At 45.3% G+C, this 461373-nt stretch carries 394 protein-coding genes, 4 pseudogenes, 1 riboswitch and 1 other annotated feature; of the genes and pseudogenes, 77 read left to right on the forward strand and 321 right to left on the reverse strand.

Annotated elements, in window-relative coordinates; all coding sequences use genetic code 11:
* On the forward strand, positions 1 to 183 hold a 183-nt coding region (locus tag BLW49_RS29015), incomplete at its 5' end, for a hypothetical protein (protein WP_218145875.1).
* On the opposite strand, the gene BLW49_RS00005 is transcribed toward BLW49_RS29015, so the two are convergent.
* Positions 146 to 1558 carry a family 4 glycosyl hydrolase gene (locus tag BLW49_RS00005; protein ID WP_090722476.1) on the reverse strand — a complete coding sequence of 471 codons (1413 nt, stop codon included), beginning with the start codon at positions 1556 to 1558 and terminating at the stop codon, positions 146 to 148. The genes BLW49_RS29015 and BLW49_RS00005 overlap by 38 nt on opposite strands.
* A 148-nt stretch (positions 1559 to 1706) precedes the next feature.
* On the opposite strand from BLW49_RS00005, the gene BLW49_RS00010 reads away from it, so the two are divergent.
* Positions 1707 to 2540, forward strand: a complete 834-nt coding sequence (locus BLW49_RS00010; protein ID WP_256209513.1) for an AraC family transcriptional regulator — start codon at positions 1707 to 1709, stop codon at positions 2538 to 2540.
* Between the two features lie 51 nt (positions 2541 to 2591).
* On the opposite strand, the gene BLW49_RS00015 is transcribed toward BLW49_RS00010, so the two are convergent.
* From BLW49_RS00015 to BLW49_RS00115, 21 genes are all read right to left on the reverse strand, one after another.
* The gene (locus BLW49_RS00015) at positions 2592 to 3224 is read right to left on the reverse strand and encodes a spore coat protein (protein ID WP_090722480.1); all 633 of its coding nucleotides are present in this window, start codon (positions 3222 to 3224) and stop codon (positions 2592 to 2594) included.
* A gap of 418 nt (positions 3225 to 3642) precedes the next feature.
* Positions 3643 to 4152 (reverse strand): hypothetical protein, encoded by a 510-nt coding sequence (locus BLW49_RS00020; protein WP_090722482.1) that lies wholly within the window; start codon positions 4150 to 4152, stop codon positions 3643 to 3645.
* 50 nt (positions 4153 to 4202) lie between these two features.
* Positions 4203 to 4706 carry a DNA topology modulation protein gene (locus tag BLW49_RS00025; protein WP_090722484.1) on the reverse strand — a complete coding sequence of 168 codons (504 nt, stop codon included), beginning with the start codon at positions 4704 to 4706 and terminating at the stop codon, positions 4203 to 4205.
* Positions 4707 to 4782: 76 nt separating this feature from the next.
* Positions 4783 to 5262: a GNAT family N-acetyltransferase gene (locus BLW49_RS00030; RefSeq protein ID WP_090722486.1), complete on the reverse strand. Its 480-nt coding sequence runs from the start codon at positions 5260 to 5262 to the stop codon at positions 4783 to 4785.
* Between the two features lie 229 nt (positions 5263 to 5491).
* Positions 5492 to 6682: a staphylopine family metallophore export MFS transporter CntE gene (locus tag BLW49_RS00035; RefSeq protein WP_090722488.1), complete on the reverse strand. Its 1191-nt coding sequence runs from the start codon at positions 6680 to 6682 to the stop codon at positions 5492 to 5494.
* 49 nt (positions 6683 to 6731) lie between these two features.
* Positions 6732 to 7472: an ABC transporter ATP-binding protein gene (locus BLW49_RS00040; protein WP_076310782.1), complete on the reverse strand. Its 741-nt coding sequence runs from the start codon at positions 7470 to 7472 to the stop codon at positions 6732 to 6734.
* On the reverse strand, positions 7450 to 8283 hold the full coding sequence (locus tag BLW49_RS00045) for a staphylopine uptake ABC transporter ATP-binding protein CntF (protein ID WP_090722489.1): 834 nt from the start codon (positions 8281 to 8283) through the stop codon (positions 7450 to 7452). Before BLW49_RS00045 ends, BLW49_RS00040 begins: the two co-directional genes overlap by 23 nt.
* Positions 8284 to 9180: a staphylopine uptake ABC transporter permease subunit CntC gene (gene opp1C / locus BLW49_RS00050; RefSeq protein ID WP_090722491.1), complete on the reverse strand. Its 897-nt coding sequence runs from the start codon at positions 9178 to 9180 to the stop codon at positions 8284 to 8286. It lies immediately after the preceding gene.
* Entirely contained in the window at positions 9181 to 10113 is a 933-nt protein-coding gene (gene opp1B, locus BLW49_RS00055; RefSeq protein WP_076310784.1) for a nickel/cobalt ABC transporter permease, read from the reverse strand.
* 15 nt (positions 10114 to 10128) lie between these two features.
* Complete coding sequence (gene nikA, locus BLW49_RS00060; protein ID WP_076312469.1) at positions 10129 to 11724, reverse strand: staphylopine-dependent metal ABC transporter substrate-binding lipoprotein; 1596 nt, start codon at positions 11722 to 11724, stop codon at positions 10129 to 10131.
* Positions 11725 to 11980: 256 nt separating this feature from the next.
* On the reverse strand, positions 11981 to 13288 hold the full coding sequence (locus tag BLW49_RS00065) for an opine metallophore biosynthesis dehydrogenase (protein ID WP_076310785.1): 1308 nt from the start codon (positions 13286 to 13288) through the stop codon (positions 11981 to 11983).
* A gap of 16 nt (positions 13289 to 13304) precedes the next feature.
* Entirely contained in the window at positions 13305 to 14114 is an 810-nt protein-coding gene (locus tag BLW49_RS00070; RefSeq protein ID WP_076310786.1) for a class I SAM-dependent methyltransferase, read from the reverse strand.
* Positions 14107 to 14913, reverse strand: a complete 807-nt coding sequence (locus BLW49_RS00075) for a histidine racemase CntK family protein (RefSeq protein WP_305954021.1) — start codon at positions 14911 to 14913, stop codon at positions 14107 to 14109. Before BLW49_RS00075 ends, BLW49_RS00070 begins: the two co-directional genes overlap by 8 nt.
* A 232-nt stretch (positions 14914 to 15145) precedes the next feature.
* The gene (locus BLW49_RS00080) at positions 15146 to 16033 is read right to left on the reverse strand and encodes a YwqG family protein (protein ID WP_076310788.1); all 888 of its coding nucleotides are present in this window, start codon (positions 16031 to 16033) and stop codon (positions 15146 to 15148) included.
* Between the two features lie 63 nt (positions 16034 to 16096).
* Positions 16097 to 17281 (reverse strand): alanyl-tRNA editing protein, encoded by a 1185-nt coding sequence (locus BLW49_RS00085; protein ID WP_076310789.1) that lies wholly within the window; start codon positions 17279 to 17281, stop codon positions 16097 to 16099.
* A 233-nt stretch (positions 17282 to 17514) separates the two neighbouring features.
* Entirely contained in the window at positions 17515 to 18243 is a 729-nt protein-coding gene (locus tag BLW49_RS00090) for an amino acid ABC transporter ATP-binding protein (RefSeq protein WP_076310790.1), read from the reverse strand.
* Positions 18236 to 19687 (reverse strand): amino acid ABC transporter substrate-binding protein/permease, encoded by a 1452-nt coding sequence (locus BLW49_RS00095; RefSeq protein ID WP_076310791.1) that lies wholly within the window; start codon positions 19685 to 19687, stop codon positions 18236 to 18238. The genes BLW49_RS00090 and BLW49_RS00095 overlap by 8 nt, the downstream gene beginning before the upstream one ends.
* Positions 19688 to 20006: 319 nt before the next feature.
* Complete coding sequence (locus BLW49_RS00100; RefSeq protein WP_256209514.1) at positions 20007 to 21020, reverse strand: NADP-dependent oxidoreductase; 1014 nt, start codon at positions 21018 to 21020, stop codon at positions 20007 to 20009.
* Positions 21021 to 21102: 82 nt separating this feature from the next.
* On the reverse strand, positions 21103 to 21396 hold the full coding sequence (locus tag BLW49_RS00105; protein WP_090722493.1) for an ArsR/SmtB family transcription factor: 294 nt from the start codon (positions 21394 to 21396) through the stop codon (positions 21103 to 21105).
* Positions 21397 to 21454: 58 nt separating this feature from the next.
* Positions 21455 to 24259: a glycoside hydrolase family 2 TIM barrel-domain containing protein gene (locus BLW49_RS00110; protein WP_090722494.1), complete on the reverse strand. Its 2805-nt coding sequence runs from the start codon at positions 24257 to 24259 to the stop codon at positions 21455 to 21457.
* A 108-nt stretch (positions 24260 to 24367) separates the two neighbouring features.
* Entirely contained in the window at positions 24368 to 25060 is a 693-nt protein-coding gene (locus BLW49_RS00115) for a CPBP family intramembrane glutamic endopeptidase (protein WP_256209515.1), read from the reverse strand.
* A 91-nt stretch (positions 25061 to 25151) separates the two neighbouring features.
* On the opposite strand from BLW49_RS00115, the gene BLW49_RS00120 reads away from it, so the two are divergent.
* From BLW49_RS00120 to BLW49_RS00130, 3 genes are all read left to right on the forward strand, one after another.
* Positions 25152 to 25934: a MerR family transcriptional regulator gene (locus tag BLW49_RS00120; RefSeq protein ID WP_076310795.1), complete on the forward strand. Its 783-nt coding sequence runs from the start codon at positions 25152 to 25154 to the stop codon at positions 25932 to 25934.
* Between the two features lie 222 nt (positions 25935 to 26156).
* Positions 26157 to 27056 (forward strand): 3-hydroxyacyl-CoA dehydrogenase, encoded by a 900-nt coding sequence (locus BLW49_RS00125; protein WP_076310796.1) that lies wholly within the window; start codon positions 26157 to 26159, stop codon positions 27054 to 27056.
* Positions 27057 to 27072: 16 nt separating this feature from the next.
* Positions 27073 to 27678, forward strand: a complete 606-nt coding sequence (locus BLW49_RS00130; RefSeq protein ID WP_090722496.1) for a TetR/AcrR family transcriptional regulator — start codon at positions 27073 to 27075, stop codon at positions 27676 to 27678.
* A 59-nt stretch (positions 27679 to 27737) separates the two neighbouring features.
* Here the strand turns inward: BLW49_RS00130 and BLW49_RS00135 are convergent, their stop codons facing one another.
* Complete coding sequence (locus BLW49_RS00135) at positions 27738 to 28259, reverse strand: PadR family transcriptional regulator (protein ID WP_090722498.1); 522 nt, start codon at positions 28257 to 28259, stop codon at positions 27738 to 27740.
* 206 nt (positions 28260 to 28465) lie between these two features.
* Between BLW49_RS00135 and BLW49_RS00140 the strand changes: the two genes are divergently transcribed.
* Complete coding sequence (locus tag BLW49_RS00140) at positions 28466 to 29698, forward strand: cytochrome P450 (protein ID WP_090722500.1); 1233 nt, start codon at positions 28466 to 28468, stop codon at positions 29696 to 29698.
* 126 nt (positions 29699 to 29824) lie between these two features.
* Here BLW49_RS00140 and BLW49_RS00145 read toward each other — a convergent pair.
* Positions 29825 to 30519, reverse strand: a pseudogene (locus BLW49_RS00145) (substrate-binding domain-containing protein).
* A gap of 33 nt (positions 30520 to 30552) precedes the next feature.
* On the reverse strand, positions 30553 to 30741 hold the full coding sequence (locus tag BLW49_RS29430) for a LysR family transcriptional regulator (protein ID WP_371264497.1): 189 nt from the start codon (positions 30739 to 30741) through the stop codon (positions 30553 to 30555).
* Positions 30742 to 30888: 147 nt separating this feature from the next.
* On the opposite strand from BLW49_RS29430, the gene BLW49_RS00150 reads away from it, so the two are divergent.
* Positions 30889 to 31926, forward strand: coding sequence for an alpha/beta fold hydrolase (locus BLW49_RS00150; RefSeq protein WP_090722502.1), 1038 nt, complete (start codon positions 30889 to 30891; stop codon positions 31924 to 31926).
* An 80-nt stretch (positions 31927 to 32006) separates the two neighbouring features.
* Here the strand turns inward: BLW49_RS00150 and BLW49_RS00155 are convergent, their stop codons facing one another.
* The 5 genes from BLW49_RS00155 to BLW49_RS00175 form a co-directional block, all read right to left on the reverse strand.
* Positions 32007 to 33128: an NAD(P)/FAD-dependent oxidoreductase gene (locus BLW49_RS00155; RefSeq protein ID WP_090722503.1), complete on the reverse strand. Its 1122-nt coding sequence runs from the start codon at positions 33126 to 33128 to the stop codon at positions 32007 to 32009.
* A 162-nt stretch (positions 33129 to 33290) separates the two neighbouring features.
* On the reverse strand, positions 33291 to 34130 hold the full coding sequence (locus tag BLW49_RS00160) for a formylglycine-generating enzyme family protein (protein WP_076310803.1): 840 nt from the start codon (positions 34128 to 34130) through the stop codon (positions 33291 to 33293).
* A gap of 104 nt (positions 34131 to 34234) precedes the next feature.
* Positions 34235 to 34870 carry a glycoside hydrolase family 11 protein gene (locus BLW49_RS00165; protein ID WP_047913822.1) on the reverse strand — a complete coding sequence of 212 codons (636 nt, stop codon included), beginning with the start codon at positions 34868 to 34870 and terminating at the stop codon, positions 34235 to 34237.
* Positions 34871 to 34942: 72 nt separating this feature from the next.
* Positions 34943 to 35713: an alpha/beta hydrolase gene (locus BLW49_RS00170; RefSeq protein ID WP_090723753.1), complete on the reverse strand. Its 771-nt coding sequence runs from the start codon at positions 35711 to 35713 to the stop codon at positions 34943 to 34945.
* Between the two features lie 55 nt (positions 35714 to 35768).
* Positions 35769 to 37052: an SGNH/GDSL hydrolase family protein gene (locus BLW49_RS00175; RefSeq protein WP_090722505.1), complete on the reverse strand. Its 1284-nt coding sequence runs from the start codon at positions 37050 to 37052 to the stop codon at positions 35769 to 35771.
* Positions 37053 to 37340: 288 nt separating this feature from the next.
* On the opposite strand from BLW49_RS00175, the gene BLW49_RS00180 reads away from it, so the two are divergent.
* Positions 37341 to 38483 carry a family 8 glycosyl hydrolase gene (locus tag BLW49_RS00180; protein WP_076310805.1) on the forward strand — a complete coding sequence of 381 codons (1143 nt, stop codon included), beginning with the start codon at positions 37341 to 37343 and terminating at the stop codon, positions 38481 to 38483.
* 277 nt (positions 38484 to 38760) lie between these two features.
* Here the strand turns inward: BLW49_RS00180 and BLW49_RS00185 are convergent, their stop codons facing one another.
* The 15 genes from BLW49_RS00185 to BLW49_RS00255 all read right to left on the reverse strand — a co-directional run bounded on the left by BLW49_RS00185 (position 38761) and on the right by BLW49_RS00255 (position 57639).
* Entirely contained in the window at positions 38761 to 39990 is a 1230-nt protein-coding gene (locus BLW49_RS00185; RefSeq protein ID WP_218145878.1) for a serine hydrolase domain-containing protein, read from the reverse strand.
* Positions 39991 to 40139: 149 nt separating this feature from the next.
* Positions 40140 to 40526: a DUF1048 domain-containing protein gene (locus tag BLW49_RS00190; RefSeq protein WP_076310806.1), complete on the reverse strand. Its 387-nt coding sequence runs from the start codon at positions 40524 to 40526 to the stop codon at positions 40140 to 40142.
* Between the two features lie 9 nt (positions 40527 to 40535).
* Positions 40536 to 40883 (reverse strand): DUF1048 domain-containing protein, encoded by a 348-nt coding sequence (locus tag BLW49_RS00195; RefSeq protein ID WP_076310807.1) that lies wholly within the window; start codon positions 40881 to 40883, stop codon positions 40536 to 40538.
* Positions 40880 to 41209 (reverse strand): PadR family transcriptional regulator, encoded by a 330-nt coding sequence (locus BLW49_RS00200; protein WP_076310808.1) that lies wholly within the window; start codon positions 41207 to 41209, stop codon positions 40880 to 40882. The genes BLW49_RS00195 and BLW49_RS00200 overlap by 4 nt, the downstream gene beginning before the upstream one ends.
* Before the next feature lie 747 nt (positions 41210 to 41956).
* The gene (locus tag BLW49_RS00205; protein WP_076310809.1) at positions 41957 to 42715 is read right to left on the reverse strand and encodes a nucleotidyltransferase domain-containing protein; all 759 of its coding nucleotides are present in this window, start codon (positions 42713 to 42715) and stop codon (positions 41957 to 41959) included.
* A 461-nt stretch (positions 42716 to 43176) separates the two neighbouring features.
* Positions 43177 to 44874 carry an RICIN domain-containing protein gene (locus tag BLW49_RS00210; RefSeq protein ID WP_256209606.1) on the reverse strand — a complete coding sequence of 566 codons (1698 nt, stop codon included), beginning with the start codon at positions 44872 to 44874 and terminating at the stop codon, positions 43177 to 43179.
* Between the two features lie 57 nt (positions 44875 to 44931).
* On the reverse strand, positions 44932 to 45876 hold the full coding sequence (locus BLW49_RS00215; RefSeq protein WP_090722510.1) for a carbohydrate ABC transporter permease: 945 nt from the start codon (positions 45874 to 45876) through the stop codon (positions 44932 to 44934).
* Between the two features lie 17 nt (positions 45877 to 45893).
* The gene (locus BLW49_RS00220; RefSeq protein WP_090722512.1) at positions 45894 to 46796 is read right to left on the reverse strand and encodes a carbohydrate ABC transporter permease; all 903 of its coding nucleotides are present in this window, start codon (positions 46794 to 46796) and stop codon (positions 45894 to 45896) included.
* On the reverse strand, positions 46793 to 49363 hold the full coding sequence (locus tag BLW49_RS00225; RefSeq protein WP_090722514.1) for a DUF5696 domain-containing protein: 2571 nt from the start codon (positions 49361 to 49363) through the stop codon (positions 46793 to 46795). Before BLW49_RS00225 ends, BLW49_RS00220 begins: the two co-directional genes overlap by 4 nt.
* Before the next feature lie 18 nt (positions 49364 to 49381).
* A complete protein-coding gene (locus tag BLW49_RS00230; RefSeq protein WP_076310814.1) occupies positions 49382 to 50017 on the reverse strand; it encodes a YIP1 family protein in 636 nt (211 codons plus the stop codon).
* Positions 50001 to 51464 carry an NHL repeat-containing protein gene (locus BLW49_RS00235; protein ID WP_076310815.1) on the reverse strand — a complete coding sequence of 488 codons (1464 nt, stop codon included), beginning with the start codon at positions 51462 to 51464 and terminating at the stop codon, positions 50001 to 50003. The genes BLW49_RS00230 and BLW49_RS00235 overlap by 17 nt, the downstream gene beginning before the upstream one ends.
* Before the next feature lie 15 nt (positions 51465 to 51479).
* The gene (locus BLW49_RS00240; protein ID WP_047913812.1) at positions 51480 to 52355 is read right to left on the reverse strand and encodes a carbohydrate ABC transporter permease; all 876 of its coding nucleotides are present in this window, start codon (positions 52353 to 52355) and stop codon (positions 51480 to 51482) included.
* Between the two features lie 2 nt (positions 52356 to 52357).
* Complete coding sequence (locus tag BLW49_RS00245) at positions 52358 to 53275, reverse strand: carbohydrate ABC transporter permease (protein ID WP_256209607.1); 918 nt, start codon at positions 53273 to 53275, stop codon at positions 52358 to 52360.
* 58 nt (positions 53276 to 53333) lie between these two features.
* Positions 53334 to 56231, reverse strand: coding sequence for an extracellular solute-binding protein (locus tag BLW49_RS00250; RefSeq protein ID WP_076310817.1), 2898 nt, complete (start codon positions 56229 to 56231; stop codon positions 53334 to 53336).
* 31 nt (positions 56232 to 56262) lie between these two features.
* Positions 56263 to 57639, reverse strand: coding sequence for an extracellular solute-binding protein (locus BLW49_RS00255; RefSeq protein ID WP_076310818.1), 1377 nt, complete (start codon positions 57637 to 57639; stop codon positions 56263 to 56265).
* A gap of 272 nt (positions 57640 to 57911) precedes the next feature.
* Here BLW49_RS00255 and BLW49_RS00260 point away from each other — a divergent pair, with 272 nt between their 5' ends.
* Positions 57912 to 58676 carry a helix-turn-helix transcriptional regulator gene (locus BLW49_RS00260; RefSeq protein WP_143042050.1) on the forward strand — a complete coding sequence of 255 codons (765 nt, stop codon included), beginning with the start codon at positions 57912 to 57914 and terminating at the stop codon, positions 58674 to 58676.
* Positions 58677 to 58789: 113 nt separating this feature from the next.
* Here the strand turns inward: BLW49_RS00260 and BLW49_RS00265 are convergent, their stop codons facing one another.
* The 17 genes from BLW49_RS00265 to BLW49_RS00345 form a co-directional block, all read right to left on the reverse strand.
* On the reverse strand, positions 58790 to 60415 hold the full coding sequence (locus tag BLW49_RS00265) for a response regulator (RefSeq protein ID WP_090722518.1): 1626 nt from the start codon (positions 60413 to 60415) through the stop codon (positions 58790 to 58792).
* Positions 60400 to 62166, reverse strand: a complete 1767-nt coding sequence (locus BLW49_RS00270) for a sensor histidine kinase (protein ID WP_090723756.1) — start codon at positions 62164 to 62166, stop codon at positions 60400 to 60402. Before BLW49_RS00270 ends, BLW49_RS00265 begins: the two co-directional genes overlap by 16 nt.
* A gap of 55 nt (positions 62167 to 62221) precedes the next feature.
* Positions 62222 to 63901 (reverse strand): extracellular solute-binding protein, encoded by a 1680-nt coding sequence (locus BLW49_RS00275; RefSeq protein WP_371264498.1) that lies wholly within the window; start codon positions 63899 to 63901, stop codon positions 62222 to 62224.
* Positions 63902 to 64032: 131 nt separating this feature from the next.
* Positions 64033 to 65571: a glycoside hydrolase family 43 protein gene (locus tag BLW49_RS00280; protein WP_090722520.1), complete on the reverse strand. Its 1539-nt coding sequence runs from the start codon at positions 65569 to 65571 to the stop codon at positions 64033 to 64035.
* 169 nt (positions 65572 to 65740) lie between these two features.
* The gene (locus tag BLW49_RS00285; protein ID WP_177178606.1) at positions 65741 to 66766 is read right to left on the reverse strand and encodes an endo-1,4-beta-xylanase; all 1026 of its coding nucleotides are present in this window, start codon (positions 66764 to 66766) and stop codon (positions 65741 to 65743) included.
* Between the two features lie 65 nt (positions 66767 to 66831).
* Entirely contained in the window at positions 66832 to 68391 is a 1560-nt protein-coding gene (locus BLW49_RS00290) for a glycoside hydrolase family 43 protein (RefSeq protein ID WP_090722521.1), read from the reverse strand.
* Entirely contained in the window at positions 68392 to 69231 is an 840-nt protein-coding gene (locus BLW49_RS00295; RefSeq protein WP_371264526.1) for a carbohydrate ABC transporter permease, read from the reverse strand.
* A gap of 113 nt (positions 69232 to 69344) precedes the next feature.
* Complete coding sequence (locus tag BLW49_RS00300) at positions 69345 to 70310, reverse strand: ABC transporter permease (protein ID WP_076310824.1); 966 nt, start codon at positions 70308 to 70310, stop codon at positions 69345 to 69347.
* Between the two features lie 143 nt (positions 70311 to 70453).
* Positions 70454 to 72124: an ABC transporter substrate-binding protein gene (locus BLW49_RS00305; RefSeq protein WP_076310825.1), complete on the reverse strand. Its 1671-nt coding sequence runs from the start codon at positions 72122 to 72124 to the stop codon at positions 70454 to 70456.
* Positions 72125 to 72263: 139 nt separating this feature from the next.
* Entirely contained in the window at positions 72264 to 73823 is a 1560-nt protein-coding gene (locus tag BLW49_RS00310) for a response regulator transcription factor (RefSeq protein ID WP_090722523.1), read from the reverse strand.
* Positions 73813 to 75636 (reverse strand): sensor histidine kinase, encoded by a 1824-nt coding sequence (locus BLW49_RS00315; protein ID WP_090722525.1) that lies wholly within the window; start codon positions 75634 to 75636, stop codon positions 73813 to 73815. The genes BLW49_RS00310 and BLW49_RS00315 overlap by 11 nt, the downstream gene beginning before the upstream one ends.
* Positions 75637 to 75682: 46 nt before the next feature.
* Positions 75683 to 77209, reverse strand: coding sequence for a response regulator transcription factor (locus BLW49_RS00320; protein WP_090722527.1), 1527 nt, complete (start codon positions 77207 to 77209; stop codon positions 75683 to 75685).
* Between the two features lie 266 nt (positions 77210 to 77475).
* Positions 77476 to 77676 (reverse strand): DUF6440 family protein, encoded by a 201-nt coding sequence (locus BLW49_RS00325; protein ID WP_076310829.1) that lies wholly within the window; start codon positions 77674 to 77676, stop codon positions 77476 to 77478.
* A gap of 55 nt (positions 77677 to 77731) precedes the next feature.
* Complete coding sequence (locus BLW49_RS00330; RefSeq protein WP_076310830.1) at positions 77732 to 78478, reverse strand: ABC transporter permease subunit; 747 nt, start codon at positions 78476 to 78478, stop codon at positions 77732 to 77734.
* Entirely contained in the window at positions 78475 to 79329 is an 855-nt protein-coding gene (locus BLW49_RS00335) for an ABC transporter ATP-binding protein (RefSeq protein WP_090722529.1), read from the reverse strand. Before BLW49_RS00335 ends, BLW49_RS00330 begins: the two co-directional genes overlap by 4 nt.
* A gap of 169 nt (positions 79330 to 79498) precedes the next feature.
* Positions 79499 to 80470, reverse strand: a complete 972-nt coding sequence (locus BLW49_RS00340; RefSeq protein WP_256209517.1) for a LytTR family transcriptional regulator DNA-binding domain-containing protein — start codon at positions 80468 to 80470, stop codon at positions 79499 to 79501.
* Positions 80471 to 80551: 81 nt separating this feature from the next.
* A complete protein-coding gene (locus BLW49_RS00345) occupies positions 80552 to 81154 on the reverse strand; it encodes a DJ-1/PfpI family protein (protein WP_090722531.1) in 603 nt (200 codons plus the stop codon).
* A gap of 190 nt (positions 81155 to 81344) precedes the next feature.
* On the opposite strand from BLW49_RS00345, the gene BLW49_RS00350 reads away from it, so the two are divergent.
* Positions 81345 to 82139 (forward strand): helix-turn-helix transcriptional regulator, encoded by a 795-nt coding sequence (locus BLW49_RS00350; RefSeq protein ID WP_090722533.1) that lies wholly within the window; start codon positions 81345 to 81347, stop codon positions 82137 to 82139.
* Positions 82140 to 82212: 73 nt separating this feature from the next.
* Here the strand turns inward: BLW49_RS00350 and BLW49_RS00355 are convergent, their stop codons facing one another.
* From BLW49_RS00355 to BLW49_RS00390, 8 genes are all read right to left on the reverse strand, one after another.
* The gene (locus BLW49_RS00355) at positions 82213 to 87894 is read right to left on the reverse strand and encodes a pectinesterase family protein (protein ID WP_090722535.1); all 5682 of its coding nucleotides are present in this window, start codon (positions 87892 to 87894) and stop codon (positions 82213 to 82215) included.
* A 205-nt stretch (positions 87895 to 88099) separates the two neighbouring features.
* Positions 88100 to 89605 (reverse strand): extracellular solute-binding protein, encoded by a 1506-nt coding sequence (locus BLW49_RS00360; protein ID WP_090722537.1) that lies wholly within the window; start codon positions 89603 to 89605, stop codon positions 88100 to 88102.
* A gap of 212 nt (positions 89606 to 89817) precedes the next feature.
* A complete protein-coding gene (locus BLW49_RS00365) occupies positions 89818 to 90285 on the reverse strand; it encodes a heme-degrading domain-containing protein (RefSeq protein ID WP_076310836.1) in 468 nt (155 codons plus the stop codon).
* 315 nt (positions 90286 to 90600) lie between these two features.
* On the reverse strand, positions 90601 to 92805 hold the full coding sequence (locus tag BLW49_RS00370; protein WP_371264500.1) for a DEAD/DEAH box helicase: 2205 nt from the start codon (positions 92803 to 92805) through the stop codon (positions 90601 to 90603).
* Positions 92802 to 94163 carry an ATP-binding protein gene (locus BLW49_RS00375; RefSeq protein WP_076310837.1) on the reverse strand — a complete coding sequence of 454 codons (1362 nt, stop codon included), beginning with the start codon at positions 94161 to 94163 and terminating at the stop codon, positions 92802 to 92804. The genes BLW49_RS00370 and BLW49_RS00375 overlap by 4 nt, the downstream gene beginning before the upstream one ends.
* An 18-nt stretch (positions 94164 to 94181) precedes the next feature.
* Positions 94182 to 96074, reverse strand: a complete 1893-nt coding sequence (locus BLW49_RS00380) for a TerB N-terminal domain-containing protein (RefSeq protein ID WP_090722539.1) — start codon at positions 96072 to 96074, stop codon at positions 94182 to 94184.
* A gap of 118 nt (positions 96075 to 96192) precedes the next feature.
* Positions 96193 to 96459 carry a DUF2798 domain-containing protein gene (locus BLW49_RS00385; protein ID WP_076310840.1) on the reverse strand — a complete coding sequence of 89 codons (267 nt, stop codon included), beginning with the start codon at positions 96457 to 96459 and terminating at the stop codon, positions 96193 to 96195.
* Between the two features lie 107 nt (positions 96460 to 96566).
* Positions 96567 to 96845 carry a hypothetical protein gene (locus BLW49_RS00390; protein WP_076310841.1) on the reverse strand — a complete coding sequence of 93 codons (279 nt, stop codon included), beginning with the start codon at positions 96843 to 96845 and terminating at the stop codon, positions 96567 to 96569.
* A 136-nt stretch (positions 96846 to 96981) separates the two neighbouring features.
* Here BLW49_RS00390 and BLW49_RS00395 point away from each other — a divergent pair, with 136 nt between their 5' ends.
* A complete protein-coding gene (locus tag BLW49_RS00395; protein WP_256209518.1) occupies positions 96982 to 97836 on the forward strand; it encodes an SDR family oxidoreductase in 855 nt (284 codons plus the stop codon).
* Positions 97837 to 97896: 60 nt separating this feature from the next.
* Here BLW49_RS00395 and BLW49_RS00400 read toward each other — a convergent pair whose 3' ends face one another.
* Positions 97897 to 99168 (reverse strand): FG-GAP-like repeat-containing protein, encoded by a 1272-nt coding sequence (locus BLW49_RS00400; protein ID WP_076310843.1) that lies wholly within the window; start codon positions 99166 to 99168, stop codon positions 97897 to 97899.
* 192 nt (positions 99169 to 99360) lie between these two features.
* On the opposite strand from BLW49_RS00400, the gene BLW49_RS00405 reads away from it, so the two are divergent.
* Entirely contained in the window at positions 99361 to 101010 is a 1650-nt protein-coding gene (locus tag BLW49_RS00405) for a sensor domain-containing diguanylate cyclase (protein WP_090722540.1), read from the forward strand.
* A 91-nt stretch (positions 101011 to 101101) separates the two neighbouring features.
* Here the strand turns inward: BLW49_RS00405 and BLW49_RS00410 are convergent, their stop codons facing one another.
* From BLW49_RS00410 to BLW49_RS00420, 3 genes are all read right to left on the reverse strand, one after another.
* Positions 101102 to 101770 (reverse strand): PilZ domain-containing protein, encoded by a 669-nt coding sequence (locus BLW49_RS00410; RefSeq protein ID WP_090722542.1) that lies wholly within the window; start codon positions 101768 to 101770, stop codon positions 101102 to 101104.
* 325 nt (positions 101771 to 102095) lie between these two features.
* Entirely contained in the window at positions 102096 to 105053 is a 2958-nt protein-coding gene (locus tag BLW49_RS00415; protein WP_090722544.1) for a beta strand repeat-containing protein, read from the reverse strand.
* Positions 105054 to 105106: 53 nt separating this feature from the next.
* Positions 105107 to 105442, reverse strand: a complete 336-nt coding sequence (locus BLW49_RS00420) for a hypothetical protein (protein ID WP_090722546.1) — start codon at positions 105440 to 105442, stop codon at positions 105107 to 105109.
* A 363-nt stretch (positions 105443 to 105805) separates the two neighbouring features.
* Between BLW49_RS00420 and BLW49_RS00425 the strand changes: the two genes are divergently transcribed.
* Positions 105806 to 106594 carry a glucose 1-dehydrogenase gene (locus BLW49_RS00425; RefSeq protein ID WP_090722548.1) on the forward strand — a complete coding sequence of 263 codons (789 nt, stop codon included), beginning with the start codon at positions 105806 to 105808 and terminating at the stop codon, positions 106592 to 106594.
* A 156-nt stretch (positions 106595 to 106750) separates the two neighbouring features.
* Here the strand turns inward: BLW49_RS00425 and BLW49_RS00430 are convergent, their stop codons facing one another.
* From BLW49_RS00430 to BLW49_RS00460, 7 genes are all read right to left on the reverse strand, one after another.
* Positions 106751 to 108736 (reverse strand): FUSC family protein, encoded by a 1986-nt coding sequence (locus BLW49_RS00430; protein ID WP_090722550.1) that lies wholly within the window; start codon positions 108734 to 108736, stop codon positions 106751 to 106753.
* A 21-nt stretch (positions 108737 to 108757) separates the two neighbouring features.
* Positions 108758 to 109204, reverse strand: coding sequence for a MarR family winged helix-turn-helix transcriptional regulator (locus BLW49_RS00435; RefSeq protein ID WP_090722552.1), 447 nt, complete (start codon positions 109202 to 109204; stop codon positions 108758 to 108760).
* A 201-nt stretch (positions 109205 to 109405) separates the two neighbouring features.
* On the reverse strand, positions 109406 to 110275 hold the full coding sequence (locus tag BLW49_RS00440; RefSeq protein ID WP_076310850.1) for a CheR family methyltransferase: 870 nt from the start codon (positions 110273 to 110275) through the stop codon (positions 109406 to 109408).
* A 12-nt stretch (positions 110276 to 110287) separates the two neighbouring features.
* Complete coding sequence (locus BLW49_RS00445) at positions 110288 to 113932, reverse strand: response regulator (RefSeq protein ID WP_090722556.1); 3645 nt, start codon at positions 113930 to 113932, stop codon at positions 110288 to 110290.
* 362 nt (positions 113933 to 114294) lie between these two features.
* Positions 114295 to 114693, reverse strand: coding sequence for an NUDIX hydrolase (locus BLW49_RS00450; protein ID WP_090722557.1), 399 nt, complete (start codon positions 114691 to 114693; stop codon positions 114295 to 114297).
* Complete coding sequence (locus tag BLW49_RS00455; RefSeq protein WP_090722559.1) at positions 114694 to 115515, reverse strand: sugar phosphate isomerase/epimerase family protein; 822 nt, start codon at positions 115513 to 115515, stop codon at positions 114694 to 114696.
* A 78-nt stretch (positions 115516 to 115593) separates the two neighbouring features.
* Positions 115594 to 116037 carry a CBS domain-containing protein gene (locus tag BLW49_RS00460; RefSeq protein WP_076310853.1) on the reverse strand — a complete coding sequence of 148 codons (444 nt, stop codon included), beginning with the start codon at positions 116035 to 116037 and terminating at the stop codon, positions 115594 to 115596.
* A gap of 442 nt (positions 116038 to 116479) precedes the next feature.
* Between BLW49_RS00460 and BLW49_RS00465 the strand changes: the two genes are divergently transcribed.
* Positions 116480 to 116932, forward strand: a complete 453-nt coding sequence (locus BLW49_RS00465; protein WP_090723765.1) for a DUF2243 domain-containing protein — start codon at positions 116480 to 116482, stop codon at positions 116930 to 116932.
* Complete coding sequence (locus BLW49_RS00470) at positions 116919 to 117725, forward strand: cytochrome c oxidase assembly protein (protein WP_090722560.1); 807 nt, start codon at positions 116919 to 116921, stop codon at positions 117723 to 117725. Before BLW49_RS00465 ends, BLW49_RS00470 begins: the two co-directional genes overlap by 14 nt.
* A 38-nt stretch (positions 117726 to 117763) precedes the next feature.
* Here the strand turns inward: BLW49_RS00470 and BLW49_RS00475 are convergent, their stop codons facing one another.
* Both BLW49_RS00475 and BLW49_RS00480 read right to left on the reverse strand, forming a co-directional pair.
* Positions 117764 to 118858: a threonine aldolase family protein gene (locus tag BLW49_RS00475; RefSeq protein WP_090722562.1), complete on the reverse strand. Its 1095-nt coding sequence runs from the start codon at positions 118856 to 118858 to the stop codon at positions 117764 to 117766.
* A 371-nt stretch (positions 118859 to 119229) separates the two neighbouring features.
* Positions 119230 to 119739 (reverse strand): GNAT family N-acetyltransferase, encoded by a 510-nt coding sequence (locus BLW49_RS00480; protein WP_090722564.1) that lies wholly within the window; start codon positions 119737 to 119739, stop codon positions 119230 to 119232.
* A gap of 120 nt (positions 119740 to 119859) precedes the next feature.
* Here BLW49_RS00480 and BLW49_RS00485 point away from each other — a divergent pair, with 120 nt between their 5' ends.
* On the forward strand, positions 119860 to 120714 hold the full coding sequence (locus tag BLW49_RS00485; protein WP_090722565.1) for a LysR family transcriptional regulator: 855 nt from the start codon (positions 119860 to 119862) through the stop codon (positions 120712 to 120714).
* 61 nt (positions 120715 to 120775) lie between these two features.
* On the opposite strand, the gene BLW49_RS00490 is transcribed toward BLW49_RS00485, so the two are convergent.
* Entirely contained in the window at positions 120776 to 122986 is a 2211-nt protein-coding gene (locus tag BLW49_RS00490; RefSeq protein ID WP_090722567.1) for a stalk domain-containing protein, read from the reverse strand.
* Positions 122987 to 123226: 240 nt separating this feature from the next.
* Here BLW49_RS00490 and BLW49_RS00495 point away from each other — a divergent pair, with 240 nt between their 5' ends.
* On the forward strand, positions 123227 to 124417 hold the full coding sequence (locus BLW49_RS00495) for an FtsW/RodA/SpoVE family cell cycle protein (RefSeq protein WP_090722569.1): 1191 nt from the start codon (positions 123227 to 123229) through the stop codon (positions 124415 to 124417).
* Between the two features lie 63 nt (positions 124418 to 124480).
* On the opposite strand, the gene BLW49_RS00500 is transcribed toward BLW49_RS00495, so the two are convergent.
* The 3 genes from BLW49_RS00500 to BLW49_RS00510 all read right to left on the reverse strand — a co-directional run bounded on the left by BLW49_RS00500 (position 124481) and on the right by BLW49_RS00510 (position 127987).
* Positions 124481 to 124672: a hypothetical protein gene (locus BLW49_RS00500; protein ID WP_076310860.1), complete on the reverse strand. Its 192-nt coding sequence runs from the start codon at positions 124670 to 124672 to the stop codon at positions 124481 to 124483.
* A gap of 124 nt (positions 124673 to 124796) precedes the next feature.
* Positions 124797 to 126275 carry an alanine/glycine:cation symporter family protein gene (locus BLW49_RS00505; RefSeq protein ID WP_090722571.1) on the reverse strand — a complete coding sequence of 493 codons (1479 nt, stop codon included), beginning with the start codon at positions 126273 to 126275 and terminating at the stop codon, positions 124797 to 124799.
* 332 nt (positions 126276 to 126607) lie between these two features.
* Positions 126608 to 127987 (reverse strand): MATE family efflux transporter, encoded by a 1380-nt coding sequence (locus BLW49_RS00510; RefSeq protein ID WP_371264502.1) that lies wholly within the window; start codon positions 127985 to 127987, stop codon positions 126608 to 126610.
* Between the two features lie 161 nt (positions 127988 to 128148).
* On the opposite strand from BLW49_RS00510, the gene BLW49_RS00515 reads away from it, so the two are divergent.
* The gene (locus BLW49_RS00515; protein WP_090722573.1) at positions 128149 to 129027 is read left to right on the forward strand and encodes an AraC family transcriptional regulator; all 879 of its coding nucleotides are present in this window, start codon (positions 128149 to 128151) and stop codon (positions 129025 to 129027) included.
* A gap of 62 nt (positions 129028 to 129089) precedes the next feature.
* Here the strand turns inward: BLW49_RS00515 and BLW49_RS00520 are convergent, their stop codons facing one another.
* The 8 genes from BLW49_RS00520 to speB (BLW49_RS00555) all read right to left on the reverse strand — a co-directional run bounded on the left by BLW49_RS00520 (position 129090) and on the right by speB (BLW49_RS00555) (position 138139).
* Positions 129090 to 129965: a hypothetical protein gene (locus tag BLW49_RS00520; RefSeq protein ID WP_076310863.1), complete on the reverse strand. Its 876-nt coding sequence runs from the start codon at positions 129963 to 129965 to the stop codon at positions 129090 to 129092.
* 258 nt (positions 129966 to 130223) lie between these two features.
* Positions 130224 to 131567: an MFS transporter gene (locus BLW49_RS00525; RefSeq protein WP_256209613.1), complete on the reverse strand. Its 1344-nt coding sequence runs from the start codon at positions 131565 to 131567 to the stop codon at positions 130224 to 130226.
* Positions 131536 to 132408, reverse strand: coding sequence for an oligopeptide ABC transporter permease (gene opp4C / locus BLW49_RS00530; RefSeq protein WP_090723769.1), 873 nt, complete (start codon positions 132406 to 132408; stop codon positions 131536 to 131538). Before opp4C ends, BLW49_RS00525 begins: the two co-directional genes overlap by 32 nt.
* Positions 132409 to 132483: 75 nt before the next feature.
* Complete coding sequence (locus BLW49_RS00535) at positions 132484 to 133434, reverse strand: ABC transporter permease (RefSeq protein WP_076310866.1); 951 nt, start codon at positions 133432 to 133434, stop codon at positions 132484 to 132486.
* The gene (locus tag BLW49_RS00540) at positions 133427 to 134491 is read right to left on the reverse strand and encodes an ABC transporter ATP-binding protein (RefSeq protein ID WP_256209519.1); all 1065 of its coding nucleotides are present in this window, start codon (positions 134489 to 134491) and stop codon (positions 133427 to 133429) included. The genes BLW49_RS00535 and BLW49_RS00540 overlap by 8 nt, the downstream gene beginning before the upstream one ends.
* Positions 134492 to 134495: 4 nt before the next feature.
* Positions 134496 to 135485 carry an ABC transporter ATP-binding protein gene (locus tag BLW49_RS00545; RefSeq protein WP_076310867.1) on the reverse strand — a complete coding sequence of 330 codons (990 nt, stop codon included), beginning with the start codon at positions 135483 to 135485 and terminating at the stop codon, positions 134496 to 134498.
* Positions 135486 to 135513: 28 nt separating this feature from the next.
* Entirely contained in the window at positions 135514 to 137154 is a 1641-nt protein-coding gene (locus BLW49_RS00550; protein WP_076310868.1) for an ABC transporter substrate-binding protein, read from the reverse strand.
* Positions 137138 to 138139 carry an agmatinase gene (speB, locus tag BLW49_RS00555; RefSeq protein ID WP_090722576.1) on the reverse strand — a complete coding sequence of 334 codons (1002 nt, stop codon included), beginning with the start codon at positions 138137 to 138139 and terminating at the stop codon, positions 137138 to 137140. The genes BLW49_RS00550 and speB (BLW49_RS00555) overlap by 17 nt, the downstream gene beginning before the upstream one ends.
* 346 nt (positions 138140 to 138485) lie before the next feature.
* Between speB (BLW49_RS00555) and BLW49_RS00560 the strand changes: the two genes are divergently transcribed.
* Complete coding sequence (locus BLW49_RS00560) at positions 138486 to 139034, forward strand: ANTAR domain-containing response regulator (RefSeq protein ID WP_076310870.1); 549 nt, start codon at positions 138486 to 138488, stop codon at positions 139032 to 139034.
* Positions 139035 to 139119: 85 nt separating this feature from the next.
* On the opposite strand, the gene speB (BLW49_RS00565) is transcribed toward BLW49_RS00560, so the two are convergent.
* From speB (BLW49_RS00565) to BLW49_RS00590, 6 genes and pseudogenes are all read right to left on the reverse strand, one after another.
* Entirely contained in the window at positions 139120 to 140091 is a 972-nt protein-coding gene (gene speB / locus BLW49_RS00565; protein WP_090722578.1) for an agmatinase, read from the reverse strand.
* A 459-nt stretch (positions 140092 to 140550) separates the two neighbouring features.
* On the reverse strand, positions 140551 to 142164 hold the full coding sequence (locus BLW49_RS00570) for a catalase (RefSeq protein ID WP_090722579.1): 1614 nt from the start codon (positions 142162 to 142164) through the stop codon (positions 140551 to 140553).
* Between the two features lie 213 nt (positions 142165 to 142377).
* Positions 142378 to 143133 (reverse strand): annotated as a pseudogene (locus BLW49_RS00575) (SDR family NAD(P)-dependent oxidoreductase).
* A 104-nt stretch (positions 143134 to 143237) separates the two neighbouring features.
* Positions 143238 to 144323 (reverse strand): Gfo/Idh/MocA family protein, encoded by a 1086-nt coding sequence (locus BLW49_RS00580; RefSeq protein ID WP_090722581.1) that lies wholly within the window; start codon positions 144321 to 144323, stop codon positions 143238 to 143240.
* A gap of 135 nt (positions 144324 to 144458) precedes the next feature.
* Positions 144459 to 146411: an amidase family protein gene (locus BLW49_RS00585; RefSeq protein WP_256209520.1), complete on the reverse strand. Its 1953-nt coding sequence runs from the start codon at positions 146409 to 146411 to the stop codon at positions 144459 to 144461.
* A 166-nt stretch (positions 146412 to 146577) separates the two neighbouring features.
* On the reverse strand, positions 146578 to 147435 hold the full coding sequence (locus tag BLW49_RS00590; protein WP_076310876.1) for an aldo/keto reductase: 858 nt from the start codon (positions 147433 to 147435) through the stop codon (positions 146578 to 146580).
* A 202-nt stretch (positions 147436 to 147637) separates the two neighbouring features.
* Between BLW49_RS00590 and BLW49_RS00595 the strand changes: the two genes are divergently transcribed.
* Positions 147638 to 148465 (forward strand): SPL family radical SAM protein, encoded by an 828-nt coding sequence (locus BLW49_RS00595; RefSeq protein ID WP_076310877.1) that lies wholly within the window; start codon positions 147638 to 147640, stop codon positions 148463 to 148465.
* Positions 148466 to 148562: 97 nt separating this feature from the next.
* Here BLW49_RS00595 and BLW49_RS29435 read toward each other — a convergent pair whose 3' ends face one another.
* Complete coding sequence (locus BLW49_RS29435; RefSeq protein WP_076312482.1) at positions 148563 to 148631, reverse strand: universal stress protein; 69 nt, start codon at positions 148629 to 148631, stop codon at positions 148563 to 148565.
* Positions 148632 to 148644: 13 nt separating this feature from the next.
* Positions 148645 to 150111: a SulP family inorganic anion transporter gene (locus BLW49_RS00605; RefSeq protein ID WP_076310878.1), complete on the reverse strand. Its 1467-nt coding sequence runs from the start codon at positions 150109 to 150111 to the stop codon at positions 148645 to 148647.
* Positions 150112 to 150276: 165 nt separating this feature from the next.
* On the opposite strand from BLW49_RS00605, the gene BLW49_RS00610 reads away from it, so the two are divergent.
* Both BLW49_RS00610 and csaA read left to right on the forward strand, forming a co-directional pair.
* On the forward strand, positions 150277 to 150825 hold the full coding sequence (locus tag BLW49_RS00610; protein WP_076310879.1) for a recombinase family protein: 549 nt from the start codon (positions 150277 to 150279) through the stop codon (positions 150823 to 150825).
* A 16-nt stretch (positions 150826 to 150841) separates the two neighbouring features.
* Entirely contained in the window at positions 150842 to 151171 is a 330-nt protein-coding gene (gene csaA, locus BLW49_RS00615; protein WP_090722583.1) for a chaperone CsaA, read from the forward strand.
* Positions 151172 to 151308: 137 nt separating this feature from the next.
* Here the strand turns inward: csaA and BLW49_RS00620 are convergent, their stop codons facing one another.
* From BLW49_RS00620 to BLW49_RS00640, 5 genes are all read right to left on the reverse strand, one after another.
* A complete protein-coding gene (locus BLW49_RS00620) occupies positions 151309 to 152457 on the reverse strand; it encodes a beta propeller repeat protein (protein ID WP_090722584.1) in 1149 nt (382 codons plus the stop codon).
* A 15-nt stretch (positions 152458 to 152472) separates the two neighbouring features.
* Positions 152473 to 154155: a glycoside hydrolase family 13 protein gene (locus BLW49_RS00625; RefSeq protein WP_090722586.1), complete on the reverse strand. Its 1683-nt coding sequence runs from the start codon at positions 154153 to 154155 to the stop codon at positions 152473 to 152475.
* A gap of 205 nt (positions 154156 to 154360) precedes the next feature.
* On the reverse strand, positions 154361 to 155428 hold the full coding sequence (locus BLW49_RS00630; protein WP_090722588.1) for a glycosyltransferase family 4 protein: 1068 nt from the start codon (positions 155426 to 155428) through the stop codon (positions 154361 to 154363).
* Positions 155429 to 155434: 6 nt separating this feature from the next.
* Entirely contained in the window at positions 155435 to 156652 is a 1218-nt protein-coding gene (locus BLW49_RS00635) for a glycosyltransferase family 2 protein (RefSeq protein ID WP_090722589.1), read from the reverse strand.
* 160 nt (positions 156653 to 156812) lie between these two features.
* Positions 156813 to 157184, reverse strand: coding sequence for a hypothetical protein (locus BLW49_RS00640; RefSeq protein WP_047914261.1), 372 nt, complete (start codon positions 157182 to 157184; stop codon positions 156813 to 156815).
* A gap of 176 nt (positions 157185 to 157360) precedes the next feature.
* Here BLW49_RS00640 and BLW49_RS00645 point away from each other — a divergent pair, with 176 nt between their 5' ends.
* Positions 157361 to 158605, forward strand: coding sequence for a sialidase family protein (locus tag BLW49_RS00645; RefSeq protein ID WP_256209521.1), 1245 nt, complete (start codon positions 157361 to 157363; stop codon positions 158603 to 158605).
* Between the two features lie 90 nt (positions 158606 to 158695).
* Here BLW49_RS00645 and BLW49_RS00650 read toward each other — a convergent pair whose 3' ends face one another.
* From BLW49_RS00650 to BLW49_RS00675, 6 genes are all read right to left on the reverse strand, one after another.
* Complete coding sequence (locus BLW49_RS00650; RefSeq protein ID WP_256209522.1) at positions 158696 to 159142, reverse strand: PaaI family thioesterase; 447 nt, start codon at positions 159140 to 159142, stop codon at positions 158696 to 158698.
* Between the two features lie 62 nt (positions 159143 to 159204).
* Positions 159205 to 160881: a long-chain-fatty-acid--CoA ligase gene (locus BLW49_RS00655; protein WP_177178607.1), complete on the reverse strand. Its 1677-nt coding sequence runs from the start codon at positions 160879 to 160881 to the stop codon at positions 159205 to 159207.
* Positions 160882 to 160965: 84 nt separating this feature from the next.
* The gene (locus tag BLW49_RS00660) at positions 160966 to 162756 is read right to left on the reverse strand and encodes an acyl-CoA dehydrogenase family protein (protein WP_090722594.1); all 1791 of its coding nucleotides are present in this window, start codon (positions 162754 to 162756) and stop codon (positions 160966 to 160968) included.
* 1277 nt (positions 162757 to 164033) lie between these two features.
* On the reverse strand, positions 164034 to 165233 hold the full coding sequence (locus BLW49_RS00665; protein WP_090722596.1) for an acetyl-CoA C-acyltransferase: 1200 nt from the start codon (positions 165231 to 165233) through the stop codon (positions 164034 to 164036).
* 135 nt (positions 165234 to 165368) lie between these two features.
* Positions 165369 to 167795, reverse strand: a complete 2427-nt coding sequence (locus tag BLW49_RS00670; RefSeq protein ID WP_090723775.1) for a 3-hydroxyacyl-CoA dehydrogenase/enoyl-CoA hydratase family protein — start codon at positions 167793 to 167795, stop codon at positions 165369 to 165371.
* A 5-nt stretch (positions 167796 to 167800) separates the two neighbouring features.
* Positions 167801 to 169981: a (Fe-S)-binding protein gene (locus BLW49_RS00675; protein ID WP_090722597.1), complete on the reverse strand. Its 2181-nt coding sequence runs from the start codon at positions 169979 to 169981 to the stop codon at positions 167801 to 167803.
* A 409-nt stretch (positions 169982 to 170390) separates the two neighbouring features.
* On the opposite strand from BLW49_RS00675, the gene BLW49_RS00680 reads away from it, so the two are divergent.
* The 4 genes from BLW49_RS00680 to BLW49_RS00695 all read left to right on the forward strand — a co-directional run bounded on the left by BLW49_RS00680 (position 170391) and on the right by BLW49_RS00695 (position 173459).
* Positions 170391 to 170975, forward strand: coding sequence for a TetR/AcrR family transcriptional regulator (locus BLW49_RS00680; RefSeq protein ID WP_047913975.1), 585 nt, complete (start codon positions 170391 to 170393; stop codon positions 170973 to 170975).
* A gap of 40 nt (positions 170976 to 171015) precedes the next feature.
* A complete protein-coding gene (locus tag BLW49_RS00685) occupies positions 171016 to 171783 on the forward strand; it encodes an electron transfer flavoprotein subunit beta/FixA family protein (protein WP_090722599.1) in 768 nt (255 codons plus the stop codon).
* Positions 171784 to 171993: 210 nt separating this feature from the next.
* Positions 171994 to 172968, forward strand: coding sequence for an electron transfer flavoprotein subunit alpha/FixB family protein (locus BLW49_RS00690; protein ID WP_090722601.1), 975 nt, complete (start codon positions 171994 to 171996; stop codon positions 172966 to 172968).
* A 29-nt stretch (positions 172969 to 172997) separates the two neighbouring features.
* On the forward strand, positions 172998 to 173459 hold the full coding sequence (locus tag BLW49_RS00695; RefSeq protein WP_143042052.1) for a hypothetical protein: 462 nt from the start codon (positions 172998 to 173000) through the stop codon (positions 173457 to 173459).
* Positions 173460 to 173853: 394 nt separating this feature from the next.
* On the opposite strand, the gene BLW49_RS00705 is transcribed toward BLW49_RS00695, so the two are convergent.
* From BLW49_RS00705 to BLW49_RS00725, 6 genes and pseudogenes are all read right to left on the reverse strand, one after another.
* The gene (locus BLW49_RS00705; RefSeq protein WP_143042053.1) at positions 173854 to 174444 is read right to left on the reverse strand and encodes a hypothetical protein; all 591 of its coding nucleotides are present in this window, start codon (positions 174442 to 174444) and stop codon (positions 173854 to 173856) included.
* Positions 174445 to 174898: 454 nt separating this feature from the next.
* Complete coding sequence (locus BLW49_RS00710; protein ID WP_090722607.1) at positions 174899 to 175273, reverse strand: DUF2750 domain-containing protein; 375 nt, start codon at positions 175271 to 175273, stop codon at positions 174899 to 174901.
* 274 nt (positions 175274 to 175547) lie between these two features.
* On the reverse strand, positions 175548 to 175934 hold the full coding sequence (locus BLW49_RS00715; RefSeq protein ID WP_090722609.1) for a tautomerase family protein: 387 nt from the start codon (positions 175932 to 175934) through the stop codon (positions 175548 to 175550).
* Between the two features lie 219 nt (positions 175935 to 176153).
* Positions 176154 to 176661: pseudogene (locus BLW49_RS00720) on the reverse strand (HIT family protein).
* A gap of 415 nt (positions 176662 to 177076) precedes the next feature.
* A complete protein-coding gene (locus BLW49_RS29065) occupies positions 177077 to 177172 on the reverse strand; it encodes a competence inhibitor ComI (RefSeq protein WP_019419116.1) in 96 nt (31 codons plus the stop codon).
* A gap of 401 nt (positions 177173 to 177573) precedes the next feature.
* Positions 177574 to 178200: an SGNH/GDSL hydrolase family protein gene (locus tag BLW49_RS00725; RefSeq protein ID WP_090722611.1), complete on the reverse strand. Its 627-nt coding sequence runs from the start codon at positions 178198 to 178200 to the stop codon at positions 177574 to 177576.
* Positions 178201 to 178383: 183 nt separating this feature from the next.
* Between BLW49_RS00725 and BLW49_RS00730 the strand changes: the two genes are divergently transcribed.
* Positions 178384 to 178926, forward strand: a complete 543-nt coding sequence (locus BLW49_RS00730) for an isochorismatase family protein (protein ID WP_047913981.1) — start codon at positions 178384 to 178386, stop codon at positions 178924 to 178926.
* Positions 178927 to 179080: 154 nt separating this feature from the next.
* Here the strand turns inward: BLW49_RS00730 and BLW49_RS00735 are convergent, their stop codons facing one another.
* The 6 genes from BLW49_RS00735 to BLW49_RS00760 form a co-directional block, all read right to left on the reverse strand.
* On the reverse strand, positions 179081 to 179860 hold the full coding sequence (locus BLW49_RS00735; protein WP_090722613.1) for an exodeoxyribonuclease III: 780 nt from the start codon (positions 179858 to 179860) through the stop codon (positions 179081 to 179083).
* 241 nt (positions 179861 to 180101) lie between these two features.
* Positions 180102 to 180821, reverse strand: a complete 720-nt coding sequence (locus BLW49_RS00740; protein WP_090722615.1) for a YebC/PmpR family DNA-binding transcriptional regulator — start codon at positions 180819 to 180821, stop codon at positions 180102 to 180104.
* 175 nt (positions 180822 to 180996) lie between these two features.
* Positions 180997 to 182370 (reverse strand): DUF4179 domain-containing protein, encoded by a 1374-nt coding sequence (locus BLW49_RS00745; RefSeq protein ID WP_090722617.1) that lies wholly within the window; start codon positions 182368 to 182370, stop codon positions 180997 to 180999.
* The gene (locus BLW49_RS00750; RefSeq protein ID WP_090722619.1) at positions 182324 to 182899 is read right to left on the reverse strand and encodes a sigma-70 family RNA polymerase sigma factor; all 576 of its coding nucleotides are present in this window, start codon (positions 182897 to 182899) and stop codon (positions 182324 to 182326) included. Before BLW49_RS00750 ends, BLW49_RS00745 begins: the two co-directional genes overlap by 47 nt.
* A 188-nt stretch (positions 182900 to 183087) precedes the next feature.
* The gene (locus tag BLW49_RS00755; protein ID WP_090722620.1) at positions 183088 to 184392 is read right to left on the reverse strand and encodes a DUF4179 domain-containing protein; all 1305 of its coding nucleotides are present in this window, start codon (positions 184390 to 184392) and stop codon (positions 183088 to 183090) included.
* A 99-nt stretch (positions 184393 to 184491) separates the two neighbouring features.
* Positions 184492 to 185097 (reverse strand): GNAT family N-acetyltransferase, encoded by a 606-nt coding sequence (locus BLW49_RS00760; protein WP_090722622.1) that lies wholly within the window; start codon positions 185095 to 185097, stop codon positions 184492 to 184494.
* A 118-nt stretch (positions 185098 to 185215) separates the two neighbouring features.
* Here BLW49_RS00760 and BLW49_RS00765 point away from each other — a divergent pair, with 118 nt between their 5' ends.
* Entirely contained in the window at positions 185216 to 185968 is a 753-nt protein-coding gene (locus tag BLW49_RS00765) for a DUF4184 family protein (RefSeq protein WP_090722623.1), read from the forward strand.
* A gap of 26 nt (positions 185969 to 185994) precedes the next feature.
* Here the strand turns inward: BLW49_RS00765 and BLW49_RS00770 are convergent, their stop codons facing one another.
* From BLW49_RS00770 to BLW49_RS00790, 5 genes are read right to left on the reverse strand one after another with little or no spacing between them, the layout of a single operon-like run.
* Positions 185995 to 186969, reverse strand: coding sequence for a Gfo/Idh/MocA family protein (locus BLW49_RS00770; RefSeq protein WP_090722624.1), 975 nt, complete (start codon positions 186967 to 186969; stop codon positions 185995 to 185997).
* A complete protein-coding gene (locus tag BLW49_RS00775) occupies positions 186962 to 187978 on the reverse strand; it encodes a Gfo/Idh/MocA family protein (protein ID WP_177178608.1) in 1017 nt (338 codons plus the stop codon). The genes BLW49_RS00770 and BLW49_RS00775 overlap by 8 nt, the downstream gene beginning before the upstream one ends.
* Complete coding sequence (locus BLW49_RS00780) at positions 187968 to 189590, reverse strand: extracellular solute-binding protein (RefSeq protein WP_090722626.1); 1623 nt, start codon at positions 189588 to 189590, stop codon at positions 187968 to 187970. Before BLW49_RS00780 ends, BLW49_RS00775 begins: the two co-directional genes overlap by 11 nt.
* Before the next feature lie 52 nt (positions 189591 to 189642).
* Entirely contained in the window at positions 189643 to 190524 is an 882-nt protein-coding gene (locus BLW49_RS00785) for a carbohydrate ABC transporter permease (RefSeq protein WP_047913991.1), read from the reverse strand.
* A 17-nt stretch (positions 190525 to 190541) separates the two neighbouring features.
* Positions 190542 to 191477 carry an ABC transporter permease gene (locus BLW49_RS00790; RefSeq protein WP_256209523.1) on the reverse strand — a complete coding sequence of 312 codons (936 nt, stop codon included), beginning with the start codon at positions 191475 to 191477 and terminating at the stop codon, positions 190542 to 190544.
* A 336-nt stretch (positions 191478 to 191813) separates the two neighbouring features.
* Between BLW49_RS00790 and BLW49_RS00795 the strand changes: the two genes are divergently transcribed.
* Positions 191814 to 194120 carry a helix-turn-helix domain-containing protein gene (locus BLW49_RS00795; RefSeq protein WP_090722628.1) on the forward strand — a complete coding sequence of 769 codons (2307 nt, stop codon included), beginning with the start codon at positions 191814 to 191816 and terminating at the stop codon, positions 194118 to 194120.
* Positions 194121 to 194220: 100 nt separating this feature from the next.
* Here the strand turns inward: BLW49_RS00795 and BLW49_RS00800 are convergent, their stop codons facing one another.
* The 12 genes from BLW49_RS00800 to BLW49_RS00855 all read right to left on the reverse strand — a co-directional run bounded on the left by BLW49_RS00800 (position 194221) and on the right by BLW49_RS00855 (position 203827).
* A complete protein-coding gene (locus BLW49_RS00800) occupies positions 194221 to 195186 on the reverse strand; it encodes a hydroxyacid dehydrogenase (RefSeq protein ID WP_090722629.1) in 966 nt (321 codons plus the stop codon).
* Positions 195187 to 195203: 17 nt separating this feature from the next.
* Positions 195204 to 196241 carry a tripartite tricarboxylate transporter substrate binding protein gene (locus BLW49_RS00805; RefSeq protein ID WP_052512280.1) on the reverse strand — a complete coding sequence of 346 codons (1038 nt, stop codon included), beginning with the start codon at positions 196239 to 196241 and terminating at the stop codon, positions 195204 to 195206.
* A 37-nt stretch (positions 196242 to 196278) separates the two neighbouring features.
* Entirely contained in the window at positions 196279 to 197748 is a 1470-nt protein-coding gene (locus BLW49_RS00810; protein ID WP_256209614.1) for a tripartite tricarboxylate transporter permease, read from the reverse strand.
* Between the two features lie 68 nt (positions 197749 to 197816).
* Positions 197817 to 198275 (reverse strand): tripartite tricarboxylate transporter TctB family protein, encoded by a 459-nt coding sequence (locus BLW49_RS00815; RefSeq protein ID WP_090722630.1) that lies wholly within the window; start codon positions 198273 to 198275, stop codon positions 197817 to 197819.
* A 199-nt stretch (positions 198276 to 198474) separates the two neighbouring features.
* A complete protein-coding gene (locus tag BLW49_RS00820) occupies positions 198475 to 199713 on the reverse strand; it encodes an aminotransferase class I/II-fold pyridoxal phosphate-dependent enzyme (RefSeq protein WP_177178609.1) in 1239 nt (412 codons plus the stop codon).
* 131 nt (positions 199714 to 199844) lie between these two features.
* Positions 199845 to 200273: a hypothetical protein gene (locus BLW49_RS00825; RefSeq protein ID WP_090722632.1), complete on the reverse strand. Its 429-nt coding sequence runs from the start codon at positions 200271 to 200273 to the stop codon at positions 199845 to 199847.
* 103 nt (positions 200274 to 200376) lie between these two features.
* Positions 200377 to 200877, reverse strand: a complete 501-nt coding sequence (locus BLW49_RS00830; protein ID WP_047913998.1) for a DinB family protein — start codon at positions 200875 to 200877, stop codon at positions 200377 to 200379.
* Positions 200878 to 201065: 188 nt separating this feature from the next.
* Positions 201066 to 201506: a hypothetical protein gene (locus BLW49_RS28450; RefSeq protein WP_052512281.1), complete on the reverse strand. Its 441-nt coding sequence runs from the start codon at positions 201504 to 201506 to the stop codon at positions 201066 to 201068.
* Positions 201507 to 201583: 77 nt separating this feature from the next.
* Positions 201584 to 202060, reverse strand: a complete 477-nt coding sequence (locus BLW49_RS00840) for a hypothetical protein (protein WP_090722633.1) — start codon at positions 202058 to 202060, stop codon at positions 201584 to 201586.
* Positions 202061 to 202070: 10 nt separating this feature from the next.
* On the reverse strand, positions 202071 to 202610 hold the full coding sequence (locus BLW49_RS00845) for a TlpA family protein disulfide reductase (protein WP_047913999.1): 540 nt from the start codon (positions 202608 to 202610) through the stop codon (positions 202071 to 202073).
* Positions 202607 to 203149 carry a MauE/DoxX family redox-associated membrane protein gene (locus tag BLW49_RS00850; RefSeq protein ID WP_090722634.1) on the reverse strand — a complete coding sequence of 181 codons (543 nt, stop codon included), beginning with the start codon at positions 203147 to 203149 and terminating at the stop codon, positions 202607 to 202609. Before BLW49_RS00850 ends, BLW49_RS00845 begins: the two co-directional genes overlap by 4 nt.
* Positions 203150 to 203185: 36 nt before the next feature.
* Positions 203186 to 203827 carry a hypothetical protein gene (locus tag BLW49_RS00855; protein ID WP_256209524.1) on the reverse strand — a complete coding sequence of 214 codons (642 nt, stop codon included), beginning with the start codon at positions 203825 to 203827 and terminating at the stop codon, positions 203186 to 203188.
* 203 nt (positions 203828 to 204030) lie between these two features.
* Here BLW49_RS00855 and BLW49_RS00860 point away from each other — a divergent pair, with 203 nt between their 5' ends.
* On the forward strand, positions 204031 to 204219 hold the full coding sequence (locus BLW49_RS00860; RefSeq protein ID WP_090722636.1) for a hypothetical protein: 189 nt from the start codon (positions 204031 to 204033) through the stop codon (positions 204217 to 204219).
* Between the two features lie 87 nt (positions 204220 to 204306).
* Here the strand turns inward: BLW49_RS00860 and BLW49_RS00865 are convergent, their stop codons facing one another.
* The 3 genes from BLW49_RS00865 to BLW49_RS00875 all read right to left on the reverse strand — a co-directional run bounded on the left by BLW49_RS00865 (position 204307) and on the right by BLW49_RS00875 (position 207680).
* A complete protein-coding gene (locus BLW49_RS00865; RefSeq protein ID WP_143042054.1) occupies positions 204307 to 206127 on the reverse strand; it encodes an ABC transporter substrate-binding protein in 1821 nt (606 codons plus the stop codon).
* 170 nt (positions 206128 to 206297) lie between these two features.
* Positions 206298 to 207014 carry a 3-ketoacyl-ACP reductase gene (locus BLW49_RS00870; protein ID WP_047914004.1) on the reverse strand — a complete coding sequence of 239 codons (717 nt, stop codon included), beginning with the start codon at positions 207012 to 207014 and terminating at the stop codon, positions 206298 to 206300.
* A gap of 75 nt (positions 207015 to 207089) precedes the next feature.
* Positions 207090 to 207680, reverse strand: coding sequence for an MSMEG_1061 family FMN-dependent PPOX-type flavoprotein (locus tag BLW49_RS00875; protein ID WP_047914005.1), 591 nt, complete (start codon positions 207678 to 207680; stop codon positions 207090 to 207092).
* A gap of 191 nt (positions 207681 to 207871) precedes the next feature.
* On the opposite strand from BLW49_RS00875, the gene BLW49_RS00880 reads away from it, so the two are divergent.
* The 4 genes from BLW49_RS00880 to BLW49_RS00895 all read left to right on the forward strand — a co-directional run bounded on the left by BLW49_RS00880 (position 207872) and on the right by BLW49_RS00895 (position 210255).
* Positions 207872 to 208708, forward strand: coding sequence for a TrmB family transcriptional regulator (locus BLW49_RS00880; RefSeq protein WP_047914006.1), 837 nt, complete (start codon positions 207872 to 207874; stop codon positions 208706 to 208708).
* A complete protein-coding gene (locus BLW49_RS00885) occupies positions 208705 to 209433 on the forward strand; it encodes an AzlC family ABC transporter permease (protein WP_090722638.1) in 729 nt (242 codons plus the stop codon). The genes BLW49_RS00880 and BLW49_RS00885 overlap by 4 nt, the downstream gene beginning before the upstream one ends.
* The gene (locus tag BLW49_RS00890) at positions 209430 to 209753 is read left to right on the forward strand and encodes an AzlD domain-containing protein (RefSeq protein WP_090722640.1); all 324 of its coding nucleotides are present in this window, start codon (positions 209430 to 209432) and stop codon (positions 209751 to 209753) included. The genes BLW49_RS00885 and BLW49_RS00890 overlap by 4 nt, the downstream gene beginning before the upstream one ends.
* A gap of 100 nt (positions 209754 to 209853) precedes the next feature.
* Positions 209854 to 210255 (forward strand): secondary thiamine-phosphate synthase enzyme YjbQ, encoded by a 402-nt coding sequence (locus tag BLW49_RS00895; RefSeq protein ID WP_076310924.1) that lies wholly within the window; start codon positions 209854 to 209856, stop codon positions 210253 to 210255.
* 144 nt (positions 210256 to 210399) lie between these two features.
* Here BLW49_RS00895 and BLW49_RS00900 read toward each other — a convergent pair whose 3' ends face one another.
* The 7 genes from BLW49_RS00900 to BLW49_RS00930 form a co-directional block, all read right to left on the reverse strand.
* The gene (locus BLW49_RS00900; protein WP_090722641.1) at positions 210400 to 210822 is read right to left on the reverse strand and encodes a hypothetical protein; all 423 of its coding nucleotides are present in this window, start codon (positions 210820 to 210822) and stop codon (positions 210400 to 210402) included.
* A gap of 110 nt (positions 210823 to 210932) precedes the next feature.
* Positions 210933 to 211487 carry a hypothetical protein gene (locus tag BLW49_RS00905; protein WP_090722643.1) on the reverse strand — a complete coding sequence of 185 codons (555 nt, stop codon included), beginning with the start codon at positions 211485 to 211487 and terminating at the stop codon, positions 210933 to 210935.
* Positions 211488 to 211619: 132 nt separating this feature from the next.
* A complete protein-coding gene (locus BLW49_RS00910; RefSeq protein WP_076310927.1) occupies positions 211620 to 212060 on the reverse strand; it encodes a MarR family winged helix-turn-helix transcriptional regulator in 441 nt (146 codons plus the stop codon).
* Positions 212061 to 212180: 120 nt separating this feature from the next.
* The gene (locus tag BLW49_RS00915; RefSeq protein ID WP_090722644.1) at positions 212181 to 213212 is read right to left on the reverse strand and encodes an NADH:flavin oxidoreductase/NADH oxidase; all 1032 of its coding nucleotides are present in this window, start codon (positions 213210 to 213212) and stop codon (positions 212181 to 212183) included.
* A 232-nt stretch (positions 213213 to 213444) separates the two neighbouring features.
* Entirely contained in the window at positions 213445 to 215127 is a 1683-nt protein-coding gene (locus tag BLW49_RS00920) for a glutamine--tRNA ligase/YqeY domain fusion protein (RefSeq protein WP_090722645.1), read from the reverse strand.
* Between the two features lie 88 nt (positions 215128 to 215215).
* Positions 215216 to 215486, reverse strand: a binding site (T-box leader).
* 53 nt (positions 215487 to 215539) lie between these two features.
* A complete protein-coding gene (locus BLW49_RS00925; protein ID WP_256209525.1) occupies positions 215540 to 216352 on the reverse strand; it encodes a class I SAM-dependent methyltransferase in 813 nt (270 codons plus the stop codon).
* Between the two features lie 107 nt (positions 216353 to 216459).
* Positions 216460 to 217236, reverse strand: coding sequence for a hypothetical protein (locus BLW49_RS00930; protein WP_090722647.1), 777 nt, complete (start codon positions 217234 to 217236; stop codon positions 216460 to 216462).
* A gap of 362 nt (positions 217237 to 217598) precedes the next feature.
* Here BLW49_RS00930 and BLW49_RS00935 point away from each other — a divergent pair, with 362 nt between their 5' ends.
* On the forward strand, positions 217599 to 218354 hold the full coding sequence (locus BLW49_RS00935; RefSeq protein WP_076310931.1) for a DeoR/GlpR family DNA-binding transcription regulator: 756 nt from the start codon (positions 217599 to 217601) through the stop codon (positions 218352 to 218354).
* Positions 218355 to 218412: 58 nt separating this feature from the next.
* On the opposite strand, the gene BLW49_RS00940 is transcribed toward BLW49_RS00935, so the two are convergent.
* From BLW49_RS00940 to BLW49_RS00955, 4 genes are all read right to left on the reverse strand, one after another.
* Positions 218413 to 219981: a YcdB/YcdC domain-containing protein gene (locus BLW49_RS00940; RefSeq protein ID WP_090722648.1), complete on the reverse strand. Its 1569-nt coding sequence runs from the start codon at positions 219979 to 219981 to the stop codon at positions 218413 to 218415.
* A gap of 130 nt (positions 219982 to 220111) precedes the next feature.
* On the reverse strand, positions 220112 to 221302 hold the full coding sequence (locus tag BLW49_RS00945; protein WP_090722654.1) for an MFS transporter: 1191 nt from the start codon (positions 221300 to 221302) through the stop codon (positions 220112 to 220114).
* Positions 221303 to 221338: 36 nt separating this feature from the next.
* Positions 221339 to 221785 carry a MarR family winged helix-turn-helix transcriptional regulator gene (locus BLW49_RS00950; RefSeq protein WP_076310934.1) on the reverse strand — a complete coding sequence of 149 codons (447 nt, stop codon included), beginning with the start codon at positions 221783 to 221785 and terminating at the stop codon, positions 221339 to 221341.
* A gap of 201 nt (positions 221786 to 221986) precedes the next feature.
* On the reverse strand, positions 221987 to 223744 hold the full coding sequence (locus BLW49_RS00955) for a glycoside hydrolase family 2 protein (protein WP_256209526.1): 1758 nt from the start codon (positions 223742 to 223744) through the stop codon (positions 221987 to 221989).
* A 174-nt stretch (positions 223745 to 223918) separates the two neighbouring features.
* Between BLW49_RS00955 and BLW49_RS00960 the strand changes: the two genes are divergently transcribed.
* The gene (locus BLW49_RS00960; RefSeq protein ID WP_090722660.1) at positions 223919 to 224821 is read left to right on the forward strand and encodes an ArsR/SmtB family transcription factor; all 903 of its coding nucleotides are present in this window, start codon (positions 223919 to 223921) and stop codon (positions 224819 to 224821) included.
* A 228-nt stretch (positions 224822 to 225049) separates the two neighbouring features.
* Here the strand turns inward: BLW49_RS00960 and BLW49_RS00965 are convergent, their stop codons facing one another.
* From BLW49_RS00965 to BLW49_RS00990, 6 genes are all read right to left on the reverse strand, one after another.
* Positions 225050 to 225244: an MbtH family protein gene (locus tag BLW49_RS00965; RefSeq protein ID WP_076310937.1), complete on the reverse strand. Its 195-nt coding sequence runs from the start codon at positions 225242 to 225244 to the stop codon at positions 225050 to 225052.
* Between the two features lie 16 nt (positions 225245 to 225260).
* On the reverse strand, positions 225261 to 232427 hold the full coding sequence (locus BLW49_RS00970; RefSeq protein ID WP_143042073.1) for an amino acid adenylation domain-containing protein: 7167 nt from the start codon (positions 232425 to 232427) through the stop codon (positions 225261 to 225263).
* Positions 232428 to 232475: 48 nt separating this feature from the next.
* Complete coding sequence (locus BLW49_RS00975) at positions 232476 to 233429, reverse strand: isochorismatase family protein (protein ID WP_090722662.1); 954 nt, start codon at positions 233427 to 233429, stop codon at positions 232476 to 232478.
* A 66-nt stretch (positions 233430 to 233495) separates the two neighbouring features.
* Entirely contained in the window at positions 233496 to 235112 is a 1617-nt protein-coding gene (locus BLW49_RS00980) for a (2,3-dihydroxybenzoyl)adenylate synthase (RefSeq protein ID WP_090722663.1), read from the reverse strand.
* Positions 235112 to 236374, reverse strand: a complete 1263-nt coding sequence (gene dhbC, locus BLW49_RS00985; RefSeq protein WP_090722664.1) for an isochorismate synthase DhbC — start codon at positions 236372 to 236374, stop codon at positions 235112 to 235114. The genes BLW49_RS00980 and dhbC overlap by 1 nt, the downstream gene beginning before the upstream one ends.
* A 35-nt stretch (positions 236375 to 236409) precedes the next feature.
* The gene (locus tag BLW49_RS00990) at positions 236410 to 237195 is read right to left on the reverse strand and encodes a 2,3-dihydro-2,3-dihydroxybenzoate dehydrogenase (protein ID WP_090722667.1); all 786 of its coding nucleotides are present in this window, start codon (positions 237193 to 237195) and stop codon (positions 236410 to 236412) included.
* Positions 237196 to 237744: 549 nt separating this feature from the next.
* Here BLW49_RS00990 and BLW49_RS00995 point away from each other — a divergent pair.
* Positions 237745 to 238761, forward strand: coding sequence for an iron-hydroxamate ABC transporter substrate-binding protein (locus BLW49_RS00995; RefSeq protein WP_090722669.1), 1017 nt, complete (start codon positions 237745 to 237747; stop codon positions 238759 to 238761).
* An 84-nt stretch (positions 238762 to 238845) separates the two neighbouring features.
* Here BLW49_RS00995 and BLW49_RS01000 read toward each other — a convergent pair whose 3' ends face one another.
* The 3 genes from BLW49_RS01000 to BLW49_RS01010 all read right to left on the reverse strand — a co-directional run bounded on the left by BLW49_RS01000 (position 238846) and on the right by BLW49_RS01010 (position 244695).
* A complete protein-coding gene (locus BLW49_RS01000; RefSeq protein ID WP_090722671.1) occupies positions 238846 to 239775 on the reverse strand; it encodes an EamA family transporter in 930 nt (309 codons plus the stop codon).
* 132 nt (positions 239776 to 239907) lie between these two features.
* Entirely contained in the window at positions 239908 to 242721 is a 2814-nt protein-coding gene (locus BLW49_RS01005) for a DUF5689 domain-containing protein (RefSeq protein WP_090722682.1), read from the reverse strand.
* Positions 242722 to 242958: 237 nt separating this feature from the next.
* Positions 242959 to 244695, reverse strand: a complete 1737-nt coding sequence (locus BLW49_RS01010; RefSeq protein WP_090722685.1) for an ABC transporter ATP-binding protein — start codon at positions 244693 to 244695, stop codon at positions 242959 to 242961.
* A 189-nt stretch (positions 244696 to 244884) separates the two neighbouring features.
* On the opposite strand from BLW49_RS01010, the gene BLW49_RS01015 reads away from it, so the two are divergent.
* The 6 genes from BLW49_RS01015 (at position 244885) to BLW49_RS01040 (ending at position 252670) form a co-directional block, all read left to right on the forward strand.
* The gene (locus BLW49_RS01015; RefSeq protein ID WP_083655675.1) at positions 244885 to 246345 is read left to right on the forward strand and encodes an ABC transporter permease; all 1461 of its coding nucleotides are present in this window, start codon (positions 244885 to 244887) and stop codon (positions 246343 to 246345) included.
* Positions 246346 to 246365: 20 nt separating this feature from the next.
* The gene (locus BLW49_RS01020) at positions 246366 to 247865 is read left to right on the forward strand and encodes an ABC transporter permease (RefSeq protein ID WP_076312491.1); all 1500 of its coding nucleotides are present in this window, start codon (positions 246366 to 246368) and stop codon (positions 247863 to 247865) included.
* A gap of 42 nt (positions 247866 to 247907) precedes the next feature.
* Positions 247908 to 249731: an ABC transporter substrate-binding protein gene (locus BLW49_RS01025; protein ID WP_090722687.1), complete on the forward strand. Its 1824-nt coding sequence runs from the start codon at positions 247908 to 247910 to the stop codon at positions 249729 to 249731.
* Positions 249732 to 250112: 381 nt separating this feature from the next.
* Complete coding sequence (locus tag BLW49_RS01030; protein ID WP_090722699.1) at positions 250113 to 250694, forward strand: hypothetical protein; 582 nt, start codon at positions 250113 to 250115, stop codon at positions 250692 to 250694.
* Positions 250695 to 250746: 52 nt separating this feature from the next.
* The gene (locus BLW49_RS01035; RefSeq protein WP_090722701.1) at positions 250747 to 251376 is read left to right on the forward strand and encodes a DedA family protein; all 630 of its coding nucleotides are present in this window, start codon (positions 250747 to 250749) and stop codon (positions 251374 to 251376) included.
* A gap of 49 nt (positions 251377 to 251425) precedes the next feature.
* Positions 251426 to 252670, forward strand: coding sequence for a cytochrome P450 (locus tag BLW49_RS01040; RefSeq protein WP_177178610.1), 1245 nt, complete (start codon positions 251426 to 251428; stop codon positions 252668 to 252670).
* Between the two features lie 133 nt (positions 252671 to 252803).
* On the opposite strand, the gene BLW49_RS01045 is transcribed toward BLW49_RS01040, so the two are convergent.
* The 3 genes from BLW49_RS01045 to BLW49_RS01055 form a co-directional block, all read right to left on the reverse strand.
* Positions 252804 to 253436, reverse strand: a complete 633-nt coding sequence (locus tag BLW49_RS01045; protein ID WP_090722705.1) for a hypothetical protein — start codon at positions 253434 to 253436, stop codon at positions 252804 to 252806.
* A 29-nt stretch (positions 253437 to 253465) separates the two neighbouring features.
* A complete protein-coding gene (locus BLW49_RS01050; RefSeq protein ID WP_090722707.1) occupies positions 253466 to 253930 on the reverse strand; it encodes a hypothetical protein in 465 nt (154 codons plus the stop codon).
* 122 nt (positions 253931 to 254052) lie between these two features.
* On the reverse strand, positions 254053 to 255246 hold the full coding sequence (locus BLW49_RS01055; protein WP_256209527.1) for a GTP-binding protein: 1194 nt from the start codon (positions 255244 to 255246) through the stop codon (positions 254053 to 254055).
* 158 nt (positions 255247 to 255404) lie between these two features.
* Between BLW49_RS01055 and BLW49_RS01060 the strand changes: the two genes are divergently transcribed.
* The 7 genes from BLW49_RS01060 (at position 255405) to BLW49_RS01090 (ending at position 262594) form a co-directional block, all read left to right on the forward strand.
* Positions 255405 to 256112 carry a response regulator transcription factor gene (locus BLW49_RS01060; RefSeq protein ID WP_076310953.1) on the forward strand — a complete coding sequence of 236 codons (708 nt, stop codon included), beginning with the start codon at positions 255405 to 255407 and terminating at the stop codon, positions 256110 to 256112.
* Positions 256109 to 257092: a sensor histidine kinase gene (locus tag BLW49_RS01065; protein WP_090722709.1), complete on the forward strand. Its 984-nt coding sequence runs from the start codon at positions 256109 to 256111 to the stop codon at positions 257090 to 257092. Before BLW49_RS01060 ends, BLW49_RS01065 begins: the two co-directional genes overlap by 4 nt.
* Positions 257093 to 257224: 132 nt before the next feature.
* On the forward strand, positions 257225 to 257974 hold the full coding sequence (locus BLW49_RS28455; protein WP_143042056.1) for an ABC transporter ATP-binding protein: 750 nt from the start codon (positions 257225 to 257227) through the stop codon (positions 257972 to 257974).
* Positions 257971 to 259914 carry an ABC transporter permease gene (locus tag BLW49_RS01075; protein WP_076310956.1) on the forward strand — a complete coding sequence of 648 codons (1944 nt, stop codon included), beginning with the start codon at positions 257971 to 257973 and terminating at the stop codon, positions 259912 to 259914. Before BLW49_RS28455 ends, BLW49_RS01075 begins: the two co-directional genes overlap by 4 nt.
* A 50-nt stretch (positions 259915 to 259964) precedes the next feature.
* Positions 259965 to 260579, forward strand: coding sequence for a DedA family protein (locus tag BLW49_RS01080; RefSeq protein WP_076310957.1), 615 nt, complete (start codon positions 259965 to 259967; stop codon positions 260577 to 260579).
* Between the two features lie 44 nt (positions 260580 to 260623).
* Positions 260624 to 261481 carry an undecaprenyl-diphosphate phosphatase gene (locus tag BLW49_RS01085; RefSeq protein ID WP_090722710.1) on the forward strand — a complete coding sequence of 286 codons (858 nt, stop codon included), beginning with the start codon at positions 260624 to 260626 and terminating at the stop codon, positions 261479 to 261481.
* Between the two features lie 396 nt (positions 261482 to 261877).
* Positions 261878 to 262594, forward strand: a complete 717-nt coding sequence (locus tag BLW49_RS01090) for an EGFR-like transmembrane domain-containing protein (RefSeq protein WP_090722712.1) — start codon at positions 261878 to 261880, stop codon at positions 262592 to 262594.
* 254 nt (positions 262595 to 262848) lie between these two features.
* Here BLW49_RS01090 and BLW49_RS01095 read toward each other — a convergent pair whose 3' ends face one another.
* Positions 262849 to 263619: a GTP pyrophosphokinase gene (locus tag BLW49_RS01095; RefSeq protein WP_090722714.1), complete on the reverse strand. Its 771-nt coding sequence runs from the start codon at positions 263617 to 263619 to the stop codon at positions 262849 to 262851.
* 237 nt (positions 263620 to 263856) lie between these two features.
* Here BLW49_RS01095 and BLW49_RS01100 point away from each other — a divergent pair, with 237 nt between their 5' ends.
* From BLW49_RS01100 to BLW49_RS01110, 3 genes are all read left to right on the forward strand, one after another.
* Entirely contained in the window at positions 263857 to 270567 is a 6711-nt protein-coding gene (locus tag BLW49_RS01100; RefSeq protein ID WP_090722720.1) for a beta strand repeat-containing protein, read from the forward strand.
* Entirely contained in the window at positions 270564 to 272258 is a 1695-nt protein-coding gene (locus tag BLW49_RS01105) for a DUF11 domain-containing protein (RefSeq protein WP_090722723.1), read from the forward strand. The genes BLW49_RS01100 and BLW49_RS01105 overlap by 4 nt, the downstream gene beginning before the upstream one ends.
* Positions 272259 to 272598: 340 nt before the next feature.
* Positions 272599 to 272736, forward strand: a riboswitch (cyclic di-AMP (ydaO/yuaA leader).
* A gap of 6 nt (positions 272737 to 272742) precedes the next feature.
* The gene (locus tag BLW49_RS01110) at positions 272743 to 273204 is read left to right on the forward strand and encodes a C40 family peptidase (protein ID WP_076310963.1); all 462 of its coding nucleotides are present in this window, start codon (positions 272743 to 272745) and stop codon (positions 273202 to 273204) included.
* A gap of 125 nt (positions 273205 to 273329) precedes the next feature.
* Here the strand turns inward: BLW49_RS01110 and glgD are convergent, their stop codons facing one another.
* Positions 273330 to 274430, reverse strand: a complete 1101-nt coding sequence (gene glgD, locus BLW49_RS01115; protein ID WP_090722728.1) for a glucose-1-phosphate adenylyltransferase subunit GlgD — start codon at positions 274428 to 274430, stop codon at positions 273330 to 273332.
* A gap of 25 nt (positions 274431 to 274455) precedes the next feature.
* Positions 274456 to 275604, reverse strand: coding sequence for a glucose-1-phosphate adenylyltransferase (locus tag BLW49_RS01120; RefSeq protein WP_076310965.1), 1149 nt, complete (start codon positions 275602 to 275604; stop codon positions 274456 to 274458).
* A 471-nt stretch (positions 275605 to 276075) separates the two neighbouring features.
* Between BLW49_RS01120 and BLW49_RS01125 the strand changes: the two genes are divergently transcribed.
* Positions 276076 to 276294 (forward strand): cation:proton antiporter regulatory subunit, encoded by a 219-nt coding sequence (locus tag BLW49_RS01125; protein ID WP_076310966.1) that lies wholly within the window; start codon positions 276076 to 276078, stop codon positions 276292 to 276294.
* Between the two features lie 109 nt (positions 276295 to 276403).
* Here BLW49_RS01125 and BLW49_RS01130 read toward each other — a convergent pair whose 3' ends face one another.
* Positions 276404 to 277138, reverse strand: a complete 735-nt coding sequence (locus tag BLW49_RS01130; protein ID WP_090722729.1) for a DUF1836 domain-containing protein — start codon at positions 277136 to 277138, stop codon at positions 276404 to 276406.
* Between the two features lie 250 nt (positions 277139 to 277388).
* On the opposite strand from BLW49_RS01130, the gene BLW49_RS01135 reads away from it, so the two are divergent.
* A complete protein-coding gene (locus tag BLW49_RS01135) occupies positions 277389 to 278717 on the forward strand; it encodes a hemolysin family protein (protein ID WP_177178611.1) in 1329 nt (442 codons plus the stop codon).
* Between the two features lie 65 nt (positions 278718 to 278782).
* Here BLW49_RS01135 and BLW49_RS01140 read toward each other — a convergent pair whose 3' ends face one another.
* Positions 278783 to 279748, reverse strand: a complete 966-nt coding sequence (locus BLW49_RS01140) for a formylglycine-generating enzyme family protein (RefSeq protein ID WP_076310969.1) — start codon at positions 279746 to 279748, stop codon at positions 278783 to 278785.
* 324 nt (positions 279749 to 280072) lie between these two features.
* Here BLW49_RS01140 and BLW49_RS01145 point away from each other — a divergent pair, with 324 nt between their 5' ends.
* Complete coding sequence (locus BLW49_RS01145) at positions 280073 to 281272, forward strand: ROK family transcriptional regulator (protein ID WP_076310970.1); 1200 nt, start codon at positions 280073 to 280075, stop codon at positions 281270 to 281272.
* Between the two features lie 90 nt (positions 281273 to 281362).
* Here the strand turns inward: BLW49_RS01145 and BLW49_RS01150 are convergent, their stop codons facing one another.
* From BLW49_RS01150 to BLW49_RS01235, 18 genes are all read right to left on the reverse strand, one after another.
* Complete coding sequence (locus BLW49_RS01150; protein WP_076310971.1) at positions 281363 to 282289, reverse strand: manganese-dependent inorganic pyrophosphatase; 927 nt, start codon at positions 282287 to 282289, stop codon at positions 281363 to 281365.
* A gap of 132 nt (positions 282290 to 282421) precedes the next feature.
* Positions 282422 to 282892 (reverse strand): translation initiation factor IF-3, encoded by a 471-nt coding sequence (infC, locus tag BLW49_RS01155; RefSeq protein ID WP_076310972.1) that lies wholly within the window; start codon positions 282890 to 282892, stop codon positions 282422 to 282424.
* Between the two features lies 1 nt (position 282893).
* Positions 282894 to 283904 carry an LLM class flavin-dependent oxidoreductase gene (locus BLW49_RS01160; RefSeq protein WP_090722730.1) on the reverse strand — a complete coding sequence of 337 codons (1011 nt, stop codon included), beginning with the start codon at positions 283902 to 283904 and terminating at the stop codon, positions 282894 to 282896.
* Positions 283905 to 283995: 91 nt separating this feature from the next.
* A complete protein-coding gene (locus BLW49_RS01165; protein ID WP_371264504.1) occupies positions 283996 to 285885 on the reverse strand; it encodes an LTA synthase family protein in 1890 nt (629 codons plus the stop codon).
* Between the two features lie 210 nt (positions 285886 to 286095).
* A complete protein-coding gene (locus BLW49_RS01170) occupies positions 286096 to 286860 on the reverse strand; it encodes a DUF3891 family protein (protein WP_090722739.1) in 765 nt (254 codons plus the stop codon).
* 143 nt (positions 286861 to 287003) lie between these two features.
* Entirely contained in the window at positions 287004 to 287792 is a 789-nt protein-coding gene (locus BLW49_RS01175) for a pyruvate, water dikinase regulatory protein (RefSeq protein ID WP_076310976.1), read from the reverse strand.
* Positions 287793 to 287822: 30 nt separating this feature from the next.
* Positions 287823 to 288458, reverse strand: a complete 636-nt coding sequence (locus BLW49_RS01180; protein ID WP_090722740.1) for a helix-turn-helix transcriptional regulator — start codon at positions 288456 to 288458, stop codon at positions 287823 to 287825.
* Between the two features lie 70 nt (positions 288459 to 288528).
* Positions 288529 to 291222 carry a pyruvate, phosphate dikinase gene (gene ppdK / locus BLW49_RS01185; RefSeq protein ID WP_076310978.1) on the reverse strand — a complete coding sequence of 898 codons (2694 nt, stop codon included), beginning with the start codon at positions 291220 to 291222 and terminating at the stop codon, positions 288529 to 288531.
* 229 nt (positions 291223 to 291451) lie between these two features.
* The gene (locus BLW49_RS01190; protein WP_076310979.1) at positions 291452 to 291901 is read right to left on the reverse strand and encodes a hypothetical protein; all 450 of its coding nucleotides are present in this window, start codon (positions 291899 to 291901) and stop codon (positions 291452 to 291454) included.
* Positions 291902 to 291981: 80 nt separating this feature from the next.
* Positions 291982 to 292959, reverse strand: a complete 978-nt coding sequence (locus BLW49_RS01195) for an aldo/keto reductase (RefSeq protein ID WP_076310980.1) — start codon at positions 292957 to 292959, stop codon at positions 291982 to 291984.
* A gap of 143 nt (positions 292960 to 293102) precedes the next feature.
* Positions 293103 to 296279, reverse strand: coding sequence for a bifunctional cytochrome P450/NADPH--P450 reductase (locus BLW49_RS01200; RefSeq protein ID WP_090722741.1), 3177 nt, complete (start codon positions 296277 to 296279; stop codon positions 293103 to 293105).
* Between the two features lie 378 nt (positions 296280 to 296657).
* A complete protein-coding gene (locus BLW49_RS01205) occupies positions 296658 to 297383 on the reverse strand; it encodes a LutC/YkgG family protein (protein ID WP_076310982.1) in 726 nt (241 codons plus the stop codon).
* Positions 297380 to 298897 carry a LutB/LldF family L-lactate oxidation iron-sulfur protein gene (locus tag BLW49_RS01210; protein ID WP_076310983.1) on the reverse strand — a complete coding sequence of 506 codons (1518 nt, stop codon included), beginning with the start codon at positions 298895 to 298897 and terminating at the stop codon, positions 297380 to 297382. Before BLW49_RS01210 ends, BLW49_RS01205 begins: the two co-directional genes overlap by 4 nt.
* On the reverse strand, positions 298894 to 299622 hold the full coding sequence (locus BLW49_RS01215; protein WP_090722747.1) for a (Fe-S)-binding protein: 729 nt from the start codon (positions 299620 to 299622) through the stop codon (positions 298894 to 298896). The genes BLW49_RS01210 and BLW49_RS01215 overlap by 4 nt, the downstream gene beginning before the upstream one ends.
* A gap of 27 nt (positions 299623 to 299649) precedes the next feature.
* Positions 299650 to 300414 (reverse strand): DeoR/GlpR family DNA-binding transcription regulator, encoded by a 765-nt coding sequence (locus BLW49_RS01220; protein WP_090722749.1) that lies wholly within the window; start codon positions 300412 to 300414, stop codon positions 299650 to 299652.
* A gap of 15 nt (positions 300415 to 300429) precedes the next feature.
* Positions 300430 to 301908 carry a rhamnulokinase gene (locus tag BLW49_RS01225; protein ID WP_076310986.1) on the reverse strand — a complete coding sequence of 493 codons (1479 nt, stop codon included), beginning with the start codon at positions 301906 to 301908 and terminating at the stop codon, positions 300430 to 300432.
* Positions 301905 to 303125 carry an L-rhamnose isomerase gene (rhaI, locus tag BLW49_RS01230; protein ID WP_076310987.1) on the reverse strand — a complete coding sequence of 407 codons (1221 nt, stop codon included), beginning with the start codon at positions 303123 to 303125 and terminating at the stop codon, positions 301905 to 301907. The genes BLW49_RS01225 and rhaI overlap by 4 nt, the downstream gene beginning before the upstream one ends.
* Positions 303126 to 303256: 131 nt before the next feature.
* Positions 303257 to 305326, reverse strand: coding sequence for a bifunctional aldolase/short-chain dehydrogenase (locus tag BLW49_RS01235; protein ID WP_076310988.1), 2070 nt, complete (start codon positions 305324 to 305326; stop codon positions 303257 to 303259).
* 340 nt (positions 305327 to 305666) lie between these two features.
* On the opposite strand from BLW49_RS01235, the gene BLW49_RS01240 reads away from it, so the two are divergent.
* Positions 305667 to 306491 carry an alpha/beta fold hydrolase gene (locus BLW49_RS01240; RefSeq protein WP_090722770.1) on the forward strand — a complete coding sequence of 275 codons (825 nt, stop codon included), beginning with the start codon at positions 305667 to 305669 and terminating at the stop codon, positions 306489 to 306491.
* Positions 306492 to 306580: 89 nt separating this feature from the next.
* On the forward strand, positions 306581 to 307441 hold the full coding sequence (locus tag BLW49_RS01245; protein WP_090722771.1) for an alpha/beta hydrolase family protein: 861 nt from the start codon (positions 306581 to 306583) through the stop codon (positions 307439 to 307441).
* 104 nt (positions 307442 to 307545) lie between these two features.
* Here BLW49_RS01245 and BLW49_RS01250 read toward each other — a convergent pair whose 3' ends face one another.
* The 5 genes from BLW49_RS01250 to hxlA form a co-directional block, all read right to left on the reverse strand.
* Positions 307546 to 307974, reverse strand: a complete 429-nt coding sequence (locus tag BLW49_RS01250) for a DUF2500 domain-containing protein (protein WP_256209530.1) — start codon at positions 307972 to 307974, stop codon at positions 307546 to 307548.
* A gap of 66 nt (positions 307975 to 308040) precedes the next feature.
* Positions 308041 to 309840, reverse strand: coding sequence for an oligoendopeptidase F (gene pepF, locus BLW49_RS01255; protein ID WP_090722772.1), 1800 nt, complete (start codon positions 309838 to 309840; stop codon positions 308041 to 308043).
* A 218-nt stretch (positions 309841 to 310058) separates the two neighbouring features.
* A complete protein-coding gene (locus BLW49_RS01260) occupies positions 310059 to 310430 on the reverse strand; it encodes a winged helix-turn-helix transcriptional regulator (RefSeq protein ID WP_076310992.1) in 372 nt (123 codons plus the stop codon).
* Positions 310431 to 310498: 68 nt separating this feature from the next.
* A complete protein-coding gene (gene hxlB, locus BLW49_RS01265; protein WP_090722773.1) occupies positions 310499 to 311059 on the reverse strand; it encodes a 6-phospho-3-hexuloisomerase in 561 nt (186 codons plus the stop codon).
* 6 nt (positions 311060 to 311065) lie between these two features.
* Positions 311066 to 311698 carry a 3-hexulose-6-phosphate synthase gene (gene hxlA, locus BLW49_RS01270; RefSeq protein ID WP_047909555.1) on the reverse strand — a complete coding sequence of 211 codons (633 nt, stop codon included), beginning with the start codon at positions 311696 to 311698 and terminating at the stop codon, positions 311066 to 311068.
* A 438-nt stretch (positions 311699 to 312136) separates the two neighbouring features.
* On the opposite strand from hxlA, the gene BLW49_RS01275 reads away from it, so the two are divergent.
* Entirely contained in the window at positions 312137 to 313936 is a 1800-nt protein-coding gene (locus BLW49_RS01275; RefSeq protein WP_256209619.1) for an LTA synthase family protein, read from the forward strand.
* Between the two features lie 107 nt (positions 313937 to 314043).
* On the opposite strand, the gene BLW49_RS01280 is transcribed toward BLW49_RS01275, so the two are convergent.
* From BLW49_RS01280 to BLW49_RS01295, 4 genes are all read right to left on the reverse strand, one after another.
* Positions 314044 to 315123, reverse strand: a complete 1080-nt coding sequence (locus BLW49_RS01280; protein WP_090722774.1) for a lactonase family protein — start codon at positions 315121 to 315123, stop codon at positions 314044 to 314046.
* A 15-nt stretch (positions 315124 to 315138) separates the two neighbouring features.
* Complete coding sequence (locus tag BLW49_RS01285) at positions 315139 to 315588, reverse strand: OsmC family protein (protein WP_090722775.1); 450 nt, start codon at positions 315586 to 315588, stop codon at positions 315139 to 315141.
* A gap of 149 nt (positions 315589 to 315737) precedes the next feature.
* Complete coding sequence (locus BLW49_RS01290) at positions 315738 to 316865, reverse strand: NADH-dependent flavin oxidoreductase (RefSeq protein ID WP_090722776.1); 1128 nt, start codon at positions 316863 to 316865, stop codon at positions 315738 to 315740.
* Between the two features lie 298 nt (positions 316866 to 317163).
* Positions 317164 to 317838 carry an SOS response-associated peptidase gene (locus tag BLW49_RS01295; RefSeq protein WP_076310997.1) on the reverse strand — a complete coding sequence of 225 codons (675 nt, stop codon included), beginning with the start codon at positions 317836 to 317838 and terminating at the stop codon, positions 317164 to 317166.
* Between the two features lie 212 nt (positions 317839 to 318050).
* Between BLW49_RS01295 and BLW49_RS01300 the strand changes: the two genes are divergently transcribed.
* Entirely contained in the window at positions 318051 to 318716 is a 666-nt protein-coding gene (locus tag BLW49_RS01300; RefSeq protein WP_090722778.1) for a hypothetical protein, read from the forward strand.
* Between the two features lie 125 nt (positions 318717 to 318841).
* Here BLW49_RS01300 and BLW49_RS01305 read toward each other — a convergent pair whose 3' ends face one another.
* The 7 genes from BLW49_RS01305 to BLW49_RS01335 form a co-directional block, all read right to left on the reverse strand.
* The gene (locus BLW49_RS01305; RefSeq protein ID WP_090722779.1) at positions 318842 to 319306 is read right to left on the reverse strand and encodes a hypothetical protein; all 465 of its coding nucleotides are present in this window, start codon (positions 319304 to 319306) and stop codon (positions 318842 to 318844) included.
* A gap of 99 nt (positions 319307 to 319405) precedes the next feature.
* Complete coding sequence (locus BLW49_RS01310; protein WP_090722780.1) at positions 319406 to 319876, reverse strand: hypothetical protein; 471 nt, start codon at positions 319874 to 319876, stop codon at positions 319406 to 319408.
* A 166-nt stretch (positions 319877 to 320042) separates the two neighbouring features.
* Complete coding sequence (locus BLW49_RS01315; protein WP_090722781.1) at positions 320043 to 320480, reverse strand: GNAT family N-acetyltransferase; 438 nt, start codon at positions 320478 to 320480, stop codon at positions 320043 to 320045.
* Between the two features lie 30 nt (positions 320481 to 320510).
* On the reverse strand, positions 320511 to 320954 hold the full coding sequence (locus tag BLW49_RS01320; RefSeq protein WP_256209531.1) for a GNAT family N-acetyltransferase: 444 nt from the start codon (positions 320952 to 320954) through the stop codon (positions 320511 to 320513).
* 174 nt (positions 320955 to 321128) lie between these two features.
* Entirely contained in the window at positions 321129 to 321707 is a 579-nt protein-coding gene (locus tag BLW49_RS01325) for a GNAT family N-acetyltransferase (protein WP_090722782.1), read from the reverse strand.
* 163 nt (positions 321708 to 321870) lie between these two features.
* Complete coding sequence (gene pruA / locus BLW49_RS01330; protein WP_090722783.1) at positions 321871 to 323439, reverse strand: L-glutamate gamma-semialdehyde dehydrogenase; 1569 nt, start codon at positions 323437 to 323439, stop codon at positions 321871 to 321873.
* A 148-nt stretch (positions 323440 to 323587) separates the two neighbouring features.
* Positions 323588 to 324865, reverse strand: coding sequence for an MFS transporter (locus BLW49_RS01335; RefSeq protein ID WP_256209620.1), 1278 nt, complete (start codon positions 324863 to 324865; stop codon positions 323588 to 323590).
* A gap of 195 nt (positions 324866 to 325060) precedes the next feature.
* Between BLW49_RS01335 and BLW49_RS01340 the strand changes: the two genes are divergently transcribed.
* Complete coding sequence (locus BLW49_RS01340; RefSeq protein WP_090722787.1) at positions 325061 to 326800, forward strand: sigma-54 interaction domain-containing protein; 1740 nt, start codon at positions 325061 to 325063, stop codon at positions 326798 to 326800.
* Between the two features lie 136 nt (positions 326801 to 326936).
* On the opposite strand, the gene BLW49_RS01345 is transcribed toward BLW49_RS01340, so the two are convergent.
* From BLW49_RS01345 to BLW49_RS01400, 13 genes are all read right to left on the reverse strand, one after another.
* A complete protein-coding gene (locus BLW49_RS01345) occupies positions 326937 to 327851 on the reverse strand; it encodes a proline dehydrogenase family protein (RefSeq protein WP_090722790.1) in 915 nt (304 codons plus the stop codon).
* A 214-nt stretch (positions 327852 to 328065) separates the two neighbouring features.
* Complete coding sequence (locus BLW49_RS01350; protein WP_090722793.1) at positions 328066 to 329991, reverse strand: PTS fructose transporter subunit IIABC; 1926 nt, start codon at positions 329989 to 329991, stop codon at positions 328066 to 328068.
* A gap of 64 nt (positions 329992 to 330055) precedes the next feature.
* Entirely contained in the window at positions 330056 to 330967 is a 912-nt protein-coding gene (gene pfkB / locus BLW49_RS01355) for a 1-phosphofructokinase (protein ID WP_090722801.1), read from the reverse strand.
* Positions 330964 to 331716: a DeoR/GlpR family DNA-binding transcription regulator gene (locus tag BLW49_RS01360; RefSeq protein WP_090722804.1), complete on the reverse strand. Its 753-nt coding sequence runs from the start codon at positions 331714 to 331716 to the stop codon at positions 330964 to 330966. The genes pfkB and BLW49_RS01360 overlap by 4 nt, the downstream gene beginning before the upstream one ends.
* A gap of 180 nt (positions 331717 to 331896) precedes the next feature.
* Positions 331897 to 332262 carry an MmcQ/YjbR family DNA-binding protein gene (locus BLW49_RS01365; RefSeq protein ID WP_090722806.1) on the reverse strand — a complete coding sequence of 122 codons (366 nt, stop codon included), beginning with the start codon at positions 332260 to 332262 and terminating at the stop codon, positions 331897 to 331899.
* A 97-nt stretch (positions 332263 to 332359) separates the two neighbouring features.
* Entirely contained in the window at positions 332360 to 332950 is a 591-nt protein-coding gene (locus BLW49_RS01370) for a histidine phosphatase family protein (RefSeq protein WP_256209532.1), read from the reverse strand.
* Positions 332951 to 332996: 46 nt separating this feature from the next.
* Positions 332997 to 333152: a hypothetical protein gene (locus tag BLW49_RS28650; RefSeq protein WP_177178613.1), complete on the reverse strand. Its 156-nt coding sequence runs from the start codon at positions 333150 to 333152 to the stop codon at positions 332997 to 332999.
* A gap of 41 nt (positions 333153 to 333193) precedes the next feature.
* Positions 333194 to 333733 (reverse strand): GNAT family N-acetyltransferase, encoded by a 540-nt coding sequence (locus BLW49_RS01375; RefSeq protein ID WP_090722809.1) that lies wholly within the window; start codon positions 333731 to 333733, stop codon positions 333194 to 333196.
* Positions 333734 to 333747: 14 nt separating this feature from the next.
* A complete protein-coding gene (locus BLW49_RS01380) occupies positions 333748 to 334503 on the reverse strand; it encodes a class I SAM-dependent methyltransferase (protein WP_090722810.1) in 756 nt (251 codons plus the stop codon).
* 109 nt (positions 334504 to 334612) lie between these two features.
* Positions 334613 to 335122, reverse strand: a complete 510-nt coding sequence (locus BLW49_RS01385; RefSeq protein WP_090722813.1) for a GNAT family N-acetyltransferase — start codon at positions 335120 to 335122, stop codon at positions 334613 to 334615.
* A gap of 14 nt (positions 335123 to 335136) precedes the next feature.
* A complete protein-coding gene (locus tag BLW49_RS01390) occupies positions 335137 to 335853 on the reverse strand; it encodes an AAA family ATPase (protein ID WP_090722815.1) in 717 nt (238 codons plus the stop codon).
* Between the two features lie 128 nt (positions 335854 to 335981).
* The gene (locus tag BLW49_RS01395; RefSeq protein WP_090722818.1) at positions 335982 to 336512 is read right to left on the reverse strand and encodes a GNAT family N-acetyltransferase; all 531 of its coding nucleotides are present in this window, start codon (positions 336510 to 336512) and stop codon (positions 335982 to 335984) included.
* Positions 336513 to 336662: 150 nt separating this feature from the next.
* Positions 336663 to 337184: a DEAD/DEAH box helicase family protein gene (locus BLW49_RS01400; RefSeq protein ID WP_090722820.1), complete on the reverse strand. Its 522-nt coding sequence runs from the start codon at positions 337182 to 337184 to the stop codon at positions 336663 to 336665.
* Positions 337185 to 337693: 509 nt separating this feature from the next.
* On the opposite strand from BLW49_RS01400, the gene istA reads away from it, so the two are divergent.
* From istA to BLW49_RS01430, 6 genes and pseudogenes are all read left to right on the forward strand, one after another.
* On the forward strand, positions 337694 to 339289 hold the full coding sequence (istA, locus tag BLW49_RS01405) for an IS21 family transposase (RefSeq protein ID WP_036174221.1): 1596 nt from the start codon (positions 337694 to 337696) through the stop codon (positions 339287 to 339289).
* A complete protein-coding gene (gene istB / locus BLW49_RS01410) occupies positions 339274 to 340029 on the forward strand; it encodes an IS21-like element helper ATPase IstB (protein ID WP_036174224.1) in 756 nt (251 codons plus the stop codon). The genes istA and istB overlap by 16 nt, the downstream gene beginning before the upstream one ends.
* 448 nt (positions 340030 to 340477) lie before the next feature.
* Positions 340478 to 341341 carry an SDR family oxidoreductase gene (locus tag BLW49_RS01415; protein WP_090722827.1) on the forward strand — a complete coding sequence of 288 codons (864 nt, stop codon included), beginning with the start codon at positions 340478 to 340480 and terminating at the stop codon, positions 341339 to 341341.
* Between the two features lie 239 nt (positions 341342 to 341580).
* Positions 341581 to 342090: a hypothetical protein gene (locus BLW49_RS01420; protein ID WP_003725286.1), complete on the forward strand. Its 510-nt coding sequence runs from the start codon at positions 341581 to 341583 to the stop codon at positions 342088 to 342090.
* A gap of 70 nt (positions 342091 to 342160) precedes the next feature.
* On the forward strand, positions 342161 to 342349 hold the full coding sequence (locus BLW49_RS01425) for a hypothetical protein (protein WP_003750115.1): 189 nt from the start codon (positions 342161 to 342163) through the stop codon (positions 342347 to 342349).
* Positions 342350 to 343189 (forward strand): annotated as a pseudogene (locus BLW49_RS01430) (AAA family ATPase); the annotation flags it as partial.
* 29 nt (positions 343190 to 343218) lie between these two features.
* Here the strand turns inward: BLW49_RS01430 and BLW49_RS01435 are convergent.
* The 22 genes from BLW49_RS01435 to BLW49_RS01540 all read right to left on the reverse strand — a co-directional run bounded on the left by BLW49_RS01435 (position 343219) and on the right by BLW49_RS01540 (position 372657).
* Positions 343219 to 344298: an ISL3 family transposase gene (locus BLW49_RS01435; RefSeq protein WP_256209533.1), complete on the reverse strand. Its 1080-nt coding sequence runs from the start codon at positions 344296 to 344298 to the stop codon at positions 343219 to 343221.
* An 89-nt stretch (positions 344299 to 344387) separates the two neighbouring features.
* A complete protein-coding gene (locus tag BLW49_RS01440; protein ID WP_090722832.1) occupies positions 344388 to 345848 on the reverse strand; it encodes a glycosyl hydrolase in 1461 nt (486 codons plus the stop codon).
* Between the two features lie 150 nt (positions 345849 to 345998).
* Complete coding sequence (locus BLW49_RS01445) at positions 345999 to 346454, reverse strand: hypothetical protein (RefSeq protein ID WP_076311012.1); 456 nt, start codon at positions 346452 to 346454, stop codon at positions 345999 to 346001.
* A gap of 86 nt (positions 346455 to 346540) precedes the next feature.
* On the reverse strand, positions 346541 to 348166 hold the full coding sequence (locus BLW49_RS01450; protein ID WP_090722834.1) for a glycoside hydrolase family 9 protein: 1626 nt from the start codon (positions 348164 to 348166) through the stop codon (positions 346541 to 346543).
* A gap of 121 nt (positions 348167 to 348287) precedes the next feature.
* Entirely contained in the window at positions 348288 to 350855 is a 2568-nt protein-coding gene (locus tag BLW49_RS01455) for a beta-mannosidase (RefSeq protein WP_090722838.1), read from the reverse strand.
* 255 nt (positions 350856 to 351110) lie between these two features.
* Positions 351111 to 352112, reverse strand: a complete 1002-nt coding sequence (locus BLW49_RS01460; protein ID WP_076311015.1) for a carbohydrate ABC transporter permease — start codon at positions 352110 to 352112, stop codon at positions 351111 to 351113.
* A 28-nt stretch (positions 352113 to 352140) separates the two neighbouring features.
* Positions 352141 to 353040, reverse strand: coding sequence for a carbohydrate ABC transporter permease (locus tag BLW49_RS01465; RefSeq protein WP_090722841.1), 900 nt, complete (start codon positions 353038 to 353040; stop codon positions 352141 to 352143).
* Positions 353037 to 355610 carry a DUF5696 domain-containing protein gene (locus BLW49_RS01470; RefSeq protein ID WP_090722843.1) on the reverse strand — a complete coding sequence of 858 codons (2574 nt, stop codon included), beginning with the start codon at positions 355608 to 355610 and terminating at the stop codon, positions 353037 to 353039. The genes BLW49_RS01465 and BLW49_RS01470 overlap by 4 nt, the downstream gene beginning before the upstream one ends.
* 15 nt (positions 355611 to 355625) lie before the next feature.
* Entirely contained in the window at positions 355626 to 356246 is a 621-nt protein-coding gene (locus BLW49_RS01475; RefSeq protein WP_076311018.1) for a Yip1 family protein, read from the reverse strand.
* Positions 356227 to 357708, reverse strand: coding sequence for an NHL repeat-containing protein (locus BLW49_RS01480; RefSeq protein WP_090722845.1), 1482 nt, complete (start codon positions 357706 to 357708; stop codon positions 356227 to 356229). The genes BLW49_RS01475 and BLW49_RS01480 overlap by 20 nt, the downstream gene beginning before the upstream one ends.
* A gap of 13 nt (positions 357709 to 357721) precedes the next feature.
* The gene (locus BLW49_RS01485) at positions 357722 to 358600 is read right to left on the reverse strand and encodes a carbohydrate ABC transporter permease (RefSeq protein WP_076312497.1); all 879 of its coding nucleotides are present in this window, start codon (positions 358598 to 358600) and stop codon (positions 357722 to 357724) included.
* A 5-nt stretch (positions 358601 to 358605) separates the two neighbouring features.
* Positions 358606 to 359574 carry a carbohydrate ABC transporter permease gene (locus BLW49_RS01490; RefSeq protein WP_090722847.1) on the reverse strand — a complete coding sequence of 323 codons (969 nt, stop codon included), beginning with the start codon at positions 359572 to 359574 and terminating at the stop codon, positions 358606 to 358608.
* A 17-nt stretch (positions 359575 to 359591) separates the two neighbouring features.
* Positions 359592 to 362537, reverse strand: a complete 2946-nt coding sequence (locus BLW49_RS01495) for an extracellular solute-binding protein (protein WP_256209535.1) — start codon at positions 362535 to 362537, stop codon at positions 359592 to 359594.
* Between the two features lie 128 nt (positions 362538 to 362665).
* A complete protein-coding gene (locus BLW49_RS01500; protein ID WP_090722850.1) occupies positions 362666 to 364093 on the reverse strand; it encodes an ABC transporter substrate-binding protein in 1428 nt (475 codons plus the stop codon).
* Positions 364094 to 364465: 372 nt separating this feature from the next.
* The gene (locus tag BLW49_RS01505; protein WP_090722852.1) at positions 364466 to 365536 is read right to left on the reverse strand and encodes a LacI family DNA-binding transcriptional regulator; all 1071 of its coding nucleotides are present in this window, start codon (positions 365534 to 365536) and stop codon (positions 364466 to 364468) included.
* A 196-nt stretch (positions 365537 to 365732) separates the two neighbouring features.
* Entirely contained in the window at positions 365733 to 366773 is a 1041-nt protein-coding gene (locus BLW49_RS01510) for a LacI family DNA-binding transcriptional regulator (RefSeq protein WP_090722854.1), read from the reverse strand.
* Between the two features lie 67 nt (positions 366774 to 366840).
* Positions 366841 to 367566 carry a GntR family transcriptional regulator gene (locus BLW49_RS01515; protein WP_371264506.1) on the reverse strand — a complete coding sequence of 242 codons (726 nt, stop codon included), beginning with the start codon at positions 367564 to 367566 and terminating at the stop codon, positions 366841 to 366843.
* Positions 367566 to 368588, reverse strand: coding sequence for a sugar kinase (locus BLW49_RS01520; RefSeq protein ID WP_371264507.1), 1023 nt, complete (start codon positions 368586 to 368588; stop codon positions 367566 to 367568). Before BLW49_RS01520 ends, BLW49_RS01515 begins: the two co-directional genes overlap by 1 nt.
* Positions 368575 to 369336, reverse strand: a complete 762-nt coding sequence (locus BLW49_RS01525; protein ID WP_090722860.1) for a 2-dehydro-3-deoxy-phosphogluconate aldolase — start codon at positions 369334 to 369336, stop codon at positions 368575 to 368577. Before BLW49_RS01525 ends, BLW49_RS01520 begins: the two co-directional genes overlap by 14 nt.
* Positions 369337 to 369342: 6 nt before the next feature.
* Positions 369343 to 370386, reverse strand: a complete 1044-nt coding sequence (locus tag BLW49_RS01530) for a DgaE family pyridoxal phosphate-dependent ammonia lyase (RefSeq protein ID WP_256209621.1) — start codon at positions 370384 to 370386, stop codon at positions 369343 to 369345.
* Positions 370387 to 370423: 37 nt separating this feature from the next.
* Positions 370424 to 371527 carry an amidohydrolase/deacetylase family metallohydrolase gene (locus BLW49_RS01535; RefSeq protein WP_090722865.1) on the reverse strand — a complete coding sequence of 368 codons (1104 nt, stop codon included), beginning with the start codon at positions 371525 to 371527 and terminating at the stop codon, positions 370424 to 370426.
* Between the two features lie 230 nt (positions 371528 to 371757).
* Entirely contained in the window at positions 371758 to 372657 is a 900-nt protein-coding gene (locus BLW49_RS01540) for a DMT family transporter (RefSeq protein ID WP_256209536.1), read from the reverse strand.
* Positions 372658 to 372809: 152 nt separating this feature from the next.
* On the opposite strand from BLW49_RS01540, the gene BLW49_RS01545 reads away from it, so the two are divergent.
* Positions 372810 to 373721, forward strand: a complete 912-nt coding sequence (locus tag BLW49_RS01545; RefSeq protein ID WP_090722868.1) for a LysR family transcriptional regulator — start codon at positions 372810 to 372812, stop codon at positions 373719 to 373721.
* A 275-nt stretch (positions 373722 to 373996) separates the two neighbouring features.
* On the opposite strand, the gene BLW49_RS01550 is transcribed toward BLW49_RS01545, so the two are convergent.
* The 15 genes from BLW49_RS01550 to BLW49_RS01620 form a co-directional block, all read right to left on the reverse strand.
* Entirely contained in the window at positions 373997 to 374893 is an 897-nt protein-coding gene (locus BLW49_RS01550; RefSeq protein WP_090722871.1) for an NAD(P)/FAD-dependent oxidoreductase, read from the reverse strand.
* A gap of 104 nt (positions 374894 to 374997) precedes the next feature.
* The gene (locus BLW49_RS01555) at positions 374998 to 375540 is read right to left on the reverse strand and encodes a hypothetical protein (RefSeq protein WP_090722872.1); all 543 of its coding nucleotides are present in this window, start codon (positions 375538 to 375540) and stop codon (positions 374998 to 375000) included.
* Between the two features lie 199 nt (positions 375541 to 375739).
* Positions 375740 to 376078, reverse strand: a complete 339-nt coding sequence (locus BLW49_RS01560) for a DUF3243 domain-containing protein (protein WP_090722874.1) — start codon at positions 376076 to 376078, stop codon at positions 375740 to 375742.
* A gap of 107 nt (positions 376079 to 376185) precedes the next feature.
* On the reverse strand, positions 376186 to 377097 hold the full coding sequence (locus BLW49_RS01565; RefSeq protein WP_076311032.1) for an NAD(P)/FAD-dependent oxidoreductase: 912 nt from the start codon (positions 377095 to 377097) through the stop codon (positions 376186 to 376188).
* 119 nt (positions 377098 to 377216) lie between these two features.
* The gene (locus tag BLW49_RS01570) at positions 377217 to 378857 is read right to left on the reverse strand and encodes an S-layer homology domain-containing protein (protein WP_143042057.1); all 1641 of its coding nucleotides are present in this window, start codon (positions 378855 to 378857) and stop codon (positions 377217 to 377219) included.
* A gap of 177 nt (positions 378858 to 379034) precedes the next feature.
* Positions 379035 to 379637 carry a nitroreductase family protein gene (locus BLW49_RS01575; protein ID WP_076311034.1) on the reverse strand — a complete coding sequence of 201 codons (603 nt, stop codon included), beginning with the start codon at positions 379635 to 379637 and terminating at the stop codon, positions 379035 to 379037.
* A gap of 175 nt (positions 379638 to 379812) precedes the next feature.
* The gene (locus BLW49_RS01580; protein WP_090722876.1) at positions 379813 to 380049 is read right to left on the reverse strand and encodes a hypothetical protein; all 237 of its coding nucleotides are present in this window, start codon (positions 380047 to 380049) and stop codon (positions 379813 to 379815) included.
* 156 nt (positions 380050 to 380205) lie between these two features.
* Complete coding sequence (locus BLW49_RS01585) at positions 380206 to 380955, reverse strand: acyl-[acyl-carrier-protein] thioesterase (protein WP_177178614.1); 750 nt, start codon at positions 380953 to 380955, stop codon at positions 380206 to 380208.
* Between the two features lie 94 nt (positions 380956 to 381049).
* Positions 381050 to 381520: a DUF6376 family protein gene (locus BLW49_RS01590; RefSeq protein WP_076311036.1), complete on the reverse strand. Its 471-nt coding sequence runs from the start codon at positions 381518 to 381520 to the stop codon at positions 381050 to 381052.
* A 74-nt stretch (positions 381521 to 381594) separates the two neighbouring features.
* Entirely contained in the window at positions 381595 to 382494 is a 900-nt protein-coding gene (locus BLW49_RS01595; protein ID WP_256209537.1) for an AraC family transcriptional regulator, read from the reverse strand.
* Positions 382495 to 382553: 59 nt separating this feature from the next.
* Positions 382554 to 383645 carry a Gfo/Idh/MocA family protein gene (locus BLW49_RS01600; RefSeq protein WP_090722881.1) on the reverse strand — a complete coding sequence of 364 codons (1092 nt, stop codon included), beginning with the start codon at positions 383643 to 383645 and terminating at the stop codon, positions 382554 to 382556.
* Between the two features lie 41 nt (positions 383646 to 383686).
* Positions 383687 to 384859, reverse strand: coding sequence for a Gfo/Idh/MocA family protein (locus BLW49_RS01605; RefSeq protein WP_090722884.1), 1173 nt, complete (start codon positions 384857 to 384859; stop codon positions 383687 to 383689).
* Entirely contained in the window at positions 384856 to 385737 is an 882-nt protein-coding gene (locus tag BLW49_RS01610) for a sugar phosphate isomerase/epimerase family protein (protein WP_090722887.1), read from the reverse strand. The genes BLW49_RS01605 and BLW49_RS01610 overlap by 4 nt, the downstream gene beginning before the upstream one ends.
* A gap of 263 nt (positions 385738 to 386000) precedes the next feature.
* Positions 386001 to 386495 (reverse strand): metallophosphoesterase family protein, encoded by a 495-nt coding sequence (locus tag BLW49_RS01615; protein ID WP_090723796.1) that lies wholly within the window; start codon positions 386493 to 386495, stop codon positions 386001 to 386003.
* Between the two features lie 35 nt (positions 386496 to 386530).
* Positions 386531 to 386908 (reverse strand): DivIVA domain-containing protein, encoded by a 378-nt coding sequence (locus BLW49_RS01620; RefSeq protein ID WP_076311040.1) that lies wholly within the window; start codon positions 386906 to 386908, stop codon positions 386531 to 386533.
* Positions 386909 to 387134: 226 nt separating this feature from the next.
* On the opposite strand from BLW49_RS01620, the gene BLW49_RS01625 reads away from it, so the two are divergent.
* The gene (locus BLW49_RS01625) at positions 387135 to 387716 is read left to right on the forward strand and encodes a TraR/DksA C4-type zinc finger protein (protein ID WP_090722889.1); all 582 of its coding nucleotides are present in this window, start codon (positions 387135 to 387137) and stop codon (positions 387714 to 387716) included.
* A gap of 57 nt (positions 387717 to 387773) precedes the next feature.
* Here the strand turns inward: BLW49_RS01625 and BLW49_RS01630 are convergent, their stop codons facing one another.
* The 15 genes from BLW49_RS01630 to BLW49_RS01700 all read right to left on the reverse strand — a co-directional run bounded on the left by BLW49_RS01630 (position 387774) and on the right by BLW49_RS01700 (position 405242).
* Positions 387774 to 388340: a winged helix-turn-helix domain-containing protein gene (locus BLW49_RS01630; protein WP_090722892.1), complete on the reverse strand. Its 567-nt coding sequence runs from the start codon at positions 388338 to 388340 to the stop codon at positions 387774 to 387776.
* Between the two features lie 166 nt (positions 388341 to 388506).
* Positions 388507 to 389511, reverse strand: a complete 1005-nt coding sequence (locus BLW49_RS01635; RefSeq protein ID WP_090722894.1) for a Gfo/Idh/MocA family protein — start codon at positions 389509 to 389511, stop codon at positions 388507 to 388509.
* Between the two features lie 49 nt (positions 389512 to 389560).
* Positions 389561 to 389920, reverse strand: a complete 360-nt coding sequence (locus BLW49_RS01640; RefSeq protein WP_076311044.1) for a replication termination protein — start codon at positions 389918 to 389920, stop codon at positions 389561 to 389563.
* A 471-nt stretch (positions 389921 to 390391) separates the two neighbouring features.
* Entirely contained in the window at positions 390392 to 390997 is a 606-nt protein-coding gene (locus BLW49_RS01645) for a general stress protein (protein WP_083655680.1), read from the reverse strand.
* Between the two features lie 150 nt (positions 390998 to 391147).
* Positions 391148 to 393658: an ATP-dependent helicase HrpB gene (hrpB, locus tag BLW49_RS01650; protein WP_090722896.1), complete on the reverse strand. Its 2511-nt coding sequence runs from the start codon at positions 393656 to 393658 to the stop codon at positions 391148 to 391150.
* Positions 393659 to 393709: 51 nt separating this feature from the next.
* On the reverse strand, positions 393710 to 394087 hold the full coding sequence (locus tag BLW49_RS01655) for a DnaJ family domain-containing protein (RefSeq protein ID WP_076312502.1): 378 nt from the start codon (positions 394085 to 394087) through the stop codon (positions 393710 to 393712).
* Positions 394088 to 394246: 159 nt separating this feature from the next.
* Positions 394247 to 395050: an SDR family oxidoreductase gene (locus tag BLW49_RS01660; protein WP_090722897.1), complete on the reverse strand. Its 804-nt coding sequence runs from the start codon at positions 395048 to 395050 to the stop codon at positions 394247 to 394249.
* A gap of 164 nt (positions 395051 to 395214) precedes the next feature.
* Complete coding sequence (locus tag BLW49_RS01665; protein WP_083655681.1) at positions 395215 to 396054, reverse strand: hypothetical protein; 840 nt, start codon at positions 396052 to 396054, stop codon at positions 395215 to 395217.
* A 14-nt stretch (positions 396055 to 396068) separates the two neighbouring features.
* Complete coding sequence (locus BLW49_RS01670; protein ID WP_076311047.1) at positions 396069 to 396821, reverse strand: vWA domain-containing protein; 753 nt, start codon at positions 396819 to 396821, stop codon at positions 396069 to 396071.
* A 21-nt stretch (positions 396822 to 396842) separates the two neighbouring features.
* On the reverse strand, positions 396843 to 398966 hold the full coding sequence (locus tag BLW49_RS01675; RefSeq protein ID WP_090722900.1) for a protein kinase family protein: 2124 nt from the start codon (positions 398964 to 398966) through the stop codon (positions 396843 to 396845).
* A gap of 95 nt (positions 398967 to 399061) precedes the next feature.
* The gene (locus BLW49_RS01680) at positions 399062 to 399337 is read right to left on the reverse strand and encodes a WXG100 family type VII secretion target (RefSeq protein WP_047909612.1); all 276 of its coding nucleotides are present in this window, start codon (positions 399335 to 399337) and stop codon (positions 399062 to 399064) included.
* Between the two features lie 158 nt (positions 399338 to 399495).
* Complete coding sequence (locus BLW49_RS01685) at positions 399496 to 400014, reverse strand: WXG100 family type VII secretion target (RefSeq protein ID WP_076312504.1); 519 nt, start codon at positions 400012 to 400014, stop codon at positions 399496 to 399498.
* Between the two features lie 5 nt (positions 400015 to 400019).
* Positions 400020 to 400853 (reverse strand): hypothetical protein, encoded by an 834-nt coding sequence (locus BLW49_RS01690; protein ID WP_076311049.1) that lies wholly within the window; start codon positions 400851 to 400853, stop codon positions 400020 to 400022.
* A 16-nt stretch (positions 400854 to 400869) separates the two neighbouring features.
* Positions 400870 to 404865: a type VII secretion protein EssC gene (gene essC / locus BLW49_RS01695; RefSeq protein ID WP_090722903.1), complete on the reverse strand. Its 3996-nt coding sequence runs from the start codon at positions 404863 to 404865 to the stop codon at positions 400870 to 400872.
* Positions 404866 to 404921: 56 nt separating this feature from the next.
* A complete protein-coding gene (locus BLW49_RS01700) occupies positions 404922 to 405242 on the reverse strand; it encodes a hypothetical protein (RefSeq protein WP_076311051.1) in 321 nt (106 codons plus the stop codon).
* Between the two features lie 443 nt (positions 405243 to 405685).
* On the opposite strand from BLW49_RS01700, the gene BLW49_RS01705 reads away from it, so the two are divergent.
* Complete coding sequence (locus BLW49_RS01705) at positions 405686 to 405925, forward strand: hypothetical protein (RefSeq protein WP_076311052.1); 240 nt, start codon at positions 405686 to 405688, stop codon at positions 405923 to 405925.
* Positions 405926 to 406033: 108 nt separating this feature from the next.
* Here the strand turns inward: BLW49_RS01705 and BLW49_RS01710 are convergent, their stop codons facing one another.
* The 10 genes from BLW49_RS01710 to BLW49_RS01750 form a co-directional block, all read right to left on the reverse strand.
* Positions 406034 to 407680: an extracellular solute-binding protein gene (locus BLW49_RS01710; protein ID WP_090722904.1), complete on the reverse strand. Its 1647-nt coding sequence runs from the start codon at positions 407678 to 407680 to the stop codon at positions 406034 to 406036.
* Positions 407681 to 407798: 118 nt separating this feature from the next.
* The gene (locus BLW49_RS01715; RefSeq protein ID WP_256209538.1) at positions 407799 to 409454 is read right to left on the reverse strand and encodes a response regulator transcription factor; all 1656 of its coding nucleotides are present in this window, start codon (positions 409452 to 409454) and stop codon (positions 407799 to 407801) included.
* Positions 409451 to 411187, reverse strand: coding sequence for a sensor histidine kinase (locus tag BLW49_RS01720; RefSeq protein ID WP_090722909.1), 1737 nt, complete (start codon positions 411185 to 411187; stop codon positions 409451 to 409453). The genes BLW49_RS01715 and BLW49_RS01720 overlap by 4 nt, the downstream gene beginning before the upstream one ends.
* Before the next feature lie 100 nt (positions 411188 to 411287).
* A complete protein-coding gene (locus BLW49_RS01725; protein WP_090722912.1) occupies positions 411288 to 412178 on the reverse strand; it encodes a carbohydrate ABC transporter permease in 891 nt (296 codons plus the stop codon).
* A 19-nt stretch (positions 412179 to 412197) separates the two neighbouring features.
* Positions 412198 to 413103: an ABC transporter permease gene (locus BLW49_RS01730; protein WP_090722913.1), complete on the reverse strand. Its 906-nt coding sequence runs from the start codon at positions 413101 to 413103 to the stop codon at positions 412198 to 412200.
* Positions 413104 to 413290: 187 nt separating this feature from the next.
* On the reverse strand, positions 413291 to 413449 hold the full coding sequence (locus BLW49_RS28655) for a hypothetical protein (protein ID WP_177178615.1): 159 nt from the start codon (positions 413447 to 413449) through the stop codon (positions 413291 to 413293).
* A 190-nt stretch (positions 413450 to 413639) separates the two neighbouring features.
* Positions 413640 to 414167 carry a GNAT family N-acetyltransferase gene (locus BLW49_RS01735; RefSeq protein WP_177178616.1) on the reverse strand — a complete coding sequence of 176 codons (528 nt, stop codon included), beginning with the start codon at positions 414165 to 414167 and terminating at the stop codon, positions 413640 to 413642.
* A gap of 71 nt (positions 414168 to 414238) precedes the next feature.
* On the reverse strand, positions 414239 to 414577 hold the full coding sequence (locus BLW49_RS01740) for a L,D-transpeptidase (RefSeq protein WP_076311059.1): 339 nt from the start codon (positions 414575 to 414577) through the stop codon (positions 414239 to 414241).
* Between the two features lie 51 nt (positions 414578 to 414628).
* Positions 414629 to 415663, reverse strand: coding sequence for a ribosome small subunit-dependent GTPase A (gene rsgA, locus BLW49_RS01745; protein ID WP_371264527.1), 1035 nt, complete (start codon positions 415661 to 415663; stop codon positions 414629 to 414631).
* A gap of 451 nt (positions 415664 to 416114) precedes the next feature.
* Positions 416115 to 416708, reverse strand: a complete 594-nt coding sequence (locus BLW49_RS01750) for a DUF2087 domain-containing protein (protein WP_076311060.1) — start codon at positions 416706 to 416708, stop codon at positions 416115 to 416117.
* A 222-nt stretch (positions 416709 to 416930) separates the two neighbouring features.
* On the opposite strand from BLW49_RS01750, the gene BLW49_RS01755 reads away from it, so the two are divergent.
* The 3 genes from BLW49_RS01755 to BLW49_RS01765 all read left to right on the forward strand — a co-directional run bounded on the left by BLW49_RS01755 (position 416931) and on the right by BLW49_RS01765 (position 419051).
* Positions 416931 to 417914 (forward strand): YpdA family putative bacillithiol disulfide reductase, encoded by a 984-nt coding sequence (locus BLW49_RS01755; protein ID WP_090723798.1) that lies wholly within the window; start codon positions 416931 to 416933, stop codon positions 417912 to 417914.
* A gap of 21 nt (positions 417915 to 417935) precedes the next feature.
* The gene (locus BLW49_RS01760; protein ID WP_090722920.1) at positions 417936 to 418379 is read left to right on the forward strand and encodes a DUF441 domain-containing protein; all 444 of its coding nucleotides are present in this window, start codon (positions 417936 to 417938) and stop codon (positions 418377 to 418379) included.
* Between the two features lie 153 nt (positions 418380 to 418532).
* Positions 418533 to 419051, forward strand: a complete 519-nt coding sequence (locus tag BLW49_RS01765; RefSeq protein WP_076311062.1) for an ADP-heptose synthase — start codon at positions 418533 to 418535, stop codon at positions 419049 to 419051.
* A 112-nt stretch (positions 419052 to 419163) separates the two neighbouring features.
* On the opposite strand, the gene BLW49_RS01770 is transcribed toward BLW49_RS01765, so the two are convergent.
* Positions 419164 to 419676 (reverse strand): NUDIX domain-containing protein, encoded by a 513-nt coding sequence (locus BLW49_RS01770; protein WP_083655684.1) that lies wholly within the window; start codon positions 419674 to 419676, stop codon positions 419164 to 419166.
* 3 nt (positions 419677 to 419679) lie between these two features.
* The gene (locus BLW49_RS01775) at positions 419680 to 419973 is read right to left on the reverse strand and encodes a HesB/YadR/YfhF family protein (RefSeq protein WP_047909628.1); all 294 of its coding nucleotides are present in this window, start codon (positions 419971 to 419973) and stop codon (positions 419680 to 419682) included.
* A 495-nt stretch (positions 419974 to 420468) separates the two neighbouring features.
* Between BLW49_RS01775 and BLW49_RS01780 the strand changes: the two genes are divergently transcribed.
* Together BLW49_RS01780 and BLW49_RS01785 are read left to right on the forward strand one after the other, a co-directional pair.
* A complete protein-coding gene (locus BLW49_RS01780) occupies positions 420469 to 422214 on the forward strand; it encodes an ABC transporter ATP-binding protein (RefSeq protein ID WP_090722922.1) in 1746 nt (581 codons plus the stop codon).
* A 17-nt stretch (positions 422215 to 422231) separates the two neighbouring features.
* A complete protein-coding gene (locus tag BLW49_RS01785) occupies positions 422232 to 424298 on the forward strand; it encodes an ABC transporter ATP-binding protein (protein WP_090722924.1) in 2067 nt (688 codons plus the stop codon).
* A gap of 77 nt (positions 424299 to 424375) precedes the next feature.
* Here BLW49_RS01785 and BLW49_RS01790 read toward each other — a convergent pair whose 3' ends face one another.
* The 13 genes from BLW49_RS01790 to BLW49_RS01855 all read right to left on the reverse strand — a co-directional run bounded on the left by BLW49_RS01790 (position 424376) and on the right by BLW49_RS01855 (position 437628).
* Positions 424376 to 424900 carry a YdcF family protein gene (locus BLW49_RS01790; protein ID WP_177178617.1) on the reverse strand — a complete coding sequence of 175 codons (525 nt, stop codon included), beginning with the start codon at positions 424898 to 424900 and terminating at the stop codon, positions 424376 to 424378.
* A 70-nt stretch (positions 424901 to 424970) separates the two neighbouring features.
* A complete protein-coding gene (locus BLW49_RS01795) occupies positions 424971 to 425471 on the reverse strand; it encodes a hypothetical protein (protein WP_090722927.1) in 501 nt (166 codons plus the stop codon).
* A gap of 82 nt (positions 425472 to 425553) precedes the next feature.
* A complete protein-coding gene (locus BLW49_RS01800; RefSeq protein ID WP_090722929.1) occupies positions 425554 to 427311 on the reverse strand; it encodes a cache domain-containing sensor histidine kinase in 1758 nt (585 codons plus the stop codon).
* 22 nt (positions 427312 to 427333) lie between these two features.
* Complete coding sequence (locus tag BLW49_RS29070) at positions 427334 to 428497, reverse strand: response regulator transcription factor (RefSeq protein WP_256209540.1); 1164 nt, start codon at positions 428495 to 428497, stop codon at positions 427334 to 427336.
* 119 nt (positions 428498 to 428616) lie between these two features.
* A complete protein-coding gene (locus BLW49_RS01815) occupies positions 428617 to 430290 on the reverse strand; it encodes an extracellular solute-binding protein (protein ID WP_090722931.1) in 1674 nt (557 codons plus the stop codon).
* A 68-nt stretch (positions 430291 to 430358) separates the two neighbouring features.
* Positions 430359 to 431255: a carbohydrate ABC transporter permease gene (locus tag BLW49_RS01820; RefSeq protein WP_047909634.1), complete on the reverse strand. Its 897-nt coding sequence runs from the start codon at positions 431253 to 431255 to the stop codon at positions 430359 to 430361.
* Positions 431256 to 431292: 37 nt separating this feature from the next.
* Complete coding sequence (locus tag BLW49_RS01825) at positions 431293 to 432156, reverse strand: ABC transporter permease (protein ID WP_371264528.1); 864 nt, start codon at positions 432154 to 432156, stop codon at positions 431293 to 431295.
* Positions 432157 to 432438: 282 nt separating this feature from the next.
* A complete protein-coding gene (locus BLW49_RS01830; RefSeq protein ID WP_090722934.1) occupies positions 432439 to 433146 on the reverse strand; it encodes a hypothetical protein in 708 nt (235 codons plus the stop codon).
* A gap of 1 nt (position 433147) precedes the next feature.
* A complete protein-coding gene (locus BLW49_RS01835; RefSeq protein ID WP_090722937.1) occupies positions 433148 to 434038 on the reverse strand; it encodes an ATP-binding cassette domain-containing protein in 891 nt (296 codons plus the stop codon).
* Positions 434039 to 434086: 48 nt separating this feature from the next.
* Complete coding sequence (argS, locus tag BLW49_RS01840; RefSeq protein WP_090722938.1) at positions 434087 to 435799, reverse strand: arginine--tRNA ligase; 1713 nt, start codon at positions 435797 to 435799, stop codon at positions 434087 to 434089.
* Between the two features lie 97 nt (positions 435800 to 435896).
* On the reverse strand, positions 435897 to 436097 hold the full coding sequence (locus BLW49_RS01845) for a hypothetical protein (protein WP_090722940.1): 201 nt from the start codon (positions 436095 to 436097) through the stop codon (positions 435897 to 435899).
* A gap of 91 nt (positions 436098 to 436188) precedes the next feature.
* Positions 436189 to 436536, reverse strand: a complete 348-nt coding sequence (locus BLW49_RS01850) for a four-helix bundle copper-binding protein (protein ID WP_371264508.1) — start codon at positions 436534 to 436536, stop codon at positions 436189 to 436191.
* A 96-nt stretch (positions 436537 to 436632) separates the two neighbouring features.
* Positions 436633 to 437628, reverse strand: coding sequence for a CobW family GTP-binding protein (locus BLW49_RS01855; protein WP_090722942.1), 996 nt, complete (start codon positions 437626 to 437628; stop codon positions 436633 to 436635).
* A 107-nt stretch (positions 437629 to 437735) separates the two neighbouring features.
* Between BLW49_RS01855 and BLW49_RS01860 the strand changes: the two genes are divergently transcribed.
* A complete protein-coding gene (locus BLW49_RS01860) occupies positions 437736 to 438251 on the forward strand; it encodes a MogA/MoaB family molybdenum cofactor biosynthesis protein (RefSeq protein ID WP_076311074.1) in 516 nt (171 codons plus the stop codon).
* A gap of 137 nt (positions 438252 to 438388) precedes the next feature.
* On the opposite strand, the gene BLW49_RS01865 is transcribed toward BLW49_RS01860, so the two are convergent.
* The 23 genes from BLW49_RS01865 to yfmF all read right to left on the reverse strand — a co-directional run bounded on the left by BLW49_RS01865 (position 438389) and on the right by yfmF (position 461327).
* Positions 438389 to 439411 carry an acrylyl-CoA reductase family protein gene (locus BLW49_RS01865; RefSeq protein WP_090722943.1) on the reverse strand — a complete coding sequence of 341 codons (1023 nt, stop codon included), beginning with the start codon at positions 439409 to 439411 and terminating at the stop codon, positions 438389 to 438391.
* A 145-nt stretch (positions 439412 to 439556) separates the two neighbouring features.
* Positions 439557 to 441002 (reverse strand): nicotinate phosphoribosyltransferase, encoded by a 1446-nt coding sequence (locus BLW49_RS01870; protein ID WP_090722945.1) that lies wholly within the window; start codon positions 441000 to 441002, stop codon positions 439557 to 439559.
* A gap of 51 nt (positions 441003 to 441053) precedes the next feature.
* A complete protein-coding gene (locus BLW49_RS01875; RefSeq protein WP_090722947.1) occupies positions 441054 to 441617 on the reverse strand; it encodes a cysteine hydrolase family protein in 564 nt (187 codons plus the stop codon).
* Between the two features lie 20 nt (positions 441618 to 441637).
* The gene (locus BLW49_RS01880; protein WP_076311078.1) at positions 441638 to 442438 is read right to left on the reverse strand and encodes an NUDIX hydrolase; all 801 of its coding nucleotides are present in this window, start codon (positions 442436 to 442438) and stop codon (positions 441638 to 441640) included.
* 109 nt (positions 442439 to 442547) lie between these two features.
* The gene (locus BLW49_RS01885) at positions 442548 to 442952 is read right to left on the reverse strand and encodes a PaaI family thioesterase (protein ID WP_076311079.1); all 405 of its coding nucleotides are present in this window, start codon (positions 442950 to 442952) and stop codon (positions 442548 to 442550) included.
* 170 nt (positions 442953 to 443122) lie between these two features.
* Positions 443123 to 443572 (reverse strand): YlbF/YmcA family competence regulator, encoded by a 450-nt coding sequence (locus tag BLW49_RS01890; protein ID WP_076311080.1) that lies wholly within the window; start codon positions 443570 to 443572, stop codon positions 443123 to 443125.
* A 67-nt stretch (positions 443573 to 443639) separates the two neighbouring features.
* Positions 443640 to 445193 carry a tRNA (N6-isopentenyl adenosine(37)-C2)-methylthiotransferase MiaB gene (miaB, locus tag BLW49_RS01895; RefSeq protein WP_076311081.1) on the reverse strand — a complete coding sequence of 518 codons (1554 nt, stop codon included), beginning with the start codon at positions 445191 to 445193 and terminating at the stop codon, positions 443640 to 443642.
* A gap of 244 nt (positions 445194 to 445437) precedes the next feature.
* Complete coding sequence (gene pduL, locus BLW49_RS01900; RefSeq protein ID WP_076311082.1) at positions 445438 to 446010, reverse strand: phosphate propanoyltransferase; 573 nt, start codon at positions 446008 to 446010, stop codon at positions 445438 to 445440.
* Positions 446011 to 446119: 109 nt separating this feature from the next.
* The gene (locus BLW49_RS01905; protein WP_076311083.1) at positions 446120 to 447076 is read right to left on the reverse strand and encodes a dipeptidase; all 957 of its coding nucleotides are present in this window, start codon (positions 447074 to 447076) and stop codon (positions 446120 to 446122) included.
* Between the two features lie 170 nt (positions 447077 to 447246).
* Complete coding sequence (locus BLW49_RS01910; protein WP_019005392.1) at positions 447247 to 447507, reverse strand: stage V sporulation protein S; 261 nt, start codon at positions 447505 to 447507, stop codon at positions 447247 to 447249.
* 271 nt (positions 447508 to 447778) lie between these two features.
* The gene (locus tag BLW49_RS01915) at positions 447779 to 448576 is read right to left on the reverse strand and encodes a TIGR00282 family metallophosphoesterase (RefSeq protein ID WP_076311084.1); all 798 of its coding nucleotides are present in this window, start codon (positions 448574 to 448576) and stop codon (positions 447779 to 447781) included.
* Positions 448577 to 448694: 118 nt separating this feature from the next.
* Positions 448695 to 450242, reverse strand: a complete 1548-nt coding sequence (rny, locus tag BLW49_RS01920) for a ribonuclease Y (protein WP_076311085.1) — start codon at positions 450240 to 450242, stop codon at positions 448695 to 448697.
* A gap of 317 nt (positions 450243 to 450559) precedes the next feature.
* A complete protein-coding gene (locus BLW49_RS01925; protein WP_076311086.1) occupies positions 450560 to 451297 on the reverse strand; it encodes a regulatory protein RecX in 738 nt (245 codons plus the stop codon).
* A 110-nt stretch (positions 451298 to 451407) separates the two neighbouring features.
* Entirely contained in the window at positions 451408 to 452469 is a 1062-nt protein-coding gene (recA, locus tag BLW49_RS01930) for a recombinase RecA (protein ID WP_047909651.1), read from the reverse strand.
* 259 nt (positions 452470 to 452728) lie between these two features.
* On the reverse strand, positions 452729 to 453994 hold the full coding sequence (locus BLW49_RS01935; RefSeq protein WP_076311087.1) for a competence/damage-inducible protein A: 1266 nt from the start codon (positions 453992 to 453994) through the stop codon (positions 452729 to 452731).
* A gap of 137 nt (positions 453995 to 454131) precedes the next feature.
* On the reverse strand, positions 454132 to 454719 hold the full coding sequence (gene pgsA / locus BLW49_RS01940; protein WP_076311088.1) for a CDP-diacylglycerol--glycerol-3-phosphate 3-phosphatidyltransferase: 588 nt from the start codon (positions 454717 to 454719) through the stop codon (positions 454132 to 454134).
* A 231-nt stretch (positions 454720 to 454950) separates the two neighbouring features.
* Complete coding sequence (locus tag BLW49_RS01945; protein WP_047909654.1) at positions 454951 to 455442, reverse strand: YajQ family cyclic di-GMP-binding protein; 492 nt, start codon at positions 455440 to 455442, stop codon at positions 454951 to 454953.
* A 157-nt stretch (positions 455443 to 455599) separates the two neighbouring features.
* Positions 455600 to 456595, reverse strand: a complete 996-nt coding sequence (locus BLW49_RS01950; protein ID WP_090722949.1) for a helix-turn-helix domain-containing protein — start codon at positions 456593 to 456595, stop codon at positions 455600 to 455602.
* Between the two features lie 78 nt (positions 456596 to 456673).
* Positions 456674 to 457441: a DUF3388 domain-containing protein gene (locus BLW49_RS01955; protein ID WP_076311090.1), complete on the reverse strand. Its 768-nt coding sequence runs from the start codon at positions 457439 to 457441 to the stop codon at positions 456674 to 456676.
* 187 nt (positions 457442 to 457628) lie between these two features.
* Positions 457629 to 457883 (reverse strand): DUF3243 domain-containing protein, encoded by a 255-nt coding sequence (locus tag BLW49_RS01960; protein WP_047909657.1) that lies wholly within the window; start codon positions 457881 to 457883, stop codon positions 457629 to 457631.
* A gap of 109 nt (positions 457884 to 457992) precedes the next feature.
* Entirely contained in the window at positions 457993 to 458763 is a 771-nt protein-coding gene (gene ymfI, locus BLW49_RS01965) for an elongation factor P 5-aminopentanone reductase (RefSeq protein WP_076311091.1), read from the reverse strand.
* Positions 458763 to 460043 (reverse strand): EF-P 5-aminopentanol modification-associated protein YfmH, encoded by a 1281-nt coding sequence (gene yfmH / locus BLW49_RS01970; protein ID WP_090722950.1) that lies wholly within the window; start codon positions 460041 to 460043, stop codon positions 458763 to 458765. Before yfmH ends, ymfI begins: the two co-directional genes overlap by 1 nt.
* A 3-nt stretch (positions 460044 to 460046) precedes the next feature.
* Complete coding sequence (yfmF, locus tag BLW49_RS01975) at positions 460047 to 461327, reverse strand: EF-P 5-aminopentanol modification-associated protein YfmF (RefSeq protein ID WP_076311093.1); 1281 nt, start codon at positions 461325 to 461327, stop codon at positions 460047 to 460049.
* Positions 461328 to 461373 lie beyond the last annotated feature (46 nt).

Consider the following 461373-nt stretch of genomic DNA (forward strand, 5'->3'; position numbering starts at 1 on the left):
CGCGGCGGACACCCTTGCCTTTGGCTAACAGTTCCTACTGCCAAGCCTGTAGCGGACTTTCACCGCCGAGCTATCGCCCATGCCGGGCGCACTAAAAAAAGCCGCTGTGTGCAGCGGCTGATTATCATTATATTCAAGAACGAGATTAGACATAACTCTTTGTATACCAATGCTCGGGAATAATATCTTTTTCAAGCTCAAGCAGCTCTTCAATGATACAGTCAGCGTCTGCAATCGAATGCACCAGAGGATCTGTCAGCATCGCTCTTCTAAGCTTCTCCCGGCTGCCTTCAATGACCGCTTCGGCAGTTAGTTCATGAGTGTCCAGGACAAGCTCTTGCATTCCTCGGATTCCTCTCGGCATCTCACCTATAGGCAGCGGCTTGACCCCATTCATGTCAACTTCACATAGCAGCTCCAGAAAAGCATCATCGTTCATATTAGTCACTGCACCCTGGTTGAGAGTATTTATGTAGAACGGCTTGCCTAATCCCCCAACCATATTTTCTATAATGTCAGTTGCATGGTCGGGACCAAATGAAATCATATATTGTTCTATCGGTATTTGTCCGCTAATAAATTGGTCTACCTGCTCCCACATTTCCTCGTGGCGCTTGTAGCGGTCTTCTGTCTCCCAAATGGATAGCGGCGGTATCGCATCCTTCGTTTTACCAAGTCCCTGGTAGTAAGAAACGTATTCCTTTGTATGCGCAGTACAAGTTGGAACATATCCAAAAATATCGTACAATTCGTAGCTTATTGCGTCATTAAACAGTGCCTTAGCACCGGTATCTCCACCCACGGTTTCTGTCTCAGCCGAACGCTTCAGTGATTCAGCAATATCAGGGAGTACATTGCGTCCTTCATACTCTGCCTTAAGCAGCCAAGTGAAGTGATTTACACCTGCGATCTGCAGATCGAACTTGCTGTCGATTTCTGCTGTATACTCGGTTTTGTTGTTAATAATCCCTGCTCTCTCCGCATATATGATCTTCTTGTGAGGCATATGATGGGAATCACATAGAGCAAAGCTCTTGAGGTTTGGCGCATACCTTTTTAACGCGATCCCGTGTACGGTAGAAGGATTAATATAATTGATCACCCATGCATCTGGACACAGCTCTTCAATGTCCTTAGCACATTCCATGATGACAGGAAGCTCACGCATCGCCCGGAATATACCGCCGGGTCCAATGGTATCTCCTGAGCACATTCGAATTCCATATTTCTCGGAGATGGCGCAATCGATTCCCCGATACTTTACGGTATCCTCTGCGAAGCTGAGTACGACAAAGTCTGCATCCTTCAGCACGTGCCTCCGGTCTGTGGAGCCCTCAATCTTCAGATCTACCTTATTCGCTTCTACAACCATCTTGGCGAGCTGTACCAGCTTGTTCAAGCGCTCTTCATTCGTATCCACTAGGGCAAGCGTCCCTGTGTTCAGATGCTCGGAATGCACCATTTGCCAGATGGACTGTCGTCCAAAAAACAAGCTTCCTGCGCCGAGCACAACGACTTTCGGTTTTTGAATACTCATGATATCATCTCCTCCATTCATTAATTACATTTTAGAAATTAGTATGAGATATCTGAATGCCTCAGAGTATGCTAATCATGTCATTTAGTACGATAATGAAACACGACTAGGTTCATATGGTATATTGAATAGACGAAGGATATGTCGAATGGTATGGGAGAATATACACATGAATAGCTTTAGTATCTTCAGAGATTTATCAGAGCATATCGTGCTGCGAATTAATTCATGCAGAGAAGTTCATCATTTGAGTGGTTGGATCGAGACCAAGCAGCATCATGATTACGACTTATGGTACGTCCAAGAAGGGCAGATTGAGATTCGAACAAACGATTCCGTTCATTTGGCCTCAGCCGGAGATTTAGTTCTCTTTAATCCAAAGGTTGCTTACACCGCTTCGAATCTTGGCGACGATTGCAGGTTCATCTATACCCATTTTGACTTTGGATTAGGGGATCAGCTTCGGATCTTGGATCAGTTTCAGCTGGCAGGTGTCATAGCAAGCACTCTTGTTCCAGAGGAAATCAGCTTGTTCTTGAAAGCCTATAAGGAACATCAGCTTGGCTCCTCCATGTCAGGAATTCATTTAAAAGGCTGCCTTACGATCTTAGTCGCTAAGATTCTGGAATGTTATGAGCGAGGAGAATATGTAGGCCAATTCGCAAACCCTGCTCCCGAACGCAAAAGAATCACGAGTCTGCAATCCCTTCAGCCTGTGCTGGATCATATTCAAGAACAATTACATATGCCGCTCCGTGCGCGGGAACTTGCTGTAATGGCAGGTATGTCGGAGAAATATTTCATTTCCTACTTCAAACAAGCTTTGGGGATTACTCCGGGGCTATATATCTATCAGCTAAAAATGAATCGTGCCCGCGAGCTGCTGTACAGCAAGCAGTATACGATCCAGCAAATTGCTGGCATGCTTGGATATCCAGATCCATACAGCTTCTCTAAGGCATTTAAGAAATATTACAACGTTCCGCCTTCCAAGTTTGATTGAGGCATACATAGCAAAAAGCACCGATTCAGCTAAGAATCGATGCTTCCCTTTTTAATGGAATGAAGTTGTTCCGCCCATGGGTGGTTGGATTTGCGATGGAGCGTATCCATTTTGCATTTGTGTCATATCCTGCTGTGTAAGCTGTGGTACTTGGTAGTAGCCATGCTTATTTTGATACAGCGAAATTTCATATGCCATCTCGATACAGTTCGGAACCGAGTCTGCCAGCACACGGCGCACTACCGGATTGGTTGATTCTAGTGCAGCCATCGTTTTTGCTGTTGCACCAGATTTAACCGAATGCAGCATGCTGCAGGAAATGACCTCATCATTAATCTCAGCTGCAGATTGAATCGGCTTGTTCGGTTGAGTGGGCTGAAATCCGTAAGTAAAATCATTTCCTTGATGCATTTTGTAGCTCTGGGTCGGTATCGATGGATCTTGTCCTGTTTTAAAGCACTCTAACGTCGTGTTGTACTCATCCGTCATAAATTGTTTCTGACGCTGTATGATATCTTTCAGCTCTGGATCCTGAACATGCTGGCTCATAATGGTGTACGTGTTCAGGGTAGTTACAGCCCCTGCCAGTACCTCATGTACATCAAACATTTCATGTCCACCATGGTTCATTTGCGGTGATACTGCACCAGTTTGCATATTTTGGTGGTTCGGTTGGAATTGCATTTACGTAATCCTCCTCATATTGGCCGAGTATATCTCGTGATTTTTCGGATCGAAGCATTGTTCAAACCAAGGATATTATGAAGTCGTTTGGTCCAAAATATTCAGGAGATAGAAAACATCTTATTTGGAGGAATACATGGTGGGATACATATTCGGGATCTTGTACTTTCTTTTTTGGTTTTTTGTTTTTACATTGAAAGGGATCTGGCTTTAATTTTTAGTTGTAGTGATAAAAATCCTACAGTTATATGTAAAAAAGTCGATTTCGAATGTCACTTCATTTAAATTATTTCCCCGACAATCCTCACGCCTCTCTCTGTTTAAGCATATACAGAACCATCATCCAAGTTTGATTTCTTCAAAAAGAAATTTAAAAAAGAGAAAGAATGAATGTCGGATAAAATGACCTTTCTTCATTTTATTTTTTTCCTATAACAGCCGCCTCAGCTAGACACACCCATTGATTGATTTCATCGTACCCACTCACCCTTGCCACAACACGGTTCCCCGTATACATCCACTCCACTGGAGTAAGAGACTCTAGCAGAGCCGTATCTACTAAGCCCACCGCATTCTGCGTTAATAAGTTAATCAAAGTGCCTTGAGGAAAGAAAGCTTCAATATACCCTTTAACACTTGCTCCAACAGGAAATTTGCTTTTGGTCTGATTCCATTGCTCAGCTGAAGAAACAAGCTTCTGGTTCCACAGCCTATTAAACTCGTCTTGATTGATTTCTTCGTAGTAAGGCTCCTTCGGATCAAGCGGATGCTCTGCTAACATAAAATGATGTTGTTCATGCTTACGATTCGATGTGATTATACTGCCATCGTCATGGATTACAATCTGTCTATAAGCTATTCCTTGCTCATTTATTTCGAAATACCAAGTCCCCATACCCGGTTCTTGAACGTCTTGTAAATATCTCAACTCACATCACTCCTTAACTGCCTATAAGCTGCCATAATAACTGTAAGATGCTATATGCTCTCTAAAAATAGCTCTACTTCTATGGTGGATTTGAGGATAATCACTCGCTTAGCTTGAGATAGCTCTTCGAGTTTTTTTAGAATGTCAGGTCTTTTCGTTCGGGGATAATTCCATATCCATTTAAAAAAGTCTAGATCAAATTTTTCCTGACAGCCTTCTCCCATATCGGGTCTGGTATGGTTCCGGTATTGAATGATTCGCTTGAATGCACGATATACACAAATGAATCTATGAATATCCAAGAAAATGATGGTATCTGCAGCATGAAGTCTGATATCCATTGTGCCACTGTAGTTTCCATCGATAATCCACTCTTCTTTTTCCACTAGATCAAGCTGAACGTCTTTTTGTTCATCCTTAGAAGCGGGAACCCAGTTGGGTTTCCAAAAAAGAGCATCCAGATGATATACGGTTATCCCTAACCTTTCACCTAATTGCCTCGCCAGCGTGGATTTACCTGACCCACCTGAACCGATAAGCACCACCTTTCTCATAAATCTCACCTCCCACCGGTAATAAAGATAAATTTGAAAATTTAACCTCTAATTGAACACAGGCCTGAACATGATCTTACCTCAACCGTTTAATCATCTTATAATTTGTTAATTGCACTCCCCTAATCTCAACCGTTTGTTCTTTCACAACTATATAGCCTTGACGTTCGAAAAATGGCTTGGCTGTAATGCTTGCTTCTGTATCTATTTCCGGAAGGTTGAACTTCATCGCCTCTTCTTCCAATCTACTAACTAACGACCCTGCGACCCCCATGCCCTGATAGTCTTTGTGGACAAACAGTCGATCCAAGTACCCATCATGCCTCAAATCTGAAAATCCAACGATTTTATCTCCGATATTGGCAACAAAGGTTGTATTTCGGCTCAGCGATTCTTTCCAAGCCCCCATTTTGGAATCCTTCTCATCTCTGGGCGCCCAAGCATTTACCTGCTCCTCAGTGTAATCTTTCGAATTCACCGCATGAACGGTTTCATAAAATAAATTAACGATTTCCTCCAAGTCCGTTTCCTTAAATCTCAAGATCTCAAACTTCATTTGCAGCCCCTCCTTCTATATAAAGTATTCTGTCACTCCAAGCCCATTGTACGTTTTCACTTTATAGTTTCCTACTGCCGATGCAATAAGTATCCATGCCTAATGCAGCCCAACTTTTAGGATAAGATTTTATCAGTAAAGCCTGCATAAAGACAAGTGGGAATCAGCTAGCTTGCACATTCATTTCTATATAAAAAAAGCCGCCGTATGGCGACTTCTTCATCTCTAGCTATGCAGTTCGCAACCTTTTTATCGATGCAAATACAATCAATGCGGCTCCCAAACCAGCACAAATCATATACATGAGTGAATAAGAGGACACATCGGCTACGGGTCCCATCACCACTCCGCCAAGCGAAACGCCGAGATCGGCAGTGGCAATAAACAGTCCGACCAGCATGTTCCGATGCGCTTCAGGCAAGACAAAGGTCAGATAGGTCGTAAGCGTTGGATATAGAATGGCCTGGGCAATTCCGATGAATAACGCACTGATATAGAACAATACTGCACCTATGGTTACCGACAGACTCACGAACAATGCGGCGAACGTCAGCAGCAAGAGGGTACCGGTAACAAACATCGGATGCCACTTCCCGTCGGACGGAATCTTCTTTCTCAGTACTAGACGGGAGACGACCACCGTAGCCGCTTGGATCATGAGAAATACAGCAGCATTGCCATATGTAATTTGATCTGAATAGAGCGGAATGAATGTGGCAAAGGAGCCGAATACAACGGAAGCGACCAGCATCAGGACACTACATTTAAATAAATGCGGATTAGTAAATAAATGATGAAAAGAACCAAGCATCCGTGTCCCTGGCTCCCTTACCTGATCCTTTACTTGCGGCTTCACCGAAGTGGTATCCTTCGTCATTCGTGCCGTATACCCGACAATTCCCGTAAGCAAGGCAATCGATATCATCACCGCTCCAAAGTAACGGTCATCGCCTGTCTCCCACAGCATGAGTGCAAACAGGGGTCCTACGATCCCGGGTATATAAGAGAACAAGGAGTATAGTGAGATCCCTTGGGAACGTTCCTTTTCCGGGAGTGCGTCGATAATACCAATCTGCAGTGCCATGGAGAAAAAGGCCGTCGATACGCCCTGCAGGATGCGAGCAATGACATATGCATTAAAATCAGTCACGGCATACAGGATCAGCGCGATCCCATTCGTAACCAATATCACTCGAAGAATCCGGATGGGACCATACTTCGCAATCATCGAGCCGGCCCATGGACGGAAAAACATCGTCGTAAACAAGTACGCCCCCATAACCAGCCCAATCGTCGTGTTACTGGCGCCACGCTCGTCCCCCTGCAGCGGTATAATAACATTAAGTATGGCATTGGCACTGAAGTATAGAAGTACCAGAATATATAGTCGAAGAAAAGGCCAAGACAGTGCACCCTTCATGTTCTGATTGTTCCTCCTTGCTTATAAACTGCAGCATCTATGGAATGATCTATAGGGTAATCATTGATCTTAATAACGTTCTGGCGTACGGAGTCTCTACTTCCTTCAATTGATCCACCGTTACCATTTCCTCAACCTGCCCATCCTTGAAGATGATCACTCGGTCGCATAGGTAGGCTGCTGCTTGGATGTCATGGGTGATGAATACATAGCTCATATCATAGATGGACTTTAGCTGCTTCAGAAGCTCCAGGATCTGAACCTGAATCGATACATCCAATGAGCTGATGGCTTCATCCAATACGATGCATTTGGGAAATGTAGATAACGCTCTTGCAATACATACCCTCTGAGCCTGTCCGCCTGACAGCTCATGGGGATACATTTTTCGATAGGAAGCATTTAGCCCGACTTGTGTTAGCAACAGATCAATGAGTACATTCTCATCCTGAATATCCGTACCTCTTAATGGTTCTCTAATGGCCTCTTCCACTGTGAAAAAAGGGTTGATCGATGAAGTGTAATCCTGAAATACCGCACTTATACTGCCGGCTCTTACTCTCCTGTCCAGCACATTTTGACCATTCCATGTCACAGTTCCGTTATCAGGCTTCTCGATTCCTAAGATTAACCGTCCCAATGTGGACTTCCCGCTTCCACTCTCACCAATAATTCCAAGACATTCTCCATCCACACAGTCGAAGCTTACCTTCTTTATGATCTGCTGCTTTTTCCCGGAGAATAATCCGCCTTTTTTGTATGATTTCTCAACTCGATCCACCTTCAGCAATGGTGTTCGCCCCCATCAATCTTTTAAAATGATTGCTAAGTGTCATTCTGCTGGACACCAAGTATTTCGTATAATCATGCTCAGGTCCATAGAAGATCTTCTGAACAGAACCTCGCTCTACCACCCTGCCATCCTTCATGACCATAACCTCGTCGGCCAGCTTCTTCACGGCAGCCAGATCATGTGAGATAAACAGCATAGAACAGCCGAGCTGTGCTCTTAGTCTCGCAAATTGCTCCAGAACTTCATATTGCGCTATGCTGTCAAGCGCGGTCGTAGGTTCGTCCGCAATAATCAGATCCGGCTCAAGGACCAGGGCGAGCGCAATCATCACACGCTGCAGCATACCACCTGACAGCTGATGCGGATACTTGTTCATCACGTCAATTGGATTTTTGAGCATCACTTGCTCCATCGCTGCGGACATGCGACTGACGATTTCTTTTTTGTTCCAGCCGTAATGCTCTGACAGCGTCTCTTGCAGATGAACCCTAATCACACTCGAAGGATCAAATGCGCTCATTCCATTTTGCAGAATCATGCACAGCTCTTTCCCTCTTTTTTTTCTCATTGCCTTCTCTTCTAATTTATTCAGATGTTCGCCTTTGAACTTAATTGTCCCTTCTTGCCCGAGCCAGCCCTTATTCAGCCGCATGATCGATCTGCAGGTGAGCGTCTTACCGCTGCCGCTCTCGCCTACGATCGCAAGACAGCTGCCGTTTCTCAGTTGAAAGGAAACATCGTGTACAATTTTTTGTCCAGTTTGGGTGTTCCAAATATTCAATCCTTCCACTTCAAGAACATTTGCCATCTATCTCACCGCCTCTTCACCTTTATATTTCATGAAGATATTTCTGCGAGCTCTTCTCTCTTTGAATTTCATTCCTGCGAGCTTGGGATCCATTGCTTTCTGAAGCGCATCCGACAAGAAATTGAAGCTCGTGACGACTAGGATGATGGCAATACCCGGGGCGAGCATCAGCTCGGGTCTCGTAAACATCACTTCTCTTGCTTCGTTCAGCATCATACCCCATTCCGGACTCGGAGCTTGAATACCGAGACCCAAGAAGGAGAAGCCGGAAATTTGCAGAATCATCGAGCCTAGTGAGCTGCTCGCAAGCACGGCAATATCCGATAGAGTCAGAGGCAGCAGGTGCTTAAATATGATACGAGTACTGCTCGTTCCAGCGGCTTTGGAGAACCGGATATAATTCGACTCCGTATATTGCATAACAGCCGTTCGGATCATTCTGGCAAACCATGCCCACTTCATCACGATAAACGCAATGAGGATGTTCGTAAGCCCCACGCCGAATACCCCAATAATCGCAAGGGTCATTACATATCCGGGGAATGAGAGCACGATATCACATAACCTCATGATAAGAGCGTCTACTTTTCCTCTAAAATAACCGGCCAGGAAGCCCATCGCACCACCAAAGATCAAAGATACAGCGAGTGCGGCGATCACCCATAGCACGCTCGGACGAATTCCATATATTAAGCGGGACAGAATACATCTTCCGAGATGATCATTTCCTAAGAGGTATTCCCATGATGGTGTATTGTAACGCAGCGCCATATTTACCTTGAGCGGATCATGTGGAGCAAACCACGGGGCGAAAATGCCGAGCACGATCGTTGAAACCAAAATAATAAGGCTTGTGACAGCGAGCTTGTCTCTTCTCAAATTTCTCCAGACTCTCATTTATAGATCATTCCTTAGCTTTGGATTGAGCATGGCATTGACAATGTCAGCGATCGTATTGAACAGGACAAAGGATACTGCCAGTATAAGCACAAAGGCTTGAATAACTGGAAAATCCCGGCTGAGAATCGACTTCACGCTGAGTGAGCCGAGTCCTGGCCATGCGAATACATTCTCTATAACGACGGTACTGCCGAGAATGACAGGGACTGCCAGACAAAATATGGATACAGCGACCTGGAGTGAATTTCTCAGCAAATGCATAATCACCTTTCGCTCCTTGATGCCGCTGGCACGCGCATACAGTACATAATCCTCGTGAAGATTGTTCAGCATGGAGCTGCGGACATTTCGGAAATAGATGCCGGCATAGCTTACCGAGATCACAAGCACAGGCAGAATATAATGCTGATAGCTGCCCATCCCGCTGGTAGGCAAGAGATCCAGTTTAACCGAGAAGTAAAATATGAGAAGCGCGGCCAGCCAGTAAGGCGGCAGCGAAGTCAGAATGAATGAGAATCCTCTAATGGATTGGTCGAGCAGCTTCCCTTCATGAAGTGCACATATGATACCAAGCACAATCGACAGGATGATGATGGCCACAGAAGAGACAAGTGTAAGCTTCAGTGTATTCATAAAGGCAGGGCCTATTAAGGTGCTCACAGGTTCTCCATCCACAAAAGAGTGTCCAAAATCCAGCTGGATCACGTTCGTTAACCAATGGAAGAATTGAATGAACAGCGGCTGATCCATACCTAGCTCTTGTTCGGTCTGACGGATCAGCTCTTCTGTAATGACGGGTACGCCTTGTGCCTGCAGGACGGCCTCAGCCGGTCCTACAGGGGACAAGTTAACGAATATAAATGTGACAAAAGAAATGATGAGCAGAAGCGGTACAGATATTAGCAACCGTTTAACAACATAGCTTCCCACTTGCGTTCTCCTTCCTCACTCGAAATGCATCTGATCGAAAGGCAGCTCAAACTGCGATTGTTTAAAGGAAATTCCGGTTAAATCGGACGGAGCGACGACGGTCACACTGCCATTAGAAATCGGTATGAATACCGCTTCATCATGGACGACGGTCAGGATATCCGCGTACAATGATTTGCGTGCTTCCTCGTCGGTTGTAATCATGACTTCGTTGATTTTTGAATAGAGCTCATCGGCTTGTGCAATGCCCTGTGTTGTATATAAGTAGGATGCATCCGAAGTAAAGGCTGAAACGGTGCTCTGCGGGTCATATGCGAGTCCCCAGGTTTGATTAAATAACAGCTCATAATCACCCGATGCTCTTCGGCTCGCAACGGAAGTCGATTCTTCACCTATAATCTCCAGCTGAATACCGATCTCCGCCAGCGTGCTCTGTATGAATTCAGCCTGCATTTTCTGTGTGGAAGAATTCACATCATAATGCAGACTTATGGACAGCGGTTTTCCGTTCTTCGTTCTCACTCCGCTGTCATCCAGCTTCCAGCCTTCGCCGTCCAAAATTTCATTAGCCTTGGCCAGATCATAGCCGCGTTCCTTCAGCCCCACGTCCGCATATTCCACATTGGAGGAGAACAAGGTGCTGGCAGGTGACTCAGTCCCATTGAAAATATCTCTGGCAATGGTCTCCCGATCAATGGCGTACCAGATTGCTTCCCGCACAGCCGTTTCGCTTGCCGGACTTTCTTTTTTGCTGCTGTTAGCTACGATCATCTTCGTATTAACCGGTTCACTGCGTACCAGCTGATAGTCACCGGTATCCACTAATTGATTCATCGCTTCAACATCCATGCTGTCAGCTCCCCGGTCATCCGTGAAGGCGAAGTTGACTTCTCCCTTAAGCATGGCAAGGTAAGTCGTCTCTCCTGCCGGCAGCACTTTCGAGGTAATTTTCTTAACCTGAGGCACCTCTCCCCAGTACTCTTCATTGGCTGTGAATACGGCATACTCTTCCTTCTTGTGCTCACTTAGAGCATAGGGACCTGTGCCATGATAGCCGGATACCCCTTCCTTGGTCTCTCCATTGATAAAATCCTTCGGGGAAATGAAGACAAAAGGTCTGGTCATGGATAATTCGATCAGAGCCGGATAATACGGCTCACTAAGCACAAATTCAACCGTAAATTCATCAATTACATTGCAGCTAACGAGCTGTGTGGACAGCTTGATCCAGGAATGCTTCTCCGCATTTCTCTGAACAGCTTCTATGTTAAGCTTGACTGCCTCTGCATTAAATGGCTCCCCGTCATGAAACGTAACGTCTTCCCTTAGATGAAAAGTATACGTTTTGCCATCTTCGGAAATATCCCATGATTCAGCAAGCAGTGGCTTAATGCCGTCCTTTGTGTTCTCAACGAGTGATTCATATACCATTCCCTGTGCAGGCATGGAACCCGTGTACAGATGAGGATTCATATCGCCGATGTCCTTGGCTGAAGCGTATATGAGCTCCTGAGCAGGAGTATTGCCGCTGACGGTCTCTGAATTCGTGTCCCCGCCCGATGAGGATTGTGACGAACATCCGGATAGGACGATCACCGCTAATAAAAACATGCATATGGATTTGAAAGGTTTGCTGAACAAGCTTGATCTCTCCCTTTTTCTCTTTTTATATTGATCATCTCTATGAAATATGCGTAAATTTTACGATTAAACAAGAACAGAAAATGGCCATAAAACCACCAGTATACATCGAATTTAGAATCGAATCCTTCCGTGCTATTCAAGTGAAATTGTTCAGTACACGAAGCATGCTTAAGGACGATACTACAGCGGTTATTGAGTTACAACCATACTGCCTATTTCAATCCTATGAACTTAGGCTTACTGCACTTAAAGAGCTGCAAATTTGCTTCAGATCCTCTGAGAAGGTTTGTACTTCAAAAGCATTGGACAATATTCTTTCCGGGTGCTGTAGGGCAATCTCTTGAATCATGTTCTCATACCTCTCAACAAACCTGTCAATGGTGGGAGAAGCGTTGTTTGTATGTCTGGCAATTCCCTGAATGATTTTGAGGCGATAGTAGTCCTCCTTCGGCATTCTCGGAATATCCCATTCCCCCTGTTTATTGATGAATGTCTTTCTGATGGGAACAGCGGAGAAATCGAAGTATTTGCCATCCTTATCCGGCTTGGAGAAGGGATCAATGAGCAGACAAGTGTACCTGATATACAGCAAATATTGCTGATGGATGTCATCCAGCTCAAGAAAATGCTCAATATCCTCGCGGGCCAGACTCTCTGATCTAATCGGGTAATTGTCATCAATCATAAACTTAAGCAGATTAAGCGGTTCCACCTGGAGAGAGGACAATATATTCATGATCTCTTTCCATTGGGACAGCATCTCTTGAATCAAAGTGGATGTAATAGGCCCTTCAGGAAACAGCTTATATACGTAAGCCGGTATATCCGATTCCCCAAAGATTCGATGTAATGAAAAATCATTCATGAATAATGGAGGGTGTACATACAAGGATATGTTTCTGCTCTCCGCGGCGATTGGCGATTCCATTCGCTTAAGCTGGACGCCAGACCTCGTAAAATGCTCGCATAAACTGCTCACACGATCAGAAGCAGGAATCGTAGATCCGACATACAGCTTCTTCTTCACTGCCGTTGTCAGTACTTGATTGGACGGAGTTGAATCTGCCCATCGTGTGTCCCCCAGATAGGTCGAGAAGCTGATCATCTCAGCTGCTGGATTCATGGCTGCCATATAACTCTGAACCAGGCTGCCTGACCCCAGTGTCGGTGACATGAGCAGGATGCAGCTTACATGTCGAAGGAGCTCCGCGTCCAGCCTCTGAAGCACTTGTCCATAAGCATCGGCCGTCACGGTTAGTACAATCGTATCCCACATACCGGTTACTGCTTCATAGCTCTGGAACAACTCATCAACCTTATTCTCGCCTTCCATCACTTGATGCAGTTCATTTTGAACATCGGCCCGAACGAATTGATGATTACTGCTTAAGGCATTATAAAAATGCTCTGATCGCGCAGAGATCCTGCCTGCAATTCCGATGCGGCTGTTCCACTGCTTCTTCATAAATACGGCCATTTGAATCGATACCGGACCTGTACCGCAGATTAGAACTCGATTAAAATCGCTCATACAACCTCCCTAACTCCTAAGAGTTGTTCTTCTTATACAGAGCAATATCAAATACCTGATCGTGGCGCAGTACGTGCTCCTCAAGTCTCCACTTTAACGTGTCCACTTCCTGGAGAGGGAAGTTAAACAAGGACTTCAGTCCATTGCCATACCTCATCGCCACCACCACTTGATCACTCGTCAGTGCATGCAATCGATCCATGATATTGAATTTGTCTTCTACCGTAGAACTGAAGATGATATGGGTAAATTCGTTTATCCCTTCAAGCTTCTCTGGCGGTGTCTGTGTAAGACAGATATCATACTCCGGACCAAGAACGTTGAGGACAGAACGACCTAAATGAATCGCTTCAGCATCAATATCTACGCCTACCACCCGCGCACCTGTTCTCTTGGCAATGAGCAGAGGCGTCATCGGGAACGAACCGGAACCAACTAATAACACCTTGGAATCGGATGACACTTGAAAACTTCCAAATTCCTGCTCGATGCAGGATTCAATATTTTTGAAATAATCAGATTGATCCGAAGAGCCGCTAAGCAGCTTCAGTGCCCGGTATTTCTCCATGATTGCGACACAAAAGGCCGATTCTCTTCTAAGGCTCCATACCAGCTCAGCCCCCAATTCTTCGGACGCCAGCTCATCCCATAAATTTCGGTTTGCCTGGTTTGTAATGAATGCCGCATATTCATCGGTCAATAACTCCAGGTCATGTGAATGGTGAGTCGTCGAATTATATTGGTGAGACATTGCTTCAAACCGTTTCAGGAATGCTTCCAAGCTGTGGGTAAAATCGTGTGAATCGATTGTAATCGTCCTAGCCATCGATATAAGCTCTCCCTTCAGCCACGATTTCGACATTGCCCTTAATAGCAACGCTCGTCAATCCATTGTTATATGTAGCGTGAACCTTTATAAGTCCGCCGGGCTGAATGACTTCTATATCGACATTTGTATTGTTTCTCCATGCCAGATAAGCTCCTATGGATGCTGTACCCGAGCCACAGCCTCTTTCCCATATCATGCTGCCAAGCTTGGGAACATGAATGAGCGGTGTCATCCTATAATTTTCTGGTTCATACAACAGAATGCCTATAAGCTTATGATGACCAGCCAGTCCCATGAGTTGTGCTGTCATTTGAGCCGAATTTCGAATACTTTCGGAGATCTCGTCTATTTCCATAATGAGATGGATCGAATCGCCGTAGCGTACTAAGAAGCATGCATAATCCTGTCCTCCGATATGTATCGTCTTTGGTTCAATATGATGAGGGATTGGCATATTCAATTCACAGGTATACAGATCTCCGTTTCTCATAACCAAGCAATCTATTAATTGTTCAGTTCCGGAGGACTCCAGGATGATCCTTCCTTCCTCACTGAATCCGATACCCTTCTTGGATACGATATAGGCGGCCAGAGACATGCATGCATTTCCGCAAAATTCACCTCCAGCCATATGTAAATATGCCGCAGCACTGCCTGTCGGCTGTTCAATGAATCCTACCTGCTCTGCGTGAATGCTATCATAGGACATAATCTGAGTAGCAATGGTCTCATAGTTCCGATCCCCATGATCCGTTTGAACAAGTACGGTCATATTCTGTGTCGGATTACATTTCACAAATTCGATCTCCTGCCGCATCCGCACTTCCCTCTCTTTAATTGTAAAAATTACGATTAATTCCGGGCTGAGTTGATTATATGATTAACACTAAATACTGTCAATTCTTTTTTGTCCAAGTCAACCTTGTTCAGGAATTAGAAAACAAAAAGAGCCGCTCCATCACGGCCCTTTCCATTCATATCATTTTCTTACCTATACAAATTCCCTCGTCCAGCAATCTCCGATTGCTTCAGCTGGAATATAGAGAACAATACGTTCGATCAAACCGGCCAGCGAGTAAATCTTCCTTACGAATAAAGAATTGTAATACTCCTGCATCCCACCATAAAAATCCGATATCATCATCAGAATCGATCTCAAGCAGCATAAGCGTATCCTGAATTTCTTGCATAGCTGCCGTCTCCCCGCCTGCAAGCTTCTCAGAGATCCTCTTGAGCGCTTCTTCGGTACTGTATTTGTACTGCTCACCGGTCAACAGCATTAAGGCTGCTTCATATTCTGCATCATCATGCTGTCCCTCTGGATAACCAAATATTTGAACAACATCTTCACGAAGTCTGTCTCTAATCGCGAAACTCAGGTCCTCATACTCTTCATAATCATGTTCCTCGTCCTCTATCACATCATAATCCACGTATGCATAATTTGGAGGCTCTAGTGAAGATCTGGCTTCCAGCTGATAGCCAGTAAACTTGCCTTCCAAAGTGGTTATATTGGGAGATTTACGTCTTGCCGCCCCATCTAGTTCATCCCTCTGCACAAATAATACTTGGTGTTCAATGTTGAAGGCAGGCTCATCAATACCTACAAAAAAATAGAGCATGCCACTAGATGGCAGCAAGGATGATTCATCATACTTATGTATCTCATCCAAATTCAGCTGGGCAAGAAATGTCATAGGCGTACCACTGCTTGCCTGAGGCCAGACAATAGATGACGGCAGATCAGGATCTCCGCCAACTCTTGACACACAAGGATGAGTATAATCCTCTTTCTTCGACTTCTTCAACCTTACCCCTTGCCGTGTATGTTCAATTACATATTCAGCCGCATGAGTGAAATCATACTCTTTGATCAAATGTTCCAGCTTTTGTCGAGCACCTTGTTGAAGACTCATATTTCCTCCTCCTTAGTACATTCTTGTTAACTTAATATATGGGAAGTAGAATGTGGTACAGCCTCAGAGCTCTTTCTGATCTATTAGATATTGAGATGTAAATTCAAAAAATGCAGCAGCATCTTCCCAGCTATCAAAGCCCGCCTGAGCCATTACATCGCTGCCTCCGCCTTTCCCCTTAAAGTCAGCCAAATGCTCCTTAAAAAACTTCCCGCAAGACGGAGCAGCTTCTTTACTCTGAGAGAGGATCACTTTATTCTCGGCAGCTGTGGCAAGCAGTACCGGTTTGTTCGTAATTGAGGTTAATTTATTTGCTAACCATTGCAGATCCTTAAGTGTCTTGTCCTTGAAGGTATGACCGATCAAAATCTCAGTGGCATCGCTAATCATTTGATGCGCAAGATACTCATCATTTTGAGCTTTAAGTTTAGCTATCTCCGTTTGCAGCTGTTTATGTTCTTTCTCCCAATTCATTAGCCGCTCGATAAGCTCTTCCTTACCCGCTTTGAATCGGTAGGATAACGTGCTGATGATCTGCCCATACAAGTTGAATTCCTTCAGAGCTCGATAGCCGGCTGTAAAATAAATTCGTGTATTCCCTTTCTGCTTCTCTGTCTTGAGCAGCTTGATTATTCCGATCTCACCGGTCGAGGATACATGGGTGCCTCCGCAGGCATTGTATTCTACATCCTTCATCTCCACGATGCGGATGTTTTCCTTTACTGTAGGCTGCTTGACCAGTTTGATTCCAGAAGCTTCTTCTTCGGTCACCCAATAGCTAAGAATTGGATGATTCAAATAGATATGGCGGTTCGCTTCCTGCTCAATTGTATTTATTTGGTCTCTGCCCAGCTCAGCTGTTTCTACATCAATTGTGCAATAATCGGCTCCCAGATGGAAGCTGAGTGTCGGATATTTATAGAGCTCAAGGCATATAGCGGACAGCAAATGCTGTGCGCTGTGCTGCTGCATATGATCGAACCGGACGTCCCAATCAATCCTGCAGCTAACCTCACTCGATTCAGGCAAGGATTCAACCTTATGTACAATCTGATCTCCATCGGCAGTAACATCCAGTACCGGAATCCCCTGAATCGTCCCGATGTCACAAGGCTGGCCTCCCCCATGAGGATAAAAAGCCGTTTCTTCGAGCTGAACGTAACAGCTGTCATCTTGCTGCCATGTATCTATAATCCGGGTCTCCCATTGAGTCGTATAAGCAGAGTCGTAGTAAAGCTTCTTTGTCATGATGGATTGTCCTTTCTGCGGTAGGTGGTAAGTTGGTAAGTTACTCAGAAGTGTTACACTTTCTCAGCCGTAAACGGTTTACACCATCCCAGCATGCTTGTTTTATTATACACGGCTTCCTCTTATTAAGGTATTCGTGATCCAGGTTATACGCTGACAATATAAAAAAACCTCCGAGTTCCTGCGGCATTGCCGTCAAGCCTCGAAGGTTCTTATTATTATTTAATGATGAATTAGAGCACTTTCTGCAGGAAGCTGATCGTACGCTCATGCTTCGGTTTACCGAATACTTCCTCTGGTGTACCCTCTTCAACAATATAACCGCCATCCATGAAGATGACCCGGTCCGCAACCTCACGTGCGAATCCCATCTCATGCGTCACGATCATCATCGTCATGCCTTCACGCGCAAGGTCCTTCATAACGCCAAGTACTTCACCCACCATCTCAGGGTCAAGCGCCGAAGTCGGTTCATCAAACAGCATGACATCCGGGTTCATCGCGAGTGCACGGGCAATCGCTACCCGCTGCTTCTGACCACCCGATAGTTCGGATGGATAAGCACCCGCTTTATCGGATAGACCGACACGCTGCAGTAAGCGCGTAGCCGTCTCACGTGCTTGCTGCTCATTCATTTTACCGAGCTCCATCGGAGCAAACATGATGTTCTTCAATACATTAAAATGCGGAAACAGATTAAAGTGCTGGAACACCATCCCAATGTTTTCTCGAGCTTTGTTTATGTCTGTTTTGGGATCACTAAGATCCTGATCATCCACAATAACATGTCCAGCCGTAATTTCTTCGAGCTTGTTGATGCAGCGTAAGAGCGTACTCTTTCCTGATCCGGAAGGACCAATGACGCACACCACTTCACCTTCGTTGACAGACATATCAATGTTCTTAAGTACTTCATTTGAGCCATAACTTTTCTTCAAGCCTTCAACACGAACTTTACCCACGACTACGTTTCACCTCCAGCGAGCTAGCAATTTTAGTTAGAATTGTGATGACAATCAGATACATGATGGCAACCATCAGCCAGATATCAAAGGATGCGAACGTTCTCGCGATAATAATCTTACCGGATTGAGTCAGCTCGACCAGTCCGATCGCGGATAGGATCGACGTATCCTTGAGTGTAATAACCAGCTGGTTAATAAATGAAGGAATCATCACACGGATCGCCTGTGGAATGACAATTTTCATCATCGATGTGCGATAAGGCAGTCCAAGCGAACGTGCCGCTTCCATCTGACCTTGATCAATAGATTGAATCCCGCCGCGAATAATTTCTGTTACATAAGCACCTGCATTCAAGCTGAGTGTCAGAATGGCAGCCAGGTAGAGCGGCATCGTAAAGCCAAATGCTTGTGGAATACCAAAGTAAATAAAGAATGCGAGTACGATAAGCGGTATACCACGGAATAAATCAACGAACACAGTTGCGATGAAGCGCAGGACCTTGTTTTGTCCAACCTTCATAAGTCCGAAGATCAAACCAAGAATAAAGGCAAAGAACAAGGATACAATTGTATAAATCAGTGTTTGTCCAAGACCCTTCAATAGCGGTGGAATCGACTGTAACATCAGTTCGCCGCGACTTAAGGTTGGAGCAGGTCCCCCTTCGCCTTCACCTAAATACTTCTCTAGAATCTGATCATACTCTCCGCTCGCTTTAAGGTTTGTGAGTCCAGCGTTAAACTTTTGCAGCAGCTCTTGATTTTGTCCTTTACTAACTGCAAACCCGTAGGAACCGCCTTCTTCCTTCTCAGTTACAATCTTCAGTCCGTTGTTTTGAGTTACCCCGTAAGCCAAAACCGGATAGTCTTCAAAAGTAGCAACTGAATTGCCCGTCTTCACATCATCATACATTTGTGAGGAATCATCAAATGGTACAATGGTGAATCCGTACTGTTCCGAAATAGACTCAGCGAAGCTGTATCCTTCAGTACCCGTCTTGACGGCTACTTTATGGCCTTTCAGGTCTTCGTAGCTCTGAATGGTATCGTTATTAGCACCGACACCCATAACAACCCCGGATTCAAAATAAGGCTCTGAAAAATCAAATTTCTGTTTTCTTTCGTCTGTAATACTCATACCGGCAATAACGCCGTCGACTTGATTCGACTCCAGCGCTTGTACTGCCGCATTAAATCCTAGCGGTTTAATTTCGTACTGAAAATTCTGATCCTTCGCAATTGCATCTAACAGATCTATGTCGATACCGACAAAATCACCGTTGATATCTTGAAATTCAAACGGTGCGAATGTAATGTCTGTTCCAATTACATAGGTTTTTCCAGAATTCGACTGTGCTGAAGCACCTCCCGCCCATCCGGACAAGCCGGTTACTAGAAGCAGTACCAGCGACAGAATAAAAAATGAGACCTTTGTTGTTTTCATATGTCCTCCTCTTACGGTCTTCTTTTTCATAGTTACACCTGATTTACGGAAGGAGCTCGTACTCCTTTTAACAGACGTATCGATTATTATACATTTTTATTTGCCGCATGAAAATAATCATTCGATGATTTTTTGTACAGTTATTATTCGTCTCTCTTGTGTTTTCGATACAATTCGACATAACGACGAATTCATTTTCCAGTCAACATTTCTGCTAACAACGTATAATATTTCCGCTTAAGTAGATCAAACAGCACAAAAATAGCCATCTCCACAGATTTATTACCATCGTGAAGATGACTAGAATTTTTCGATCTTATTATTCCGTTGGTACTACTTTAACCAGCATTTTACCGATGTTTGTACCTTGGAACAGCTGGAGGAATGCTTCGGGAACACGATCAAAGCCTTCAAGAATCGTTTCTTCATATCGAAGCTTGCCTTCCGCTAACCATTGTCCCAGCATCTTCGCGCCTTCCGGTAAGCGGTCTGCGTAATCGCCAAGCACAAAGCCTTTAATCATAGACCGTGTCTTAATCAATTTCGTCAGAATCCGAGGACCGACATCACTGCCCTCTTCTTGATTATAGGATGAGATCGCGCCGCACAGCGGGATACGGGCATAATCGTTTAATTGGGTCATAACCGCATCGGAGATGTCTCCTCCCACATTGTCGAAATAAATATCAACACCGTTAGGGCAGGCTTTTTCTAGCGCTTCCTTCATATTAGGAGTCGTCTTGTAGTTGATAGCTTCGTCGAATCCAAGCTCCTTGGTAAGCCAATCTGTCTTCTCTTCAGTCCCTGCAATACCTACCACATGCGCGCCCTGGATTTTGGCGATTTGTCCGACAATGGAGCCGACCGCGCCGGCCGCACCAGAGACGACAACCGTCTCCCCTGCCTTGGGACGGCCGATGTCCATAAGTCCAAAATAAGCAGTTAGTCCGGTCATACCGATTACACTTAGGTATGCGGATAATGGCGCGATGTTCTCGTCAACCTGCTGCAGCTTGTCCGCATCCGCTACGTTATACAGCTGCCATCCAAGCATACCTAATACTTTGTCACCTTTACTGAATTGATCAGATCGAGATTCGATTACCTCTCCAACTACGCCACCGGTAATTACTTCACCAAGCGGATAAGGAGGTACATAGGATTTAGAATCGTTCATCCGTCCGCGCATGTAAGGGTCTACGGATAAGTAAATCGATTTAACCAACACTTGACCTTCCCCTGGTTCTTGGATCGGTGCTTCTTCAAATTTGAAAGTATCTTCGGTTGGCAAGCCTTGAGGTCTTGAATGGAGTAAGATCTTTCGGTTCATCATAATGATATCACTCATTTCTTAAGTATTGTAAAGTTCTAAAACTTTCAAACTATAAATCCAAAATAAAGGTTTCTCTTCTGCCTTATAGGCTATCCAAGAAACCGGGTACTGCTGTATTGAACATATCCTTTACTAAATGAATCTTCTTATTCTGTCCTTCTCTCACGACATGAATCAGCTCAGCATCATTCATAATTTTTAGATGATAAGTGACATTGGACTTGTCCATACCCAGCGTTCTTCCAATCTCTCCGCAGCTATTGAGTTGTGGGCTTTGCAGCAGGTAACGGACAATCTCGATGCGCTTCTTCTCAGATAAAGCCTTGAAGATTCGCGCTCTCTTCTCATCATCTATCGTTAATAGTTTGATAGTCATACAACTATCTTACTCATTAAACGATATTTTTGTCAACGAAACCGACCATTCGAAATATTTACAGCAGTTTAGCTAGCTCATTCCATTCAAGCTGAACCGTTGGCTCAAATGCATCACTGTGCACGTATCTAAGAATGCTATGGATGAACTGCCTGCCTTCCGGTGTATGTGCGATCTTCTTATCATCAAAGGTACCCACTAACACTCGGCCTTTGGATACACGAGCCTCAAATAATAAGCCCAGCTTATGATTACGCTCGAAATTGTCAATGGTTTGAACGATGGGCTGAAGCTTAGAATCAGTCTCATCTAATATGATGGAGCGGGAATTCATAACGATATTCCACCATGGATAGGTAGAATAAGTCTCGCTTAGGAAATGTTCGACCACCGGATGCTTGTTATCGATATATAGTCCCATCGTTCCAACAGGCGTCGGCTTATTCATGCTTTCTGATATGGATCGAAACATCGGATAACACCAGAAGTCCGTGCTGTAGGTACCTTCAATGGAATGAGTCAATGACGCCGGGTCTGGAAGCAGCAATATATCTTCTCCGTGCTCCAGCAGCTCTTTTGCCTGATCATTAAGCTCCCGGAACAAATGAATCCCTGTCCAGTCGAGTTCAGTGTGCTCGGGGTAAATCCAAAGATCATAATTCTTATAAATATCAGTTCCCTCGATCGTCAGCTTCAGCTCGACCTGTGTCATCACTTCAACCTCTGGCAATTGGATCTGAATCGTACCTATCTGTATATGATTAGAATCCGGACCCTCAGGGATCATTAATTCGCCTTCCGCTAAAGACGTTCCCTTGCTTAGCATTTCCCACTTCAGCACTTTACTATCAATGGATTCCGTCCGATAATAACTTAGCTCGATAGTGGCTTCGAAAGACTCTCCGGCTTCATAATTGTATCGTTCAAATCGAGCCAGCAGGACGGCATCCGAACAGAATGTTCTCCACTCTTCTGGTGTAATCAGTCCTTTGGAATCCATGAATGCATCCAGCATTCCAACTAGCGCGGTTCCTTGCCCGCTGAAATCCTGCAGGTCGAGCAGCTGGAAACCAGCAAGCCGTCTTGTCCGAAATGCAGCTTCCAGCTCTTCCTTATAACATGCTGCAGCTAATTTTCCAGAGTTCTCGAAGTATGCCTCGGCGAGATGTCCTAATCCCTTCGCTTCAAGTCGATCACGGAACACTTCGAAATTTCTCGCTTTTAGTGACCCTGTATATTTCTCAATTTCCTTAAAATTCGGGTACGTCGCATATTGCCCAATCTCATGAGAGATAACAGGAATATGAGGAATTAACTGCTCCTCCGCTGTTTCTGCCTGCACAGTACGCATCTCAGTTCCATATTGAATCTGGATGGATTGCGTATCGGCTGAAAGCTCTTCGATTTCTGTCTTAGCAGAAGGGACAATCTGCTCATCATAATCCTTCATCGTGCCGGGTAGATCGGTCTGCACATGTCCAAGTGGTGCATCACACATCGCATAGGAGCCTCGGAACAGACGATCCTTCGAGAAGCGAACTCCACAGTAGAAGTCGTCTTCCTCCAGAATGACAGGTACAAATTGAAAATTATTCGACCCTTCTGTATACAAATGCCGCGAATCGAAGTCTTTATACTGCTTCAAAAATTCATTTAATCTCTCCTTGCTCCCCCATAGCTCATTTCCGAGCGACATCATCACAAATGAGGGATGATTACCATACGCTCGAAGCATCGCGTAGCCTTCACTTATTAGATAATCCTGCTCTGCCTGATTATGCTGTTCATACGTCTCATCGGTTATGGTTCCCCAGAACGGAAGCTCCGGCTCCATATAGATCCCTAACATATCTGCTGCAATAAATGCAGCTTCCGGCGGGCAGCAGGTATGAAAGCGATAATGATTAATACCATAAGATTTTGAAATCTTCATGATTCTGAGCCATTCTTCCACATCGGTTGGAGCGTATCCAGTAAGTGGAAAAATTAAACCGTCATGTTTGCCGCGTAAAAATGTGTTCTTCCCGTTGATCGCAAACTTATCTCCAGCTGCTGTGAATTCACGAAGTCCAACGAAGACATGATGAGAATCCAGCACTTCACCGCTAACCGCTTTCAATTCAATCTTCAGCTCATACAAATTAGGCTCGAGATCACTCCACAGCAGAGCATCATTACCCATTTCATAAGTAACCGATATGTTATTCGAGCTTAATTGAAACGTTTGCTCTCTGACCGTATGCCTAACATCTGTATTGGAACTGCTTGCCGAGATATGGAGCTTAGCTGTATCCCAGCTGCCTATAAGACGGGCTGTCAGCGTAACCGTCTTATTCACCGGATCGGTATAAGCTTGGATGTTCTCAATATAATGATGACTGTAGAACTGCAGCTCTACTCGACCCGTAATTCCGTTCCAATTGGTCTGTGTATCCTCGGAAGTCATATGCCCTCCCTTGGTCGGATAATTCGTATTATCTACACGAATCGTAATGGTATGCTTCCCTTCGCCTAGGGTTCCCGTAAGATCATGCACATGTGGAGTGTTTAGGCTGTTCAGTGTCCCAATCTCGTGTCCATCTACCCATACTGTAGTGACACGTGTACGCTCCAAATACAGGAAGCAAGGCTTGTCCTGAAGATTCTCCGGAATTTCCACTTCTTTAGCAAACCAAGCATGGCCTTCAAAAGCATATTCATCGGTTAACGCACCGACTTTGACCTCTGTATTCTTCTTCCCCTTCTTTGCATGGGATGTCGTATTCGGTAGTGTGATGCTATCTACAAATGGCAGCTGTAGACCCTGCTTCTGCTCATCCAGCTGCAGACGCCAGGCCCCTTCTAGATTCATTCTGTGCAGCATTTTATTCTATTCCCCTCTCCAACACTTCAGCTTCTATGTAATACATGCCATTCTATCATGATAACGCTTCATTTTAATACCTTAAATATTCTTGAATTACAATTCAAGTCAGAGCGCTGTTAGAATGACAGCCAGTCCATTAAACCCTCCATACACAATCATCCCTGGTACGATCGATCCTGTCTTCTCATAGCACCATGCACATATCACTCCCGATACAAAATTGACGGGCAAGGTGTTGTAAGTTGGTATATGGACAATCGTAAAGATAAAGGAACTTAAAAATATTCCTGCGCCAACCCCCCATTGAACCCGGAACCACTTATATAGAAATCCGCGATAAAAAATCTCTTCATACACAGGTGATATAATCGCCGCAGAGACAAATCCGATCAGTATTGTGAGCAGGCTTATATTTTGCTGAAGACTAACTGTTTTGCTATTCTCTGTACCTATTCCCCATAGTTCCATCAGGATCAATATGAGAATACTGAATGCAATTAATGCGATGAACCAGATTACGATAAATCCCCAATATGATTTAGAAAAAGCATGTAAACCAATGTCTGCCCACCTTAACCCATGAGGCTTAAGCGCAATAAAATACACGCCTGCTATAAAAATGATGGCCATGATCAGGCCGGTTAAGGTACCTGAATATAAGCTGTTTTGAAGCCATTCATGCAGAAAATCTTGAAGTAAAGACTCAATAGTGGCTGGAACAATAACCAGGACAAGCAGCAATAATAATCCGAGCTCCTTATATGACCACTCCATAGATGCAAAGATTTGTTTCTTCAAATTCGTCCCCCCTAGAACTCAATATGTGATAAATTCAGGTTAAATGGTGACGTTACGTAACCTGCAAGCTTTTTTTAGGAGGAGTTACATAATGGATTTTCTAACTACGGGCATGGTATCTAAAAAGCTGAATGTTTCGCTAAGAACCCTTCGTTATTACGATCAGATCGAGCTGGTGCAGCCTTCATTCAAAGACGCAAACGGCAGGCGACATTATACGCCAGATAACATACTGCTGCTTGAGAAAATATTACTGCTTAAGTCTGCCTCTATGTCACTCGAAGATATCAAAAAATTAATGAATCAGCTGTCTATCGAAAAAACGCTGCGTGTTCACAAGAACCACCTTGAATATGAATTAACTCGGCTAGAGCACTCACTTCTTCACACAAATACGCTGATTAACATGACGAAGCTCCAGACTGAAATAAAATGGGATCTGCTGCTGCCTCTGCTGTCAAATGATAACGAAGCTGAAGAACGAAAAGAAAGAAAGAAAAAGGTCATGGAAGAGTGGTTCACAGAGGATGAGCAAACCTTGCTTACTAATCAATTACCAAAAATGGAGAACGATCCTGTTCAATTAACGAAATGGATTAATTTGATTAAACGAATTGAAATTTGTCTGGAGGAAAATAAGTCCCCAAGTTCACGGGACGCCCAAATCATCGCTGAGGATACACTTCTTCTATCGAATGAAATGTTCCAGGGGAATAAAGAGCTTGCGGATAAGTTCTGGGAGGCAAGACGATCTGAGGCAGCTTCATGGGATCTTAATCTGTACCCGATCAAAGAGGAAATCGTTATTTTCATGGAACAGGCCATTATTTATTATGAAACAAACCATAATCTGGAATCTTACGTTCATACATAAGAGCTGCCATACTATAATTGCGAAGTCCGGGGTAAATTATATTTACCTTTGGACTTTTTTTTGTATTTGTTTTTCCAGTAAGATACATCACAATAATGCGCTGAAAATGTTGACAAAAGGTGAACCGAGGAGTAGTTTAAGGGTATATCATCATTTGAACACTTGTTCAAAACATACGTTCAAATTATTTGTTTTTAACTCAACTTAGAGGGAGAGATTCAGATGAACTACACAAATATTACAGTAGCAGGCAGCGGTGTCTTGGGAAGTCAAATCGCTTACCAGACCGCATTCTATGGATTTCAAGTAACCGTTTATGATATCAATGATGAAGCGTTGGATAAAGCGAAGGATCGGATCTCGAAGCTTAAAGCGCGGTATCAGGAGGATATGGGTGCAACTCAGCAGGAGGTAGATGCTGCTTACGAGCGCATGTCCTTCAACTCTGACCTCCGTGCAGCCGTTTCAAGCGCGGATCTGGTTATTGAAGCCATTCCAGAGATTGTGCCGATTAAGACGGATTTCTACAAGAAGCTCGGAGAAGTCGCACCCGCACATACCATTTTTGCATCCAATTCTTCTACTCTGCTGCCAAGTCAGTTTGCAGAAGCTACGGGGCGTCCAGCTCAATTTCTTGCCCTCCACTTCGCTAATGAGATCTGGAAGAACAACACAGCGGAGATAATGAAGCATCCAGGTACCGATGAGAAGGTGTTCGAGGACGTAATTGCGTTTGCTCGCGCCATTGGTATGGTGGCCCTTCCACTGCACAAGGAGCAGCCTGGCTATATTCTCAACTCCCTGCTTGTTCCATTGTTAGATGCAGCTGAGCTTCTTTTGGTTAAAGAGATTGCCGATCCGGAAACGATTGACAAAACCTGGATGGTCGGTACAGGCGCACCGAAGGGACCTTTTGCGATTCTTGACGTGGTTGGTCTAACTACAGCCTATAACATCGTTCTTGCGAAAGCGAAGGCTACAGGGAATCCGAATTTGGAGAAAGTTGCAGAGCTGCTAAAGACCGATTATATTGATAAGGGCAAGCTTGGCGTTGCAACGGGAGAAGGCTTCTACAAGTATCCTAATCCCAGCTATGAGCATCCTGATTTCCTTAACAGCTAAAGGAGTATATTGACCTATGAGCCCTGCGAAGGACGACCAGGAAAAAAACAAACATGTAAAAGATCAAATACTGAAAGCAGCCAAGAAGCTGTTCTCATCACAAGGATATGAAGCGACAACGGTCAGGCAAATCTGTGAAGAAGCAAGGGTTTCGCTGGCCCTTGTGTCTTATCATTTTGGCGGTAAGGAGAAGGTGTTCTTCGCCTTATTTGATCCCATTAGGGAGACGACTCAGAATCATCAGTACGACTTATCGAAGCCGTTAGCTGCTCTGATTGATTTTTGCAGATCCTTTGTCTTATTCAGGTACGATGAGCACGAGCTGATCACCATTCTTCAGCAGGAGCTCTTCCTCAAGAGTCCGAGACTGGATCTGATGACGGATGTATTCCTCCCCTCCTGGGACGAGCTTCGAGCGATTCTTACGGCTGGCAAGGAGCGAGGGGTAATTGAATACGAGTCACTAGAGATGACCATCAATTTTGTCATGGGAACTTTAATCTTCTCGTTAAGCAATCCGTTCCTTAATCCAATAGAGAAGAATTACTCCCCAGAGGAAGCAGCAGAACAAGCCATTGGTTATATTCTCAATGGTATTCGAAATAATAAAGGCACGCAGTAACTGCGTGCCTTTTGCTGATATTCCAGATTCATTTGCCACAGATGATATGAAGGTTTACACTACTCTGCTTCTCTAACCACTTTCTCCATTAATTTATGGATCCAGTCCTGCTCAGCCTTTAGCTTAAATATAGATAGACGAAGCACTTCTTCGCGGTAACAATCAATATTATGCGGCTCCAGTCTTTCCTCCAAATCAGATAAGAGCTGTTCAAGATCCTTCATCCGCATAGTTAAAATACGCAGCCGGTTATCTGGTGAAATATATCGAAATAGAGACACTCGGATCAAGAATTCCGAATGATGCTTCGCATCTCTCTCTGTAAATACATTGACCAGCTCCGTTATTCGTCTCCTCCCATTCTCCGTAATTTCGTATATATACTGAGTTGGCCCCCCGCTATGCTCATTCATTCTCTTCGTGACCAAGCCTTCCTCCGTAAACTTTCTCAAAGCAGGATACAGCATGTTGTTGTTCACATCCGTCAAATATCCTAGATCCTTCTGGATTTCCTTCTTAATTTCGTAACCATGTTTAGGAGATTCTTCGATCTGGATGAGTATAAGCAGCTCAATGTACATAATGTAAACCCCTTATATGGTGTAGTATCTTAGTTCACTAAGGTATTGTAAGCTTACCAAATTCCTTACTTCATCTTCAATCTATATTCGACAAAAAAACGTTCATCGGGCTGATGGTCATGGGTCCTTCGAATGTGTCTGCGCATTTTTATATATGTTAAACTAACATAGTTATATGTTATTCAAACAGAGTGGAGGGATTCATCGTGAACAATGAAATTATATCCTTGGAGGAAATCACCGAATTCAAGTCGTCGTCAGAGGAATTCAGCCCATATGCCTGGTATAAGGATAAGCTGCAGAACGATCCTGTCAGCTATAACGAGGCAACCAACACGTGGAATGTATTCCGATATAACGATGTTAAACGTGTACTGAGCGATTATGAGCATTTCTCTAACGTCAGAATGCGTACGACCATCAGTGTCGGCGCCGATGTCGATGAAGGTAAGCACGCCGGAAAATTCAACCTGATGACAGACCCTCCCGAACACCGAAAGAGCCGCTCCCTCCTGGCTGCTGCCTTTACCCCTCGCAGCTTGAAGCTATGGGAGCCTCGAATCCAGGAAATCGTAAGCGAGCTGATTGACTCCATGGAGGACAAGCCCGTCATTGACATTGTCGACGACTTTGCCAGTGCCCTGCCTACCATTGTTATTGCTGATCTGTTAGGCGTCCCTACCAAAGACCGAATGTTATTTCAGCAATGGGTATATGACTTGTTCCTTCCTATGCCCAAGGAGAACCAAGAAACGGTAAATGAGCGTAAACGCAAAGCCGCTGTTGAATACTATTCCTATCTCTACCCTTATATTGTCCAAAAAAGATCCAATCTGTCGGATGATATCATATCGGATTTGATCCGGGCAGAAGTGGACGGAGACCAGTTATCCGATGATGATATTGTCAGAACGACGATGTTTATTCTTGGTGCAGGCATAGAAACAACTAGCCATTTGCTGGCCAATACGTTCTATTCCTTCTTATATGACAATAATGAAATCTATGCAGAAGTCCGGGATCAGCGGGAACTGCTTCCAAATACGGTGGAGGAAATGCTGCGGTACCGATTCAACATTGCGAAGATGGACCGCACGGTCAAAGCCGATAATAATCTTCTTGGTGTTGACCTGAAGAAAGGAGACGTCGTGGTTGCCTGGATGAGTGCAGCGAATATGGATGGCGAAGTATTCGAAGATCCGTTTACTTTAAATATTCATAGACCGAATAACAAGCAGCACTTAACCTTCGGCAACGGACCTCACTTCTGTCTTGGAGCACCGCTCGCTAGACTGGAGGCCATTACAGGAATCAGCATGTTTATGGATAAGTTCGCCCGAATCGAGCCGGTCCCTGGCTTTAACCTGGAAGAGAACCTGACGCCATCGGCCGCAGGTAAAATGCTCTCCTCACTGCCGGTACGTGTATACAGAAAATAACCGTTTTCGTGTCTGTTTATATTAAACAGGAGAACTGCCTAATTTGCAGTTCTCCTGTTTTTAAGTTGGTGTCATAAACCATAGCCGGATTCCCTGTTCCCACTCCACGCTGTACAATTGGTGAATTTACGAGGTAATCGCTGAATTCCCCTCTTCAACAGCTATCACTTCCCTCGCTGTTTCTATAAAAGATAATATGACGGGGGACATCCACTTGTCTTTATGCCATACCATATGCGTATATACGTGCAAGTCAGGGATTTGCCATGGAAGTGCAATGAGCTCACCTCGTTCTACCTCGGCTCCCACTGTTATTTCGGGAAGAAAGGCGATGCCGATCCGAGCCATTGCACATTGTTTAATCGCTTCCGCATTTTGAAACTCCAAATAGGTAATATCATCAATTCCCTTTTTCTCAAACGAGCATCAAACATAGTACGATAGGTACAACCTTTTTCATTGACCAGGAACACTTCTCCGTGAAAATCTTCTAGCTGTAGTACATTTCGTTCTGCCAGTGGATGGTCTGGAGCAACGAAAAAGCGAAACGTCTCTTCTAACAGCGGTTCCACTGTAAGCCCCGTCGATAGAATGCCTTCATCCAGCATAAAAACGACATCCGCAGTTCCCTCAAAGAGCGTTTGCTTAAGTTCCTGATTAGGCACAGAGCGGAAAATAAGCCGAACTCCCGGATACCGCGAACGAAATTGCTGAAATACAGTGGGAAGACGATAGGCACACAGAACCTCGTTGGCACTGATCGTCAGGGTCCCGCTTATTAAATGATCGTTTTCATGAACGGCACTCCGAGCTTCATCCAATTGATCTAAAATACTTTGAACATGAGTTAGGAATCACTTACCCGCTGAAGTGAGCACGAGTTGTTTGCCCAATCGGTCAAATAGACGGACGCCAAGCTCCTCCTCCAATGCTTTGATCTGCATCGTAACGTTGGAAGGGACATAATTCAGAGCCTCTGCAGCTCGACTGAAATTCAAAGTTGAAGCAACCGTGCGAAACGTATTCAATTGACGCAATTCCATCCTGCAGCCTCCATTTTAACTTTCAATATTATTGAACATTGCTGTGAATTCTGTTCACTTTTATTGAGAGTAGCATAGCTCTATACTAACAACAACAAATGCATTTGTAATTTATATAGGGTTCAAGTTGAAGGGAGCAGTAAAACAATGGATTACGAGGTTTTTGATCTCGGTGACGTTACTTTGCAATCAGGAGTGACATTACCGAACGCATTTCTTGCTTATAAGACGTATGGAGTATTGAACGATAAGAAGGATAATGTGATCGTCTATCCAACAGCGTTTGGCGACCAGCATGTTCAGAATGAATGGTTAATTGGAAACGGCATGGCACTGGATCCACAGAAATATTTTATTATTATTCCAAATCTGCTTGGAAACGGACTGTCTTCGTCTCCGAGCAACACAGCTCCGCCTTTCGACCGGGGACATTTTCCACAAGTTACGCTCTATGACAACGTGAATTTCCAACATCGGCTGGTCACTGAAAAATTCGGCATTGAAAAGATAGCACTCGTGGTTGGATGGTCGATGGGCGGTATCCAATCATTTCAATGGGCGGCAAGTTACCCCGACATGGTGGAACGAATTGCACCTTTCTGTGGAGCTGCAAAGACTTGGCCGCAAGCGTATGTGGTCCTTGACGGGATGAAGGCTGCACTTATGGCTGCTATTGACTTCGATTCAAGTAAAGTAAACCTATTGACCTCTGCACATATGCGCAGCGTTGGCCGAGTTTATGCGGGATGGGGGCTATCCCAAACCTATTACAGAGAAGGACTTTATCGTGATATGGGATTTGACGCACTAGAGGATTTTGTGGCTGGCGTTTGGGATGACAGCTTTATGAAGATGGATCCGCACAATGTCCTTGCCATGCTATGGACAGGCCAAAATGCAGATATAAGTGCTAATCCGGTCTATAAAGGAGATTTTGATAAGGCATTACAGAACATAAAAGCACAAGCCTGCATTATGCCAGGGAGTACGGATCTATTTTGTACTTCAGACGAAAATGAATACGAGGCTAAGCTTATACCAAATGCTGTGCTTCATCCAATTGAATCGATCTGGGGCCACTTTGCCGGTCGCGGAATCAACAGTGTCGATAGCAAATTTATTGATGACAATCTAAGACACTTGTTGTCGCTTCATCCGAACAGATCAATAACTGAAAGAAATTAAAGTGAAGTAAAGTAAAGTAAAGAAAAGCCTGCTTCCCCTCCCTATAGTTTGGAGAAATGTAGGCTTCTCTTCGTCTAGTTCTATTCCATCGCTTTACGAACATCATAATCCTCTAGGTCGATGTCCAGCTCCATTCCAAGTGCCAGCTTGGCGAGCTGATTCCCGATATAGGGTCCCATCGTAAGTCCAGAGGCACCAAGACCGTTTGCCGTGATAAGACCATGCCAGCCAGGAACAGTTCCGATTACAGGGAGAAATCCAGGCGTAAATGGACGAAATCCTACTCTAACCTCCTGAAAAGTACTGTTCTCCAAGCCGGGAGCGAGCTCCAGCCCTTTGTCCAGAATTTCCTGCATCCCTCCAGCTGTCACCCTGATATCATAGCCTTCGATATCGTTCTCATGTGTCGCACCGATGACTATTTTTTGCTCATCAAAAGACAGCAGATATTGATCCGTTGGCGGCATAACGACAGGCCAATTGCCCGTGTCTTGATATTCAGGAACCTGTAGGTGCATAATCTGTGCTTTCTGGTAGGTCACTTTAAAATGAATGCCCAAGGGTGCAAACAAGGCGTTGGCCCATGCTCCAGCACACACGATGACTTCATCCGCAGAGTAACGTTCTTGACCCACTGATACTCCCGTCACCCGGTTTGATTCATACTTCATAGCGGCATCTCCATTAATAAGCTTGGCCCCGTTACGCTCCGCCGACCGAAGAAGCGCATCACGCAGTGCCCGTCCATCTACTCTTGCTCCTCCGCTAACATACACAGCGTGGTACCCTTCTGCTAGCAGTGGGAAGAGCCGATGGGTCTCATCCGTACTTTTCTGCATAATTTCACCGATCTCAGGTGCGTCCAGCTTCCGCTTCTGTGCCCGCTCCTCCATTTTACCAATCTTGTCCGGATCGTGATGAATACTAAGGGCACCGACTCCGGCATAACCTGTTTCTGTCTCGCCCTCTTTCTCCAAGCTGTTGATTAAATCAGGGTAATAACGCGCTCCGCCCTTTGCGAGCTGGTACCAGGCCCGATTACGCCTCTGTGATAACCAAGGGCATATAATTCCTGCTGCAGCATCGGTGGCCTGACCTTCATCCTTACGATCTATAACCAAGACCTCTGCACCAAGCTTCGCTAGATGGTAAGCGGTTGATGCACCCAGTATTCCTGCTCCTATGACGATGACTTTCTTCATACTTACATTCCTTTCTTATACCAATAACTCCATTATAACGAATACTGCACAATACTATAAACACAAAAAGAAGCAGTTCATCATCGACTGCTTCTTCGTGAATACTAGTTACCTCCATTACTGATATTGTCTACACGTATCCTTCGGTTGTGAAGGAGCCGATCACTTTCCTCGAACCACTCGGAAGCCCTGATCCGGACCAAAACCATTCGCATCAAATTTTCCGGGAAAGGAGATCTCATTATTGTTAACGCCGCCGATCCAACCGCCGCCCTTTACCACACGCCAAGTATTCTCCGGGCTTTCGGGGTGACTGTACCAGTCCCAGCACCATTCTCGCACATTACCGGACATATCATAAATCCCTAACTCATTGGCTTTCAGGGATCCAGCTTTCTTCGTTTGATTTCGATTGTTCTCGATGGCCGGCCAGCTCCAATCACCGGTTAATATGTTATCCCCTGCATTTATCCAGTACCATGCCACTTCATCTGGGTTATTGCTTCCACTATAGGCATAATTCTGACTTTTCTGGCCTCCACTTGCAGCGTATTCCCACTCAGCCTCAGTCGGCAGGCGATAACCATTAGCATCTTCGTTTATGGTAATCGTCCATTTCAAATGATCGTTCTCATTCTTATTCTTCGTATCAATAGTACTCTTATCGATGTTATAGTAAGGTTTCAAATTCTCCTTAAGACTTCGCTGATTGCAGTATTCCACGGCATCGTACCAGCTTACCGTTTCAACCGGCAGATCATCTCCTTTGAAGCCGGACGGATTCTCTCCCATAATCTCCATCCATTCCTTCTGAGTTACTTCATATTTTCCAATATAAAAATCGGAAATCGTTATGTCTGAATCACTAAAAGTAGACTTGCTGCTCTTAAACGTTCCACCTTCTACGTATACTAAATCATCGCTTACATCAGATTCATTCGTTGAACAAGCGCTCAAGCCAGCGGCTGCCATAATACATAAGCACAGGATCAGCTTTCTCATTCCATAATCTCCTTTAAGCCCTACGTTGAGAGCAAGACAGGTCCAGGGACCTGTCTTGCTCTATGAATATCAATATTACAAGTGCTTCACTTCATTTGATCTCGTTACCAGACTGTCACGTTAGAGCTACCGCTGCTCTGATATCCCTCAGTAGCCATAACCTGATAGGACCAGCTATTGCCTAAGTGCATACCTTTGCTCGCCCATGCATTAACATGATTACTGAATGTGATCGTGGAATTTACACCAATAGGCCGCTTGGTTTGTCTTACGCTCCAGTACTGAGGGAAGGTTTGAGTACCGTCAATAGAAGGTGCATTGTATCTCATAGTTGTATAGATGTCATACGTGCCGCCATCACTGTTCACTGTGCCTTTGTATGTTCCAGTAGGACGGTAGGTTCCCCAGTTGTCTACTACGTAGTACTCGATTAGTGAATTTCTGGTCCAACCATAAAAGGTCAAATATCCGTTACCGGAAGGAGCAAATACGCCGGCATTGTAGTTAACTACCCGATTAGGCGTACCGTATGTCCAGCCTTTACCCACAACGAAATTGCCGGTATTCTGCCAGTTTACACTGTAGTTTCCACCAGAGCCATTCACGGCATTAACGGTTCCTCCACCATCTGTCCAATTCTGCCAGTAATCCGTCGCAGCACTTGAAGTTGCGGCAAATACTCCAAAACTCATAGAAGCGGCAAGAACAACCGTCAACAATTTTTTACTGAATTTGAACATGGTAAACTACCTCCTGATATTTTAATAGATTGGTTTGTAGCCCAGTAATACCGTGATCTTCCTACTGTCTGGTTATTTGAACAAGTGTTGTGAGAATAGATACAAATCGTTCTTCCACACGGGCCAGTCATGGCCTCCGCTCTCTTCATACCAAATGTGTGTCACACCTTGCTGCTCCAAGTATTGATGTAAGTCAATACTAATCTGTATAAGATTGTCTTGATATCCGCAAGACAACCATAGCAAGTTTAGCAGCGATGATGCTTCCGCTGGATTAGGTACGAGAAGACTCGGCGTCTTGGTGTTCGGAGCTGGGGAAAAGGCACCTACCCAAGCGAAAAGGTCCAGGTGGCTGAGTCCAATATTCAGAGACTGACCTCCGCCCATAGACAATCCGGCAATCGCCCGGTTATTCCTATCTGTGCTTGTGGAATAGTTCGACTCAATGTAGGGTATAAGGTCATCAATAAGGTCAAGCTCAAATCGTTCAAACGCGCTTATCTTCTCAGGTTCAAATAGATCCCCTTCGGCAAGGTCATTAGGCATAGCACGGCCGTTCGGAAGGACAACAATCATGGGTGCAAGAAGATTGTCATTGTATAGATTATCTAAAATAATCTGCGGAGCTCCATGGTTGTACCACTCCCCTTCATCTCCGCCAATTCCGTGCAACAGGTATAGGACAGGGTATGTGAGATCCGTGGTATAGCCTGGTGGTGTATACACCATCGCTTTACGTACATTGCCGACCGTTGTGGAGTTATACTGGGCTGTCTCGATCACTCCGCGTGGTATATTATCGCGGTATTGGTCAAAACCCGCCGGTGCTGATGAAGTTAACATGTACAATAAACTCCCTTCACGCCTTTCATGATCCCATTGGCTGAATGCATGTCCCTTAATCGACATATCCAAAACCGAGTATAGTGAACAGTCTATCCTCATGCCCCTCCATCATTTCAATTTCAATCGTATGCTCTTTCGCCTGATTCTCATCGAACAGGAGCATGGCATGGCAATGTGTCCAGTTCACTTGGTGTGGATCCGCTTTTTTGACGTATTTGCCATCCACCTTGATATTAGCAGTTCCGAATTGCTCGCTGCCGGAGTCTTTGAAGATCAGAATAAGTCGTTTGCATCGCAGACACAGCTTAAAGCAGCTTTGGCTCATTGTCTTGTCGGGAACGTGCATCCAGTTATTCGGGAAAAGTGGCGTTCTGTATTCATGATCATCCATCTCGCTCATCTGCAGATCCGTATCGATGTGCCGAAACCTGCCTGTGTCGATTCGGGCGAGTTGATTCCCGTTCTTTCGATCTAACAGTTTTACATTGACATAATCGTTCCCGATAAGTGGTGTCTTTCTGAGGTCCGGCTCTTCTTGATCCGGTTCGGATAGATCCGTCACTTGGAACAGATAAGCCAGTGCATCGGCCATGATCCGATGTCCCGCATTGGTAGGATGGTAGATATCATGAAAATATTGCTGTTTAGATATGATGTTGCCCTCCGTCTTTGTCTTTCCGAATTGCTCTACAAGAGCATCTTTCATGCTCACCATAGGCAGATTATAATACCAGCCTATCGGAGCAAGTCGGTCCTGAAGGTTCCAATCATTCTGAAAAACACTGAACATCAGAATTACCGCAGGGTGATGACCATTAGCAAGCGCTTTCAAAATCAAGCTTTCGTAACAGTTACCCCGAGTCTCATCGTCCGCATCGTTTACGGCAAATTCAATGATCACGATATCCGGCTGAATCGTACCATCTCGGAGCACATCCCGCTCATAACGTACGACACCAAGTTCTGAAGGCGTTCCACCAACACCCGCTTTAACTAGCTGAATTGAATTTCCATCTGAAGGAGCGAACATCAGCTTAAATCGTTCATAAGAGCGATAGGCATAACTTTGGAGATGAATGGGTGAAGCACCAGCTCCTTGAGTAATGGATCCACCGATGTAAGCAATAACGACAGGAACGCCTTGTCTGGCCTTTTCGATGGCTCGTTTTAATCTGACATTGTTACCCTTGTTCAGCAGAGATCGGGCAATCAGTTCCAGATATGCCGGAGAATCGTAATCAATGTCCGTCTTGAAAGAGGATTCATCCACTCCCACAGGATCGCGCGGTGCAGTTAACTCTAGGTTTTCATCTACATCTCCTGTATTGCCAAGCATGTTACATCACCACCATCCTTTCAGCTAGAGTTTACACTCCAAGTACAACACATCGAAGGAAAACCTGTACTTAACGGCAGTCTTATGGCTCCTTCTCTCCGAGTGTATCGCCTACATCCTTTATCAACAACCTGACAGAATATAGGACTTGTTCAAATTTATCATCTCAATTCAAATAAGAAAATATTGGAAATAAAACATCTGTGATTTTTTATGTAAACGCTTTAATTTATACACTTTAAGCATGATATAATTTCATAAACAATCTTTACAAAAAGGAGATCAACAATGAATACGTTAAGTCAGGGCGCTTACAATACAGGTGCATACACCAACTTATTTCAAAAACTAGGTTATGACGAACATGAGATTATCGCTAAACTGGAGAAGACATGGAACGATTTGTTCTATGGAGATGAGAACACAAGAATCTATTATCCGATGGATGAGGACAAGGGTTACATGCTTGACACTGGCAATCATGATGTTCGTTCTGAGGGAATGTCCTATGGTATGATGATGGCTGTACAGATGGACAAGAAAGAAGAATTCGATCGACTCTGGAATTATTCCCACACGTTTATGCAGCATACTGAGGGTCGCTACAAGGATTATTTTGCGTGGCATTGCAAGCCTGACGGAACCCGTCTGTCACAAGGTCCTGCACCTGACGGTGAGGAGTTTTTTGCTATGGCCCTGATATTTGCCTCGAACCGCTGGGGTGATGGCGCCGCACCGTATGATTACAAGGTACAAGCCCGAAAAATCCTTAAAGCATGCGTACATCAAGGTGAAGATGGCGAAGGCGATCCAATGTGGGATCCTCATAACCGGCTGATCAAGTTTGTACCGGAATCGTCATTCTCTGATCCCTCCTATCATCTTCCTCACTTTTATGAACTGTTTGCTATTTATGCGAATGAAGGAGATCGAGCCTTCTGGAAAGAAGCAGCAGCGGCAAGCCGAGCTTACCTGCATACAGCCTGTCATCCGGTAACTGGACTTTCTCCTGAATATGCGAACTATGACGGTTCTCCGGCTCCGATTCAACCACACGGTGATTTTAGACATTTCTATAGTGATGCATATCGGGTTGCAGCGAATATTGCTTTGGACTGGGAATGGTTTCGCAAGGATCCCTGGCAGATTGAACAATCCAATCGGATTCAGTCCTTCTTCAGTGACATTGATGTTTCTGATTACCGTAGATACACGATTGAGGGTGAGCCCTTCGACGAACCATCCTTGCATCCAATAGGTCTGCTTGCTACCAATGCCATGGCATCACTGGCTGCGGACGGCCCCCATGCTGACCAGTTTGTCCGCCAATTTTGGAACACGCCTCTCCGTCAAGGCGAGCGTCGCTATTATGACAATTGTCTATATTTCTTTAGTCTGCTGGCATTAAGCGGCAGATATCGTATCTACTAATAACCAGCTTAACGTTCTACTCCTACTCAAGCGAAAGAGGACTTCACTGAACGTCGATTCAGAGAAGTCCTTTTATGCGTCAAACGGGAACAAACTGTCCGATTAAAATAAAGTATTAGACTGGACCTAAGAAGATGCAACAGCGACAGCCAAGGATGAAAAAATAAGTCCTAGATTGTTGTTGTTTCTTTAAAACTAACGTTTCGGTTCATGCTTCGCCAAGGGGCTGTCGTTTGGTGTGGGTTGATGGCGAGCGAACCCGCGCGCGGGCTCGGCGTCAGTCTTCGATTGCCTGGTAGACCGTTGTCCAGAAGTCGTGCATAACCCGTGACGAATCCCCAGTGGACATCCCAACCTGGGTAAGCAGAATTCCGATAAGCTGTTTGTCCGGGTCAGCGTAGGTGGAGGTGCCGGCTCCGCCGTCCCAGCCGAACTGGCCGATAGATGCGTAGTCACCACGATAAGTACGCACCGCCATCCCGAAGCCCCAACCGCCGTGCTGCCCGGTGCCGTACGCCAAATGGACGATATTACGGGCCCAAGCTTCTCGGGCGGCTAGTTGCTCGGAAGTTAGGCGATTGGTGGTCATCAGTTCGACGGCGGACCGGGACAGGATCCGCTCAGTCCCGTGCATTCCGTGATTCAGCAGCATCCGGAAGTAGGCGTGATAGTCGTCGACGGTTGAGTCCAGTCCGCCACCGCCTGACTGAAATGCTGGAGGTTGGTTGTGCCGTCCGCTAACGGCCTCATCCCACACGTGTAATTCCCCGGTCTGTGGGTCGGGGGCGTAGAGAGGCGGCAGCCGATCGATCTTGTCGGCGGGCACGTGGAAACCAGTGTCCTTCATTCCCAGCGGTTCAAAGATGCGTTCTCGCAGGAACGCCTCGAACGACTTGCCACTGACCCTGGAGACGAGCACACCAAGCACGTCGTCGCTGATGTTGTATAACCACCGCTCTCCGGGCTGGTACATCAGCGGGAGAGTGCCTAGGCGGCGCATCCACTCATCCGGATTTGGTGCCGCCAGTTCTGCCTGAGCGTAGAGCCCTTGCTCAAAAATCTTTTGCATCATCGGTGAGCCCGGCGCTGTCGTGTCCAGTCCGAGCCCGAACGTAGAGGTCAACAGGTCCCGCACGGTAATCGGCCGCCTCGCCGGCACGGTATCGTCCAGCGGGCCGTCTGCCTGTCTCAGTACCTGCCTGTCAGCGAGTTCGGGCAGCCACTCCTGTACCGGGTCATCCAGCCGGAGCCTGCACTCATCCAGCAGGACCATCGCCGCTGAGACCGCGACCGGCTTGGATGTCGAGGCCATCCGAAAGATCGTGTCCCGGCGCATCGGGGCGCCACCGTCATGGCGCATCGTTCCGAGTGTTTCGACGTGCGTCTCACCGTACCGGCTGACCAGGGCGACGAGCCCAGGAATCTTCCCGGAATCGACATGCCGTGCCAGGACGTCGCGCACTCTGCGCAGCCCTGTATCGGAGAAGCCTCTGTTGCTTTGACCCATCATCTTTTGCATTAGTTTCCCTCTCTTTACTTTTTATTTTTTGTAACACTATGAATTTTCTTTTATTATTCAAGCTTTGAATTGATAGATTCTTCCTCGTTTTGCATAGGCCATTGGTGCCAAGCAGGGCAAAAATATCACCTCCCTTTTTACTTTTTATTATCCGTAGCCTTTTTCATGGTCTTGCTACCTTCTTGGTGGTCTAACAGTTCTTGAAAGATGTCATCGTAAGTTTTTGAATCTTTGATTAGATCGTCGCAGAAAGCCGCTACGTCACTGCCCGTCACTTCGAGCACGCCTTTCCCCAAGGCCGCGCCATCTTCAAAAAGATCGACAATCCCCGAGAGCAAACCCGTCCCGTCGGTTAGCTCAACAGGGCCGACCTTAAAGAAATATTTTTGAATCTCTTTATAAACAATCTGATAATCTTGTGGGAGCGCTTTAACACGCGCCACGTGTTCTCTCCACTCTTTTTTGCCTTCGATCACGTGCGCTCGCCACTCTTTTTTGCCTTCAATGATATCTCGTATTCTCATTTTATCCTCCTATTTACCTAATTTTTTGGCGATATTATTGTTGAGTTGCTCGCGCCACTTGTCCCGAAAGGACTTTGCCCCTTCTTCGCCGGCCAGCGCTGAACAGAAGCCTTTGATATCGTCACCCAAAACCTCTTGGACACTCTGACCGTCCGCCGCCGTTTCTTCGAACAGGCCAAGCACACCGTCGAGTATTGGCATGAGGTTACGACCAGTGAAATCTGAGTGCGACCAAAGATTGGCATCAATTTCTTCCCATGCCGCTTGATAATCAGCCGGCAGCTTTTTGGCTCGCGATTCGAAAGCTTTCATTTCTTTCGTCATATCGCTGCCGGTGATTTTTTCCCAAAAATTCATTGTATTTTCTCCTTTAACTCGTTTATTTTTGATGATACGAACTCCCATTTTTCCCAGAACCTCTGCAGCTCCTCACGCCCCGCGTCGTTGAGCGCGAAAAACTTTCGCGGCGGCCCCATGTCAGAGGGCTTTTTGGTTACTTCTACCAAATTGTTTTTTTCAAGCCGGATCAGGATGGTGTATACCGTTCCCTCCACAACATCCGTGAAGCCGAGGGCATTCAACTGCCGCGTGATTTCGTAACCGTAGGTTTCGTTGTGGCTAATAATTTCAAGGACGCAGCCCTCAAGCACGCCTTTAAGCATTTCCGTTAAGTTTTCCAGCATAATCGCCCCTTACTATTCTGTGTCACTAGTATGCAGTATTACTTACTACAGCTATAAAGTAACACGTAGTAGTTGGTTTGTCAATATCGTTTGCTCTGACGCGGATTATATAATTTCAACCTAAGTTCCCTGGGCTTATCCTGAAGATATTTAGTTAGTTGTTTATCCAATTCTCGAAGCTTGTTGCGTTAATCTGTCCGTTCAGCTAGATGTGGAATGTTCAATGCCATTGTGTTGGGTAACAGCTCTGCCAAGGTCGTAGAGGCTTCGCAGCAGTAGTTTTTGCACCAATAGTTATTAGAGTTTGCCTAAGTTCATCCTGAGTTACCTTGCAGAAATGCTCATATTCGTAAGCATAAAATTATCCAGCTTATGATCACCTATTCGAATCATATGCACCAGATTAACCAAGTCTTCTTAAGAGCTCCGCAATGGGCCCAATGTAGCATGTCAGGTTTTGATTCGGTGCTGTACCCATAATAAACTGAGAGTTCGAGAATCCGCCTTAATAACTTTAAAAGGCTTCTGTTAAGTTCTTTCGACATGGAAATAAATCCCTCCTTCCTGCTAAGTTCTTTGTTTATCTACGCAAAAAAACCTGTCATTTCGACAGGTTGAATAATCTTCTAAATACCGTACCAGTTACCACAAAATATAGAAGTCTTTTTAAGCTCCACATTAGACTAAGAGGTTAAAAATGCAGTGATGTCCCGACGGGCTTAGGGGGCTGGATGTGTCTCTCGCTTCTCAGAGTGACCCGGCAGCCATTGCATTTAAGGAGTTCTCAAAATAGCAATATACTTCATCTGCAATTCCCAGAAACTTTTCAACAAGTACATCACTATCCAAGTAACAAGCATACAGATACTCAACTAAAGCGGAGTCAATCTCGCAATAGTTTATTATGGCATTCTTCATCTTCATAATGTCATCTTGCCATACACCTGTATCTACTAAAACCAAAGAGTATAATGCACGAATTAATCTCTTCGAATACCCTTTAATATATCTAGTTTTCATCGTGTGATCACTAGCAGTAGAAAGTGAACGACGTACACGATCTACTTCTTCCTTGGTCTCTGTATTTAAGTCTAAAATGAACTCTGGAGAAATAATGATCGGTGGTACTTTTTCACCAACGTCATGACCATATAGGCAAACACAAATAATCTTAACCCAAAAACCCCACTCATTTGGTTTACTTAATACATCGTCAATTGAGCAAATGATCGTATCAATCTTAGTTACTACTGGATATTCTTCCAAAAGCCTGTCTTTAATATTTGACAATCTTTCGTAATCAATATCTGTGGGATTTACACATACAATAGTAAAGTCTGCATCTGACTTAAAAGGTTTAGCAGTTCCTTTTGGAATCGAGCCACACATATAAATGCTATGAATCTTACCTTTAAATTCGGTAAGTATATGATCTATATACTTATCAACAAAATCCTTATATTCACTTTGTATTACAATTCTATTTATAACTTTTTCTAATATCATATAGACTCCTCCCAAAATAAAAAACGCCCCAAAGCAAAATGCTCTGGGACGATATTAATCGCGGTACCACCCAGGTTGCTGTATTTTCACACAGCCACCTTAATTGACTATAACGGGTCAAACCGATGGGTATTAGCCATACTCTGGAACTGGCATTTTCAATCAGTACTCTAAGGTTTTCTCAGTCATGAAACCCTTTCCTGTGAAGAGTTTAATGATTTACTTTTGTTCCATCTTTGATTTACCGATATTGGTTAAATATTACTCTTTCCCGTCACCTTAGTCAACAACTTGCTCAAGAAAACTGCCAGTTAGTTCAATAAAAAGGACGCTCCCGCGACTTCGCTTGGGCTACGCCCTTTCCATTTCCAATTATTTATTAAAGAATGTACAAGGGTAGCATGTAGTGCTTAAACAGGGGACTTATTTTAGCCTAAGCACTAAGAAAATGCTTTATTTTTTCAGTCTAAAACTATATTCTCACTTAACACAAACTTCCATTGTTGATTCAGTGCCCCCGTATAATCGTTTTGCTGCAGCTTAGCACCGTCGGCAGTAGAAGAGTTCATCACCTCAACTGCCTTGTTGCTGTTTACGTTGATAATGCTCCAGTATCCATTCCCTAAATCATTGATTTTGAAATGCTGGGCGGTCGTGTTCAAATTGCTCATCAGCTGTACAGCTTCGCCGTTCGTTAGTGTCCCGTTGCGAATGTCGATGACCTTATCCGGTGAGTTTACACTAGTCAGCATATAATTCCCCCCAGAAATTGAGTTCAGCACCCACTTCTGAGGATTGCCACCCAGATCGCTCCATTGCTGCAGCTGAAGATTGTTCACATTCTGCCCACCTGGAACATCAATGACTTTGCCAGAATGTCTTGCCACAATTTTGTAGGTCATACCTGCTATCAGGCCAGTTGTCGGTCCACTGCCCGGATAGGTTTGAGCGCGTTCATGGTACCAATTGAACAGGAAACGCCCCATTGCACTTCGAGAAGCATCTCCATCCCATTTTAGTCCTGCCGTAGGATCGGCAAAGGAGCTTCGTTGTCCCGGCTCCAGAATGAACCCATTCATATGAGCAACATTGCTCACGTTGCCCGCTGCATTAAAGATTGTTTTGGTATTTGTTCCAAAACCTTCATTGCTGCCATTAAACAAGTTCCAGTAAGCCGAATCTCCAGGCTTGTTCTTGAACCAGGTCACTTCAGTTACGTTAATTGGATAGTTGTCTGCGGCTGCTTTTACATTGGTGTTCCACTGATCTTGTAAGATTGAGAAATTGTCATAAGCTCCGTAACCTGGATACCAGTGAACCGCATACCCATAATTGTTCAGCGGATCCGTCAAAGGATGACTTGCAGTTAGACTATAAAATTGGTTATAACCCAGTCCTGCTGCCCAGATTACATTGTCCGCACCCTGGCTGCGAATCGTGGAGATGATCGAATTCTGGAAATTGCGTAAATCGTTCCAATGGTCAACAAAATCATTCTCCCCATTGTATCCACCCCAATGACCGTTGGCATACGACTTCACGGGTTCATTGATCAGCTCAAAATGAACATTATCTGCACTTTTTATTTCCGGACGGGAGGCGAGATAACCCCATATTTGATTGAATTTTTGTAGATTTGAAGCCGTCGTTGCTTGCTCGTCCTTCAATGTAAAATCGAGTCCCAAAACGACATATACCCCTTTTGTCTTCGCATACTGAATGTACGGAATGATAACGTTTTGTGTGACCGTCTGCACTCCGGCAAAATTATATGTCCCAGCGGCCACGTCCCCCATGTCTTGGCGGTCGATGAATAATCTCACTTGATTCATATTCCATCCATGATTGCTTCCGTATTTCGGACTTGTATCTGTAAACGTATCGGTAATATCTTTTAGATAAGCAAGCGTGGCCTTATGCCGATCATTACCGTGGAGATTGAGATAATAATTACTGTCCTGGTATGTCCAGTATGCACCAGATGGCTGGTGCCAACCATTTAGAAGTACCGGCTGATTGTTGCTGTTGACCAGATGTTTACCGCTTACATGAAGCTTCCCCATTGGCATACCCACCCAAGCCTCGGCGCGGCCGCCTCCCCATGGAGCAATGGTAATCAGCAAAGCTAGAATAAGCAGAAGCTTACAAGATGTCATCATCTTCTTCACTTGAATCCCTCCTAATCTATCAGATGGTTTGCGATATAATGTTTGGTTCTAACCGACGATTCCCGAACGTTCCACACTCTCCACGAAATAGCGCTGTACGAATAGATAAATTACAATCAAAGGCAGGATAGCGAGTAGAATCCCTGTATCCTGAATCATGCTTAGGTAAAAAGGATCTGCCTTGGAGGCACCATCCCCGACCTGCTGAGCAAGGTTGTATGGAAGAGACGACAATTGCGTCGACATGACCTTGCTGGAGGTCAGATACGTGGTTGTATAGAAACTGTCATTCCACTGCCACACGAAGGAAAACAGCATTGCGGTCACCATGGATGGAATGGCATTAGGCAGCATGATTCTAAAAAAGGTTCGACCAATACCTGCTCCGTCTACGTAAGCGGCCTCTTCCACTTCCTTAGGGATCCCTCTAAAGAACTGACGGAAGATAAAAATATACAAGCCTGCCTTAAGCGAATTGGCTGTCACTGCCGTAAGTATGAATGGCCAATACGTGTTGAGCAAATTTACGGGTTTGCCAGTCATAATGGTCATCAGACCCAACAGGTCAAAACTTTTCAAATTAAGGTATACCGGAATAAGAATGGTCGTAGGCGGGACCAGTATCGTCAGGATTACTCCTGCGAACAGCCAGCCGCTGCCCTTGAATTTCAAACGTGCAAATCCGTATCCTGCAAGTGCGCAGGATGCCGTCGTTAACAATGTCGTTGTGGCAGAGAGTGTAAAAGTGTTGAACAGCGTTTCCCAGTAGTCCATGACTTGAATCGCCTGTTTAAAATTCTCAATGGAGAAGTTCTGAGGAATCCACACAACTACCGCAGAATAAAGATCAACCTTATCCTTAATGGAAGTCGAAATTTTCTGGAATATCGGGAAGAGGATAACAAAGGAAAGTCCGGTAATTAGAACAAAGCGGATCATGACCCACAGCCAGCCCTTCCAGTGCTCCAGCGATAATAATCGTGATGTCTTCACGCGGGACATCCTCCTTTTTAATCTTGATAGAACACACGTTTCGAAAAAATAACCGTTACGATTATTAAAATGATAGCGATAGCCAGGAAGTAGACCCATGCCATGGCAGAGCTTAAGCCAAAGTCGAACTTAACGAAGCCGGTCTCCCGAATCAGTTCCGTCATGGCATTATTGGCAAATGAATCGATAATGGTATAGATTGCATTGACGAAGATCAACGGGCTGACCATTGGAAAAGTAATTTTCCAAAACGCTTCGTAGCCGGTTGCGCCTTCGATCTTCGATGCCTCATACAATTGAGGCGAGATGGTTTGAATGCCTGCCAGAAAGATCAGAATCTGTACGCCGGATTGACTGACAATCTGATAGATTCTATCTACCGCGCTGCTTAAGTACGTGACGATCCATTCACTTACACCTGCATCAAGCATCAATTTCTCCAGTTCCAACGTGCCGAGCGAGCTTCCGCCCGTGCTGTTCTGATTAACTGCTTCAATTAAACTGGTGCTCTCCAGTGACATAATAACGCCTGATGCCAGAATAACCGGCAGGAAAAAGATAGATCGTGCCAAGGCCCTGCCCCTGAATTTCTGATTCAGGATGACGGCAAGGAACAGGCTGAATATGATGATAAGAGGCACGTTGACAAGTACGTCTGTTACCGACTCAATCAATGCACGGTTGAAGCTGGTATTAACGGTGAGCGCTTGAATATAATTGACGACACCGGTGAATTGAATCGCTATGCCTTCCGCATTAGCCTGAATCGTACTCATGCTGTAACGCAACGAAGCCATTAGAGGAATGAAGAAGAACAATACAAATCCAATAAACCAAGGCAGTACGTAGATTACGCCCCACAGGGCTTTCTGCTGAGCATACGTGCGATTTCCCCATTTCCATTTCAGAAGTGTCTTCAGAGCTGCTCACCACCAGTCACGTAACTAAGAGCTTTTACGGTATAGTTCTCCACATCCACGGGGAAGTCATTGTAATTGACGATAGCAAACCCTCCGCCTTCATACGTTGTCCGAAATACGCCTTCCGCGAGGGATTCATGTGACTTCATTGAACGCCCGGCAAACGGAAGGTTCGCCTGATTGACCTCGTTGTAAATTTGGGCAGCTAGGTCGATCCACTGCTCATAATTTGACGCATAGAGGTGATCGTAATCGGTCTCTTTCACAACATGATTCGGGGCGTTGAACCAGGCAAAGTAAGGACTCGCTCCATATTCAATCAGCTTCAGGACATATTGTCTTGCGTTCGTATAGGTGGAGAGATTGTATGGAGTGCCGGTATAGCTGATGCTCCCATGCAGAACGAGCTGATAGAACGGAATCTCTTCATCTTCCAGCTTAAAGCGGCTGCTTGTCATAGGAGCATCTGTCAGGTCTGTTACATAAGGCAGCGCGTAGCCGTTTCCGCCATCCGCAACAACGGAGCCCGCCTGCTGTTTAATCTGTTCGAGTGCCTTGGTTACGACACTAAGCGATTGCGTTCGATCGAGCAGCTTCTTCGGATTCATGTCACTGTTCAACTGTTCTGCCAGATCCCTAAGAGAAAGTCCATCCATCGGAAGAGGAGCTGTATCCTTCAGCATCTCTTCCGTCAATTCGTCTAGTAAATTGGGAGAAAGCACATAGGATGGAGATCGATCCAAGTTACGCCGCTGTCTTGCCGGGTCCATAGGGTAGATGACCGCTGGTTCCTGTGTTAACGTTCGTGAAGCTTCTTTAGATGGTCTAAAACCTTTTTTGGATTGTACACTCAACATAGCAACATCCGGGTAAAAGCCGATCCCCGACTCTCGTGTAAAGGAGCTGAATTCGCGCATTCCCTTTTTCCCGCCAATAGCACGATCCACGTTAATGGAGTCCGGCATCCGATGATAAAGACCGTCATTAAACCAACCGGCATAGCGAACTTGAATGTTGGACACCTTCTTTTCTTTCAGCGCGGAGAGTATATTTTGAGCTTCGTCAAAAGTAGTTAATGCCTCCGTAGAATCATAAGGAATGCCTAATATATGTTGGCGAGTGGACATGCCGCCAAGCAGTTTAAGATAAAACGGAAGGCTGTTCTGCTCTCTACTGGTCTTGGACTCGGGCAGACCGCCCGTTTGCAGCAGATAATCTCGATAGAGAGAGGCCAAGCCCGAGTAAGATGCCTTCTCTGCGCCGACAAAAGCATACCGAACGACGAAGTCGGATGCGGTCGGTTTGGCCTGGAATTTCGGAAGCGTTCGTACCATGTCACTTGCCTGAAGCGTTACATCGCTCTTGTTCACCACATAGAAGCTCGGATATACATTGTTGTAGCTGTTTAGCTTGCCGCTAATATCAGCATTGACAACCGCAACAGCATCTCCTTCCTCAATAATCCCCAGAAAAGCTCCTTCTTCCCGAATCAGTCCAAAGACGGGCAATCTGGCTTTAGCTTCATTTGAGCTGACTTCGCGAACCTTCATTGTCATATCCGGGCCGTAAATATCTTGCTGATACGCAGGATACTGGACTTTGCCATTATTAAAATGAATCAATGCCCCAGAACCATCTGGTACAAATATGGAGCCTTCTTCATTTGAACCACCGGCTCCGAAATAATCCAGAACAGAGATCGTGTTAATCGGATATTCTTCTGGAAAATGAATTCCGGAGGAGGGTATACGTACAAGCAGATCCTCACCGTCCAGTTCATATTCCATGGTGAGCATGAACAGTCGCGGCCCGCTCTGCTCAAGCTCAATCCCATGCTCGGTATGGTCCTGTTCCAGATCTTCTTCCGTATAGCCGGCTGTCTCAAAGGCTTTTAAAGCTCTGGAAAGCTGAAGTCCTTGCAGCGCCTTATCATTTCGAGTGTAGATTCCTTCTTCCTTGTCTTCTGTATAACCGATTTTTAATGTACGCTGCCCAGCGCTGTCGAGCTGGGAGAGCAGCTTCTGCTCAAATCGTTCTTTGCTGATCTTCACTGGCAAATCTTCAATGGAGCGTTCAGTGCTTCCGAATTGATAATGAACCTGAACTCCGTTATCAATCGCTTCATAACTTACCTGCTTGTGTCCAACACTATCCGTGTAAGAGTTTACGGAACTGCTCTGACCCAGACTGTTAAAGAAGCTGAGTCTTGTTTGCGATGAGAGAAGATCTTTGTTAATCCCGGTTGCGATTCCGTCCTTGTCACGATCAGCTGGGTTGCTTCGCCATATTTGACCGCTCTGTTTGTGAAGAACTGCAATCTCAGCAGTCTCTTCGTGAATGAACAGCTGAAGCGAATTATTCTGGGCGATTCCAAGCATGCCTGAAAGACGAGCATCGCTGAAAGACGATATCAGTTTTTCTCCGGGAGGCAGGGAGGGAACCTCAGCTTGGTCAACAGTAGTCGCAGTCTCACGGACCTGCGAAGCTGGCGAGATTTGACAACCACTGAGAAGCAGACTGCCAATGAGCAGCATTCCGCTGATTCTTTTGGCTACGGCATATTTCATTGTATATCTCCTCCTTCCTTAGCCCCGAAGCACTAATTCCTGATAAATAGTTACAACAAAGGAAACGATCTGCTGTACAAGGCTAAAGAACAATAGGCACAGAAATGCCATAAAGGCCATAGCAACTAGGGTGAGCAGCATCGTCAGCACCGTTTTGGCCGGCGTATACTGGTGGACTGTCATATTTCCCACGAATAACAGATATAACGTCCAGCCGACTGCAAGTGCGTTAGAGAAGTAATAAAATGCAGTTTCCTGTGCGGAAATGACGAGACTCAGCCAAATCCATGGAAAATGAATGAGAAACAGCGGGACCAGTGCAAAACACGTAGACATAAAAATTTCAGAAAATTTACCTTCCCCGTCCATAAGCGTGGTTAAAGACCAATTGGCAATACACCAGAACAGCACCGGAATAATGACATATACCATTTCAAGCAGGCTGTTCAGATACTTCGGATTGTTGAAGTTAATGAGGAAACCGCTGTACTGGGCATGCAAAATTTTGGTGATAACCAAAAGTACTAGAATTAGGTATGCAATCAGCAGTGTTGTTTTCTGATTCCGTTCGTATTTCAGTTCCCAGTATCCATTGAATGGATGAAATATCAGATGCATGGGGTACTGATATAATTGCTTACTTGACGTCTGCATTCGCTGTCCTCCTTTTTTGTCTGCGAACAATGATGACGGTGACAAACGCAGCTGCAGCCAGGAATAAGCCAGACATCATCCATGAGAAATGCTCACGCATCAATTCTTTGCGAAACAAAAGAAAAGCTTTGGAATAGCCTTGGCGCTCCATACTCCGCTTAAAGTATTGCGCAGAATCCTCATACTCCTTCTGGCGAAGCAGCGCTTTGCCGATTCCCGCATAGGCATACTCCAGATTGGCATTCATCTCTGCAGCTTTGGCAAACATGACCGAGGACTGATCTTCGTCGCCGTTATAATAACTGCGTACCGCTTCATGCAGCGTGCGCCCGTACTCCGTTGTTTGAAAGACCGTAATCTCGCCGAGCGACTTATCGAGAACGAGCATGCGATCGCCTGAACGTTCTAGAGCCACAGGTGTATTGAACTGACCCCGTCGGTTGCCAATACCGCCAAATATATGGAGCAGATAACCGTCGCCATTGTAGGTGAAAATTCTTCCCATGTTGGAATCCAGCACGGAATACATGTCACTATCACCAACATCAATATCAATCAAGCGTGATGATCCGGCTTCGTTGGTGTACACTAGATCGCCCTGAGGCGGCTGATAGCCCTCTCTGCGCAGAATGTCTGTTCCCTGGGCATTCAGCTTCTTGATAGAATCTTTACCGCGATCGCCGCTAGTGGCATAAATGAAGCCTTCCTCATCCATATCTAGATTGGTAAATTCCGTCGGGGTAAACATGACCATCTGACTGCGCTGCTCACGGGTTGCGAATCGTTTCCACAAATACTCCACCGGATCAACCTGAACCCTGTTTGCTCCGATAAAGGAAGAGAAGGTGCCATCGGCGCTGAACTCCATAAATCCATCAAAAACGCCTTCGGCCATGACGTAGATGCGTTCCCCCTTGTCCATGACGATCCGTAACGGTTTAAATATAAAATCCGTCTTTAACAGATCCGATTTCGGTTCAGCCACAATCTTAACCAGTTGCCCTTCCTCATCTAGATGCACAACCCGGTGATTATCTGAATCGGCGATAAGCAGGTGACCTTTATTCGTAACGTACAGCCCCTGAGGATTATTAAAATATTCTTCCTTGCCCTCCCGTTCAAATGAGTCAATTGTTCTCACCAGCTTGAAAGTGTGGTCCATTTCAATAACCCGGCCATTGCCTGAATCCAGTATAAAGACGTGTTGATTCTCTGTTACATGCATATCGCTCGGTTCTTTGAAAGGGACCGTGTTCAGCTTCTTGCCTGTGATGATTGCGGTTGCCTCATATGCCGCTGGAGCTGGAACGGTATCGCCCCAGTAGGAATAATGGTAAGCATCTGAATTGGTGTCTGCACTTACGTAGGATGCTTCTTGACTGAATAACAGGAGGCAGACTATGCCCAAGATGATCACTTTATGTTTTTTCCATATGCTTTTCTGCACGTCGCTGCCTCCTTTCTACTCCTTCATGCCCGAAGTGGCCATGGTCTGCATGACGCTGCTCTGGGAAATGACGAATAAGGTGATGGGTACAATCATGAGCAGTAAGGCAACAGCAGCCCCAACTCCCGCTCTTGCTATCCCTCCCTGAACAATCTGACTCAGTGCATAATGCAGCGTTTTGAGATTTTCACTGTAAATGAAGCTCCCGCCATCCGTGCCCCAGAGCGCAGGGAACTGCAGAATCATGAGCGTAAGCCAGGCCGGCTTCACATTGGGCATCACAATGCTCCAAAAAATTCGATATTCACTCGCTCCATCGATCTTGGCTGCCTCCAGCAATGCATTAGGAATTTGCTCCATAAACTGCTTCATTAAGAAGAGTCCTAACGAGAAAGCGAGCGAAGGCACGATAATGGATGTATGCGTGTTAATCCAGCCAAGCCAGGACATGACCATGTAGTTCGGAATCGACGTTACGTGAGGAGAGAACATCAATGATAGAATGACAATCGTAAACAGCACTTTCGACCCGGGAAAACGATATTTGGCCAGCGGATAAGCTGCTGCAGAAGCAAGGAGAATATGTCCTGCTGTTCCCACTAGCGTTATAAGCAGCGTATTCGCGATATACCTTGATAAGGGAACCCAGGAGTTGCCCATCAGATTAATCAAGTCTGCAAAATTCTCCGTCGTCGGATTATTCACCCAGAAGCGCGGCGGAAATATAAACAGCTCATCGAGTGGCTTAAAGGCATTGTTTACAGCATAGATTAGCGGGAGTATCATGAATGCTCCAAACAGAGCCAGCAGTGCAAATAACATCAAGCTAACGGTAAATGACCGGTTAAGTCTCTTCGGCATACCAAAGACGCCACGTACTTTGCTAGTCATTGTCATTCACCTATCTTTCTCAGCATTTTTTGCGTCATCACATTCGTTCCCAGCATAAGTACAAAAAGAACCGTAGCAATGGCTGAAGCGTATCCCATCTCGAAGCGAATCGTACCAAAATCCATCAAATGAGTGACGACCGTATGCGCCGCATAGTTTACACTTGGGAACCCTGCCAGCGCGATCGAAATTTCTGCCACAGCGAAGGATGCCGTAATCTGCATCACCGCACCAAACATCAGCTGCGGTCGCATCGAAGGCAGTGTAATGTACCATAGCTCCTGCCATCGGTTTTTGATCCCATCCACGGTGCCGGCCTCCACAAGCGAACGATCAATATTTTGAAGGCCTGCAATAAAGGCCAGGAAGCTGGTCCCTAGACTGAGCCATAGCTGTACAATAATGACTATGGTCAGCACGTACCTTTCGTCTGCGAGCCATTGAATGGGTTCCAGAATAACGCCAAGGCGCATCAGGAAACCATTCATGTATCCATAGCTGTCACCAGAGAAAATAATAAGCCAGATGAAGAAGACGTTTCCCGATATGGATGGAGCATAGAAGACCAGCGTCATGACCGCCCGAATCTTGGGGGAAAGTTCATTGATAATCCAAGCAAACAAGAAGCAGGCGATATAACTGACAGGGCCCGTAATTACGGCAAAAAGCAATGTGTTCTTCAGTGCAATCAGAAATACGTCATCGTTCAGGAATAGCCGCGAATAGTTCTGCCATCCGATAAAACGCGGCATTTCCAGCATATTGAAGTGAAAGAAACTCAAGGCAAGCGAAATGCCCACCGGTATGACAGTAAACATGAAAAAGATGATCATGAACGGTGCCATCAATACGTAATAGTGTCTGCTGAGGTATAGATCCCGTTTCAAAAGGGACCACCAGCCCACCTGACGCGCATGAATGGCAGGAGCGGCTGCCGTCTTGGTTGTTTTGGCTTGCAACCGTTACCCTCCCTTCCTTCTATTTCAGATTAAATTCCTTGCGTTTAAGCTCAATCTCTTCATCGATATACAGTACATAGTCCGACAAAGCCTCACGTGGATTTTCACTGGCGTTGACGACCTTGCGGAAGGCATTGTCAAGATGCCGGCCTGTAAAATAACCTCCAGGAAGCTGTGGGATACCCTTCACCCATTCCCACTGCTTTTCCAGGTTTTGATAATCTTTCACTGGCCAAGGCAATTGCTCCAAGGCTTTAATGTTAGCCGTTGGATAACGGGCAGCAGCCCCCATAAGGCCTTCCATTTCTCTTCCGTATTCGATCTGCGTCTCTTCATCGGTCCACCACTTCATAAATTTCCACGCAGCCTCCTTGTTGGCGGCATTTTCAAGCATCATCACTGCACTGGTACTACTCGCTACCTCATGTCTGATCGAACCATCCGGGAGTTGTGTACCCGGAACAATCGTAAAGTCCCAAAGGTTACGTATTTCCGGAGCCATGACGGTAAGCATGTTATATGTGGTGTAATCAGCAATTCCTATCGGCATCTCCCCGGTACGAAAACGGTTGGGGAAATCAGCCTTTAGCGGAAACTTATAATTGGTATAGAACTGTGTCCAGCGTTTAAAAGCATCCATCGAGATTTCCGAATCCAGCGCACTTTTTTTCTCGTCTTCGGTATAAAAGGTTCCGTCATTTTGGTATAAGAGCATGGCGAAGGTTGCATTCGGTACCAAATTGGCATTGTTCAGGGTATCATCAATGGGCAGATAGAACTCCATGTTATGCTTTTGCAGTACTGAGATGGTGTTGTATACCTCCTCCCACGTCTGCGGCGGTTCCAGGCCAAGCTCGTTTAGAATATCTTTGCGGTAGAAGAGCATAGGAAATTGCTGCTGCTCCGGGAGTGCATACACTCCTTCGTTGTAGCGGTAAGGTGTTAAGCCGCTTTCGCGAAATCTGCCCGAAATCTCTTCGAAATCCGGAAACCTACTTAGATCAGCTGCTGCATTTCTCATTGCATAATTTACCGGGATGTCTTCCCCCATTTGCATGGCTACGTCCGGTCCCTCCCCGGCGAGTGTTGCAGGCAGTAAAATGTTAGGCGGAACCAGACGCAATTGCACTGAAATATCGGTATCCGGGGTAAAGGAATCGTCGATCATTCCTTTCAGCACTTGTGCTTGATCTCGTCCGGTCGTAATCCACACGGTGATGGAATCTTTCTTACGCTCCACATTGCCAATGCTGTCGTAATCTTCGGTATATGAAGCGATATATGCACCCAGCTCGTGCTTGACCTGTTGAATGGCGGTTGCTTCCGCCTCCGGTAATTCCTCATCAGGCGGTGATACGACAAGGTAATCGATTGCAATCGGTTGTTCACGGACCATCAAAATCCAGGTGCCGAGACCACCTACATTGATTTTGAACGTATCCAGCCTTTTAGGTACCGTCTCTGGTCTAGCTGCCATATCCTCAAGCTGGACCACCATGGCATTTAGTACTGCGACCTTATCACTCTGCTCTCCTGTACTCTGTTCCAAATAGTCTGCAACCGAGCGAAGGGTATCTGCCTGCCGCTCAAAGACCTCGGTCATCTCTGGAATTCGCTGCTCCAACTGATAATCCCGAAGTGGATCCGGCTGATTAGAGGTGATCATCAATATTTTGCGATACATCTCGTTCAGTTCCAGCACACTGGATTCCACGGTTCGAAGCAGCGGAGCAATGTCCCCTAGCGTGACCGTTAACCGTATTCGATGTTTGCCCTTTTCAAGATGGAACTGATAAGGCTCATCCTCTTCGATACCCAGCGCGTGAGTTTGCCAAGTTGGGCTATAGTTAAACCTGATGCGCTTCATTTCCTTAAAGGGAACTTTGCCGTTAATTGTTAGACTGCGGGTGGCGTAGATCCCTCGTAATTGATCCTGCTTCACTTTGAACGCCATTTGATACAACCCGTCTTCAGGCACATCAATTTCCCACTCGATCCATTCACCAGGCAGCTTCCAGTTCATACCACCAATAGCGTTCATACGAATTTTAGATACGTGGTATGGCTCAAGCGAAGGACTAGATCGATCCGAGATGGGCGCAAGCGTCGGCGACGACTTACTTACCGCATCTTCCCCTTGTACCTTCAGAAGGGAGGGGCTCGATTTTTTTAGGCCGAGCGAATCATAGGTCTTCTTCAGCTCTTCATAGGACGGGACATCCCCTTCCTGGTACAATTCAATATAATCAATGGCCATGTTTTCTCTTAACGAAGTAAGTGATAACTGCTGGCTGCCCTTCTCAAAATAAAATTGATATGGCTCCTCGAAGTAGCCTGCACTATCCTTGAAGGAAGCAAGCTGCCATTCAGGCTGTTCCACTTGTCTCGGTTTGAGATCGTTTCCGCGATCATCCTGGCGTATGTTTTCTTCCCGATTTCCCCATACTCTGTCAAACAGGAGAGCGTCAGCTCCCCTGAAAGGAATTTCTCCGTTTATCTCAAGCCTGCGTTCGATCCCCGAGCTCTTACCTTCAACAGGATAATAATGAATGCGGATGTGATACAGACCACTTACCTGAACTGGAACATCCCAGCGAAGGGTTCCTCTTTCTGGCGTAATTACGGCGCTGCCCTCCAAGCCGGCATAACCTTGTACGACCTCGAACTCCCCGCCATCACTCTGAGCATACGATTCGCCTTCAATGCGAACCATTTCATCAGGTCGGGCCGTGTTGGCATGGGTAGTCAGATAATGCTCATAGCTGTGTTCATCCTCGCTGCCCGATACCGCTTCAAAATCCTCAAGCGCATGTAGCGTTCCCGGCCTGCGATCCTGCGATGGATATAGGGTCCATATGGAGAGCGCCAGGGCCAGGACAAGCACCACGATGAGTCCCTTATTCTTACGTGACCGCATGTTCCAATGTATCCCCTTTCCTTACTGCGTGTTATTTGTATACCTCATCAATTGCGGCCTGGAAAGGTGCCTTGTATTTCTCAATCAGGGTTGATACAGATACACCTTCTTTGAGCTCTGCATCAAAATCCCAATATGGTAAGGATGGGAAGGTGTTGTGGTCAAGAACCAACATGCCCTCTGCCACCATTCTCGCATTATTGATATCGGCTTCATCGATCAGATAGGTCTCCAGTGTGGATTGTTCAGGGTATTCATAAATGGAATCAATTTCATTAATTTTCTCCCAGATGTACATCAACTGTTCCGGATTCTCCACAGATTTCGGAATGGTCAGAGCTTGATAACGTGATTCACCTGAATGATAGGCCGAAGCGCTAGGTCCTTTTGGAAACGGCAGAAAGCCGATGTCATAATCTTGCATATCTGTCATAATACCTTCAACCTCATACATGGCACCTGCATACATGAGCGTATTACCTTGGCGGAAGAATGTGGCGGGCTCTGTCCAGTCACCGCCTTCAGAAGCTCTGCCGACCTTCTCTGTTGCCAATTTGGAGAGGAAATTCAATGCCTCTTTTGTCTTAGGATCTTCCAGGTTCTGTTTATCCTCTTTTGTCAGAGAAGCTTCATTAGAATACAGGATCGGTTCGAGCAGGCCCGTTTGTGCCAATCCCCAGGTATCGAGCTTGCCATCGTTATTTCGATCTTGATTTGCTTGCTTGGCTACGTCGATAAACGTATCCCAGTTCCATTCATCTGTATCCACATATTCTTGCAAAGGCTTTAAGCCAAGCTCCTGCATTAATGTACGGTTATAGAATATCCCATTGATGAAGGAGGACTTATCCTCGGTAAATCCATACCCCTTGCCTTCATATTGCATGTACTCCTTAGTGGTTTTCTGATTAAATACCTTGTCATTTTTGATATACTCATCCACCGGCCACAGCAGATCCTGCTTGGTCAAAGCCGGTATAGCGTAGTCTTTGCCCAGTCTTACAATATCGCCGAGCGGTTCCCCTGCCATCAGTGAAGCGACCACTTTCTCTTGATACTCTCCGAAATCAATCGAAATATATTCAATTTCGAAGTTATGCTTCTTCTTTAATGCTTCCAAATTCTCAATCCGTTGAATGTTATCTGGGTTGTTATCTGGGATTTGCATATCCCACCAGGCAACGACTTTAATTGTCCTTCCCCCCAAGTCAAAATCCATCTCTGGTGTCGACGTTTCGTTCTTTGATTCCTCTTCGGTAGGTGTTTGTTCTGCAGGTGGAGATTGTTCTTCTTGAGTCGTCTTCGTCTCCGGTTCTGGCTGCGCGCTGGGAGCAGGGCTGCATGCTGTAATCAGCAGCATAACCGCAAATACCAAAATCATTAACTTAAGCAAGTTTTTTCTTCTCATCGTCTTCCCCCTGTTATCATTTGCTCTCAAGTTTATCTCTTAAATGAAAGCGCAAACAACCTGACGAAATACAGATGTTTATCCTGGCAGATTATAGATAGGTGTCCTAAACCCGGAACAGCGGGAGGAATGAATTTCCAATTGGTAAAGAAATGCTTATTCAACAAAAATATGCATATTGTATGCGCTTTCTTTAATTAACATAATAGTTTTAAGCTATATTTCAGTTGATCCATGGATACCTAATTCAAGAGAAAGTGAGGTATTGCTTCGTGCATCAAATTCTACTTGTGGATTACAGCAGTTATTTGTACAAAGAGCTGGAACAAATTCTACATCACAGCCAATTCCACTATACAATCAGAGATTGTGTATTCTCCTCTTCTGCTGCCTTGGACGCATTAACGAAGAATGATTATTCTATCATCGTCGTGCATACAGAGCGTTGTGACACCGCTGGTTTATGGTTATGCCATAACATACGCAAGATCAGTCAAATTCCGATCCTCCTGATCGGTGGAAGGGATCACTTTAGACTTGTACGTAAAGCATTAACTTACCAGGTGAATGATTATCTCCCTTTTCCCGTCAGTCTCACTTCTCTGCTTCACAGTTTGTATGGGCTTAAAACCAAGCTGGATACAGAGTATGCAATAAATACATCACCTCTTCTTCACCCTATGGATATGAGAGGCAAGCGAATGGATTCTTGTCATGTGATACATGTCGTCAAGAGCTATGTGAGGGAACATTTATGTGATGACATCACGTTGAAGAAAATCTCCGACATGCTGCATTTCAACTGTGCATACCTTGGACAAAAGTTCAAGCTGGAGGAAAAGATGTCTTTCAATGATTACATGCTGCAGCAGCGAATGGAGAAGGCAAAGCTCCTCTTGTCATCTACCCGTCTGCGAAATTATGAAATTGCCTTAGAGGTAGGTTACAAAGATCTCGATTGGTTTTATAAAAAGTTTAAAGAATATACCGGATCAAGTCCCAATGCCTATAGAAGACAAACGATCCACACCGCCTAGAATCAATTCTTCTTTCCTATAGGACTCCTGCGTCATCAAAAAAAAACCACAGGGTCTGCCCCCGTGGTTTTATTAATTAATGTATGCTGCTCTCGGTATTCAACTAATCTTATTTAGCGTATTAACAGTGATTCACGATACTCCTGAGGGGTCATGCCCGTTAGTTTCTTGAAGAGCCGGGTAAAAGAATGAGCTGCCTCATAACCCACCCTGATCGCAATTTCACGTATCATAAGATCCGTATTCTGAAGCAGTTCCTTCGCTCTTCTAATTCGACAGTCGTCAATAAACTCAGACAAGTTTGTCCCCTTCTCTTGCTTAAACAATCGTGACAAGTAGGAGGGGTTAAAATGATGAAGCTCAGCCAGTCTCACAAGTGAGAGGTCTTTTTCAAGATTCTCCTCAATGTAACTGCACAAGGAACGGATCGCAACATTTGCACCTTCCTGTTCATTCGATCTCTTGAAATGAACCAATTCTTCAGCTGCATGATACAAGTACTGCACTGCATCTTTCCTACTGGCAAACTCTCCTAAATGAAGTAAGCTTCGTTGATCTTCAATATTCTGTTGAATTCCCCATCGATGGATCGTCGAGTGTACTAGCAGCGCTAGATTATAGTAAGTCTCCATCGCTCGCTCCATCGTAATATCCTGCTGCAGCAATTCTCCTGCAAGCTCCTCAAACATGTCATAGAATGGCTGGATACGTCCCGTTTCCAAATATCCTGACATAAGCTCAATCTTGCTCGATATCCGCAGAGGTTCTTTTGTGAATCCAGTTGAAGGCACTGTGTGATTGTCTGTTAGCACCATGGATATGCCATCGCCTGTATTCATCCATTGAAGCAATCTTAAGCGTTCATACTGTCTAGTGATCTCAGAAAAACGGCAGCTTCGCCCGCTTAATGTAAATGCGATGGATACGCCAAGTGAAGCCATGCATGCATTTTGCACCAGCTCGAGTGTACCCTCAAGGAATTTTACTAAGGCATTGTCCGCCGTCCCGTCTTCACGTTTCGTCTGAAGCAGCCAGATCATATCACCATAATGGTCTGTAACACTAGCATACAAAGCATGCTCTTGCATGAACGAGGATCCAATGATGCGCACTGATTCTTGAACTCGTTCCAGATCAGAAATCGGTTCAAGCGGGGCGTTTAATCGACCCAAGACCATATATATTGGACTGGCAGCCTGCAGATCAAGGTTCCGCTTATTCAATTCATCTTGCAAATCGTTTGAAGTACCTGAAACAGCGGTGCTATCCTGAAGAAGCCTGCGCAGAAATTCCTCCTGCCGGATCACTGCAAGTTGAGAGGTAACTTCACGTGTTTGTTTAACCAAGTCTAGCATGCTGTAACTTCGACGAATCTCTTCCAACACTTCTTCAACAACAGACATCACCTTGTTATATCCTTCCGTTTTGAGCAAGTATCGTACATTGGGTAGCTGAAGGGCTCGATAGGCATAATCAAAATCACTATGTCCTGTCAGAAAAATGACCCGGCATGTCGGCCAATAGTTCTGAATTTGTTCTGTAAGCTCAAGACCACTCATACCCGGCATTCGGATGTCCGTCAAAATGATATCGATTCGAGTGCGCTGCATCCAATTCAAAGCCTCCACTGCAGAATACGCCTTGCATACATCAAGCTGATCTGGCATAAGCCTGGCGAAGGTTTCATAAAGACTATCGGTGATAATTTCCTCATCATCCACAATTAAAAGTCGATACATCCGTTAACCCCTTCCTTCGCTCGGATTCGAATTGTGACTTTCAACCCCTGCTGCTCACCTTTTGCTAGGAATAGGCCGCATCCTTTTCCATATGTGAGTACTAATCGTCTATGGATATTCATTAATCCGGTCATTTCCTCTGAGCCATCGTCTTGTTCTAATCGCTCTTGGAGACTATGAATATGGTCATCATCCATTTCACTCCCGTTGTCTTCCACCGTAATCTCGGCATATTCATCTTTGAGGTGAAAGTGAACGATAAGAAGACCCATGGTCGTTTTCTTTTCAAGGCTGTGCTCATAGGCGTTTTCAATAATGGGCTGTATGATAAGCCTCGGCACCAGAATATGTTCCATCTCAAGCGGTAAGGGTCCAAAATCAACCTTAATCCGCCTGGAAAACCTCAACTGCTGGATTTCGGTATATATTCTTGAATGCTCTACTTCTTCTTTCAACCTAACATGGTCTGTCCCGTTCCGGGTAATGAATCTGAAATATTCCCCAAGCATGTTAGTAAACTCTTCAATACGCTCTGTTTCCCCTGTTCTTGCGAGCGAATTAAGGATAAAGAAGCTATTGTATAGAAAATGAGGATTGATTTGCGATTGAAGCTGTTTTAACTCCGCACGCTGCATCATCATTGTTTTTTTAAAATCCCGGTCAATTAACAATTGGAGATTTTCTATCATCTGATTGAATCGGGAGTAGAGGAAGCCAAACTCGTCTTTACGATGGTGTACGATGGGAATATCAAGCACACCTGTCTCCATTTTTTTAAATCTTTTGACCAAAAGAAGCAAAGGGATGTGTATTAGCTTGTAGCTTGAATAGAGAAAAGCTGTGATCGCAACAATTGACGTTATTGCAAACAACCAGGCCCAATGATAGAACTTGCTTAGGGGTCTGGTTACAATCTCTTCCGGTAAATACGAAGCCACGGACAGGCCGAGAGACTCCAGATGGAACTGAGTAACTTTATACCTTTTCCCATCCACTTTCATCCAATCATCGTCAGCTGAGGCCTTGGCACGATGCTCTCGGTAATTTGAAAGAATCACATCGCTGTTTGGCTGCTTATCTGTAATGGCATGTCCCGTTTTGTCCTCAACCAGAAATGTAACGCTCTCAGGGTACAAATTAAGCCTAGATAGTTCGTTCTGGAACTGCTCTGTATCCAGCTCCACTTGTATCACAAACAACGCTGGTTCACTTTTCATACCTGATAACCGAACGGCACTTAAATTCATCGTGTCATCTTTTATGGTGAATCGTGTACCTTTTCCCTGCTTGCCTGAACTGAAGTATTTATACGAACTCTCATTGAATTCATCGACTCCCATAGTGGATGAGATGCTCTTACCGACTGCAGGGATATGAATATTAACATTTTTGATGTAAGCACTGCTGTTCTTAAAAGCCGCCAGTCGTTCCGTTAAGTAATTCAACGTGTCACGTCGTTCCACCTGATCCATTATATCCCATAGAATCGCGAGCGTATTAAGTTTACGATCTTCAGCAATATTAAATTGCTGGAGCTCGATCCATTCCATTTCCCTCTTCAACTCGACGACATACTGGTTTAATCCTCTTTCTGCGGATAAGGATATTTCCTGGCTAGCATTATCATAGCTCCAGTTATACAGGTACACGCCTAGAAGAATAAGTGGGAGTACGAAAGCCAGGTAAGTGATGACTAATCGTGTGAATATACTGCTAAACCTTGATTCAGCAGGTATTTTCAATGCATTCACATCCAATGCAAAATTGTAGGAATATTTCTTCGTATGAATATGATATCAAATGTGCTTAAGGCTCCTGAGTCACATGGGTTCCGAACCATGAGTTAACTTCCGCCGTGATCTGATCTCCCCCCAATTGGAGCCAGTTCTCTACAAACCGATCAAACTCTTCTATGGGCCTTCCGAGAATAATGTTCATATAGGCCTCAAGCTGAAGGTCACGGAGTATAATCTGCCGATCAATCATCGTATCTGTCACTCCCCCTGTGAACTGATCATACAGTAGTTGATCGTTCTTCTCGTACGAATCTGCTATGCTAAAAGCACCGGAAGGCCCGTAAGTTTGTTTCCATCCCCAGCCGCTATCTACACCCTTCGAATCGTAGGCAGCAATTCGCTTGTGGATTACAAGAGCTTCATCCTTTAGGCCTGTGAAATCTCCTGTAATTCTGGCATCACGAATTTGCTTATATGCATCGATATTTTTGTTTCCAGGGAATGGAGTTACCGGAGATAACTTCCATACCGCTCGGGAATCATCGTTGTAGTAGGTCTCATACTCTGCATGTTCGCCCCAATTCGTGTCGAGATGAAGATTCATCATCTTCACCACCGCTTCTGGATTAGAGAATCCTTTTCTTACGGCAAAGTATTGCCCTGTATTAGATCGAAGCGGAACGAAGAGACTTCTTCCGGATTCCGCGACTATGGGATAAGCCTGCCATTCAGCACTTGTATCTGTACTCCGGCTGCTCTGAAGCATAAAAGAAGTCCATTGTTCCCCATAGAGCATGCCGATTTTGCCATCCTCAATCAGACGCAGCTCCTTGCTTCCATTTTTGTATCCGAAATCCGGATCCAGTTGACCTTCAAGATACATAGTCTGCAATGCTAATAGAGCTTCGCGAACTTCCGGTTGTATCCCGCCATAAACAAGATTGCCTTGTGAATCTTTAATCCATATATTTGGATAAGCCCCGTATCCGGCTATGAAGCCCTCAGCCCCCATGACGGGATCCCATAAATGATTCGTCAGCGCCAATCCATACGTATCCTGCTCTCCATTTTCGTCAGGATCAAGTTCTGTAAACGCTTTCGATATTAGGAGTACGTCTTCCATGGTTTCAGGTGGCTGCAAGCCTAAACGATTTAGCCAGTCCGTTCTAATCCACAAGTATTGCGCAGTTTCAATGGATGAAGATGATTCTGGAATCGCCATAAGTTTACCGTCAATGGTGGCAGCGTTTAAGGCTCCACTTCCCTCGGCTTCCAATATATCTTTCGTAAGCGGAGAAGCATACCTCTGATACACTTCAGTCAAGTCTTCTATCAAACCGGCGTTGCTTAATTGCCTTAGCTGATAAGGATTGACTTTGACCACGTCCGGGAAACGCCCAGAGGCGAGGGAGACTCCAAGCTTCTGATTGTATACATCTCCGCTTGCAATCCAGTCATAGCGAATCCGAATCCCTAATTCTTCCTCGTACAAACGAGTCCAGCGATTATCCAGCAATGTCTCACCAGGCAGCTCACTAATCATTTGTTGAAGTTCATCTTCCATTTCTCTGACAAATGAAACCTCGATGGGAGGAGCGTACTTTTCTAATCCATCAGATTCTAGAATTTCCGGTACATCTGACTGTGAACTGTGTTGTTCTATACTCCTCCCGTTGTGATTTGCTGGAATGCACAGAACCAGAAAGAGAATAAAGATTCTTCCAGCTATATCCTTCCATCTCCTATTCAAGACGACATTCCCCCCAAATTCTGTCGGAATGACCATTTCACTATGCTGCATCATCTACATTGTACAACAACTTACACCTATTGAGTACGTCCCAAAATCATCATTCGGGATAGAATCCTGCGCTCATGAACTTATGGCATGATTACGCTGTATTCAAAATTTGAAAAGTCTGCTCTGCCCCCAATTACCTCTGTTGAATAGATAAACAAACCAATCCGGCAGCCCATAAAATGATCCAGCTTGTAAATCATTTTGTGGGTAATGCCTAAGGGTCTCCACTCCGTCCCATCCAAGTAGGCAAAAGAGCATTCGTCTTGATTATCTACAAAATGACCGTAGGCTTTTAATGTAACCACTGGATCAGCTATTGGAATACGTGCATACTCGGTGGCAGGATTCTGATCAATCAAATTGCCGAATATACTTGAGTCCTCACTGCTTCTAGCATGCATGACCAAGTAAAATTGGTCTTCCTTCTTCGTAAGGGCGATCATACCGTATGTACCGATCAGGAAGCATATCCCAGCGTAATCCCCGTTATTCAGACCGCTCCCATCAAGTGTGACGGCTGCTTCACAAGCAGGCCCCATTGAACGCTGAGTCAGTGTATTTACGGCAAACGTCAGATTCGGACTGATCTGGCCAGTCCAGACCCGATAAACTCCCGGTGAATCCGTTACAGACCAGAGGTTCTCATTCGGCGTATGATTCCATTGCCAATAATCACGAAGTCGTATTCTCCCATCCTCACCAGTAACATAATGAAATGAATCGCTTCCTATCAAAGGCTTGTAACAATGCTCTGGTCTGGTGCTCTGGATATCTACTAGCTTCGGAGCTTCGCTTGCAAACTCTGGAACACCGTTATTAAAACGAAGTGGCACCAATACAGGGATACGGCCAACAGCTCCATGATCCTGAAACAGCATTGAATACCAGTCACCATCTGGTGTATCTACGATCCCTCCTTGTGCTATACCGGAATTGAAGTACCCCATATCATCATTGAATACGTCTCCACCAGAAAAGCTCCCTTCCAGAGAGTCTGCCATATAATAGGCCTGTGTCCTCCGTCCCGTCGCCTTCGTTATGTGAATTAAAAACACGTAATATTTCCCATTGATCTTATAAAAATGAGCCCCTTCATAACCGAGGTGATAAGGCTGCTTTTCTTTTACGATGAGGCGCTGTATCCCGTCTGGCTTAGGTCCACTCAGATCAGCATTTAATTCGGTCAGATAGATCTCGGCATTGCCGTGCACAAGATAAATCCGGTCATCTTCGTCAAAAAACAAGGAGCAGTCATGATAAAAACCATCCACATATTGTTTCTTCCAAGGGCCAGATATGGATGTAGAGGTGTACAAATATGTCTTTCGAGTATCATTAGCGACAAAGATGACGTAGAACTTTCCTTGATGATACCTGAGGGATGCGGCCCACATGCCTTTGCCATAAATATGTTGACCGTTCTGGAGCCGCTGTGCGGGAGTGCTGTCCAGTTCGTCGTATACATGCGTTGCTACCTCCCAATGGATCAGGTCATACGATCGAAGGATAACGCAGCCTGGCATCATATGCATGGTTGTACTCACCATGTAATACGTATCTTCTACGCGAATTACGTCAGGATCAGGGTAGTCAGCCCATATAATTGGATTCGAATACATACTTTCATAACACCTCATTTTATTCTAAATATTGAAATCTACTTGACGTTGGCCAAAAACAAGTGCTCCAATAAACAATAACCTTCTCTGCTCGTATCGCCATGGCAGAGAAGGTTATATTTTTCTATGATGCGTAACTCAATGCTTGTTTAGGTTACATATTTCTTGATCAGTTCATGGGCGCAGCTATTCCCGCAACACGCTGATAGGCTTCTTTGGGACGCTGCTTCTCATCGAACAAGAACGGCCAGTTTTTCCGTCCCTGGACAGGGAAATCATCCAGCCAGGTATAATTATCAGCTGCCCCCCAAAATGTCACGGCACTGATGTGTTCGCGATATTCATGAAGCAGACGGAAAATGGATTCGTATCTCTCTGCCTGCAGCTCTAACATGTCCTTCGTTGGATGAACCAGATCCGTACGTCTGTCTTCGAAGCGAAATACAGACACATCGAGTTCAGTAAGCTGCAGCTGCAGCCCGAGCTGTGCATACCGTTCAATTGCGGAACGAATATCGTCCAGAGACGGGGCGTACAAATTCCAATGTGCCTGCAAACCGATCCCATGAATCGGCACGCCTTGATCCAGCAGCGAACGAACGAGTCGATAGATGCGTTCCCGCTTATGCGGATTGGACTCGTTATAGTCGTTGTAGAATAACAGGGCTTTTGGATCTGCTTCATGAGCGAATTCGAACGCTTTTGCAATGAAGCTCTCTCCAGCGATATCGAGCCATCTGGAAGACCGTAGATATGCGCTCTCATCCTTCTCATCATCAGATATCACTTCATTAACGACATCCCAACAATAAATGACGTCCTTATACCTGCCAACTACAGTCTGAATGTGAGAGCGAAGTCTTTCCATCAACACATCACTCTCTACCAGACCACCTGATTCGTTCTCGAACAGCCAATCTGGCGTCTGGTTATGCCAGACTAACGTATGGCCGCGAAGCGCCATGCCCTGTTCTCTCGCGAATGCCGCTATGATGTCTGCATTCTCGAACGTGTACAGATCCTCCTGTGGATGCACACTAGAGAATTTCATTTCATTCTCTGCTGTTAAGCTGTTAAAGTGGTATTTCAGTAATGAACGCTGGCTCTCGATTGTTCTCGGATTCACTGCAGCTCCAATGTGGAAAGCATCCTTGTACAGTGTCTTTAATGGTACCTCTTCTCGATAAGTGTCCATGATTCCCCTCCGTATATTGCTGAATGAATTCACCATCCCAGCTTCCCTGCACTAACGCCTAAGTGCTAGATTATCCCATACTCGAACCAGTCAAAATATGCAGGGGTGCGGCTTACCTGACCATTACCAGTGGCATATAGCCCGACTACTGCGCCAGTGAAGCACATCTTATGCACAAAGTCCTCCGGAGATATTGCACGAGCAGAGCCAGCACCCAAGTCCATCCAGTTCATTCCGTCTGCCGAGCAAGATAGCTGGTATCCATTTTCTGTTGACTTGATTTGGAGTACTAGCTCCTCCATTTCAGTCTCGCTCTCATGCACGCATTGTGACTCTCCACGTACCGTCAGTCGGGCAAAAATCATTCTTCGACCTTCGGACTGTCTAATGCCAAGCTCATAATGCGCATCCTCATCCCGACGAATACACAGACCTGCCTCTTCACCATCGGCAGCCGGACTGAACGACATCGAAGCTTTAAATGTGGCCTGAAGATGCTGCTGTCTTCGTCCGACAAAAGTAATTTGTCCAACATCACTGAGACTTGCCTCTTGGCCATAGAGAGTAAGAAAACCTGGCTTTTCCGAAAGAGAACAGGTTCCTTCTGACGGGTTACGCACGGACATCCAATGTGGCCCTAGCTCTTCATCAAAGTCGTCCCGGCCCTGCGTGATCGCTGATTGGATCTCCGGTTTCGAAGGCTCAGTCATCGGCAAGCGCTGAACGACCATGTCCAGACTTACCGTTCCTTCATTGTTATCAATGTGCGGCCAGCCATCATTCCAAATGACCGGTGCAAGAAACGTTTCCCGCCCGAGCACACTGTATCCGTCTTCGGTCAATCGAACGCCAAGGAATACCGCCCACCAGTCGCCATGATGATCCTCCACTAGGTCGGCATGTCCTAGATACTGGATGGGATGATCCAGATTGCGGTGGGTTAGAATTGGCTCAGGATAGCGTTCGAACGGACCATAAGGATGATCGCTTCTCCCGATGATTTCGCGGTGCTCCTTAGCCGTTCCACCGGATGCAGACATCATATAATACTTTCCGTTAATTTTGTACAGATGCGGCCCTTCAGTCCATGGTCCACCATCCCCATGCCAAACAACTTGAGGTGAGGAAAGTGCTTCTCCCGTCTCAATATTGATCTCGTACTGAATGGCGTGGGAATCGTAATCCGCTCCTTGCTGGGCTGTTACATATACTTTGCCATCATCATCAAAAAACAAGGATGGATCAATACCGCCATAAGGGATACGGATTGGATCAGACCACGGTCCGGCTGGGTTCTTAGCTGTAACGTAGAAATTACCGATACCTCTTACATCTGTCGTAATCATATAAAATGTGCCTTTGTTGTAACGAATTGCAGGGGCATAGATTCCGTCCGAGCTCTTTTGATCGGTCAAATCAAGCTGGCTGACTCGATCAAGAACGTTACCGATTTGTTCCCAATGGATCAGATCCCGGCTTCGAAAAATCGGCACTCCGGGGAAATACTCGAACGAACTACACACAAGATAAAAATAATCTTCCGCCTTCACGATACTTGGATCCGGATAAAAACCGGGAAGGATCGGATTGGCGTAGCGGATTGTTTGTGATTGAAGTTGTGGCATTTATTCTTTCACGCTCCCGACATTTAGTCCAACAACAAAGTGTTTTTGCATGAACGGATATACGAACAAGATCGGCACCGAAGCAACAATCGTAATTGCAGCGCGAATCGAAATCGGCGTTACCTGGGTTGCATGCTCCATCCCTATACCATTCGCTACTGAAGGATTACTGTTAGCATTCATACTTGAGGATAACAGCTTCATTAACTCATATTGGAGTGTGCTCAGCTCTTGAACGGAAGAAGTATAGAGAAAAGCATCAAACCAGGAGTTCCAAGCACCAACTGCGACGAAGAGTGCAATGGTTGCGAGAACCGGTTTACACAATGGGAATATAATTCTCCAGAAAATCTTAAAGTCTCCCGCACCATCTATTTTTGCTGATTCAATCAAACTTTCAGGGATGGTGTATATATAAGTACGGATAACGATCAAGTTGAACGCACTGACCATTGAAGGCAAGACATACACCCAGAAAGAATTAATCAAATTCAGGTCCTTAATCAGGAAGTATCCTGGGATGAGCCCTGCATTGAAGTACATGGTCAGAACAAAAATGGTCGTAATTGGTTTACGGAAAACATACTCACGGCGACTCAGCGTGTAAGCCAGCATAGAGGTCAAGAAAATATTAAGCACAGTTGAAAGAACCGTACGAGCAACTGAAATAAGAAAAGCATTGTAGATTGTACCTGATGCAAACACAGCTTTGTAGTTCTGCAGCGTGAATTCACGAGGCCATAAATATAGACCACCGCGAATTGTGTCGTTCCCTGCATTAAATGAAACGACAACCGTGTTCAGGAATGGGTACAATGTAACCATAACCAGCATAATCATAAAGATAGTATTGAAAGTATTGAACAAAAGCGGTTCGATTCCCCTGCTGCCCGGACGACGGACAGAAAGAGGTATCGTATTTCCTGAACCAGACAATGGTGTTTTTTTCATGATTATAACAGCCTCTCTTCCCCAAGCCGCTTGGCGGTCCAATTCGCTAAGAGCAGGATTGTAATGCTGACTACGGTCTTGAATATTCCTCCAGCAGTCGCTAATGAGTAGTTGCCTTGTGCAATGCCGTATTTAAGTACAAAGATGTCGATCGTTTCAGACCAGTCTACAACCAATCCATTACCTAACAGGTATTGAACCTCAAATCCTGCTTCAAGAATATGACCCGTTTGCATAATTAACAGAATGACGATCGTAGGCTTAATACCCGGCAAAGTGATATTCCACATTTTTTGGTAGCGATTTGCTCCATCAATATCGGATGCTTCATATAACGCTGGATCAATGGATGCGATAGCTGCCAAATAGATAATTGTGTTCCAACCGACTTCTTTCCAAATATGTGAACCCGCAACAACACCCCAGAAATACTTTCCTTCCGTCAGCCATAGTATGGGCTCATTTATTAAGTTCAGCTTCATTAATATATCGTTGACAATGCCATCAGAAGCGAGTGATGTTGCCACAATGCCCGTAACAATGATCCATGATAGGAAATGGGGCAAATAAGAAATTGTCTGTACTGTACGCTTCCACATGACCTTTTTGATCTCATTAAGAAGAAGTGCCAGAATAATCGCAGTAACAAAGCCTAAAATTAAGTTGATAATACTCATGGCTAGCGTATTTCGAAGCACACGCAAGAAATTATCATCTGTAAACAAAAACTCAAAGTGCTTAAACCCTACCCAGGTTTGCTGTGAAAAGCTTCTAGCAGGCTTATAATCCTGAAAAGCCATCGTCCAGCCCCAAATCGGCACATAAGCAAAGGTGATAATGTAAGCAAGCAGAGGAACAGACATCCATATTAGCTGTCTCTGTGCTTTAATGTTCTGCCAGGTCATTTTCCTAATCTTCCGTTTTTTCTTCGGGTTGTGCGGATCGGTTCCCACTACAATTTCCTCCATAATATCAAGCTCCCTACCCATCTTTATAATTGATCGAAGAATGAAAGGACAATTTATCTACTATGATGTCAACAACGGCTTATAACCGTATTTCCTAACAAAATCAGGAAGGAAGAATAACTTCCTTCCTGACGATATTTCGTTTACTTCACTGACCAGTTCTCAATTCTCCATTTCAACACTTCATTGATGCGGTCTTCATATGTCTTGATATCGAGCTTCTGTATCTCGGAAACGTATTCATTCCAAACATTATCAAATTCTGATGTATTGGCCAAAATCGCTCTTGGCAAATATTTGGTAGACAATTCATTCAGCTTTGTGTTCGCAATCTTAGCTGGAGAACCTTCAACAAGGTCAACAGACCATGCCGGGTAATAGATTGGATTCTCTGGCGGATCACTGAAGAAATCCACATAGCTGTTGAATCCGTAAGCATCTAAAACTTCCTTGTCAAACGGTCTCAGACTGGCTTGATATTCTTCTGGCTGATTACTTGCCGAGGTTGCATTACCATCGCTGAAGTATCCTTCCAGCTTCGGTGCAGTAGCATAGAATGCGTCTGCTTTATTGGCCAGTTTCCATGTAGCATCAGCTGCGTTGTCACGCTGTTCCTGCGTCTTCATGAAGCGTCCATCATCATTGACGTAATAGTCCTCGCCTTCGATACCCCATGTCAGTGTTTTTTGCCATTCTTCTTCCATAAGCTTATCGAGCACTTTGATAATTTTGACAGGGTCTTTGGCACTCACTGTAATACCAAAACCATTATTCAGGTTTAGAGCTGCGCGGTCACGATAATAGTCTTTTATACTGCTATCATAAACCAGCGGGAAGCCCACATAAGTACGCTCAATTTTGCCTTGCGTGATAAGTGAATCTTCTGCGCTGCCAAAGTTCCAGTGTTGATCAAACATACCAAGCACAGCTCCGCTGGACAGTTTGGCCATATACTGATCATAGTTCTGCGCAAACGCTTCCTTATCAAGCAAGCCTTGTGCATTGATTTCATTTAGCTTCTGATAGTAGTCTTTGGCATAATCCTTGTCAGCAAAAATTTCTGCTTTACCGTCTTTTACTACCACACCGCCATCATTCGGATGACCGATTAGATGCTGCGGCGGATTCAGCAAGCCCCAGTTCTTCCAATCATAGTTGAGAACCTCAAAACCGATTGTCGGCTGGCCATCAATGGTCGGATATTTCTCTTTGTATTTTGCGATCAAATCAAAATATTCGTCCAGCGTTTTCGGAGTAGGATAACCAAATTCCTTCAGAACCGCTTTTTGAATCCAAAAGGCTGGTCCGCTGTAGTAGGTGTCCGCCACTTCACCGTTGTATGCACCGTAGTTAGGCAGGTAATAGATATGTCCGTCATTTGGATCCTTCATTTGATTCCAGTACTTTTCGTAATGCTTTTTCAAATTAGGTGCGTGTTCCTCAATCAGATCTTCAAGCGGAATGACAGAACCTGCTGCTGTAAGCTTGGTATCCGCAGAGATCAGATCTGGATAATCTCCACCGGCAATCATAACGCCAAGCTTTTGGTTCTTATCACCAGCCAAAAATTCAAATTTGAATGATACGCCCAGCTCTTCCTTCATTTTCTTATAGATCTTGTTATCAGCGGTTGGCTGCTGCCCTGCCTCGTTTAGAAATACCGAGATTTCTATCGGATTGTCGGGCCCCACCTCACTGCCTTCCCCTCCGCTCTCTGATTCGTTTGCACCGCCAGAACATCCGGCCAGCACAACGCTCAATGACAGCAACAATGTTGCTCCTGCGCGGAAAAATCTCTTTTTACTGTCCCCCATAAAGCACCTCCAAAGTTTGATCCTGCTTTAATGTAAGCCCTTTCAATTGAACAATTTCATTATAAAATTATCGCTATTAAGAAACTATATTCGAATTAAAGCTATTTCCGAGAAAAGCTCAGGTCTTCTGGTGTAAGTTTCAATGAAGCTCATTGGAGATGTTTTTCTTATATTCATTAGGCGACGTACCCAGTCGTTTCTCGAAATGCTTTAGAAAATGATGATAGCTGGAGTAACCAACCTTTTCCGAGACCTCGCTATTTTTATACTGATTCGTCTGTAGCAGCCGGCAGGCTTCCTTAATTCGCAGATTATGAAGCAGTTCATTAAAGCCGATTCCATTTTTACGTATCAGTAATTGGCCTAAATAGGCAGGGTGCATAAAGAAATGTTCCGCCAGCTTCTTAATCGTTAATCCCTCTCGGTAATGCGCATGTATATAATCATTAATATCTTGTACGATTCCTTGTGCTTCGTACGCGTTCTCCTTAAGTAAAAGCTCGAAGCAGACTCTTCCGCACGATTGAAGCATTACAATCAAATCGTTGAAGGTCAGCAGAACTTCATCTAGATTTGGAATGTCGAACAGAAGGCTGGAAGGTGATCCTGCATCCTCTCCTAGTTGAACCCCCATGTATGCTCGAATTTCATGAAGCACGTATATTACAAATTTACGGGCCTCGTCCGGGTGAACCCGCAGCTTGCGAAAGGATTGTTCAATAAGCACCACAACGGACTGGTAAGCGGAATGATCAATAAGCTGAAACGCTCGAAGTATTTTTTCCAGTAGCTGCACCTGATCGTAATGCCATTGAAATGCAACATCCTTGAGCTCGTTATAATCCATAATTAAGGTCTTATCCGCTTCATAAAAAGCATGCAGAAGTGCTTTCTCTGCTGCAGCTCGGGAATGGCTGATACGAGTGAGAGAGGATTCGGCTTCTCCCATCGCCATAAATACACGAAAGCCCGCCAGACGGCGAGCCAGTTCCTCCAATCGCTTTTGAACAGTGTCTCCTGTAACCAGGACTTTAAGGTCAACATCCTCATATACGATGGAAACCAGATTATACTGCAAGCGAATCATATACATGGCTTTAGATCCGTTCAAGCACTCCTCAGCAATATTGCTCCACCGCGCATAATCTTCCCAAGACCCTTGAATCAGGCATACGTTCCATAGATCTGATGACTGTGATAGAGACTCAAGCAAAGAAGTTTCCTCTGAAGATAACTCTTCACCGATCAGCGCTTTCTTCAGCATCAAATGTTCCTGCTCTCTCCGAGCGACCTGGCCAATATAGTGCTGTTTCTGCTCCTTCATCAGTTCCTGTCCCATTTGACGGATCTCCTGCTCCGCCTGTTCCTCATCAAGCGGTTTTAGCAAATAACGGGAAACTCTGTATTTTAGCGCCTTTCGAGCATAATGAAAATCGCTGTATCCTGTAAGAATGATGAATTTGGTTGACTGATGACCTCTGCGTCTCCATTCCTCAATCATCTCCAGGCCATCCATAACGGGCATGTGTATATCGACCATCACAAGATCTGGCCTCAGCTCCTCCAATTGTTTCAAACCTTCGGCTCCATTTGTGCAGACCCCACACACCTCGAAGCCAAGATTTTCCCATGGAATTAATAACTGCAGGCCTTCAAGAGCCAAAGGCTCATCGTCAATTAACAGCACTTTAAATTCCATCGTCAAAGCCTCCTTTTTCTAACCGACGTTCCAGCAGCTGCAATGGAATTTCAAAGGACACCTCGGTCCCTTCCCCGATCCTGCTTACCAGATTAAATTTCACTTTATCGTCATAGTACAATTCGAGGCGACGATATACATTACGCAGCCCAATATTGTAGCCTCCGCTCTCTTCCTCACTCCGCATATGATATAGAACTTCTTGCAGCCGCTCTTTGTCCATACCCCTGCCATTGTCGAATACAACGACACGAAGATGGTCACTTACGATATCCGCTCGGATCTTCACACAGCCAAGTCCTTCTATCGCTTGTATACCGTGTTTACAAGCGTTCTCTGCCAGTTGTTGTATACTCATTTTCGGTATTTTATAAAGTTTTGCCTCATCGCTGATATCAATGTAGTATTCAAATTTATCCCGGAAACGAAATTTCTCAATCCCCAAGTACATGATTGTAAAGCTCATTTCCTCCTCCAGCGTGACCACATCGTCCTTCCAATTCAGTAGACGACGAAGCAGCTTGGACAGATCCTTAATAATATCCTTGACCTCCACATAATTATTTTTGGTACTAACCACAAGGAGTGCATTCAACGTATTGAATAAAAAATGAGGGTTCATCTGACTTTGCAGCAAATTAAGTTCAGCCCGGATGCGCTCAGTCTCTTGGCTTCGTTGCTGAATTTCAAGCTTATATACATCGTTGATTAATGACTTAATTTGAGCAGTCATCATATTGAAATTGCGAATCAAATGACCAATCTCGTCTTGCCCGCCGTCTATATTAATCAGCTCAAATTTCTCATTCCCCACTTTTCGCATGTGCCTTGATAGTCGCTTCACCCGATAATTATAGGAACGGAGCATAATATAAATGAAAATAGAAGTCACAAGGGTAATAATTCCCGCTAGCATTCCAAAATAGAGCTGCATAGATAACATAGCTTGTTTAACACGCGTTTCCTGAGGCACACCAATTAACTTCCAGCCTTTTACATAGCTGGCTTTGCCTATCGGAACAATATGTATGTCTTTTTCTTCCAGATTACTTATATCAAACAACGCATAGTCGTTATCCACCTCGCCATGATATTTGTCATCTGCAGACACAATGATTTGATTCAAGTCATTAACTAGATACAGTTCCAGTGAACTTTTTTCTCTTGCAAGCACGTCATAGAAACGACTAAGGTAGAAATCAATGCGTACCAGCTTCTTGTAAGAATTGTGCGCGTAATAATAGTCCATTTTTTCAATGATGCTTAAATACGAAGCGGTAGCAGCACGGTTATTGGCTGCCTGATCGCGATATGCGAGTACTTTTAGAGATTTATCCGCTGCTTCCCACTGCTTATACCAAGTACTTGAGCGCATTGTACCATCCAGAACATAATAGTCACCGCCTGGTACAATAGTTGGATTATCCGTGTAGATGCCAATGCGCTGAATTTGATTATTGGTCGGAATATAGGAGGTCACCCGGTGGCGAAGCAGATCATCAAATGTGCTGTAGAAATCTAGCTGCCCATCGTAGACCCGATCCATGGATTCCGACAGCAGCTTGTCCGTAATTAAGGCATGACTGACAGCAATACCGCCGTCAATCATCGTATGAATGTCCTTCCTTGCCCTCTCCAATGATATCTGCAAATTATGCTCCTCCCGTTCCTTAATCAGCTCTGACATACGATCCATGAACAAGTAATAGCTGGCAAGAATGGGAAGTAAAATTCCGATGACATAAATCAGCATAAATTTGTAATTTAAAGGAATATCATTCACAAAGCTGCGGAACCTGAATTTTCTGAACATGTTTATATCGCCGTCCTTCAGTCATGCTTCATAACCTTCTAATATCCTATTGTAGTTTTCTATATTGCGATGGTGCCATTCCAGTCATTCGCTTGAACTGACTTATAAAATAATCAGTACTCAGATAACCCGAATGCACAGCAACGTCAGCAATGGTCATACAGCTTTGACGCAGCAAACGTTTTGCCTCATCAATTCGCTTATCATTTAAATACTCCCGAAAACTCTTGCCCGTCTGCTGTCTAAATGCTTGCCCTAAATAGTTGGCGTTCATATGAAATTTCTGTGCTAGCTCCTGGAGCCGCAAATTCTCTCGAAATTCCTGATTGACATACTGCTCTACTTGAAAAATGGTGCTGAATTCCTTTCGTTTCCGTTGTTCCTGAATCTCCTTCACAGCCGTGCGGCTTAACATTAGACCGTACTCCAGAAACCTAGGAAATGAGTTAATCCCCGTGATGTCACCTGCCTCATTCTGAACATGCTGTATAAAGGCGTCTACATTCCCCTCCAGTTCCTTCAACTGCCTGAGAACGCCCATTTCAAGAGCAATCAATTGAACCCGAACGTATTCAATATTTGACACAGTCAGCTCAGATTGGGGATTCGCTAGCAGCGCTTGCACCTTCAATTCCACCTTGTCCGTCTCGCCTGCCAAAATGGCTTCCATAAGGTCTGCGAGTGCTTGTTGATTTACTTTAGCCAGGCTATCGTTCGGTGGCAAGTCTTGATCGCGAACAAAACCGGTTTTATATTGATAGCGCTTCCATTTGAGCGCAAATAAGGCTTTTTCATATGCTGAACGCATGGCGCCTGCTCCACCTAATTGATATCCAAAAGCCACGATAATTGCGCCAGAGTTAGAATATGTCTCAAACAGATTTCTGCCGAGCTCCTCAAGCCGCTTCAAGGAATTATTAATGTCGACAGCAAACAAACCTATATTTCCTTCGGAATCCGTAAAAGGTATGGAGCATCGTGTTCCTGCAAAACTTTGTAAGTGCTGCTTAACATCTCCCATACAGTTATCCGTTGAAATCAGAAGACAAGCCATGTTCTCATGACCTTCCATTTGTAGTGTTCGATTCACTTCGTCTTGCAGTTCACTGCTGTCATCCCCTTGAAGCAGGCGATTGAACAAACAATTTACATATAACGCATGCTCACGATGATGAGCTTCTGCTGAAGCGTGCTCCTCCACAATTTTACGTCCGATTATATCCAATACGCCTTCAATCTCCACTTCATCAATCGGCTTGAGCAAATATTCCTCTACACGCTGATTCAGCGCTACTTTAGCATACTCAAAGCTGTCATATCCGCTTAAAATAACAAATTTGGGCGGTCTGTCCATTGTTTTTTTGGAACGTTCTATTAATTCAAGGCCACTTACAGAAGGCATGTGAATATCCGTGATTACAAGATCCGGTTGAAGATTCTCAATCTTGGCCCAAGCATCATTCCCGTTCTCGGCCTCCCCGCAGATTTGAAAACCATATTTGTCCCAATTGACCATGGTTCGCAAACCTTCGAGTACCCAAGGCTCATCATCTACCAACAATACATCCATCATTCATGATCTCCCCCTACCATTGAATGAATATTACATCCCAATCTCCATTTAAGCTAGTAGTATCTTATAATTATCTAGGAGCTTTTAACCAAATTACAACAAACAATACTTTATATAACGTCCAAATCTTTACCAATTATAACGAATAAGGTTATCTTCGGAAAGCACCTGCCTAATCATATAAAAAGATCAGCCATTATTACTGGCTGACCTTATCTTTTAACACGGTTTAATTCTACGCTGAACGTTTCTTCCCGTAGAGCTCCCTATTGATCCGTTCCTTCGACTGGATCGACAACAACTTTTCCATCCGCATCCAATAAAGGGGTAAGTCCGCTGCCTTGTGGATTCCATACATGAAGATAATTCACACCGGTTTGACGATCCACCAAAATATAGAGCAAGCCATGCTGATAATTTTGTAACAGCTTTTCATCAAAACGTTTGTCCCCTTTTTTACTAAACATCAACTACCACTCCCTAACCAGATTATATATTACTAACGTTCAGAAATTCGGATGGTTAACGATCCAGTCCGTTCTTCTTATATGCATACACAAATACGACAATTGAAATGATGAGCCAGCCGGTAAGAACACTAATATCTCTCAGATTCCAATGGTAACCACCATCAGCAAATATACTGTTGGTAAAGTTCGTCAAGACACCTGTGTAAGTATAGTTCAATATGGCCGACAAATCTTCATGGAACAGCTTGACTGCAGGGACAGAAGTCAATATTACCGTAATTGGCATCGTCACTAGCGCCGTCTGTGCCTGGTTATTTGCAAATATGCCAACTATATATCCAATAATCAGGCTTATAAAGCTGGCAGCTGTTGTCATCAACAAGAAGCTTCCAAACTGCACCTCCGCGAATGAGGTTCCACTCACCGGAATCATCAGAATGTTAACGATAATGAGAATAAATAAGGGCGGCAGCAAAGTCCCGATGAGATACTCTACGCCGTTTACCGAGGATGTCATGAGTACTCTTAACGTATTTTTTTCTTTTTCTTCTGCGAGTGGACTGCTGCTCATGGAGATGCCAGCAATCGCGATATTAAATACAATCCCAAAGCTTAGCACAAATGCATTCGTTGAGAACGTAATCCCTTCACTGCTTACGTCTAAATCAGGTAATAAACTTCGGGTTGCAAACACAAAGCACAGGGCAAGAATAGGTGCTAATATAACACCTGTATTATTGATAATAGTCTGAAATTTCATTCCTGTAATGGCTCTTATTTTTCTTAATGAAATGCTCAATGTAGTTCCCTCCCTGTCAATTCCAAGAAGACTTTTTCAAGTGTCGGTTCGTTAGAATGTATCGTAACAAGCTGATCATCAGCCATCCATTGATTTATTTTTCGGCCAGTTTCTTCGGAATGCGGTAGTGTCAGCTCCCTCTCATCCTTTAACAAAATGTGATAACTCTTATTCTGATTGTACTTGAGACATAGTGCTTTCGGTGTTCCATACTCTACAATCAGCCCCTCATTTAACAGTGCAACATGATCACACAACGTTGATGCTTCCTCCATGTTATGGGTCGTTAGAAAAATAGCGGTACCATTCTCTTTTAACTCGATTAGTAATTCATGCACAGAAATGGCTGTACTCGGATCTAACCCGCTTGTAGGTTCATCCAGAAAGAGCACCTTCGGCTGATGCAGAATCGCTCGTGCCAGAACTAAGCGCTGAGTCATGCCCTTCGATAATTTGCCGGCGAGTTTACGCTTGTGCTCAAATAAACCAACTCTCTGTAGAAGTGAATCTACACGTTCTTTCTTAACCCCCAATATATTGGCGAACAAATTCAAGTTGCTGTACACCGTCATTTTTTCATAAATGCCACTATGATCTGTAACCATACCCATCTGTTCATAAATACGTTCGTTCATTTGTTCAACTGGCTTACCTAACACGATAGCTCTTCCTGAAGTTTGTGCTAATTGTCCTGTCAATATTTTGATTGTTGTTGTTTTCCCTGAACCAGAAGGTCCAAGAAAGCCAAAAATTTCTCCCGACTGAACTGAAAAATCGAGCCCTTTCAGCGCAGACTCGTCTTTGAATTTTTTGGATAATTGTTCAGCATAAATCACAGTGTTTCTGTCCATTCGCTCTTCTCTCCTTCGCAAATATTGAAAGATAATGATGTTGTCCTTCTGTACTCTAATTTATCGAATGGCAGCAGAAAAGTCGTAAAATAACGCCGAACGGTAATGCAAACAGCTCAAATATAACAAAAAGAGGCCGAAATGTACTCATTCCAGCCTCAAATGTACTCTAAATTTCAATTAATTGTTTCATTTCCTCCAGCCGGCTGCGGGAGAGGGGAAGCTTCACATTCGAATTCCCCTTCAAGATTAAGGTATAACTATTTTTAGAATAACTGATCAATTCAGACACGCGCTGCAAATTCACTAAATAAGATCGGTGACATCGGAAGAAGCCAAATTTAATTAACTTCTCTTCCAGTTCGTTCATCGTTAAATCCGTCGGGAAGTAATCATCATCGATGCGAATATTACTTACACTGTTGATGCTCTCGATATAATCAATTTCGTCTGGACTAAAAAAGATCGTCTTATCTGCCAGCTTACAGCTGACCTTGAATACATTGTTTGGTGTAAGCTTAATGCTCTCATTCAATTCAGATGTAACAGGGGTCGGTTCATTGACAAGGTCCGTTTTCTCAAGTCCCATTAATCTGTTATATCGATATATATCACGGCTTAATAGCAATAACTCTTCTATAGAGTTGGATGTAATTAAGGTGGCCGTATGATTTGAACGAAGATACTCCAGTGCCGTTAAATACAGCTCAATTCCTTCAGCCGTTAGATTATGGAGTGGATTCTGGACTAATATTAAATCCGCACGGAATAGAAACATGCGGAATAAACTGACTCTTTTCTTCTGGTCTTCTGTCAATTTGTTAATCTTTGTCCGCCAAACATCGGATAGAGAAAAAGCGGCAATATACTCTTCTAATGGATGAGGGAATTCGGCAATTTGTTTAAAAAACGTTAAGTAGCTATAGACAGTCAGTGTATCATATAAGCCATCATCCTGAATGGATGATAGAATTGAGCTCGTTTCTCTTCGAATCGAGCCACTCGTTGGCTGAAGGTTCCCTGAGATCAGGTCAAACAGCGCTGAACTTTCTTCATTCGACATTTTAATGCCGATATGTGAATCGCTCTCGATAACGAGTTCTATATTTTTTAACACCGTTCGATTTTCTACTTGTTTCATTACTTTTTCTAACGAGATCAAGGTCATTCAATACACACTTTCTTTTTCGTATTTTAGGAATTATCTTAGTCCTAAGAAAATCTAAGCCTCCCTCACTTTATACACATCACTCATTTTACCAGCCTGATAGTAAGGATATTCAAGCTTCTGTTGTACAAGATGTGCGGTTTCCTTATTTGTAAGCCACTCGATGAGATATAAACCCAAATCGATTGAGGCCGTCACCCCGCCTCCGGTAATTACCCCATCATCCCTAACGACACGTGCTTCAATAACTTCCTCGCAGTACGGAGCCAATAAATCGTATGCCGAAGAGTTCGTGGTAGCTCTTTTTCCCTTAAGAAAACCTGCCGCTCCTAGTAATAATGCGCCTGTGCAAACAGATACCTTATACGGAACATTCTCGGCAGTCCGGATCCAATCGATAAAAGCCTTATCATTCCGGAGTTCTCTCGTCACCATTCCTCCAGGGACAAAGACCAGGTCAAACTTCCCTAGATTCGGACTTACTTCATTCACCCTCATCGTGAGTCCCCGATCATCTGTGACTTCTTCCCTGTCCGCACAAAAGGTCCAGGATACGTTCTCTTTCGCCTTTAATATGCCTAACCAGGTGATAGCCTCGTAAAATCCAGTGAAGTCCATGCTTGTCATGCCGTTGAACAGTACAAATGCGATTTTCATTTGTTCACCAATCCTTTTCTCATTTGTTTAACAAAAAAAGCATTTGATGTAAAATCAAATACTGTAGTAGACAGACGCATATCCGATATGATGATTATATCAATGCTTGAATTAAACTCAAACACATGATATGAAAATAGACATACACCAATCCCCAGCAGTCTAATACTGCGCCAACGGAGGTCATGTCATGATACCTTTTTATGAGATTCGTGCTGGTGATTTGATTATTAAACATAATGCGAGACAGCTCACGTTTCCTGCTCATCTGCATGGACATATCGAGATACTTTATGTTTTTAACGGTATACAGCGTATACAAATAAATGAAAGCGCATACGAAGTGCATGAAGGCGAGGCAGCGTTAATATTGCCGGACATTGTACACAGGTACTATAGAGTTGGACAGGATCCCGCAGACGCCATGCTGATTATATTTAATCCTCGTATACTTGGAGGTCTTTTTCCTGATCTGATTCAATTTCAACCGGCTACACCTTTAATATCGAGAGCCAATATTCATCAAGATGTAGTCTATGCTCTTAATCAAATTAATAACAGCGAGGATTTTGCCACAAAATTGGGGTTTACTTATATCATCATGTCACATCTTCTTCGCCAAATCGAACTCACTGAGAGGCCGCGAATACCTGTCCAGGACATGTCTAAAAAAATCATGGAATACTTAGCTAATCACTTTACCGAACCGATTACACTAGATTCCCTTGCTTCTGAATTCTCTGTCAGCAAATACTATATCTCTCGCATCTTTTCGGAAAGGATAAAAATGAACTTCCGAAATTATCTTGCCCTTCTCCGTGTCGAATACGCTTCAAAGTTGATTCGTACCACAGACGCATCCTTTACGACCATTAGCAGCAATGCTGGATTTGATAGTCAACGAACCTTTAATCGAGTATTTCAGAGCATATACGGCATGACGCCGAGAGAGTTTAGAAATAACGTTACAAAATACCTGAAATGAATCAGCATGAATAAATCAAAGGAGTGCCTATTAAGTTAGGCACTCCGGCACTCCCTTACTTCGATTAATGTAATCAGTGTTCAACAGTCACGGTTACAGTCGCAGTGGTTCGATTCCCGGCATAATCAGCAGCCTCATAGGTTATTGTATACACACGTCCTGAACCAGCGCCTGAACGCTCTGCCCTTAATTCAAATTCATAATCTGATGTACCATATTCTGCTCCTTGAATATCATCATTCGTGTTCCCGTCGCCTTTTCCGTTGTCAGGTTCATTACTGGTAATAGATACGAGAGTGATGGAGGCTATACCAGATTCCTCATCGGCTGCGTTAGCAGTCACTCGAATATTCTCCATTCGATGCCCTCTTGCCTTGAGGACAGGCTTATCTACTTCAAGCTGCAGAACAGGAGGCACTTCATCCTCGCCGATGACAAATTCGATCTCATAGATTTTGACGCCTCCGTCCTGAGAAGTTACATGGATAACCGCACTTCCAGGAACGTTCTCCGCTTGCTCGATCGAAATGACAGACTTCTCTGATTGAGCTGTAGCAGTAACGATTGGGATCTCGCTTTGGGCTTCCAGCTCAACTTGGTAAGCAGTCACCTGAGGATCAAAATCAGGTATAGCCACACCATCCACATTCAATGCTTCCAGCTCCCGATTACTATTAGCCAAGTCAATTGAATCAACCGGGTTCCAGCCATCACTTCCACTCAAAATGTTAGCCGGCGTATACCATGCTGCCTCTTCAAGTGTTAGCTGCTTAGTCCAGCGATATCTGCTCTTCGGATTGGCTCCAGGTCCATAACTCGCATACTCGCCATAACGTGCAGTGGTTTCATTATTCACATTGCCCCAGTTATTCCAGCCTTCTGGAGAAATATGCTCACCAAGGTAGCTGTTCACGTAAATAACATTGGCATCAGCACGCCAAGGTCTTCCCAGTGTTACTCCTGTTATGCCTGGATCTGCTGTAATCCGGCTATTAATGAATACATATCCTGGCTTTCCTGCACCTGTAGAGGCAGCCGTGACATAACCATTGCGGAGACTATGGATGTCACTATTTTCAAATACGGCAGAAGCATTTCCAAAGATAAAATCTACAGTTCCTTCAATATAACTGTCCTTATAATAATGGCGTCCATTATTGGCATATAACGTATCCTGATGTCCTCGCAAGCTGACATCCCGGAATGTAAGCCGATCTGCATTGGCATATAACGCGACTGCCTGGCCCGCATCAATGCCTGCATCGTTTTGTATAGTTAGCCGCTCCGCAGTGAAATCATTTGCCAATACCCTGAAGCTATAGCTGTTGGAAGTCCCCAGCGGGTTTCCATTCCCATCTAAGGTGCTGGCAGAGTCTCCATAGATCAGTATCGTGCCTTCTCTGCTTTCTCCAATGAAACGTAAATTGATTTTATCGGAAGGTACACTGATTTTCTCACGATAAATACCGTCTTTAATTTTAATAACCGTCTGAGTTGGACTGTTACTTGGGACCGCATTAATGGCATCTTGCACATTAGAATATTGTCCGGTGCCATCTTTAGCCACTACAATCACCTGTGCAGGTACCTCCTTTAAGGTAACAGAGGAAGCTCCCTCCCCCACAGCGTTCGTAGCCGTAATAATATAGTAGTAAGGGACCCCATTCGTAAGTCCACTGTCCGTATAGCTTGTCTCGGTTAGATCACTTACAACCAGCTCATAAGGACCATTCTCTGAACTACTGCGTTTGATAGAATAGTATGTTGCCTCTGACACGGAATTCCAATTCAGTATCACACTCTCGGCTGCCGGTTCTGTTGTGAATCCAGAAGGTGCTGCAGGTGTGCCGTCATTAGCAGATGGACGTATGCCTACGGCTGCTGATTCGAGACTACGTGTTTGATCGTTCACTGCAGTGACTCTGTAATAATACGGTACTCCATTCATGAGCCCGGAATCGAGATACGTGGATTCGGATACGGTTCCGATCAAATTATAAGCCCCTTCTGCAGTATCGGAACGACGCACTTCATAAGAGGATGCGCCATCTAAGCTCTCCCAATGGAGCTCTGCTCCATTAGGCAGTGGCGCTGCTGTAACCGTTGGTGTCGATAGTTGAGCTGTGGGTATTACCGTTACCGCTTCAGAATTCTCGCCTTCCCCTCCAATACTTACAGCAGAAATGACGTAATAATATGTGGTTCCATTATCCAATCCGCCGTCTCTATAAGAGGTCGAAGACACCTTCGATGCAACCGTCTCAAAAGGGCCTTCCGGATCCGTGCTTCGTTTAATCGTATAGCTAATGGCATGATCAACACCCTGCCAATTTAAATCAGCTTGCGTGCTTCGAGCCGAGATCGTAATTCCCGCGGGTGCATCGGGTCTGATGGCTGCCGAGGAAGGAGTTACCATAACTTCATTCGAAGGACCGCTCTCTCCCGTTGATCCCACTGCTGTCACGACGTAATAATAAGTTGTATTATTCACCAAGTCCTCATCAATATAGGAGACATCAGTAATTCCACTCGTAACGGTTTCATACGGGCCACCTTCTGTCATGCTCCTCTTGATACTATAAGTAGAAGCGCCTTCAGCAGCTGTCCATTGGAGCTGGGCTTTTTCGTTGCCGGGTACTGCAGTGAGACCCTTCGGACTCTCCACCGGCTCTACATATACTTTAAGGTTGTCATAGTAGATCGTTCCTTTACCCGTTCCCGGCGTTTTGGTGGAAATCCGGCCTATTCCCGAAGCTGTCAGATCTGCTTCAAGTGGCGCATCATCCGCCACTAGCTGATTATCGAGGTAAATATCTGCTGTCTTCGCTGCTACGTTCGTCACTAATCTCAGGTTGTACCATTGATTATTAACTAAAGGATCGGTGAGTTTATAATCTGCTCCATTCCTTTTGTAAACCAGTGTGTAATCCGGCTCCGCAACAGGTGCTGTTGGTTTGCGTAATTGAATGGATAATGCCGTCTTGCTGCCTGTTTCGTCTTGAAGATTGAGAACGGTAGAGGTACCTGGCCATCCTGGAGAGGTCATATCCACTTCAAGAATAAACTTACCCTTCTGCGGGGCGAATTTGCGAAAAAATTCGGTACTACCAACCGCATTATCGTACAGTAATAGAGCTCTGTCTGATGCATTTCCAGTCGTATCGGAAGGAATATCCTTCACCACAACTTTATGATCCGTGTCCTGCGGATTTGGCATAAAGGTATATTCAGCTGGAGTTGTATCGATCGCTGTATCCTCGAAATTCTCATTAATATAATAGACCGTTCCCTGTTCTCCCTCTGGTATAGCGCTCGCTTCCTTAGAATTAAAGCTTGTGCCGCTGCTATTCTCTGCCGTAACGATGTAATAGTAGATCAATCCTGGTGTTAGGTCCGCATCGTTATAAGCATTATCGACAATTCCCGTAGCGACCTCTGAATAGGGGCCTCCTGGAATCTCGCTTCGGTACACTGTATATCCTTGTGCCGTTGTAACTTCGTCCCAGTTAAGTTCAATTGATGTCAGCCCAGCGGTCGCCGTAAGTCCTGTAGGAGCTGTTGGGAAATCCGCGGCCACTGGGTTTACCGATGCATTGGAGAATACCGACGTATTATACTTGCTGTTGTCGTCATCCGCCTTGGAGGCGTCAACCGCCAGGCCAAAATAAACGGTCTCCCCCATAGAAATGGTAGCAGAATCAACGACCTTCCAATCCGTACCATTCTCTGAGATGAGTGATGTGATTTGGTCCCCAAGCCGAACGATTTTAACCCAATATGGAGTATTAATAAAATGCTCCGGCTCTTCTCTTGTCAATGGTTCACCCTCCGTGTTACGGGTCATGATGATGCTCTTCTTACCATATTTGACATAAGAGACGAGCAGTGCAGCCATTTTAGCATTGGATTCCAGATTTTCGCGGATCATAACTCCCGCTTCTGCCCCATCATCGGTACCTGTAATGCTCTCAACTCGAGCCACAATTTCCCCATTGCCAGTCAATTCCTGATAAGCAAAATGAAAATGGTCCTCTTCCCCGTCAATATCTCCTGCAGACTTCAAGGTTACATCTGTATCTGCTTGTCCGAGCTGAGTATGGCCGGCAATTTCAGGTGCACCTATGTCTTCAGATTGCCATGGACTTATATCTCCCGGCTTATTCACATGAACCGCTGCATTACTTGATTGTGTGGAAGTCCCGGAATCATCAATCGCTCGTACCGTTAGAAAATAGGTTCCATCCTGGACATTCTCCCAGTTTAATGAATAAGGTGCAGTGAGGTCCTCTCCAAGCTTGATATCATCTTGATAAAATTCCACCTTAGAAACAGTACCATCCGAATCAGAAGCGTCAGCCTGAATCTCCACCGTCGCTCCTTCCTCCACAATCGTGTTGTCTGCAGGATAGTTGATCGAGACAGCTGGATTTATAGATCCATTGCCAACGATCCCGTTTAAGTACATCTCAAGATTCGTATACCCTGATGAATGGATACCATTACGGTCCTCTGCATTAGACGGATTGAGTCCGTGTGCTAACTCCCACTCGTTTGGCATGCCGTCATGATCATCATCTGCGAGTGTAGATACAGCTTCTTCAAACTCAAGGTATCCACCAACTTCTTTTGGAGAATTGATATGCTTCCCTGACCGGTTCTTCACATCGTGGACGACACGAGCGTCAATAGCATCCCTTCGTGGCAGAACGGCTCCTGCCTCTTGGAGCACTCGTTCATAAGCGGTCTCAGCAGTGTCTAGATTAATCGGATTCGGCATGGATACCGCCGTATTCAGCTTCGAATCCGGATTAGCGAGTTCCCCTACTCCGAGCCAGTTATTTGCAGTTACCTCAGGTGATCCGTCCATGATGTTACCGTCTACATATAGGCGAGTGTTCGCACTGACATCAAGGAAGATTTGATCTCTTACGGACCGATAAGTATTGGGACCATATTTATAGTAGTTATTTCTTAGATTATAATTGCCTTCCTCGCCGCCATAAGCGGAGAAGAAGCCCCAATTATAAATGATGTTATTAGAAGAGTCTGTGGGGAAATCCGGCGATCCGGCAAATCTCGGATTACGGCTTACATTATGGGCGATCAGATTATGATGAAATGTTGCATTGTTGCCGCCCCAAATACCTGCATAACCGTGCCTGCCTTTTTGATGGGAGGTCATTAGCATACTCTCTGATATGATGGACCACTGTACTGTCGTGTTCTCATTGACATACATACTGAGCACTTCATCTACCGACCAGCTGAATGAGCTATGATCGATAATGATATCCTTGTGATATCGGCTGCCAAAAGCATCATCCTCGCTGGGATATCGATCTCCAAGCCTAAATCTCATATATCGAACAATAACATTATCTGCCTCAATCGTTGTTGCATAGTCAGACACGGTCACACCTTCACCTGGTGCGGTCTGACCTGCAATTGTTAGATTTGAGCCTGTAATTTTAAGCGGTGTTTCAAGATGAATCGTTCCACCAACCTTGAACACAACCGTCGTATTATCTCTGCTGACTGCTTCCCTAAGTGAACCCGGTCCGGAATCTGCAAGCGTAGTGACTTCGTAAACTTCGCCTCCTCTGCCACCGGAAGTATACATTCCTCCACCTTCCGCTCCCGGAAATGCCGGCAGTCGTTCATCTTGCACAGCCGGTGCTGTTTCTGCAGATGTAATGCCCGTCAATGAAGTCACGAGCATAGATGCGGCCAGTATACCTGACACTATTTTTTTCATAAGCTTCCTCCTTTAAGTTGCAGCTTCATCATCTGCCTGGTTCATTTCTTTACTTGTTCAATATAATCACCCCTTTCAAGGGCTATCTGATCCAATTATGAATGATGAATGCGCTATTAAATCATGAGATTAGAATGATGCCCGAACCGTTAAGAGAATGTCACACTTTTCGGGCATCATTGATTGCACATGCTATTCTCTTTTCTTAATTGTTTACCGCTTTATAAGCAGCTTCGTATTCTGAGATGATCTGATCTCCTCCGCTCTTTCTCCATCTTTGAACCTGCTGCTTAAATTCATCCACATTGATATCTCCCAGAATATATTTATAGGTCGCATCTGTAATGATTTTTTGAAGCTCAGACCCTTGTGAGGAATAGGTATCAGACTCTAGCGAGTATAAAGGGTTGAGTACAGCAAAGGTGGCGTTTTCTTGAATGAGCCTTCCAGCCTCTGTTTTCAGCGGATCATTATCGTGAACTTCATAGCCGGGCTCCTTCGGTCTGGAGGACGCAAACGGCTGTACCTCCTGTTCCCACAATTTTTGATTAATAATGGTTACCGATTTATCTTCATTCATTGAATAATGCATACCTTCAATACCATAAGTCATTAGCGTGTACACTTCTTCAGACATTACATCGTTCACAAATTGAAGAATTCGCTTCAGCTCCTGTTCGTCCTTTACTTCCGATTTAGGAAAAGCTAGGAGTCCTCCTACCCCATTACTCGTTGACCAGATGGCACGATCACTTTCGTTTCCTGTAGATGTGATATCGTTTACCATGACAAGCTCCATGTTGTCCTGAACCCCTTTGGCAGAATTAAGCAGGTTTTTAGAGTCAAAAAGAGCCCCAACATAAATGCCTGCTTTCCCTTGAGAGAAGCCCTGCTGTTGATCTGATTTGGCTGTCACTGCAAAGCTTTGATTAATGTAACCGCCTTCATAAAGTTGTTTCATAAAATCCATCGTTTTCAAATAACCTTCTGTTTCGAACTCGGGAGTGACCTTGCCATCATCGCTGACAGCCCAGCTGCTAGGTGTTCCAAAATAAGATCCGAGCGTCTTAAATGCTCCAAAGACGAGATCACTTCGATCGATAAAACCGGTCGTATCCTTCACACCATTGCCATCCGGATCTTGCTCTGTAAATGCTTTTGCCACTTCCATTAGTTCATCTGTCGTCTGTGGTACAGACATCCCTAACGTATCGAGCCAATCCTTACGTAAGATCACACCGTTTCTGGCCACATCCTTTTGCATCGGAATACCGTATAGCTTTCCTTCAATAGACGCTGAATTTCTCATATCCTGTGAGATAGCTCCCAAATTCGGGAATTCATCCAAGTAGGGACTAACTTCCCAAAAAACCCCCGCTTTTAAAGCATTACGAACCGATGAATTCTCCAGCATCGTGAGTGATACAATCTCGGCTAAAGAGTCAGAGGCAAGCGAGGTATTGATTCGCTCTTCTTTTGAGGAATCGGGTACCCAAGCAAAATCAATGTTTGCCTGTGTTACTTCTTCGATTTTGCTCAGCACAGTATCCGTTGGAGGCGATGGTGCATGCAAGATATTCATCCAGCTGATATTTACCATACCGTCTTCATTACTCGATGACTCTTGAGCGGAATTTGTTTCACCGCAAGCGGTTAACAACAGCGAGCCGCATAAGACCAATGCCGCACACTTCATCAACTTCGTATTCATTCGAACTCCCCTTTTCTTAATGGATAATTAATTGGATTTTATCATACGAGGAGCCGAGAAATTGGACATAGAACATTCAAAATTGGCCAAAAATTGCGCTGTAACGAATCCAGTAACTTGACATCATTGTTCTCTTCATACCTATAACAACAAAAAAAAGTGAAAGTTCGAAAGAGTTTAATCTTTCCGAAGCTTTCACTTTTCAGGTACGACTATGCTAAGAATCTTCTAAGCGCACCAATCAGCAAATCATGATCCTCTTGATCAGGCAAGCCCGATACCGTAATGGTACCAACTTGTCCTATTTCGTTAATGGTGAGGGGAAAACCACCGCCTGCAGCAACATAATCAGCAAATGGAAGTCCATAGTCATCTTCAAGATTCTTTCCTTCTTCACGCAATTGCAGTGCCACGTGCCAGGAGCTCATACCAAAATGCTGGACGACATTATTTTTCCGACGAATCCATTGCTCGTTATCGGCCGATGTACCCTCCATCGCATGACTGAACAGCCTCTGTCCGGAACGATATATTTCCACCGTGATGCTCTTATTCACTCTCTTGGCTTCTTCAATAATGGTCAAACCCAATTTCAATGCGGTTTCGTTCGTAAAAGAAGGAAACCGCAGCTCCTCTTCCTCGAGCTCCATCTGTTTAATTCGTTCACTGATCTCCAGCATGCTCATCACTCCTCATGAATTGTTAAATATGTATTTGGGTATGGAATGTACTATCTAAGAAAATCGTATCACGAAGAGCTGCATTTGTCCCAGAGAAAATTTTTATTACAGGATCATACTATTAAAATGAAATTTCTATCATCATTTATAAGACAGATTAGTTTACATAATATCTATTACGAAAATAATGGTTGTTCCTTATTAGTTAAGTAGTTAAATGTTCAACGTAAAACAGTGTGACCTTTTATAAGATCACACTGTCCAAAAAATACATATCACATTTTTAAATATCTTCCTGCTATTTAGAATAATCCTCTATTTATTGTTTATGCCCAACGTCTGTGCTAGACCCGCAACATCAAGCCCATCCACACTAAAGGCACTTCGCACAAGCTGAGGAAATACGAATTCATCATATTTTCCTAAATATGGGGCTTCCTCCGGCTTCAGTAACAGGCTGGGGTCCTCAAGATTTAACAGCTCTTCGCTAATCGCATGATGCATGGTTATCGGATCTGTTTTGCCTGAAACGACCATATAGTAAGGCTCCATAGGGACGATAGATCGTAAATTCAATCGCTGGGATAAATTATGCTTAAGCAGCCGCTCCAAGGTACGAAACTGCTTGCTCCCCGCCCATGGCAGAATGAAGAGAGAATCTCCTCCCGCAGGTATAATCATGCTGTTTAGTAGTCCACTTTCCCGAGCCAGTCTTCGAGCTCGCTCAAGCCGATTAACTGCGCCTGCAGCCAGATAAGGGTATATGGTGCTGCCTGCCAAGACCTCTCGCATCTTCTGCATGACTTTGGTGTGGATATCTCCTCCTGCACCGAGCCATAGTGTATCGACCTTGCCCTTAGCTGATTTGACATACAGTGCTTTGTGCTTCACATCAACCTCTTCGACCTTCCAGAGCTTACCTGCTAGAGAGAAACAATAGCCAGGAGGCGGTACTGTTGTAATTGAGCCGATTTCTTCCGATCCATTATATACAACATGTTCCTCATCATCCTTGAAGACTGCGTAGAACCGGTAATTGTTCACAATCTTCTCGCCGCCCAGTCCGATGATCAGGCTTCCCTCCTCTGTACGCTGAATATGATCCGTCTGCAATAGATACGTCAGGAATTGCTTATACTCATGCGTAGTAAATTCTCTAAAGGAAGGCAGTGTAAGCACATGTCTCGCAAGCTCTGCCGGGGTCGCTTCTCCCATACTTTTTAGCGTACTCATCGTCTGATGATACAATACACCGACGGGCTTCTTCCGAACGTCCACAGGTTCTACCCACTTGTCCCGTAGATACAATTCGATCACAGCTATAGCACGCAGCAGTGTCCACGGCATCCGAGCAGGAAGCTGTGCTTCTTCATCTTCTTCCTCAGGAATGAGAAACATCATCTCAGACGCCTGATCCTCTCTACGGCCAGAGCGTCCAAGACGCTGAACGAAGCTGGAACTGCTGTACGGCGCTCCGAGCTGAATGACCCGCTCTAGTTCACCAAGATCAATGCCAAGCTCCAATGTAACCGTCGCAGCAGCCACGGCAGGTCCCTCTCCTGTCTTCAGTGCAGCTTCGGTTTCTTCTCGCAGCATGGCGGAAATACTGCCATGATGGACGTGGAAAACATCGCGCTGCTCCCGTTTAGCAGCGATCCGTCTTAGCTCAAGCGTAGTTAGTTCTGCATCTGATCTGCTGTTGGTAAACACGAGTGCTTTCTTCAGATGAGTTACATCATATATGAATTGATGATAGGCCTGCTTGGCCAGCTCTAACTGCTCTGCCTGCTTCTCATCCCGGGCATCCGGCAGGGAGAAATGCTCAACAGACAGCCTCAGCTTTCTTCCTCCTTGTGGAGAAACCACTTCAGTGGATATTGCTGTTCCTGCACCAAGCCATCCTGCAGCCGATTCATAATCGCTTAAGGTGGCCGACAAGCCGATCCGACGTGGTGAACAGGAAGCCATCCGCTCTATCCTTGTCATCTGACTCAGAACCTGTATACCTCGATCGGCTCCCATAAAGGCATGAACCTCATCGATAATAATGTATCTTAAATCATGAAACAGGGCTGGAATCGCATTGGGCCGATTCATAAGCAATCCTTCTAATGATTCCGGCGTAATCTGCAAGACACCCGAAGGCTTCTGCATCAGCTTGGTCTTCTCTGCTTGCGAAACATCCCCATGCCAATGCCATACTGGTACATTACCTTCCTTCAGGAGATCGCTTACGCGCTCGAACTGGTCGTTAATCAGCGCCTTTAACGGTCCGATGTAGAGTATCCCTACGGATTCTGGAGGATGATTATACAACTCTGTTAGTGCGGGAAAAAAAGCGGCTTCAGTCTTCCCCGAAGCGGTACCCGAAGCAATCAGCAAATGATTCGGTGTGTCAAAGATAACACGGCATGCTTCTACTTGTGCTTCACGGAGGGTTTCCCACCGCTTCTTGTATATAAATTCTTGAATGAACGGAGCCAGACGGGTAAAAGGATTGGGTGTCCGGTTCATGCTCATAGGTCAAACTCCGCGAGAAAGTCATCCAGGTCATCCGAAGGGCGTTCTTCCTTAGAAGAGACAGATACGGACCTAGACCCGGCACGATTTTCACTCTCCTGTTCACGGTCAGACAGCAGCTCTTCAAAGGCCGTTTCTGGATGCTGATGCAGTGTATGAAGCAGGTCCATGAAATCACGAATCACTTCTCGTGTCGTCAGAAGCTGTTCTGCTCCCAGTCTGCCAACTGCAGCCTGCATGAAGGTTATCAGCTGCTCATTGGACAGCTGAGCTTCATATTGGAAATGCATCGCGTGAATCTCACGCAATTTTTGCAGCAGGATGAGTATCTCCTCATTCGACAGCATTTCAAGCTTAAGAATGGGAGAAGTGTATGTCTTTAGCAAGCCTCCGCCATAACGACCGTCGATTAGACGAGATCGCAGTGCTTCATAGCTGAACAGCCCTCTTCGTTCATCCTCAACAAACTGTGGCGTGCCTCCCATGTATATGCCTAAATGCTCTGCTTTGCCCTGCATCGTATCGTTAAACATCGTCAGCAGCTTCTCGTAGTTACTGTGCCGGGATATACTGTTCGTAATCTTGTACAGGTTTACACCTTCATCTATAAATAACAGCAGTCCCTTGTAACCAATCTTGGCTATAAACTCGCTCCACAGCTTCATATAATCATACCAATTGTCATCATCTATAATGACAGATACGCCGAGCTCCTTGCGGGCTTCCGTCTTGGTCGTATATTCACCGCGCAGCCAGCGAAGTGAAGCACCCTTGAGATCATCATCCGTCAGCTTGTAACCGTTCCAATAAGCAGCGAGCACCTTGGCAAAATCAAATCCATGTACCAGGTTCTGCATTTCATTGGCAACAGCATAGATCTGGACCTCAACCTTCTGGGTGATCGCGGGATCATCCGGCTTAAGTCCGAACTCTAGCATCAGATCCTGCTGAATCGCAGCGATCCATTTCTGCAGTATAGCCTCCAGTGCGCCGCCATCTGGACGGGTCTTGGTGGATAAATGTGTCATTAGTTCCCGGTAAGTGGCCAGTCCCTGCCCTTTAGTACCGACCAGACGACGCTCCGGGGACAGATCCGCGTCAGCAACGACAAAATCTCGGTCCATCGCATAGTTGCGGATCATTTGGAGCAAGAAGCTCTTGCCGCTTCCGTATCTTCCCGTAATCAAACGGAAGGCTGCGCCGCCTTCGGCAATATTGTCCATATCTCTCAAGATCGATTCGACCTCAGGTTTGCGCCCAACAGCAATATGTTCAAGTCCGACTCTGGGGACTACGCCTGCAGTTAATGAGTTTACAAGCGCCGTCGTCAGACGTTTTGGAATTTTCAATGATTTCATATTTGTTATTACCCCGTTTCATTCTCCGGAACATAGCTTGTCCAGCATACTCATATAATCTTCGACAATCATGTCCTCATCAATGATCAAGTCGCCGATATGCTCCATTGCGGCTTCATTAATCTCCTCAATCAGCACAGCGGGCATGGAGCCTGCTCTGCTGGCAGCAGCCTGCAGCGCTTGTTCACCATGGATGTTCTTAAGTGCGAACAAAATTTCGAGATGTGTATGCTGTAAGCTAGCGGCAAAATCTCTCCATTCCTCATCAAGCTCTTCCACGTTCCATACCACAGCAGGCTGCTCTTCCACTTGATTCTCCGCAACAACAGCTGATACGGGATTCACTTCTTCAATTTCGTCTACAGATAGAGGAGCAGGTGCATCAAAGTCCATTACGGCCTGAATAATCTGCTGTCCTTCTGACTCGCGCTTTAAGGAAGCTGCTTGGGAGCCGCTATGTTCCAATAATCTGTTATGTCCGCTATGTTCAATCCGTGCCTTACTGGAAATATTCACTTCCTGTTCTTCATCATCTACGCCAAGCATCAGCATATTTCTTACCTCATCAGATTCACGTGCTAAGCGCTCAAGCTTTCGCTGATTGATGTGGATCTGCGGCTTAACCGCGCGGGCTGTTTCAGCTTTGAGGGCGTTCATCTCTTTTATCAAGTAGCGTGAGATAAGCTCCTCCACCTCTTGTTCAAGTTCAATCCCTCTTAGTCGGCCCTTGAACCCTTTCAATTCGCGCAGCTTATTCTCAGTGAATCGCACTAGCTGAGTGATATAAGCTCTTAATGGCTTATACTCGCTGATCGGCGCATACTCGACGGTTATCGTTCGTCCGTAGATGTCACTATCATATAGTGCACTCTTGAACAGCGTCCGTTTCACACGCCGGGAGTGAGGTTCAAAGCGCTGGATCAGCCTGGCTCCATGGGATCTGTATAAATATTGATCAACAAGGGCAATGACCTTCGGAGTAAACCTCGTCATCTCATATCGACCGCTCTCGATATAAAACCGGCTTCGCTCAGGATCAAAATCCAGCATGAAAAAGAGGTTGTCCCAAGACAGCTCTACCGGTTCAGCGGTAAATCGCCGTTTCCATTCCAGCTCCTTCAATTCATTCGACATGCTGCGAGGCAGCTTCTTATTCATAGGAGGCGGAACATAACCCAGCTGATGCAGGGCTGCAAAATCATAGAGCCATTCTCTCATGTAGTTGTCCATCTTCGGATGATGTTTACGGTAAGCCTGCCACACTTTATTTAGCTGGTCCCAGCCATCAGACGGGTCAACCCAGCCAATTCCGTTAATAAGCTCGTATATATATACAAATAAATAGGACAAATCCGTCACTGGATAACGGCAGGCCCGCACTTCTGATCTCCAGTAAAAATACCACTGATATTGCTCAGTTCTCATCTGATCATAAGTGGGCCAGTAGCTGTGAAATGGAACAAAAGGAACCTGCTCAGCACAATACTCAGCCAGTTCTTTGGCTGTATGTACAAACTGCTGCTCCCGTGATATATAACGAAAATCCTGCTCCCAGTTCACTTGCGGTACGGTGTTCTTAGGGGCATAGATCTGACGAACTGATTCACTATGGGGAACTTCCTGCACAGCCAGGTTATTGTACCGATTAAGTCCATCATCCTGCACTTTACTGAGCTCTGTATAACTGCTCTTAGATGGTTTCTCAGTCGCTGCTTCCTCCCAGATCAGAACATCTGGAATGTCCAGGTCATCGATATGAGAATCCAGGGATCGTTTATATTTAGCATCACTAGTACCTGCGTTGTTGTCCTTAATATCTGTAGAAATTGCTTCACTTGGAGCAATTGGAACATCCCTTTCATTTCCTGACAGATCAAATTCGGCAAACCGGATCTGATCGTTGTTACTCATAGGACATACCTCCCTCCATCACAATTTAGATTATAACACTTGAAGGAATTGAGCATCTATCCCTGCACAAAAAAGAGAAGGATTCTTGAGTTCGAATCCTCCTCCTAGCGTGAGAGTATTATTTCAGTTCTGTACTCTGCTGTGTCTCTCTTGTATATTCCACAAACTGAATTCTTTTCATCACTTTGCGGATTCCTTTCGGAAGAAAATAGGCGACAGGAAATGCCAGCAAGAAAGCAATACTCCAAGAACGCATCCATATCATTAAGAAGGAATCATGGAAGCCGTAATTAATTGACATCATGACAAATGACATCAGACATGACATTCCAAACGCCATAAAAAATGTGAAAATAATCGTTTCGTACTTTTTATTAATCTTCATTATGTTTCTCTCCGTTGTTCTATAATCATATTGCTCAGGACACTGCGTTACCGCATAACGATGTATTTTATCAGTAAGAATGCAGTTCGTCAATCGTTAGGTGTTGCTCATATTCTTTCTTTGACCGCTTGAATGAACGCTGCCGGATTCTCTTTAACAGTATAAGGATAAACGCCTTGCTGTGTATGCAGATATAGCAGTCCATCCTTCTCGCCCACCTTTTTGTAGGATAGATCAAATACTTTATCCAGTGGAAACTCCCGATATTTTGTAACAATCTTATCCGAATAAAGAATCAATTCACGCTCATCTGCAATGGTCTCCATACGGATACCTTCAATTTTACGTAACATTTTATAATAGGCCTGTGTGGCAAGCCTCTCCATATTATTCACTCCTTGCTTTGAATGATAATGCAGCTTGAATTACCCGATCTTCGTGAGTCTTTTTACGATGACTTCGATTACTATTCATGATAATCTGTTATCACAGTGAAGTAAAATCCTCATAAGGAGTGATCATGTGAATCCCTTCTCACCCGACATGTTAAGAGACAAAGTCATTATCGTTACGGGAGGTGCTACCGGCCTCGGCCAAGCCATGAGTGAGCAATTCGCAGAGCTTGGTGCCAAGCTCGCCATATGCGGAAGAAGACAGGCGGCGCTGGATCAAGCGGCTGAAGTATTTCACTCAAAAGGTCAAGATATCTATGTACAATCCTGCGATGTAAGAGATCCTGTTCAAGTGAGTGAATTTGTGAAAGCGGTTTATTCTCATTATGGTAAAGTTGATATTCTCGTCAACAACGCTGCAGGCAACTTCATAAGTCCAACCGAGCGATTGTCTCATCGGGCAGTAGATTCAGTTCTTGGCATCGTTCTGCATGGTACCTTCTATATGACCCTTGAAGTCGGCAAAAAATGGATTGAGCTTGGCCATCCTGGAACGATGCTGAACATTGTAACGACTTATGCTTCAACGGGATCAGGCTACGTAACCCCTTCTGCTGCAGCTAAGGCAGGGGTGCTTGCCCTTACTCGTTCACTTGCGGTAGAATGGGCACCTTATGGAATTCGTCAAGTTGCCATTGCACCGGGAGCTTTTCCAATCGATGGTGCAGACTCAAGACTCTCTCCCACACCGGAGCTCCAGCAGCAATTGATTGACCGTATCCCTATCAAACGCGCTGGCAGTAAGGAGGAGCTTACTCATCTGGCAGCCTTTCTTGTATCAGACTATGCAGGCTTTATTAACGGTGAAGTCATAACGATTGATGGCGGCGAATGGCTGCAGGGAGCAGGACAGTTCAACGGGTTAACAGAAGTATCGCATGAACAGTGGGATGAGCTTGCCAGAATGACACGTAAAGGCAAATAGAATAAGGACACCTATTTTGCTGATGATCATCAACAATAGTAGGTGTCCGTTTATATTAATTTATGATTTGATAACTTCTCCGCCCATATAAATGGTAGAGCTGTATAGTCGCTTCGTTTGAACTAAAGGCTTCGCTCCCGGCATAACAGCAATAGAATCTGCATGCGATGAATAGATGCGAATCGTATCACCATCGTAAATTGCAATTTGCTCCCGGCCGTTACCTAGAAAATCGGCATGCCCTACATAACCATCTACCGGAAAGGCTGTAACCACATTCATATCACCGTCATAGAGCGTAGGAAATATACCCCCTCCACGTCTATAAGCTAGTATGTAATCCATCCCGCTCTCATCCCAGCCGCTGATAGTATCAATAATGGTGAGCCAGCCGTCTGTTTGACGATGCTCCTTCCATATTTCTTGACCGTTTGCATCCAGCATGAACATTCCATCCTTGCCTTTAAGGCCTGATTTGCCATCTCCGCGAATGATCCGGTCCAGCCCAGCAATCTGAAGCCCCGGCAGATCCTCTCGGAATCGTCCAAGTGCAATATGCTGGGATTCAATAGAGTCCTCATATCTCCATACTTCTGTTCCATGCTTATCCATCATCACCGTTACGCTGCCGCCAATGACAATCTCCATCTCTCCATCCCCGTTTACGTCCCCTACCCATATACAATCTGCATGATCAGACAAGTCCTGACAGCTCCATAGTACGTTTCCGGCTGAATCCAGCAGATCATACCCTGCCATGACTTCGTCTTTACCATCACCATTGATATCGTAAACCCACGGGAAGTGACCGGGATTCCCTTGATACGTCCACAGCAGTTCAAAATCGGAATTTAGCGCCCATATTTGATGATAACGATCTTTGAGCAATAGATCCGTTGGACGATCATTTCCAGACAAATTTGCGATAATAATACAGTCGTGCGCTTCCGGAGAGGGAAGATCATAGACCTGTCTGCTCTCTCCAGTCGTCCCGTCAATAATATGAAACTGATCATTCATCACACACAGGACTTCCAGCTGTCCATCACCGTCCAGATCATACACTTGTGCAGGATAATCCGATCCTTGTGTGCCTGCATCCATATCCGGAGTTCCTCTTTGCCAGAGCATCCGTCCCTCCAGATCAAATACCGTGATACACTGCACCTGATGAGGAATATACCTTACATCCTTGCGGTTATCCGGCTGAATCATAACCAGTTCCAATCTTCCATCGTTATTGAGATCCCCGAATAACATTTTACAGTTAGGACCAGCTGCACTCGCATCAACTGTTGCAAGGCAAACCGGCTCTGATTGCTGAAGTATCATGAGTGGTCCTCCATATCAATGAATGTAGTGTAGATAAGCGTTTACATTGTACAGCATAAGGGATCACGATCTTTCCATCAATTGGACTTTTTTGTATAAGTGCTTTTGGGTATGGAATATATATCCTGTTCATGTTATATTCACTCTGTTCGTCAAATTTCGAGTATTTTTGTCATATCCTTAGGAGGCCTCATGTTTAAACTTCGTACCGTTCTTGTCTTTGCATTCACTGTAATCGTCATTATGCTTACTTTCATTCTGGGATCAATACTTAGCCATCGTGCCGAGAGCAGCCTCCAGAAGGAGATAGGTCAATCACTTGCGAACATTGCCTATCAGATGTCGGACAAGCTGGACAATTTTATGTGGTCAAGGCAGGGTGAAGTCGAAATGCTGGCCGCTACATATACACTGGCTCAGAATAACGAGATTTCCGCAATCCAAAATTTAATGGGACAGCTTCAAACAAGCTTCCCTTCTTTCTCATGGGTAGGTTATATGAATGTGAAGGGAGATGTGTTGGCAGCGACAGATGGAATTCTGGTGGGCGCAAATATATCTGAACGTCCTGTCTTCAAAGAAGGAATCAAGGGCAAATTTATTGGAGATGTACACGATGCTGTACTGCTGGCTAAGCTTCTTCCCAATCCTACCGGAGAGCCGCTGCAATTTGTGGATATTAGTATGCCGGTAATGGACCGTGACGGTCAGGTTAAGGGAGTGCTCGCTGCTCACCTTAGCTGGGAATGGTCTAGAGAGGTGGAGCGGACGATATTGGAGCCTCAGCAGCAGCATACGCAGGATATGGAGCTGTTCATTGTAAGTAAGAACGATAACACGATTCTGTTAGGGCCCGATGATATGGTGGGTCAACAACTAGACATTCAATCCATTCAAAATGTGCAAAACGGTCAAAATTCATGGGAAATTGAAGAATGGCCCGATGGACAAACATATCTAACCGGCTATGCATATGGAGATGGATATTTGAATTATGAGGGTCTCGGATGGTCCGTACTGGTCAGACAGCCTGAAGCCACAGCCTTTATTGGTCTTAACGAGCTGACAAGACAGTTTATTATGGTAGGGGCAGCCGCCGCCCTCATCTTTGCTGCGATTGGCTGGTTATTGTCAGAGCGAATTACAAAGCCGATCCGGGGAATTACCAATGCGGCAAATCAGCTGAGACAAGGTAAAGATGTGAAAATCCCGGTATATAAAAGTTTCTCAGATATGCAGATTCTCTCCCTGTCTCTTCGCAGTCTGGTCGATACACTGGTTCGGACAGAAACAGCGCTGGGTGATATGAAAAATCAGGCTCATCGGGATCAGCTTACAGGCTTACCTAATCGGGCAGCCCTGGAGATTTATTTGGAGAATACCATTATGGATCTGGATCCGGAGCATGAGGCGTTATCTTTTATGTATTTGGATTTGGACGGCTTTAAGCGTGTTAACGATACTTTGGGACATCAGACAGGTGATATTTTATTACAAAAAGTAGCAAGCCGCTTAAGAGAAGCCATCCCAGCGCGTGATATCGTTGTCCGCTTAGGCGGAGATGAATTTTTGATTATTCTGCGTTCGGGGAAGGATGAAGCGATGGACGCGGCGGGCATGATCTCTCATCGGATCATTGAATCGATCAACAGCCCTTTTATTATTGATCTCAATCATGTAACGATCGGCTGCAGTATGGGTGTATCCTTCTACCCGATCCATGACAGGGATGTGGGAAGTATAATTCGGCTTGCAGACGAAAGCCTGTATCAATCCAAGCAATCCGGAAAAAACCGGGTCACCTTCTATCAGGATGAAGATATCCGATCATCGGATGAATAGCTATGCAAAGAACCCGGCAGATGCCGGGTTCTTTGACACATCCAATACATTCGATCGTACCAACTCTATTCTCGCTTAACCATTTCCTTCTTCAATCGTTTAAATAGTGCGCTATTCCAATCTGCATTGGGCGATGTGTAGCTTGTTGATTAATAATTAGGGATTTGAGCGTATGCTTATCTTCCTTCGACATTTCCACAAATTCTGCACCGTATCTATACTCTGTATCCAGATTCTGATGATGTCTGATTATCGCATTAAGCCTGAATTTTCCGTCAAGATTCACACGGACGATATCCTTCTCCTGAATCGGAATCGGACTTTCGATGGAGAATAGCAAGCCTCCCAAGCTAATATTTTTAATATCACATTGCAGCCCTGGCTCAAATACAATCGGACTGGAGGATGCTTGCGGTAACAAAGACTCTAGACAAGAGTTCAAGTGCCTCACCGGTATGCGGACATCCTTCCGTCTATTCAGCATCTTTTTCTGTAAATTTGGTGGCAATATGCATAGAATCCGCTGCAGGTAGCTTGCAATGGGATAGGTATCAAACACAATTAATCCTTCATCAGAGTAGATCGTGATGCCCACCGAATTACCTAATGGAAACGGGATATTCTCCTCCACCTCAAACATCACTTCAAATACATCGCCTTCTATATAAGAGACACGCCCTCCAACCGAGCGGAGCTTACTCCGTACAACGACGACACAATCTATTAATGAGGCTTCGTTAATTTTATCTATGCTCATCATGTATTCCTCCTGAAATAGTTAAAAAGCTGCATTGAAAATACATCGTTGTGTGTTTTTGGAAAAATGATGATCAGAATTATTATATAAGAATATCAGAGATTTGAAATGTAGTTTTTTATATGAGCGAGCAAACCGAATCCGTTTCATCATCTCTATAGTAGCTTCAAGTTCAGCCCTGTATACCAATTTATCGGTTAATGCGTCTTGTTCCGAAATACTTGCTGTTATTCCATTGGAAGACTTCAATGAAAATAAAAAGAAACAGGGCTCTTATTAAAGCCCTGCATGTGAATTGGAATTTAATCTACTTGGGATATCGGTACAATTATGTTGGGAAAGAAATTGCGTTGAAGTTGGTATTATTTGCTGATACTGAGGTCACGTTTGTACTTGTCGTCAGAAATCCTCGTACAGTATACGTGCTTGTCGCCGTTGCAGGAGCTGTATCTACATAAGTATTCGCAATAATAAACCGCTGAATTCCTGCGGTACTACCGCTCCTAATAACGACCTGTGTATTGATCAAGGTTGCATCCCTGTATAATCTAAATTCCACCTGAACCGACCAATCCGCCGTTGTATCGACTTCTGCAGAGAGGGTGTAATCTATCTTAAGTGTTAGGCCTGCTGTAGTATCCTGGGTTACCGTTGCAAGCGTAATCTCTGTCGCTTCGGGCATTTCAATGGCTCCGGGAACATTTGCAAAAGCCAGCACAGGTGATTCGGCAGTTGCACCCGTCGAGCCTGTAGCTCCCGTCGCACCTGTCGCTCCTATTGCTCCCGCTTCTCCGGTTGCTCCAGTTGAGCCGGTTGCACCGACTGCTCCGGTTTCACCTGTTGCTCCCGTTGAGCCGGTTGCACCTACTGCTCCGGTTTCACCTGTTGCCCCTGTTGGGCCGGTTGCACCTACTTCCCCTGCTTCTCCGGTTGCTCCTGCCGGACCCGTTGCACCGATTGCTCCGGCGTCACCGGTTGCTCCCGTTGGACCCGTTGCCCCTACTGCTCCTGCGTCACCGGTTGCTCCAGTTGAGCCGGTTGCACCTACTGCCCCCGCATCACCCGTGGCTCCTGTCGGACCCGTTGCACCTACCGCTCCTGCTTCACCCGTCGCACCCGTCGGACCTGTTGCACCGACTGCCCCCGCATCACCAGTTGCTCCCGTTGGACCGGTTGCACCTACTGCTCCTGCTTCTCCGGTTGCTCCTGTAGGACCTGTTGCACCGACTGCCCCCGCAACACCGGTTGCTCCAGTTGAGCCGGTTGCACCGACTGCTCCTGCGTCACCTGTTGCCCCCGTTGGACCGGTTGTACCGACTGCGCCTGCTTCGCCCGTTGCTCCTGTCGGACCGGTTGCACCGACTGCCCCCGCATCACCCGTGGCTCCTGTCGGACCGGTTGCACCGACTGCCCCCGCATCACCCGTGGCTCCTGTCGGACCCGTTGCACCGACTGCTCCGGCTTCACCAGTAGCTCCTGTCGGGCCCGTTGCACCTACCGCTCCTGCTTCACCAGTAGCTCCTGTCGGGCCCGTTGCACCTACCGCTCCTGCTTCACCCGTCGGACCGGTTGCACCTACTTCCCCTGCTTCTCCGGTTGCTCCCGTTGGACCCGTTGCCCCGACTGCTCCTGCGTCACCGGTTGCTCCCGTCGGACCTGTCTCCCCTGCATCACCCGTGGCTCCCGTCGGGCCTGTCGCGCCTACCGCCCCTGCTTCGCCCGTTGCTCCTGCCGGTCCCGTCGCACCTACCGCCCCTGCTTCGCCCGTCGCACCTGTTGGGCCGGTTGCACCGACTGCGCCTGCTTCGCCCGTTGCTCCTGTCGGACCTGTTGCACCGACTGCCCCCGCATCTCCGGTTGCTCCCGTTGGACCCGTCGCACCTGTCGGGCCGGTGGCTCCTACTGCTCCTGCGTCACCCGTGGCTCCTGTCGGACCTGTTGCACCGACTGCCCCCGCATCACCCGTGGCTCCTGTCGGACCCGTTGCACCTACTGCTCCGGCTTCACCTGTTGCCCCTGTTGGGCCGGTTGCACCGACTGCGCCTGCTTCGCCCGTTGCTCCTGTCGGACCTGTTGCACCGACTGCCCCCGCATCTCCGGTTGCTCCCGTTGGACCCGTCGCACCTGTCGGACCTGTTGCACCGACTGCCCCCGCATCACCCGTGGCTCCTGTCGGACCCGTTGCACCTACCGCTCCTGCTTCACCCGTCGCACCCGTCGGGCCTGTCGCCCCGACTGTCCCCGCATCTCCGGTTGCTCCCGTTGGACCGGTTGCACCTACTTCCCCTGCTTCTCCGGTTGCTCCAGTCGGGCCTGTCGCGCCTACCGCCCCTGCTTCTCCGGTTGCTCCCGTTGGACCCGTTGCCCCTACTGCTCCTGCGTCACCGGTTGCTCCCGTTGGACCGGTTGCACCTACTGCGCCTGCTTCGCCCGTTGCTCCTGTCGGCCCAGTCGCACCTACTGCTCCGGCTTCACCAGTAGCTCCTGTCGAGCCCGTTGCACCTACCGCTCCTGCTTCTCCGGTTGCACCCGTCGGTCCTGTCGCCCCCGCATCCCCGGTTGCTCCTGTTGGACCCGTTGCACCTATTGCCCCTGCTTCGCCGGTAGCTCCTGTCGGGCCGGTTGCACCGACTGCCCCGGCTTCACCGGTTGCTCCCGTTGGACCCGTTGCCCCTACTGCTCCTGCGTCACCGGTTGCTCCCGTTGGACCGGTTGCACCGACTGCCCCGGCTTCACCTGTTGCTCCTGTCGGACCCGTTGCACCTATTGCTCCCGCTTCTCCGGTTGCTCCCGTTGGACCCGTTGCACCAGTTGAACCACCCGGCGGCCCTTCTGGCCCTGTAAATCCTGTTGCTCCTGTCGCCCCTGTCGCCCCTGCTTCACCGGTTGCCCCTGTTGCCCCTGTTGCCCCTGTAGCTCCGATCCCTCCAGAGTTTGCTCCAAGGAGCTCAGATGAGACAATTCGATGGGCTGCTGCCAAATTTCCAGCGGCGTCTTTGCCCCATACAGATAACTCAATTAAATCCTCTGCAAGACCGCTTGTAAGAAATTCGAATTCAAATCCATCCAGGTTAGCGAAATAGGTTCTGTTAATCACACCATTAGGTCCAATACTTAATGAATCGAGTACATATAATGTTCGAGCACCGTCTAACACATATCCCTGAACCGTTACAGTTCCGCTATTGATGGTATCTCGGTTTTCAATGGATATCGTTACCTGCTGTGTCAGTCTGACTCCATTTACCGCATTATTCTCAATAGGTCCCGTTGAGTAATTAGCCATATTACCAATCTCCCTCAATTATGAAGTGCTTTGTTAGTTACAACACTCACTTCTTACAATTCTGAAGATACTAATCGATGCGCGCTTACAATATGACCTGCTCCATCTTTTCCCCACACGGATACTTCAATCGCATCATGATCTTCAACCGACACTTTAAACTCATAACCGTCGACATTGGCTATATAATCGTTTGTAAATACTGCATTTGGATTGAGATTGAAGAGCTGTTCCACGTAAATTGTTCTTACTTGATCCAGTACATATCCTTGTATTAAGATCGAAGCATTTTGTGTCAGTGATCTATTTATCATTTTAACTGTAACCATTTGGACCGGCCGAAGGCCATTTACCGCACTATTCAAAATAGGGCCAGTCGTGACAACCAATTATTGTTCCCTCCTTCATAACTGACCAATCCCAATAGATTAGGAACCATCATTCTCAACATATGATGTCGGAGCTCAATGAATGTCATAAAACTTGTCGAGTTAACCATTAATTTGGATCTTATTCGAACATTTCATCTACATATGTTTAAGTTTTGTCTCCTGGGTGAACATAATAGAGTGTGCTGTTGTTTAGAGGACATTGAATAGAGCTTTGTTTATTGTCAAGTGAATTATTTGTGATATATGATTATTAATGAATTTCGCTTGCAAACGCTATTATCATCTACATGAATCAATTCAACTTACTGATTTACATAGATGAGCATTCCGTATAATTAACTTAACAAAGGAGAATGGAGCATGAATAAACGTTTTGATTCAAAAGTTGTATTGATTACTGGAGCAGGCTCCGGATTAGGACAAGCCGCAGCGCTTCAGATCGCTAAGGAAGGAGCCAAGCTGTCACTGGTTGACCTCAATCAAACCGCACTTGAAGAAACCAAGAAATTGATTCTTGAAGCCGCACCCGAAACAGAGATCCTTCTTCTTACTGCCGATGTATCCGATGAGCAAGCGGTACAGAAATATGTAGATGATACAGTACAAAAATTTGGCCGCATTGACGGTTTCTATAACAATGCTGGGATCGAAGGTACTCAGGCTCCTACGGCAGAATACAACAGCAAAGTGTTTGACAAAGTCATCGACATCAACCTTAAAGGTGTCTTCTATGGTATGAAATATGTACTTCCTGTAATGAAAGAGCAGCAGTCCGGCGCCATCGTGAACGTAGCATCAGTCGGCGGGATTCGCGGAGTTCTGAATCAAGCAGCTTATGTTGCAAGTAAACATGCCGTGTCCGGTATGACAAAAAATGCAGCAATCGAGTACGGTCAGTACAACTTGAGCATCAATGCCATCGCTCCAGGTGCCATCATGACTGCAATGGTCGTGGGTTCCTTGAAGCAGATTGGCGGGGAAGAAGGTTGGGAAGAAGCAGGCAAGGAATTTGTCAGCGTCAATCCGAAAAGACGTTTCGGTAAACCAGAAGAAGTAGGCCGTCTCGTTGCCTTCCTTCTGTCCGGAGAATCCGAATTTATTAATGGTGCCGTTATTCCTATTGACGGTGGACAGTCGAACCAATACTAATCCATCTTCAAAACGACACTTGGACCCCAGCCTGGGGTCCGTTTCTATTCGTTGAGTTCAATCTGATCCCTCCATCTCCACGCAAACAACACAAAGAGGCGGATCCCTATATCAAGGGATTCGCCTCTTTATCTGTGCTTCTATTTATAATTCGACCTAACTTGTCGCCTTCTCCCCTATACGCAGGGAATGCTGGAGCTGTACTAGATCCTCATATATCGCTGGGAACTTGGAGAGCCAGGGGATATTTATTTCTACTGGATCTTTCTTATCCTTAATGGATTGAGTGAGCATTTCAAAATAACGCCGAAACTCTAGCCTATCCTCATCAGATATCGCTTCGGTTTCATTTTTGTTTGCTGCTGCCAGCAGAACATATCCCAGATGCAGACAGTCTGCAACAGCCGGCCACAGCACGGCGATCCGGCCGCTTTTTTTAATAGACTCCGCAAAAGCATCATCGTAGACCATTCTTAATTGAATCAATGCATTACGCAGATCATGCTCTAGTTTCTGCTTATCATGAACTGGATCTTCATTTAGTATTGCAAGCAGTAAGTCTCCTTCTTTTTGAACTGCATGGGACATCGTCTCTGGCAGTTTCCTGGAGGCCCTTGTTCTCCAGAGCAGCAATGAACCCACAATAGCGATAATACTTCCGATGATAATATCTACAATACGGGCCGATATAAAGTATCCTGCGGTCAAAGCAGGCTGAATGGTTGTGCCGATCAGCAGCGTGCTTGGTGTCAGGAATAATACAGCCAGTGCATAGTTTCTTCCGTAGATAAGCTCAACAACGAATTGAAAGATCATTAGAGTTAGTGGTATGACTATACCAAGCGGTTCATACCACAGCACAGCAGCTCCAACTAATATTCCGATGATTGTCCCAGCCGAACGCTGAAGACCTCGATATACTGTGCCGATATAGGTGCCTCCTGCCATAACAGCTGCACTAGACAAGGGAACCCAATAAGAGCGATCGAAATGAAAACCATAGGCGATGGCCGCTGCAACGAGCAGCACCAGTCCATATCGAAGTGAAGTGTACAGAATCGTTGAATCTGGTCTGAATGCGTTACGCAGCAAATCAAGAATCGAAGGCTTCGAATTAACCACTGTAACAGCATCTCCAGCCGGTGTATCAACTTCTCTCGTTAACATAGCATACGCCGCTTCAATTTGAAGATGCAGATTTCGTAACGAACCCTCAAATTCATCTTTCAGAGAATAGTTCGTACGAACACTAGCATCTCTTGTATGGATGGCATGGCTTAGCCTTTGCAACGCTTGCGCCAGCTCGTCCTCAGCTGCATTTTTGCTCTCCAAGGAGACATCAATGATCGATATAAATATTTCGCTCGCTTGCAGATTTAATCTCTTTAATTTTTCTAAATACTGATGATTTCGCGAGCCAATCACTTTACCATTCGTTAAGGTGCGTTCCGCCTGCTTCATAAGTGAGGCACTCTGATGCTGAAGATCCGTGAATCGCTCTGTCCCGATAGCGGATAGCAGCTTGGATAAGCTCTGATATACAGCAGAGACTGATTTATTCTCAGGACCATAAGGGACGATCAAATAACCGAACATCCCCACAATCCAAGCAAACAGCCCGCCTAGCAGTACACACATTATATTTAGCGGCAATGCACCTGGATCATGTGGCATGGACGTTCCGACAGAATAAGCAAGGACAAAAAACATCCCCCCTGGACCCGTTATTTGAAAAAGATTGAATATAAAGACAGATAGCGCGCCAACAACTCCAAACATGAAGACCATTAATGGCACATGGTAGGAGCTTAAGGCGCCTAGCGTTAGAGCAGCGGTCAAGCCAAGTGCAACCCAAAACAAACGGACCGCACGCTGAGCATAGGTTTCATTCGACACATACAAAAAAGTAAAGCCGCCGATGGATGCCAATATTCCAAGACTCGGATTACCACTCAGAAACCCTAATATGGAAGGTATACCTACACTTATAGCGGATCCAATTCCTCGAAACCAATTTAAAGGAATGGGCTTGATTGCAAAAGCTTCTCTATACTTCCTTTCCGCCGGAATGCTGTGTTGTACACGGCGTCTGTCGGTGGATTTTATATATTTGCTATTTTTATGATTTTTGTAATTATCCATACTTGTTACCTCGATTTCCAACTAAAAATGTATTGCATGAGTGGCTGCATTATCTTCTATCCTGCACAACACTTTGTTGAATACAGCTAGCTCATCTTGGGGTATTCCTTCAAGAACCTTGTTGAATACCTGTTCCAGATGTTCATATACCTCATTTCTTAATTTCACGCCTTGCTTAGTAATGTAAATGAGATAGGAGCGCCGATCCTCCTCGTTTGTCTTGCGAACAATCAGTCCTTCCCTTTCCAGTATGTCCAAAACTTTAGCGAGCGTTGCCGGATCTTTATCTGATATGGCGGCTAACTCTTTTTGCGTAATACCCTCATGCTCGAACACTCTCTTAACTACAGTCCATTGCTCAGGAGTTATCGAATAGCTTCTTAAATATCCAGTTAGAAACCGCAGCACCGCTCGGCTAGTTCTTGTTATCGCATATCCATACTTCTCTTCATTTCCTAATGCTCTCATCCATCTGCCTCCATAGTTGTTATACAAATTATATGTATACGAATCAATTTTATCTCTCTGGTTGTACTTTTTCAAGTTTTTTCTGAAAATTACTTGTTGAACGAATCAATTTCATCATACCCAGGAGTCCTGAAATTGATGTCTCCACACAAAAAAAGAACCCGCAATTTCAGCAGGTTCTTCAGTAATATAGTTTCCTGTTCATTGGATCTTTCGAAACAGCTTCTCACGCTTGTCAATCGTTTCATACTTGCGGCTATGACTGTTAAACAGCATCGATTCCTTATCTCCCAGTACAAGAAATCCAAGCATAGCTAGACTATCATGCAGGAGATGATGTACCCGATTCTGCAGCTCCCGATTGAAATAAATCAGTACGTTCCGGCAGAATACCACATTAAATTCATTGAACGATTGGTCCGTGACCAAATTATGCCTAGCAAATACAATGTTCTTCAGCAGAGATGAATTAAAAATAACAGAGTCCTTGCGTGCCATGTAATAATCTGAGAAATCTCTTGTACCGCCTGAACGAATATAATTATAGGTGTTCACTTTCATATTTCTCAAGGGATATATGCCCATCTGTGCCTTTTCAAGTGCATCTTCATCAATATCGGTTGCATAAATTCTGGCTCTGTCGTATAAGCCTTCTTCCTGAAGCAGGATCGCCATCGACAATACCTCTTCGCCGGTTGAGCAGCCTGCATGCCAGATTCGAATATGGGGATATGTCCGTAAATACGGGATAACATTCTTACGAAAAGAATAAAACATATCCGGGTCACGGAACATCTCCGTCACGCCAACGACAAAATAACGAAGCAGCTTCTGCATCCGATCAGGGTAATGGAGTACTTGAGGGATTAGAGCCGAGATCGACTCTTCACCTATGGACTGCATTCCGTGCCTGATTCTCCTATATATCGAATCATAAGCATAGTTGCGAAAATCATAGCCATACATTCGATAAACCGCCTGGAGAAGCAGCTCTACTTCTATTTTCTCAAGCTCCTTATCTTGACCTGACAGAGGAGCAAGCTGCGTATATTCTCCATGATCAGAAATGATCCTCCGCCTCCTTTACGTATAAAGCCACACCTTCAATAAAGAAAGCAATTTCTCAACATCAATCGGCTTACTAATATAGTCAGATGCACCCGCTTCAATACATAGCTGCCGGTCCTCTTTCATCGCTTTTGCTGTCAAGGCAATAATTGGAGTTTTTTCAAAGCGACTGTTACCACGTATTGCTCTCATCGTCTGGTAGCCGTCCATTTCCGGCATCATAATATCCATCAGAATCAGATCAAATTCAGGATCCTCGGCAAGAACATCCATCGCCTCTCGCCCATTTTCTGCAAAGATCACATTCAATCCATACGATTCCAATATACTTACAAGTGAAAAAATGTTGCGTATGTCGTCTTCAACGAGAAGAATTCGTTTCCCATCAAAATCGGTCTGATTGCTGTACAGCTTCTTCAGTATATTGCGGCGATCTTCCGGCAGATTTGCTTCGACACGATGCAGAAACAATGCTGTTTCATCGAATAGTCTTTCCTGAGATTTAACGTTCTTAATTATAATGCTCTCCGCATACTTTTTGAGCTCAATTTCTTCCTTCATGGTCAGTTCTTTTCCCGTATAAATAATGATGGGCAGCTGCTTCAAATGATCGTTCTGCCGTATACGGTCAAGCAGTTCAAATCCGGATATGCCGGCTAACCCTAGATCCATGACCATACAGTCAAACCGTTCTTTTTCAAGTTCCCGTAGAGCTTCTTCACCCGTAGATACATCGGTGATCAGCACATCGTCATGACCAATCAGCTCTACCATACTATTTCTTAGAACAACATCATCTTCAACAATAAGCAGTCGTTTCAGGTCACGATTAATGAAGGATTCAATATTTAACAGGGCATTTTCAATCTGAACCTTGTTAGCTGGCTTCTTCAGATATGCGATGGCTCCCATCGTTAGTCCCATCTGTTGTTCGTTCGCTGCAGAGACCACGTGCACTGGAATATGGCGCAATTCCGGATGCTGCTTCAGCCGCTCAAGAACAGTCCATCCATCAATGATAGGAAGCTGAATATCCAATATAATGGCATCTGGTTTATAAGCATGTGCAAGTGCAAGACCATGATCTCCCTGCAGAGCGACGATTCCTTTAAACCTCCGCGATCGAGCCATGTCCAGTATGATTCCAGCAAAATTCACGTCATCTTCTATGATGAGCAGAACGCGATCCCCGGCCCCTATGCCTAATCGATCATCCAATAGGTCCATTTCGGGAGAGATGGCCGAATTCGGTGAATCTGGGTGCGTGATAACGGCAGTAGAATCGTTCAGCAGCTCCACAGCGGGTGGAGGTTCCTCGCCTGCGACAGCAGCCTCATTTATCATCTCGATATCTGAATCATGCTTGTATTCTGGTATGAATAGTGTAAAGGTGCTGCCTACGCCTTCCTCACTGTCAAACTCAATACGTCCGCCAATTAATCCTGCAAGCTCGCGGCTGATCGTCAGCCCAAGTCCAGTTCCACCATATTTTCGGCTCGTTGTTCCATCGGCCTGCTGGAATGCATCGAATATGATCTCTTTTTTGTCGAGCGGGATGCCAATCCCGCTGTCAGCAACGGTGAAGGCAATCCAATGCTCCACTTCGCCTTCATTGAAAGGACATCTTCGTTCTTCTTTATGGACGCTAAGTGTGACTTGACCCTCACTTGTAAATTTAAAGGCGTTGGACAAGAGATTCTTCAAAATTTGCTGTAATCGATGAACATCCGTATAAATGTATTCAGGCAGAGGTGCATCTGAAACAATATTAAACTCAATTCCTTTGTTTAAAGCGATAGGGTGAAAGCTTCCCCGAAGACTGTCCGTAATATCCACAAGCAGCACATCATCCATCTCGACTTTCATTTGCCCTGCTTCTACCTTGGATAGATCCAGGATGTCATCTATCAGCCGAAGGAGATCATTACCCGAGGAATGAATCGTCTCGGCAAATTCAACTTGCTTCGCATTTAGATTCCCGTCTTTGTTATCCATCAGAATCTGAGAGAGAATTAATAAGCTGTTAAGCGGTGTTCTCAGTTCATGGGACATATTCGCCAGGAATTCCGATTTATATTTGGATGCAATTAACAGATCAGATGCCTGCTTCTCCAATACATAATTTTGTTTCTCGATCTGCTCGTTAATTTCTTCAATCTTGCGCAAATGACTTTCCACTTGCTCTGTTCTCACAGACAGATCCAAATTGATCTGCTCAAGGTCTTGCTGCTGGCGCTGCAAACGTTCCTCCGATTGACGAAGCGCTTGATTGGATGCCTTCATCTCGTCCTGCTGGGCGATAAGCTCTTCAGATTGTGTTTTTAATTCTTCGGTTTGAGACTGGAGCTCTTCAGACATCGCCTGAGATTCCGCCAGCAATCGCTGGACCTCCATTTGCGCCAGGACATTATTGATTGCGATCCCGATCATGCTTCGTGTCTGCTCCACTAATTGAATATGCTCAAGCGTAAATTTCTTCAACGAAGCAAGCTCAATTACACCCTCGACTTCATTTTCAAATTCAACCGAGAAGATCATAATATGACGAGGAGAAGATTCGCCGAGACCTGTCGAAATTTTCACATGCCCTTCGGGGACAGAGTCAAGAAGAATCATCTGCTGCTGTAGTGCTGCTTGACCCACGAGCCCTTCACCTATGCGAAAATATTCGGTTCCCACACCATTTCCAGAAGAAGCAAATGAAGCCGTCTTAACCAATTGATCTTGCTTACGTATATAAAACACCGCATAGGAGGCATCTAACAAGGAGGCAAGTTTCATTGTGAATGCTTCTGTAAGCTTGGATACTTCAACTACGCCTTGATACGATACGGCAACCTCATTGATGCTGGTCTGAAGCCAGTCATTCTTCTCATACGTTTCAATAAGTCTGTTGGTGACTTCACCTAGTTCCCTGATTTCATCATGCGTGCGAACGGTAATACGTCTTGTCCGCTGCTTGCCTTCATCAGATGCCATGTCTGATATGGCAGAACTGACCTGCTTGATGGTTCCCACTATATTTCTTGAAATGATATAAGCAACGATAATAGACAGGAGGATAACAAGGATAATAACGGTATACATCACATTTCTGAAATCCGCATTTTGCTGATCAAGTAACTCGACTCGTTCATCCGTTAATGCTTTTTCTGTCGCTCTAAAGTCGTTGAACTGGGCTCTCATCCGATCCATCAGCTGTTTGCCAATATCCTTTGTGAAATAGACTGCTATTTCTTGATCACTATTCTCCCGCTTCAGACCAATAACATACTCACCAGCATTCTCAATCCATTGTTCAATATTGACCTTAATCTCATCAAGACGCTGGGTCTGGATTGAATTGTTGGATACCAGATCATACAAGAGATTGTAATCGGCTTCCCAATTCGATTTGGCTTCATTATAAGGTACCAGGTAACGATCATCACCAGCGATAACAAACCCTCTCTGACCGGTTTCCATATCGAGCATATGCTTCTCGATCTGGTTCGTCAGATTATGTACCTCAATTTCATGATTCGCAATAAAATCGAGCTCCTGCTCCATGGACGTGATCCGGCTGCCAAGGATAAATATCGCTGCTCCCAGGCAGACGATAATGATGAAATATCCGATGATGATCTTGGTACGAATCGTAAGCCTCATTTTTTCAAACATTGATCTCTCCTCCTGAACATTTTTCCTTATAGGCGAGGCTGTTGATTCATGATTATCGGTACAAATAAAAGCTTCGAGCTGCCGTCTCTCATTAAAAAAAGAATCCTCAGGTACGGCTCGGATTCTTCATCGAAAGCGTTCTCTTCATGCTAAAATATAGAACCATATCATTTAACACGAGAATCCAATGAATTCCAGTTTGAATGGCGTCTATTGCTTAGTTTACGTGAAGTGAAAACACTTGTCTATACGGATTATTCAAGTAAAAAAACACAGCGAAGCTCTATAGCTTCACTGTGTTTTGATATAAATCAAAGCATTCTTTTTAATTGCAAGTCATCTAACCTATACGAGAATAAAGTCTACTTCAACAAATTCTCGCTATGAAGCTGGTCAAAAATAAGCTGTGTTACTGCTGACACTTGTTCTCGATCAGCATAATTCAACCATTTCAGCTCCTCGATCTCGGATTCAGGGCTTAGGACTCCTTCGTAATCAGCCATGTAGCAGGTCATCATCACTTGAATCCCTTCCGATTTGCCATGCGCCGGGGCCTCGAACGTACCGTATAATTGAATCCGCTCCTTAAGAATATCGACAGATAATTCTTCTTGGATCTCGCGAATCAATGTTTCTTCGTCTGACTCGCCAGGTTCTCTTTTGCCGCCCGGCAAATAATACGTATCCTTGCCTTTACTGCGAGCACCTAGAATTTGTCCGTTAAGCAAGTGAATCCATGCGATCTTATCTATTGTTGTCATTTACTTGAACACCTTTCCAAATCCGCTGCGGGAGCGGGCTAATAAGTCATCCCAAGTTCCTTCCGGCTGTTTCGGAGACAAAATCTCTTGGGATACAACACCATGATATCCGATTTGGGCCAACCTGCTCAAGTAGCCGGAGAGATCGATGACACCTTCTCCAGGATAAGCCCGGTCATTATCAAGCAGCTGTTCTATCGGGAGGTCATAGGCATCATTTATGTGCACATGAACGATTTGGTTCTCTTTGAGACGAAGCAGATCATTCGGAGTTAAGCCTGTTGTATGGCAATGATAAAAATCAACCAGCAATCCCACATTAGACAGGCCAATTGCGTCGATCATCTCCAGCGTCTCATCTGCGGTCCAAATAAAAGGATGCTTCCATGCGGTTCTTAGGTGATGCGGCCCCACAAATTCTAGACCGAGACGTATGCCATAGACACCTAGTACTTCAGCACAGGATCTTAACCGTGTAATGCTTCTGGCCATAAATGAAGCCGCTTTCTCATCGGTGGATGGTAATATATATGTAGTACAAGCCTTACAGCCAAGCTGTTCTGCACGAGCTGCGGATAGGGCAAGACCCTCTAATCCCTGCTTAAACTGTTCATCCGTCCCTCGCCATTCTACGTCCAGTCCGATAGATCCAATAATCATGCCCTGTTCCTTGAGAAGCTGCTGTGCACTTTCCAGTCCTATTGTATCGACGAGCTGCTTGGCATCCAGATCAACGGCTTCAAAACCATATTCTGCCGCTTTTTGTATGAACAAGACGTCATCAATTGCACCAATACCTGCTTTTGTCAGTCCTTTTTTCACGTTCACTTCACCCTTTCTGGCTTGGATATGAAGAAGATAAAGAGATTTCTTATTTCTATCCTACATCATATTCCATAACTACAAAAGAGATTGAAAGGAATGGCGAATGACATCGCCTCTGCTGATAATACCTGCAAGAACGCCATTGCGGTGTACTGGGAGCTTTTTAATCTGTTTTTTTCCGAGAATCGAGGCAATGATCTCAATATCCTCATTCCAGGATACGGTTATCACTTTCTTCTTACATATCGACATCACATTCAGTTTCATAATTTGTTTGACTCGATCTTCATATTCCTCATAATTCAAATTAACAGCGTATGTATATATAAACATATCATCCTTCTTCCCTATATAACGCATAATGTCTCCGTCACTGATGTAGCCGACAATTTCATTGCGTTCATTAACTACCGGAAGACCACTAATCCGATGATCGATAAATCTCTGAATAACCTGTTCCACATTGTCACTTTCTTTCACTTTATAGACGGGACTAATCATAATTTCATGCGCCTTCATCCTCCGACCTCCTAATTAAGCATCATGTTCATATCCTAATCATCTGAAACGTTATTATTCTTATTCTTTATTTTATACTCTTGTTACAAAAAATGCGTAATAGTTTACACTTGAATTATTGAATACGATAAATTTATTTTAACACTTCATTTTTTCTTATATCAATCGGATGTTAGTAAAGTAATCGTATTTCATTTTATGTAAAGTATCTAAGTATACTAAATGTATTCTTATTATGAATTTTTCATATGTTGAAATTATAATAATAGATAGATCGCATCGTTCTTATCGATTGCTTTGAATGGAGTAAGTTTGCATATGATTTTTTCTGGTAAAACTTAATACATATCTGTTTCTCAAGGAGGTACTGCTCGTGCACAATCAAAGCCGGCCGGAATCGAAGACAAAACGTAACCCTGGCTCAGTCGGAGCGCAGGGTCGTCTGCCATCATTAAACCTATGGTCTGGTATTTTATTTGGTCTAGGACTTGTTAGCTTCATTGATGAAACTGTTTTTCATCAGCTGCTTCATTGGCATCATTTCTATGATAAATCAACGACCTCCATTGGACTTATATCCGACGGTATATTTCACGCCTTCAGCTGGTTTGCTACGATCGGAGGTTTATTTATGCTTGCTCATCTGCTGAGAACGGACGCTTTGCATAAGAAACGCTGGTGGGGCGGTGTTCTATTGGGCGGTGGTCTGTTTCAATTATATGATGGTACGATCCAGCATAAGATCATGCTGCTTCATCAGATCAGGTATGTTGAGAATGTACTCGTCTACGACATCATCTGGAACCTGTTTGCCATAGTGCTAGTCATTGTTGGAGTAATGCTGATTATTCAAACTAAACATACAGAAGCAGCTTCAGCCTATGCCGATTCATAATCACATTTCTTCAGCCCAGTCTTCTCTTCCTCTATATTTGTTTGCTCTGCCTCTCATCACAGTGATGATTATATATATGATTGCGGCTATTGTGTCCAGCCAAAAGCTGCGAACATGGAAGATACACCGGACTCTCTTCTGGCTGCTAGGTATTGCATGTGCACTCGCCGCAGTCTTCGGACCTCTAGCTAATGCGGCTCATCACGATTTTCGATATCACATGCTCAGTCACTTGCTGATTGGAATGCTCGCTCCCGTCCTGCTTGTATTTGCAGCTCCGATGACCCTTATCCTGCGTACAATTCCTGTTCGACTGGGCCGGAGATTCATTTCCTTTCTCAACCGCCCTGTGATCCGAATCATCAGTCATCCTATTTCAGCGTCACTCATTAACCTCGGAAGTATGTGGCTTCTGTATACGACCAGCATCTATTCACTAATGCATGTTCACTTCTGGCTGCACTGGTTCGTCCATGTTCATATGCTTCTAGCGGGATTCCTGTATACATGCTCAATAATCTATGTGGATCCTGTTCCACATCGAGTCAGCTTCAGACTAAGAGCTTGTATCTTGCTGCTCTCATCGGCAGGGCATAATATCCTGTCCAAGTATATTTATGCCCACCCCCCTACGGGTGTAGATATCTTACAGGCAGAAGCCGGAGCTGTGCTTATGTATTATGGAGGAGACATTGTTGATGTCATCCTCATCACGATACTTTGTTCTCAATGGTATAAATCCGTTAGCTCGAGGTCCTTCCTATCTAGGAAGAAGAGCACGCACTTGTCATAGAATGAAAATGTCATGCATGGAGCTCGTAATCTATCGCATTACTTTAACATGTGCTCCTGAAGTAATTGAATCGCCTGATATAGTCGATCCTGCGGTACTTCGCCGTAACGATCTCCTAAACTAATCTCTGTCTTGCATTCCTGGTCGTGAACTTCTCGCAGAAACGAGATTAAGCCGACTCCTGTTTGTGTATATACATCAATCAGTATGGGCGCAAGGTCACTAGCAGACATATGAAAATGAAGATGAAACATATTTGTCACGGGGACCTGTGGAACAGTTCTAACTCCAGAGCACTGATTGAACAAGCTGGCGAGCTCCTTTGCCCGGTTATAATATTCTGCCATTCGGTCAATCCGTTTATTGAAATAATAATCACTGCTCAGAATGTAAGGATATAAGCCGATCAAATCTCCGCCATGTCGTCTCTTCCATACCTTGGATACTGTAGTGAATTTTTCAGGTCCTGCTAATATCGCACCAGCAATACCGCCAATTCCTTTATAAAAAGAGACGTAAACACTGTCAAACAGCGCACATATCTCGGCTGCAGACTTTCCATAGTAAGGTGTTGTTTCGAATAGTCTTGCACCGTCCAGGTGCAGCCGAATCCCCTGTTCTCTGCAATAGGCAGAAATTTCAACAAGCTCCTCAAACTCCGTCAGCTGACCTCCAATCTCACGCTGCGGCAATTCTAGCAGCAAACATGCCACATCTCCTCCTAACTGCTTCACGTCTTGCAGTCGAATCAGACGGTGTGCTTCTCCGACAAGGACAGGCTCCAAGTGATGCAGCTCCTTGAGACCGTCTTCTTCATGTATTTCCAGATGACTAAGTGGATGATATGCGACGATCTTGCTGTCTTTCTCATCTGACCATATTCGCATCGCAATCTGCTGCGCCATCGTACCACTCGGAAAAAATACTGCCGATTCTTTGCCTAACATATCAGCCATTTTACGCTCAAAATCTTCAATCACTTTGCCTGTTCCATAGCGGTCTCCTGCCATTGTCCCGTCTACATGCTCTAATGCCTCCTTCAGCATCTGAACATTCCACTTACCATTCCCTAGAATAGGGTACTCACTCTTGTTGTATGCTTCTGCTAATGTGATTTTGTTTTTTTGTTCCATGTGTCTCCTCCTGTGGTAGAAATTCCTAATTCATAGATTATTATTTCTCTAAACATATCATAAAGCAGCTAAAGATATTATGAATTTGGTTTCAACTCTATAAAAATAGTTACTAGCGTAATCCAAATCATAAGGGAGTGCATAAAATGCTATTAAATCCGGTATAGGAGGTGTGGTTAAATGAGCTACGAAGATGGACACGATAACTTCAAAATCGGAGGAATTCTTGTATTGTTCATTTTGTTGGTGATTATCGCAAAATCTTTTAAATGGTACTAATCTAGAGCTTTCAATGGCAAAGAGTCTTAGCTAGAAGGGTGTTCTAGCTGAGACTCTTTTTTACAATCTGCTTGAGCTAGCTGGCAGTCTGGTTATTTTAAGATTTTATAATAGTAATTCGTGGGATCGAGCTCTCCCGTTTCGCTTCTAGCATAGAGCGGGATTTGACCAGCGTATATATAACCATGGGATTGATACAGGAGATTGGAGGGATCTCCATCTCTCGTATCCAGAACGATTAACGTCCTCTTATCCTCCCTAGCGCTCGTTTCAGCGGCGTCTAATAACCTTCTTCCGTATCCCTGCCGTCTGGCAGAAGGATGAATCATAAGCTTAGCAATCTCAGCTCTATGAAGTCCGTTCTTCTTCATACATAACTGAAGCTGTACGGATCCTACGACTTTACCATTCTCTATTAATACAAAACAACGCACATCCTCCTGTATGACGTCGTCCCAATAGACTCTAGACTCAGCCTTCGTCAAGGGTGGCAGAAATCCGATCGAAGCCCCGTCATTAACTACATCTACCAATAAGTCTGCTAACTCTTCAATATGATCTTCTACTATAGACAATTGCTTAATCCTTACTTGTTCTTGCATTGATCTTCCCTCCCATTTCATGTTTACAAAATCATAACGCGTCCTTATCCATTTGTATAACGAATAATATGTATTATAATAATTAATATTTCGAATAATTGGAGAGCAGGTCATATTCATATGGATATCACACAGATTGAAGCTTTACTGGCTGTTTGTAAGATTCGCAATTTTACGAAAGCGGCGGAATTTCTACATATTTCACAATCTGCGGTTACGGCCAGAATCAAAGCGCTCGAAGCCACATTAGGAAAAACACTGCTCGACCGGGATAAACGAAATGTCCGTCTTACTCAAGCAGGCATCGCCTTTTTACCTTATGCAGAGAGAATGCTGCGAATTTACGAGGAGAGTAAGGTGACACTCCAAGAGGAAGTGGATCATCACCTTATTGTTAGCGGACCTGGGTCCGTATGGCACTACACTTATTTGCAGAACATGCTTGATTTCAGAGAAAAGCACCCAAGTATTGCTGTCAAATTTCTAAGCTATATTGACTCCAGCTATATGATTCGTGACCTGTTACTCGATGGAATCGTACAGCTCGCCCTTCGTTACGATCCGCCAGTACATCCGAAATTTACGAAGAAGTTCTTGTTTGAGGAGGAAATTATACTCGTTTCATCCAAACCGAGAGAGAACTTCATCACAAGGACTGATTTCTATGATCAGAATTATTATCATATTGAATGGGGCCGTCCCTTTCCAGAATGGTTCAGGGGTATCGTGGGTGATGCCTATATTCCTCCGCTTCAGACCGATCATTCGGCAATTATGCTGACCATGCTTCTGCAGGGAGGTGGATTTGGTTATCTACCTCGCGCAATAGCGGACCCCTATATTCAGACAGGACAGCTGTACGAGCTGCCCACTGAATTTACTGTTCCACCCTCCAAAGTGTACGCCGTATATCTGACCGACAATCAGGATGATCCCAGGATTGAGCTGGGACTCGAGATGCTCGGTATCGAATAACGTCAAACAGCCATCTATCCCAGGTGCTTCAGGATACATGGCTGTTTGTTAATTAGGATAACTATTCTTTTTTCTCTGGCAGTGGTGTAAAGAGCAGATTGACAGGCAAATTACTTCCTGGGGCTGCAGTCATCAGGATTTCTACTTTTTGACTATAGTTTCCTGTACGGTATAATATTGCCTGCTCATTAGGTGCACTGACCTGTCCGGCAGAATAGATCGCCGTAATGTTACCGTTGACCATGGCATAACCAGAATACTTACCTCCACGTGGATTGAAGGAGATCAGTGTATTAGCCGCTACGTTATCAAATGTAATTTTGTACAGTACGCCGAAGTTACCTGTGTTGGAGGCTTCAACACCAAGCATAGGGTCCATACCCGCCAGATTCGGATCGTCCTGATTATCACCTAGAGCTAAACGCTGTGCGGAATCCCCAACATACTCAGAATAACGAATGACTCGAGTCGAATTCGGGTACGTTCCTCGGTTGTGTACGCCATCACGATCGAGAACAGGCAGCTCACCAAGCACGGTAAGCGGATCAAGCTTCTCATCAATCATCACGACATTGTACTCAATCGGATAGTCGCTGTGCATATCAGAGAATAACGAGATAACATCTCCTTGCTTCATTCTCGTCTTACTCAGCTCTGTCATCACCAGCTTGCTCTCTCCCGGTTCGAGTGTCAGCATCGATCGTTTGGAGCCGTTCTGCATGGATTCAAAATAATTGTACACGGATTTCTTACCCGCTGCGGTTGCAATACCTGTCGGACCGGCAAATCCAAGATTCTCTGTCGTTATAGTTGCCTTCGTGGCGTTCTTGTTCGTCGCGACTACATACATCTTCACGTTCTTGCCGACATTGTTCACATGGTGAATCATAAAGCGGGTGTTACCCACAGAGGTTTCCTTATATACAATACCTTCACTGTTAACGGTTTCCGGACTGTTACTGCGAATGAGTGTGCTGGGCTCATCATAATATGAATAGTTGATTTTTGGAAGAGCAGGCACATTAGACCCGTCAAACGAGAACTTCTCCCCTGGAGGCAGCAGCAGCTTATTAAAGTCATCTGCAGAATACAGCGTTTCCCCAGTAACAATAATCGTCTTCTCATAAGTAGCTGTTAACCCTTTATTGTCGGTTACCGTAAGGCTGATCGTTTTGGGTCCTGGCGTGAAATGTGCATACGCTTTATTGCTCCAATCATGCTTCACAATTTGACCATCGTCGGTACTTTGATCCGTAATGGTAATGAATTCGCCCATTCGATATTCATCCTTATCCGTCGTGAACATGGCAACTGGCGGCAGATTAGGCTGGAGTACGGTTATCTTCTGGCTGTATGGATCACTCCAGGTTCCGTTCTCGTCTTGTACCGTGTATGTAATGGTGTACTCGCCTGCTTGAGCATAAATGTCCTGTCTGCCTTCCCAGCGTTCGTTAACAATCTCAAGTCCTGAAGGTGAAGTCGCTTCCGTTACATACGTAAGTGTTGTTTGGCCAGCAAAAATCTCCTTCTCCTGGATTGTGAACTTGGCAACAGGCTTAACCGACACATCCATAATGATTCGCTTGCCGACATTGTCTACCTTATAAGATATATTAAGTGCTTGAGTAATCGCAGTCAGCGGGACCATGAAGGTATTCTTCGTTTGGAAGGAGGTACCTTTCATCGACTTTGAAACTCCATTAACCGTATACTTGCTGCTATCCGTTTTGAAGCGCAGCTCGTTGGTTCCGCTCGTAATAATGGTTTCCTTGGTTTTCTTGTCATAAGTCACCTTATAGCCTACACGGTCCACAAGGGCACGGATCGGAACATACGATACCCCTTTCTTAACTTGCATTGGCTGAGGTGCATTATATACTTGGCCGCCTTGCTCCATCTTCGTGCTGTTAAAGTGCAGTATCAGCTCATTAGCGGAAGCCGCAGGTATAGGGTCCGTCGTATCCGTATTGTCAATAACTTCTGCAGGCGGTTCAGCCACCTCACCCGTTTCCGTTTCAGTAGGTGCGTTTGGCAATGGCGCTGGCTCGTTTGTAACAGAACTGTTATTTTCAAGTTCTCCTTGAGAGCCTTGCTGATCAGAGACAGAAGCTTCGTTTCCAGTCTCTTGAGATGTCAGGCTCTGCTCGAGAACTTTGCTCACGTCCGATTCTTGTGGAGCATTGGTTACGGTAGATTGTGCACTAACCGGGATAGCTGAAGCGATCTGTGACAAGGCCAGGACGGTTAGCATGGATAGTTTCTTCAGTTTCATTCTTTAACTCCTTCTGTTCTATTTTTCTATTCTCCTCTAAAAATCATAGTATTAGACGCTCTGTATCGGAAAAAGTTTCTAATTTTATTCTATATAATTCTAATTTTCGCCATAATATCCTAACCCATCTAATTCACAGTGGTAAGTAAAGCTGTTAAGCTTGCACACAGGTAATTGGTAAAGATTTGATGACTGAACTATAATTTAATAGAAGAGACAACAAATAGAGAGGAGTTAATCATGCTATCCCATCTCAAGAAAATAGACTGGACGATCGTTATCATTCTATGCTTTTTTATGGTTGCGAGCATTCTTCTCATTCACAGCGGCATTCAGTCTGATCCGATCATGGCCGGCTCTGACAAGACGATGCTGCTCTATTATATGCTTGGATTTGTCGTACTCTTTGGGACGGCATTTATTAATTACAAGCTGTTCATTAAATATCATTGGATTCTGTTTGCGGCTGGTCTATTGCTGCTTCTCTATGTTGCCTTCTTCGGAGATGTCATTAATGGTGCCAAAGGCTGGATCAGCTTAGGACCTGTCAATGTACAGCCAGCAGAAGTGTTTAAATTCATATTGATTTTGAGTCTTGCCGCTATTGTAGCAGCCAAGCAGCGGGAGCTCTTCTTCTGGAAAGACGTTGTGCCCATTTCTCTCCTCACCTTTGTTCCCTTCGCGTTCGTTATGGTGCAGAATGATATGGGAAACGCACTCTGCTATGTCGTCATTCTGCTGGGTATTCTATGGATTGGTAATATGAAAAACATGCATACCCTGCTGATTATGTTACTTATCGCTGTGCTCGTGTATGGAGGAATCAAATCGTATATCGGTTTTCATGATGAGATTACCAGCTTCTTGACGGATATAGACAAAGAACACTGGCTGGATCGGTTTGACGCTTGGCTACTTCCCGATGAAGCGAGCAAGGATGCCACCTACCATACCAACAATGCCAAGCTGGCTATTGCTTCGGGCGGATTATTTGGCAAGGGCTTTCTCAGCGGTGCTTACGTTCAGTCGGGCTTTGTCCCATACACCTATTCTGATTCGATTATCGTTGTAGCCGCAGAGGAGTTTGGATTTCTTGGTGTATCTGTCATTTTATTTCTGTATTTCATTATTGTTCACAGACTCATTACCATCGCGCTGGAGTGCAAGAGCAGCGAAGGTCCTGTTATCATTGTCGGAATCGTGTCCATGCTGCTCTATCAAATATTTGAGAATATCGGGATGTTTATCGGTTTAATGCCGCTGACAGGAATTACGCTGCCTTTTCTCAGCTTCGGTGGATCTTCACTGCTCATTAACATGGCTTGCATGGGAGTAGTGCTTAGCATCCGGCTATATGATGAAGAACCAGAGGAACTATTTATGAATACTCACCCTACTTATCTCATGGAGCAGAAGGAACGCTCACTATAAGCAACAAAAAAAGGGACTCTGCCTGACGTTTCTCAGGAAGAGTCCCTTGCACTGTCCGTACTTCTACTCATCATGGTTATTCATCGTTTTCCGCACTTCTTTAAACGTCCTGGCCGCATAGATTCCTACAAACACAAGACCGATCAGCATAGGGATGAATCCGATGAATTGATCTCTCCCTGTTAATGTCATGACGAGCAGGCCCACCAGTATCAAGCCGATACCTGCATATTTGTTCCATTTATTATTGCGCATTCTGTCAGCTCCACAGTTAATGTAGTACATTCACTGTAATCATACCATATCTTCACGTGGATGCTCTATTCGTTACACTGTAATATGCGGGCTTTGGCTGATGGTCGTCATCGAACAGGTATGATTAAAAATTGAATGTGTTGTTACTCTTCTTGTCTGAAGGTACTTCTGGAATGTACTCCTTCTCCCAGAACTCAGCATTCTTGATGCCCAGCTTAACCGGATCGAATACGGGGTCTTTGCCTTCTTTTTTCTGTGCTTCATAATCTCTAAGCACCTTGAGAGCAGGTTTGGTAAGAAGAAGAATTGCAATAATATTGAGCCACGCCATACTGCCAACGCCAATATCCCCGAGTCCCCATGCAAGACTCGCTGTTTTCACACTGCCGTAAAACGTTGCGAACAGGATGACCAATTTGAGTGCGAACTCAGCCCATATCCGGCGTGTCTTCTGATTAATATAAGCAAGATTAGTCTCGGCCATATAATAGTAGCCCATGATGGTCGTGAAGGCAAAGAATAACAGTGCAATCGCAATGAACGGAGCACCAAAGCCTGGAAGGAAGGTCTCTACTGCCCTGATCGTGAAATCAGGACCTGGACTAACATCACCCAAGTTATTAACAATCGGAGCTGCACCTTCTGGAATTACATTGTACATTCCCGTGATCAGAATCATGAATGCCGTAGCAGAGCATACAAACAATGTATCAATATAGATTGAGAATGCCTGAACCAAGCCCTGCTTCGCAGGATGGGATACTTCAGCAGCAGCAGCCGCATGCGGCGCCGTTCCCTGTCCTGCTTCATTGGAATAAATTCCGCGCTTCACACCCCAGCTGATTGCTGCTCCAATAATTCCACCAAAGGCAGCATGGGCACCAAATGCACTCGAAAAAATCATGCTGAATACTGCTGGAATTTCAGAGAAATTCGCGATTACAATAAGGACTGCCATAATGATATAGCCTCCAGCCATGAAAGGAACCACGATCTGGGCAACATTAGCAATCCGCTTTACCCCTCCAAAGATAATAACAGCCAGAAGAACCACAAGAACGATGCCAGTAATGACAGGATCAATATTAAAGGCCGTTGTCATTCCTGAGGCAATACTATTCGCTTGAACACCAGGAAGAAGCACACCGGTAGCCAGTACGGTCACGATCGCAAAAAGGACCGCATACCATTTCATGTTCAGACCTTTCTCTATGTAATAAGCGGGGCCACCACGAAACTGCCCATCCTGCTTCGTCTTGTACACTTGACCCAATGCTGCTTCAACAAAAGCAGAGCCTGCACCCAGGAAGGCAATCAGCCACATCCAGAATACTGCACCCGGTCCGCCGAAAGCGATGGCGGTGGCTACACCTGCGATATTACCTGTTCCAACTCTTCCCGCCAAAGCCATGGACAAGGCTTGGAAGGAGGAGACCCCCGCATCAGAGCTCTTCCCTTTAAACATCAATTGAATCATTTCCTTAACCATTCTTACCTGCATAAACCTCGTTGCAAAAGTATAAAAGAGTCCTGTCGCTAAACATAGATAAATTAATGCGTCACTCCATATAATTCCGTTTAACCAATTAACAAATGACTCCATTTGCAAACCTCCTGAGAATTATACTTTTACATTCATCGCGTCATGTAACTTAACTTATCCCTCCCAACATTTTATAAATATCCAAGATTTGAATATTTTATATAACTAACTTGAGTTATTATAGTCTGATTCAACCATGTGATGTCAATATATATTTCATATAAGTATCAATCAAAATCAGGTTTCTGGCATTAGAGAAGAGAAATGAGAGAAGCTGTAGGTATTTTGTAATTTATACAGCAGCAAGCCACAGGTTATGTCAATAATAGGTGAAACAAATAAAGAGCCCTGTCTATGATAAGAAGGACTCTTCATTAAATGATGATTTCAATTTATATTGCAGGTATCGTTTCAACAGACGGAGGAGTTACAGCTTCGTTGCTGCTCACTTCTGCCTTCTTCAAATATTTCTTTCCTCTCCATCTGTAATAAGACAGGATTCCTCTTAAATATTCATCAGCGATCATGCAGGAATAAATTCCGACCAGCCCCCATCCCATGTGAACTCCCAGTACGTAAGAGAGCCCGGTAGCTACAATCCACATCGATCCTAGTGAGATATACATTGTAAACCTCGTATCACCAATCGCATTGAGCGAGCTGCCGAGTGCCATATTGAGCATTTTTCCCGGCTGCAGGATCAGATTCATCCCGAGCAAGGAGGCCCCAATCGCAATGATCGTCTGATCATCGGTGAACAAACCTAATATATGTCTTCCGAATACAAAGAGTATAAATGCATTGACGACAACATATATTGCCCCGATACCCAGGGCCCTGTAAGCACTGCGGTATGCTTCCTTTATTTTGCCTGCACCAAACAAATGCGCAATTTGAATTTGAGCTGCCATCGCAATTGAGGATCCAAGCAGGAAACAGAACGATTCCAGAGTGTTCATATAAGTTCTCGCTGCCAGTTCTGCCGATCCCAGCGTCGCGATAAAAGAGTAAAGGATAAGCTGTGTAAAGACCCAGCAGGAGGAATTGACCCCAAGCGGCCAGCCGATCTTCATAATCTCGCCGAACAAAGGCTTGTTAAATATCCGGAATTCCTTCCACTGTATCTTATAGTCAAATGAACGAAGGAACATGTAGAACAGCAGTAATACAGCCAAAAGCCGGCTTACGACCGTTGAGATCGCTACTCCAGTAAGTCCCCACTGCGGGAAACCGAAGGCCCCGAATATGAATCCATAGTTAAAGAAGACGTGGATAATATTCATCCCGATGGCAACATACATAGGCCCCTTCGTATTTCCTGTATTCCGAATCACCGTGCTCATCGTCGCCATCATTGCCACGAGCACCATACCCCCGCCTACAATCGAAATATAAGTCCCTGCGAGCGGAAGCAATCCAGCTGGGAGCTGCAGCAGTGTAGAAATTTGTTCTGGAAACACATACAGAACGACGCTGCACAGTATGCCGATCAGCGTTGTCACGCTAAAGGCCATTATACCGATAATGCGCGCATCCTGCTTCTTGCTTGAGCCCAGCTTCTGAGCAATCAGAATCCCCGCCCCGCTGGCAATCGTTGTAAACAAGACCGTCATTGCCTGGAACAGCTGATTAGAGAATCCAACAACAGCGACAGCATCGTCGGAGATCCGGCTTACCATTAATGTATCGACTGCTCCGAGCAGAAACTGCAGAAACAGCTCAATAAATATGGGCCATGCCAGCACCCACAACGTAAACTTTTTACTATCCATATCTAATATTCCAACCTCCACAACAAAATAAGCGTTTATTACAAAAAGCATTCTGAACGCCTCAACATTTTCAAATTATAGATGGTATACTAAATGGATAATATCATTTTATGAACTCAAACTTATAATATTCAAACCTAAGGAAATGAAAGGGCTTTATTATGACGATTCTTCATTTCTCCGTCCCTCCGCTGCCGGAGTATATCATGAGCGGGATTTGTAATGGACCTATGGCAGGTAAGCATCCAAACCGCAGGAATATCGGCATATTTGATCTGCTGGTTGTGCTCTCTGGTGAGCTTGATGTCACAGAGAACGGAACTGCCTATCAGATCAGCGCAGGGAAATATTTAATACTACGGCCGGATGCGCATCATTACGGGACGAAAGATTGCTCGGAGGATACAACCTATTACTGGCTGCATTTTCAATCTTCCAGCTCATGGAGTACGGATTCTTCATCTCTGAAGCTTCCGAGCCATGATTCTTCCGAGCTGCAGTTAATGGTCCCGAATTACTTCACGTTACAGATCCCCCAGTTCGGCACGCTGCCAAGCATAGACAGAACAGAGGAATTGCTTCGAACATTAACCGGGCTTGTACAGCATGGTCATCATACTCCATCCTTATGGAAACAGCAGCTTGTCTTTCAAGAGCTGATGGAGCATTTGGCAGGAGCACTTGAGCCTCCGACTTCCTCGCCTTCCTCTACGTGCGCCAGTAAAGCTGCTGCGTATATACGCAAGTATTATCGGGAGGAATTCAAAGCTCAGACCATGGGAGAGCATATCAATTTTCACCCTGTCTATATCGCACGGTGCATGCAGAAGGAATTCAATTGTTCTCCAGTCGAGTATTTGCTGCAATACCGAATCGAGCAGGCAAAGCTGCTGCTATTACAAACAGATCTATCCATCAGCCGGGTTGCTGAAGAAGTAGGCTTTAATCAGGCTGCGTACTTCACATCCTGCTTCACCAAACAGGAAGGCATATCACCACGAAATTTTCGGAAGCGATTATTCATGAGTGATAACTCCTAGATAATGAAAAAAGGTCCGAACCCTTAAGCGGTATCGGACCTATTATCCACGTATGAGAGCCTCTATTGATCAAGCTCAATTGTATTTAGAGAAGCATAGGCGTGAGGCTTAAACCCTTCCGTCGGTTCTCCTTGCGGGATGGATACCTCATAAATGAACCAGGTGCCATCTATATCCTTGATGATATATTCATAGGAATCACCTGTCGTTTCTTCCCGTACTTTTAGATACAGGCTTGCATCGTCTATGCTGCCACTTTCCTGTTCTTCTACCGTGCCATACTTAGAGAGTCTGGTTATCCCCTCTTCTCTTAACTGTACAAGCTCCGTATCACCGCTCTCTTGACCAATCTTCACCTCATAGTCCGGATCCACATCCATAGACAACACACCGGTCTCAGGATTAAAGGTGAATATATCAAACACATATAGAGAATATCCATCTGCTGCTTTTACCAGCTCTGCTTCTTTTTGCTCCGTCGTACCTTCAAGCTGCAATTCGATCTCTGTTACGGCAGGTCTTCCGTCTCCCGGTGATTCAGAATCAATGCCTTTAGGACCCTCACTTCCTTGTGCAGAGCTTATAATCTCAATGAGAACCAACTGCTGAAGGGAGTCCTGGCCTTCAATCGGTCGCTCTTCATATTTAAACTCAAGCACGCTGTTCTCTTCTACCTCTGCAATCGCATCCTGCATTCCCTCGCCTAACTGAAAGGCTGTCGGCTTGCCATCGATTACAATCTCAACCGTGTGCGGATCGGCAAGACCTGTAAGCGTTCCTCTCGCTTCCTTGATTACTGCCTCGGGCTCATTCGGCTCCACAACGCCTTGGTCAACTCCTGGATCAGGGACAGGCCCCCCTTCCGTACTCTGACCACACCCTGCAATCGTAAATACAAATAGTAATAACCATATCATTTGAGTTCGGATTTTCATCATTCAGCACCTCCTCTATATAGGACGCGACCTTATACTTTAAAGTTGCTTGTAAATACAGAATTGGGCTCTGAACTTTTTGTATTGGTGTATTCATTTGCGTGGATTGCCGTCCTTCAAGGAATGTTGTACGCTGGGGCGGAGGATTTGTAGAATTTATCATCATACTCCTTCTCTAATTAGCTAAACAAGCCGTCACTTGTGCTTAACAAATGACGGCTAATTTGTTAGTCTCCTTTCTTAACCTTTGAGCTTATTTGCTTATTTCCCCAGGGTCTCTGGTCTCAACGATATGGTGTGCACAGGCTCTTCTTTTTTGTTTAAGTTGGAATGAATATAGAACATCGCAAGTGCAGCAAATGAAGACATCGTGCCTAGAAAAATAACCGGAACAATCCCCCAAAGATCATATACATTACCGAACATTAACGGACCAATCATTCTTCCCACATTGGCAAATCCTCCGGACAACCCCATATAGAAAGGTGCATAAGGGCCTGTTCGTTCAGAGAAAAAAGTAGGAATTGTCGGCAGCAGCATCATCTCACCGATTGTCGCCAGGATCATGCCGAGAACGAGGTAAATGTACTGATCATGGAAGAACAGGATGAAAGTAAACGCAATAGCTGAGAATATTGCACTTACAAACATTTGCCGAACGATTGTTTGTGCAAAACGGCTTTTCATCCAGGCAGTAAAAGGTTGTCCGAACAAGATTACAAAACCATTGATTGTCCACAGCAGACTGTAGAACTTAAGATCCATCCCCTTCTCGTCTATGTAAGGAGCAATTCCCGTTGACCAGAGAGAGAAGGAAATCCAGAAGAACATGGCACCAAGTGAAATAAATAAATATATGCTCATGTTTTTCAATAAGCTTTTTCGATCCAAATGTGCCTCTTCCATTATTAGCGGGTTACTTTCTTCTATTATATTGGGATTCTTATCTGTATTCGGAATAGAGTGAGGATGTGAAGAGGTGCCTGCACGTACACGCATAAAAAATAGCAAAAATATGGCAAATAAGAGTGTTGTTGTTCCTGTGAACGTATAGGTTAAAGTAAAGGAAATAGAAGCAATTAGACCACCCACCATCGCTCCAATGGACAAACCGAAATTGTTGCATACATACATCAGGTTATACAGTGTTCTTCGATGCTCTTTCCAACGAAACCCAACATAGGCGTTCAAGGATGGAAGTGCAATTCCGTTAACGAAGCCAAGCAAGCACACGCATAAAATATACGCCGGCCAGCTGTCAGTGAAGGCTATACCATACAGCGCGGCAGCAGACAGAATAAAGGAGCCGGTAATCAGGAGCTTCGGGCCAAGCCGGTAATACAAATTCCCCCCTACTATTTCACCGATTACACTGCACAGCGCTTGATATAACACAATGAGTCCGGCCTCACCATAGGATTTCCCCATTATATTGTGAACATATAGTGTAGTTAGTGGCCACATGATCGCTTTGCCTGTGGAATTGACAAAGCTGGCGGCAATAAACAGCAGCGCATCTCTTGGATATTTTTTCAGCAAATCGAGCTTGGTATTCTTCATATGCCCTCTACTTTCATACACCCGTCCTGCGTGAGTCCATCGCATCACGGATACCATCACCTATAAAATTAATGGACAGTACGGACAGTATAATAACGAGCCCCGGCGGAATCCATAACCACGGCTGAGTGGTCAGTGCAGTAATGGACTGTGCTGCATTCAGCATATTCCCCCAGCTTGCAGCCGGCGGCTGAACGCCCATTCCCAAAAAGCTAAGAGAGGATTCAGATAGAATCGCGGCAGCTGCTCCAAAAGTCGCATTGACGAGAATAGGTCCCATCGCATTCGGTAAGATATGTCCGAAGATGAGGCGAGGTGAACTGAAACCAAGCGCGATCCCGGCTCTTACAAATTCAGTTTGCCGAAGTGAGAGCACACTGCCTCTCACCAGTCTTGCAACTGCTGGCCATCCAAGCAGAGCAAGCACGATAATAATATTTGAGAGTCCTGTACCAAGTACGGTTACCAGTACAAGAATGACCATCATGCTGGGAAATGACATAAACACATCAATAATTCGATTGATCAGCATGTCAACCCATCCTCCGACATAACCTGCAATGGCGCCAACTACTGTACCTATTAGTACATACAGGATTACGGTGATAACACCTACCGCAAGCGATACCCGAGTAGCATATATCAACCTGCTGAGCACATCTCTTCCTACCTGATCCGTTCCAAGCCAGTGAGCCCCAGAAGGGGGTGCGGAGAACGCACCTATAATTGCATTCGGATCGTATGGCGCGATTAATGGCGCAAATATACCAATGAGAATTAATAATCCCATGATTATAAGGCCTGCTACAGCAAGCTTGTGCTGCATAAATCGCTGTCTAATCATTCTCCAGTAGCTATCCACTTCATAGGAAGGCACTTGAGCCATGGCTGCTGATGTCCTATCTTCTGAAGCTGCAATAGGCTGCACATTCAGTGAAGGCATACTTTCTCACTCCTTTCATTAACTGTATTTGATACGTGGATCAACGACCGCATACATCACATCAGACCATAGGTTTGCGGCTAACACAGACAAGGCGGCCAGCATATTCACGCCCATAAGCAGTGGAAAATCTCTTGAGAATATGGCTTGAATGGTGAGCTGCCCCATTCCGTTCCACTGAAAGATCGTTTCCGTAATCACTGCCCCGCCGATGAGTATGGGAATATCAAGACCCGCAATCGTGATAAGAGGGATTAGCGCATTTTTTAGCGCATGTTTATTAATAACGATAAATTCCTTCATTCCCTTTGCCCTGGCCGTCCTGAGATATTCCTGCCCGAGCACTTCAATGACACTTGAACGCACATAACGGATCATGCCCCCGGATATGGAGGTCCCTAGCGTAATTGTAGGCAGGATAAGGTGAGTCAGTGTATCCCAGAACCCTCCGCTTCCTCCCATCGAGTTCATACCACCGGTAGGAAGTATACCTAGCAGAACACCGAAGATATAAATAAGACCTAGTCCAAGAAAAAAATTGGGAATGGATACACCAAGAAGAGAGCCCGTTGACATCAAGTAATCAAATTTGGAGCCAGATTTGACAGCACAATATATCCCAATCGGTATAGCAATTAAATAACCAAACAAAATAGAAGCTCCGACTAACAGCAAGGTCGGACCAATGCGTTCAGCAATCATGGCCGTAACAGGCTGGAATGAGCTGAAGGAATGCCCAAGATCACCCTGTAATAAGTTTGCAAGCCATTTAAAATAACGGATCATAAATGGATCATTGAGCCCTAGAGCCTCTCTCCGGATCTGCTTGTCCTCCTCCGTTACATCCGGATTCACATACATATCCACCGGGTCACCAGGGGCTAGGTTAATCAGCACAAAATTTAGAAAGGTAACACCAAGAAGCACCGGAAGGGCGATAAGTAATCTACGGATAATGTAATTAAACATAGAGTGCCCCCTCTTCTCGAGTCCTCACTATTGGGTTACTTATGAGCGGATAATGACAGGCATAATGATGGTTCTGTTCAGATCCATTATTGGTCAGCACAGGTTCTTCTTCCTTACATTTATGATTTGCCAGTGGGCAGCGGGTATGAAAACGACAGCCTGTCGGTGGTGCTGCCGGACTCGGAACATCCCCTTGCAGGAGGATCCGCTCTTTATTTCGAAGATGTGGATTCGGGACAGGATAAGCATCCAATAATGCTTTGGTATAAGGATGCTTCGGATGCTGAAACAAAGCTTTGGCAGAAGCAAACTCAACGATTTTCCCTAAATACATGACTGCAATTCGGTCGCTCATATATTTAACTGAGCCTAGTCCATGTCCAATGAACAGGTATGTCAGATTAAACTCTTGTTGTAAATCCTTCAGCAAGTTCAAAATTTGGGCTTGAATCGACACATCCAGTGCCGAGACTGGCTCATCACATACGATGAGTTTAGGCTTCAGGGCCACAGCGCGAGCAATGCCTATTCTCTGTCGCTGGCCTCCCGAGAATTCGTGTGGATATTTACCAAGACTTGAGAGAGGGAGCCCAACAATCTCCATAAGCCAAGAAGCCTGCTGCAGAGCCTCTCCATCCGTCATCCCCCGTAGTACTTTGAGCGGCTCTGTCATTAAGTCCACGACCCGCTTTCTCGGATTCAAGGATGAATACGGATCTTGAAAGATCATTTGCAAGTCGCGCCTGATTCCTCGCATTTGTCCAAGAGGCAGCGGAGCAAGATCCTTTCCCTCAAATAAAACCTTACCTGTGCTGACCTCCTCCAGCTTAACAATGCTTCTCCCAAGCGTTGATTTTCCACAACCCGACTCTCCTACAAGTCCGACTGTTTCTCCAGGAAACACCGTTAAATCCACCCCATCCACCGCTTTGATATGACCGATGGTTTTCGAGAATAGTCCTTTCTTGATCGAGTAATATTTATGAACAGATTCTAGTTGAAGCAGCGGTGTTGCAGCTGTAATGATTTCTTTTTTATTCATCTGTAGTGTGGACATCGATTCACCCCTCGATCTTGGACAAATTGTCCGGCATGATTGGATACCAGCATCTTACTTTGTGACCTGCTTTAATCTCTGTAAGCGGAGGCAGCGAATGACATCGTTCCCCAGCTCTTGTGCATCGCTTCATAAATCTGCAGCCTGAAGGCATCTCCTGCAGGGAAGGAACCGAACCTTGAATAGAGCGAAGCTTCACGTCATCCATTTCTATATGAGGGATGGATTCCATCAAGCCATTGGTGTAGGGATGTGCAGGATGGTCAAACAGCTCGAACACTTCCCCTTCCTCCACCACCTGACCGGCATACATCACGATAATTCGATCCGCCATCTCTGCAACAACACCCAGGTCATGCGTAATCAGCATGATTGAAGTGCCATATTCAGAACGAATATCCTTAATCAGCTGGAGAATTTGAGCTTGAATCGTCACATCCAGAGCTGTCGTAGGTTCATCCGCAATCAGGAGCTTGGGCTTGCAGGCAAGAGCCATGGCAATCATAACCCGCTGTTTCATTCCACCTGATAAGGTATGGGGATATTGACCAAGAATCTGCTCTGCTCTTGAAAAACCGACTTGCTTAAGCAAGGTTATTGCGTGCTCTTTGGCTTGTTTAGCGTTTAAATCTAGATGCATCCGAATAACCTCGATCAATTGATTTCCGATGGTGAATACCGGATTAAGAGAGGACATCGGGTCCTGAAAGATCATGGCGATATCTTTGCCTCGAAGTTTAATCAGTTCATGTTCGGGGAGCTCAGCCAGCTCTTTATCCTGAAACCGAATGGATCCGTGAGATATATAACCACTTCGTCCAAGTAAGCGCAGAATCGATAGAGATGTCACGCTCTTCCCGCAGCCAGATTCGCCGACGATACATAAGGTCTCGCCTTCTTGAAGAGAGAAGCTGACGTCATCAACGGACGTCACTTCTCCTGTTTCTGTACGAAAATTGGTTTTCAGCTCTCGAACCGTCAGCAAATCGTTCATGCTGTACCTCCTTCGTCATTCTTGATCCTTATCTGCGTTCCCATGTGTTAACGTCATAGTGCATACCATCGACGACACCACCCTTACCGTTAATGTCCTCTCCTATTGCCATAAGGTTAAACTCGGAATATACCGTGATGAGTGGAACATCCTCCTGAATAATATTTTGAAGCTTGTCATAGATTTCACCTCGTTTCACAGGATCCGTCTCTGCCATACCCGCATCAAAGAGCGCATCTACTTCTGGATTGTTATATCGCATATCGTTCAGTGCTGCAGTCGATCGGTAGACCGTCGCTGGCCCGTCAGGATCGATAATGCTTCCGAAGCTGCTGAGCGCAAGATCGAAATCTCCTGATACCAGCTTAGAGACCGTCGTTGGAAAATCAAAATTGACCTGATTCACCTTCAGACCTATTGCCTGAAAATTTTGTTGAATTATATTCCCTGCCATTTCACGTGTTCTATCTCCAGTCGGAACAATAAGCTCAATGGGAGCATTCATATCGAAACCTGCTTCAGCTAACATTTGTTTGGCTAGTTCTGGATCATAGGAATATTTAAGGATATTCTCGTCGTGGTAAGGATGGCTGTTTGAATAAGGCCCATCCTGCAATTCGCCTGTCCCAGGCATCAGCTGATCTACAATCATTTGACGATCGATTGCGTAGGCAAGAGCTTGACGTACTTTTTTATCAGGAAACCGTTCGGTATTAATTTCAATGGAATTATATCTTCGGGTCTGTTCTTCAAGGGTCTTTAGACTTTCGATTGACTTGACTGTGCTCCACTCCGTTGCTGGAATATTCCCAACACCTTGCGCAGCATTCATGTCGAGCTCACCAGACTCTAATTGCGCAACCATATTGGCAGCGGGCATGATTTTAATAAACACTTTCTCTATCTTCGGTGCTCCCCGGTAATAATCCGGGTTGGCAGCCAGCTCAACATAAGATTTGTTCTCATACTTAACAAAAGTATAAGGTCCGGAGGTTACATTGGGACTACGCCAGAACGGATTTTGGTTCAGTTCCGCGGGATTCACTTCAGACAATATGTGTTTAGGTACAATGAGCACATCTGAGAAACGTTCATATACGAGATTGGGGTCAACCGGGGTTTTGGTGCGCAGCTCCAGATGCTTGTCATCAATGACTTTAATGGACTCCAGCTTGTCCTTTCCTTCCGGCAGCATTCCTTTCTCATTTAAACCGTCCAATGAAAAAATAGCACTGCGCTGAGTTGTAATGGTCTTCGGATTGGCGATTAAATTAATCGTAAATTCAACATCCTCCGCCGTAATTGGTGTACCATCCGTCCAGTTTGCATCTGGATGGAGGGCAATTTTGAATGTTTGATTGTCCTCTGTTTCAAATGACTCTGCCAGCTGAAGCTCAAATTGAAGTGGTCCTGTCGTCTTGATCAAGCTGTCAAAGAAATAACGATACGTAAACACAGCGCCGCTCGAACCACTTCCGTCAGAATCAATCGGATTAAACATAAGCGGAGGATTGGTGATTCCGATCGTCAACTGGTTTGCTTGAGAAGCATTACCACCAGACGCCGCTCCTACTGCGGTTCCCGCGCCTTCCCCCTGTGAGCCGCAGCCTGTTATAAGCAGCATGCCAATCAGAGGGAATAAAGCCATTTTTTTAAACCATTTTCTCATATGACATGTCCCCTTCCGCCCGTGTCACGCGTTCTGACTTCTCTCTACGCTTTACTGCAAGCAAGCTGATAAACTCAAACACAATATTAGCTGCATTCAGTGCCGTCACCTGACTTGAATCACGGTCAGGCAGTACTTCTACCAGGTCAAAACCAATAAAATCAAGGCCCGCCAAGCCTCTCAGCATCTTTTGTGCTTCGTAGGTCGTGAAACCGCCGACCTCTGGCGTTCCCGTTCCAGGCGCATAGACCGGATCCAGAAAATCAATATCAAAGGTAAGGAACACCGGGCGATCTCCGACACAGCCTTTTACCTTGCGACAAAGTTCAGGAATGGTTAAATCCCTGACATCATCTGTCGTCAACACTTCAAAACCCATCGCTCTAGCTTCCTCCAGACCATCTGCACGGTATGTTGTTCCTCTCATTCCCATCTGGATGGAATGATTAGGATCGATCAGACCTTCATCTACTGCATAACTGAAAACAGCACCATGCGACCACATTCTTTCCGGATGCTTGGATCGGCCAGTGTCAGAATGGGAATCAAAATGCACCAGACATACAGGACCATGCTTCTTGACTGCTGCTCTTAAGTGAGGCAGTGATATAGAATGATCTCCTCCCAGCAATATCGGCACCACGCCTGCTTCAAATACTGGCGTCAGCTGTTCTTCAATTGCCTGATAGGATTGTTCGATATAACCTGGGTGAACGATGAGATCCCCATAATCCACCCCTGATAAATATTCAGAAATATCAATCTGATGTACGGGAGAGATCGGCCTGATCCGCTGCGACATGCTTCGAATTGCTGACGGTCCGAACCTAGCTCCAATTCCATAACTAACACCTGTGTCAAACGGAACACCGATTACGGCAAAATCCACGTCATCATCCAGGTTTTGTTCGTAAGGCAAATGCATAAACGTATGGATTCCTGAATACAACGGTTTCCCCATTTCAATCTGTGGACGATATTTCATCTTCAGCTCACTCCATTCTATTTTCTTAGAAAAAAGCAAAAAGAGGCTGCTTAGAATTAAGCGGCCTCTTTGCCATAGACAAGCATCCCATACTAGAGGATGCATGCTTGTATGCAGTTGTGTAATGCAATTATAGAAACAGGAGTTACTTATGTCAATATGTTTAACATATTATCTTGAAATTTATTATTTTTTGTACTTTTGTGTCAGATTACTTCACTTAATCAGTTGACTTTTAAATAGATGTATTATATAAATTATCATTAATCAGGAACATTCTCCTTTGTACATACACAAAACACGAAAGCTGTTGTCTCAATTCCTACTTCGAGGTGATGGGTAAATTATGAAACCAAGATTATTGCATGTTCATGATATCCCGACGACCAAATGTCAAGTTGATGTCAAGTTCAAAGAACTAGGTTATCGTGTTGAGTCTGTTGAAGCTGAATGTATGAGTAAGCTTACAGAGAGCAGGTTTGAAATGATCATTCTCGATTTGCCTGCTTGCCGACTGAAGAAATGGCTTCATTCGGCAAACTCCTTATTCTCTTTTCCTATTCTGTGGTGGTGCGATGAACGAAAACCTGCTACTGCCGCTCCCCACGAGAAGCTCGACGGTGTACTCTGCTCAGGCATGAATGATAATGAGCTTCAATGGTCATTGCTCATAGGAGTAAAGAACTATCAGATGAGGGTCCATTTGGAACGTGAGTATCGTTTCTTATCCAGCAAGCTTGATGAGATTAAGCGTGTTGAAAGCGCCAAGCTGTCACTTAGTAAACAGAAAAATATAAGTGAGAACAAAGCGTATGAACTCATGCGTACACAGGCAATGAATGAACGCAGAAAAATCATCGAGGTCGCTGATTCCGTGTTAAAACAGACTATATGATCTGCCTCCTGGCATGCCAGGCGCACACGTTAAAACATCCGCTGAGCAATTAGCTTCAGCGGATGTTTTTTTATATAACGTGAAGTCAGACAGTCACAGATTCTGCAGCCATTAGCTTTTGACTCCGGCGATGTATTGCCAGAAGTGTAATAAACTCCGATACAATGGCGGCCGCATTCAGAGCCGTTACCCTTGTTGGATCACGGTCAGGCAGCACCTCTACAAGATCACATCCAATGATATTTATTCCAGCAAGTCCTCTCAGCATCTGAATCGCTTCATATGTCGTAAATCCCCCGACTTCAGGCGTTCCCGTTCCTGGTGCAAACACAGGATCCAGAAAATCGATGTCAAAGGTCAGGAAGACCGGTGTGTCTTTTACTCTGTCCTTGACTCTTTGACATAGCTGCTCCGTCCCCATTCTCTTCACATCATCGGTAGTAAGCAGATCAAAACCAAGGGCACGAGTTTCTTCATAGTGCGTTAAGCTCGAATGTCCCCGCATTCCCATTTGAATGGATGTCTGAGTATTGATCCAGCCTTCTTTGGCTCCATGATAAAACATATTACCATGAGAAAACCTGCGTATTTCATCCATAGGCTCCCAAGCATCCGAATGAGAATCAAAATGAACGAGGCTGATCGGACCATATTGGGCTGCAGCAGCCTTCACATGAGGATAGGATATGGAGTGGTCACCCCCTAAAATAATAGGAACAATGCCTTTATCATAAATTGGAGCAAGCTGCTCTTGAACGGTTTCATACGTCTGTTCAATATAACCAGGATAGATGGAAAGGTCACCATAATCGATTCCTGACAAATACTCACTGCTATCAATTCCTTGGGCCGGATTCGTTGTCCGGATTCGCTGTGACATTTCCCGTATTGCTGACGGACCAAATCTTGTGCCTACTGCATAACCGGCTCCCGTATCAAATGGATTTCCGATAATAGCATAATCGACATGATCCAGTGTCTTGATATGCGGAAGATGCATAAAGGTACGAATTCCTCCAAAAGCAGGTTTGCCTTTCTCTGTTAAAGGTCGATACATGTACAACACTCCTTAGAATGATTTAAAAATGCATAAAGTAAACAGAAAGAGCCGCTCCCTTATCTTCTTAGATAAGCAAGCGGCTCTATTGCCGATCAAGTAGTCACCCGTCTTGGAAAGACTACCTGAGATATGCATTTGTTGTGTATGTAATATAGCAAACAATGGAAAAATGGTCAAGCTGCCAACTAAATTATGCATCTAAAGAACCAACCCGTCTATAAGCCTTCACACAGTTGATAAATCTCTTCCTTATTGCACAAATCTCGTCCCCATCTTATCATATTGTATAAAAAAATCCCTCAACAGCATGGAATATCGTTCATGATCAACAGGATCAGTCCGACTCATGTTAACTATCGAGGGATATTTTATCAGACATAAGAATACTTGGGCCTATGTACTTTATCCGCCGAAATAGAAGATCTTCTCAGCAGACTAGCTCACCGCAAGCCATTCTTAATAAGGATCCTGCTCGTGTCCTTTTTGAATCGCTTCATCCACTGCCCCAGGTGCATCATCGGCTCCAAGCGGATGTGTTTGTGCAACACTGTTATTGTCACCCATCATTTTGCTCTTCTCTGCAATGCCTTCTCTCAAGCGGCGTCCATAGTCATCATCGGCCTGCTCTGCAAGAGCAATCATTTTATCTTGAATGTCCTTCGGGCAGATGGCAAGATCGTTCACCATGTTGTTGATCAGCTCATCCTTTTCCCATTGTTCAAAATCACGGTAGGTTTGACCTGCCTGCTTCGTATTGTCATTGCGGTCTATGGACTGTCGGACAAGATTGCCTTCGACATACGGGGTGTACTCTTTCCCTGTCTGCTCTGCTTCTGTAAGTCCGCCCATACTGGAAGGCTCGTAGTTCACATGCAGGTTCTGCCTTGGTGCCTTATCGTTATAATAACGAAGCTGACCGCCCTCCTGGTTGGTTGCAACACGCTTCTTCGCGGCATTGATCGGCAGCTGCAAATAGTTCGCACCTACACGATAGCGCTGTGTATCCGAATAGGAGAAGGTGCGACCCTGCAGCATTTTGTCATCCGAGAAATCAAGTCCATCGACCAGTACTCCTGTACCAAAAGCAGACTGCTCTACTTCATTGAAATAGTTCTCAGGAGACTTGTTCAGCACCATGCGTCCAACCTTCTTCCATGGGAACTGATCATTTGGCCACAGCTTTGTGTCATCCAGCGGATCAAAATCGAGCTCTTCATTCGGACCATCCTCCATGATCTGCACGAACAACTCCCATTCCGGGTAGTCACCACTCTCGATAGCCTCATACAAGTCCTGCGTCGCATGGTTGAAGTTCTTCCCTTGAATCTCTTCTGCTTCCTTTACAGTGAGGTTCTTAATGCCTTGCTTGGGTTCCCAATGATATTTGACAAGCACTGCTTTTCCTTCTTGATTGACCCATTTGTATGTGTTTACTCCCGAGCCCTGCATCATTCGGTAGTTCGCTGGAATGCCCCATGGAGAATAGACAAATGTAACCATATGAAAGGATTCCGGCGAATTGGCACAGAAATCGAAGAACCGTCTCGCGTCCTGAATATTGGTCACTGGATCTGGACGGAACGCATGAATCATATCAGGGAACTTCATTGCATCCCGGATAAAGAAAATTTTGAGATTGTTGCCAACGAGATCCCAGTTGCCGTCTTCTGTATAAAATTTAACTGCAAATCCGCGCGGGTCACGCACCGTTTCCGGAGAGTGCAGGCCGTGTACAACGGTAGAGAAACGCACGAAGACGGGTGTTTGCTTGCCTTTTTCCTGGAACAGCTTGGCACGAGTGTACTTGGATATCGGCTCATCCCCGCATGTTCCATAGGCTTCAAAGTAACCATGAGCTCCTGCTCCTCTGGCATGTACAATGCGTTCGGGCACCTTTTCCCGGTCAAAATGGCTTATTTTTTCGATAAAATCGTAGTTTTCCAGAGTTGCAGGCCCCCGATTGCTGACCGTTCTAATATTCTGATTGTTTGTAATCGGATGACCTTGTCGATTCGTTAAAGTTTGGTCGTCTTCTATGTTCGTTTTCGGATCAGTATTATGCGTATCCAATGCATGTACCTACTTTCCTATAATATGGGTGAGGTCAAGCCTACCCCTTGTATATTTTCCACAACTGGAATTTTTATTCTTATATTTGTGAGCATAAAATGATTGCAAAGTGTAGACTCATGAAAATTTACAACCAAAAAACCCCTTCCCGGCTGTATCGCCAAAAAGGGGCTTAGATCTAAATCCTTATATATTTTAATAAAGGCTGACCGGTTACATCGCACCCATACCGCCGTCAACGCGATACTGCACACCTGTAATAAATGAGCTCTCATCAGAAGCGAGAAATAGTACGAGATTGGCGATATCACTGGATTCAGCATAAAGTCCCAGCGGGATGGCCTTGGCCAATGTCTCCTGATCCGTCTGCATTCCCGTTTCGAGGGAGCGCATCATACGTGTATTGACTGGTGAAGGGTGAATGGAGTTTACACGAACATTTTTGCTGGCTACCTCAAGTGCGGCTGCTTTGGTCAGTCCCACAACCGCATGCTTCGAGGTAATATAAGGTGTTACTCCAATGCTTCCGCTTAATCCGGCGACGGATGAAGTGTTGATAACACTTCCTTAGCCTTGATTTACAAGCACTTTAAGCACATGCTTCAATCCGAGGAACACACCCCTGACATTCACAGCAATAACCTTATCGAAATCCTGAACCTCTTGTTCCATGATCGGCGCAACCTTACCTTCGATCCCGGCATTATTAAAGAATATATCAATTTTACCAAATTGATCCACGGTCGCTTTTACATACTTCTCCACATCTGCTTCATTCGATACATCTGCTTGGATAGCAACGATTTCACCGTGTGATGACAATTCCGACTTCACCGTATCGAGGGCATCCTGCACGAGGTCTACAATAACCACCTTCGCGCCTTCCTTCAGAAACCGCTCTGCAGTCACTTTACCGATTCCGCCGGCTCCTCCTGTAATGATCGCAACTTTGTCTGTTAGTGTAGCCATTTCGCATGTCTCCTGTCATTTATATTCTGGGTTATAACTCGACCTAAGTAATTTACCCAATTGACAGAAAAATACGAGGTTCTAGAGAATTAATGGACGATTACCTATCTGCTTGACCACGGCATAATTTCAGTGATGACCTCTTGACCTTCCTTGATTGATCTCTTCATCATCATGGATAAATAATGATCCTGCGCTGCCTTTGCAAAATTATAGAATGAAGGTCCTAAATCTAATGCATACAGGCCCATCTTATACATGCTTGTCGCAACAGCAATCTCCTCGTCCGACAGCCTTCCGCTTTCGAATCGATTCTCATAGATCATCTCCGATTCAAATTGGATTCCCCGGTGCGCGTATCCTTCCAGATTTCCTCCGTGTCCTGTATCTATTCTTCTTAAGCGGGATGTGACGGGCGTTCTGAAATCCTTCAGATAAGAAACCTCGTCATTGACAATTTCTCCACGCTCCCCGCGAACCAAGATCCGATTCCCCCGAATCCAAGAGAAGTACTGAACATTGGAAAAATCAAACACCGCGGTCTTCTCTCCAAATTGAAATACTGCCAATTCCTGAATGGACTGAACGATCTCTTCGTTTTCAGGCAAGCCCTGTCTGCCCGGTCCTTTCACAATGGGACTTGTAAATTGATGTCCTGTAATACTCGCCTTCTCATACCCGGCCCCCAGCAATTCTCTGATCAGGCTTATTCCATGATATCCATGTGCAGCTGATACTTGAACATGAGAGATCTCACCAAGAATACCGGACCGGGCAAGACGAATTCTGGCCGCATGCATCGGCTGATACAAGTACTGCTCTGCGACTTCCACCTTAGCATTTGCGGGCAGCTCCTGATGCAGCTTCAATAGTCCGTCCATATCTGGAGCTGGAGGCGTCTCGGCGAGTACAGGTATTCCCTGCTTGCTCAGCTCAGCTATGTAATTCGGATTGGCATCCCATGGTACAGAAATAATCGCATACGAATAGTCCCGGTTCTCCAGGAATTGATCCAATGTTGTTACGGTCTTTATTCCCCATTTCTTCTGAAACAGGTCAGCCTTAGCCCCATTTCGAACCAACACTCTGCTTACTTCAAATAGATCCGGCAGCATTGCGGCCACACGCATAAAAAATTCAGCTCTCCAGCCAGCCCCAATTACTGAGAATACGATTTTATTTTTATCCATCTCTCATCCTCAACCTTCCATTTCATATCATCCTATTTATAACACATCGCCCTAGGGGCTGACTCAATTTCTGGATTGGACACGCAAAAAAACAGCGGACTAATACATCCGCCGTTCGATAATGTTAACCGATCTTTATGGAGTTAAGACAGGAGCCGTACGATGCTGGGTGTTCTGTTCGTAGGAGTAGGCAAGCTTGATCAATGTCGGTTCACTGAAAGGTCTTCCGATGAAATCCAACCCAACCGGCATGTTGTCAGAGGCTCTGAAGCCAGCCGGAACCGTTATTGTCGGGTAACCTGTAAAGGAGCTGAGCTTAAAGCCATCGCCGATGGTTTGCTCATCCCCGATCTTTGAAATCGGGTTTGCGGAAGTAGGAAAAATAAGAGCATCCAGATCATAATCCGCCATCATCTTAAGTACGGCATCCTGTGCTAATTGGGTACGATGAAGAACAATATCTTTGTATGACTCATCCTCAAGGGATTCCCGATTGTTGCGCTCAATAAGCTGTGTCTTTACCGATTCATCGTATAAGCCGGATTCGATGATCGCTGCAAGATCCTCATATGCCCGTTCTTCTCCCAGCGATTCGAGATAATCATTAAACTGAAATTTGAATTCCCAGCCGCTAAGACTGGCATAACTGTTGATCTGTTTAAAGTTAGGGATCTCAACATGATCAATGAGTACAGCACCTTGGTCTTTCATGTCCTGAATTGCCTCATCCATCACATCATTGATATCTGGATCCGAGCCAAACATTTCACGGACAATACCAATTCTGGCCCCGTTTAATCCTGCTGGGTCCAAATAATGCAGATATGACTCCGGAATGCGGTCCACACTTGCTGCTGTAGTCACATCATCAGGGTCATAGCCTACTGTTGCGTCAAGAATTGCAGCTGCGTCAGCAACGGTTCTAGCAATCGGCCCTCCAGTATCCTGTGTCAATGCTAATGGCATGATTCCGTCTCTACTCGACAAACCAATGGTGGGACGAATTCCGACCAGATTGTTAAATGAAGACGGCACTCGAATAGAACCGCCGGTATCACTGCCCATTCCTGCGGCGGCAAAGCTCGCCGCAATCGATGCCCCCGTCCCGCCACTTGAGCCTCCAGGCACTTTGGATACATTATACGGATTTAGCGTCTGACCAGACACCGAGCTTACTGTTGTATATCCAAATGCAAATTCGTGCAAATTGGACTTCGCTAGTATGATTGCCCCGGCTTCTTTCAGCTTCTCTACTTGATATGCATCATCCAATGGAACACTTTCTTTTAATGCTAATGAACCTCCCGTAGTTGGCATGTCCGCTGTATCGAAATTATCTTTTAAAATGACAGGTATTCCATGAAGGGCACCTCTTGATCCACTCTTCCCACGCTCGGCATCCAGCTCCTTAGCCAGCTCGTCCGCCTGCTCATTAAGGGAAATAATTGAGTTAAGCTTCGGGCCCTGTACATCGTATTTCTCGATACGTTCCAGATACATATCCACCAGCTCTGCGGAGGTAACTCTTCCCGAAGTCATTGCTTTCTGCAAATCCGAGATGGATGCCTCTACGACACTCACCGGCTGTAAATATTGATAGACCCTGAGAGCAACAACTGCTGCATCCCCTTTGGTAAGGGGTTTACCATAACCATATGTATGTTCCGCAATCCCCTTCATCACGCCGGCCGTCGTGATTACACCAATTGAGCTTGCATAAGGACTATTGATCGGAATGTCCTGATACAGCATTTCTTCAACATAAGGCACATCAATTATTTCATCCAGCAAGAGAGCTGCCACTTCTCTCTTGATCTGATCCGAATGCGTAATTTCCGTAATAAGACGCTCAGCGCCGGCTTCCTTGGCCGCCAGATTAATGAGCTCCGCAAACTGTTCGGTACTGATGGACTTGTGTCGTTCAGTTTCCACAGTCCATTCACTCGGAGCCCAATTCAGTTCCATAAATTCAGACCATTCCGTGCTGACAGGTGCTGCAACCGCTCTCTCGCCAGAAAAACCGGCTACTGGAAGCAGCAGCCCTCCAGCCAAGAGCACACTCATAATTTGCATTTTGCTATTTCTCATACTCCATTCCCTCGCCCTCATTCTATTAATGTTATCTAAACTAACATATAATAGAATAAGAGACTTGTAAATAAGGGAATTGGAACATTATTTTAGCTATTCGTACGTAAATCGGATTAAAAAATACAAAAATCGCACTTTCACACGTAAGGTTTAATCACATTATTTAAATCATTTCCAGAGGCACTTTATGATCGGGCTTCGGAAATGCTATATCCAGCTCGTTGAGATCTTCCTCCGTTAGCTCCACCTCATAAACAGCAGCATTTTGTTTTACATGCTCCTCCTTAGAGGATTTAGGGATAGCGAGCACTTGACCGTTCCGAATACTCCAAGCAAGCATTAACTGCAGCGGAGTTATATTATGTTTCTCAGCAACTGACATTACAGTCTCATTGCCAATAATTTCACGACGCAGTGTACCTCCCTGTGCAAGCGGAGAATAGGCCATAATTGGGATCTGATGCTCCGCCTGCCATGGCATGAGATCAACCTCAATCCCTCTCGAGCCAAGGTGATACAGTACCTGATTAACCGCACAATTACTGCCTTTAGATACAGATACCAGCTCTTCCATATCTTCTGTATCCAGATTGGAAACGCCCCAACGCGCGATTTTGCCGTCCTGAACAAGCTTCTCCATACCTTCTACTGTTTCGGCCAGCGGTACGTCTCCTCTCCAGTGAAGCAAATACAAATCCAAATGGTCTGTCTTCAGTCTGCGCAGGCTCTGCTCACAGCGGGTAATGATCCGGTTTCGTCCTGCATTATGAGGATATACTTTAGAGACAAGGAATACTTCTTCCCTAATACCATGGATCGCTTCTCCCACAAGTGATTCGGACAAGCCCTCGCCATACATTTCTGCGGTATCAATAACATGCATGCCCAGCTCAACACCAAGGCGAAGTGCAGCAATCTCTTCATTTCGTACGGAAGGATCATCTCCCATGCGCCAGGTTCCTTGTCCAATTGCGGGAAGCACGGTGCCATCTGCCAGCTTAATTGTATTTCTCTTGATCATGATTACATCTCCTTTTTATGCTGTAATATTACATTTAATGAATTAGGTAATTGCTGGATTATCCGGCTACGAATGTTATACCCGAATCTGATATCTCATAATCGAACGATGTTACATTCAGGCGACCAATAAGAATATATGTTCCCATATAGCCTTTCATGTATTATAATAGAATCTGTTCTATCAGAATAGAGGTGTATCTATGTCCAAAAGAGATATTCAGTATTTATATAAAAATCCAAAGTCACTGATGAATAAAGGAACTGGATTCCTGTCTGGCTACACCCATACGTTGAATCCATATACCGGGTGTTCGTTTGGATGCTCGTATTGCTACGTCCGCCGGATGCCTGTCTCTCTATTTCGCGGGTCGGAATGGGGAACTTGGGTAGATGTGAAGCAGGAAGCGTCAACCGTATTCCTTAAGGAATTAAAGCGTGCCACAGCTAAGGGGCCGGTTACGATCTTTATGTCTTCCAGTACAGATCCTTATCAGCCCATCGAATATAAAGAGCAGATTACTCGTTCCCTGCTGGAAGCAATGTGCGAATCTCCTCCGGATTTTATACTGGTACAAACCAGAAGCCCTCTCGTCACTAGGGATATCGATTTATTCACAGCACTGGGTGACAGGGTGCGTGTCAGTATTACGATCGAAACCGATCTGGATGAGGTCAGAAAACATTTTTCTCCCTCTGCTCCTCCTATTGCTGCCCGTATAAAGGCACTGCAGAAATTAACAGAGGCAGGCATTCCGACTCAAGCAGCGATCGCTCCGATTCTGCCAAGCAGTGAGGCTTTTGCCTCCAAGCTTAGTCATGCCACCAACCGCGTTACCATTGATGATTATTTCATGGGAGATGGCAGCGGCGGTAAAAGAACAAGGCAGCTGGGGATGGATGCTTTATATGATGAGATAGACTCATCAGCATGGTATGACTCCGCTGCATATCAAATCGTCCTTTCTCGGATGCGAAGCGTTTTTCCGGAAGATCGGGTATATATTAGTCAAGAGGGCTTTGAGCCTTAAGATATATGCAAGAAGGTCCTGCACTACTGAATATTCAGCAGAGCAGGACCTTCTTATTATTCATCAAGCAAAATATTGTTCGCCCTGTTACCTCACATTACTTCACAACAAGGACAGGACAATGCACATTCTTCACTACTTTATGACTTACACTTCCAAGCACCATAAGAATATCTGTTTTAATGTGTACTCAATTTACCCTTGCTGTCTGTAAATACCGCCAGCTTATCGATCATGCGCTGACTCGCTTCATTTAGTCCGGTCAGTCTGACTTCATTGTTATTCTCTCTGTATTTCAAGATGATTTTATCAATCGCGCCTACAGCAGAATCATCCCAAACATGAGAATTGGAGAAGTCAATGACGATGTCGCGATCTTGTACAGACAGATCAAAGGATTGTTCAAATGTCGTGGTAGAGGCGAAGAATAATTGTCCCTTCACCTTGAACACCTGTTTCTTGACATCCTCCGCTGGCTTGGTCACTTCCAGTTTCGATATCTTCGCCACGAAGAACACCGCGCTTAAGATGACACCAGCAATAACTCCTTTGGAGAGGTCATGGGTGGCAACAACAATAATTACGGTAACCACCATAACGATGGCGTCCGGACGGGGCGCTTTTTTCAAATATTGGAATGAAGACCAATCAAACGTCCCGATACAGACCATGACCATGATTCCAGCAAGAACGGGCATCGGCATTAGGACTACCAGATCACCAAGTACAAGAATCAGAAACATAAGAAACAGCCCTGCCACGAGCGTAGACAAACGGCTGCGTCCGCCTGATTTTACATTAATCATGGACTGACCGATCATGGCGCATCCCGCCATACCGCCGAAGAACGCTGTGACGAAGTTTGCAATCCCTTGCCCCCTAGCTTCACGATTCTTGTCACTCTCTGTATCTGTCATATCATCGACAATGGATGAAGTAAGCAGTGATTCAAGCAACCCGACAATTGCGAGTGCGAAAGAATATGGTAATATAATCTGTAGTGTTTCGATAGAGAACGGCACATCAGGCATCAAAAATGACGGTAAGGTCTGGGTAATGTTCCCCATATCCCCTACGGTCTGAAGATTAAATCCTGTAAATACGGATACAACAGTTAATACGACGATGGCAATCAATGGTGCAGGAATGGCCTTGAAGAATCGAGGCACGACGTATACGATAAGCAGTGTGATACCTAGGAACACATAGGTTGCTCCATTGATGCCCCAGAAATAAGGGACCTGCGCCATAAAGATCAGAATGGCCAGTGAATTGACGAAGCCAATCATGACGGCACGTGGAATAAACTTCATCAGTGTAGCTACTTTGAACACACCTAGCAGGAATTGAATAATACCTGTTAATATGGTAGCTGCAAGCATGTACTCAATCCCGTGCTCCCTCACCAGGGGAGCAAGAACCAAGGCCATGGCCCCTGTCGCTGCTGAGATCATCGCTGGTCTGCCGCCAGCAAAAGCAATGATTACAGCAATACAGAAGGAAGCATACAAACCGACCATAGGGTCCACACCCGCAATCAGTGAGAAGGCAATGGCTTCCGGGATGAGCGCAAGAGCTACAACAATGCCGGACAAAATATCAGCTCTTACATTAAAAAACCATGTTCTCTTGAGATTTTCTAACACTTTCTCTCCACACCTCTTTATCTATTTTTGAGAACCTGACTTTTAAGTCTCATAAAAGTCAAGGCATCATATACATCCAAGTTATCAATACCTTCGTTAGTTTATCATGGATCGTTCCAAAATGGAACCTTTTTGAGACTAGTGAATGTCCAAGGAGTTTAATACATGCTAATCGGATATGTAAGACCTTATCAGGACGATTTACAATGTAACCACCAGCAAGCCGTATTGGCCCAATATGCCTGCGAGCATATCATTGCCGAGGAGCATGGCTCTGCTAAGAAACGAACTGCGTTGTACGGTCTATTAGACAAGCTAGTGCCCGGTGATCATATCGTTGTTGCTAAATTATTTGCACTCGCTGATTCAACGAGGCACCTGGCCGAACTGCTCGATGGGCTGCGCAATAGAGGCTGCTATCTTATTTCCGCAAAAGAAGGGATCAATACAAGTGCTTCTACCGGCTTGGCCTTTCATGAGATGGTGCACCAACTGCTCGATTTTCAAAGTGATGTAATTAGTGAGAAGACTAAAAAAGGATTATATGAAGCAAAGCAGAAGGGGATTAGACCCGGACGCCCCAAAAAACCGGACGAAAACGTCAAAAAAGCGATTGTTATGTATCAAAGCAATCAATATAGTCTGGCACAGATAAAAGACGAAACTGGAATCAGCAAATCTACACTGTATCGATATCTCGATTCCGAAAATTAAACTTGGAGGAAATGGCATGGCCACGATAGATGATTTTGTAAAGCTGGATATTCGTATCGGGACCATTATTAAGGCAGCGGCTTTTCCGGAAGCAAGAAAGCCCGCAATCAAGCTGGAGATCGATTTTGGAGAACTAGGGATCAAGCAGTCTTCTGCACAAATCACGAAACGATATATACCCGATGAATTAATCGGAAGGCAGATTGCAGCAGTAGTAAACTTCCCTCCGCGCCGAATTGCCGGCTATGTATCCGAGGTTCTCGTACTCGGCGGCGTTCCAGAAGAAGGCGATGTCATCTTGCTGAGACCCGATGAAGAAGTGCCTAATGGAACACCGATCGCTTAAAAATTGCAATCTCGAACCGCACAAAGGAGCAGACCTTTGATTTTCAATTAATCAAAAGGTCTGCTCCTCCGTTCATTTTACAAATCGGATCGGCCATGAACACTCATCTGCTCCATTCATTAGCCGAGTATAACGAATCACTCGTTAGGCTGCTCCAGAACCAAGACCTCAGTCCAAGAATGACCTCCGTCTCCCGTTCGATAAATTGCAGGATGCATGAGGCTTGTATCTGCCATCCAGCCTTTATTACGTTCCGTGAAGGAAATGTCACTTTCGTATCCTTGAATAGACGGCAGGTTCGTCCACGTCTTCCCGCCATCGGAAGAGCTTCCCACGCCGATCTTCTCCCCTGCCGGTGAGAACCCAGCGAGATAGGCCGCCCCAGTTACAAGCGATAAATTTCCTGGATGCCCGGCAGGTGCTGCAGGACCGGCATCTGTATACCCTGGTTCGTCGCCAGGCCCGGGTCCGGCTCCTGCTGTATCTTGACCGATCACTTTGACAAAGCTCTGACCGGCATTGCTCGAAGCGTATACGGCGTAGGATTGCTGGGACATACCAGCCCCGCCGTTCAGCCTCACCCATACCTCCTGGCCGTTCACGGCGATTTCACCGCCACTAACTGTCTCCGAGGATACGGAGAGACGTACCTTCCAGTCTGTGCCGCCATTTGTCGTTTGATGCAGCTTATATCCGTATCCCGGATGAACTGTCAGTGCATAACCTTTCTTCGCATCTGTGAATACCGCATATCTTGTATTCGTCGGTGTGGCTATCTTGCTCCAGCTGCTGCCTCCATCGTAGGTATGGTAAGTGTAAGCCTGGGAGTAGCCAAATCCCTCATCCTCCTTAGTGAAATCGATACGCTGCAGATACATGTCCCCCGTTTTTATCTTCGTTAATGACTTACCACCATCATCCGTATGCAGTAGCGCATTCGGTCCGTCACTTGAGGATTTCGCCAGCGCATAACCTACTTTATTATTGATAAAATCAAGCTGAGTGAACTGCCAAGTTCCTGTATAGATGTTCTGCCAGTGATCACCGGCATCGGATGTGCCAATCATATATCCATTACCTGCTGCACGTCCCGTCGTTCCGTTTAAGAACTGAATGTCACTAATATAGAAGGTCTCTCCTCCTGCAGGCTTATTCCCTGTGAGCTCACTCGTATCCTGAGCTGAGACCGAACCCATTGCAGTCATAGATCCTGTCAGCGCTAAAGTTAAAGTTAATTTCGTTAATCTAGCGAATGGAGCTAGTCTTCCGGTTGTTCTGCTTCCCATGATTCATTCTCCCCTTTATGTCAACAGCTTGTATACTCTTGCTTCAAATGGCTTTAATGTGAATTGCTTAGAGATGCCCTTATCCTGAATTTCATAGTTATGAATCAGCAGCTGTGAATCGGAGTACTTAATATTTTCATTAAGCATGAATTCCGCTTCCTGTTCTGAGAAATTTAGCACAACGATGAGCATCTCTTGTTCTAGTGATCTTGTATAGGCATAGATCTGTTCGTCCTCCTCATGTAGCAGCTCATAATCACCATACACAATAACAGGATGTTCTTTTCTAAGCTGAATCAGCTTCTGATAATAGTAAAACACCGAATTCGGATCTGACAGTGCCTCTTCAACATTGATTGCTGTATAGTTCGGATTCAGCTGAATCCAGGGTGTACCTGTCGTAAATCCAGCATGTTCACGTTGATTCCAGTGCATCGGTGTTCTTGCATTGTCTCTGCTTCGCTCATAGATTGACTGCATTAACAGATCATGCTGATGCCCGGACTGAGTATACTCGTGGAACATATTTAAGGTTTCAATATCCCTATAATCATCTATCGAAGCAAAATTCACATTCGTCATTCCGATTTCTTCCCCTTGATATATATAAGGTGTCCCTTTCAGCGTATGCAGCAGAGTGCCCAGCAATTTGGCCGATTCTATTCTATAACGATCATCATTTCCGAAACGTGAGACCATTCTCGGCTGATCATGATTGTTCAAATACAGGCTGTTCCAGCCTCGATCCTTCAGCGTTTGCTGCCATTTGTGCATTACCCGCTTAAAATCACTCAGTTTCCATGGAATGATATCCCATTTGCCAAGCGGTCCGTTGCCTACATTCATCAGCTCGAAATGAAATACCATGTTCAATTCGTTGCGATCTTCCGCTACGTAATTAACGGCCTCTTCAGGTGATACATCTAAACATTCACCTACCGTCATAATGTCGTACTTCGAGAGAACTTCCCAATTCATCTCCTGCAAATATTCGTGCACTCTCGGTCCGTTCACAAAATATTCCCCTCCCCAATGATAGGAGGAATCTCCTGTTTCCTCGGCGTCTGGAAACCGCTGATCCTTTGATATCAAATTAATAACATCCATGCGAAATCCATCAATACCTTTGTCCAGCCACCAGGTCATCATCTGGTACACTTCCTTGCGTACCTGCTCGTTCTCCCAATTTAAATCCGGCTGCTTCTTGGAGAATAGATGCAGATAGTACTCATTCGTTTCGGGCTGATGCTGCCAGGCAGAACCGCGAAAATAAGACATCCAATTGCTCGGTTCCTCTCCATTCTTGCCTGGCCGCCATATATAGTAATCTCGATACACATTATCCTTGGACTTCTGTGCTTCTACGAACCAAGCATGCTCATCTGAAGTATGATTGACGACTAGATCCATGATCAGTTTCATTCCACGTTCATGCAGACCCTCGAGCAGCTCCTCCCAATCCTCTAATGTCCCGAACTCATCCATAATCTGCTGATAATGCCTTATATCGTAGCCGTTATCATCATTCGGAGAGTCATAGACAGGGCACAGCCATACGACATCTGCGCCAAGTTTTTTTAAGTAATCCAGCTTCGAGATGATTCCTTGAAGATCACCGATACCGTCTCCGTTGCTATCCATGAAGCTGCGTGGGTAAATTTGGTATACGACACTTTCTTTCCACCATTGCTTTTTCATAACTGTTGATGCGCACTTCCCTTCTCTGCTGACTTTAACTAGCTTTAAATATTAATTACTTTCTTATATAGTTATTTAACCAATATACTTCATTACTTATTTCCATTTTTCTAGCTTGTCCAATCTAGATCTTGAACATTAGGAAGTAAAGACAAAAAAAGAAGGGAGCAGTCTCCCATCTCTACTCATGATTTAGTTCGAAAAATTATCTTGTGATCCTAGATAACATGGACTCAAATTGATCGCAGTATATAGAAGTGGAAAATTCGCTCTTAATATGCTGCTCAGCAGCCGAAATAATCTGATTCCTTAAGCCTCGGTTTCGCATTAAGGTGAGAGATTCACCTACCGCATGCTTGATATCTCCGAGGTTATAATATTTGCCGGTTACATTATGCTTAATAAACCGCTTTACTCCATCCGAGTCGGTAGATAGTACCGGGCATCTGCATAGCATTGCTTCTGCTACAGCGTAGCCAAAGCCCTCTTTAATCGAGGTCGAGCACAAGAATCCTCCTGAATCTCCAATGATTGATAAATAGTCCGCCATTAGCTCATGAGGAATATTCGAGTATCGAATCAATCGCTCAGACAAATTTAGTGTACGTACACTAAATTCGAAATAATCTTTCTGCGAGGGATCGGATAGTGTATCATCATCGAACATCCATAAATACAGATCGGGAATCTGCTTACGCAGCTCAAAACCGATTCTTAAGTATTCGCTCCAATTCTTGTTCTGTTCGATACGGCCGATCCAGCCTATAATCGGATAGGGTTTAGGGGGATAGGACACATATCCAAAGTGCTCCGTATCCAGTGGATCATCAAAACAGAACTGCGGGATGGCAGGGAAGATTTGCTCAAACCACTGCTTTAAATGTGAAGTTCGGGGATATAACAATGCGTCTGCATATTCTCGAATTCCTGAATCGAACACCTTCAGCAGCTCAAGGGCAGTGTCTGTCGTACCCAGTCCTTGAATCTCAAAGACCGCTTTGCCACGAAAGCCCATTTCCTTTACCTTTTGAAGCAGATGAATGTCTGTACAAACGACGATGATGTCATAATCCTCTGATTCAATGATACGCTTGATTTCCTCGTTATCATTAGTTACGAACGTTTTAATCCCTTTTATATTTTTACGTCCTTCACCATCAACCGCATATAATAGATGACATTCATACCCGCGAGCCATAAGTGCCTTGCTTCTTATCCGATTTAGCGTCTCCATACCACCGCTCGGATTAAAAAAAGTAAATAGTATTTTCATCCTCCACTACCACGCATTCATATATTTAAATTTTATGGCCTGAACAAGCTGCTCAGTTTTAAACAATTCGTTATAATAATCAAGCTTCTGCGGCAAATAGGGTGCGAACCGATAACCGATCTGTGAATGATCTGGTGTGTAATAATTAGACATTGCGCTTGGCTCGGCCTTCGATAATTCGATTAGCAAGGTTTCCATTTCCACCACGTCTGTTGTACATACATTGTTTAGAATCATCGTGTAAGGGGTTTGAATCATCTGAACCGCAATGAGACTGGCTACAAGTTCATTTACTGTGGGATACCACTTGAAATCCGTTATGGGATGGGGGACTTTGGACAACAGTGCTTGAGCACTCTGATCTGTGGTCAGATCCAGCACATAGCAATAGTAATTACTAAAGCTTTGCTCATATAGATTCTCCAATCTCATAAGAGCTGCTTCATCTGCGATACTTATGGGGAACAACACCGTGACTTGAGGCTTCATTTTTCTTCTTGATCGAGCCAGATGACGTGCCAAATGATACGTATATCTCCATCTTCGATGCTGCTCACTTGATTTGAGTGTCGCCGACACGCTATAGGTCGAATTCACTCTGTAATCCATCAGCTCGACCGGGATATATCGAATCTCGCAATTCTCCGTCAAACGGAGCCAATAATCATAATCCTCTACAGGTACAAGATGATAACCATCAATCATTTTGGCATACTTGGACTTATACATAAACGAAACACCGATAATCGATGAATCCAGCAGCCTCTCCTTGGGTCTGCTCTGGTATTTGCGTAGTGCAGCCAGCTGATGCTCATTATGAAGACGGCTTCCGTTATTATCAATAGACTGAAAGGAGCTGTATACCAAACCTAACTCATCAGATCCCTTCTTCAGCTCTCTGCGCAGCATCTCCAGATAATAGGGATAATACACGTTGTCACTTGATACCCACGTCAAATATTCGATATGTTCATCCAAGAACAAATGCTGGAATCCGGTATTCAGTGCATGCGCAACACCTTGATTATTAGGATAAGCTACGATTTTAACTCGCTGATCTCCATTCACTATGCTCTTGACCAGCGGTTCCATCTCAGGAGCACCATCAATTACAATCACCATCTTGAATTTGCTAAAAGATTGGTTTAACACGGACTCCAGTGCTGCTTGGAGAAATTCGGGCTTCTGTACATATACAGGCATGACCACACCTAAATCAATCAAACCCAATCACCTCTTCCGCACATTTGGTATAGTGTATGAATCGTTGGACAAATGGATTGTGCGGATACCCTCATTCCCACAACTCGATCAAACCCGAAGAACCCATTGTTATAAAACAATGGGCAGATAAAATGTTCTATAAAATGAAACTTTGGCTGTATTAAATGGACAATGCAGAAATAGGAGTCAGTTCGGATTGAAGCACACCTTGCTCTGTAACAAGATTACCAAATTCATCTAAACCAAAAGTAGATATTGCCGCTTCTGTAAGGGTCGTGTCAATATTGTACTGCACTTCATAAGCCACATTTCCTGCAATATTAAATGAGCGAATGTCTGCGTTATCTGGAGCGATCGAATAACTGGAGACATATAACGGAGTAAGTGTCAAAGTGGTTATTGGAACGACGTAGACCACTACGATGATACTGGCAACAGAGTTCCCCACATTTCGAACACTAACTACCGCATTCGTAGCAGCTGTACCAAAAGCTCTTGTGTTTGTAATAAGTCCAGTAGTATACACGGGCATACCTTTCTCCTCCTTTCATCTTACACTATCATTTATATTCAGCAGATTCAGAGAGTTATAGACTAACACCTTTACATGTGCGGATTTATGACAAAAACGGGTGTTGTCCCAATCAGAACCGATGCTGTGTATATAGAATAAGAATAGATAAGACGAATGAAAGGGGGAGATTGCCGTTGACCAATTTTAATTTTCAAGTGACTCCAGTTGGTAATCCCAAGTTCGAACCTAGTGTCGCCGTGAATTATCTAATCCCCGGCATCATGGTCGCTACCGCAGTGGATACAACAACAGGAGTCCCGATCATTGGGGTATACCGATCCTTGAACGGTGGATTTTCTTGGTCCAACGCCCTCTTACCCCTTCCTCCAGGGTTCACAGGAGCAGAGGCTTCTGCGGTTGCTTATGCCTTTCCAAATATTTTTGTCATTACTGCCCATGCTTTTCCTGGCGCGTCTGACGGGACAGCGATCATTTATATATCTACCGACAATGGGGCAACATTCAGCGCACCGAGAATAGTAAATCAGGGATATGGTACTTATATAAATAATGATGAGACGAATGTCATATGCGATACGGCTCAGTCCAGTCCTTATTTAGGAAATATCTATGTGACCTACAATCACCAGTTTAATGTAGCGAATGCAGGGAACTCCACAGCCTTCTTCAGCAGATCAACCGATGGTGGTATTACGTGGCAGACACCTGTACTTCTATCTAGTGAAGCGGATCAAGTCGAACGTCCGGAGGTAGCTGTAGGTCTAACCGGAACCGTGTACGGAGCCTGGATCACGACTGATCCGACAGGACGTTTTGTTGTTCGCCGTTCCTTTGATGGGGGAGTTACCTTTGAGCCTCCAGTTCTCGTCTCCACCGTTTCCCTCGTTCCCACCGTACTTCCCGTTACCGGATACGGCTTCCGTGTTCTTACCTTTGCCAGCATTTCCACTGATCGCTCTATAGGTCCGAATACAGAGGCCGTTTATGCCGTATGGCAGGATTTTCGACTAGGCTACTCGGATATATTTATGTCCAAATCTACAGACCTCGGAGGAACCTGGTCTGCCCCTGTAAGTATTACTGGCGCACCGGCTGGTTCACAGAACTTCTTCCCTTCCGTTGATGTCGATCCACTTACCGGAGTCGTTAACATCATTTATTATAGCAATCAGATCAATGGGTTTAATCTTGATGTATACGTTGCCCGCTCCATCAATGGAGGTCAGACCTTTACTAACACACGGATCACCAATGTCTCATTTAATCCGAACGGTTCAAGTCCTACCCCAGTTCCGCTGATTGGAGATTATATTGATATTATCAGTGTTCCTCCAGGGGGTTACATTGGTGTCTGGACAGATACTAGTACCGGAGCTCAAACTATCTTTGCAGGATATTCGGATATTGTCATTACTTGAATCCATATACACCTGGTTTATTCGAACAAAAATAGATCATTCGTCAATAAACGAATGATCTATTTTAACGCCTACATGCCTCTAACGCTGCTATTTGAGTCTAAAGGATGCCGTACTGAGTGCAATCAGCTCTCCATGAGGATTCGTAATTCTCGATTCCGCCGTAATGGATCGGCCCGTTTCATGAACAATTTTACCGGTAACCTTAAGATACTCCTGCTTCGCAGGCCTCACAAAATGTACATTCAGATTGCTGGTAACACTGGAACGATGAGGATACTTCAGCATTACGGCAACACCCATCGTATTGTCCAATAACGAAGATAGAACACCGCCATGGACGATTCCAATGAGGTTCAAATGATGTGGAAGCGGATCAAGCGACACGATGACTTCATCATTTCCCGCCTGCTCCAATTTACACCCTAAATAACCCCAAAACGTAGATTCAGCTGCTTTTGTAATCGCCTCAAGGTACTCTCGTTGTTCGTTTGTCTGGCTGTGAGCATCTTCTTGCCCACGATCGATCCTGACCACTGCGCTCCCTCCCTTCTGTATTAGCATATCTATACTGGGCTGAAGGGACGTACGACATTAAATTACGCTGTCGGCTGCTCCTCATCCTCCTCCAGCAATTTCCGCCTTAGTACTTTACCGACCATGGTTTTGGGCAAGGACTCCCTAAATACATATTGTCTGGGCACTTTGTACGCTGCCAATTGACTGCGGCAGAACTGCTCGAGTGAAGCTGGATCCGGCTCTGCTCCATCCTTAAGCACAATATAAGCCTTTACTGATTCTCCACGATAGCTGTCCTTCATCCCAACAACGACGGCTTCCTTCACAGATGGGTGCTCATATAGCACCTCTTCAATCTCTCTAGGATAAATGTTGAATCCGCTTGCAATAATCATATCCTTTTTACGGTCAATGATCGTAAAGTATCCCTCTTCATCCATCGTAGCCATATCCCCTGTGAAGAGCCATCCATTACGGATCGTTTCAAATGTTTCTTCCGGTCTTCCCCAGTATCCCTTCATCACTTGAGGACCTTTGACAATCAGCTCACCGGGCTCTCCGACAGGCATCTCCTCTCCTGTTTCAGGATGAATCACTCTTGCGTCTGTGTCCGGAAAAGGAATGCCGATAGTGCCGATCTTGCGTCTGCCCCATATTGGATTAGCATGTGTTACGGGTGAAGCCTCCGTGAGTCCATATCCTTCGATAAGCCGTCCTTTCGTCATTTCCTCGAATGTATCCTGAACCTCTACAGGAAGCGCGGCCGATCCGCTGATACAAGCATTAATTGATGATAGATCATATTCCTTGATTCTGGGATGATTGATCAGTGCAATATACATCGTTGGAGCTCCCGGGAATAGTGTCGGCTTCTTCTTGCGAATCAGGTTCAAGATCATATTCACTTCAAATTTAGGCACTAAGATCATCAGCCCGGCTCTGTATATGGCCTGATTTAATACACATGTCAGCCCAAAGACATGAAAACAGGGCAGTGCTGCCAAATATCGCTCTTTACCATCCTCCACCTGGTGGCACCAGTTTCCCGACTGGATTGTATTTGCGATTAGGTTCATATGTGTGAGCATTACACCCTTCGGTACGCCGGTTGTACCTCCCGTATATTGAAGCTGTGCCAATTCTTCTTTGGCATCGACGGACTCCAATATGGGATCGGCAGCGGCGATGTTGATCAGTTTCGTGAAGGAATGAACTTGGTTATTGTAAGGAACTACAGGTAAGGGTCCCTCTTTTTTTGCCTTGATCGGATAGAGCCACTTCTTAATTAGAGGAAGATAGTCTTTAACACCTGTAACGATGGTGTGCTTAATCTCCGTCTCCTGCACAATGTTCTCAACCCGGGAATAGAAGGTATCCAGTGTAATGATGATTTTCGCTCCGGAGTCCTTCATCTGATGGGCCAGCTCGCGTTCCATGTACAAAGGATTGGTCATCACCGCTACGCCGCCGATCAGCAGCGTGCCATAATACGCGATGACCACCTGGGGACAATTGGGCAGCATAATCGCTACCCGGTCCCCTTTCTTCACACCTAAGCCGCGCAGTACATTGGCCATTTGGTATGACAGCATCAGCAGCCTCTTGTAGCTAATCGATTTGCCCATAAAATACATCGCAGGCCGATGGGGAAACTTCTGTGCTGATGTGACTAGAAACGCAGCCAAGTTCTGATTCGGATACTCACACGTCGGGGCCACTTCGGCCTCATAAAACGGCAGCCAGGGCTTATCGTTCATGATAATCATCCCTTTCATTCTCTTTTATCGAGAATGCTTCCTCGCTGACCTACTCCTCATCCAATACCATCTGATCTCTTCAGATTAAACCGTATAACGCTCATTATGGATAACGCGGGCAGCGATGCTGCGTTTGTACTGATTCGTGTTAACCGGATTGCTTCTCGTCAGCTTTTTGAGCACGGATAATTGCATACGCAGCATGTCGCCAGACTCCACCGTGGTCAGCAGTTCTTTTGCCACAGATTCTACTCTGAGGAATGCCTCATAAGCAAACACTTTTGTCATTTCAATCATATTTAGCGCTTTGTCCTCGGAGGTTCTGGCTGCTTGTTTGTTCGCACGGGCTAGCACACTCTCGAGTGCAAAAATATCAATCATCATATCGGCAAGACCTGCGAGCACTTCCTGCTCCTTCTCAAGCTTCGTTCCGTATTTTTGTACGGCTAGACCGCCAACCAGCAGGAAAATCTTCTTACTCATCTCCAGGAAATGCCCTTCCTGCTCTAAAACACCATCAAACGTTTGATTCGGCAAAATCTGCAGGATTTCGTTTTGAAGGGCCTGTGCTTTTTGGAGGAGTGCTAATTCCCCCTTCAGCGCCTTCTTCACCAGTGTGCCTGGGATCAAAAGTCGATTGATCTCATTCGTCCCTTCAAAAATCCGGTTAATCCGCGAATCGCGGTACAGCCGCTCAATTTTATATTCTTGGATATAGCCGTAACCGCCGTGAATTTGTACACCTTCATCCGCAATGACGTCCAGATTCTCGGAAGAAAACACCTTATTGATCGAGCATTCAATGGCATAATCGGAGATTGCCGCGGCAGCCAGTGTTCCTGCATCATCTGCTGTATAGTCAATATCCTGCATTGCCTCATCCAGCAGGCCAGCCGTGCGATATACCATACTTTCTACTGCAAATGTTCGGATATTCATCTCTGCCAGCTTCTTGCGGATCAGCGGGAAATTTGAAATCGGCGTCTCAAACTGTTTACGTGTGTTGGCATATTTGGTGCTGAGCTCAACCGCTTCCTTGGCTGCTCCTACGGAGCCTGCCGCCAGTTTGTATCTGCCAATGTTCAGAATGTTAAATGCAATTCGGTGACCTTTGCCAATCTCACCTAGCAGATTCTCCTTCGGTACCTTAACATCCTCAAAGTATAGCGGGCGTGTAGATGATCCTTTGATTCCCATCTTCTTCTCTTCCGGTCCAAGCGTAAAGCCTTCCATTTCTTTCTCGACAATAAACGCAGTAAAGTGCTCCCCATCGATCTTGGCATACACAATAAAAATATCTGCAAATCCCGCGTTTGTAATGTAGAGCTTAGATCCATTCAGAATATAGTGATCACCGTCGTCCGATAACACGGCGGTCGTCTTTGCGCTCATCGCATCCGAGCCTGAGGTCGGTTCCGTTAAACAATAGGCGGCAATTTTTGCGCCTGAGGCAAGATCGGGCAAGTACTTTTCCTTCTGTTCCCGTGTACCGAAGAATACGATCGGCAGTGTTCCAATCCCAACGTGAGCACCGAAGGACAAGGCAAAGGAGGAGCCCTTCGCCAGCGATTCACTGATAATCGTCGAGCTCACTTTATCCAGTCCAATTCCGCCAAATTCTTCCGGCACATCTGCTCCAAGCAGTCCAAGATCACCCGCCTTTTGAAGCAGCTCTACGGTGAGATCATAGTTCAGCTTCTCGATCTCCTCATCTCTTGTCACCACTTCACCGTCAATAAAATCTCGAACGGTCTCTGCAATCATTCGATGCTCCTCGGTAAAATCCTCAGGCGTCAGGATACGGTCAAGATCAGCCTTTTCAATGACAAAGCTTCCACCTTTGATCTTCGGTTCTTTGGTTTGGTTGTCGCTCATGAGTTTGGGCTCCTTTCGGGAATGGGGATGGTTGATTGATGAAGAATGTTCATGAATGTGAGTGGCTCGATGATGTTGCTGTGTGTGCGGCTGTGGGTGATTTGATGATGGCTGTGTGTACGGCTGTTGGCGCTTCAATGATGCTGTGAGTGCAGCTGTGGGCGCTTCGATGGCGAATCGGGTTCCGAGCCTTCTTGCCCTTGGATTCTTCTGATTCCACCTTAATGGTGAGAATCCAAGGGCAAATACGCACGCTTCGCTTCTTCACTCCGATTTCGCCCTCTCCGCTTGTTGCTGCACTCCTTGCATGAAAAGCAATTCTTCCTCTCTCAACCTGTGGGGTGAGAGGGGGGACGGGCTTCCATTCTTCTTCTTATGGAAGTCGTCTGATTTTCTTATGTGAGTGATTCAATGATGAAATGAATCTGCTGGGCGCTTCGATGATGCTGTGAGTGCAGCTGTGGGCGCTTCGATGGCGAATCGGGTTCCGAGCCTTCTTGCCCTTGGATTCTTCTGATTCCACCTTAATGGTGAGAATCCAAGGGCAAATACGCACGCTTCGCTTCTTCACTCCGATTTCGCCCTCTCCGCTTGTTGCTGCACTCCTTGCGTGAAAAGCAATTCTTCCTCTCTCAACCTTGGGGGTGAGAGGGGGAGACGAGCTTCCATTCTTCGTCTAATGAAAGTCGTCTGATATTCATATGTGAGTGATTCAATGATGAAGTGAGTGTGCTAGGTGATTCGATGATGCTGTGAGTGCAGCTGTGGGCGCTTCAATGGCGAATCGGGTTCCGAGCCTTCTTGCCCTTGGATTCTTCTGATTCCACCTTAATGGTGAGAATCCAAGGGCAAATACGCACGCTTCGCTTCTTCACTCCGATTTCGCCCTCTCCGCTTGTTGCTGCACTCCTTGCGTGAAAAGCAATTCTTCCTCTCTCAACCTGTGGGGTGAGAGGGGGAGACTGACTTCCATTTCTTCGTCTTATGGAAGTCGTCTGTTATTTATGTGAGTGATTCGTTGATGCTGTGAGTGCTGCTGTGAGCGCTTCGATGGCGAATCGAGGTCCGAGCCTTCTTGTCCTTGGATTCTTCTAATTCACCTTAATGGTGAGAATCCAAGGACAAATACGCACGCTTCGCTTCTTCACTCCGATTTCGCCCTCTCCGCTTGTGGCTGCACTCCTTGATTGAAGGGCAATTCCTCCTCTCTCAACCTTGTGGGGTGAGAGGGGGAGACGGGCTTCCATTCTTCGTCTTATGGAAGCGCCGAGTACAAGCTAGGCTGTTCCAGCGCTTTGTGCGTGCACCTCGAACACCCCCGCTGCACCCATCCCTCCGCCAATGCACATGCTCACCACCCCATATCCTCCACCACGGCGCGCTAGTTCGGATACCAGGCTCACGGTAAGCTTCGCGCCCGTACAGCCGAGCGGATGACCAAGTGCAATAGCACCACCGTTCACGTTAACCTTCTCTTCGTCAAGGTTAAGAGCACGGATGATGTGCAGGCACTGGGAAGCGAATGCTTCGTTAATTTCAAACAGCGCCACTTGTTCCAGCTCAATCCCCGCCATTCTCAGCGCTTTCGGTATCGCTTCGACAGGTCCTACCCCCATGATTTCCGGCTCCACACCTGCCAAGGCAAACGAGCGGAAGGTAGCCAGGGGCTTAAGCCCAAGCTCCTCTGCTTTTTCCCTGCTCATTACAGCGACTGCTGCTGCGCCATCGCTGGTTTGAGATGCATTGCCTGCCGTAACGGTGCCTTTAACCGAAAATGCAGGTCTCAAACGGGCTAACCCCTCTGCTGAGGTATCTGCACGCACCCCTTCATCGGTATCAAAAGTGAATTGACGGTTCCTGATCCGCCCGTTGTCATCAATGGTCGTATGGGTAACCTCGACAGGCACAATTTCAGCCTTGAATCGGCCGGCAGCGATTGCCGCATGGGCTTTACGGTGACTGTTCACGGCATAGGCATCCTGTGACTCTCGGTTCACCCCGAACCTGCGGGCAACCTCCTCAGCGGTGTGTCCCATTCCCATATATACTTCCGGCATCTCCTCCACAATTCGGTAATGTGGAGCAGGCTTGAAGCCGGTCATGGGAACATGGCTCATGCTCTCCACGCCGCCCGCAACAATGACTTCAGCAGAACCGAGCATTATTCGTTCCGCCGCAAATGCAATCGCTTGCAGTCCGGAGGAGCAGAACCGATTGATCGTCAGTGCGGGAACGGTAACAGGAAAGCCGGAATACAAGGAAATGATGCGTGCAACATTCAACCCCTGCTCTCCTTCCGGCATTGCACAGCCGAGGATAATATCCTCGACATCTTCCTTTTTCAGCCCTGGCGCGCGTGCAATAACAGCTTCAAGCACAGCTTTGCCCAAATCCTCTACTCGTGTATCCGCCAGGCTTCCTTTCTTGGCCTTGCCTACAGCGGTTCGGGCAAGTGACACAATGACTGCTTCTCTCAAACTAATCACCTCAACCTTTAATTGATATAAGTGAATCCGTTTCATAAGACTGCTGAAATGGATCCGGATAATGATGATTTTAAGGGATGGATTTAGAAAGCTCTGCCGTCTAATGCAAGTGATGTAATGTGACCGCTAATTGCGAAGAGGCTTACCCTTGGCAAGCATGTGCTGCATGCGCTGCTGGGTTTTCACTTCACCTAGCAGGCTCAAGAAGGCCTCCCGTTCAAGGTCCAATAAATACTGTTCTGAGACAAGGGTACCTGCCGGGACATCTCCCCCTGCCAGAATATGAGCAAGCTTCTTCGCAATGAGGTAATCATGCTCGCTAATATATCCGCTCTGCTTCATACCCAGCGCCCCCAGCTGAAGCACCGCACGTCCGTCACGCCCTGCAACTCTTGCTTTACCGGCAGGAGCTGGTGTATATCCTTCACGATCCAATTCAAGCACGGCCTGCTTGGCTTCATAGATGCGATAATCCTGATTCATCACGACTCGATCCTGGGAGCGGCCATATCCCATATGCAGTGCTTCATGCCCACTGGATGAGGTTTTGGCAAGTGCAATCATTTCAAAGATTCGGTTAAGCTCTGGCTGAAGGTCGGCCTGCTGATCCGGAAAGCGATCGCTCGTCATCCGCACCAACTCTTTGCAGCCTCCCCCGGCTGGAATCAAGCCTACTCCGGTTTCGACCAAGCCAAAATAGGTTTCTGCCGAGAAGATAATTCGATCTGCGGGTAGACAGGCTTCAACGCCTCCTCCAAGCGTCATCCGATGTGGGGCAGCTGCAACCGGTTTAGCTAATTGCTTGAGCTTCATCATACTGCCTTGGAACAATCGGATAATGTCATCCACCTCATCCCAATCTCCGCTTTGGGCTTCCATAAGCATCAGCATGAGATTCGCACCCACACAGAAGTTTCTGCCTTCATTGGCAAGAACGAGACCTCTATAGTTAGCTTCGACTTCTTCGGCTGCCTGCTGAATCATGACCAGGATGTCGGCGCCAATGGCATTGTTTGGAGAGGTGAATTCCAGAAGCGCAACATCATCTCCAATATCCATCAGATTTGCGCCTGTATTTGAACGAATGATTTTGTTCTGGGCCTTAAGCGCTGCTAAAGATATAATCTCAGGTCGTTTCTCTACCGCTCTGTACTCCCCTTTGAGATATTGGAATACATATCCGTCCTTCTGCTGATAGAAGGAGTTATTCCCTGCAGCGATCCAGTTTTTCACCCATGCAGGCACGATCAGACCTTCTGCTTCCATGCGATCAACCGATGCAGGCAGACCGATCAGATCCCAAGTCTCAAACGGGCCCAGCTCCCAGTTGAATCCCCATTTCATCGCATGATCGATATCTTGAATGGAATCCGCAATTTCCCCCAGCTTCTCTGCGGAGTAGATCAGCACTTGCTTAAGCACATTCCATGCGAGCTCTGAATATCGGTCCTTCGTGTTCAAAAAAGCCTTGATCTTCTTCCTTGCTCCTTTGACTGTCTTCGCAGCTTCAATCGACGCTGAGCTGATCTTGGCGCTTGGACTGTACTCCATGTTAGCTAGACTCAGCGATAGAATCTGACTGCCGTGATCTCCTTTTACTTTTTTGTAGAACCCCTGACCACTCTTCTCACCAATCCAGCCTCTTGTTAACAATTCCTGCAGCGCGGCAGGCACTTTAAATACATCCCTCTCCGCTCCGTCCGGCACGGAATCATACACGTTCTGGGCCACATGAATAAAAGTATCGATCCCTACCAAATCGAGCGTACGGAACGTTGCACTCTTGGGCCTGCCGAGCGCTGGTCCTGTTGCGGCATCCACTTCCTCTACCGAGTATCCGTTTTCCGCCATTTCCCTCAATGTGACGAGCAGTCCATAAGTGCCAATACGGTTTGAGATAAAATTCGGAGTATCCTTGGCAATGACAACGCCCTTGCCCAGCCTTTTCTCACAGAATTCTTTCATGAAGGATGTGATCTCAGGATCGGTGTCGAACCCTGGGATAATCTCCAGCAGCTTCATATGCCGTGGTGGATTAAAAAAGTGTGTTCCTAGAAAATGACGCCGAAACTCCTCACTGCAATCCTCCACCATCGCATTGACCGATATGCCGGACGTGTTCGTGCTGACAATGGTTCCTTTTGCACGGACCGCTTCAATCTGCTTCATGATAGACCTCTTAATTTCCAGCTTTTCGGTAACAACTTCAATAATCCAGTCAACTTGTTTCAATAGATGCAAGTGATCCTCTATGTTGCCCGGTGTAATTCGTTCTGCAAAATGAGAAGCATAAAGTGGAGCCGTGCTTGACTTGGGAAGCGCAGCAATGGCACGATTGGCAAGCCGGTTGCGTACCGCAGGATGCTCCAGTGATAGCCCTGCCTGTTCTTCTTCTGGTGTTAATTGAGCCGGTACAATATCCAGCAGCAGACAAGACAGTCCCGCATTAGCCAGATGTGCAGCAATTCCTGCACCCATGACCCCGGAGCCGATTACGGCAGCTTTGGATAAGGTCCTCTTCGTAATTGCAGATGGATGAGTAGGGGTTAACATTTGGTTCACTTCGCAACGACCTCCTGTTCATTCATTTCAGAAATACCGAAGACGGAAGCTTCGAGTATTTCTGCAATATCCTTCGTTTGCACTTTGTCTTCTATTTCTATAAGCTTCGTTCCATCCTCCAGCATCGTCAGGCAGTAAGGACAAGCAGAGCTGATCATCGTCGGTGATACAGATAATGCTTGCTCTGTCCGAGCGAGATTTACACGCTTGCCGGTATCCTCCTCCATCCACATCTGTCCGCCGCCGGCACCGCAGCACATCCCGTTCTCTCGACTGCGTTCCATTTCCACGAGCTCGACGCCTGGAATTGCGCGCAGCACATCCCGCGGTTGATCGTACACATCGTTATATCTTCCGAGATAGCAGGAATCGTGATAGGTGATTTTCTCCGATAACGTGTGCTGGGGAATCAGCTTGCCGGTCTTGACCAGCTCATCCAAGAGCTCGGTATGATGAAGCACTTCGGCTGTAAGGCCAAAATCGGGATATTCATTCTTGAACACGTTAAATGTATGGGGACAGGCTGTAACGATTTTTTGAACATCATATTTATTAAAAATTTCGATGTTCTCCACACACAGCTGCTGGAACAAAAATTCATTCCCCATTCGTCTCGGTGTATCACCCGAATTCTTCTCTTCATTGCCCAATATCGCAAAGTTGACACCTGCCTCATTCAGCAAATGAACGAGCGAACGTGTAACCTTTCGGCTCCGGTTATCATAGGACCCCATCGAGCCTACAAACAGCAGAATGTCAAAGTCCGGGTTCTCCTTCACCGTCGGAATGCTCAAATTCAAGGTGCCGTCCGGGTCAATTTCCTTCACCCACTTGCTGCGTTCTGCCCGGCTGATCCCCCATGGATTACCTTGACGCTCAATATTCTGCATTGCTCGTTGTCCCTCATGAGGTACGCTTCCCTCCATCAGCACGAGATGACGTCTGAGATCTACAATTTTGTCCACATGCTCATTTGCAACAGGGCACTGATCCTCACAGTTACGGCACGTAGTACAAGCCCATATTTCTTCTTCTGTCATGACTCCACCGATGAGCTGCACATCCTTGGCGGTAACACCTTCAACTTGATGCCAGGCTCTTTTTTGCACACTCATGGTTGGACGAATGTCAGTTACTCCTTCCCCCGTCCATTCGCTAAGTGATAGATCGGCAGTTCTCATTTCGTGGACTCCAGCGTAACCAAACACACTGGCAGGCATCCAGGCCGACTTCGACGTCAACGCCTCGCCCTTCTCGGTTAAGTGGTCTCTTAACTTGATAATCATGTGCATGGGGGACAAGAGCTTGCCGGTATTGGTCGCCGGGCATACATTCGTACATCGTCCACACTCTACGCAGGCATAGAAATCGAGCATTTGCTTCTGGGTAAAATCTTCGATATGACCGACCCCATAGGACTCTGCCTCTTCATCTTCTAAATCGAGCTTACTTAGCTTGCCAGGTGGATCTGTTCGTCGCAGCAGGATGTTAATGGGTGCAGTAATGAGATGAAAGTGCTTGGATTGGGGTACGTATAGTAGAAAGGAGAGCAGGATCAGCAGATGAATCCACCAGAAAAAGAAATACACTGCGGACACCGCTACATCAGGCATCCAGGTAAATAACGATGCAATTCCAGATGAGATGGGTGCATAGGCTGAAGATGGCAAATCCTCTCTGAGACGTTCAAATGCCATTGTGAAGAGAACGGATATCATTAGAGATGTGATATAAAAGACAACAAGGCTTGGTTTCCAGCCTCTTTTTAACCGATGCAGCTTCTCCCCATATCTTCGATAGGCAGCATATGAGATGGCGAGGAGAATAAGCACGACCGTAATCTCCTGGGTCAATATAAATCCTTCGTAACCCGGTATAGGCAGACTGTGCCCTGTGAGCCCCTTCCAGATAATGTCCAGTGCACCAAACTGCAGAATAATAAATCCGTAAAAAACGGTAAAATGCATGATTCCGCTTCTCGGATCCTTGAACAGCTTGCTCTGACCGAAGACCTGCACCATAAATGCTGCAATCCTGTCTTGAATGTCCTTGCGAAGATCCGCAGGTCTGCCTAATTTGATATATAAGTAACGGTGGTATACAACTCTGGCGAATAGATAAACCGCCCAGCCGGTAATGAGGGTAAAGAGCAGTGCATTCATCATTTGTAGAATCATCCTCATCAAGCCCCTTGTATTGATAAAATTTAATTTCAGCTTGCATGGCGGATAGCTGTTAGTTTGAGCTTTAGTAACTTACTATCTTTTGATGTGCAGCTTCACTCCTTTCGGGCACAACCCCCCTAGCCATTGACAATGGTAAGTACGATTCATTTATTAAGCGCTTACATTGTGTCTGCAAAAACAGACCTCCACATCGTTTGTACTCTTTGACAATATCATTGTCATACTCGCTGCAAACTTCGATATGAACGCCTAATGAACCATCTCAACCTTGTAGAACGATTTTCCAATGAGACAGGGATTGAATCGTTGACAATGACTGGAACGTATTTTATAGTGGATACAAGAAATGAATGAGTATTCATTCAGAAATTTAACTGTATTCTAACACCGGGGTGAACATATGACAAGTAAAAAAACAGAAAAATATCAACTCATACTTCAAGGCGCCCTCAAAGTGTTTGCCGAGAATGGCTACCATCGGTCCCAGGTTTCCAAGATTGCCAAAGCTGCCGGCGTAGCCGATGGGACGATCTACCTCTACTTTAAGAGAAAGGAGGACATCCTGATTCATCTGTTCCAAGAGAAGCTGGGTGAGCTGGTGCAGAAATTCCATGACAGTGTCGCTGGCAGCTCTGATCCAGTTCAGGCCCTCCGCACGGTCTGCCGCATTCATTTTACAGAGCTTGAGAATAATCCTGAGCTTGCGTACGTCACGCAGATCGAGCTAAGACAAAGTGATATTGAGCTTCGCAAGGAGATTGGCAAATCACTCAAGCCATATATTGAGCTGATTGAGAATATTCTAGAGCAGGGCATTGAACTGGGACATTTTAGAGAAGACCTGAATCTCAAACTGGTTCGAAACCTCATCTTTGGCTCCATGGATGAAGCAGTTACCTCCTGGCTGATCTCAGGGCAGAAATATTCGCTTCAAGAACAGGTTGACGACACCCTTAGCTTCTTTCTTCACGGTGTTTCCAAATAATTAAATTCATAACTCATGTTTTGAAGGGAGACGATCGAATATGAAGATAGTTGTATTGTTAAAGCAAACTTTTGATACAGAGGAGAAGATCACTCTGCAGAATGGAGTCGTGTCTGAGGATGGTGTGAAATTTGTCATTAATCCATACGACGAATATGCGGTAGAAGAAGCTGTCAAGCTTCGAGATGAACACGGCGGCAGTGTAACTCTTCTCTCCGTCGGTCCAGACCGTGCTGCAGAAGCCCTGCGTACAGCGCTCGCGATGGGTGCAGATGAAGCGGTTCTGATCTCGGATGAGCGAATTCCTGACGACGAATATGTGATCTCCAAAGTGCTCTATTCCTACTTAAACCAAGAGAATCCGGATCTCATTCTTGGCGGTAACTTCTCCGTCGATCGTGGATCAGGTCAGGTCGCCATTCGTCTGGCTGAGCTCCTTGGCATTCCTCACACCTCATCCATTACCAAGCTTACGATTCAAGGTACAACAGCCGAAGTCCATCGGGATGCTGAAGGTGATCTTGAAGTGCTTAGTGTCACGCTGCCTGCGCTGTTTACTGCTCAGCAAGGTCTGAACGAACCGAGGTACCCTTCTCTTCCTGGTATCATGAAAGCAAAAAAGAAGCCGTTCAAGACGCTGCTGCTTGAGGATCTAGATCTCATCGAAACCGATGTTCAGCCTGCTACGAAGCAGGTCGAGCTGACGCTTCCACCTGAACGCGGTGCAGGTAAGATCCTTAAGGGCGATGCCGAGAACGTTGCCCGCGAGCTTGTCGGCCTTCTGCGTACCGAATCCAAAGTCATTTGAACGATACATTGCGTGCTGAATCATACTGATTCGTTAATTTGTTTGTGCAACAGTGGACTTTGCCATGCCAAATCCATCATTTTGTATGCGGTTTCAATTATGTGCATCTCATCTACCCCAAGTGTATGGCAAACAGAATGTCCGACATGCGTTATTTTTCCATTGGCTGTTCATGCATTCAAATTCAAATGACCCGAGGAGGTTCTTGTGATGAGTAAAACATTGCTTGTATATGCCGAGAATCGAGATGGAAGGCTTCGTCAGGTAGCACTCGAAACGTTAGGTGCTGCACAGCAAATCGCAGGTGCTCAGGATCGGATCCAGGCTGTAGTGGCAGGTTCAGATATAACGTCCGCCGTAAGTGAACTCGTTCCCTATGGCGTCGATTTGATATATACCATCGAGCATTCAGCGCTTGAACACTATAATCCTGAAGCTTATTTAGCTGCATTAAAATCCGTCTTACAGAAGGCAGCACCAGACCTTGTCCTCTTCGGACATACCGCTCTGGGTAAAGATCTGGCTCCATTAGTTGCAGCTCATCTTCAGGCAGGGCAGATCTCGGACATTACTTCTATTGATCTAGAAGGAGGTCATCCCGTATTTACCAGACCTCTGTATGCAGGCAAAGCCTTTGAAAAACGTGTATTTGAGGCTGGACCCGCGGTCATTACCATTCGGCCGAACAATATTGCTGCAGCGTCTGCTGCTGAGAGCAGTACTTCTCCCATTGAAGATGTTGCTTACCCCTCTCCATCACTGCGTACGATCGTTAAGGAGGTCGTTCAGAAGACGACAGGCAAGATTGATCTCAGCGAAGCCAAGATCGTCATCTCTGGTGGCCGGGGCGTCAAGAGTGCAGACGGCTTCAAGCCTCTTGAAGAGCTCGCTGATCTGCTTGGCGGAGCTGTGGGTGCTTCACGCGGTGCGTGTGATGCAGGCTATTGTGATTATTCGCTGCAGATTGGTCAAACAGGGAAAGTAGTTACACCCGAAATTTATATTGCTTGCGGCATCAGCGGTGCCATTCAGCATTTGGCGGGAATGAGCCAATCACGTGTCATTATTGCGATCAATAAGGATCCTGAAGCACCTATCTTTAAGGTTGCAGATTACGGCATCGTCGGCGATCTGTTCGACGTTGTGCCTCTCCTCACGGCCGAGTTCCGGAAGGTACTGGTATAGGCGTTCCATTATTGGACGCCGCTCTCCGGTTGCTAACGCAAAAGTCGTTCGTTATTCAAAAAATTTCACTTTGTAGCTGGGGAGGAATTCTTGGGGGTGGGGCTGGCGTTACATTTTTTGGCTCCCTCTCTCCGGTTGCTTCGCAAAAGTCGTTCGAGATCCAAAAAATTTCACTTGTAGCTGAGGGAAGAATTCTTGAGGTGGAGCTGGCGTTGCAATTTTTTGAGCCCCTCCCTTCAGTTGCTCGCAAAAGTCGATGGGCTCTCATAATTTCACTTTGTAGCTGGGGAGGAATTCTTGGGGGTGGGGCTGGCGTTACATTTTTTGGCTCCCTCTCTCCGGTTGCTTCGCAAAAGTCGTTCGAGATCCAAAAAATTTCACTTGTAGCTGAAAGGAAGAATTCTTGGGATGGGGCTGGCGTTGCAATCTTTTTAGCCCCTTCCTTCGGTTGCTCGCAAAAGTCGATGGGCTCTCATAATTCCACTTTGTAGTTGTGGGAGAAGAATTCTTAGGGGTGGGGCCGACGTTACATTTTTTGGCTCCCTCTCTCCGGTTGCTTCGCAAAAGTCGTTCGGGCTCCAAAAAATTTCACTTGTAGCTGAGGGAAGAATTCTTGAGGTGGAGCTGGCGTTGCAATTTTTTGAGCCCCTCCCTTCGGTTGCTCGCAACTGTTGCTGCTTCTCTAAATAACGTACTTGCTTTCATGAATCACAGGTGTTAGGGGCATACCATTTCTAGATGATCGGTTAACTGCAGGATCGGATAGCCATTCATATCGCCGTTCCCAATCTTCTTCAATAACAGGCCTTAATGTTACTCGTTGTTCGCGTAGCATATTTCCTTTCTTGTATACACTCGCCTTCATGAGCTATTCAATTAACGCTCTTATCTTCCTAATATTAATATCTCTCCCTTATCATTTAATCCTCTAAATATAAATCCACGAGCATCTTTTGTATTTAGTTCATTGTATGATGCTGCAAAACCATCTTCTAAATTTAATTCGATAAATACAGTTGAGTTCTCTTTTATTTCATCAATATCATACGAAATTACGTTATCAATACTATCATTACTTATTATTACTCTTATTATTTCAGGATTAACTGATTCCACTCCGAAAATAGTATCGTACATATTTCTTGAGTTTAGTCTCGACGACCATGTCCGATTCAGGTCCCCTTCTGTTCCTATCAATGGATCCATGGACTGTAACATAGCTACATTTGATACTTGATATAAGAATCCCCATTTAGTATCAACTTGCTTCAAATAATTGAAATTCTCAGTTTCCCATATAACTACTTTATTATTATCAAAATCTTTGTTATATACTACCTCACCGTCTATGAAAGGATAAGATATTCTTAAAGCTTGATTCTCGTTTAGTGAATAGCCATACCTATAAAGAATGAAAATTACAATCACTACGATTACAACAAAGAAAATTGATCTTCTCTTTATTTTCTTGTTCATAGAGTCTCCATTCATCCTAAAACAAATATTGTTGGCATTGATTTCCGCAATATCCAAAAGTCCAAGGTCATTCATTTCAATTTTGTCTGTATAACAACTTAATTCGTACATATAAAGTTCAAGCAGATTTCTTAATACTTCTTTCTCATCAATTGTTGGAGATCTCAGTTACAAACATTCACCTAATTTTCCCACCCTGAATTCCAATCAAGTTATTCCGAAGATTTGATTGGTACAAATGGTTTGCGCTAATTTCCTATAACGTTCAGGCATTCTCGAACCCTCACCGGCTTAAGAGCGTAGCGCGGATCGTCAGACTTAGCCCTGCAGGGTTGTCCGCTGAAACAACTTCTCTGAAAATACTTCATGCGGACCGAGGCGTCAGCCCCGATGCGTGAATGTGATATTATGCGATGTCCCTAACTTCCTCGAAATACTACATCATTACTGGTCTCTAATAGTTCTCTAATTCTCTTTCCAAATCATATTTTAGCACTTCCACTTCTAATACTGCCGAATCATCATTATTAAAAAATATAGAGGGTTTAATTCCATCTTCTACCATTCCTAACAAAAACAACTCAACAAATTCCTGAAGATTGATGGCTTCTGCCTTATAATTACTCCAATCACCAATTGCACAGTATTCGGCAAACTCTTTCCGAGGCCAAAAAGGAAATAAGTAATTCCCCTCATCGTCAGCGCTTGCTGCCCAACCATCATTATATAATCCCCAAATCTCTTCTCGGTCTACGACTTGCTTAATGAAATACTCATATCGGATATTGGCTGGCTGCTTAATGAGCGATTCAAACTCTTTATTGTTCATTGTCTCTACACCTTTTGTTTTCATTTTTCAATCCAGGGGTTTCGGATAACGTTCTTTTATTCACGACGTCGATCCCCCTTAGATAGCTCCAATCTTAGGGGGATCGATGAGTCCGGCTGAAGTTACTTCCTGCCACTGAAAATGCCTTCCCGAACCAACATCTAACTTCTACCGGACCGAGGGCCGAATGGCCCGATACGTGAATATGGTGTTATAAGAGGTGCCCGACTTCCCGAATTACTTTCATGAGAATTCCCATTATCTCATTTATTCTTTAAACATTGACCTTATAATTTAGAGTTAATTCATCAGCAGGCAAACCCCTAATTCCCCAATTACTCTTCGGCGTTTCAAATATTGTTATTTCAATATCATTGACATCAAAACCAATATCTTTGATTCTCTCAAAAATCAATCTAATCAATTTCTTTTTAGCTTCGTCCGATCTACCTTCGAAAATGCTTATTTCAATTATTGTGTACTTTTCTGATCGATTGTTTGGATATATAAAATCCTCTTTATCTAATAAAATATACCGATGAAACCTCTTATCTTCAGGCAATTTCAGAGAATCTATAAAACATGAATGTAAGATATCTGAGAATTGTTTTTGAATTGGTTTTAAGATTTCGAATATACCATAAATCTTTACCTGTGCCATTGAAGTTCTCCTTCCACGACTATCATTAAGATTTTTATCGTTTTTCGGCCATTTCTTATAACGTTTTGTGTTCACGAACCCGAGAAGCTTAAGGGACCAACGGGAGCCGGGTCAAAGACTTAGCCTCGCAGGAATTGTCTGGCTGAATCCACTTCCCCGAAATCCCTCGGTCCAGACCAAGGACGAATGCCCGCAGCGTGAATACTTTGTTAGATGAGGTTACCTTGAGCTACTCACAAAATCCCTCATGCCCTCTCGTAACATGCTAACCCCTTCTTTTACACTCTTCATATTCTCATCGTCATTCATATTATTCCTTGCATGTAATAATGCCGGTCTTAATGATTCTACTGAATTTCCAAATTGGTACATCCATTCACATCTAGGAACCATCCATAAATGAAAGTGATGTGTTGTATCTTCATTATAAAAATAATAGACCTTTTCAATTCCCAATCGTTTTCTTTGTTCTCTTCTGAGCTTATGAATTAGCAAAAATAAATTCTAATCGCTCTTTATCTGTTAATTCATCCATGCAATAAAAATGCCTCTTTGAAGCCAATATAACTAACCCTTTAATTGGGTAAGCAATATCCTGATGGACATGAAAGTTGCTTGATTCAAAAATTACTCCACCTGTTGAAGAAATCAAACCACTTGTCAATGCGCAGCTTACACATTCAACTTCTACTGTTCTTCCATCACCCAATGTAATCTGTCTTGGCATTATACACCTCATTGTTTTTGATAAGAACTTGCATCGTAATTTCATCTAACGTTCCTGTATTCACGAAACGCCCCAGCCTTAGATAGCTCTTATCTTGGGCTGGGGCGTTTGTTGTCTGAACTTCTTCCACGATTATACATCTAAACAACCGAGGGGCGATAGCCCCGATGCGTGAATACTATGTTATATGATGGGGATGCCATCTTCGTTTTACCGTTCAACTTATCTCTTTTTTCTTATTATCACTTTCAATATTATTTCACGCTTTGATACATTTTTTCTTTGTGATATTATATATGTAATAAAGACCAAGTGCAGCGAACACTTGGTCAGTACAATTGGCTTGGATGGTCTATTCCCTTCTAAGTCGTAAAGGAACAAAACCCACCTCTGGCCTCAACCTTTGGGTGGGTTTTTACTTTTTCTTGTTGTTATTATTGATGTATGTTAAAAGAGCAAGAATGAACGTCCCAAAGAGGAACATAATCGTTAATGCATCTTTCACTTCCATGGCTTCACCTCCTTTCGAAGGGAAACCATGCCCACCCAAGATTCAATTGTAGTTATATTTTACCTTTATTTATAACTGCGTACAAGTGTTCTTGATTTGTTTTACAATCTCTATCTTGCATCCCTTTCATATAACTCTTTTATCTCTGAACTTCGCGAATAACTTCTTCACTTAAATATTCGCGCAATTGTTGAACTGTCCTGCTCTTTCATAATAGCGTTCATTCTTAAGAAATTAAAATCCTGCCTGTACTTATGTATTCATAACTTCGTTTTACGCAAGAAGCAACGAAAAAAGCTGGCTTATAAAGACCAGCTTAAACAGTTCATCTATTAATTCGCAGTAATATCACTCCTGTGGCTTTCTAAACCTTGTCCGGTTACCCACTCGTTCGACGAAATTTATACTTTTACTGCATCGAGCCAGGCTCTAGCAATTAGAGCATGTCCTGCATCAGTCGGGTGCACACCGTCTCCTGCCCAGTAGGCTGGCTCCGCCTTGGTACTCGCTTGAGCAAACAGGCCATCCAGTGGAACATAGTATGTTCCGAATTCACGAGCCAGCTCTCGAATGGCATGAATTTTTGGATCAAGATCTACTCTCCATCCCTTGCGATCTTCCGGAACAGGCAGTACGAACGGTTCTATTAACACGATATTCGCATTCGTATGTTCCTTGGTCCGCACAAGCAGCTCACGATATGTACGATAAAATTCATCTGCAGAAGTCTCTGCCTTGGAATCGTACCAGCGCCACGTATCATTGATTCCGATATATATGGACACCCAGGTTGGGTTATGCGCCAGGCAATCCTGCTCCCACCTTTGTTCAAGATCTGTAACCCGGTTTCCATTGATACCGCGATTCATAAACTGAATTTGCTTCTCAGGATAACGGAGATTAAGTTCAGCCGCAACCATCATGGCATAACCTCTGCCAAGGTCACCCACATTATCATAATTTCTGCCACAATCCGTAATACTGTCTCCGATAAATAGCACTCTAGCTTGATCTTCAATCCGTGTCATATGTATATTGGCTCCTTTAGAAATGATATAAAGCTCTGAACTAATGATAGCGCTAACAGAATGGTCTTGCAACGCCAGATATGACGAATATGTCAGAGTATTTTCATAGTTTCCCTTCATAAAAGGATTTCTAACATACCTATCGAATTACCAATTGGTATAAAATTCCAGGAGGTGATTCTGATGAAAGCACTGTTAGTCATTGATGTACAGAACGCCATTGTCGAGCTAAAAGATTTCACAAAAGAACTCACATTAATAGAGCAAGTGATTCAAGATTTTAGAAGAGATGGACATCCGGTCATTTTTATTAGACATATTGATGATCAGGCAGAAAGTCCATTGTACCGAGATTCAGAGGGCTCACATATACATGATTCAATTCTTAAATATGCTGAAACTGTAGTTGAGAAACAGACACCGAGTGCATTTTATAAGACGAAGCTTGCAGAGACACTGGAGCAGTTAGGCGTTAATCATCTCTTCATCGTCGGCTTTGAGACGGAGTTCTGCTGTATGTTCACGGCCATATCAGCCTATGACCGCGGGTACAAAGTGACCTTAATTAAGGATGCAACAGGTACGGGTAACACACCGGATACGTATGAGATGAAGGATCTGGACATCCAAGGTTTTGTCGGAAAAGTGCTCGATTGGTCAGGGGCAATTGAGGTGCTCGATCACGACAGCTATGTTCAGAATTATGTCGTACACAATACCATCTAAGTCTACAAATCTAAAATCTATTAATATACAAATCTATTTCAATATAAAAGGATGAGCGAAAGCAACCAGAGTGGATAGGCCGCAATTAATTTAACCTATGACTCTATGTAAATTGCCTTGCTCATCCCTAGTAATTATTAATAACCGTTAGCAGTTAAGCATTTTGAAGAGATTCGTCAAGCTCCATCTCCAAGAATACAGGGCAATGATCACTTCCCATGATATGACAGTCTGCTCCTGAATCCTTCAAGTATGGTGCAAGCCGGGTCGAAGCAAGGAAGTAATCAATTCGCCAGCCGATATTCCGCTCTCTGACCTTCGCCATATATGACCACCAGGTGTACACATCTGTCCGATCGGGATAAAAATAGCGGAACGAATCCACAAAGCCCGAATCCAGCAGCATGCTCATTTTCTCCCGTTCCTCCAATGTAAAGCCAGAATTACCACGGTTAGATTTTGCATTTTTGAGGTCTATTTCAGCGTGCGCCACATTCATGTCCCCACAAATGACCACGGGCTTATGCTGGTCCAGCTCATTAAGATAGGCTCGAAAACGTTCCTCCCATTCCAGACGAAGAGGTAAACGCGATAAATCCCTTCTCGCATTAGGTGTGTATACATTAACTAGATAAAATTGTTCAAATTCGAGCGTGATCATTCGCCCCTCTGGATCAGGATCTTCCTCACTCATGCCATATTGAACCGAAATCGGCTTGATTCTCGTAAACACCGCGGTTCCCGAATAACCTTTTTTCTCTGCATAATTCCAGTAATCCTCGTAGGAGTCGCCTAACTCCATTTGAATTTGTCCTTCTTGCAGCTTGGTCTCCTGCAGGCAAAAAATGTCCGCATCCATCTGCTTAAAATAATCCATAAACCCTTTATTTACACAGGCTCTCAGCCCGTTTACATTCCAAGATACCAGTTTCACTGTAGATGAGCACTCCCCTTTTCGTAGTTATCAAACCTCTTACGAAAATTAAAATAGACAACCCTTTAATTATAACATAGAAGATTCCTTACTCTCTTGCTGCTGTTCAGGTTTCAGCACAGCTTCACGCAATGTACATTTTTACAGATATTCTGTTCATCAAAAAAACCTCCCATTTATCCCGAGATAAATGAGAGGCTGACGGTTTAAACTTCAACTTTCATCAGAAAGTTGTAAGTTCCTATTCTTCAAACTCCACGTTATGGTACACCTGCTGCACGTCCTCAAGATCCTCAAGTACATCAATCAGTTTCTCGAATTGTGTAAGTGCATCGCCTTCCAAGGTTACAAAGGTTTGTGGCAGCATCGTAAGCTCAGCTACAGTAAACTCCGTTACTCCTGCATTTTTAAATGCATCTTGTACGGCATGGAATTGATCCGGCTCCGCATACACGATAACCGCCTCATCTTCTTCCACAATATCCCGAACATCCAGATCAGCTTCCATTAATAGCTCCAGTACTTCATCCGCAGATTTGCCTTCAACCCCGATAACCGCCGTAGAGTCGAACATGTAGCTTACCGATCCGCTGACTCCCAAATTGCCGCCATTCTTCGTAAAGGTTGAACGTACTTCAGATGCTGTACGGTTTACGTTGTTCGTAAGTGCATCCACAATAACCATCGATCCATTCGGACCGAAGCCTTCGTAACGAAGCTCGTCAAAGTTCTCTTCCGAACCGCCTTTTGCTTTTTCCAGTGCGCGGTCAATGATGGCTTTGGGTACGTTGTATGTCTTAGCACGCTCTAGTACGACCTTCAGAGCGCGGTTCGATTCCGGATCAGGCTCCCCTTGACGGGCTACTACATAAATCTCACGTCCGAACTTCGCATATACGCGGCTAGTGCTTGCGTCTTTGGACGCTTTCTTTTCTTTAATATTATTCCACTTACGACCCATATCAATATTCGCTCGCTTTCAAATAGAATCTAAACAATCCTTTATATTATAGCTTTTATGGGCCAGCTTGAAAAGTTATCATCCAATTGTACAACACTATTCATTAAATTTAACTGACTACGAAAGAAACAACCGTCCAAGGTGTTACGCTATGGGGAGAAGATGAATTAGTCCGTTATTTGATCGGAATCGTGATCTTCTCTTCAACTGAACCTGGATATCTATGCATTTCAAGCCGTAGTGGCTGCTTGTAATCTCCTGCAGGCAGGAGGTATTTGTACCGCCAGGTCTGAGTAACATGTTCAGATACTAACTCTGTTCGAGAAAGCTCCAATGGATATGAGTCTCCAACAGCGTCAGTAACATGATCACTTATTTGGAGCATTGGATAGGAGCTCATATCTTTACTTTTTGACATTTCCTTCATTAGAATCGAGATTCTCATACCCTCATCTGTCGTCTCTACTTGTTCAAGAATAATCCGGGGATCTGGAGTACTTATCGTTTCTATTGTCTTCGTATTAAATTGAAAGATTTCGTTTTTATTGTTCAGATATACACCTTTGGCTTCCAAGTTTATTTTACTAGGCTGGTCAAAATAGAGACTTTCAAAAAAGTAGGTTCTGCCTCCTTCCTCGTTCATATCTCCATAGGAACTATTCGTTATTAATCTGTTTCCTGTGTTATCTGTCAGTGTGAGCTTCATAAAATCATTGATTTGTTTCGTATTATTAGGATCTGCGATTACTTTCAATTTGGACTGGAGTGGTGTAATCACAAGCTCTTCGATTCTTATACGTTGTCCGTGGACCTTGATTGTTTGATGAATGGGGACAATCTCTTTCATTTGCGCGAACCGGCTCTGATCAATTTCCACCGGAATTTCAATAACTTGTTCTTCCTTATCCTTATAATAACTTGCTTCTAACAGAACAGATTTGGGCATGCTCTGACCTTCATGGAGAATAAAATCAGCTCTGGAATAGAGTTCACCTTGTTCATCATCTCTTATACTGGAGCCTGAATAATTATCTATTCCACCGATGATTCTTCCTTTGGAATCCAAAAGTTGAAACCACAAGAACTTACGGCTGTGCATCTTCTCAGCGTCAGCACCTTCGAAAGAATACAGTACCGTCAATCTGTCCTCATCGGCCAAGATCCCGCCAATCGTTAACGTTGTGTCTCCAACTTGCATTGTAATGTCCATCTCCTGATATAGATTACTCTCGATCGCCTCTGAATAGACACTGTTATACCGCACAACCTCAACGAATTTATTCATTAACGGGAGCTCACTGACAACCGCAGCAAAGACAGGTGAGATGCGAATGCTCGCCGTGAACAGTATAAGCAAGGAGGCCGCTGCCGCTGTACAAATAATGCCTATGCGTTTTTTATGCTGGCGCCTTATTCTGTGCTTACCACTTACCATGCCGAGATTGATACTCTCATCCATAGCTGACAATGGCAGATCCTTTAAATATGAATCTACCTTCGCTTTATCCTTTAATACGGCTTGTTCCCACTCTTCTGTTATGAAGTGCATGATCGATCTCCTCCTTATCCTGCGTTTCGACCCGCATCATTTTGAGTGCTTTGTTGAGCCAGGTTCGTATGGTGCCATCCGGGCGGTCCAGCAGCTCTGCAATCTCCGTAATCGTCAGATCTCGGTAATATTTCAACACAATAACCATCCGATATTTCGGCGGAAGTGCAGTGACTAAATTCTCCATATCTATTTTTTGTGCCGGATCACCGGCGACAGCAACTTTAGTACTGATATCCATCTCCTCAGTTCCCGAAGGCAGCTCACGCTTTCTTTTCTTCCGTTTATTCATACAAACCCGAATCAGAATACGAATGACCCAGGTTGTAAAATATTCAGGCTGTCTTAACGTCTTCCGTTTCGCCCATACTCTACTCACCGTTTCCTGCACAGCATCCAGCGCGTCCGCTTCATTCCGCATATATGAGTATGCAATACTGTACATCCGATGCTTGTCCACATGAAGCCGTTCTATAAATGCTTCTTCATCGCCGTCTCTTGATTTGGCGGCAAGCTCATGTAAGTCCATGCTGTTCCTCCTGTCCGATATTGCAGCTGCTTGTTAATTAGACGTCCTGGTTATTCATTCGGTTTTATGTATGTTTCTTAAAAAAGCATAAAAAATCCGCAGCATCAGCGCACGGTTACACGTATCTTATGCTGCGGAACAATTCAATTTTTTCGTCTAAAGAACCTTAATCTGATGGGTTGACGCTGTTAGAACACAGGAATGTCGATCTTCTGATTTATTTTTTTCGGATATTCGTTAATCTCGAACGTTAAGGGTTGCTTGTAATCTTCATTAGGAATGGTAACCGTATATAACAGCGTAGTCCTCTCATCTCCAATTCTAAATCCGGATTGAGGTGAACCTGTTATCTTATACTTTATGCCTGAAGCGTCAGCAAATTGGTTATGATCATTGAATAACCTAAATACTCGATAAGGTGGTTTATTAAAAGATTCTTCTAGATCTGTGAATTCAAGCTGAAGGTATACATAACCTTGTTCTTGGTCTATTTCTACTATATCCAGCCGCTGATCAGGAGCCTCTACCATTTCTGAAGTAGCGGTATTAATTACAAACTCTTGATCTTTGTCAGATATAAAAGCGCCATCAACGATTATGGATAGACTATCTGGCTTATTGAAGTAGATGCTGTCCATATATGCAATGTAAGTCCCTGAGCTTATTTCCCCAGAACCATTCGTTCCATTAGAAATTTCTCCCCAACTGTTCCCTTGATCATCGGCTAACCTCAACCCACTAAAACCGTTCATATTCTTTGTGTTCTCCGTATTCGTTTCCATTCTAATCATCGTTTGCAGTGGTGTAAAGGTGATATCGTGAATTCGAACGGTTTGGTTATCTATAACAATAGACTTATTCATATCAATATGTTCTCGCATACCTGCAAACCGAGAGTGATCTATTGGGAATGTAACCTCTAAAGATTCCTCGTTTATATTCATCGCCAGCTTTAGCTCTTTGGGTAATTCTTCACCATATTCCATATTTAGCTGAATACTTTGATAGGTAATCGTCTCGTTTTTGTTCGGAGAATTGTGTCCATAACCAATCGAATGAGGTTTATCTTCCTCGATTATTAACTCAATAGCATCCGTGCTATCTTGATGTTCTTTAAGATCAGGTCCACTCACCGAATACAGGATCACGGCTTTTTCCTCATCTGCAATAACTCCCCCCACAGCCAGTTCATAAGCTCCGCTTGTATCCGATACATGCAGTTCCTGCAACAGGTTATTTTGTGCAGCAAGTATGAAGTTCTGGTCATACTCAACAGCCTCTATATATTTCTGTATCTTCGGCGAATAAAGCTTCTCCATCGGGCCGGGTAATATATACCCCATTATCAAGTATCCTGCTAAGAGCACTGCAGCAGCGGAACCTAAGAAGACATAAGTACGCTTCCTTCGATTGCGATGTCTCGGTTGTTTGACTACTTCATTTAATTGCTTGTCATGTCCAGATATTTCCTTATTCCCGTGATCTGAATTCATTGCCTTCCTCCCGCTCAATTACGATTCAATGTCCTGTTCATTAAACGTAATGGTTGAACGTTTGGTTCGTATTCATTTATAAAATTTAATGACTATAGGCTATATTGTTGGCTCATCCACAGTCCTTACCATATAGAGCTTCTCATTGAAGCCAAGTCTATTGCGAAACCATCTTTGCTTTACGGCCTTATAGATGTGAAAACCGTGCTTCTCATAAATGGAACGTGCCGCATGATTCGTATCAACGACTTCCAGCTTAAAGACCCGATACGGCAGATAATGCGTCAGATGGAGCAGCATGGATGTCGCGATCCCTCTTCCCCGATACATAGGGTCTGTGGCAACCGCTTCTAGAAAGCACTCATCTCTATCAATTGGGGCGGGTATGTGAAATTGTTTTGCCAGAAAATAATGTACAACGCTCCCCTGAACATTACCTAGAATGCTTTTTAAGTACTCTTTATCAAAATATTGAGAGCGAGTAATGCTTGTGGAATATGCCATAATGCCTACGACTTGGCCTTCAATAATCGCAGCATAGAATTGATCTACAACAAAAGACTCTTTAATTACTCTTTTTAACATCATTTTATCTTTCGACATGGAGGTTAATTCGTTATAATAACTATTCACGTAGACGTCTGCCGCCTGCTGCAGCTGCTGCTCCCTAAGCTCTGTCATCCTGACAATATCTAATAATTCCATTGTTTTCCCCCTCCGATGGATAGCCCGCGGTTTATACTTAATCTACCGTAACCTGTCTAGACAATACATACATCTGGAGACCGATTCTGATTCATTTATAAAGGAGATTCTACATACGATGCCATTTACTTTTGCCCATCCTGCTGCCGTTCTGCCGTTTTCACGCAAGAGCAAGTATCTTCATTTTACCGCGCTCGTACTGGGCAGCATGGCCCCTGATTTTGAATATTTGCTAAGGGGACAACCTGCCGGCATGACCGGACATACTTTTGCAGGGTTCTTCTATTTTAATTTGCCGCTGGTCGCGTTGGTCTACCTGATCTACCATTTTTTCATCCACCATACTCTATTTGATCATTTGCCTGTGTTTATGCAGGATCGTTATCAGCGTACGTCTAATTTAGGATTACCAGCCCAGATCATTATTTTCTGCTATTCTGCCTTACTCGGCATGTTAACGCACGTCGTGTGGGATGCTTTTACACACCAGCATGGATTTGTAGTCGATCGGATCCCGCTGCTCAGCGTTGACCTCCATGTACTCGGTTACGAAATTCCCATCTACAAAATACTGCAGCATGGCGGAACCCTGACCGGACTTTCGTTAATTCTGATTTACATCCTCTATCGAGCCAAAAAATACAACAATCTAGCTAATCGCACTACACCGTCTGCACAAAAATGGCTGTATTGGCTATGTATTGCCCTATTGTCTATTGTATTCTTCATTATCTGGTTTATCGCTGATCCGGTGGCTATTCATCGCATTGGTGTTCATGTGGTTAGAGTCATCGATTCCGGTTTGCTTAGTCTGCTCTTCGTTTCCATCTTCTTTAAATTCAAAAAGAACAAGGTGCGCCTCCAGCGTTGAGGCGCACCTTGTTTCATTTTATAAGATTACGTTCGTCTCTTCAGGTAATCATAGGCTGACAATGCCACCTCGGCTGCGGCATACCCGTCCTCTCCCGTAATCGCTACAGGCCTTCCATCAAGAATACGATTCACAAAGTCCTGAAGCATATAATAATCCATCTTGTCTCCAAAGTAGCTGTACCGTGCTCTGCCTTGCTCTATGCTGAACACTTCATTGACTTGAGCAAAAGCATCCATTCTTATTATGCCCTCGGTCCCGATGATATCCAGCTTCACATCTCCCCAGTAAGGAAACACTGGATTACGAGACCAGCTTGTATCGATGACCCCAATCACGCCATTATCATACTCCAGATGGACAATACCAGAATCCTCGACAGTAATATCATGAAACAGTGTCCCTTTCTCAGCATGAACAACACGAGGCTGTACTCCCAGCATCCAATTCAGCAAATCGGCAACATGAACCGTATGATCGAGCAGTGCACCGCCGCCAGATTGTGCCGGATCAACAAACCAGCCGCCGGGCATGCCGCCTCGGTTATACCCTTTAACGGCCATGACTTCACCAATCTCACCTTGGGCTACGGCTTCCTTAACCCGAATGACCGACGGAAGGTAACGGCAAGGAAAGGCCGTCATGAGCTGCACCTGCAGTTCATGACAAATATCAATCATTTGCCGCATTTCAACGCGTCCTGTCCCAAGCGGCTTCTCGCACAATATATGCTTGCCTGCCTTCGCACTGTCCGTGACTAGGGCGGCATGATGCCTATTTTCCGAACAAATAATGACCGCATCTATATCCGGCAGCTCGAGCAGCTCCAGATGATCTTGATAGAATTGAACATGGTCACGTTCAACTATCGCCTTGACCCGATCGTAATGTAGATCTGCAATTGCAGTTACCTCCGCATTCTCAATCAGCTGCAACTGCCTGTAATAGCTGAAGGCATGGGAATGGGCGAAGCTGATCATACCGATACGAAGCTTACGCATCCCGCCACCACCCATCGGTTAAACGAAATGACCTCATGGTCACGGCCTGCCCGTTACTTGCTGAATAAGCTGCCGCCTGGATGACAACCGCCGTCTTCCATGACGCCTCCAGCGATATTATAGGTTCCGTCTTATAAGTTGCAATATTCAGCACGGATCGTATATATCCATCGATCGCATCCTCAAATGCAGGGCTGACTAGCCTGAATTCGGAACCCCCTCTTCTGATCTCCACCGAAGCGCTCATCTTCGGACTGGAGCGAACAATCCCTTGATTTCCTGCCATCTCGAATTCAGATGTTGCCGGACTCGGATAACCTAATATACCTTCCATATTCACAATAGTGCCGCATTCATATTTCAGTGTGAGCAGCGCATACTCAGTCCGTTCTTTGCGAATATGCTGTGCGAATACACTCTCCACTTCACCGAGAAGATAACTCATAAATTCAATTTCTTCGATAAACAGCGTCATAATGGGTTCAATACGATGAGCAGAGGAGGAAGGCAAACGGCTGCCGTAAGCTTCCTCTCCAGTCATCATACGCCGAACATGAACTACGCCTGGACTGCCGATCACACCTGCTCTCACTTGCCTTGCCAGATCCGAATATTCCGGTCTGAACAAGGCCTCGTGAGAAGGAATAATCTGTACGCTGTGCTGTCTGCATATGGCAGCCAGCTGTTTCAGATCCGTAGCTGACAAGCCCATAGGCTTCTCACACATCATATGAACACCCGCTTCTGCAGCAATATACAGATCAGGCAGATGCTCCATAACCGGAAGTGCAAGATGAAGGATATCGGGCTTCTGCTCTGCCAGCAGCTTGGGCAGGTTATGGAATACGGTTGCTTGAACGTGCTCTGACCACTCTTCCGCCTCATCATCGCGGAGATCACATATACCTGCCAGCTGAATCGTAGGATGTTCTGCATAGTACTTGGCATATTTTACAGAACCCGCATTGTATCCCATAACGGCTATTTTCACTTGTTGCTTAGCTTGCATTATAACGCTCATAAGCAGCCTGGTAGATCTTCATATACTCATCGAGTCCCATTTTATTAATGGTCTCCACATACCTATCCCACTCATCAAAAGAGGCACTGCCATTGACGAACTTCGCTTCCATTTCACCGATATAATCATGGATGTCTTTACCGACAGAGGACATAAAATCTGTCTCTTCATTCGTAAAGTTGAAATTGTACCAAATATCTTCCACGGCGTCCGGCTCAGCCTTCTCTGCGGCTTCCATCGAATTTGGCAACGTTTCGGATCCTTTAAAATATTCGCCTTTCACATAACCAGGGTAGCTTCCGCCCGTCCAGGTAAAATATTGAGTAAGCGCCTGGTCCATCGTAAGCCCATTCGGATTATTTGTAATATCTTCAATGTATTCAAGCTCGCCGTCAGCATTTTTGTTATACGTGGTACCCTCTTCCCCCATGAAGAAGAACGTTGCACCTTCCTGCCCGAAGAAGTGATCCATCCAGCGGATCGTTGCCTCCGGATGCTCATTCTTATCTGTAATCGCAAAGGCTCCTACGTGCACCATCGGAACCTTAACATGGGAGTAGAGCTTGTCGCCATGCGGTCCTTCCAATGCAGCCAGACCAATATAATTGTCCTTGCCCATTACGGTATCCGGATTCGGTACAATGGTCGATCCCAGCAGATCGGCCTGCCCCTTAGCGTTTAGAGCACTGCTCTCAATGGTGAATATTTCTTTGTCAATTAATCCTTCTGAGTACAGCTTGTTCATAAACTGCAGCATTTCCTTGTACTCTGGCAGTGTCTTTGTAAAACGAAGCTCATTCGTGTCTGCATCCACATCGACGAACTTATGACCCAGACCCTTCGTGCCTAGACCCCATGCCCCTTTGACCTGATCAATAATAGGAGTAATTCCGGTTCCTCCAAATGGAATCTCATCATTTTTGCCGTTTCCATTCAGATCGGTCTCCTTAACTGCCTTCAGATAATTGTAAAATTCATCAATGGTATCCGGCTCATCCATACCCAGCTGCTTAAGCCAGTCTTCATTAATCCATAGAGGCGTTCCGATCAGCATGGATAAGAAGTTGGGGTCGTAGAAGGAAGGCAGTGAGTAAATATTCCCGTCCGGCATCGTCAGTCCTTTACGAATACCTGGATTCTCGTCCATCAGCTTCTTGAAGTTAGGAGCGTACTGATCAATCAGATCATTCAGCGGGATAAACACCCCTTGCGGACCATAGCGGGTCAATTCAGCAGAGCTGACTCTTGCGGAGTAGAAGACATCGGGATAATCTCCGCCGGCAAGCGCCAGATTACGTTTCTCTGTCAATGTCTCAAAAGGAACCAGATTGAAGTTCACATCGATATTGGACATTTCCTGATACTTATCCCACACGAGCACTTCATCATAATTGCTGCTGTTTCCGGCCCACTTCCCGGTGAAAAAATCAAGCGTAATCTGCTCGTTGACGATTGGCATCCCCGTCTCATTAAGATTAGATGTCGCTTCGGGTGCCTGTTCTCCTTCTGCTTCTCCGCTGCCTTCACTTGAGCCGCAGCCCGCCATTAAGCTTGCCGCAATAACTAGTGATAATGAAAGACTCCCCCATTTTTTCCACATACGCTACTTCACTCCTCGATTTTAGTATAGAACCTCAATTTTAGAACCTCAGTTAACCTTTAATAGCGCCGATCATGACACCTTTAATGAAATATTTTTGCAGAAACGGATACAGGATCAGCATCGGCAGATTTGTCACCATGACGGCTGCGTATTTGATGGCTTCAACCTCCATCAGGCTTTTGGAATATGTATCACTGCCTAAGTCCACCATATTTTGCATTTGATCCTGAATTAGAATTTCTCTTAAGAACAGCTGCAGTGGATACTTGTCCCTGTCGGATAGATAGATAAGTGCGTTAAAGTAGCTGTTCCAATGACCCACGGCATAAAATAATACCATAACTGCCAGCACCGGACCTGATAGCGGAAGGATGATTCGGACGAGCAGCTTCAGATTGGAGCATCCATCCAGAAATGCGGCCTCCTGCAGCTCTTTTGGAATAGAGCTTTGAAAGAAGGTTCTCATTATGAGAATGTTCCACACGGATACCGCTGTGGGCAGAATCATCACCCAGAACGAATCGAGCAGTCCGAGATCCTTAATCAACAGGTAAGTCGGGATCATGCCTCCACTGAAGAACATCGTAAATACGATCAGTACCGTAAATGCATTTCTCCCCTTAAAGTCTTGACGAGACAGCGGATATGCTGCAGCAATCGTCATGACAACGTTCAGAGCGGTGCCGATGACCGTATACACAATCGTGTTGAAGTAACCCTTCATCAATTCGTTATTCTCGAATATCCGTTCATAACCAACTAGTGACAAATTCTTCGGCCACAGCCATACCTTGCCTAGCATAACCTCCTCCGGACTGCTAAAAGAGGCAATGAGTACAAAATATATCGGATATAAGACGATGAGAGAGACAAGTCCGAGCAGAATGTATATTGCAGTCATGACGTAACGATCTCCCCGGCTTTCTGCCATACTTACAGGCCTCCTTTCTACCATAGACTGCTTGAGCTGACTTTACGCGCAATCCGGTTAACGGTGAGCAGCATAATGAAATTGACGACAGAATTGAATAGTCCGACGGCAGCTGAGAAGCTGTACTGTGCACCGAGTATGCCGCTGCGATAAACATTCGTAGAGATTACATCAGAGCTCTCCATATTCAAGTCATTTTGCATTAGGAATACTTTCTCGAATCCCACTCCAAGAATAGAACCCATGTTCAGGATGAGCAGTACGATAATCGTGGGTGCGATCCCCGGTAAATTAATGTGCCATATTCGGCGGAGCCTGGATGCTCCATCCACTCTGGCTGCTTCATGAAGCTGTGGATCAATGCCGGCCAGAGCTGCAATATAGATAATAGAGCTCCAGCCCATCGTCTGCCATACACCTGACCATACATAGATGCTCTTGAACCAGCCCGGTTCGGTCATGAAGCTGATCGGCTCCCCGCCAAATAAAGTGATAACTACATTAATGAGTCCAGAAGCCGGAGATAAGAACATCATGATCATGCCCACCATAACAATCGTAGATAAAAAGTGCGGCATGTACGTAACGGTCTGCACGAATTTTCGAAACTTGCCTGTTCTCAGCTCATGAATCATGAGCGCTAAGATAATCGGAATAGGAAACCCGACAACCAGTTCATATATACCGATACCCAGCGTGTTCTTAATAATTCTCCAGAAATAGAAGCTGTCAAAGAATCTCTCGAAATGCTCGAATCCGACCCAAGGACTGCCCATGATGCCTTTGTTCGCGATGAAATCCTTGAAGGCGATTTGCACTCCATACATCGGAATATAGTGAAAGATAATAAAATAAGCGAGCACGGGCAGAAACAATAAGTAGAGCTCCCAATTTCTAGTCCATGATCGCAGACTGCTTCTCTGCTTCCATTTCTTTCTCTCTGACGCCTGCACCTCTGATACTATCTCCTTCCCAATACTTACACCCCCTTTTGACGGTTACGAATGCAAGCACAGTGATTCACTTGCAAGTCACATGATACAAGAGCTATGGCGAGAAAGGTATTTACCGTTCTTTGGATTGTAGACATCTATTCAGAACTTTACGAAACCTAACATCTTTTCGTAAAAACACAATACAATCTTAAAAAATACACAGCTGGATTTTACATCGGATTTACAATGGTGTCCCTGCGAGTTAATACTGTCTTGCTACAATAAGCCGATTAAGAAGGATTCGGCCAAGCCTTAGCAGCACAGAAAAGATTAACGTTAGGAGATGATCGTACGATGAGGTGGATCTGGGCACGCAAGCGTTCTTTATACTTCAAAATATTTGTGAGCTTTCTCACCCTCATTCTGTTGTTTGGGTGCTTCTATGTACTTATTTATAAAATGTTCCGCAATGGTCTTGAACAGGAAATTATGCGCAGCAGTCAGACGCAGACCGAGAATACGGCAGAGAGATTTGCCCAGCATTTTGAGAGAATACAGATTCTGCTCTTTGATCTGTATCACAATCCGGATCTGATCAGCTTTAATAGTGAACTGAACAGGTATGGTATAGACGGAGCGAACTTCTTGAAGGCTAAGGAGGTCATCGAGGAGATTCGAAGAGAGGCATACAATCCGTTATTTATGGTTCAGGATGTCATTGTCCATCTGGATCAGGCGGAGCTTGCGTTTGGCAAGAGCGGCAGCAGCAGCAATGAATATATGTTTGAACGTTTTTATCACAATGTGAATTACACCTTATCCGATTGGCAAGCAGAGCTGAATCAGGAAAATTCATTTCAAATGCTGCCTGCGTCTACCTTCGAGCTTGCGGCTAAGAATATCGAAGCTAAGAAGCTGCTGCCTTATGTGTTCCATTATCCGGACACGTCTTATCAGCTTATTGCGATGATTGATATTGAACAAGCTGCAGATGCATTTTATGGGACCGCAGCAGAACAAGGAAATTTGATGCTGATGGACGAAGCCGGACATATCCTGTACAGCAGGAATGAAAGCGCTCAAGCTGAACAGATTCCGCCATTCGCTGAAGGCGAAAGCATGGTCAAGCATAATGGAGTATATTATTTTAAGACTACGGGCAGTGACGGACTAACCTATATTACATCGACTCCAGACACACAAATCACTGTACAGCTGCAGCACTTGTCCAAGTATTTACTGCTAGTATTTGTCACTTCACTCGCTGTTGCGGTTATCGCTGCCATCGTGCTTAGCCGAAAGCTTCATTCCCCTGTGAAGCAAATGCTCTCAAGTTTGTTAGACCGAACTTCGGGCGGTGCTGCTGCAAGTGAGCATGAAATAAGGAATAACTCCAATTCTGCGGGCCAGATATGGGAATATGACCTAATCCATAGCCGGATTCAGCAGCTTCAGAAAGAAAAAGAGAGCATTATTCACCGGATGAAGGAGCAAAAAGCAGCACTCCAAAGCTACACCTATATGAATCAGCTCAAAAACATCAACACCGACATTAATGAGTGGTCAGATTTCCTAAACAGCTCAGGCCGTTTTCATATTGTTTATTATGATATCCGTTTTCGCCAAGCCGGAATTAAGGCTCGGGAAGAGATGGGCCGGGTTATCCGCCATTTGCTGGAGCATATCCATCTGATCTCTTCCGAATGTGTACAAGATACACATACATTCCAGCTGGAGAGCGATGAAATTGTTTCCGTATTAAAAGGAGCCTCTTCACAAGATTTGGGCTTGCTGCTGGAACGAATCAAGCAAACATTTGATGCAGATCATGAGCATTATATCGTCACCGTTGGCGTCAGTCCGCTGGTTGCGGATGCATCGGGTTTCAACGATGCGTATCAACGATTGCGAAATCTCTCTTCACAAGCCTATATAGCAGAAGAAACTCAAATTATATTCGAGGAAAGAGAGCTTCCCGAGCTTCCTCCCCTGTCTTCGATCATGCAAAAAAATCTACATCAGGCTCTTCAATCCGGGGATGAGGAACGCGCGATGGAGCTGATTCAGGAACTGCTGGTACCCTTTTATGAGCAAGGAGCTGGAGTACAGCAGTTTCAGGAATATGCTCATCTCATTGCTGTAAAACTGATGGAGAGTACCAAGGAGCTTCTTCCAGGTGAAGATTCCTTCCCTGCACTCAAGCTGTGGATGGAAGGGATCAAGCACTGCCATACCCTGTCTGATTATCATCAAAGCTTCCTGTCATTTGTCCATGCTGCATGCGCACTTACCCGGAAGCGCCAGGACCTGTCATCTGAGCCTCTTGTCGTTATGTTCTACGAAATCATTCAGCACAAGTATATGGAGGACATCTCGCTGGATTACTTGTCCGATAAGCTTAATTTGTCCAGTGCTTATCTCTCAGCTTATATTAAAGAGAAGACGGGGATGAATTTCAGCGAGCATTTGCAGGGAGTTCGGATGTCCAAGGCTTGTGAACTGCTCGTGACAACGGATCTGAACGTGAACGAGATCAGCCAGCTCGTCGGATATCATAACATCACCTCCTTCAACCGATCATTCAAAAAGCTGACGAACATGACGCCTGGCGCTTACCGGAAGCAGCATGTCCTCCAGGAGCACAAACGAAGTATTGGGTAAATGTAGCTACTGGCCGCAATTTAGTAACTTTACAAAAAAACACCTTCAATTGAAATGCCTGCATCTAGGCAGGTAATTCATTGAAGGTGTTTATTATTTTTTATTTCGAACCTGCAACTTTCGCGACTCTAAACTCTGAAGCTTCTCCTTCGAGCTCCTTTATCACCTCTGCAGCCACCATTAGAGAGGTTCGATTCAGTGCTTCCTCTGTTGCACCGGCAACATGAGGAGTCAGGATGCAGTTTGATACACTGAATAACGGATGATCTGACGGAGGAGGCTCTTGCTCCAATACATCCAGCACTGCTCCTGCGATTTCACCTGCTTCGAGTGCTTCAACCAAATCCAGTTCATGAACGACTCCGCCACGCGCTGTGTTAATGACATACGCAGTAGACTTCATTCGCTGCAGTGCTGTACGGTCAATAAGGTGACGAGTCTCTGGCAATAAAGGAACATGAAGACTAACATAGTCGGATTCTGCCAGCACCTCCTCCAACGTTTTCAGTGCGATCGCATTCTCTGTCGTTGTACCAGGCTCATACATCGGGTCATATCCGATGACATGGAGTCCAAGGGCCTGTGCTTTGCTGCCTGTCAAGCGTCCGACCTGTCCGACACCGATAAGACCTAAAGTGGTGCCTTGAATTTCTCTGCCGCCGAATTTTTTTCGATCCCAACCGCCCGAAATGACATCTCTTGTAGCTGCAATAAGTGGACGGTTCACGGTCAGAATTGAAGCCATTACATATTCAGCAACCGATGCTGCATTCGCGTTCTTTGCACTTACAATAGGTATACCCTTAGACGAAGCAGCCTCGACATCAATGTTATCCAAACCTACGCCAAGCCGACCAATGACCTTAACACGAGGAAGTTCATCCAGGAGCTCACGTGTAAGTTGTGTTTGATTACGGACAATAAGGACTTCAGCATGCTCAGACGCTTCGATCAGACGACGATGATCTGACCATAAAGTCGGATCATATTTGACCGAATATTCACTCTTCTGGAGCAGCTCTAAACCGGCCTCACCCATCGCTTCAACTATGACAATCTTCGTCATCTATACACGGCTCCTCTCTATTTTTTCAGTCCAAATTTATCAGCGAGCTCGCCATAATATTCGGTTTCCTGAGTAATGAACTCATTAAATTCATCCTTGCTCAAATAAGAGGACGACATCTTCATTGCAGCCAATTTCTCTTGGAATTCGGGATCTGCCGCTAATTCTTCCAGTGTGTCATTCCATTTCTGTACAATGTCCGCAGGTGTACCCTTAGGCATGCTTAGTCCAGTCCACCAAGTCGCAGACAGGTTCGTAAAGCCCTCTTCTGTTGTAGTTGGTACATCAGGGAAGTGTGGGCTTCTTTCCGCGCTTTGAATGGCCAGGATTTTTAAGTTACCCGAATTCACCATTGTCGCGACTTCACTTACAGGATGGACGGCTAGGACAGCATTCCCCCCTGCAATCATGGGGAGTGATTCCGCTGTACCTTTGGTTACAATCATACGGGTCTGGGAGATGTCCACTCCAAGCTCGTTCAGCCATTCAGCTACAACATAGGTCGCATATCCTGTGACACCTGAGGTTGTCCAGCTGAGCTGCTCGGGATTTTGCTTGACCCATTCGGAGAACTCGTTAAGGTTCTCCCATTCTGCATCTGATTTCACCGTGAAGGTTGGAGCATCTTCTACAATACGTGCAACGAGCTCCTGATCTTCAAGCTTAATTGCTGGTGAGGCATAGCTCGCTTCCATCATCGAAGTATTAGATACCACATTCGCCAGTACCGTATAACCATCCGGATTTGTTCCAAGTGCATATTGTGCTCCCGTTGTTCCACCTCCACCTGCTTTATTAACTACAGAGACGGGCTGGCCCCATTTCTCGCTGACTGCATCTGCTACAACACGAGCAACGAGATCCACGCCACCTCCTGCGGCATATGGAACAACATATTCTATGGGCTTACTAGGATAATTATCAGCAGAAGAGCCATTTGTTGCTGCATCCTCGTTAGCAGTCCCGCCCCCGCAAGCGGCCAGAACAAACATACTGGATAATACAGCCAGAGTGGTAAGACGCTTTCCTGCTTTTGCGATATATGAACGATTCATTTTACATCTCTCCCAAGATCGTATTTTTATTAACCAATTAAGATATCGAATTTAGATCAGAAGCTCCTGCTTCCACCAGCCTTCTCTTCGTGCGACGAATAAGCAGATTCGAAACAATAATCATGACTAGAGATAAGATTAAGAATATTAGAGCTATTGGACGCGTCAGGAATATCGTAAAATCTCCGGCAGACATGGCCATCGTCTGTGTGAAGGACTGCTCCAACAGAGGACCAAGGATAAAGCATAGGACTAGCGGCATCACCGGCCAGTTATATTTATGCAAAAAGTACCCGATAAAGCCGAATAGCACAGCAATCACAACATCAAACAAGCTGTTCCGTACCGAATAGGCACCAATAACACATAGTACCAGGATGATCGGGCCCATAATACCAAAAGGAACTCTAGTCAGCTTAGCCCATACACCCACGAGCGGAAGATTGAGCAGCAGCAGAACTAGATTACCAACGACCATGCTCGCAATAACCGTCCATATAAAGCCGCCTTGCTGTTCAAACAGCATCGGACCTGGCGTTACACCATAAATCATCAGACCAGCAAGTAGTACGGCAAGCGGTGGTGAAGCAGGAATCCCTAGTGAAAATAGAGGAATGAAGCCAGCCGTGCTTGTTGCATTGTTCGCTGCCTCAGGTGCAGCTACACCTTCTATGGCTCCTTTTCCAAACAGCCGTTTACGCTTGGAAAATTTCTTCACAATATCATAGGATAAGAATGAAGTCACTGCGGTTGAAACACCTGGCAGAAGCCCCATTACAAACCCAATTGCACTCCCTGTCAGGGCAGCTCCAGAACTCTGCTTCATATCCTTAACAGAGGGATATACACTGCCTATTTGATCAGAGGAAATGGCTACTTTCTTCTCACCAAAGGTCTTGAATACTTCTGTTATCGCAAACAGCCCAATGATGATGCTGATCATTTCAAACCCGCCAGACAAGGACTCCAAGCCAAATTGATATCTAAACATTCCTGTGGAAGTACCAAGTCCGACTAATGACAGCATGAATCCAAACAATCCCATGATAGCCGCTTTGACCATAGATCCTCCGGCGAGACCTGAGGTTACTGTCAACGCAAGAATCATGACCGCAAACAGTTCAGGCGGGCCAAATTTAATAGCTTGTTCCGCGAGAAATGGTGCAAAGAATACAAGTCCGACAAGACCAAGCATTCCGGCAAAGAATGAAGAAATGGCAGCAATACCTAACGCAGGTCCCCCTCTTCCCTGCTGTGCCAAAGGATACCCATCCAAGCATGTAGGCACAGATGAGGCCTCACCGGGGATGTTTAAAAGAATGGCAGTTGTTGAGCCTCCATACATCGATCCGTAGTATATGCCTGCCAGCATAATGATAGCTTGGGATGGTTCTAGAACTGCTGTAAGAGGCAGCAGGATCGCAATTGCAGAAGTTGGGCCCAATCCTGGAAGAACGCCAACAAATGTGCCAATCAATGCCCCGAGTGCAGCCATTAACAAATTCATCGGTGTAATAGCACTCGCGAAGCCGCTGCCTAAGGAAATCAATGAATCTAACACATGAGCACCTCCTGCTACAACCAACTGCCGCTAGGCAGAGGTGTGTTCAGCCACTCTACAAATAAGAAGTAAAGAGCCGCTGTTAAGATTAGAGATCCGCCGATAGACCAATACCAGCGAAATTTTCCGATAAGATGGAACAAAATAATGGAAGCGATAAAGGTTGCGATTAGATAACCTGACCAATTGATAAGTGCTACATATAGGAGCAGGACGACAGGAATGACATATATAAGGTGAGATACTTTAACTTCAGATCTGTCATTCGTGGTACCCTGGGATATCCGATCCCCTCTAATGCTCAGCATCATTCCGAATAACACCAATCCAAGTCCAACGATAAACGGAAATACATGATCTCCATTAAATAATGCAATTCGGTAAGCATATAGCTTCCATGCTTCTGATAACGACAGTAAGCCGATTAAGACAGCAACGATTCCGGCAATCCGATCAGCTGCAATAACCTTCATCAAGATCCTCCTCACTTCTAACAAAATATATACAAGTGATACCCATCATTACTTAACAATTCCGATAGTTTAAGTATGTATTTAGGAAGATATTACTTTTTCACCCCTCTATTGTCAACCACAATGATTTCCATTTTCACTTCATAATTCCATTTTAAATAAGAAAAGAACCTCTATTATTAGAGATTCTTTTCCAAATTCAAATCATTTCGTATTCTCGGATAAACTTGCCCATCCGCCTCGCTGCATCCATGAGAATTTCCTGTTCTTGTACAAGAGCAATCCGGACATACCCTTCTCCTTCTGATCCGAAGGCTTCCCCTGGGATGACCACCACCCCTGTATCCAGCAGCAATTCACGAGCAAATTTGCGTGAGGTCCATGCCTCTGCATCTCTCTCCGCCACTTTAAAGCACGCAGGAAGCGGGGCCCACACGAACATTGTCGCCTTAGGCTTAGGAACATTCCAGCCTTCGGCTGCAAGAGCCTCTGCAAAAGCATTTCGGCGGGCTTCATACAAGGGCGCGACTCCCCGGTCACCTTTTCCCTTATTCATCGCCTCTTCCAGTGCCGCAATGGCGGCCACCTGAATCGGTTCAAATACTCCGTAATCAATGTTGCTCTTCAGGTCACGAAGGGCAGATATGACTTCCGAATTCCCGGTTAGGAAGCCAATCCTGCATCCGGCCATGTTAAAGCTCTTCGAGAAGGAATGGAATTCAACAGCGATATCTTTAGCTCCGGGTAGTTCTAGAATGCTCATTGGACGGTAATCATCAAATGCCATTTCCGAATAAGCCAAATCATGTACAATGAGCACGTTCCACTGTGTCGCAATCCGAATCAATTTCTCATAAAATGCTGTATCCGCTGTCACGGCAATGGGGTTTCCTGGAATATTAAGCAGTATGAATACTGCCTCCTCCCATACTTGATCAGGAACGCTGTCTAAATCAGGAAGAAAATGGTTCTCTTCCTTCAGTGGAAGATACCAGGGCTTCACTCCCGCAATGGCAAGAGAACCGGAATATATCGGATATCCGGGATCCGGAACAATGGCCAAATCTCCAGGATTACATATAGCCTGAGCGAGGTGTGCCAGCCCGTCCTGAGAGCCCATGAGTGCAAGAAGCTCTGTATTCGGATTGACATCCACCTCAAATCGATGCTTCATCCATGCAGCTGCCTGCTGACGAAAGGACAGAGTACCGGAAGTGCCCGGATAAGCATAACTACTCTCATCAAGTACGGCTTCACTCAATACGTTCCGTATATGTACCGTAGGTCCGCGGTCAGGACTTCCGATCCCCAGATCAATAATCTCTTTGCCGGAAGAGCGTGCTTCTTCTTTCCATTCTGCAACTTCTGTAAAGATAGACGAGCCTAAATGTGATAATTTCTCTGCCCGCCAGGATCGCTTAGTTCGTTCAAATGTCAATGCAAGCACCTACTCTTTTTTCATCCATTATAGCAGGCAAAATAATAGATAAAAACCCTGCCAGCTAAGGAGCCGGCAGAGTCATATATTTCATGAATACTCTCTATTACAGCTATCAAAAATGAACTAGCTTATACATTATCAGATACAAGGGTGCCGCTGAAGCTCTCTGGCCCTACACGTACGGCTCCAAGTAAGTTGGACGTAACAAAAGCCGTATACGTTAACTGAGGTGTTACCGGTGGATTAAAATCTGCTGCATTAAAAGCAATAACCTGAGGAGCAAGCACACTCAGATCAAACGTTGAAGTCGCTGAATACACAAGAGGATCTGTTGAAGCTGTCCCTCTGACGATTGTAATGGTAATTCCTACGAGGGCAAGTGGAAGCTGCAAAGTTATAGTTCCTTGTAATACAACACGAGGGTTTGTACCCACTCCTGCGGTTTGAAGCCCGATTTGACCAAATAATTGCGGTGTACTAATAATCAGAATCGGGATTGCAATGGAGTTGGCAAAGCTGGCATTCTGTGAAGTTCTTGCATCTACAAACTCAGTCATAGACCTTACCTCCTATTCTATTAAGATACAATATATTATGTAATATGGCAGATTTGGTATGGGTAATTAATAGGAGGTAAGCATCTATATATATCACTTCGTGCTAGACATCTTTAGTCTGAACGGACTGAGGCTGAATGAGTCCTCTTCCTATTACGTTTGCAGATAGAGGAGCCTTACCCATCTCCCTTGCCCACACTGATATTTGTCCTAGATGATGGATCTGGTGTGCAATGGTATGTCGCATAATTTCTCCCCATGCATCGACGTGCACTTTACCCGATGGCTCGTGAAAATAAAATGGAGTTGTCTCCAAATTATCGTTCCAATTCTCAATAAAGTCTTTGATGTCCAGACGGTAACGTCGATCGAGCTCCTGAATCTTGTCCACTGTATTATATTCCTCGAAATTTTCCTCATCATGAGGTTTTTCTTGCATCATTTGAATCCAGCTCCACTCCACGTCGATCATATGAAAGAGAGTTCGCATGATGCTGCCGACTCCGCCGGTCCGCTCTTTCACCAGCTCCTCATATGGAACTTCCTGGCACCATTCATACCACTGATCTCTCAGCAGCCAATTATGCTTAAACCACAGCTTCATTATAACAACCTCCTGTAAAATAGTAGCACTCTTTGCAATCATATCAAATTATTCGCCGTTTGTAAGCACATATGTTCTCAATACACTAGATGAGTACCGTTAAATTCAATTGCACGTCGATCCAACACATCAAGAAAATAAAAAACTGCGGAGATTCCGCAGTTTTATAACCAGCATTCCAGTTTGAACTACATCAGCAAACTGAGCGTAAGCAAATTGAATAATGTAAGCGGTAAAATGACGTTCGGGTTAGGTCCTGGGCCGAAACCTGGGCCATATCCTGGGCCCGGTCCGTGTCCATATCCCGGTCCGCCGTGACCAGGTCCATGACCCCCACCAGGTCCCCAGCCCGGGCCAGGTCCTCCATGTCCGGGTCCTCCAGGTCCAAATCCAGAGCCAAACCCAGGGCCGCCGAATCCCCGCTGTTCATGAAGTCTAATATATACATGATGCGGGTCTACATTTACAATCGTACCTTCAAACGTTTCCCCGTCCAATGTTTGTATGCTGACGTCATAGTTCAAGAATTGCTCACATGATTCCTTTACATAGTGCCGATACTGCTTCAAATAATCCGCGATCTCATGTTCACACTGAAACATCAATTGACGTTCACGCTGATTAGACATGACGTTCCTCCCTATTCTCATCTTGATAGACAGTATATGCACACGCCCAGATATAAGTGTTTGATCACCCGAAGATGTCAGTATAATAAGGTCGATTGACATCCACAAATCACATATTCACCGTTAATCCGGGCACCTTGATAACACCAATTTCCTGGCGTATAGGGCTTAACATGCTGAGACACACAATCGGTGCATTTACTCCTGAACCCTACAGGGTCACTGGTGTACCACCATCCCGAAGGATGCGGACACAAGCCCCTGCAGCCCATGAGTGCGTTATATGTTGTGCAAGTCACATAAGTGGAAGGACAGGCACCGTCAGAACCACAATCACGACACAGCTGACCATGTGGAGGGAAACAGCCTCCCGACAGATAAGAAATCTGGGCTGTACCCCGATCCCGAATGAACAGCCTGGCTAATGCTGCGGCAATCGCCCCAGCAGCTTTGTTCAACACTTTTTTCAGCCCATGAGCATGATTCCATGCTCTGACTTGTCTGCTGATGTAGTCCTGAATCTGTTCGTCTTTATTTTTTGGATTACGCCACATACTTCACCTCTCATGAAGCTCTTGAAGCCTTAACATACTCCTCCAGCTGGTCTCTGCTGTTAACCAGGCCTTTATGCTTAATGATGCCGTTTCTGTCGATCGCATAGGCGAACGGTGTGACCTGAACATCCAGCTGATTTGCTAAATCTGGATTTACCAGCATCACTTCATCTGTATAATTAATCTTTCTTACATACTCAGCGGCAAACTCAGCCGTTGAAAACAACAAGAGAATGGGCTTCACCTCATTTATTTCCGCAATACGTTTAAAATCAGGCATAATCTCTGCGCATTCTTTGCAGGTGGGAGAACCAAACAGCATTAAGGATGGGGAACCGAGCAACTCGACCGTTGACCATTCCTCTCCTTCTAAACGGAAGGCTGCAGCTTGAGGGATCTTATGTCCAATTGGAATTCCAGACTGATTCACTCCTCGGGCCGTTCCCATAATCATAATTCCAAGCTGCCTGAACAGCACCAAATTCAGAATGACGAGCGGAACGACGAGCAGCCAGAGCATGATGTACGACAGCCAAAATAAAGTATTCAATCTCCGCCTCCTCTCTGCTTAACGACGACTTGCCGGTTAAGACGGGCAGCAGAACGGTAAGCTGTAGTGGCATATAGTGCATCAGGAACGCCTACAGCAATGAATAGAGCGAGCAGCATAACAATCATATAGATAAATGCTCCTTCTAGCATAATAACGGGATCGTAGATCGGATAAGTCAAATAACAGATTATAATGCCAGCACAGACAAACGACAGATTCAGTAGAACAAGCTTATAGCTCAACCTGGAGTTCACCTGTGGACCCAGGCAGCCACATTCTACCTTGCCTTTATTACGCATAATGATCAGAGCCCCTACAGCTTGGGACAGATACACCAATGAAAGAAGGATGAAGCTGAGGGGGGCTTGGTAAATGAAGACGATAAGTGCAGCCAAAATTTGCACACTGATAAGTAAGTTATAGAGGAATGGATGAGCTGGAAAATTACTCGGATCGCCTAGTGCTTTTCCCCAAAAGAAGCTTGCTGACGACATGAGTAACGGAAAGGTCATAAGGACAGTTAGAAATCCGTACATATCGCTATCACTCCATTCCACATTGGCTTTATAACGTTAAGAAATTAACAGTGCCGCTATGGAGCCTAAGATTAACAAGTAAGACAACGCCAGCCTTGTAGCGGTGAGGAATGTATAATGACCCGCTCTTTTTTCAAGCAATCGATACACCATAGATCGGACCACCGGGATACTGTATACGATCCCTCTTATACATCCAAAAGCACATCCCGCTGCAACACTTGCCCACCAAGGTGTTGTGAATAATGAGACAAAGACATAAGTGTGAAACAATACGCCTGCCTGTAATGTGATGAAGCCAAGCCCTAATATATTTCCCCACAAGGCCGCGGTGCGGTAATCCGCCTTGCTGATCCACGATGAAGGCACGATAAAATTACCCGAGGGCAGAATTGCCGATTTGTTGAACATCTCGAGCAGCAGTACGATAACAAACCATGTGATTAGAATAGGCTCGGAATAAGCAGAGAGCGTCGTCAAGCCAATGACTGCATTCAGCCCGCTGATGATTAGTCCGGTCGCCGTCCCGCCTGCCATGCAAGAGATAATGTAAATGAATGCATACTTCATTTTGCTCCCCTTCGTATGCTCAAGACTCCCAAGTACGTTAAGTCCACAGGTTGTATCTACACTGGCAATCGCCGAACCTATGGCAAACAGGAACAGAATTATTAGCACAATAGGAGTTCTCTCCTCCCTTCAAATGCTCTTTGCGCCCCATCTAGTTCAGCATATGAATCATTAACGTGATTTATTTCTTAATTCAAGAATGTAGCCTATAAGCTGAACGGTTAAAAGGTGAAGTCTTTGCTGTAAGGTTTACACTTTTTAGCAGCGAAGCACAGCCTCATAATAAAGACATCAAGAAGGAGGTCTTTATTATGAATGATTACACACAACACAAGCTGCACGAATACCAGCAGCAGATTTGGGAACATGAGGATCGACTAGGGATTCTAAGAGCTTATTCAAGCAGCAGAGCAAAGAGAAGAAGGCTTCATAATTCACACTTCCGATTTTTTAATCGGAGTCTGTTATATGGTTTCTTTCGGAAGCGCCGGTCACGATAACCATCATCCGCTTGAATAATGAACGATTGTATGTAATCAACTCAAAAAGAGCAGGTCTGCTATGATGCAGCCTGCTCTTTTTATTGGTTAAGATTTCCATATTTCTTTAAAATCAATCCATCCGAGTGAATTAATAGCTACGCCTTTAAAGGAAGCATCGGATTGGATTTGGAAGCTGGAATGATTAAGAAACAGAACTTGAGCTTCTCTTCTCAAATATTCCTCAATCTCTTCGAGTATGGCCATTCGTTCATCGGCCCATCTGCAAGCCAGCGCATGATCGATTCGCTCATGTACCCATTCCGTAATACCGGGGTCCAGTAATTCTTTTACATAGCTGCCGTGCTGCTCATAATTCTCAATCAGGCACACCTCTTCACCCGGAAACACGACGGAATGAATGATACAGTCCAGTTCTTCTACTAAATGATCAGCAAGAATATTCGTCATATCCCTGGCAACGACAATCACCTTAATATTTAGATCAGCAAGTCTGGATTGAACCCATTCTGCGTCACGCAAATGCAGTCCATAGCTGCCAATGACGACCGTTGATCCGTCGTAACCCGATTCCTTCAATAACTGTCTGGCATGCAGTTCATCCACAACATGAGCTTGCCTTGCATAGCGGTTGTCCGCAAGAAAGGAGTGTGCCGGATGGGAGCGATGTTCTCCTAAATCCTCTATCATTCTTACTCTATCCAAATACAGGTTAACCGCTTGACGAAACTTAGCGTTATGCTGACTCCCCTCTTTTGTCATATTCCAGGTAAGAAGTCCGGTACAGTAATGCTCGGAAGCAATCTGATCAAACGACTTCGTGTCCTGCGAATTTGAAGTATCCTCAGCAGCACCAGTGTCCATCTCATTCTCAGCAGTCACACGGTTCAGACAGCTCCATTTTCTGGACGAGCCTCCGATCAATCCCGCCTCCTCCGGCAACGTAGCCACGATGACGCTGTCCAAGTATGGCCGACCTTGATAGTAATAAGGAAAAGCGTTCATCGTGAAGCAGCATTCCGTCCATTCTGCAAATTGAAACGGTCCTGTTCCAACCGGATGCTCCCAATACTTTTCTTCAGAGAGTCCTGCATAGTCCTTTGGCAGAATCGACATGGATACCGCTGTCACAAATCGGAGAAAAATCCAGTTCGGACGATAAAATACGAAGCGAATGGTATGCGATGAAGGCGCCTCGATCTGCTTCAGAGACCGGAGAATCCAGCTGTTTCTTCGATCTGAGGCAAGCCGCTCCATCGTAAAGCGGACATCTTCAGAGGTTAACTTTGCTCCATTATGAAACAAGACACCCTTTCTAAGATGGAACGTCCACTCTGTAGCATCTTCATTGGATTCCCAGTGGTGCGCCAGTGCCGGAATAAACCGCTTTGTATTGATATCATAGATCACAAGCCGGTCAAAGAGCTGTTGTATCATATGTGCGGACAGGCTGCAGAAGCAATCGGCAGGGTCCATGGTATGGATGGGCCGATAGATCGGGATTCTTAGTACATCATTGGTTTCGCTGCCCGTTTTGTGTTCTTTTTCAAGTCCAAAATACCCGTCCAGCCAAACAGAAAACTGATCTATTGAATTCCCTTCACCATGAGTATGGAGCAGCTCGAAGGCGGGTTTAAATTGTCCTCTCTCCGCAAGATCTTTAGCCATCGTGAGCAGTATTTCTTCCCGATCAACAAGGAATGTAAGCCTTGAACGATTTCCCCTGCCTCTGCCTGATACGAAGCTGATCCAGCCTTGTTCAGTCATTTTTCGTATAACCAATTTCGCATTTCTCGTTGTACAGAACAGAATCTCAGCGATTCGCTCAACCGTAACCTCAATCGGGATATCGCCTGCTCCCTTGTTATGAAGCTTCTGATTTAGTGTTAGATATTGCTCATACAGCATGATCACTCACCCCCTCCTTCGGTCAGAGAGTTACCTATCCATATATTGTACTCCGTCGTAGGGAGCTTAGGAATTATTTTTTTCATCATAAAAAAACCATCCGCAATTGATTGCGAATGGTTTCTCTTATCGTTAATATGTGATTAATACACAGCTGCTCTATACCAACCTTATGGGTTAGTTGACCACATGCCGGCTGATTTAATGAAGATGCGTGAATTCAGCTTCAGCTGTGCCAGCATATACTCAGCAAGATCTTCTGGCTGCATTACTTTCTCCGGGTTGCCATCTGTCAGGTTCAGTTCTACCGCCATATCGGTTGCAACTGTGCTCGGAGTAAGGGCGCTCACACGAATATTGTGTTTTCTCGCTTCGAGCATCAGAGATTCTGTCATCGCCAGTACTGCCGCCTTCGATGCACTGTAAGCGCTGGATACTGGAGAGCCCTTCTGTCCTGCGGTAGAGGATATATTGATGATGTCACCACTGTTGCGCTCAATCATTTGCGGTAATACCGCTCTGGTTACATAATAAACGCCCAGGACGTTCACTTTAATAATTTGCTCCCACTCTTCTGGCTCAAGCGCAAGGAACCCGCCAAATTTGCCGATACCGGCGTTGTTGATCAGAATATCAATGGGTCCCAGTTCATTCGTAATGTGTTCCACCGCTTGATTCACAGATGCAAGATCAGCCACATCGGCGCTTGCTAGTGATACTCGAACTCCATATTCAGTCAGCTCAGCAGCTACCTTCTCAAGGTTCTCAATACTTCTTCCAATCAGTCCAACATGAATACCTTCCTTGGCAAAATAAATGGCGGTTGTGCGGCCAATTCCTCTTCCGGCTCCCGTAATGAGCGCAGTTTTACCTCTTAGATCCTGCATGCAGCTCCACTCCTTTATCTGTATCTCAATTTTATGTAAGCGACAGTCTACTCCATTATAGCTTTTTCCGCTCCCTTATTTCCAGCCATTGATCGCCAGATGTGCCTTGAACATCTCGCTCGTATTCGGGTGCTCTTCCTTGGGAATCCATTGATCCTGGCTCCAGAGACCTGCCTGCTTAAAAGCCCGCGGACAATGCACGAAGCATTCTTCAACCTCAACAACAACGGCAAGCCCCGTCGTTTTGCCGTCCCAGCCTTGAGATGCAATAAACTCCTCATTTCTCGTAATGACCGCTCGTCCGTTAATTCGAAGGACATCGTTGGAGCCAGGAATGACGACAATCATGCCAACCTGTGGATTCTCAATGATGTTTTGCAGCGAATCCGCTCTGCGATTACCCGGGCGATCTGGGAAGGCCAGATGCTTCTCGTCCAATATCTTCACAAATCCTGGCTCGTCTCCACGCGGGGAGACGTCTGTCTTGCGCTCCAAGCTGGAGGTAGCCAGAAAAAAGATCGAGGATTTGGACACATAATCCCGAATGGTCTCATCAATTACACTGATCGACTTCTTCACAATTGCTTCATGTGGCTGATCTATGTTCTCTCTCAGCTGTTCAGCAGAGGTAATTTGATCCTTCGTCCATATCGGCTCGTTGTTCATAACGTCCCCTTTCGCTTCCTCGGTATGTAATGTTTTTGTTTCCTTTTATTATAGACTCTACAACAGAGTCACTTCAAACCCATTTCAAGTGCAGCAGAGAAGAACCTGAAAATATATTGACAATACTCCATACCTTACCTATAGTGATTGGTACACTAACTACTATCAAATCAAAGGAGACAACTGACCTTATGGACGAAGAAATCTATCGATCCCTTCAAAAATTGGGCTACTCCGCCTATGAATGCAAGGCATATATCGGTCTATTAAAGCATTCACCTATTACAGGCTACGAAATCAGTAAACGTACCGGTGTACCGAGATCAATGATTTATGAAGTGCTTGGAAAGCTGCTGGATAAAGGAGCTGTTCACACGGTACCCAGTGATCCAGTAACCTATGCTCCGCTGCCAGCGAGAGAACTCATCCATCGGACTCGCAGTGAATTTGAGCAATCCTTTCGGTATCTCGAAACGAAGCTCACCGCTCTGGAAGGAGAACGAGAGGTAGATGTCATCCATCGTATTCACAGTGATGCACATGTCATTGCCGAGATGAACTCGATGATCAAGCAGGCTGAAGAAGAACTGTGGTTCTCCATATGGGAGAACGAATTTTTATATATACAGGATGAAGCAATGATCAGGCAGGAGCAGAAGCTCCCTATTTACGCCATCGTATTTGGTCCCGATCAGATGAAGCTCGGGTTTACAACCCATCACAATTACATGTCTCCTCAGGTGGCAGAAGAACGCATGGGCGGCAGACTAACGATTATTGCCAGAGATAATAAGGAAGTGCTGATCGCTAATTTCTCACCGGGGTCAACCGCGTGGGCTATCAAGACAGAAGATCCTGCTCTCGTCCTCGTTGCCATGGAATACATCCGCCACGATATTATGTTCTCCGAGCTTGTTAAGGAAGTCGGTTCCGATAAGGCAGAAGCATTATGGAGAGGACACAAGGATCTGTATCATGTTGTAACCGGCAAATGGGCAGGGAATCAAACGGAGGATTTGGAGAAATGAGCATTCAAGCTAGAAGCAATATCCCCATGCCTAAAGATCAGAATTCATTTCTGCAAGGCGTCAAAGATTGTGTTCCCACCCTGCTGGGTTATATGAGTATTGGCTTTGCCTTCGGAATTGTAGGCGTATCATCGGGGCTCAGTATACTCGAGATTGCTCTTATGTCCATTCTTGTCTATGCCGGCTCTGCTCAGTTCATTATTTGTGCACTGCTCGTTGTGAACACGCCGGCTTCAGCCATTATTTTAACTACTTTCATTGTAAATCTAAGACATTTTCTGCTTAGCCTGACGATCGCTCCCTATCTGACGAGATATTCGATCTCCAAAAATATCGGGTTCGGTGCACTCCTTACCGACGAAACGTTCGGGGTAGCAGCAAATCGTATTGCAGAACAGGGCTCTCTATCAGGAAAGTGGATGAATGGACTTAATCTGACGGCTTATTTATGCTGGATTGCAGCGTGTACCCTCGGGGGAATATCAGGACAGTGGATCGCAAATCCGGAAGCTCTAGGACTCGACTTCGCTCTTGTTGCTATGTTTGCCGCTCTGCTCGTCCTGCAGCTCCATAGTACCGAGAGATCCAAGCTGAAGCATCGCCTATCCCTCGTTCTATATATGGTCATCTGCATGATCGTGCTCTCTTATCTCGTACCGTCCCATGTGGCCGTATTACTCTCCACCATCCTTGTAGCAACGATCGGGGTGGTGACTGAGCGATGAATACTAGTATGACGATGATTTGGCTGTTCGTGGGATGTGCACTTGTTACACTGCTTCCGCGGATCATACCTTTCATTTTTGTTCGAAGTGTCCGTATGCCAGATGTTGTACTGAAGTGGCTCTCGTATATTCCAATCTGTATTTTGTCTGCCCTCGTTGTTGAGAGCATGATAACAGAGACTAATGATCAGATTACAATCGATTGGAGCACCGTCATTGCTCTTGTTCCTACGCTTGTAGTTGCGGTATGGACCAAAAGCTTGTCTGCAACGGTGATTGTCGGTGTTGTATGCATGGCCGTCCTTAGACTATTTTTCTAAGTGATTAACCCGATTGCGTCCTCCATAGTGCACTTGTTGCACTCATATGAGACAAGGGTACAATATGAAGGAGTAGAATATTGATGGTTGGAGGGATTCGATGCTGCAAAAATTGGCACTGAAAACATTCAGTAGAGATGAGATGCGGGATGTTACGGATGAAGTGAGGGCTGCTGTGGCGAAGAGTGGTATAACCGAAGGGATTGCGATTATTTATTGTCCTCATACTACTGCCGGGATCACCATTAATGAAAATGCCGATCCCGATGTCAAGCACGATGTGCTGCTAAGGCTTGATGAAGTATATCCGTGGAATCATCCCAAATACTTGCATGCCGAAGGAAATACGGCTTCTCACTTGAAGGCAATCACGACGGGAACGTCCCAAACGGTAATTGTCCAAAATGGAAGACTGGTGCTCGGCCGCTGGCAGGGTATTTACTTCTGTGAATTTGACGGTCCCCGAGATCGAGAATACTATGTGAAGATCATGGAAGGCTGACCTAGAAACATCAAAACCGGCTTAGGAATTTGACATTCCAAGCCGGTTTTTGCTGCTCTTTTGAATAAACTAATCCATCTACAAAGGCATTCATTACGCTGTAAATCATCTGCCCTGAATTACTCAGCCCTACTTCTAATGTTATTAATCCGAGTACAGCTGTCCATTGAACGTTTCCGGACCTACCCGAATGGTCCCAAGCAAGTTGGCAGTGACAAACGCAGAATAAGTAAGCTGTGGCTGAATCGGCGGATTAAAATCCGTAGCTGTGAAATTAATAATTTGCGGTGCAAGCAAGCTTAAATCAAAGGTTGAAGTAGCTGAATAAACGACAGGATCGGTTGCTAGAGTACCTCTGACTACCGTTATTGTAATACCAGCTAGCGCCAGCGGAAGCTGCAATGCAATGGTTCCACTGAATACTACACGCGGGTTTGTGCCGACACCTGCTGTCTGTAAGCCAATCTGTCCGAACAGCTGCGGCGTTCCAATGACTAGAATCGGTATAGCTATCGAGTTGGATGTGCTCGCATTTTGAGAAGTTCTTGAATCGATGAACTGAGCCATTTTTCACTACCTCCTGACAAGAATCGTTAACATATCCTATGTCAGCAGATCATAATTCAGTACTTTTACGGTAACAGCCCGAGCATACTTCGTTGTCTAATTCACATCTACTACGGTGAGATGGGCTCACCCTTCTCATTATAATATTGGAAGGAGTAGCTGTACTTATCTGCTTCAGCCAAGTCAATCCAGAGCGCGGATTGTTGACCGGTCTGAATCTCCTGAGGAATGACTTCATTATTCACACGAAGCGCAAGCTTCGCAGCCTGATTCTGTTCGCTCGTCATAATCATGAACTTCGGTGGATGATCCTCTTTTGGTAAACCTCTAATGAGAAAGGCTTGGATATTAGGATTACCTCCTGTCTGCATCACAACCAGACCGTAATTCCCTTCCTCATTTTTGGTAAACTGTACGTACCCAGGCTTGTTATCAAAATAAAATCCCACGATTCGATTATTATCAAAATCAGCTATGTCAACGATCTTGATTTCACTGGACTCTAACCCTTTAGTTGACTTAATGGCTTCAATGATGGAAGCTTCATCATTCCCATAAATAACAGGATCCTTCTGTACATGATTAAACATAAATACAGCTGACAGGAGGATTATTCCTGCTGCTAGAAATCCAATACCCCGCCTTGCTTTCCTATTCTTGAGCATATATATGGCCCCTTCTCTTTAAAACATGTCATTTATTTGAACGCTTGGTTTATGTAAATGTTGCGTTCTGCCCGCAAAAAAACAAGCCAGGAAGGTAAGTAAGCTGCCTTCTTGGCTTGCATTCGTACTTCATTATTGGTTATCCTGCTTAACACGAAGCAGAGATTCGAGCAGCCCTTTTAGATCCGTATCTGGTAAAGCCTTGATTAGTACTTCATTAAAGGTATGAAATGCTTGGTTCACTTTCTCCTGGCCGATATCTGTAAGTGAAGTATACACACTTCTCCGGTCTTCTTCACATGCTGATCTTCTCAGTGCACCGCATCCTTTGGCCTCAAAGCGGGCCACAAATCTAGACATGGCACTCTGGCTAAGTCCTACCATCGACTCCAGCTGCTGCAGCTTCAGTCTTTTTAGCGGGGCTTGAGATAAGAAGTACAACATATAAAATTCATTTAATGACAGATCATGTTTAGCCTGCAGTGACTGATCAAGCAAATTCTCTATATTCATTTGGATGTGAGTCAGTGATAACCAGCTCGTTATAAGGTCATGCTCTTGATTCATGTCCATAAGTAATTCCCCTCAGCTTCATAAGATGAATCTCTAACAATAATCCTACTACTCATCATCTCATTATAACAAACAACTTCAGATTACAGAAGTTCGATTCATCCTGAAGTAGCAGAGGGATTAGCTTAACCGGAATCCGCCTGCGTATTGTCTTGGTACATCCGTCCGCTTGCGCAGAGATTCTGCAGCAGTTAAAGGCCAGTACGGATTCTTAAGCATCCCTCTGCCTACAGCGACCAGATCAGCATCCTCATTGCCGATAACGGAATTGGCTAATGCCGGCTCATCCAGTCTCCCTACAGCAATAACCGGAACATTCAAGCCCTGCTTGATTTCTCTGGCAAGCGGCACCTGATAAGCTGTATGAGTGCCTGGTCGTCCATCCGCACCAATAGGGCCTTCTCCTCCAGAGCTCACATGGAACATGTCAACGCCTGCTTCTTTGTAGGCCTTGCTAAATTCAAGGCTTTCCTTGATGCCATATCCGCCCTTCACATATTCTTTAGCGGAGATCCGCATAATGAGCGGCATATCCTCCGGCATTTCACTCTTCGCAGCACGAATAATCTCCACGCCGAATTTCGTTAGGTCCTGACCATATTCATCCGTTCTTCTGTTCGTGAGCGGAGAGTGGAATTGATGGATCAGGTAGCCGTGTGCACCGTGAAGCTCGATAACATCCATACCGGCCTGTACGGCACGGCGAACAGCAAGTCTAAATTTTTCCACCATTCCCTTCACTTCCTCAGTAGAAAGTTCACGCGGAGTCTTGGATTGTTCATCAAAAGCAATAGGTGAAGGAGCAACCGGCACTTCTGCATCCTCCGCTTTACGACCGGCATGGGCGATCTGAATACCCACTTTTGCACCATATTTGTGCGCATCTTCTACAATACGTGCCAATGGAGCAACCTGTTCGTCTGACCACAGGCCGAGATCATAATCACTAATTCTTCCGTCGGGTTCTACATCTGTCATCTCAATGATGATTAGTCCGGTACCGCCAATGGCACGACTGACATAATGCGTATGATGCCAATCATTCGCTACGCCATCTTTTTTGGCAACCGAATATTGACACATCGGAGGCATAACGATCCTATTCTTAAGCTCAAGACCTTTAAGTTTATACTCGCTGAACATATCAATCATGTAACGTATCTCTCCTTTTAATATCGAGGTTTTAACTAAGCTAAAAAGCTTCATCAGTTAAATAAAAGTGATGCATGCACATGCATGTATGTTAACCGATTCCAATTGCTGTGTCAATGATATGTGCTGCGATCATTGAGATATTTGAAGTCCCTCTCAGCACAGCTGAATGCTGGGAAGGACTTTATCTTTATTATGGATCTTATATAACAGCGTATTCACCAAACTGATGTCAGTCGTGATGTTTCTTCCAACCATCCTTCAAGGAAACGGTCCGATTGAAGACGAGGCCTGCTGATTCAGGAGATTTGGGATCTGCACTGAAATAACCATGCCGTATAAATTGATATGTCGCGTCTTGAAGTGCCGATGTGATCATCGGTTCAATCCATGCATTCATCACTGTCATGGAATGGGGATTAACCAGATCTTCCCAATGATTATCCGATTCCGCAATAACCGCGTCCTCTTTAAGCAAATGGTCATATAATCGGACTTCTGCTTTCTCCGCATGTGTTGCGGAGACCCAGTGAATGGTCGATTTCACTTTTCGTCCATTGTATCCAGTTCCGCTCTTGGTTTCAGGGTCGTACGTACAGTGAAGCTCCACAATTTCCCCGGTAACCGGATCGTTTATGACAGATTCGCATCGGATATAATATGCCCCTTTTAACCGTACCTCTTGTCCGGGAGATAATCTAAAATATCCTTTCGCTGGGTGCTGCATAAAATCTTCTCTCTCAATATATAGCTCTCGGGAAAAAGGAACCTCCCGCTCTCCGAAATGCTCATTTGTTTCATTGTTTTTGATGGGAAGCATCTCTACCTCACCTTCAGGATAATTCGTGATAACCACTTTGAGTGGATCTAGTACAGCCATGACATTGATCGCTTTGCCCTTCAAATCCTGACGAATGAAATGATCCAGCATCGCCGATTCTACGGTGCTGTTCTGACGCAGCATGCCCACCTCGGTCATAAACTGAAAAATACTCTCAGGAGACACCCCCTTCCTGCGATAAGCCATCAGAGTTGGAAGCCTTGGATCATCCCAGCCATCAACGAATCCGCCTTCCACCAGTTCTCTTAAATACCGTTTGCTCGTCACTTGACCCGTAAGATTCAATCGTCCAAACTCTCTTTGCTTAGGAGGCTCCGGTATTTCCAGCTCCTGCAGCACCCACTCATACAACGGGCGATGCTCCTTGAACTCTGCCGAGCACAGCGAATGGGTAATCCCTTCGATTGCATCTTGTATCGGATGGGCAAAATCATACGTCGGGTAAATACACCACTGTGTCCCTGTACGGTAATGTGGAGCATGAATAATCCGATACAATACCGGATCTCTTAAGGTGATATTGGGCGAGGACATCTCTATCTTCGCACGAAGCACCTTGGCTCCGCTCTCAAATTCCCCCTTCCTCATTTGCTCAAACAAATATATGTTTTCTTCTACTGAACGCTCCCGATATGGACTATTCTTGCCTGGCTCTCTAAGCGTGCCTCTGTATTCTGTCAGTTGTTCTGGACTCAGATCACATACGTATGCCTTTCCTCTACGGATCAAGGTAACCGCTGCCTCATAGATGCAATCAGAATAATCCGAGCCAAAATAAACCTTTGGCGTCAGTCCAAGCCAGCGGAGATCCTCCTCAATCGCTTGAACATATTTCAAATCTTCCTTGAGCGGGTTCGTATCGTCAAAACGGAGATTAAATACACCGTCAAAATGCTTCGCAATCGACGAATTGACATGAATTGCATACGCACTTCCGATATGCAGATAACCATTTGGCTCTGGAGGAAACCGCGTGTTAATTGTTCTGTTATAGAGCCCTTCCTCCACATCTTGCTGAATCAGACTGGTTAAAAAATCACTTGCAGCTTCCCTCTTGTGCTCTGCTTCTTTCATTGTACATTGCCTCCTCCGGATTGAAACCATTTCGTAACTTCATCAACAGGTGAATAAAACAAAAAAATCCCGCCTCCAAGACATCTGTCTTGGGGACGAGATTTGATCAACCGTGCTGCCACCCCTGCTTCATGAATACATCACTGTATCCACCTCTTCAAGTACGGCATAATGCCTTGGCATTATACTTATACTCTAGCTCTATAACAGGAGCTCCTGTCACACCATCGCCTTCAATCCCTGGTTCCGATGTGCTGCTCAGAGGCTTGTTTCAATGACAGACTTCCTGCTCCTTCTCAGCTTCCGGAGCTCTCTGATGAGGAATTCTGTTCATTTACTCTTCTCTTCATCGCGTTTATTCATCCATTAATTTTTATAATAGTATCACTTAGAATACCGAATGTAAACCAGATCAATTCATGTCTAATTCCTTTTCTTTCTGACATACATAGATGAGTTCCGGTTTGCTGTCCACAGGCGGGTTCTCTTCCCAGTCCCCGTAGAGCTCAATCACTCGGAATCCGTGTCGGGCGAGCAGCCGCTCCATTTCCATCGGGTACGTGTACCGCAGCTGGATCGTCGTTCTAAGCTCGTTCTCAATCGTCAGGTCATCCTGTTTCATTTTCCGAACAATAATATAATTCTGTACTTGAGTCAGTGCATCATAATGACTAGTCGTATATACATCCACTTGTTTTCCGTCATCCGTTACATAGGTTCTCCAGTACTCTTCCTCAGCAGCCTGCAGCAGCTCTTCCGCACTCGGAAACCGGGTGTTGAATATGAATACACCGCCTGACTTCAAATGAGCAGCTACAGACCGCAGTAGCTTATCCTGCGCTTCATTCGTCAGAAAATGCTGGAAGGCGTTACCCACCATATAAATCATGGAGCTCTTCATATCCAATTCCAGCTCTTCACAATTCTGTAGTTCGAAACGGATGTCCGTGTGCTCTTCCTCTGCCTTCAGCTTGGCTCTCTCCAGCATCCCTTCGTGTAAGTCTACACCAATAACGGAATAGCCTTTCTCAGCGAGAGGAATAGCCGTACGTCCTGTACCACAGGCTAGATCAATAAGAGTGCCTCCCATTAAAGATGCCCATTTCTCAATAAATGCAAAATCACCATCAAATTCGTCATTCTCCATGTCATACATTGTTGGATCATTATACTCTTCCAAATTCGGTGAATGCGTATGATTACTTAAGCTCTTCTTCATGTCCATATTCAGCTTCCTCTTTTTAACCCATTTTTAATATTGGAATGAATTGCAAAATACTGACATTAGAATAACGTTTTTTGATGGTGATTTCAAATGTACTCCACTAGGCTCTACAACAACAGCTGAGTCAGCACATGGATGCACTGGTCCAGCACCAATCTGGTCTCCGTACGCTGTGCGTGGTCGATTAGCGTAATTGGCATAAGCCCTGTCTCTGTCTCTGCTTCATTCGATTGGACCGATTCGATTCGAATTGCGTATCTCAGCGTGAGCTCATTCATGATCTCGTTCGGGTATATGGTTCTGGCAGCGATACCCGCCCCCTCAAGCTCAGCCGCCGCTCTGGACGCAGCTTCACTCCACTGAGGAGCAGCCATCACCGAGATCAGCTGAGCCTGTTCTGCTCGATTCGCCACTACCTGTTCCACTCTCAACTTCTCTATAGCCTTAAGGTCAATGTTTAATTTCACCGCGGAATCCGAAGCGTTCGAAACGTACACAGACCGGGCAAGCAAGCTCTCACCTGTATCGTTAAGTATAGAGAAGATCACCATTTCTTCATCACTGCTTTGAATGTCTGCTGTAGAATCCGTTACAAGAAGATGCGCGATTCCTGTTTTCTCGAAGATTATTTCAGCTTCTTCAGCTGAGAGTTCCGCTCTACGAAGCCACCCCGTATTCCACTCCAGCTGAACAGGTATACCTAAGTGATCAAACAAATTGAGAGCAGCAACAAGCAGCTGTGCTTCTGCTTCATATCCCGCTTGTTTCGATATAGTGAGTGAGCAGGAATGCTCCTTGAATCCTAATTTTTCCATTTCCTCTTCTATAGACGTTTGTCGTTCATTGCTTTGATTGGTTAATTCATTCCATTTCATCGATTGCATGTGTTTCACCGTCTCCCTTCATTTGGCAAAAATAAAAAACGCGCCGGACCCCATTGGTCCTGCGCGTTTCATCTATGCCGCAGGGGGGCCGAACGCGAAATGCGTTAGCCCACCTGTTAATGACGTATCAGGTGTGCTAACGCAGATTAAAATGATAATATTGTTGTAAGTGAGATAACCTCATAAATTTCAATCTCCTTCAACATGACAAATTTAAGTTGTCATTGATTATATACGAAGCATCCGAGGTCTGCAACATATATTTAGAGACCATTTATGTACTTTCAAGAGCTTATTGTCTTATAATGAATTCTAGTAACCAGTCAGGGACCATGCATTACAGCATGGGGAAAGGAGTCCATATGCTTGCAGCAGAAAGACGTCAATACATTATGGACATTGCACAGAATGATAAACGTGTGCTGGTGTCAGAGCTCAGCCAGAAGTTTAATGTAACAGAAGAAACCATACGACGTGATCTGGAGAAGCTGGAGAAGGAAGGAATTTTGACCCGTACATATGGCGGAGCCATTATTAATAAACATACGAATGAGGACCTGCCTTTTGTGACTCGGCAGCGGGCCAATCTGGAGATCAAGCAAGCAATCGCCCGTAAGGCGTTGAATTATATACACGACGGAGAAACATTAATGATGGACCCCAGCTCCAGCTCCATGGAGCTCACGAAACTGCTTAAGCACCGAAGCAATTTGACTATTATCACAAATTCGGCTCTCTCTATGCATGAGCTGGCAAGCACAGGACACCAGATGATTTCAACCGGGGGTACCCTGCGTGCATCCTCGATGTCTTTGACAGGCACGGTTGCACAGGACACTGTCCGCAAATATCACGTGGACAAGCTTATCTTGAGCTGCAAAGCTCTCTCGCTGAATAAAGGAATCATGGACTCCAATGAGCCGGAAAGTGAACTTAAGCGAACAATGCTTCAGCAGGCAGCTAAAGTGATTTTGCTCGCGGATCACACCAAATTTGATAAGACCGCCTTTGTCCAATTAGCCAGCTTCTCAAATATTGACATGCTCATCACTGACCAAGAGCCTGCTCCGGAATGGATTCAGCTTCTGCAGGATCAGGAGATTGAGCTTGTATATTAGAACGTCAATCCGCCAGTACCTAAGAATCATAATTCCGGCACTGGCGGACCTTTTTATCTTATTCTTTTCTATAGATCCATTCACCTGAGTTCGCATCTATATATACAGAACGTGAATGCAGTAGCCCTGCCTCGCTCTTATACCTCACCACAGGTTCATATACAAGCTTGTATTCCTTCTCTCCCGTAGACGCCGTATGTAAGAACCATTTCAGCTGTACATCCATCTTCTGGCTATATCTTTGATACGCTGCCTCTGCCGTAAGCTTCGGTTGATGCTCCAAGGACATTAACTCCGTTATCAAATGTGGACTTAACCCCCGGTAGCTGCTAATTCGTCCATTGCTTGTATTCACAACGACCATAACTTGCTCGTAAGCAACCGGAATACCAGACATAAATAAAGGGTAGAAGAAAAATTGCTTTTTTCTCGGCTCCTCATTCTCCAGGCCGCTATCCATTTCTCTTTGCAAAAAAGCCCCATACTCTGGAAAAACGTCTGCGAGAAACCGCTCGGCGATCTCCCTGCAAGCTGACCTGCTAAGCGTCTCCTGCGCTGTCTCCGTATCCCCTTCCTGTTCAGTTGCATGAAATGATAGAAGACGGCTTGTATTTTTATCGATTGCAAGCTTGCACGAATAAAGCATCCGGTCGAATATATTTCCCCATTTTCGTTTAACGTAGGCTTCTGCCTGAAGCGGGTTTGATACTTGATTACCGTATTGATCCATGTCCTTATTCTGGTTCCTTAATGTATATAAACAGCGGATCTCTCCTTCTTCTTCCTTCATTTCTTCCCGCTCAAAAATGGAGAAATCTATCCCTAAACGTTCCTCCCACTTCTTCAGCACGGAATCTATTGAATCAGACACAGTCTCGAATTGAAGTTTCAGTTCAGCGAAGGATTCATCACCTGCTTGTACCATAGGCTCACTTCTAGGCAATCTGAAATGATCTTTATCGAATAGATCCTCACCCGTAATTGCACAGATGATTTGTCGTTCAGGAACCGTGGTGTATACAAGTCTAAATGCGGAGACTGAACCTTGGTAATCATATAGCGTGGAATAAAAATGTTGGATTCTTAGCTCCATGTCAACTGTGCTCAACAGGTTTGCTCTAATCATGTCGGGTTCGATCACCTCATGCGGCCATTGAGGGAGTGATCCGGAATTAGGCTTATGACCTTCAAATCTAAATCTGAATAATTCCATGTCTCTGGTAAAAATGAACTCGCAACCCGTATGAGGGAGTGGAAGACCTCCGATCTGCAGTCTATAATCCACCTTCACTTTATCCTCTATATATTTCATTTCGTAGAACATATAACGATCCGGTTCTTGTAAGTACTGCTCCAACATTTTCTGCGCCCTATCCCTTATACTTCTATCAGAAGGTGAGCTTATCGAAGAGAGTTCTGCTTCTCTGTAAATTTGCAGTCTCAAGAGTTCCTTGCTGTGAAGATCCAAATCGATCTCAATGGTTTCCTCTGCATTGTCAGGATTCTCCCACACAAATACGCGTTGCAGCGGATTCTCCTTCGGTAAACTATCTTCCATGACCAATGCGTAATGCCCCGGTGGCTCAGCATACTTCTCAGCAAGCCTGCGCATATGATCGTAGTCCACTTATCATTCCCCCTTTATTCGATTGTACAAAAAATCATGAAAAAAAACAGACCGTCCCGACATGAATCGGAACGATCTGTTCTGCATAGCTCTACACCCGTTCTACACCAGGACTCGCATCAACCGCGCATCAGCCTCTAATCCTTACATCTCGTCTTGCCCGAAGTGCAAGGATAAAGCACAGGAATAAAATAAGGCTTGCTGATATATACGGAAAGTTAATATTGATATCAAATAGGAATCCGGCGATCGCCGGTCCGAGTACGTTACCCATACTCGTAAATGCCGAGTTAAGTCCAGCAATATAGCCCTGCTGCTCCATTGCCATCTTGGACATCTGGGTACTCAGCGTCGGTCTCAATATATCCATGGATAAAAATACGATAAAAGTAACGACGAGGATGAGCCAGTAGTTGTGCACGAACAGCGTCAAGATAATGAACAGTCCGGCAGCAAACAAACAGACGGCTACCACGTTCTTCTCTCCGAATTTATTTAGAATCCAGCTAAAGATCGTGACCTGCACCACTGCACCAGCTATTGAGCCAAATGTAATAATAATGGCAATATCCCGTGTCGTAAATCCAAACTTCTCATCGACGAACAAGCTGAATACCGTTTCATAATTGGCAAGTCCAAACGAAGCAACGAACACAATAATGAGTGCCAGGAAGTAGGGCTCACGATAAGAATAGCGCAGTTGAGTGAACAGACGTTGACTCGGAAGCTTTACGACCTCCTCCTCATTCTCCGTGCTGCGCTTGGATTCAGGCAGAACCAGCAGCGTAATGACCGCTGCCACCACACCTGCTGCAGCTGCTGCATAGAAAGGAACCCGGACACCATATTCGGCCAGAAATCCACCAATCCCTGGACCAATAATAAATCCGGTCGTTATGGCCGCATTAATATATCCCATTCCCTTGGCCCGCTCTTCACCAGAAGTAACATCCGCCGTGTAGGCCATGACAGCAGGCATAATCAATGCAGCCCCAATACCTCCCAGAAATCTGGCGAGAAAGAGAAATAATGCCGTATTCGACATTCCAAACATAAGCTCAGATATGGCAAAAATGATCATCCCAATAATAATAATTTTCTTGCGTCCAAGTGCATCGGACATCCTGCCTGCTAGCGGCGAGAACAAGAACTGGGTCATTGAAAAGGCGGCTACGAGCAGCCCAACAATGCTTCCGGTCATGGATAGCTCCTTCATGAAGGTCGGCATGACCGGAACGACGAGTCCTATTCCTGTGAAAACGATAAATATATTAAGCATCAACAGGAGAATCGCTCCCCTGTTTCTTAACATCAGTGACATGTGTCTTAAGTCCTCCGTCTATATTTCATCTGTAGATTACATCTCTAGTTTGCTCTTCTTAATAATCCTATTGATCTCTTCCATCGTTTCTGTCATTTGAATCAGTTTGGGCAGATCAATCTTTGAGTAATATTTGTCAATCATCACCCGGTCAATATCAGCCAGCTTGGCAATAAAGGATTCTCCTCTCTCCGCAAGCACGATAAAGGATTCTCTTCGGTTATCCGGGTTCACCCTCTTCAGTATCATCTCTTCCTGCTCGAGCTTGGTCAGCACCTGACTGACGGCACTTTTGGTAATATCAAAAGCATGCGAGATTTCGCTCGTTGTAATTCGCTCATGCTTGGATATGTAAATGAGAATGACTTCCTGCTGAGAAGTCAGGTGATAATCATCTAAATCCTTCACTTCTTTTGTAATTAAAACATTAAACTCATCGAGCACCTGATTCATCCGTGTAACCACCTGGATATAATCGTTCATGTATTTAATATCAGCCCCTTTGCGGAGGATTTGGCTAACTTCCTCTTATGATTAAAAATTAACGTCACCGGTACAGTTTAGTTCAGTTAACTAAACTGTACTAAACCAATATAGAGACACTTTAGAAGCTTGTCAATGAATATTGATGTTATCGTACTATAAACCGGATGATCACGATGGATCATCCGGTTATCACACTTGCTACGCTTTTCCCAGCACAATAGCTTTAATCGTCTCCAGAGGCAGCTTAGGTACCCGATCATAGGTAAGTAGTCCATTGATCTCTTGCTCCACATCCGTAAGCTGTGTATAACAGAAGCCCTGCACTACACTTGAACGATGCAGCGGATCAATGACAGCCTGAAGGCGGGCCGCATAATCATCATCATTTTCTGCACCAGAGTATCCCCAGCCCTCCCACTCACTTTTCTTATATGCAATGCCTCCAAATTCACTGATTAGAACGGGCTGTCCTTCATAAGGGAATCCCGTTACCGCCAGCTCCCGATTAGAAGGTCTTGAAGCCAGTACATGATCGATGGTCCGATAACGCTCTTCCAATACTTCTTTACGCCATTCGTAATCATGAATATTAAACAGATCCGTCTTCGTCATTTCCCAGCCGTCATTGGAGACAACCGGTCTCGTCGGATCCAGAGATTTGGTCAGATAATACATCGCCAGCGCATGATATTGCTGCTGCTTATCTACCCATATATTCGGGACCCCCCAGCTCTCATTCAAAGGAACCCAGCCAATGATTGAAGGGTGATTATAGTCTCTCTCGATCGATTCCTGCCATTCCTTCGTAAATCGCTCTACGTATTGCTCTGAGAATTCATAAGCATTCGCCGCTTCACTATAGACGAGAAGTCCAAGCTTGTCGCACCAGTATAGGTATCTTGGATCTTCCAGCTTCTGATGCTTCCGTGCGCCGTTGAAGCCCATGACTTTGGTTAATTCAACATCCTGTTTAATCGCAGCATCGCTTGGAGGCGTAAGATTTCCATCAGGAAAGTAGCCTTGGTCCAGAACCAATCGTTGAAAGTACGGCCTGTTGTTCAGACACAGCTGTCCGTTCTCTATTGAAATCTTCCTCATTCCGAAGTAGCTCTCCACCTGATCTAATACGCTTCCATCCTGAAGCAGCTCGAAGGTCACATCGTACAAATTCGGATTCTCCGGTGTCCACCATCCGCCTAATCCATGATCATTAAAGTCATGAAGCTGTATGGATCTGGTTTCACTGGCTGCAGTGACAAGGCACTGATCCTCTGCAATCAGCTTGCCTTTGAATTCGATACGAGTCTTGAGGTATTGCCGTGTCTTCGTCTCATAACCTTCGATAAACGCTTTGATCTCAATCTGCTTCCGATCAATATCCGGGGTCATACGTACTTTGGCAATGTAAGAAGAAGCTACTGGCTCCAGCCAAACCGTCTGCCAAATGCCGGTGGTACGTGTATAAAAAATGCTCGCTGAATCCTGCAGCCAATACTGTTTCCCACGCGGAAGCGTTACATCTGTGCTGTAATCCTGTGCACGAACGACCACTTCATTCTTCCCATCTTGTATAAAAGGTGTAATATCTGCGCTAAACGGTGTATGTCCTCCGGAGTGTGTCATCGCCAAATTTCCGTTAACCCACACAGAAGCCTCATAATCCACGGCGCCGAAATGCAAAATGATGCGTTTCCCTTTATACTTTTCAGGCACCTGAAATGACCTGCGATACCATACTAGATCATAAAAATCGGGCTCAGCTATTCCGCTCAGCTTGCTCTGATAAGCAAATGGAACCTGAATCCGCTTGGAGTACTCTTCCTGCCTCTGCCACCACTGATCCTGGTCACCCTTCCCGTGATCATCAAATTCAAACTCCCATTCTCCATTAAGATTGAGCCATTCCTTACGTACGAACTGAGGTCTTGGATAATCATTTCTATAAACTTCTGACATGGTCTCTGCCTCCATTTTGTTAATTTAAAAATTAATTTAAATAATCTGAAGGAAACTTTATACATGCAAAATTATGCACCCAATGTATGAAAACGTCAACAATAAGTTGAATGATTAACTTTTAAGTTATATAATCTCATACAAAACGATATCGATGTAAAGGATAAACGACAAATGAATATTCGTGTAACTTCAGAGCATTTTCATTTTCTTGAAGCGTTTACTTCTGAGACCAGAGTTAAGATAATTGAAATACTGAATGAAAAGCCTAGAAATATTAAAGATATGGCCGCTGAGCTGTCGCTATCGTCAGCGATGATCACCAAGCATATTCAGAAGCTTGAAGAGGCCGGAATTGTGGGTACCGAAAGCTTGTCCGGAGCACGTGGCAGGCAGAAGATATGCCGGCTTATCCAGGACTCAGTCACCCTGCAGTTCACCTCACCGGTTAGTACAGATCGCAGCGGTTACTCGGTCAGTATTCCTATAGGCCAATATACTCGCTATCAAGTCAACCCAACCTGTGGGCTGGCCTCCGAGAGCGGCCTTATAGGTATGATGGACGATCCGCGCTATTTTGCCGATCCTGAACATGTAAAAGCGAAGCATTTATGGTTTGGCAGCGGTTATGTTGAATATTCCATTCCCAATTATTTAGTAGGAGATCAAGTGATCAAGAGCCTCAGTATCACACTTGAGATTTGTTCGGAAGCCCCTGGATATAATGAAGACTGGCCATCAGATATTACTTTTTATATTAACGATACCGAGCTTGGCACTTGGACTTGTCCTGGAGACTACGGTCATGCGCCTGGTGTATTCACTCCTGGATGGTGGACGCTCGGAACACAACACGGCTTGTTAAAAACCTTGATGCTCCGAGCAGAAGGAACCTTCCTGGATGGGATTCGGCTGTCTGATCGGACTGCAAAGCAGCTAAATGTTAGAAAAGGAGATGACATCCGTCTTCGGATCGAGTGCAAATCGAGCTCCGAGCACCCCGGCGGAATCAGTTTGTTCGGATCCGGATTTGGCAATTACAATCAGGATATTGATATTCATGTCTTATATGAGTGACAAATAAGCAGCAGAGCCTATGATTGTTCATCATAAAGCCCTGCTGCTTTTTCGATGTTGCTTATAATTTAAGATGGTTTATATCTTGTTTTACGCAGAAATCTTGTTTTGTCATTAAGTTCTATTGCAGTGTCTTTCGTTTTCTCTTTCTGATTGGTCTCTCCACTTCGTTTCTATCTATTATCTTATCTTTCTATTCATTCTACTATCTCACACTTTTAGCTCCGTTTATCGGAGGCTCTTGGGACGCATATCTGTCCAATGTACTTCGATATAATTCTGGCATGCCAGCTTATTATCTGTACCATACACGATCGTCCACCCTGGCGGCACATCGATCGTTTCCGGCCACATGGAGTACTGCTCCTCATCGTTGATCAGCACAACAAAGCTGCCATTTTCATTGTCAAAAGGATTTGCCATGATTCTTTCCTCCTCATTAGACATATACTCTATTCCTGTGCGCTAATCGCTCTGCGATAATACGCCCGATTTCTTCCAGTGGTCCCGCCTGGCACATGTCCTTATGTCTGCAATTCAGATCGTATTGTTCCATTGCTCCGCCGATATAAGGCTCCCAGGTCTCTGGAGCAATCGGATCGAACCAATCTGGGATGATCGTTGATTTAAAGAACAGAAGATCCCCATTGTAACGGCCAGGAACGTAGGATCCGAGTATACGCACAGAATTGACATACGTATCTTTCAGGTTGTGCAGCGTCTCCTCCGATAGACTGGCAAGTGCGCTTCCATCCCTTTGAAGAATTTTAAACGCCAGCTCCAGAGATAACGATTGATCTTCCAGATCATCTGGGTCATACCCTCCCAAAGCGAGCAGTGCTGTTAAGGCTTCTTCCTCGCTTGGACCTGTTCCGAGCGGCAAGAAATGTCCCGGATACGCGTCCAGCATAATCAGTATATCAACCTCTTCACCTTGAGCTTCTAACTGGACCGCAATCGCATGAGCAACGTTTCCTCCGAGTGACCAGCCGAGCAGACGATATGGGCCGCTTGGCTGTACCTCGCGGATATGCTCGATATAATCTGCTGCCATCTCCTCAATGGATCCAGGCAGCAGCTCCTTCCTCCCAATACCTCTGGCCTGCAATCCATAGATCGGCACACTTGAAGGAAGTGTCTTCATGAGTCCTGCGTAACACCAGCTGAGTCCACCGGCTGGGTGAACACAGAACAGAGCAGATTCCCCACCACTCTTTCTGAGCGGCAGCAGAACATTTAGCGCACTAAGTGAATCTCCCGCTTCCATTCTGTCGCTCAGCTTCGCTACCGTTGGTGCCTCGAACAGATTGCCGATTCCAAGCTGAACCCCAAGTGCATCATGAATTCGACTCATCAGCTTAACTGCGAGGAGGGAATGTCCTCCGAGATCGAAGAAGCCATCATCTATGCCTACTCTGGATAAGCCTAACACCTCGGCAAACAGCTCACATAATAGCTCTTCCTGTGGATTCCGCGGTCCACGGGTTCCCACCAGATGACCGTAATCCGGTGCAGGCAGTGCCTTTTTATCAAGCTTGCCATTTGCTGTGAGCGGCAGCCGATCCAGGATGACAAAAGCGCTCGGAATCATATATTCCGGTAATACAGCTCCAAGCGAACGTCTCAGCTCCATCGTATCCGGCATCTCTTCATTACTAGCTACGATATAGGCAACCAAGCGTTTGTCACCGATTTGATCCTCTCGGACCACAACAGCGGTCTGCAGCGCAGAAGAATGCTCAGCAATTACGGTTTCGATCTCGCCAAGCTCAATTCGGAAGCCGCGTATCTTCACCTGATGGTCGGCACGGCCAATGTAATCCAGATTCCCATCCATAGTCCAGCGAGCAAGGTCTCCGGTCCGGTACATAACTTCTCCAGGCTTACCATATGGATCAGCGATGAATCGTTCTGCTGTTAATCCCGGTCTCCCCAAATAACCTCTGGCAAGACCGGACCCTGCTACATACATTTCCCCTGTAATTCCCCAAGGAACAGGCTGGAGATAATCATCAAGCACATACAGCTTCAGGTCGGATATCGGTTCACCAATTAAGCTGCTCTGCGCTCTCGTCTCGGCTGCTTCCTGACTCAGAGGATTAAATGTCACGTGTACGGTCGTTTCCGTAATGCCATACATATTCACGAGTAGTGGGGCTTGTTCAGTGTACCGGCTATACCATGATTTGAGACGACCCAGCTCCAGTGCCTCTCCACCAAAGATCACATATCGCAAATTCAAATCCGCGGCTGTACCACCCTGCTCTTGATCCGCCTGCATCAATGAATAGAACGCAGATGGGGTCTGATTCAGCACCGTAACCTGTTCCTCAATCAGCAGCTGATGGAATTCAGCAGGCGTTCTCGTTACGGAATGAGGAACAATGACAAGCCGTCCACCATACAGCAAAGCCCCCCAGATTTCCCACACGGAGAAATCAAACGCATAGGAATGGAACAATGTCCATACATCACTTTCATTGAAGGAGTAAGATTCATCCGTCGCTTTGAATAAACGTACAACATTTTGATGAGGGATCATGACCCCTTTCGGTTTGCCTGTAGACCCTGATGTATAAATAATATAAGCAGTATTCGCTGGTCTCAGTGGTACGGGCATATCATCCTCCCCAGGGTTATGGATGGACAACGTACCCAGCAAATCCTTAATAGATTCATCGTCCATAACAATCTGTGGAATCCCATCCAAGCCGGGAATATGAGACATCACATCCGAATGAGTGATGATGCTTACAGGTGCAGCGTCTTCAATCATATAAGATAACCGGTCCTGCGGGTATTCCGGATCTAGTGGCAAATAGGCGCCTCCGGATTTAATAACCGCCAGAATTCCAATAATCATGGATAAGGATCTAGGAAGAGCAAGAGCTACAATCTTCTCGGGTCCGACACCTTGATGTATGAGCAAATGTGCCAGCTGATTCGCCTGTGTGTTCAGCTCTTCATAGGTAAGACTTTTCCCTTCATAAGTAATCACGGTATTATTGCCTGATCTTGCCGTCTGCTGCTCAAACCATTCCTTGATGGTCATTTTTGAAATTTCAGGAGCAGCCGGGGTACCCAGCTCAAGCATAAGCTGTCTTTCGGATACATCCAGCATAGACAGTCGCTCGATCGGCAGATCTGGATCTGCTGCTGCGGATTCAAGCAATTTTATATACCAACTCGCCAAGCATTCCACCGTTTCCTCGTCATACAAGGCTTTATTATATTCAAACCAGCCGTGAATTCCGTTTGAAGCTCCTTCGTTAGTTCGGTGTTCACGAAGCTCCAGCGTTAGATCAAATTTGGCTGATCCGGTATTCATAATCTCTACCTTGGTGCTAAGATTTGGAATGTAAAGAACTGGATCCGGTGTATTTTGGAAAGCAAACATCAATTGGAATAGCGGATGTCTACCGCTTACCCGATTCGGATTCAAGTGTTCAACGAGCTGTTCAAACGGTATATCCTGATTCTCAAATGCCATCAGATCAGATCTGCGCACTCTGTCCACGAGCTCTCTGAATGTTGGATTCCCCGAAGTGTCCGAGCGAAGCACCAGATTGTTAATGAACATACCGATCATATTCGTCAGCTGATCATCGTTACGACCGGCAATTGGGCTTCCGATTGGAATATCATATCCTGCACCGAGACGAGTAAGCAGAGCCGCAAGTCCGGAATGAAGCACCATGAACAGGCTGCTCTTCGTGTCTTTGGCCAGTTTAGAGAGCTGATCATGAAGCTCGGCTCCTACCTCAAGCCTCACGATTCCTGCTGCATTACTGTGATCGGATACCCGTGGACGATTGCGAATCAGCTCCAGCTCCTCCGGCAGACCTGCAAGCTGTTCTTTCCAATAATCGAGCTGCTCTGTCAGCGGATTGCCATCTTCCTGCTTGCGCCCGTTAAACCACTCTTCCTGCCATGCGGCATAATCCGCATATTGAAGCGGCAGCGGCGCAAACGCAGGTGCTTGTCCCGTCGTTCTTGATTGATACGCCTCGGACAGATCGTTTAATAAGGGGTTCAGTGACCAGCCGTCACATGCGATATGATGCAGGAGCAGGACAAGCACATATTGATTAGAATTCAGAACGAACAATTCTGCCCGGACCGGCACCTCTGTCTCAATCTGAAACGAATACTTGACCGCCTCATCAATTCTCGTGCACAGCTCCATCTCATCAATCTGGCTGATCTCAAATCGAGGTCTCCTCTCTCCCTCAGATAAAACGAGCTGTCTGGCACTGCCGTGATGTTCAGGATATAAGGTATGCAGCGCTTCATGCCGATTCGTTACATCATAAAAAGCCTGCTCTAGTGCCGCTATATCCAGCTCACCGGTCATTTCTATCACTGCCGGAATGTTATAGGTTGGCATGGGACCTTCCAGCAAATGCTGAAACCAGATGCGTTTCTGAGCAAAAGACAGCGGGATTACCTCTGGTCGTTCCGCAAGCTGAATAGACGGACGTGATCTCTCAGCTGTCGTCAGCTTTTTGGCCAGCTTGGCTACGGTCGGTGCTTCAAACAAATGTACGATCGAAATATCCTTATCAAACACATCCCGAATTCGAAGCAGAAGCCGTCCTGCTAGAAGGGAATGGCCGCCAAGATCGAAGAAGCTGTCATCAATTCCCACTCTCGGAAGCTTCAATATTTCTGCAAAGAGTTCAGCCAGCATGCCCTCCTGCGGGGTCCGTGGAAGTCTCGAACCAGCTTCAGCAGAGAAATCAGGCGCAGGCAGTGCTTTACGATCCAGCTTCGCATTGGGCGTTAACGGAAGCTCCTCCATGAAGACGACAGCAGATGGCACCATATATTCAGGCAGCTGCTCACTAGCATAGGCACGTAGATCACTAGAATTCAGCTGTCCTCCTGCATCAGCTACAACATAAGCGACCAGCCGCTGCTCACCGGAGGCATCACCTCTCACAACGACAGCAGATTTGAGTACAGCATTATGACTCATGAGTACGGATTCGATTTCTCCAAGCTCTATGCGATAGCCTCTGATTTTGAGCTGATGATCACTTCGGCCAATATAAGCGATTGTCCCGTCTGACTGCCACCTGGCGAGATCTCCGGTTTGATACATTCTTGATCCAGGTTCTCCGTATGGATTCGCGATAAATCGTTCGGCAGTGAGTCCCGGGCGATTCAGATAGCCTCTAGCCAGGCCATCGCCTGCAATGTACAGATCACCGGCAATTCCTGGTGGAACGGGCTCAAGTCTCGAGTCAAGAATATACATTTGTGTATTTCTAATGGGACTGCCTATGACAGGTGCCTGTCCTCTCCGCTCATGAAGCAGCGCTGCAGAGGACCAGATGGTCGTCTCTGTAGGTCCGTATAGATTCACGACTTCACAATTAAGCTCGTTGAAGCGCTCGAAGAGCTCTTTTGTCAGGGCTTCCCCTCCTACCAGTACCTTGATACCTGTAATCTGATCCGGACAGCTTAACACCAGAGACTGCCATAATGTTGGTGTTGCTTGCATCATTGTCATACCTGATACAGAAGCGAGTCTTGAGAATGCTTCAGGGTCCTGGACTGTTCTTTTGGGAGCTATAATCACTTCTGCCCCATGTAGAAGTGGAAGAAACAGCTCGAGAACCGCAATGTCAAACGATACCGTTGTTACCGCTAGCAGGCGATCAGAGGAGTTCACCTTGAGCAATTCCTGCATGGCGATGAGGAAATTACTGACTCCGCCTCGAGTGACAACGACACCCTTTGGTTTACCCGTTGAACCGGAAGTATAGATGACATATGCCGGATGCTCGGAAGATAGGGACTCAGCTACTACCTTCTCATGCGCTGTGAATGGATTCCCTGAGGATGCAGACAGCTCTGCAGCAAACAAGGAATCATCCACCACAAGCAAGGAGAGCTGCTCCGGAATAAAGGCTCTTTCTTTCATTTCATGCTCAGTGATCAACAAGAGTGGTTTAGAATCGAGAAGCATGTATTCCAGCCGTTCATCCGGAAATTCTGGGTCCAGAGGCAAGTATGCAGCGCCGGACTTGAGAACCGCCAGCATGGATACGACCATATCCACGGATCTGTTCAGCAGGATGGCTACTTTTTCTTCCGGTCCTGCTCCCTTCTTGATCAGCAGCCTTGCGAGTCGATTCACTCGAATACTTAACTCACGATAGGTTACTAATTCGTTGTTATAGGTAATTGCTGTATGATCAGGTGTTTTATCTGCCTGCTCTTCAAACCACGCTATAACGTGCTTCACATCTTTCACAGAGTCCTTTGTTCTGTTCCATTGATACACTACAAGTTCTTTCTCCTCAGGAAGGAGGACCTCTGTATGCAGGAAATAGTCATCCTGACGATGGCTCGCCAGACTTTCAATATAGGCGCTCAGCCTGAGCAGATGCTGATTAATTTCCTCCTTACTATACAGCTGTGGGTTAGCATCGATATCAAATCTCAGCTTTTTCCCATCCGCCGATCCGTATATGTTAAATGTCAAATTCTCCACAGGTCCAGCAGCCAGATTGTAAACAAGGCCTGTCGTTCCCCCGCCCCATTTCAATGTGGATTCAAAGGGCATAATATTAATGATTGGACCATATAAGTTCTGAGCTTTTAGATTAAGCTTCAAGTCGCGCCTTAACTCCTCATGCCGATAGCTTTGGTGCTTTCGTATTTCCCTCATACGAGAAGCTGTCTGCTGAATCAATGCTGTGAAAGAATGACCTTCCTGCAATTGCAAGTGAAGCGGAACCACATTCATTACTGTACTGGGAACAGACAGAGCTCCAGAACCCGTTCGGTTCATCATGGGCAGTCCAAACACGATGTCCTGTGAACCCGTCAGACGGTGCATATAGGCGGCGATGGCAGCAACGATAACTTCACTCCATACCGATCCACTGTTTTTGGAGGCTCGCTGAAGACTGTCGCAGCAGGATTCTGTCAGGTACAAGCTTTCACGAAAAAAAGAATCCGCTTGCCCCGATGCCGCTGCTTCCTGAGCTAGACTAGGAATTTCAATCCCATCCTTGTACTTTGACAGCCAAAAATTTCGGTCAGCGGCTTTTTCCTCAGAAGTCCTGTAGGCATTCTCCATTTGAAGAATGGAAGATATTGAACCGAATTTGCTCGGCATCGGCTGTTCGTTCTGAGCCAGTGCAGCGTAGATCTGGGCTGCTCTTCTTAGAAGCAGCGTTACGCCAAATCCATCAATTGCGATGTGATGCACACGTTGATACCAATAATAGCGGTCTTTACCCAGCTTAAACAGTGCTTCGGCAAAGATAAGATCGCTTCTCAGGTCTACAGGCGTCCTCAGGTCCATCTGCATCCAATTCAGTGCCGACTGCTCAGGATTGGAAAGATGACTGACATCAATGATCTCTAGATCCCATTTCATATCCGTACGGATAAACTGATAAGGTCCTTCTTCTCCTTCTTCAAAGGTCACGGTTAACGTACCCGATTCCTCTACCATCTGCCGAACTGCCATCTCAAACCTGACCTCATCAAGAGGTCCCTGAATTTCAATGTATTCCGCCGTATTATAAATCGGATTATCCGGATCAAGCTGCTGAGCATACCATATCCCCGCTTGCGCTTCCGTCATCGGAATCCTGTTACTTGAATTCGTTCCAACCGTCAACTCCATCCCCTCCTATTTCAGCATGTAGTCCAGATTGGGAAGTGATTTGTTAACTTCTGCAAGCTCGTGTGCTCTTGCCAACTCAGTAAGCATCTCCGACCAATCCGCAATCGTTGGCTTGTCCAATAGATCAACAAAAGTAATCTCCATTCCAGAGGATCTCCATTCCTCAACCAATGTCATTATTCGGATGGAGTCCAGCCCGAGCAGGGTCAGATCTTCATGGTCACTTAGTTCGGATTTATCAATCCCCATAAGATTCGCAATTTGATTACGCAGTTGTTCCGTTGACCATTGGTTATCCGATACAGTGCTCTTCTGAGCTTGTATGCCCTGCAATTCATCCACTAGCTGCTCGGTTGACACCACCATTGCACAACGCTCGGAAGCATACTTGAGCGCCAGCTTGTGATAATCCTCAGAGAAATCAGCCACTGCATCTGCCACATAGAATGGCTTGATCTCCTGCATGTAGGCTTCCGCAGCAGTCAAGAGACAGCCGATATGAGCGTAAATGCCAGTAATCATCATTTGATCCCTGCCCATTTGTCGAAACTGCTCCAGCAGATTTGTTTTCTGAAACGCGCTATAGCGCCACTTGGTGAGCACGGTATCCTGATCTGACGGCTCCAGTTCAGCAATAATCCGCTTCTGCTCTGAACCGTCGTCAATGCCCGAACCCCAGAAATCCTGAAGCAGTCCACGCTGTTCCAGTGTCTGACCACCTGGCTGTGCCGAATATATAACAGGGATTCCGAGCTGATGAGCTGCTTCTCTGAGTCTTGTAATATTTGTGACAAGTTCCGTAACAGGAGACTCCTGTGGCGTAAATGCGTCTACAAAATATTGCTGCATATCATGAATTAAGAGCACAGCTTTAGCGGGATCGACCTGCCAGTTTACCTTATTTTCAGGAAGGTCTGCATTTGCCGGCATAGAATAGCTTTGGATTTTCGGAATTGCCATGATGATTCATCCTTTCTAAGTGCGTGTTGTTATTTTTTTGACTATATAGCTTCGAGTTCACCTTAGTCATGTATGAGATGGATTCAGTTCTGCTGCAATTTTTTCTCTCAATGCCTTCTTACTGACTTTGCCCACGGCAGTCATCGGGAAAGACTCGACACACTCCACGCGGTCCGGTATTTTGTAATCTGCGACTCCACGATCACGCAAAAACCTGCGTATGTCCTGCAAGGTCAGCTTGGTATCCTTCGGTATAATGTAGGCACAGGTTCGCTCTCCCAAGAAAGCATCCGGCATGGAAACAACGGCCGCATCATATACCCCTTCATGGGCCAGCAGGTGGTTCTCCAGCTCTTCTGCGGCTACTTTTTCACCGCCTCGATTGATCTGATCCTTGGCCCTTCCTTCGACAACGAGATAGCCTTCCTTCGTCAGACGAACCAAATCGCCTGTCCGGTAGAAACCATCCTTCGTGAAGGCCTTCTTGTTATGCTCATCCGCCTTGTAGTAACCCTGTATCGTATAAGGTCCGCGGGTCAGCAAATGCCCGATTTCTCCCGGTGCGACCGGTACATCGTCTTCGTCTACGATCCGAATTTCGTCATCAGGAGAGATCGGTCTGCCTTGTGTATACAAAATAAGCTCTTCCGGATCATCAAGTCTCGTGTAATTGACAAGGCCTTCCGCCATCCCAAACACCTGCTGCAGCGTACAGTCAAATGCCGCATTCACCTTGATGGCAGCTTCTGTCGTAAAATTCGCTCCTCCCACCTGCAATACTTCAAGGGAAGACAGATCCTCCTTACGCGTCTTCGCTGCTTCGAGCCATACAAGGGCTAACGGCGGAACGAGAGCCGTAATGGTTACCTGCTCCTGCTCAATCAGCCGAAATGCCTCATCCGGGCTCGGTCCCGGTGACATGACCACTCGACCTCCCGCATACAAGGTGCCCAGCACTCCTGGAGAGCTCAGAGGAAAGTTATGAGCAGCAGGAAGTGTAGCCATGTATACGCTGGATTCATTTAAGCCGCATATTTCTGCGCTTCCGTGAAGGCTGTAAATATATTCATCATGCGTCCGTGGAATCAGCTTCGGCAGCCCTGTGCTTCCTCCGCTCAGCTGCAGAAAAGCCACATCTCCCGAACGAACATCTGGCAGCGGCAGCGGTTCCTGATCGAGCTCTTCAAAGGATAAAAATGAGCCGGGGTCACCTACGACGATGACATGCTGCAATGAAGGCAGCTCGGTAACAACCTCCTCTGCAAGGCTGCAGTAGTTAAAACCGCTGTATTTATCAGGAATAATGTAAGCAACAGCCTCAGAGTACTCGGCCAAATATTTGATCTCGCTCTTTCGATGAGATGGGAGAGCAAACACAGGCAGTGCACCCATTCGAAAAAGCGCAAAGATCACCAGTGCGAATTCAGCTATATTAGGCAGCTGGAGTACAACACGGTCTTCCTTCTTAATCCCCAGCTTCATAAGCCCCGCAGCCAGTCGATCAGCCTTCTGATCCAGCTCGCGATAGCTCCATCTTTTTGAACCGCTGACAACGGCAAGATGATCTCCATATTCCGCAGCTCTCTGTTTCAGCATTTCTCCAAACGTAATTCCCTGCCAGTAACCCGCTTGACGGTATTTATCCGCTGCCTCCTGCGGCCAAGCTGTGAAGCCATCCAGCATTAAACTCCCTCCTTGTTCACCATCGTCTCGGTTTCGTTCTTAAAGCCGATTGCCTTAAGAAATGTTCCCATCTTGGCTGAAGTCTCCCGCAGCTCATCCTCAGGCCTCGAACCCTCTACAATTCCAGCACCGGCATACAATCTGATATATCTTTTTCCAACCTCAGCGCAGCGGATCGTGACCGCCCATTCCCCGTCTCCATCTGCATTACACCAGCCCACCGTTCCGGAATAATAACCCCGGTCAAATCCTTCAAGCTCCTTAATGAGCTCTCTTGCTTCATCCGTCGGTGTTCCGCATATGGCAGGAGTCGGATGGAGAGCATAAGCCAGCTCCAAGGAGGAGGTATCCGGGCTTAGAAGCTCTCCTCGAATCGTTGTAGCCAAATGCCACATGGTTTCGGTTGCAACAAGTGACGGTTTGTCTGGAACTTCAAGGTGTTTACAGTAGGGTCTGAGTGCTTCTGCAACAGCTCTTGTCACAAAAGCATGCTCATGCAGATCTTTAACCGACTCCATTAATCCGGCAGCCCGCTTCCGATCCTCTTCCGGATCATCACTGCGTGGTATAGAACCCGCAAGCGGACTGGATATCACTTCAAGTCCCTTCTTCGAGACGAGCAGCTCAGGGCTAGCGCCTAATAGCGTCGTGCCTGATTCTATGCGCAATGCCTCGTGCTCGTCGTTAGCTGGGGACGTCCGCTTAGTCTCGATGGGTACAGCAAACGTATACCCGCTTGTATTCTGAGCAGCGAGCTGGTGAAGCAAGATACGAGCATCTACTGGCTGATCAGAGACCAAATGAAGGGAACGTGCAAGTACGGCCTTGTTCACACGACCTTGTCGGATATGTTCAAGCAGCCGGGCAACCCCTTTCTGATACACCTCCGGCTCTGGAACCGGCGTTGCTGTATAGTCTGATATATTCAGTTCGTGCTGCGGTGTTTCAGACGTTAATGTCAGGCCTTCTGCCTGCTTAAATGAACTTGGTATATAGAGCTGGACAGGATCATTACAGTCAAATGGCACTGCGCCGACAAGAATGCAGGGCTTCCCGGTTGATTGCTCTTGAATATGCAAAATTTCGGTCGCTTGTTCGGCCAGCTCTTTCCAATCCCTCACTTCCCCATTCGTCAGAACCCGGAGAGCACAGCCTTCTGTTAACAAAGTGTGGTTATGTGTTGCAAAAAAGAAGCTCTCTCCCGGTGTATATTGTTCTAACAGCTGCTGTGAAGGGCTGACTTCTTTAACACCCGTTCTCATTAACCCCCGCCTCCTAAATCGTTCATATATTCACACTACACACCAAGTGTAGCGCCGCCATCTACTCTGAGCTCACACATTGTGATGTGCTTCGCTTTATCTGAGATTAAAAAAGCAACCGTGTCTGCAATATCCTCTGCTTCGGCAATTCTGCCGAGCGGGATGCCGACCCGGTAATTCTCCAGAGAACCGCCAATAACCGCTTCAGCCCCTAGTTCATCAGTCCACATGCCTCGCTGCATGTCTGTATCCGTTGAACCCGGTGACACAATGTTGCACCGGATTCCATGCTGAGCCAGCTCCAGTCCGAGACATTTCGTAAAATGGGCTGCAGCTGCTTTGGATGCAGCATAGGCTGACATATTTACACGAGGCATGGCATATGCATTGGAGCCGACAGTGATGATTACGCCTGTTTTCCGTGGAATCATATGACGCGCTGCTGCTCTGCTCACATAGAAGACCCCGTGTGTGTTAACAGCAAATGTCTGATGCCAATCCTCATCATCCATAAAAGCTACCGGTCCTATATCAAGGACACCGGCTACATTGACGGCTACATCGATATGGTCCATTTCCCGGATGATTTGCTGCATTGCATGATCGACAGAGCTGCTCTCCCGCACATCCGCAGGAAATGCCGCTGCAGTATAGCCCTCCCTTTGTAATTCCTTTACGGTATCGTGAAGCTGTGATGCATTATAATCAATTAGAGCAACCTGAATTCCGTCAGCAGCAAGCACCTTTGCTACCGCTTTTCCAATTCCTTGGGCTGCTCCTGTGACGACAGCGACTTTTCCTGACAGGCTTGCTGAAGCCATTTCGACAACACCTCTGTTTATTGAGAATGATTATCAATTTGTTGATAACGGTTCTCATTATAAGGTTACGTTATGCTGCTAACCATGGATTTTATCCGGTATTTTCCATCAAAAAATCACGCGTTTCTTGTCGTATTCGACATCACATGCCTGACAATAGCACTAATTTTATGTCCGAATTACTCTTCCGGCATCTATACTTATTGGGATTAAAACGGGGATGTATAGGCATCAATTTTTCATTGGCATCATCTCAAATTCCAGCGAACGTCTATATGGGACATCCCTAACTCCAGTTCGAACCGACGCACCTAAAGACTAAAATATGGCTTTCATATACTGCGACCCTTGACCTACCTCAGACAGAAGCTTAAGCACATGGACATCGACCGGAAATTTGATAAAAAAACTGCAATTTTCAGCTCAGTTATGCGTTGTTTCTACTATATAAATAGCTGCCTTTTTCTGTATTAAAAAAAGAGATTGCATATGATAATGAGAATTGTTATCATTCTATAGTGATTTACATATAAATTAGGGGGAACCAAAATGTCGAAATCCAAAAAGAAAATAGCCTCGCTTCTGGCGAGCTTACTGCTCGTGTCCACATTTCTTGCCGCCTGTGGCAGCAGTGAATCGGGTACAGATAGTAACACCGCTCCAAACAATGCTTCACAGACGGAGACGGAAACACCTGCCAGCGAGGTTGAGGAATCGGCAGAAGAGCCTGCTGAGAGAACTGTAACTGACGCCATGGGGCACGAGGTTACCATCCCAGCAAATCCACAGCGTATACTCGCGACTTATCTAGAGGACAACCTGGTTGCTCTCGGTGTAACACCAGTAGCGCAGTGGTCTGTAGCTAACGGTATTCAGGATTACCTGCAAGGCTCGCTCAAAGATGTTCCAACTATTCCACATGATCTTCCATTTGAACAAGTAGCAAGCTTTGAACCTGATCTGATTATCCTCGATTCGGCTGATATGGCGAGCGGAGATAAATATGAGCAATATTCGAAGATCGCTCCAACGTATGTTATTGGTTCAGAACAGAACAATGATTGGAGAGATGAGCTTCTCAAGATCGGGGAAGTGCTTGGCAAGGAAGAAGATGCACAGAAAGCGCTTGATGATTATGACGCCAAGGCGGCTGAAGCCAAAGCCGCGCTTAGTGAAGCGGCACCAGGAGAATCCGCTGCTGCCATCTGGCTCGTATCCGATCAGTTCTATATGGTAAGCGAAGACCTCTCCAGCGGAACAGTAATGTACGATGATCTTGGACTAGCTGTTCCTGAGGTTGTGAAGGAAATTTCAGCAACCGGCACTGGCAACTGGCTGCCAATCTCACTAGAGAAGCTGGCCGAGCTTGACGCAGACCACCTTTTCCTGATCAACAGTGATAAAGGGGCAGGCGGCGAAGCATTAAACGATCCTCTGTGGAAGAACATTCCTGCAGTGAAGAATGGCAATGTATATGAATTCAGTGCTGACACAAGCTGGCTCTACACCGGTACGGTGGCCAATACCCAAATCGTTGATAGCATTGTAGAGAGCATTACAAAGTAAAATTCTTATCATAAAAAAACCTTTGAGATCCGTGTGAACCTATCACACCGCTCAAAGGTTTTTTACATTTATTATATAATCTCCTTATGAGGAGTAGCTTTCAGTTGGATTTCCTCCGCTCTCTTCCTGCCGCTTCCGGCCTGCGAGCTGAGGATAGGCGATTCCGATCAGAATGACGGTAATACCGATCCATTGCAGGACGGATACCCTCTCATTAAGCACCAATATCGAAGCAAGTATGGCAACAGGAAGTTCTCCAGCACTTAGAATGGAAGCTAGTCCGATACTAATCTTTGGTGCACCGAGAGCCAGCAGCAGTACCGGTATGACAACGCCAAATATACCAAGGATCAGTCCATATATCCATAAACCATTGTCGAATGAAACCTGTAATACATCTGCTGGACCATACATCGTGACATGAAGCAGCAGCAGGAGCAGCAAACTCCCTGATGAGGTGAAGAAGCTTCTTGAAATCGTAGGCACTGCTGTCTCGACCCGGCCGCTGAAAAATATGAACAGCGCCATCATAACCGCAGCCATGAGCCCTAGAAATACCCCCTTCACACTCAATTCCATTGGATTCGCCCCAATAATACCTCCAGCCAGTACGGTGCCCAAGAACAATAACAGAATGGATATGACTGTTGCTTTCGAAGGCCTTCGCCGTGTTGTGATGACTTCTATGACGACCCCTATCCAAGTAAATTGAAACAGCAGCACCACGGCGATCGACGCAGGAATACTCTGCAACGACAAATAGTAAAACACTCCTGTCAAACAAGTGCATGCCCCCACACCGGCGAGTCGAATAAATTGTCCCAGCTTCACCTTTTTCCTGGAGAACATAAGCATGAGAATCAGCATGATCAGCCAGCCTGATCCAAACTGCCCAAGGGTCACCTCCTGGAATGTAAACCCCTGCTGGTAGGCAAGCTTAACGATGCTCGACAAAATTCCAAACGAGCAAGCTGCCAAAACCACATAAAACGAGTTCTTCATAAGTTGAAACAAAGCTGTTAACCTCCATAAAAAACCCCACTTTTATTGTTTTAGAATCCAGAAAACAATAAAAGTGGGGTCAAATTCACGTTCTATTCAATTACAAAAATAATATTAATCTAATATCTATGGATTGTAAACCTATTATTTTACCGTTACAACGATCTTGTCTGTTTGAGTAACTCCGGCATCGTTAACCAGCTCCGCAACATATTCATAGGTTCCGGCAGCGCGATTCTGAATGGCAATCACCGCTTGCTGACCATTAGGAGAGCTCGGCACAAGTGTTGTAGTCTCGAGGAGCTCTCCGTTCTCATATAGGCGATAAGTGTGAGCATTTGTTCCCCACCACAAGTTCATGAATACGGAGTAGTTGCCATCTTGATCCCAGTTGTCGTTAGAGAGTACTGCTTTTCCTGGATTCGCATCAGTCACCGTAACAACAAGCTCGGAGCCTGTAGTCGTTCCATAAGTATTCGTCAGCTCGTAAGTATATACGTACGTACCATTGCTTTTGCCCGTAATCGAGGTCGTTGCTGTTTGTCTCTCCGGAGACTTGTCACTGAGCTTCTGCTGATCAATGAGTTCACCGTTCTCATACAGCTTGTACTCTGTTGCATTGTTTCCCCACCACAAATTCATCGTTACATCATAATTCCCATTTCTCAGCCCAGTGTATCCGTGATTGCTCGTCAGTGCAGCATGTCCAGGCACACCGTCAGCAAGTACCGGTTCTTCTGGAACCTCTGGTTCTTCAGGCTCTTGAGGCTCTTCCGTTTCTTCCGCCGGAACAATATCCTCCATCCCCCTTGGCTTTAACTGATAATTTCCACGAAAAATAGCAGAAACTCCGGTAATGCTGACTTGGTCGCCTTCCTGATAAGGGAACTCTTCGAGACTTAGTCCTGTTCTTGTATCTACCCGAATATGATTCGTTTGATCTGAAACGGCATCAAATTCAAAGGACCCCGTTGGAGCAGCCGTAATAATGTTCTGAATGGTTACATTCGTTAATGTAACTAGCTGACCTTGATTACTATCATTGATAGCTGTCACTTCCTTGGATTGTGGAAGATCAGCGGTGCCTGTCTTCTCAATGGAGACAACATCCGCCAGCTCAAGCTCAGTATTATACAGTGTTAAAGGTGCAGTAATCTGCACCTTATCACCTGTATTGAAGCCGCTTTGTGTTTGGTAAACATAAATGCCTGCTGTTTCATCCTGAATGTAGAACGCCTGACCGCCAAATGCACCGGGCTGAGTTGTAATTACACCCTCAACTTTGACCACAGTGCCTTCAGGCTGGAGACGTGCTTCACTGATCGGAATTAAGCTTATCTGGGGAGACTCCTCTTCTTCATCGGGTAACGGTTCGGCGGATACATTCGCAATCGTCACCGGGGAAGTCAGAAGGTTGGAGCCATTTAGTCTAAGTCTCAAGTTCGCAGCACCTGTCGTTCCCGGTTTGATCTGTACAGTCAGATCCTTGTAAGCCGTGCCTTGACTATTCGCCGTTACACTGAAGGCTTGACTATAGCCGTATGCGCTCGGCCACGTGCCATTCTCATTTTGCACCTTCGCAACCTGTGTTCCGCCTGCTAAATAAATTCCTGCACTATATCCTGATACCGTACTGTTCGGCGCAAGATTGTTGATCACGACCCGAATCTGGAACGTTTCTGCATTCGGAAGCTCGTCTTGGTGAACAAAGCTGTAAGCCGGGTTCGACGGTGCTGGAGTTGTGCTTCCATAAGATCCTGGCTTGAACGTCGATGGATCCCACCACTTATAGCCTGCTGCAGGTTGAGACCAAGGCTCTGCTTGAGGCTCCGTTGATGCAGCCGGTTCTTCAAAAGCAAGCAGCTCTGTCGGCTGATCGAGCTCAAGACCGGATACCTCTGTCAGATCCGGATAACTCTCTTGATCAGTCAACCAATTCATCAAATTCACCAGCAGCACGGCATCATCCTGCTCCTTGAAGCCATCATACGTCGTCTTCTTGCTTCCTGTTTCTTCTCGAACATACTTCGGTGTGGCGTCCTCGACCGGTGAGGAATCACCTATAAAGGCTGCTTTACCCTCGCCTACTTTAGATACGGCCACATAAGGTCCTTCCTCAATGCCGCCGCCATTGTATACGCCCTGATCTACTGCATTGCCCCATGCCTCATTCGTCTCAGGCACGTACACGATGCCCTTTGCCTTCTCCGGGTCAGTAATAGCAAGCGTGGAGCCCGCATGCATCGCTACAGAGTCTACCCCTTCAGTTATGCCGAAGGATTGTTCTGGTTCCACAATGACATTCGCATCCACATCGCCAAGTGCGTTATAGCGGAAGCGGACACCAAAATGATCCGACAGCCAGTCCGAACTAACGACGCCTTGCATAGCGGCCGAGTTCTTCTCCTCAGTACTCATTCCCTTGGCGGGATCTGTCCATGCGCCTCTCCGATACCCGTTGAAGGATTCAGAGCCATCCCAGCGGTTCTTGTTACGGTCTGCATTATAATGATCACCGATGAAAAAGATGCTTCCGCCCTGCTCTACATATTGTTCCATGGCTGCTTGTTCACTTTGTTTGAAAGGGACATTCGGTTCTGCGATGACAAATGCATCGTAATCAGACAAGTCGCTTAGTGTGATCGGAGTGGATTTGCGAAGCTCTTTGACATAGAAACCATCGGCTGCCAAAGCATTGCCAAAATCGGAAAAACCACCGTCAATTACCCAATCTGCCGCACCTGCCGTCTGTGCATGCGTATTATCAAACAATATTTTCTTCCCGGCATTCTCGTTAACAACTTTTGCGTTGATAAATGGTGCCGGATCCGCAGGACCTTCTGCATGAGCGGAAGGAACGTCAATCCCCCATCCTGTGTGAATAGTAGCCGCAAGGGATAATGCGGTAACCGCTTTAAACCATCTGCTGCGTCTGATCCATCCCGAAGCTTCTCTCATCCTTCTCCTCCTAATAGTAAATATTTGGTATCTAGCAATTTATTCTATCATTTGATTAATAAAAAATATCGTACATTATGTAAAATACAGATCAATTTAACAAGCTCATCCCGGAGAATTATGCAGCATTTTGTTGTTTCGTGACGGATTTCATATATCTTTTATCAATCAACTTACAAAAACAAAAAAACCGTCTTATTTTGAAAGACAGTTTTTTCGCTGTAAATATTCAATTTATTAACCTGCAGAGATAGCAACAAAATGACCTTTTGACACTTCAACCAGCTGCGAATTTCGCAAATTGTACCTATCCTCACTTGTCTGCTCTTCCAGGAGTCTTCTTGTCTTCTGGGCTTCAACCTTGGGATCCGGCACAGGGATTGCAGCAAGCAGAGACTTCGTATATTCGTGCTGCGGATTGGAGTACAGCTCCTCACTTTCAGCAAGCTCCACGATCTTCCCGGCGTACATAACAGCCACCCTGTCACTAATATGCTTAACCATCGATAGATCATGGGCAATGAACAGATAAGTCAGCCCAAGCTTATGCTGCAGCTCTTCGAGCAGCTTCACTACTTGAGATTGGATCGATACGTCCAGAGCAGATAAAGGCTCATCACAGACGATAAACTTCGGCTCGACCGCAAGCGCACGTGCAATTCCGATTCTTTGCCGCTGTCCGCCGGAGAATTCGTGCGGGTAGCGATCTGCATATGCCGGGTCGAGGCCGACCATATCCAGCAGCTCCTCTACTCTCTTCTTACGAGCTTCCTTGCTGCCGCTGAGACCATGTACATCCATTGCTTCACCAATAATATCGACAATTTTGAATCTCGGATTCAAAGACGCATAGGGATCCTGGAAGATCATTTGCATGTGACGGCGCATCATTTTCATTTCCTTGGCCTTTAATCGGTTGACGGGCATGCCTTGATACAGCACTTCACCTGCCGTCGGCTCATGCAGTCTCAGTATCGCTCTTCCTGTCGTTGATTTGCCTGAACCCGATTCACCAACGACCCCAAGCGTCTCGCCTGGTTTAACGTAAAAGCTGATATCGTCAACGGCTCTAATTACGTTTCCTTTGCCAAGATCAAAATATTGTTTAAGCCCATTCACCTCCAGCAGAGGTTCATTGCGAAATGGAGTAATAATCTGAGGTGCCGGCTTCGGCTTCTTCTTCTCATCCAGTCTTGGCAATGCATTCAGCAGCTTCAAAGTATAGGGGTGATCAGCCTGCTCGAATATTTCCGCTGTCGTTCCCTTCTCTACAATTTCTCCATCCTTCATCACCACGACACGATCACACATTCCGGCTACAACGCCTAAATCATGAGTAATCAGTATAATAGAGGTTCCGAATTTCTCCTGCATATGCTTCATGACATTTAAGATCTGGGCCTGAATGGTAACATCCAGCGCCGTCGTCGGTTCGTCCGCAATCAGTAATGAAGGTCTGCATGCAAGCGCGATGGCAATCATCGCACGCTGTCTCATCCCTCCCGAGAATTCATGAGGATACTGATTATACCTTGCCTCTACTTCCCTAATTCCGACCAGCTTCAGCATTTCGATCGCTTCCTGTTTCGCTTCCTTCTTCGACATGTTCCGATGCTTGATCAGACTTTCGGCAATTTGCTTGCCAATCCGGATCGTTGGATTAAGAGAGGTCATCGGGTCCTGAAAAATCATGCCGATGTCTCTTCCACGGATCGATTCCATCTCCTTCTCCGATTTGTGAGCCAAATTCTGACCCAGGAACAAAATCTCCCCATCCTTCATGCGGGAAGGAGGTGATGGCAGCAGCCTCATGATCGAGCGGGCAGTTACACTCTTCCCGCTTCCCGATTCACCGACAATTCCCAGGGTCTCTCCCTTCTTCACATCAAAGCTGATCCCTTTAACTGCATCAAATTCCCGTTCCTGTGATCGGAAGGATACTTGCAAATTATGAACCTGTAAAATAGTCTCCACGATGTTCACCTGCTTATAAAGTTAATGAATAGAATTCAATCTCTTAACATCTGAGAGTTATGAAATTGATAAATGAATTGACCTTATGTAAATTTTGTCACTATGGTGATTGACAAGGTTCTAAACCGCAAATAAAATATACTATATTGATCGGAATAATGCAATTTCTTTAGAAAGGAGGTAAACGATATGGAAATTGCGAGATCACCGGAACCTTCCCAGTCACCTGTGCATTTCCGTTTTTCAGATATTATCAGTGAAGCCTATGGCAAAATGCTGCATCGCCCCTTGTATGCCTGGGCACTGATCATCCTGGGACTGCCTGTTCATTTGGTCACTTTCTTCATTCATTGGTCTCGGAGAGGCAAACAATCTTCCTCTTCACTCATGGAGCAAATTAGAACAGAGCTGATCGCTTCAGGCGACCGGGATGAATTGAAACGAAAATACATAACCCAGCTGGAGCGCAAGCATGCTTTTTTCAATCAGAAGGTATCAGCAGCACAGCTTGAATCAGAGGCTGAACAATGGACAGAGGAATCTTTCCAGTCCGCAGTATTGCTCCAGGCTGAAGAACGAGGAAGAGCCCTTGGTCTGGATCAGCGAAGCTATCATCAGAGGTTTCAGTCCTGGCTGCAGCAGCCTTTGTTCCTTGGTATTTCATTACTTCCAGGACTATTGATGTACATACTTATTCTTCTGTACAGCAACCCCTACGTGAAGTATATCTTTGAGAGACTGATCATGAGCTTTTTCGTCATCATAGGAGTCACCATTGCAGTATTTTCAATCCTGTACCTATCTCCTTTCGATCCGGCTGCCAACATTCTCGGCGAAGGGGCGACGAAGGAGCAGATCGCGAATTTTAATCACATTTACGGTCTGGATCAGAGTTATTTCGCACAGCTGTGGAACAATCTGAAGGGAATAGCGTTGTTTGACCTCGGTACTTCCTACACCGGCAATGAAGATGTAGCGTCGAGTATCGCACGTAAATTTCCGATTACACTTACTTTGACCCTGATATCACTTCTTATGGCCATCATCATTGCGATTCCTGTAGGCATAATTTCAGCAACCAAGCCTAATTCCTTTTTTGACTACACCTTTATGTTCGTCGCACTGATCGGTCTGTCCATCCCGAACTTCTGGCAAGGGCTCATCTTTATAATGAACTTCTCAATTAAGCTGGGCTGGCTTCCCGCCACCTTTAATCCTGAGAATGCAGCTTCGATCATCATGCCGACCATTGTGCTCGGTACCGGCCTTACCGCCGCCGTTGCTCGAATGACCCGTTCTTCTACATTAGAAGTCATTCACGAGGATTACATTACTACAGCCAAAGCAAAAGGACTTAGTAGAAGAGCCGTACTCTGGAAGCATGCCGTGGGCAATGCCATTATCCCGATCATTACGGTCATTGGGCTTCAGTTTGGCGGAATGCTCGGCGGTGCTGCAGTAACGGAGAAAGTGTTTAACATCAGCGGTATCGGAAGCTACATCGTCGATAAGCAGTTTATACCTGATATCCCTGGTATTCTAGGGGGAGTCGTATACACCGCAATCACGATCTCCATCGTTAATGTCATTATCGACATTTTGTATGCGTTCTTTGATCCTCGGATCAGATCCAGAATGAAACAATATTAAAGCAGGTGCTTCTTATGTCCATGGTATTAAAGCATGCTTCTCGTTCCGGACAGCTTAAACTATCTACCGAATATGTACAATCTCAATTTACATGGGTTGTCTCTCTTGCTCTTACGCTGATCTTTCTATTTAACAGTTTCGATTGGGGCACCGGCAGTATACAGACTATTGGCTTCACTGCTTTTGCAGCCTATGGCCTGTTTACAATTCTGCAGATCATCATCACTGTTCTTATAAGGAAAGATCTGATGAAGCATGGCGAGATCCGCGGCTCTACAAGAGCGCTGGGATATGTGCAGCTGCTGTCCGTTGCGACAGGCAACATTTTTATCGTCGCTTCCGCATTCCATTTGATTAAGAAGAAAAAGTCCGCCGAGTATACACTCGCCGTATACCTACTTCTTACTCAGCTGTTTGTCATTGTACTATCTGCGTTGAATCTATTTAAGCCTTATGTATCCGACACATTTCTTCCTGCCATGTTTGTACTTGCGGTCGTCCTTCTATTCGATCTCATCGTCCTTGGCTTGACAGCGAGATATGTCAGCTATGATCAGGCACCAAAATGGATGGTTTACATCGCAGTTCCACTGATCATCACGAGCATTACAGGCAACCTGTTTGCTTTACTGTTAGGTGTGAGTCTGCTGATTAAAGTACGCAGCTCTTATACGGTAACTTCCGGCAAGTGGGAACGCGTGTGGGGAAAAATTACGCAAAATACGACTTCGATGCTGGGTCTATTTTTTATCATCCTAATGTTCGCCATATCGGTATGCAGCTATTTCACATTTGACTATGATATGGCCATCGAGAACAATTACAGCGCTATCTTGCAGACACCAAGTCTGAGCTATCCCTTGGGAACCGATCATTTCGGACGAGACTTGTTCTCCCGTATCGTATTCGGCGCAAGAATATCGCTCATCGTAGGCTTCATGTCTACCTTAATTCCGGTTATTATAGGCGGAATACTTGGAGCACTAGCAGGCTATTATGGTCGACGTGCTGACAATGTGATTATGCGTTTACTGGACGTTCTGTACGCTATTCCCGGTATATTGCTGGCCATCGCCATCATCGCTGCATTTGGTGCAAACACAACGAACTTGATCATTGCACTCAGTGTCGGTTCGATACCGACCTACGCAAGAACGATGCGCGCTAACGTACTCATGGTATCGAATTTCGAGTATGTCGATGCTGCCCGTGCCTTTGGCTCAAGCAACCTGTCTATCATTTTCAAGCACATTGTACCAAACTCGCTTGCGCCTATGATTGTCAAGTCGACACTTACGATCGGCGGAGCTGTTATTGCAACAAGTAGTCTAAGTTACTTGGGATTAGGCGTGGAGCCTCACATTCCGGAATGGGGCAATATTCTGAAGGTGGGCAGTACTTATCTTGAATCTCACTCTTATCTCGCCATCTACCCAGGTCTAGCGATCGTTGCGCTTGTCTTGTCGTTCAACTTCTTGGGAGACGGACTGCGTGACGCCCTTGATCCCAAGCTTGATTAAAGCCATCATGTTCATTCATACATTATAAGGAGGAATTTTCCCATGAAAAAAAGTCTACTGCCTCTCTTGCTTGCACTCGTTATGGTTGTAGCAGGATGCTCTGTCAATACGAAATCGGATGTTGCGGAGCAAAATGAACCTACAGCTAACGAACAAACGCCCGAAGCCGGTGCAGTTCAAATCGAGCTGCTTGCTACCAGTGCCAATGAATCCGATGTCAATATTATTCGCGATCAGCTCGTGAAGAACGGATTTGACGTCAAGCTGAATCTGCAGCCAGACTACGGCAGCTTCAAAGCTCAGCAGGATGCAGGCAATTATGATGTAGCCCTCTCCAGCTGGACTACGGTCACAGGGAATCCGGATTATGCTGTCCGCTCTTTGTTCAAGAGCGGCGGAGATTACAGCATCATGGCAGATCCCGAAGTCGACAAATTAATTGATGAAGCAAGTACACAAGCACCTGATGAATATCAGGCGACGTACAAAGCTCTTGAAGATTATCTGGTCTTCGACAAAGCTTATATCGCACCGCTCTACATCTCTCTGAAGAGCCAAGGTATTAACCAAGACGTTCTGAATGCAGATACCGTCCGACTGTCCAAGTCCCGTTCTCAGGTATGGGAATCCATTGACTTCAATGATACCAGCAAGCGTGACACAGACCCGCTGCTCCTTACACAATCCATCTCCACTCTGACTTCACTGGATCCAATTAAGGGGAATGACGGTTCAATCAACGCATTGAATACCAATATGTATGTTCGTCTTGTCAATCTGACAGACGATGACCAAATTACTTCAGAAGGCTCATTGTCCTTAAACAATGTCATTGCTGAAGGAAATTCAGAATACTATTTTGTACTGCGTGACGATATCCATTTTGCCAAAATTACGGATAAGCAAGCTGCAGATTCGGGAGAGCGCGTCGGAGCAGAGGATGTTGTATTCTCTCTGAATCGTGCTAAGGATCCTAACTCCGTTCCGGATCACCGCACCTACTCTCTGCATGAGCACATTCAAGATGTTGAGATCGTGACCGATCTGGCTGCACTTGACGCTGTACAGCAAGCAGGCAGCGGAGACAGCGTGAAGCAAGCACTTGAGACTGGCCTTGACGGACAAATTACAGAGCTTGTCGCTGACAAAACACAAGCAGATAACAAAGCAGGCAAGTATCAAGTTGTGAAGCTGACGACTACAGAGCCTTTCCCTCAGGTTCTTAACTATCTGGCTCACCAATCCGCAGGAATCGTGTCCGAGAAGCAAGTGAAGAGCATCAACACTTATGATGTAGCAAGCTTCGACGTTAACAAGGATATTCCTTATGGTGATCAAAACACAGTAACCGAAGGCGACAAGTACAACAATACACTATATGCGAGTGGTCCTTACATTCTGTCCTACAAGAATGACTACGAAGCTGTATTCTACAAAAACCCGGGCTATATGACCGGAACTGAGCATGAGCCTAAGATTTCAACGGTGATCGTGAAGTTCATTAAAGACGCTGACAGTGCTCTCTCTGCTCTTCGCAGTGGTGAGATCCATATGTATTACGGTGTTCCAGAAACGAAATATGATCTGGTAGAACAAGACAGCAAGCTCAAGCTTCAAACGATGGAAAGCAACGGAGTAAGCTACCTCTTGTTCAATACAAAGGGACGAGATGTAGCAGAGAGTGAAGATTTGAGAAAAGCCGTACTTTATTCCATTAATCAAGATGAGATTCTTGCCTTCTATAATGGAAACAAAATCAAAGCTTCGTCAACGGTAAGTCCGCTTGTGAAGACTGGAAATGAGCTAGTAGCTGATTCGGCTAAGGTTAAAGAATTCCTTGCCAGCTATCAGGCGAGTAAACAGTAAGCTCTGTCCAGTATAGCCCTTCAGTACAAAGAGGATAGTCTCCCTAGAACCGGGAGCGCTATCCTCTTTGTTATATTAGGATTTTGTCTCTATTTTCCAGTATTCGCTTAGTCTGAATTTCACCTCTTCTAACGCATAGGATCCCTTCCATGACCGTATACATAGAGATACACTCCACACACATCACAATATGGATACTGCCCCCATATTCACATACTTCTTGAAATTCATGTTAATAAGACAATATTGTAATAATCCTAGTCTTAAGACTAGGATTCATATAGACTATAGTCAAGATGCAAAACAATACCCCAGTACGTTTATAACTGCTTGCTAACAAGCTAGAATGGGTTTATCGATTTGTTGGAGGGGAAAAGTTACATGTCAGCGAATAGTTACATTTATATCGTTCTGACTTCTTCAGGTACGTATTTTTCTAAAATGATTAAATATTATACGAAAGCACCGCTGAACCATGCGTCGATTGCTTTTGATGCTGAACTGAACGAAGTATACAGCTTTGGCCGCAAGAACGCAGCCAATCCATTCAATGCCGGACTCGTCCGCGAGGATTATCGCTCGCCCTTCTTTCACTCCTCTGAGTGCGCGGTATTTAGACTGAAAGTTACAGCTGAACAATATGAAACCATGCACCACCTGGTGAAGGAAATGATGAACAAGCAGCATACTTACAAATATCATCTATTAGGATTAATCGGAGTGATGCTGCAGATTGAGCTCCATAGGGAGAATGCGTATTTTTGCTCTCAATTCGTATCCTATGTGCTCAGCCAGGCGGGTGTTTCTCCTGTTCGGAAGCCGCCTCACTTTGTTAAACCATCGGATTTTGAAGATGCGGATATGCTGCAAGAGCTGTTCCGGGGAAGCCTCGCTGCCTATACGAAGCAGCCCGAATCTCTTAATTCAGGCGGTATGGAGATCATCAAGGCCCGTATAATATAATGAGTATACCCTTTGTTTTACAATTTGGAACAAGATAGGATGTTTATATCAAATGGGCTATGAAATTTTATTAGACCTCATAGGAAGCATTGGATACTTTGCCTTATTCCTCGTATTATGTCTTGGCTTGATTGGTCTTCCGATTCCCAACGAAGTCGTCGTCATGACAGCAGGTATGCTTGGCGCTTCAGGAGTTCTGATCGAGGTGCCTGCTTTTTTGGCGACAGCCCTGGGAATCTGTTCGGCCATGACTGTGGGTTATGTCGTCGGACGGTACTTAACACAAACCAGTATCTTTAAAAGCTTAAGAAGAACGGAGAAAACTGAGCGTTTCTTCGCAATTTCTGAAAAATGGGTTGTCAAATATGGTGGCTTCGCTATCAGCCTCAGTCTATGTCTGCCCATATTGAGGCATGTTACGATGTACGTCGTGGGCATGAACTCCATGTCGTACCGCCGATTTGCAGCCTTCGCCTATCCATCTGCCTTTCTATGGACTCTAGTTTATTATTTGATAGGCAGAACGCTTGGAGATCATATTCTTGAGATCGGTGCGCTCATTAACCAGTACGGCATGCTGATACTGATTGCATTAGTTACTCTGCTCGTCCTTTATGTGCTGTATCTGTACTTCCGCAGCAAGCAAAATCCAGAGAACAAGGAAAAGTCGATGAAGATTTGAATTGGTAAGGCTTATGATCCTAATCCTACGAAAATGGAGGCACTTAACCATGCATCATCTTGAATCGCAGCTTACAGCCCAGGAAATTGCTCATTTCTTCAGCGGTTTCCAGCCGGAACTACATAGCAATCCGTATCCATTCTATCAACGCTTGCGCAGCGAGCATCCGGTCGTCTATTTAGAGGATCGGTGGATGTGGATCGTTTCCAAATATGAGCATGTGCAGTCCATCCTTAAGAGTCCTCTCATGATACGTGAACGAGAGCGTCTCCTGACAGAGCAGGAACGAAAAGAATTACCACCTCCCCGCTATCAGAATATTCAATCCCTTGTGAAGGACTGGATGCTGTTTCGAGATCCGCCTGAGCATACCCGGCTTCGCAGTCATGTTGCCTATGCGTTTACTCCAAAGACGCTCGAGCAGAGCAGGCCGAAGATTTATTCCATTGCAGAATCCTTGGCTGATCAATTGGAATTGAACCCGGATTCTAACTTTATGCAGACCTTTGCCTTCCCGCTCCCTGTCGTTGTTATTGCGGATATGCTGGGTGTACCGGAGGAAGACCGGGAGTTTTTCAAAAAATGGTCGAACACGCTTGCCAAGCTGCTTGATGTGTCGCTGATGGATGATAATTTTTTTGAAGAGGCAGATCGCTCCTCAGCCGAGATCAGAGATTATTTTAAACAATTCGTACAAGCACGGAGAAAAGCCCCTCAGGATGATATCATCAGCCAATTAATTCATGTGCAGCAGGAAGAGCACAAACTCAGTGACGAAGAGCTTATCAATAATTGTATCCTGCTCTTGGTTGCCGGTCATGAGACGACGGTGAACCTGATCGGTAATGGAACAAAGACATTGCTGGAGCATCCTGAATCCTATGAAATGCTCGCTGCTAACCCGGAGCTCACAACCTCAGCTGTTGAAGAAATGCTAAGATATGAGTCTCCTGTGCAATTCACCAATCGAGTCGCTTCTGTCGATGTAGAATATGGAGGCAAGCTGATCCCGCAAAAGGCCGAGATTCTCGTTAACCTGGGCGCCGCCAACCGGGATCCAGATTATTTTCATGACCCGGATGTATTTGATATTACACGCAGCAAGAACCGGCATTTGTCCTTTGCAAGTGGTGCTCATTTCTGCCTTGGTGCTCCGCTTGCGAGAATGGAAGCCGCTATTGCTTTCGAAGTGCTTACTCGCCGTTTTCCTCATATGACAATGGGTGGAAGATCTCCTGTGTGGCGGGATAATGTGCTGCTCAGAGGACTAGAATCCTTGTATGTGAAGGTATAGAAATTACTGCGTTATCCTTATCGCAACACAGCAGAAGAGCCGGTTTGCTGAGTCATTAGATGATGACCCAGCAAACCGGCTCTTTATTTTTCCCTAATTTATAGCATACTGTAATCCTTGCCTGCGTTCAGTTCTAATATTCTCCATTGCTCGTCTGTTCCAGCATCGCATACATAATATACACGGTATCATTGAATGCAATTTCTGCTTGCAGTGCTGTCTCGTCTTTAGGACTAAAAGTGTTTATCCTGTTCTTGGTGTTCATGCGCAGGACACCTAATATTTGAGGTTCACCCAACTGTAGCTCAACGCGCTCCTCATCAGTGAAGCCAGCGTCCCAAGCCACTGAAAAAGGAGCGTCTTCATTCATTTGGATGGAGGGTAATTCCGTAAGACTGGTACTTCCACTTCCGGCGTACAGCTTGCCGTATTTATGCTGCTGACCCTTATCCAAGATCAGGAATCCCCATTTGGTTCCTGATAACATATCAGGGTCAAACTCAGAAGCAAGCCCCAATATTTTGTCCTGCAGCTTCCCATTCAGGTAAACGTCAGTCCACATGCTAATTCTATGCGCCTGATCCTGCAGTTCATTTGGAATCGTAAGATCATAGAATCGAGCTGTTCCCAATCTCAGGTCATCAAATGTTTGGGAATAAGCCGCCGAATCAGAATACTCAAGCGTAACTGCACTCGAATCCTTAGCACACCCTCCTATCAACAACATACTGCTCATCAGTAATGCAATCCATTGATTACGTTTCACGTCTTAAACTCACCTCATTGCTATAAACATTATTTATAGTAAGAAGTTTGTTTAAAATTTCGCGCAACAGCGGCAAGCAGGTAACAAAACGACCGATTATGTCCTATATAAAAGGAAGAAACATCGTACCTGCCTCTGCCTGGTTCATACGTAACCAGAAGCCGATTTCCCATCCGTTCCATGGCATACTGCACAAAATATTCGGTAACCGGACCATCCAGCATGGTAACATAAGCATATAAGGAGTGATCATCCGCCTCATCCAATATACTGACCCCTGCACACGAAAATTCAGTTGGGATGGAAGCTTCTTGAAGTGCCATTAAAGCCGGGTATATTGCAGCATCTACGGACACTCCATTAAAATCACACAGCGCTTTGCCTGCGGTTATCGGTTTGGGACGCTCGATCCAGGCAGCCAGCTCTCTTCTCCTTCTCGTCCACAGGTTGGAGGATTGCTGACTGATGAGCAGCTCTTTCTCTGCTTCCAGCATAATGAAGCCACCACACTTCTTCATTTATATTTATTATTACTATATAGCAGCTCTTGGTTTAAATCCAACGATCGTAAGAGATCGTTCACTAGCTAACATTCCTAAATTTAATTTATTGCTTTTTAAGCTTGTGTCTGCACCCATGGTAAAGGATTTGACAGCTGAGACCAGTCCATCGTCATCTCCGCATCGGTGAGCAGACATTCGTCCAATTCAGCCTCAAGCATCGACTGATCCATCTCAATTCCAATCATTACGATCTCATTCATACGATCTCCGAATTCGTCATCCCATTTATTTCGGAGCTCCGGTTCCTCAGCTAAGAGCTCGTCACGCTCCTGCTCCGGTAATGCAGCCACCCAGTATCCTGCTGGGCCAAATTGAATTGAAGGTCCCGCTTGGCTGATACTTGCCGCCATATCCTCCTGTGCTGCAATCCAGGCAAGTCCTTTAGCCCGAACAACCTCCTCCGGCCAGGTTCCCATAAATTCAGCCAGGCGCTCGGGGTGAAAGGGCCTTCTACGTCTGTAAACAAAAGAACTTATGCCGTATTCGTCTGTTTCTGGTGTATGTGTCTCCTTCTGTAGCTCTTTAATCCAGCCGGGCGACAGACTTGCCTTCTCAAAATCAAACCGACCTGTATTTAAAATTTCCTTCGGATCGATCTGTCCCTGAATAGTCCGAATAAAATGCGCCTCTGGCTGCAGCTTGCGCAGAATACTCTCCATTCGAATGAGCTCTTCCTCGTGGACAAGATCACACTTGTTCAAAACAAGTACATTGCACATTTCAATCTGGTCGATGAGCAGATCTACGACATCTCGTGTGTCTTCTTCTCCAGTTCCCTGATTGCGGTCAAGCAGACTCTCTCCGGAAGAGAAGTCATGCCAGAAACGGTTGGCATCAACTACGGTGACCATACAATCCAGTCGAGCATAAGACGTTAAATCAATGCCTGAAGCCTCGTCATCATAATAGAAGGTCTGCGCAACTGGCATGGGTTCCGAGATCCCCGTTGACTCGATTAATATATAATCAAATCGCTTCTCTTCCGACAACCTTTTGATCTCATGCATCAGATCCTCACGTAATGTACAGCATATACAGCCATTAGATAATTCTACCAGCTGCTCTTCTGTTCGAGATAGATTCGCACTTCCTTTGACCAATGCTGCATCAATGTTAATCTCACTCATATCATTGACGATGACTGCAACCTTCAAGCCCTCACGATTGTTCAGAACATAATTAAGCATGGTTGTTTTCCCTGACCCTAAATATCCACTAAGTACGGTAACTGGTATTTGTTCTTTCAAAGGTAGATCCCCCTGTACTTTTCTTATTAGTAATTATTACGATTAACAAAAGCGAATATACCTCTCTTTCTCTCACTTGTCAACTCTAATTACGGCTTCTTTTTATCAAATCGATAAATTTGGTACAATCAATACATATTCCAAGAAGGAGAATCCAAATGTTTAAAATAATGATCGTTGAGGATGACCGATCTCTGGTATCACTGCTTGTTGAACACTTACATAAATTCGGATTCGAAACCCACGCGGTGCAGCATTTTGATTTCGTACTTAGGGAATTCAAAGACTACCAGCCCCATCTGGTACTGCTGGATGTCAATCTTCCCAGCTATGACGGCTACTACTGGTGCAGACAAATCCGCGGTATCTCAACCTGTCCGATCGTGTTCATCTCCGCAAGGGACAGCAAGATGGATCAAGTGATGGCACTCGAGAATGGAGCCGATGATTATCTTACCAAGCCCTTTGATTATGATATCGTCATTGCGAAGCTGAACAGTCATCTGAGAAGAGCCTTCGGTTCGTACGCTGCTCCTTCGAGTGACCGGACGGTTACACTTGCTGGTCTTACTCTTGATATGGAACGGCTTGCCTTATTTTATATGGATCAGAAGCTTGAAATCAGTCATACCGAAGCTAAAATGCTGGATGAATTCATGAATAAACCAGGGCAGGTTGTCAGCCGCGACCGACTATTGGAGAAGATCTGGGATGAGCATTCCTATGTAGATGACAACACACTGAATGTATACATAACACGTGTTCGCAAGAAGCTTGCCGGACTTGGACTGCCGGGTGTCCTTGAGACGATTCGCGGTATAGGCTATCGTCTTCACCCCGAGCTTCAGGTGGAGTCCAAGACATGAAGAAGGGATTTAGACTGTTTTTGCGGGAACAAACACCTCTTATCTTTATTTATTTCATTCAACTCGCTGTCATCACTTTTGTATATTGGCTTGGCGGATTCAAGAACTGGCCCATTGCGCTGTATGCAGCCCTTCTCAGCGGTGCGCTGTTTGTTGGTTATATGACATACCGATACTTGACCCACCGCCGATTTTATAAGCGGTTATCTGAGCCCGTAACCTCGGTAGAAGAGATCACCTACACTTCAGAGCACGCTCCTTTGCCTGAAAGTTTACATCAGCTTACGCTAAGCCATAATCGTGTATATCAAACTCGTCTTCTTGGTATCAAGGAGCAGCTTGATCAGCATATCCATTTTATTCATCAGTGGGTGCATCAGATGAAGACCCCGCTGTCCGTGCTGCATTTGATGAATCAAGGACGTGATGATGAAGAGTCCGCGGCGATAGGAGATGAGCTGGACCGGATGCGCAAAGGACTTGATATGGTGCTGTATGCGGCAAGACTCGATTCATTCGAGCATGATTTATATATTGAACCCGTATCACTAAATACCTTGGTCAGATCCGTTACTTCTGAGCAAAAACGTTTGTTTATTCGTAATCATGTCTTTCCTTATGTAGATATTGACCCTCAGCTACAAGTGATCTCCGATGAAAAATGGCTGAAGTTTATCGTTACTCAGCTGCTGACGAATGCCGTGAAGTATTCAGGAGGAAGGAACAAGAAAATCCAGTTCCGCGGATATAAGCAGAAGGATCAAATTATTCTATCGGTGGAAGATGAGGGAATCGGAATTCCGAAGGAGGATATTAACCGTGTGTTCGATCCTTTCTTCACAGGGGAGAATGGAAGAACGGTCCAGGAATCTACAGGGATGGGACTCTATTTGGTTAAGGAAGTAGCCGACAGACTTGGTCATTCCATCACTTTAAGCTCCGTACAGCACCAAGGAACAAGGATTGAATTGATTTTTTAGCTGTCGCAGCGACTCCATTGCTGATTGTCTTACAAATCTGTAAGCTAACTGTAAGCCTGCATACTAGCCATCGATTGGGGCGGTTCATTATAATGAGTACAACGAAATAAAGAAAGAGAGGTGACTGTGACCGTGCCGCTGCTGGAAGTACAGAACGTGTCCAAAATATATGACGGTTACTCACATGATAAAGCACTGGACAATGTTCGGTTTCAAGTAAGAGACGGGGAGTTCGTTGGCATTATGGGACCATCGGGCAGCGGCAAAACGACGCTGCTAAATGCCATAGCGACGATCGATCCTCCCTCTTCTGGAGAAATTCGGATCAGCGGTCACAATGCATATCAAATGACAGCCGAGGAAATGGCGCTGTTTCGCAGACGCAGACTTGGCTTCGTATTCCAGGACTTTAACCTCTTAGAATCACTCACTGTCGAAGAAAATATATTGCTTCCACTGACATTTGACCATGTGCCGCAGGACGAAATGCACAGAAGACTCAGCCATGTGCTGTCTAGACTTGGCATTGAGTCTATACGAAATCGAATGATCTACGAAATCTCAGGAGGTCAGAAGCAGAAGACAGCGATTGGAAGAGCCATTATTCATGAGCCTGCCGTCGTGCTTGCCGATGAGCCCACTGGAAATCTGGATTCGAAATCGGGCAGAGATGTCATGAATCTGCTGAAGATGCTGCATGAACAAGAGCAGGCGACACTGCTCATGGTGACGCATGATGCATATGCTGCAAGCTACTGCGAGCGTGTCATTTTTATTAAGGACGGGAAGCTGTATAACGAGATTTACAGAGGAGACAATCGGCAGGCTTTTTTCCAAAAGATTATGGATATGCTGGCACTGCTCGGTGGAGATCGCCCATGACGGTAAGACAACTGGCCTTAAGGAACGTCATCCGGGGCATCAGAACGTATGCGGCTTATTTTTTATGCAGTGCGTTTTCCGTCATGATTTTTTTTGTAAATGCCTTGCTCATTTTTCATCCGGATATCAGAAACGGGCTAAGCTCGGAAACGGCTGTTCAAGCATTTGTAGTCGCAGAATGCATGATTTTTGTATTCTCCTTCTTGTTTGTGCTGTATTCCGTCAGCTCTTTTCTCTCCTCGAGAAAAAAGGAATTCGGCATCTTTATGCTGCACGGCATGACGCTGGCACAGCTTGGCAAGATGATATTCTTGGAGAACATGATTATTGGATTGCTATCCATTATCTTTGGAACGTTTGCAGGAACATTGTTTGCCAAGCTGTTCTTTATGGCCAGTGCCAAAGCGCTTGAGATTACTTCACTGCCATTTTATCTGTCGCCGTCTTCCCTGCTGCTCACGATCGGGGCATTCGTGCTGCTATTTCTGCTCATATCGGCATACACATCTAGAATGGTAAGGACAAGCAAGCTGATCGAGCTATTTCAAGCAGTTCCTAGGAGGGAGAAAGCACCACATGCCTCTCCTGTTCTATCCGCTCTGTCAATTATATTGCTGCTAATCGGGTACATCTTCGCAGTCACAGCGGACACGTATACGATCTATGACAGGGTTGTACCTGTCGTGCTTATTACGACAGCAGGGACTTATCTGCTATACTCGCAGCTCGGGGTGTACTGTCTCCAGTATTTCCGGAAGACACGCGGCAGAAGAATGAATGGCAGACATTTACTGACCTTGATCGGGCTGTCTTCCCGGTTAAAGGAGCATTCCCGTATGTTTTTTGCAGTGACCATGTTATCAACGATTTCCTTCTGCTCGCTTGGTGTATTTGCTTCCATTAATGTCGTGTCTGGACTGTTCGAAGAGGATTATCCTGCTGCTGTCGGGTATGTATCCAAGACCGGCAATCCTTATCGTGAGGAGCATCTGGCAGATATCAGAGCAGAGCTAACCGAGCGAAAGCTTGACTATAGGGAGTATCAAATCAAGATCAAATATGCTCCCGTTCAGCCAAGCTCTGAGTATGTTCACATTGCAAGAAATGAGCTTCCTGTCGTTTCGTTCGCAGATTACAAGCAGGCTGTGCTGCAGGCCGGATTTACAATGACTGAGCAAGCTCCGGCCTACAATGAGGCGATCCTTATGATCAGCTCACAGAATGACCGCAGCAAGACAAGGCATTGGAACAAAAGAGAATACATGCTGAAGGAGCCTCAGATCTCCATTACAGAGATCGGATTTACGAATCATGTCATTATCCCGGATAATTTGCTGGATGACTTTGACGAGAGCTTTGAAGCCGTTATTATACATGATGAGCTCTACCAACAGATCAAGCAGCCTGCGAGACAGGATGTCTATACCGGCTTTTATTTGGACGATTTTACTCAAACGGCCTTTGTTGCTAGTGATTTAGCGGATCATGGACGTACGCGTTACGATGCTCACAAGTCCTACTCCATCTCGGTCAGTGGAACCTTGTATATCTTGAGAGAGAGCATGTACCGCATCCTGCTGTTTATTGCCATGCTCCTTGCAGCTGTGTTCTTCATCGCTGCTGGCAGCTTCCTGTACTTCAGGCTGTATGCCGATTTGGATCGAGATCAGAAGCAATACCTGACATTAATGAAGCTGGGCTTAACTGACAAAGAATTCAAACGAATGGTAACCGGCCAGCTCGCAACCATGTTCTTCTTGCCGACTTTCGTAGCAGTCATTCATAGCATATTTGCGTTCATTGCATTGCAGAGCTTGTTCTACTTGTCCATTGCTACTAAAATGGGAGTTGTGCTTTTTAGCTTTATGCTTGCTCAGGTGTTATACTTTTTCTTTATTAGGTTTCATTATTTAAGAAACTTAAAGAAAACGCTCCTCTAGTAAATGAGGAATATGACTAGAAAATTTATAGGATTTACAGGAGGTATATCTTGCAAAACTGGATTACTGATTTTATGGAGCAGTTTGGCTATATCGGCATTGCTCTGATCATCGCACTTGAAAATGTATTTCCACCGATTCCTTCGGAAATCGTACTTCCTTTTGGCGGGTTCATGACCACTTATTCGGACCTTACCGTACCGGGAGTCATCTTAGCAGCTACCATCGGTTCTGTTGCCGGTGCCATCATTCTGTACGGAATCGGTCTGCTTCTCGATGTGGAACGTCTGGAGAAGATCATTGACCGTTGGGGGCATATATTACGCGTCAAAAAAGAAGACATCCGTAAAGCCGATGCTTGGTTTGATAAATACGGATACTGGACTGTTCTATTCTGCCGGATGATTCCGTTGATCCGAAGCCTGATTTCAATCCCTGCCGGTATGTCCAACATGAAATTTGGACTATTTCTATTGTTCACAACGATAGGTACGGTCATCTGGAATACCATTCTCGTAATGGTCGGTGCGGCTCTCGGTGAGAACTGGCACTCGATTACTGAATTTATGGATGTATACTCCAATATTGCGTACGCGGTTATTGCTGTGGCTGGTATCGCCTTTTTGATCTGGTTCTTCCGCCGCAACAAAAAACGTGCTAAATAAAATGCTAAGCTGTTACCAGATGTTAAAGGAGAAGTGAGTATTTCATGGAATTTGATTTTATTAATTTACTTAAATCGATCATTCTAGGGATCGTGGAGGGTTTAACGGAGTTTGCTCCGGTATCCTCAACAGGTCATATGATCATCGTGGATGATATGTGGCTTAACTCCAAAGAGTTCTTGACTCAATATGTTGCCAATACGTTCAAGGTTGTTATACAGCTCGGTTCGATCCTAGCCGTTGTTGTCGTCTTCAAAGACCGATTTATTAATCTGCTTGGGCTTGACCGATTATGGAGCAAGAACAAAGCCGCTGCTATACCTGCTTCGGGAACGAATCGTTTGAAGCTGATGCAAGTCATTGTTGGCTTAATTCCTGCAGGTGTGCTTGGTCTCTTGTTCGAGGATTATATCGATGAGCATCTATTCTCGGTAAACACCGTACTTATCGGGCTTGTAATTGGTGCGTTCTTCATGATCGCAGCTGATCTCTTCGCTCCGAAGACACCTAGAGTAGAGACAGTAGATCAGATGAGCTACAAGCAAGCTCTTTCCATTGGACTCATTCAATGCTTGTCCTTGTGGCCAGGGTTCTCCAGATCTGGTTCGACGATCTCCGGTGGTGTACTCTTAGGGATGAGCCATCGTGCTGCTTCCGACTTCACCTTCATTATGGCGGTGCCTGTCATGTTCGGTGCAAGCTTCCTGTCCCTTGTGAAGAACTGGGAGTACTTTACGCTTGATGCATTGCCATATTTCATTGCTGGTTTTGTAGCTGCATTTATCTTTGCACTCATCTCCATTCGCTTCTTCTTGAAGCTCATTAACCGTGTGAAGCTGGTGCCATTCGCGATTTATCGTATCATTCTCGCAGCTATCATTTATTTCGTATTTGTGATGTAGTGGAATCATATCATTTAAAAATAACAGAAGAGGAGACCTGTATAGATTCTACAGGATCTCCTCTTCTGTTATTTTAACAAGACAGACTTAACGTTTACTGGAACTCAGCTGAATAATCATCAAGATGAGCACAAGCAGCTGGATGAGCAATTCCGCACTCATGACAAATCCCTCCTGCTATCTTAATGCTCCTTCAGCCCGTTCCCTCCTCTGTTTCCATCGGTGATCTATACGTTTCCCATACTATACCTATGCACAGAGCTCTTCGATTATGATCATCACTTGCTTAAGCACTTGTCACTCTTAAGGAATAAATGTCATACTTGTCCTATACAATAATGAAGCATTAATCACAATGCGCCCCTATCTATAGAAGTGAAAGGTCGGTTATTATACATGAATGATGCTAAGCTGAAACGAACACTCTTGCCTCTTCTGCTCATGACGATCATCCTGCTGCTTACCGCTTGTGCCAAAGGCGAGGCCCATGTAACGGTAAATACAGACGGTACAGCAGACGTGAAATTTAATATTCAGATGAACAATCAAAACCTGGAAATCATCGGTCAGCCCGAGCTGATCAATAAGTTGAAGGATTCCTTTGCAGAGCAAGGATTTGAGACGGAATCTGCAGCTACTAAAGATACGCAAGGGCTGACGGCTTCGAAGCAGATTGACATGAGCTCGGCAGATCAGAAGCTGGAAATACCGGATAGTGTTAAATTTACTCACGACACGGAAGAGAAGTTCTTCTATTCAACCCATCGTATTGTGGTCGATGCAGATCTGATGAGCGCAATTCCTGTCAATGATTGGACAGATACGCTCAACTCCATTCCTTCCTTTGTTCGTAACCTGGTGTTTAAAGAGGTAGATCTGGACTTTAAGCTTACGCTGCCGATCAAGCCAGAATCCAGCAACGCCAATCAGACGAGCGAGGATCATAAAACGATGACGTGGAACATTAATCCACTGTCGAATAACCACCTGGAGTTAACCGTTAATGTACCTAATATTCAAAATATTCTTATCGTTTCCATTGGCCTGCTCGTCCTCATGATCGTCACCACCATCTTCTTCGTCAGAAGAAGAAAAAAGAAAAAGACCTCCTAGTACGTAGGCCACTGGCACAGATTCGTGAGATCCAAAGGACCGGAGAATTGCTCCCGGCTACCGTAAAATCACAATCTAACTCAAGCTAGATAGATACCTCTTAGTATATATATCAATAATGCAAAATTCTGAGGTAAGAAAAAAAGACGAGCTCCATTCTATAAAACAGAATGGAACTCGTCTTTTAGGTAATCGATTATCCTTTTACTAAGTAGGCTGCTCTACAGCCGTTCATTCGCCTCAATTAAATAAGCTTATTTATTATTATCCTTGTCAGATATAAACCGATCGGCAGCTTGATCAATGATCTCCATAAAGGCGTTCGGCAGCATGAATTGCTGATCCCTGATAATAATCTTACGAGGGTCCTCTTCCTCTGCCTGAAGATCCTTTATTTCCTGGATTTCATGATGCAATCTCTCCATCTTATGATCCAGATGGTTTGCTGCATCCGCCGCGCTCTTCAGCTCTCTAAGCATATGCTCAGGAACGTCCTTGTTATATTTGTAAAATATTTTGTGCTCCAGGCTCGCCCAGAAGTCCATCGCGATCGTTCGAATCTGAACTTCAACGCAAACATTCTCTGTCCCGTCAGACAGAAATATGGGTACTTCAATAATCAGATGCAGACTTTTGTAGCCATTCGGCTTGGGATTGGCAATATAGTCCTTCACATCCAGCACTTTGATGTCACTTTGCTTCTGCAGCATCTCACTGACTTTATAAATATCGGATATAAATGAACACGTGATTCGAAGGCCTGCGATATCCTTGATATGCTCTTTAATGTTGCCAAGCGAAATCGGATAACCCTTGCGATACAATTTCTTTAGAATGCTCTCAGGAGACTTCAATCTGGACTTGGTATGTTCAATAGGACTGTAATCATGAAAGGCTTCGAACTCTTCTTTTAGAATATCGATCTTGGTCTCAATTTCGTCCAGCGCAAATTTGTATACCATCACAAAACGGGTAATTTCATGCTTGATTCGCTTCATCTGATCTAGCTGACTCATTTGATTCATGTGTATTTCTTCCTTCCTCACTCTAGGTGATCCTACAGAAATAACTTGATTAATATTCTTTTCCTCATTTCATTGTACACGATCTGGACTCCCCATTTCAAAACAGGCAGAACTCGTAAAAAAAAGTACAAATTTACATGAATTCTGGCATAAGCTGATATAAATGGTTAGACATGATGGTATAATCGCGTTCGTCAGGTTCATTGATATACAAATTCAAACTATATTTTCAAGGGGGTGACTCCAATTCCTCTTGTTTTACGTGCAACGTACAATGCAACAGGCGCAATCACCTTTACCGGTAATACACTTGGCTTAAGCCGCTCCAATACGGAGGGTGTGCCAGGTACCTTGGACAGCATCGGCGCCTTTATCACAACGAACTCGGCAGTCAGATTCGGTACATACCCGTTAGGCACAACCAGCTCATACCAGAGCAACAATTCATCAGCGGTGCTGGTACTTCCCTCAGGAAGTACGGTACTCTATGCCGAGCTTATATGGGGCGGCTCTTACATCAACGGCAGTGTCAATTTAAGTTCGGCAATCAACAACCCGGTAATCTTCACGACTCCTGCCGGCACCAGCAGCGTGACACCTGACCCCACTACTTATAATGCCTTTGATCTTGGTAACGGAGCACAGGCTTATGTAAGATCGGCCAATGTCACTTCCCTCGTTCAACAAGGGGGAGCAGGGACTTACATTACCGGCGGAGTCGTGGGAACGATCGTTGTTAATAACGATACGACAGCTAATCATGCGGGATGGACGCTTGCCGTAATCTACAATAACCCGACGCTGCCTTTTCGTAATATGACGCTTCGGGCAGGCGGTCTTCTGGTTAATGCGTCAAATCAATCGACGATAACCGGATTTGCCACCCCTACTTCAGGCGCACTTGGAGGAAGAGCCCTCTTTAGCGCCCAGGAAGGAGATGCGAACCGTACCGGAGACTCGGCACAGTTCGGACCGACCGCAGCTACGCTCGTGTCTTTATCCGGGCCGAACAACTTCGCGAACAACTTCTTCGCCTCACAAATTAATAATGATGCGGGACAGTTGAATACAACAGGAAGCTTTGGCACGTCCAATCAGACGAACGGTGCACCAGGGACGAATATCATCGCCGGACGTCAGGGCTGGGATATTACGAACGTAGATATATCCGCCAGACTTGTCAATAATCAGACCTCAGCGGTGCTTAATCTTACAACCTCCGGCGATGTTTATATCGTGAATGCCAATGCACTGCAGATCAACATTAATTCACCCAATATAACGGTATCCAAAAGCGCAAACGTATCTGGCCTGGTTGTTGGCGACACCGTCATTTACACCGTTGTTGTTGCAAATACAGGTACAGCAAATGCAGCCAATGTCGTCCTTACCGATGTGCTGCCTGCAGGTCTAACCTTTGTTACGGGAAGCGTTACGGTTGCAGGAACTCAAAGACCAACGCTGGATATTCGTTCAGGCGTACCAATCGGCACATTGAATCTGTCAAGCAGCGTGACGATTACGTATCGTGCTACAGTAACGTCCATCCCGAGCCCTCAGCAGGTGGTGAACACGGCGAATGCCGCTTTTACGTTCCAAAGCGTTGCGGGTGGAAGCACTATTACCGGCGTTATTCCGTCCAATGCTGTAACACTTCCGGTGTATGCTCCCATTTTTAATCTAGTCAAATCCTCCAACATCGCTAATGCAACCGTCGGGGATACTCTTACTTATTCTATTGCAGTTACAAATTCAGGGAATATCGGGGCGACCACCACTTTTACTGACAATGTTCCGGCCGGCACCAGCTATGTGCCAGGAAGCTTTCAAGTGAATGGCAGTACCATCGCAGGGGCAAATCCTGCGACAGGAGTGAATATCGGAGTCGTTGCGGCAGGCAGCACCTCACAGGTCACATTCCAGGTCGTTGTAAATTCCTTGCCTTCTCCCCCGACACTAAACAATCTAGCCTCCGTATCCTACACCTATCAACCACCGGATGGTCGTGTATTTAGTGGATCAGCTGCCTCCAATACCTTGTCAACGCCTGTATCATTGCCAAATGTAGCTGTCAGCAAAACAGCAAATCTGACGGATGCCGCAGTAGGTGAGGTGCTCACGTATACAACGGTGATAGCGAATAACGGCACTACAGCCTTGGCAAGCATCGTATTTACGGATGTTATTCCTGCAGGAACCTCCCTTGTACCCGGAAGCATCACGGTTAATGGAGTAACCCGCAATAATGCGAATCCCGGAAGCGGTATTTCGCTGCCAAGTATCCCAGGAGGAAGCTCATCGACCGTAACCTTTCAGGTGCTCATCCAGTCTGTTCCTGCGAGCGGGCAAATCGTCAATCAGGCCAGTGTCGCATACCGTTCAGGGACTTTTAACGGTCTTGGCACCTCGAACACGGTATCTACTCCTGTATATCAGCCGATTATCAGTGCTGTGAAATCATTGAACGACAATTATGCTACAATCGGCGATATCATTACAGTAAACATCAGCCTGCAAAATACAGGTAACATCGGTGCACAAGTATCAGTCACAGATCCTATACCTGCTGGTACCCTTTTTGTCCCAGGGAGTGTTACGATTGGAGGCACCAGTGTGCCTGGCGCTGATCCAGTATCAGGCATATTTATCGGGACACTGACAGCGGGAAGCACCAATACGATTACTTTTCAGCTTCAGGTTGCGTCTCTACCTGCACCGCCTTCCATATCGAATACGGCCTCGGCTAATTACTCCTATGTGCTTCCAAGCGGCCGTACACTAACAGGCTCAAGTTTGTCCAATACTGTCACTATTCCTGTATCGGCTCCAAATGTAACCGTTGATAAAATTGCCAACGCAGCCGAAGCCGCAATCGGTGATGTCATTACTTATACCCTTACTGCCTCCAACAATGGCGTAGAGCCTGTCAGCAATATCATTATCTCGGATACCATCCCGCAGGGAACCGTCTTTGTACCAGGTTCAGTAAGAGTTAACGGTGTGGTGTCTCAAGCTTCTAATCCTTCTGGTGGAGTGGCCATCGGGTCTGTACCTGGTCAGTCCTCCGTCGTAGTCAGCTTCCAGCTTCAAATTGTTGCGCTCAACGAATCAGGAATAGTAGCGAATCAGGCAAGTGTCGCTTTTACCAGTGGTACATTCACCGGGGCATCTGTATCCAATACTGTTATCCTGCCTGTCTATAATGCGAATGTATCACTAACCAAGTCTGCTAACAGATCAAACGTCACTGTAGGTCAAACCTTAACGTATACTTTTATACTCTCTAACACAGGAAACACACCGGCTTTTGCCACACTCTTCGATGAGCTTCCGCCAGAGGTCGTATTTGATGCTAACAGTGTTGTCATTGATGGTCAGCCTACTCCAGGCGCAGACCCGGAAACAGGGATCAACATTACCAGCATTCCTGCGGGCGGAACGACAACAGTCACCTTCATTGCGACCGTCAATGATCTGCCGTTATCCCAGCGGGTGATCAATCAGGCTGACGTGAATTACTTCTACCAGACAGGAAGCGGAAGAACATTAACCGGTACTGCTTCCTCCAATTCGGTCACGGTTAACGTCTCGGCTCCAAATGTGACACTTAGTAAGACTCCCTCCAGAACAACGGCTATTGTGGGAGATTCCATTATTTATACGATTGTCGTTACAAACAATGGAGGCGCACCAATTAATAACATCGTACTCAGCGATAGGCTTCCATCCCAAGTTTCCTTCATTCCTGGGAGCGCGACTGTAAATGGAACTCCTCTTCCATCTGCATCTCCGCAATCAGGTATTCCAATCGGCAGCTTGGCTCCTGCAGTCAACGCGACCGTAACTTTTGAGGTGAATGTGACCATGGCAGTGCCTTCAGAAATTAATAACCAATCAACCGTAAGCTTTACATCCGGCGTCTTCTCAGGTACTTCGAACTCCAATACATCTACCATTCCTGTCATACAGCCGCAAATTTCTCTGCAAAAAACAGCAAGTACAAGTAACGCAACAGTGGGTGATACCATTGTATATACCGTTGTTATTACCAACGCAGGCAATCTGGCAGCCGATTTGGTTCTGAGCGATACCGTTCCGGCAGGAACCACATTCTCGCCTAACAGTGTTATTGTTCAGGGCAGCCCGGTTCCCGGTGTGGTCATTAGTGATGGGGTCAGTATTGGTACCATTGCTGCAGGACAGAGCGTAACCGTCTCTTTTGCCGTCGTGGTTACTTCCCTGCCGTCACCACAGCTGATCACCAATCAGGCATCCTCTGTCTTTACTTTTACACCTCCGGATAATCGGACGTTGACGGGCACTGCGGTATCGAATACCGTCAGCTTCCCCGTGTCCGCTCCAGATGTAGAAGTGACGAAATCGAGCTCACTGGCCGATGTTTCAGTGGGAGATATTATCACCTTTACGGTAACTACCCTTAATGAAGGGATTGCTCCGGTCACGAACGTCCTGTTCTCAGATCCTACGCCAGGCACGACCTTCATACCGGGAAGTGTGACCATTAACGGGGTGCCTGACCCTTCTGCTTTTCCTGCGGGAGGGATTGAACTGGGTACCATTACACCCGGAACCTCCACTACAGTAACCTATAACGTAAGGGTGGACACTGTACCTAGTCCTCCTCAAATTACAAATCAGGCGGCGGTTACCTATACATCAGGCGCTTTTACAGGGACCACCTATTCCAACACGCCGATTATTCCGGTATATGAGCCTGTTCTCAGCGCTGTCAAGTCAGGGAGCTCCATCAATGCGACCGTCGGTGATACGATCACCTATACCATTAGTGTCACGAATTCAGGCAACTATGCTGCATCATTCACATTAACGGATCCGATACCAGTTGGGACGTCCTTTGTCGTAAACAGTGTATTAATTAACGGCCTTCCGGCTCCAGGAGCCGATCCGGCAGTAGGTATTCCCGCGGGCGTCGTGGCTCCAGGTACTTCAACAACCATCATATTCTCGGTCGTCATTGATACTTTGCCGAGTCCGCAAATTCTGTCAAATCAATCGTTTATTGCTTATGCTTACACGCTTCCTTCCGGCAGAACCTTAAGCGACAACACCGCCTCCAATGTCTCTGTTATAACCGTCTCTGCTCCAGATGTCGCGGTAGTAAAAATTTCTGCGCTGACGGCGCTATCAGTAGGTGATGTAAATACTTACAGTGTAAATGTCACGAATAACGGCATCGCAGCGGTAAACAATGTAATTCTGAGTGACCCGCTGCCTTCATTTGCAACCTTTGTTCCCGGAAGTGTAACGGTAGATGCAGTATCTATTCCCGCTGCCAATCCTTCTACCGGCATCAACATTGGAAGCATTCCGCCGGGTGCCAGTGTCAATGTTACTTTTCAGGTACAGGTAAACGCTCTGCCTCCGACAACACCTGCCGAGCTTACTAACCGCACAACGGTTACCTTTACTTCCGGTACCTTCTCAGGAAGTACCTTCTCGAATACCGTGACGACTCCAGTATTCCAACCGATCCTAACGGCCGTAAAGTCCGCCAATACGGCTAATGCAACCGTCGGAGATACCGTCGTTTACAGCATCGTATACTCGAATGAAGGTAATTATGGAGCTAATGTCATTCTTACTGATAACATTCCCGCCGGAACAACACTGGTCCCTAACAGCGTCATTGTAAATGGAGCTCCTATAGCAGGTGCAAATCCGGCTGCAGGTATTGACCTCGGGGTCATCTCGACAACAGCTACTGTCCTCTTCTCTGTAACGGTAGACAGCCTGCCTGTAAGCCAGCAGCTATCCAACCAGGCGAATTCAACCTTTACTTATACATTGCCTGACGGCCGTACGTTAAATGGCTCCTTTGCTTCCAATCTGCTGCAGATTCCGGTCTCTTCGCCGAATGTTTCATTAGTCAAGAGTGTCTCGGTGCCTACAGCAGTGGTTGGCGATACCATAACTTACAGTGTTGTAATTACCAATAACGGGATTACAAATGTCAGTAACGCGGTTCTATCTGATGTTCTTCCGTCCCAGAGCAGCTTCGTTCCTGGCAGTGTTACGATTAATGGCGTTACCCAGCCTAGTGCAAATCCAGCCGGAGGGATCAGCATCGGTACACTTGCACCCGGAGCATCAGCAACCGTTAATTTTGCAGTCAGTATCAATGCTTTGCCCCCAGCGCCATATATTATTGAGAACCAATCATCGATCAGCTTTACAACAGGAACCTTTACGGGAGCTTCTTATTCCAATACGGTATCTACTGCAATCTATCAGCCGATCTTGAATCTCGTCAAAACGGCAAGCTCATCCAACGCGACCGTTGGGGATACAATTGTGTATTTCCTGAGCTTGACGAATAACGGCAATCTGCCAGCAGATATGGTCTTGTTTGATGACTTGCCAACAGGCACCGTGCTCATTCCGAACAGCGTACTCATTAATGGAGTTCCGCAACCGGGAGCAAATCCGGGCACCGGCATACCAGTCGGGCTGGTACAGCCTGGAAATAGCGTATCCATTACCGTTACCCTTCAAGTTGTTGTTGATACGCTGCCGAATCCTCAGCAGTTAGTCAATCAAGCGACCGGCAATTATACGTACTCACCGCCAGATGGGCGTGTATTGTATGGAACCATCAGCTCTAATGTGCTGGTTATTCCGGTATCATCGCCAGATGTTACTGTAGTGAAGAGCTCCCCTGCAATTGATGCTGTCGTGGGAGATGTCATCACATATACTGTCGTTATTACCAATAACGGGATTACAGAAGTGAACAATGTCATCATGGTTGACCCTGTACCAATTGGCACAATTTTTGTCACAGGCAGTGTTACCGTAGACGGTGTACCAAGACCTTCAGCCAATCCAAATTCAGGCATCAATGTAGGAACGATCGAAGAAGGTACCTCTGTCGCAGTTACATTCCAGGTGCAGGTTGTCTTGATATGAGCCTGGATCCGAATCAGGAACGCCTTCTTCAGAACCAAACGTCGGTTACTTTTATATCAGGAGCAACAGGTGGTGTAGCTTATTCCAACCTGGTGAGCATTCCACTAACCGGCCCGGTAATCACGATTCAAAAATCAGCTTCCGTTACGCAAGCTGCATTAGGCAGCATCATCACATACGAGCTGAACATTGCTAACACAGGGAACGCCGATGCAGAGGTTATTGTGCAGGATGCGATCCCGGAAGGTCTGCAATTTATTGTTAACAGTGTGCTTCGGAATGGGCAGCCTCTTCCGGGTGTAGACATTTCTTCACCTCTGAATATAGGTATCGTTGCCAGCAGCTCAGCAGCCAATATCAGTTTTCAAGCCATTGTCACCAGCCTTCCGCCTTCTAACGAGATCTTCAATGTGGCAAGTGCAGCGTATACTTTTCAAACTTTGGATGGTCGAACCATCACGAGATACGTCACTTCTAACGGTGTGCGGATTGCAATTGCCAATGCGCAGCTGACCATATCTCAGCGTGCCAACACGCTTCAAACCTTTGTTGGAGATGTTATTACTTTTACTGTAACGATTCAAAATACAGGCTCCGTACCCGTGCTCAATGCGAGATTGAGCGTAGTGCTCTCTGCAGGAATGAGCTTTGTTCCGGGGAGTGTGATACTTAACGGTATCATCTCTCCGGGTCTTGATCCTGTTCAAGGCTTTATACTTCCCGTCATTAATCCTGGAGAGGTTGTACAGCTGACATACCAAGTTCGTGTGCTCAGCGTTAGTAGTCCTTTATCGAGCGAAGTACTCGTTGCTTACACCTCTGACGGCGTGCCTGTACAGACCAGTTCCAATGAAGTCGTTCTTTCCCCAGTTGAACCCGTCGTGAACATGGTCGTAACGGTCATGCCTGGTCAAGTCACCTATGGAGGCGCTGTACAGTTTACTGCTGTGATACTAAATGAAGGGGATCTCCCGATCGAGGCTGTTTACTATATGAATTTTCCACAAGGTCTTATCTTCGAAGATTATTCGGTTCAAATCAACGGGGTCGAGGTTCACAATGCCAATCCTGTGCTAGGCATAAGGCTGGGTACTTTGTTTCCTGGATCCAGAACGGTCATTACGTACCGAGCCCTTGTATCCTTCACCCCCTATTCCCGATTTACGCAGATGAATCTGATCAATCAAGCAGCTCTCCAGTTTACGTATCGACTGACCGATAGCAGAACGGTCTCGCTTCGTGAGGAGACAGAGGTCCAGGTATTATTTCTTGCACCTGTTATTCAGGCGGAGCTCACTTCACAGCCTGTCCGGGTTGAGCGGGGTGATGAGGTCACCATACGAATCTTGGTTCGCAATACGGGAAATCTTGCAGCAGCTCTATCGCTGCGAGGTCTCATTCCACCGGGTACAGCGCTTATGAGGGGAATCTTGCACTTCCAGGATGGGACCATAAAGCCCTTCTCAATACAAGATTTGATAGACGGGATACTCATCATAGGGGTTCTTGAGCCGGGACAATATGCAGAGATTGAATATATCGTTCGTGTGAATATCGAAGGACTTCTGCCATCCGATTTGTTAAAAGGGTACGTTACTGTATTATTTACTTATTTGTTTGAGAACAAGGAATATACACTGGAAGTTCACTCGAACGAATATATCATTGTAATCGAGCAGCACGATGAATAGAAATATCATACTCATCATATGAAAATCCCTCACTTCAATCCTGGAAGTGAGGGATTTTCTATTCTTGGATGATACTTAACTCCTCAATCTACTAAATTCGACAAAAACTAATGACAAGTTTGTCAGAAATTTATGAACGAATGAACACCTTCCAAAGTTCCTATACCTTCGGTTTAACGAGCACTTCACGATTTATTTTACACAACAACGAAAAAACTATGCCAAACTTCGGAAAAGAGAGTTGATAAATATACCAGTGAATGATAAAATCCAAAAGTAGATAAAGTAACAATTTCGTAATCATTAATGTCACTTTCGTTGTCGAAATCATTAGGTGTATGACTGATAACTGCCGAATTCTCGCACCAAGAAGCGGGGGACCCGACCATTTATGGGTGAATTGATCAATATTAAAGTGATCATAGGGAACCTTCAACCGAATCCTTAGCTAACCTCGCAGGCATTGGAAGGAGTATTATTTACTTTGAAAAAGACACTAACAGCAGCGGCACTAGGGTTCGCTCTATTATTCTCCGCAGGAGTTACAGAAGCATCCGCATCTATTCTATCTAAAACAGTTAACAATACCGTAGGCATACCTTACCAATTTGGTGGTTCCACTCTATCCGGATTCGATTGCTCCGGATTTACTCGTTATGTATATAAGCAGCTTGGTGTGAATCTGCCTCACAGCTCCAAACAGCAATTCCATAAAGGACAGGCTATCAAGAAATCCGAGCTTGTAAAGGGAGATCTTGTCTTCTTTAATACCAGCGGATCCGGTGTTTCACATGTGGGAATTTACCTTGGCAACAATCAATTTGTGTCCGCTACCTCATCCAAAGGGATCGCCATTACACCGATTAACAAAGGATACTGGAGCTCCAAGTACTACGGAGCCAAAAGAATACTGAGCCCGGCCTCTGCTGAGAGAGCTGGATTATAATTACATTACCCGATATATTATCGTTCAAACAATAGTACAAGCATATAAAATAAATGAAGAAGGTCCAGGAATGATTCCTGGACCTTCTGATGTATATGACACAGCAAGGGCTTGGAGCATTACGTTTAGATTTGGCTGCTCTTCGCAATGACATAGGGCTTCTTGGCATCACCGATCAACCTGCGATCCGCAGACAAGTGTACATCCTTATCCAATATCACGTTCTCAAGCACCGCATTCTCCTCAATTACGCATTTCTGCATAATAATCGAGTTACGTATTCGCGCCCCGCTATGTATCTTAACACCCCTAAAAATGATACTGTTCTCCACCGTTCCCCCAATAACGCATCCATTCGCAATTAAGGAATTACTGACTTCGGCCTGTTCCAAATAACGAGTTGGCGGCTCATACTTAATCTTGGTATGCACCTCATGATATTTAAACAGCTGATTGTACTGTTCCTGCTGAAGCAGCTCCAGACTGTTGCGGTAATAGCTGTCCACAGAGTTAATCACGGCATGATATCCATCATAAGCATAAGCTGCGATTTTGAGATTGGTCAGATTGTTCTGTATTCCATCTCGAAAGAAATGATTGTGGCCATGAGCAATACAATGATCTATTAATTTCAGGAACAGCTGCTTCTCTACAATAAATGCACCTAAATAGATATTGGGATGTCCACCTTCCCCATGCATCTCCGTGACCCATCCGTTATCCACATCGATTCGGATGCTTGATTCATATTCTGGGAGAATTTCATCTGCTTTTTTATACAGCAGGGTGATGTCAGCCTGTGTTTCCATATGATAATTAAACATCTCTCTATAATCAGCTGTGTAGAGATGCTGGCTGCCGGTATGAATAATATGTGTTCCAGACCCTCTCAGGAAAAAATCACGATTGTTATGAAAATGCTGCAGGTCTCCTTTTGATCTGTCCGTGGGATCATTCCAATCCGGCGGCAATATGAATAATCCTCCATGCTTGCGGTCCAGATCCCATGGCGCGCCTTCCCCTAAATGATCCATCAGGGATCGATATTTACGACGAACAAACAAAGCGATGTTATGTACTCCGGAGTGCATCATATTGGACAGGACAAAATCGATCAAACGATACCTGCCTGCAAATGGAACGGCTGCGCCGCAGCGAAAATAAGTTAATTCGTTCATTAAATCGAGTTCATGATCCAAGTTCACTACACCCATGAGCTGTTGCATATAACGGCCACCGTCCCTGTTCATATTATTTCAAACCATAGGTATGAGGTCTGTAAGCTTCATCAACGAGCAATATTTCATCCTGATCCTCTCCACCTATGATAGAACCGTCTCTGATGATCATATTTTCACTCACGATCGCTTTATGAATCTTGACGTTCTTCCCAATCTTCACCTTAGGCATGATCACCGAATCTGTAATTTCGCTTCCCTCTCCAACCTCAACGCCATAAAATAATACAGACCTGTTCACATCACCGTGCACAACACAACCTTCATTCACGATACTGCTGCGTACTTGCGCATCCTTGGAGATGTAACATGCAGGCTCATTGGGATTACGGGAAAATATCCGCCAATTCGGATCATTCAAATTTAATGGGGGATCGTCAACCAAGAGGTCCATATTAGCCTCCCATAGGCTTTGAACGGTACCGACATCCTTCCAATAACCGTCAAATGGGTATGCAAACAGCCTTTTCTCATTACGGAGCAGAAGAGGAATAATATCTTTACCAAAATCATAGGTGGAATTTGGGTCTTGCTCGCTTTCGAGCAAATGCTGACGCAGCACAGACCATTTGAATAGGTACACACCCATGGAAGCAAGGGTGCTGCGCGGCATCGCTGGTTTTTCTTCAAATTCGAAAATCTCGTAATTATCGTTCGTATTTAGCAGTCCAAATCGACTTGCCTCGGATAGTGGAACGTCAATAACGGAGATTGTGCAATCCGAATCCCGCTCTTTATGGTACTGCAGCATGGCATCGTAGTTCATTTTGTAGATATGATCGCCTGACAATATTAGAACATGCTCAGGATCATACTGATCAACAAAATGGATATTGCGATAAATCGCATCCGCGGTACCCCGATACCAGCTGTTACTTCCTTCGCGTTCGTGCGGAGGAAGGACAAATACTCCGCCTTTACGTCGGTTTAGGTCCCAATCACTCCCAATACCAACATAGGAATGAAGGATCAGCGGCTCATACTGAGTAAGTACACCAACTGTATCGATTCCGGAATTAGCACAATTACTAAGCGGGAAATCAATAATTCGATAGGTTCCTCCAAAATAAACCGCAGGCTTGGCTAAAGTTTTGGTCAGACCCTTCAAACGTTTACCTTGTCCTCCGGCCAGCAACATGGCCACCACTTCTTTTTTGTTCATGGAAGAGCCTCCTCAGGAATCGGTATGAGTTAACTGTAGCTGCTTCTGGTGAAGTGAATTCGCAGGTATGAAGTTGTAATGTAGGTATGTCTGTTTGTGAAGTTGGTAAGGAATGATGTTATTACTGAAGAAGTGGTAAATGGCAGTAAGATAGTGCATGAGGTTAAATGAATGAGAGTTAGTAGACCTAAGAGTATTTACACATTTAGTTCAAATTCATAACACATGAACAGGAACTACAAGAATAATTAATTTCTATTATATTATAAACAATAGCAACAGCTCTTGACAAACAGAGGTTTATGACGTTTCGCCCCTAATCTCCTCGGGATATGTCGACTTTAGACATATTTATACTTTTACAAAAAATATAATGCATTTGGCTTGCAATACATGTTCGCAGATAGTAAAATACGGCTTTGAGTGTATGAACTATAATAAGAATTAACGCTAAGAAAGGGGATTATTCCCATGGAACTTCTCAAATCTGAATTGCCCGGTGTAGGGATGAAGTATCAATTGGAGACGAAGGCAGGTTCCAATTTCATCATTGTTCATCATGAGGATGGACGCCGTGAAATTTACTGTTCCGATCCAGAGGATCAAGAGAGCCTCATCTTTATTGCCGAGCTGGAGGATGAGGAGTGTATGTTGCTCTCGAGTATTATTGGCGGATGGAATGAAAGGTAACTAACCCATAATCAGCTACCAAAAAATCAGACAGTCGCGTACAGAGCTATGCCTTTTGTACGAGGACTGTCTTTTTTTGTATCCTTGGGGATTGATGAGTCATCCTTTCTTATAGAAATAAGGTGGCATTCAAATAACGTTTGGACAGAGAATACAGATACGTCGTTTGGATCGATAATGTGGCGATGAACAAAATATTTCGAACGACCAGATGCTGCTTCTCAGACAAATGGGGAAATTGTTCGGCCATCCGGCTTGCTGCAGTGCGAATTTCTTCCTCCACTGCCTTATCTGTATGAATCGTTCGTTCATATTGACCTTCCAGCTGTTCAAACAGTTCCGCATAAGTGCTGTACAATTGCAGTGGACTAATTAGATCATCATCCTCGCGTTCCGGCTGGTTAAATATGCCTTCGAACAAATGACGGATAGACTCAAAATCAAGCACGGATTTGAGGTCATCAATAATAAACAATAACGAGGCTTGATTGATGGAATACTTTTTACCAATTTTCGGAGAGGACAAATATTCTTTGAAGTCTCGTTTCACCCAATTTTGCATGGATGTAATAGAGACATTCGAATATTCAACGAGCTGACCGAGCGAAGCGATTTCCTGCAATGAGAATCCTGCTGCACGATTGCCCTTGATGAGCTTCTCTAAGATCGGCGGCACGGATGTGGATAGGAATGCGGGGAGTGCATTGCCATTCTCCACATCTGACGGATGGTGTTTATTCCATGCTTTTTGCAGCATAGCTAGGGGTGTTTCATGATGTTGTCCCTCGATGGACAGCAGCAATTGTGCCATTTCACAGCGAGTAAGTGAGAACAACTCTGTCATCTACCGGACCTCCCTTGCGTCTATGGTTAAATGTTTGTTAAAAATCACATGGATTTATATTACGCCGAACGTATGACCTTGTAAAGAGAGGTCAGGATAAGGAAATTTGGCGTCTAACTCTCTATTAGGGCCAAAATTAACCCATACGGTCTATTATTAACCCTACAGACCATTGATAATCACAGGATAAGTTCGGTATATTAGTTCATATGAACCTAAAATTTATTATAAAGGATTGTGAAGAACTCTAATGGGTATAGGACCGAATTTATTAGTGTTTGCAATACTCATTGTACTAACCGCATTCTTCGTCGCTACCGAATTTGCGATCATCAAGCTCAGGCCGAGCCGTGTCGACCAGCTGGTGCTCGAAGGACGCAGAGGTGCCCTTGCCGTACAGAAGGTGACAACGAATCTGGATGGTTATTTATCGGCTTGTCAGCTAGGGATTACTATTACGGCTTTAGGTCTAGGATGGTTGGGTGAACCCACAGTTGCGATTATGATTGAACCTTTGTTCGCACGCCTGGGCGCACCTGAGGAATTAGTTCATCTCCTCTCTTTCATTATTGCGTTTATGATCGTTACATTCTTACATGTTGTTGTAGGTGAGCTTGCGCCGAAGACGATGGCGATCCAAAAAGCCGAAGCGATCACATTCATCGTTGCTAGACCGATTATGCTGTTTCATAAGATCATGTATCCGTTTATTTGGCTGCTTAATGGCTCGGCTAACAAGCTCGTTCAAATGTTTGGTCTAAAGCCGGTGAAGGAACACGAGGATGCACACTCGGAGGAAGAAATTCAAATCATATTATCCGAGAGCTACCAGAGCGGTAAAATTAACAATACAGAATATGGCTATGTAAACCGGATATTTGCTTTTGACGAGAAGCTTGCCAAGGAGATCATGATTCCTCGTACCGATATGGTCTGCTTATATACAAACAATACACTTGAAGAGAACATGAATATAATCCACAGAGAACAATATACACGCTTTCCTGTTGCCCACCAGGGGAAGGATCAGATCGTAGGCATGATTAATACAAAGCAATTGTTCCTGAACTATAGAGAGAATGAAACGTTTGATCTCAAACAGTTCTTGCACCCTGTACTATCTGTTTCAGAAGCAACACCTGTGAATGAGCTCTTAAAGAGAATGCAAAAAGAACAGGTTCACCTGGCTGTCATTGTTGATGAATTTGGTGGTACCGCAGGACTCATCACCATCGAGGACATTCTTGAAGAAATCGTCGGCGAAATTCGGGATGAGTTTGACTCTGAGGAACGCAAAGAAATTGAACAGATTGGTGAAATGCATTACATTGTAGATGGCAAGATTCAATTAGATCAAATAGCCGACCTTACAGGGCTGCACTTCGACCTAGAAACCGCCGATACGATTGGCGGCTGGCTGTTCACGATCCTGATGAATCCTAAGGTCGGACATACCCATTATCACGAAGGAATGGTCTTCACTGTCAAAGAAGTAGGTCGCAACCGTGTCAAGAAGGTTGAATTCAAAAAAGCTCCCGAGGAGCTTGAGCTGGAATTGACCCCGCAGGCGGTCGGCTAAAGAACATACCGGTAATCACTCAAATACGGCAGCCCTAAAGTAGGCTTAGGGTCTGCCGAATTTTTTTAAATTTGAACTACCCGAAAACCGAGATTTCCTGTGGAGCTGTCTGGCGTATTACTGCTCCGGGCCGCAACCCGATAACGGTTACAATAAGACCGGTGACACAAATAGGAACCGCCGCGCATTGACTTTCTGCCCGTTTCCCGTTGGTACAGCGGGTTATCCGCTGATGTCTCACGATGATATCCCGGGGTGAACCAATCTGCACACCATTCCCATACATTACCTGCAACATTATATAACCCGTATCCATTTGGCTCATAGGAGTCCACAGGAGCGGTGCCAATATAGCCGTCACTTGCATTATTCTTGACAGGGAACTTTCCCTGCCAGATGTTACACATATGCCTGCCATCCTGCTTGAGTATATCGCCCCAAGGATATGTCTTCCGCTTCAACCCGCCCCGAGCTGCATACTCCCATTCCGCTTCTGTCGGCAGCCTGGTTCCAGACCAGGTACAGTAAGCGACAGCATCATTCCAAGAGATATGTACAACCGGATGATTAAGCCGGTCCATAATGCTTGAATCGGGTCCCTCAGGACGTTTCCAGTCAGCTCCTTCTACGACATACCACCAAGGCACCTGTTGAGGTGTGCTTCGCACCTGCTGCCTCGTCTCCTCAGAGACAAACAGATGGAATACATAAGACCAGCCATATCTCTCGGCCTCGGTTACATATCCCGTAGCTTCGATAAATTGTCGAAATTGTTCATTCGTTACGGTATAGGCTGACATACAAAAGGAATTAACGTATACTTCTCGAACAGGCCCTTCACCATCACTAGGGAAACCTTCTGACGTGTCCGTCCCCATATCAAAAGACCCTGCCGGAATATCCGCCCAATTCATATGAATGATGGCTGAAGAGGACGGATCCGTTTCCTGTTTGAACTGTGCTTGAATATCTACTGCACTATGCACGGGGTGTAAAGTTCTACTGGCTGAACAGCAGTTGTTATTCTGCATCGGCTATATTCACTTCCTTCTATTATTTGTGCTTAATAGGCTCATGTTGCCTCAATTTAATCATCATATCACTTTTTTCATTTTGGAGTTTAATCGAATCAATTTCATAAATCATAAAAAAAGTGAATTCGAAACTATATATAGACAAATAAAATCATTTTGATCTATATATACTCTTGATTGAAGCAGCCAAAGGTATTATGAAATTGATTCAATCCATTGGAATATTAGGGTTAGTCAATGGTCTTTGACTCCCAGCTGAGTTATAATCGTTATCATATCTTATCGTGAAAAATAACCTTATTCATTGGAGCAGCGACTTTCATGAACAAAAAAGAACCTGTATTACAATCAAACAAAAAATGGATTTATTCCTGGATTGCTGAGCATGGTCCTATATCCAAGGCTGAACTACTTGATGCTTTTTCACTAACGAGCAGTACACTTACCCGCCTGCTTGAAGAGATGACAAGCGAAGGTCTTATTCAGGCGGCAAGCCTAGGCGCTTCCAGTGGAGGTCGTCGCCCCATTCTCTATCAGATTGAACCTGATTACAAATACATATTTGGCCTTGAAATTTCCCGGTTCTCTTCCACACTCGGTCTGTTTGACATGGCTATGAATCCGAAATCCGTGATGCGCTGGCGGATGGATGAATCGATGACGCCCGAGCGTTTTGTTGAATTTGCTTCCGGGCATATGAGGAGCTTTCTAAAGGATCATCAGCTGGAGCCTTCACAAATATTAGGTATCGGTATCGGTGCAGTCGGACCCGTTGACCGAAACAAAGGGACGATTCTCGATCCATTATACTTTCCAGCATCAGGATGGCGTAATATCCCTATATGTCAGCAGTTTGAGAATGCTACAGGCTGGAAGGCTTATCTTGAGAACGGAGTTAACGCTGCACTGATCGGGGAGACCTGGGCGATGCGTAATCAAGGTATTCAGCATGCACTTTATGTTCACGCCGGAGTCAGCCTCAGATCTGCTATTATGTCTCAGGGCCAAATTGTTCATGGTACCGTTGATACGGAAGGCTCCATCGGTCAAATGATCGTGCAAATCGATGGTCAGCGGCTCGGTCCGATTGGCAATTATGGAGCACTAGAGGCATACGCCTCGATCCAAGCACTTGAGAGGACGGCACGAGCACAGGCCAAGGCCGGAAGACCACTCGGTCCTATACTCAGCTCATTGCCCCCCGATCGAATTCAGTTTGAGCATCTTCTCAAAGCACTGGATGCAGAGGATCCTTTCGCAAGGGAAATATTCGAGCAGTCTGCCGTCTATTTTGGTATAGGGCTAGCCAATTTGATTAATATGTTTCATCCGGAGATTGTTATATTAGGTGGAACCTTAGTCAATTACAATGCACTATACTTTGATACAGCAACACATATCGCCAAGAAGAATACCTTCTATAATCCTAGATATGAGCCCTTATTCTCAAAAGGTAACCTTAAGGAAGACGCAGTCATTACGGGATGCGCACTTAACGTGTGCCGGGCTTTCCAGCTATAGAAATTACAGAAGCTTTTCATAAGATAAAAGGGTTGTCCTAATGCAGTATAACTGCGATTAGAACAACCCTTTTATTTTGGGAGCATATTATTATGACAATGCTTCTGTCAGTACAGGAACGATCTGAGATTTACGGGAAACAACGCCTTTCAGAAGTGCTTTGTTGTCCACGAGCTGAACATTGTACGCACGCTCAACTGCCTCAGACTTATGTCCAAGTGCAATCGCCACAGAGTCATTGTTAAGAATGTCTGTAATTACAAATACGAACAGATCGAGATTCTTCTCAGCAATGGTTTGGTAAATTACAGCCTCAAGCTCTGCTTGTTTCACAAGCAAATCGTTGACATCCACCGTGTTGACTTGTGCAATTTCAACTTTGAACTCGCCCATTGAGAATTCCTTCGCATCAAGCGTAAGGAGCTGAGGAACGGATTTTTTGCTAAGATCAGCACCTGCCTTGAGCATATCAAGACCGTACACGCTGGCATCGACACCTGCAATCTCAGCCAGTTCCTTGGCTGCAGCAATATCCTGCTCGGTGCAAGTTGGAGATTTAAACAATAGAGAATCAGAAATAATAGCAGACAGCATCAGACCCGCAATCGGTTTCGTAATCTCCACATTATTCTCTTTATACAGCTTGTTAAGAATGGTAGCTGTGCAGCCCACTGGCTCTGCGCGATAGTACAGCGGCTGGCTTGTCTCAAAATTAGCAATTCTGTGGTGATCAATAACTTCCGTAATCTGAACCTGATCAATATCGCTTACGCTTTGTTGACGCTCGTTATGGTCAACCAAGATAACGCTGTTTGTTTCATTCGCTACAGTCTCTACAAGACGAGGTGCATCCACGTTGAAGAAATCGAGAGCAAATTGTGTTTCACCATTTACTTCTCCAAGACGCACGGCTTCTGCTTCAAGACCCAGCTTAACCTTAAGATCAGCATAGGCAATTGCAGAACAGATCGTGTCCGTATCCGGATTTTTGTGTCCAAAAATCAATGTTTTCCCCATTTAATTGAGACCTCCGTTAATATGTTGTTGTCATCATGTGTGAGCATCCGGTTAGGATGTATTTCCCTATACGATTATATCGTTAAATGAATTGTATTCCAATGTTTATACCTTGTTTTAAAAAAATATTTTTTATGGCATTAATTCAACGACTGCCTGTTTGCCGCTAAGCTGAATTCCCGTCTTTGGCGTGCCGTATTCCTTCAAATCACGTATAAGACCCTCAAGAAGTGATTTCGCCAGATCTCCTTCTTTCTTTTGAATCTTCACAACCAGCCTCACTATATCACCAGATTTAAGGATACGCTCCATTTGAGTCTTCTTCGTATCATAATCATGCTCCTCAATATGCGGAGTCAAGCGGATCTCTTTGATCTTCGGCTCACGGCTCTTACGCTTCTCGGCCGCCGCCTCCTGCTTGGCAGCTCCCGCTCCAACTAGCCTGCATGGCGGAGGACTGCTCATGAGTGATGTGCATACCAGATCTACCTTTAGCTTCTTGGCTAGTGCGAGCGCTTCGGCGGTCTTCATCACACCGAGCTCTTCCCCATCTATACCGGTAACCTCTACTTCGGCTGCTTTGATTTTTTCGTTCTTGATCAATTTACTCTTCCCCTTCCCTCATCGCTTCCGCAATCAGCTGAAATGACCTCTTCCTTGCTTCAAAATCGTGGATGGCAGATGCAATCATGATTTCGTCCACATGATAAAACTCGCTGATTCGGCGTATTCCTCTATTCACCTGCTCAGGATTACCCACAATGCTGAGATGCCTCCTGCTGTTAATCTGCTCCTTCTCCACTGCAGTATAAGGATATTGAAGCGACGTCTCCACCGATGGGAAGCCGGATAGCTGTGCTCCTCGCATCAACGCAAGAAAATAGAGCTGATTGCTTGAAGCAAGGCTCTTCGCTTCCTCCTCCGTATCTGCGCAAATCACACTAATGGTAATCATCGACCGTGGGGTATCCCTCACGATGGAAGGCTGAAAACCAGATTTATAATGATGAATCGCTTCTTCTCCTCCAGGTACGCCAAAGAAATGAGCAAACGAGTAGGAAACGCCATGTCGTGCTGCGATCTTTCCTCCTTCACTGCTTGATCCAAGCACCCATAGCTCCGGAACGCTGTCGATCAGTGGAATGGCCTTCAGTTTGGCATACCGGTGATCCTCCGGAAGATCCTCATATAAATAACCGATCAGATCATCAATCTGGACTGGAAATTGCTGCGAATTCATTCGCTTCCCTTCGTTTAAAGCCGCTGTCGCGAGCGGCATCGCGCCTGTAGCTCTCCCGATACCCAGATCAATTCGGCCCGGATATAAAGCCTCTAACAAACGGAAATTCTCAGCCACTTTATAAGCACTGTAGTGGGGCAGCATAATGCCTCCCGAACCAACACGTATGCGTGAGCTGTGAGAAGCCAAATGGGAGATCATCACTTCCGGGCTGGAAAAGGAGAGTGCAGGCATGCCATGATGCTCTGAAACCCAAAACCGGTGATACCCCAGACTTTCGGTGAATTGAATCAGCTCTGTCGCTTCACTCAAAGCATCGTGAACCGTGAACCCTTCTTTTATGTAGCCATGCTCTAATACACTTAGTTTGATCATTTTCATTCACCCTTCCCTACAAGAAAATTCCGCTCAATTGCAGTCCAAAGTTAAAGGACACCGTTATTGTTAACGGTGTCCTTCTATCATATCAGAATCCACGCTTCGGAAGCAGCTTCACATATTCATCCGAGAGCTTCATCAGCTTCATAATATAATCGTAATCGGCACGATACTTCGAAATATCGGCGATGGGTTCCAGCGTTGTCAGCGAAATCGCCTGTCCATCTTCAAAACCGCTGCCCGGCACGAACATGACTTCATTATTGAAGAAAGTACCCGTCGGCATGTAATACCTCATCCCGATGACATTCTGGTCAATATTAAGCAGATCCTGTCCTAATGCAGTGAAGTTCGAATCCTTCAAAGAAAAACCGAGAAGGTTGGAGACCGTAGGCAATATATCCATTTGTCCGCCAACCGTATCAATCTGACGTCCTTCCATTCCAGGTACACGAATGACAAGCGGCACATTGAAGCGGCTGATCTGTTCATGATAAGGAACGCCTAGAGCAGCCTCAACCTGCTCCGGAGAAGTGCTCTGATTCTGCAGCCCAAAGTGATCGCCGTAGACGACGAGAATCGTGTCCTCCCACAGTCCTTCTTCCTTCAGCCCGTCAATTAGTGTTCCCAGAGCATAATCAGCATAGTTCAGTGCTGTCAGGTAATCGCCCAAGCCAGTGCCTGCAAGCTGCTGAGGAACTTCCATCTGCTTACGATCCTGCGGTACTTTGAAAGGCGCATGACTTGAAGTTGCGATAAAATGTGCGTAGAACGGCTTGTTCTGCGCATCCAGATCCACCAGCTTATGCAGTCCGACACGATACATTTCTTCATCAGAAGCACCAAAATCGTTAAAATGATCATTTGTAAAATAAGGCTTATCAAAATATTGATCAAAATGAAGTGCAGGATACATTTTATTTCGATCCCAAAAGCTCACATTGTTAACATGGAAGGTCTGTGCTGTATATCCTTCATTCTGTACAAGGCGCGGCAGACTTGGCAGCACGCGGTCACCAAACCCGGTTGCCATCGCCATCGTCCCAATCGGATAAATTGATGTATTCGTAATAAATTCGGCATCCGAAGTATTCCCTTGTCCTATTTGCTGAAATACATGTGGAAAATACATGCTCTCCTCGATGAGATCATTGAGCACCGGCGTGACCTCTTGTCCCTCTACCTGCTGACGAACCGGGAAATTTTGAAATGATTCCAGCTGTACGATAATCAGATTCTTCCCTTTTGCTGCACCGAATCCATCCGGTATCGTCTCTTCACCATCTTGTTCAGATTGCTGTTGATATGGGTAGGTGGCTTGATGCTCCTTAATTTCCTTAACCGTCTCCTCGATATCTCCGGCAGCAATCAATTTATTCTGCTGATTCGCAAGAATCGCTTGTGCCACCTGATAATTCAGGAATCCGAGCTCGTCGGCACGAACGGTTTCGTTCTCAATCGAACCATCCTTGGCAATCGTCAATCCAGACATGACAAGACCTATGACGGCGACCGATAAAATACCGATCCGGGACAGCTGTCTCGTATATACGCTTCGTTTACCTTGAACTCTGTATATGATCCATAAGATCGTCATCACCATGACATCCGCAAAAAACCAAAAATGCTTCGGCTCGATCAGCAGACCGATACTTGAGGCAACCTGCGGCACTTGATTCAGACTAAGTAGTGTCGTATATGTCGGTATGGAACCGAACTGGACGTTATAAATTGTTGCCGCGAACAGAATGATCGAGAACAGCGTGTTCAAGCTCCAATAAGCTGTTCCCTTCCATTTCCCTGAGAAGAGAAGCTCCCATAGGCATAAAACGACCAGAACAGCTATCGCATCTACAGCAATGCGGTCCCATGAGATGTCTCTAAATACAAAAAAGCGGAATAATGTCAGCTTTGCCATCATGAGCACAAACACAATAACAAATAACGACCTTCCCAGCCCTGTCTTTGTTTCTTTCAATTGAATTGACCCCATTCTAAATCTAAAATTTTATAATGTTTTTACGAAATATGTGATCCATTATAACATTTATATTGTTTTAGTTCTAATTTAATGAGCTGTGAGTTTGATTCTTGCAGAATAAACAAAAAAACAGGAAGCTTCCTTTAAGGAAAACGCTCCTGTTCATTGACCATTTCTTAATTTAATTGTCGGTATCGTTACTGGCACTCATCGAAAATGCAGTGCCTGCTTCATTTCCGGCGTTTGCTCGTAGGCATCACTTAATCCCTTTTCTTCAATCCATTGCTTGGATACTCTCTTATACGACAGCTCCGTCTGAAACGGTGCGGCAAAAGGGGATGGTGTCACCTGTACCGTCTGGCTGTCCAGCCATTTTGCCTGAAGTGAAGGCGCATCAGGATCTGCTGTGCTGACTTGAGTCAATCCGTTCTTGAACCAGGGATGTTCCTCCTGCTTAGTGACTCCAGGTTCATTCATGCACACATAGAGGGAGAGATCATCACAGAACTCAAGAAGGCGGGAATGCTGGTCAACAACCTCGGCTTCCTGCGGCGCCGCCGCTCTACGTAAACGCTGCTGTCTATGCTCCTCCTCTTCACAAAAAGCGATGCTGAACTCATCTGTCCCGTTCTGTATATCGGGAAACTGGGTGAAATGATGACTGACCAGATAGGCCGCGTAGGGACTGTGCTCCTCTACTTCTTCAATTCCGGCCTGATACATTTTGAGCTTCACTGGATAAGGATAATTGACAAAATAATAAGGCTCCTTCTCCTTGTCATTCCATATCGGCACCTGATCTACCCGAATCCAAGCCCGGTCATGCTCATATATAGCATACAATACATCCTTCTTATATGTATCCTGGATAAACAATTCCGGTAAGAGTCTGGAGGCAATCTCTCCCGACAGTCTTGCATGCTCATGCTGTTCGATCATAATGAAGTGCTGTGCTTGTTCTCTTATAATCATCTACGATAACATCTCCTTCTACATCCGCTTGTGATTAAGTAACCCACGCAGGCACCGTTCTAAACTTTATATAACATACAGAATAAAGTACAAAGAAGCCCGATCAGGCTCCTTCGGTTATTACACTTATATCTTCTTATCTACTAGAGATATCCCAGTATTATGCCTGCTGTCTCTTCAATGGCTTTGTCTGTTACATCTATAACCGGACAACCCAGCCGATCAAACAGTTCATAAGCATATTCCAGCTCGGTAACGATCCGCGCGAGCGAAGCGTATTTTGACCCATTGGGAAGTCCCATGACCTTAAGCCGTTCTGAGCGTATTTTGAGCAAATGCTCTGCATCCATGGTCAGTCCGACAATTTGACCCTTGATCGGCTCGTTTAAAGGTTCAGGAGGCTTGATCTCAGGTACGATGGGATAATTGACAACCTTATAGCCTTTATGCGCGAGAAAAATACTCAGCGGTGTTTTTGAGGTCCGGGATACGCCAAGCAGAACAATATCGGCTTTGACAATGGCACTGGTGTCTTTGCCATCGTCACACTTTACTGCAAATTCGACTGCTTCCACGCGTCTAAAGTAGTCTTCGTCCAAACGATGCAGGACACCCGGACGCTGTGTCGGCGAATCATGGAACGTATCAATAAAGGCCTGCATCATCGGCCCCATGATGTCCACGGTTCGAATGCCAAGTCGCACCGATTCTTCCTTGATCGCTTCACGCAGCTCAGGCTGAACGAGTGTATATGCGACAAAGCCGGATTTACGGTGAACCTCTTCCATCAGCTCTCGAATCTCATCTTCACTGCGGATTTGGGGATAACGTCTTAGCTGAATGTTCAATGACTCAAATTGTCGCAGTGCGGCTCTTACAACGAGATCAGCTGTTTCCCCTAGAGAATCTGAACAAACGGCGACGAAATGCATCCTCTTTTCCCCCTGCTGCTTTATTCATACTCACCCTTCGTGATGTACCGAATCAAACGCCTCAAATAATACTCTAACGATCGTCGTCTTCGATATCCGGCCGACCAGCTCATTGGTCCCCCGCTTAATAACAGGTAAGCTGTCGATCTCGTGAAACACCATTTTTCCAACTGCGTCTATTATTCGATCCTCCGGTGACACCGATATCATATTCGGCTCTCTTGTCATCATCAGGCTGACCGGAATCTCTCGAATATCCTGATCTCCTAAGGTCACCTTAAGCAGATCCTTCCGAGAGACAATTCCGATCAATGCGCCCTCTGAGTTAATCACCAGCAGTGTTCCGACATCCTCCAAGAACAAGGTCACTACGGCCTCATGGATGGTGGTATGTCCATATACTACAACGGGTACACTCTGTACATCCTTCACTTTCATTTCGCCTATCTCCGTCAAGTACCTGTCTGAAGCAGTCATCACACGGCCGAGAAAATATCCTACCTTGGGCTTTGCAGACAAGTAACCTGTCATTACAAGTAAGGAAAGATCTGCTCTAATCGTCGGCTTGGATAGTGACAAGCGGTCAGCAATCTGATCCCCCGTAATGGGAGCACTCTCCTGAACAATATCTACAATGCGTTGTTGTCTTCCTGTTAGTTCAATCACAATATGCCCCCATAATCAGTTACCATAAAAATTGATGATAAGCTCACATTATGACGAGTAGTGTTCATCATTATGCGGTGCTCGTTACCTCTGAGCAATCCTCAGGGACTGACACATTTCGCTCCCGTATTTCGGCTTGCGCCGCAGCAATTCGGGCAAAAGGCACGCGATAAGGTGAGCAGCTGACATAATCCAGTCCAATCTGATGGCAGAAACGAATAGAATCTCGATCACCACCATGCTCCCCGCACAGTCCAGCTACAAGCTGCGGCTTCCAGGAACGTCCTCTATTCAGAGCCAGCTTCATCAGCTCACCGACGCCTTCTTCATCCAGCACTTCAAAAGGGTTCGCTTCAACAATCTTCTGCTCCAGATATTGGCTAAGGAATCTGCGTTCCGCATCATCTCTACTGTAACCGAGCGTCATCTGTGTTAAGTCATTTGTGCCAAAGGAGAAAAAATCGGCATGTTTCGCGATCTCTGCGGCAGTTAAGGCTGCACGCGGAACTTCAATCATCGTGCCAACCCGATACGGACAATGCCTCAGATTCTCTCTCAGCACTTGTTCCGCAACTTCATCCACAAGCCTTCTCAGCGTGGACAGCTCATTGGCATGCCCTACCAGAGGAATCATAATTTCAGGTACAACCGATATCCCCCGATCTATACAGTTCGCGGCTGCACGGAAGATTGCCTCTATTTGCATATCATAAATTTCGGGGAATACAATTCCAAGCCTTGCACCTCTCCAGCCAAGCATGGGATTCGTCTCTCTTAACTCCTGCACCTTCGATATGACTCGTTCTACTTTATCCAGCTCTTCGGTATCCCCATCCATTGTTATCATGCGAAGATGCTCTTTTCTGCCTTCCAGTACTTCAAGCTTCGGCAAAAATTCATGCAGCGGCGGATCCAGCAAACGAATGGTGACAGGCAGCCCATCCATCTCCGTAAAGATCTGCTCAAAATCCGATTGCTGAATCGGCAATAAGCGGTATAGTGCCTCTTGACGCTCCTGGGCATTTCCGGCGACGATGACCCGCTGAATCAACGGCAGTCTGGAAGGTGACAGAAACATATGCTCTGTACGGCACAAGCCTATTCCTTCTGCTCCCCATTTGCGTGCATACTTTACGTCACCCGGCTGATCAATATTTGCATAGACCTTCATATGCTTGATCTCATCCGCCCAGCTTAGAACGAGGGACAATTCCTCCGAAATTTCAGGATCCTTCAGCTTGATCTCTCCTGCATACACCTGCCCCGTTGCTCCATCCAGTGAGATCAGATCTCCTTCTCGGAAGGTATATTCCCCGCAGACCAGCTCCTTCACATCCTCACGAAGCTCCATCTCTTCACAGCCGCACACACAGGGTGTTCCCATTCCTCTTGCAACCACCGCTGCATGGCTTGTCATTCCTCCCCGCAGTGTAAGCAGGCCTTCGGCCGCAATAACTCCATGAATATCCTGAGGTGTAGTTTCTCTGCGTACCAAAATAACTCTTTTGCCCACAGAAGTCCATGCTTCTGCCGTTTCGGAATCAAACACAAGCGCACCGCTCACAGCACCGGGAGAAGCTGGAAGTCCCGTCGCCACAACCTTATCCGCATCCTGAGCCTCAATTGACTGATGCAGCAGCTGATTTAGATGCTCAGGCTCAATTCGCAGCAAGGCTTCTTCCTTGGTAATAATGCCTTCCTTCGCATAATCGACTGCTGCTTTCATGGCTGCTTGGGCAGTCCGCCTTGCTCCACGAGTCTGCAGTATGTACAGCTTGCCCTGCTCAATCGTAAATTCAATGTCCTGTATATCTCCATACCAAGCTTCCAGCCGGGACGCTGCTTCGTGAAGCTCTTCATATACGGCGGGCATCGTTTGGGCAAGATACGATATTCCGAAAGGAGTACGTATGCCCATGACGACTTCTTCTCCTTGAGCCGATGGCAGATATTCCCCTAGAATTTCATGAACTCCAGTGGATGGGTTTCGAGTAAAAAGCACACCGGTCCCGCTGTATTCATCCAGATTGCCGAATACCATTTCCTGAACACTGACAGCCGTTCCCTGATCCTCTGGAATCTTATGAACCTTGCGATATACTTTGGCCCTCGGATTTGACCAGGAACGGAAGATCGCGCGTACGGCATCAATTAACTGCTCTCTTACATTTTGCGGGATCGGTTTCTTGGTACGCTGATGAATGAGTGATTTGTACTTATCGATGAGCTCCGCAAGGTCTGCTTGTTCAAGCTGTCCGATATGTTCCGTCCCTTGAGCTGTATTGAGCTGACGCAGTAATTTCGAGAATGCATTATTCTCGATTCCCATCACCACATGTCCATACATTTGTATAAAACGGGCATAGCATTCCAGCGCATATTTGCGATTGCCGGTCATTGCCGCGAGACCTTCTGATGTCTCGTCATTCATGCCAAGGTTCAGGATGGTATCCATCATCCCCGGCATGGAAGTTACTGCACCCGAACGTACGGCAACGAATAACGGATTCGCAGAATTCCCGAATGTTTTGCCGGTCTTCTGTTCTAGACTCACGAGTGCTGCTTCAATCTCTTCAATAAGGGAGAGCGGAATATGTCCAAGATGCGTGTAATAATCCCGGCATGAAGCCGTCGTAATCGTAAAGCCGTAAGGTACAGGCAAGCCCGCTCTTGTCATTTCCGCCAAATCCGCTCCTTTTCCACCCAGAAGCTCTCGCATCGATGCATTACCTTCACTAAACATGAATACACGTTGGTCCGTCATCCGATCTCTCCTCATCTCATTGTTTTTCAAATGCATATTTTCCATTTTTTTCAAATCTAACTTAGCCAATATATTACGTCACGAATGAGGAATGGTCAATATATAATACGTCATATAAGAATGTTTTATAGGTGTAGATTACACATGATTTCGGATGTAGTGACCATAAATTCAACACAAAGAAGCTGTCACTACGGACAGCTTCTTGGTCTGTGTTACAGAAGAGAGATCACCGTTGCTGCTCAGAAACACCGTTCATTTCCAGCACCGATTGGATCATACTGCTGCGGTATTCAATTTTGGGCTTGAGATCGATCCCTCTGGATTTACCTTCAATATATAATGTGACATCATTTGATCCGTCATAGGATCTGTATCCTGTCACCTTATCATAAGGAATAAAATAGAGGCCAAACTTAACACCGTTCTCCCCGACATAAAACTGACTAACCAAATAATAGACAACAAACGAGAGTAAGAAAATAACGTATTTTAGCCATCCTTCACTCGTTATCAAGTAAATACCGCCAAGTACATAGATCAGCACCATCAGCAGCGTATTTTCTTTACCTAGTCCGCTAAACCTTACTTTCCCTGCTCTGCGACGCTGCTGAATGCTAACAATCAAGGCAGCCAATGAGAGGATTAGAAATAGAACCAGACTTATATTGGATACCAAGTGCACTCCACTCTCCCTTGCAGCGACTACATCTGCTTATGCCAACCTGATAGCAGCGTCTCCTTGATTAAGCTCATCGTTTACGGCAGTCTAGGTCCTCTCGCTGTAACATACAGCTTGTACCATTCATCCCGTGTCATGAGCTGGCCTTGGCGAACGGCGTCCCCCGTCGCTTTAATCCGCTCAGGATTGATCGTTCCAATGACCGGCTGAATCATCGCCGGATGTCTCATAAGCCAGCCGAGCACGATCGCTTCACGAGTGGTGTCCTTCTCTTCTGCCATATCCTGAACAAGCTTCGCTGCCGCCTGAATATGCTCCGGCTGATCCGAAACGTCCTTCCCTGTGAAGATTCCCTGTGATAACGGACTCCAGGCTTGAAGCTGAATGTCCTGCATCTGGCTGAACTCCAGCAGTCCTGCCCCAAAGTTCACCTTCGTTCCAGCCCCTTGATTGACAAAGACCACCTCGTCAACAAAATGCAGGTGAGACAAGCTCATCTGCAGTTGGTTTACAATAATCGGATACGGAAGCGAACGCTGCAAAAATTCAATTTGACCCACATTCATATTGGAAACACCAAAATGACGAACCTTGCCAGCAGATTTGAGCAACGTTAAGGCTTCCGCAATTTCTTCCGGCTCCATAAGTGGATCTGGACGATGTAATAGCAAAATATCGATATATTCCGTACCCAAACGGCTCAATATGCCATCCACCGAATTCAAAATATGTTCTTTGGAGAAGTCATATCTTCCAGGCAGATCACCGTCTTGAAGTCTTATGCCGCATTTGGATTGTATAATAATCTCTTCCCTAAGAGACGGCTGTGCCTGCAGGAGCTTGCCAAACGTTTCTTCTGCTTTGCCGAAAGTATAAATATCCGCATGATCGAACATATTGATCCCTACTTCACGCGCAGCATCTACCGCTCTCTCTGCTTCAAGCACATGTTCCTGCGTAACCGGATTCGTGTTCCACCCACCACCCATGGACATGGAACCGAGCACCAGTTGACTGGCATCAATGCCTTTATGACGCAATGGCATCATTTTCATATATATAACGCCTCCTTCTATGAATATGTACGTAACCCTACCCAATTCTACCAACATCATCTCAAAAATAAAAGGCTTGCCTGCGGCAGCAAGCACTTCTGCTGCGTCACAGACAAGCCTTTTTCAGACCAAACATCCTTATCTCATTGCCCTGCCCATACATCCTTTACATATCTGCCGCAGGATTCCAGTTCTTGCAGCCACGATACGGCTTGCTCTTCACTAGACTGTGTACGACGCTGATAACTGGATATAAGTGTCTTTTCCACATCAGGTGCCATCCGCACGCCATCTCCACAAATGTATATTTTTGCGCCGTTCTCAATCAACTTGAGTAAATGATCGGCATCTTGTTGAAGCAGATGTTGAACATAGCATTTGTCCTGGCCTTCCACCCGGGAAAAAGCCGTATGGAGTGTAACAAGCCCCTCCTCCTGTGCCAAAATGAATTCTTCCTGGTACAAAAAGTCATGCTCCGGATTACGACAGCCGAAATACAAATGGGCCTCTCCCAGTTTCATCCCTTGTTTCTTCCATACACCTCTCGCCTGAATAAAACCACGGAATGGAGCTACTCCGGTTCCTGGTCCCATCATGATGATCGGCGTCTCTGGTGAGTCAGGCAGCTGGAATCCAGATTCTGGAGTCTGTACAAATACGGATATTTTCGCACCAGGCTCAAGCTCTGCCAAGTAATTTGACGCAACTCCCCTGTATTCGGCTCTGCCGTTCCATGCCGGTCCGCGAACCACACTTACAGTGATGCTTGCCGTATGTGGTCGAAGCTTCGGAGAGCTTGATATGGAATAATATCGAGGCACAAGCGCAGGCAGCAGCTCAAGAAATCTCTCAAATGGAAGCTCGCATGCCTCGTACTTTTCGAGCAGGTCAAGCATGGTTATTCTTTTAGCCCTTATTTCATTCTGGTACAATTCATCCTCCAGAAGAGCATTGAGCTCTTTGGCATGAGGAGGGCACACGGTATGGGAAGCAAGCTCTCTAAGCTGTGCTCTCGTGGCAGGTGCCTGAAGCTCGACACTATGTGTGAGCAGATCATCAAGCCTTACCGTCGATCCTACCGGAAGGTGAGCACTGCTGCGTCCTTCGGCATGAAGAACAAGATGACTTGAGCCCGCTAATCCAAACCGTTTCAGCACCCTGCTTACCTGCTGCTCTGAATTTTGTGCCAGTACCCCCAGATGATCACCTTCCTGATAGGTTATCCCTTCCGGCAGCTCGATCTCGATATGCTGGGTTAATCTCCCACTGTCTTGATGCTGCAAGTTCCTGCTTCCTGTAATCATTGCCGGATAAGCCTGATAAGTCTCCGCGAGCGGTACAGCAGCCACACCGTCTACATATGAAATAGATAGACTGCTCCTTCTCTTCGTCATGGATTCTTCGACCGTGATCTGCAGCTTCTGCATTAGATCGGGCCATAGCGATTCCGTAAAGTCATCCACTTCCCGTTCGAAATCCCCGCTTGCATCGCTCTCGCCCCGATCTAATAAGCGGATGGCCCCTTTGGCATGGAGCGTTTCATCAATGAACCTCGGTACGCGCTGATAAGTGCTTGCCCAGTTATGGTCGCCGCACCCGAACACGACATAGCTAACTCCCTGAAATTCAGAAGCCGGTGCCTGCTCCAGCCAGTCTACAAAATGCTTGGCGTTCGATGGAGGCTGACCATTGTACGATGAAGTCACAATAAACACAATTCCTTCCGTCGGAAGACGGGATGTGTAATCATCAAGGGTCGCTATATTTACATCAAACCCTTGATATTTAGCTGTATCCGCAACCTCTCTTGCAATCCCTTCGGCTGTACCGAGATTTGATCCGTATAGTACTAGCATTGGTGTGTTATGACTTGGCACAGGGCTCGCTTCTCCCGGCTTGCTCACCCTGTCTGCATGTTCTGCCAGAGAAGATCCAGATCCCATCATGAAACTGTTCATGCCACGGCTGCGAAGTTTGACCCTGAAATCCTCTGGTTTCAGCGTCAAGGTTTCTTTCACCTTCAATTGATAATCCGCGTAATCAAACAGATCAAAGTGCTTAAGCACCATGCCGAGCACCAAGGTAGCTTCCTGCATGGCAAACTGCTGACCTATGCAAGCCCTTTGACCATTTCCAAAAGGCTTGTAGGCATCATGCGGCACCTTGCTTGGATCCTCAAAGCGCTCTGGGATGAATTTATCAACATCCACTCCCCAAACACGCTCATCACGATGTAATTTTGGAATGAGTACCGTTACACTGTCGCCTTTTTTTAACGGATATTTTCCGCCAATTTCCGTATCTTCCTTGGCATATAATGAGAAGGCGGGGGCAGTCGGCCATAATCTCAGTGCTTCGTTAAGCACCATACGAATATATTTTAAATCACGAACCTGATTGTAGGTTGGAAGGGAATCCTTGAATATGCGATCCACTTCTTCCCGTGCCTTCTTCAGCTTATCAGGATGCTTCAGTAAATAATAAATGGCGAAGGACAGCAGTCCGCTTGTTGTTTCATGTCCAGCGATCAAGAACGTGATCATTTGATACCGGATATTCTCCAGATCCAGCGATTCACCCGTCTCCGGATCGGTCCCCTCCAGCATATGTGACAGCAGATCCCCCGCATTACCTCCGTGCGCCTTGCGTTCCCTGATCAGATCGTCAACCAGCTCAAACATGCCCTGTATATCTTCATTAAATTGCTTCTTCTTCTGTACCATGAACAGATCCTGAATACCCAATCGGTGAAGCTGGCTCATTCCTTCATCCAGCGCTCTAACCATACGATCAATAAAGGGATGATAATCCTCGCGATAGAAGCTGTTGAATCGATAGTCAAAACCACATAGTCCGATCGTATCCAGGGTCAGCCTGGTCATATCTGCGGGGATGTCCACCGTTTCATCGGGATTAAGCCTTGCCCATTTTTGAATCAGCTGTACGGCAATATCCAGCATCTTGCTATGATAGCCCTGCATGGCCCGCTGACTGAAGCTCGATAGCAAAATATTGTGGGCCTTCTTCCAGTTCGGCTCATCTGTCGCACTCGTAAATAAGCCATCGCCGGCAAATGGACGCACATTGCGGAGCGGTGCCCAGATTCTCTTGTCAAACCGCTTCTCATCACATGCGTCCTTTACATATTCATGACCTGAGATATAAATTTCATTACGGCCCGGATATTGTATTTGAAAAATCGGACCTTGCTCATAAGCGATTTTGACGAGAGACTGCACTGGAGCATGCACATCAAGCAGAGGCAGATTCCCCAGCGGACCGTAGGTTTTGGGCCGAGGTATTTTTACAGACAAAGACATCCACATTCCCTCCAATTCACGTTTTCTTTTTAGCCTTGCTGAGTAGACTCAAGTCACATTTCGAATTCTAATACCTATTGACCGTTTTGGTTAAATGGTCAATTTAGTATAAAAAAAAGCGAAACCTATCCTCCTTTTTTTCGAAAAAATCTTGCTCTTGATGATAAGTTCCATGCTTATAGCTACCCTATCACGCTCTTCAACAAGGTTACAACAGGCACAAGGTCATAATTACCTAAGTCTAATTATCCATCTTGCGTTTACATTAAGAAGCTCAGTATAAAGCTATATCTTACGCAAGACATAGCTAAAAACCTGTCAATGGCAACAGCATTGGACAGGCTTTGTCTTATGAGAGTATAAAAACTCCTTCGTTTCTTATCTCATCAGGATCGCATATACGATTCCCGGTCCATGAACCCCAATGGTCAGTTCATTCTCAATATCAGAGGATCGGCTTGGTCCGGAGATAAAATGGACGCCTGCCGGCAGACCCTCCCGTCCCAGCTCATCCAGAGGGGCGAGCAATTCACCAAGTCTCGTCTTCAGCCGCTCCACAGGGATAATAATGAACATGACCGTGGGCAGAAGACTCACAGATCTGCCCTTGTCACTGGCAGATTTCACGAGAATGGATCCGGTGTAAGCGGCCGCTCCATCTGCAATGACAATTCCGAAATCCGCTTCTGCCGCTGCAGCCTTCCAATTCACATTTTCCTCTGAATTCCAGGTCGAAATATCTAAGGCAGGCAGCCTCCCCTCCAAACCTAAGCCGTTCAGCTCCGCTTGTCCCTGTTTAATGACGCGCTTAGCTCCAAGCTCCTCGGCTTTGTCAGCAATAAATTGTCCGGCTTCCATGTAGCTCGTAACCTGAATAACATGCCCGCCTACACTCTGGAAATGGCTTGTGAATTTGTCCATGCGTTCCTGCTCATCCCACTCCATCTCATACCAGAAGTCCGGAGCGCCGCGAAATGGCTGAACAGGCGTCGTCGTTTGTCTCGGTCGCTTCAGACGGGAAGCGATATTATTCATGAAGCGCTCTTGCTTCTTCATGGACTGCTCTGTAAGCTCCCGCAGCCAGGACTCATCCGTGCTCATCATTTACGCCCTCCCTTTTCCTGTCTGGCATCAAGAATCGCCTGCAGCCTTGCTACAAGAGTCGGCTCCATCTCAGGTGTTTCATGCTCGATCTCGGACTCGATCTGTTTCCAGGATTGCCTAAAGCTCTTCTTAGCTAAGGACGGTGTCACACGATAGGAATTCCAGCCTTTTAGCGGTCCTGCTTTTAATGTAATTTCTCCATTCTTGACTACCAGCTTCTGCCCTATTTGTCCCGCCTTGATTGCCGCGCCGAATCGGTTCGATTTGGATACAACGGCCGCAAATGCCTTCATCCCTGCGGTTTCGACCTTGTTACCGTGTCCGCCCTCCACCTTGCGTTGTCGCAGCGATACCAGCATATCATGCAGAGGAATTTTGACCGGACAAGCCTCATAACAGGCACCGCATAGACTTGAAGCATTGGCGATGTCATCCCATTCAGCCACATTCTTGTTTAGTGCAGGGGTAAGCACCGCTCCAATCGGTCCGCTGTATGTACTTCCATAAGCATGCCCGCCGATATGCCGATATACAGGACACGCATTCAGACACGCACCGCAGCGGATACAGTTCAGCAGCTCCTGGAATTCGGGATCGCCAAGCTGCAGCGAACGGCCGTTATCCACAATTATAATATGCATTTGCTCCGGACCGTCTGCATCCGCATTCCGCTTCGGCCCGGTAATACCAGACATATACATTGTAATTCGCTGCCCCGTCGCTGATCTAGGAAGCAACGTGGCCATGACCTCCAAATCTGTCCAGGACGGGATAATTCGCTCCATTCCCATCAGCGTAATCTGGGTCTTCGGCAATGTGCTGACCATACGGGCATTACCTTCATTCTCGAAGAGCACCATGGAACCTGTCTCAGCAATCGCAAAATTGCAGCCCGTCATGCCGATATCTGCATCAAGGAAGCGCTCCCGCAATATTTTTCGAACAAAACCGGCAAGCACCGTCGTATCGGGAGGAAGTGTTTCTCCTGCAACTTCTGACAACAGCTCGGCAATCTGATATCTGTTCTTGTGAATCGCGGGGATTACGATGTGCGAAGGCATCTCGCCGGCCAGCTGAATAATGTATTCACCGAGATCGGTCTCAATCGCTTCGATTCCTGCCTGTTCCAGGGCATGATTAAGATGCAGCTCCTCCGACACCATGGATTTGGACTTGACGACGGACTTGGCACCTCGGTGTTCTGCAATTTGCAGCGCAATACGGACGGCTTCTTCTCCCGTATCCGCAAAATGAACATGAACCCCGTTCGCGCGGGCATTCTCCACAAAAAGATTCAGATAATAATCTAAATGAGCGATCGTATGCAGCCGGATCTGTCTCCCCTGCTCACGCCATTCTTCCCAGCGCCCATGCTCCTCGGAGGCCAGCTTCTTCCCGCCCCGGAGACGCTCTGTCGTAAATTTGACAGCTTTACGCAGGAACTCATCATTGAGCGCAAGACCGGCACGCTCCTTCACCTGAATCTTGGGACCTGCTGAACCCGGACTAATCATGACGATTTCACCCCCTCATACAATAGCTCGGCTAAATGCATGACACGTACCGGTTTATTTCGATAACGCAGCTGACCTGCAATGTTCATTAGACAAGCCATATCCAGTCCGACAAGCACCTCAGCCTCTGTCTCAACGACATGCTCCGCCTTCTCTGTAACCATTGCGCCGGAAATATCCGGCATCTTCACCGCGAAAGTGCCTCCGAAACCGCAGCAATCCTCGGCAAAAGGCAGGGGTACAAAATCAATGCCTCTCACTTCTTGCAGCAGAGCCATGGGCTCGTTCTTCACTCCAAGCAGCCGACTGCCGTGGCAAGAGGGATGATAGGTCACCTTATGTGGGAAAACAGCTCCTATATCCTTGATCCCCATCACATGGACGAGAAACTGTGTGAACTCATAGGTCTTCGCTTCCAGCCTTTTTGCTTTTTCCCGCATTAGCGGCTCATCTTGGAACAAATTTGAATAATGATGAACCATATAAGTACAAGAACCCGATGGAGATACCACAAAGTCGCTGTCCTCAAAAGCATCCAGTATCGTTCTCGCTGCCGCTCTGGCCTCATCGAAATATCCGCTGTTATAAGCAGGCTGTCCGCAGCAGGTCTGGACTTTGGGAAAATCCAGCTTGATACCGTATCGGGCCAGTATGCGTACCATTGCTTCTCCTACCCTCGGATAGATCGCATCGCTGAGGCATGTAATAAATAAAGAGACCTTCATTTGAATACACCTCTATTCTACTCAAGACTAAACTAGGGTGACATGTATTGAACGCTCTACAAGTGTTCTAGAAATCTCTTCTCGCAAATCATGGCTTGTAATGATCTGCTGTACTCGATCAAGCCCGGCGACATGAGTAAGCGCCTGGACACCGAATTTGCTGGAATCTGCCAGTAAGAATACTTGATCTGACATTCCAATCATTCTCTGCTTCACTCTAGCCTGAAGTTCATTCATTTCACTGATGCCTCTCTCTAGATGAACACCTTGGCAGGATAAAAAAAGCTTATCCACGTGATAGGTTTCCAGAGAGCGCTCTGCCAACGGCCCTACAAAGGACATCGATTCAGGCAGAAGCTGTCCGCCAGCAGCAATAACTTCAATATGCTTTTTGCTGGACAATTCAGTCACCACCCGAATGGAATTCGTGAGGACCGTAAGCGGGATATTCGGTAAGCTCCGGGCTGTGTACCAGGCTGTCGTACTGGCATCAAGGAGAATCCGTTCGTGAGGCTCTATAAATTTCAGCGCTTCAAGCGCAATGCGCTGTTTTTCCCCCATACGAGTGACCTCACGTTCACTGTACGGTGTTTCAATATGTTCATCGATATGCTTTATACGTACAGCGCCGCCGTGTGAACGTCTCAGCTTCCCCTCTTTCTCAAGCCGATCCAAATCCCGGCGAATCGTCTCCTCTGTTACTTGGCATAAGCTGCTCAGCTCGGATACTCGAATACTCCCTCGATCATTTACAAGCCGAGTGATCGCCGCATAACGCTCTGCAACTAACATAGGCTTCCTCCCAGATTAAGCATAGGCAGCGAGACCTGTATACTTGGCAAAACTGCCGTACGCCTCTAACCAAGCTTCCGCATCCTTGGGCTCGTAGGTAAGGACAGGAAAAGAATCACGTATGACAGCCCGGGCTTCCGCCGCACTCTTGAATACGCCCTGGTTCATCCACTGCACCACCAGATTACCAATGGCACTTGCCTCTACAGGACCAGCATAGACGGGTTTACCTATCGCACTTGCAGTCCAAGCACAGAGCAGCTTATTGTTGATGCCTCCGCCTACCATGTGAAGACCATCAAATTGCTGTCCGGATACCTGTTCCGTCATATCAAGTACATGCTTATATTTCAAAGCAAGGCTCTCAAGAATACATCGAACGAGCTCCCCATCAGATTGCGGCAATCCTTGACCCGTTTTGACCAGGTAGGCTTCTATACGATCCGTCATACGGCCCGCTGGCAAGAATGAAGAATCGTCCGGATCTATAAAGTGTTGGAAAGGCTTAGCTTCTTGAGCAAGTGTTAGTATTTCATCATAGCTGTACACTTTGCCCGCACGTTCAAATTCTCGGAGCGTCTCCTGAAAGATCCAGAGCCCCATAATATTTTTGAGTAGACGATAAGTATGATTAGCTCCGCCCTCATTTGTAAAATTCAGCTGCTGAGAGGTTTCATTAATGACAGGTGCTTCCACCTCTGTTCCCATCAGTGACCAAGTTCCGCAGCTAAGATATGCGAATGATCGTGTTGTTGCCGGCACGGCAGCCACAGCTGATCCGGTATCATGCTCAGCTACAGCTACGAAGCGAACACTAGGGATACCCAGCTCCTGCATTATAGAAGGTCTCAGCTCACCTGCGTCCGATCCCGGAGTCAGTACCTTACCGAACCATTCTTCAGGTATACCAATCCGGTATAGCAGCTCCGAATCCCAGTCCCCCGTATGAGGGTTAAACAGCTGCGTCGTCGTGGCATTTGTAAATTCATTGAATTTCTCTCCCGTCAGGAAAAACCGCAGCAAATCCGGGATCATCAGGAAATGGGCAGCTTCCTTCAGCATATAGGAGTTCTGCCGCTTAAGAGCGGCAAGCTGATATATTGTGTTAAAGGGCAAGAATTGAATTCCTGTCTTCCGAAAAATGTGCTCTGCCGGAATCTTGGCGGTCACTTCCTCCATTACACCATCCGTCCGTTTGTCGCGGTAATGGTATGGATTAGCCAGCAGCTCCTCATTATGATCGAGCAGCCCGTAATCGACAGCCCATGAATCAATCCCTACGCTGGTAATGTTCTCCCCTTGCAGCTTCACTTTGAGCATACCCTGCTTAAGCTCATGAAGAAGCCTAAGTATATCCCAGTGCAAGTGATCTCCTGCCATAACCGGATCATTAGTGAAGCGGTGGATTTCCTTGATATGGATACGAGAGTCACTCAGCAGTCCAAGGACTGCTCGACCGCTTGAAGCTCCTAAATCATAGGCGAGAATGTTCACCAGCTCGCCCCTCCTTTGCCGCGTGCCTTAATTTCCTCCGGATAGCTGCTTGTCAAATAAGCCTCCATCGGATCAATTGGTAAGCCTTCTTCCTCTCTTACGGCATGCAGCAGTGGAGTTACATCAAATTCCGATGCCTTGCGGATCGCATGTTCAGCTGCCAGTACATCATTCTTCTCCTGGGCTGCCGCCACCTCTCTATGATCGATGAGAAGCGCTTTGGCATAGGCAGACTGAACATTCAGCACCGAACGAATCATCGCCGGTATTTTCTGCTCAATGTTATGGGATTGATCCAGCATATATGCAATGGAGTCTACTCCTTGTCTGATGCCTTCATCTGAATCCGCAGCCCCGTTCAGAATTTGATAGAAGATTAGGAACAGCTCATAAGGATTCACAGTCCCCACGATTAAGTCATCGTCCGCATATTTACGGCTGTTGAAATGGAATCCGCCTAATCGCTTCTCATCTATGAGATAGGCGACAATGTGTTCAATATTCGCTCCGGGCAGATGATGACCTGTGTCAACGAGCACCTGTGCCTGATCCCCTAGCTTCAAGGCCATATTGTATGCCATGCCCCAGTCCGCCAGATCCGTATGATAGAACCCAGGCTCGAAGCATTTATATTCGATCAGCATCCGCATATCCTTCGTAAGCGCTTTATACATTTCGGATAAAGCTTCCTGCATCCAGTTTTTTCGCTGCCGGATGTCACCCTGCCCCGGATAGTTGGTCCCATCTGCAAACCAAAGGCTAAGGTCACGCGAGCCTGTTTCCTTCGCAATGTCAACGCATTCAAGCAAATGGTCGGTTGCCTTACGGCGCACAGCCGCATCAGTGTTCGTTACACTTCCAAGCATATAGTCGTCTTCTTGAAAAAGATTCGGGTTCACTGCTCCGATCTGAAGACCCAGGCTCTCCGCATGGGAACGAAGCTTGCCGTAATCCCCCACCTTATCCCAAGGAATATGAATGGCTACGGTTGGAGCAAGGCCGGTCAGACGATGAACAATCGCCGCATCCTCCATTTTCTCAAATGGATCTCTCGGCACACCTTCCTTCTGAAATACTTTGAAGCGTGTTCCCGAATCACCATAACCCCAGGATGGTGTTTCAATCTTGAACTGCTTGATTTTGCGCTTGACTGCCTCTACATCAATTCCTCTTGCGGTTTGCTGCTCCTCAAACAATGCATAAGCTTTATCCGTCATCAGAACCTCTCCTTTGATCATATGTGATAAAAGAAAATGTTTCGCGCACTCGGAAGAAGTATCAAGTTGTTCAATCCGTCGAATGATGCCTCCTCCGAGGTGCGCGGTGTATCGAACATCAAACTGAAGAATTAACGTGTAAATGCAGCCGGCACCCCACCGTCAATGGTGAGCATGCAGCCTGTTGTTTTCTCGGCCTTCGATGAGGCAAAGAAAGCAACACCTTCGGCTATATCCCTAGGGTAAATGTTGACGAGCAGTGTGGTACGCTTACGATAATGCTCCTCCAGCTGATCTGGCTCAATACCATAAGCTGCCGCTCGCTCATTGCGCCAGTTGGAATTCCAGATTGCAGACCCCTGCAGAATGGCATCCGGCAAAATCGTATTGACACGAATACCATATTCTCCGCCTTCGGCTGCGATGCAGCGGGCGAGATGAGCTTCAAGTGCCTTGGCTGAGCTGTAGGCGGTGACATTCTTACCGGCATAGATGGAGTTTTTGGAGCCGATAAATACCATGCTTCCTCCAATGCCCTGTTCCTTCATTAGCTTGAAGGCTTCGCGTGCGACCAGAAAATATCCTGTTCCCAGCACATTGATATTGAGGTTCCATTCCTTGAGAGATGTTTCATCAAATGGGCTGGACGTGGCCAGACCGGCATTATTCACAATAATATCGACTCCGCCGTAGGTCAGTGCAGTTTCCGCATAAGCTCTCTGAATCTGCTCTTCACTGGTTACATCCATCTGAACAGGAATTGCCCGCTGTTCGCCGTACTGGCTGTTTAGTTCGTCAGCCACCTTCTGAGCACCTTCCAAATTCAGATCGGCAAGAACAACATGGGCTCCTTCGGATACAAGCAGCCTTGCGGTTTCGCTGCCGATCCCGCCAGCTCCACCTGTAATAAGCGCTACTTTTCTGGAGAACTCGGTCTCTGCCGGCGCGAGCGACAATTTGTACAGCTCCAGCGGCCAGTATTCCACATTGTAGGATTCGTTCTCACTAAGCGACACGAACTGGCCTAGCGTAGTAGCTCCTCTCATAACAGCTATGGCACGATGATACAGGGCACCGCTTACTTTGGAATTGGACCAGCTCTTACCTGTGTTAATCATTCCGATACCAGGGATAAGAATAACCCGAGGCGCTGCTTCGAACATGATGTCCCCCTCATGCTTGTTACGTTCGAAGTACTGTTCATAATACGCTTTATAATCCTTGATGGCTGAGCCTAACAGCTCCTTAAGTCCTGCAACATCCCCCTCATCTGGAGTCCAGTTCAGGAATAGCGGAACAACCTTGGTATGTACTAAATGATCTGGACAGGCTGCGCCAATCTGAGACAGCTCGGCGGAATCTCTGCCATTTACGAACTGCAGCACATCTTCTGCATCGTCAAAGGTCAAGATCATCTTCTTCTCGTCGCTGACAGCTCCGCGAATGAGCGGCATAATCTGTGCTGCAATATCCTTTCTGACCTGTGGCGGCAGCGCGTCATGTTGGGCTCCCCCGAACAGGCTGGCTTCATCTATTTTGGATTCAATATAGCTCTCTGCTTCATTAATGACGCTGATGGTCTTCGCATAAGCTTCTTCTGAAGTGCTTCCCCATGTGACCAGTCCATGCTTCTCCATAAGAACAAGCTCAGCCTGCGGGTTATTGATGACGCCTTCTGCAATCATCTTGGATAAAGTAAATCCTGGACGAACATAGGGAACCCATACGAACCGGTCTCCGAAAATTTCCTTCGCGATTTCACGGCCGTTATCCGCACAGCAGATACTGATGATGGAATCCGGGTGTGTATGATCAACATGAGGATGTGGTATAAACGCATGCAGCAGCGTTTCAATGGAGGCACGCGGATGCTTCGCGTCAATCATACAGTTGGCCAGATACGCAACCATATCCTCGTCCGTCATCTCATCTCTCTCCATCAGCGGTCTAATATCATCGAGCCGAAGACCGGTAAAATGACCCGCCTTCATCGTTGCCAGATCCGATCCGCTGCCCTTAACATACATAACCTCAACATCTCTGCCGCGAAAATCCTGGATAACCGTCTTGCTGGAAGTGTTGCCGCCTCCCCAGTTGCACACCCTCCGATCCGAACCAATCAGATTCGAACGATAAACTAACCTTTCGAGCCCTTCCTTTAATTGTCCTGCATTGGATTCATCCCACAGATTCTGAACCATGATCAATCCTCCCAAAATGTTGTTTTTATACTGTTGTAAACGCTTAATGGGAGTATATCACTTTTATTTTGGTTTGAATATGATTATTTTTTATAAAAATTATTATACAAACAAATAAAAACAACATTTATAATGTTTGTTTCGAAGAATCCTTTATATAATTGATGCCCATGTATTGCACGAAATTAAATGGATCTGGATGGCTTAAATCATGAATATTAACGGTCTGAAATATACACTGATGAGTGACAACTCCGACTCTCCCGCATTGTCCTTATACACTGCGCATAAATTAGGAATAGGCTGCATTTATTTTGATTAGAAGGAGTGAGTGAAGAGCATGCTCATTGAAGTGGAATCCGGTGTAAAGCTGTATGTTGAAGACCTGCGTCCACAGGATGGCGGAAATGGACATACCCTCATGTTCCTGCACGGTTGGCCGGGTAATCATCGGGTCTTTGATTATGCCTATCAGATCCTCCCTCATCACCGGTTCCGCTGTATCGGCCTCGATCTTAGAGGCTTTGGCAAATCCGATAAGCCCTGGCATGGTTATCATTACGATCGAATGGCAGAAGACCTGTCCGTCGTCATTGATACACTGGATCTGAAGAACGTTATCCTCGTCGGATACTCACTCGGGGGTTCGGTCGCGATTCGATATATGTCCAAATATCATCATGGTTCGAGAATAGATAAGCTTCTGCTGGTATCCGCAGCTGCCCCTGTCTTTGCCAAGAGAGAGGAGTCATCACCTTACGGCATTCCGCTTCCGTTGCTTGATCAGCTGATTGATCAGCTGCATCAAGATCTGCCGCAAGCGATAACCGATTTTTCAGGAACGCTATTTCATCGTTATGTCAGTCCAGAGTATCGGAATTGGTTTTTGCACAATTGTATGGAGAGTGCGTCGTACGCACTTATTCAAACCGCAGTTGCACTCCGTGATGAGGATTTATTTGAGGATATTACTTATATCGATGTACCTACAGGCATATTCCATGGTATTCACGATCAAGTCGTTCCCTTTACAGCGGCCGTAGCCATCCAGCAGGAAATTCCAGGCTCTCTGATCTACCGTTTTGAGCAAAGCGGACATTATCTTATGTATGATGAAAAGGAAAGATTTCTGTCTACCCTGCTGTCTTTTTTGAAAAATAGCTGAAGAGAACATCTTTCTTTCGTTTAATCACCTTGTGAACAAGGGTATAATATACAAGCTAAACAACTAGACCAAAGGTGATGAGACAAGCGATGATCTATCATGTTACATATCCGTCCCAGGGACTCCAGGTCAAAGGATATCTCAGCCTGCCCTTGGGATATCAGTTATCGGAATCGGCTGCAAGAGACTTGCTGCACGGCAGATTTAGTTCGGATGAGCAGCCTGCCATTCCATTGACGAGTACTCTGCATCAAGAAACCAATAAAGAGCTTACATCAAAAAAATGGCCGGTATTCATCTATTGTCGCGGCGGAATCGGCAACTTCGGCAAGGTGAGAACCCATTGGGTTGAGGAATTCTCGAAGCACGATCACATCGTATTTGCTCCTTCGTATCGTGGAACGGAAGGCGGTGAAGGCCGTGATTTATTTGGCGGAGAGGATAAACATGATGTATACGCTGCAGTGCGGCTGCTGTCAGAGCTTCCCTTCGTTGATCCCGAACAGATTAGCATTATGGGCTTCTCCAGAGGGGCCATTAATGCAGCCTACACCGCTCTAGAAATGCCCAATATACATAAGCTTATCTTGTGGAGCGGAGTATCTGACATGACGCAGACCTATGAAGATCGAGTTGACCTTAGACGCACTTTCAAACGGGTCATTGGAGGTCCTCCCTGGAAGAATCCCGATGCTTACCTGGAGCGCTCTCCTCTCACAATCGCGGAACAGATCCCTTGTCCAGTTCTGATCGTGCATGGAACAGATGATGTACAAGTCTCATTTAGTCAAGGAGAGAAAATGTTCGATCGATTAAACCGTTCACGAGATGATGTAGATTTTCATCGATATGAAGGACTTGGTCATCATTTTCCTCAGGAGCTGCATCAGGCTGCCATATCACGAATGTTTGACTGGATCGGAGCAGAGCCACACGAGGCTGTACTTTGATCGTCAAATAGGCCTCGCATATGATTTTTGGCAGCAGTTTTAGGCAAAAAAAAGAAAAAAGAGGAGCTCCCCATATTTGGGATGCCCCTCTTCAACTACTACAATTAGATCTGCTCTGAGCTAGTGGGACGAAATCTCTCGAATCCAAGGAATCGGGTTCCTTGGTAGCTCAATATACCGCGGTCTCCCTCGACAATCAACCCGTATTCCTCATCCTTCACTTGCAGCTCTGTACGCTGTCCATCGCCACGCTCAAAGGTTATATAATAACTCGTTCTTGCACTCGAATCACCTGATCCGCCGCTCACATACGTTCTTCTCGCCAGCACCCGAGCTTCTTCTGTCATTCGCTCAGCGGCGTTATTATTACTCCACACGCGGATTCCGTTAATGATCGCATATAGTATGGTCCCTCCAATGACGAGTGCGATGACTGTAAAGATAATAGAGAACAATGGCGGCGCTCCACCCAGGAAGCCTCCGGAGAATCCATCACCATGTATATCTGGAAACTCATTAAATAATGTCCTCAAATGGACTGGCTCTACATATATAAACGATCTAGGACTAAACACCTTCTCGACGACCTTTCTCTATGATTAATATAGGCTCTCTAATTCATCGATCAGTGAGCCGACATACGCTGCCGCACTTCGAATCGCATCTGGACGCGACATATCGACTCCGGCCAGCTTCATCAGCTCCAGCGGGCTCATGGAACCGCCTGCTTTGAGAACCTCTAACCAGCGATCAACAGCCGGCTGACCTTCTTCTCGGATCAACTGGGCTACAGCCGTTGAAGCCGTTAAGCCTGCAGCATACGTATAAGGGTACAAGCTCATGTAATAATGTGGCTGGCGCATCCAAGTCAATTTTGCATGTTCATCTATAACAACCTCTTCTCCCCAGAAGCTGGACAGAATATTTCCTTTGAGCTCACACAGCTTCACAGCTGTCAGCGGTACATTATTCATCGCGAGGTCATAAACCTGACGCTGGAGCTCTCCTTCCAGCAGGTGAGTTACAAAATTGTGGAAATAAGTGCCGAGCAATTGCGAAATAACCCAGCGGCGCATTCTAGGATCTTGAGAACGCTGCAGCAAGTGATCTGCCAGGAGCAGCTCGTTCATGGTCGAAGGCGCTTCGATGAAATAGAGTGAAGGTCTGGAGTTAGTCGGACGCTGGTACTTGTTCGCGAGCATGAGATGTCCTGCATGCCCTACTTCATGAGCAAGCGTAAATGCTCCTCGCATATTGTCTGCCCAGCTGATCAAGATATAGGAATGCACACCCGGGATCGACATACAGAAGGCACCCGTTCTTTTTCCGGCATTATCCGCATAATCCACCCATCGGTTTGCGAATGCATCCGCAACGATCTCTCCGTACTCAGGCCCTAGAATAGACAAGGCTTCCTTAATGAGATCTCCGGCTTCCTGATAAGTAATACCTGGACTGAAGTCAGGATCGAGCGGAGCCTTCAGGTCAGCAAATGTCATCTCATCCAGGTTCAGCACCTTCTTCTTAAGTGCGGCGTATCTTCGCATATGAGGGGCAAGCTCTTCCTGCAAAATGTCAAGAATGTTGTGATACATCTCTGTGGTCACTTGCTGTGGCGTAAGCAGCATTTCAGTTACCGAATCATATCCGCGCAGACGTGATTCAATAACCTGACGCTTCACTTCTGTACCGTAAGCCTCAGCGAAGGTGTTGCGGTATCTGTGGAGCGTTTCGCTGAATGCATGAAATGCATTACGGCGTAAATCCGTGTCTGCGGATTCTACATATTTATTCTCATACAGGGCAAATGATACCGGCACTTCTTCTCCTCGTCCGTCTTCTGCTGTACGAAAAGTCATATCCGCCAATTTGCTTCGTTCATATATGCGATAAGGAGCTCCCAATACATCTCCAAATGAAGTAAGCACTTTTTCCGTTTCTGCACTGAGCCGATGCGGCTTGGTCTTTAGAAGCAGCCCCAAACTGCGTTCAAAATCTTGAAGTGCAGGTTGTTTCTCTATGTATTCCTCAATCATTCCATCTGGAAGAGACAGAATTTCGGACTTAACAAAGGATAGCGCTGAACTTATTGAAGAAGCCGCATCCCGGGCTCTAGCCGCACGGATCTGATTCTCGGGATTAATGCTGTCTCCTGCCAAATCCAGCTGGGCATAAGCACCCACTCTGCTGATTCTACCTTGGAGTTCCTCCTGTGCAGTTAGACAGGCAAGCAGCACATCCGGCCCTTCTTTCAGTCTTCCTTCGTATTGTGTGACAGAGGAAATGTCTTGCTGTACATCGTTTAATTCCTTCTCCCAAGCTTCCTTCGTCTCAAATATATCCTTTAAGTTCCATGTTGCTTCAAGATCTACTTCTTGGCGTGTTAAAATTTTGGACATCAATTAAATACACCTCTCCTCAGCCTATTTATTGACCATTGTTTGGCACCAATAAATCCCATTGTATCATAAAATAACCTATATACTCTTCAATTTTCGCTATAAAAAAATGGATTCTCTCGAAACAAAAATCGAGAGAATCCATCGTATTCATAGACTGTCGTTTAATTCAGTTTGCAAAGACAGCTACCTGTAATAATTCAGCCAGTTAAAATCCATTATTCCGGTGGTTTACCATCCTTCCAGATTACGGTTTCACCATAATGCTTGCCCCAATCATACATCAATCGCAGGACAGGCATAAGACTCTGACCGTGATCTGTAAGCGAGTATTCTACACGCGGGGGAACCTCTGCATACACCTTACGGTGTATCAGCAGATCCTCTTCCAGCTCACGGAGCTGGTTTGTCAGCATCTTCTGCGTGATATGCGGGATCAGCTTCTTCAATTCACTAAACCGCTTCGTCCCTTCAAGCCCTAGATGCCAGAGGATAATAAGCTTCCACTTGCCCCCAATGACTGCAAGTGTCAGTTCCTTCTCGCAGTTAATTTCCTTCAGATTAATTCTCTCTTTTACTTCGGATGCCACGTGCATACCCCCTTCCTAAGCATTGTACTACAACCTTACATTACTCAGCAAAAGAGGTGCATGAGGCACTATTCCAGATTCGCATGCCGTTTAAACATCTGCTCGGCGCTCATGTCCATCTGATTCATAAGTGTAAGAATCAGCCCATCCAGACTAATCAGTAAGGATTGCTCAAAAAGTGAGCCCATCGGCTGTAATGATTCGTTATTTCCTTGTTCTTCCTTCGCCTTTGCTTGAATATGAATAACTCCATCCGCAAGCACGCCGCAGGTTGAATTCGGATTCGTTGTAAGCACAAGCAGCGATGCACCCAGCAGCTTCGCCTTCTCGCCCATAGCCGCAAGACTTCTCGTTTCCCCTGAGCCTGAGCATATGACGAGCAGATCATGCTTATCTATACTAGGAGTCGTCGTTTCTCCAACTACATACGCTGTAATTCCAAGATGAGCTAACCGCATGGCAAAGGCTCTGCCCATCAGGCCAGAACGTCCTGCCCCTGCGATAAATACCCGTTTCGACTGTACAATCAGAGATGCAGCCCGCTCCATCTCTGTAACGTCCAGCAGAGAAATCACTTGCTTCAGCTCATTCAGGATTAGCTGTGTCTGTGCTACATTTCTTGTTGTCATTTTCGCTTATCCTTGCTTGATCAGCTGCTGCATTTCAGCTGCAACTGCTTTCTTATCTTCCTGGCCTGTAATACCTCCGCCCACAATCACAAGATCTGGACCTGCTGCAATGACTTCAGGCAGGCTTTCCAGCTTGATTCCGCCGGCAACTGCTGTTTTGGCACGAGTCACTGCTTTTTTAATCGTTTGAAGATCCTCGAAGGAGTTCTTGCCTACAGCTTGGAGGTCATATCCTGTATGCACGCAGATGTAATCCACGCCGAGCTCGTCAATTTCTTTCGCACGTGTTTCGATATCTTTAACGTTGATCATATCAACTAAGATTTGTTTTCCTTGCTTTTTCGCTTCCTCTACTGCACCCTTAATCGTCATATCATCTGTTGCACCCAGGACAGTAATAATGTCAGCGCCTGCTTCGGATGCCTTCATGATTTCATATCCGCCTGCATCCATAATTTTGAGATCTGCAAGCACATCCAGGTTAGGGTATGCTGCCTTCATTTCTTTTACGGCGCGAAGACCTTCATTGATGACAACAGGTGTGCCGATTTCTACAATATCAATATAAGGCTCCACTTCTCTAACGACTTCAATCGCCTGCGGAATATCTACCAAATCAAGTGCCAACTGTAATTTCATATCGAACATCTCTCCTTATTATTGATTACAAACCCTATTTTATAATTGTTGATTACGAATAAGGAAGTACGCACTTTGAAGTGGTGTAGTTACCTGGAAGTAACCAATGTGATATGTCAAGCATTTAAAAGCATTCCATCTATGGAAAAATGTCAGATTTGATAAAAAAGAATCAGCTGTACTATAATTGCATTACTGTCTTATCTTTGTCCGATTTTAATAGATTCATAGAATGTAATGGGGAGGGGAAACACTTGCCATCCGTTTTTGATGCGCCTTGGCAAGGTCATATTCATGAAACCACCTGTCGAAGAAACAAAGGCTCTTAAGGAGCCCTCTGCACATTATCAGCCTGAGGAGAAATCCTCGATTTATCAGAGAACAGCCGCCGTGATCCGATTGGTCTGTTCACGATCACTTCTGTTCTTCTCTCTTATTATGCTGCTTAAGAGCTATATTGCTTGGTTCGGTGTATTTGAGAACGGGCCTTCCTGGACTACCATGCTGAAGGAGCTTCCCTTTGTACTTATCATCTTCTGTTTAATTGAATGGTTTGCCACCAAGCGAAAATTAATAGTCTATACGATTTTTAATCTGCTGCTTACCGCGATCTTCTTCGCCGTCATTATTTATTACAAATACTATGGTGTGATCGCTACGTATAAGGCACTTGAACAGGTCAATCAGGTTACCGCTGTCAGCAATAGCGTATTCTCTCTTATTGATCCACAATATCTGCTGATCTTTACGGATATCATTGTGTTCGGTATTCTGCTCATTCGCAGCAAGGCAGCTGTTGACTGGAAGCAGGCGATCCTTAGACCTGTAAACAAGAAACTGATTGCTTCGTTATTCTGTATTTCGCTCATTATTTCTTCGCTCAATATTTACGTCAATCGGGGAGGATTTAATGAGGTTGTCAAGGCAGAGAACATGGGCATCTTCAATTACGAAGCCTATACTTTGCTGGATCAAGAAGAGCCTGAGCTTGCGCCTGTTTCCAGCATCACGCAAGAACGAATCAATAAATTAAAAGGAATTGACGGAACATCTGCTCCATCTGGTCTAGAAGGCATTGCCAAGGACAAGAACGTCATTATCATTCAGCTGGAGTCGTTTCAGGACTTCCTCATCAATCTTCATATCGGCGGCACGGAAATTACGCCTAACCTGAATGAATTGGTCAAAAATAATGCGTACTTCTCGAATTTCTATCAGCAAGTCGGTCAAGGCAACACTTCGGACGCCGAATTTGTTGTCAACACGTCGTATTACATCCCTCCTGATGGGGCGGCTGTACAACGGTATGCCGATCAGGAATTACCGAGTCTTCCGAGACTGCTCAAGGAGCACGGATATACGACGACGACATTCCATACGAATGTGGTAGAGTTCTGGAACCGCGGTGAGCTGTACAGCTCTCTCGGATTTGACCGCTACTATGATAAATCCTTCTTTGGAGAAGAAGATACGGTATATTTCGGAGCATCCGATGATGTTCTATATCGCAAAACAGCGGAAGAGCTTGAGAAAATGGATCAAGCGGATAACCCGTTTTATGCGCATGTCATCTCGATGACGGCTCATCACCCATTTACTTTGCCTGAGGAGAAAGTCGGCATCACCCTCCCTGAACGTTATGACGAAACGCTGGTTGGTGACTATATTCGTTCTCAGAACTATGCGGATCGTGAGCTGGGTAAATTTATCGAGGATTTGAAGAATCGTGGAGTCTGGGATAATAGTATCGTCCTGCTATACGGAGATCATTTGGGACTGCCTACCACATCACTTAATGAGGAAGATTTGATATTGCTGGAGGAGCTCCTCGGACATCCATACGACTATCCCGACATGATCAATATTCCATTCATCATTACTTCTTCAGATGATATGCCAGCTGGAGAACAGAAGCAGGTTGGCGGTCAGGCAGACATTATGCCTACACTGGCTGGTCTTCTCGGCATCTCATTAGATGAACATCTGCACTTTGGTCAGGATCTGTTCGTGAATAAAGATTACAACCTGCTGCCGCAGCGTTATTACCTGCCAACGGGTTCCTTTGTCAACAATAGTGAAGTCTTCATCTCCGGAAGCGGGTTTGAGGACGGCTGGCATCACAAGCTGAAGGGAACGACCGGAAGTGATTCACAAGCAACCGAGAAAGAATTCAACAATGCACTAGAGCTGATGCATTTATCCAACAGCTACATTCTGCAGCTTCCTTTAAAAGAATAGAATTTATTATAAAAAGGCATCTGATTCCCTCCATCTGTATAAGGAGGGATCAGATGCCTTTTTATTTTAGCAGTCAAACTACCCGCATGTATTACCAATAGAACAAATTACAGATAAACCGGCCATACACAAACAGGCTTCGGAGAAGTGATCTGTTTGCCCGTATAGCTCAGCTGCCCCTTCTCCTGATCTACATTGAAGAGAACAATATTGTTGCTGTCACGATTTGCTGCAAGCAGCTGATCACCCGCAGGTGTCAATGCAAAGTGACGTGGATGTCCGCCCTCAGTTGAAATATGCTGCACCGTGTTCAGCGTACCGTCCTCAGAGATCGCATATACCACGATGCTGTCATGTCCGCGATTGGAGCCGTACAGGAATCGTCCATCCTTGGAAACGGTAATTTCCGCGCAAGTGTTCTCCTCAGCATAGCCTTCTTCAGGCAGTGTAGACAGCGTCTGCTGTTCGGTCAATGAACCTGCTTCTGCATCATATGTAAAGAAAGTAACGGTAGAATCCACTTCGTTAATTACATAAGCAAACTGTGCATTCGGATGGAAGACGAAATGTCTTGGCCCCGCTCCCGCATGTGTGCTTACTTCACGGTGCAGAACTAGCTTATGCTGCTCACGGTCAATTGTGTAGACGTATATTTTATCGAGTCCAAGATCCTGAACCATAATATATTTTCCATCCGGTGAGAAAAATGCGGAATGCACATGCGGCCGATCCTGACGCTCTGGATGAGCCCCCTTGCCGGAGTGCTGTTTGGAATCTACCATCTGACCGACACTGCCGTCATCATTCAGCGATACGAGACTCACTGCTCCGCCGTGGTAACTGGATATGAGCAAATACTGATACTCAGGGTCTATCTGCACATGACAGGTAGGAGCAATAGCGGATGGAGTACGGTTAATAAGCGTAAGCTCGCCTTGCTCTGGATGTATTGCATAGGCCAGCACTTCCCCGGCCTTCGTTCCTTCTGCCGTTGTTATTTCTCCAATCGCATAAACACGCTGGTGTTCGGTATCAACTTGAAGAAAAGTCGGATTCTTCACCCCGGATGTCTCAGATAACAGAGTAAGCTCACCTGCTTGTTCATTTAATGCATAAACATGGATACCAGGGTCGCTTGCTTCCGAATAAGAACCCGTAAATACGAGTAGTCGAGATTGTGCTGTCATTGTGTAAGTTCCTCCTTAATTGTCTGCTATTTGCACGATAGGATCTGTCTGTATAAGTACGTTCCCAGCTACAGCTCTTGAGATCATACAGGAGCTCTCTGCCTTGTGTGCAATACGAATCGCCTTATCCATATCGTCCTGTGTCGCTTTTGACGTTAAGATAACCACAGGAGCATGCTTAATCGCTTCGTAGGTGAAGATATTATTGGTTACATCTACTGTTGCCTCAGATGTCAAAGTGAGACTCTCTGTTTCCAGGGATGAACGCTCCAGCATAGCCGCCAGAGTAATAAGGTAGCAGGTCGCCGCAGCGCCAAGCAGCATTTCATCCGGATTGGTTCCAACTCCAGGTCCGCCCATTTCCTTCGGGATGGAGATCTGTGTCTTTAACTGACCCGCTTCAATGGTTCCATCGCTGTTCCTGCCGCCATTCCAGACGGCAGTTAGTGTAAAGGGATGCTTCATAATTTTGTAACCTCCAATCCTTCCTATCATACCATAGCCTGTCTACATAAGATCAACAGCGAGACCTAACACATGAACAGCCGGGAGGACTCATGCAAGAGTCTTTCCCGGCAGTTATTAAGCCACTTCCTAAAATGTTATCTATTAATTCACTCTGAGTCCACGACAGGGAACCATCCAGGTACATTCATGATCATATTCCATAGTGGGTCAGGAATAACCAGTCTTTCCTGGTCCATTTTCGTTAAGTGAACCGCTATATGCTCTTCGTTGCCTGATTCAATCTTCTCCACCCAATCAGGTTCAATAATCAGCTCACGTCCGAGCGCGAGAAGCGGAACTCCTGTCTCTAGAGCTGCCAAGGCTTCATCTGGAGTGTGAATTTGTCCAACCCCAATAACCGGAGCTTTACCGCCAACACGTTCCAGAATCCATTCCATTCTAGATTTCGAATCATCTGCTCCTCTTCTAGGCTTCGACCAGAAGTCATTCAAGGATACATGGATATAATCCAAGTTCTTCTCCTTGATCGCATCGAGTAAAATGAACGTTTCCTCCATTGTCAAACCGGGAGTTTCCGGCTCCTCTGGAGAGAAACGGTACCCAACAATAAATGGAGCTTTGGCATGCTCTCGAACGGCTGCCTGCACGCTGTCTATTACTTCTAGCGGAAAAGTAAGCCGCTGATGTGCATCTCCTCCGAAGCGATCTTCTCTTCGATTGGAATGAGGGGACACAAATTGCTGAATGAGATATCCGTTAGCCCCGTGAATTTCCACACCGTCAAAACCGGCAGCAATCGCACGGCGTGTCGCTTCACCAAAATCTTGAATGATGCTCTCGATCTCAGATTCAGCAAGTTCTCTAGGCATCGGTGAGCCTGGTCTTTCACTCGCCACCGCACTTGGTGCCACAACATCTCCGCCGACAGCATCAGGAGGGCATAAACGACCACCATGGAAAATTTGCAGTACAGCTTTGGCCCCTTGTTCCTTAATGGAATTTGCCAGCTTGGTCAGACTCGGTATAAAGGAATCATCGGTTGATGAGAATTGGCCTACAAACCCTTTTCCATTCTCCGTCACGTAAGTAACCGCTGTGACCACCATCCCGGCTCCTCCAGAACGGCGTGCATAATATGCAAGCTCTGCATCGGATACGGTGCCATCTTCATTCGAGGATGAATGGGTCATCGGTGCCAAGACGATTTTATTCTTCAGTATAATGCCATTCGGTAAAGTCACTTTCTCAAAAATCGGACTGTATTTTGGATTCATTCTATTCCACTCCTTTAATCTATATCTTCATTCCTATTTGTAAGATATAAAGAGCTAATAAACTACAAGTACCTTACTGAAACAATTATAGTAACTTGATTATACTCTTTCAAGCTGCTTCGGACCTGCCATGAGATCACTTGAAACCGTCTAATGGACTATACCTTCGACAATTTGCTTGAATTTTGTTGCACGATGCTTCTCTTACCCTCAGAAGGAATTTTAAAAAGACGAAAGTCCGACCCACATCATAAATGCAGACCGGACTCCTTAGATTCAGAGTATTGGCATAAATGAATTAATTCTTAACCAACGCTCTCTGCATGTCCACTTCCTTGACACATTCCAGTGAATCATGATTATCATTGAAGGCAAGAGGTGTCACAGGATAAACATCCATTAACGTATCTTGAAATGACCTGATCATCGGCAGCATCCGATGCATTTCGGTCATATTCGGATCGAGCCATGCGTCTATCTGATCTGGCGTAAGTATGGCCGGCATCCGGTGATCAAACTCACGAATGGTCATGTTTGCATCTGCCATCAGCATCGTACAAGTACGGAGCGGCTGCTTCCTCGTATCCTTCCATACCTCATATAATCCGGCAATGCCGAACATAGAGCGATCTGGCATAACTACACGGACCGCATACCTGCGCTTGCCATCCTGACGCCAATAATAAAAACCATTGCATGGTATAACACAGCGTTTTTGTTCCACCATTTTGCGGTAAGTCACATTCTCACTAACGGACATTAAGTCGGCATTAACAGCATCCTTGCCCCAAAAAGGAATAAATCCCCAGCGATACTCATCCATGATACGTTCTCCATCCTCATAGAGAATAATCGGAGCATGCTGCGTCGGACTAATGTTATAACGGTTCTTGTAATAGTACATAACTCGTTGTATCGCAAAGTGATCACGCACCTCATCTAAATCTGCGGCCAGTGAATAACGTTTACACATCTGTCTTTCCCTCCCTGTATTTTCCTATATCATTTGTGGCAGGAGGGAAATTTATACTTAAAATTTGTAGAAATTATTCATCATGTGTACTATCATGTAGAATTGGATCCATTGTCATGGAATTAAAGGGTTTCAGGATGAACCGTTCCTGGTGAATAGGATTCGTTAAGCAAAAATACCAAGTACATATTAATAGTAAGGGGCGAAGCGGATTGGATTTTTGGATATACTCTATAATCAGCTTGATTTATATCATCCTCGTCTTATGGATGGCGATCGATCTATCACGAACGAAGAGGTGGCTTCAGTACCCTCTGCTCCTTCTCCTTGTTACACTTAGCCTTGCTTACGATAATGGCATCATAGCTGCAGGCGAGGCGATAGGCGAAGGAGACCTGCTAATGACACTGAGCAGTCTTCGTTTTTGGCTGCATGCTTTTGTTACGCCTACACTTGTTCTGGCCGGCTATTATATTCTGCAGCGCTCAGGTGTAAGATGGGGACGTAAGATGGCTACGCAGATCGCTGCCTGGTTGATTACAGCTGGTCTCATTATCTATCAGATCGTAAGCTCAACCTTGGCTGAAGTGCAGCATCTTACTCTCACGGTAGAGTATGGTGTTATGAGATATAGCGCAGAGGGCCAGGCAGGTCCACCCATTATGGTTATCATTGTAGGCATTATTCTGCTTGTGATAGGAATCCTCGTCCTCGTGAAGCAAAAATGGGCTTGGCTCCTTGTTGGGACGGCTCTATTGTTTATCGGGCAGCTGATCCCTATTCCCATCGAAAGCTCGGCGGCAACCAATGTATTTGAATTGATTCTAATTCTGTCCATTTGGCTCACCATTCGGCATCAGGATCGAAATCCAGCATAGTTCATGTCATGAAATATTCAGCGAGTAAATTGTGACGTGTTATATTTAGAATTAAATGTGCACAAAAAAACTCTAAATCTGCATTCAGCAGATTTAGAGTTTTTTCGATTTGATATTCGAGAAGATCACAGCGTCCATATTCGCTTCGTAAGTACGGGGACGTTGAACTTATCTCCCCACTCATGAATCGTTTCGAACGCATCCTCTGCATCCGTGCCATCCGCTATTCGGTAAACATTCATGACAGGTACAATTCGGCGTCCCTTGGGTTTAATTGCGATAGAAGGACCAAAGGCTTCCTCAATAATGATGGATTTAATATCCTCCGGTTGATAAATACGATCACCGATCTGCAGCGAATGATTAACGAGCTTAAATAGTTTGGGCTTCTTGGACAGCTGGGCAAGAAGAATGGTAATTTCAAATGCAAAAACTGCGCTATATAGAATGAACTGGATAGTAAACAATTCTCCGTCCTCTGACAGATTAAGTAGGCCCAATAAGAGCGTAGCGACTCCAAATATCACTAACGTGCGGATTCTTTTTCTATGACTGACCACAAACTCGGGTGTAGGTTTGAATAGCTCCATATCTGTCCCCCCCTCACATTATCGGTAACCTTATAAGTAATCATAATTTATCTTAGAACAATCGTATATCTCCGATCTGAAACATGAACTGACCTAAATTTAATATCTGAAATTTCCTCTCTTCACCGGGATTTGATGCCGCTCAGCCATCGCCTTGATCTCTTTCATAATCATATCTTCCTGCTTCTGATCTTGGAATTTAATTCGCATGTACATAGGCGTTCTCTTCTTGTTAAATAATTGTAATCCAATGCATGGATTAAAGTAACCTCTAACAATAATGAACTGAATCTCAGAAGCAGTGATTTGATTGGGCCCGACTCGATAAGAGTCTGGAAGCACTTCGAATTCGACTGGCTTCCATGGTTTGTACTTAATGAAATACCAGGCCATCATGATAAGGTAGTATAAACATAACAATATGTAAAAAGAGAATATCCAAAAAATCTCCGATTCTCTACGTAAGCTGGAGACGAATAACCAAATGTGGAGCGCTATAAACATAAAGACGGCTACTATAGCTAGTAATTCCGTAGAACGATTAACCATGTGGACTTTGCCTGATTCCATGAACTTCAGTCCTCCTTCGGTTGTCCATTGATTCGGAAGATAACATCACAAACCTAGAATTCCATAATATGACATTCCTGCTCTATATCGTAACTGAGATACTTTTGTACTGTCAATGCACACAAAAAAAGAACACCCTTATAAAGGTGTTCCCCCTCACCTGACTTCATTTTAGGAATTTTCTGAAGCCTTCCACATGCTCTTCACGATACCCCATAGACTCATACATTCGGTGAGCTTCGACTCTTTGTCCGCCGGATACGAGAATGATATAGCTGCAGTTCTGCTGTCTGGCAATCACTTCAATCTCATTCATCAGCTTTCGGCCGATGCCTTGTCTTCGGATTTTGGAGGATACTACGACATTTTCGATCACCATAAACGGCTCGCACTCCCCAATCAGATCTTTACACAGGATTCCCATCAATGACCCCGCCAGCTCATGCTCATAAAAAGCACCCAGCACACAATAGCTCTTATCTTCAAGCAGCGTTTGATAAGTCTCTTCCATTTTCGCCAGGTTTGTACTAACGCCGATCAGTTCTTTATACAGCTCTGCCAGCTGCGGCAGATGCTTCATTTGAAGTTGCTCTATATGGACCATGCTAATCCCTCTCTCTTGTTCATGTGCTGTTCAGAATTTTTTCTTCAGAAAATATTGCTTAATTTCCCCGGGAAATAAATCGTTGATTCCGTATACTTCATACCCGTTCTTCTCATAGAACGAAGGGGCTTGATAAGAAAAAGTCGACGTATGCGCAAACAAACAGCCTGCTTCTCTTCCTCTGCGCTCGGCTTCGCACAGCATATGTTTGCCGAATCCCTTACTCCGATAGGCTTCTGCAATCCAAAATACATCAATATATAGACCGTACAGCCATGTCTCGCAAAATATTCCCCCGACCACTTCTGACGCTTCGTTCTTCAAATAGAGATGAATGCTGTCACCAGGCTCTTTCAGCAATCCACCGGTTGCTCGCACATTATATCCATGCAGCTTACGGCAAATATCTTCATAGTCCGAAACAGCTTCTCTGTCCGTAGATAAACGCATATTCTCAAAATAAATGTCTGCCACAAGCGCTATCCTCTCTCATCTAAGTTTTATTTCTCGGGTAATCGCAGAATTAGCATAAGTTTGACAAATACTTGTCTGTTTTTTGTCAAAAGCTATAGCTTACTGTAGATTGGTTGGCCTATTCGTCTATTTTTAAGTTTCCATCTTCCTGCTTATTGATCTCAGCCTTCCAGATCACGTGCTTCGACGGGTCGACTTCGTACGCTGTACTAATGTATCATATTCGCTCTCTAGAATACTCATGTGAATGATATCATTGTATTTCCCATTCCGATAAATCTTCTGCCTCGCTCTGCCTTCTTCTACAAAGCCGCATTTCTTATAGCAATGAATTGCCGCATGATTGAAATCATACACCTGGAGCTCCAGCCGATTTAAATTCATCTCATTAAATACCAGATTTTGCAGCAATCGTATCGCTTCAGAGCCGAAACCTCTTCCTTGATCTTTCTTCGAACCAATAACAATCGCAAGCGAGGCCGTTCGGTTCTTCCAGGAGATGTTTAACACGTCAATCTGACCTATATAGTCCAGTGTATTCTGATGTGCAATGACAAAGCTCTTGTGTGTATCTGACTTGCCGTCCATCATCATATGTATGAAGTCTTCCGTCTTCTTTATACTTTGCGGATACCTAAATAAATCACTCAGAGTAGACGTAATATCCGGATCGTTAACCCAGCTTCGTATTGCAGATGAATCCTCCATTCGATATTCTCTTAGTACAATTCGTTCGCCTATAATGTGCCCCATCGCTAACACCTCTTTTCATTTTTCAGCCTATCTGACAGCCCTTCTATCACAGAAATCGTTCATGGGATTAAGGACCTGCAATCCATATCTTTACATTATAACGGTCATTGTACTAAAAAAAAGATGACTTCGGAATATCCGAAGTCATCTTCATTCATTTTAACTAAAGCTTCCTAGAGGTCAGCTTAGCCTGTGTGAACAAGAGCAGGTAATCGTATCCTCCAGCCTTGGAATCCGTACCTGACATATTGAACCCGCCGAATGGATGTGCTCCAACCAAAGCCCCGGTACACTTGCGGTTTATATACAGGTTTCCACAGTGCATCGTCTCCAGCGCTTCCTCAATACGATCCTGGTCTGAGGAGAAGTAAGAACCTGTTAATCCAAACTCTGTATCATTATAGATCTCAATCGCTTCCTTATAATCTGATGCCTTGCATAAAGCAAGAACGGGACCAAAAATTTCTTCCTTCATAATTCTGGCACCTGGTTTCACATCTGCAAATACGGTAGGCTGGATATAGTAGCCGTTACCTTCTGCTGGACTTCCTCCAGTTAGTAAAGATCCTTCGCCCTTGCCAATTTCGATGTAATTAAAGATCTTATCATAAGAGCCCTTATCTATAACGGGTCCTGCTGGATAATTCAGCTCTGGTAATCCGACAACAAGCTTCTCCGTCAGCTCTTTAACCTTCTCCACAATTGCATCGTACACATCGTCGACAATGATCGCTCTCGAACCAGCAGAACACTTCTGTCCCTGAAAACCAAAGGCAGAAGCCACAATGGCCTGTGCCGCTGCATCCAGATTCGCAGTCTCATCTACGACGATTCCATCCTTGCCCCCCATTTCAGCAATAAGCCGTTTGATCCAAATTTGGCCTTCTGATGTATTCGCTGCCAGCTTACTTATATGAAGACCAACTTCCTTCGAGCCGGTGAAGCTGATAAAACGGGTCTTCGGATGAGAGGTTAAATAATCTCCAACCTCCGCTCCGCTGCCAGGTATAAAATTGATAACACCAGCTGGAAGACCCACCTCTTCCATAAGCGCAACAAATTTATAAGCTATTACAGGTGTCGTCGAAGCAGGCTTGAGCAATACTGTGTTTCCTGACACAACGGCTGCAGTTGTCATACCTACGCATATAGCCAGCGGGAAATTCCATGGAGGTATGATGACGCCAACGCCTAGAGGAATATATGTTAAGCGATTGTCTTCACCTTGTACCTTGGTTAGAGGCTGTGTTTCATTAATTTGATCGAGCCGTAATATTTCACGTGCATAAAATTCAATAAAATCAATGGCTTCCGCTGTATCTGCATCGGCCTCAGCATAGTTTTTTCCAGATTCAAGAATCATAAGTGCCGAGAATTCATGCTTACGTTCCCGCATAAGAGCCGCTGCCTTGAATAAATACTCCGCTCTATCTCTTGCAGGTACCCTCTTCCATGTTTCGAATGTGCTTACCGCAATTTGCATGGCTTCTTCTGCCAGTGCCTGATTCGCTTTACTCACATAACCGATGACTTCATCTAGATTACCCGGGTTAATTGAAGTAATGACATCTTCAGTGAACACCTTTTTCTCACCGATATGCAGAGGGATATTCTGACCTAATTCAGACTTTATTTTGCTAATTGCTTTTTCCATCGTCAGCTTGTTCTCTTCCAAACTGAAATTCACGAAAGGCTCATTGACAAAGGGACTGATATTCGCTGTCTTATTCACGTTACATATCTCCTCTCAATTTAAAACAATAATGTTATTTATTAACACTGTATACATGTGGATTATACACTTGGGCTTATAATTTGTACATATTAAATAACATTATTGTTTAATGTGTACAAATTTAGACAACCTATAGAATCACCTATTAAATATCCAGCTCTGTGTTCTTCTTCTCACGAGTTGCACTTACAGCAATCAGTGAAATTACACCTGTCAGAATGATATACAGCGCTACAGGCACCCAAGAATTGTTGAATTCACTTAGCAGCCATGTAGCAATAAGAGGAGCGGTTCCACCAGCAACAGCTGCACCAATCTGATATCCGAGACTGACACCTGTATAACGTACCTTAGTACTGAATATTTCAGAGAACATCGTTCCCAGCACGGCTGTAACCGGAACCCAAACAACTCCAAGACCCAGAATCGTAGCCAGGATCATGAGAACTATGGAACCTTGAGACAACAGATAGAAGTATGGGAATGCATAGAGAATAATTGCAATTGTACCACCGACAAACAGCGGTTTTCTGCCTACTTTGTCAGACAGCTTGCCTGCAAGCGGGATTAAGGCGGTTGCCAGAAGTGCTGCAAGCAATACGGCATTGAGCACGGGTGAACGTTCATAGCCTAGATATGTTGTACAATAGGCAACAACGAAGGTCCCGAAGATATAGAATGGACCTGTCTCAACTACTTTGGCACCAACAGCAATAAGAACTGATTTCCAGTGGTAACGGAGCGTATCAAAAAGAGGTACGCGGGAGGTTTCACCTGATTTTTGCGATTCTTTAAATGCAGGAGTCTCATCCAGACCATTACGGATCCATAGACCGATGAAGACAAGCACTGCACTCATAATAAAGGGAACTCTCCAGCCCCAGGACATAAAGGCATCATCCGGAAGCAGACTCATCAAGGACAATGCCAATGTCCCCATCACCATTCCAATTGTTACACCCATTTGAGGAATACTGCCGTAGAAGCCGCGATTGTTTTTACCAGAGTATTCAACAGCCAGCAAAAGGGCTCCGCCCCACTCTCCGCCGATGCCAAGTCCCTGGATACACCGCATCAAAATCAAGAGAATGGGTGCCCATACGCCAATCGCATTATAATCAGGCAAACAGCCAATCAGAACTGTAGATCCTCCCATTAAAGAGAGTGTCATGACTAATGTCTTTTTTCTCCCTACCTTGTCCCCGATATGACTGAATATGATGCCACCGAGCGGCCGAATAAAGAATGGAAGCGCAAAGGTAAGATACGACAATAGCAGGCTGACCACCGCATCGTCGGCTGGGAAGAATAACTGGTTAAAAACAAGTGAAGCGGCCGTTCCATACAAAAAATAGTCGAACCATTCTATAGAGCTGCCAATCAAGCTTGCAATTAATGCTCTGACCGATGTTTTTTTGCCCATTGCCGGATTGGTTCCTATAGGCTGTGTTTGTACATTCGCCATTGAGATATTCCCCCATTTTCAATTAATTGAACAGCAATATGTCTAACTCTGGACATAGTTTCATCTTGAACATCCTTTATTCTAATATCAGGTTGAAATATAAGTGATTCCCATGTAAAATTTATACTAAATTACACAAAGCGAGAGGTTATTATGTTCAATAATGAACAGATTGATATAAATACCAATTATGTTGCAATGAGTTTTGATCAAAACGTCAGCCAACTGATCCAGTATCTTAAGAATTCCAAAGCAGTTCATATTGAATGGAATGACCATCATTATTTGTTTACTCCAAGTGATATAAATCGTTTTTTAGTTAAGGAAGGACTTCTTCAGGATTTACTATCTGAATGGCCCCCGTCCCCAGTCATGAACATAGACAATCCACATTTCTCCAGAGGAGAATGGATATCTGAGCTGCCTGATGATCATAATCGGCCCATCCTATTTGTGCATACAAATCAGATCACCGGCTTCCTTTCCCCCTTTAACTTATTAAAGCAAATAGCTGTACAAAAGAACAAAGCGGAAGCGTATTTAAACACTTTATTAAATACAGTAACCGATGCTGTTACAGCTGTTGACAGGAAAGGGACTGTAATTTGCTGGAATGAGGCAGCTGTGAATATTTACGATATTCCATTCGAGCGAATAATGGGTAGAACGATTGGAGAACACTTTGATCCCGACTCTTTAATGCTGCTGCGGAGCATTGACGAAGGCCGCATCATACGCAACATGTACCACAAATCTCGTGAAGGAACCCACGTCCTTATCAATGCCTCACCTGTTAAGGATTATAAAGGTCATATTATTGGCGGTCTCGCTTCTGAACAGGACATTACTCATCTAGTTAGGCTGAATGAAGAGCTCACGTCCGCTCAGGCGAGCATATTAGATACGCTTCCTCGCAAAGACGATCCCTTCAGTCATATCGATGGTCAGAGCCATAGCATTAACAAAGTTGTCCGAATTGGGAAAAAGATGGCTGAATCCGATACACCTGTCATTCTGTATGGGGAGTCGGGTGTCGGGAAGGAACAGCTGGCAAAAGTCATCCATCTGGCAAGCTCACGTGCTGAACATCCATTCTTGTCCGTTAATTGCGGTGCAGTACCTGTCGGCATGCTGGAGAGTGAACTGTTTGGATTTGAAGGCGGTACGTTTTCCGGCAATAACCACTATGATCCTGGCAAGCTGGAGCTAGCTAATAAAGGAACGCTGCTCTTAAATGAGATTGACAAGCTTCCGATGGATGTCCAGGATAAACTGTATCACGCCTTAAAAAACCATTCCTTCCGACGTTACGGAGGACATACCGAGATTCCGCTGAACACGCGTATTATTGGTGCATCAAAGCATAATCTGGAGGAACTTGCTGCGAGCCAGCATTTCAGCTCCGAGCTATATTACGCGCTCAGTATTGTCGCAATCTCCGTTCCTCCTCTGCGTGACAGAATCGAGGATATTTCAATTTTGAGTACAATGTACTTACGCGAATTTTCAGCACAGTATCAAAAGCCGATTCCTGTACTTACACCAGAGGTGCTATTGGCTTTTTCTAACTACGAGTGGCCTGGAAATATTGCAGAACTTAGGGCCGTTCTTGAGCGTTGTGTTATTCTTGGTGAAGGTGATCATATCAAGCTGGAGCATCTCCCCGATTCGTTTATGGAACAATTCGGAGCTATAAATGATGGGGAGCAAATTCTGTCAGAACATATTCATTATGACAACCGTCTGAAAGCAAAAGTGTCTGAGTCAGAAGAGAAAGCACTGATTGAAGAAGCTCTACAGAAAGCCTCCGGTAATAAGAGTGTTGCTGCAAAATTGCTGGGTATATCACGAGGAACTTTATACAACAAAGTGAAGAAACACAATTTAGATTAAAAGATGAGCATTTGGGGCAATCCGATGTTATTATTCTCCGGGTTGCCCTGAATGATTTCACTTCATTCATAATAAACCGTTTTTGATCTACAGCTCTTCATTGAAGCGTTCCAGTTCCAAATACTATGAAATTGATTTACTTCAATAAATTTTTGAGCACAAACCACACATTTGCCGGCCGCTCTGCCAATCTTCTCATATTGTAGCCAAACCAGTCTTGTCCGTAAGGTACATAAACACGAACCTTATATCCTTCCTTAACCAAACGCTTCTGCAAGTCTTCCGCAATCCCGTATAACATCTGAAATTCAAATTGATCAAGAGCATAACCCTTCTGTGCCGCTTCGTCTTTCACATACTGAATAATGGCCTCATCATGAGTCGCAACAGCAGTATAATTTCCATTCGCAAGATGCTGGGAAATAAGCCTCTTATAGTTGTCGTCGACATCCTTCTTGTTAGGATAAGCTACCTTGGGCGACTCTTTGTAGGCCCCCTTCACCAGCCTTAGATTAGCATTATATTGATTGAGATCCTCCACATCTTGTTCCGTTCGATACAAATAAGCCTGGAGTACAATTCCTACATTATCAAATTTCTTTCGGAGCTCTCGGTAGATGTCGATAGATACCTCGCAGTGTGCATAATCCTCCATGTCGATCCGTACAAAATTGCCATAACGCTGTGCACATTCCAGAATTTGAATCATGTTATCCATACATAGCTGCTTGTCAATATCAAGTCCGAGTGAGGTCATTTTCAAAGACAAATTGGACTTAATTCCACTGTCTGCAATGGCTTCCAGAGTCTCTATACACATCTTGGCGGATTCAAGCGCTTCTTCTCTCGTCGATATGAATTCTCCTAAATGATCCAACGTAGCAACGCGTCCATCACGATTCAAGCTTCTTACAGACTGAACTGCGTCATGAATGGTTATTCCCGCAACAAACCGGCTCGCTCCAAATCTTAAACCATACTTCTTCGCCATCTGATTAGCCGTCGGATTCTTGGCTAAGGCCTGAAAAAAATTCTTAAGCACGATTTCCATCTCACACCTCCAATCCATCCATATAATGGTTATATCTTCTATCATTCTACATAATTGAATAAATTTTGTACATAGAAATGTGTATATTTAAACAAAAAATGTTTCAAATCTCATTGAAACTATAATTATGTTCAAAATTGAACATAATTGCGATAATAAAAAAGCCGTCTCTGCACTTTTTGTTCAGAGACGGCTTTTCAAGCTTTTTATTTTATTATACTTTCAAAGGTTTCTTCCATAATCCCAATATGAATCCGGAAAGAACGGCACCAATTACAACCGCCAGCAAGAACATCAATGCATTGCTCGCAAGTGCAGCGACGAAGATCCCTCCATGGGGAGCCGGCAGGTTTATCGCCCACAACTGAGTCAATCCTCCGGCGACAGCCGATCCAACGATACACGAGGTCAATACCCGAAGCGGATCAGCCGCTGCGAATGGAATGCCACCCTCTGTAATAAAGGACAAGCCCAGTACATAATTCGTAATACCGGATTTGCGTTCCTCTTCCGTAAACTTATTCTTAAAGAAGGTTGTTGCTAATGCTATAGCCAATGGAGGAACCATCCCCCCCGCCATGACAGCTGCCATCATCAGCCCATTCTCATTTCCGCTTGACGTAAACACGCCAATCGCAAACGTGTATGCAGCCTTGTTAAACGGTCCGCCCATATCAATTGACATCATACCGCCGAGAATGATTCCGAGCAGCACCATATTCCCTGTACCCAGATTGTTAAGTACATCAATTAAACCGGTATTAATCCAGCTGAAGATCGGCGACAAAATATAGAACATCAGTGATCCGGTAATCAGCAGCCCGAACACTGGATATAGCAGAATGGCTTTTAATCCATCAATGGCTTTGGGCAAATGCTTAAATACCCGGCGAAGTCCAATGACAACGTATCCTGCCAGGAAACCGGCTGCAAGTCCGCCGAGAAATCCGGCATTGGCATTAACAGCCATCAAACCACCCACCATACCAGGCATAAGTGCCGGACGATCAGCAATACTCATTGCAATGAATCCCGCCAAAATAGGAATCAGAAAATGAAACGCTCCATCACCACCGCCGATCGTCTGCAGAAGTTGGAAGATCGGATGATCCTCTCCTCCGACTTGTTCAATGAGGAACGAAATCGCGAGCAGAATCCCTCCGCCGACAACAAACGGAAGCATATGAGATATACCATTCATTAAGTTCTTATACAAGGTACTGCCGACACTTTTCTTCTCATCCGCAGCTGGTGAAGCCGCTCCACCTTCTGCCTGATAGATCGGGGCATCTCCTTTTACGGCTTTGGATATCAGCTCTTCTGACTTACGAATACCATCGCTGACAGGACGCTGCAATACAGGCTTACCCGCAAACCGGGCCATCTCGACATTTTTATCTGCCGCCACGATAACCCCCTTCGCCCGGCGGATTTCATCTTCGGTCAAGACATTGTTCGCTCCTTCAGAGCCGTTGGTTTCCACTCGAATATGAACGCCCATCTCTTGAGCCTTCTTCTTGAGTGCGTCTTCAGCCATAAAGGTGTGGGCAATTCCCGTAGGACAAGCGGTTACCGCAACAACAAACGGTATTTCTTCAGCTTGGTCTACTGATTTCAGAGTCTCATTTGTCGATGAGTCCGCCGAGTTCGTCTTAAGCTCGGACTTCTCTGCACCTTCCCCTTCCTCCGCCTGCTTCTCATTGAATAGGGCGGTCACCTCATTCGGCGTCTTTGTTTGCAGCAATCGTTCAATGAAAACGTTATCAATCAATAGCCGGGAAAGGGCAGCGAGTGTACGAAGATGTGTACTTCCCGCTCCTTCCGGTGCCGCAATCATGAAGAACACATGAGCAGGTTCACCGTCCAAAGATTCAAAATCGACACCGGCTTCGCTTTTTGCAAATACGACGGTTGGCTCGTTCACTGCTGCGGTCTTCGCATGAGGCATCGCGATCCCTCCGCCGATTCCTGTGCTGGATTCTGCCTCACGTTTATATATCATCTCTTTGAATAGGACAGGATCATTGATACGCCCACTGCTAGCGAGACTAGCTATCAATTCATCGATCGCGCCATCCTTCGAAGTGGATTTCAAATTCATGATCATCGTTTCTTCAATCATCAAATCCGTAATTCTCATGTCTAACAACTCCCCTGAATAATCAGGCGTGCGTTTACACGCCTATTAGGTGTTACTTTTGTATTTATAACTTGGTGATTTGGACTTCAGGAATCAATTTATCAATTTCTTTTCGCTGAGCAAGATCGTCTGAAAATGCCGTTGCACTGCCTGAAGCTACACCTGCACGAAATGCCTCTAACGGGTCTTTTGTTTGAGTAAGCGTTCCTACAAAGCCAGCAATCATCGAATCTCCGGCACCGACTGAATTTCTTACGGTTCCCGCAGGAACCGTGGCGTGATAAACGGCCTCACTTGTAATCATCAAGGCTCCTTCACCAGCCATAGAAATAATGACGTGCTGTGCGCCTTCATCCAGAAGCTTCCTGCCATAGGTAATGAGATCGTCCTGAGACTCGATCGTAACACCAAACAACTCAGCTAATTCGTGATGATTCGGTTTCACCAGCAGCGGTTTATAGTACAAGGCTTCGAGCAAGGCCTCACCTGTCGTATCGATAACAAATTCTGCCCCTGCCTTCTGGCAGGCTTGGATTAATCGAAGATAGAAGTCACCGCCAAGTGAAGGCGGAATACTGCCTGACAGCACGAGAATGTCTCCTTCTGCAAGCTGATTCAGCTTCTGAAGCAGAGCCACTGCCTCTTCCTCTGTGACTACTGGACCAAGACCATTGATCTCGGTCTCCTGGTCATGCTTCAATTTGACGTTAATTCGTGTATCATCCTGAATGAAAACAAAATCTGACCTAATTCCTTCCTTGTTCAGATACGCGTCAATAAAATTCCCAGTAAATCCACCAATAAAACCGAGTGCTGCATGTTCTGCATTCAGCTGCTCAAGCACCCTGGATACATTGATTCCTTTACCACCGGGGAGCTTAAGATCCCGCTTCATTCGGTTCAAGCTGCCAAGCTCCAGCTGTTCAACTTCCACGATGTAATCGATGGATGGATTGAGTGTTACCGTATATATCATTTTAATCCCTCAATTGCTTTAAATTTCGGTCCAAGCCATTTCCTATATTCGCCCGGAACCCTGTCTGTTATTAACGTCGCTTCTTCCAGATTAAACAGCTTGGCAAAAGCGATTTCCCCAAACTTGCTTGAATCTGCAAGCACATAGGTCTGTCCGGATAACTGATGGGCCCTGCGTTTAATTAATGCCTCTTCCGGATCCGGAGTCGTATAGCCCATCGCCATATCCAATCCATTGGTACCCAAGAAGCTCTTGTCGAAGCGGAAGTTATCCATATTTTGAAGTGCTATACTGCCAATGACCGCCTTCGTATGCGGTTTCATCATGCCACCGAGCAAATAGCTGCGTATCTTTTTACTTACCAGCGCTTCTACGTGGGAGAGTCCGTTGGTAACAACGGTAATTTCCTGTGCTTCAATATAAGGAATCATGGCAAGCGTGGTCGTGCCCGCATCCAGATAAATACATTCACCATCATGGAGCTGTTTGGCCGCCAAGATCGCTGCTGCGGTCTTTTCTTGAACGTTTTTGAACGTTTTCTCATCCATGCCAAGCTCGGTACTCTTATGACTTACAAGTGAAGCCCCTCCATGGACTCTTTTGAGCAGGTTCTTCGCCTCTAAATCCACCAAGTCTCTTCGAATCGTGGATTCAGAAGCCTGGAGTAATTCAACCAGCTCCTGAAGTTTAACCACTCCACGCTGCTGTAAGCGTTCTAAAATCATCCGATATCGTTCTTCTGTCAGCATCTATTCTTCCTCCTGACTGATTCTATAGTACCACATATCTAGATAAAAACAATCATTTTCAATCAAAAACATTCACATTGCGTCAGATTATGATGTTTAACAGTAAAAAAGGCTCTATGCAGGCTTGCCTTCATGCAAGAACTCCCGCCAGAGCCAGATCACTAGTCTAATCTATAAATATTACTTACCCAAACGATATTGAATTGCTTCACGCTGCTTCTTCGTCAAGCTCTTAAATACCAAGTCGTAGGCATGATCGATCATCGGCAGAATATCCTCTGCTCCAAGGTCTTGGTCCAGGTATACCGTGTTCCAGTGCTTTTTGTTAAGATGATAACCCGGCACGACCGCCTGATGCTGTTCACGCAGATTCACGGCTATGAGCGGATCGCATTTGAGCGATATGCTGAGCGGTTCCTTATCCTTATTCAGGGAAATCAAGGCAAACATTTTCCCCTCAATTTTGGCTACAAGGGTATCCGCCCCGAACGGATAGTCCTCCTTGGCAGCCTTTTTGGCCAAACAATAGGAAACGATTGAATTCACTTCAGAACTCTCCTTAGTACGTATTCAGTCAGAAATAATATGTATTACATCAAAGGTACTGCAATCCCTCGCTCTCCCTCTGACCACTTGTCTCGTATCATCCTGTTACTTTCTCCCACAAGCACTCTACCTGAACAAGCCGATTGCCTTCAAATTCTAACCGATAGATGTCAGGCTTCGTGGTTCCTGCCCAGAAATCATAGCCATACTGTGAATCGTAATAATTCATAATAGCCACCATGATATTGCCATGTGTACCGAGAATAATACTCTTCTCCGCATAGTCTGCTAGAATTTGTTCAATGATGGGAATAGCACGCTGCTGTGTTTGCCTTGTCGATTCTCCGCCTTCCAGCGCATAATCCGGATCTTCAAACGAAGCTTGAATCGCTCTCTCCAGCACTTCCCAGTCTGATCTATGATGAGGTCCTTCTATCATTCTTTCCTTAAGTTCCTCATGGAGTACAACCTCTAAACCCTTGGATTTCGCAATAGGATTAACCGTCTCAACGGCACGAACGTATGGACTGGATATAATCAGGTGCACCGGTATGGAAGCAAATATATGAGCAAGCTCCTGTGCATGTGCCGCTCCTTTGTCAGACAAGCCTCTTGTACGCTCTTCTCCAAATTTAAACGGGGATTCCGCGTGCCTTACCATATATAATATCGTTCTACCTGTACTCACTGATATGATTCCCCCTGATCTATAGAATATATCGTATAACAATGTCTTAATTCTTACTCCATGCTACAATAATCAGCGTCGCAAGCGGTCCTAGTAACAATGAGAGCAAGAACCAATTCAAACCACTTCGATTCTTGCCTTGTGCCAAACCTGCATTAATGAGGGCGAGCGTTCCCCATCCGATGTAATAACCATTGTCCATAAGATTGCCCTCCCCACAAAAAGGTGTTTCTGCTCAAGTCATTAACTTGTGTATTCAATAAGCCAGCAGTCCCTGTAGGAACCTTCGTGCCATTCGTGATTTGGAAGAAGCTTTACTTGACGAAAGCCGCATTTCTCATAGACTCTTAATGCTCTCGTATTCCAGGCTTGAGGATCCATAACGATCCGTTCTGCATCCAGCTTGTCCGTTAAATACTGAACCGTCATCTTAATTACCTGGGTGCCAATTCCCTGGTTCCAAAATTCAGGCTCTCCAATAAATTGATCCATCCCATATATCTTATCTTTCACTGAAGTATAGCCATACTCTTCTCGTTCTGTCTGATCAATCTCATAAAACTGTAGATATCCGATATCTATATTGGCATATTGAATGATACAGCCTTCAATCCCATCTCTATTCACATAGAAATGCTGCTGAACTTGAAGTTCATCATGTACATGATCTCTTCCCTCATAGTACTCAAGGACAACGGGATCGGACAGCCATTTGAGGAGCAAATCCTTGTCTTCAGAAGCAAGCATTCTTAAGCTCACTCCATTATTTTCGCATAGCTTCATGCACGGATGTCCCCCTATACTTCTCCCCAGAAGATTTGTGTCGTATATTCGAAATACACTTGTCCTTCCTGTTGATAGGAATCAAACAGCTCCAGCAGCGCGTTCATCATAGGCTCATAATTAGGGTGGCCTGGCGGTGGGCTGTAGGAGGAAGATTGTAATCTGCCGCTTAACCCTTCATAGTCAAAGATTTGCCGATTAGGAAATTCAACCTCATGCAGCTCTCCATTCTTAAAAAAAGAACGCAGCATATCCGAAGTGATATTGGTATGCTTTACTTCATTGTAATCCGTTCCATAGGTATGAAGCAGCTCATCATATTTGACCAGGAAAGGCGTACCTTCGGTAAGTCTTGAATTCCATATCAGGATCACCTTCCCTTCTGGCTTCAGAATACGCTTAAACTCCTCTTTTGCTAAGCGCTGATCAAACCAATGAAATGACTGTGCGCAAACGATATAATCAACCGACTGAGCTTGTAAGCCCGTCTCTTCCGCAGGGCTTGACTGTACTCTGAATTGGGCGTTGCCTGACAGCCTTGATTCTGCTGCCAGCCGCATTTCCATGTTTGGCTCGACCGCAATCACTGTACTCCCTCTGGCCAGCAGCAGCTCTGACATAATCCCCGTCCCCGCACCGATATCGGCAATGGTACTTGCTGGCTTCAGCCCTATAGTTCCGTACATATAATCGATGGCTTCCACCGGATAGCTTGGACGATATTTTACATAAGAATCTACCCGATCTGAGAAACGTTCTTTATTATTCATTTGATCAGCCACTTCCTTTCCTATTAATAAGTAGAACTGCCTCTTTCTTATACCGAGGCTGTACATTCTATTATAACTTCCATATCTGGAAGATGATAGATTACCAGTGTCAGACCATTTTGGCCATATACAATTCATCTGCATACTGTCCATCCACGAGCAGTGAATGACGTTTCTTGCCCTCCATTTCAAACCCCATCTTGTGGTACAAGGCAATCGCAGCTTCATTATGAGCCATCACCGTCAGCTCAATCCGGTGAATCCTGCGCAGCCTGCACCATTCCTCCATCGCGTGAAAGAGCTTCGTACCGACACCTTGACCGGTGTATTGCTGTAAAATGCCAATGACCATGTACACGACGTGCTTCTTACGCTGCAGCTCAGAACCTATAATACCAAGCTGTCCGATCACACTGCCTTCTTCATTCACAGCTAATAGCAATGTAGAGTGCCCTGATTCCAGCATCCCCTTAATTCGCTTCGTCTGGGACTCGATCGTAGCAAGTCTTTCCCCCGGTTCATACAGCATGAACTTCGTTTCCCGGTCCAGCTCCAGGTTCAACCTGAGCAGCTGCTCTGCATCTTGTACCTGTACCTCTCTAATCTGTATATTCTCCATATGTAGTCCCCCCTCTAATCATCACTGAACAACTCATTCAATATCTGTTTTTTATTCTCCAAAAATCTTCTTGTCACTTGATAATGCTCCGTATCTTCATATGCAATCGGACGGATCGGCGTTTGATCAAAGCTGAAAATATCCGCATCTGGATATCCCAGCAATATCGGTGAATGCGTTGCGATGATGAACTGAGCATGCTCTCTTAAGTCATAGATCACTCTAAGCAGTGACAGCTGTCTCGTTGGTGACAAAGCAGCCTCGGGCTCATCCAGCAAATATATTGCCCTTTGGCTTCCGAACCGATGAACAAATAAGCTGAGGAAGGATTCCCCATGAGACTGATGATGCAGTGATTTGCCTCCATAATATGGCAAGTGCTCAGGATCAGAATCGATGTGGGAGGCGAATTGATAGAAGGACTCTGCCCGCAGGAAGAATCCCTTCGTAATTTTGGGCATCCATGACAGTCTAATGTAGTCTCCTAAGGCAGATTCCGAGGCTTCTACATCATACAGATTATTTCTCCCTCCGCCAGCTGTATGAAATCCACATTGATAAGCAATGGCTTCAAGCAGCGTTGATTTGCCAGAACCATTTTCACCCACAAAAAATGAAACCGGCTTGCGAAATTGGATTTCCTCCATACTATGAATGGAAGGTATTGAAAAAGGATACGCTTCTCTGTTCTCGATTTTATCATGAAGCATGAGAACTCTTTTTAAATACATCTTCATCCTCCTCAGAACACGAATTTGGTGATATATTTCGCAACGAATCCTCCGGATTACAGATACAATAAAAAAGACCGTAGCCTAAACTGCTAATACGGTCCTGACAAGTATGTAATTCATTTCTATCATTTAGGAGCAGCATTACCCAATTCTTTTACGAAATAGAGCAGTAAATCATCATTGACCTCCACCTGGTCACCTAGAGCTACTTCCCGATTATGATTCATCAGACCATTGCCATCTGGAATATAACCTCTCTTGCAATAGATACGCTGAGCAGCACCAAAATCCTTATAAAGCCCCATGCCAATCCCAATACTGTCATAGGAGTTATAGGCTGCTATACTTTCAAATTCTTCGATCAGCTGATTACCGATCCCTCTTCTCCGGAATTCAGGAAAAATGTTCACATCATTAATTTCTGGTATACCTTGTGCTCTAAAATACAAATAGTCTGATTCAAACTTCAAATGTGCGCACCCAGCAAGGATTTGTTCTTCCAGGTACACAAGAAGTGTGACCCTAAGGCCGATTTTGTTCTCATGCAGACATTGTTCATAGAATGAGTCAGCACGTACGATTTTGTGGCGCTCAAAAGCTTTTTTCCATTGCTCGAGTGTTTTCTCTGAATCAAGTCTCTCAAGAATCATTGACATAATCAACCTCACAATCAGAATTTAAAGCTGTACAGAAGCTGTCATTATTATAGATTATATGCCTTTTTCAATAGTGTTGCTATACTAAAAAAACAAACGATAGCGGAGCGCTACCGTTTGCTTCATATGCTGGATTAATCCAAGCATTTACTAAGTGTATGCGCGAATTTCTAACGGATAACGTGAACTCCAGTAATTCCTTACCCACTTGCGAATCAGCTTACCAGCTTCTTCGGGAGAGTAAGCAGTTGTGTCCATTGTCGATATGGGAGGACTGAACGAGAAACTATCACTGCTCAGCAGCCGATGTGCGAGTCTAGTGTTGCTCCATATCATCTCTTGAGTGGCTCCACGATCCCTAAGTCTATGGTCTCTCACTTCATCACTGCAATGCAGATTCATAAAATAGACCTGGCTGAACAGTTCTCTGTATCCGCTCTCGATTACATCCTCCGGGGTCAAGGTACCTACAATCACCGTGCCCCGATCACTCATTGAAATTTGATGAGCCATTTGCAGGACAGGTCCTAATGACAAAGAAGAATCCAAGCTCTCTTCCGGATGCAGGTCAAGAACTACAAACTCAGGAAGTAAACTTCGCAGATAAGGAACAACCGATGATTTTCCTACACAGCTTGCGCCTGTTACGATAAATAAGGGGGTCTTAGGCATATATCGCATCTCCTCTACTTTGAAATGAAACCGTTTGCCAAAAATAATGAGAGGGCTTACAAAAATCTTATACCTAAGGTTAACACATTTTCGCCCCGGATAGAAACGCTAAAGTTCATCAATTTGTAACGAAAAGACTCTTTTTATCCATGGTTTTGTGATTTTTCTCGCTGTTTGAGCCCGGCAATAAAAATCAAAGCTCATTTAAATGATGGTTTATGAAATTTGCTCTGCTAATCCAATTAGTAATTATAAACAAAAAGGGAGAGATTTAAAATGGGTTTAGACATGTATTTGGAGTCCATGCCAAAAGTGAAAGGATATTCTTTTGAGCAACTCATCGAATTGGACAATAAAATATGTGAGTTTGATAGTTTAAACTCCATGTATTGTGAATGCTAAATTAGAATTAACAAAAATCGCTGGATAACAGTGAACACTATTTACCATAACATTCCTCTCCCAGTATCATATCACTGGAAACATCAAAACAGTTGGGAGAGGAAAATATGAATAAAATGGAAAGGTGGAACATGTACCTAGAGATTCAACAGCTAAAGAAACTGGGACTTAACAAATCGCAAATTGCCAGACGATTGGGGATTAGCCGCAATACAGTTTACAAATATATCAATATGACACCTGAAGAATTTGAAGATATGTTGGAGCACATGGAAGTGAGACAAAAGAAATTAGACTGTATCAAAGAGAAGCTCATCACCTGGTTGAAACAGTATCCCGACATTTCAAGTGCACAGATCCATGATTGGATTAAGGAGAGATATCCTGACCTTACGGTCGGTGAAAGTACCGTCAGGTGCTATGTTAGTCAACTGAGAAAGGAGTATAGTATTCCAAAAATAAAGGTGACCCGGCAATATGAAGCGGTTGAAGACCCGCCTATGGGACAACAAATGCAAGTTGACTTTGGTCAGGTCACCGTCAGAAATACGTTTCATCAACCTCAGAAACTGTGGTTTATGGCTTGCGTATTATCCCATTCCCGTTACAAATTTGTGTATTGGCTGGACCGTCCCTTTACAACAGCAGATGTCATTCAGGCTCATGAACAAGCTTTCGTCTTTTACGGCGGTCTTCCTCAAGAAATTGTTTATGATCAAGACCATCTCATCTTAGTGAGTGAAAATGGTGGAGATCTTATTTACACAAAAGAATTTGCCAATTATCTGAAGCACAGGGCATTTAAGGTTCGCATGTGCCGCAAAGGCGACCCGGAAAGCAAAGGAAAAGTGGAAAACGTTGTTGGCTATGTGAAAAAGAACTTTGCCCGTCACCGGACCTATTACAATCTGGCCCAATGGAGTGAAGACTGTCTGGCCTGGCTTGAGCGAACAGGCAATGGCAAAGTGCATCAGACAACCAAAAAAATACCGGCCGAAGTGTTCCAACAGGAACGCCTTTACCTTCGCCCGGTCCAAGAAAAATATCATCTCAATGAAGCCAAGGCCAGTATAACAAGAGTTGTCCGAAAAGACAATACCATTCTTTATGCCGGGAACCGCTATTCGGTCCCTCTAGGGACCTATGATGACAAGGGTAAAAGCGTTGGACTAAAGATTCAAGACGATACCCTGACCATCTACGACTGGGAAACAGGAGAGGTACTTGCCCAACACGCGATTTGCCACGAAAAAGGCAAGTTGATTCAAAATACGAATCATAAAAGGGACCGCAGCAAAGGGATTCAAGCGTTAATGCAACAAGTGGCCGGGCGTTTTCCAGAACCGGATCAAGCCACCCTCTTTTTGAAAGAAATCTATCAGCGGAAGCAGCGTTATATGAGAGATCAATTGCAAAAGATACAGGAAGTCATGAACAAAGCCAACCCTCATTCTGGAGTGATTGGACAAGCTTTAGCCTACTGTCTGACATACCAACTGTACAGTGCAGCAGCCTTCAGCGATGCAGTGCAACATTTTATGCAACAAGCACAGAGACAACAAGCACACCAGCATGAACATCAACCTGAGATCAAACCCACCGTGCTCGGACATCAATCACACTCGCAAGTGAAAGCAGAAATTCGAGATCCTCAAGTTTACATTCGTATCCTGGAGGGAGAGAGCCTATGTCAGAAAGCTTAGTGCAATTGAAACACAGCTTGAAAACACTCAAATTGGCCTCCATCGCCGAAGTGATTGAGGAACAACTGATGGAAGCCGAAACAAATGGATTCAGTTATCAACAGTTTCTGACGAAACTGTTGGGATACGAAATACGCAAGCGGGAAGAAAAACAATTGGCCAAACGGCTCAAGTGGGCAGACTTTCCTGTCCACCAATCCCTCGATGAGTTCGACATTAGCGCCCAGCCTGCCCTAAGCCGGCAGCAATTTCAACAGTTGCGTGAACTCTTATGGATTGAACAAGTTTATAACCTCATCTTATTGGGCCCGCCAGGGGTGGGTAAAACTCACCTGGCCATTGGCTTAGGAGTAGAAGCCGTTCAGCAAGGGTACAAAGTCAGCTTTGTGACCATGGATCATTTAATCCAGTTGCTGCGTACCCAAGAAGTAACAAGAAGCGCCCAAACAAAATTGAAAAGAATCACTCAGTCAGATCTTGTCATCATTGATGATTTGATGTTTATGGCCATCAACCGGCATGAAGCCAATCTTTTCTTTCAACTCATCAACAAACTCTATGGCCAATCATCTGTGATCATCACCTCCAACAAAGGACCGGAAGATTGGGGAGAGTTATTGGGTGATCCGGCCATTACCACAGCCATTCTGGACCGGCTACTCCATAAAAGCGAGGTGATTCATCTCACCGGTGACAGTTATCGTTTGAAATACAGGAAAACCATATTTGGAAATGACTAGGTGCTCAAAATTATTTGGCGAAATTTGTTCAATTGTACTTGACGCTCACACAAAAAATCTCTATCATATATAAAAAACACGAAGCATCATAGGTTTATCTAGTTTAGGGAAAGAGAAAATAACTTTTTCATGAGTTGAACAACAGCGGCAAACTATTAAAAAGCTAAAAAGAGGAGTTGACTTGTAAAAATTTTGATTGCACGGCCTTATCTATGATAGGCGCGACAAAATGATAGGAGGCATTCACCTTGTTTAGCAGCACAGGCATAAGATTTGATTTACATTTCTGATGCAATTATAATGGTGGGCAAGAATGGCCGAAATACATAATAAACAGTCATTCCTCAATCCAGTCTTCAATTGCGGCCGCCTTCGTTTATTTTTGGCTTCCGCCACCTAGATGATGTTATTTATTCAAAAAATTTTTAGAAAAAAAGGAGAAATGATTATGTCAATTGCGGTTACAGGTGCTACTGGTCAACTCGGTGAGCTTGTGATTCAACATTTGCTCAAAAAAGTTCCCGCCAGTCAAATCATTGCCATCGTGCGTAATGTTGAAAAAGCCTCTACTCTTGCCGATCAAGGCGTGGAAGTTCGCCATGGCGACTATAATCAACCGGAATCTCTTCAAAAGGCTTTTGCAGGTGTCTCCAAGCTGCTCTTTATCTCAGGTCCGCATTATGATAATACGCTTCTTATCGTTCAACATGCAAATGTCGTAAAAGCTGCCAGAGATGCGGGAGTCAAACATATTGCTTACACAGGATATGCCTTTGCTGAGGAATCAATAATTCCCCTTGCACACGTACATTTAGCAACGGAATATGCCATCCGTACGACCAATATCCCGTATACTTTCCTGCGTAATGCCTTATATACGGACTTTTTTGTAAATGAGGGGCTGCGCGCATCCATAGAGTCTGGAGCAATTGTTACGAATGCGGGAAGCGGGATCGTTAATTCAGTAACACGCAATGAACTTGCTTTGGCTGCCGCAACGGTTCTTACAGAGGAAGGGCATGAAAACAAAACGTATAACCTTGTTTCCAATCAACCGTGGACCTTTGATGAACTTGCCCAAATTCTCTCCGAGGTTTCCGGCAAAAAAGTCGTGCATCAGCCTGTCTCATTCGAAGAAGAGAAAAATTTCCTCGTAAACGCTGGTGTCCCTGAGCCGTTTGCTGAAATTACGGCAGCGATCTATGACGCGATTTCCAAAGGAGAAGCGTCCAAAACATCAGATGATCTGCAAAAACTGATCGGATCCTTGACCCCTCTGAAGGAAACCGTAAAACAAGCCCTGAAAATGTAAGAATTGACCAAATGACATAAAATGAAAAAACAGAACATCCAATGACTGCAAACTCGTGACCTGCTTTATCTTAGTTCGAAAATAAGCCCTGTCACGCAGACAGACATTAACAGCCTGAGACCTAAAATTACATAAGGACTCAGGCTGTTTTATTTCTTTTGATCACGTTGGCGGATTTAAAAACGAAACGAGAGTATATCATCTTTTACAAAAGTAGTTGGTAGAAAGGGGAAAAATATATGTCAAGAATAGTGATTGTTGATATAGACAATTGCATTGCCAATGTTAACAAAGCACTTAAAGATAAAGGATACAGAACCGACATATATCCATCACCTGTTCCTTCACGTTTGTTTGATGACGGTTCTATTTTTAAAAATGCAGAACCTATGAAATCAGTCATTGAAAACATCGAAGGAATAATAGACGACAAAAAAGATATGTGTATGTTCCTTACTTCCCGACCAAATAAAAAACACATATCTTCTGAAATTACAAGACAATGGATTAATGAACACACACCCTTCACTTTTCCGTTTTACTTTACAGACGGAGTGCCGAAGGGTGAAGTGATTAGGAAAGTCTTTTCGGATAAAGCAATTCGTGAATATGAATGGATCATTTTTGATGATTCCCCTCACGAAATTATAAGTTATCTAAACTTGAAAAACGACATCAATGTGGATATGGAGATTTATATTCCAGCATGGGAATACAATAGCCATATTGATGTTGGAAAGAAAATATAGAGGGCAAAGAGGACAATCCACTCGGTTGTCCTCTTTATCTATTAAAAAAACAAAAAAGGAGAAGGTTTATATGGTTCAATTTTTTCAAACTCATATGGGGCAAAAATTTTATGAGCGTGATATTCCAGAAATGGTAAGAAAGCTCAATGAAATTGCTTCTGAATTAAGTCGTTCAAACGATCTGAAAGAGCGAGAATTAAAAATTAAAGAACGTGAATTAGAACTGTTGGAAACTCAAATTAGAAAGGAGAATAATTAAATGACTGATAAGTTAGTTAAAATCAGAGAAGCTTTGAACAAAAAGTATTTTGAAAGAGAAGAAGAAATTGAAGGGATGCTTATTGCTCTGCTTTCTCGCCAGCATGTCCTTTTGATTGGAGAGCCGGGCACGGGTAAATCGCTTCTATCAATGGAACTTGCAAAAATCATTGATGGAAGCAATTATTTTCAGTGGTTGCTTACCAAGTACACCACTCCCGAAGAACTGTTCGGAGCATTAAGTTTAAAAGAACTCGAACAAGGGATTCATAAGAGAAACACAAGTGGAAAATTACCAGAAGCACATTTTGTGTTTTTGGATGAAATCTTCAAGAGTAATTCAGCGATTCTGAACAGCCTTCTAACACTAATCAATGAAAGGCTATTTTATAATAATGGCACACCAATTAAAACCCCTTTAATCTCCCTTATTGGTGCTTCAAATGAATATCCAGAAGAAGATGAAGGACTTGAAGCGTTATTTGACAGGTTACTGTTAAGATATGAAGTCAAGCCAATTAGAGATAGGAACAACTTCATTTCTATGTTAAAAAATGAAGGACAGAACATAACAATGCCTTCTTTAACCATAAACGAACTAACTGATTTGCAATTTTATGCAGATATGACCAATGTACCTGACAACATATATGAAGGTATAGCTGATCTTTGCCAAGCTCTTGAAGATGAGGGAATTCAACCATCTGCAAGGCGTGTTAAAAACTCCATTAACGCACTTAAAGCAAAAGCGTTTTTGGAGGGGAGAAACACGGTTGAAGAAAAGGATATGTTGATTTTAAAGCATATTCTTTGGAATAACATCGAGGAAAGGGATACCGCAGAGCAAATAATCAAAGAACACGCACAAGATCAAGTGACCAACACGGTAGAACGAGTGAAGAAGGAAGCGAAGGACATCCTTGCTTCACTAAATATTCGTTTGACGAGTGATTTTGCGATGGCGCGAACAGCAGAACAAGGACAAAACAAATACCGATGAACCCAGGCGTTCAAACGACGTTTCGCTTGTCGCTCGTTTTGGCTTTTGGATACATAACGAAAATGTTGAAGGGATTGATAGACAGCCTGCAAGGAATCGCTCTCTTTCTGCCACTCCCGCACCGTTTGGCGTTCCTCCTCGGTGAGCTTCTCGGGGCGCTGGGTCAATAAGCGGCAAACATACCGGACATGCCCATGTTTCTTGTTCCCTTTTCCGAAGGATTTGCGGCATCGATCCAACGCTTCCGTAAACAATTGAATCACATGAAAATAATCGACCACATGCTTCGCTTCCGGACACGCCCCTTGAATCGCTTTTTTCATCGCTGGAGCCAAATCGCTCACGACATACTGAACAGAATCAGACACAGGAGCCAACACACGTCCAATGGCTTCCTCGTTCTTTCCTGCTTCAACGGCATACACTTCTCCCGTTTCGGCATCCATGATCGCCACTCCGTAATCATGCCCTTTTCGAAACGCAAACTCATCGACACAAACTGCCTTTGGTTGGATGTCATTCGATAGGAAGGAAGGGGCATGGGTATAAAACCAACGTTCCACGGTCGTGTAAGGAAGCTTGAGCATACGAGCCACCGCCTGAATGGATGTTCCGATGCAAGATTGCGCCACCCATTGCTGAAACGCATCCGTCGCTACACTTCGAGGGGAAATTCCGGGATAAGACGTGCTGAATGTCATGCCACATGTACCACAACGTCTACGCTCCACAGGGAGTTCCACCCAAAAGATGCCGATCCGTTGAGCATACCCATGCATCCATTGCTTCTTTTTGCCTGTCATTTTGATTGTACGCTTCAAGCAGACAGGACATAATGGGCATTGTTCGGGTAGAGAAAGTTCGAAAATCCAACGTTCTTCTTCTTTTCGCACCTTTTGAATCAAAACATCTGGTAAATCGATGAGTTCTTTGATAAACTGAGCGTACATGCGAATTTTCCTCCAATGGTTTGGTTTGGTCACCTTTACCATACAGGAAAATTCGCATTTTTTGTATCCTCTATTTTCCCTATGCATACCTATCTTAAAATCTCAAGTACAACTTGTGGTGAAGAGCCATTATTTTTCCAATCCGGCAGTTCATCCAGTGTAATTACATATGGACTGTTATACACCTTTGTCAAATGCTGTGTACTATTCTGAATACCATCTCGTAAGAACTCTCCAGACCAAGTCACAAACCAGCTCCAATCCGCATGGTAGGCCTGCAGCATATCCGGATCGGGAATAGGCCCATTTTCCGTCAATGCAATGATCTTGTGATCGTTCACCAGTGTCTTCAGATTCTCATAACGACTGCTTACCGGCCCATAATTCCCAGCACCTGGATAGCTGTCAACGCTGATAATATCAACATATTGATCCCCCGGATACCAATCCGGATTCTCCGAGTTCCATACCCATATGAGATTATCAAGCCCATGGAAATTCGTGAATCGGTCATACATCAGCTGGTACAGCTCTTTGGCAGGTTCCGGACCCTTGGCGCCCCACCAGAACCATCCTCCTTCCGCCTCATGCAGCGGTCTCCACAGTACCGGTATATTTTCCTGCTGAAGTCTTTTGAGCTGTACAGCAATGGCATCCATATCCCGAATGAGCAGCTGATAATCCTGGGAATCCGGGTGTGACATGGCATATTCAATGTCGAAAGTGGTTGCTTCCGTATAGAAGCCTCTCCACCATTCCTTTCCAGGTTGATCGATCAGATCTTTTGGAGCATTCCAGTGCCACGCAAAGGTGACGATACCGCCTCCGGCATCCCACTCGATCGCATGCTCAATATCCGATGATACCGTTCCCCGCTCTGTCCTTGAAGGTGAATAGTCCATCAGATCAAGACCTAATACGGCCGGCTTCTTACCAAGTGTGCTATGGATCCAATTCGCATCGGCCAGTGTTTGCTGTCCTGACAGAATGTGCTGTCCATACTCTGATTTCAAATAATTGTATAGGGACACGGCCTCACTGCTGGCATCTGGATTAATGAGAGCTGCATTGATTTGATGCGGTGGTGGATCTGAAGCTCTCTCCAGCCGTACATAGTCAATATAATACCAGCCCCAATTACTGATGAAACTGATCTCCGTCGTACCCCCTTGAAGCATGATTTTTCCTGCATCTACTTCACCAAAATTCGTTGTTTCATGAAGTGTAATCTCGCCTTGTGATGTGCCTCCCACGACAAGACTCGTATTCTTCGTTCCGTGTGGAGCCTGATAACCAATACTTAAATTGTAGAGACCTGTATCCGGTACGGTCACTTGTATACTCAGCTTATCGTTCTGCGCATCAAATCCCCCTACGTACCCGCTGCCAGAGTAGCCTTGCAATTGCGTCATTACATCAACACCTGTGAATACTCCATTCTCCGCTTCAAATATAATGGGAGCCGCCTCCATTTTCTTCATATTAGAAGGTATCATACTGCTAATCAGCAAAATACAAATAAATACTGCCCAGCTATTCTTTAAACGCATGGCTAGATCCTCCTTTCCAATGGCGATGCATTCCGTCACATCACAATCAATCCAATCCGTCAAGCAACTTAAGCGTTTATATTTTCGTTAGTCTGATCACCTCCTTATAGAGATGTGGCCGATAAGGAGTCCAAGTCATGGACTCCTTGATCAGGTCATCATTTTCTTCAATAAGGCCTGTTCAAGTCGTGGATTAACAGACAGGTTCATATAGGATTGAGGAGGATTAAACGCATAGCCCCCCTTAAGCAGCTCGAGCGACATGGGCGCAAATTCGATACAGGATAAGATAGGAATGGCATATCCATGAGACACACCGCTGAAATATTCACGAAGCTCCGCCCCTGATCCTCGCTCATGTCCCTCTGCAATAGATACGAGTGTGTCGATATCCTCCTGGATCGGCATTCCAAATTCAATAAAAGCTTTAATTTGTTTCACAGGAGAGGATACATATATGAATGCCGCTGCAGGCTCTTTTATAAACCTTCGACGAAATTCAATCGTTTTCTTGCCTTCTTTGATTTGCTGGTAAGGCTCAGGCTGTAAACTCAAAATAATCTGACGTTTAGGCAGATCCAATAACAGCTGTAATTGTTCATTCATCTCGTCAGCACGCTCCTTTGTCTGTTTCCAACTGAATATTTTCGCTAAAAACAGACTGAACCCTGCTCCTTCGTTTACAAATGAACTTAAGCGGAGTTCCAGTGTGAGAAGACAAATACAGCTGGTGAGTTCCAGTAAATCGTGATTTCGTTCCCCGCATAACTATCCTCATCGTCGATATAGCAAGCAGCAGCAGGCTTGCCTTGAAGATGAGCTCTCATGCATTCATCGTTCAAATGTTTGTTTGGTCCACCAGCCAGCATGCCTGGTACGGGTAACTCTACACTATCACCTACGGATGGCCGATGATGAGGATGCATAACGGAATGCTCTCCATACCCGGTTACATAAGACAGATCAAGTACATTAAGGCCTAATATATAATGCACATGACCAAGTGCAGCCTGTTCATACTCCACATTTCCACATAATTTATGAGCCAAGAGAAGTAGCATCGCTCTGTTCATGACAACCATATTACTCCCCCAGATATAATCGTCTTCCAAAAGGGAGATACCATAGCCATCTTGCTTCGCGATCTCCAGCAAGCGATCTGCTTCATTCATGAGATGGCCCTTGAGGTCAGCGTAGAGAGCAGTATCTTTCTCTTGCTCATCTGCCAGCAAATAGCGAACGGTTCCATAACCGCCCATATCAGCCCAGCCCAATTCACATTTAGGGAAATCCCCCTGCACGTACCCTTTGATCGCATCATGGTATACCGATTCACCGGTTGAAAAATACAGCTCGGTCGCAGCCCAATACCGCTCATCGAGATCACACCCATCCCCATATTCACCCGTGTAAATATCCGGGGGATTTTTAAAACCTGGCTCATCCGGATGTGCCTCAAGCCAAGTCCAGGAACGTTTGGCTGATGTGAGACATCTGCCAGCAAACTCAGCATCGTAGGTATCGTATATTCTTGCAGCCACAGCCATCACTGCACAGCTAGCCGCTGTTGCCGTTGCAGATATAGGAGCAAATACAAGCTCGTCCTCATCCTCCTCCGGCATGACATCAAGCCCGGGAAATTGCTTGGTTGTCAGCTTGTGATAGGACCCGCCGGTGACCGTATCCTGCATCTTAAGCAAGAACTCCAGCTCTACCTTGCATTCATGCAGCACATCAGGCAACACACCATCCGATTCGGGCAGAGGTACCGAATAATCAAAGGCTTTCGGATACAATTCCCAGCTAAGCATCAGATCGGCCAGTGCTTTTGCACCAGCTACAACATATTTCCCGTAATCGCCTGCATCGTGCCAGCCTCCATTGCCGTCAAGCCGCTGATCCGGATTCGTATGAACATAGCCCGGAGAAGTATGACATGCCTTATGCTTCCACACTCCCGCATACTCCTCGTCCAAGTCTTCTCCACAGCGCAAATAATAGAAGGCCTTCAATAGTCCGGCATGAACCTCGTCATAAGGCTGTTCGGATATCATAAATGGAGCAGATTCATTCCCTTCCTCATCTTCAATCCTGTATTGTCCAGGCTCTTCAAATGATGAAAAATCACCCTGAAATAAATGATCACCAGAGCATAGATCCTCCACTCCATCCTGTGCCTGAGCAGAATAAACAATCTCAGAAGTCGCTATATCCCTGATGTGGAAGGTAGAACTGCTTCCTCTTAATATCACGAGCTTGTTCCCCCTCAAGGGGTAGCCGATCTGATTGACAAGAATTTTACGATTCGAATTACGCACTTTTCGCCCTCCTGATCTTTTATTCGATAGAAGAAGCCATCCCTATGCATGATACTTACATGTCTTTAGGAATGGCCTTCATTGAATAACACAAATGGACTGCAATTGAATTATTGATTGTTTATTTGTTCAATAAATGAGTGGCTTTAATGAAATCTGACATGGAGCGAACGACCACTTTACCTGGTGATGCCGCTGCAAAAGCTTGTTCTCCATAAGTACGGGAAGCAAACGATACTTCTTTTACTTCACCTGGGAGCAAGTCGAAGAAATTGTCACTGAATACACCTTCAACTTCACTATCCAGCCATACCTGCTTCGCCAGCATATTGGATTCCAAGACAAAGCGAGTTCCATCTGGGCCTTCGACTTCAGTTATCTTCACTTCAGCAGCGCCCAGCTTCAGATCCTTGAATGGAACAAAATAGTGACGCTGCACATCAACGACTTGACCGTTAACCAAGAGTTCAGCAACGGCCGTTGTACGTTCCGGATCATGACCTTGAAGCAGCTCGGCAAGTGAGAGAGACAGAACGAGATTCGTCGCATTCCCCGGATTACTTACCGCATGTGTCTCGGTATGATGAACCGTACCGTCAAAATCGACAACTCGGATTTGCAGTTCACCTTCTAATGGACTAAGCAGATCAGACAGCAAGTAGAAGTCAACTTGGTTATCCTTGGTTCCGTCAATGGAGATCATTTCGTCGGCAAAGCTGCGTTTAGCGTAATATTGCAGCGCCTTCCAGTTGCCGTAATAGTCCATCCCCGCCCAAGAAGCGACAGGCCATGTATCGTTCATCTGCCAATATAATGTTCCCATAACAAAAGGTCTGTTTCTGCGGTGCGCCTCAATTGCCATCTTCATCGCATCCGCTTGGAGCACCTGACTCATATAGAGGAAGGAAGGAAAATCCTTCGGCTCTGTCATATACATATCCATATATTCTTTGATGAGGCGGTTTCCATCCCCATTCTTCTGATGGGCGCGCATCACTTCGGAAGTCAGCTCAAGATCCGACTCTGTTGCATAACGAAGAACGGATTTGTGCTCAGGGAAGGACTGGAATCCGTATTCACTCATGAAACGGCCCAATTTGATATTGTAATTCTCGAAAGGCTCCGTGTTATGCCATACTCCCCAATAATGGACATCCCCTTCGATCGAGCTGGTAGAAGCATGCTGGTTAATATCATTGGTAACCGAAACAATCGGTGAAGATGGCCAATAATCTGTACCTGGAACGAGTTCTGACAATACTTCAGGAAGCAGTTTATGGAAGACAGCTTCATAATCGGCCCAGATTTTCTCACGCTGCTCGTGTGTATAATCCTTTTTCCAGCCCCATCCCGCATCTTCATTATAGTGGGCCCAAGCTGAGTCAATCTCGTTGTTGCCGCACCAGAGTGCGATACTTGGATGGTTGCGTAAACGCTTGACATTATCGATCGCTTCATGACGAACACTCGTAAGGAATGCTTCATCACCCGGGTACATACTGCAGGCAAACATGAAGTCCTGCCATACCAGGATTCCATATTCGTCACACAGCTCATAGAAGACGTCCTGCTCATAAATACCGCCGCCCCATACACGAAGCATATTCATATTGGAGGCTGCTGCAGATTCAATCTCATGTCTGTATCGCTCACGGGTAACCTCTGTAACGAAGCTGTCGTTAGGAATATGGTTAGCCCCTTTAGCAAACACCGGAACCCCATTCAGCTCAAAATAGAAGGATCTGCCGTATTCATCCTTATCACGGACGAGACGAATGCTGCGCAGCCCCGTTTTTACAGAAGCTTCAGCTAGCGCTGTTCCTGCATCCTGATCCAGCACCTCAGCGGTGAACGTGTACAAGTGGGCTTCCCCAAGACCTCTGGACCACCATAACTTAGGATTCTTGAGATTCAGTGCAATTTCTACTTTCTGAAGTCCTGGTACCAGGGAAACCTTCTCACTCCACTCTCCTTGCTCTGTAGCAATGCGAATGACTCTGTCGCCTGGCTGATCTGCCGTGATCTCTAGAATGGCGGTCAGAGCAGCGGCCTCCTTCGTTACTACCTGCTGGTGAATATACAGGTCTGCTATGCGGACACCCGTCCAGGCTCTCAGCTCAACCTCACGCCATATACCGCTCGTTACAAATCTCGGACCCCAGTCCCAGCCGTAGTGATAAGGCGCTTTTCTAGCAAAGATGCTTACTCTCTTATTGCCGAGCTCTCCTACCTCAGACTGATCATTCGAAGCTGGAAGCGCGTATCCGAGTGCTTCAAGCTTGGGCAAATCCTCGTTGATCGGAGAACGGAAGACAATTCTCAGTTTATTGCCTTCTGATTTGGCGTAAGGCTTAATATCTGCTTCCCACGTGCGGAACATATTGTCTGCGGACAAGACATGCTTATCATTAATGAACACTTCCGCATATGTATCAAGCCCGTTAAATACGAGCTCAATATGCTCCTTCTCCAGCAGTTCATTTGGTATATCAAACAGGGTTTTATATTCCCAGTCTTTTTTATCAATCCATTGAACAAGCTTTTCATTCGTACCATAGAACGGGTCAGGAATCTGGCCATTTCGCAGCAGATCCGTATGAACACATCCCGGAACTACGGCTGGCAGCCATTCTTCTCCTTCACACGATTTAAATGTCCAGTCATTTAGCAGCAGCTTCGATTCATGCATGGTTTAGGAACCCTCCAAATGTGTTATATTCGAATCCATTTCATAATACTATTTGGGATGACTTATAAAATAGATTCATTTCTGAAACCTATTGTCTCATGGAATCGACAACACTTCAATCATTTTGTTATCCTAACAATATATATTTTAGATAACAAAACAAAACATCAGATAAGTTCGGGTTTCCAACATATTAAGTTGTGACTGAAATATTACATGTGCGGCATAAGTGGGTTGTTCTAACGCTTAACGATCTTAACCTACTACACCCGTACGCTCCACACTTTCGACAAAGTAGCGCTGTACGAATAGGTACAAAATAATCAGTGGGGCAATCGCCAGCAGGATCCCTGTATCCACAATCATTGCTACATGGTTTGGATCCGCCTTAATGTCTGTACCCGACAATCCCATCAGCTGAGGAATAATCAGATTGACCTGCGAAGGAAGCGAAGCAACCTTCAAAGACATCAGACTGCTGTCGCTCATGAACAAGGATGGATAGAAGGTATCATTGTACGTCCACACAAATGAGAACAGCATGACAGTAATCATAGGAGGAATGGCGTTTGGAAGCATGATTCGGATAAAGGTCTTGATTCCGCCTGCTCCATCAATCAGGGCCGCCTCCTCGATCTCCTTCGGCAGACCCTTAAAGAACTGACGGAAAATATAGATAAACAACCCCGCCTTTAGTCCGGTCGCAGTAGCCGCTGTGATCATAGAGGGCCAGTACGTATTTAAGAGATTGACTCCTTCTTTACCTGTTAACAAAGTAATCATGCCTAAGATATCAAAGTTTCTAAAATGGAGGTACATCGGTACCATCAGTGTACTGGAAGGTACCAGGATGGTCAGAATCACCGCACCAAACAATATTTTACTCCCCGGGAATTCAAATCTGGCAAAGCCGTAACCGGCAAGAGCCGTGGATAATGTCGTCAGCAGCATGATAACGACCACATAAACCATCGTGCTCCCAAGCAGAGGAAAATAGTTCATTACCTCAGCTGCAAGCTTAATATTATCCAGTGTAAAGTTCACCGGTATCATATAGATCGTCGGATTATATATATCTACTTTATCTTTAAACGCAGTGGATACCTTCATCATAATTGGATAGAGGATGACAAAGGAAATGCCGATTATGAGCAAATAACGAAAGATGTCCCAGAGCACGTTCATCACTTTGTTTTTTGTGCGCTGCATTCGAAATACGACCGCTTCGCTGCGTCCGATTCTTTTGATTTCCTGCATGGAATACCTCACCACCTAACAAGACGGATTAATTGTAATGAACGCGCTTCGATATAAAGAACCCAATTAAGAAGAGCAATAGGCCGACTACGACCGTGTAGATCCATGACATCGACGCGCTCAGCCCAAAATTCTGTGTCTGAAATGCGGTCGTGTAGATCGTTTGAGTAATTGGACTTGTTGTAAAGGAATCGATCACCGTATAAATGACATTCGTCAGAATCAACGGACTGACCATCGGAAACGTAATCTTCCAGAAGGATTCATAGCCTGTTGCGCCTTCAATTTTGGCTACTTCATACATTGAGCTAGGGACAGATTGCAGGGCTGCAAGGAAGATAAGGATCTGTACCCCCGAGCTGCGAATAATATCGTAAATTCGCATTACGGCATCCACAATATACTCGGTGATAACAAGGGGTAACCCCGCCTCATTCAACAATTGGACCATGGACAGTGTATTAAACTGAGAAGAGGCTCCGGCTGTTTCTTCCGCCACTGTTGCATTACCGATTAGGTTAATTAGTCCTGAAGCTTCTGCAGATGCGACTGCACCAGATGCCAGGATAACGGGTAGGAAGAAGATCGCTCTCGCCAGTCCTCTTCCTCTAAACTTTTGATTAAGCAGCACTGCCGAAAACAGGCTGAAAAACAGAATAAGCGGAACATTAACGATCATTTGCAATACAGATTCTGTCAGAATACGGTTGTAGTTTGCATCGATGAGCAGCGCTTCTTTGAAGTTACTCCAGCCAACATACGCCAGCTCATAGCCTTGAGAAACTACCGTCAGCTCACTAAGACTGAACCGAATGGACTGGATCATAGGTGTAAGAAATAGAAAGATAAAGCCAAGCAGCCAGGGCGAAATGAAAATGATGCCAAGAAGTGATCTTTTCTGAGATAAGGTTATACGGCGTGTTCTCATGATGGGTCACCGCCTATTACATAGTCCTGTGCTGGAATGCTGACTCCTCGAGCCACCACAGATTCCGAATTATAATTAACAAGTAGAGAAGTTCCGTTACTGTATTTCACTTCAACGACACCAGGCTGATGGACAATTCGATCCTGCATCTTCTCGGTCCGGAGCGGACCCAGCACCTGATTCACTTCGTCGTACATAGATACGGCATCATCGATCCAGTTGGAATATTCGGCTGAGTACATATAATCATACCGGGTGTATTTCAGCTCTGAAGAAGTGTTCGCTGTCCATAGAAAATGCGGAGCGGAGCCAAGCTCCAGGCTGTGCAGAAGCTGGTGCCTCATATTGGCTGCGGCCGTAAGATTGACCGGATCTCCTGCATAATCGATATACCCGTGAATAACCATCTGATAGAAAGGCACCGATTCATCTGTCAGGTTAAATCTGCTGGAGGATTCCGGTATGTTGACAAGATGCTGAGCATATTGCAATGCATAGGCGTTTCCTCCGCTGATCATCAAATTCGGATATTCTTCTGCTAGCAGGCCGATTTGCTCTTCGACGATCGCTCTCGCCGTATTTCGGAAGATTAGGCTGTTGTTACGATAGTCGGAATGCAGTGTACTTCCCAAATCGCGAAGCGCAAGAGCCGACAATTCCTTCTTGCGGTACTGCTTCATAAATTGAGCGGTTACATCCGGAAGCTTGGCAGGAGACAGCAGATAATATTCATCCTGCAGTAGGGACATTCGATTAAGCGATCTGTCATACGGTGAGAGCTCTGCCGCTTCTTTGGTTATAAAGCGGGAAGCGTCGCTAGCCGATCGAAAACCTTTGCCATTGTCATAGACCTGTTGAAAGGCTACGTCAGGATACAGCTCTCCCCCTGTACGATTCAGCTGCTCCTGCAGTGCATTCAGCTCCCGGTCTTTGCCTAACTCAGAGGTGTTCAATTTGACGGGAAGCTCGTGCTCAAGCCCCGCTCCGAACCAACCCAAGTACTGCATTTGAATATTGGAGATGCTCTGTGCCTGCAATTCTGCAGCAATGCCCTGTGCCTCTTTGAAAGTGGTCATCGGTACGGTTGCATTATAAGGTACACCCAGAAAAGATTGCTGTTTATCAATTGCCCCCACAATATCGACATAGAAAGGGATGTCCTCTTGATCGGATAGAGGCTGAAGAACACCTTGTTCTACCAGCATTGTTTGATAAGCTTGAGCCATTCCAGAGTAGCTTGCACCATCACCCGACAAGAAGCTGTATTTCACACGAATATCACCATTATATTTTTCGCTCGACAGCAGCTGGATTTCTTGAACCTTACTGCCTGTGTACAGCTCCAGCTCATCATCTCCCCGCACAGCATGTCGGCTGAACACGTGATTGAAGGAATTTTGTTTACCACTGATATCGGCTGCGATGCTGGCATTTCCTTCCCCTTCCTCAATGACTGCGAAGAATGCATGATCACCTGATTTCAAGCCAAACACCGGTAGACGGGCGGGTTCAGCAATTTGAGCTCTCGTTCTGCTGTTATCATTCGGATCCTGTCCATAGACGGGCTGAACATACTGCGGCTCTTTTACTTTACCGTTATCAAAATGGATGAGGCTGCCTGAGCCATCAGGCACAAGCATATAGCCATCCTGACCGGAGATTGCAGCCCCGAAGTAGGAGAGCAAATCCAAGGTTTGAATTTGATGCCCTTCACTTTCCTCCAGCTGGGAGAGCGGAACGGTTACCATGAGGGCATCCCCTTCCAGACGGTATTCCACAGGAATGAGAAACTTCGGTTTATCCGCCGACCCTCCGGGTCCACCAATCCCGTTCTCTTCATTGTCGTAAGCTAAATCTTCTGGCGTATATCCTGCCTGCTCGAAGGCTGCCAGCATCTTGCGGAGCACAAGCGGCCGCTCGACCTGCGTATCCGCCCTTTCCACGACCTCAGGATTAGCATCCTGCACCAGATAGCGGGTCTCCACATAGCTTGCGGTCACCTCATCCAGTTTGCTCAGCACTTTTTCCTGCAGCCTTTGTTTACTAATAAATTTGGGAAGCGCATCGATCCCAAGCTCTGCATCCCCAAGGGTATATTCAATACGTACACCGTCCTTAATGCCTTGTAATTCGAACTGTCCATTGGAAATGCTGTACTTGTAATTCGTATAAGTATCTAGAACGCCCAGTGTATTGCGAAATGAGACCGTGACCTGGGAGGCGATGGATTCTTTTTCAAAGGCAGTAGCGATACCATCCTCTTCCATCTCCAGCGGATTACTGTACCAGATTTCTCCTGACCGATGATCCTTCACTGCTATCACTGTTGTATCTTCATTAATGTACAAGCTTAAGCTGTCATTCTTGGCTGCAAGAGCCATTCCAGCTACACCCTCCGTCGAATCCTGAAGCGGTGTGAATTGTTCTGCTCCAGGATCAGGGGATGCTGACACGTAAGCCTCAGGATTTATCCCAGATAATCTTCCACTAAGCACGATGAAGCAGAAAATACTGACCAGCATGAGCGCGCAAGCCAGCACAGCTGTATATTTCCATTTACGAGATGACACCAGACTTACGCCTCCTTAAGATCGGAATATGAGCTCACGGTAAATGTTGGTTACAAATTCAATGATCTGTTGGATCAGACTCATCACGAGCGTGCCCAGAAATACGATAATCGCCATAACGACGATGGTCAGCAGAATCGTTACAATCGTCTTCGTTGCTGTGTATTGATGTACTGTCATGATGCCCACAAACAGCAGGTAGATGAACCAGATGGCCGCTACAGTATTCAGCAAATAATAAAATGCGGTCTCCTCCTGCGTCATAAATCGGCTGATCAAAGTCATGGGCAAGTACACCAAGATCATCGGGATGAGTGCATAAGCGGTGGCGTTAACTATTTCACGAAACTTACCTTCTCCTTCCATAAGTGTCGTAATGGACCAATTAGATACACACCACAGGATAAAAGGAAACACGACGTACTGGAGCTCAGCCAGGCTGTTTAATGTTCTAGGATCGTTGAAGTTGACCAGAAACCCGGCAAATTGACGCTGTATAACCATCGTTATAAACAGAAGAAATAGTATGGTAATCGCAACTCTCAGTTTTCCTTTCCCCTCATATTTAAGATCCCAATACCCTTCAAACGGATGGATGATGAGATGGAGAGGAAACTTAATAAAATCCTGCTTCATGCTGCTCTTTCCTCCTTTTACGCCAGGATTTCGACCATCTGTATCCGGCAAACACGATGACGGCTGTTGTGCCGATCGTTAATATAGTACCGAAATGCTCCTGCAGCACTTCCTTTCGGTACCTTTTAAAGGCCACCGAGTAATTTTTACGATCCATTCCCAGCTTAAAATGCTCCATCGCTTCCTTATTCTCCTTCGCATATAAGAGAGATTTCCCGATTCCGATGTAAGCGATATCATAATTCGCGTTCAATCTCAGCACTTCTCTCCACTTGGCTACTGAAGCCTCATCATCCCCGTTGTAATGCGCGGTGACAGCATCGTTAATGGCACTTCCATAGCTGGTCGGAGAGAAGAGTGTGATGGTTTCTTTGCCTTGGTCGAGGACAACATGCTGATTCCCCAGCTTCTCTATAGCGACTGGTGTACTAAAGGTTCCGACCTGTGTTCCTATTCCGCCGTAAATATATAGCAAATTGCCTTCATGGTCATATGTGAAGATACGCCCTCTGAGTGAATCCAGCACACTATACATGCCGTTTCCCTGATATTTGATATCTACTAATTTGGAGGGTCCTCCATTGACTCCCATGGACCGATATCGGATATCTCCTTTCACATCAAAATACCCATACCTTTTGAGCACATCCTCACCTGAAGGATTCAGACGCTTAATCGGGGTGCTCGAGCCAGGATCAATATTCGTTGCATATACGAAACCTTTCTCCCCCATATCAATATTGGAGAATTCTGTCGGAATGTATAATGCCATTTGATTCTTCTGTGCATCGGTAGCGATGAGACGCCATAAATAGTCAACAAAATTGCGGCGTACCTGTATCGTTCCGACGTAACCAATGAATTCACCCGACTCATCAAACTGCAGAATCCCCTCGTACGCTCCCCGGGATGTGACAAATACCCGTCCGGCATCATCCACCGCCAGCTTTAACGGAACGAAGGAGAAGCTGGCTCCGAGCACCTCGGACTGTGGGTTCTCAATCGTTTTGATCCATTCTCCTTCTGGGGACAAAACAACGATTCGCTTGTTCTCCGTATCTGCAATATATAGGTCTCCTGCTTTATTCACAGTGATGCCACTAGGCATATTAAAGGTCTGCTCCGCTCCGTCCATGCTGTAATTGGAGAAGATTCGATCTACTGTCCAATCCTCATTTAGAACGATAATGCGATGATTCCCTGTATCCGCAATATAGATCTTGCCTTCACTGCTTACAAAGATGTCCTGCGGAGACACGAAGCCTCCAATGCCGAGATCAACTCCCGATATGCTTCTGTCCGGCAGAAATGCATCGGGAGCCGGTACAGCTTCTTCATAATAATTATAGGTATAGCTTTCGTATGGAGCCTTGGCCGCTACCGCTGAAGGAGCGGAACAGAGCAGCGCTGCTGATATTAAGGCAATGCAATATCGCTTCAACCTTCGCTTATAAGCATGCAAGTTCTTATCCCTCCTATTCCTTCATTCCGGAAGTTGCCATGGTTTCAATGATACGGCTCTGAGAAAAGACAAAGATCGTAATCGGAACACTCATCATAATGAGTGCAACAGCTGCACCAACACCGGCTCTCGCTATTCCCCCTTGAATAATATTCGTTGTCGCAGAGGTCAGCGTCTTCAGGTTCTCACTATAGATAAATCCATTACCGTCGGTCCCCCACAGGATCTGAAACAGCAGAATAATAAGTGTGAGCCAAGCGGGCTTCACATTCGGCATAACAACCGACCAGAAGATTCGATACTCACTCGCCCCATCCATCTTCGCGGCTTCGATCAGTGCGTCCGGAATCTGCTCCATGAACTGCTTCATCAGATATAGTCCGAGCGGATAAGAAAAGGCCGGAATGATGACAGCCCAGTACGTGTCCACCCACCCCAGCCAGGACATGATCATATAGGTTGGGATGGCCGTAACTGCAGGGGTGAACATCAACGACAGTACGATCATTTGGAACATGATTTTGTTTCCAGGAAATTGATGCTTGGCAAGTGGGTAAGCAGCAGCGGAAGCCAGCAGAACGTGACCCACGATCCCCATCCCGGTAATAAATACCGTGTTAAAAATGTACCTTGTGAACGGCACCCATGAAGCACCCAGCAAATTGATCAGATCTGCAAAATTATCCATCGTTGGATTTTTGACAAACAACGTCGGCGGAAAAATAAAGATCTCATCCAATGGCTTGAAGGCGGCATTTATGGCATACACCAGCGGCAGCACCATGAAGGCGCCTACAACTCCCAAGACAAGAAACAACGACAAGCTTCCCAGAAAGGAGCGATTGACTCTCTTAACTCTTTTTCTCCGGAATAGGCGATAGGGTATATTCATCATCTTTATTCACCTACTCTACGCAATAATTTTTGGACAATGATGTTGGAGCCAATCATGATAATGAACAATACCGTTGCAATTGCCGATGCAAATCCCATCTCGAAGCGGATCGTGCCAAAATCCATCAAATGAGTCACAATCGTCTCTGCTGCATAATTGACGCTTGGGAATCCCGCTAGCTGAATGGACACATCCGACACGGCAAGTGAAGTTGTAATCTGAATAACGGCACCGAACATCAGCTGGGGCTTCATTGAAGGCAGGGTAATATACCACAGCTCCTGCCATCGATTCTTAATACCGTCAACGGCTCCTGCCTCATATAACGTCTTGTCAACGGTTTGAAGACCCGCAATAAAAGCTAGGAATCCCGTCCCAAGACTAAGCCACAGCTGAACCAAGATAATGATCGGCAGCACATAGGCTTCGGTTTTGAGCCATTGAATAGGCTCGAGCAGTATTCCAATTTCAATGAGCAATCCGTTAATGATCCCATAACGGTCCCCGGAGAAGATCAGCAGCCATATGAAGAAGACATTCCCTGAGATGGAAGGAGCATAGAAGATCAGGGTCATGAAGGCTCGCCATTTTGGACTCAGCTCATTGATGATCCAGGCGAAGATAAAGCATGCAAAATAACTGACTGGTCCTGTAATGGCAGCAAATAGTAGTGTGTTCTTCAAGGCAATCAAGAAAATATCATCTTCAAGGAACAGTCGAGTATAATTCTGCCATCCTACAAACTTTGGCATTTCTAGCATGTTGAAGTACGTAAAGCTGATAATAATGGAGAGAACAACTGGCAATACAGTGAACATCAGGAACAAAATCATATAGGGTGCCATCAGTATATATAAGTGCTTCTTTACTTTTATTTCCTTGATTACTCTGCTAAGTTTGCTGTCTCGAGGCGCCCGTTCGCCCTGTGGAGGGACTGTGCGAGTCTTGTTTTCAATCTGAATATTGGACATACACTTGTATCCCCCCTCTATTCCGTCAGACCAAATTCACTGCGCTTGGCACGAATTTCATCCTGAATATATTGAACGTAATCCATCAGCGCTTCGCGCGGTTCAATCTGTCCATCTACCGTACGATAAAAAGCATTAATGAGATGTCGTCCTGTAAAGTAACCGCCCGGCACTTCCGGAATACCCTCTACCCATTCGAATCCGGCCTGCAGCTGATCAAAATCCTCAACTGGCCATGGCAGCTTCTCAAGTGCATTAATATTCGCTGTCGGATATCTGGCAGCCGCGCCCATTAAGCCTTCCATCTCACGCCCAAATTTGACCTGTGTCTCCTCGCTGGTCCACCATTTCATATACTCCCAAGCCGCTTCTTTATCTTCGGCACCTTCCAGCATAAGTACACCGCTTCCTCCGCTGGCTACAGAACGATTAATAGATCCATTCTCCAGCTCCGTTCCCGGAATTACGGTAAATCCCCACATACCGCGAATTTCTGGCGCAAAGACGGTCAATTGGTTATAGGTCGTGTAATCCGCAATGCCAATCGGCATTTCTCCTGTCCGAAAACGGTTCGCAAAGTCATATTCTCGTTCCAGCTTGTAATCCGTATAGAACTCCGTCCATTGCTTAAAGGCATCAATGCCGATCTGGGAATCGAGGTCCGATTCCTTGCCTCCATCCCGGTAGAATTCTCCTTCCGTCTGGAAGAGCAGCATAGAATATACGGAGTTCGGAGGTACGTTCTCTCCGGGATAGCTTGGCTGTACGACCAGCGGCAGGCCAAAATCCATATGGTTCTTATCCAGCACAGAGAGAAGACTCCATACTTCATCCCACGTCTGAGGTACTTCGAGTCCCAACTCATTCAATACATCCTTACGATAAAACAGCATGTTGAACGTCTGTGTTTCAGGAAGCGCATATACGCCATCCTCATACGTGTATGGAACTAGAGCACTGTCACGGAATCTTGCGGCCACCTCGTCATAATCCGAAAATACAGATATATCTGCAGCTGCATTACGCATCGCATAGTTGACAGGTATGTCATTTCCCATTTGCATGGCGACATCCGGGCCTTGACCGGATAAGGTGGCAGGCAGCAAGGAGCCCATTGGAACCAGCTTCAGATTAACCTGAATTCCTGTCTCTGGAGTGAATGTCTCATCAATCATGGATTTGATCGTATTCGCCTGGTCTCGGCCACTTCCGATCCATACCGTGACCGTTCGCCCCTCCTCTGATTCGCTCGCTACACTCCCGATGGAATCATAATCAATGAAGAAGGAATAGAAGAAGGTTACGATTTCATGCCACATTTCCGCGAACCAGCTGCTTCCCTTATTAGAAATCGTTTGATCTGATGAAGCTATGTAGATAGAATCGATCTCAAGCGGCTGCTCTCTTATTTGCTGGAGCCATGTACCGAGACCGCCAGTATTGGTCTTGTAGGCCTGTAATCGTCTAGGAATCGTATCCGGGTCATCGACCATTTCATCAAGCTGCAATGACATCGTTTTTAATAATGCGTCCTGATCTCCGCTGCCTTGAGACAACGCTCTTAGCTGTGCTCCGACTTGCTTCAATCGTTCGCTCTCCCTGCTGAACACTTCGAGCAGATCAGGAATCCGTTCATCGACTCGGTAATCCCGCACTTCATCAGGGGCCGTACCTGTGATCATCAAAATTTTGCGGTACATGGAGTTCAGTTCGATAAGGCTATCCTCTACCTCGCGTATAAGCGGTGCAAACTCGCCTAGTGTGACCTCCATACGAATGGTGTTCGTGCCAGCCTTCAAATGATACAGATATGGCTCCCTGAATTCATCTTCCATGATTCGCATTTCGTAGCCCTTCTCGTATCGAAAAGGAATTCTGCTCATTTCTTCGAAAGGAATTTCACCATTAATTGTCAGTTTTCTCGTTGAATAGATCCCTCTTACAAAATTCTGCTTGGTGTTAAAGGCGAGTTTATACAATCCTTCCTTCGGAACCTCGACCTCCCATTCAATCCACTGACCTGGGATCCGCCAGTTATACCCGCCGATCGTGTTCACTTTTGACAGCTTCGGACTGTATGGATAGGCCGCCGGGCTGGATCGATCCATCAGCGGATATAGGGTTGGGGAAGATTTCGCTGTGGCGTCCTCTGCCTGCAGCTCAATGAGTACTCCTGCTGGTGAATCCACTCCTTCAGATGTCTTCAAGCTTGCATATTGTTCATACGCGGCCGGCTCCTCATACTTGTGAAGCGTAAGCTCCTTGATGATCACCGGCTCACGTTGCGCAATTAACGATAAGGTATGTGTGCCTTGACTGAAATAAAAAGCAAAAGGCTCCTCATAATAACCGTTAGAATCCTTAAGCATCGTCGTTTGCCAATCCGGTGTCTCATGCTGCTGAGGACGAAGATCATTGCCTCGATTATCCTGTTCTATCTCGGGCTTCAGATTATCCCATACCCGGTCCATTTGAATGAAAGCCGCCTCACGAAATGGAAGCTCCCCATCAATGAGCAGACTTCGTTCGATGGCTGAGCTCTTGCCCTCGATTGGGTAATAAGTGGATGAAATATAGTATAGGCCAGCTGTTTCGACCTTAAATGTCCATTCCAAAGTGCTGTCTTCCCCTGTTTTTATCGATTGTCCTGAGGCTCCCTCTGCATTTGAAACGATTTCTGAGCCCTCCCCCTCAAGAGAGCTTACCTTCGCTGCATCCAATATGATGGATTGGTCAGGGTAAGATGCCTGCTCATACTTTTTAATATATTCGCTGTAAGATTCATCTTTGGTCAGAATCAGATCTTGGGACAACAGGGGGGCTTGCTCCGTAGATTGAAGCATCGAAGCATTCTCATCTGCAGCGACAGTTCCTATGCCAGAAGCAGAGAACATCACACTGGAGCCGACCGCAAATACCAGTATCAATTTTAACCATGTTTGCACACGCATCAGCGGATTCAATTCGCACGCCTCCCTACTACCATAGGCAGCATAATTCATTTCCTTTATAGTAAACTTAATAAAGAGAGGGACAGGGCATTGTGTATCATAAAACCCTGCCCCTCTCCAGCTTCAATGGATAAAACCAATTATTTATTTTGTGCTTCGAGCTTATCGATTGATGCCTGAGCCTGCTGCTTATATTTCTCCGCAGCCGAAGCCACGGAAGCGTTCTCAACAAGAACATCAGCAACGAAGCTGTAATACGGATACTCTGGATAAGCCTCGTCAAGCGATACCAAGCCAGTGCCTGTAATGTTTTCTCTTATAATGCGGATGTCATCTTCGTAGGAGTAGAGGCTTTCTAAGTAGTTCTGGGAAGGATACTCCTCCAGCTGTGGAACATCGTACAATTCCTCGAAGATCTGATATACAAGTGCCGGATCCTTCACACCTTTCGGGATGAAGTAAGCATTCAGAGCCGTATCTCCATAGGTGACTTCAGGATTACCTTGAGGTCCGATCGGATATGGAACAACACCAATTTCAAAATTAATATCGCCGATTTGCCATTGTGCAGCGTGGAACATCGCAATATCGCCGTCCTTGAAAGTGTCTGTTTCTTCCCACAGTGTCTTGTCTCCCGATTTCACTTTGACCACGTTATTGTTGTACAGTGACGCCAGATATTCTATCGCTTCAATCGTACGAGGGTCGGTGAGGCCTTCTGTTGCCTTCGTCTCGTCTCCTTCTGGATCGAGCACTGTATTACCGCCATTTGCCACGATCAGATTGCGTCCGACCTGAGCGGACCAGCCGGAGAAGCCCCAAGTGTCCATTTTTCCATCATTGTTTGTGTCCTTAGTGGCCTGCTTGGCGATCTCAAGCATCTTATCCCAGGTCCATTCGCCTTTCTCGTATAATTCTTGAAGATCAGGGAGTCCAAGTTCTTCGAATAAATCTCTGTTGTAGTGAATTCCTACGCCGCCGTTACTCGGCATGCCGCCGTAGAAACCGTATTGCTCTCCAAGTAATGCTGGCCCGGCATTCGCTAAGCGCTGATCCGTGTTAATGCTGGATTCTGGTGTTGTAAATTCCGAGATTTTGTGAAGCTGGCCTTTCTGAATGGCAGGAAGTGCTGCTTTGTATTCGAGGTAGGTGATATCAGCGAGAGGCTCTCCCGCCAATACGGAGGCTGTGAATTTTTCCATGTATTCTTCATAAGGTATATTAACGAATTCGAACTTGACGTTGTATTTCTCTTCTGTCTTCTTCAGCTGTTCAACCAAAGCCTTGCCTTGTGCATCTGTATCTGTCGGTGTGAGATCCCACCAGGCTGAGAGCTTGATGACCCGTCCGCCTAAATCGGGCACGTCTTCGGCAACTGCTTCTTCCGTATTTTCGGTATCCGTTTCGGCAGCTGGTTCTGTATCATTACCGCCAGAAGCTTCCGTATTCGTTTCAGGAGTCGTCTCTGGAGCAGCCGCTGGTGTGTCTGCCCCCCCTCCAGAACACGCTGCCAAAAAGATGAACGTGAACACCATCAACAAACTTAAAAGCGCTTTCATTTTTCTCATTGAAAAATACCCTCCCCTTTAAATTCATCAAGTTTGCTGTCTGCATGCGCTGTCTGACGTGTCTGCTGTTTCATGCTGTAAATGACCACCACCCGTTATGTTAATGCAATCAATTTACAAAACAACAATAACATCTCATGGTAAAATCAGTCAAACATTTTTTATTTATTTCAATTTTTGTTATGTATATGTTATTTTGTTTAGGGTTATTTTTTAATATTTTATGCTGAATACTATGGATATATGATTTGCTCCTCTGCTATTACAAAACGATGTGCACCCGTTGAAGAAGTAAAAAAAGCCGTTCTAATGGCACACCCATCAGTACAGCTTATTTATCAATTCATTTCAGGATTTAGCATCTTTTCGGGGCTAGTTATTGCTGACTGCTGCATCTGCGGCTCCTCTTGCCGGAATGCACAGCTGATTCCGTATAATCAATTCCGCTGCCAGCTGCTTCTTCTCCATCGGCGCCTCCGGATTGTCAATTCGCCACAGCATTTGATCTACAGCTCGCATGCCAAGCATTTTTTTATTCACATGCACGGTTACAGCAATGCTATGAAGATCATTGATATGATCAAATCCCGTAACCAAGCACTCCTCCGGAGTCTTAATCCCATGCCTGCTGAGCTGTTCAATCAGATCCAGCGCAGTTGCATCATTCATACACACGAACACTTCAGGCAGTGTACCTTGCATGTCTGTTAAAGCCTGCCCTATATCCTCGAAAGTTCCCTTGAGGAGCTTCTCATTCTGATTACATGCAATACCATATTGTTCCAACACAAGTCGAAATACGGTCCAGCGTTCAAAAAAGCTGTAAGCCTCTGTCTTGTTGCCTACAAACTGATAGCTTCTAAATCCCTTTGTTACAAGGAGCTGCATCAATTCTCGCATACTTGTCTGATTATCCGTGAAGATCATATCACAGCCTAACGACGCATCCATATGATCAATCATGACAACCGGAATTTCCAGCTTGTGCAGTTCAAATAAGCTTGCGGACGAGACCGCCCCCACCGTTATTGTACCTCTAATCGCCTCTGGATTAAGGAGAGAGAATAAATGATCATGTGACGGCTCGGTTACCGTCAGGATGTCGAGTCCATATTCATTAAGCTGGGTTGTTACTCCCTCCAGTATGGGTCCCCAGTAGGCTGAGTCATAATTCTGAAATCTAACATTTGGAAAAAGAACGAGAATCGTGCCCCGGTTCCTTGATTCTTTGTTAATCTGGCCAGCGTCTCCTGATCTAGCTGCGGAACTGTCGGAAACAGAGATTGGCATGTGATTGTAATAACCAAGCTGTTCTGCCACATGTACGATTAACTCACGTGTCCGCTCGCTGACACCTGGTTTGCCAGCTAAAGTACGTGAAACCGAGAATTTGGATACACCTGCCTGGTTGGCAATTTGCTGAATGGTAACCTTTTTACGCATGCTATCACCTATGCTTCCGTCTGCAGTATCTACTTCTGCTCTATATTAGCATAATATCGACCTAAACCAAACATTAAATGTTATTCCTATATCATAACAAATCATAACAAAATCTTAATCCAGATAAAAATCTATGAAAAAAAGCATATCTCTCTCAACCAAAAACGGTTAAAGCAGGGATATGCCAAAGATCATCCTATTTTGTTAATGCATAATGGTCTCTATGGATCAGATCAGCCTGTATCAATAGCCTCTCATATGGGGATTCAGGATGAGACAGCCTCCATATCAACTGATCTACCGCTCTCTTGCCAAGAAGAGCTTTGTTTACATCGACGGTTGCCAGTATCGGCTGATCTGTTTCCACATTGTCGAAACCCGTTACCGCACAGCTATCCGGTACAGATCGTCCTAATTTATGTAACTCCTCAATGACAAAACGTGCTGTAATATCATTTACACAGACAAACACTTCTGGTAATTCCTCCGGCGGGATCTCATGGATGGAGTGTATCATGTCTATATCCTCCAGATATCCGAGCAGAGACTCCTTCTGAGGACATTTAATTCCATGCTCGTCCAGCGCCATACGATATGCAGTCCACCGGTCCATAAAGCTAGGTGCTTCTTTAATATTGCCAACAAATTGGAACTTCCGATAGCCTTTGCCGATGAGGCCATTCATCATTTCCCGCATCAGAGTAATATTATCGCTGAATATTGTATCACAGTGAAATACCGGCTCAATATGATCGACCATCACTACAGGAATTTGAAGTCTTTGGAATTCCAGCAGCAACGAGACAGACACGGTTCCCACCGTAATAATCCCTTGTATTGCATCAGGATTCAATAAAGAAAATATCTTCTCTGAAGAAGGCTCGGTCAGCGTCAATATGTCATGACCCATCTCATTTAACCGCGCTGAAATGCCTTCAAATACAGGTCCCCAATAGAGTGAATCCATGTTCTGGTATCGGATGTTAGGAAAAAGCACAACGATCGTTCCGGTTCCTTTACGGTGATCGGTTATATATTGTTCTTTGTGTGATTCACCATTCGCTGGCTTGCCAAGTCCCGCGGTATTCTTGAAGTAACCAAGCTGTCCAGCAGTGCGAATAATCATTTCCCGCGTCGTCTCGCTTACTCCGCTCTTTCCAGTCAACGCTCTGGACACGGCAAACTTGGAAACGCCTGCTGCATCAGCGATTTGCTGCATTGTAACTTTGTTCCGCATTTTTTCACCTGTTTTCTAGTGTAAAGATATAGGTCATCTTATCATAATCCGGAGGAAAAATGCCATGTTAGAGTTGATAATTCACGATATAGGGACTTAACATCGTGTTGTAATATCCGGTACTCCACTCAACAGCACGACCATCTTCCGTATAAGCAAAACGTTGTCGTCTGAGAACAACATCTCCTTCAGACATGCCCAATTCACTGGCGATGCGGGCAGATAAAGGCGCTACCGTGAACTGATCACGGTACTGTTCAGCTACCAGATCATGATCCTCTAACCATTCGTATAAGGAAAATTCATCTCCAACACTCCAGTCCTCTGCCTCGGCAAGACCAAGCGGCAATCTATGCTCATAGTAGATAAAGGGCTGGTCATTTAACAGGTACAAGCGCTCCAGGCACAAGCAGCGATCCCCAAACAGCGTATAAGCTTCGCTGCCCGGACTATTCTGCTCCATATTCTTGCCGACCAGCCGTTTATATATCGTTTCCCCTTGCTCAACCAAGATCTCGGTAAACTGCTTGCCCTTCGATAATTGAGGCGCAACGCTGTTTCGTTGAACCGTTGTCCCTACACCGCTCTGCTTCATCACGTACCCTTCCTGCTGCAGCTCCTTAATTGCATTTCTCACGGTCATTTTGCTTACCGCAAATTCCTGCTCCAGCTGGGGCTCAGAAGGGATCAATGTACCAACCGGATATTGACCATGCACAATTCGATCTCGGATGATCTTTTTCAGCTGCAAATAGAGCGGTCCTTTCTTTCTTGATAAGGACACAAGTATCACTACCTTTCAATATCTGGTGCAAGCTCATGCATTGCTCTTACGATATCCTGCTCGGATAAAGCTGCAGTATCACCCGGCACGGTATGAGCCAGAATGGAAGCAGCTGTAGCGAACTGAACCGCATATTCAGCATCATAGCCATTAATATTACTGTGTATAATACCTGCCGTGTAAGCATCACCTGCACCAACCCGGTCCAGAACAACAGCGTTCATGGGTCTTCCAATCTTCATCATACCATTCTTATACATATATCCGGTAATCATATGATGATGGTCTGGACCTACCTCCCGCTGCGTGCCTGCTATCATTTTTATTGCATATTTGGACGCGATCATAGGAATAAGCTCCTGAAGCTGCTCAGTACGTCCTTCAAAGCTGGACTGATAACCTAGCAGTGAAATGGCATCCCGCTCATTCATCATTACTATATCTGCAAGATACAGCATTTCCTCGTAATACGATTTGGCATGCCTGCGTTCTTCTTCCTCCCACAGTGTGCTCCTGTAATTACAGTCAAACACCACACTTCCGCCTGCCAATTTGACCTGTTCTGCAAGTGACTTCATTTGATATCGTACATTCGCATTCATAGCCAGGCCAATACCGCATAAATGCAAGTAATCTGTATTTTCAGCGATCAGCATCGTGTTATATGCCTCTTTGGCCGTGCTGTTAAAGCTGCTGTTCTTCCGGCTTCCATACGTAACTCTCGTTGGTCTCATGCCATAACCGGTTTCAAGGTAGTAGCTTCCGAGGATGCTGCCCTCTGCACGTACAAAGCGTGTATTTAGATCTAAGGCCCGAAGTGAAGCCGCAGCCGCATCTCCAAGCGAATTGTCAGGGACGGTGGTAACTATGGATGCTTCATGCCCTAAGCGGGCCATAGCTGCAGCGATGTTAACTCCTGTTCCTGTAAAAGCATAAGTCAGAGACCTGGATTGTGACAATGTCTCGTAATTCGGGACGGCGAGCCGCATCATCACTTCTCCAAATGCAGTAATCCGCTTATGTGCCTTCATGGGCATCCACCTCGTACTTCAGAATCTGTGTCAATTCAAGTACGTCTTGGATGTTAGTTAGACCCGTTTCCTTATCAATAATGGAGGAATAAACATGCGGTATCACTTGCGGTACTCCTGCATCTAGAGCAAGCCGTAGGATATCTCTGAAATTGTCCTTGTCGATGCCTCCGGTTGGTTCGAGAGCAAAGTTCGCCCTGGCACAGGCCTTAGCGACCTCTAGGTATTCTTCTTTTGTCTCCAGCCCGTTCATCGGAAAATACTTCAGCGCGTTTCCTCCCATATCGGCCACGAGAGCAATTGCAGCCTCAACGGGCACGATGGCTTTTTGGGTCAGCATAGAACTGGCTGGTCCGGTAGATAGATTCACGAATCCGGGCTTGCCGCATGGGGACACCAGGCTGTTGATCCAGCTCTCCTTACCGTTTAGATTGGCACGCGTCGCTCCAACACCGGTAAACACCTGATTAATATGGGAGCCTGCATAATGAACTGCAATTCTACTCACGACCTCTGACTGTCTTGGATCTCCTGCCCCTAGTCCGATCGAGATGGCATCCGCACAACCCTCGCCATAGCTCTGCATGGCTTCTGCAGCTGACACTGCATCTGAATAATTCTTGGATAATACGCCGATCAGCACATAACCTTCCGTCGCTTCAAAAATGTCCTTTGCATTGCTTACACTTCCGGCCAGTACGTTTAGTGCTGCACGGCCTTTATATAATCGCTCCGCCATTTTGCTCATTTCTATTCAGCCTCCCTTAATGATTTCCGTAATTCGATCAATAATAACGGTCATATCGTCTGCCTTAAGTGACCGTGGATCAATATCGAAATATCCCTGCTTCACACCGTAATCACGGGTATAGATGGCAATATCTCCTGTACGGAGCTTCTCTGCCACTTGTAAGGCATTGATTCCGGCTTCTTCTGCATCTACCTTGATTCGTCCCCGATAAATAAGCCTTCCAGCCTCATCCTGTACGATGCTCATCTCGATGCCAGCGAGTTCAGATAATGCGGCAAGCTCCATTAAGGATTGTTTCTCTTCTTCGCTTCGATCCTGCTTGACCCCATATTCATCCAGCGCCTGCAGCAGCCCGAATGAGGCTTCCTTACCTACTTTCATGCTTCTGCCAATGCCATGGAGCTGCACTTTAAGCCATTCAATATATTTACTTCTACCCGCCACGATACCGGAAGTAGGGCCTTCAATTGCTTTGGAGCCGCTATAAATTACGAGGTCAGAAATGGATATATAGCTCTTCAGATCCTCCTCCGCTGCCGCATCTATTATAAGAGGGACCTGGTGTTCTCTTGCTACTTCCCATGCTTCTGCAGCAGAGATCATATTCTTCTGAACACTGTGGTGTGATTTCACATAGAGTATTGCCGCCGTTCGCTCTGTAATCGCATCCTCCAGATGCTCCTGCTTGCCTTCGTTTGCATATCCGGCCTCAACCAGCTTGCCTCCGCCCAAATAGATCATCGTCTCTACAGGAGCTCCGTATTGAACGTTGTGGCCCTTCAGCATGACGATTTCATTTTTACTGATCGTCTCTTGATGGAGCTTGAGACTTAGTCTTCGATTCCCCTGCGTAACCATAGCTGCTACGGACAGCGCAATGCCGCTTGAAGCTGAATTGACGATAGCAGCCGCCTCTGCACCGAGCAGGCTTGCAATATGCTCTCCTGCCTTGTTCGTTAGATCACTGATTTCAACGTACTGCTGTCCACCTTGCTTCATCGCTTCCATAACAGAGTCCGTCGGTGCGGATACACCCAGAACGCTCATTCTGCCGCTTGCATTAATTACTCTTTTTAAACCGTATTTATGAAGAATAGAAGTATTCACCTATGATTGCTCCTCTCGATTGAATAATTGACTTGGCCAGACGTGTATCTCCATTTGAATCGGTCATTGTTCTTGACTCAGGCACCACTTCAAATAAAGTGAGATTCGCTTCATCCCCTACCTGAATTCGTCCCAGCTCCGGCCGTCCAAGCCAGTCTGCAGCCCGCTTTGTCACCCGATCTATAACCTCGTCAAGAGAGTATCCGATGACCATAAATTTGGTCATTACATCGGCCAGGCTGTACACCGGACCCTTCACACGATTGCCTCTGTAAATGTCTGAACTGATGCTATCTGGATGAATTCCTCTATCTTTGGCAGTCTCAGCAACACGAAAGGAGAAGCTGGCCGTTCCATGTCCGACATCCAAATGCACGCCGCGACGGATCGCCGCGTTCAGCTCAGGTATGAGCTCATTTTTGTCGTCCAAAATGTTATTGGCCTTCCCATGCAGATAATGAGTGACAATATCTCGTGCTCTCAGGCTGTTCAGCACTTCATGAATGCCGGGAGGACCGGAACCTATATGAACCATAAGCGGTAATTTGACTTGCTCTGATATATGAAGGGCTGCCTTCAATGGACTTATCCCTTCTTCCTTGACTACACTTCTGCTGATTCTCGCCTTGAGTCCGACGATAAAATTACGGTATCTGGCTATGGTCTCCACAGCTAATTGCCGGTCTATCCACTCTGCTCTGCTCAGCTCATCCTGCCTTAAGCCCAGCCCAATTCGTGAGATATTTAAGAAGGCCAGCACTCGCGTCTTTGCTGTCCTGCTGCGTCGATACAGCTCCTCTAAATGATCTGCACCACAGCTTCCAGCATCAATAATTGTGGTAACACCCTGGCTCACACCGATCTTGTCAGCATCATCACCATAAGGCTGGTAGCTGTCCATGGCATGGACATGCATATCAATCCACCCGCTCGATACATAGTGACCTGAACAATCTATAATCTCATCACCTGCAGCGGATTCTGCTGTCTCTATAGCAGCGATGTGTCCCTGCCTGATCACCAGATCAAACCTCTCCTCCGAATGAACAGTCCTCACTGAACGAAGTACTCGGGTATGCATTACAACCTCCTCCATCTCCATGTTCTTCCGCTTTTCACTTGTACCTTAACACAGATTTAGCAGCAGGTAAATATAACGTTATAATGTTTAATTGATTATCTGACATACTAAAAAGACGTTTTCTCTATTGAAAACGCCTTGATTCCGGGTTAGACCCAATGCTCAACCTACCCACTCGAATTTTTGATTCCTATAGCTAACTTTGTACAAAGATTGCTGCGAAGCCTCTATTATATCCCGAACCGTTGAGATGGGTTTCTTTTTTTGAAGTGAAGCAGCTTATTCCACTTGACCTCGGTAAGAATAACGCCTCCCAAGATGAGTGCTGCGCCCATATAACCATTCAAGCTTAGCTGTTCTCCATATATTGCATAGGCAAATCCGGCAGCAAATACAGGCTCCAGGGAAAAAATAAGCCCGGCACGCGTAGAGGAAATATGCTTCTGCGCCATGATCTGCAGGGTGTAGGCGACTGCACTGCATAATACAGCCAGTCCCAGAATGGATATCCAGGCTCCTTCTGAAGCCGGAAGCTTCGGTTCCTCAAACAGGATACTGAACAGTAGAGCGAGTCCTCCGGCAAAACCGAGCTGCAGTATGCTGAGTGCCTTGCCATCCCCTTGCTGAACCATACGCCCTGATAGAAGGATATACAATGCATAGCTCAAGGCTCCCATAATACATAACAGATCACCTGTTTTGAGCTGCATGCTGTTCTCAAGCGTAAGAAGCCCGATACCTGCTATGGCTAACAAAATACTGCATACAATCTTCGCCTCAGGCCAGCGTTTTTGAACTATCGATACAAGAATCGGTACAAATACCACAGATAAACTGATTAGAAATCCGGCCTGCGAAGTGGTTGTTTGTTTGACTCCATAAGTAATAAATACAAAGGCAACAAACAGGACTGCCCCTAAGACAAAACCCTGCCGCAGTGTACGAAATGTCATTTTGGACCATGTTCTGTAGAAAATAATGCCCATAAGAATAAAGGCCAAACCGAAGCGAAGGGCAATCATATTCAGCTCTTGAATCGATGTCAAACCTTCCTTCATAAATAAATAAGAGGAACCCCACAACAGGGTTACAAGCAGCATCTGCAGATCTGCCTTACGTTCTACTTTCACTATCGTTCTTCCCTTCAATTTCTTGCTTGTATGTATAAGTGGATTACCGAACTCAAACAGCAAGATTCAGTATATATCAAGTCTTTTCACAAGAAAAATGAATGTTTATAATTGATATTATGAATTTATTTCATGTAAAAGGAAGATGACAAATGTCTCTGGCAAAATACGAGATTTTCACAACCGTAGTCGAACTCCAAAGCTTGACCAAAGCTGCCGAAGCCTTGAATCTCACTCAATCTGCAGTTAGTCATGCCATTTCAAGCTTAGAAGCAGGCTGTGGATTTGCATTACTTATTCGCTCCAAAGCGGGTATTCAGCTCACCGCAAACGGAGAGCGAATTCTGCCCTATATGAGAGAAATATTGAAGTGGAACGAAATGATGCATCAAGAAATCCAGTTACTGAGCGGCATTCAAACAGGTACAGTCCGAATCGGAACGTTTACGAGTGTGTCCTCTCAGTGGCTTCCCGGTGTTATCAAATCCTTCCAGCATGAATATCCCGCTATTCATATTAAGCTCAAGGAAGGAGATTACGGTGAAATCAAGGGGTGGATTGCTTCAGGAGCGGTTGATTTTGGATTTTTGTCGCTGCAGGGCGGGTCTATTTTTGATACAATCCCGCTGAAGAAGGATCGCTTGGTATGTATCCTGCCGGATGGACATGCTCTGGCATTAGAATCCTCCCTTCATCTGGATCAGCTGCGAGAGGAGCCTTTCATTATGCCGAAATGGGGCGGAGATGATGAGATCGAATCCATGATTCGGACTCATAAGGTAAAGCTTAGCATCCGGTTTGAGGTTGCTGAAGAGCAAGCCATAATAGGGATGGTTCAGCACGGACTCGGCATCAGCATACTGCCGGAGATGGTACTTGGGAATCTGCCGGATACGGTTCGAATTGTTCCATTGGCAGAGAAGCCCTATCGCATGATCGGAATGGCTGCATTGTCCTTGTCCGAATTGTCGCCCGCAGCTCATAAATTTATTAACTCGGTTCAGGACTGGTTAACCCTTCAGCATCTAATGGATGATCTTGTGCACCTTCCCTCTTCGCCATAAATGATAATATCGCCCAATCAGCATTCGCCTGCATCTCATATATTTATTGTGTAGATGAATGATGAGGAGGTAAATGTCATGGGAGAAGCAAAACGTGGCTATGGTGAAGGTGGATATGGTGGTTACTCTTCGGTAGGGGCGATCTTGGTATTGTTCATTCTGCTCGTAATCATCGTTAGTACATTCCAATATTAATCCTTATTATAGATATTGGAACAGAACATGGCGATCTCCATTGGAGATCGCCTCTTTTTCCTCTTTTTCGCTTAACCTGACTAAAAATCTTCATAAACAAGATCCATATTGATTCCTATAGCTGCCTTGCTGCCTTCCGCTGCTGCGATAATTAACTGTGTAGGAGAAGTAACCGTACTATCCCCGGCCGCATAGATACCTCTAATATTCGTCCTTCCATACTGATCTGTCATCAAGGCGCCCCGGTCGTTCATATGACACCCCAGTCTTGGCCCAATAGGGCTTGCTTGGCTTAGCTGTGGTGTAACAAATCCACCCTCTCGCTCGATAGTTTGACCATTCTTGAACCGTATGGCCTCAAGCTTTCCGTTACGTCCGGATAATTGGCTGATTGGCTGCTCTGCAATTCTTATCCCTTTACTCACAAGTTTTTTTTGTTGTTCTACATTAAGGATCCTTTTTCCATTTGTACATATAACCAGATCCTTGCTCCAGTGATAGATCATTTGAGCCGTACTGAATACATTCATCGTCTCCGCTAGAAGAACAAGGCGCTTCCCTCTTAGCTCGTAACCATCGCAGTAGGGGCAACTAAAGAGACTCTGCCCGTAATACTCCTGAAGTCCTGGCAGCGAGGGAAGAATCTCACGGAGACCCGTACTTAGCAGAACTTTTCTTCCGGTTACCTCTTTGCCGCTGGTCATACGGGCTTTAAACCCGCCAAATACAGGCTGAACATCAATGACTTCCTCTTGCATTATACTTATGGAAGGATACTCGGATAGCTCTTGATGAGCAATCTGTCTGAATTCAGCAGGACTAGCCCCATCCCTGGTCAAATAACCATGAGATTGTCTGGTCCGCGCATGCCGAGGTCTGCCGTGATCTAAGATGATCGTTCTGCGGAGAGAACGTGCCAGCACCAATCCAGCACTCAGTCCTGCAGGACCGCCGCCAATAATGATGCAATCAAGCATGCCAATCCCCCTTTGATAGCTCAAAATTTCGGATATTCGATATTATGTTAGCGGGCATAGAAATAGCCCCCTTGCTATCGCAAGAGGGCTGATTATCATCCTTCTTAAGGAATATATTGTTGTACGATTTGTGTAACTTCACCGTTCTCAATCGTTAGATGATAAGGAAATACGCTCATGTCCATATTCGTTGTATCTCCGTAGAGTTCGGTAAATTTATCTAAGCTGATCTCTTCATTCCACTCGATGTCAATATCCTTGGCATCTCCCGTACGATCATAAATTTGAACCGTAACGGTTGCATCATCTGCGATCTTTAGGGTTTCATTTGCTTCCTGCTCATTCACAATATAGTAGCCGTCCGGAGCATAGTCAATTCCAGCGTCAGGCTCTTGCTCCACGAAAACGGTGTTTGCTTCTTCACCTTCATACCACTCAATCTCGTCAGCTTTGATTTGCAGTTCTCCGTTAAGATCGCTAAGATCGTTGATATATACAGTTTGATTCTCTACGCGAACCGCCGTATCCTGAGCTTCCTCTGACTTCGCAAAGACTGTTGAATGATTCCCGATATTAAAGTTACCATATATTAAAGTTCCCGAAAGAATTACACCCAGCGCAACAAATGTAAATAGCCGATTTTTCATTTGACATCTCTCCTTCTGGTGCGGCTCTATAAAGCCTCCATGTGCTATGTATTAAATCTTCTTAGCTGTTCTTAGTACCTAGTATAAACGTTTATTGTTAACGAAGAGTTTCAATCTTGTTAATAAAAATATAAAATTTATTCATCTCATAAGTATAAGGGTCCCGACGAGGGACCCGAACCTGTCTTCATTTCCAACACTAATTCTTAACGAATTTGACCAACACATGTGCTAATGCATGCTGTTGTTCGTTATTAGCTGCATTCCATAGCTCTTGGAGCAGCTTCTCCTCTCTGTTTCTCGGCTCTTCATTCTTGGATAACATCTCTGCAACCTTTTCTGCAACCAATGTTAACTGTTCTTCGTTCAAACCGAGTGATTCTCCCAAGGATACACGCTTCTTCAAGTATTGTTTGAATGTTTCGAATTGTTCCAAAATATCATCCTTTTGTTCCGGAGCCATTCGATTCATCACTTCATCCACCTGATTCAGCTCTACTTTTCCATCCTTATTGATCATATGTGTTTGTTCAGACATCGTATTCTCCTCCAGTTATACAGATATTTTGAACGCTTGCACACTTCCTATTAACCTTTCCGTCTAGAATGAAACAAGATGAATCTATTACATTTTCTTTTTTATCCTTAGCTGCTATGCATTTGATGCAATGCTTTGTTGATCCAGATTGCCGACAGAAGTCCATCTCCCATCGCTACAGCGGCTTGCTCCGAGTGCAAGCCGATATCACCCGCGATCCATAGGTTCGGTACAGATGACATTCGCGAACGCCCGTCTGCCTCAACATGCTTGTTACCCTCTACCTTAGCACCGAGCTGCTCCGCCAATTCCGAATGAACCTTGTTGTCTCCAAAAGCGATAAACCCTCGTTCAGCCTCGACAACAGTACCATTTGCCAGCTTGACAGCTGTTATCATGCCCTTGTCATCACTCTCTACTTCAGTAATGGCCTCTTCAATATATTGAACACCCTTCTGGCTTAATTTGTCTCTCAATTTCGAGGTCAGCTCAGCTTGATCGTGATTAATATAGATCATCTCGGAGGCCCGTTTAGCCAAGATGTTCGCCATACCGGCGCCGGTAACACCGGAACCCATAATGACGGTCCGCTTGTTCTCAATCTCGTATCCATCACAATCAGGACATATATAGACAGACATTCCCAGTGCATCTCGGAGACCCGGAATATTCGGGTGCCGATCTGTAATACCTGTAGCAAGCAGAAGTGTTCTAGCTTGATACAACTGATCATGATTACCGTTTAGTAGGAAGAGCTCACCTTCCTTTTTGGCAGAGGTAATGCGATCCGTACAAAATTCTATGCCCGTCGCTTCAGCATGAGCTCTTCCTCGTCTGCGGATCTCCTCTCCAGATATCCCCTCCGGAAACCCCAGTATATTATGATAATTACGGCATATGGTCGAACGACCTTCCCCCGCATCAATGACTAGCACCTTGTGTATAGAATACCTTCCCAGCTGTATAGCAGCCTGCAGCCCGGCAATACCTCCGCCGACAATTATGCAATCATATATCATCCTATCCCTGCCTTCTTCTATATGTCTTCTCTCTTTTATCCTTAAACAATATGTATCTTTTTAAACGAAGAGCCCGGAATCATTAAAAAGGACCATGCTAAGCATGATCCTCTTAAGAGTTATAATCCAAATGAATAAGCTGCATATTGTCTGGCATTATTCATCGCTGTCCACACATCGCTAGTCTCAGAGCCCATATACCAGAACGCATAACCTGCAACATCATATGCTTCAAACAGAGTTGTCTTGGCTGACAAGGAACGGCTGTCTTCTGCCCATATCCCGCGAGATATCCCCTGAGAAGTATATGTTAACGTGTATTGCGCAATATCAGAATTCCATTTCATAGCAGGTGAATATTGACGATAAATTTCTCCCTGCGTCTTCAGTGAAATATCATAGGAGCCAAGCTGAGGAGATGACAAGGACCAATTCCGAGTATAGGTTGGCAGTGCTGCGATAATCTTGTCCTTGGGCACGTTCTGCTGTAATCTCTGAACAGCGTACTCCAGCCATGGGATTGAAGCGACCGAGCCTGCAGTGGACGAACCATTCCAATGCTCCTCATATCCCATTAACACGACATAGTCGGCCACCTCGCCAAGTGCCTTGTAATCAAAAGCAGCCGTCCAGCTTGTACCCAGATCAGGAGATACATCAATAGATAAAGTCACACCTATGCTGGTGAGCTTAGAATACAGCGAAGTCATAAACAATGTCAGATATTCGCGTTCCTCTGGTGACACATTTTCAAAATCAATATTCAGGCCGGCTAACTCATACTTCTTCGCATAATCCACCAATTTGGAGACAGTAGCTTCTCGCAAGACAGCATTCGACAACACCCGATGTGTCATCTCTGCATTTGCGCGGTTGCCTACCATACCCCAGATATTCAGCTTATTTCGCTTAGCAAAAGTTAATAGCCTCTGATCCGTATGATCCTGGACAACTTCTGTCTCATCGAGAAAATACCAGCGCGGAGAAAGAGTATTGATTCCTGCATCGAGCACCTGCTTCTCGTACTCGGCTGTCGTTGAATCGTACTGCCAGCCAAGCAGAATCGGATCCGCTTCACTGATATTGAGCTCAGATTTAATAGCTGGTGCTTGCAGTATACGGTCTAGCAGAACCGCTGCTTCCGCACGGGTCAACGAATCATTCGGTCTAAACGCCCCGCTGTCACCCTGCATGAATCCGAGCTGAGTTACTTGACTTATATAGCCCCATGCCCACTTAGAGGTTTGCTTATGATCTATGTAAGGCAGCTCTGCTGATGCTTCGATCGGATTAGGAGCGGACTTCAGCATACGGACCATCAGCGCTGCAGCTTCCTCCCGAGTCACGTCTGATTTGGGTGCAAAATAGTTCTCTGATCTTCCTTGAACGATCCCCAAGTTCAATAGAGCACTAATGTCACCGTAATACCAATCCTTCTCTTTCAGATCCTTGAAAGGAGTCAAATCGTTCATCGTCGGATCAAGCCTGAGAGCAGCGACCATCATTTTGGCAAGTTCTGCTCTTGTAACCTTCTTCCCAGGCTCAAACGTCGTCAAGGTAGTTCCTCGAACAATGCCTTTATTATACAACCGGACGATGGCCTCTTTAGCATAACTATTCGAAATGTCTCTAAAAGGGGGCTCCAAAGAAGATGCAGCTGCATGCTGCGGTGTGATATAAACTGTCAATAATGAAACAATAATGCCTAGGTTCATGCCTTTTTTTACAATCCTGCCCCATGTGTTACTTTGTATTCTCAAAACCAGCGCCTCACTTGCATTATAGGATAAATCTATCCTATCAAAGTGCTGTGAGTCGTGTATGTACTTAAATTATGGTTATACTTCTATATTTATCTGTGCAGCATCTTGAACGACAAAAAAGAGTATCGCTTCATTCGAAGCAATACTCTATCTAAGTATTCGTTATTTCAGCAATTATTTTAACACTTTAAGACGGGTATCCAGTGGAGCAAAATCTTTGTCACCCGGATCTGCCGCAGGCGTGCCAAAAGGCATTTGTGCAATCAGTTTCCATGTTGCAGGAACATCAAATACTTCCTTCACTTCGTCGTCAATCAGCGGATTGTAGTGCTGGAGAGATGCTCCAAGACCTTCTTGCTTAAGCGCTGTCCATACGACCAATTGCAGCATGCCGCTAGATTGGTTCGCCCAGACTGGGAAGTTGTCCGCATAGAGAGCAAACTGCTTCTGCAGGTTCTCAATCACTTCCTGATCCTCGAAGAACAGCACGGTGCCGTATCCTGCACGGAAGCTTGCCATTTTGTCCGCAGTTGATTTGAATTTCTCATCGTCATTTACCGTTTTGCGAAGTGTATCTTCCGTAATGTTCCAGAGCTTATCATGCTTCTCTCCCAGCAATACGACAACGCGGGCCGATTGGGAGTTAAAAGAAGACGGCGTATACTTGACTGCTTCACCAATGATCTCCTCAATTCTTGCATCCGAAACATGGGATTCTTTAGAAATCGCGTAGTAAGATCTTCTTTCCTTAAGAGCTTCCATAAATTCTTTAGCCATTAGAAAAAAACCTCCTGGTATATTTTGTAGGTCGACAAAACTAAAGATAGTATACTCGCTTACATTAGTCAAGTAAATCTATAAAAGTTTGAGCAAATGTCGTCCATAACTAACCGTCTTTTATTATTTATAATCCGCATTGATTTCATTCACGAGCTTTGAAGTAATTCTTCAATTAATCCCGATAATCGGCACGGTATTTCTCTTCTGTTGAAGAATTTTGCTTGGTCGCCTCTTTATCCTTCTCTTCTTGCTTCTCCATATTCAGATCCTGAACCGGAATGGGGTCTACATGCAGTTCTTCTTCATATTGATCGAACAAGCTTTCCTTCTCTGTCGGGTACTGCTCGGGATGATCCATCTGAGTGCGATCTTTTCGATCTTTTTTATCATGATTCTTCATATCAGCCATTGTTCATTTACCTCCTTGTTCTGGAACGATATTTATCATTACCATGCTCAACCCATGACTAAACATGCACAAGAGAACCATCGATTGACACTATACAGACATCAAAAAAACACCGTCAACTTCGATTCATCGAAATTGACAGTGCTATTTCACAAACTATTGGGTCAGCTGCTGCTCATAAACCAGCTGGGCTTCAAAGATACTGAATCCTTCTGAATTCATTCCACGAAACCAGATGCTCGATCCATCTCCATCCGAACGTTGAAGGGTGAATGTCTCGTTCAATCTTACCTCTCGGTGATAAGTAATTCTAAACCTTCTCCATACGAGATGTTCCAATTCCTCAGCTGTCAGAGCATCATAACAGAGGTCTGCATATCTTGCATTATTCAGATGTCCATTGCTATCGGTTGTACTATACCCGGCTTTGAACTCGTAAGCAGTCTTAAGCTCAATAGCTTCAGAGATGGATACTTTATCCGGCATATCGCCGGAGGAGGATTGACTGGTAACCGTTGGAATGTCATAAGGCAATGCAGATGGACGCAATATCTTGCGTTTATGAATATCAACCAAGGTCCAGGTAGACCTTGCATATCCCAATGCTCCCTCAGTACCCTCAAACCGATAATCTCTTAGCCAGACAACACCTTTGTACCCTCTGGACCATGTCGATACCGTCCACTCTTCCTCAAGCACCGGTATCTGCTCACAATCGATCTCTATCGTCATGAGCATCCAGCCATAATGATTCTTCAGCATCTCGCTTATCGTAATTCCCAGCTCCTGCAAATGACGGTCGGCAGCATCCTGGAGCCTCTCAAGAACGGACGAAAGCTTAATGCGAGAATGCAGATCAGACTGGCTGGAGCTCACGACGAAGATTTCTTTACATATGTCTGTCACATTTACACTTCCTTTGCCTGCGATCTACTCCTGCTGCCCTTCATTTTAGTAGATAAGACCAGGCAAGGCAAACGAAGCGTTAACAGCAAAGTGGTTAGCCGCCTAAATCATTTAGCTGCTGGCTCAGATTATTAATGTTCGTTATCAGATCCGGAATACCCGTCTGTTCCCAATTCTCCAGTGTGAAGCCCTGCTCCTGTATTCGCTGACTGAACTGATCAACCATACCGGTGAGCTGTTCATTATATTCTACGAGCCTGGCATGGATGGATTCTCCAATGGCTGGAGGGGTTAGCTGAGCAAACTCACTAGCTTCCGTCCGGATTTGTTCCAGCTGTTCCTGAAACTGAGCTGCCGCATCAGGGTTATTGACAGCTTCCTGGGCCAGATTTTGAAGCTCTGTGCCGGCTGTTGATACTTGATTGATATATTCGGTTGCCTCATTTACATAATTAAGAGATTGATTCACACTATCTACGGCAGAACAAGCAGATAGCATCACAGCGGATGCAAGCATCGTCGCCATCATAACAGCCTGCTGTTTTCTTTTTCGTTGTCTTCTCATATAGCGGGTCTCCCTTCACAAAAAAAGCGTTCACATAAACGTTTATACGAACTGCTTTATGTTCAGGTTTCATTTCATATAAGATGATGCGTCCGAAAAACCTCCGGTGTACAGCCCACCGTCTGTTTAAACATACGGCTGAAATGCGAAACCCGCTTAAATCCCGACTTCTTGCTTGCTTCCGTGACGGACATATCCGGATGGAAACGAAACAGCAGCTTGGCTTGATTGATTCGTCGCATATACAAATATTTAAAGATTGTTGTGCCTGTCATCTCTTTGAACAGTGCTGCCATATAAGGCTTGGATAAATGCAGCTCTCTGGCGATCTCATCCAGCCCAATCTCGTTCATATAATTTGTCTCCAAATAAGTAATGATGCCTTGGATGTGTTCTTCCTTATCTGTACGTGTCCTGTGCTCTAACAGCTTATTGTCGGTGAATTGCTGTGCCATAATCAAGAAGTCACACAGCTTAAGTACGAAGCGGTCACTCATCTGTTCCCGCCCCTTCATCTCATAGAGCTGGTTCAGCTGGGCTAGACTCGTCTCCGTTTCCTGCTGCTGCTCAGCTGTAAGATGAAAAACATGATTCTTCAGTTTCTCGAATGGTGCGAGCAGCGCATGAGCGCGTTCAGCGACAAGATACTCTTCAAGCATCATTGGATAGAAATGCAATGTCGTTCTTATATAAGGAATGCTTGGATCTGGGTGTGGTCTGTGTAAGGTCATGCCATGCATCAAGATTAAATCACCAGGGACAAGAGTATAGATCTTGTCGCCAATAACATACGTGCATTTGCCTTCATGGAAATAGTACAGCTCATAAAATGGATGGGAATGAAACCCATCATCCTGACCGTGCTTTACAGGGTGGCTATTCCGGTAATTAAAGGCGAGCGGATCAATCATGTTGAACGTATTTGCCACAATTGAAGTCACTCCTTCATTCCTTTGCATCGTTTTGTTGCTCATGCAAAGATCTCATCGTGACTTCATTGTATCACGCAATAGGCTGCAAACGACAACATCAATTACCGTGCAGCTTGGAATGTCCCTGCTGATGCCAGCTCTTGAGCAGTGAGACATAACTCCGCTGCCTTAAAAGCATGAGCCTGAGACATGGCATCCTCTGTTCTATTTATACAATCCTTAATTAATTGACTGAAAAAAGGATAGCCTACCTTCCCTTTTACATTAAACCGGTATTCCCCCTCATGATTGACCAGATATACTTGATCGCCTATCGATTCTCGTGCAATGTCTGTATATTTACGCAGTTCAATGTAACCGTCCGTCCCCAGTATGGTCGTACGCCCATCTCCCCATGTAGAAAGGCCGTTCGGTGTAAACCAATCCACCCGAAAATATCCTGAGGCGCCGTTATCACCCACGAGCGCAGCTTCTCCGAAATCTTCCAGCTCCGGATACTCAGGATGCGCCATATTAACCGCACGACTATACTTCACTTCTGCATTCTGACAAGATGCAAAGTATAGAAATTGTTCAATTTGATGGCTTCCAATATCGCAAATAATTCCACCGTATTTGTCTTTCTCGAAGAACCATTCTGGGCGGCTGCCGGCATTTAAACGATGCGGTCCTGTACCCATGACTTGGAGCACCTTGCCGATCGCCCCTTGAGATATAAGCTGACCAGCATAAACAGCGCTCTCGACATGTAGGCGTTCACTATAATAAACCATATACTTTCGGCCTGTTTCCTTTACCTTCTGACGAGCAGCCTCAAGCTGTGTGAGGGAAGTAAAGGGGGCTTTATCCGTAAAATAATCTTTACCTGCGTCCATGACGACAAGACCCAGCGGCCCTCTTTCCGAAGGAACAGCCGCTCCCGCCACGAGACGAACCTCGGCATCATTTAATATTTCATCAAGGGAATTGGCTGCCTTGGCCTCCGGAAATCGTTCCTGAAAAGCCCTTACTTTATCCGGGTCAGGATCGTATACCCATTTTAGAGTAGCTCCTGAGCGTACAAGCTCGCCACACATCCCATAGATATGCCCATGATCCAGAGCTGCTGCCGCGATGACAAATTCTCCAGGTCCTGCAACAACTTTATTCACTGCACTCTCCGGCGCATAAAACATCCCATCTCGATTACTCATTGTCAGCACCTCTTTCCAGCATATTCTTTAACTCCATCATCTTATTGAAAGGTACCGCTTAGATCAGCCGGTGATTGAGTCTCTCTCACTGGATCCGTATTCATCTTGGAATGACGAATGCGTTCCTGAAGATGCTTGTTAAACAGCTCCTCATCAATTGGCAGCTCGACCCAATGATCCGTCCAAGTAGATAAATACATGGCATTGGATAAAGTCAGTCCATGAATTCCTTCTTCCCCAGGAGCAATAAGCGGTGAGCCATGCAAAATAGCATCTACAAAGTTCTGCATAATACCAGGGTGTCCTGTCTCTCTGCCCTCAATGGGAATATCAATCTTCCAGCATTCTGGCTGTCCAAATCCGCCGGTATATCGCTGATTAAATTCACTTTCGGGTTCACGTAGCCGCCAAAAGGTCATCTTCCCATCCTCAACAACAATTTTGCCGCGATCACCTGTTACTTCAAATCGATTCGTTCCCGGAGTTTCTCCTGTCGTTGTGATGAAGACGCCGGTGGCTCCATTCTCATATTCTACGTATGCAGTCACATCATCCTCGACTTCAATGCTGCGATATTTGCCAAACGCACAGAAGGCTCGCACCCGCTTCGGCATCAGGCCTACTGTCCACTGCCATAGATCCAGCTGGTGCGGAGACTGATTCAGCAGCACACCTCCGCCTTCACCCGCCCAAGTCGCACGCCAGCTTCCAGAATCATAATAGCTCTGAGAGCGGTACCAGCTAGTAATAATCCAGTTGGTCCGCCGAATCTCACCAAGTTCCCCTGAAGCAATCAAATCCTTTAATTTGATGTACAGTGGGTTGGTTCGCTGATTGTACATGATCGAGAACACCTTCCCGCTATCACTCGCGGCTTCGTTCATCTCTCTCACTTGACTTGTATATACCCCAGCCGGCTTTTCTATAAGAACATGAAGCCCTTGATTAAATGCCAGTATGGCAAGCTCCGAATGCTGATAATGAGGTGTAGCAATAAGGACTGCATCAACTTCCCCCGAGAGCATCATGGCTTTCGGATCCTGGAAATACTGAACTTCTCCTTGCAGGTTATCTGCTGCCCATGCTTTGGCGCTCTCTCTCATATCACTGATCGCCGTAAGCACTGCCCCTTTAATCTTACCTTGATTTATCGTTTTGGCATGGGCAGAACCCATATTGCCGATGCCTATGATTCCGACTCTTACCGCATTCATTGTGCAGCACCTCCAATATGTAACTGTTTGCTCAGTGAATGCATGCTCTGCGTGAAGTTCTTGAGCATCTCCACTGAAGAATAGCTCTGACTAAAATCTTCTATTCCCAGATATCCCTTATATCCAACGGATTCAAGATCTTCAAGAACGGTGCTCCAACGAACGACTCCGTTAAGTAAAGGAGACCATTTTGATTGATAATAGGTTTCTATCTCGCTATCTGGCTTCTCCAGCTGTACCCAGCTGGCATTCTTCACATGAACATGGGCTAGATAGGGTCCAAGCAGCTCTAAGCCCATACGGTAATTTTCATAGCCTTCGTGGACCATATTCCCCGGATCATACAACACTCCGATATGCTGTGGATCGAATGAGGAAACGAGCCGATAGGCAAGTCCCGCACTAGGAGCTATGGTGCCATGATGTGTTTCGACCAGTGCTTTTACTCCATACTGACGAGACATCTCCTGAACCTCGCTTAAGTACGAGATTGCACCATTGTACAGCTCATGATAATTCGCCGAGCGATGATAACCTGGAACACCCACCCGCATCATTGCTGCACCTAGCTTTTGAGCGGATTGGAAGGCCTGCTCCGTAGCCTTCAGATCTCCCGAAGTAAGATAAGGAACAAGAGCAATCGATTTCAGCCCGTATTGTTCAGTTAGTGCTGCCGCCTTCGCGACCTCCTCATCTGCATTCTCAGGATCTATGGAGGCCAGATTTCTTCTCCAAAAAGAAGGTTCTTCCTGGCTTGCCTCCATCGGGACGCCTTTGTACCGCCATTCAATACCTTGAATTCCGGCATCCGAAGCAGCCTTGAGCATTTGTTCAGGCAGTAAATCTGGGGTCGCAACCGTAAATAAAGATAACAACATTCCTTATCACTCCTTTAGAATAAAGCGTATTCACAAGTTCATCCTATCACTGTACTTCAAGGACAGATACGGCTATTTCTTAAGAGATGAACCACAGATAACAAAACAGGCGAGGAAGACACTCAGAGGCAAATCATCTGAAATCATTTATAACCTCAAAAAAAACACCTGCTGATTCGTTATTAAAACGATCAACAGGTGTTTATCACCATTCGTATATATTTAGACTTCGTTATTGCAGCTCCAGGGATGATGAAATGGATTCACTTGCTGGCATAGTAAACATGCTGTATATCTATTTCGTCATCAACCCTGATTACACCGTGTGAATATTGTGACTGCCTTCTCTTGTCCGTAGGTGACCCCGGATTAAATAGTATAATTCCATTCTCTTCTTTAAGTACAGGGATGTGTGAATGTCCAAATACGATACAATCCACTTGCTCTGACTTGAAGGCTTGAAGTGCATTATCTTCCGTGCTCCCTCTACCCATGTGTCCATGTACGATACCAAAGCGCTTACCTCCGGCTTCGACAATGGTTTGTTCAGGCAATAGGCCTCGAATGATGGCAAGGTCGGTATTTCCATATACTCCGTGCAGCTTCCCCATAGACTGAAGCTCCTCGTAGAGTGAAATGTCCGTCCAGTCACCCGCATGAAATATGTAATCCGTATCCTGAAGGTCCTGAAGCAGAGGTGCAGGCAGCTGCTTGGACATTCGAGGCATATGGGTGTCAGATAATACGGTTATTTTGATCATAAGACGTAACCTCCTTGGTATTCCCTATTCGGTTAATCCATGTATGGGTCTTTATCCGGGCGGGCCTTGGCTTTGAGCTGCCGAACACTGTACTCCAGCTGTTTGATTACATCTTCAATCTGTTTACGATCGATCAGATTTGGATCCGCTTGCGGTTTAGGTACATTCTTCAGATTCCGAATCATATATTGCTGTTCCTGCCATTTATCCATCAGATCAGATATATGTGCATAAAAACGCTCATAATCCTTGATGATGATATCGAGAAATTCATCCACCTCATCCGGATCGTAACCCCTAAGCTTGTGGTTGAATTGTTTCTCATGAATGGATAGTGCATCCATCTGAATGCCGAGCTGCTTAAAGAGCTGCTTCTGCTTATCCAGCCGGCGTTTCATATGTTCATCCATATCTAACTAACCTCCATTAATCGAATTCCCTTATTTTTTTATATCATAAACTGACCCCTGATGAAAATGAATCAACATAAACTTTCCCTTACATTAACCAAAAACTAACTTATTCTCCAATCAGATTCCTGTTATTCCCTGATATATGGTATTCCCATCGAGTATGGTTGTGATGAGCTTCGTTAGGGTAATAACATACAAGAATGTGACAAAGGAGCTGCTAGACATGAATACAATAGAACTTACAAATGAAGAACTTAAGACATTGAAGAGTCGTTTGTTGGAAGAAAAAGAAAACATTCAAGCTCATTTTCAAATAAACCAAGACGGAATCAATTCAGAAAACAACTCCCTGCTTGACGCTACGGGAGAATTATCCTCCGTAGATAATCATCCCGCAGATATCGGAACCGAAACCTATGAGCGAGCCAGAGACCAGGCTATTGATGATCAGCAGTCTGAGAAACTGGACCAAATCGAAAAAGCCATTGGCAAGATGCAAGAGCAGAGCTATGGTCTGTGCGAGGAATGCGGCAAACCGATTCCATACGAGCGGCTTGAAATTATTCCCTACACTTCATACTGTATAGAGCATGCTGAACAAGAGCAGCAAGGTGAGCTCAGCGAATATCGTCCTGTAGAAGAGCAAGTGATGACTAAACCTCCCAGAGGGGCTGGTGAGATCAGCCAACGAAATGCGGGTAAATTTGATAATGCAGAAGCCTGGGAAGCTGTAAAAGAATATGGAACAGCAGATTCTCCTGCCACGTCCACGAAGCGGGATGTAGAGGATTATGAGGAGCTGTAAATATAATTTAATATATATGGGGGCCGCTTAGCGGCCCTTTGTTATGATGTCACGATGTCATGATTTCATATTTTTCATTTGTTCTATTACTGTTGCAAACACTTCGTAGGTATTCGTGCCTTTCTCTCTCCGCTTCATAAAATAGGGCTCGCACAGCTTCACAATCTGGGCATACAGCTCTTTGGCTTCTTCCTCGGTCGCATAAATCGAACGGTTCAACAAATGCGCTGAGGAAGGATCTCCTGCGTCCATGCGCTGAACAAAGCTCTGCTTGTTCTGTTCAAACAAAGCCGTAATATGCGATGCATTCTCGGAAGCGACAACCTGCCTCATCGGCTCATCTTCCTTCGTCCCCCGGCTGACAATGATCTCACCGGGAAATACCTCATAGTATTTTGCTATGATACCATTGATTTCCCGTGTCTCCACGAGCGAGAGCAGACCTACTTTTTCAAGCTTCTTAACATGATAATAAACTTTTGCCGGCAGTTCGCCCAGCTCGTCTGCTACTTCTTTTACCGTGGCTGGTTTGCCCAATCTATGAAATACATTTAATATTTGAAGTCGGTAAGGATCGGAGTACGTCTTGACTTCCTCCATCGTAGTTAGCACTTTATTATTCATTTAAGATCCCACCTTTTAATAAGTGTTGCATTCTATTATATGGTGATGTTCCAAGCAGGTCAAAATTACAAAAAAATAACGCCTCTATGGATTGTTTGATCGTTAGTTACCAAACAGAGACGTTAATGATCTATGCTATTGTTGTCTTCAGTAATTATAGGATCATTCACAGCAGTGCAATGCGTTCCCGTCTCTGTGCAGACTGAATGCAGGCTTCCACCACACGTATATTCAGAAGAGCATCCTCTGGCGTAAAGGGGAGCGGTGTTCCATCCAAGATTGCATCGGCAAATGCATCTGCTTGAAGAACAAACGAGTTAGATACTGAAATTCGCTCTTCTCTTGACACATCATCGGTATGTATGATGATTTGAGGAGGAATATCGCTGTTCTCCCATCCAAACACTTTTGGAAGCTCGATTCTGCCCTCTGTTCCCAGTATTTCAAGCTCTGCTCTGGAGCAAGCCCACATTCCGCAATCAAAAGTAAGCGCAACCTTCTCCGGAAATTCCACAAGTCCTGAGGCCATCATATCCACATTATCATGATCTGAAGAGAACAACGCATGTACTGTGACAGCTTCTGGTTCTTGTCCAAGATACATTCTTGCCGCTGAAATGGGATATACACCGACATCATACAATGAGCCGCCACCCATTTCCTTCTTGAAGCGCACATTGTCAGTATCGTAGCAGTTATTGTAAGTGAAATTCGCATGAATCGCTCTTACCTGACCGATTTCGCCGCTCTCAATAATTTCCTTGACCCTTGCATGCTTGGGATGATATCTATACATGAATGCTTCTGCAAAAACGACCTGCTCCTGATTGCAGATTTCAATCATCTGTCTTACCTGCTCCTCATTCAGTGCTGCCGGTTTCTCACACAATATATGCTTACCGGCTCTCGCGGCTTTGATCGTCCACTCCATATGCATGTGGTTCGGGACAGAAATGTAGACAGCATCAATCTCCTCATCCGCAAGCAGAGCGTCATAGCTTCCGTAGGCTTTGGATATATCCAGTTCGGCAGCGACCTCTGCTGCTCTGCTCTCATTACGGCTTGCAATGGCTACAACTTCACCCCGGTTAGAGTTCTGTATGGCAGGAATAACCGCTGTCCTGGCTATCTTTGCAGTACTCATTATTCCCCATCGGATTTTTTCACTCATCATTGATCCTCTCCTTCCCTGCTTACTAATGTGATTTATTCAAATGTGATTAATAATTATCCTGTTCTGCCTTCCTCAGCATGCCTAAACAACGGTCCAGATCTGTCTTGACTTGCTTCTTATATAATCTGGCCTTCTCTTCTCCGTCGTCGGTAAAATGATACAGAACGATTTCCTGAAAATCGATTCTCGGATCATTTCCTTTTAGTCGCTTCGTACGATAAAAAACTCCTTCTTGCACAAGCTCATGCAGCGCACGGTATACTTCACTCTGAGGCGGGACATATCCAAACCCTTTGAATTCTTCCTTCATGGCCTCAAGCATTTCATAACCATATCCTCTATGCTGCTCTACCATCGTAATTAAGTAGAGTTTAATGAACGCCCGCTGGGATATCATAAAAGCCATGCAAGTGTCCTCCTCTCATTAATTTCAAATAACCAACTTTCTCTCATTATAAACGTCTTTTTTCATCTTGACATCCTTCTATTTTTTCATATATCTGTTTTAAGACAGAATATATGACATAAGTACGTGACAAATTACCTCAGTTAAATCAAAAGAAACCAAGTTCAGATGAAACGTTCCATTAATTTGAATTTTTCATATGTTGAATTATTAATTTCAATGAGAACTTATCTTTGCTTTAATAGGCTCTAAATGATCTCCGAATTAAAGTACTTCATACTGATTCAAACCCCTAGAATTTATATTTGCACCTAGTTATTGTGAATTTTTCAGGTGTTGATTATAGGAGTAAAGGGAGACACAAATTTTCAAATAAAATCCAAGCACAAAAAAACCGCTTTGATTACAAAGCGGTTTCTAGATGAAGCAGATTATATCTCCATTCGTTTTTTAGTGCGTGAAAGGGTATTCTTAGCGCATCGTTCGATCAATTCTTGTTCCCATCGCTTCCTGCTCCACCCGATCCTCTGGCACTCTGTCTGGACCTGGCATATTGTCTGTACGCTCATTGTACCGATCATCATAACGATCCGCATTTAAGGACCGGTTGTCTCTGAATACACCGTAAACATCGGTATCGGCATATTTTTGATCGACTAGTACAAGTATTTTACCTTCATCAATATTTTTTTCGTATTCTTTTGCTTCATCTTCAGGAATACCAAGTCCAACCAAACCACCGACCAGTCCGCCTGCTCCAGCACCGACGGCTGCTCCTGTCAGTGTAGCAGCAATTGGCCCTGCCGCTAGAATCGGTCCAATTCCTGGAATGGCAAGTGCACCGATTCCTGCAAATAATCCCGCTAGTCCGCCAAGAACACCGCCTGTAGCAGCACCCGCTGCAATCCCTTCAGGGGCTTTTGTTCCTGTTTCGCTCTCAATCGCTCTCTGATCTTCCTTGCTCCTCGTAATTACCGAGATTTCTTCATTCGTATAGCCTTTACTTATCAACTGTTCTATTGCACGAGATGCAGCCTCATCTGTCTCGAATACACCAACTACTTTTTGCTTTGCCATTGTTCATTCCTCCTTGAGTTAAGTACTTGTTTCTTACTTACCCTTCTCTCGGAGAGCTAAACAGATCTAGTAGTAACAGATCCAAATCCATTTCAGAATCCTCTTGTGTAATGAATCATTTTGGGAAATCCCGCTTACGTACCAAAGCTATTATTTGGGCCTGACTCTGCTGGTAGGCATTGCTTCCAGTGGATTATCCGGCCAGTAGTGCTTCGGATAGCGGCCCTTCAGATCCTTTTTCACTTCGAAATATCCTTCACGCCAGAAGCTTTCGAGATCTTTCGTCACTTGAACCGGACGCTGTGCCGGAGACAACAGATGAACTGTTAATGGGACTCTGCCGTTACCAATTGCAGGTGTCCGCTCGAGTCCAAACATCTCCTGGAGTCTTACCGCAATGTAAGGAGCTCCCTGTCCACTATATTCAATCTTGACTCGCGATCCGCTCGGTGCGGTAAAATGAATCGGCGCCTCTCGCTCCAGCAGCTGCCGCTCCTCCCAGGTCAGACTGTCCATGAGTACAGAAGCGATAGATACCTTCTGAAGCTGGGCCGCTGTCCTTATTCCAATCAGATAAGGAGCCATCCGTTCTGCAATATAATCCACGAGCTCCGTTTGATTCGTAAGCTCCGGCCACTCCGGATAGGCTCGATGCATGAATTTGATTCGTTCGATGAGCTGATGCTCCGCTTTACTCAATGTCAGCAGGCGAAGTCCCTCTTCCTTTATTCCCTCAAGCAGAGCGGTAATGATGCTCTCCTCAGGAGGATCTGGATAAGCCATCTCCTTCAATATAAGGGCATCCAGACGCTGCCGTTTTTTGGCGCGTACACTTTGCGTTTTGTAGTCCCATTTTACTTCGTGCTCCAGTTGAATCCATTCAGGCTTATATGTCATGAGTTCACTAATTGACAGTGGAGCTGCAAGCCGGATCAATCCGTCTGCCCCTTGATCATCGGCTTCAGCAACGACGATGTAAGCCCCTTCGTTTCCCGTGAAGGCCCCTGCTCCGGGGAAACGTGTACCGCGGCCGCTGGACAGCAGGTAGCGGCCATCCTCTCTTCTTTGCCCAATCCGATCCGGATAGGCAAAGGCAAGCAGTAGGCCGCAGCTGTATTCGCTCATCCTCCGCCCATTCTCCGGCTTCTGCCGGTGATGTGCGAGGGATGCCAGCAGCTGGCGGCTCTCCTGCAAGATGCGGTGCTTCGCCGCATCTTGAGCCCCTGGTGCCCGCATTAGCGTCAGCTGCGGGCGAATGTCCCATCCCGCCGCGGCATCTGCCATGCGGGATGAGCCCTCTGCAAGCAGCGCAGCGAGCAGGCTGGCCTCTTCGGCCAGCCCAAGCTCTGCCGCTTGCAGCAGCATGCTGCCGAGCCGCGGGTGAGTTCCCATACCCGCGATCTCAAGGCCTCGGCCTGTAATGGTGCCGAGGTCATTCAGGCAGCCAAGCCTGCGCAGCAGCTGCTTGGCTTCTTCGTAAGAAGCTGGCGGCGGTGCATCCAGCCAGCTCAGCTCGCCTGGGTCAGTCACGCCCCAGGCCGAAAGCTCCAGCGTCAGCTGAGCCAAATCCGCTGACAGTATTTCCGGCCGAGATGACTCCGGCCGGGCATCCTGCTCCAGCTGGCTCCACAGACGATAACATACCCCTGGCTTTACACGTCCTGCACGTCCTCTTCGCTGATCGCTCGATGCTTTGGATATGGGCCGTGTGACGAGTCTATTCATTCCTGTACGGGATGAGTACAACGACTCTTTGCGCAGTCCGCTGTCCACAACAACGGTAATCCCTTCAATGGTAAGACTTGATTCCGCTATTGTCGTCGCCAGGACCACTTTGCGCTCCCCTGGCTGAGCTGCCCGAATAGCAGCATCCTGCTCTTCGGCAGTCAGTGAACCGTACAAAGGACAGATATGTATAGAGCTCCCCAGGTTCATCTGCTGCAGCAATCGCTCCGTCCTGTGAATTTCTCGTGCTCCGGGCAAGAAAGCCAGGATATCCCCTTCATGGTTGGCCAAGCCCCGCTGAATAATGTGGGCCATATGATTCTCCAGCTCCGTATTCATGGGGACTGGCGCGTAATTTGTCTCCACCGGAAAGGTCCTGCCTTCACAGGACAGCACGGGTGCCCCTCCAAGTAGACCGGATACAGGTTCAGCCTCAAGCGTTGCACTCATGACAAGAATACGCAGATCATCCCGAAGGAGCAGCTTGCTCTCGAGCGCCAGCGCCAGCGACAGATCTCCGTGTATATTACGTTCATGAAATTCGTCAAAGATCAGCAGAGCCGTATCCTCCAACCCTTGATCCTGCTGAAGCATACGGGTCAGTACACCTTCTGTCACAACTTCAATCTGAGTATGTCGGCTCACCTTCGTATCATGGCGAACACGATACCCCACCGTTTGACCTACAGGTTCATTTAATGCCTTTGCCATTCTTACTGCCGCATTTCTTGCAGCAAGCCGCCGAGGCTCAAGCATAATAATCTTCTTATTGCCGAGCCAAGGTTCTTTATATAATTCTAGAGGGACGACCGTAGTTTTGCCTGCGCCTGGTTCAGCAATGAGTACAGCAGACGTATGTTCAGCCAATGTTCGCTTTAAGTCAGGTATGATCTGAACGATAGGCAATGGATGTCCTTGATGATGCTCCTTATGCATTTAAATTCAACTCTCCAATGATATTCTTCTCAAAATGAATGCGGATCTAAATCAATCATCCACCAACTTACTGCGAATTCTCTCTTCATAAGCTTGGAGGGAGGGGTTATGGCTTATCCCTCTTTTTTCGAGCATGATTCTAAGTTTGATTTGTTTCTCGGTCAGCTTCTTGATCCATTGTTCCTTATCTTCTGCTGTCTGACATAATTGAATCATTTGCTCTAGGCTGACGCATTCCTGCTGCAGTTCGAGTTCTGGCGGAAGATATCCTGAATTCTTCAGTATTTTATATGAAGCCCGAAGGTCTTCAGGGACATGAGATAGATCTTCTATTACAAGCGGCTTACCTGCTCCTGGCAGATGATCCAATTCTCCTCTTTCTATTGCCTCAGCAATCTTCTGCTCAGCGATCCTTGAAAATATACTCACCATGATACCTCCCTCTAATCCGATCCTAGAATGAAGTGACGGCTCTATCATGCATATTAGCTGTCCTGCTCGTTTACAATTGTTTCTTTTAAAAATAACGAAAAAAACCGCTTCCTGCAAGGGAAACGGCCGTTCACTCCATACCTATCGTGATCAAGATCAGCTTAACAGAGACTCAGCTCCATCAATGACAATCTGTGCACCTGTAATATGCCTGGATTCATCCGATGCCAGAAAAGCAACTAAGTCCGCAACCTCCTCCGGCTTACCTGGACCATGTGCCAGCGGCTGACGTCCATCCGGAAACTCCATCTTAATGGATACTTCATTCAGCTCTTCTGACTTTTCGGTGCTCTGATCAATATTTGTCGAGATGGCACCTGGGCAAATGACATTCACTCTAATGTTAAACTTGGCCAGCTCCAGTGCCGCCATTTTGGCGAAGGCTACCTGACCTGCTTTGGAAGTACTGTATGCACTCATCCCTATATTCGAGAAGGTGTAATTCCCATTGATCGAGCTCGTAATAATAATGCTTCCTCCATCATCCTTCTTCATATGGGGAACAGCATACTTTACAGTAAAAAAAGTACCGCCGAGATTCGTCGTTATGGTGTTCTGCCAATCCTCTACATCAATATCTTCAATGGGCGCCACAACGCCGTTAATTCCTGCATTGGCAAATATAATATCGATGCCGCCAAGCTCACTCACCGTCTTCTCTATCGCATCGGCAACACGTGCTGCATCGGAAATATCAACATCATAGGCACGGACCTTCCCCATGCCCATTGCTTGAATCTCTTGTTCTGCTTCGTGGGTACGTTTATCTATTAGATCCAATAAAGCGACATTCGCACCTTCCTGTGCCAGCTTGATGGCAACTGCCTTCCCGATTCCGGAACCAGCCCCCGTTACTAATGCGGTTTTCCCTTGAAAACGCAAACGTTGTTTTGAAGACATTCTTCTTGGTCACTCCTTAGGCGTTGGTATGTACAAGGAGCACATGCGGCTCATACATAAGAATGCCCAGTAAAGGAGAGTTTTAATAATTCAATTGGCAATTCAATTAATCGATTATAATTTATAGTCTAACTGAGTTTCGATCAATCGGATCAATCCAACAATTATGAGGTAAAGCTGATTTCAATAAATGCAGCGTCATCCTCAAGACCACCTGTATGATGTGCATCAAGAAGCACTTGGATCTGCTCGTCTGGCAAATGCAGTCCGATAGGATCGAGCTCACCCATACCATCCGTATATAGCCTCAAGACAATTTCTTCACTTGCTTTGAAGCTTTTTTCATAGACATGCGGAGTTCCACCAATCGGTCCCTGCAGTGTAGACCACCGCTCCGATGTTGCCCTTGTCACTTCAAAACATTGTTCAAGCTCTGTTCCGTTTTGAAACAAACGGATTCTCGAATCACCTTGCCAGGCAAGCTGAAGATTGCTGCCTTTTTTTCCAGAGCCAAGCTGAATCTTGCCGCAAATATACATCGACTGACTGCCGTGCTTCTTCTTCGTCTCCAGCACTTCTCGCAGCATGATCGGAACCTTCTCGTGGTGAACAGCCTGGTATGTACTCAGCTCTCTGGAAGCAGGAATCGTAATATTCGTCAAAAATTGCTGCAAACGAGAGACGGACCACTCCTTCGTCTCCAGCATCCATCCATGCAGTGCCTTCCCTAAATATCTAGCAGCAAAATCACCATAATAACTCATAGAGACCCCATCACACAGAACAAATGTACAAATATCACCTTCCACATGAACGGCAGCAAAGTCTTGACCATTATCCCCATAGGTTGCCGATTCTGCTGCCAGCCCGTAACCATAACGACATGTAAGCCGACCTTTATAGGCGGTTAGGGGATGATCTGCTTGCTGTGAACTGACAAAGTGAAAATTCTCTTCCGGATGTGCTTTTACATGACCAGGCATAGACATTCGCAAAGATTTCACTTTCTAACTCCCCCTTACCTGACAGGCGTTGCCGCTGACATTTGAAATCCGATGGACACGAGCTCTGCGCAAGTCCCTGGGAGCATCATTAATGAACCCGGGGCAAGCAGATAATCCGCCTCGACTAGCATTTCCCTATAGCTCTCCGGAAGAGGCGAAGACATCTTCTTCAGTTTTTCTCCATGCTCATCTTTCAGTTCCGTATCCTGTGAAATACCCGTCCATCTTCTCGGTTCTGGTATGGGTGCACTAAGCAAATGATCCGAGATGAAAATATTCTCAATCAGCACGTTCCCGTCAGGAACACTCATATTCATAATTCGTCTGGCGATCGGCTCTGGATCCTCTCCCGTCGATACTCCGTCCGTCATATGACATATCAATGGAGCAGGACAATCCTGCATAAATGGAAGCTCTGCCTGCAGGATTTTCTCTGCCTGAAGAAAGGCTTTGGCCGAGTCCGAGAATCGCATCGGAGTTAAATCCGGAATTGAACCAATCGCTGCAATTTCGTCTATTCCCTTAACGCCTCCGAGCAGATCATATACATCGTCACTGTACGCAAGAATTGCAATTCGATACCTTGGTGTCAATCTGCTTCCTTTAGTAGAACGAAACACCATTTGACGTATGGCAAGTGACAATGCTTCGTACACGATGTCCATCCTTCTGCGATTTTCCATCATCATATTCATGGATGCACTAATGTCAATCAAATAAATGATGAGGGCCGGCGTTCTCTGAGATGCTTGTATCGTATAGTTCATGACCGTTCATTCACCCCTAGTTTAAATATCAGGCAATTTATAGCTTCTATTTCTAATAAATTTATAGATATGTGTCTTGCGCTGTCCCACTTTGCCTACTCCGGCAAAATATTCAGCATCCTGATTATACAGGTCCATAAAGTTATTCGCGTGTTCTCTCGCAGCTTCAATCTTGCGTCCTTGCTGTGCATTATAGGCTAGATTGTAATAGGCAATGAGCTGCTTGACGTTCTGAGCACGCTTCTGCTTGAGTGCCGCCTTCTCCTTGGCTGCTTTTTCTGCAGCTGCTTTTTGCGCTGCTTGTTCTGCCGCCGCAGCTGCTGCAGCCTTAGCTTGAGCCTGTTTAGCAGCTTCTGCCTTTGCGGCAGCCTCTTTTGCAGCTGTTGTTTCAGCTTCCGCTTGGCGTGCTTTCTTCTGTTCAAGCTGGGCTAGATACGCCTCATATTTTGCCTGCTTGTCATATTTCTCCTGAAGAGCAGCCTTTTCCTTCGCCTTTTGCTTCGCTTCAACCTGAGCTAGATACGCCTCATACTTCGCCTGCTTGTCATACTTCGCCTGCTGGGCAGCTCGCTCTTTCTCTGCGGCCAGACGGGCTTTCTCTTCCTCAGCTTGCTTCAGAGCGAGCTCTGCCTCTTGTTTTTTCTTATTCTCTTCAGCAAGCTTTGCCGCTTCCTCTGCCTTCTTGGCCTGCTCCTGCTTCTCAAGCTCAGCCAGACGCTGTGCCTCGAGCTGCTTCGTCTCTGCCTGTTCAGCCAGTGTATGCATTCCAGGAATCGCAATAATGCCGATTAAGAGCACTGCTGCGCCCGCAATAACCGCTTTACGACTACGGAATTTAGAGAAGCGTGAGTTCTTAGGCTCATCCGTCTCTGTAGGCAAAGCATCTTCAATCTGGCGGATCGCTGCTGCAATCTCTACATGCAGGGCTGTTCCAGACTTCTCCAATAGCAGTGCTGATTTGTATAAGTCAAGGGCCGCATTCAGCTCTCCCTTACTTTCTTTGACAGAAGCTTCCTGGAGCAAACGATCCTGTTGCTCCTTGTCGGTTACTGAATGCGCTGCATTCGTGAGAGCGGGTTCATCTACAGGAGATGAGACGTTGCTGCTCTTATCTTCTGGAATGATTGTTGCAGCTGATGCCTCTACAGATCTCGTATCTTCAACACCAGCGGAATAATCTTCCTCACTGCTGTTTTGTACGGGGACAGCATTCAGATCGATTGTAGATATGGCTACCAGCCATTCGCCAAATGTAGGGCAGCTGCTTAAATCTTGACTATGCCATGCTCTGCCGAACAGCTCCGCTATTTTGGATCCGAATCTGGATTCAAGTGATTGCTGGAGCTTGCGATATCGCTCACTGCTCGTTTGAAGCTCTCTTTGATCGAAGAAGCTCTCTCCATAAGTTCGATTGACAATTTCGGGGTCACTGAAGCCGAGCATTTCTGCTAAGATTACCGCTCCCGCAAACCTGTCAGCATAGCTGCTCCACAAGCCGCTATTCACGATCCGGTGAGCTGCATAACCGGCTGAACCCGCGAGAAGTGCATCAGGCCGGTCCATTTTTGGACTATATAGCTGCTCTACGTCGACTAACTCAACTGCAGCAGCTCCTTCAGGCCGTTCTACTTCGGAAAAAAACGGAACCAGGACGTTCGGTGCCGAGAGATCACAGTGTGCGATACCTCTCTGCTCCATCGCCGAACCTATACTTGCAAGCGACGAAGCTAGAATAACGCTCTCTTCTGTCGTCAGCTGCTTCTTATCACAGATGATATCAAACCAGCTGATGCCATCCACCCAAGGCATGAGCACTGAATATAGAAGATCTCCATGCTCACTTATTAATTTTCCGTTTCTTTCAGGAGTGAGCACGTCTCGTTTACATACCTGCAGGCCTGATATTTCACTGTATTTCTCCATCTGCTCCGATTGGTATACCATAGCCGGAACACGGAATTTAGGAAAGAATACCTTCAGGGCTTTTGCCTCATATTCCTGTCCATTCTGCGGCACTAGTTTATACACCGTGCCCTGCCTTCCTGTTTGTGCGTATGCAATTCCTGGAGCTGCCGGATGCTGTCCTACCACATATTTCTCACCATGAATAAGGAACTCATCACCGGGTTTAGGTTGAAAAGACATGAACATCCCTCTCTTTTAACGTTGTGATGCAAGAAAACCGGAAGTTCGTGAAAACTCCCGGTTTCCTTAAGTAATATAAGTACAGATAATTCCTATTAACGAGATTGGTCAACCTGACGGAATTTCGCAGCGATTGCTGTCAGTTCCTGGCTGATGCTGTTCAAAGTTTGAACAAAGCTTTGCATTTGCTTGCTAGCCTCTTGGAATTCTTGGAAGAAACGCTGTTTTGTCATACCTTCCCATTGTCCTTCCATCCCATTGATGGATTGAGTCAAGCTGGAAACGATCTGTTGACTTTGCTCACCACTTTGTTTGAATTGGTTTGCTACTTGGTCTACCTGTTCTGGGGATATTAAAATACGTCCTGACATAGTAGGGCCTTCCTCCTTTTTCATCTGCAAATATTTAGGTGAAACACATGAAAATTGTACCAAACGACACGAAGTGTGTCTAAAGTCATTGGTCCTATTTGTAATTCACCTAAAAATGAGGCTATGAAACTGCATTTAACATCTGGTTGACAAAAAATTTAACCAACCTTTGCTCCTAGAGAAGGGTCAGTAAACTTCCACCCTGCCGGGTTCAGCTCGGTTGCTAACCGCAGGGTCCCCATATCATTTAGCTGATCCTCCGGACTCCAGGATTGCTGAATAGCCATGACAGCAGACCTAGGATTAGACACCGAAAACACCAAAGGCTTATCGCTATTAATGGATTCCAGGTGCTGAGATTGCAGCATACGCATCGGTGAAACGTTTGTGTAATCAACATGAGCTAAAAACGAATGATAATCTTCGTCAGCTTGCTTGAAATGGTTTGCCTTGCGAAGCAGTTCGGAGCTAAATCTCTCAAGTTCCAATTCAATATGTCCGGCGAGCTGCTTCGACCTCATCCATTCATACACAATTCCCTCATGAACGGCGGTATCGCCTTCTATTCTTCCAAGGGCTTGTTCTAGACCAACAACAATTTGCTGAATTTGCTCCGCCGCATGCTGAAGCTGCCCGCTAAGCGTCCGAAGCACATCCGGTTCCACACGAATGCGCATATACATCACCTTTCTTCATGATCTGCTGGCTGTATCAGCCACTCTAGAAGCATATCTTTAAAGTCTCCTTGACCCATCGGCGTAGCGATAAGCCAGTCGCCTTTACCAACAGTACTCATACGAAAAAGCCAGTTCATAGAGCTGCTCGAGATAAAAGCTGCAGACTGCGAGTCCCATTTTTCTCCAGTCCATACAAGCAGTTGAAGCTCCCCTTCTGTCTCTTGATGGATAATTGTTTGAGCCAAAGCTGCTGCTCCCTGTACATCGTAGCATGCCTCCGACAAACGGCCGGTCAATGTTTCTTCATCAAGAAGAGAATCATTCACGATCTCAAAGAAGCGTTTTTTCGAGAACATCAAAGCCGGAATATCGTTCTTTGTGTGCTCTGTGCCCCATTTAATTTTGCTAATAACCGATTTACAGGCCTGTTCAACATCGCCCAGGTCTGATAACTGGTAGGTATAAGGCTCCTCTTGTGTCGGGATCAATTCCACTACGCGTTCATTTGTACAGTGCAGGTAACCCTTGTATTTCGCTCCTCGCTTCTTCTTTATTTCAAAACGACAAGCTCTGGAGGATAAGCCTGCAATGGCCACCCTTGAGAACACGGTTGGTGTCATGATGAGTTCACTGGAGTCCTGATCTCGGGTCAAATACCCTTTCGTTAATAACTCTTCTTTGGTATTCTCCCATTCCATTACGATATCCTCTGTCAGATATCCTATAAAGGGGTCCTCAATGCCAAGCAATCGATCAGAACCTATGATCCCTGCCAGAAAGAACAGTTCCTTCTGTTCCAGTGTTACTACTTTCTGTTTGGAATGATGAACCGTCAACATTATGAGCCACCTCCCTTCAAACTACAACATGCCATCGGTCGCGAATTTTTTCGATCCAATCGGCACGTTCCATATTGTTATTCCATGGCAGCGCTGCTTTAATCCTGGAAAATCTCCGTTTTACATAGTACCCCTGTCCTGCCGGCAGGACTTTCAGACCATTGGAACCCGTATTCGATTCTGAGAAAGGAATCCGGAAGAACGACAAATCATTAGGGTCCAACGTCCCGAACAACAGTCCGCTTTGGGCTGCTTTAATATCCGTTACCCAGTCGGCACCGAAAGTTGGGAAATCTGCGGCAACTCCCGCGATGATTACATGCACACCACGATCTCTGCCTTGACGTACAATAGCAGCGAGTTGATCTTTCATCGTAAAATCATTCATCTGCTTCGCCAGTGTATCAGCATCATCTATAAACAATACAATCTCAGGACCACAGCGATCAGTTGTAAGCCTCATGACCGTATCATATACTTCCTGTATTAACGGACCAAGCTCTTCATCCTTAGAAGCATTCTTACGTATATGAGGCAGATTGGACAGCCGGCTTAAGCCTTCTTCCCCATACCTCGTATCTATCGAATACATATGAAGTTCCTCAGGACTATAATGGTATGCCAAGGACAGCATCCATGTCAGCATAAAGCTGGTCTTACCACTCTCAAGTGGACTTGCAACCATAAAATGCGGACCTTCACGAAGACTGATATTAAACACTTCCAGGTCATCTGTCATGAGTCCAACGGGCACATTATAAATATCTCTCTGCTCCTGACTCCGTGTATGCTGTGTATTCTCCAGCACTTCTGCAAGTGTAATGACTTCAGGAAGTGGATCTATCTTCTGAGGTATCGAGCCCGTGTACGTATGATTAACGTTTCCAATCATAGCTCTTAGCTGGTCCGCTCGCTCTGCCTCATCTGTACCTGTTACAGGCAGAACCGTTTGAAACTCAAGTGGAGGTACATGCCCTTTAACAAGACCACGACCCGGAGGATATCCGTTAGGGACACGTGCCGGTCTTCCAACCGCATAATAATAGTCGCTGGGATCTGCCATTTCAAAAGAAACCGCATTAGTTATGTTGCTTCTGATCTTCTCGAAAATGTCAGTTATACGATTGGCCGTGACTACAAAAGTAATGCCGAGGCTTACGCCTTCTCTCAAGAATAGCTCCTGCTGCTCATTCTCATCCGGGTATGAATTTCGGAAGGATAAGTATCCGTCAATCCATACGATAATTTGCGGTAAGGTTTGTCCTGTGCTTCGGCGATAGGAGGTAACCGTCTTGACCCCTGCTTCAGCAATTAATTCTCTTCTTTGCATGAAGACTTTGGCTAAATAACGAAACAGCCGCTTAATTCGATCATCATCCTCAGCAGACATCACACCTCCAATTTGCGGAATCTGTCTAAAGTCACGCATCATTCTGCCCATATCAATAACATAGCCATGCCAATTGCTGCAGCTTCTGGCAAGCGACATGATCATCGTCTGCACAAAGGTTGTTTTGCCAAGACCAGGCATTCCGTATACAGCCAGATGACCTTGTCCTAAGTTAATGGACATGGGCACCTGCTTCTGGTTCGTCAGATCATCTACAATACCGACAACCGGTTCCAGCTGGTCGGTAAGGGCCGAGCCTGAGCTCTCTGAAACTGCCCCATCCATAACCAGCTCTTCCCATTGAATTAATTCTGGCAATGGAGGGAGCCACGGACCTTGTAATCTCTCAATACCCGCTTGCTCGGCTACCTCTGAGATGTGATCAATAAAGACTTGAAGCTGCTTGGAGGAGCCTTCCGACTGCATCATGGATACTCTCTCGCCCGTTAACAGAGGCTCTCGCTTACCATTTAATCTAACTTCCATAAGGGGAAGTGAAGAAGCACTGTCATCCGTATGTGAGGTATAAGGAGCTCCACTCCATGCAAATTGCATTTCTTCAAATACTTCGTCACTGCCGACCTGGAAATAACCACGGCCCGGCTTCGTGATCCAGGCAGCATTCGGAATCTTGATCATATCCCGGCTGTCTCCCTCGCTTTGAACACGTAAACATATTCTAAATCTGGAGTTACTCCAAATCTTATCGTCAACGACACCAGCAGGTTTTTGCGTGGCCAGAATCAAATGCACACCCAGCGTTCTGCCGATGGCAGCTATACTGATCAGTTCATCCATAAACTCCGGCTGTTCCCGTTTCAGCTGTGCGAACTCATCAATAATAATGACAAGATGCGGCAGCGGCTCAGCCTGGTGTGAACCCAGCCATTTATAATACTCATCGATGTGCTGCAAATTTCCAGCATCATTCAGAATTTTTTGTCGACGTACCAGTTCTGCACGAAGTGATATTTTTGCTCTTTCCATTAGTGATTGGTCAAGGTTTGTAATCGTCCCGACGACATGAGGCAGCTTCTCAAATGTGTTAGACATCCCACCGCCCTTATAGTCGATCAGCATAAACGCCAAGTCATGAGGGTGAAATTCGGAGGCTAGAGATGCAACGATCGATTGGATAACCTCACTCTTACCCGATCCTGTTGTTCCGGCAATCAGACCGTGCGGACCGTGTCCCTGACGCTCGATCTTGTCATGAAGATTAAGATACACTCTCTTGCCGCCAGCTCTGACTCCCATGGGTACCGGCAATGTATTAGGAAATCTGTTCCGGGACCATCTGTCTGCTACATCAAGCTGTTCCACTCTGGATACTTCCATCATGTCGAATAAAGGCAGCAGAGGAGGTATTTCGGAAGCAGAGGATCGCTTCAATCGAAGCGGAGCCATATTTCGAGCACAAATTTCCGCCTCGGACCGTGTCATTCGATCGGGTACAAAAGTCTGATGAACGACATCCGCCTGTTCGGTCTTCTTGGAGTAGCTTCCTTCGTTCTTCCGAGCCTCCACCACGAGCTGACAATGCATTGGCAAATGCTCTTTGCGGGAAGCCAGTATAATCGTACAAGTTGTGATTGCTTCAGGATCTTCCAGGATCAGAGGCAGCAAAGGCTCTTCTTCAATAATGTCACGCTCCGACATTAGAACCACATACACCGGAATGTCCGGCCCTTTCTTACCCCGCTCTTTCCTGGAATTCTTACGGCGGTTCAGCGTCGTGTACAGACTATCTGCCAGCTGATGCGCACCGCTGTGTCTGTCCGCCATAAACCGCTGTCCGCGTTCATCATCCCAAATGTGAGGGAACCAGCGCATCCATTCGAATTCATCTGCTTCTTTTTCTTCATAAAAAGCAGCCAGCTTGACCTCATCCGGCGAATGTCTTGTCGTAATCTGTGTAATAATTACACGCAGCATAGACAAGACGTCCTCACGATCACCTACAATACCTACAATTTTAGACTCGTAGATGGGCAGTGCAATGGATGCACCTTCAACATTAACAAAATCCTCAGCCAATTGATGTGCAGCCTCAATCAGAGGTTCCCGCTCATAACCATCGAATCTTGGAGGAGCAATTGTAATTCGAAAAGGTTCAGCACCGATACCGGCGCGTACGGCCAGAAAATCATCATCATCCGGTGAACGCTCCCACAAAGAGCTGTGTCTGTTCTTTACAATCTGGCTGCACACTTCTGGATCCCCATGAATTTCATGAGTGATCTGTACCTGTCTTGCGGCTTCTGTCTCAAGCTCTTCACGATGCTTCGCAAGCTGAGATGTGTACATCTCTTCTCTCTCAGCGAGCCGCTTATGATATTCTTTCTTATTACTGAGGTATACAAAGAAAGGAATCGTATACGTTGCGAGCATCACCGTCATCATGACCATTTGAATGGTCATGAAGCTACTGTTGCCCAATCGGCCGGTACGGCTCAAATAGAAATAAACTCCCACTGTAGCCAATGTCATGACGAGTGGTATGATTAATGAAATGATCGAGAAAGAAGGCTTACTGGGCTCCATCGGAGGACGCAGAATCTCCAGTGTCTCCTTCTTGAGCACTTCCTTCATTCTTGGAGAACGCTGATATAACACGTTCAAGAAATTTCCTCCCTTCAAAAAGGCATAAACGCGCTTCACATTTGAATCTCGACTTATTACCCTGAATTTTTATTTTGAAACAGCAATCTTCTTCCATGTACAGGGGCTTCGCTTTCCGTTGTCGAAAAAGCCTTTTGCAAACGGACAAAGTTCCCTTCTCTCAGTCCTGTTTCCGTTAATTGTTTTGCGTCAGGCAGCGTAAACCAGTTGCCTTCCGGGAATTTAGCTTCCAATATATATTGAACATTCTCTTGAGGAGGCTCGTTGAATATGCGTACAGAAAGTACAGATTTGAAATACTGGACGGTGCTCTCATCTGGAACCTCAATATCAATCCATTCTCCCTCTCGTCTTGACTGAACGACTGTCAGAATCATCCCATCACACCCTTTTTAGCTATGTCCATCGTCCTAAATCCTTTTATACACATTTTGGCGAATTGCCTTACTATTAATCTACCATATTTTCTAACAGAAGACCCTTTATTGCAATCTTAACTATACATTTTTAAAGCGAAATACCTATATAATCCAACCGACTCTATTACCATAGTCTCAGCTTTTCGTTACCTTACCATTTCAACAATATGAAAATTCGACATTTTTGCTGTCATCCCTCCAAATTCTGATATATTATAGTTTCCTATTCTATTCAGGTTTTTGTACAATTCGATGTCATTACTCCCCTCTCATTTGTGAACAATTTTCAAACACTTATCATCTTTATGTTTCCATAAGCTAATTTTAAGGTAATTTTAAGCAACGTTATTTAGAATTAGCAACATGAAACAACTCTAGTAATCTAGTTGAGGTGATTTCTAATGAGAACATTGATCTTTTTCCAAAACAAAAAAATTCCGGTTTATTTTAATGCTGAGAACAAGCAACCTGTACAAAAAACATTAAAGCTGCTAAGCAGCGCATTAGAAGATAAGATTAATAATGGTAAGCGCGCTTTACAAAAATGTTTGCATACATTAATCAGTATTGAAATTATCGGAAGCGAGGCGATTCTTCACAGTATCAGAGAAGACGACACGCTGGCACTATCCCTTTACTAAAGGGATAGTGTTTTTTTATATCCAGCAATGACAAAGCCACAATACGCAAAAATCGTATTGTGGCTTGCTGGCACCAATCTCATTGGTTAGGTCTGAATCTTGCATTCATCATTTACTTGCGTTAATCAGCTCATTCACTTCCTTCGTAATTTCATCTCCGCCGAGCTTCTTCCAGTTGGCAACGAAATTATCAAACTCATCGATTGGCAGATTACCATATATAATCTTAAGGAAGGTTTCTGCTCTCAGTTTATCCAGTGTTGCTGATTTCGTGTTCATCGTTTTGGTTGGTGCATATATGAATTCGTTCATAACAATCAGATCGTTATCACGATAGTGCTTAATTACTCCTTGCGAGCTCTCAGGTCCGAAGATCCGTTCCATATGCCATTTATCCAGGTTACCTGAACGATAATCCATAATATCGTCATAGAACAGCTTCGCCTCAAGACCAAGTCCTGATGTATCCCCTGACTCTAGTGCCTTCTCAACCTCATCCTGAGCCTGCACGTTCTTGTTAGCAGGGAGATTTGATACGGTTGCATTCTGGAAGCCGAGTCCTGTCATACCATTCAGGTAGTCCGCACGCTCTGTCTCCGCCGCTTCTCCAAACATTTTTTCAGCTTGGAAGTTCAGCAGCTTAATTAGTGCTTCCGGATGCTCATATCCTTTACGTACAGCGAATATACCGCCGAGCGTCAGATGGTTCTGAGTCTTGGCCGGCTGATCATCAATGGATTGAACCGGGTATGGAAGCCAATCGACATTAGGGTCATTCTTGATCATCCCGCTGACTTGGAATGGTGCCCATTGCGGCAGGAAGAACATGCCTGACTTCCCTGCATTGACGTCCTCCATCATTTTTGCGAAATCCTTCACACCGAATTCGGGATCAATAACACCATCTTTGTACAATCTTTGGAGCTCTTGCAGACCTTCTTTGACTTCAGGCTGTATTGTACCATTCACGACTTGTCCGGATTCGTCCTTAATCCATGTTTCAAGATAACCATGGTAGCCAAGCAAGAATCCATTAATCGGCAGATCTTTGTTCAGTGCAATACCGAAAGTATCCTGTTTGCCGTTTCCATCTGGATCGTTAAATGTAAAGGCCTCTGCAATTTCAATGACATCCTGCATGGATTGTGGAGCGTCAAGACCTACATTCTTAAGCCAATCTTGACGAATCCAGATCATATCCGAGGAATCCAAGGAACCTGGGAAGCTCACCATCGCGTAGATCTTACCATCTTTAGTTACAGGCTTCAGACCCGCACCGTCCTCCGCTGACAGAAACTCTTTAACGAGATCGGAAGCGTATTTATCATAGACCTCGGTTAAATCTTCCAGCATGCCGGCTTCATACAATTGCTCAAACTGCACCGCGCTCACTTTCAAGACATCCGGCAAATCACCGCTGGCAAGCGTAACATTCATCTTGTCATTATAGTTGGCATCCGCTACAACCCAGTCATAGGTAACTTCAATACCGAGCTCATCCTTATAGCCTCTAAGCCAGATATTATCTGTATGAGTGTCACCTTCAGCTAAAGTTTCTTTTCCCGTCTCGTTCATCGTGGATCTCAGCTTAATTGGCGGATCATATTTGGTAAGCGGACCTCCTGCATCCTGTTGTGGTGTCGCAGGTGTGGATTCCGCCTCTGTACTTCCTGATCCGGATGAACAAGCAGCTAGTGCTGCTGTAAGCACGACAGACATCGATAACATTGTTATCTTCTTAAATGACATTCCCATGCGAATCCCCCTTTATTTCCTCCCCTGAGGTATATACACATCGTACTAAGAAAGCGCTGACATGAGCGAGTGGTACGTCTTTACATCCGGTATCTTTTATTTACCATTTAGGGTCGGATCAGATTTTTTGATCTCGATATTCTTGTGGTGTGCAGCCGATCGCCTTCTTGAAGAAGCGATAGAAATAATGCTGATCACTGAAGCCCACCTTGGCTGATATCTCATGCATTTTATATGTGGACCCCAGCAGCAGCTCCTTGCTTCGCTCCACTCTTTTTTCATAGATATAGTCAGAAATGCCTTTCCCCGTAATTCGCTTATACCACCTCGATAAGTATGAAGGGTTTAATGATACTTCCTGGGCAATCCGAGTCAGCGAGAGATCATCCTCCAGATGATTTTTGATATAAGCATGAATGGCAATCAGTATTTGAGATTGGTCTGTAATTCGGCTGTCACTTCTCTTGGATGCGATCCACTCAAATGAGGATTGGTAGAATCTAACGATATCCGGCCACCGAGTCTGTATATTAAAATGGAGCATTTGAGACAGATCAATCTCTTTCATAGCCACTTCGTACAAGCCGAGCTCCTGCAGAACTTCCAGCAAGCAGCTTCCTGCAGCTGTGTATATTCTCATTCGAACAAACGGATCTTCAAGTCCCTCGGATGCTGTATCCGTCCATTTGCGGAAGGACTCACTCCAATCCTTATCTCTCGTCGTCACCCTCTGTTTAATCTGCTCTAAATGAAGGGATGCGACAGCCAGCTTGTTCATCAGCAGCGGCGTGTGACTAACTTCATTATGAATGTCAACACGCAGCAGCTTCTCCATTCCTTGACCCGGCCCCTCCATCGCGGATAGACGAAGCTGAGCAATGACCTGACTAAGCTTTACCCAGCTCACAGGCTGCTCACTGACCATGATCGATACCGAAATATTGAGACAATTGGCGATGGACTGCTGTACGGTTTCAAGCGTTCCATGCACAAATCGCAGTGTTCGTACCCACTTTTCATCCGGCGAAGGATTCACCATACGATCATTCATTTGAACAAAACAGGCGATGACCTGATGATCCAGGTCAATTGCTCTCACTCGTGACTTATCCTGCAAATACTCTTCAGCAATATTCGCCGCTGCATAACGAATCAGACTTCGATCTGAGCTTGTCTCATAGTTGTTCCATTCCTCCACACGTATAATAATGGGCAGCACCCATTCGGTAGAATCAAATGGAAGCTGAATCGCATCGAACTCATCCTGTAAACTGCTGGAATCCAGATTCTCATCTCTCTGTATAATGTCTATTAATAATTGTCTATGAAGCTGGGGTAAAGCCCGCGGAAGCTTGTTTCGAAACCAGCTGGTCTGATATCGAAAGTCGTTCTCCTCCTCAATTTGCTGCATAGCCCGGTCTACCGCCTTACGGATCTGACTCATTCCTTCTGTTTTCAGCAGGTAATCGACAACGCATGGGTTACGAATCGCTTGATGAGCATATTCAAACTCGTTATGACCTGTCAGCAATATGATCTTACAGCGCGGCCAGCGCTCCATAATCTCTTGGATTAGAGCCATTCCATCCATTTCAGGCATACAAATATCGCTGAGTACAATATCAATCTTGACCATGTTCAGCCAATCCATGGCTTCAATCGCAGAATGTGCCTTAATAACTTCTAATTCACTGATCTCTGCCTTCTGAAAATAGGTATACAACCCGTCCAAAATAAGAGGTTCATCATCTACAATAAGCATTCGTTGCATCATCTATCTTCTCCCTTGAATGGTAAGTTGAAAGTAACTCGCAGACCTCCCATAGGGCTGCGGCTCACGCTGAGTCCGTAAGCATTGCCAAATTGAATGCGTAATCTTTCGTGAACATTGATGAGTCCCGTTATTTCTTCACCATCATGCCGATGTGCTGCATGTGATAATTTCTTAGACAATGTACTCAAGGTCTCATCTGTCAGAGCCTCTCCATTATCCTCAACGCAAATTTGCAGCTGGTTCTCATCATTCTTATATGATATTTTCAGCACACCCCCCTGGATCCGTTTGGACAAGGCGTGCTCGTATGCATTCTCGATTACAGGCTGGATTATGACTCTCGGGACCGTCACACTTCTAAATTGATGTTCGATATCAGAGATAATGGCTGTAACTCTCGAACCAAAACGGATATTTTGAATGGCCAGGTATACAAGTGCATGATCAATCTCTTCCCCCAGTGATACCTCCGGCTTAGAGTCTCTCGTCATATAACGGAAATACTGACCCAAATAATCAGTAAATTCCTGAATCAGCTCAACGTTCTCGACCTCTGCCATTTGTTTAATATTAAAGAAGCTGTTATACAAAAAATGCGGCTTAATCTGCGACTGAAGATGCTTGAGTTCCGCTTCACTCGTCCGAATTCGGGCAACATAGTTTTCTTCAATCAGAATATGTAAGCGTTTTAGCATATCATTAAACCGAGAATATAAATAACCAAATTCATCTTTTCTAGAATGAGGAATGTGAATACCCGTCTGTCCCTGCTCTGCCGTCTTAAACCCGCCGATCAGTACGGACAACGGCTTATGAATGGATTTATACACGGAGAAGGAGAAGATAAATATGATGACAATAGACAGTATCGTTAGAACCCACAGCCACAGCGTATATTTTTCCATTGGTGCTCTAAGAACTTGATGCGGAATGCTTGCTGTTAATGTAAAGTAATGTTCACGGTCAAATAGTGAGTAATGGAAAGCTTCCTCTGTATCATATCGTGTGATGCTCTGGGCTGGCTGGGATGCATCCAAGGTGTGTAAGCTTTGTTTAAGATCTGCCACCTGATTCTTAGATGGGATCACCACCTGATTGCCCTGTCCGAAGGACAAAGTGATCTCACTCCCTCCTGTTTCGGAAAACTCTTGAAGCCGGCGTTTCAGCTCATCGCTGGAGAGCCGGATGCCGAGTAAGAAATTGGGAGCTTCCTCACGATTCATATTGTAAGGATTGCTGCGAAGGAGGTATAACTCCTCGCCAACATGAGATAAAGCGCCATGCAGATTCCCCATGGAATCGATAAGGTTCTTCCACTCCGCGTCCTCCACATTTCGAATGCCGTCAACTGCGCTGACCCTCTTATGCAGAGCGGGCACATAATAGACAACATCGCTGATATAGGGACTTGTTTCTTTGATTTGGCTCAGCTTGTTATGGATATTATTCAGATTCGAGGTAACTTCATAACTGTTCATGATCGGTATACGTGTACTCAGGGTGGACATCGTATCGTCAAAGGTATATTCGTTGACCAACCCGGTCATCCGCTGCAGCTCAAACTCAAGATGACTATGGTAGAAATGGAGCTTGGACTCGTGGGCCCTCTCCACTTCAGCCTGCATTTGTGCAGAACTGGACATTGTAATCATGATGCTGATGAAATATAACGGTAAAAAAACGAGTACAAACGCCCCCATCAGCTTCACTACGATTGATTTTGATTTCCACATCGCAAAAAACCTTCTCAAGGTAACATCTGCTCCTCTCCTAACGCAAAAAGGAGCCGGAAAACGGCCCCTTTACTGCTAACTGCTGCTCCCTGTTGGAATCTTACCCTTTTACGCTACCTACAACAAGACCATGTACAAAATAACGCTGAAGGAACGGATAAATAAGCAGTATAGGAATGACGGACAAGAAGATCTGAGATGCTTGTGTTGTGCGATCTGAAATTTGATTCAAAAGTGCTGCATCTTCAAAGGTCATACTGTCCGTGGATATCGTCTGCACTTGCTGAAGCATGGACTGAAGATAGGTTGCAAGCGGATAATGTTCCGGACTCTTCATATAGATCATTCCGTCAAACCACGCATTCCAGTGACCGACCAGTGCAAACAGTGTTACTGTGGCGATGCTTGGCAAGGAGATCGGCAAGTATACACTCCAGAGTGTCCGCAGATGACCTGCGCCGTCCATCCATGAGGCTTCCTCCAATTCTTTGGGCAGCCCGCGAAAGAAATTCAGCATCAACAATACGTTAAAGATTGGCACTGCTCCAGGGAGAATTAGAGCCCATATGGAATCCAGCAGACCTGCTTCTTTGACGATTAAGTATCCAGGAATTAACCCGCCGCTAAACAGCATGGTAAAAACGAAGATCCAGGCGTATACCGTTCTTGAACGAAATTTATCGACTTCCTTGGATAAGGGATAGGCTACAAGAATTGTACAGACGAGATTAACCAGAACCCCCAGCACGACTCGCAGCAGACTTGTGCCGAAGGAGTTAAGAAACTGCTTGTGCTCCAATATATATTGATAGGAGGACAGGGTAAAATCAACGGGCCAGAAGGTCACGCTCCCTGCTTTTACCGCTTCGCTTGAGCTGAAGGAAATCGCCAGGATGTTTACAATCGGAAATAAACAGAGTAGAGCAAGGATGGTTAAGATGACGTAATTAAATAGGATGAAACAGCGATAGGCTTTGGTCGTATGATGCATGTTGTAAGGGCCTCCCTTCCTAAAAAATCCTATAATTCGCAAAACGATAGGCCAAATAATATCCAAGTCCGATAAAGACGAACGAAACAACCGATTTGATAAGACCCAGTGCAGTAGATACAGAGTACTGTGCATCCTGAAGTCCGATCCGGTAGATCATCGTATCTAGAATGTCCCCTGATTCATATACAAGTGGATTATACAAGTTGAAGACTTGATCAAATCCTCCATTAAGAACATTTCCGAGGCTCAGTGTCACCATCAGAATGACAATCGGGCGGATTCCTGGAAGTGTAATGTGCCAGGTCTGCTTCCATCGTCCCGCTCCGTCAATAACAGAAGCTTCGTATAAGGAATGATCTATGCTTGTTAATGCGGCCAGATAGATGATCGTTCCAAACCCAAATTCCTTCCATTGATCCGTAATAACTAATATGTACGGGAACCACTCATTACTAGCAAGAAATTGTATGGGGTCAATCCCGACGGCTTTAAGAGCCATATTGACAATTCCGCTGCTGGGTGACAATACATCGACAATAATGCTGGCCAGTATGACCCACGAGAAGAAATGAGGCATGTAGATAATGGTTTGAATGGTTCGTTTGAATCCAGTCCTTCTCACCTCATTTAAGAGCAAAGCCACAAGGACAGGGACAACAAGTCCTGCGACTATTTTCATTACGGAGATAAATACTGTATTCCATACCACTTGACTGAAGCCTGGTAAATCAAACAAATACCTGAAATTATCGAGACCCACCCAGTTCATATTTTTGAAGCCTGCGATCGGGGAAAAATTCTGAAATGCAATAACAAGCCCCGCCATAGGGATATAACTGAAAACTAAGACGAGAATAAGTCCCGGCAGGATCATAAGATGAAGCGGGATGTTTCGAATAAATTGCTTGATGTTAATTCGCATATGCCGTCTCCTCCTTCAAGTTGATTATAGGAGCAGGGTCCATCGCTTTTATAGTGGAGGGTGTTGACATCAGGTATCTTTTGTTGACTTCCTACCGTGTTTATATTCAAAAAGAAAGAACCTCCTATGTAGAAGGTTCCTCCGAAAAACCGTAGATTAACTTTTATGTTGACATAACGACAATGAACTAGTTGATAAAAACAGACTTCCTGCGCTTCATCACTTCCTCAGTTCTGGCCGCCATTTCGATGCGTATCATAAATAACTCAAGCAAATGCTCTCTCGTATTCTCTTCCTTACAGCTGTCTAATTTATGAAGGATAAATCGATCAATGGACGTTGACATAGGTAACAGCCTCCTATTCTTTATTCCTCAGTCCGGCATGACTGTATCTCCCGCTATTGATCCGGTACACCAGAATTAACCATAAATTGTCATTTCAAAACAGCTGTAAACCACTTTTTCACAAAATATTTTACCCGTCCCCGCGAAGTTTACAAATGAGAACAAAGGTAGACAAATTCCGCTGTATTATTCATTTAAATCGCAGTAACTCATCGAGGTTATCCCACCCGTATGCAATTTCGGTATAGTCTTCGCCTCCGATGTGAACGAGTTTATCTCCAGCAGAAACTCCGTGCCATTTTTCATAAAATGCTCGATACCGGTTATCCTTAAGCGCCCATAGAAACATAGAATCATGCCCTTGGTCCCGTAAAAATACCGCGATCGATTGCATTAATTGCAATCCGATTCCTTGCCTTCGATAGCTGTCCAATATGTATATCGCGTATAACTCTCCTTCATATGGGAGACTATGGGTTCGGCTCGGCCCCCCGCTCGCAAATCCAATGATGCCCCCTTCCTCCGTCTCAGCTACATACACCGCTGTTTGATCAAGTGCCGGATCCAGCTGTCTCTGCCAGTTCGTCGTCCTCTGTTCCACGGATAACCCGGCTAGGACCTCTTCCTTGATAACTCCCTTATATGCTGTTCGCCAGCTGTCCACATGTACTCTAGCAATGGCTGCTGCGTCTTCGAATACAGCTTGTCTAATGATCATTTGCATTCCTCCTGAATGAGTATCATGATCAGGGTAGTCGCCATAGAGCGAATACCCTCTGTCACATCACCCTACGGTCTTATGGTCACTCTTGTGCCGACAGGAACTTTACTCTCCAGATCAAGCACATCCTGATTGTACATTCTAATACATCCGCGGGACACATTCTGTCCAATAGAGGAAGGGTTATTGGTCCCATGAATTCCATAATGAGCTTTGGACAAACCCATCCAAAAAGCCCCGAATGGCCCTCCCGGATTGGGCTGTTTGTTGACAATTGTAAATTCTCCAACCGGTGTCTGTGTAACCATTGCACCAATCGCAACGGGATAAGCTCGAACGACAACATCATAATCAAGCAGATACAGCTGATGATCAGACAGATCTACAATTATTCGATAATTTGGCATGTGCATTCCTCCTGTTTCATCCTATGCACTGCCGTATAGATAAGCGCAGCCTTAATCTTCTATTTCTTTACGCCAGCCACTTTTTTTGTCACGAGTCGTACTATGCTTCGTATTTCTAGTGCTCTTTTTTGCAGCTACAGCCTCTTTTTTGACTTGAAACTGAATTTCTCGCAGCATCTTGTGATAATTTTCCAGCCGCTTCGTCTCCAGCTCTCCCGTTTGAATTGCATCCCTCACGGCACAGCCGACCTCCTGTAGATGCTGACAATCAGAGAATCGACATTGCTGTGCGAGCTGTTCAATATCCTCAAAGGTACGGGAGATGCCCTCTCCATCATCCCAGATCGACAAGGCCCTCATGCCCGGAGTATCAATCAGAATACCGCCTTCCGGGAGTGTAAACATTTCCCTGTGTGTCGTTGTGTGTCTTCCTCTACTATCTTCCTCCCGGACCTCTTGAGTCATCTGATGACTCTTACCTGTGAGCCAGTTAATCATGGTCGATTTTCCACTGCCTGAGGAGCCGACCAGCGCAACCGTTTTACCGGAGTCCGTGTAGACTTCCAAGGCTTCTTTCCCTAAGCCATAATGAGCGGATACAGGAATGACGGGTACGCCAGGAGCAATGGCTTCCGTTTCTGTCAGATAGGAAGAGAGATCCTCGCATAGATCACTTTTGCTCAGTACAATGACAGGATTAACCCCGCTATTCCAAGCCATGATCAGATACCGCTCCAGCCTTCTTGAATTGTAATCTCCGTTAAGAGCACACACGATAAATAAGGTATCGACGTTGGCAGCAATAATTTGTTCTTTGGTTTCAAAACCGGCGGCCTGTCTTGAAATCACGCTGTTTCGTTCAAGTACACCATGAATCAAAGCATCGTCATAATCACCATATGTTTTTACGATAACCCAATCACCCACACCTGGCTTACTCCCCTCGCTAAATAGGGCTCTCGCCTTTCCTGACAAGCTTCCGAACTTATTCCCTTCCGGTGTTAAGATGCCGTACTTCTGTCCGTAGTCTGTTGTAATTCGAGCAGGCTGGAGTGTTTCTTTCTCAGCATGATTGAATGTGCTCATCACGTCTTCCCACTTCTGATCCCATGATGCAGTCCAGCCAAATTCAATTAACTCTGTTCTCTGGATCTTATTCTTCAAATGTTCTACCTCCATTAATTGGGTGTTCTATACCTCATACAGGTCTCCCGAAGCAAACAAAAAAACCGCAGTATATATCCCTGCGGCATTATCCTCCAATTCAAGCCGAGCATCCCTCAACATGAGAATTAGGAGTATCACACAAAAATCCGCACAGGATATACTCCCATACGGATCTTCATCCTCTGATGAATTGACAGCTCTTCCATAGAAGACAGCTGAAACAATTAAATCTGAGATGATTGTTGTCCGATCGGGAGACGATAGTTACAAGCAACAACATATACATTCATCATTAGGTTACTCATAGATATCGCCTCCTTCATCATTTTTCCATATATTACAGGATGGTACATTGTTATGTCAAACCTAATTATTTGACGTTCTCCCATTTCGTCCACATCTCTGTCGGATTAACCTCGTATATTTCTTCCTCCCTGTACATGAAATCATGCATAATAAATTCTCTGCGGATCGTGGCATAATCTTCATGATACGGTTTGATAAATTCATTGATTTCTTTCTCCTGATACTTTCTTCCCTTCTCAAGCTGCTCTACAAGATGCTGAAGTACAATAAGCTTCTTTTTGTATTGAGCGGGAATAGATCTAAGCTTACCTTCCTTCGTAAAGAAATTTTTCATAACGGAATCCTTCAATTTCTGCTTGCTGTCTGTTTCCACCATCTGGCTCTCTCCCTTAAATATGAAATGTAGTGATGCTTCTGCGTGCTCCTTAATGAGGTAAGGATAAAGTGTAAAATAAATCGTATTCTTGTCCCTTCGCTCTTTAATGAGTCCTGCTTCTCTCAGCTTAGCAGCATGATGCGTTACAGTAGGCTGGGAAAGATTTAATTTGTCTGCAAGCATTTGTCCATTCATTTCACCTTGAGATAATAACAGCATCATTCGCATCCGATTTGGATCGGCGAGTGCCTTGTGGTAATTTACAATCTTATCAAGCTGCATAACTATTCCTCCACCATATTTATTGAGCCGAGTCAATTCCATTTAATTTGATGGTTATAACATTTGATATTTATCTAATTAGATAATATTCTTCTACTTCTCGATTGTCAACTTGAACGAAGTGTGGTTTCGAATTACTGGTATTCATCAGCAGAATACGGTACGATAATAAATACTTGAAAAACATGATTGGAGCAGAAAAGGGAGATGAAATGTAGCATGATGAAAGACGTCATCATCATCGGAGGAGGACCCTGCGGTTTATCTGCAGCCATTGAGTGCGGTAAACAGGGACTATCCTCTGTCATTATAGAAAAATACAATGTGGTGCAGTCGATCTACTTGTATCCAACGAATATGCAGTTCTTCAGTACGGCAGCTCTGCTTGAAATCGGAGATATTCCGTTCAGTACACCAAATGACAAGCCTTATCGTTATGAAGCTCTAGCTTATTACCGCAAAGTAGCTGCACACTATAATCTGGAAATTTCACTGTATGAAGAAGCTTATGAGATCCGTCCTCTGGAAGAAGAAGGGTTCCGTGTAAGCTCTAAAAACAGAACTGGCGAGACGGTCTATTACGAAGGAAAAAATGTGGTTGTCGCCACGGGATACTTCGACCACCCTAATTATCTCGGCATACCTGGAGAACAATTAGACAAAGTCACTCATTATTTTCGGGAGGCCCATCCTTATACCAAGACAAAGGTCACCATTATTGGAGGAAGTAATTCTGCCGTAGATGCGGCGATGGAGCTGGCTCGAGTAGATGCCGAGATCGATATGGTATACCGTGGGCATAGCATTTCAGAACACATCAAGCCGTGGGTTCGTCCGTTATTTGAAGGTTTGGTCTCCAAAGGCAGAATTAAATTGCATCTTGGATCAAGGGTGACCGAGATTCTTGAAGATCATGTTATTGTCACTCCGAATGAAGGGGTAGATTTTGAGCTGCCTAACGATTTCGTATTAGCGATGACAGGTTTTAGACCGGATCGAAAGCTCCTCACCTCAGTAGGCGTATCCATGTCCGATGATCTGGATAAACCACTGTATAATTCGGAAACAATGGAAAGTAGTGTTCCTGGAATTTATGTAGCAGGGGTCATTGCTTCTGGCCGGAATGCGAATGAAGTGTTTATTGAATCAGGCAGATGGCATGGAAAATTAATCGCCGAGCATATCAAAGACAAAATGGGATCTTAACGGTGTAGGGAGATGAACAAAATGGATATGACGTCCCTGTTATTACTCGGATTTGCGGCTCTTGGCATCATTAGTAATAATACGCCAATTACGATTGCCGTTGTCGTACTGCTGCTCATCCGGATTACGGGAGCTCAGCAGGCTTTTCCATGGCTTGAGAAATACGGGTTGACCGTCGGAATTATTATTTTGACAATTGGAGTCATGACTCCACTGGCTAGTGGTAAGATTAGCTTCGATACCCTACTATCCTCATTCATGCATTGGAAATCGCTTGCCGCCATCGCTGTCGGAATGCTTGTTGCCTATCTTGGAGGACGAGGTGCATTCTTAATGAGTGGTCAACCCACCGTCGTGGCCGGATTGCTGATTGGAACCGTTCTCGGTGTAGCCTTGTTTAAAGGTGTTCCCGTTGGCCCCTTGATTGCAGCGGGCATTCTCTCTCTACTCATTGGTAAGTCATAACTAAGCAAGGGCCATCCTGCTTCTCTATGAAGTTGACCGCCCTTGCTTATTTTTCGTGAACTAATATAGCTGTTTATGGACCCCATTAAACTGTGATATACTCTTATCAATTGTCAAAAAGCAAAATACATAGTTGCAGCAGGAGGATAAGCTATGCCAAGACAACTGGTTACTGAAGCCGTGATGGTCGCAATTTATGGTCAGTTGCTGGCGCCTTCAGCGCCTGTAGAATACCTCATCCCTTATACCACGGTCTTGGAATTGTATGAATTGCAATCCAGCACAGAGCCTTTAATGGAGTCTCCCCAAGAAGATCAGCATGTGAAACAGAAAATCGGAGAACTTATTTCTTATTTTGAGGAACCTTTTAATAGAAAAAAAATAAGCAAGGCACTTCAAGTACCCTGGGCAAAAAGCGCTTCAATCCCGTTAGATGATCATGTGTCGATCATTATTGTCGGAGCTATGGATACTGCCCAGTACGGAGAGTTTTTTGACCCGATTGAAACAGAGCTGCTACTCACCGCCCAACGGTTTCAACAGCCACTCCTCACAGATCAGGTTGAATGGATTGGCCGTATCATTGAAGCTGGAGTACCTGTACAAGTATATGATATCGAGGACTTTGAATTCGCCTTGGAAAACAATGATTTTACAACAGGCCCGGCTTAGTAAGTGGAACTTCGCAAATCAATTAGGGCCGCTAAATGCGGCTCTTTTCTATGCTAGCTTATCCTTATTACATTTTCACAAAAAAACAGCCCCTCCTAGGAGAAGCTGTTCTTTAGTTCAATTCAGTTAAATCTAAATAATCGGACAGTACACGAGCGGTAACTGGAGAAAGCTTGGGAATTTCATTTAATGCAAAAAAACGCATGGGTCCTTCTTGCATTGAGCTATAGTTTAGTTCCGAATACAGAACTCCCTGGGCTCTGAAGACTCCAATCACATAGTACTCCTCGTCCCCGGAAGGATAATCACGTTTGAATTCGGGTCCAGAGAGGAGCCTTTCGAATTTCATTTCTTCCGCAGTAAGCCCCGTCTCCTCCCATAGCTCACGATATGCTGTATCCTCCAGCATTTCACCTGGCTTCATTACACCTAAGGGCATATACCATAGACCATCATCTGCGCGCTCTTGGAGCAAAATATGGCCTTGATCATTTACTACGGCTATTGCCGCCTTCACCGTAATCATGGATTTGCTTGCAACATATTGGGCCATATCTTTTTTGGCAGAAGTCACCTCATCGTCCCCTCCCTCATAGGCATAATCGCTGTAAACCATCCAATTCATGCGTTATTCAGTTTCGTAACGGTATATAATATCGTCTTCTGCTTCAATATATCCCACATCCAGACGATGTCCTTTCAAATACCAATGATCGTGCTCTTCCATAAAGAATAAAATACCGGACACCTCTGTGCTCTCCACCGGATACTCTGGCTGTTCGACTGAAATACCGAGTGAGAAGCCCGGATGAAGCCCGCCGCCCGAACTATAACGGGCATAGAAGCGAATGGCTTCGCCATCTTTGACACCCAGCTCTTTTTTGTACCAATTTGCGGCTGATTCCGTCACATGAATGCTCATTTAAAAGGTCAACTCCTCATCGTTTTGTGTCTATATTATCATATCGTTCCTGGGCTTAGATTACAAATGACAGATCTGTATCTCTGGGCTGTAAAACTTTATTTGAAACATCCAAATTGTGAAAAAAGTTTGACAGATATTTAGTCCAGTGGTAATATCCTCTCATACGATTCCTAACGAATTAATTTCCAAATGAAAGGGTGACTCTTATGATTATTCTGAATGATTACGCACTACAGCTCAGACAACTTCATATAGAGCAGCCTGGTAACTGGAAGCTAATTCATACGTTTTAAGATGTTTATTTGAATGCACTTCTACATGAATTCACCCGCAGTTCTGCTCACGCACGTGACTTTGCTGCGTATGAACCTGATAAATAATAAGGCATACCGTTTGCGAAAGCGGTGTGCCTTTTTTGTCGCTTCAATCGGTATTTTCACTGCTAGAAGAAGAGTCGTGTCACATTTTCAGATAGGAAAGGAAGGGATTTACTTGTTTGCTGTATTAAAAAATTTAGGCTGGTATTTCAAGCAAGAACGAAGGCGATATGCAGTCGGTATGCTTCTGCTTATTCTCGTTGGTGTCTTAGAACTCGTTCCTCCAAGAGTACTCGGCATCGCCGTCGATGACATCGTTACCGGCTCGATTACTTGGTCTTCTCTCCTCACGTATATTTTCTTTATTCTCGGCATGCTGTTGATTATCTACCTCATTACATATGTATGGATGCATAAGTTGTTTGGCGGGGCCAATCTTGTGGAGAAGCTTCTGCGTTCAAAATATATGGGGCACCTGCTTCGAATGACGCCGCCATTCTTCGAGAGGAACCGTACGGGCGACTTGATGGCGAAGGCGACGAATGATCTTCGTTCTGTTGCCATGACTGCAGGCTTCGGAATGCTGACACTTACAGACTCTACTGCATATCTCGCTACAGTATTGTTAGCAATGGGATTCCTAGTAAGCTGGAAACTGACCTTAGCCGCAGTTCTTCCACTGCCTTTTATAGCGATTGCCATGATGATCTACGGTAAGAAAGTGCACGAACGATACACGCTCGCACAGGATGCATTCGGAGATATGAATGACCAGGTTCTTGAATCCGTAGCTGGTGTTCGTGTCATTCGCGCCTATGTGCAGGAACGTCATGATGAAAAACGTTTTAACGATATTACCGATGACGTATACCGCAAGAATCTCGCGGTCGCTAAGCTCGATGCTTTCTTTGAGCCGACCATTCGCTTGTTTGTTGGACTCAGTTATATTATCGGTCTTGGATATGGTACTTATCTTGTATTCCAGAATGAGATTACGCTGGGAGATCTCGTATCCTTCAATATGTATTTAGGGATGATGATCTGGCCGATGTTTGCCATTGGAGAACTCATCAATATTATGCAGCGAGGCAACGCCTCTCTTGACCGGGTAAACGAGACACTGTATGTCAAACCTGACGTCGAGGATGCAGAGCAGCCCGTTCACGTAAATAAGCCTGATATTATTGAAATGAAACAGCTAACTTTCCGCTACCCTACTTCAACGGTAGACAATCTGACCAATATCAATATTAGGATTAAACAAGGGCAGACCCTCGGCGTTGTCGGACGTACAGGAAGCGGCAAATCGACCCTGCTAAAACAGTTTCTGCATGAGTATCCTTCGGGATCAGGGGAGCTGCTCATCGGCGGGGCATCGATTGATGACATCACCAAAGATCAGCTGCACAGCTGGATCGGCTACGTACCTCAAGAACAAATTCTGTTCTCCAAAACGGTAAGAGAAAACATCCAATTCGGAAGACCGGGAGCAGCGGATAATGTCATTATGGAGGCCATTCGAACAGCTGCATTTGATGGTGATCTTGGCACATTATCGGATGGGCTAGATACCTTAGTCGGTGAAAAAGGCATCGCCCTATCCGGCGGACAGAAGCAGCGTGTGTCTCTGGCAAGAGCATTTATCTCCGACCCGGATATTCTTATTCTCGATGATGCCTTGTCTGCGGTCGATGCCAGAACAGAAGCCCGGATAATTGAGAATATCCGTAACAAACGTGATAGCAAAACGACACTTATCTCGACCCATCGCCTATCAGCGGTAGAGCATGCAGACTATATCGTCGTGCTGGACCAAGGTATCATTACTGAACAAGGCACGCATGATGAGTTAATCCAGCAGAATGGCTGGTACCGCGAACAATATGAACGACAGCAAGTCGAATCTAATCTAGAAGGCTAAGGAGGTGTACCGATCCTATGAAAAAAAGCACCGCTAAACGATTATATGAATATGCACTAAAATCAAAAGGGACATTTATTGCGGCTCTAATCATGCTCGCTATTGGTGTCGCAGCTGATCTGGCCGGCCCATTCATTGCCAAAAACATGATTGACAATCACGTTCTTGCCATTGAAAAGCCTTATTATGAAGCTGCACCCGGAGACAAGTCTGTCTTGTATAATGATCAATATTATAAACGCGGTGATCGATTCGAAGAGGGTGAGGCTCGCGGGGACGAAATTCGTGTGCTCCAGAGCGGACGCACCTTCTACCTGATCGATGAGCCTGTCACTATTGAAGGGGGAGATCGTTCATACTCCAACGGTGAGATGACCATCACAAGAGGTGAAGAAACGGCAACATACCAAGCCACCCCGCTTAGTGCCAGTGAGCTGTTCGCTTTTTACAAACCCGAGCTGCCTGGAATTTACAAGCTGATTGGACTGTACTTTGTATTCCTGATCGTTGCCATCGTCATGGAATTTGGGAAGACCTACTGGCTCCAATCCTCAGCGAACAAGGTCATACAAGGCCTGCGCAGAGATGTATATGCTCATATCCAAAGGCTACCGGTTCATTTTTTTGATAATCTGCCGGCAGGCAAGGTCGTTTCTCGAATTACGAACGATACAGAAGCAGTCAAAGACTTATTTGTCGCTGTTCTCTCCAACTTCTTCTCAGGCATAATTAACATGATTGGAGTGTACATTGCCCTCTTTATTCTGGATGTAAGGCTCGGACTGATTTCGTTGTTTGTCGTTCCGCTACTTATTGCCTGGATTGTGCTGTATCGGAGATTCGCGACTAAATACAATACGGTGATCCGCTCCCGCTTAAGTGAGATCAATGCGATGATCAACGAATCCATCCAAGGCATGTCCATTATCCGAGTGTTCCGGCGCCAGAAGAAAACATATGAGGAATTTGAAGCATTGAACGAAGATTATATGAAGCATCAGAACAAAATGCTGAATCTGAACGCCTTCACCTCCCATAACCTGGTTAACGTACTTCGTAATTTGGCCTTTGCTATCATTCTGCTCTATTTCGGTGCAGGCTCCATTGACGGCACAAGCATAATTTCACTGGGTGTCTTATATGCCTTTGTTGATGTTCTCGGACGTCTCTTCCAGCCGATTACAGGCATGGTCAATCAACTCGCAAGCCTCGATTCCTCCATGGTATCCGCAGGCCGTGTGTTTGAACTTATGGATGAAAAAGGCGAGAATGTCACCGACGGTTCGATGCCGAGGTATCTTGGAAATGTAGAATTCAAGGACGTATCCTTTGCTTACAAGCGAGACTATGTGCTTAAAAATATTTCCTTCGAAGCAAAGCAAGGCCAAACCGTTGCCCTGGTCGGTCACACAGGGTCTGGCAAGAGCTCAATCATTAACCTGCTGTTTCGATTCTATGATCCGCAGAAAGGCACAATCACCATTGACGGCAAGAATGTGCAAGAGCTTCCTAAACAATGGCTGCGTGAGCATATGGGAATTGTACTTCAGGACCCTTATCTCTTTACAGGAACCATTGCCTCCAACGTCAGTCTTGGGGATAAGAAAATAGCGAGAGAAACCGTCGTCAAAGCCCTCCGAGATGTAGGCGCAGAGCAGCTGCTCGCTCACTTGCCACAAGGGTTTGATGAACCGGTTGTTGAGAAGGGAAGCACCCTGTCTGCAGGGCAGCGTCAGTTGATCTCTTTTGCCAGAGCACTTGCCTATGATCCGGCGATCCTGATTCTCGATGAAGCGACAGCAAATATTGATACTGAAACCGAAGCCATCATTCAAGATGCTCTTGAAGTATTGAAAAAAGGCAGAACAACCTTCATCATTGCGCACCGTCTATCGACGATCCGCAATGCAGATCAGATTCTGGTTCTGCATAAAGGAGAAATTGTGGAAAGCGGCTCTCATGACGAGCTCATGGAGAAGGGCGGCCGATATTATCAAATGTATCAGCTGCAGCATGGGACTGGAGCATCTGAAACTACAGCTGCGAATACACACAGTATTGCAGGCGTATTGGGTAATGCTTAAGAAGCCGATGATTTCGATTCAGAAAAATCGTAAATAACACAACTTAAATAACTCTCTTGCGAAATATCGCAAGAGAGTTATTTTATCCACTGAATGACTCGGTATCCCATAAGCAAGAACGTTTCTCTCATTAAGAAAGGAACCTTTGTACGAAGACTCTGATATCTTGAATTCGGCGTTGGAGAGGATTTCACATCCATCCCAAGGTGCTCAGCAATGACCACGGCACGCTTCATATGCAGTGGATCACTTACCAGCGTGTAGGTACTTATGAGCTGAGCATCACCCAGCTTTTTTGCTTGAATCAAGTTTGTTTCTGTAATGCGTGAAACATCCTCTATGTAGATATCCTCTGGTACTACTCCATGTTGAATCGCATATCTTCGACCTACCTCAGATTCCGCATGGATATCCCTCTCGCTCCGTCCACCTGTAAATATGATCTTATCCGCATCACCGGTTTGATACAAATGAATAGCATGATCAATTCGCGATTGAAAGACAGGTGAAGGTGATTGGCCATAAACCGCTGCACCGAGTACAACTGCTGTATCTCCGTGACGCCGATGGTCCTTATGACTGTAAGAGACAATCTCCCACATCGTCATGCATATCCAGACAAATAACATTCCTATGAATAGGACACAAGCATATCGTATGGTTCTCCATTGGTTACTCCTGTGCGCTCGATTCTTCGTCGCTCGGATCTTGATCGATCTCCTCTTCTTCAAGCTCAAGGGAATTTAACAATACCCTCGTGTAATATAACAGCTTCTGCTCTAGATTCTGAGCCTGATCCTTAAATTCAATCAGTTCGTCAATCATTTGGCTGCGACCTTCACTGCTGAAAGTCTCCAGAATGCGTTCCTTGAAATAATCATGCACAATGTAATTTCGCTTCTTCCAAATATTGTTAAGAAGGGCGCTTTCCTCTTCTGTAAAAGCGAAATTGTGCTGTATTTCATTAACCAGTTGTCCGAGAGAGTTCCCTAATTTCTTATAGTATAACGAAGTTAACTCTTCCTCGGGGTTGACCTTACCTTGCGTGAGCTTCATAAGCACCAGCAAATTGACGAGTTGTTGTTCTAAAGCCTGTGAGTAATATACCGCCAAACCGTAATAAGAGAACAATTCTTTAGAATGCTCACTATCCAGCAGCCGATGCTCCTGCATACCTTGTCTCTCCTTTTTGCTTTCTTACATTTATGTTACTCGGAAAGCTGTGGAAAGATCAACCAAAATCTATCATACTTGGTCAAATCACGTTCTTTTCTTGGATTGGAATGGTAATTGATATGTTGGTACCTATCCCGGGCCGGCTGTATATGGATACGCCATACTCATCTCCAAAGGACAACTGGATTCGTCTATGCACATTAAGAATGCCATAGCCCTTCTGTCGATCATCCCGCGATTGCAGCAGCTGAGCAGCGTATGTCTGTGTCATGCCGACGCCGTCATCAATAATCTGAAGCAAAATATGCTCATCCTTCCGTTCACCAACGACTCGAATGTAGATTCGATCGCCAACCCATGCATGCTCCAGTGCATTTTCAATAAATGGCTGAATAATCAGTTTAATGGTATTAAACTTTAAAATTTGTGGATCAATGCAATAGTCCACCTCGAGTCGATCTCCATACTTCACTTTTTGAATATCCAGGTATGCCTTCACCTGGTCAAGCTCATCATGAATCGAGATGATCGTTCTTCCATCATTTAAGGTCAATCTGTAGAATTTCGCCAGATTCATAATCATTTGATGCTGCTGCTCTACACGGCCAAACTTTGCTAAACGGCTAATCGACGACAGTGTATTATATAAAAAATGAGGATTGATCTGAGCCTGTAACGATTCCAATTCTGCTTGCTTTTTCTTCAGATTGGTCTCGTATACTTCTTCAATTAAACGTTCGGTCTGCTCCCCCATTCGATTCAGTGCATCTGCAATAATGGCAAATTCATCGTTGCCCTTGTATGCGATTCTCTTGTGAAAATCACCTTGCTGGAACATCGTAAGTACAGATATCACTTTTGCGAACCTTCTGGAGAAAAAGCGGGAAATATATCCAGCTACCACACTGATAAGAACAACAAATAACAAGCTGATGAACAAAGTCATTTGATTGACCTTTTGCACACCGATCTCAAGCAAATCCTGCGGAACATAAGCATTAATCGTCCAGCCCAGCTCCGGCAGCTGTTCCGTAATAAGCAGGTGACCCGATCTGCTCTCAATGGGCTGTCTGCTGTGCTTCTCGGTTTGCATCTCCCCAGAGGAATACATCGTGCTGCCTCCTTGGTCAACCACTTCGAGCAGACTTCCCGGTCCAATTTTTTGGTAGTCAAGACTTGCAAACAGCTCGGAGAGATACACACTGCCGCGTACAAAACCAATCTCCTTCAGATCAAGAGGGTTCATTGTGTTCACAAGCCGCCGAAGAAGTGAGATTCTTCCGAATTTAGCATCATCGTCTACCTGTGTCCAAGTCTGCGTCTTACCATATTGTTCCTTCGGAAAATCCCTATACCAATCTTCATTCTGTATGCGGCTGATGTGATATACATCAAAATACTGCTGTTTAACCCGCAGCAAATCTATATTACCAGAGTCATAATAAATTTCTGGGAGATTATCATCTTTTAAATATATAGACAACCATAATTTCTGATTGGTGGATTCGACCGCTTGTCTGAACTTGGGCAGAAGAATCGTGGATGTCGTCTCGTAGCTGATCCACCCTTCTTCATAACGCATTAAATTGAGGGCAAGTGTTTCATCATAATAGAGCATATCTGCGATTCTTTCTGTATCATCCAGCTTATACCTTACATTATCCCTCATCTGGGATAACGTTCCTTGCAGGTTGTTTCTCGTTTGAGTCAGCATGGATTCAACTAAGATTGCATTTGCAGTGAAGCCGAGGATGGCCACAGGTAGGATAATAAGAATTAAATAAGAAATGAGAAGCTTCCAACCAAATGGAAGAAATTTCGGCTTAGGATTGTACATGATTACAAAACCCCATTCTTTATTATGCTTTTCTTCGATACTCTACTGGGGTCATTCCATAGGTTTCTTTGAACTGCTTGCTGAAATAAGGCATATACCTGTAGCCTACGCGATCTGCTACTTCATAGACCTTGATCTTTGGATCTTTGAGGAGATGACATGCTTTTTCCATCCTTAAATGTACAATGTATTCGTTATAGCTTTTTCCGGTCTCTTCCTTAAATATGGCTCCCAGGTAGTTAGGGGAGAAGCTTAGCTCATCTGCAACCTCACGCAGGGTGACATTTAAATGAAGATGCGCTTCCACATATTCTATAATTTGACCGACGATCTTCGTGTGCTTTTTTTGCTTCAGTCTCGGATGATTGCTGATATCAAACAGATCCATAAGATGCTTCGACAGCCAGCCTACTAATTCAGCTAGTGAACCTTTGCTCTTAATCGCCTCTACATCATGCTCTCCGAGCGGAATAAAGCCTTCCGGATAACCAAGCCTCGTCCTCACGTAGTGATCGATTTTAATGAGTAAGGAAATCACTATAAAATGAAGCTGTGACAGCAGGTTAAGTCTGTGTACAGGCTCCATAAGTTCGGTAATTTGCGCTTGAACCATATCTTTATCTTGAGCAAGAAGATAGGTAACCAGCAGGTCAAGAGGCTTATCAAAAAACAGCTCCTCGCTGTCCAAGTTCATATGGGATAAGGCAGGATGCTGCTCCGTTACGTTGATGCGTCCGCCCATGATACGATATTCAATCGTTTGTATCACAGCCTCACTGAACTTGTGATCGAGTTCGGTCCGGAGAAGCTGTTCATCCAGTTCACTCGTAATTTGCTTAAGCACGGATATGAGCTCCGTATCATCCATGGGTTTCAGGACATAACTGTATGCATGAAGTGTTAACGCTTCCTTCACATAGCGAAAATCTTGATAGCCGCTGACAAAAATAAGCTTCAAATTTTTATTCACCTTTAGCGCCGTTCGTGCAAGCTCAATTCCTGACATGCCCGGCATATGTACGTCGGTTACCAAAATGTCGATTGCCTGATTCTTGATGATTTCGAGGGCATCGAAACCATTATTCACGGCATCAACAATCCGAATCCCCAAATCATCCCATGGGATAAACCTTACCATCCCCTCAAGATCTAAAATTTCATCGTCAGCTATCAGCACTTGATACATATGACCACTCCCTGACTAAGAAAATAGAGAAAAATGATAAACGTGAGCACCGCTCACTTCAAGGAACGGTGCACGTTTATCATTATTATACTAGGATGAGCCTGCTTATCGTGAAGAAATTATTGACCACTGATTTGTGCTTTATTTTCTTGCCATTTTTGTGTCTTGAAGGCCAGCAATTTATCATAACCAACGGCCATTGCATCTTCCTGAGCCTTATCCAGAATACTTAGCACTTCCTCATCATTTTGTGCGTACAAGGCTTTGGCTCTGGCTTCATTGAAGATTTCATTTACTTGCTGCTGGATAATTCCTTCCTCGGATTCTGGAAGCGGAGCTAAGTTAATGAATTCAGTCGCATTGTATTGTGTCTTCCAGGTAATCTCAGATTGGTATCTAGTTTCCCAGTTCTGATCTTCGGGTGCAAGAGTTTGCTCAAACTTCATTTTGGAGTTATCGACGAAGACTGTATTTCCGTTCCACTGAAGGTTAACCGTTGCATCCATCATCTTCGAACGACCTTCGACATCCGTTACGAATGCATCTGTAAACAGTGGAGATCCTTCTTCATCAGTACCATCCCAATAGATCCCTTCTGGTCCCCACATAATAACCCGTTGACCTTCAGGGCCTGTGTACCAATCCAGGAAGGCAAAGATTTTCTCAGGGTCTTCCGCGCCTTTGGTAATTACGCTAACGTTCCAGCCTAGACTGTTATACGTACCCGTCCAAATTTTGTTTTTATCAAGCCCTTCTTTGTGCACCGGCCAGATCATGAAGTAGCCATCATTCGGATCCTTCTTCTTCAGCTCCGTGTCACCTACCGAACCGTATTCCGTAGGACTTGCCCCTGCGGCAACAGCTACACGTCCTGTATATACTTTTTCCTTAACCTGATCTTTGGTTTGAGTAAGGGCATCCTGTGCCATCAATTTCTCGCGGAAGAGCTTGCTCGCGTATTGAGTTGCTTCTCTGAATACAGGATCCGTGAAGATCGATGTCAATTGATCCCCATTGGGAACCGCTCTATTGCTTACAAATGCGGGTGGGTGATCCTCACCGAATGCACCGTAGAGGACATCCAGACCTTGGCCATCGACTGCAAGATCCGGCTCAAAAGGAATCACATTCGGGTATTTCTCTTTCACTTGTACTAGGTAGTTGTACAGATCGTCTGTTGTCTCGAGCTTAGGCTCACCCAGCTCTGTGTAAATCTTCTTATTAACAATGTAGCCTGCATTACCGTTAGGCTGGGAAGTATACCAGTTCGGGAACTGATACAGCTTGCCGTCGCTTGAACGAAGCATATTAAGTGTTTCTTCGCCTGCCCATTCTTTCAAATTAGGGTATTTCTTAAGATATTCATCAAACGGAACGAGTGCTCCAGCTGCCCGAAGACGCTCTACATCCGCGCCGCGATCGGTCCAAATGACATCTGGAAGTTCAGAAGAAGCAATCATCGTATTCAGTTTCTGAGCCGCATTTCCGCCGGAATTAATGGCGGTAATATCCACTTTTTTGTTTTCCTTAATCCATTTGCTGGCCTCGTCTCCGCCCCACTGAGGCATCGTATACCAGTCATAGTTACCATAGAAGGAGAAATTCAGCGGTTCTGCACCAAGCTCAAAATTGGTGGAAGCAGTCTCCTCCTTCGTTGTTTCAGGTGCTGGTTCGGCTTCCGGTGTATCCGTCGTTCCCCCGCTTCCTCCACCTGAACAGCCCGCAAGCCCGATGACCGAGGCCAGAAGCAAAGTCAGTGCACTACTCGTTCGATTCTTTTTACTTTTCCACATCTTCCATAACCCTCCCTTGTTTATACGGCGAATCAATCTATGGTCCAAAGTCTAGTGACTTTAAACACCTACTCTTTAAGTGAACCGACCAATACACCCTTAACAAAATACTTTTGTACAAAAGGATAAACCATAATAATCGGCAGGGTAGCGACCATCATTGTGGCCATCGATAAAGATTTTGAAGTTACTTCTCTCATTTGTGACATTCTCGATTGAGCTGCCGAGTCCAGCTGTGACATCTGTTCTGTCATAATGTTCGAATTTAATATTTGCTGAAGCATCGATTGAATGGGCAGTAAATTCTCATTATTGATGTAGATGCTCGGCAGGAACCATTCGTTCCAGTGTCCAATTGCGGTAAAGAGCGACAAAGTAGCGATCACAGGCCCCGATAGAGGAAGGACGATCTGAAAGAACGTTCGAAACTGACCGCAGCCATCAATTTGAGCGGATTCCATCAACCCATCCGGAAGTCCTTTGAAAAAGGTACGAAAAATAATCATGTTCCAAACACTGATCAATGATGGGATGATAAACACCCAGAAATTATCCATAAGTCCAAGTGAACGTACAACCATAAAGGTTGGAATTAGGCCGCCGCTGAAATACATGGTGACAATGAAGAAGACCATATAAAATTTCCTGCCAATCAGCTCACTCTTCGACATTGCAAATGCCAGCAAGGCAGTTAGTAAGACCGACAATATTGTACCAATTACTGTTCTCATGATGGATATGTAGAAGCCATTTAAGATACGGCTGTCCTGAAATACAATGGCATAATTCTCAAGTGTCCATACCCGCGGCCAGAAAGTCACACCGCCTAGAGCTGTATCCAGTCCCTGATTAAAGGAAATGACAAGCGCATTCCAGAATGGATAAAAGGTGGTGAACCCCAGGAGGATCAGAAACGTGTATATAAAGAGCATCAACATTCGATCTCCAAAGCTCCTATACTTCATCTAAATACCTCCTTATTGCGGTAACTGTGCTTGATATCTACCATAGACTATTCCCCGACTTTCTAGCTGCATAGTTAGCAAGTGTCAATAGCAAGACGCTGACAACTGCTTTGAACAGACCTGCTGCTGTAGCGTAGGAGAACCGCTGATTCTCAATCCCTGTCCTGTACACATAGGTATCCAGCACGTCGGATACATCGCGTAGTACCGGATTACCACCGAGCAGTAATATGTCTTCGAATCCTGCATTCAGCAAATTGCCGATCGCCAGAATAAAGAAGATGATGACTACAGGCATGATGGATGGAATCGTAATATATCGGATCTGCTTCAATCTGCTTGCTCCGTCCATTTGTGCGGCCTCGTACAGGTTGGGATTAATTCCGGCAATCGCTGCCAAATATACGATCGAGTTAAACCCGATCTCCTTCCACACATTGACGCTGACAAGAATTCCCCAGAAATATTCAGCGATCCCCAGGAAGCCGATCGGCTCATCAATTAAGTTAAGCTTCTGAAGCAGAATGTTCAAGCTACCGTTATCTGTGGACAAGATCGACATCGCAAATCCAGCAACGATAACCCAGGACAAGAAATGAGGCAGGTAACTAACCGTTTGGATGACTCGTTTAAAGGCCATCTTCCGCACTTCATTCAGCATCAGGGCTAGAATGATCGGTGCAGGAAAACCGATAAACAGCTTAAGCGCACTAATAATAAGCGTGTTTCTCATAATCGTCCAGAAATCAGGTGAAGAAAAAAACATTTCGAAATGCTTGAGGCCAACCCATGGACTCGCCCAGAACCCGTCAAAAATGCTATAGTCCTGAAAAGCCATTAGTACTCCGTACATCGGAATATAGCTAAATATGAATACGAGAATGAGCGCAGGGATGACCATAATCTGTAACTCCCATTGCTTCTTCAATCGAACAGCAAGACCTCTGGATCTTTTGTGCTGTGCCAGTTTTGTATTCGTAGAGATCTCTGACATTGCTCCCCCTCCTCTTGTTATCCATTGTAAAATCTGGAGGATGCAGATTCTATATCTGTAATTAACGAAAAATTATAAAAATCAATGATAGTGTAAGAAATAATAACACATTTCTGTCTTAAAATAATAAAAAAGATCTATACTGCCGATATTCTTCGACAAATATAGATCTGCGTCATAATGTAAGCGTTACAACATAACATCCTTTCTTTTCACAGAAACATAAACATAACATGATAACAAAATGATAACGTATACAATCACATGCAATGTAGAAGCTGACATGGTAACAACATCATTTGGATTTAGCATGGCTTTAATATTCGGTAGAGCTGGAGGAAATAAATAGGTTAAAAAGTACAAATAATCGGGAAGCCATCTCTCCACTTGAGTATGCATCATTCCGCCCATTAACCAAATGAACAATACAGCAAGCGCGTTACTCTGGCTCTTAATCCAACTGCGTTGAGTAAATAAGGATATTGATATACCGAGCAGGCCGAGTGTGTAGTGTCCAATAACAGCTGTGACTAGCTCTGAAATGGTTGGTAGCCGCTCAAACATCCAAGCTGCAATAGGAAACATTATTGCTATAAGGGTCATAACAGCGACAACTATAGAGCAGGCGATCCACATTCCAATAAAGTATACCCACTTTTTTCGGCAATGTATTATAGTAATCGCCCGCTGATCCGGATGCTCGGCTTGATAGAATCCTCGTCCAATCCAGGCAGAAGCAAAAAAGAGCAGGGCAGCCGTCACACTATAGCTATCCGCAATCGGATTCGGACGGTAAGAATACTGAATTGCCATAATAAAAAGATAGGTGACAATGGGTGCGAAATAATAGGGTGAACGAATGAACGTTCTTAAAAAATAGATCAAAAGAGAGTTCAACTCAGTCCCTCCCAATTGTATAAAAATGATATTCGTCATGTGTAACAGATTTAATGGTACCGCCTTGCCTTATAATATTTAGAATGAGCTTATCGCTTGATGCTGCAGTAACCTTTATCATACAGAACATTTCATGTTTTGCTGTCTCCTTGCATATTTCTATAATTCCTTCAAATGCTCCTAGCAGAGCAATTTGGTCATCCGTTAAGTTTCCAGCCTTGATTACCACTACATCTGTAAATGTTAACTCTTCCTGCTGAATCACTCTATACACCCGTCCATTCTCTAATTCAACAACAGAATCAGCTATTTTATGTATAAGCATACTTTCATGACTGGCACAAATGATTGTCGTTCCTGCCCGCTTCAAGTCATATAGTATTTCAGAGAAATGAAGCTGGGAATCATAGTCAAGACCAGATAAAGGCTCGTCGAGCAGCAGCAAGTCAGGTTTTCCCATAAGAGCCTGAATTAAATTCACCTTCTGTCTCATCCCTTTAGAAAAAGAAGCAATCTGCTGTTTCGTGTTTTGCTTTAAATGTAAAGCATCCATCAAGGTCATCATTTGACTTTGAGCCTCTCTCCGATCTAATCGCTGGATGCCGCCCATAGACAATAAATATTCCTCTGCCGTAAACGGAAGAGGCGGGAGTCGATCTATAGCATAGCCTGCTCGAACATCCGCTATATCACCAGTAGCGCTCCATGCGGTAATTTTCCCGCTCGATGGAAAAAGCAGCGCTGCTAATATTTTTAGCAGCGTACTTTTACCCGAACCGTTATGACCTGTGAGGACAACACATTCACCTTGACGAATATTTAAAGAAATATCCTTCAGAACTACTTTCTGTTGATAGGTCTTATTCACCCGATGCAGACAGATGGTTGGCATAATCTCCTCCAATGAACAAGTAGTAAATACTTATGAGCAATCTAGTTATTACATCCGTTCCGGTGTCTGCACGCCTAGCAAACCAAGTATGCCTTTAATTCGTTGTCCAACAATCTCGCTGAGCTTTAGCTTGTAAGTCCGTTCATTCTTAGGGCTCCCCAGAATTTTTTCTTGATGATAGAACCGATTATACAGCTGTGCTAAATCAATGACGTATCTTGCCAGCACAGAAGGCTCCTTTAAACGAACCCCTCTTTCGAGCTGTTCAGGGTAACGGGATAAATGCTTCATGACTGCCCAGGCTGCATCACTGATCTGTACCTGATCTGAGTGTTCGTCAGCTGCAGATTTCGAAGTTTCCTGTATTTCCTCATCCGTGTTGGTATTTGCTTTGGACAGCAGGCTTTGAATTCTGGCATGAGTGTACTGAACGTAAGGTCCCGTCTCTCCTTCAAAGCTGAGCGCTTCCTCTAGTGAGAAATCCACTTCGTTTAATCGGTGATTCTTCAAATCACCAAAAACGATCGCTCCAAGTCCGACCTGCTCAGCTACCTCAGCAGCATCTTGGAGATTCGGATTTTTTTCGTTGATAATTTGTGCTGCCCGCTCTACCGCTTCATCCAGCACTTCCTCAAGAAATACAACCTTGCCGCGTCTTGTAGACATTTTTCGTCCCTCAAACTTCATCAGACCGAAGGGGACATGGATGAAATGCTCGGACCACTTCTCTCCCATCTTCGCGAGTACAGCAAACACCTGCTGAAAATGAAGCTTCTGCTCGGCACCCACGACATAGAGCACTTCATCTGCCTTCATGACCTCATGACGATAGTATGCGGTGGTTAGATCCCGAGTTGGATAGATGGTTGTTCCATCCTTCTTAATAATTAAACAAGGCGGCATCCCTTCCTCATCCAATCTGACGACCATGGCTTCGTCACTTTCCGTAAGCAGACCGGACTGTTTTAGCTTGGTCACTGTATTGTCCGTTTGATCAATATAATAGCTCTCTCCGAGCACATGATCGAATTTAACGCCCAGACGGTCGTACATCCGGTTAAATTCCTGCATGCTGATATCGACAAAATACTTCCACAAGGATACAGCTTCCTCATCCCCTTGCTCAAGCTTCTTGAACCATGCTCTAGCTTCCGTTCCCAGACTTGGGTCGTTCTCTTCTTCATCGTGGAATTTCACATACAATCGCAGCGATTCCTTTATCGGCTCTTTCGCGAGTCGTGCATCTTCCCCCCATCTTTTGTAAGCCGCAATCTGTTTACCAAACTGAGTCCCCCAGTCCCCCAGATGATTCACACTTTCTGCTGTATAGCCTGCCTCTTCATACATTCGATACAGCGCTGCCCCAATGACTGTGGAACGCAGATGACCGATACCAAAGGGCTTCGCAATATTGGGAGATGACATGTCAATCACCATTTTTTTGCCTGCTCCGACCTGTAATTTACCAAACTGCGGATCAGCAAGCCTTGTAAGCATAGCCGAAGCCATATTTGTGCGTTCAAAATAAAAATTGATGTACGGGCCTGCAGCCTCAGCCCGAAGCTCGGGACTTGTTAGGCTGGCAGCCAGTTCTGCTGAAATAACAGCCGGAGCCTTCCTCATTGTCTTAGCAAGCGTAAAGCAAGGAAAGGCCAAATCCCCCATCTCTGGACGCGGTGGTACCTCCACCATCGCTTCAATCTCCACTCTCGGTAAGTCCAACATCGGTTCTAACAAATCGACAACCTTATTTATCAGCATATACATACACTCCTATTCCAATATATACAAAAAAGCTCCCGCCTCTGTATATTACAGAGACGAGAGCTATGGATTAACATATTCCCGCGGTACCACTCTATGTGAATACGAACGGCTTACCCGCAGTGCTTCCCGCAGCTGGCAACCTGTTCGATTCCTCTCTAAGCGGATAACGCCCGCTGATGACGAGTACACCTACTGATATTTCAATGTACCTTCTCACGGGTGCGCTTCCTGTCAGATCCTTCATACCGGCTTGCACTATCCCGGCTCGCTGAAACATGAGGTGTTCTGTCATTACTCTCCCGATCATTGAATTTATAATTTTGTAACATTATATCTTGATTATCCATCCATTTGCAACACTAATTCATTCGGGAGTATTGTAATTATACAGCAAGACCAGCTGGGCTACATACTTCTGCACATTTGCGGCAGCTGTCCACACAGGCTTTGCAGTGCAGATGCTCATGCTTCTCACACTCCGCTACACATGCTCTGCAGGCCTTAACGACAAGCGCCAGAATCTCGTCCTTGTAATCTGTACCCCGGCTGAGCGCAGAAGCCGCAAAGCTGCAAATTTCGGCAGCTTCTCTGTTCAGCCTGATACTTTCTTTTAACATGCCTAGATCATATTCCTTCAAACTTGAGACATAACATTTATTACATGCATTCATCGCTTCCAAACAAGCTGCAATCTGTGTCTGTGTCTCCATCTCTATGTTTGTCATTGCCATTGTTACATCCCTCCGCGTAATCTCATTATTCATTCTATTACCCGTAAGATCGGTATGATAATCAATATGCAATAACTTTCCTCTGAATTCGACTTTTTATGATTTTATCTTCGAACTTTCTTCTTCAAGCCGATGCAGCAGCTGGATCAGCTCTGTCTTCGAAAAATGTTCACCTATAAATACACCCACATCCTTCAGCTCTTCCCCTGAGCCCAGCTTGGTAAAATCCGGCTCACGATAAGCATACTGAAACAAGAAGCGGCTTCCTGTATCGGAAAAATGAACAATTCCTTTGGCTCTGTAAATATCACGCGGCAGCTCCCTCAACCATCGCTCAAACAATACGCTATTAATCTTGCTGTTAAAGTAATGAGTATATACCATTACATGATTATGGGAGTGATGAAGACGATGTTTGTCCTGTGCTCGAGAGTCTGAAGCTGATCCTTCGCTATTCACCAAATAACTGGCGTCCTCTGTCAAGAATGCCGGATCGATATCGCAATGCTCTGTAAAATGTATAGCTGCATGCTCATTCCAATCCTTAACCAGGCTGAGTAATTCTGGCCGATCCTTTTCTTCAATCCGATCTGTTTTGTTGAGAAGAAGGATGGAGGCAGCGCGGATCTGCTCTTGCATAAGCCGGAATGTTTTGCCTTTCTGCAGGCGGTATGTTTCTAGCAAATGAATGCTGTCAACCACGGAGATGAGACCTTTCACCTCCAGCGTTATGTAGAGGGATGTATCAGCGATTCCGTCCAAAATCTCAATAGGATTCGCTGCGCCCGTTGCTTCAATCACAATGACATCAGGTGATGTATTCTGCACCAGCTGGACAAGCTCTACACCTAGATTATCTCGGACAGAGCAGCAGATACAGCCGCCGAGCAGCTCAGCCATAGGGACACGTTGATCAATGAGCTTGCCGTCCAGATTGACCTCCCCCAGCTCGTTCATGACAACAGCGGGAGTGAGGTTTTGGCTTTTCCAATATTCAAGCAGCTTCACAAGCAGTGTTGTTTTGCCGCTTCCTAAAAATCCAGACAGGATATATACGGGAATCGGAGCTGAAGATGTCTGTTTTGGTTTCATAATATCATGATCCTTTCTGAATATATGTTGATCTTGAATCCGATGATTGCTTACTTCTCTTATATCGTCTATTGTTATGAATAGATTATACTGGAGGGCTGATAGAAATGAATTCTGTCCAAGAGCACCGTAACGAGGCACCTGAAACAGTCCAGTGCATGGTAATCACAGTATCGGATACCCGCACGAAGGATACGGATAAGGGCGGTCAGCTTATGCAGGAGCTGCTGCGAGATGCCGGATACACTGTCGTCGATTATATCATTATCCCTGACGATACATCCACTATTCAATCCGTAATCCACCAATCGGTGATTCGAGATGATATTGAAGCCATTCTACTAACTGGCGGCACAGGGATCTCACCTAGAGACAATACATATGAAGCTGTACATTCTTTGCTTGACAAAGAGCTTCCTGGCTTTGGCGAAATCTTCAGATACCTCAGCTTTGCAGAGGATATTGGAACTGCCGCTATACTAAGCCGCGCTGTGGCTGGTGTCATTGGCTCCAAAGCGATATTTTCTATGCCGGGTTCCACTGGTGCCGTCAAGCTGGCCATAACTCGCATTATTGCACCCGAGCTTGGTCACGTCATGCGCGAAATCTATAAGACCAAGTAGTATGCGGCATAATTGAAACCAATCTGGCTTTAAATAGAATGGTGAATATGAAAACTACAGGAGATTCAAAGAAACCAGGATCGCTGATCATATACAATGAGCGACCCTGGTTTTTATCATTCTAGACAATAACCAGTCTATTCAACTGAATTCAGTCTGACAACAGATCTGCCTACAGCTCTGCCTTCGAGAATCCGTGACAAAGTTTGTGGCAGCTCTTCAAGGAAAATTTCGTTTACGCCTTGGACAAGTGCAGTCTCCGGCTTCCATTCCTTACCCAGCAGTCTCCACAGCTTCAGTCTTCTATCCCGAGGACAGTATACGGAATCAATTCCAACCAGTGATACACCTCTCAAGATAAATGGAAATACCGTTGATTCAAACGTGTTCCCTCCGGTCATGCCTGATATGGCCACAGCGCCTCCATATTTAACTGATGCGAGTACAGCATTCAGAGCAGATCCGCCAACCGGATCAATGACGCCGGCGAATCGCTCAGTTGACAATGCGCCTGTATTTTTCTGATAAGCGTCTTCTCTTGTTATTACTTCAGTTGCACCTAGTTGTTTAAGGAGTTGTTCTTCAGCATCTTTCTTCCCTGTACTTGCGATAACATCAAATCCGAGCTGGGCCAAGATGGAGATCGCCATCGATCCTACTCCACCGCTTGCACCCGCGACGAGAATGGGACCCATTTCTCTTGTGACACCCGCTTGAAGCAGAGCCTCTACAGACATGGCCGCTGTAAATCCAGCAGTTCCTATAGACATGGCTTCCTTCGTTGTCAGCCCTTCCGGAAGCGGAATTAACCAGTCTGCCGGCAGCTTCGCATAAGGACTATAACCACCGTCCTGCTGCACCCCCAGTCCATACCCAGTCGCTAATACTTTGTCTCCCTGCTTGAAGCGATCATCAGCAGAAGAAACAACAGTACCTGCAAGATCAATCCCAGGAATGATCGGATAAGATCTCACCACTTTTCCATTCTCTGTACTTGCCAAACCATCTTTATAGTTCACACTGGAATACTCCACCTGTATCGTTACTGCTTCATTCGGCAGCTCTGGAAGAGTCAGCTCCTCGATTCCTGCTCTGAAGCCTTCTTCGTCTTTACGCACCATATAAGCTTTAAACCGAGTTTCGTTATCTATGCTGTTCATTGCCAGGTCCCCTTCCTAAAATGTCCTCAAATAAAAATAAATCAATTTAATCTACTACCCTATTTCAACGAAACGAATCAAAACACCTTCCCATACCCTAATATAATCTAGGCTGAGAAGGTGTTCTATTACAATAGCTATAGCATTACGACTGAATATATTCCGCCAGCATTTTTTGCTTCAAATTCCACGCTGCAGGGCTGATATGAACCCGATAAATTTCAGGGTTTAGTTTTCTTAAATATTCCGGCCAGAACATTTCCTTCTGCTCCTGATGATAAGCTCTGATCTCCTCTAAGGTTGGGAGCTCGTAGACTCTCCGCCCATTTACGAATATCGGTTCAAGCATATTAACCGCATTATACCTTTTCAGCTTTTTCTTCATGTACGGATGAACCGGATTAAACAGCTCCAGCGCTTGCTGGTCTTTCGGCTGATCATCATTAGGATAGGAAATATAATCTGCGATCGCTTTGTTCGTCTCCGGATCAATTAAACGGTATACCTCTTTCTTCCCTGGTGTTGTCACCTTTTCGGGATTGGCCGAGATTTTAATGGTTGGCTCCATCTTTCCGTTCATTTCGCGCTCGACAAGCTTGTACACCCCACCTAGGGAAGGCTGATCAGCAGCGGTAATTAATTGGGTTCCCACACCCCACGTATCAATTTTGGCACCCTGTGCCTTCAAGTTGAAGATCGTATGCTCATCCAGGTCATTGGAAGCGACGATTCTAACGTAAGGCAGACCTGCATCGTCCAGCATCTTTCGTGCCTGAATGGACAGATAAGCAAGATCTCCGCTGTCGAGTCGGATTGCATTCATCTTCTTACCCTGGGCTTCCAGCATCTTGGCCGTAGCTATGGCATGCGGAACACCGCTCCCCAAGGTATCGAATGTATCGACCAGCAGTGTGACCTGATCGGGCATTACTTTGGCATAAGCGTCAAAAGCCTCCTGCTCTGTCTCAAAGCTCTGAACCCAGGAGTGGGCATGTGTGCCTGCCGTCGGAATGCCGAACTGCTCCCCTGCCAGCATATTAGAAGTCGCATCAAACCCAGCAACATAGGCAGCACGTGCTCCCCATATTGCTGCATCGGCCTCCTGAGCTCGCCTAGTCCCAAATTCAAGCAGAGCGTCATTTCCTGATACTTGCTTGATTCTCGATGCTTTGGTTGCAATCAGGGTCTGATAGTTCATAAAGTTCAGAATGGCGGTCTCTACCAGCTGTGTTTCCATAATGTTTCCTTCAACCCGAATCAGCGGCTCATCCGGAAATACCATGGCTCCTTCTCTCATCGAATGGATCGTTCCCTGGAATGAAAATTGAAGCAGCTCCTCCAAGAAAGCAGGGTCATAATTCTCTTCCTGGCTGGACAAATATTTAATATCCTCCATCGTAAACCGAAGATTGCTAATATAACGTACAATTCGCTCCAGGCCGGCAAACACAGCATACCCGTTCTTAAACGGGAGCTTGCGAAAATAGGCTTCAAATACCGCTTTGCGCTTGTGTGTGCCATTTACCCAATGAGCATACATCATATTAATTTGATATTTGTCCGTATGTAAAGCCAGGCTAATCGTTTGCATCTAACTCATCCTCTCAAGGCCGATAAAAAAAGCCAAAACAAATTCATATGGTTAGAGGTTTGTATCCTCTTTAATGTTAAACCTTATTACATCAGCCCCGAGGCTGCCTTTGAAATGACCAAGTGCCCAAACATGTCCCGCCTCATTAAAGCTAGCAACTGCATCCTCGTACACCGTAATCGAGAAGCCTTTGTTGTAGGCGTCTACCGCTGTATGAAGCACACAAATATCGGTGCACACCCCAATGAAGTGAACCTCTGTTATACCACGCTCACGCAGCTTCAGCTCAAGATCGGTACCAGCAAATGCACTGTATCTGGTCTTATCCATCCAATAGATCGAGCTCTTGTTCGCTTCATACAGCGCCGCAAGCTCTCCATAGAGCTGTCTCCCTTCCGTGTCCCGTAGGTTATGAGGAGGAAACAGCTTCGTCTCCGGATGGTAAGGATCCTTCTCTTCATGCAGATCAACTGCCATTACAACCAGCTCTCGATTATCTATAAATTGTTTCGTTATTTGTACCACAGCTTGTTCAATCGCAATCCCAGGCTCGCCAACAGGAAGTTTACCGTCCACAAAATCATTCGTATAATCAATAACAACCAGAGCTCTCACATTCTTCACTCCTTAGATAATCAAGTATAAATAGATAATCTCGGCACAAGCTCTGTGAAGCGATACAGCTGTGCTGGCCGCTGAGAATATTGATTAGAACTGACTGGGTTTCCTTCTTCATCCTTCACATCTTCAATTATCCCCTGACGGCTTCGAGTTGATGTAATTTTTCGAATAAAATTAGGCTCCTCAAAATCGGGTACTACGCTTTGAATAACCTGATATAGCTCACTTAAGGTGAAATGCTGAGGCAGGAACTGTCTGGCGATCGTGGTTTGCAGCATTTGCTGCTGAATTCTTTTGTAAGCATCTTCAATAATCGTTCTATGATCAAATCCGAGCTCCAATTCATTTAATGCTTCCTGAATGGTAAATAATCCGACATCCTCAGCATCATCTGCGGCTTGCCTATGCTCCAGCATCCATTCTTCAACAAGCGCAAAAAAAGCATGGGAGATGATCCACCCACGCGGATCCCGGCCCGGCTGGCTGTATACACCTAAATATTCGAGGTGACCGCCATCAACCCCGGTTTCTTCCATCAGCTCTCGCTTAGCTGCGTCATAAATCGATTCGTTCTCCTGGCAAAAACCACCCGGCAAAGCCCACTTACCTGCAAAAGGCCAAGATTTACGCTTAATCAGCATCACTTTCAGTTCACGGATGGGTAATGTCTTGGTTACTGTCTTGCGTTCTCGCTTCGTAAGGGTAAACATGACAATATCTGCCGGTACACCATCCGGCGTACGGTATTTCTTCTTCTGACCAACGGGTACGGATCGATCTTCTTCATGTTCTTTCTCGTATAGTTCTTCATTCATGGATTATCACCGCTATGATTTCATTTTGATATTTTCATTATGACATCATGATACTGTTTGTCAACCTTACCCAGGAGTTATCGCGATATTGATTTACCTACAGACATTGCTATTTCTTAGGAATAACCAAACGGAAAGAGGCGGTTGCCATACATCCGATGACTCCATCGGCATTTCTAACTTCTGAAGTCGTGGTCAGACTTCTCCCCGCCTCATGGATAACTTTGGCTGTCACAATTAATTCCCCTTCTCTCATCGGAGCAAGATAGTGGACATTCAGATTCGTTGTGACACAGTGATCCAGCTGCTTGGCATGAACAGCAGCCATTCCCATCGTTTGATCCATTAATGACGATAATACTCCGCCGTGAATGATTCCCATTGAATTTGTATGCTTCTTTCCTGCCGTTATCGCTATTGTAATTTCATCCTCTGTTACACTGATGAGCCTGCATCCGAGTAATCCCCAAAAGCGTTCATCAGCATCCTTAATCATTTCTTCTACAATATTCATGGATGTCCCCCCTAGATGTAAAATTATAATTCCCTGAATCAATTTCATAATACCGTCGTTATTTAATAAAGGGATATCATTATATATTTAATGTTTCATTGGTTGTTCGGTTGTGCTTGTAATTTTACATAAAAAGAGCGCGGAAATGTTGAAATTCCGCACTCTTGTCTTTAGTCACATCTTGACGGAGGAGCTTCCGTACCCGTCTCGACATTTACTTTTTCCGACACGGTATCATGTATTACTGAAATGACAAGCTGCAGCAGATAATTGATGTCACTCTGGCTTTGCTGAAATTCCGTTACCAGAGGAATATTGTCAATTTCGTCCTGAAGCTCCTCAATTTCACGTTCAATTTTTTCAACCATTTCTTTATTTTGAAACGATTCGAACGCAACGATTTCTTTTTGCTTTTTCTTCATCTTCTGAATTAGGCCTTGAACTCGCTCGTGCTCACGAATCTTTAGCTCCGCCTGTTTAAAGTGCTGCACTTCTTCACTAGTGCCGATCAAATCGGCCAGTTCTTTTGCCTTTACCATAATATCATCGCGTATAATGAGATCTCGCGTATTAAATGAAGGCATACCATATTGATTGACTTTAACTCTATCTTCTGCCATGAATGATCGCTCCATTCTTGATTTGAATTTCTCACCCTGCAATGTCATGCTGTCTGTTGGTGTGTGGTTACTGGTTCGCTGCTTGAGGCAGAGACACGAGTTCACCTTTAATATACCATGATTTAGCGTCTGTAATTTCAACCTGTACGAAAGTACCGATCAAATCTTTGGACCCTTCGAAGTGAACCAGCTTGTTGCCGCGTGTACGACCCGAGAGCACGGCTTCATTGTTCTTACTCTCGCCCTCAACCAGAACCTCAACGACTTGTCCCTTCATTCGCTCGTGTGCCTCATAGCTGTACTCCTGAACCGCTTTGTTCAGACGCTGCAGCCGTTCCTTCTTAACTTCCATCGGTACATTGTCTTCCATGACCGCCGCAGGTGTTCCCTCACGTGGAGAATAAATGAAGGTGTATGCAAAATCATATCCCACTTCACGAACGAGCGACAACGTTTCTTCAAATTGCTCATCGGTTTCGCCCGGGAAGCCCACAATAATATCCGTTGTAAGCACGGCATTGGGAATCGACTGTTTAATTTTACTTGCGAGCTCTAAATAACGCTCTCTTGTATACTTGCGGCTCATTTTCTTCAGAACTGCTGTGCTGCCGGACTGAACCGGCAAATGGATATGCTCTACCAAGTTTCCGCCCTTAGCAAGAACTTCGATCAGATGATCGTCGAAATCACGTGGATGTGAAGTCGTGAATCTGACCCGTGGAATATCAATCTTGCGAATCTCATCCATGAGATCACCGAAGCCATACTTGATATCCGTGAAGTCTTTTCCGTAAGCATTCACGTTTTGTCCAAGCAGTGTAATCTCTTTGAAGCCCTGACGAGCAAGATCCCGAACTTCCGCTATAACATCCTCCGGACGGCGGCTCCGCTCCTTACCACGCGTAAATGGTACGATGCAGTATGTACAGAATTTGTCACAGCCGTACATAATGTTGACCCACGCCCGCATTCCTTGACGCTTCTTCGGCATGTTCTCAATAATATCGCCTTCTTTGGACCAGACTTCTACCACCATTTCTTTACTGAAGAATGCTTCATTAATGAGGTGCGGCAGTCTGTGAATATTATGAGTACCAAAGATCATGTCTACGAAACCATGCTTTTGGAGAATTCGATTGACTACAGTTTCCTCCTGAGACATACAGCCGCAAACGCCGAGCAGAAGGTCAGGCTTCTCTGTCTTCAGATGCTTCAAATGGCCAAGCTCTCCGAACACTTTATCTTCTGCATTCTCACGAATAGCACAGGTATTGAGCAGAATGATATCCGCCTCTTTGCGATCCTCTGTTGGCTGGTAGCCCATTTCCTCCAGAATCCCCTTGATCGTTTCTGAGTCGTGCTCATTCATTTGACAGCCATAGGTATATACAAGATAATGCTTCCCTTTACCGATCGTTCTCATCTCTTCGGGAACTGCGCTCTCATATATGACCTGAATGTCTTCTTTCCCCCGTTGCTTCTCACGTCTATGGTCAGGCTCCGAAATAATATTGATCTCCCGTCCACGAATCCGGATTTTCTTACCAAACTCATCTTCCGAAATGACTTTCGCATCCGAAAAATCAAAATATTTGGAGTAATCTTTCTTCTCTTTCGCCATGGTCACACGGTCACTCCTTACGCTGAATCTATTTCACAATGATAAGCATCAATGATTGAAACACAAGTGCCTCCACTAACAAAAAAGGCATTACACCAAATTATAACATGCTTTATTATGCATATCCACAATCCTTCACTGAAGGGATTTTTAAAATCGGCACTCTTATAAGAAAATGAGGGTTGTCCCTCTGGAATAAAGCTCCAAAGTGAACAACCCTCATAATATAGTCGTTAATTAACTATTAATCGATGATTTCAGCTACGTCGCCAGTTTTAGCTCCAGCGGCATTCGCTTCATCTGTATCAATGTGCATATCCAGTGCGAAGGAATCAGATACACGGGCGATGACATTCTCAAGAACCAAGCCACGCTCGCCGCCGAGACGAACCTTCAGCATTTCTTTATCCTTGATATTCCATTTCTCCGCATCCGAAGTATGGAAATGAATGTGTCTAGCAGCAACAATGACGCCCTCTTCAAGTGTAACCTCACCTGCTGGCCCTTTCAGTGTCACACCAGGTGTTCCATCAATGGAGCCTGATTCACGAACAGGTGCTTTAATACCGATCGCAAAGGAATCTGTACGTGAAATCTCAAGCTGGCTCGCAGGACGAGCTGGTCCAAGAATACGCACTTTATCGAATTGACCTTTCGTGCCGATAACGGCAACAGTCTCATTTGCAGCAAATTGTCCAGGTTGGGACAACGGTTTAAATTCAGTCAATTGGTATCCAGCGCCAAACAGCACCTCAATGTGCTCTTGCGTCAAATGGATATGGCGTGCTGATACGCCTACAGGTACAGTTTTACTCATGTTTACTAACACTCCTTGTCTCTCTATCTGTAATGCTCCATCCATTATTATACCCATATTAAGAACAAAATGAAAAGTCATCCCGACATTTCGGATGACTTTAATCGCTTCAACGTCCTATGGTCTTCAAGTTTTCCTCCATAAATGACAAAATATTGTCATACATGAAGCCTCTTACGACGGATTCGGGATAATGCTTCACCAGCGAGTTTACGAGTTCTGGATATTGTCCCGGATGCTCCAGCCCGTGTATCCATTCATAAATTCCATCAAAATCCGATCCGAACATCAAATGCTTCTCTCCTCCAAGCTCACAGACTCGTTCAATATGCTTCAGTAGATCTGAGATCTTCACCGTTCCCTTCTCCTTGACAAACCATGGGACGAAGGTCATTCCCATTCTTCCATCCAAGGCGACGATGGCCCGAATCTGATCGTTAGTCAAATTTCTCGGATGCGGGCAAATACTTCGGGCATTGGAATGTGAAGCAATAAAAGGCTGAGATGAAGCATCTGCCAGCTCCCAAAATCCCGCCTCGGACAAATGGGAAACATCCATTAGCATGCCAATCTCATTACATCTGTGAATTAGGGTTCTTCCTTTGTTCGTGAAACCTCCATTTCTTGCTTCGAGGATGCCGTCTGCTGCCCAATTGGCATGATTCCAAGTGATGCCGACAAACCGGACACCAAGAAGGTAGCACAGCTCCAAATAAAAGAGATTGCCTTCCAGTCCGTCAACGCCTTCAAGTGATAGAAGCCCCCATTGTCCACCCCTCAAGTTGTCGAAGCTCTTCCGAAGATAAGCTGCATCTTCTTTGGACTGCACCAATTTTAAGCCGAGCTGGTTGTATATCTCTATCTGTTTCATAATATGCTCAAATCGAAGAGTCCCCAGCTTCTCCGATAGATATATAGCAAAGGTTTGCAGAATGACATTACCTTCTTCGAGTCGATGGTGAGTTACGTCGAGGCCCGGACCGTTTAAGAACTGAAGCTCCGAATTCATTTGGATTTTGCTGAGCACATCACAATGCATGTCAACCACAGGTATTCGATTCGCCATGACCGTCTCTCCTTGATCGGGATTAAACACTTCCTATTTATATATGCAGTTTCTAAGTGTGGCCAACCTATATATTTCTTCTAGAGCTATCCATCGTGCCGCAAATAACGCAAAAAAGCCTGTTTGCATCAATGGCAAACAGGCTTCAAGACGAGTAAGGAATCAGCATGCTATCTCGGCTCAACAATCAGTTTGATGGCTGTTCGATCCTCCCCATCAATGACGATGTCCGTGAAGGCAGGAATACAGATCAGATCAACTCCGCTCGGTGCCACGAATCCCCGGGCAATGGCAACTGCTTTTATCGCTTGATTAAGAGCTCCCGCTCCAATCGCCTGTAACTCAGCATTTCCTCTTTCTCTGAGAACACCGGCTAATGCACCTGCGACTGAATTCGGATTGGACTTGGCTGAAACTTTTAATACTTCCATGATAAGTACCTCCCCTGGGAATAGGATGATGGAATGTTTTCAAATGCATGGTCCAACAAACATGTGACAAATGCAGCAACTTGAACAGCTTGATCCACGTTCCTTTTTGTTAGCACGGAAGTCCGTTTCAATACATCGGTGCGATCTTTTTGTTGAACAGACTCTAATAAATGTTATTCGCGAGATACAAAAAAATTCCTTCTTTTTTGCATTCCATCCCATGATGCACTGAACGGTGAAGATGAAAGCCCCGCCTTGTTATGAGGAGCTTTTATTCCATGCGCCACTCGTCTTCCATAAGTCTGATCTTCTCGATCTTCATTGCTCTGCCGGTGGACTCCTCGATCTCAACGACTACCGCGTGGAAGTGCCACTTCCCTTCATCGACATTGAACCGAACCGGCAAGCCCGTAAGGAATTTCTGCAGTACAGCATCCCGCTTCATGCCGAGTATGCCGTCTCTTGGTCCTACCATGCCAACGTCTGTAATCACAGCCGTTCCTTCTGGCAGGATACGCTCATCATTGCTTTGGACGTGTGTGTGCGTCCCTACAACCATGGAGGCTCTTCCGTCAAGATACCAGCCCATCGCAATCTTCTCCGAAGTGGCTTCTGCATGGAAGTCGACTAGAATGCACTTATGCTTCTTCTTGAGCTCATCCACCAACTCATCTGCTTTGCGGAAGGGACAATCCAGCGGCGGCAAAAAGGTACGGCCTTGAAGATTAACAATTGCTAGCTCTTTACCGTTAGCCTTGATTACGGCATGACCGTTGCCTGGAGTCGTGTTATCCGGAAAATTGGCCGGCCGAATCAAACGCGGCTCATCCTCAATGAACTCGAAAATATCCCGATTATCCCATGTGTGATTCCCCATGGTAATGCCGTGAATTCCCCAATCGAAAAATTGTCTGGCGATCGCTTGAGTGATACCGCGGCCAGACGCTGCATTCTCACCGTTGGCAATAATGATGTGAGGATTGTATTTCGATTTGAGATAAGGTAAATTTTCTTTCACTGCTGTACGACCAACGCTGCCTACAATGTCACCTATGAATAAAACTTTAATGTGCGTTGCCTCCTTATTAACCCAATTAATAAATCAAGAATCATCTATGAATGAGAAAAGTGGCCGTTATCCGGCCACTTTCTTACGTTCATTCTTATTCAAGGATTATGCATAATCCTTATTTAGCATATTCCACTGCACGCGTCTCTCTAAGGACCGTAACCTTGATGTGTCCAGGGTAATCCAGCTCATTCTCGATCATTTTGGAAATATCTCGAGCTAAGCGGAATGACTCTGCATCATCAATCTTGTCCGGCTGAACCATAACACGAATCTCGCGTCCTGCTTGAATGGCATATGATTTCTCAACACCTTCAAACGATTCTGAGATCGCTTCGAGCTTCTCCAGACGCTTGATGTAGGTTTCGAGCGTTTCACGACGTGCACCTGGTCTTGCTGCTGACAGAGCGTCCGCTGCACCCACCAGCATCGCAATCACTGAAGTTGCTTCCGCATCTCCATGGTGAGAGGCAATACTGTTGATTACAACCGGATGTTCTTTGTATTTCTTCGCCAGCTCCACACCAATTTCCACGTGTGAGCCTTCCACCTCGTGATCCAGTGCTTTACCGATATCATGAAGGAGCCCGGCACGTTTGGCAAGCACGATGTCTTCGCCAAGCTCTCCAGCCATAAGCCCTGTTAAATATGCGACTTCCATCGAATGCTTCAGTACGTTCTGTCCATAGCTTGTACGGAATTTCAAACGGCCCAAAATCTTGATCAAATCCGGATGAAGACCGTGTACTCCCACTTCGAAAGTAGCTTGTTCTCCATACTCACGAATGCGTTCATCCACCTCTTTGCGAGACTTCTCAACCATCTCTTCAATTCGAGCTGGATGAATACGTCCATCAGCCACCAATTTCTCCAAGGCGGTACGGGCAATCTCACGGCGAATCGGATCAAATCCAGACAATATAACCGCTTCCGGTGTATCATCGATAATGAGGTCAATCCCAGTAAGGGTTTCAAGAGCACGAATGTTACGGCCTTCACGACCGATAATACGGCCCTTCATTTCTTCATTAGGCAGTGTTACAACAGATACGGTTGTTTCCGCAACATGGTCTGCTGCACAACGCTGAATCGCCAAGGTAATAATTTCACGAGATTTCTTGTCAGCTTCTTCCTTCGCCTGCTGTTCAATCTCTTTAATCATCTGAGCTGTTTCCAGTCGAACCTCTTGCTCTACGTTAGACAAGATGATGCTTCTCGCATCCTCCATCGTCAGATTAGAAATTCGCTCAAGCTCAGTGACCTGACTCTTGTAGATCATTTCAATTTGCTGCTGTGTTTCATCAATACGTTTCTCTTTGTTGGCCACTTGTTCTTCTTTGCGTTCCAAGGACTCCAATTTTTTATCCAGCGACTCTTCCTTTTGCAACAATCGTCTTTCTTGTCGTTGAACTTCATTTCGACGCTCACGAATGTCTTTTTCAGCTTCGGTACGTACACGATGGACTTCGTCCTTTGCTTCTAGTACCGTTTCTTTCTTCAGCGCCTCTGCATCCTTTCTCGCATTCTCTACGATTTGGACAGCAGCTTCTTCAGCGCTAGAAATTTTAGCCTCAGCTAAAGATTTGCGAATAAAATATCCGGCAAGGAACCCAATAACCCCAGTAGCTAAAGCGGCAACAACGAGAATCAAGATGTCTACACCCATTATGTTCACCTCCTCGTTGATTCCTCCAAGGGATTTATCCTTGGGATATTTGCAATTGTTGTGTTCAAATCTTACACATTTTACAAAAATGGAAACGGTCGCAATCACCGTCTTCTTGTTGTACACGCAAAGCATGTACATATTACCATCGACAAAAGCGATGGTCTTACATCAATAAATGAGTGCACCATACGAAGGTCGAACAAAGGATTTTTTTGGAAGGAAAAAATACTTATTCGCATATGGTACTCATGTACATTTTAGTATTCGTGTTAAGAAATTGTCAAGAGAATGCGCTTTTTATGGTATGGGCCTATTTAGTCGATCATATCCTCTTCATCCACTTCCCCTGCATACTCATCCGCATACTGTGATTGAAGCTGTCCGATGACCTTCCTTGTGACCTCTCCAGAATATCCACGGCGCATTAAGAAGGGGTAGGTTTTACGTTTCTTCTCAAGCAGATCTCCTTTAACCTGATCCCACTTCTTGCGTCCAGCAGTCATCGCGCTGTCCCATTCTTCCTCTAGACTGACTTCGCCAAGAGCAACCTGAATATGTTCTTTGGCTATCCCTTTTTGCCGGAGCTCCTGCCCTACCCACAGTTTCCCCTTTCGGTGGTTGGAAATACGCTGTCTAGCCCATTCTTTTGCATAGAATGAATCATCAATCAGCCTCTCTTGCTCCAGCCTTGATAATACATCTTCAATTATTGAATCCACATATTCCTTTTGCTTCAGCTTCTGTGCCATCTCATGCCTTGTCCGCGGCTTCCGTTCCAGGAATTTTAGACTTTGTACATAAGCTCGCTGTTTCTCATCAGCGATAACAATTTCTTCAAGCTCCGTTTTGTGAAATGAATTTCCCTTGATCATTCGGTACTTGATCATTACGTCTTCCAATACAGACAGCTCATATGAACCAAATGATATCATATACCTCGCTTCACGCCCTCGCAGCTTCTCCACTCGGGTGATCTCTAGTGATTCATTAGGAAAATGGGAGACACCCTGCTCTATGTCCTGGATCATATCCTGCTCGTAATTGTCGTTCATCCTGTGTCTCTCACTTCCCTCATAACTAAATTTGTGGTGCATTCGTATAACTAGACAAAAAACCGCAGATCAAAGTGAGCTGCGGTTTACAGAAAATCAAAAGAATACTATTATTCTATTTCGAACAATTCCTGTTCTTCTTCAGCTTCCTTCGCTTTCTCAGCATCAGACTGAGCTGGAACAGTCGTTGTCAAGTTGCTTGCTTCACGCACTTTCAGCTCAATAGTTTGTGTAAGCTCAGGATTCTCCTTCAAGAACTGCTTCGAATTCTCACGGCCTTGGCCTAAACGATCACCGTTATAGGAATACCACGCACCACTCTTATCCACGATGTTGTATTCTGTGGCGATATCGAGCAGACTTCCTTCTCTGGAAATTCCTTCACCATACATAATATCAACTTCTGCTTGCTTAAATGGAGGAGCAACCTTATTCTTCACGACCTTAATCCGAGTCCGGTTCCCGACAACATCGTTCCCCATCTTGATGCTCTCTACACGGCGTACGTCAAGACGTACAGTGGAGTAGAATTTAAGAGCACGACCACCAGGAGTGGTCTCTGGGTTACCAAACATGATGCCGACTTTCTCGCGAAGCTGGTTAATGAAGATCGCAATCGTCTTCGATTTGCTGATCGCACCAGACAGCTTACGAAGAGCTTGAGACATCAGACGTGCTTGCAGACCCACGTGGGAATCTCCCATATCGCCTTCAATCTCTGCCTTCGGCACGAGTGCAGCTACAGAGTCGATAATAACGATATCAACCGCGCCACTGCGTACGAGCGCCTCTGCAATCTCTAGACCTTGCTCACCTGTGTCCGGCTGGGACAACAGCAATTCATCAATGTTAACGCCTAACTTTCTAGCGTATTGCGGATCAAGTGCATGCTCTGCATCGATAAATGCAGCTTGTCCACCTTGCTTCTGTACTTCAGCAATAGCATGAAGCGCAACGGTTGTTTTACCAGAAGATTCAGGTCCATATATTTCAATAATCCGGCCTCTAGGGAAACCGCCGGTTCCTAGTGCAATATCCAAAGCAATTGATCCACTGGGTACAATTTCGACTTGCATGTGAGTTGATTCACCCAGTTTCATAATTGAACCTTTACCAAATTGCTTCTCTATTTGACGGAGCGCCATATCCAGCGCAGCACGACGATCTGACAATAAACTCACATCCTTCTTTGTTTATAAGTATATGATACTCTCTTTATGGTCGTTTGCCAAGCATTTTTTGAGAACATACATTCGTTTTTTTTGGAGGAGCGGGCGCCCACCTGTCTCACTCTCACTTTCATATTTGGAAACAATAAAATAAAAAAGGAAGAACCAGCGCAAAACGAGTTCGCTTCGGTTCTTCCGATACATACAGTATACTGCTTCCCACGCTGGTCGTCAAACGGGTATGACCCAGGCCACAATAGCGTCAGTCCAGCTTCTCGTTCTCAACAAGCTTGCGCCACAAACGGTATAGCAGCGTTTTGGCAGAACGAATTCGAATCGTTTCCCGGTTGCCGCTCAAGTTAAGCTCGTGAATCTCTGTTTCTCCCCCGCGCTCCGCTATGCCGATATATACAAGGCCGACTTTCTTGCGCTCTGAATAACCAGGACCAGCTACTCCCGTAACCGCCAAGCCATAATCAGCATCCGTTATCATCCGAACTTGTTCTGCAAGCACTTTGGCCACTTCAGGACTAACCGCGCCAGGAGCATCCTCCCCTTCTAAGTATGCATGGGGAACGTTCAACAGCTTCTCCTTCATTTCATTTGTATAGCACACGATCCCGCCACGAAGCATGGTCCCGCTCCCCGGTATGGATGTCAGAAGCTCCATGAGCAGACCTCCTGTACAGCTCTCTGCAGCCCCCAACGTCAGTTCACGGTCAGCCATCATCTCTACAATGACATGCTCAATAGGAATATCATGGCTTGCATACAAATGCTCCGGCAACCGCTGTTGAATCTGCACTTCAAGCTCATTCAACTTGACCATCGCTTCACTTTCGCTTCCGGCTTTGGTAGAGATACGAACCGTCACTTCACCTTCTCCAGCATACGGAGCAATCGTCGGATCGGTCTGTGCCGAAATAAGATCCTTCAGCTTATCCTCCAGCATAGATTCACCGATCCCCGCAAACTTCAGCATTTTAGAGTAGATCGGCATCTCGCCAGTAAGCGCATGCTGCTGAAGCCATGGCACAGCATGATTTGTAAACATGGGTTTCAACTCTTTGGGAGGTCCGGGCAAAATAATATAATAATGATCATCTTGAAAAATCGCATTTCCGAGAGCAAGCCCTGTCTCATTCGTAAGCGGGGTTGCCCCTTCTATTAATGTCGCTTGACGCTTGTTGTTCTCGGTCATCAGCGTTCCGCGGCTCGTAAACATTTGCTCAATCTTATCCAGAGACCGCTGTTCGATATGAAGCTCTCTGCCCAGCAGCTCAGCTACAACATCCTTTGTAATATCATCCTGAGTCGGACCAATCCCACCCGAGAAAATAATGATATCGGCTCGACTTTGTGCCGTCTCGATCGACTGCTTCATCCGCAGCGCATTATCACCTACGACGGTTTGAAAATAAACATCAATACCGATCGCGGCAAGCTCTTTTGATAAAAACTGTGCATTCGTATTTACAATTTGTCCAAGCAACAGCTCCGTGCCTACTGCAATAATTTCTGCTTTCATGACGATGCCCCCATTTCCACTGTGTTGAATAGCTTCTATATTAGAAGCTGTTTCTCGGATACATAATTATAACTTTGAATAAAACTTTCAAAAAAAGCAATAGGATCACCTATTGCTTTTGTCAGAGAGCCCCTATTTTACGCTTTGGTTTGGGTCAGAAGATGCTTGTTCTTCACGAAATAATCAATGCCTGAGTATATCGTAATCAAGGTTGCCAGCCATATTAATATGGTATCCATCGGTATTCCGATAAAGGCAAACGGGAAATTGTTCAGCAGCAGCAGCGAAATTGCCACGATCTGAACAATCGTTTTGATCTTTCCCCAGGCACTCGCAGCAACGACAGAGCCGTCAAGCAGTGCAATCTGCCGAAGACCTGTAACCGCAAACTCTCTACTCACAATAACAACGGCAATCCACGAAGGAATGCTACCCATTTCAACCAGAGATACGAGCACAGCAGTAATAAGGAGCTTGTCTGCGAGTGGATCTAGAAGCTTGCCCAGGTTAGTAACTAGATTATGCTTTCGGGCTATATATCCATCAATACCATCCGTGCTTGCCGCAATAATGAATATTATTGCTCCAATAAGCTGGTTGTACGGCAATGTATAGTCCCCAATCTGAATCGGCGAAGGATACATATCAAAATCAACAAGCAAGAACACCATCATGACCGGAATCATAAAAATTCTTGCCAGTGTAATCCGGTTAGGTAAATTCAAAAAAAAGCGCCTCCCCTTTACATCGTACTATTAGGAACAAGCATCAGGCTGCTCCAAGTCTTTTCTGCCTGAGATATGTAATAGTAATAACAAACATACATGTCTGTATAGAAGTCCCCACCGAGTATATTATACCCCAATTTACATGTCAAAAAAGACATACGTTAAGAGGAACGCAATGAACAGCATCATTTGCATCATTTACATAGGCGATAGTGTAAGAACAGCAGTTTACTTCATATTCGTAAATTGCAGATCCAGTGGAAGATCACTTGAGCGCAGCAATTGAATAATCGCTTGAAGATCATTTTTACTCTTTCCGGTTACACGGATTTGATCTCCTTGAATCTGGCTCTTCACCTTCAGTTTGGAATCCCGAATCAGAATATTAATCTTCTTCGCATTGTCCTGATCAATTCCCTGTTTGAAGCCAAGACGCTGCCTTACAGTTCCCATAGAAGCAGGTTCAATCTTGCCGTAATCCAAATTTTTGAGAGGGAGACCTCTCTTCACCATCTTGGATTGCAGTACGTCAATTACTGCATTCAGCTTGTATTCATCATCCGAAACAATGATGAGTGCGTCCTTCTCAATCTTCAGGCTGCTCTTGCTTCCCTTAAAATCATACCGACTCCCTATTTCCTTCTCTGCTTGTGTAACTGCGTTCGTTAATTCTGCCAAATCGAGTTTGGATACAATATCAAATGAACTTTCTGAACTCATGTTAACAACACTTCCCTTCGATGTAATTTGACCTTGTGTACCATTATATTAAAACCATACATGTGAAGTCTAATCATGGCGTTTAAGGTATGTCCTACACGATAACTCGTAAAAACATGTACAGCGAATGCGCTGTACATGTTCGATGAAACCTATTTTATTGACCGTCTTCAGAGCCCGATTCACTACCGCTGTTCGTACCCTCTTGTGCAGAACCATTATTTTCGCCTTCAGCCAGCCGAAGTAAAATACGATTCGTCGTCTTGCCGTCCGTCACCACTTGACCATTTACAGTGATTTCCGTCGCTGGGGCATAGCCTGACTTAATGTACATTCCTTCCGCGGTCAACTCAAAGCTATGATTGTCTCCAGCAGCCGTTAAGCCAGAAACTAGCTGCTCACCGCTTGAATTCTCACCATTGTACATCTCAAGCCAGCTTTCGCCAGAAGCTTTAACTTCAACCGTAATGGGTTCTTCCGCACTTCCGCCGCTCACATCAAATATTGTAATGTTACCTGATTTGCCGCTTTCTGTAACGGAAACCGGAACATCTTCAACAGTTTCTTCGTCAGCAGGTTCTTCTTCCTGGTCTGTCCCCTCTTCAGGTGCTGCGGCATCTGGATTCTCCTCACCGTTCGGATCACCGCCGCCTACTTCAGATCCAGGATCTTCAGCATCTTCACCTGCACCAGGCTCAGGTGTGTTCGTTACAGGCTGATTATCCGTTTGTTCTGTAGATGGCTCGTTCGGATCTTCTGCCTGGTTTAAGGTAGGCACCCAATAGAAATAAATAAGTACCAATATTAATGCTAAAAAAGTCCATGGCAGCACAATAGACAGCCACTTATTGTTCCGCTCTGCTTGCGGACGGCTGGAACGCTTCTGCATGACAGGCTCCATCGTAGCTTCCTGCTCAGGAGCCGGAACATCCTTCTTGTGACCCTCCAGCAGCTCCTCAGGATTCAAGCCCACCGTCTCTGCATAGGTTTTAATAAACGCCCGCACATAGAAGCTGCCTGGCAGCACTTTGTAGTCACCCGATTCAATCGCTTCGAGATACCTTTTTCTAATCTTAGTCATCTCTTGAACGTCATCAAGACTCAATCCTTTTTGCAGCCGGGCCTCCTTCAACTGCTGACCCAGTTCAGACATGCCAATTCCTCCTCATTCTTTCGTATTCGCTAAGATGCTTGTATATATAAACACATTTCTTTAAATTGTCATTTAATCTTATAGATCGTCTGTATAATTTGCAGTAAATGTATCATATAAAATTTCTTCATCCGGATTATTGCGAAGCTCAATAATAATATCAAAATTATTGTAGTCGTATTCAGACTCCTGAACAAAAATATCCGGATGCTCAATGACCTTGGTGCTCGGCATATTCATAATTTCCTGCAGCAGATTATAATGCTTTTCATTGGATCTAATGGTGCTCACAATACCATCAATGATAAATACATTGTTCGGATTCATCTCGTCCTCCGACATTTGACTTCTGATCGTTTGACGAAGGAGCGTAGAAGAAACAAAAGTCCATCGCTTCATAGCACAAACACTGCCTGCAATAATAGATTCCGTCTTGCCCACTCGCGGCATCCCGCGAAGACCAATGACATGATTACCTTCTCTCTTGAATACTTCACCCAAAAAGTCCACAAGGAGACCCAGTTCGTCACGGGTAAAGCGGAACGTCTTACGGTCATCCGAATCGCGATCAATATATCTGCCATGACGCACGGCCAATATATCAACAAGCCTCGGCGCACGAAGCGCAGTCACCGTAATATTGTTAACCTTCTTGAGCATTTCTCCAAGAAGCTTTATTTTCTCATCGTCGTCAGATTCAAGAAGCATACCTCTTGTCTTGCCCTCGACTCCGTTTATTGTCAAAATGTTCACTTCGAGCATACCCAGCATTGATGCAATATCACCTAATAAGCCAGGTCTGTTCTTATGTATTTTATACTCCATATACCACTGTTTGTACTCCATTTAAACACCTCTGAAGCCTTATTCCTCATCATTCGACATAATCAGCACATTTTTATATAAAAATGTTGCATCTGACATCCATCAAACACGGGTCTTACTTATGATATATAAAATAAAAATGAATTACAAGAACACGAATGTAACAATTAGAGAAAAGCCCCCTTGCGGGAGCTCTCCTATGCATTAGTTATGCATTTTTCTTGGCCAATTTGACCATAAGTTTTGCGATGGTGCGACGTTCTTCATCATCGCCCACATCCCACAGTTCTTTTAATGCGCGGTTGGATTGGTTAGCAGGATCGACTTTCTCATCAAGGAAATCACCAATCTCATAAGCCAATTTGTTAATTACATCCTGGCTCATCCCCAATTTTTCGGCTTGCACGACACGCTCACCTAGAAACTTCTTCCATGCATCATAGTTACTCACTACTGTTGACATTATTAAATCCTCCTTTGCACAAAGCATGAGATTTAAAAGTGGGCAGTAGTTAATATGAGCAGATGAAGTTCCTTATATACTGGTTAGTTTATACAACAGTGCAACCGTGTTATGTCAGCCAGCCGCCATTCGGCGATATGATCTGACCATTAATGTAGCCCGACTCCGGCAGTGCCAGGAAGTAAACAAGCGAAGAGATTTCATCCGGTTTTGCCAGCCTGCCTGCTGGAATCTCCTCTTCGATCGATTTGATCTCATCCGGATCAAACGACTGCATCATTTCAGTCTCTACAGCACCTGGGGCAACAGCATTAACGGTAACGCCTGAAGGAGCAAGCTCCTTGGCCAGTGCTTTGGTGAAGGCATTGATGCCGCCCTTGGTTGTTGAATAGAGCACCTCACAGGAGGCGCCCGAGATTCCCCATATCGAAGAAACATTGATAATGCGTCCATAACGCTGCGATATCATGTGCGGCATAAACATTTGGGTACACAAAAACACACCCTTTAAATTCAGCGCCATAACCGCGTCCCATTCTTCTTCTGACACATCGCTCAGCAAACCATAGTGACTCACTCCCGCATTGTTCACTAGAATATCGGGCAGCATGCTATGTGCTTTAAGCTTCTCATACATTCTTTCGATCTGTTCCTTGCTCCGCAAATCAGCAGATACAGTCATGATTCTGCCGCCGTGATCCATGCAGCGTCTCGCCACTTCATTCGCAGCCTCGTGTGAGTTCATGTAGTGAATGACCACGTTCATCCCAATGCTTGCAAATCGTTCTGCTATGGATGCTCCAATTCCCCTGCTTGCTCCTGTAACCAGAACCGTAGTCTCCAGAATAGGCTTCATGAAGGATCCGGTTTCTCTCTCCATTAAGGACTCACCACCAATGATACGGCTAACTGTTCCCAATTCACATGCTCTTTAAGACGTCTGTTGACATCCTCCAGTGTAATCGACTCATAGATCGGCAGCACGTTGAATAAGTCCCCGCCTCTAAACTGATAACGGGTAAATTCATGTGCAATACTCTCGGGTGAATTCAGCATTCGGAGATAACCGCCCATTTTCTTTTTGCGTGTGCGTTCAAAATGAGCTGCATCAAAGCCGCTCTTCTGGATCTCCTCGACTTCCGCACGCACTCGGGAGAGCAGCAGATCCGGATCCTTGGTGTCCCCTCCGATGGCAGAGAATCGATACTGCGGTGAGCTGTTGTACTCATGACCAAAGCCGTCAGATATGAGATCTTCATCATACAGCTTCTGATACAGCTCCGTACTCGAGCCAAATAACAAATCCATCATCAATCTCGTCGTCAAATCTTCACGCAGAAGCTCTTCTCCGCGCAGCCCCTTGGTATCTTCCTTGAAACCGAATAAGCATTTAGGAAGTGAAACCGCCAGTTTTGCTTCACGCCGCTTCTCTCCTACTTCCGTCGGTTCTTGTTCAAACAAGCGCTCAATTTTTCCTTGCTTGTCATAATTTTTGCCTGCTTGATTATTTCTCACAAGGTCCATCACTTCACCTGCATCCACACCGCCTACCACAAATAACAGCATGTTGCTCGGATGATAAAATGCATTGTAGCAATCGTACAACGTTTCCTTCGTAATGGTACTGATGGACTCAACCGTTCCCGCAATGTCGATCCGAACCGGGTGCTTCTGGAACATAGCCTCAATCAATCCAAAATAAAGTCGCCAGTCTGGATTATCCTGATACATGTTAATTTCCTGACCAATAATTCCTTTTTCCTTGTTTACATTCTGATCTGTGAAGTACGGATTTTGCACAAAATTAATCAACGTTTCGATATTTTTAGTGACATTCTCCGTAGCCGAGAACAAATACACGGTTTGATCAAAGCTTGTAAAGGCATTGGCGGAAGCTCCATTCGAAGCAAAGGTAGCAAAAATATCGCCTTCCGGCTCTTCAAACATTTTATGCTCCAAAAAATGGGCAATTCCATCTGGAACGCGCTTCTCCTGTTTACCCTCTACTTGAAAGTGATTATCTACGGACCCAAACTTTGTCGCAAACGTAGCATAGGTCTTCTCGAAGCCCGGCTTCGGCAGTACATATACGGAGAGTCCGTTGTCCATCACTTCATAATACAAAGTTTCCTGCAGGTGTTCATACCGTATGCTCTCCACCGGTCATTCCCCCTTCTGATCTCTCAAGAAATAAATCGTATCCAGCTCAAACGTATCCGCTGCCTTCTGGATATCTGATTTGGATAATGCTTCGATCTGTTCCAGCAGCTCCTGCGTCGTGCGCTCCTTGCCGGATAATACCCGATTGAAATCATACGAGATCATCTCAAACGCAGAATCCTGAATCTCCTTCAGCAAATTACGAATCATTGCCTTGGTCTGATTCAGCTCCAGATCACTGATGACGCCTGCCTTCAGATCAGCAAGCTGCTGATGAATGATCTCGACTGCTTTTTCATAATTCGGAATTTCAATCCCTGACTGAATGGTTGCGATGCCCTTGTGACCGTCATATCTAGAGGATGCGTAATACGCCAGGCTGTGCTTCTCACGAACATTTACGAAGAGCTTGGAATGGGGATAACCACCCAATATTCCGTTATAGGTTAATGCTGAAGCGTACTGGTCATCCCCATATGTGATCGAGGTTCGCAGGCCCATATTCAGCTTGCCCTGGCTTACATTCAATTTTTCCACCACGGTCTGAACATCACGGCGATCATGATGACCTGCTTCCGTCTTATACTCAAATGAATGATCCCGATTCAAATGGAAGTATTTCTGAACAAGGCCCTCTACCTCTTCGAGCGTGGTATCCCCGACAACGTACAAGTCCATTCCAGCATTATTAATCCATTCTTCGTATGAAGAATATAGTGTAGCCGCATTAATCTGATCCAGCTCTGAGCGTTCACCCAGTGGATGCAGCCGGTAAGGTTCATTCTTGCACATCTCTTCTATACAGCGTTCAGCTGCATATCTCATTTTGTCATTCACGATAGATTCGAGACGCTTGCGGACCGTTTCTCGTTCGGCTTGAACATAAGAGGAGCGAAACTTTCCATTTTCTTTGGCTGGACTTGTTACAACCTCACCCAAGAAGGAGAACGAACGATCCAGCAAGCTTTCGCTGCTCTGCACAAAGGAGTCATTAATGGTATCCATACGGAATTGGATAATTTGATGATCCCCTCGTTTATATACATCAAAACCAAAGCCTGCACCATACAGCTCCTCAAGCTGCTCACGGAACTGAATGGTCTCCGGATAGGATTCGGTGCCTCTGCGAAGCACAAAGGGAATAAGCGCTGTGCTGGTAACTGTATTTTCTTTAAGAGGTGTCCCTACGTAGAGGGATATGGCAAACGTCTTAAAACGCTTGGTAGGCAGCACGTGTATGCGAATATGCTGATTGCTGCCACGTTCAAATCCTGCTTTAGTCAAGTTCCAAAACCCCTTTTTCGTTTGTCATAATTTACTTATATCTCAT

The organism is Paenibacillus sp. PDC88 (genome assembly GCF_900106725.1).
In the GTDB taxonomy this organism is placed as follows: domain Bacteria; phylum Bacillota; class Bacilli; order Paenibacillales; family Paenibacillaceae; genus Paenibacillus; species Paenibacillus shunpengii.

Coding starts and splice junctions, on each gene's coding strand:
- BLW49_RS00825 (WP_090722632.1), bottom strand. CDS start 200,273: ATGACTGAGTTTGTAGATGCAAGAACTTCACAGAATGCCAGCTTTGCC.
- BLW49_RS00335 (WP_090722529.1), bottom strand. CDS start 79,329: ATGGACAGAAACACTGTGATTTATGCTGAACAATTATCCAAAAAATTC.
- BLW49_RS00750 (WP_090722619.1), bottom strand. CDS start 182,899: ATGGACTTACATGAGCTTGCCGCCAAATCAAGAGACGGCGATGAAGAA.
- BLW49_RS00150 (WP_090722502.1), top strand. CDS start 30,889: ATGGATTACGAGGTTTTTGATCTCGGTGACGTTACTTTGCAATCAGGA.
- BLW49_RS01525 (WP_090722860.1), bottom strand. CDS start 369,336: ATGAGCAAAATGGCGGAGCGATTATATAAAGGCCGTGCAGCACTAAAC.
- BLW49_RS00975 (WP_090722662.1), bottom strand. CDS start 233,429: ATGGCAATTCCGAAAATCCAAAGCTATTCTATGCCGGCAAATGCAGAC.
- BLW49_RS00900 (WP_090722641.1), bottom strand. CDS start 210,822: ATGGCTCAGTTCATCGATTCAAGAACTTCTCAAAATGCGAGCACATCC.
- BLW49_RS00280 (WP_090722520.1), bottom strand. CDS start 65,571: ATGTATTCGAATCCAATTATATGGGCTGACTACCCTGATCCTGACGTA.
- BLW49_RS01175 (WP_076310976.1), bottom strand. CDS start 287,792: ATGCATTTCGTCGCCGTTTGTTCAGATTCTCTAGGGGAAACAGCTGAT.
- nikA (WP_076312469.1), bottom strand. CDS start 11,724: ATGTTTTTATTAGCGGTGATCGTCCTATCCGGATGTTCGTCACAATCC.
- BLW49_RS01035 (WP_090722701.1), top strand. CDS start 250,747: ATGGGCTATGAAATTTTATTAGACCTCATAGGAAGCATTGGATACTTT.
- BLW49_RS00950 (WP_076310934.1), bottom strand. CDS start 221,785: ATGAACGATTATATCCAGGTGGTTACACGGATGAATCAGGTGCTCGAT.
- BLW49_RS01775 (WP_047909628.1), bottom strand. CDS start 419,973: ATGAGCATTCATGTGACGGAATCAGCCGCAAATTGGTACAAAAAAGAG.
- BLW49_RS01160 (WP_090722730.1), bottom strand. CDS start 283,904: ATGATCAAACTAAGTGTATTAGAGCATGGCTACATAAAAGAAGGGTTC.
- BLW49_RS01195 (WP_076310980.1), bottom strand. CDS start 292,959: ATGAAAATGATGCCATTGCGTCATAAAGGCATTGATGCCAGTCAACTG.
- BLW49_RS00505 (WP_090722571.1), bottom strand. CDS start 126,275: ATGGAGTCATTTGTTAATTGGTTAAACGGAATTATATGGAGTGACGCA.
- pduL (WP_076311082.1), bottom strand. CDS start 446,010: ATGAGTAAAACTGTACCTGTAGGCGTATCAGCACGCCATATCCATTTG.
- BLW49_RS01885 (WP_076311079.1), bottom strand. CDS start 442,952: ATGAATATTGTAGAAGAAATGATTAAGGATGCTGATGAACGCTTTTGG.
- BLW49_RS00265 (WP_090722518.1), bottom strand. CDS start 60,415: ATGTATCGACTTTTAATTGTGGATGATGAGGAAATTATCACCGATAGT.
- BLW49_RS01820 (WP_047909634.1), bottom strand. CDS start 431,255: ATGAAGTATAGGAGCTTTGGAGATCGAATGTTGATGCTCTTTATATAC.
- BLW49_RS00480 (WP_090722564.1), bottom strand. CDS start 119,739: ATGCAAGAACAAGTAAGGATTAAGCAATTGTCTATAGTAGAAGATCAT.
- BLW49_RS00910 (WP_076310927.1), bottom strand. CDS start 212,060: ATGGACATGAATCAAGAGCATGACCTTATAACGAGCTGGTTATCACTG.
- BLW49_RS00795 (WP_090722628.1), top strand. CDS start 191,814: ATGAGGTGGATCTGGGCACGCAAGCGTTCTTTATACTTCAAAATATTT.
- BLW49_RS00340 (WP_256209517.1), bottom strand. CDS start 80,470: ATGAAACAAGTAGAAAATCGAACGGTGTTAAAAAATATAGAACTCGTT.
- BLW49_RS01050 (WP_090722707.1), bottom strand. CDS start 253,930: ATGCTGGAAGCAGAGAAAGAGCTGCTCATCAGTCAGCAATCCTCCAAC.
- BLW49_RS01085 (WP_090722710.1), top strand. CDS start 260,624: ATGGAATTTGATTTTATTAATTTACTTAAATCGATCATTCTAGGGATC.
- BLW49_RS01285 (WP_090722775.1), bottom strand. CDS start 315,588: ATGAAGCATCCCTTTACACTAACTGCCGTCTGGAATGGCGGCAGGAAC.
- BLW49_RS01620 (WP_076311040.1), bottom strand. CDS start 386,908: ATGGATGAACATATGAAACGCCGGCTGGATAAGCAGAAGCAGCTCTTT.
- BLW49_RS00390 (WP_076310841.1), bottom strand. CDS start 96,845: ATGGAGAGGCTTGCCACACAGGCCTATTATAAAATGTTACGTAAAATT.
- BLW49_RS01640 (WP_076311044.1), bottom strand. CDS start 389,920: ATGGCTTTTATGATATCCCAGCGGGCGTTCATTAAACTCTACTTAATT.
- BLW49_RS01960 (WP_047909657.1), bottom strand. CDS start 457,883: ATGTCAACAGTAGTGAGTAACTATGATGCATGGAAGAAGTTTCTAGGT.
- BLW49_RS00365 (WP_076310836.1), bottom strand. CDS start 90,285: ATGCTGGAGATCAGTGAACGAATTAAACAGATGGAGCTCGAGGAAGAG.
- BLW49_RS00965 (WP_076310937.1), bottom strand. CDS start 225,244: ATGGCAAATCCTTTTGACAATGAAAATGGCAGCTTTGTTGTGCTGATC.
- BLW49_RS00100 (WP_256209514.1), bottom strand. CDS start 21,020: ATGATGAACCGAAAGATCTTACTCCATTCAAGACCTCAAGGCTTGCCA.
- BLW49_RS00580 (WP_090722581.1), bottom strand. CDS start 144,323: ATGGATAAAAATAAAATCGTATTCTCAGTAATTGGGGCTGGCTGGAGA.
- BLW49_RS00770 (WP_090722624.1), bottom strand. CDS start 186,969: ATGCGTAAGCTTCGTATCGGTATGATCAGCTTCGCCCATTCCCATGCC.
- BLW49_RS00785 (WP_047913991.1), bottom strand. CDS start 190,524: ATGGCAGAAAGCCGGGGAGATCGTTACGTCATGACTGCAATATACATT.
- BLW49_RS00540 (WP_256209519.1), bottom strand. CDS start 134,491: ATGTCCACACTACAGATGAATAAAAAAGAAATCATTACAGCTGCAACA.
- BLW49_RS00610 (WP_076310879.1), top strand. CDS start 150,277: ATGCTAATCGGATATGTAAGACCTTATCAGGACGATTTACAATGTAAC.
- BLW49_RS01505 (WP_090722852.1), bottom strand. CDS start 365,536: ATGCGTAAAAAGGTTACCATTCAGCAAATTGCCAACCAGGCAGGTGTA.
- BLW49_RS28650 (WP_177178613.1), bottom strand. CDS start 333,152: ATGGACAATGGTTATTACATCGGATGGGGAACGCTCGCCCTCATTAAT.
- BLW49_RS00800 (WP_090722629.1), bottom strand. CDS start 195,186: ATGACGAAGATTGTCATAGTTGAAGCGATGGGTGAGGCCGGTTTAGAG.
- BLW49_RS01380 (WP_090722810.1), bottom strand. CDS start 334,503: ATGAATAATAAAGAACGTTTCTCAGATCGGGTAGATTCTTATGTAAAA.
- BLW49_RS00705 (WP_143042053.1), bottom strand. CDS start 174,444: ATGAACAAGAAAATAAAGAGAAGATCAATTTTCTTTGTTGTAATCGTA.
- BLW49_RS01310 (WP_090722780.1), bottom strand. CDS start 319,876: ATGGAATCAGGCAAAGTCCACATGGTTAATCGTTCTACGGAATTACTA.
- BLW49_RS00120 (WP_076310795.1), top strand. CDS start 25,152: ATGGATTTTCTAACTACGGGCATGGTATCTAAAAAGCTGAATGTTTCG.
- BLW49_RS01030 (WP_090722699.1), top strand. CDS start 250,113: ATGTCAGCGAATAGTTACATTTATATCGTTCTGACTTCTTCAGGTACG.
- BLW49_RS01845 (WP_090722940.1), bottom strand. CDS start 436,097: ATGACAGAACACCTCATGTTTCAGCGAGCCGGGATAGTGCAAGCCGGT.
- BLW49_RS00160 (WP_076310803.1), bottom strand. CDS start 34,130: ATGAGAAAGCTGATCCTGTGCTTATGTATTATGGCAGCCGCTGGCTTG.
- BLW49_RS00405 (WP_090722540.1), top strand. CDS start 99,361: ATGTTTAAACTTCGTACCGTTCTTGTCTTTGCATTCACTGTAATCGTC.
- BLW49_RS01340 (WP_090722787.1), top strand. CDS start 325,061: ATGTTCAATAATGAACAGATTGATATAAATACCAATTATGTTGCAATG.
- BLW49_RS00435 (WP_090722552.1), bottom strand. CDS start 109,204: ATGAGAGCATTAGGAAATGAAGAGAAGTATGGATATGCGATAACAAGA.
- BLW49_RS00860 (WP_090722636.1), top strand. CDS start 204,031: ATGAATGATTACACACAACACAAGCTGCACGAATACCAGCAGCAGATT.
- BLW49_RS00810 (WP_256209614.1), bottom strand. CDS start 197,748: ATGAATTTGTTAATGGCTGCACTCGGGGCATTGATTGGCACATTTGTT.
- BLW49_RS00425 (WP_090722548.1), top strand. CDS start 105,806: ATGAATAAACGTTTTGATTCAAAAGTTGTATTGATTACTGGAGCAGGC.
- BLW49_RS01240 (WP_090722770.1), top strand. CDS start 305,667: ATGCTCATTGAAGTGGAATCCGGTGTAAAGCTGTATGTTGAAGACCTG.
- BLW49_RS01595 (WP_256209537.1), bottom strand. CDS start 382,494: ATGAGCAACAAAACGATGCAAAGGAATGAAGGAGTGACTTCAATTGTG.
- BLW49_RS00850 (WP_090722634.1), bottom strand. CDS start 203,149: ATGTACGGATTTCTAACTGTCCTTATGACCTTTCCGTTACTCATGTCG.
- BLW49_RS01290 (WP_090722776.1), bottom strand. CDS start 316,865: ATGAATCCAAAATACAGTCCGATTTTTGAGAAAGTGACTTTACCGAAT.
- BLW49_RS00345 (WP_090722531.1), bottom strand. CDS start 81,154: ATGAAAATCGCATTTGTACTGTTCAACGGCATGACAAGCATGGACTTC.
- BLW49_RS01200 (WP_090722741.1), bottom strand. CDS start 296,279: ATGTCTTTGTCTGTAAAAATACCTCGGCCCAAAACCTACGGTCCGCTG.
- BLW49_RS01335 (WP_256209620.1), bottom strand. CDS start 324,865: ATGGGCAAAAAAACATCGGTCAGAGCATTAATTGCAAGCTTGATTGGC.
- BLW49_RS01170 (WP_090722739.1), bottom strand. CDS start 286,860: ATGATTATAAGAGAACAAGCACAGCACTTCATTATGATCGAACAGCAT.
- BLW49_RS01420 (WP_003725286.1), top strand. CDS start 341,581: ATGTCAAGAATAGTGATTGTTGATATAGACAATTGCATTGCCAATGTT.
- BLW49_RS00500 (WP_076310860.1), bottom strand. CDS start 124,672: ATGCGCAATAATAAATGGAACAAATATGCAGGTATCGGCTTGATACTG.
- BLW49_RS01435 (WP_256209533.1), bottom strand. CDS start 344,298: ATGTACGCTCAGTTTATCAAAGAACTCATCGATTTACCAGATGTTTTG.
- BLW49_RS00980 (WP_090722663.1), bottom strand. CDS start 235,112: ATGCTGGATGGCTTCACAGCTTGGCCGCAGGAGGCAGCGGATAAATAC.
- BLW49_RS01765 (WP_076311062.1), top strand. CDS start 418,533: ATGCCAAGACAACTGGTTACTGAAGCCGTGATGGTCGCAATTTATGGT.
- hrpB (WP_090722896.1), bottom strand. CDS start 393,658: ATGCATAAGGAGCATCATCAAGGACATCCATTGCCTATCGTTCAGATC.
- BLW49_RS00350 (WP_090722533.1), top strand. CDS start 81,345: ATGATACCTTTTTATGAGATTCGTGCTGGTGATTTGATTATTAAACAT.
- BLW49_RS01475 (WP_076311018.1), bottom strand. CDS start 356,246: ATGAAGCAGGATTTTATTAAGTTTCCTCTCCATCTCATCATCCATCCG.
- BLW49_RS29065 (WP_019419116.1), bottom strand. CDS start 177,172: ATGGAAGTGAAAGATGCATTAACGATTATGTTCCTCTTTGGGACGTTC.
- BLW49_RS01935 (WP_076311087.1), bottom strand. CDS start 453,994: ATGAAAGCAGAAATTATTGCAGTAGGCACGGAGCTGTTGCTTGGACAA.
- BLW49_RS00430 (WP_090722550.1), bottom strand. CDS start 108,736: ATGGATAATTACAAAAATCATAAAAATAGCAAATATATAAAATCCACC.
- BLW49_RS01635 (WP_090722894.1), bottom strand. CDS start 389,511: ATGAGTGAAAAAATCCGATGGGGAATAATGAGTACTGCAAAGATAGCC.
- BLW49_RS00125 (WP_076310796.1), top strand. CDS start 26,157: ATGAACTACACAAATATTACAGTAGCAGGCAGCGGTGTCTTGGGAAGT.
- speB (WP_090722576.1), bottom strand. CDS start 138,139: ATGAAATATCGTCCACAGATTGAAATGGGGAAACCGTTGTATTCAGGA.
- BLW49_RS00205 (WP_076310809.1), bottom strand. CDS start 42,715: ATGATATTAGAAAAAGTTATAAATAGAATTGTAATACAAAGTGAATAT.
- BLW49_RS00300 (WP_076310824.1), bottom strand. CDS start 70,310: ATGGAGGAAATTGTAGTGGGAACCGATCCGCACAACCCGAAGAAAAAA.
- BLW49_RS00190 (WP_076310806.1), bottom strand. CDS start 40,526: ATGAGAATACGAGATATCATTGAAGGCAAAAAAGAGTGGCGAGCGCAC.
- BLW49_RS01610 (WP_090722887.1), bottom strand. CDS start 385,737: ATGTTGTTATCTTTATTTACGGTTGCGACCCCAGATTTACTGCCTGAA.
- BLW49_RS00655 (WP_177178607.1), bottom strand. CDS start 160,881: ATGAACGATAAGCCCTGGCTGCCGTTTTATGAGGCCGAAGTGGCCCCG.
- BLW49_RS01855 (WP_090722942.1), bottom strand. CDS start 437,628: ATGAAACCAAAACAGACATCTTCAGCTCCGATTCCCGTATATATCCTG.
- BLW49_RS00935 (WP_076310931.1), top strand. CDS start 217,599: ATGCTTGCAGCAGAAAGACGTCAATACATTATGGACATTGCACAGAAT.
- BLW49_RS01580 (WP_090722876.1), bottom strand. CDS start 380,049: ATGGCTGATATGAAGAATCATGATAAAAAAGATCGAAAAGATCGCACT.
- BLW49_RS00225 (WP_090722514.1), bottom strand. CDS start 49,363: ATGAAATATGCCGTAGCCAAAAGAATCAGCGGAATGCTGCTCATTGGC.
- BLW49_RS00830 (WP_047913998.1), bottom strand. CDS start 200,877: ATGAAGCTGTGGTTTAAGCATAATTGGCTGCTGAGAGATCAGTGGTAT.
- BLW49_RS01735 (WP_177178616.1), bottom strand. CDS start 414,167: ATGATCATTAGACAAGCTGTATTCGAAGACGCAGCAGCCATTGCTAGA.
- BLW49_RS01020 (WP_076312491.1), top strand. CDS start 246,366: ATGGTATTAAAGCATGCTTCTCGTTCCGGACAGCTTAAACTATCTACC.
- BLW49_RS01090 (WP_090722712.1), top strand. CDS start 261,878: ATGAATGATGCTAAGCTGAAACGAACACTCTTGCCTCTTCTGCTCATG.
- BLW49_RS00560 (WP_076310870.1), top strand. CDS start 138,486: ATGAAACCAAGATTATTGCATGTTCATGATATCCCGACGACCAAATGT.
- BLW49_RS00085 (WP_076310789.1), bottom strand. CDS start 17,281: ATGACAAAGAAGCTTTACTACGACTCTGCTTATACGACTCAATGGGAG.
- BLW49_RS01440 (WP_090722832.1), bottom strand. CDS start 345,848: ATGCGTTTAAAGAATAGCTGGGCAGTATTTATTTGTATTTTGCTGATT.
- BLW49_RS01700 (WP_076311051.1), bottom strand. CDS start 405,242: ATGATTCTGACAGTCGTTCAGTCAAGACGAGAGGGAGAATGGATTGAT.
- BLW49_RS00310 (WP_090722523.1), bottom strand. CDS start 73,823: ATGGAATTTAAAGTGCTGTTAATTGACGATGAGCCTTTGGCTCTTGAA.
- BLW49_RS01630 (WP_090722892.1), bottom strand. CDS start 388,340: ATGAATAATAAAGTGCTAACTACGATGGAGGAAGTCAAGACGTACTCC.
- BLW49_RS01795 (WP_090722927.1), bottom strand. CDS start 425,471: ATGCAGGAGCATCGGCTGCTGGATAGTGAGCATTCTAAAGAATTGTTC.
- BLW49_RS00760 (WP_090722622.1), bottom strand. CDS start 185,097: ATGGAATTATTAGATATTGTCAGGATGACAGAGCTTAGGGAGCAGCAG.
- BLW49_RS00005 (WP_090722476.1), bottom strand. CDS start 1,558: ATGAATGGAGGAGATGATATCATGAGTATTCAAAAACCGAAAGTCGTT.
- BLW49_RS01360 (WP_090722804.1), bottom strand. CDS start 331,716: ATGCTGACAGAAGAACGATATCGGATGATTTTAGAACGCTTACAGCAG.
- opp4C (WP_090723769.1), bottom strand. CDS start 132,408: ATGGCTCAAGTGCCTTCCTATGAAGTGGATAGCTACTGGAGAATGATT.
- BLW49_RS01590 (WP_076311036.1), bottom strand. CDS start 381,520: ATGAGAAGACAACGAAAAAGAAAACAGCAGGCTGTTATGATGGCGACG.
- BLW49_RS00990 (WP_090722667.1), bottom strand. CDS start 237,195: ATGGCTTCAGCAAGCCTGTCAGGAAAAGTCGCTGTCGTCACAGGAGCA.
- BLW49_RS00295 (WP_371264526.1), bottom strand. CDS start 69,231: ATGATTATGCTGGTTATGGTTACATTGTACCCATTCCTGAACACGGTT.
- BLW49_RS00970 (WP_143042073.1), bottom strand. CDS start 232,427: ATGACGGAAGCGCAAGCGGGGATATGGTATGCTCAGCAGCTTGATCCG.
- BLW49_RS01825 (WP_371264528.1), bottom strand. CDS start 432,156: ATGGTCATCCCTGCGCTCATTCTCGTATTCATATTTAGCTATATTCCG.
- BLW49_RS01710 (WP_090722904.1), bottom strand. CDS start 407,680: ATGGGAATGTCATTTAAGAAGATAACAATGTTATCGATGTCTGTCGTG.
- BLW49_RS00185 (WP_218145878.1), bottom strand. CDS start 39,990: ATGGGTCAAAGCAACAGAGGCTTCTCCGATACAGGGCTGCGCAGAGTG.
- BLW49_RS00170 (WP_090723753.1), bottom strand. CDS start 35,713: ATGTTAACTTCATCAGCACCGGCGGGTTTTGACCAATACCGCGATAAT.
- BLW49_RS01015 (WP_083655675.1), top strand. CDS start 244,885: ATGGAAATTGCGAGATCACCGGAACCTTCCCAGTCACCTGTGCATTTC.
- BLW49_RS01535 (WP_090722865.1), bottom strand. CDS start 371,527: ATGCATACCCGAGTACTTCGTTCAGTGAGGACTGTTCATTCGGAGGAG.
- BLW49_RS01925 (WP_076311086.1), bottom strand. CDS start 451,297: ATGAACGACAATTACGAGCAGGATATGATCCAGGACATAGAGCAGGGT.
- BLW49_RS00585 (WP_256209520.1), bottom strand. CDS start 146,411: ATGAGAAATAGCAAAATGCAAATTATGAGTGTGCTCTTGGCTGGAGGG.
- BLW49_RS01770 (WP_083655684.1), bottom strand. CDS start 419,676: ATGAATTGGATGGTTTACAGCGATTATGCCTATGAGGGAGGGGACGAT.
- BLW49_RS01660 (WP_090722897.1), bottom strand. CDS start 395,050: ATGTCTTCAAAACAACGTTTGCGTTTTCAAGGGAAAACCGCATTAGTA.
- BLW49_RS29430 (WP_371264497.1), bottom strand. CDS start 30,741: ATGGAATTGCGTCAATTGAATACGTTTCGCACGGTTGCTTCAACTTTG.
- BLW49_RS01445 (WP_076311012.1), bottom strand. CDS start 346,454: ATGAATGAACAATTACAGCTGTTATTGGATCTGCCTAAACGTCAGATT.
- BLW49_RS00105 (WP_090722493.1), bottom strand. CDS start 21,396: ATGACTATCAAACTATTAACGATAGATGATGAGAAGAGAGCGCGAATC.
- BLW49_RS00885 (WP_090722638.1), top strand. CDS start 208,705: ATGAGCATTCAAGCTAGAAGCAATATCCCCATGCCTAAAGATCAGAAT.
- BLW49_RS01865 (WP_090722943.1), bottom strand. CDS start 439,411: ATGAACAGCATAGATAACGAAACTCGGTTTAAAGCTTATATGGTGCGT.
- BLW49_RS01675 (WP_090722900.1), bottom strand. CDS start 398,966: ATGTCTTTTCAACCTAAACCCGGTGATGAGTTCCTTATTCATGGTGAG.
- BLW49_RS00200 (WP_076310808.1), bottom strand. CDS start 41,209: ATGCTGGAAAACTTAACGGAAATGCTTAAAGGCGTGCTTGAGGGCTGC.
- BLW49_RS00475 (WP_090722562.1), bottom strand. CDS start 118,858: ATGGAACAAAAAAACAAAATCACATTAGCAGAAGCATACAACAAGAGT.
- BLW49_RS00095 (WP_076310791.1), bottom strand. CDS start 19,687: ATGAAAACAACAAAGGTCTCATTTTTTATTCTGTCGCTGGTACTGCTT.
- BLW49_RS00630 (WP_090722588.1), bottom strand. CDS start 155,428: ATGAAAATACTATTTACTTTTTTTAATCCGAGCGGTGGTATGGAGACG.
- BLW49_RS01730 (WP_090722913.1), bottom strand. CDS start 413,103: ATGCGAATTAACATCAAGCAATTTATTCGAAACATCCCGCTTCATCTT.
- BLW49_RS00355 (WP_090722535.1), bottom strand. CDS start 87,894: ATGAAAAAAATAGTGTCAGGTATACTGGCCGCATCTATGCTCGTGACT.
- BLW49_RS00775 (WP_177178608.1), bottom strand. CDS start 187,978: ATGCAAGCTAAGCAACAAGTGAAAATAGCCGTTATGGGATACAATGCG.
- BLW49_RS00675 (WP_090722597.1), bottom strand. CDS start 169,981: ATGATTCTACAAATGATGAATGCACTGCTCTTTACCCTCATTACCGGC.
- BLW49_RS00805 (WP_052512280.1), bottom strand. CDS start 196,241: ATGAATCGTTCATATATCGCAAAAGCAGGAAAGCGTCTTACCACTCTG.
- BLW49_RS00135 (WP_090722498.1), bottom strand. CDS start 28,259: ATGTACATTGAGCTGCTTATACTCATCCAGATCGAAGAATCTCCTAAA.
- BLW49_RS00525 (WP_256209613.1), bottom strand. CDS start 131,567: ATGCGATGGACTCACGCAGGACGGGTGTATGAAAGTAGAGGGCATATG.
- BLW49_RS00210 (WP_256209606.1), bottom strand. CDS start 44,874: ATGATGACATCTTGTAAGCTTCTGCTTATTCTAGCTTTGCTGATTACC.
- BLW49_RS01880 (WP_076311078.1), bottom strand. CDS start 442,438: ATGAATGAAGAACTATACGAGAAAGAACATGAAGAAGATCGATCCGTA.
- BLW49_RS01105 (WP_090722723.1), top strand. CDS start 270,564: ATGAGCCTGGATCCGAATCAGGAACGCCTTCTTCAGAACCAAACGTCG.
- BLW49_RS01135 (WP_177178611.1), top strand. CDS start 277,389: ATGGGTATAGGACCGAATTTATTAGTGTTTGCAATACTCATTGTACTA.
- BLW49_RS00030 (WP_090722486.1), bottom strand. CDS start 5,262: ATGAAGTTTGAGATCTTGAGATTTAAGGAAACGGACTTGGAGGAAATC.
- BLW49_RS01575 (WP_076311034.1), bottom strand. CDS start 379,637: ATGGCTAAAGAATTTATGGAAGCTCTTAAGGAAAGAAGATCTTACTAC.
- BLW49_RS00025 (WP_090722484.1), bottom strand. CDS start 4,706: ATGAGAAAGGTGGTGCTTATCGGTTCAGGTGGGTCAGGTAAATCCACG.
- BLW49_RS01425 (WP_003750115.1), top strand. CDS start 342,161: ATGGTTCAATTTTTTCAAACTCATATGGGGCAAAAATTTTATGAGCGT.
- BLW49_RS01295 (WP_076310997.1), bottom strand. CDS start 317,838: ATGTGTAAACGTTATTCACTGGCCGCAGATTTAGATGAGGTGCGTGAT.
- BLW49_RS01325 (WP_090722782.1), bottom strand. CDS start 321,707: ATGGGGCACATTATAGGCGAACGAATTGTACTAAGAGAATATCGAATG.
- BLW49_RS01685 (WP_076312504.1), bottom strand. CDS start 400,014: ATGCGCATTCGTGTGGAACCGGATGTGCTTCGGACGCTTAGCGGGCAG.
- BLW49_RS01750 (WP_076311060.1), bottom strand. CDS start 416,708: ATGCAGCTTGATAAGATTGTAAATTACCACAAGGCACTCGCCGATCCA.
- BLW49_RS00960 (WP_090722660.1), top strand. CDS start 223,919: ATGAATATTCGTGTAACTTCAGAGCATTTTCATTTTCTTGAAGCGTTT.
- BLW49_RS00870 (WP_047914004.1), bottom strand. CDS start 207,014: ATGCAGGATCTAAGAGGTAAAACTGCGCTCATTACGGGAGCCGGAAGA.
- BLW49_RS00070 (WP_076310786.1), bottom strand. CDS start 14,114: ATGGCTAGGACGATTACAATCGATTCACACGATTTTACCCACAGCTTG.
- BLW49_RS01720 (WP_090722909.1), bottom strand. CDS start 411,187: ATGTGGAAATCAAAATCAATCGTAGTGAAGCTGATGGGGGCGTTTGTA.
- BLW49_RS00915 (WP_090722644.1), bottom strand. CDS start 213,212: ATGATTGATATGTTCAGCGAGTATAAACTTAAAGGTCTTGAGCTTAAG.
- BLW49_RS01205 (WP_076310982.1), bottom strand. CDS start 297,383: ATGATGAGCACGGATGAGTCCTGGCTGCGGGAGCTTACAGAGCAGTCC.
- glgD (WP_090722728.1), bottom strand. CDS start 274,430: ATGCAACAGCTCATGGGTGTAGTGAACTTGGATCATGAACTCGATTTA.
- BLW49_RS00385 (WP_076310840.1), bottom strand. CDS start 96,459: ATGAAGATTAATAAAAAGTACGAAACGATTATTTTCACATTTTTTATG.
- BLW49_RS01350 (WP_090722793.1), bottom strand. CDS start 329,991: ATGAGAATTACGGATTTGATGATTGAAGAAACGATGATCATGAATTTG.
- BLW49_RS00410 (WP_090722542.1), bottom strand. CDS start 101,770: ATGATGAGCATAGATAAAATTAACGAAGCCTCATTAATAGATTGTGTC.
- BLW49_RS01600 (WP_090722881.1), bottom strand. CDS start 383,645: ATGAGTAATCGAGATGGGATGTTTTATGCGCCGGAGAGTGCAGTGAAT.
- BLW49_RS01215 (WP_090722747.1), bottom strand. CDS start 299,622: ATGAAGGTCTCTTTATTTATTACATGCCTCAGCGATGCGATCTATCCG.
- BLW49_RS00620 (WP_090722584.1), bottom strand. CDS start 152,457: ATGGGAAGCAGAACAACCGGAAGACTAGCTCCATTCGCTAGATTAACG.
- BLW49_RS01550 (WP_090722871.1), bottom strand. CDS start 374,893: ATGCTTGATTGCATCATTATTGGCGGCGGTCCTGCAGGACTGAGTGCT.
- BLW49_RS01705 (WP_076311052.1), top strand. CDS start 405,686: ATGAGAACATTGATCTTTTTCCAAAACAAAAAAATTCCGGTTTATTTT.
- BLW49_RS00880 (WP_047914006.1), top strand. CDS start 207,872: ATGGACGAAGAAATCTATCGATCCCTTCAAAAATTGGGCTACTCCGCC.
- BLW49_RS00195 (WP_076310807.1), bottom strand. CDS start 40,883: ATGAATTTTTGGGAAAAAATCACCGGCAGCGATATGACGAAAGAAATG.
- BLW49_RS00490 (WP_090722567.1), bottom strand. CDS start 122,986: ATGAAACTGAAGAAACTATCCATGCTAACCGTCCTGGCCTTGTCACAG.
- BLW49_RS00400 (WP_076310843.1), bottom strand. CDS start 99,168: ATGATACTTCAGCAATCAGAGCCGGTTTGCCTTGCAACAGTTGATGCG.
- BLW49_RS00370 (WP_371264500.1), bottom strand. CDS start 92,805: ATGAGCATGAACCGGACACCCAATCCTTTTACCCGTCTGGCTCCGTTC.
- BLW49_RS01670 (WP_076311047.1), bottom strand. CDS start 396,821: ATGAACTATACGATACAAGCATCTCAGAGAACGCCGGCCCTCATCATT.
- BLW49_RS00745 (WP_090722617.1), bottom strand. CDS start 182,370: ATGCACTTCATAACAGAAGAGTGGGAACAAGCCGTATTAAAGGATAAA.
- rny (WP_076311085.1), bottom strand. CDS start 450,242: ATGGGTGTAGACATCTTGATTCTCGTTGTTGCCGCTTTAGCTACTGGG.
- BLW49_RS00535 (WP_076310866.1), bottom strand. CDS start 133,434: ATGTTTAATTACATTATCCGTAGATTACTTATCGCCCTTCCGGTGCTT.
- miaB (WP_076311081.1), bottom strand. CDS start 445,193: ATGGCGAAAGAGAAGAAAGATTACTCCAAATATTTTGATTTTTCGGAT.
- BLW49_RS00920 (WP_090722645.1), bottom strand. CDS start 215,127: ATGAAAGAAGCAGAGCACAAGAGGGAAGCTGCAAGTGATTTTTTAACC.
- BLW49_RS01385 (WP_090722813.1), bottom strand. CDS start 335,122: ATGGAGAATATACAGATTAGAGAGGTACAGGTACAAGATGCAGAGCAG.
- BLW49_RS00905 (WP_090722643.1), bottom strand. CDS start 211,487: ATGCTCAAGAATAGGAAAGCAAGGCGGGGTATTGGATTTCTAGCAGCA.
- BLW49_RS00165 (WP_047913822.1), bottom strand. CDS start 34,870: ATGTTCAAATTCAGTAAAAAATTGTTGACGGTTGTTCTTGCCGCTTCT.
- BLW49_RS01500 (WP_090722850.1), bottom strand. CDS start 364,093: ATGAGAAAAATGAAAGCGCTTTTAAGTTTGTTGATGGTGTTCACGTTC.
- dhbC (WP_090722664.1), bottom strand. CDS start 236,374: ATGAGAACGGGTGTTAAAGAAGTCAGCCCTTCACAGCAGCTGTTAGAA.
- BLW49_RS00320 (WP_090722527.1), bottom strand. CDS start 77,209: ATGATGGATGTATTGTTGGTAGATGATGAGCCTTGGGTACTCGAAGGT.
- pfkB (WP_090722801.1), bottom strand. CDS start 330,967: ATGATATATACGGTAACACTCAATCCATCCATCGATTACATCGTGGAA.
- BLW49_RS01870 (WP_090722945.1), bottom strand. CDS start 441,002: ATGCAAACGATTAGCCTGGCTTTACATACGGACAAATATCAAATTAAT.
- hxlB (WP_090722773.1), bottom strand. CDS start 311,059: ATGACAACAAGAAATGTAGCACAGACACAGCTAATCCTGAATGAGCTG.
- BLW49_RS01395 (WP_090722818.1), bottom strand. CDS start 336,512: ATGTCAATGATTCTTGAGAGACTTGATTCAGAGAAAACACTCGAGCAA.
- BLW49_RS01690 (WP_076311049.1), bottom strand. CDS start 400,853: ATGTTGACGGTTCATCATTCCAAACAGAAAGTAGTAACACTGGAACAG.
- BLW49_RS00640 (WP_047914261.1), bottom strand. CDS start 157,184: ATGCCCGTGTATACTACTGGACTTATTACAAACACAAGAGCTTTTGGT.
- BLW49_RS00155 (WP_090722503.1), bottom strand. CDS start 33,128: ATGAAGAAAGTCATCGTCATAGGAGCAGGAATACTGGGTGCATCAACC.
- BLW49_RS01945 (WP_047909654.1), bottom strand. CDS start 455,442: ATGAGTTCAGAAAGTTCATTTGATATTGTATCCAAACTCGATTTGGCA.
- BLW49_RS00250 (WP_076310817.1), bottom strand. CDS start 56,231: ATGCGGTCACGTAAGAATAAGGGACTCATCGTGGTGCTTGTCCTGGCC.
- BLW49_RS01835 (WP_090722937.1), bottom strand. CDS start 434,038: ATGCCAACCATCTGTCTGCATCGGGTGAATAAGACCTATCAACAGAAA.
- BLW49_RS00740 (WP_090722615.1), bottom strand. CDS start 180,821: ATGGGTCGTAAGTGGAATAATATTAAAGAAAAGAAAGCGTCCAAAGAC.
- BLW49_RS00520 (WP_076310863.1), bottom strand. CDS start 129,965: ATGATGAAAATCCGAACTCAAATGATATGGTTATTACTATTTGTATTT.
- BLW49_RS01485 (WP_076312497.1), bottom strand. CDS start 358,600: ATGAATATACCCTATCGCCTATTCCGGAGAAAAAGAGTTAAGAGAGTC.
- BLW49_RS01790 (WP_177178617.1), bottom strand. CDS start 424,900: ATGTGGGAGATTGTCTCTTACAGTCATAAGGACCATCGGCGTCACGGA.
- BLW49_RS00625 (WP_090722586.1), bottom strand. CDS start 154,155: ATGAAAAAGCAATGGTGGAAAGAAAGTGTCGTATACCAAATTTACCCA.
- BLW49_RS01460 (WP_076311015.1), bottom strand. CDS start 352,112: ATGCAGGAAATCAAAAGAATCGGACGCAGCGAAGCGGTCGTATTTCGA.
- BLW49_RS01910 (WP_019005392.1), bottom strand. CDS start 447,507: ATGGAAGTATTAAAAGTTTCAGCCAAGTCCAATCCGAATTCAGTCGCA.
- BLW49_RS01545 (WP_090722868.1), top strand. CDS start 372,810: ATGTCTCTGGCAAAATACGAGATTTTCACAACCGTAGTCGAACTCCAA.
- BLW49_RS00080 (WP_076310788.1), bottom strand. CDS start 16,033: ATGAGTCTTCAACAAGGTGCTCGACAAAAGCTGGAACATTTGATCAAA.
- BLW49_RS00945 (WP_090722654.1), bottom strand. CDS start 221,302: ATGTCACTGATGTTAAGAAACAGGGGAGCGATTCTCCTGTTGATGCTT.
- argS (WP_090722938.1), bottom strand. CDS start 435,799: ATGCTGATAAATAAGGTTGTCGATTTGTTAGAACCGATGTTGGACTTA.
- BLW49_RS01075 (WP_076310956.1), top strand. CDS start 257,971: ATGACGGTAAGACAACTGGCCTTAAGGAACGTCATCCGGGGCATCAGA.
- BLW49_RS00545 (WP_076310867.1), bottom strand. CDS start 135,485: ATGAACGATTTGCTGACGGTTCGAGAGCTGAAAACCAATTTTCGTACA.
- BLW49_RS01815 (WP_090722931.1), bottom strand. CDS start 430,290: ATGTGGAAAAGTAAAAAGAATCGAACGAGTAGTGCACTGACTTTGCTT.
- BLW49_RS00955 (WP_256209526.1), bottom strand. CDS start 223,744: ATGTCAGAAGTTTATAGAAATGATTATCCAAGACCTCAGTTCGTACGT.
- BLW49_RS00670 (WP_090723775.1), bottom strand. CDS start 167,795: ATGTTAACCCCTACTCATCCATCTGCAATTACGAAGAGGACCTTATCC.
- BLW49_RS01415 (WP_090722827.1), top strand. CDS start 340,478: ATGTCAATTGCGGTTACAGGTGCTACTGGTCAACTCGGTGAGCTTGTG.
- BLW49_RS00240 (WP_047913812.1), bottom strand. CDS start 52,355: ATGACTAGCAAAGTACGTGGCGTCTTTGGTATGCCGAAGAGACTTAAC.
- BLW49_RS01040 (WP_177178610.1), top strand. CDS start 251,426: ATGCATCATCTTGAATCGCAGCTTACAGCCCAGGAAATTGCTCATTTC.
- BLW49_RS01490 (WP_090722847.1), bottom strand. CDS start 359,574: ATGTCCAATATTCAGATTGAAAACAAGACTCGCACAGTCCCTCCACAG.
- BLW49_RS00550 (WP_076310868.1), bottom strand. CDS start 137,154: ATGAGAAAATGGTTTAAAAAAATGGCTTTATTCCCTCTGATTGGCATG.
- BLW49_RS00290 (WP_090722521.1), bottom strand. CDS start 68,391: ATGCCACAACTTCAATCACAAACAATCCGCTACGCCAATCCGATCCTT.
- BLW49_RS01625 (WP_090722889.1), top strand. CDS start 387,135: ATGAATACAATAGAACTTACAAATGAAGAACTTAAGACATTGAAGAGT.
- BLW49_RS00780 (WP_090722626.1), bottom strand. CDS start 189,590: ATGTGGAAAAAATGGGGGAGTCTTTCATTATCACTAGTTATTGCGGCA.
- BLW49_RS00660 (WP_090722594.1), bottom strand. CDS start 162,756: ATGAGCGACAACCAAACCAAAGAACCGAAGATCAAAGGTGGAAGCTTT.
- BLW49_RS01905 (WP_076311083.1), bottom strand. CDS start 447,076: ATGGCGAATCGAATACCTGTGGTTGACATGCATTGTGATGTGCTCAGC.
- BLW49_RS01145 (WP_076310970.1), top strand. CDS start 280,073: ATGAACAAAAAAGAACCTGTATTACAATCAAACAAAAAATGGATTTAT.
- BLW49_RS00175 (WP_090722505.1), bottom strand. CDS start 37,052: ATGCTTGGCAATACAGGAGATGTAGATGAAAACCTAGAGTTAACTGCA.
- BLW49_RS00450 (WP_090722557.1), bottom strand. CDS start 114,693: ATGACAACAATAGATAAGATCGCATGGATTCACTTGCTTAACGGACAA.
- BLW49_RS00515 (WP_090722573.1), top strand. CDS start 128,149: ATGACGATTCTTCATTTCTCCGTCCCTCCGCTGCCGGAGTATATCATG.
- BLW49_RS01715 (WP_256209538.1), bottom strand. CDS start 409,454: ATGATGCAACGAATGCTTATTGTAGATGATGAACCTCTTATTTTGGAC.
- BLW49_RS01465 (WP_090722841.1), bottom strand. CDS start 353,040: ATGAGAACACGCCGTATAACCTTATCTCAGAAAAGATCACTTCTTGGC.
- BLW49_RS01760 (WP_090722920.1), top strand. CDS start 417,936: ATGGATATGACGTCCCTGTTATTACTCGGATTTGCGGCTCTTGGCATC.
- BLW49_RS01955 (WP_076311090.1), bottom strand. CDS start 457,441: ATGGAGTACAAACAGTGGTATATGGAGTATAAAATACATAAGAACAGA.
- BLW49_RS01245 (WP_090722771.1), top strand. CDS start 306,581: ATGATCTATCATGTTACATATCCGTCCCAGGGACTCCAGGTCAAAGGA.
- BLW49_RS00680 (WP_047913975.1), top strand. CDS start 170,391: ATGACAAGTAAAAAAACAGAAAAATATCAACTCATACTTCAAGGCGCC.
- BLW49_RS01800 (WP_090722929.1), bottom strand. CDS start 427,311: ATGTACAATCCTAAGCCGAAATTTCTTCCATTTGGTTGGAAGCTTCTC.
- BLW49_RS00715 (WP_090722609.1), bottom strand. CDS start 175,934: ATGGCACAGGTAAAGATTTATGGTATATTCGAAATCTTAAAACCAATT.
- istA (WP_036174221.1), top strand. CDS start 337,694: ATGAATAAAATGGAAAGGTGGAACATGTACCTAGAGATTCAACAGCTA.
- BLW49_RS00495 (WP_090722569.1), top strand. CDS start 123,227: ATGCTATCCCATCTCAAGAAAATAGACTGGACGATCGTTATCATTCTA.
- BLW49_RS00730 (WP_047913981.1), top strand. CDS start 178,384: ATGAAAGCACTGTTAGTCATTGATGTACAGAACGCCATTGTCGAGCTA.
- ppdK (WP_076310978.1), bottom strand. CDS start 291,222: ATGACGGACCAACGTGTATTCATGTTTAGTGAAGGTAATGCATCGATG.
- BLW49_RS01375 (WP_090722809.1), bottom strand. CDS start 333,733: ATGAAGCTATGCGAAAATAATGGAGTGAGCTTAAGAATGCTTGCTTCT.
- BLW49_RS00755 (WP_090722620.1), bottom strand. CDS start 184,392: ATGAATTCAGATCACGGGAATAAGGAAATATCTGGACATGACAAGCAA.
- BLW49_RS01060 (WP_076310953.1), top strand. CDS start 255,405: ATGTTTAAAATAATGATCGTTGAGGATGACCGATCTCTGGTATCACTG.
- BLW49_RS00710 (WP_090722607.1), bottom strand. CDS start 175,273: ATGAACAATAAAGAGTTTGAATCGCTCATTAAGCAGCCAGCCAATATC.
- BLW49_RS01860 (WP_076311074.1), top strand. CDS start 437,736: ATGAATTCTGTCCAAGAGCACCGTAACGAGGCACCTGAAACAGTCCAG.
- BLW49_RS00925 (WP_256209525.1), bottom strand. CDS start 216,352: ATGGACATGAAGAAGAGCTTAAGTAATCATACGCATTCACCGAATTTG.
- BLW49_RS01565 (WP_076311032.1), bottom strand. CDS start 377,097: ATGATATATGATTGCATAATTGTCGGCGGAGGTATTGCCGGGCTGCAG.
- BLW49_RS00765 (WP_090722623.1), top strand. CDS start 185,216: ATGCCATTTACTTTTGCCCATCCTGCTGCCGTTCTGCCGTTTTCACGC.
- BLW49_RS01345 (WP_090722790.1), bottom strand. CDS start 327,851: ATGGAAATCGTGCTTAAGAATTTTTTTCAGGCCTTAGCCAAGAATCCG.
- BLW49_RS01065 (WP_090722709.1), top strand. CDS start 256,109: ATGAAGAAGGGATTTAGACTGTTTTTGCGGGAACAAACACCTCTTATC.
- BLW49_RS00690 (WP_090722601.1), top strand. CDS start 171,994: ATGAGTAAAACATTGCTTGTATATGCCGAGAATCGAGATGGAAGGCTT.
- BLW49_RS01095 (WP_090722714.1), bottom strand. CDS start 263,619: ATGAATCAAATGAGTCAGCTAGATCAGATGAAGCGAATCAAGCATGAA.
- BLW49_RS00380 (WP_090722539.1), bottom strand. CDS start 96,074: ATGAGTAACAACGATCAGATCCGGTTTGCCGAATTTGATCTGTCAGGA.
- BLW49_RS00285 (WP_177178606.1), bottom strand. CDS start 66,766: ATGGACACTTATCGAGAAGAGGTACCATTAAAGACACTGTACAAGGAT.
- BLW49_RS01275 (WP_256209619.1), top strand. CDS start 312,137: ATGCTGCTTAAGAGCTATATTGCTTGGTTCGGTGTATTTGAGAACGGG.
- BLW49_RS01140 (WP_076310969.1), bottom strand. CDS start 279,748: ATGCAGAATAACAACTGCTGTTCAGCCAGTAGAACTTTACACCCCGTG.
- pepF (WP_090722772.1), bottom strand. CDS start 309,840: ATGTCCAAAATTTTAACACGCCAAGAAGTAGATCTTGAAGCAACATGG.
- BLW49_RS00460 (WP_076310853.1), bottom strand. CDS start 116,037: ATGAAGGCGCATGAAATTATGATTAGTCCCGTCTATAAAGTGAAAGAA.
- BLW49_RS28450 (WP_052512281.1), bottom strand. CDS start 201,506: ATGTCTAATCAGCGTGAACGTCAATTGATGTTTCAGTGTGAACATGAG.
- BLW49_RS00590 (WP_076310876.1), bottom strand. CDS start 147,435: ATGATCAAGAGAAATACAATTAAGCTGGCAGATGGCACCGTGCTTCCC.
- BLW49_RS29070 (WP_256209540.1), bottom strand. CDS start 428,497: ATGTATCAAGTGCTGATAGCTGACGATGAAATTTTAGATCTTGAGGGG.
- BLW49_RS00995 (WP_090722669.1), top strand. CDS start 237,745: ATGTCGAAATCCAAAAAGAAAATAGCCTCGCTTCTGGCGAGCTTACTG.
- BLW49_RS00315 (WP_090722525.1), bottom strand. CDS start 75,636: ATGTTCAGAAAATTCAGGTTCCGCAGCTTTGTGAATGATATTCCTTTA.
- BLW49_RS00255 (WP_076310818.1), bottom strand. CDS start 57,639: ATGAGAAGAAAAAACTTGCTTAAGTTAATGATTTTGGTATTTGCGGTT.
- BLW49_RS01025 (WP_090722687.1), top strand. CDS start 247,908: ATGAAAAAAAGTCTACTGCCTCTCTTGCTTGCACTCGTTATGGTTGTA.
- BLW49_RS01400 (WP_090722820.1), bottom strand. CDS start 337,184: ATGCCTAAGACCCCCTTATTTATCGTAACAGGCGCAAGCTGTGTAGGA.
- BLW49_RS01130 (WP_090722729.1), bottom strand. CDS start 277,138: ATGACAGAGTTGTTCTCACTTACTCGCTGTGAAATGGCACAATTGCTG.
- BLW49_RS01455 (WP_090722838.1), bottom strand. CDS start 350,855: ATGCATGAATCGAAGCTGCTGCTAAATGACTGGACATTTAAATCGTGT.
- BLW49_RS00865 (WP_143042054.1), bottom strand. CDS start 206,127: ATGCTGTATGAGCAATATCTAACACTAAATCAGAAGCTTCATAACAAG.
- BLW49_RS00360 (WP_090722537.1), bottom strand. CDS start 89,605: ATGAATACGAAGTTGATGAAGTGTGCGGCATTGGTCTTATGCGGCTCG.
- BLW49_RS01890 (WP_076311080.1), bottom strand. CDS start 443,572: ATGGCAGAAGATAGAGTTAAAGTCAATCAATATGGTATGCCTTCATTT.
- BLW49_RS00325 (WP_076310829.1), bottom strand. CDS start 77,676: ATGTTTAGTAAAAAAGGGGACAAACGTTTTGATGAAAAGCTGTTACAA.
- BLW49_RS01150 (WP_076310971.1), bottom strand. CDS start 282,289: ATGGGGAAAACATTGATTTTTGGACACAAAAATCCGGATACGGACACG.
- BLW49_RS00685 (WP_090722599.1), top strand. CDS start 171,016: ATGAAGATAGTTGTATTGTTAAAGCAAACTTTTGATACAGAGGAGAAG.
- BLW49_RS01725 (WP_090722912.1), bottom strand. CDS start 412,178: ATGCATCATACGACCAAAGCCTATCGCTGTTTCATCCTATTTAATTAC.
- BLW49_RS00840 (WP_090722633.1), bottom strand. CDS start 202,060: ATGTGGCGTAATCCAAAAAATAAAGACGAACAGATTCAGGACTACATC.
- BLW49_RS00895 (WP_076310924.1), top strand. CDS start 209,854: ATGCTGCAAAAATTGGCACTGAAAACATTCAGTAGAGATGAGATGCGG.
- BLW49_RS01235 (WP_076310988.1), bottom strand. CDS start 305,326: ATGGTTCAGAATCTGTGGGATGAATCCAATGCAGGACAATTAAAGGAA.
- BLW49_RS01305 (WP_090722779.1), bottom strand. CDS start 319,306: ATGGAGCTATTCAAACCTACACCCGAGTTTGTGGTCAGTCATAGAAAA.
- BLW49_RS01210 (WP_076310983.1), bottom strand. CDS start 298,897: ATGATTAGTCCGGGTTCAGCAGGTCCCAAGATTCAGGTGAAGGAGCGT.
- BLW49_RS01390 (WP_090722815.1), bottom strand. CDS start 335,853: ATGTATTTAAAAAGAGTTCTCATGCTTCATGATAAAATCGAGAACAGA.
- BLW49_RS00815 (WP_090722630.1), bottom strand. CDS start 198,275: ATGAAGGTTATTGCAGCTGATCGGATTGCCGGAATCGTTGCTGTCTTA.
- BLW49_RS01645 (WP_083655680.1), bottom strand. CDS start 390,997: ATGGCAAAGCAAAAAGTAGTTGGTGTATTCGAGACAGATGAGGCTGCA.
- BLW49_RS01120 (WP_076310965.1), bottom strand. CDS start 275,604: ATGAACAAAAAAGAAGTGGTGGCCATGTTGCTGGCCGGAGGACAAGGT.
- BLW49_RS00035 (WP_090722488.1), bottom strand. CDS start 6,682: ATGAAGGGTGCACTGTCTTGGCCTTTTCTTCGACTATATATTCTGGTA.
- BLW49_RS00045 (WP_090722489.1), bottom strand. CDS start 8,283: ATGGCAAATGTTCTTGAAGTGGAAGGATTGAATATTTGGAACACCCAA.
- BLW49_RS00725 (WP_090722611.1), bottom strand. CDS start 178,200: ATGACACGGATTGAAGATCAAGCTAGAGTGCTATTTATCGGAGACAGT.
- BLW49_RS01850 (WP_371264508.1), bottom strand. CDS start 436,536: ATGGCAATGACAAACATAGAGATGGAGACACAGACACAGATTGCAGCT.
- BLW49_RS00890 (WP_090722640.1), top strand. CDS start 209,430: ATGAATACTAGTATGACGATGATTTGGCTGTTCGTGGGATGTGCACTT.
- hxlA (WP_047909555.1), bottom strand. CDS start 311,698: ATGAAATTACAGTTGGCACTTGATTTGGTAGATATTCCGCAGGCGATT.
- BLW49_RS01755 (WP_090723798.1), top strand. CDS start 416,931: ATGAAAGACGTCATCATCATCGGAGGAGGACCCTGCGGTTTATCTGCA.
- BLW49_RS01510 (WP_090722854.1), bottom strand. CDS start 366,773: ATGCGGAACAAAGTTACAATGCAGCAAATCGCTGATGCAGCAGGCGTT.
- BLW49_RS00930 (WP_090722647.1), bottom strand. CDS start 217,236: ATGCAATCGATGAAATGGAATGAATTAACCAATCAAAGCAATGAACGA.
- BLW49_RS00485 (WP_090722565.1), top strand. CDS start 119,860: ATGGATATCACACAGATTGAAGCTTTACTGGCTGTTTGTAAGATTCGC.
- BLW49_RS01680 (WP_047909612.1), bottom strand. CDS start 399,337: ATGTCAGGACGTATTTTAATATCCCCAGAACAGGTAGACCAAGTAGCA.
- BLW49_RS00595 (WP_076310877.1), top strand. CDS start 147,638: ATGTCCAAAAGAGATATTCAGTATTTATATAAAAATCCAAAGTCACTG.
- BLW49_RS01280 (WP_090722774.1), bottom strand. CDS start 315,123: ATGACAGCACAATCTCGACTACTCGTATTTACGGGTTCTTATTCGGAA.
- BLW49_RS00130 (WP_090722496.1), top strand. CDS start 27,073: ATGAGCCCTGCGAAGGACGACCAGGAAAAAAACAAACATGTAAAAGAT.
- istB (WP_036174224.1), top strand. CDS start 339,274: ATGTCAGAAAGCTTAGTGCAATTGAAACACAGCTTGAAAACACTCAAA.
- rhaI (WP_076310987.1), bottom strand. CDS start 303,125: ATGACGGATAAAGCTTATGCATTGTTTGAGGAGCAGCAAACCGCAAGA.
- BLW49_RS00015 (WP_090722480.1), bottom strand. CDS start 3,224: ATGCAATTCCAACCGAACCACCAAAATATGCAAACTGGTGCAGTATCA.
- BLW49_RS00375 (WP_076310837.1), bottom strand. CDS start 94,163: ATGAAATCATTGAAAATTCCAAAACGTCTGACGACGGCGCTTGTAAAC.
- BLW49_RS01530 (WP_256209621.1), bottom strand. CDS start 370,386: ATGAGCGTTCTGGGTGTATCCGCACCGACGGACTCTGTTATGGAAGCG.
- rsgA (WP_371264527.1), bottom strand. CDS start 415,663: ATGAGCACATTCAATCATGCTGAGAAAGAAACACTCCAGCCTGCTCGA.
- BLW49_RS01520 (WP_371264507.1), bottom strand. CDS start 368,588: ATGAAGGCACATAAGCGGATTACTGCATTTGGAGAAGTGATGATGCGG.
- BLW49_RS01785 (WP_090722924.1), top strand. CDS start 422,232: ATGAAAAAAAGCACCGCTAAACGATTATATGAATATGCACTAAAATCA.
- ymfI (WP_076311091.1), bottom strand. CDS start 458,763: ATGGAGAGAGAAACCGGATCCTTCATGAAGCCTATTCTGGAGACTACG.
- BLW49_RS01315 (WP_090722781.1), bottom strand. CDS start 320,480: ATGGTCCATATAGAGCAACTTCAAATGAAGCATCTGCCGCAGCTGGCA.
- BLW49_RS00110 (WP_090722494.1), bottom strand. CDS start 24,259: ATGCTGCACAGAATGAATCTAGAAGGGGCCTGGCGTCTGCAGCTGGAT.
- BLW49_RS01005 (WP_090722682.1), bottom strand. CDS start 242,721: ATGAGAGAAGCTTCGGGATGGATCAGACGCAGCAGATGGTTTAAAGCG.
- BLW49_RS00010 (WP_256209513.1), top strand. CDS start 1,707: ATGAATAGCTTTAGTATCTTCAGAGATTTATCAGAGCATATCGTGCTG.
- BLW49_RS00230 (WP_076310814.1), bottom strand. CDS start 50,017: ATGCAGACGTCAAGTAAGCAATTATATCAGTACCCCATGCATCTGATA.
- BLW49_RS28655 (WP_177178615.1), bottom strand. CDS start 413,449: ATGTCAACGTCCATTGATCGATTTATCCTTCATAAATTAGACAGCTGT.
- BLW49_RS00445 (WP_090722556.1), bottom strand. CDS start 113,932: ATGTTTGAAAAAATGAGGCTTACGATTCGTACCAAGATCATCATCGGA.
- csaA (WP_090722583.1), top strand. CDS start 150,842: ATGGCCACGATAGATGATTTTGTAAAGCTGGATATTCGTATCGGGACC.
- BLW49_RS01560 (WP_090722874.1), bottom strand. CDS start 376,078: ATGTCTGAACAAACACATATGATCAATAAGGATGGAAAAGTAGAGCTG.
- BLW49_RS00065 (WP_076310785.1), bottom strand. CDS start 13,288: ATGAGCGATTTTAATCGAGTTCTAATCTGCGGTACAGGTCCGGTATCG.
- BLW49_RS01950 (WP_090722949.1), bottom strand. CDS start 456,595: ATGTCTGAACTGGGTCAGCAGTTGAAGGAGGCCCGGCTGCAAAAAGGA.
- BLW49_RS01740 (WP_076311059.1), bottom strand. CDS start 414,577: ATGCCAAATTATCGAATAATTGTAGATCTGTCTGATCATCAGCTGTAT.
- BLW49_RS01605 (WP_090722884.1), bottom strand. CDS start 384,859: ATGAATGCGGTAAGAGTCGGAATCATAGGCATCGGCAATATGGGTTCT.
- BLW49_RS00415 (WP_090722544.1), bottom strand. CDS start 105,053: ATGGCTAATTACTCAACGGGACCTATTGAGAATAATGCGGTAAATGGA.
- BLW49_RS00470 (WP_090722560.1), top strand. CDS start 116,919: ATGCCGATTCATAATCACATTTCTTCAGCCCAGTCTTCTCTTCCTCTA.
- BLW49_RS00875 (WP_047914005.1), bottom strand. CDS start 207,680: ATGAACAACGAGCCGATATGGACGAAGGATCAAATTACCTCTGCTGAA.
- BLW49_RS00305 (WP_076310825.1), bottom strand. CDS start 72,124: ATGGGGGACAGTAAAAAGAGATTTTTCCGCGCAGGAGCAACATTGTTG.
- BLW49_RS01220 (WP_090722749.1), bottom strand. CDS start 300,414: ATGTTAGTTGCAGAGCGTTATGCGGCGATCACTCGGCTTGTAAATGAT.
- BLW49_RS00180 (WP_076310805.1), top strand. CDS start 37,341: ATGAATACGTTAAGTCAGGGCGCTTACAATACAGGTGCATACACCAAC.
- BLW49_RS01555 (WP_090722872.1), bottom strand. CDS start 375,540: ATGAAAAATCGGCTATTTACATTTGTTGCGCTGGGTGTAATTCTTTCG.
- BLW49_RS00510 (WP_371264502.1), bottom strand. CDS start 127,987: ATGGATAGTAAAAAGTTTACGTTGTGGGTGCTGGCATGGCCCATATTT.
- opp1C (WP_090722491.1), bottom strand. CDS start 9,180: ATGAGAGTCTGGAGAAATTTGAGAAGAGACAAGCTCGCTGTCACAAGC.
- speB (WP_090722578.1), bottom strand. CDS start 140,091: ATGTATCGACCTTTAACAGAGAAAGGCAAACCTGCTTTTGGAGGAATT.
- BLW49_RS01125 (WP_076310966.1), top strand. CDS start 276,076: ATGGAACTTCTCAAATCTGAATTGCCCGGTGTAGGGATGAAGTATCAA.